Source organism: Pseudomonas sp. LB3P31 (assembly GCF_054897945.1).
This window is the reverse complement of the sequence record NZ_CM142710.1, coordinates 4,431,344-4,842,500: the sequence shown is the minus strand read 5'-3', so window position 1 is coordinate 4,842,500 and position 411,157 is coordinate 4,431,344. Positions and strand designations below refer to the sequence as shown.

General features: G+C 59.6%; 365 protein-coding genes, 5 tRNA genes, 6 pseudogenes and 1 riboswitch (2 of these 377 cut by a window edge). Of the genes and pseudogenes, 182 read left to right on the top strand and 194 right to left on the bottom strand.

Going from position 1 to position 411,157, the window contains the following annotated elements; translation table 11 throughout:
• Positions 1 to 90 carry the 5' end (the start) of a hypothetical protein gene (locus ACYZTK_RS22095; protein ID WP_462011771.1) on the bottom strand. The gene continues 663 nt to the left of window position 1, outside the view, so the window shows 90 of its 753 coding nt (coding positions 1–90); it begins with the start codon at positions 88 to 90; the stop codon falls past the left edge of the window.
• Positions 91 to 152: 62 nt separating this feature from the next.
• Positions 153 to 578: a hypothetical protein gene (locus ACYZTK_RS22090; protein WP_462011770.1), complete on the bottom strand. Its 426-nt coding sequence runs from the start codon at positions 576 to 578 to the stop codon at positions 153 to 155.
• A gap of 191 nt (positions 579 to 769) precedes the next feature.
• Between ACYZTK_RS22090 and ACYZTK_RS22085 the strand changes: the two genes are divergently transcribed.
• Both ACYZTK_RS22085 and ACYZTK_RS22080 read left to right on the top strand, forming a co-directional pair.
• Complete coding sequence (locus ACYZTK_RS22085) at positions 770 to 2,149, top strand: M20 metallopeptidase family protein (RefSeq protein ID WP_462011769.1); 1,380 nt, start codon at positions 770 to 772, stop codon at positions 2,147 to 2,149.
• A gap of 3 nt (positions 2,150 to 2,152) precedes the next feature.
• On the top strand, positions 2,153 to 2,758 hold the full coding sequence (locus tag ACYZTK_RS22080; RefSeq protein ID WP_462011768.1) for a trimeric intracellular cation channel family protein: 606 nt from the start codon (positions 2,153 to 2,155) through the stop codon (positions 2,756 to 2,758).
• 233 nt (positions 2,759 to 2,991) lie between these two features.
• Here ACYZTK_RS22080 and ACYZTK_RS22075 read toward each other — a convergent pair whose 3' ends face one another.
• Together ACYZTK_RS22075 and ACYZTK_RS22070 are read right to left on the bottom strand one after the other, a co-directional pair.
• A complete protein-coding gene (locus ACYZTK_RS22075) occupies positions 2,992 to 3,276 on the bottom strand; it encodes a hypothetical protein (protein WP_462011767.1) in 285 nt (94 codons plus the stop codon).
• 510 nt (positions 3,277 to 3,786) lie between these two features.
• A tRNA-Arg gene (locus ACYZTK_RS22070) sits at positions 3,787 to 3,863 on the bottom strand.
• Positions 3,864 to 4,152: 289 nt separating this feature from the next.
• Between ACYZTK_RS22070 and ACYZTK_RS22065 the strand changes: the two genes are divergently transcribed.
• From ACYZTK_RS22065 to ACYZTK_RS22055, 3 genes are all read left to right on the top strand, one after another.
• A complete protein-coding gene (locus tag ACYZTK_RS22065) occupies positions 4,153 to 4,386 on the top strand; it encodes a hypothetical protein (protein ID WP_462011766.1) in 234 nt (77 codons plus the stop codon).
• Positions 4,387 to 4,408: 22 nt separating this feature from the next.
• Positions 4,409 to 4,588: a PA3371 family protein gene (locus ACYZTK_RS22060; protein WP_462011765.1), complete on the top strand. Its 180-nt coding sequence runs from the start codon at positions 4,409 to 4,411 to the stop codon at positions 4,586 to 4,588.
• Positions 4,589 to 5,078: 490 nt separating this feature from the next.
• Positions 5,079 to 5,405 carry an Arc family DNA-binding protein gene (locus ACYZTK_RS22055; protein WP_003178899.1) on the top strand — a complete coding sequence of 109 codons (327 nt, stop codon included), beginning with the start codon at positions 5,079 to 5,081 and terminating at the stop codon, positions 5,403 to 5,405.
• A gap of 101 nt (positions 5,406 to 5,506) precedes the next feature.
• Here the strand turns inward: ACYZTK_RS22055 and mgtE are convergent, their stop codons facing one another.
• Positions 5,507 to 6,949, bottom strand: a complete 1,443-nt coding sequence (gene mgtE / locus ACYZTK_RS22050; protein WP_462011764.1) for a magnesium transporter — start codon at positions 6,947 to 6,949, stop codon at positions 5,507 to 5,509.
• Between the two features lie 332 nt (positions 6,950 to 7,281).
• Between mgtE and ACYZTK_RS22045 the strand changes: the two genes are divergently transcribed.
• Positions 7,282 to 7,791: a cell envelope protein SmpA gene (locus ACYZTK_RS22045; RefSeq protein ID WP_462011763.1), complete on the top strand. Its 510-nt coding sequence runs from the start codon at positions 7,282 to 7,284 to the stop codon at positions 7,789 to 7,791.
• 19 nt (positions 7,792 to 7,810) lie between these two features.
• On the opposite strand, the gene ACYZTK_RS22040 is transcribed toward ACYZTK_RS22045, so the two are convergent.
• The 7 genes from ACYZTK_RS22040 to ltaE form a co-directional block, all read right to left on the bottom strand.
• Positions 7,811 to 7,887, bottom strand: a tRNA-Arg gene (locus ACYZTK_RS22040).
• Positions 7,888 to 7,958: 71 nt separating this feature from the next.
• Positions 7,959 to 8,035, bottom strand: a tRNA-Arg gene (locus ACYZTK_RS22035).
• 107 nt (positions 8,036 to 8,142) lie between these two features.
• Positions 8,143 to 8,233 (bottom strand) — tRNA-Ser (locus tag ACYZTK_RS22030).
• A 62-nt stretch (positions 8,234 to 8,295) separates the two neighbouring features.
• Positions 8,296 to 8,484, bottom strand: coding sequence for a carbon storage regulator CsrA (gene csrA / locus ACYZTK_RS22025; protein WP_002554426.1), 189 nt, complete (start codon positions 8,482 to 8,484; stop codon positions 8,296 to 8,298).
• A gap of 186 nt (positions 8,485 to 8,670) precedes the next feature.
• A complete protein-coding gene (locus ACYZTK_RS22020) occupies positions 8,671 to 9,912 on the bottom strand; it encodes an aspartate kinase (protein ID WP_262163684.1) in 1,242 nt (413 codons plus the stop codon).
• A 91-nt stretch (positions 9,913 to 10,003) separates the two neighbouring features.
• Positions 10,004 to 12,622 carry an alanine--tRNA ligase gene (gene alaS / locus ACYZTK_RS22015; protein ID WP_462011762.1) on the bottom strand — a complete coding sequence of 873 codons (2,619 nt, stop codon included), beginning with the start codon at positions 12,620 to 12,622 and terminating at the stop codon, positions 10,004 to 10,006.
• 146 nt (positions 12,623 to 12,768) lie between these two features.
• Positions 12,769 to 13,773, bottom strand: coding sequence for a low-specificity L-threonine aldolase (gene ltaE, locus ACYZTK_RS22010; protein WP_462011761.1), 1,005 nt, complete (start codon positions 13,771 to 13,773; stop codon positions 12,769 to 12,771).
• Between the two features lie 387 nt (positions 13,774 to 14,160).
• Positions 14,161 to 14,332: riboswitch (FMN riboswitch) on the top strand.
• A 102-nt stretch (positions 14,333 to 14,434) separates the two neighbouring features.
• Between ltaE and ACYZTK_RS22005 the strand changes: the two genes are divergently transcribed.
• A complete protein-coding gene (locus ACYZTK_RS22005; RefSeq protein WP_462011760.1) occupies positions 14,435 to 14,947 on the top strand; it encodes a 6,7-dimethyl-8-ribityllumazine synthase in 513 nt (170 codons plus the stop codon).
• A gap of 168 nt (positions 14,948 to 15,115) precedes the next feature.
• Here the strand turns inward: ACYZTK_RS22005 and astE are convergent, their stop codons facing one another.
• The 14 genes from astE to acs all read right to left on the bottom strand — a co-directional run bounded on the left by astE (position 15,116) and on the right by acs (position 31,387).
• A complete protein-coding gene (gene astE, locus ACYZTK_RS22000; RefSeq protein WP_462011759.1) occupies positions 15,116 to 16,126 on the bottom strand; it encodes a succinylglutamate desuccinylase in 1,011 nt (336 codons plus the stop codon).
• Between the two features lie 12 nt (positions 16,127 to 16,138).
• Positions 16,139 to 16,429 (bottom strand): hypothetical protein, encoded by a 291-nt coding sequence (locus ACYZTK_RS21995; RefSeq protein ID WP_007904718.1) that lies wholly within the window; start codon positions 16,427 to 16,429, stop codon positions 16,139 to 16,141.
• Between the two features lie 50 nt (positions 16,430 to 16,479).
• Positions 16,480 to 17,826, bottom strand: a complete 1,347-nt coding sequence (gene astB, locus ACYZTK_RS21990; protein WP_462011758.1) for an N-succinylarginine dihydrolase — start codon at positions 17,824 to 17,826, stop codon at positions 16,480 to 16,482.
• 163 nt (positions 17,827 to 17,989) lie between these two features.
• A complete protein-coding gene (gene astD / locus ACYZTK_RS21985) occupies positions 17,990 to 19,459 on the bottom strand; it encodes a succinylglutamate-semialdehyde dehydrogenase (RefSeq protein WP_462014949.1) in 1,470 nt (489 codons plus the stop codon).
• Positions 19,456 to 20,481, bottom strand: coding sequence for an arginine N-succinyltransferase (astA, locus tag ACYZTK_RS21980; RefSeq protein ID WP_462011757.1), 1,026 nt, complete (start codon positions 20,479 to 20,481; stop codon positions 19,456 to 19,458). Before astA ends, astD begins: the two co-directional genes overlap by 4 nt.
• 84 nt (positions 20,482 to 20,565) lie before the next feature.
• Complete coding sequence (gene aruF, locus ACYZTK_RS21975) at positions 20,566 to 21,585, bottom strand: arginine/ornithine succinyltransferase subunit alpha (RefSeq protein ID WP_462011756.1); 1,020 nt, start codon at positions 21,583 to 21,585, stop codon at positions 20,566 to 20,568.
• Between the two features lie 192 nt (positions 21,586 to 21,777).
• The gene (locus tag ACYZTK_RS21970; protein WP_462011755.1) at positions 21,778 to 22,998 is read right to left on the bottom strand and encodes an aspartate aminotransferase family protein; all 1,221 of its coding nucleotides are present in this window, start codon (positions 22,996 to 22,998) and stop codon (positions 21,778 to 21,780) included.
• A gap of 314 nt (positions 22,999 to 23,312) precedes the next feature.
• Positions 23,313 to 24,293, bottom strand: coding sequence for a transcriptional regulator ArgR (gene argR / locus ACYZTK_RS21965; protein WP_462011754.1), 981 nt, complete (start codon positions 24,291 to 24,293; stop codon positions 23,313 to 23,315).
• A 304-nt stretch (positions 24,294 to 24,597) separates the two neighbouring features.
• Positions 24,598 to 25,362 carry an ABC transporter ATP-binding protein gene (locus tag ACYZTK_RS21960; RefSeq protein WP_045057453.1) on the bottom strand — a complete coding sequence of 255 codons (765 nt, stop codon included), beginning with the start codon at positions 25,360 to 25,362 and terminating at the stop codon, positions 24,598 to 24,600.
• A gap of 27 nt (positions 25,363 to 25,389) precedes the next feature.
• Positions 25,390 to 26,502 (bottom strand): M14 family metallopeptidase, encoded by a 1,113-nt coding sequence (locus tag ACYZTK_RS21955; protein ID WP_462011753.1) that lies wholly within the window; start codon positions 26,500 to 26,502, stop codon positions 25,390 to 25,392.
• A gap of 1 nt (position 26,503) precedes the next feature.
• On the bottom strand, positions 26,504 to 27,202 hold the full coding sequence (locus ACYZTK_RS21950; RefSeq protein WP_462011752.1) for an ABC transporter permease: 699 nt from the start codon (positions 27,200 to 27,202) through the stop codon (positions 26,504 to 26,506).
• Positions 27,199 to 27,888 carry an ABC transporter permease gene (locus tag ACYZTK_RS21945; protein WP_462011751.1) on the bottom strand — a complete coding sequence of 230 codons (690 nt, stop codon included), beginning with the start codon at positions 27,886 to 27,888 and terminating at the stop codon, positions 27,199 to 27,201. Before ACYZTK_RS21945 ends, ACYZTK_RS21950 begins: the two co-directional genes overlap by 4 nt.
• Before the next feature lie 92 nt (positions 27,889 to 27,980).
• The gene (locus ACYZTK_RS21940) at positions 27,981 to 28,754 is read right to left on the bottom strand and encodes an ABC transporter substrate-binding protein (RefSeq protein ID WP_462011750.1); all 774 of its coding nucleotides are present in this window, start codon (positions 28,752 to 28,754) and stop codon (positions 27,981 to 27,983) included.
• A gap of 677 nt (positions 28,755 to 29,431) precedes the next feature.
• Positions 29,432 to 31,387, bottom strand: coding sequence for an acetate--CoA ligase (acs, locus tag ACYZTK_RS21935; RefSeq protein ID WP_462011749.1), 1,956 nt, complete (start codon positions 31,385 to 31,387; stop codon positions 29,432 to 29,434).
• Between the two features lie 439 nt (positions 31,388 to 31,826).
• Between acs and ACYZTK_RS21930 the strand changes: the two genes are divergently transcribed.
• The 4 genes and pseudogenes from ACYZTK_RS21930 to ACYZTK_RS21915 all read left to right on the top strand — a co-directional run.
• Entirely contained in the window at positions 31,827 to 32,090 is a 264-nt protein-coding gene (locus ACYZTK_RS21930; protein WP_462011748.1) for a DUF2790 domain-containing protein, read from the top strand.
• 188 nt (positions 32,091 to 32,278) lie between these two features.
• A complete protein-coding gene (locus tag ACYZTK_RS21925) occupies positions 32,279 to 32,554 on the top strand; it encodes a hypothetical protein (RefSeq protein ID WP_462011747.1) in 276 nt (91 codons plus the stop codon).
• Positions 32,555 to 33,082: 528 nt separating this feature from the next.
• Positions 33,083 to 34,333 (top strand): ribonucleotide-diphosphate reductase subunit beta, encoded by a 1,251-nt coding sequence (locus tag ACYZTK_RS21920; RefSeq protein WP_150657174.1) that lies wholly within the window; start codon positions 33,083 to 33,085, stop codon positions 34,331 to 34,333.
• A 66-nt stretch (positions 34,334 to 34,399) separates the two neighbouring features.
• Positions 34,400 to 34,581 (top strand): annotated as a pseudogene (locus tag ACYZTK_RS21915) (transposase domain-containing protein); the annotation flags it as partial.
• 229 nt (positions 34,582 to 34,810) lie between these two features.
• Here ACYZTK_RS21915 and ACYZTK_RS21910 read toward each other — a convergent pair.
• Genes ACYZTK_RS21910 through ACYZTK_RS21900 form a run of 3 tightly spaced genes read right to left on the bottom strand, consistent with a single transcriptional unit; the run spans position 34,811 to position 38,143 of the window.
• On the bottom strand, positions 34,811 to 35,776 hold the full coding sequence (locus tag ACYZTK_RS21910; RefSeq protein ID WP_462011746.1) for a fimbrial protein: 966 nt from the start codon (positions 35,774 to 35,776) through the stop codon (positions 34,811 to 34,813).
• Between the two features lie 55 nt (positions 35,777 to 35,831).
• Positions 35,832 to 37,400, bottom strand: coding sequence for a fimbria/pilus outer membrane usher protein (locus tag ACYZTK_RS21905; protein WP_462011745.1), 1,569 nt, complete (start codon positions 37,398 to 37,400; stop codon positions 35,832 to 35,834).
• A gap of 17 nt (positions 37,401 to 37,417) precedes the next feature.
• Entirely contained in the window at positions 37,418 to 38,143 is a 726-nt protein-coding gene (locus tag ACYZTK_RS21900) for a hypothetical protein (protein ID WP_462011744.1), read from the bottom strand.
• 640 nt (positions 38,144 to 38,783) lie between these two features.
• On the opposite strand from ACYZTK_RS21900, the gene ACYZTK_RS21895 reads away from it, so the two are divergent.
• Positions 38,784 to 39,767 carry a hypothetical protein gene (locus ACYZTK_RS21895; RefSeq protein ID WP_462011743.1) on the top strand — a complete coding sequence of 328 codons (984 nt, stop codon included), beginning with the start codon at positions 38,784 to 38,786 and terminating at the stop codon, positions 39,765 to 39,767.
• On the opposite strand, the gene ACYZTK_RS21890 is transcribed toward ACYZTK_RS21895, so the two are convergent.
• Together ACYZTK_RS21890 and ACYZTK_RS21885 are read right to left on the bottom strand one after the other, a co-directional pair.
• Positions 39,768 to 40,460, bottom strand: coding sequence for a DUF6933 domain-containing protein (locus tag ACYZTK_RS21890; RefSeq protein ID WP_462011741.1), 693 nt, complete (start codon positions 40,458 to 40,460; stop codon positions 39,768 to 39,770).
• A gap of 89 nt (positions 40,461 to 40,549) precedes the next feature.
• Positions 40,550 to 41,356: a sulfite exporter TauE/SafE family protein gene (locus ACYZTK_RS21885; RefSeq protein WP_462011740.1), complete on the bottom strand. Its 807-nt coding sequence runs from the start codon at positions 41,354 to 41,356 to the stop codon at positions 40,550 to 40,552.
• Positions 41,357 to 41,468: 112 nt separating this feature from the next.
• Between ACYZTK_RS21885 and ACYZTK_RS21880 the strand changes: the two genes are divergently transcribed.
• From ACYZTK_RS21880 to ACYZTK_RS21865, 4 genes are all read left to right on the top strand, one after another.
• Entirely contained in the window at positions 41,469 to 42,239 is a 771-nt protein-coding gene (locus tag ACYZTK_RS21880) for an AraC family transcriptional regulator (RefSeq protein ID WP_462011739.1), read from the top strand.
• A 90-nt stretch (positions 42,240 to 42,329) separates the two neighbouring features.
• Complete coding sequence (locus tag ACYZTK_RS21875) at positions 42,330 to 42,647, top strand: helix-turn-helix domain-containing protein (protein ID WP_462011738.1); 318 nt, start codon at positions 42,330 to 42,332, stop codon at positions 42,645 to 42,647.
• A 101-nt stretch (positions 42,648 to 42,748) separates the two neighbouring features.
• Complete coding sequence (locus tag ACYZTK_RS21870) at positions 42,749 to 43,054, top strand: type II toxin-antitoxin system RelE/ParE family toxin (RefSeq protein WP_462014948.1); 306 nt, start codon at positions 42,749 to 42,751, stop codon at positions 43,052 to 43,054.
• Positions 43,047 to 43,367: a helix-turn-helix domain-containing protein gene (locus ACYZTK_RS21865; protein WP_462011737.1), complete on the top strand. Its 321-nt coding sequence runs from the start codon at positions 43,047 to 43,049 to the stop codon at positions 43,365 to 43,367. The genes ACYZTK_RS21870 and ACYZTK_RS21865 overlap by 8 nt, the downstream gene beginning before the upstream one ends.
• Positions 43,368 to 43,392: 25 nt before the next feature.
• Here ACYZTK_RS21865 and ACYZTK_RS21860 read toward each other — a convergent pair whose 3' ends face one another.
• On the bottom strand, positions 43,393 to 44,907 hold the full coding sequence (locus ACYZTK_RS21860; protein ID WP_462011736.1) for an amidase family protein: 1,515 nt from the start codon (positions 44,905 to 44,907) through the stop codon (positions 43,393 to 43,395).
• Positions 44,908 to 45,042: 135 nt separating this feature from the next.
• Positions 45,043 to 46,101: an MBL fold metallo-hydrolase gene (locus ACYZTK_RS21855; protein ID WP_462011735.1), complete on the bottom strand. Its 1,059-nt coding sequence runs from the start codon at positions 46,099 to 46,101 to the stop codon at positions 45,043 to 45,045.
• A 211-nt stretch (positions 46,102 to 46,312) separates the two neighbouring features.
• Here ACYZTK_RS21855 and ACYZTK_RS21850 point away from each other — a divergent pair, with 211 nt between their 5' ends.
• On the top strand, positions 46,313 to 46,924 hold the full coding sequence (locus ACYZTK_RS21850) for a TetR/AcrR family transcriptional regulator (protein ID WP_462011734.1): 612 nt from the start codon (positions 46,313 to 46,315) through the stop codon (positions 46,922 to 46,924).
• Between the two features lie 125 nt (positions 46,925 to 47,049).
• Entirely contained in the window at positions 47,050 to 47,589 is a 540-nt protein-coding gene (locus ACYZTK_RS21845) for a DUF1003 domain-containing protein (protein WP_462011733.1), read from the top strand.
• Between the two features lie 122 nt (positions 47,590 to 47,711).
• On the opposite strand, the gene ACYZTK_RS21840 is transcribed toward ACYZTK_RS21845, so the two are convergent.
• Entirely contained in the window at positions 47,712 to 48,038 is a 327-nt protein-coding gene (locus ACYZTK_RS21840; RefSeq protein ID WP_462011732.1) for a DUF2025 family protein, read from the bottom strand.
• A gap of 216 nt (positions 48,039 to 48,254) precedes the next feature.
• Between ACYZTK_RS21840 and ACYZTK_RS21835 the strand changes: the two genes are divergently transcribed.
• Both ACYZTK_RS21835 and ACYZTK_RS21830 read left to right on the top strand, forming a co-directional pair.
• Positions 48,255 to 49,382, top strand: a complete 1,128-nt coding sequence (locus ACYZTK_RS21835; RefSeq protein ID WP_462011731.1) for a glycerophosphodiester phosphodiesterase — start codon at positions 48,255 to 48,257, stop codon at positions 49,380 to 49,382.
• A gap of 182 nt (positions 49,383 to 49,564) precedes the next feature.
• A complete protein-coding gene (locus ACYZTK_RS21830; protein ID WP_462011730.1) occupies positions 49,565 to 49,870 on the top strand; it encodes a PepSY domain-containing protein in 306 nt (101 codons plus the stop codon).
• A gap of 64 nt (positions 49,871 to 49,934) precedes the next feature.
• Here the strand turns inward: ACYZTK_RS21830 and ACYZTK_RS21825 are convergent, their stop codons facing one another.
• Positions 49,935 to 51,560: a methyl-accepting chemotaxis protein gene (locus ACYZTK_RS21825; RefSeq protein WP_462011729.1), complete on the bottom strand. Its 1,626-nt coding sequence runs from the start codon at positions 51,558 to 51,560 to the stop codon at positions 49,935 to 49,937.
• Between the two features lie 295 nt (positions 51,561 to 51,855).
• On the opposite strand from ACYZTK_RS21825, the gene ACYZTK_RS21820 reads away from it, so the two are divergent.
• Positions 51,856 to 52,875, top strand: a complete 1,020-nt coding sequence (locus ACYZTK_RS21820; RefSeq protein ID WP_462011728.1) for a transporter — start codon at positions 51,856 to 51,858, stop codon at positions 52,873 to 52,875.
• A gap of 174 nt (positions 52,876 to 53,049) precedes the next feature.
• Here the strand turns inward: ACYZTK_RS21820 and ACYZTK_RS21815 are convergent, their stop codons facing one another.
• A complete protein-coding gene (locus tag ACYZTK_RS21815) occupies positions 53,050 to 53,490 on the bottom strand; it encodes a multidrug/biocide efflux PACE transporter (protein WP_462011727.1) in 441 nt (146 codons plus the stop codon).
• A 90-nt stretch (positions 53,491 to 53,580) separates the two neighbouring features.
• Between ACYZTK_RS21815 and ACYZTK_RS21810 the strand changes: the two genes are divergently transcribed.
• Positions 53,581 to 54,435, top strand: coding sequence for a LysR family transcriptional regulator (locus tag ACYZTK_RS21810; RefSeq protein ID WP_462011726.1), 855 nt, complete (start codon positions 53,581 to 53,583; stop codon positions 54,433 to 54,435).
• 117 nt (positions 54,436 to 54,552) lie between these two features.
• Here ACYZTK_RS21810 and ACYZTK_RS21805 read toward each other — a convergent pair whose 3' ends face one another.
• The 4 genes from ACYZTK_RS21805 to ACYZTK_RS21790 form a co-directional block, all read right to left on the bottom strand.
• A complete protein-coding gene (locus ACYZTK_RS21805; protein WP_462011725.1) occupies positions 54,553 to 55,788 on the bottom strand; it encodes an RNA polymerase sigma factor in 1,236 nt (411 codons plus the stop codon).
• Positions 55,788 to 56,279, bottom strand: a complete 492-nt coding sequence (locus tag ACYZTK_RS21800; RefSeq protein WP_462011724.1) for an SRPBCC family protein — start codon at positions 56,277 to 56,279, stop codon at positions 55,788 to 55,790. Before ACYZTK_RS21800 ends, ACYZTK_RS21805 begins: the two co-directional genes overlap by 1 nt.
• A gap of 26 nt (positions 56,280 to 56,305) precedes the next feature.
• Complete coding sequence (locus tag ACYZTK_RS21795) at positions 56,306 to 56,650, bottom strand: YciI family protein (protein WP_462011723.1); 345 nt, start codon at positions 56,648 to 56,650, stop codon at positions 56,306 to 56,308.
• 79 nt (positions 56,651 to 56,729) lie between these two features.
• Positions 56,730 to 57,155, bottom strand: coding sequence for a YybH family protein (locus ACYZTK_RS21790; RefSeq protein WP_462011722.1), 426 nt, complete (start codon positions 57,153 to 57,155; stop codon positions 56,730 to 56,732).
• A 141-nt stretch (positions 57,156 to 57,296) separates the two neighbouring features.
• Here ACYZTK_RS21790 and ACYZTK_RS21785 point away from each other — a divergent pair, with 141 nt between their 5' ends.
• Positions 57,297 to 57,809: a GNAT family N-acetyltransferase gene (locus tag ACYZTK_RS21785; protein ID WP_462011721.1), complete on the top strand. Its 513-nt coding sequence runs from the start codon at positions 57,297 to 57,299 to the stop codon at positions 57,807 to 57,809.
• Entirely contained in the window at positions 57,793 to 58,398 is a 606-nt protein-coding gene (locus tag ACYZTK_RS21780) for a pyridoxamine 5'-phosphate oxidase family protein (protein ID WP_462011720.1), read from the top strand. The genes ACYZTK_RS21785 and ACYZTK_RS21780 overlap by 17 nt, the downstream gene beginning before the upstream one ends.
• Before the next feature lie 175 nt (positions 58,399 to 58,573).
• Here ACYZTK_RS21780 and ACYZTK_RS21775 read toward each other — a convergent pair whose 3' ends face one another.
• The 3 genes from ACYZTK_RS21775 to ACYZTK_RS21765 form a co-directional block, all read right to left on the bottom strand.
• Positions 58,574 to 59,062 (bottom strand): GNAT family N-acetyltransferase, encoded by a 489-nt coding sequence (locus ACYZTK_RS21775; protein ID WP_462011719.1) that lies wholly within the window; start codon positions 59,060 to 59,062, stop codon positions 58,574 to 58,576.
• A gap of 42 nt (positions 59,063 to 59,104) precedes the next feature.
• Complete coding sequence (locus tag ACYZTK_RS21770; RefSeq protein WP_462011718.1) at positions 59,105 to 59,593, bottom strand: GyrI-like domain-containing protein; 489 nt, start codon at positions 59,591 to 59,593, stop codon at positions 59,105 to 59,107.
• A gap of 68 nt (positions 59,594 to 59,661) precedes the next feature.
• The gene (locus ACYZTK_RS21765) at positions 59,662 to 60,324 is read right to left on the bottom strand and encodes a LysE family translocator (RefSeq protein ID WP_462011717.1); all 663 of its coding nucleotides are present in this window, start codon (positions 60,322 to 60,324) and stop codon (positions 59,662 to 59,664) included.
• A 139-nt stretch (positions 60,325 to 60,463) separates the two neighbouring features.
• On the opposite strand from ACYZTK_RS21765, the gene alaC reads away from it, so the two are divergent.
• Complete coding sequence (gene alaC / locus ACYZTK_RS21760) at positions 60,464 to 61,681, top strand: alanine transaminase (RefSeq protein WP_462011716.1); 1,218 nt, start codon at positions 60,464 to 60,466, stop codon at positions 61,679 to 61,681.
• A gap of 214 nt (positions 61,682 to 61,895) precedes the next feature.
• Entirely contained in the window at positions 61,896 to 62,714 is an 819-nt protein-coding gene (locus ACYZTK_RS21755; RefSeq protein ID WP_462011715.1) for an RHS repeat-associated core domain-containing protein, read from the top strand.
• A 72-nt stretch (positions 62,715 to 62,786) separates the two neighbouring features.
• Here ACYZTK_RS21755 and ACYZTK_RS21750 read toward each other — a convergent pair whose 3' ends face one another.
• Together ACYZTK_RS21750 and ACYZTK_RS21745 are read right to left on the bottom strand one after the other, a co-directional pair.
• The gene (locus ACYZTK_RS21750) at positions 62,787 to 64,139 is read right to left on the bottom strand and encodes a GntP family permease (protein WP_462011714.1); all 1,353 of its coding nucleotides are present in this window, start codon (positions 64,137 to 64,139) and stop codon (positions 62,787 to 62,789) included.
• Positions 64,140 to 64,221: 82 nt separating this feature from the next.
• Positions 64,222 to 64,755, bottom strand: coding sequence for a gluconokinase (locus ACYZTK_RS21745; protein ID WP_462011713.1), 534 nt, complete (start codon positions 64,753 to 64,755; stop codon positions 64,222 to 64,224).
• 215 nt (positions 64,756 to 64,970) lie between these two features.
• On the opposite strand from ACYZTK_RS21745, the gene gntR reads away from it, so the two are divergent.
• Positions 64,971 to 66,002 (top strand): HTH-type transcriptional regulator GntR, encoded by a 1,032-nt coding sequence (gene gntR / locus ACYZTK_RS21740; RefSeq protein WP_462011712.1) that lies wholly within the window; start codon positions 64,971 to 64,973, stop codon positions 66,000 to 66,002.
• A 137-nt stretch (positions 66,003 to 66,139) separates the two neighbouring features.
• Positions 66,140 to 66,772: a glutathione S-transferase family protein gene (locus ACYZTK_RS21735; RefSeq protein ID WP_462011711.1), complete on the top strand. Its 633-nt coding sequence runs from the start codon at positions 66,140 to 66,142 to the stop codon at positions 66,770 to 66,772.
• Between the two features lie 669 nt (positions 66,773 to 67,441).
• Here ACYZTK_RS21735 and ACYZTK_RS21730 read toward each other — a convergent pair.
• From ACYZTK_RS21730 to ACYZTK_RS21720, 3 genes and pseudogenes are all read right to left on the bottom strand, one after another.
• Positions 67,442 to 67,870: pseudogene (locus tag ACYZTK_RS21730) on the bottom strand (methyl-accepting chemotaxis protein); the annotation flags it as partial.
• 162 nt (positions 67,871 to 68,032) lie between these two features.
• A pseudogene (locus ACYZTK_RS21725) lies at positions 68,033 to 68,656 on the bottom strand (PAS domain-containing protein); the annotation flags it as partial.
• A 437-nt stretch (positions 68,657 to 69,093) separates the two neighbouring features.
• On the bottom strand, positions 69,094 to 69,867 hold the full coding sequence (locus ACYZTK_RS21720) for a peptidase inhibitor family I36 protein (RefSeq protein WP_462011710.1): 774 nt from the start codon (positions 69,865 to 69,867) through the stop codon (positions 69,094 to 69,096).
• Between the two features lie 286 nt (positions 69,868 to 70,153).
• On the opposite strand from ACYZTK_RS21720, the gene ACYZTK_RS21715 reads away from it, so the two are divergent.
• Positions 70,154 to 70,579: a GNAT family N-acetyltransferase gene (locus ACYZTK_RS21715; RefSeq protein WP_462011709.1), complete on the top strand. Its 426-nt coding sequence runs from the start codon at positions 70,154 to 70,156 to the stop codon at positions 70,577 to 70,579.
• A 144-nt stretch (positions 70,580 to 70,723) separates the two neighbouring features.
• Here ACYZTK_RS21715 and def read toward each other — a convergent pair whose 3' ends face one another.
• The 3 genes from def to ACYZTK_RS21700 all read right to left on the bottom strand — a co-directional run bounded on the left by def (position 70,724) and on the right by ACYZTK_RS21700 (position 72,592).
• Complete coding sequence (def, locus tag ACYZTK_RS21710) at positions 70,724 to 71,263, bottom strand: peptide deformylase (RefSeq protein ID WP_462011708.1); 540 nt, start codon at positions 71,261 to 71,263, stop codon at positions 70,724 to 70,726.
• Complete coding sequence (locus tag ACYZTK_RS21705; RefSeq protein ID WP_462011707.1) at positions 71,260 to 72,216, bottom strand: YihY/virulence factor BrkB family protein; 957 nt, start codon at positions 72,214 to 72,216, stop codon at positions 71,260 to 71,262. Before ACYZTK_RS21705 ends, def begins: the two co-directional genes overlap by 4 nt.
• Before the next feature lie 184 nt (positions 72,217 to 72,400).
• Positions 72,401 to 72,592, bottom strand: coding sequence for a CsbD family protein (locus tag ACYZTK_RS21700; RefSeq protein ID WP_462011706.1), 192 nt, complete (start codon positions 72,590 to 72,592; stop codon positions 72,401 to 72,403).
• A gap of 201 nt (positions 72,593 to 72,793) precedes the next feature.
• Between ACYZTK_RS21700 and ACYZTK_RS21695 the strand changes: the two genes are divergently transcribed.
• Positions 72,794 to 73,171 (top strand): hypothetical protein, encoded by a 378-nt coding sequence (locus ACYZTK_RS21695; protein WP_462011705.1) that lies wholly within the window; start codon positions 72,794 to 72,796, stop codon positions 73,169 to 73,171.
• Positions 73,172 to 73,338: 167 nt separating this feature from the next.
• On the opposite strand, the gene fadD1 is transcribed toward ACYZTK_RS21695, so the two are convergent.
• Both fadD1 and fadD2 read right to left on the bottom strand, forming a co-directional pair.
• On the bottom strand, positions 73,339 to 75,039 hold the full coding sequence (fadD1, locus tag ACYZTK_RS21690) for a long-chain-fatty-acid--CoA ligase FadD1 (RefSeq protein ID WP_462011704.1): 1,701 nt from the start codon (positions 75,037 to 75,039) through the stop codon (positions 73,339 to 73,341).
• Between the two features lie 337 nt (positions 75,040 to 75,376).
• Positions 75,377 to 77,065 carry a long-chain-fatty-acid--CoA ligase FadD2 gene (gene fadD2 / locus ACYZTK_RS21685; RefSeq protein ID WP_462011703.1) on the bottom strand — a complete coding sequence of 563 codons (1,689 nt, stop codon included), beginning with the start codon at positions 77,063 to 77,065 and terminating at the stop codon, positions 75,377 to 75,379.
• Between the two features lie 229 nt (positions 77,066 to 77,294).
• Between fadD2 and ACYZTK_RS21680 the strand changes: the two genes are divergently transcribed.
• Together ACYZTK_RS21680 and ACYZTK_RS21675 are read left to right on the top strand one after the other, a co-directional pair.
• Positions 77,295 to 78,239 carry a lysophospholipase gene (locus ACYZTK_RS21680; RefSeq protein ID WP_462011702.1) on the top strand — a complete coding sequence of 315 codons (945 nt, stop codon included), beginning with the start codon at positions 77,295 to 77,297 and terminating at the stop codon, positions 78,237 to 78,239.
• A 39-nt stretch (positions 78,240 to 78,278) separates the two neighbouring features.
• Entirely contained in the window at positions 78,279 to 78,749 is a 471-nt protein-coding gene (locus tag ACYZTK_RS21675; protein ID WP_008151121.1) for a MaoC family dehydratase, read from the top strand.
• Positions 78,750 to 78,893: 144 nt separating this feature from the next.
• Here ACYZTK_RS21675 and ACYZTK_RS21670 read toward each other — a convergent pair whose 3' ends face one another.
• Positions 78,894 to 79,361: a ferritin-like domain-containing protein gene (locus ACYZTK_RS21670; RefSeq protein ID WP_462011701.1), complete on the bottom strand. Its 468-nt coding sequence runs from the start codon at positions 79,359 to 79,361 to the stop codon at positions 78,894 to 78,896.
• 204 nt (positions 79,362 to 79,565) lie between these two features.
• On the opposite strand from ACYZTK_RS21670, the gene ACYZTK_RS21665 reads away from it, so the two are divergent.
• Both ACYZTK_RS21665 and ACYZTK_RS21660 read left to right on the top strand, forming a co-directional pair.
• Positions 79,566 to 79,802, top strand: a complete 237-nt coding sequence (locus ACYZTK_RS21665) for a DUF3820 family protein (protein ID WP_314531734.1) — start codon at positions 79,566 to 79,568, stop codon at positions 79,800 to 79,802.
• Between the two features lie 14 nt (positions 79,803 to 79,816).
• Positions 79,817 to 80,998 carry an aminotransferase class V-fold PLP-dependent enzyme gene (locus ACYZTK_RS21660; RefSeq protein ID WP_462011700.1) on the top strand — a complete coding sequence of 394 codons (1,182 nt, stop codon included), beginning with the start codon at positions 79,817 to 79,819 and terminating at the stop codon, positions 80,996 to 80,998.
• 216 nt (positions 80,999 to 81,214) lie between these two features.
• Here ACYZTK_RS21660 and ACYZTK_RS21655 read toward each other — a convergent pair whose 3' ends face one another.
• Genes ACYZTK_RS21655 through zwf form a run of 3 tightly spaced genes read right to left on the bottom strand, consistent with a single transcriptional unit; the run spans position 81,215 to position 84,067 of the window.
• Positions 81,215 to 81,880, bottom strand: coding sequence for a bifunctional 4-hydroxy-2-oxoglutarate aldolase/2-dehydro-3-deoxy-phosphogluconate aldolase (locus ACYZTK_RS21655; protein WP_462011699.1), 666 nt, complete (start codon positions 81,878 to 81,880; stop codon positions 81,215 to 81,217).
• Positions 81,881 to 81,897: 17 nt separating this feature from the next.
• Positions 81,898 to 82,611, bottom strand: coding sequence for a 6-phosphogluconolactonase (gene pgl / locus ACYZTK_RS21650; protein ID WP_462011698.1), 714 nt, complete (start codon positions 82,609 to 82,611; stop codon positions 81,898 to 81,900).
• Positions 82,598 to 84,067 (bottom strand): glucose-6-phosphate dehydrogenase, encoded by a 1,470-nt coding sequence (gene zwf, locus ACYZTK_RS21645; RefSeq protein ID WP_462011697.1) that lies wholly within the window; start codon positions 84,065 to 84,067, stop codon positions 82,598 to 82,600. The genes pgl and zwf overlap by 14 nt, the downstream gene beginning before the upstream one ends.
• Positions 84,068 to 84,291: 224 nt before the next feature.
• On the opposite strand from zwf, the gene ACYZTK_RS21640 reads away from it, so the two are divergent.
• Positions 84,292 to 85,152: a MurR/RpiR family transcriptional regulator gene (locus ACYZTK_RS21640; protein WP_175649041.1), complete on the top strand. Its 861-nt coding sequence runs from the start codon at positions 84,292 to 84,294 to the stop codon at positions 85,150 to 85,152.
• 156 nt (positions 85,153 to 85,308) lie between these two features.
• Here ACYZTK_RS21640 and ACYZTK_RS21635 read toward each other — a convergent pair whose 3' ends face one another.
• From ACYZTK_RS21635 to edd, 11 genes are all read right to left on the bottom strand, one after another.
• Positions 85,309 to 86,157 carry a D-hexose-6-phosphate mutarotase gene (locus ACYZTK_RS21635; RefSeq protein ID WP_462011696.1) on the bottom strand — a complete coding sequence of 283 codons (849 nt, stop codon included), beginning with the start codon at positions 86,155 to 86,157 and terminating at the stop codon, positions 85,309 to 85,311.
• A gap of 114 nt (positions 86,158 to 86,271) precedes the next feature.
• Positions 86,272 to 87,618 (bottom strand): carbohydrate porin, encoded by a 1,347-nt coding sequence (locus ACYZTK_RS21630; protein ID WP_462011695.1) that lies wholly within the window; start codon positions 87,616 to 87,618, stop codon positions 86,272 to 86,274.
• A gap of 184 nt (positions 87,619 to 87,802) precedes the next feature.
• Complete coding sequence (locus tag ACYZTK_RS21625; protein WP_462011694.1) at positions 87,803 to 88,963, bottom strand: ABC transporter ATP-binding protein; 1,161 nt, start codon at positions 88,961 to 88,963, stop codon at positions 87,803 to 87,805.
• Between the two features lie 3 nt (positions 88,964 to 88,966).
• The gene (locus ACYZTK_RS21620; RefSeq protein ID WP_462011693.1) at positions 88,967 to 89,812 is read right to left on the bottom strand and encodes a carbohydrate ABC transporter permease; all 846 of its coding nucleotides are present in this window, start codon (positions 89,810 to 89,812) and stop codon (positions 88,967 to 88,969) included.
• Positions 89,805 to 90,713, bottom strand: a complete 909-nt coding sequence (locus ACYZTK_RS21615; RefSeq protein WP_462011692.1) for a carbohydrate ABC transporter permease — start codon at positions 90,711 to 90,713, stop codon at positions 89,805 to 89,807. Before ACYZTK_RS21615 ends, ACYZTK_RS21620 begins: the two co-directional genes overlap by 8 nt.
• Positions 90,714 to 90,854: 141 nt before the next feature.
• Positions 90,855 to 92,153 (bottom strand): ABC transporter substrate-binding protein, encoded by a 1,299-nt coding sequence (locus ACYZTK_RS21610; protein ID WP_462011691.1) that lies wholly within the window; start codon positions 92,151 to 92,153, stop codon positions 90,855 to 90,857.
• A 116-nt stretch (positions 92,154 to 92,269) separates the two neighbouring features.
• Positions 92,270 to 93,529, bottom strand: coding sequence for a D-mannose isomerase (locus ACYZTK_RS21605; protein WP_462011690.1), 1,260 nt, complete (start codon positions 93,527 to 93,529; stop codon positions 92,270 to 92,272).
• A 227-nt stretch (positions 93,530 to 93,756) separates the two neighbouring features.
• Positions 93,757 to 95,226 carry an ATP-binding protein gene (locus ACYZTK_RS21600; RefSeq protein ID WP_462011689.1) on the bottom strand — a complete coding sequence of 490 codons (1,470 nt, stop codon included), beginning with the start codon at positions 95,224 to 95,226 and terminating at the stop codon, positions 93,757 to 93,759.
• Positions 95,216 to 95,947, bottom strand: a complete 732-nt coding sequence (locus ACYZTK_RS21595) for a response regulator (RefSeq protein ID WP_462011688.1) — start codon at positions 95,945 to 95,947, stop codon at positions 95,216 to 95,218. Before ACYZTK_RS21595 ends, ACYZTK_RS21600 begins: the two co-directional genes overlap by 11 nt.
• Positions 95,948 to 96,123: 176 nt before the next feature.
• On the bottom strand, positions 96,124 to 97,074 hold the full coding sequence (locus ACYZTK_RS21590; RefSeq protein WP_462011687.1) for a glucokinase: 951 nt from the start codon (positions 97,072 to 97,074) through the stop codon (positions 96,124 to 96,126).
• Positions 97,071 to 98,897: a phosphogluconate dehydratase gene (gene edd / locus ACYZTK_RS21585; RefSeq protein WP_462011686.1), complete on the bottom strand. Its 1,827-nt coding sequence runs from the start codon at positions 98,895 to 98,897 to the stop codon at positions 97,071 to 97,073. The genes ACYZTK_RS21590 and edd overlap by 4 nt, the downstream gene beginning before the upstream one ends.
• 220 nt (positions 98,898 to 99,117) lie before the next feature.
• On the opposite strand from edd, the gene gap reads away from it, so the two are divergent.
• The 16 genes and pseudogenes from gap to ACYZTK_RS21505 all read left to right on the top strand — a co-directional run bounded on the left by gap (position 99,118) and on the right by ACYZTK_RS21505 (position 118,271).
• Positions 99,118 to 100,119 carry a type I glyceraldehyde-3-phosphate dehydrogenase gene (gene gap, locus ACYZTK_RS21580; RefSeq protein WP_462011685.1) on the top strand — a complete coding sequence of 334 codons (1,002 nt, stop codon included), beginning with the start codon at positions 99,118 to 99,120 and terminating at the stop codon, positions 100,117 to 100,119.
• A 223-nt stretch (positions 100,120 to 100,342) separates the two neighbouring features.
• Positions 100,343 to 100,870, top strand: coding sequence for an RNA polymerase sigma factor (locus ACYZTK_RS21575; RefSeq protein ID WP_462011684.1), 528 nt, complete (start codon positions 100,343 to 100,345; stop codon positions 100,868 to 100,870).
• A gap of 123 nt (positions 100,871 to 100,993) precedes the next feature.
• Positions 100,994 to 101,959 carry a FecR family protein gene (locus ACYZTK_RS21570; RefSeq protein WP_462011683.1) on the top strand — a complete coding sequence of 322 codons (966 nt, stop codon included), beginning with the start codon at positions 100,994 to 100,996 and terminating at the stop codon, positions 101,957 to 101,959.
• Positions 101,960 to 102,081: 122 nt separating this feature from the next.
• Positions 102,082 to 104,646 carry a TonB-dependent receptor gene (locus tag ACYZTK_RS21565; protein ID WP_462011682.1) on the top strand — a complete coding sequence of 855 codons (2,565 nt, stop codon included), beginning with the start codon at positions 102,082 to 102,084 and terminating at the stop codon, positions 104,644 to 104,646.
• 121 nt (positions 104,647 to 104,767) lie between these two features.
• Positions 104,768 to 105,394, top strand: a complete 627-nt coding sequence (locus tag ACYZTK_RS21560; RefSeq protein ID WP_462011681.1) for a biliverdin-producing heme oxygenase — start codon at positions 104,768 to 104,770, stop codon at positions 105,392 to 105,394.
• A gap of 67 nt (positions 105,395 to 105,461) precedes the next feature.
• On the top strand, positions 105,462 to 105,863 hold the full coding sequence (locus ACYZTK_RS21555; protein ID WP_462011680.1) for a YbaN family protein: 402 nt from the start codon (positions 105,462 to 105,464) through the stop codon (positions 105,861 to 105,863).
• A gap of 265 nt (positions 105,864 to 106,128) precedes the next feature.
• Positions 106,129 to 107,361 (top strand): annotated as a pseudogene (locus ACYZTK_RS21550) (methyl-accepting chemotaxis protein); the annotation flags it as partial.
• A gap of 150 nt (positions 107,362 to 107,511) precedes the next feature.
• Positions 107,512 to 108,267 (top strand): methyl-accepting chemotaxis protein, encoded by a 756-nt coding sequence (locus ACYZTK_RS21545; protein WP_462014947.1) that lies wholly within the window; start codon positions 107,512 to 107,514, stop codon positions 108,265 to 108,267.
• Positions 108,268 to 108,514: 247 nt separating this feature from the next.
• The gene (locus tag ACYZTK_RS21540) at positions 108,515 to 108,874 is read left to right on the top strand and encodes a DUF5064 family protein (RefSeq protein WP_462011679.1); all 360 of its coding nucleotides are present in this window, start codon (positions 108,515 to 108,517) and stop codon (positions 108,872 to 108,874) included.
• A 260-nt stretch (positions 108,875 to 109,134) separates the two neighbouring features.
• Positions 109,135 to 110,643 (top strand): sigma-54-dependent transcriptional regulator, encoded by a 1,509-nt coding sequence (locus ACYZTK_RS21535; RefSeq protein ID WP_462011678.1) that lies wholly within the window; start codon positions 109,135 to 109,137, stop codon positions 110,641 to 110,643.
• 436 nt (positions 110,644 to 111,079) lie between these two features.
• Entirely contained in the window at positions 111,080 to 111,463 is a 384-nt protein-coding gene (gene gcvH, locus ACYZTK_RS21530) for a glycine cleavage system protein GcvH (protein ID WP_462011677.1), read from the top strand.
• Between the two features lie 11 nt (positions 111,464 to 111,474).
• Positions 111,475 to 114,342, top strand: coding sequence for an aminomethyl-transferring glycine dehydrogenase (gcvP, locus tag ACYZTK_RS21525; protein ID WP_462011676.1), 2,868 nt, complete (start codon positions 111,475 to 111,477; stop codon positions 114,340 to 114,342).
• 199 nt (positions 114,343 to 114,541) lie between these two features.
• The gene (locus ACYZTK_RS21520) at positions 114,542 to 115,918 is read left to right on the top strand and encodes an L-serine ammonia-lyase (protein WP_462011675.1); all 1,377 of its coding nucleotides are present in this window, start codon (positions 114,542 to 114,544) and stop codon (positions 115,916 to 115,918) included.
• Between the two features lie 42 nt (positions 115,919 to 115,960).
• A complete protein-coding gene (gene gcvT, locus ACYZTK_RS21515) occupies positions 115,961 to 117,085 on the top strand; it encodes a glycine cleavage system aminomethyltransferase GcvT (RefSeq protein WP_462011674.1) in 1,125 nt (374 codons plus the stop codon).
• 388 nt (positions 117,086 to 117,473) lie between these two features.
• Positions 117,474 to 117,686: a cold-shock protein gene (locus ACYZTK_RS21510; protein WP_462011673.1), complete on the top strand. Its 213-nt coding sequence runs from the start codon at positions 117,474 to 117,476 to the stop codon at positions 117,684 to 117,686.
• 96 nt (positions 117,687 to 117,782) lie between these two features.
• Positions 117,783 to 118,271, top strand: coding sequence for an RDD family protein (locus ACYZTK_RS21505; RefSeq protein ID WP_462011672.1), 489 nt, complete (start codon positions 117,783 to 117,785; stop codon positions 118,269 to 118,271).
• Positions 118,272 to 118,783: 512 nt separating this feature from the next.
• Here ACYZTK_RS21505 and nadA read toward each other — a convergent pair.
• The 19 genes from nadA to ACYZTK_RS21410 all read right to left on the bottom strand — a co-directional run bounded on the left by nadA (position 118,784) and on the right by ACYZTK_RS21410 (position 133,896).
• Entirely contained in the window at positions 118,784 to 119,842 is a 1,059-nt protein-coding gene (nadA, locus tag ACYZTK_RS21500; RefSeq protein ID WP_462011671.1) for a quinolinate synthase NadA, read from the bottom strand.
• A 270-nt stretch (positions 119,843 to 120,112) separates the two neighbouring features.
• A tRNA-Lys gene (locus ACYZTK_RS21495) sits at positions 120,113 to 120,188 on the bottom strand.
• A 63-nt stretch (positions 120,189 to 120,251) separates the two neighbouring features.
• Positions 120,252 to 120,944, bottom strand: coding sequence for a 7-cyano-7-deazaguanine synthase QueC (queC, locus tag ACYZTK_RS21490; protein WP_462011670.1), 693 nt, complete (start codon positions 120,942 to 120,944; stop codon positions 120,252 to 120,254).
• A gap of 1 nt (position 120,945) precedes the next feature.
• Positions 120,946 to 121,593 (bottom strand): 7-carboxy-7-deazaguanine synthase QueE, encoded by a 648-nt coding sequence (gene queE, locus ACYZTK_RS21485; protein WP_462011669.1) that lies wholly within the window; start codon positions 121,591 to 121,593, stop codon positions 120,946 to 120,948.
• Between the two features lie 167 nt (positions 121,594 to 121,760).
• A complete protein-coding gene (gene ybgF, locus ACYZTK_RS21480) occupies positions 121,761 to 122,594 on the bottom strand; it encodes a tol-pal system protein YbgF (protein ID WP_462011668.1) in 834 nt (277 codons plus the stop codon).
• A gap of 6 nt (positions 122,595 to 122,600) precedes the next feature.
• Positions 122,601 to 123,101 (bottom strand): peptidoglycan-associated lipoprotein Pal, encoded by a 501-nt coding sequence (gene pal, locus ACYZTK_RS21475; RefSeq protein ID WP_045058224.1) that lies wholly within the window; start codon positions 123,099 to 123,101, stop codon positions 122,601 to 122,603.
• Positions 123,102 to 123,153: 52 nt separating this feature from the next.
• Positions 123,154 to 124,434: a Tol-Pal system beta propeller repeat protein TolB gene (gene tolB / locus ACYZTK_RS21470; RefSeq protein WP_462011667.1), complete on the bottom strand. Its 1,281-nt coding sequence runs from the start codon at positions 124,432 to 124,434 to the stop codon at positions 123,154 to 123,156.
• Between the two features lie 17 nt (positions 124,435 to 124,451).
• On the bottom strand, positions 124,452 to 125,531 hold the full coding sequence (gene tolA, locus ACYZTK_RS21465) for a cell envelope integrity protein TolA (protein ID WP_462011666.1): 1,080 nt from the start codon (positions 125,529 to 125,531) through the stop codon (positions 124,452 to 124,454).
• Positions 125,531 to 125,983: a protein TolR gene (gene tolR, locus ACYZTK_RS21460; RefSeq protein ID WP_462014946.1), complete on the bottom strand. Its 453-nt coding sequence runs from the start codon at positions 125,981 to 125,983 to the stop codon at positions 125,531 to 125,533. The genes tolA and tolR overlap by 1 nt, the downstream gene beginning before the upstream one ends.
• 23 nt (positions 125,984 to 126,006) lie before the next feature.
• Positions 126,007 to 126,702: a protein TolQ gene (tolQ, locus tag ACYZTK_RS21455; protein ID WP_017340467.1), complete on the bottom strand. Its 696-nt coding sequence runs from the start codon at positions 126,700 to 126,702 to the stop codon at positions 126,007 to 126,009.
• Positions 126,692 to 127,159 (bottom strand): tol-pal system-associated acyl-CoA thioesterase, encoded by a 468-nt coding sequence (gene ybgC / locus ACYZTK_RS21450; protein WP_462011665.1) that lies wholly within the window; start codon positions 127,157 to 127,159, stop codon positions 126,692 to 126,694. The genes tolQ and ybgC overlap by 11 nt, the downstream gene beginning before the upstream one ends.
• A 126-nt stretch (positions 127,160 to 127,285) precedes the next feature.
• Entirely contained in the window at positions 127,286 to 128,347 is a 1,062-nt protein-coding gene (gene ruvB / locus ACYZTK_RS21445; protein ID WP_462011664.1) for a Holliday junction branch migration DNA helicase RuvB, read from the bottom strand.
• Entirely contained in the window at positions 128,348 to 128,962 is a 615-nt protein-coding gene (gene ruvA / locus ACYZTK_RS21440) for a Holliday junction branch migration protein RuvA (protein WP_462011663.1), read from the bottom strand.
• Between the two features lie 114 nt (positions 128,963 to 129,076).
• Entirely contained in the window at positions 129,077 to 129,601 is a 525-nt protein-coding gene (ruvC, locus tag ACYZTK_RS21435; protein ID WP_019693260.1) for a crossover junction endodeoxyribonuclease RuvC, read from the bottom strand.
• 158 nt (positions 129,602 to 129,759) lie between these two features.
• Complete coding sequence (locus ACYZTK_RS21430; RefSeq protein WP_462011662.1) at positions 129,760 to 130,506, bottom strand: YebC/PmpR family DNA-binding transcriptional regulator; 747 nt, start codon at positions 130,504 to 130,506, stop codon at positions 129,760 to 129,762.
• Between the two features lie 119 nt (positions 130,507 to 130,625).
• Positions 130,626 to 132,401: an aspartate--tRNA ligase gene (gene aspS / locus ACYZTK_RS21425; protein ID WP_462011661.1), complete on the bottom strand. Its 1,776-nt coding sequence runs from the start codon at positions 132,399 to 132,401 to the stop codon at positions 130,626 to 130,628.
• Positions 132,402 to 132,510: 109 nt separating this feature from the next.
• The gene (locus ACYZTK_RS21420; protein ID WP_045058234.1) at positions 132,511 to 132,732 is read right to left on the bottom strand and encodes an FmdB family zinc ribbon protein; all 222 of its coding nucleotides are present in this window, start codon (positions 132,730 to 132,732) and stop codon (positions 132,511 to 132,513) included.
• Between the two features lie 129 nt (positions 132,733 to 132,861).
• The gene (locus ACYZTK_RS21415) at positions 132,862 to 133,194 is read right to left on the bottom strand and encodes a ribbon-helix-helix domain-containing protein (protein WP_462011660.1); all 333 of its coding nucleotides are present in this window, start codon (positions 133,192 to 133,194) and stop codon (positions 132,862 to 132,864) included.
• A gap of 231 nt (positions 133,195 to 133,425) precedes the next feature.
• Positions 133,426 to 133,896 carry a Dps family protein gene (locus ACYZTK_RS21410; protein WP_045058235.1) on the bottom strand — a complete coding sequence of 157 codons (471 nt, stop codon included), beginning with the start codon at positions 133,894 to 133,896 and terminating at the stop codon, positions 133,426 to 133,428.
• A gap of 308 nt (positions 133,897 to 134,204) precedes the next feature.
• Here ACYZTK_RS21410 and ACYZTK_RS21405 point away from each other — a divergent pair, with 308 nt between their 5' ends.
• Complete coding sequence (locus ACYZTK_RS21405; RefSeq protein WP_462011659.1) at positions 134,205 to 134,807, top strand: cold-shock protein; 603 nt, start codon at positions 134,205 to 134,207, stop codon at positions 134,805 to 134,807.
• A gap of 61 nt (positions 134,808 to 134,868) precedes the next feature.
• Here ACYZTK_RS21405 and ACYZTK_RS21400 read toward each other — a convergent pair whose 3' ends face one another.
• Both ACYZTK_RS21400 and ACYZTK_RS21395 read right to left on the bottom strand, forming a co-directional pair.
• Positions 134,869 to 135,075: a SlyX family protein gene (locus ACYZTK_RS21400; RefSeq protein ID WP_462011658.1), complete on the bottom strand. Its 207-nt coding sequence runs from the start codon at positions 135,073 to 135,075 to the stop codon at positions 134,869 to 134,871.
• 3 nt (positions 135,076 to 135,078) lie between these two features.
• The gene (locus ACYZTK_RS21395) at positions 135,079 to 135,504 is read right to left on the bottom strand and encodes an HIT domain-containing protein (protein WP_462011657.1); all 426 of its coding nucleotides are present in this window, start codon (positions 135,502 to 135,504) and stop codon (positions 135,079 to 135,081) included.
• Positions 135,505 to 136,392: 888 nt separating this feature from the next.
• Here ACYZTK_RS21395 and ACYZTK_RS21390 point away from each other — a divergent pair.
• The gene (locus ACYZTK_RS21390; protein ID WP_462011656.1) at positions 136,393 to 137,721 is read left to right on the top strand and encodes an OprD family porin; all 1,329 of its coding nucleotides are present in this window, start codon (positions 136,393 to 136,395) and stop codon (positions 137,719 to 137,721) included.
• 79 nt (positions 137,722 to 137,800) lie between these two features.
• Here ACYZTK_RS21390 and ACYZTK_RS21385 read toward each other — a convergent pair whose 3' ends face one another.
• Complete coding sequence (locus ACYZTK_RS21385; protein ID WP_462011655.1) at positions 137,801 to 138,643, bottom strand: mechanosensitive ion channel family protein; 843 nt, start codon at positions 138,641 to 138,643, stop codon at positions 137,801 to 137,803.
• 18 nt (positions 138,644 to 138,661) lie between these two features.
• Positions 138,662 to 139,147 (bottom strand): YajQ family cyclic di-GMP-binding protein, encoded by a 486-nt coding sequence (locus tag ACYZTK_RS21380; protein ID WP_007906601.1) that lies wholly within the window; start codon positions 139,145 to 139,147, stop codon positions 138,662 to 138,664.
• Between the two features lie 133 nt (positions 139,148 to 139,280).
• On the opposite strand from ACYZTK_RS21380, the gene ACYZTK_RS21375 reads away from it, so the two are divergent.
• The 3 genes from ACYZTK_RS21375 to ACYZTK_RS21365 are packed head-to-tail and all read left to right on the top strand — an operon-like array spanning position 139,281 to position 142,865.
• Positions 139,281 to 140,198, top strand: a complete 918-nt coding sequence (locus tag ACYZTK_RS21375) for a putative 2-dehydropantoate 2-reductase (protein WP_462011654.1) — start codon at positions 139,281 to 139,283, stop codon at positions 140,196 to 140,198.
• Positions 140,199 to 140,243: 45 nt separating this feature from the next.
• Positions 140,244 to 142,280, top strand: a complete 2,037-nt coding sequence (locus ACYZTK_RS21370) for a sensor histidine kinase (RefSeq protein WP_462011653.1) — start codon at positions 140,244 to 140,246, stop codon at positions 142,278 to 142,280.
• A 3-nt stretch (positions 142,281 to 142,283) separates the two neighbouring features.
• The gene (locus tag ACYZTK_RS21365; RefSeq protein ID WP_462011652.1) at positions 142,284 to 142,865 is read left to right on the top strand and encodes a cob(I)yrinic acid a,c-diamide adenosyltransferase; all 582 of its coding nucleotides are present in this window, start codon (positions 142,284 to 142,286) and stop codon (positions 142,863 to 142,865) included.
• Positions 142,866 to 142,999: 134 nt separating this feature from the next.
• Here the strand turns inward: ACYZTK_RS21365 and ACYZTK_RS21360 are convergent, their stop codons facing one another.
• The 4 genes from ACYZTK_RS21360 to secA form a co-directional block, all read right to left on the bottom strand.
• Positions 143,000 to 143,944, bottom strand: coding sequence for a Nudix family hydrolase (locus tag ACYZTK_RS21360; RefSeq protein WP_462011651.1), 945 nt, complete (start codon positions 143,942 to 143,944; stop codon positions 143,000 to 143,002).
• Complete coding sequence (locus ACYZTK_RS21355; RefSeq protein ID WP_462011650.1) at positions 143,941 to 144,573, bottom strand: glutathione S-transferase family protein; 633 nt, start codon at positions 144,571 to 144,573, stop codon at positions 143,941 to 143,943. Before ACYZTK_RS21355 ends, ACYZTK_RS21360 begins: the two co-directional genes overlap by 4 nt.
• 165 nt (positions 144,574 to 144,738) lie before the next feature.
• A complete protein-coding gene (gene argJ / locus ACYZTK_RS21350; protein ID WP_462011649.1) occupies positions 144,739 to 145,956 on the bottom strand; it encodes a bifunctional glutamate N-acetyltransferase/amino-acid acetyltransferase ArgJ in 1,218 nt (405 codons plus the stop codon).
• Positions 145,957 to 146,074: 118 nt separating this feature from the next.
• Complete coding sequence (gene secA, locus ACYZTK_RS21345; RefSeq protein ID WP_462011648.1) at positions 146,075 to 148,810, bottom strand: preprotein translocase subunit SecA; 2,736 nt, start codon at positions 148,808 to 148,810, stop codon at positions 146,075 to 146,077.
• A gap of 307 nt (positions 148,811 to 149,117) precedes the next feature.
• Between secA and ACYZTK_RS21340 the strand changes: the two genes are divergently transcribed.
• Positions 149,118 to 149,573, top strand: a complete 456-nt coding sequence (locus ACYZTK_RS21340; RefSeq protein WP_462011647.1) for a DUF721 domain-containing protein — start codon at positions 149,118 to 149,120, stop codon at positions 149,571 to 149,573.
• A gap of 584 nt (positions 149,574 to 150,157) precedes the next feature.
• Here ACYZTK_RS21340 and ACYZTK_RS21335 read toward each other — a convergent pair.
• Positions 150,158 to 151,639: a helicase HerA-like domain-containing protein gene (locus ACYZTK_RS21335; RefSeq protein ID WP_462011646.1), complete on the bottom strand. Its 1,482-nt coding sequence runs from the start codon at positions 151,637 to 151,639 to the stop codon at positions 150,158 to 150,160.
• A 173-nt stretch (positions 151,640 to 151,812) separates the two neighbouring features.
• On the opposite strand from ACYZTK_RS21335, the pseudogene ACYZTK_RS21330 reads away from it, so the two are divergent.
• The 5 genes and pseudogenes from ACYZTK_RS21330 to ACYZTK_RS21310 all read left to right on the top strand — a co-directional run.
• Positions 151,813 to 152,796, top strand: a pseudogene (locus tag ACYZTK_RS21330) (HAMP domain-containing protein); the annotation flags it as partial.
• A 141-nt stretch (positions 152,797 to 152,937) separates the two neighbouring features.
• Positions 152,938 to 153,702, top strand: coding sequence for a methyl-accepting chemotaxis protein (locus ACYZTK_RS21325; protein ID WP_442963620.1), 765 nt, complete (start codon positions 152,938 to 152,940; stop codon positions 153,700 to 153,702).
• A gap of 201 nt (positions 153,703 to 153,903) precedes the next feature.
• Complete coding sequence (locus ACYZTK_RS21320) at positions 153,904 to 155,016, top strand: glycosyltransferase family 4 protein (protein WP_462014945.1); 1,113 nt, start codon at positions 153,904 to 153,906, stop codon at positions 155,014 to 155,016.
• Positions 155,009 to 155,785, top strand: coding sequence for a DUF2334 domain-containing protein (locus tag ACYZTK_RS21315; RefSeq protein ID WP_462011645.1), 777 nt, complete (start codon positions 155,009 to 155,011; stop codon positions 155,783 to 155,785). The genes ACYZTK_RS21320 and ACYZTK_RS21315 overlap by 8 nt, the downstream gene beginning before the upstream one ends.
• The gene (locus tag ACYZTK_RS21310) at positions 155,782 to 156,768 is read left to right on the top strand and encodes a lysylphosphatidylglycerol synthase transmembrane domain-containing protein (protein WP_462011644.1); all 987 of its coding nucleotides are present in this window, start codon (positions 155,782 to 155,784) and stop codon (positions 156,766 to 156,768) included. Before ACYZTK_RS21315 ends, ACYZTK_RS21310 begins: the two co-directional genes overlap by 4 nt.
• Before the next feature lie 1,019 nt (positions 156,769 to 157,787).
• Here ACYZTK_RS21310 and ACYZTK_RS21305 read toward each other — a convergent pair.
• Both ACYZTK_RS21305 and purU read right to left on the bottom strand, forming a co-directional pair.
• Positions 157,788 to 158,009, bottom strand: coding sequence for a hypothetical protein (locus ACYZTK_RS21305; RefSeq protein ID WP_462011643.1), 222 nt, complete (start codon positions 158,007 to 158,009; stop codon positions 157,788 to 157,790).
• A gap of 86 nt (positions 158,010 to 158,095) precedes the next feature.
• Positions 158,096 to 158,944 (bottom strand): formyltetrahydrofolate deformylase, encoded by an 849-nt coding sequence (purU, locus tag ACYZTK_RS21300; RefSeq protein WP_247291804.1) that lies wholly within the window; start codon positions 158,942 to 158,944, stop codon positions 158,096 to 158,098.
• Positions 158,945 to 159,281: 337 nt separating this feature from the next.
• Between purU and mvaT the strand changes: the two genes are divergently transcribed.
• Entirely contained in the window at positions 159,282 to 159,659 is a 378-nt protein-coding gene (mvaT, locus tag ACYZTK_RS21295) for a histone-like nucleoid-structuring protein MvaT (protein WP_008058684.1), read from the top strand.
• Positions 159,660 to 159,758: 99 nt separating this feature from the next.
• Here the strand turns inward: mvaT and sbcB are convergent, their stop codons facing one another.
• Positions 159,759 to 161,189 (bottom strand): exodeoxyribonuclease I, encoded by a 1,431-nt coding sequence (sbcB, locus tag ACYZTK_RS21290; protein WP_462011642.1) that lies wholly within the window; start codon positions 161,187 to 161,189, stop codon positions 159,759 to 159,761.
• Between the two features lie 183 nt (positions 161,190 to 161,372).
• Between sbcB and ACYZTK_RS21285 the strand changes: the two genes are divergently transcribed.
• The 6 genes from ACYZTK_RS21285 to ACYZTK_RS21260 are packed head-to-tail and all read left to right on the top strand — an operon-like array spanning position 161,373 to position 168,089.
• Entirely contained in the window at positions 161,373 to 162,098 is a 726-nt protein-coding gene (locus ACYZTK_RS21285) for an RDD family protein (protein WP_462011641.1), read from the top strand.
• Positions 162,095 to 163,072 (top strand): stage II sporulation protein M, encoded by a 978-nt coding sequence (locus tag ACYZTK_RS21280; RefSeq protein WP_462011640.1) that lies wholly within the window; start codon positions 162,095 to 162,097, stop codon positions 163,070 to 163,072. The genes ACYZTK_RS21285 and ACYZTK_RS21280 overlap by 4 nt, the downstream gene beginning before the upstream one ends.
• A complete protein-coding gene (locus ACYZTK_RS21275) occupies positions 163,059 to 164,603 on the top strand; it encodes a DUF4129 domain-containing protein (protein ID WP_462011639.1) in 1,545 nt (514 codons plus the stop codon). The genes ACYZTK_RS21280 and ACYZTK_RS21275 overlap by 14 nt, the downstream gene beginning before the upstream one ends.
• Positions 164,600 to 165,763, top strand: a complete 1,164-nt coding sequence (locus ACYZTK_RS21270; RefSeq protein WP_462011638.1) for a DUF4350 domain-containing protein — start codon at positions 164,600 to 164,602, stop codon at positions 165,761 to 165,763. Before ACYZTK_RS21275 ends, ACYZTK_RS21270 begins: the two co-directional genes overlap by 4 nt.
• Complete coding sequence (locus ACYZTK_RS21265) at positions 165,760 to 166,761, top strand: AAA family ATPase (protein ID WP_462011637.1); 1,002 nt, start codon at positions 165,760 to 165,762, stop codon at positions 166,759 to 166,761. The genes ACYZTK_RS21270 and ACYZTK_RS21265 overlap by 4 nt, the downstream gene beginning before the upstream one ends.
• Positions 166,758 to 168,089 carry a DUF58 domain-containing protein gene (locus ACYZTK_RS21260; RefSeq protein WP_462011636.1) on the top strand — a complete coding sequence of 444 codons (1,332 nt, stop codon included), beginning with the start codon at positions 166,758 to 166,760 and terminating at the stop codon, positions 168,087 to 168,089. The genes ACYZTK_RS21265 and ACYZTK_RS21260 overlap by 4 nt, the downstream gene beginning before the upstream one ends.
• A 15-nt stretch (positions 168,090 to 168,104) precedes the next feature.
• Here the strand turns inward: ACYZTK_RS21260 and ACYZTK_RS21255 are convergent, their stop codons facing one another.
• Complete coding sequence (locus ACYZTK_RS21255; RefSeq protein ID WP_462011635.1) at positions 168,105 to 168,464, bottom strand: PilZ domain-containing protein; 360 nt, start codon at positions 168,462 to 168,464, stop codon at positions 168,105 to 168,107.
• Between the two features lie 235 nt (positions 168,465 to 168,699).
• Positions 168,700 to 169,074 carry a tetratricopeptide repeat protein gene (locus ACYZTK_RS21250; RefSeq protein WP_462011634.1) on the bottom strand — a complete coding sequence of 125 codons (375 nt, stop codon included), beginning with the start codon at positions 169,072 to 169,074 and terminating at the stop codon, positions 168,700 to 168,702.
• 157 nt (positions 169,075 to 169,231) lie between these two features.
• Between ACYZTK_RS21250 and pyk the strand changes: the two genes are divergently transcribed.
• On the top strand, positions 169,232 to 170,683 hold the full coding sequence (gene pyk, locus ACYZTK_RS21245; RefSeq protein ID WP_462011633.1) for a pyruvate kinase: 1,452 nt from the start codon (positions 169,232 to 169,234) through the stop codon (positions 170,681 to 170,683).
• Positions 170,684 to 170,760: 77 nt separating this feature from the next.
• Here pyk and ACYZTK_RS21240 read toward each other — a convergent pair whose 3' ends face one another.
• A complete protein-coding gene (locus ACYZTK_RS21240) occupies positions 170,761 to 173,553 on the bottom strand; it encodes an RHS repeat domain-containing protein (protein WP_462011632.1) in 2,793 nt (930 codons plus the stop codon).
• 220 nt (positions 173,554 to 173,773) lie between these two features.
• On the opposite strand from ACYZTK_RS21240, the gene ACYZTK_RS21235 reads away from it, so the two are divergent.
• Entirely contained in the window at positions 173,774 to 175,096 is a 1,323-nt protein-coding gene (locus tag ACYZTK_RS21235) for an NHL repeat-containing protein (RefSeq protein ID WP_462011631.1), read from the top strand.
• 191 nt (positions 175,097 to 175,287) lie between these two features.
• On the opposite strand, the gene ACYZTK_RS21230 is transcribed toward ACYZTK_RS21235, so the two are convergent.
• Both ACYZTK_RS21230 and ACYZTK_RS21225 read right to left on the bottom strand, forming a co-directional pair.
• A complete protein-coding gene (locus ACYZTK_RS21230) occupies positions 175,288 to 176,223 on the bottom strand; it encodes an iron-sulfur-binding ferredoxin reductase (RefSeq protein WP_462011630.1) in 936 nt (311 codons plus the stop codon).
• The gene (locus ACYZTK_RS21225) at positions 176,216 to 177,322 is read right to left on the bottom strand and encodes a GGDEF domain-containing protein (RefSeq protein WP_462011629.1); all 1,107 of its coding nucleotides are present in this window, start codon (positions 177,320 to 177,322) and stop codon (positions 176,216 to 176,218) included. The genes ACYZTK_RS21230 and ACYZTK_RS21225 overlap by 8 nt, the downstream gene beginning before the upstream one ends.
• A 353-nt stretch (positions 177,323 to 177,675) precedes the next feature.
• On the opposite strand from ACYZTK_RS21225, the gene ACYZTK_RS21220 reads away from it, so the two are divergent.
• The 5 genes from ACYZTK_RS21220 to ACYZTK_RS21200 all read left to right on the top strand — a co-directional run bounded on the left by ACYZTK_RS21220 (position 177,676) and on the right by ACYZTK_RS21200 (position 184,888).
• Entirely contained in the window at positions 177,676 to 179,199 is a 1,524-nt protein-coding gene (locus ACYZTK_RS21220; protein WP_162439642.1) for a fumarate hydratase, read from the top strand.
• Between the two features lie 106 nt (positions 179,200 to 179,305).
• Positions 179,306 to 181,081 (top strand): ATP-binding protein, encoded by a 1,776-nt coding sequence (locus ACYZTK_RS21215; protein WP_462011628.1) that lies wholly within the window; start codon positions 179,306 to 179,308, stop codon positions 181,079 to 181,081.
• Positions 181,066 to 182,391 (top strand): sigma-54-dependent transcriptional regulator, encoded by a 1,326-nt coding sequence (locus ACYZTK_RS21210; protein ID WP_462011627.1) that lies wholly within the window; start codon positions 181,066 to 181,068, stop codon positions 182,389 to 182,391. The genes ACYZTK_RS21215 and ACYZTK_RS21210 overlap by 16 nt, the downstream gene beginning before the upstream one ends.
• A 309-nt stretch (positions 182,392 to 182,700) precedes the next feature.
• A complete protein-coding gene (locus tag ACYZTK_RS21205) occupies positions 182,701 to 184,020 on the top strand; it encodes an MFS transporter (RefSeq protein WP_462011626.1) in 1,320 nt (439 codons plus the stop codon).
• A gap of 238 nt (positions 184,021 to 184,258) precedes the next feature.
• Complete coding sequence (locus ACYZTK_RS21200) at positions 184,259 to 184,888, top strand: flavin reductase family protein (RefSeq protein ID WP_462011625.1); 630 nt, start codon at positions 184,259 to 184,261, stop codon at positions 184,886 to 184,888.
• Positions 184,889 to 184,903: 15 nt separating this feature from the next.
• Here the strand turns inward: ACYZTK_RS21200 and ACYZTK_RS21195 are convergent, their stop codons facing one another.
• Together ACYZTK_RS21195 and ACYZTK_RS21190 are read right to left on the bottom strand one after the other, a co-directional pair.
• Positions 184,904 to 185,134, bottom strand: a complete 231-nt coding sequence (locus tag ACYZTK_RS21195; RefSeq protein ID WP_462011624.1) for a hypothetical protein — start codon at positions 185,132 to 185,134, stop codon at positions 184,904 to 184,906.
• 41 nt (positions 185,135 to 185,175) lie between these two features.
• Positions 185,176 to 185,529, bottom strand: coding sequence for a putative quinol monooxygenase (locus ACYZTK_RS21190; RefSeq protein ID WP_462011623.1), 354 nt, complete (start codon positions 185,527 to 185,529; stop codon positions 185,176 to 185,178).
• A gap of 334 nt (positions 185,530 to 185,863) precedes the next feature.
• Here ACYZTK_RS21190 and ACYZTK_RS21185 point away from each other — a divergent pair, with 334 nt between their 5' ends.
• Positions 185,864 to 186,793 (top strand): AraC family transcriptional regulator, encoded by a 930-nt coding sequence (locus ACYZTK_RS21185; protein ID WP_462011622.1) that lies wholly within the window; start codon positions 185,864 to 185,866, stop codon positions 186,791 to 186,793.
• A gap of 133 nt (positions 186,794 to 186,926) precedes the next feature.
• Here the strand turns inward: ACYZTK_RS21185 and ACYZTK_RS21180 are convergent, their stop codons facing one another.
• The 6 genes from ACYZTK_RS21180 to ACYZTK_RS21155 form a co-directional block, all read right to left on the bottom strand.
• A complete protein-coding gene (locus ACYZTK_RS21180; protein WP_462011621.1) occupies positions 186,927 to 187,982 on the bottom strand; it encodes an ABC transporter ATP-binding protein in 1,056 nt (351 codons plus the stop codon).
• Positions 187,983 to 187,995: 13 nt separating this feature from the next.
• A complete protein-coding gene (locus ACYZTK_RS21175; protein WP_462011620.1) occupies positions 187,996 to 188,844 on the bottom strand; it encodes an ABC transporter permease in 849 nt (282 codons plus the stop codon).
• Positions 188,841 to 189,749, bottom strand: a complete 909-nt coding sequence (locus tag ACYZTK_RS21170; protein WP_462011619.1) for an ABC transporter permease — start codon at positions 189,747 to 189,749, stop codon at positions 188,841 to 188,843. Before ACYZTK_RS21170 ends, ACYZTK_RS21175 begins: the two co-directional genes overlap by 4 nt.
• Positions 189,750 to 189,918: 169 nt before the next feature.
• Positions 189,919 to 191,022, bottom strand: a complete 1,104-nt coding sequence (locus ACYZTK_RS21165) for an extracellular solute-binding protein (protein WP_462011618.1) — start codon at positions 191,020 to 191,022, stop codon at positions 189,919 to 189,921.
• A gap of 577 nt (positions 191,023 to 191,599) precedes the next feature.
• Positions 191,600 to 193,048 (bottom strand): aldehyde dehydrogenase family protein, encoded by a 1,449-nt coding sequence (locus tag ACYZTK_RS21160; RefSeq protein ID WP_462011617.1) that lies wholly within the window; start codon positions 193,046 to 193,048, stop codon positions 191,600 to 191,602.
• The gene (locus ACYZTK_RS21155; protein WP_462011616.1) at positions 193,045 to 194,682 is read right to left on the bottom strand and encodes a 5-guanidino-2-oxopentanoate decarboxylase; all 1,638 of its coding nucleotides are present in this window, start codon (positions 194,680 to 194,682) and stop codon (positions 193,045 to 193,047) included. Before ACYZTK_RS21155 ends, ACYZTK_RS21160 begins: the two co-directional genes overlap by 4 nt.
• Before the next feature lie 159 nt (positions 194,683 to 194,841).
• On the opposite strand from ACYZTK_RS21155, the gene ACYZTK_RS21150 reads away from it, so the two are divergent.
• Positions 194,842 to 195,723, top strand: a complete 882-nt coding sequence (locus ACYZTK_RS21150; protein ID WP_462011615.1) for a LysR substrate-binding domain-containing protein — start codon at positions 194,842 to 194,844, stop codon at positions 195,721 to 195,723.
• 147 nt (positions 195,724 to 195,870) lie between these two features.
• On the opposite strand, the gene ACYZTK_RS21145 is transcribed toward ACYZTK_RS21150, so the two are convergent.
• Complete coding sequence (locus ACYZTK_RS21145; protein WP_462011614.1) at positions 195,871 to 196,749, bottom strand: MBL fold metallo-hydrolase; 879 nt, start codon at positions 196,747 to 196,749, stop codon at positions 195,871 to 195,873.
• A 113-nt stretch (positions 196,750 to 196,862) separates the two neighbouring features.
• Here ACYZTK_RS21145 and ACYZTK_RS21140 point away from each other — a divergent pair, with 113 nt between their 5' ends.
• Both ACYZTK_RS21140 and ACYZTK_RS21135 read left to right on the top strand, forming a co-directional pair.
• Positions 196,863 to 197,768 (top strand): LysR family transcriptional regulator, encoded by a 906-nt coding sequence (locus tag ACYZTK_RS21140; RefSeq protein ID WP_462011613.1) that lies wholly within the window; start codon positions 196,863 to 196,865, stop codon positions 197,766 to 197,768.
• A 233-nt stretch (positions 197,769 to 198,001) separates the two neighbouring features.
• A complete protein-coding gene (locus ACYZTK_RS21135) occupies positions 198,002 to 198,178 on the top strand; it encodes a hypothetical protein (RefSeq protein WP_462011612.1) in 177 nt (58 codons plus the stop codon).
• Between the two features lie 9 nt (positions 198,179 to 198,187).
• Here the strand turns inward: ACYZTK_RS21135 and ACYZTK_RS21130 are convergent, their stop codons facing one another.
• Positions 198,188 to 199,084: a helix-turn-helix domain-containing protein gene (locus ACYZTK_RS21130; protein ID WP_462011611.1), complete on the bottom strand. Its 897-nt coding sequence runs from the start codon at positions 199,082 to 199,084 to the stop codon at positions 198,188 to 198,190.
• Between the two features lie 180 nt (positions 199,085 to 199,264).
• Between ACYZTK_RS21130 and pobA the strand changes: the two genes are divergently transcribed.
• Positions 199,265 to 200,458 (top strand): 4-hydroxybenzoate 3-monooxygenase, encoded by a 1,194-nt coding sequence (gene pobA / locus ACYZTK_RS21125; protein ID WP_462011610.1) that lies wholly within the window; start codon positions 199,265 to 199,267, stop codon positions 200,456 to 200,458.
• A 78-nt stretch (positions 200,459 to 200,536) separates the two neighbouring features.
• Entirely contained in the window at positions 200,537 to 202,054 is a 1,518-nt protein-coding gene (locus tag ACYZTK_RS21120) for an MDR family MFS transporter (RefSeq protein WP_462011609.1), read from the top strand.
• 92 nt (positions 202,055 to 202,146) lie between these two features.
• Here ACYZTK_RS21120 and ACYZTK_RS21115 read toward each other — a convergent pair whose 3' ends face one another.
• The 4 genes from ACYZTK_RS21115 to ACYZTK_RS21100 form a co-directional block, all read right to left on the bottom strand.
• Positions 202,147 to 202,995 (bottom strand): cache domain-containing protein, encoded by an 849-nt coding sequence (locus ACYZTK_RS21115; protein ID WP_462011608.1) that lies wholly within the window; start codon positions 202,993 to 202,995, stop codon positions 202,147 to 202,149.
• A 108-nt stretch (positions 202,996 to 203,103) separates the two neighbouring features.
• Positions 203,104 to 203,973 (bottom strand): ATPase, encoded by an 870-nt coding sequence (locus ACYZTK_RS21110; RefSeq protein WP_462011607.1) that lies wholly within the window; start codon positions 203,971 to 203,973, stop codon positions 203,104 to 203,106.
• 106 nt (positions 203,974 to 204,079) lie between these two features.
• Entirely contained in the window at positions 204,080 to 205,072 is a 993-nt protein-coding gene (locus ACYZTK_RS21105; RefSeq protein WP_462011606.1) for an NAD-dependent epimerase/dehydratase family protein, read from the bottom strand.
• Positions 205,073 to 205,126: 54 nt separating this feature from the next.
• Positions 205,127 to 206,020, bottom strand: coding sequence for a LysR family transcriptional regulator ArgP (locus ACYZTK_RS21100; protein ID WP_462011605.1), 894 nt, complete (start codon positions 206,018 to 206,020; stop codon positions 205,127 to 205,129).
• A gap of 97 nt (positions 206,021 to 206,117) precedes the next feature.
• Here ACYZTK_RS21100 and ACYZTK_RS21095 point away from each other — a divergent pair, with 97 nt between their 5' ends.
• From ACYZTK_RS21095 to ACYZTK_RS21055, 9 genes are all read left to right on the top strand, one after another.
• Positions 206,118 to 206,720 (top strand): LysE/ArgO family amino acid transporter, encoded by a 603-nt coding sequence (locus ACYZTK_RS21095; protein WP_462011604.1) that lies wholly within the window; start codon positions 206,118 to 206,120, stop codon positions 206,718 to 206,720.
• A gap of 176 nt (positions 206,721 to 206,896) precedes the next feature.
• Positions 206,897 to 207,493 carry a superoxide dismutase gene (locus ACYZTK_RS21090; RefSeq protein ID WP_092278687.1) on the top strand — a complete coding sequence of 199 codons (597 nt, stop codon included), beginning with the start codon at positions 206,897 to 206,899 and terminating at the stop codon, positions 207,491 to 207,493.
• 279 nt (positions 207,494 to 207,772) lie between these two features.
• A complete protein-coding gene (locus ACYZTK_RS21085) occupies positions 207,773 to 209,824 on the top strand; it encodes a putative bifunctional diguanylate cyclase/phosphodiesterase (protein ID WP_462011603.1) in 2,052 nt (683 codons plus the stop codon).
• Between the two features lie 261 nt (positions 209,825 to 210,085).
• Positions 210,086 to 211,435 carry an imelysin family protein gene (locus ACYZTK_RS21080; protein ID WP_462011602.1) on the top strand — a complete coding sequence of 450 codons (1,350 nt, stop codon included), beginning with the start codon at positions 210,086 to 210,088 and terminating at the stop codon, positions 211,433 to 211,435.
• Between the two features lie 293 nt (positions 211,436 to 211,728).
• Positions 211,729 to 213,156: a di-heme oxidoreductase family protein gene (locus tag ACYZTK_RS21075; RefSeq protein WP_462011601.1), complete on the top strand. Its 1,428-nt coding sequence runs from the start codon at positions 211,729 to 211,731 to the stop codon at positions 213,154 to 213,156.
• A 27-nt stretch (positions 213,157 to 213,183) separates the two neighbouring features.
• Positions 213,184 to 214,248 (top strand): imelysin family protein, encoded by a 1,065-nt coding sequence (locus tag ACYZTK_RS21070; protein WP_462011600.1) that lies wholly within the window; start codon positions 213,184 to 213,186, stop codon positions 214,246 to 214,248.
• A gap of 14 nt (positions 214,249 to 214,262) precedes the next feature.
• Positions 214,263 to 215,363: a DUF1513 domain-containing protein gene (locus tag ACYZTK_RS21065; protein ID WP_462011599.1), complete on the top strand. Its 1,101-nt coding sequence runs from the start codon at positions 214,263 to 214,265 to the stop codon at positions 215,361 to 215,363.
• A 201-nt stretch (positions 215,364 to 215,564) separates the two neighbouring features.
• Complete coding sequence (locus ACYZTK_RS21060; protein ID WP_462011598.1) at positions 215,565 to 216,713, top strand: efflux RND transporter periplasmic adaptor subunit; 1,149 nt, start codon at positions 215,565 to 215,567, stop codon at positions 216,711 to 216,713.
• Between the two features lie 13 nt (positions 216,714 to 216,726).
• Positions 216,727 to 219,753, top strand: a complete 3,027-nt coding sequence (locus ACYZTK_RS21055) for a multidrug efflux RND transporter permease subunit (protein WP_462011597.1) — start codon at positions 216,727 to 216,729, stop codon at positions 219,751 to 219,753.
• Between the two features lie 153 nt (positions 219,754 to 219,906).
• Here ACYZTK_RS21055 and ACYZTK_RS21050 read toward each other — a convergent pair whose 3' ends face one another.
• The 5 genes from ACYZTK_RS21050 to colR form a co-directional block, all read right to left on the bottom strand.
• The gene (locus tag ACYZTK_RS21050) at positions 219,907 to 220,134 is read right to left on the bottom strand and encodes a hypothetical protein (RefSeq protein WP_462011596.1); all 228 of its coding nucleotides are present in this window, start codon (positions 220,132 to 220,134) and stop codon (positions 219,907 to 219,909) included.
• Positions 220,135 to 220,136: 2 nt separating this feature from the next.
• Positions 220,137 to 220,850 (bottom strand): lipopolysaccharide kinase InaA family protein, encoded by a 714-nt coding sequence (locus ACYZTK_RS21045; protein ID WP_462011595.1) that lies wholly within the window; start codon positions 220,848 to 220,850, stop codon positions 220,137 to 220,139.
• Between the two features lie 4 nt (positions 220,851 to 220,854).
• A complete protein-coding gene (locus ACYZTK_RS21040; RefSeq protein WP_462011594.1) occupies positions 220,855 to 221,523 on the bottom strand; it encodes a class I SAM-dependent methyltransferase in 669 nt (222 codons plus the stop codon).
• Between the two features lie 159 nt (positions 221,524 to 221,682).
• Complete coding sequence (locus ACYZTK_RS21035) at positions 221,683 to 222,966, bottom strand: sensor histidine kinase (protein ID WP_462011593.1); 1,284 nt, start codon at positions 222,964 to 222,966, stop codon at positions 221,683 to 221,685.
• Positions 222,956 to 223,639: a two-component system response regulator ColR gene (gene colR, locus ACYZTK_RS21030; RefSeq protein ID WP_162439431.1), complete on the bottom strand. Its 684-nt coding sequence runs from the start codon at positions 223,637 to 223,639 to the stop codon at positions 222,956 to 222,958. The genes ACYZTK_RS21035 and colR overlap by 11 nt, the downstream gene beginning before the upstream one ends.
• A gap of 206 nt (positions 223,640 to 223,845) precedes the next feature.
• Here colR and ACYZTK_RS21025 point away from each other — a divergent pair, with 206 nt between their 5' ends.
• Entirely contained in the window at positions 223,846 to 224,589 is a 744-nt protein-coding gene (locus tag ACYZTK_RS21025; RefSeq protein ID WP_462011592.1) for a phosphatase PAP2 family protein, read from the top strand.
• A 170-nt stretch (positions 224,590 to 224,759) separates the two neighbouring features.
• Here the strand turns inward: ACYZTK_RS21025 and groL are convergent, their stop codons facing one another.
• From groL to ACYZTK_RS21005, 4 genes are all read right to left on the bottom strand, one after another.
• A complete protein-coding gene (groL, locus tag ACYZTK_RS21020) occupies positions 224,760 to 226,403 on the bottom strand; it encodes a chaperonin GroEL (RefSeq protein WP_462011591.1) in 1,644 nt (547 codons plus the stop codon).
• A gap of 49 nt (positions 226,404 to 226,452) precedes the next feature.
• Positions 226,453 to 226,746, bottom strand: a complete 294-nt coding sequence (locus ACYZTK_RS21015; protein WP_054045166.1) for a co-chaperone GroES — start codon at positions 226,744 to 226,746, stop codon at positions 226,453 to 226,455.
• A gap of 248 nt (positions 226,747 to 226,994) precedes the next feature.
• A complete protein-coding gene (locus ACYZTK_RS21010; RefSeq protein ID WP_462011590.1) occupies positions 226,995 to 227,471 on the bottom strand; it encodes an FxsA family protein in 477 nt (158 codons plus the stop codon).
• A 66-nt stretch (positions 227,472 to 227,537) separates the two neighbouring features.
• Positions 227,538 to 228,269, bottom strand: a complete 732-nt coding sequence (locus ACYZTK_RS21005) for a HugZ family pyridoxamine 5'-phosphate oxidase (protein WP_462011589.1) — start codon at positions 228,267 to 228,269, stop codon at positions 227,538 to 227,540.
• A gap of 164 nt (positions 228,270 to 228,433) precedes the next feature.
• Between ACYZTK_RS21005 and ACYZTK_RS21000 the strand changes: the two genes are divergently transcribed.
• Positions 228,434 to 229,192 (top strand): SDR family oxidoreductase, encoded by a 759-nt coding sequence (locus tag ACYZTK_RS21000; RefSeq protein WP_462011588.1) that lies wholly within the window; start codon positions 228,434 to 228,436, stop codon positions 229,190 to 229,192.
• 130 nt (positions 229,193 to 229,322) lie between these two features.
• Here the strand turns inward: ACYZTK_RS21000 and apbC are convergent, their stop codons facing one another.
• Positions 229,323 to 230,417: an iron-sulfur cluster carrier protein ApbC gene (gene apbC / locus ACYZTK_RS20995; protein WP_462011587.1), complete on the bottom strand. Its 1,095-nt coding sequence runs from the start codon at positions 230,415 to 230,417 to the stop codon at positions 229,323 to 229,325.
• Between the two features lie 245 nt (positions 230,418 to 230,662).
• Between apbC and metG the strand changes: the two genes are divergently transcribed.
• The 8 genes and pseudogenes from metG to ACYZTK_RS20955 all read left to right on the top strand — a co-directional run bounded on the left by metG (position 230,663) and on the right by ACYZTK_RS20955 (position 237,350).
• Positions 230,663 to 232,714 carry a methionine--tRNA ligase gene (metG, locus tag ACYZTK_RS20990; protein WP_462011586.1) on the top strand — a complete coding sequence of 684 codons (2,052 nt, stop codon included), beginning with the start codon at positions 230,663 to 230,665 and terminating at the stop codon, positions 232,712 to 232,714.
• Positions 232,715 to 232,914: 200 nt separating this feature from the next.
• Positions 232,915 to 233,484, top strand: coding sequence for an Rnf-Nqr domain containing protein (locus ACYZTK_RS20985; protein WP_462011585.1), 570 nt, complete (start codon positions 232,915 to 232,917; stop codon positions 233,482 to 233,484).
• A pseudogene (gene rsxB, locus ACYZTK_RS20980) lies at positions 233,481 to 234,290 on the top strand (electron transport complex subunit RsxB); the annotation flags it as partial. The gene ACYZTK_RS20985 and the pseudogene rsxB, both read left to right, overlap by 4 nt.
• Positions 234,291 to 234,300: 10 nt before the next feature.
• Positions 234,301 to 235,293 carry an RnfABCDGE type electron transport complex subunit D gene (locus ACYZTK_RS20975; RefSeq protein WP_462011584.1) on the top strand — a complete coding sequence of 331 codons (993 nt, stop codon included), beginning with the start codon at positions 234,301 to 234,303 and terminating at the stop codon, positions 235,291 to 235,293.
• Positions 235,290 to 235,898, top strand: coding sequence for an RnfABCDGE type electron transport complex subunit G (locus ACYZTK_RS20970; RefSeq protein WP_462011583.1), 609 nt, complete (start codon positions 235,290 to 235,292; stop codon positions 235,896 to 235,898). The genes ACYZTK_RS20975 and ACYZTK_RS20970 overlap by 4 nt, the downstream gene beginning before the upstream one ends.
• A gap of 26 nt (positions 235,899 to 235,924) precedes the next feature.
• On the top strand, positions 235,925 to 236,401 hold the full coding sequence (locus ACYZTK_RS20965) for an Rnf-Nqr domain containing protein (protein WP_462014944.1): 477 nt from the start codon (positions 235,925 to 235,927) through the stop codon (positions 236,399 to 236,401).
• 24 nt (positions 236,402 to 236,425) lie between these two features.
• Positions 236,426 to 237,064 carry an endonuclease III gene (nth, locus tag ACYZTK_RS20960; protein ID WP_462011582.1) on the top strand — a complete coding sequence of 213 codons (639 nt, stop codon included), beginning with the start codon at positions 236,426 to 236,428 and terminating at the stop codon, positions 237,062 to 237,064.
• A gap of 106 nt (positions 237,065 to 237,170) precedes the next feature.
• Positions 237,171 to 237,350: a PA3496 family putative envelope integrity protein gene (locus ACYZTK_RS20955; RefSeq protein WP_462011581.1), complete on the top strand. Its 180-nt coding sequence runs from the start codon at positions 237,171 to 237,173 to the stop codon at positions 237,348 to 237,350.
• Between the two features lie 63 nt (positions 237,351 to 237,413).
• Here ACYZTK_RS20955 and ACYZTK_RS20950 read toward each other — a convergent pair whose 3' ends face one another.
• Entirely contained in the window at positions 237,414 to 238,040 is a 627-nt protein-coding gene (locus tag ACYZTK_RS20950) for a response regulator (protein ID WP_462011580.1), read from the bottom strand.
• 477 nt (positions 238,041 to 238,517) lie between these two features.
• Between ACYZTK_RS20950 and ACYZTK_RS20945 the strand changes: the two genes are divergently transcribed.
• Positions 238,518 to 239,162, top strand: coding sequence for a hypothetical protein (locus ACYZTK_RS20945; protein ID WP_462011579.1), 645 nt, complete (start codon positions 238,518 to 238,520; stop codon positions 239,160 to 239,162).
• A gap of 115 nt (positions 239,163 to 239,277) precedes the next feature.
• Here the strand turns inward: ACYZTK_RS20945 and ACYZTK_RS20940 are convergent, their stop codons facing one another.
• Positions 239,278 to 240,495: an argininosuccinate synthase gene (locus tag ACYZTK_RS20940; protein WP_007898502.1), complete on the bottom strand. Its 1,218-nt coding sequence runs from the start codon at positions 240,493 to 240,495 to the stop codon at positions 239,278 to 239,280.
• 129 nt (positions 240,496 to 240,624) lie between these two features.
• Entirely contained in the window at positions 240,625 to 241,542 is a 918-nt protein-coding gene (locus tag ACYZTK_RS20935) for a flagellar protein MotY (protein WP_462011578.1), read from the bottom strand.
• A gap of 159 nt (positions 241,543 to 241,701) precedes the next feature.
• On the opposite strand from ACYZTK_RS20935, the gene pyrC reads away from it, so the two are divergent.
• On the top strand, positions 241,702 to 242,748 hold the full coding sequence (pyrC, locus tag ACYZTK_RS20930) for a dihydroorotase (RefSeq protein WP_462011577.1): 1,047 nt from the start codon (positions 241,702 to 241,704) through the stop codon (positions 242,746 to 242,748).
• Entirely contained in the window at positions 242,745 to 243,419 is a 675-nt protein-coding gene (gene rnt / locus ACYZTK_RS20925) for a ribonuclease T (protein WP_426205984.1), read from the top strand. Before pyrC ends, rnt begins: the two co-directional genes overlap by 4 nt.
• A gap of 187 nt (positions 243,420 to 243,606) precedes the next feature.
• On the opposite strand, the gene ACYZTK_RS20920 is transcribed toward rnt, so the two are convergent.
• Complete coding sequence (locus tag ACYZTK_RS20920) at positions 243,607 to 244,209, bottom strand: peroxiredoxin C (protein ID WP_462011576.1); 603 nt, start codon at positions 244,207 to 244,209, stop codon at positions 243,607 to 243,609.
• 302 nt (positions 244,210 to 244,511) lie between these two features.
• Between ACYZTK_RS20920 and ACYZTK_RS20915 the strand changes: the two genes are divergently transcribed.
• Positions 244,512 to 244,730 carry a bacterioferritin-associated ferredoxin gene (locus ACYZTK_RS20915; protein WP_462011575.1) on the top strand — a complete coding sequence of 73 codons (219 nt, stop codon included), beginning with the start codon at positions 244,512 to 244,514 and terminating at the stop codon, positions 244,728 to 244,730.
• Between the two features lie 199 nt (positions 244,731 to 244,929).
• A complete protein-coding gene (gene bfr, locus ACYZTK_RS20910) occupies positions 244,930 to 245,403 on the top strand; it encodes a bacterioferritin (RefSeq protein ID WP_462011574.1) in 474 nt (157 codons plus the stop codon).
• Between the two features lie 211 nt (positions 245,404 to 245,614).
• On the opposite strand, the gene grxD is transcribed toward bfr, so the two are convergent.
• The 3 genes from grxD to ACYZTK_RS20895 form a co-directional block, all read right to left on the bottom strand.
• The gene (gene grxD, locus ACYZTK_RS20905; protein WP_462011573.1) at positions 245,615 to 245,956 is read right to left on the bottom strand and encodes a Grx4 family monothiol glutaredoxin; all 342 of its coding nucleotides are present in this window, start codon (positions 245,954 to 245,956) and stop codon (positions 245,615 to 245,617) included.
• Positions 245,957 to 246,053: 97 nt separating this feature from the next.
• Positions 246,054 to 248,162: a molybdopterin oxidoreductase family protein gene (locus tag ACYZTK_RS20900; RefSeq protein WP_462011572.1), complete on the bottom strand. Its 2,109-nt coding sequence runs from the start codon at positions 248,160 to 248,162 to the stop codon at positions 246,054 to 246,056.
• Positions 248,163 to 248,296: 134 nt separating this feature from the next.
• On the bottom strand, positions 248,297 to 248,587 hold the full coding sequence (locus ACYZTK_RS20895) for a hypothetical protein (protein WP_462011571.1): 291 nt from the start codon (positions 248,585 to 248,587) through the stop codon (positions 248,297 to 248,299).
• Between the two features lie 407 nt (positions 248,588 to 248,994).
• Here ACYZTK_RS20895 and argF point away from each other — a divergent pair, with 407 nt between their 5' ends.
• Both argF and ACYZTK_RS20885 read left to right on the top strand, forming a co-directional pair.
• Positions 248,995 to 249,915, top strand: a complete 921-nt coding sequence (argF, locus tag ACYZTK_RS20890) for an ornithine carbamoyltransferase (protein WP_462011570.1) — start codon at positions 248,995 to 248,997, stop codon at positions 249,913 to 249,915.
• On the top strand, positions 249,912 to 251,021 hold the full coding sequence (locus tag ACYZTK_RS20885) for an ABC transporter ATP-binding protein (protein ID WP_462011569.1): 1,110 nt from the start codon (positions 249,912 to 249,914) through the stop codon (positions 251,019 to 251,021). The genes argF and ACYZTK_RS20885 overlap by 4 nt, the downstream gene beginning before the upstream one ends.
• A gap of 133 nt (positions 251,022 to 251,154) precedes the next feature.
• On the opposite strand, the gene ybaK is transcribed toward ACYZTK_RS20885, so the two are convergent.
• Positions 251,155 to 251,625 carry a Cys-tRNA(Pro) deacylase gene (gene ybaK, locus ACYZTK_RS20880; RefSeq protein ID WP_462011568.1) on the bottom strand — a complete coding sequence of 157 codons (471 nt, stop codon included), beginning with the start codon at positions 251,623 to 251,625 and terminating at the stop codon, positions 251,155 to 251,157.
• Between the two features lie 297 nt (positions 251,626 to 251,922).
• On the opposite strand from ybaK, the gene ACYZTK_RS20875 reads away from it, so the two are divergent.
• From ACYZTK_RS20875 to ACYZTK_RS20810, 14 genes are all read left to right on the top strand, one after another.
• Entirely contained in the window at positions 251,923 to 252,774 is an 852-nt protein-coding gene (locus tag ACYZTK_RS20875; RefSeq protein ID WP_462011567.1) for an MIP/aquaporin family protein, read from the top strand.
• 76 nt (positions 252,775 to 252,850) lie between these two features.
• The gene (gene glpK, locus ACYZTK_RS20870; protein WP_462011565.1) at positions 252,851 to 254,356 is read left to right on the top strand and encodes a glycerol kinase GlpK; all 1,506 of its coding nucleotides are present in this window, start codon (positions 252,851 to 252,853) and stop codon (positions 254,354 to 254,356) included.
• 95 nt (positions 254,357 to 254,451) lie between these two features.
• On the top strand, positions 254,452 to 255,207 hold the full coding sequence (locus tag ACYZTK_RS20865; RefSeq protein ID WP_045058012.1) for a DeoR/GlpR family transcriptional regulator: 756 nt from the start codon (positions 254,452 to 254,454) through the stop codon (positions 255,205 to 255,207).
• Between the two features lie 292 nt (positions 255,208 to 255,499).
• Positions 255,500 to 257,038 carry a glycerol-3-phosphate dehydrogenase gene (gene glpD, locus ACYZTK_RS20860; protein WP_462011564.1) on the top strand — a complete coding sequence of 513 codons (1,539 nt, stop codon included), beginning with the start codon at positions 255,500 to 255,502 and terminating at the stop codon, positions 257,036 to 257,038.
• Between the two features lie 451 nt (positions 257,039 to 257,489).
• The gene (locus ACYZTK_RS20855; protein ID WP_462011563.1) at positions 257,490 to 258,404 is read left to right on the top strand and encodes a glutamate/aspartate ABC transporter substrate-binding protein; all 915 of its coding nucleotides are present in this window, start codon (positions 257,490 to 257,492) and stop codon (positions 258,402 to 258,404) included.
• Positions 258,405 to 258,597: 193 nt separating this feature from the next.
• Positions 258,598 to 259,344, top strand: a complete 747-nt coding sequence (locus ACYZTK_RS20850) for an amino acid ABC transporter permease (RefSeq protein ID WP_462011562.1) — start codon at positions 258,598 to 258,600, stop codon at positions 259,342 to 259,344.
• Entirely contained in the window at positions 259,344 to 260,015 is a 672-nt protein-coding gene (locus tag ACYZTK_RS20845; RefSeq protein ID WP_462011561.1) for an amino acid ABC transporter permease, read from the top strand. The genes ACYZTK_RS20850 and ACYZTK_RS20845 overlap by 1 nt, the downstream gene beginning before the upstream one ends.
• The gene (locus ACYZTK_RS20840; RefSeq protein ID WP_157714561.1) at positions 260,012 to 260,746 is read left to right on the top strand and encodes an amino acid ABC transporter ATP-binding protein; all 735 of its coding nucleotides are present in this window, start codon (positions 260,012 to 260,014) and stop codon (positions 260,744 to 260,746) included. Before ACYZTK_RS20845 ends, ACYZTK_RS20840 begins: the two co-directional genes overlap by 4 nt.
• Positions 260,747 to 260,908: 162 nt before the next feature.
• Complete coding sequence (gene aauS, locus ACYZTK_RS20835) at positions 260,909 to 262,810, top strand: two-component sensor histidine kinase AauS (RefSeq protein ID WP_462011560.1); 1,902 nt, start codon at positions 260,909 to 260,911, stop codon at positions 262,808 to 262,810.
• Positions 262,811 to 262,854: 44 nt separating this feature from the next.
• On the top strand, positions 262,855 to 264,135 hold the full coding sequence (aauR, locus tag ACYZTK_RS20830) for a two-component response regulator AauR (RefSeq protein ID WP_462014943.1): 1,281 nt from the start codon (positions 262,855 to 262,857) through the stop codon (positions 264,133 to 264,135).
• Between the two features lie 8 nt (positions 264,136 to 264,143).
• Positions 264,144 to 264,473 (top strand): GlpM family protein, encoded by a 330-nt coding sequence (locus ACYZTK_RS20825; RefSeq protein ID WP_462014942.1) that lies wholly within the window; start codon positions 264,144 to 264,146, stop codon positions 264,471 to 264,473.
• A gap of 143 nt (positions 264,474 to 264,616) precedes the next feature.
• A complete protein-coding gene (locus tag ACYZTK_RS20820) occupies positions 264,617 to 265,537 on the top strand; it encodes an arginase (RefSeq protein ID WP_462011559.1) in 921 nt (306 codons plus the stop codon).
• Positions 265,534 to 265,908 carry a DMT family transporter gene (locus tag ACYZTK_RS20815; protein ID WP_462011558.1) on the top strand — a complete coding sequence of 125 codons (375 nt, stop codon included), beginning with the start codon at positions 265,534 to 265,536 and terminating at the stop codon, positions 265,906 to 265,908. Before ACYZTK_RS20820 ends, ACYZTK_RS20815 begins: the two co-directional genes overlap by 4 nt.
• 10 nt (positions 265,909 to 265,918) lie before the next feature.
• On the top strand, positions 265,919 to 266,317 hold the full coding sequence (locus tag ACYZTK_RS20810) for a DMT family transporter (RefSeq protein WP_462011557.1): 399 nt from the start codon (positions 265,919 to 265,921) through the stop codon (positions 266,315 to 266,317).
• Between the two features lie 209 nt (positions 266,318 to 266,526).
• On the opposite strand, the gene ACYZTK_RS20805 is transcribed toward ACYZTK_RS20810, so the two are convergent.
• Positions 266,527 to 267,282 (bottom strand): MipA/OmpV family protein, encoded by a 756-nt coding sequence (locus ACYZTK_RS20805; RefSeq protein WP_462011556.1) that lies wholly within the window; start codon positions 267,280 to 267,282, stop codon positions 266,527 to 266,529.
• Between the two features lie 218 nt (positions 267,283 to 267,500).
• Between ACYZTK_RS20805 and ACYZTK_RS20800 the strand changes: the two genes are divergently transcribed.
• The 6 genes from ACYZTK_RS20800 to ACYZTK_RS20775 are packed head-to-tail and all read left to right on the top strand — an operon-like array spanning position 267,501 to position 274,765.
• The gene (locus ACYZTK_RS20800) at positions 267,501 to 268,199 is read left to right on the top strand and encodes an MtnX-like HAD-IB family phosphatase (RefSeq protein ID WP_462011555.1); all 699 of its coding nucleotides are present in this window, start codon (positions 267,501 to 267,503) and stop codon (positions 268,197 to 268,199) included.
• Positions 268,192 to 269,586 (top strand): aspartate aminotransferase family protein, encoded by a 1,395-nt coding sequence (locus tag ACYZTK_RS20795; RefSeq protein ID WP_462011554.1) that lies wholly within the window; start codon positions 268,192 to 268,194, stop codon positions 269,584 to 269,586. Before ACYZTK_RS20800 ends, ACYZTK_RS20795 begins: the two co-directional genes overlap by 8 nt.
• On the top strand, positions 269,583 to 270,473 hold the full coding sequence (locus tag ACYZTK_RS20790; RefSeq protein WP_462011553.1) for an alpha/beta hydrolase: 891 nt from the start codon (positions 269,583 to 269,585) through the stop codon (positions 270,471 to 270,473). Before ACYZTK_RS20795 ends, ACYZTK_RS20790 begins: the two co-directional genes overlap by 4 nt.
• 14 nt (positions 270,474 to 270,487) lie before the next feature.
• On the top strand, positions 270,488 to 271,615 hold the full coding sequence (locus ACYZTK_RS20785; RefSeq protein WP_462011552.1) for a GNAT family N-acetyltransferase: 1,128 nt from the start codon (positions 270,488 to 270,490) through the stop codon (positions 271,613 to 271,615).
• A complete protein-coding gene (locus ACYZTK_RS20780; protein ID WP_462011551.1) occupies positions 271,612 to 273,384 on the top strand; it encodes a sensor histidine kinase in 1,773 nt (590 codons plus the stop codon). The genes ACYZTK_RS20785 and ACYZTK_RS20780 overlap by 4 nt, the downstream gene beginning before the upstream one ends.
• Positions 273,374 to 274,765 carry a sigma-54-dependent transcriptional regulator gene (locus tag ACYZTK_RS20775; RefSeq protein WP_462011550.1) on the top strand — a complete coding sequence of 464 codons (1,392 nt, stop codon included), beginning with the start codon at positions 273,374 to 273,376 and terminating at the stop codon, positions 274,763 to 274,765. The genes ACYZTK_RS20780 and ACYZTK_RS20775 overlap by 11 nt, the downstream gene beginning before the upstream one ends.
• Here the strand turns inward: ACYZTK_RS20775 and ACYZTK_RS20770 are convergent.
• Positions 274,762 to 275,793 (bottom strand): alpha/beta fold hydrolase, encoded by a 1,032-nt coding sequence (locus tag ACYZTK_RS20770; protein WP_462011549.1) that lies wholly within the window; start codon positions 275,791 to 275,793, stop codon positions 274,762 to 274,764. The genes ACYZTK_RS20775 and ACYZTK_RS20770 overlap by 4 nt on opposite strands.
• 205 nt (positions 275,794 to 275,998) lie before the next feature.
• Here ACYZTK_RS20770 and ACYZTK_RS20765 point away from each other — a divergent pair, with 205 nt between their 5' ends.
• Entirely contained in the window at positions 275,999 to 281,620 is a 5,622-nt protein-coding gene (locus tag ACYZTK_RS20765; RefSeq protein WP_462011548.1) for a dermonecrotic toxin domain-containing protein, read from the top strand.
• 40 nt (positions 281,621 to 281,660) lie between these two features.
• Here the strand turns inward: ACYZTK_RS20765 and metE are convergent, their stop codons facing one another.
• A complete protein-coding gene (gene metE / locus ACYZTK_RS20760; protein ID WP_462011547.1) occupies positions 281,661 to 283,973 on the bottom strand; it encodes a 5-methyltetrahydropteroyltriglutamate--homocysteine S-methyltransferase in 2,313 nt (770 codons plus the stop codon).
• Between the two features lie 120 nt (positions 283,974 to 284,093).
• Here metE and metR point away from each other — a divergent pair, with 120 nt between their 5' ends.
• Complete coding sequence (gene metR, locus ACYZTK_RS20755; protein ID WP_462011546.1) at positions 284,094 to 285,011, top strand: transcriptional regulator MetR; 918 nt, start codon at positions 284,094 to 284,096, stop codon at positions 285,009 to 285,011.
• Between the two features lie 560 nt (positions 285,012 to 285,571).
• Here the strand turns inward: metR and ACYZTK_RS20750 are convergent.
• Both ACYZTK_RS20750 and ACYZTK_RS20745 read right to left on the bottom strand, forming a co-directional pair.
• Positions 285,572 to 286,210, bottom strand: a complete 639-nt coding sequence (locus tag ACYZTK_RS20750) for a LysE family translocator (RefSeq protein WP_462011545.1) — start codon at positions 286,208 to 286,210, stop codon at positions 285,572 to 285,574.
• Between the two features lie 24 nt (positions 286,211 to 286,234).
• Positions 286,235 to 286,669 (bottom strand): NUDIX hydrolase, encoded by a 435-nt coding sequence (locus tag ACYZTK_RS20745; protein ID WP_462011544.1) that lies wholly within the window; start codon positions 286,667 to 286,669, stop codon positions 286,235 to 286,237.
• 139 nt (positions 286,670 to 286,808) lie between these two features.
• Between ACYZTK_RS20745 and ACYZTK_RS20740 the strand changes: the two genes are divergently transcribed.
• Together ACYZTK_RS20740 and ACYZTK_RS20735 are read left to right on the top strand one after the other, a co-directional pair.
• Positions 286,809 to 288,428, top strand: coding sequence for an FMN-binding glutamate synthase family protein (locus tag ACYZTK_RS20740; protein WP_462011543.1), 1,620 nt, complete (start codon positions 286,809 to 286,811; stop codon positions 288,426 to 288,428).
• 55 nt (positions 288,429 to 288,483) lie between these two features.
• A complete protein-coding gene (locus ACYZTK_RS20735) occupies positions 288,484 to 288,768 on the top strand; it encodes a putative quinol monooxygenase (RefSeq protein ID WP_462011542.1) in 285 nt (94 codons plus the stop codon).
• A 3-nt stretch (positions 288,769 to 288,771) separates the two neighbouring features.
• Here the strand turns inward: ACYZTK_RS20735 and ACYZTK_RS20730 are convergent, their stop codons facing one another.
• The 4 genes from ACYZTK_RS20730 to ACYZTK_RS20715 all read right to left on the bottom strand — a co-directional run bounded on the left by ACYZTK_RS20730 (position 288,772) and on the right by ACYZTK_RS20715 (position 293,242).
• Complete coding sequence (locus tag ACYZTK_RS20730; RefSeq protein ID WP_462011541.1) at positions 288,772 to 290,280, bottom strand: glucosyltransferase domain-containing protein; 1,509 nt, start codon at positions 290,278 to 290,280, stop codon at positions 288,772 to 288,774.
• Between the two features lies 1 nt (position 290,281).
• Positions 290,282 to 291,223 carry a glycosyltransferase family 2 protein gene (locus ACYZTK_RS20725; protein WP_462011540.1) on the bottom strand — a complete coding sequence of 314 codons (942 nt, stop codon included), beginning with the start codon at positions 291,221 to 291,223 and terminating at the stop codon, positions 290,282 to 290,284.
• Positions 291,220 to 291,594, bottom strand: coding sequence for a GtrA family protein (locus ACYZTK_RS20720; protein ID WP_462011539.1), 375 nt, complete (start codon positions 291,592 to 291,594; stop codon positions 291,220 to 291,222). The genes ACYZTK_RS20725 and ACYZTK_RS20720 overlap by 4 nt, the downstream gene beginning before the upstream one ends.
• A 226-nt stretch (positions 291,595 to 291,820) precedes the next feature.
• On the bottom strand, positions 291,821 to 293,242 hold the full coding sequence (locus ACYZTK_RS20715; RefSeq protein ID WP_462011538.1) for an amino acid permease: 1,422 nt from the start codon (positions 293,240 to 293,242) through the stop codon (positions 291,821 to 291,823).
• Between the two features lie 563 nt (positions 293,243 to 293,805).
• On the opposite strand from ACYZTK_RS20715, the gene ACYZTK_RS20710 reads away from it, so the two are divergent.
• Positions 293,806 to 296,916 (top strand): transglycosylase domain-containing protein, encoded by a 3,111-nt coding sequence (locus ACYZTK_RS20710; RefSeq protein WP_462011537.1) that lies wholly within the window; start codon positions 293,806 to 293,808, stop codon positions 296,914 to 296,916.
• 150 nt (positions 296,917 to 297,066) lie between these two features.
• Positions 297,067 to 302,130 (top strand): NEL-type E3 ubiquitin ligase domain-containing protein, encoded by a 5,064-nt coding sequence (locus tag ACYZTK_RS20705; protein ID WP_462011536.1) that lies wholly within the window; start codon positions 297,067 to 297,069, stop codon positions 302,128 to 302,130.
• Between the two features lie 30 nt (positions 302,131 to 302,160).
• On the opposite strand, the gene ACYZTK_RS20700 is transcribed toward ACYZTK_RS20705, so the two are convergent.
• The 5 genes from ACYZTK_RS20700 to ACYZTK_RS20680 form a co-directional block, all read right to left on the bottom strand.
• Positions 302,161 to 302,667 carry a CS1 type fimbrial major subunit gene (locus ACYZTK_RS20700; RefSeq protein WP_462011535.1) on the bottom strand — a complete coding sequence of 169 codons (507 nt, stop codon included), beginning with the start codon at positions 302,665 to 302,667 and terminating at the stop codon, positions 302,161 to 302,163.
• Positions 302,667 to 303,407 carry a molecular chaperone gene (locus ACYZTK_RS20695; RefSeq protein WP_462011534.1) on the bottom strand — a complete coding sequence of 247 codons (741 nt, stop codon included), beginning with the start codon at positions 303,405 to 303,407 and terminating at the stop codon, positions 302,667 to 302,669. Before ACYZTK_RS20695 ends, ACYZTK_RS20700 begins: the two co-directional genes overlap by 1 nt.
• Before the next feature lie 44 nt (positions 303,408 to 303,451).
• The gene (locus tag ACYZTK_RS20690) at positions 303,452 to 304,717 is read right to left on the bottom strand and encodes a hypothetical protein (protein ID WP_462011533.1); all 1,266 of its coding nucleotides are present in this window, start codon (positions 304,715 to 304,717) and stop codon (positions 303,452 to 303,454) included.
• Positions 304,718 to 304,748: 31 nt separating this feature from the next.
• The gene (locus tag ACYZTK_RS20685) at positions 304,749 to 307,271 is read right to left on the bottom strand and encodes a CS1-pili formation C-terminal domain-containing protein (protein ID WP_462011532.1); all 2,523 of its coding nucleotides are present in this window, start codon (positions 307,269 to 307,271) and stop codon (positions 304,749 to 304,751) included.
• A 107-nt stretch (positions 307,272 to 307,378) separates the two neighbouring features.
• Positions 307,379 to 307,873, bottom strand: coding sequence for a CS1 type fimbrial major subunit (locus tag ACYZTK_RS20680; RefSeq protein ID WP_462011531.1), 495 nt, complete (start codon positions 307,871 to 307,873; stop codon positions 307,379 to 307,381).
• Positions 307,874 to 308,344: 471 nt separating this feature from the next.
• Here ACYZTK_RS20680 and ACYZTK_RS20675 point away from each other — a divergent pair, with 471 nt between their 5' ends.
• Complete coding sequence (locus ACYZTK_RS20675; RefSeq protein WP_462011530.1) at positions 308,345 to 308,920, top strand: PadR family transcriptional regulator; 576 nt, start codon at positions 308,345 to 308,347, stop codon at positions 308,918 to 308,920.
• The gene (locus tag ACYZTK_RS20670; protein ID WP_462011529.1) at positions 308,917 to 309,702 is read left to right on the top strand and encodes a siderophore-interacting protein; all 786 of its coding nucleotides are present in this window, start codon (positions 308,917 to 308,919) and stop codon (positions 309,700 to 309,702) included. The genes ACYZTK_RS20675 and ACYZTK_RS20670 overlap by 4 nt, the downstream gene beginning before the upstream one ends.
• On the opposite strand, the gene ACYZTK_RS20665 is transcribed toward ACYZTK_RS20670, so the two are convergent.
• Together ACYZTK_RS20665 and ACYZTK_RS20660 are read right to left on the bottom strand one after the other, a co-directional pair.
• Complete coding sequence (locus tag ACYZTK_RS20665; protein WP_462011528.1) at positions 309,669 to 310,331, bottom strand: Pr6Pr family membrane protein; 663 nt, start codon at positions 310,329 to 310,331, stop codon at positions 309,669 to 309,671. The genes ACYZTK_RS20670 and ACYZTK_RS20665 overlap by 34 nt on opposite strands.
• A gap of 2 nt (positions 310,332 to 310,333) precedes the next feature.
• Positions 310,334 to 310,564 (bottom strand): VF530 family protein, encoded by a 231-nt coding sequence (locus tag ACYZTK_RS20660; protein WP_007944895.1) that lies wholly within the window; start codon positions 310,562 to 310,564, stop codon positions 310,334 to 310,336.
• A 394-nt stretch (positions 310,565 to 310,958) separates the two neighbouring features.
• On the opposite strand from ACYZTK_RS20660, the gene ACYZTK_RS20655 reads away from it, so the two are divergent.
• The 10 genes from ACYZTK_RS20655 (at position 310,959) to cmoB (ending at position 321,877) form a co-directional block, all read left to right on the top strand.
• Entirely contained in the window at positions 310,959 to 312,341 is a 1,383-nt protein-coding gene (locus ACYZTK_RS20655) for a carbohydrate porin (RefSeq protein ID WP_462011527.1), read from the top strand.
• A 214-nt stretch (positions 312,342 to 312,555) separates the two neighbouring features.
• A complete protein-coding gene (locus ACYZTK_RS20650; protein ID WP_462011526.1) occupies positions 312,556 to 314,967 on the top strand; it encodes a glucose/quinate/shikimate family membrane-bound PQQ-dependent dehydrogenase in 2,412 nt (803 codons plus the stop codon).
• A gap of 275 nt (positions 314,968 to 315,242) precedes the next feature.
• Positions 315,243 to 317,660 carry an endopeptidase La gene (lon, locus tag ACYZTK_RS20645; RefSeq protein WP_462011525.1) on the top strand — a complete coding sequence of 806 codons (2,418 nt, stop codon included), beginning with the start codon at positions 315,243 to 315,245 and terminating at the stop codon, positions 317,658 to 317,660.
• 170 nt (positions 317,661 to 317,830) lie between these two features.
• Positions 317,831 to 318,292 carry a hypothetical protein gene (locus tag ACYZTK_RS20640; protein ID WP_462011524.1) on the top strand — a complete coding sequence of 154 codons (462 nt, stop codon included), beginning with the start codon at positions 317,831 to 317,833 and terminating at the stop codon, positions 318,290 to 318,292.
• 167 nt (positions 318,293 to 318,459) lie between these two features.
• The gene (locus ACYZTK_RS20635; RefSeq protein WP_462011523.1) at positions 318,460 to 318,615 is read left to right on the top strand and encodes a hypothetical protein; all 156 of its coding nucleotides are present in this window, start codon (positions 318,460 to 318,462) and stop codon (positions 318,613 to 318,615) included.
• A 9-nt stretch (positions 318,616 to 318,624) separates the two neighbouring features.
• Positions 318,625 to 318,846 carry a hypothetical protein gene (locus ACYZTK_RS20630; RefSeq protein WP_462011522.1) on the top strand — a complete coding sequence of 74 codons (222 nt, stop codon included), beginning with the start codon at positions 318,625 to 318,627 and terminating at the stop codon, positions 318,844 to 318,846.
• A gap of 129 nt (positions 318,847 to 318,975) precedes the next feature.
• Complete coding sequence (locus ACYZTK_RS20625; protein ID WP_462011521.1) at positions 318,976 to 319,368, top strand: protease inhibitor I42 family protein; 393 nt, start codon at positions 318,976 to 318,978, stop codon at positions 319,366 to 319,368.
• Positions 319,369 to 319,370: 2 nt separating this feature from the next.
• Positions 319,371 to 320,012, top strand: coding sequence for a lysoplasmalogenase (locus ACYZTK_RS20620; protein ID WP_462011520.1), 642 nt, complete (start codon positions 319,371 to 319,373; stop codon positions 320,010 to 320,012).
• Between the two features lie 168 nt (positions 320,013 to 320,180).
• Positions 320,181 to 320,924, top strand: coding sequence for a carboxy-S-adenosyl-L-methionine synthase CmoA (cmoA, locus tag ACYZTK_RS20615; protein ID WP_462011519.1), 744 nt, complete (start codon positions 320,181 to 320,183; stop codon positions 320,922 to 320,924).
• Positions 320,921 to 321,877, top strand: coding sequence for a tRNA 5-methoxyuridine(34)/uridine 5-oxyacetic acid(34) synthase CmoB (gene cmoB, locus ACYZTK_RS20610; RefSeq protein ID WP_462011518.1), 957 nt, complete (start codon positions 320,921 to 320,923; stop codon positions 321,875 to 321,877). The genes cmoA and cmoB overlap by 4 nt, the downstream gene beginning before the upstream one ends.
• A gap of 108 nt (positions 321,878 to 321,985) precedes the next feature.
• Here the strand turns inward: cmoB and tadA are convergent, their stop codons facing one another.
• Both tadA and ACYZTK_RS20600 read right to left on the bottom strand, forming a co-directional pair.
• Positions 321,986 to 322,483: a tRNA adenosine(34) deaminase TadA gene (gene tadA / locus ACYZTK_RS20605; protein ID WP_462011517.1), complete on the bottom strand. Its 498-nt coding sequence runs from the start codon at positions 322,481 to 322,483 to the stop codon at positions 321,986 to 321,988.
• Positions 322,483 to 323,859, bottom strand: coding sequence for a multicopper oxidase family protein (locus tag ACYZTK_RS20600; protein ID WP_462011516.1), 1,377 nt, complete (start codon positions 323,857 to 323,859; stop codon positions 322,483 to 322,485). Before ACYZTK_RS20600 ends, tadA begins: the two co-directional genes overlap by 1 nt.
• A 193-nt stretch (positions 323,860 to 324,052) precedes the next feature.
• Here ACYZTK_RS20600 and ACYZTK_RS20595 point away from each other — a divergent pair, with 193 nt between their 5' ends.
• Complete coding sequence (locus ACYZTK_RS20595) at positions 324,053 to 327,121, top strand: membrane-targeted effector domain-containing toxin (protein ID WP_462011515.1); 3,069 nt, start codon at positions 324,053 to 324,055, stop codon at positions 327,119 to 327,121.
• A gap of 73 nt (positions 327,122 to 327,194) precedes the next feature.
• On the opposite strand, the gene guaA is transcribed toward ACYZTK_RS20595, so the two are convergent.
• The 4 genes from guaA to ACYZTK_RS20575 all read right to left on the bottom strand — a co-directional run bounded on the left by guaA (position 327,195) and on the right by ACYZTK_RS20575 (position 332,081).
• Positions 327,195 to 328,772, bottom strand: a complete 1,578-nt coding sequence (gene guaA / locus ACYZTK_RS20590; RefSeq protein ID WP_462011514.1) for a glutamine-hydrolyzing GMP synthase — start codon at positions 328,770 to 328,772, stop codon at positions 327,195 to 327,197.
• A gap of 96 nt (positions 328,773 to 328,868) precedes the next feature.
• A complete protein-coding gene (gene guaB, locus ACYZTK_RS20585) occupies positions 328,869 to 330,338 on the bottom strand; it encodes an IMP dehydrogenase (protein ID WP_462011513.1) in 1,470 nt (489 codons plus the stop codon).
• Positions 330,339 to 330,579: 241 nt separating this feature from the next.
• On the bottom strand, positions 330,580 to 331,128 hold the full coding sequence (locus ACYZTK_RS20580) for a sugar ABC transporter ATPase (protein ID WP_462011512.1): 549 nt from the start codon (positions 331,126 to 331,128) through the stop codon (positions 330,580 to 330,582).
• A gap of 185 nt (positions 331,129 to 331,313) precedes the next feature.
• Positions 331,314 to 332,081 carry a sulfite exporter TauE/SafE family protein gene (locus ACYZTK_RS20575; RefSeq protein WP_462011511.1) on the bottom strand — a complete coding sequence of 256 codons (768 nt, stop codon included), beginning with the start codon at positions 332,079 to 332,081 and terminating at the stop codon, positions 331,314 to 331,316.
• A 100-nt stretch (positions 332,082 to 332,181) separates the two neighbouring features.
• On the opposite strand from ACYZTK_RS20575, the gene ACYZTK_RS20570 reads away from it, so the two are divergent.
• The 3 genes from ACYZTK_RS20570 (at position 332,182) to ACYZTK_RS20560 (ending at position 335,400) form a co-directional block, all read left to right on the top strand.
• Positions 332,182 to 333,078, top strand: a complete 897-nt coding sequence (locus tag ACYZTK_RS20570; protein ID WP_462011510.1) for a LysR family transcriptional regulator — start codon at positions 332,182 to 332,184, stop codon at positions 333,076 to 333,078.
• Positions 333,079 to 333,195: 117 nt separating this feature from the next.
• Complete coding sequence (gene xseA, locus ACYZTK_RS20565) at positions 333,196 to 334,575, top strand: exodeoxyribonuclease VII large subunit (protein WP_462014941.1); 1,380 nt, start codon at positions 333,196 to 333,198, stop codon at positions 334,573 to 334,575.
• A 3-nt stretch (positions 334,576 to 334,578) separates the two neighbouring features.
• On the top strand, positions 334,579 to 335,400 hold the full coding sequence (locus ACYZTK_RS20560; RefSeq protein WP_462011509.1) for a peptidoglycan DD-metalloendopeptidase family protein: 822 nt from the start codon (positions 334,579 to 334,581) through the stop codon (positions 335,398 to 335,400).
• Positions 335,401 to 335,417: 17 nt separating this feature from the next.
• Here the strand turns inward: ACYZTK_RS20560 and ACYZTK_RS20555 are convergent, their stop codons facing one another.
• The 9 genes from ACYZTK_RS20555 to purL form a co-directional block, all read right to left on the bottom strand.
• Positions 335,418 to 335,756 carry a hypothetical protein gene (locus ACYZTK_RS20555; protein WP_462011508.1) on the bottom strand — a complete coding sequence of 113 codons (339 nt, stop codon included), beginning with the start codon at positions 335,754 to 335,756 and terminating at the stop codon, positions 335,418 to 335,420.
• A 123-nt stretch (positions 335,757 to 335,879) separates the two neighbouring features.
• On the bottom strand, positions 335,880 to 336,149 hold the full coding sequence (locus ACYZTK_RS20550; protein ID WP_462011507.1) for a PAAR domain-containing protein: 270 nt from the start codon (positions 336,147 to 336,149) through the stop codon (positions 335,880 to 335,882).
• Positions 336,146 to 337,822: a type VI lipase adapter Tla3 domain-containing protein gene (locus tag ACYZTK_RS20545; protein ID WP_462011506.1), complete on the bottom strand. Its 1,677-nt coding sequence runs from the start codon at positions 337,820 to 337,822 to the stop codon at positions 336,146 to 336,148. Before ACYZTK_RS20545 ends, ACYZTK_RS20550 begins: the two co-directional genes overlap by 4 nt.
• Positions 337,819 to 339,849, bottom strand: a complete 2,031-nt coding sequence (locus tag ACYZTK_RS20540; protein ID WP_462011505.1) for a T6SS effector phospholipase Tle3 domain-containing protein — start codon at positions 339,847 to 339,849, stop codon at positions 337,819 to 337,821. The genes ACYZTK_RS20545 and ACYZTK_RS20540 overlap by 4 nt, the downstream gene beginning before the upstream one ends.
• Positions 339,846 to 342,401 carry a type VI secretion system Vgr family protein gene (locus ACYZTK_RS20535; protein WP_462011504.1) on the bottom strand — a complete coding sequence of 852 codons (2,556 nt, stop codon included), beginning with the start codon at positions 342,399 to 342,401 and terminating at the stop codon, positions 339,846 to 339,848. Before ACYZTK_RS20535 ends, ACYZTK_RS20540 begins: the two co-directional genes overlap by 4 nt.
• Positions 342,402 to 342,548: 147 nt before the next feature.
• Entirely contained in the window at positions 342,549 to 342,836 is a 288-nt protein-coding gene (locus ACYZTK_RS20530; protein WP_462011503.1) for a HigA family addiction module antitoxin, read from the bottom strand.
• A 14-nt stretch (positions 342,837 to 342,850) separates the two neighbouring features.
• Positions 342,851 to 343,129 carry a type II toxin-antitoxin system RelE/ParE family toxin gene (locus ACYZTK_RS20525; RefSeq protein WP_462011502.1) on the bottom strand — a complete coding sequence of 93 codons (279 nt, stop codon included), beginning with the start codon at positions 343,127 to 343,129 and terminating at the stop codon, positions 342,851 to 342,853.
• A gap of 241 nt (positions 343,130 to 343,370) precedes the next feature.
• Entirely contained in the window at positions 343,371 to 343,682 is a 312-nt protein-coding gene (locus ACYZTK_RS20520) for an NGG1p interacting factor NIF3 (protein ID WP_462011501.1), read from the bottom strand.
• 5 nt (positions 343,683 to 343,687) lie between these two features.
• The gene (gene purL / locus ACYZTK_RS20515) at positions 343,688 to 347,584 is read right to left on the bottom strand and encodes a phosphoribosylformylglycinamidine synthase (RefSeq protein WP_462011500.1); all 3,897 of its coding nucleotides are present in this window, start codon (positions 347,582 to 347,584) and stop codon (positions 343,688 to 343,690) included.
• 274 nt (positions 347,585 to 347,858) lie between these two features.
• Here purL and mltF point away from each other — a divergent pair, with 274 nt between their 5' ends.
• Positions 347,859 to 349,319 (top strand): membrane-bound lytic murein transglycosylase MltF, encoded by a 1,461-nt coding sequence (gene mltF / locus ACYZTK_RS20510; RefSeq protein ID WP_462011499.1) that lies wholly within the window; start codon positions 347,859 to 347,861, stop codon positions 349,317 to 349,319.
• A 126-nt stretch (positions 349,320 to 349,445) separates the two neighbouring features.
• Here the strand turns inward: mltF and pdxJ are convergent, their stop codons facing one another.
• From pdxJ to lptF, 8 genes are all read right to left on the bottom strand, one after another.
• Positions 349,446 to 350,189, bottom strand: a complete 744-nt coding sequence (gene pdxJ, locus ACYZTK_RS20505) for a pyridoxine 5'-phosphate synthase (protein ID WP_462011498.1) — start codon at positions 350,187 to 350,189, stop codon at positions 349,446 to 349,448.
• A gap of 49 nt (positions 350,190 to 350,238) precedes the next feature.
• Complete coding sequence (gene recO / locus ACYZTK_RS20500; RefSeq protein ID WP_462011497.1) at positions 350,239 to 350,922, bottom strand: DNA repair protein RecO; 684 nt, start codon at positions 350,920 to 350,922, stop codon at positions 350,239 to 350,241.
• A 166-nt stretch (positions 350,923 to 351,088) separates the two neighbouring features.
• Positions 351,089 to 351,991, bottom strand: coding sequence for a GTPase Era (era, locus tag ACYZTK_RS20495; RefSeq protein ID WP_010463054.1), 903 nt, complete (start codon positions 351,989 to 351,991; stop codon positions 351,089 to 351,091).
• Entirely contained in the window at positions 351,984 to 352,673 is a 690-nt protein-coding gene (gene rnc, locus ACYZTK_RS20490) for a ribonuclease III (RefSeq protein ID WP_123507875.1), read from the bottom strand. The genes era and rnc overlap by 8 nt, the downstream gene beginning before the upstream one ends.
• A gap of 184 nt (positions 352,674 to 352,857) precedes the next feature.
• Positions 352,858 to 353,712: a signal peptidase I gene (gene lepB / locus ACYZTK_RS20485; RefSeq protein ID WP_462011496.1), complete on the bottom strand. Its 855-nt coding sequence runs from the start codon at positions 353,710 to 353,712 to the stop codon at positions 352,858 to 352,860.
• A gap of 5 nt (positions 353,713 to 353,717) precedes the next feature.
• Positions 353,718 to 355,517: a translation elongation factor 4 gene (gene lepA / locus ACYZTK_RS20480; RefSeq protein WP_462011495.1), complete on the bottom strand. Its 1,800-nt coding sequence runs from the start codon at positions 355,515 to 355,517 to the stop codon at positions 353,718 to 353,720.
• A gap of 171 nt (positions 355,518 to 355,688) precedes the next feature.
• A complete protein-coding gene (lptG, locus tag ACYZTK_RS20475; RefSeq protein WP_462011494.1) occupies positions 355,689 to 356,750 on the bottom strand; it encodes an LPS export ABC transporter permease LptG in 1,062 nt (353 codons plus the stop codon).
• On the bottom strand, positions 356,743 to 357,861 hold the full coding sequence (gene lptF, locus ACYZTK_RS20470) for an LPS export ABC transporter permease LptF (protein ID WP_462011493.1): 1,119 nt from the start codon (positions 357,859 to 357,861) through the stop codon (positions 356,743 to 356,745). The genes lptG and lptF overlap by 8 nt, the downstream gene beginning before the upstream one ends.
• A 394-nt stretch (positions 357,862 to 358,255) precedes the next feature.
• On the opposite strand from lptF, the gene ACYZTK_RS20465 reads away from it, so the two are divergent.
• From ACYZTK_RS20465 to rlmF, 5 genes are all read left to right on the top strand, one after another.
• Positions 358,256 to 359,746 (top strand): leucyl aminopeptidase, encoded by a 1,491-nt coding sequence (locus ACYZTK_RS20465; protein ID WP_462011492.1) that lies wholly within the window; start codon positions 358,256 to 358,258, stop codon positions 359,744 to 359,746.
• A 72-nt stretch (positions 359,747 to 359,818) separates the two neighbouring features.
• Positions 359,819 to 360,247 (top strand): DNA polymerase III subunit chi, encoded by a 429-nt coding sequence (locus tag ACYZTK_RS20460; protein WP_462011491.1) that lies wholly within the window; start codon positions 359,819 to 359,821, stop codon positions 360,245 to 360,247.
• Positions 360,248 to 360,255: 8 nt separating this feature from the next.
• Positions 360,256 to 360,630 carry a DNA polymerase III subunit chi gene (locus tag ACYZTK_RS20455; protein WP_462011490.1) on the top strand — a complete coding sequence of 125 codons (375 nt, stop codon included), beginning with the start codon at positions 360,256 to 360,258 and terminating at the stop codon, positions 360,628 to 360,630.
• Positions 360,631 to 360,857: 227 nt separating this feature from the next.
• Positions 360,858 to 363,704: a valine--tRNA ligase gene (locus ACYZTK_RS20450; protein WP_462011489.1), complete on the top strand. Its 2,847-nt coding sequence runs from the start codon at positions 360,858 to 360,860 to the stop codon at positions 363,702 to 363,704.
• Between the two features lie 244 nt (positions 363,705 to 363,948).
• Positions 363,949 to 364,971: a 23S rRNA (adenine(1618)-N(6))-methyltransferase RlmF gene (gene rlmF / locus ACYZTK_RS20445; protein WP_462011488.1), complete on the top strand. Its 1,023-nt coding sequence runs from the start codon at positions 363,949 to 363,951 to the stop codon at positions 364,969 to 364,971.
• Positions 364,972 to 365,176: 205 nt separating this feature from the next.
• Here the strand turns inward: rlmF and ACYZTK_RS20440 are convergent, their stop codons facing one another.
• A complete protein-coding gene (locus ACYZTK_RS20440) occupies positions 365,177 to 365,458 on the bottom strand; it encodes an HU family DNA-binding protein (RefSeq protein ID WP_007905514.1) in 282 nt (93 codons plus the stop codon).
• A 486-nt stretch (positions 365,459 to 365,944) separates the two neighbouring features.
• On the opposite strand from ACYZTK_RS20440, the gene yejK reads away from it, so the two are divergent.
• Both yejK and ACYZTK_RS20430 read left to right on the top strand, forming a co-directional pair.
• Positions 365,945 to 366,949: a nucleoid-associated protein YejK gene (gene yejK, locus ACYZTK_RS20435; RefSeq protein WP_462011487.1), complete on the top strand. Its 1,005-nt coding sequence runs from the start codon at positions 365,945 to 365,947 to the stop codon at positions 366,947 to 366,949.
• Positions 366,949 to 367,299 (top strand): glutaredoxin family protein, encoded by a 351-nt coding sequence (locus ACYZTK_RS20430; RefSeq protein ID WP_462011486.1) that lies wholly within the window; start codon positions 366,949 to 366,951, stop codon positions 367,297 to 367,299. Before yejK ends, ACYZTK_RS20430 begins: the two co-directional genes overlap by 1 nt.
• Before the next feature lie 90 nt (positions 367,300 to 367,389).
• Here the strand turns inward: ACYZTK_RS20430 and ACYZTK_RS20425 are convergent, their stop codons facing one another.
• The 4 genes from ACYZTK_RS20425 to ACYZTK_RS20410 all read right to left on the bottom strand — a co-directional run bounded on the left by ACYZTK_RS20425 (position 367,390) and on the right by ACYZTK_RS20410 (position 369,977).
• Positions 367,390 to 368,328 (bottom strand): glutathione S-transferase family protein, encoded by a 939-nt coding sequence (locus ACYZTK_RS20425; RefSeq protein ID WP_462011485.1) that lies wholly within the window; start codon positions 368,326 to 368,328, stop codon positions 367,390 to 367,392.
• 88 nt (positions 368,329 to 368,416) lie between these two features.
• The gene (locus ACYZTK_RS20420) at positions 368,417 to 368,734 is read right to left on the bottom strand and encodes a GIY-YIG nuclease family protein (protein WP_462011484.1); all 318 of its coding nucleotides are present in this window, start codon (positions 368,732 to 368,734) and stop codon (positions 368,417 to 368,419) included.
• Positions 368,735 to 368,773: 39 nt separating this feature from the next.
• A complete protein-coding gene (locus ACYZTK_RS20415) occupies positions 368,774 to 369,244 on the bottom strand; it encodes a nuclear transport factor 2 family protein (protein ID WP_462011483.1) in 471 nt (156 codons plus the stop codon).
• Positions 369,245 to 369,344: 100 nt separating this feature from the next.
• Entirely contained in the window at positions 369,345 to 369,977 is a 633-nt protein-coding gene (locus ACYZTK_RS20410) for a response regulator (protein ID WP_462011482.1), read from the bottom strand.
• A 348-nt stretch (positions 369,978 to 370,325) separates the two neighbouring features.
• Between ACYZTK_RS20410 and ACYZTK_RS20405 the strand changes: the two genes are divergently transcribed.
• From ACYZTK_RS20405 to ACYZTK_RS20370, 8 genes are all read left to right on the top strand, one after another.
• Positions 370,326 to 370,952, top strand: a complete 627-nt coding sequence (locus tag ACYZTK_RS20405; protein ID WP_462011481.1) for a DUF1120 domain-containing protein — start codon at positions 370,326 to 370,328, stop codon at positions 370,950 to 370,952.
• A gap of 70 nt (positions 370,953 to 371,022) precedes the next feature.
• Positions 371,023 to 371,643, top strand: coding sequence for a DUF1120 domain-containing protein (locus ACYZTK_RS20400; RefSeq protein ID WP_462011480.1), 621 nt, complete (start codon positions 371,023 to 371,025; stop codon positions 371,641 to 371,643).
• Between the two features lie 50 nt (positions 371,644 to 371,693).
• A complete protein-coding gene (locus ACYZTK_RS20395; RefSeq protein ID WP_462011479.1) occupies positions 371,694 to 372,410 on the top strand; it encodes a fimbria/pilus chaperone family protein in 717 nt (238 codons plus the stop codon).
• 137 nt (positions 372,411 to 372,547) lie between these two features.
• Positions 372,548 to 375,016, top strand: a complete 2,469-nt coding sequence (locus tag ACYZTK_RS20390) for a fimbria/pilus outer membrane usher protein (protein WP_462011478.1) — start codon at positions 372,548 to 372,550, stop codon at positions 375,014 to 375,016.
• 10 nt (positions 375,017 to 375,026) lie between these two features.
• The gene (locus ACYZTK_RS20385) at positions 375,027 to 376,160 is read left to right on the top strand and encodes a DUF1120 domain-containing protein (RefSeq protein ID WP_462011477.1); all 1,134 of its coding nucleotides are present in this window, start codon (positions 375,027 to 375,029) and stop codon (positions 376,158 to 376,160) included.
• An 86-nt stretch (positions 376,161 to 376,246) separates the two neighbouring features.
• A complete protein-coding gene (locus ACYZTK_RS20380; RefSeq protein ID WP_462011476.1) occupies positions 376,247 to 376,858 on the top strand; it encodes a DUF1120 domain-containing protein in 612 nt (203 codons plus the stop codon).
• A gap of 191 nt (positions 376,859 to 377,049) precedes the next feature.
• A complete protein-coding gene (locus ACYZTK_RS20375) occupies positions 377,050 to 377,670 on the top strand; it encodes a DUF1120 domain-containing protein (protein WP_462011475.1) in 621 nt (206 codons plus the stop codon).
• Between the two features lie 67 nt (positions 377,671 to 377,737).
• Positions 377,738 to 378,388 (top strand): DUF1120 domain-containing protein, encoded by a 651-nt coding sequence (locus ACYZTK_RS20370; RefSeq protein ID WP_462011474.1) that lies wholly within the window; start codon positions 377,738 to 377,740, stop codon positions 378,386 to 378,388.
• Here the strand turns inward: ACYZTK_RS20370 and ACYZTK_RS20365 are convergent, their stop codons facing one another.
• From ACYZTK_RS20365 to ACYZTK_RS20340, 6 genes are all read right to left on the bottom strand, one after another.
• Positions 378,389 to 379,696, bottom strand: a complete 1,308-nt coding sequence (locus ACYZTK_RS20365) for a CynX/NimT family MFS transporter (RefSeq protein ID WP_462011473.1) — start codon at positions 379,694 to 379,696, stop codon at positions 378,389 to 378,391. It abuts the gene before it with no gap.
• Positions 379,686 to 380,345 carry a FadR/GntR family transcriptional regulator gene (locus tag ACYZTK_RS20360; protein WP_462011472.1) on the bottom strand — a complete coding sequence of 220 codons (660 nt, stop codon included), beginning with the start codon at positions 380,343 to 380,345 and terminating at the stop codon, positions 379,686 to 379,688. The genes ACYZTK_RS20365 and ACYZTK_RS20360 overlap by 11 nt, the downstream gene beginning before the upstream one ends.
• Before the next feature lie 260 nt (positions 380,346 to 380,605).
• A complete protein-coding gene (locus ACYZTK_RS20355; RefSeq protein WP_045062117.1) occupies positions 380,606 to 381,370 on the bottom strand; it encodes an amino acid ABC transporter ATP-binding protein in 765 nt (254 codons plus the stop codon).
• Positions 381,371 to 381,381: 11 nt separating this feature from the next.
• Positions 381,382 to 382,479: an amino acid ABC transporter permease gene (locus ACYZTK_RS20350; protein WP_462011471.1), complete on the bottom strand. Its 1,098-nt coding sequence runs from the start codon at positions 382,477 to 382,479 to the stop codon at positions 381,382 to 381,384.
• Between the two features lie 10 nt (positions 382,480 to 382,489).
• On the bottom strand, positions 382,490 to 383,671 hold the full coding sequence (locus ACYZTK_RS20345; RefSeq protein ID WP_462011470.1) for an amino acid ABC transporter permease: 1,182 nt from the start codon (positions 383,669 to 383,671) through the stop codon (positions 382,490 to 382,492).
• A gap of 65 nt (positions 383,672 to 383,736) precedes the next feature.
• Positions 383,737 to 384,768 (bottom strand): amino acid ABC transporter substrate-binding protein, encoded by a 1,032-nt coding sequence (locus ACYZTK_RS20340; protein ID WP_462011469.1) that lies wholly within the window; start codon positions 384,766 to 384,768, stop codon positions 383,737 to 383,739.
• A 468-nt stretch (positions 384,769 to 385,236) separates the two neighbouring features.
• Here ACYZTK_RS20340 and ACYZTK_RS20335 point away from each other — a divergent pair, with 468 nt between their 5' ends.
• From ACYZTK_RS20335 to ACYZTK_RS20315, 5 genes are all read left to right on the top strand, one after another.
• Complete coding sequence (locus ACYZTK_RS20335; RefSeq protein WP_462011468.1) at positions 385,237 to 385,893, top strand: alpha/beta hydrolase; 657 nt, start codon at positions 385,237 to 385,239, stop codon at positions 385,891 to 385,893.
• Positions 385,894 to 385,989: 96 nt separating this feature from the next.
• Positions 385,990 to 387,483 carry an ATP-dependent RNA helicase RhlB gene (gene rhlB, locus ACYZTK_RS20330; RefSeq protein ID WP_462011467.1) on the top strand — a complete coding sequence of 498 codons (1,494 nt, stop codon included), beginning with the start codon at positions 385,990 to 385,992 and terminating at the stop codon, positions 387,481 to 387,483.
• A gap of 128 nt (positions 387,484 to 387,611) precedes the next feature.
• Positions 387,612 to 388,559, top strand: coding sequence for an ornithine cyclodeaminase family protein (locus ACYZTK_RS20325; RefSeq protein WP_462011466.1), 948 nt, complete (start codon positions 387,612 to 387,614; stop codon positions 388,557 to 388,559).
• A 149-nt stretch (positions 388,560 to 388,708) separates the two neighbouring features.
• Positions 388,709 to 389,845 carry an NAD(P)/FAD-dependent oxidoreductase gene (locus tag ACYZTK_RS20320; RefSeq protein WP_462011465.1) on the top strand — a complete coding sequence of 379 codons (1,137 nt, stop codon included), beginning with the start codon at positions 388,709 to 388,711 and terminating at the stop codon, positions 389,843 to 389,845.
• A gap of 81 nt (positions 389,846 to 389,926) precedes the next feature.
• Complete coding sequence (locus tag ACYZTK_RS20315) at positions 389,927 to 390,553, top strand: helix-turn-helix transcriptional regulator (RefSeq protein WP_462011464.1); 627 nt, start codon at positions 389,927 to 389,929, stop codon at positions 390,551 to 390,553.
• Between the two features lie 243 nt (positions 390,554 to 390,796).
• On the opposite strand, the gene hmpA is transcribed toward ACYZTK_RS20315, so the two are convergent.
• Positions 390,797 to 391,978 carry an NO-inducible flavohemoprotein gene (gene hmpA, locus ACYZTK_RS20310; protein WP_462011463.1) on the bottom strand — a complete coding sequence of 394 codons (1,182 nt, stop codon included), beginning with the start codon at positions 391,976 to 391,978 and terminating at the stop codon, positions 390,797 to 390,799.
• Positions 391,979 to 392,125: 147 nt separating this feature from the next.
• On the opposite strand from hmpA, the gene norR reads away from it, so the two are divergent.
• The 5 genes from norR (at position 392,126) to ACYZTK_RS20285 (ending at position 396,670) form a co-directional block, all read left to right on the top strand.
• Positions 392,126 to 393,676 (top strand): nitric oxide reductase transcriptional regulator NorR, encoded by a 1,551-nt coding sequence (gene norR, locus ACYZTK_RS20305; RefSeq protein ID WP_462011462.1) that lies wholly within the window; start codon positions 392,126 to 392,128, stop codon positions 393,674 to 393,676.
• Positions 393,677 to 393,896: 220 nt separating this feature from the next.
• The gene (locus ACYZTK_RS20300; RefSeq protein WP_462011461.1) at positions 393,897 to 394,799 is read left to right on the top strand and encodes a chemotaxis protein CheW; all 903 of its coding nucleotides are present in this window, start codon (positions 393,897 to 393,899) and stop codon (positions 394,797 to 394,799) included.
• Between the two features lie 27 nt (positions 394,800 to 394,826).
• Positions 394,827 to 395,285 (top strand): GNAT family N-acetyltransferase, encoded by a 459-nt coding sequence (locus ACYZTK_RS20295; protein ID WP_462014940.1) that lies wholly within the window; start codon positions 394,827 to 394,829, stop codon positions 395,283 to 395,285.
• 224 nt (positions 395,286 to 395,509) lie between these two features.
• The gene (locus ACYZTK_RS20290; RefSeq protein ID WP_462011460.1) at positions 395,510 to 395,836 is read left to right on the top strand and encodes a hypothetical protein; all 327 of its coding nucleotides are present in this window, start codon (positions 395,510 to 395,512) and stop codon (positions 395,834 to 395,836) included.
• A gap of 84 nt (positions 395,837 to 395,920) precedes the next feature.
• The gene (locus ACYZTK_RS20285; RefSeq protein ID WP_462011459.1) at positions 395,921 to 396,670 is read left to right on the top strand and encodes a YkgJ family cysteine cluster protein; all 750 of its coding nucleotides are present in this window, start codon (positions 395,921 to 395,923) and stop codon (positions 396,668 to 396,670) included.
• Positions 396,671 to 396,674: 4 nt separating this feature from the next.
• Here ACYZTK_RS20285 and ACYZTK_RS20280 read toward each other — a convergent pair whose 3' ends face one another.
• Entirely contained in the window at positions 396,675 to 396,929 is a 255-nt protein-coding gene (locus tag ACYZTK_RS20280; protein ID WP_462011458.1) for a hypothetical protein, read from the bottom strand.
• Positions 396,930 to 397,185: 256 nt separating this feature from the next.
• On the opposite strand from ACYZTK_RS20280, the gene ACYZTK_RS20275 reads away from it, so the two are divergent.
• The 6 genes from ACYZTK_RS20275 (at position 397,186) to ACYZTK_RS20250 (ending at position 405,627) form a co-directional block, all read left to right on the top strand.
• A complete protein-coding gene (locus ACYZTK_RS20275; RefSeq protein ID WP_462011457.1) occupies positions 397,186 to 398,346 on the top strand; it encodes an efflux RND transporter periplasmic adaptor subunit in 1,161 nt (386 codons plus the stop codon).
• Entirely contained in the window at positions 398,343 to 401,444 is a 3,102-nt protein-coding gene (locus ACYZTK_RS20270) for a multidrug efflux RND transporter permease subunit (RefSeq protein WP_462011456.1), read from the top strand. The genes ACYZTK_RS20275 and ACYZTK_RS20270 overlap by 4 nt, the downstream gene beginning before the upstream one ends.
• Positions 401,445 to 401,453: 9 nt before the next feature.
• Entirely contained in the window at positions 401,454 to 402,131 is a 678-nt protein-coding gene (locus ACYZTK_RS20265; protein WP_462011455.1) for a heavy metal response regulator transcription factor, read from the top strand.
• Complete coding sequence (locus tag ACYZTK_RS20260) at positions 402,121 to 403,485, top strand: heavy metal sensor histidine kinase (RefSeq protein WP_462011454.1); 1,365 nt, start codon at positions 402,121 to 402,123, stop codon at positions 403,483 to 403,485. Before ACYZTK_RS20265 ends, ACYZTK_RS20260 begins: the two co-directional genes overlap by 11 nt.
• A gap of 161 nt (positions 403,486 to 403,646) precedes the next feature.
• Entirely contained in the window at positions 403,647 to 403,838 is a 192-nt protein-coding gene (locus tag ACYZTK_RS20255; protein ID WP_462011453.1) for a hypothetical protein, read from the top strand.
• Positions 403,839 to 404,124: 286 nt separating this feature from the next.
• Positions 404,125 to 405,627, top strand: coding sequence for a sensor domain-containing diguanylate cyclase (locus ACYZTK_RS20250; RefSeq protein ID WP_462011452.1), 1,503 nt, complete (start codon positions 404,125 to 404,127; stop codon positions 405,625 to 405,627).
• A 140-nt stretch (positions 405,628 to 405,767) separates the two neighbouring features.
• Here ACYZTK_RS20250 and lpxC read toward each other — a convergent pair whose 3' ends face one another.
• Positions 405,768 to 406,679, bottom strand: coding sequence for a UDP-3-O-acyl-N-acetylglucosamine deacetylase (gene lpxC, locus ACYZTK_RS20245; RefSeq protein ID WP_017340679.1), 912 nt, complete (start codon positions 406,677 to 406,679; stop codon positions 405,768 to 405,770).
• A gap of 112 nt (positions 406,680 to 406,791) precedes the next feature.
• The gene (gene ftsZ / locus ACYZTK_RS20240) at positions 406,792 to 407,985 is read right to left on the bottom strand and encodes a cell division protein FtsZ (RefSeq protein ID WP_462011451.1); all 1,194 of its coding nucleotides are present in this window, start codon (positions 407,983 to 407,985) and stop codon (positions 406,792 to 406,794) included.
• A 66-nt stretch (positions 407,986 to 408,051) separates the two neighbouring features.
• Positions 408,052 to 409,311, bottom strand: a complete 1,260-nt coding sequence (gene ftsA / locus ACYZTK_RS20235; protein ID WP_462011450.1) for a cell division protein FtsA — start codon at positions 409,309 to 409,311, stop codon at positions 408,052 to 408,054.
• 15 nt (positions 409,312 to 409,326) lie between these two features.
• Entirely contained in the window at positions 409,327 to 410,196 is an 870-nt protein-coding gene (locus ACYZTK_RS20230) for a cell division protein FtsQ/DivIB (RefSeq protein WP_462011449.1), read from the bottom strand.
• A gap of 4 nt (positions 410,197 to 410,200) precedes the next feature.
• Positions 410,201 to 411,157, bottom strand: coding sequence for a D-alanine--D-alanine ligase (locus ACYZTK_RS20225; RefSeq protein WP_462011448.1), 957 nt, complete (start codon positions 411,155 to 411,157; stop codon positions 410,201 to 410,203).
• Positions 411,154 to 411,157, bottom strand: the final stretch of a protein-coding gene (gene murC, locus ACYZTK_RS20220) for a UDP-N-acetylmuramate--L-alanine ligase (RefSeq protein WP_462011447.1). The gene runs 1,457 nt beyond the window's last position; the window shows 4 of its 1,461 coding nt (coding positions 1,458–1,461); its start codon lies beyond the right edge, outside the window — the gene reads right to left on this strand; it ends in the stop codon at positions 411,154 to 411,156. The genes ACYZTK_RS20225 and murC overlap by 4 nt, the downstream gene beginning before the upstream one ends.

The window sequence follows — 411,157 nt, the reverse complement described above, 5'->3', positions numbered from 1 at the left end:
GTCAGTACCAGCGTGCCAATCATGTTCCATGATAAACAGAAGCATTAGCAGCATGCCCATGTCCGCCTGAAACTTGAGGGTCGAGAACATCCAAGTCGCGACACCTGCAGCCAGCGTCAGAGCCGTGAAAACAATCGAGGTGCCCGTAGTTTTCAGTGACTCCAGAAAGGCTTCCTGGGGTTATGATCGGCGAGATACAGGCTGATCGGCGCGGCGCTGCAATCGCTGTTGATGAGCTCGCTGGCGGCACCGGCGCGCGCCGTGTTCATCACGTAGGGATCACGCGAAAGCTCAGCCCATTTTGGGTTGCCTTCGTTGGTCGCCATAATCTTGAAACGCATGGCGTCGTAAAGCGATTGCACTGACTCCACGCCCGGTACTTGACGCATGGTGCGTGCAAAGCGATTGGCCAGATCCGCTGCGGCGAACCGTGCGCATTGCTCTTGAGGGGTTTTGAAAATCACCACGTAAACATCAGTGCTGGTGGTGTAGTGATCCAGCAAATAGGCGTTGTCCAGGTTGTAGCGTGCCTCCGGGCGGAACTCTGGCGCGCCCTTGTCCAGATCGCCGATCTGCAACGACTGGCGCGCGTGGTAGCCAATTTATGCCTGCAACGGGTCGATTGCCGGCCCTTCGTGACAGACAGCAATCGGCCAAGAGCAGACATTCCCTTTCCCTCGAACCCCGTTAGCCTCCCGATTACCCAGACAAATGCCCCTCGAGAAACATGTCTCGTACATAGTCGGCTATCTTTACGACGATCCGCGTCATGCAGGCGCATGTGACAAAGAACCAGGGAGCAACAAGTATGTCTTGTGTAGGTCATGTCGAGAGTGTCTGCGCGCACATCGTCAGTAGCGAAACCCGTCCTGCAACAGACCTTCACCAGCTCATCGACCAGCGCATTGAAGAATTGACGGATCAAGTGATCGAATGGCGACATCATTTGCATGCTCACCCCGAGCTTTCCAATCGCGAGGTGAACACCGCGCGCTTTATTGCAGAGCACTTGCACTCACTCGGGCTGGATGAAGTAAGAACCAACATTGCAGGGTATGGCATCGTCGGGGTGTTGCGCGGGGGCAAGCCCGGTGATCAGGTGATCGCATTGCGCGCCGATATTGATGCGCTACCGGTCAAAGAATTGGTTGATATCGATTTCGCCTCTACCGTCGTGGACGACGACTATCCGGGTGGGCCATTTCCGGTTGCACATGCCTGTGGCCATGATTGCCATACCGCAATGCTGATGGGGGCTGCCGACGCATTGGTCAGTGTGAGGGAGCATTTGGCCGGCACGATACTGTTCGTGTTTCAGCCCGCCGAGGAAGGCCCGCCGCTGGGTGAAACCGGTGGCGCGGCAGCGATGGATGATGCCCAGGCATTGGCGAACCCGATGCCGACGATGGTGTTTGGCATGCACGTTGGGCCGCTGCCGAATGGCGTCGTCGCCTATCGGATCGGCAATCAGTATGCGGCGTCGGTGATCGTACGCATCGTCATCACCGGGCAACAGGTTCATGGCTCAACCCCTTGGATGGGCAAAGACCCCTTGCCGGTGGCTGCCGAGATCATCAGCGCCTCCGCGCAAATCTACTGGCAAGTGCCCGCCTACAACCCGGTGACCATCAGTTTTGGGCACATCGAAGATCAGGGCCGATTCAACATAATTGGCGAGACGGTCACACTGCTGGGCACGGTGCGTTGCTCCGTAGAGTCAGACATGGATGATATTTGCCAGCGCTTGCAACAACTGGCCTCGCACTTGGCTCAAGCCCAGGGATGCGTGGCCGAGACCGAATTTCTCCAGCACGTGCCGGCCGTTCATAACGAAGCGAAGTGGGTACATGCTGCGATTCCTACCTTAGAGTCGGTCGTAGGCCCGCAGAACTTGGTGCAGACAGCGCCTACCTTGGGCTACGACGACGTTTCAGTGTTCGTTAACCGGTATGGCGGGTTGTATGTCTTGCTCGGGGTGCAAGACGCCGAATTCAAAGACGGTGCCATTGTGCCAATACCGGACGGGCGCGGCATCAGCTACAACCACAACCCACATTTCTATGCCAATGACGACGCCTTGCAGACAGGCGTCAGGCTACATGCACACATCGCAATCGACCACCTGATGGGCAACCTGAGAACGGAGTGATCGATGCTGCTTTATCTTCAGGAGATGGTCGGCACGGCGGTCTTCGCCATCACCGGTGTGCTGGCTGTCAGGAAGGTCGATGTCGATATTTTCGGTGCCGTTGTACTGGGTGTGATCACGGCCATCGGCGGAGGAACCATTCGCGATCTACTGCTTGATGTGCCGATTTTCTGGATCGCCGATTTCAACTACGTTTGGGTCGCTCTGGCGGCTGCACTGGTGACCTTTTTCCTCGCTTCGCGGATGCAAAAACAGTCAGGCTTGCTGTTGTATCTCGATGGCTTGGCGGGAGCGTTGTTCGCCATCGTCGCCACCGAGAAGGTGCTGGGTTTGCATTACACCGAAGCTGTGGCGGTGACGATGGGGGTCCTTACCAGCATTGGGGGTGGCATCGTCCGTGATGCCCTGGCCGGCAGGGTCTCGCTGCTGATGTCACGGGAGATCTACGCCACGCCAATCTTGCTCGGCTGCATTCTCTATGTACTGGTGCGCGACACCATTCCCTCAATCTGGGTCAGCGGTTGGGTAACCCTGGTCTTCATCTGTAGCCTGAGGTTTCTCGCGATTTACAAGCACCTGCAAATGCCAGGTATTTTCTCAACTAAATAACTTAAAGTCGGGAGCATTACCGGCTGATTACTCCCTATCCGACTGACGGCAATGGGTCGACTGCGGCCTTTCGTGACAGGCAGCTCTCGGCCAGAAGGGGACCGATCAGAAAAATTGCCCTCATACCAACCCAGTGGCGCTGCCGGATGTGTTCCCGAGGAGGCTGCTGGCTTTGCTTGAATCGTTGGAGTTGGCGGCTGGGGGAATAGCGTCGCAGCCGCCAGATTGGCATTCTAGACGAATGATTGACCGGCAAAGCCCCGGGGCAAGCGTTGTCGCCCGGTCATGGCGGTGAGTCGCTCGGTCCACGCCGCCCGCCAGTCATTAGCGGTGTGGGTGATCTTGGCTTTGCGAGACGTGCGTCTTACCAAATTGCGTTGGTTTTTGCGTGCTTCCTTGAACGCGTCGGTGTTGCGGCAGCTTCTGCATTTCACGCGGGCCAGTTCAGTGGTCGAGGTGAGTTGGTTGCCATTGTGACCGCAGGCCAGATGCCCGCCTACTTTGAAGTGAGTAACCATCAGACGTCTCCTTAGTGACGTGTATCCGTTTGACCTCTGGCTACTCACGACGTTCGTCGAGCGGGTAGGACAGCGGGCAAAATAAGCCCGAGTCTCAACCGTTTTAGCTGTACGCGGGTTTCCCCCAACCAACCGAACAAATGCTCGTCATGAGGTCATAGCCGATAGACTTGCTCCTCGAGCGGCCCGAGCCAAGAACCACAAACATAACCTTCAGGGAGTCCGGGGGGATTAAGGTCGCAATTACCCATTCAGATCAATGGAAGACCAACAGGGTGCTCTGGAGCGAGCGGTGAATGCAGGACGGGGTTGGCGGCTACCTCCGAGATGGCGAAAACCGTTTCGTGATTTGACTGCCTATCTCAGGAACCCGGTCGCCGCTTTTCGTGTTTGGAATAAAAAGCCCCGCCTGAGCATTGCCCGGCGGGGCTTTCTATTGCCTGCTGCTGCCACCCTGCTGTCACGGCCAAACCGATCTATCAGGAAAAGTCTTAACAGGCCTGAATTATATGGTGTCCCAGGGCAGGTTCGAACTGCCAGCCTTCCCCTTAGGAGGGGGATGCTCTATCCAATTGAGCTACTGAGACACTGATCGCCGCCCTGCAAAAGCACTGCTGCAGAGGACGGCCTGCATGTTAACGGGCAGTCTCCCATTTGTCATGTCGTACCCATGCTTTTTAAGCGTAGGCATTTTCTCCAATTAATTCACCCTCATCGTGCAGATTGCATCCTCTCAAAAATCGCATTCTTGCAGATTGCAATGCCCGCCCCCCTCCCTCACCCCTTAACTACCTGATTTTACTCAATAAAAAGCCGTTAAATCATTGGCATGCCGTCTGCTTTAACTGCTTTCATACACAAGCGGAGGCCAGCCTCATGAACAGCACTTTAATAGTCGCCAATGCAATCGCCCTTGCGGTCGTACTGGGTGTTCATTTTGCGCCGGAGAATCCAAGTGTGGCCGCCAACCACCGAACGCCACACTACCTCCAGTTGCAAAGGGCTCCGCAGCTTGCAGTCATGACTGACGAAACACATGCCCTCAGGCAGCAAGCGAGCCAGGCGATGCCGATGGCCGCCGCACAATCAGCAGATCGCTTGATATTTTGAATCATTTCACCAGGAGCACAGCATGTCCAAATGGGCCACAGCATTTCTAGCCTTATCTCTACTGAGCGGCATGCTGCATGTTGCACTGATCAAAGACAGCCTCATCACCGCCCCCCTGATTGCCTGCGGGGTGTCTAGCCTGCTGTTTGTCCTGGCACTGATAGCGGGTCGCAAATTCAAGTTTGACCCTGTACTGCGCTAAACCTGTGACAGGGACAATATCGCGGCAAAGAAGGGGCTGAGTCACAGCCCCCACCTTGAAACGCAGCTTCACTCGCACCCCTCATGCAGCTCACCCTGCCATCCATCCCATATACGACATCCCCTCCCCAACCAGCCTAGTAAATCGGCCAATTGCCACTACGCTCTAATAGAAGGGTGTGGCAAATGATTCTCTGTAGCGCGCCCTATTGAATGGCGTTGGGCATAGCTCCTACGGATAGACGAAGCGATTCTGAATAAGGACCTGGGTAAACTTTCCAACCAGTCCGCATTTCTGGTCATTGGTGCTGGCAGAACGCCTTTATCCGGTTCAATATTTGTCACAGAATTGACGCCAACGAACTGGCAATCTTGAGGCATGATGCGAGCTTCTATCAATTCAGGTTGAACATTTGTCCAGAAGGCGTGTCCTATCAGACATCCTGCGGCCAATCCCGAGAACCGCTCCCCTGAACTAACCGGTTAAATATATGCGCCCATTGAAACAGGCAATTTATTCCAGCCGTACGGCTGACAAGTTCGTCGTACGTCTGCCAGACGGAATGCGTGAACGCATTGCCGAGGTGGCTCGCAATCATCATCGCAGCATGAACTCCGAAATCATTGCGCGCCTTGAGCAGAGCTTGATTCAGGAAGGTGCGCTGGGCGAAGAACTGAGCATGCGCCTGGACAGTCCGGAGCTGTCACTGCACGAACGCGAACTGTTGCAACGTTTCCGCCAACTTTCTCATCGCCAGCAGAACGCGCTGGTTTCACTGATCGCCCATGACGCCGAAATGGCTGCAGACGCGTCCTGATTCAGCCAAATGCCCCAAGCCAGCTTAATTGCTGGCTTTCTTTTAGCTGAATTGCGCGCATAAAAAAACCCGCTGGCTGGCGGGTTTTTTGTGCCTGGGGATCAGAGCAGGAAGATAGTTGCCAGCCCCAGGAAGATGAAGAACCCACCGCTGTCGGTCACAGCGGTGATCATTACACTGGCGCCCATGGCGGGATCTCGTCCCAGGCGAGCCAGCGTCATCGGGATCAGTACCCCCATCAACGCTGCCAGCAGCAGATTGAGCGTCATGGCGGCAGTCATCACCACCCCCAGCGACCAGCTGCCATAGAGCAGATAGGCCACGATACCAATCACGCCACCCCAAACCAGCCCGTTGATCAAGCCTACCGCCAACTCCTTGCGCATCAGTCGCGAGGTATTGCCGGTACTCACCTGATCCAGGGCCATGGCCCGAACTATCATGGTGATGGTCTGGTTACCCGAGTTACCACCAATACCCGCAACGATCGGCATCAAGGCCGCGAGTGCCACCAGTTTCTCGATCGAGCCTTCAAACAGGCCGATGACTCGCGAGGCAATGAACGCAGTGATCAGGTTCACGGCCAGCCAGGCCCAACGGTTGCGCAGAGACTTCCAGACGGAGGCGAAGATATCTTCCTCTTCACGCAGACCCGCCATGTTGAGTACTTCGTTTTCGCTCTCTTCACGAATCAGGTCGACCATCTCATCGATAGTCAGGCGACCGATCAGCTTGCCGTTCTTGTCGACCACAGGTGCGGAGATCAAGTCGTAACGCTCAAATGCCTGGGCGGCATCGTACGCATCTTCGTCCGGGTGGAAACTCACCGGATCGCTGGCCATGACTTCAGCCACCTGTTTATCCGGATCATTGACCAGCAGGCGCTTGATCGGCAGGACGCCCTTGAGCACTCCGTCGTAATCGACAACGAATAGTTTGTCGGTATGCCCAGGCAACTCTTTCAAGCGCCGCAGGTAGCGCAGGACCACTTCGAGGCTGACATCCTCACGGATTGTCACCATCTCGAAGTCCATCAGCGCACCGACTTGCTCCTCGTCATAGGACAGTGCGGAACGGACACGCTCGCGCTGCTGGCCATCGAGCGTTTCCATCAGCTCGTGAACAACGTCGCGCGGCAGTTCGGAGGCCAGGTCCGCCAGTTCGTCGGCGTCCATGTCCTTGGCTGCTGCCAGGAGCTCGTGATCGTCCATGTCGGCGATCAGGGTTTCGCGAACCGAATCGGATACTTCGAGCAGGATGTCGCCGTCGCGATCAGCCTTGACCAGCTGCCAGAGCGTCAGGCGGTCATCGAGCGGCAGTGCTTCAAGGATGTAGGCAACGTCGGCGGAGTGCAGGTCATCAAGCTTGCGTTGCAGCTCGACGAGGTTCTGCCGGTGAACCAGGTTCTCGACCCGTTCGTGGTGCGGGCCCTCCTGACGGTGAGTCAGATCTTCGACAACACGTTGACGCTGCAACAGCTCAACGACTTGAGCGAGGCGGTCTTGCAGGCTTTCTTGCGTTTTCTTTACTTCAACTTGAGACATAGGCGAGCTCCACTCCCAGCAGCGGGGCACGCCGGGAGGATCAATCAATCAATCTATGATTGGACAATCGGGATTCTAAATTGCTTTTTGAGTAACTACTGGGTAAGTCCATGAAGGTATTCCACAAGCCCCGGCGGGGCTGACGGGCGCAATGATACACCGCCCCGAAGTTTTAAACGTTAAAAAATCGCGGTTGGAAACAAGCGCTTGCAAGAGAAACCTGAGTGATGCCCTGATCCTTTGATCTGCGACGACTCATGGCGAAAAGAAAACACAATGCCCGGGAAAATGTAGCGACTACCCTCCTCTAGGACCGTCATGGAGGACGATTGATGCCATCTCACCGCTACTATTTTTTCCTGGTCGCCCTGCTCATCCTGCCGGACCCCGCTTCAGGCACGACTATTCACCGCTGCGAAGCCCCTGACGGCCATCTCACATTCACCACCTTGAGTTGTGCGCATGGTCACAGCCTGTCACTCCAGGAGGTACGCGCCTATCCGCCAGGCAGCGCGGTGGCGCTGATACCCGATAGGGAATTCGCGCAATTCCCCCTGCCACAGCCCCAGCTGACGGTCGTGGGGCAAGCCGAGGACAAATGTGGAAACCTGCTCAGCCCGCGGGAACGTCGGGAAGCCCTGATCAATCAGCGGATGGTTGCCGGCCTGAGCCAACAGGACGTCGAGAGCGCTTTAGGCAAGCCGGACTCGATCAGTATTCGGAATTCGAGCACGACCTGGCGTTACGCCCCCAAGCGTGGCCGCAGCGCATTGGTGCAATTCGACGAGAAAGGATGCATCGCGGAAAAAGGCAAATCCCGGACGGCAAAAAGCCCGCTTTAAAGGCGGGCTTTTTGGTGTTTGGTGCACTCGACAGGATTCGAACCTGTGACCGCTCGGTTCGTAGCCGAGTACTCTATCCAGCTGAGCTACGAGTGCATTTGTGTTTTTATACCAGATCACAACTGGTTGGAGCCAAGTTATTCGCATTGCTGCAAACAACTCTTAAATGGTGCACTCGACAGGATTCGAACCTGTGACCGCTCGGTTCGTAGCCGAGTACTCTATCCAGCTGAGCTACGAGTGCATTTGTTGCCGCGCATTATAGGCCGTCTAATCTCTATGTCAAACACTTTTTCTAGTAATTTCAACAACTTACCGAAGAAGCCAGATTACAACGTACTACGCAAATAATGGCGGAGAACGGGGGATTCGAACCCCCGACACCCTTTTGAGGTGTACTCCCTTAGCAGGGGAGCGCCTTCGGCCACTCGGCCAGCTCTCCGCAACACGGGGCGTATCTTAACCAACCTTTTCCCCGTTTGCAAACATAAAAAACGATAAAAATTAATGGCTTGGTTCTTCGTCCTTCTCTTTCTTTATACGCAGGTAAATTTCTTCACGGTGCACGGCAACCTCTTTCGGGGCGTTGACGCCGATACGCACTTGATTTCCTTTAACGCCGAGCACGGTCACGGTGATTTCGCCATCACCGATAATCAGGCTTTCTGCGCACCGACGAGTCAGAATCAGCATACCTTTCTCCTCACGCATTTCATTTCAGGGACTGCAGTCTGCAAAAAAAAGGCACTTGACCTGCAACCTGGAAGGTCGCAGCCCTACATGCCTGAGTATTGACCAGCGCGAGCAAAAGAACAGGCTCAGGTCGCGCCTTTCAGAAAAACAGCGGGCGCGGTCAGACCCCGCCCGCTGGCAAACGCATCACTCGCCTTGGCGAGCCGGTGCGTCCAGTTCGAAAGCCGTGTGCAGAGCGCGCACAGCCAGTTCCAGGTACTTCTCTTCGATCACTACAGAGACTTTGATCTCCGAAGTCGAGATCATCTGGATGTTGATGCTTTCTTTTGCCAGGGATTCGAACATGCGGCTGGCGACGCCAGCGTGCGAACGCATGCCGACGCCAACGATCGAGACCTTGGCGATCTTGATGTCGCCCACCACTTCACGGGCACCGATCTCGCGAGCGGTGTTTTCCAGCACGGTTTGTGCGGCCTGGAAGTCATTACGATGTACGGTGAAGGTGAAGTCGGTGGTGTTATCGTGCGCAACGTTCTGCACGATCATGTCGACTTCGATGTTGGCGGCACTGATCGGGCCGAGGATCTTGAATGCAACGCCCGGGGTGTCTGGCACGCCACGGATGGTCAGCTTGGCTTCATCGCGATTGAAAGCGATGCCGGAAATGATCGGCTGTTCCATGGTTTCCTCTTCATCAATAGTAATGAGGGTACCCGGACCCTCCTTGAAGCTGTGCAGTACGCGCAGCGGAACGTTGTACTTGCCGGCGAATTCCACCGCGCGGATTTGCAACACCTTGGAACCGAGGCTGGCCATTTCCAGCATCTCTTCAAAGGTGATCTTGTCCAGGCGCTGGGCCACGGACACCACACGCGGGTCGGTGGTGTAGACGCCGTCGACGTCGGTGTAGATCTGGCACTCGTCAGCCTTCAAGGCTGCCGCCAGCGCTACGCCGGTGGTGTCGGAACCGCCACGACCCAGGGTCGTGATGTTGCCGTGCTCGTCGACGCCCTGGAAACCGGCGACAACCACCACGCGACCGGCTTTCAGGTCACCACGAATCTTCTGGTCATCAATCTGCAAGATACGCGCTTTGTTGTGCGCGCTGTCCGTCAGAATGCGCACCTGGTTGCCGGTGTACGACACCGCCGGTACGCCGCGCTTGATCAGCGCCATGGCCAACAGTGCAATCGTCACCTGCTCGCCAGTGGAAACAATCACGTCCAGCTCACGGGGAACCGGTTGGTCGTCGCCACTGATTTGCTTGGCCAGATCGATCAGACGGTTGGTCTCGCCGCTCATTGCAGACAGCACAACCACCAGGTCATCGCCGGCATCGCGGAATTTCTTAACCTTGTCGGCGACCTGCTCGATTCTCTCGACAGTGCCGACCGAGGTGCCTCCAAATTTCTGTACGATCAAAGCCATTTCAAAGCCGCCTCTGCCCATGAAGGGCGCCCAAATAATCACTCAAACAGCGCGTCGGCCCGCCACTAGACTGCGGGCCGGCCACCCTGCCTTATAAACCCTGCTCTACAAACGGAACAGTCAGGGCTAATGCCGCATCCAGTGCGCCAGCGTCAATACCACCGCCTTGCGCCATGTCTGGACGCCCCCCGCCCTTCCCGCCCACTGCCGCAGCGGCTTGCTTCATCAAATCACCGGCTTTGAGTTGGCCAGTCAGGTCTTTGGTCACGCCTGCAACCAGAACGACCTTTTCCTCATGGACACTGCCGAGCAGGATCACTGCGCGACCGAGTTTGTTTTTCAGTTGATCGACCAGCGCCAGCAGCGCCTTGCCGTCCTGACCGTCCAGACGCACGGCCAAAACCTTCACGCCCTTGACGTCCAGTGCAGAGGCCGACAAATCGTCGCCCGCCGCGCTGGCAGCCTTGGCTTGCAACTGCTCGAGTTGCTTCTCCAGCAGACGGTTGCGCTCCAGCACAGCCGACAGCTTGTCGATCAGGTTATCGCGGCTGCCCTTGACCAGGTTGGCCGCTTCCTTGAGTTGTTCTTCTGCAGCGTTCAGGTACGCCAGTGCGGCAGCGCCCGTGACCGCTTCGATACGACGTACGCCGGAAGCCACACCGCCTTCGCTGATGATCTTCAGCAGCCCGATGTCGCCAGTACGGTTGGCGTGGATACCACCGCACAGCTCGACGGAGAATGCCCCGCCCATGCTCAGCACGCGCACGTTGTCGCCGTACTTCTCGCCGAACAGCGCCATGGCGCCTTTCTGCTTGGCGGTTTCGATATCGGTCTCTTCGGTTTCAACCGGGGAGTTCTTGCGGATCTCGGCGTTGACGATGTCTTCCAGTGCTTTCAGCTGTTCGGGCTTGATGGCCTCGAAGTGGCTGAAGTCGAAGCGCAGGCGCTGACTGTCGACCAGCGAACCCTTCTGCTGGACGTGCTCGCCCAGCACCTGGCGCAATGCAGCGTGCAGCAAGTGGGTGGCCGAGTGGTTCAGCGCAGTCGCGTGACGTACTTCGGCATCAACGTGAGTTTCCACCGGCGCGCCAATGGTCAGACTGCCCGAGGCCAGCACGCCGTGGTGCAGGAACGCGCCGCCGGTCTTGGTGGTGTCGCGCACATCAAAACGGGCGTTGCCCGCCTGAAGGAAACCGCAGTCGCCGATCTGGCCGCCGGATTCGGCGTAGAAAGGCGTCTGGTTGAGAACGATCACGCCTTCCTGGCCTTCACTCAAAACGTCGACCGACTGACCGTCTTTATAGATGGCGACGATTTTCGCCGAACCACTGGTGGCCATGTAGCCGGTGAACTCGGTGGCTACGTCGACCTTGACCAGCGTGTTGTAGTCCAGACCGAACGAGCTGGCGGAACGTGCACGAACGCGCTGGGCTTCCATTTCACGCTCGAAGCCGGCTTCGTCGACGGTCAGGCTGCGCTCCCGAGCGATGTCGGCGGTCAGGTCCATCGGGAAACCGTAGGTGTCGTAGAGTTTGAACACCACGTCGCCCGGCACCACAGTGCCTTTGAGTTCCAGCAGATCCTGCTCGAGAATCTTCAGGCCGTGCTCCAGGGTCTTGGAGAACTGCTCTTCTTCGGCCTTGAGCACGCGCTCGATGTTGCTCTGCTGCTGCTTGAGTTCCGGGAAGGCTTCGCCCATCTCGGCAACCAGCGCCGCGACGATCTTGTAGAAGAAGCTGCCGGTGGCGCCCAGCTTGTTGCCGTGACGGCAGGCGCGGCGAATGATCCGGCGCAGCACGTAGCCACGGCCTTCGTTGGACGGCAACACCCCGTCGGCGATCAGGAAACCGCAGGAACGAATGTGGTCCGAAACAACCTTCAGGGAAGACTGATCGCCATTTTCACAGCCGATAGCTGCGGCCGATGCGCTCAGCAGGTTCTTGAACAGGTCGATGTCATAGTTGGAGTTCACGTGCTGCATCACCGCACTGATCCGCTCCAGGCCCATGCCGGTATCCACCGACGGCGCTGGCAACGGATGCAACACGCCATCGGCGGTGCGGTTGAACTGCATGAACACGTTGTTCCAGATCTCGATGTAACGGTCGCCGTCTTCTTCCGGCGAACCTGGTGGGCCGCCCCAGATGTGGTCGCCGTGATCGTAGAAAATCTCGGTGCAAGGACCGCACGGACCGGTGTCGCCCATGGTCCAGAAGTTGTCAGACGCATAAGGCGCGCCCTTGTTGTCGCCGATGCGGATCATGCGCTCGACCGGCACGCCGATTTCCTGGGTCCAGATGTCATACGCTTCGTCGTCGGAGGCGTAGACGGTGACCCAAAGTTTTTCTTTCGGCAGCTGCAGGACACCGGTCAGGAAGGTCCAGGCAAAGGTAATCGCATCTTTCTTGAAATAATCGCCGAAGCTGAAGTTACCGAGCATTTCAAAAAACGTGTGGTGACGAGCGGTATAACCGACGTTTTCCAGGTCACTGTTCTTGCCACCGGCACGCACGCACTTCTGGCTGCTGGTCGCACGGGTGTACGCACGTTTTTCCTGGCCCAGGAAGCAGTCCTTGAACTGGTTCATCCCCGCGTTAGTGAACAGCAGGGTTGGGTCGTTGCCCGGAATCAAAGAGCTGGAAGCTACACGGGTGTGGCCTTGCTCTTCGAAGAAGCGAAGGAAGGCTTCACGGATTTCTGCGCTTTTCATTAGGTTCTTCCACGGAGGCTGCGGCCAAAGGCCTGTTCGAAACGTCAACAGACGAAGCGACGGCAAAGGGCCGCATTATATCGGCCCTGCGCGCGGGGTACAGCGTGTTTATACGATAGAAACGGTCAATTGGACGGCTAACGCGGTCAGTTGCGCGAAAACTCGACGAATGCCGCGATCACCTGTTCGATCTGGGCGCGGTCGACGTCCATGTGTGTGACCATTCGGAGCCGCCCGGCGGCACTGAGCCGGATGCCGCGCTCGGCGGCAAACGCCTTGATGGCCTCAGCGCGGTCGCCCATCTGCACGTAAACCATGTTGGTCTGCACGGGTTCGACTTCGTAACCGGCCTGGCTCAGCCCATCGGCGAGGAATTGCGCATTGGCGTGGTCGTCAGCCAGGCGCTGGACGTTGTTATCCAGGGCATACAGGCCGGCCGCCGCAAGAATCCCGGCCTGACGCATGCCGCCACCGACCATTTTGCGCAAGCGGCGCGCCTTGCCGATCAGCTCGACCGAACCACACAGCACTGAACCGATCGGCGCGCCCAGGCCCTTGGACAGGCACACTGACACCGAGTCGAAGTGCTGGGTGATCTCCCGGGCGTCCACGCCCAGCTTGACCGCCGCGTTGTACAGGCGCGCGCCGTCCAGATGCAGGGCCAGGCCGTGCTGGCTGGTGAGAACCCGCGCGCGAGCGAGGTATTCCAGGGGCAAGACTTTGCCTTGCATGGTGTTTTCCAGCGCCAGCAGACGGGTACGGGCGAAATGGAAGTCATCCGGCTTGATGGCCGCAGCAATCTGGGTCAGGTCCAGCGAACCATCGGCCTGGACTTCCAGGGGCTGCGGCTGGATCGATCCCAGGACTGCCGCCCCGCCCCCTTCGTATTTGTAGGTGTGGGCCTGCTGACCAACGATGTATTCATCGCCGCGCTCGCAGTGCGCCATGAGGCCCAGCAGGTTGCTCATGGTGCCGGTGGGGACAAAGAGTGCAGCGGCAAAACCCAGGCGTTGCGCCAGTTCGGCTTCCAGCCGATTGACCGTCGGATCTTCGCCATAGACGTCATCACCGGTGGCCGCGCTGGTCATCGCGTCGAGCATCCCGGTGGTCGGTTGGGTGACGGTGTCGCTGCGAAGATCGATAACGCTCATGACTCTGGCCTCGTTAAGCAGGGGAAAATCCCTTTCAGGTAGGAATTACTGCGGTCATGACGACGATTAATCAACCCTTGGCTGAGGAAAATTCGGCTGAGACTGGAAAAATGTGGTTCAGGGTGGTGTGGGCTCTGTGGGAGCAAAGCTTGCTCGCGATGCAGGCGACTCGGTTTCTGGTGGACCGCATCATCGTTCATCGCGGGCAAGCCTTGCTCCCACAGTCCCACAGGTCTCACAGATCCCAGAGGTCCCAGAGGTCCCACAGGTCCCACAGGTCCCACAGGTCCCACAGGTCCCACAGGTCCACTATTGATTGCAGATTTTGGTTATGCACACGCAGAAAATTTGTGTTAAAAACGCTGCGCCGCCAAACATTTTGGCGGGAAACGTTCTCAGGGCGGGGTGTAACTCCCCACCGGCGGTAATTGCGCGCAATGCGCATAGCCCGCGAGCGCTTGGTGACAGTCATGGCTTCGGCGGTGGCTGGCGGCAAGGTCAGCAGACCCGGTGTGATCCCGGGGCCGACGGTCATAGTCCGGATGAAGAGAGAACGGGATTGGCGCCAAAGGGCCGTCCGCCGGCATTCGTGCCAGCGCGCGTACCCTTAAATCCCATTCGATTCATATGCCCTGTTTCTCACACAAACAGGAGTCAGAACATGCAACCCACCGCAATCGACAGCAAAAGCAAAAACCATCACGGCGAGCGCGTTGCGTTCATCCAGGCCTGCTGGCACAAAGACATTGTCGACCAGAGCCGTAAAGGCTTCGTTGCAGAAATGATTGCCCAGGGTTATCCGGAATCGGACATCGACTTCTTCGAAGTTGGCGGCGCCTTTGAAATGCCCCTGCACGCCAAGTTGCTGGCCAAGACCGGTCGTTATGCCGGCATCGTCGCCGCAGCGCTGGTAGTGGACGGCGGGATCTACCGCCACGAGTTCGTCGCCCAGTCGGTAGTCAGTGGCCTGATGCAGGTGCAACTGGAAACTGAAGTGCCGGTGTTCTCGGTGTCCTTGACCCCGCACCACTTCCATGCCGGTGAAGAACTGCATCATAAGTTCTTCTTCGAGCATTTCGTGCATAAGGGCCAGGAAGCGGCGAAGACGTGTGCGGATACGCTGGCGAAAATTCGCAGCCTGCGTCGCACTGAGCCCCGTGCGGTAGCCGTTTAAGCGCTAAACCTGTGACAGGGGTGAATTACTTTAACTTCACCCAAATCCATTGTGGGAGCGGGCTTGCTCGCGAAAGCGGACAGACAGTCAGCAAATTCGTTGAATGTTAAACCGCTTTCGCGAGCAAGCCCGCTCCCACAAGGATTGTGTTATGCCTTAGGTCAGTGCTTAGGCCAGGTTTTCGTCGGTCGTCGGCACAATCAGGATGCCCGCGCGCAGGCCGTTCTTGACCTTAGGGTTGGGGAAGATGATCCGGGCGCCCTCCTCCTCGATGATCCAGCGGGTCTGGGCGATGTCTTCAGCCAGCAGGTAACCCACTTCCAACTCTGAAAAGTTCTCGATGTCCGCTGGCAGGTTCAAGCGGAAGTGATCGCTGTGCTTGATGATCTCCCGCGCCACGCTGAACAGCTGTAACCCGTCCAGTGATGCCTCGGTCAGCGGCGGCTCGTTGCCTTCGATGATCTGCTTGAGTCGGGTTTCCAGCCGATCGACATTGACCCCGTCGTTGTGCCCGAACGGTCGCGCCTTGCCCAACTCCAGGGTGAAAGCCTCAGCGTCCAGTTTGTCGTAAGTGTACGAGCTGAACACGATCGACGGCTTGTTCTGCAGCAGCACCGCTTCCATGCCAGCCGCGCGCAATCGCGCCAGCTCCTTGCGTGAATGCTGTCGACCGTCTTTCCAGGGATACAGGGCGAACTGCTCGATCTTCGAGCCGCGAATGGCCGTGTGCAGGTCGTAATGCAGACGCTCACGGTCCGGCAGGCTGAAGAAGCTCGCTGCCAGGCGCTCCAGTTCACAGGCGCGCAAGGCTTCGGAGCCGCTGCTTTGTTCGTGCCGGCCGTTGAACAACCGATTGACGTCCTGCTCGATGAAACGCTCGCCTTTGCGAATCGCTTCCGGGTTGCCGAACAGGAACAGAATGCGTGCGCGCGGCTTCAAATCACCGCGGGCGATGTCATGCAACAGGCGATCGAGCAACTCGATCGGCGCTGTCTCGTTACCGTGGATTCCCGCTGAAAGCAGCAAATCCAGGCCGTTGTCGCGAGCTTCGGGTGGCCGGACTTCCAGCGCACCCTCGCTCAACCAGCGCATCCGCACGCCTTCGACAGTCAGTTGAGTCTTCTCCGCCGGTTCGCGGCCGGCGAGGGTCAGTTCAAGCAGTTTGCCGAGGGCGAGCATAGAGCGACTTCCTTAATGGTCGTGATTGCAATCCGGGCCGTGAACGTGGTCCTCGTCGTCGCCGACGTCAGCCGGTTCCATTTCCAGTTGCAGACTTACCAGATTAGTCGCCAATGGGCGCAACAGCAGGTTGGCGTATTCGGCATCGCCTTCTTCGACGTCCACGCCGATCAGCAGCTGGCCGCGGCCGTCCTGCTGGATCCACAGCTCTTTGCCCTGCCACATGACCGCGACGCGGGTGCAGGAAGTTTCCAATTGCGTGCCGTCGGTGTCTTCAAGGATCAGCTGCAGGGTATCGCTCATGTCTGTTTACGCTCTCTAAGGAGATGAATCGGCGCACGCAGCGCCGACTTTCAATTGATCTGGAATGGATAAACCGCGCCCAGTTTAAGGATTTGCGTCAGTTCATCCAGTGCCGTCCGGCATTCAAGCAGCAATTGCGGGTCCGCAAGATCGGTCTCGGCCATGCGGTCGCGGTAGTGCTTGTCGACCCATTCGGTCAGCGAGCCGTACAACGGTGCAGTCATGATAACGCCTGGATTGACCGCCGCCAGCTCGGTTTGATTCAGCGCGACGCGCAACCTCAGGCAAGCAGGGCCACCGCCGTTCTGCATGCTTTGTTTCAGATCGAAGACTTTTACTTCGCGGATCAGCCCGCCGGAACTGGTCAGACCCTGCAGGTATTGCCACACCCGCTCATTGCCACGGCACTCTTCCGGCACGATCAACAGCATCGAGCCGTCCGCCTGCGTCAGCAACTGGCTGTTGAACAGGTAGGACCGAACCGCATCTTCCACGGTAACTGCGGAACGCGGTACGCAGATCGACTGAAAATTCCCACCGACTTTGGCGAGTTTTCCGTGCAGCTCGGCAAGCATCTGTTCGGTGTCGAGGAATGCGTCCTCGTGGTAGAACAACACTTCGCCGTTACCGACCGCGATTACATCATTGTGGAACACGCCCTGGTCGATCACCGACGGGTTCTGCTGGCCGTAAACCACGCCGTCAGCGCTCAACCCGTGCAGACGCGCAACCGCCTGGGACGCTTCGAGGGTCTGGCGGGCCGGGTACTTCTGCGGAGCCGGGTAACGGGTGTCGAAGGCACTGCGACCGAACACGAAAAACTCGACCCCGGACTCGCCATATTCGCGACAGAAACGCGTGTGGTTGGCCGCGCCTTCATCGCCAAATTGCGCCACTGCCGGCAATGCGGCGTGGTGCGCGAAGTGCTTCTGATCAGCGAACATCGCCCCCAGCACACGGCTGGTGGTCGGGTGTTCGATGCTGCGGTGGTACTTGCAGTTGAGGTTGGCGGCGGTGAAATGCACGCGACCATCGGCGGTGTCGGCGCTCGGGCTGACGGTAGCGGCGTTGGCCACCCACATGCTGGATGCGGAGCAGCTGGCGACCAGTAACGGCATGGCCTCCTTGGCAGCGCGCTCGATCACTTGCGCGTCGCTGCCGCTGAAGCCCAGGCGCCGCAGGGCTGCCACGTCAGGCCGCTCCTGGGGAGCCAGAACGCCTTGTTGAAAGCCCATTTCCATCAGCGCTTTCATTTTCGCCAGGCCTTGCAGCGCAGCTTCCTTCGGGTTCGAGGACTGCTGGCTGTTGCTCTGGGACGCGACGTTGCCGTAGGACAGGCCGCCGTAGTTATGGGTCGGCCCCACTAGACCGTCAAAATTGACTTCATAGGATTTCATCAGCGAGGCTCCACAGGGAATCTGTTGTTATAGGCTTCAGTAGCTATTCAATAAGACCGGGTTGCGGCCATCGCGAGCAGGCTCACTCCTACAGGGGTAGCGTCGTGCACAAACTTTGTGGACACCACCAAACCTGTAGGAGTGAGCCTGCTCGCGATCGGCATCACCCCATCTTCACGCCAGGCGTCAGTGCCGCTGGCATCACCAGACTCGGCGTTTCCAGCGACGCCACCGGGTACGCGCAGTAATCTGCCGCGTAGTAAGCGCTGGCACGATGGTTACCCGAGGCCCCCACTCCGCCAAACGGCGCACTGCTGGCCGCGCCAGTCAGCTGCTTGTTCCAGTTGACGATACCGGCACGGCTTTCCAGCCAGAACTGCTGGTAACGCGCTTCGGAGTCCGACAGCAAACCGGCAGCAAGGCCGTACTCGGTGTCGTTGGCTTCAGCGATCGCCGCTTCGAAATCAGCGTAGCGAATCACTTGCAGCAGCGGGCCAAACAGCTCTTCGTCAGGACGCTCGGCCACCGCCGTCACATCCAGAATGCCTGGCGTCAGCAAGGCTGCCTGGGCCTGTGGCTGAGTCATTTCCAGCAGCGCCACCGCGCCATTTGCCAGCAGATGCTCCTGTGCATCCATCAGGGATTTGGCGGCGCCCAGGGAAATCACCGAGCCCATGAACGGCGCTGGCTGCTGATCAAACGCGCCCACTTCGATGGTCGAACTGACCGCTACCAGTCGCGCCAGCAACGAATCGCCCCAGGCGCCCTGCGGTACCAGCAGGCGCCGGGCACAGGTGCAACGCTGACCGGCAGAAATGAACGCCGACTGAATGATGGTGTAGACCGCAGCATCCAGATCCGCCACTTGGTCAACCACCAGCGGATTGTTCCCGCCCATCTCCAGCGCGAGGATCTTGTCCGGACGACCGGCGAACTGCTGGTGCAGGTGATTGCCGGTCCGGCTGGAACCGGTGAAGAACAAACCATCGATGCCCGGGTTCGCCGCCAGGGCGATCCCGGTTTCGCGAGCGCCTTGCAGCAGGTTCAGCACACCCGCCGGCAGGCCGGCTTCGATCCAGCACTTGACCGTCAGCTCGGCGACTTTCGGCGTCAGCTCGCTCGGCTTGAACAGCACGCTGTTACCGGCCAGCAGCGCCGGCACGATGTGCCCATTGGGCAGGTGACCGGGAAAGTTGTAAGGCCCGAATACCGCGACCACGCCGTGTGGCTTGTGGCGCAGCACGGCGGTCGCGTCGCCCAGCGGGCCGCTCTTCTCACCGGTACGCTCGCGGTAGCTCTGCACCGAGATCGCAATTTTGTTGACCATGCTGGTGACTTCGGTCGCCGATTCCCACAGGGGTTTGCCGGTTTCCTCGCCGATGGTCCGGGCCAGCTCGTCAGCGTGACTTTTCAAAGCAGCGGCAAACGCCTCGAGCACGCTGATGCGCTCGTCCAGGGTGCGGCGGGCCCAGCCCGGGAACGCCTGACGTGCGGCTTGCACGGCGGATTCGACCTGGGCGGTGCTGGCACCTTCACCCGACCACAACACTTGCTGGGTCACCGGGTTCAGCGACTGGAACGCTTCGCCCTGGCCTGACAGCCACTCACCTGCGATGTATAGCGAATTCATTATTTCGACTCCCGGGCAGCGGACAACGGAACGGCGCGCACCTGATCGCCGGCGTTGAGTTGAAGGCGCTTGGCGGTCAGCGGATCGACCACCAGCGTACCGGCGGCGAAGCGTGCGGGAGCGGCAGTGATCCGGCAGTCTTCGCGCTTGCGGTTGTGAATCAGGAAAGGCGTGGCGTCGTCACCCGGGGTACCGATGGCCAACACCAGCGGCTGGCTGTCGCGCACTGCACGGATCTTCGCGGTCTCGCATTCCACTGCCGGGCCGGCGTCGAAAATGTCGACGTAGCCCTGGTAGCTGAAACCTTCGCTCTTGAGCATGGCCAGCGCCGGCTCGGTGTCCGGGTGCACCTGGCCGATGATGTTGCGCGCATCCGGCGACAGAAAGCAGGTATACAGCGGGAACTTGGGCATCAGTTCGGCGATAAACGCCTTGTTGCCGACACCGGTCAGGTAGTCCGCCTGGCTGAATTCCATCTTGAAGAAATGCCGGCCCAGGCTTTCCCAGAACGGCGAACGGCCGGCTTCGTCGGACATGCCGCGCATTTCGGCAATGATCTTGTTGCCGAACAGCTGCGGGAATTCGGCGATGAACAACATCCGCGCCTTGGCCAGCATGCGACCGTTCAGGCCGTTACGGTAATCGGCATGCAGGAACAGCGAGCACAGCTCGGAGTTGCCGGTCAGGTCGTTGGCCAGGAACAAGGTCGGGATCTCGCGATAGATGTTCAGCTCTTGCGAAGCGCTGACCGTCAGGCCGACCCGGAAGTTGTACCACGGCTCTCGCAAGCCGACCGCGCCGGCGATGGCGGAAATGCCCACCACGCGACCGTTGTCATCTTCGAGTACGAACAAATAGTCCGCATCGCCCCGCCCGGCTTCACCGCGAAAGGTCTTCTCGGCCCAGCCGACCCGATGGGCCAGCCGCTCTTCATTGGCCGGCAAGGTGGTCAGGCCGGTGCCAGTGCTGCGGGCCAGGTCGATCAGAGCGGGTAAATCGCTGCTGCGTACGGGACGAACGATCATGCTATCTCCTCAGTCGGGCCGCTTGCGCCACCCGCGAAACTTCGCTGCTATCTTGGCAATTCTTTCCAGGCGCGGCAGCAGTTGTTAAACCGCTACCAGGCGCACGCTGGCACCTTCACCGACGCCCAGCGCCTCGGCCGCTTCCAGATCCAGGGTCACCGGTTTGCCCGGCGCATAATCGAGATCGAGCAACACGGCGCGGTAATCCTGCAACTGGGCGTTGGCCACCAGGTACTGACGGCCGACACCTTTGGCCGGCTCGCCGATTTTCACCGGCACCACACGGCTCTGGGCGATCGAGCGGATGCCCGAGACGCGGGCATGCAGGGTCGGACCACCGTCGAAAATGTCGATGTAGTGATCGGTCTCGAAGCCTTCGCGCATCAGGATGTCGAACGTGATCTGCGCCCGCGGGTGCACCTGGCCCATCGCTTCCTGGGCGGAGTCCGGCAGCAACGGCACATAGATCGGGTAATGCGGCATCAACTCGGCGAGGAACGTCCGGCTTTTCAGCCCGCACAGACGCTCGGCTTCTGCGTAATTAAGGTCAAAGAAGTTGCGCCCGATGGCATCCCAGAACGGCGAGTCGCCATTTTCATCGCTGTAACCGACGATCTCGGTCACCACGGAATCGGCAAAACGCTCCGGATGGCTGGCCACGAACAGCAGGCGACCACGGGAATTGAGCTCGGCCCAAGGCGAACCCACCAACTCGCGCTGCACGTAGAAACTGGTCAGCAAGCTGTTGCCGGTCAGGTCGTGGCACTGCGAGAGCACGTGGATCTTGTTATGAATCTTCAGCTCGCGGGAAGCGTGCACGAAGGTTTCATTGCGAAAGCTGTAGAACGGTTCCGAGTAACCGGCCGAGGCGACAATGGCCGAGCAGCCCACCAGCTTGCCAGTGGTGCTGTCTTCAAGGACGAAGAAATAGCTTTCCTCGCCGTTGAAGCTGACTTCGGCGGCGAACGACGCTTCGCTCGCGGCAATCTTGTCGCTCAGGCGTTCAACGTCATCCGGCAGGGAAGTGACACCAATCGGGCTGTCCGCAGCCAGACGCTGTACCTCGCCCAGATCAGCCATTTGCGCGGGGCGCATCACCAGCATGGTGTCACTCCTTTCTCATACTCTTTGAGGAAAATAAGCCGGCCCCTTGTAGGAGCGAGCCTGCTCGCGATGGTGGATCAGCAACATTGATGTCGACTGACACACCATCGCGAGCAGGCTCACTCCTACAGAAAAGCGGGTGCGGCATAAAATTGGGGTCGACGCCTGAAGGGTCAGGCGTCGACGGGTCTATCAGGCTTGCGTCAACTTCGCCGCAGCGCGCTCGAAACGATCCAGGCCGGCATCGATATCGGCATCTTCAACCACCAGGCTCGGGGCGAAACGGATCACGTCCGGGCCCGCTTGCAGGATCATCAGGCCTTCGCGCTCAGCGGCGTTGAAGATGTCCTTGGCCTTGCCTTTCCAGGCGTCATTCAGCACGCAGCCGATCAACAGCCCCAGGCCACGCACCTGGGTGAACAGGCCGTACTTCTCACCGATCTGCTCAAGGCGCGCCTTGAACTTGTCGTGCTTGGCATTGACGCCAGCCAGCACTTCAGGGGTGTTGATCACATCGATTACTGCTTCCGCGACCGCACACGCCAGCGGGTTGCCGCCGTAGGTGGTGCCGTGGGTGCCGACGACCAGGTGCTTGGCCAGCGCTTCCGTCGTCAGCATCGCCGCGATCGGGAAACCGCCGCCCAGGCTCTTGGCGCTGGTCAGGATGTCCGGGGTCACGCCGTAATGCTGGTAGGCGAACAGCTTGCCGCTGCGGCCCATACCGGTTTGCACTTCGTCGAACACCAGCAGCGCATCGTGCTCGTTGCACAGTTCGCGGGCGCCTTGCAGGTAAGCCAGCTCGGCCGGCAGCACGCCGCCCTCGCCCTGAATCGGTTCCAGCACCACCGCGCAAGTCTTGTCGGTCACCACAGCTTTCAATGCAGCCAGGTCGTTGTAAGGCACGTGGGTGATGCCGGTGATCTTAGGACCGAAACCATCGGAGTACTTCGACTGGCCACCGACGTTGACGGTGAACAGGGTGCGACCGTGGAAGCTGTTCAGCGCAGCGATGATTTCGTACTTCTCGCTACCAAAACGATCGAACGCGACGCGACGGGCCAGCTTGAATGCGGCCTCGTTGGCTTCAGCGCCGGAGTTGCAGAAGAACACACGCTCGGCAAAGGTGGCATCGATCAGCTTGTGCGCCAGGCGCAGGGCCGGCTCGTTGGTGAACACGTTGGACACGTGCCACAGCTTGTTCGCCTGCTCTGTCAGTGCACCGACCAGCGCCGGATGCGCGTGGCCCAATACGTTAACGGCAATCCCGCCAGCAAAGTCGATCAACTCGCGGCCGGACTGGTCCCACACGCGGGAACCGGCGCCACGCACAGGAATGAATGCGGCAGGCGCATAGTTGGGAACCATAACCTGGTCAAAATCGGCGCGTTCTACCGCAGCGTGCTCAACGGACATCGGAGTCTCCTGAAGAGGAACACTCGCCTGGAACTGGCGAGCGATGGGGGGATTGTAGGGAGAGTTTTCACCTTGGCCTTGCCGCCAAGCGACAACTTCTTATAGCGCAAACCCCGGTTTCAGCCGGGTTTACGGCAATGCGACATATAGCTTCGCAAAGGCGCAGTTTAAACTGTCGAGAGTACTTTAAGGCAGTTCCGCGGAATGCCCCTGTAGGAGCTGCCGAAGGCTCGGGCCGCGATCGGACGATCTTTTGATCTTGAAAAAATAGAATCAAAAGATCGCAGCCTTCGGCAGCTCCTACAGCGCTGGAGCTAGCCGCGCTCGGAGGGTGCCGATGACAATTCGAACGGGCTGCTGCTGCGGCGCTGGTTGCGATCTTCCCGGGGCGTGGCACCAAAGAAATTGCGGTAGGCGCTGGAGAAATGCGGCCCCGAGGAGAAGCCACAGGACAGGCCGATCTGGATGATCGACTTGCTGGTCTGCATCAGCATCTGCCGGGCCTTGTTCAGGCGCAGTTCCAGGTAATACTGGCTTGGTACGCGATTGAGGTATTGCTTGAAGATGCGCTCCAGCTGCCGGCGCGATACGCACACGTGCTGGGCGATTTCGTCGGTGGTCAGCGGCTCTTCAATGTTGGCCTCCATCAGCAGCACCGCCTGGGTGAGCTTCGGATGGCTGGAACCCAGGCGATTCTGCAACGGAATGCGCTGGCGTTCGCCACCTTCACGAATGCGCTCGACCACCAGTTCCTCGGACACCGCGCCGGCCAGTTCTGCCCCGTGATCACGGGCCAGCACTGCCAGCAGCAGGTCGAGGACCGACAGCCCGCCACAGGCGGTCAGGCGATCGCGATCCCAATCGAACAGATGGCTGGTGGCGATGACTTTCGGGAAGCGCTCGGCGAAATCGTCCTGCCAGCGCCAGTGCACGGCGGCACGATAACCATCGAGCAGGCCCAACTGCGCCAGCGGGTAAACACCGGCCGACAGACCACCGATGACACAACCGGCGCGCACCAGTTGTTTCAGCGAACTGCTGAGTGCCGGCGCCAGGGTGGTCGGCGGCTCGTCGGCGAGCAGGAATAGTTTCTGGAAATTTTCCAGCTTGCCGGTCCAGGGTTCACCGGGCAATTGCCAGGCACCTTCGGCAGGCGGTTCGGCCTGCAGAAACGACAGCTCGTAGACAACGTCCGGATGCACACGCTGGGCGACACGCAAGGCCTCCTCAGCCAGCGCAAGCGTCAGTGCTTTAGTGCTGGGCCAAATCAGGAAACCAATTCGATGGGCAGTCATGGCGGGCAATCCGAAACGAAAACAGTGATGAAGGCATGGGCCAATGCTAGCCCGAAAGTGAACGCAAATCTTGAAACCGACACCGATCAACTGTGGGAGCCGGCCGGCTCGCGCCTACCCCCGCTACACCGATGATCTGTAGGAGCTGTAGGAGCTGTCGAGTGAAACGAGGCTGCGATCTTTTGATTCGAACAATCAAGATCAAAAGATCGCAGCCTCGTTTCACTCGGCAGCTCCTACAGGGATCGGGTCCGGCTTCAGGTTGCGAAGCATGCACCATCCAGGTGCACAACGGCAGCCTTGATTACTTCAGGCTACCCGAAAGGAATTGCTGCAAGCGCTCGGATTGTGGATTGACCAGCACCTCGCGCGGGTTACCGCTCTCTTCCACGATACCCTTGTGCAGGAACACCAACTGGTTCGACACTTCACGGGCGAAGCCCATTTCGTGGGTCACCACCACCATGGTCCGGCCTTCCAGCGCCAGGGCCTGCATGACTTTCAGCACGTCGCCCACCAGTTCCGGGTCGAGCGCCGAGGTCGGTTCGTCGAACAGCATCACTTCCGGTTCCATCGCCAACGCACGGGCAATCGCCACACGCTGTTGTTCGCCGCCGGACATGTGGCCCGGATACGCGTCTTTGCGATGCGCCACGCCCACCTTGTTCAGGTAGTGCTCGGCCTTCTCGCGGGCTTCTGCCTTGGACATGCCCAGCACATGCACCGGCGCTTCCATGATGTTTTCCAGCGCGGTCATGTGCGACCACAGGTTGAAATGCTGGAACACCATCGACAGGCGCGAACGCATGCGTTGCAGCTGCTTCGGATCGGCGGCCTTCATCGCGCCGTCCTTGTTCGCCACCAGCTTCAACTCTTCATTGTTGAGCAGAATGCGCCCAGCGTGCGGCTGCTCCAGCAGGTTGATGCAGCGCAGGAAAGTACTTTTGCCGGAGCCACTGGAGCCGATGATGCTGATCACATCGCCAGCCGCCGCTTTCAGGGACACACCCTTGAGCACTTCGTGACTGCCATAGCGTTTATGCAGGTCTTGGACTTCAAGTTTGTACATGCGGTCGGTTCTCACAAAAACAGTCAGTCAGTCGTTGAGCAAGCGCCCGTGACGCAGCGCTTCGCGCCCCGCCACCTTGGCCAGCCAGAAACCGGGTTGGGCATAACGCAGCCGTTCAATGGCAAACAGCACCCCGGACGTACCAGCACACACCGTGCTGACCCGATCCGCCAGCGGATCGATCACTTCGAAAATCTCGTCACCGGCTTCGACCCACTCGCCGGGTTTACGCAGAAAACTGATCACTCCCGGGTGCGGCGCGAACAGCAATTCGGTGCCTTCGAACGGCATGCCTTCGCACGCGTCCCGGGCAGCCTTGGGCCACTCGCCGCTGATCAGGCCTTGCTCGGCAAGGAAAGCCAGAATGCCTTCGGCGTAAGCCTCTGCCTCTATGCGCCCGGTGTCGGCCTGACCACCCAACTCAATGGTAGTCGCCAGGCACGCCAGGGGAATCTGCGCGTCCGGGAACAGACGCGACAGACGCAGCCATGGCAGCGAACAGGCCTCGTCAAACGAACTGCCGCCGGAATCTTCCGCCAGCAGGCCGACCTTCACGTCCAGGTGCGCGGCGAGCGAACGCCACTGCGGCCAGTGTTGCGGCAAGGCATACATGTGCAGCGCCGCTTCCGCATCGCAATGCAGGTCCAGCACCACATCGGCCGTGCAGGCATGGCTGAGCAGGATGCGCTGCATGCCTTGCAACTGGCTCGCGGCCGGCGGCAATGCGTCGAGCGCATCACTCATGGCCTGGCGGATCAATTGAATATTGGCGTGCGGATCGTCGCCCAGGCGCCCTTGCAGAGCTGCGGCTACAGGTGCGCTCAACTCGACGAAATCGCGGTTAAAATTCTTGCCGCTGCCCGCCTCGAAACGCCCTTGATGACTGCCCTGCAGCAACTGCCCCAGCCCCAGTGGATTAGCCACCGGCACCAGTTCAATCACGCCATTGAGCACGCCTTGGGCTTCAAGCTCGCCTAAACGCTTTTTCAGCTCCCAGGCGGCGCGCATTCCCGGCAATTCGTCGGCGTGCAGGCTGGCCTGGATGTAAGCCTTGCGCTCGCCAGTGCCGAAGCGGAACACCGACACCTGGCGTTCGCTGCCCAGGTGGCTCCACGGCAATGCGTGATCGATACGTTCCATATCAGTGCTTCCGCGGGGCCAGATAGCCCAGCCAGCGGCGCTCGGCCAGCTTGAACAGGCGCACCAGGATGAACGTCAGGCACAGGTAGAAGACACCGGCGGTGATGTAGGCTTCAAACGGCAGATAATACTGGGCGTTCACGGTACGCGCGGCACCGGTGATGTCGATCAGGGTCACGATGGACGCCAGACTGGTGGTCTGCAGCATCATGATCACTTCGTTGCTGTACTGCGGCAGCGCCCGGCGCAGGGCCGACGGCAACAGGATGCGCTTGTACATCTTGTAGCGCGACATGCCCATGGCCTTGGCCGCTTCGATCTCGCCATTGGGCGTAGCCCGCAGGCTGCCGGCAATGATCTCGGCGGTGTAGGCGCTGGTGTTGATCGCAAACGCCAGGCACGCACAGAACGTGGCACTGGACAGCCACGGCCACAGGAAGCTTTCGCGTACCGCTTCGAACTGCGCCAGACCGTAGTAGATCAGGAACAGCTGAACCAGCATCGGCGTGCCACGGATCACGTAGGTGTAGAGCCAGGCGCTGATGTTGATCACCGAGTTCTTCGAGACGCGCATCAAGCCCAGGGGCAACGCGCACAGCAGGCCGAAGAACAGCGACAGGCCAAGCAGTTTGAGGGTGGTCAGCAGGCCGCCAAGGTACAGCGGCAAGGCCTCCCAGATGACGTTGTAGTCGAAGATCATAGATCAGCCGCCCTTACGCCTACCGAGTAGCGCTTCTCAAGTTGACGCAGGATCAGCAACGACACGCTGGTAAGCACCAGGTACATCGCCGCCACTGCGAGGAAGAAGGTGAAAGGCTCGCGGGTGGCATCTGCCGCCTGCTTGGCCTTGAACATCATGTCTTGCAGCCCCACCACTGAAATCAGGGCGGTGGCCTTGGTCAGTACCAGCCAGTTGTTGGTGAAACCGGGAATCGCCAGACGAATCATCTGTGGTACCAACACCCGGAAGAACACCTGAAAACCGCTCATACCGTACGCCATGCCCGCTTCTGCCTGACCCTTGGGGATCGCCATAAAGGCGCCACGGAAGGTTTCCGACAGGTACGCACCGAAGATAAAGCCCAGGGTGCCGATACCGGCGGCCAACGGGTTCAGGTCGATGTAGTCGTCATAACCGAGCATCGGTGCCACGCGGTTGAGCAGGTCCTGGCCGCCGTAGAAAATCAGCAGGATCAGTACCAGGTCGGGAATGCCGCGGATCACCGTGGAATACAGGTCGCCCAGCCACGCCAGCCAGCGCACCGGGGACAGACGCAATGCAACGCCGATCAGACCCAGAACGATGGCCAGGGCCATGGACGACAAGGCGAGCTGAAGCGTCAGCCATGCGCCATCGAGGATGACAGCCCCGTAGCCTTTCAACATGATTCAGGTCCTCGAAAGTTGGGATGAAAAAATGGCGCAAACCGCAGAGATCCTGTTGCTTGCGCCATTTCGGACTTGCCGCCGGGACGTGATTACTTGCCGTAGATATCGAAGGCGAAGTACTTGTCCTGGATTTGCTTGTACTTGCCATTGTCGCGGATGGCAGTAATCGCAGCGTTGATCTTGTCTTTCAACGCGTCGCCTTTGCGCACTGCGATGCCGACGCCGTCGCCGAAGTATTTGACGTCGGTGAAGGCCGGGCCAACGAACGCAAAACCTTTGCCAGCGTCGGTTTTCAGGAAACCGTCATCCAGCAGCGTAGCGTCTGCCACGGTACCGTCGAGACGGCCAGCAGCCACGTCGAGGTAGATTTCGTTCTGCGAACCGTACGGTTTGATCTCGGCACCCAGCGGGGCCAGCACTTCACGGGCGAAACGCTCGTGGATCGAACCACGTTGCACGCCGATGTTCTTGCCCTTGAGCTCGGCCAGGCCTTCGCTGACCTGAGTGCCGGCCTTCATGACCAGGCGCGCAGGGGTGTTGTAATACTTGTTGGTGAAGTCCACGGACTTCTTGCGGTCTTCAGTGATCGACATCGACGACAGGATCGCGTCGATCTTGCGCACCTTGAGTGCCGGGATCAGACCGTCGAACTCTTGCTCGACCCACACGCACTTGACCTGCATCTGCTCGCACAGGGCGTTGCCGATGTCGTAGTCGAAACCAACGATGCTGCCATCCGGCGCCTTGGAGGCGAACGGAGGGTAAGCCGCTTCGATACCGATCTTGACCGGCTTGTCATCAGCGAAGGTTGGCAGGGACAGCACGGACAGTGCCAGGGCGCCAAGCAGCACGAGTTTCTTCATCTTGGTACTCCATCGGTAAAGGGCTAAAAGGCAGAGTGAGCGACAGCCCATTATGCGAATGAGTAAAACCGGAAAGCGGTTGCTGCGTCCTGGAAATCGCGCGGTGTTTTCAACGCGAGCAACGACGAGCGAGTGATCGGCATTCTAACGACAGGCCGTAAGCCGATATTTCTTCAATGCGACAACAAATTACAGAAGCACCGAGAATGCCGGCTTGGCACGTTGACAGCCCTGCAATTTCATGCAAGAGCAAAAGACAGTGAACCGATACATACTGCAAGTAGCGGGCCTATTATTGGCAAAGCCTTCTAATCCGGCAAGCTTGGCGTTCGGTCTTATTTTTTGGGGGTGGTTTGTGGGGCCTGAAATGGCGCAGTTCGTTTCCCATCGCCCCGTATCGGAGCGCGGGGTTACACATTCAGTTACTTGGAGGGCTATGGGTAACAAGTGCCGATAATTATTGGGCGGTGTTTAAGTGGTGTCTGGCAGATCGTCTTCGCGAGCAAGCCCGCTCCCACAGGGGATCTGCGTTCGAATCCAAATATGTGGTCACTGGAGATTCCCTGTGGGAGCGGGCTTGCTCGCGAAGAGGCCAGCACCATCACCACAAACCAACCAGACACAAAAAACCCCACCAGGCTCACACCTGGCAGGGCTCTACTTACCAACAACGCTACCTAAGCAACATTCATCGTCTTATGCGTATCAATCAAATGCTGCACCACACCCGGATCCGCCAAGGTCGAAATATCCCCCAACCCATCGTACTCAGCCGTCGCAATCTTGCGCAGAATCCGCCGCATGATCTTGCCCGAACGAGTCTTCGGCAGCCCCGGCGCCCACTGGATCACATCCGGCGAAGCAATCGGCCCGATCTCTTTACGCACCCAATTCTTAAGCTCCAGGCGCAACTGCTCGCTCGGCTCTTCGCCGCCGATCAACGTGACATAAACATAAATGCCCTGCCCCTTGATGTCGTGCGGCACACCCACCACAGCCGCCTCGGCCACTTTCGGATGAGCAACCATCGCGCTCTCGATCTCGGCGGTACCCATGCGGTGGCCGGACACGTTCAGCACGTCATCCACGCGACCGGTGATCCAGTAATAACCATCCTCGTCACGACGGGCACCGTCACCGGTGAAATACATGCCGCGGAAGGTCTTGAAGTAAGTATCAACAAAGCGGTCATGGTCGCCATACAGGGTGCGCGCCTGGCCTGGCCATGAATCCAGAATCACCAGGTTGCCCTCGACAGCGCCTTCCAGAATATTGCCCAGGTTGTCCACCAGCGCCGGCACCACACCAAAGAACGGACGAGCCGCCGAACCCGGCTTCAGGCCATGGGCGCCCGGCAACGGGCTCATCATGTTGCCGCCAGTTTCAGTCTGCCACCAGGTGTCAACGATCGGGCAGCGCGACTGGCCGACCTTCTTGTAGTACCAATCCCACGCTTCCGGGTTGATCGGCTCACCGACCGAACCCAGCAAGCGCAGGCTGCTGCCGTCAGCACCTTCGACCGCAGCATTACCGGCAGCCATCATCGCGCGGATCGCAGTTGGCGCGGTGTAGAGGATGTTGACCTTGTGCTTGTCGACGATCTTCGCCACCCGGGTGATGTCCGGATAGTTCGGCACGCCTTCGAACAGCACGGTGGTCGCGCCGTTGGCCAGCGGGCCGTAGACGATATAAGTGTGGCCGGTGACCCAGCCGACGTCGGCGGTGCACCAGAAGACTTCACCCGGGCGGTAGTCGAACACGCGCTCGTGGGTCATCGCCGCGTACAGCAAGTAACCGCCGGTGGTGTGCTGCACTCCCTTGGGCTTGCCGGTGGAGCCGGAGGTATAAAGGATGAACAGCGCTTCTTCAGCGCCCATCTCCTTCGGCGCGCAGACACTGCCCGCCACTTTCATCAGGTCTTCGTACCAAATGTCGCGATGCTGGTTCCACTTGATGTTGCCACCGGTGCGCTTGCACACGATGACCTTCTGGATGCTGCTGGTTTCCGGGTTGGTCAGCGCGTCGTCGACGTTGGACTTGAGCGGGATTTTCTTGCCGGCACGAATGCCTTCGTCAGCAGTGATCACTACTTTGGATTTGCAGTCGATGATTCGACCCGCCAGGGCTTCCGGGGAGAAACCACCGAACACCACCGAGTGAATCGCACCGATCCGGGTGCACGCCAGCATGGCGACCACGGCTTCGGGAATCATCGGCATATAGATCGTCACCACGTCGCCGCGATGCACATCCTGGCCGCGCAGGGCGTTGGCGAATTTGCACACTTGTTCGTGCAGTTCGCGGTAGGTGATGTTGCGGCTCTCGGCAGGATCATCGCCTTCCCAGATGATCGCAATCTGATCGCCGCGCTCGGCCAGGTGACGGTCGAGGCAGTTGTAGGAAACGTTCAGGGTGCCATCGGCAAACCACTTGATGTCGACGTGGTGATCATCAAACGAAGTCTGCTTCACCGTGGTGAAAGGCTTGATCCAGTCGAGGCGCTTGGCTTGCTCGCGCCAGAAGCCGTCCGGGTTGACGACCGACTGCTGGTACATGGCTTTGTAGGTTGCCTCGTCAGTCAGCGTGTTGGCCGCTACCTCGGGACGAACGGGATACAGGGAAGCCGCACTCATCTTTCTTACCTCGGTGAAATAGTTGTTTTTGTATGTCCCTGTTGTAGCCCGGGGCGGGCCTATAGAACCATTCGACGATGGTAGTAACAAGCCCCTACAAACTGCCCTGACAATCCCAAATCACCCCTCCCAGCCTCAACACCAACCTGTGGGAGCAAGGCTTGCCCGCGACTGTGGGAGCAAGGCTTGCCCGCGACGAACGATCACGCGGTCACCCGTCATCCACCGATTGTTACGAAATCTGTCAAAAGTGTTTATCAATTCCCCACCTATATGAATCCACCCCCCACGCCTAAAATCCGCCTCGCCAACAAGGCAACCGCGATTAACCAAGTTACAGCCCCCACGAAGGCAGTTAATCCAAACCGATACCAGAGCTCCACACGCAACCCCAAAAAGGTTGCGTGACCCCACTCGACCTCTAAAAGGTAAAATTGAAATGAAAGCTTTATTAGTTCTGGCCCTCTCCAGCCTGTGCGCAACCGCCATGGCAGACGAGGTCCCGACTGATGTCGCACAGCAACAACCGATCATTGAGGAATACACTTACTCCACTCATCTGGACATCGCCAAAGTTGTGTCCATGAGCGAAATCCCCAATGTATGTGAAGTAGTCCCGATGAAAATGGAATACGACGATTCCAAGGGCCAACGCCACATCCTGCGCTACAGCATCATGGGTAACGGCTGCTCCAACGGCTAACCGCCCGCACTTCCTATATACGGTTCGACCCAACCACCCACTACTGAAGGCAGTTGAAGCGCCGAACCCTATATATCGACTTATACGATTGTTCTAAGCGTTTATTTGCGCTTTTTAATCAAATTATCTGGCGTAGTATCAATTCCACACCCAAGGCACAAAACGCCAACGAACCTGGAGCCACTACCATGAAAACCCAACTGATCCTCGCCCTGACCCTCTCCGTCCTGGCCGCCAACACCTTCGCCGCGGACGGCTACGATCGCACTGGCTCGGCAACATTCACCACCGAGGCAGCAGTCGCCTCCGATGGCTACGACCACACCGGCTCGGCCTCCTTCGCCGCCGATGGTGCCGACCACGTCGGTGCAGGCAAACTCGCCTCCGACGGTTTTGATCATACCGGCGCCGCCAAAGTCGCTGCCGATGGATCCGATCACATAGGTGCAGCCCGACTCAGCTGATCCACAAGCGTGACTTTACCGCCCGACTTCGGTCGGGCTTAGTTGTGTCTAGGGCCATCGAAAACCCACTGAAAACACAACATGTAGTAAAAAAACGGTTTTTTGCCTGTTTTTTGTACAAAACCAATCAGCCAGAAAAATTAATCAAAAAATTTCTGTACCCGCGATATCCAGCCAAAGCCCTGTAAACCCTCGCTCCGACCGAAATCCCCCTCCCCGCCGACCGTTCTCAGCGCTATTTCGTCGCACCACAGCGCCGATTTTTTCCCTATAATGCGGCCTCAAACGGGCCTGCAATATTCCCTTACAGGGATGAAAAGCCAGTCTGAAGTCCACGCGGTAGCCGTTCACGCTACCCGCGCCCATCAGAGGCTTCGGAACACCCGTACGATTTTGTGTTTATTGCCTGCGTATAGCTGCTGCAAAAAACGATTCCTTTAGATCCACCGCGGCCAGAACGGTCGTGTGAAAAACCAACCTTTCAGTTTTCACACGGGCATCTGGCCCTCACGCAGGAGACGACACGTCATGCTGAGCTGGGACGAATTCGACAAAGAAGACAGCGGCGAGACCGTGGTCAAAGGCGCCAACGCCGGCCACGCAACTGAAGCCAACATGGACCGCCTCGACACCGCAGGTGGTGTTGCCGCTCAAGAAGCTCGCGCTGTGACCGCGTCCGACTCCGCCGCCATCGCTCGCGCCAAGGCCGCCCTGGACAACCTCGACATCGCCGAAGGCCTCGCCGAACTCGAAGGCGCCTCTGCCCGCGTCGCCGTTGACGAAAAGCGCATGATCAACTGCCGCGCCGACCTCAACCAACTCGTACCTTTCAAGTACGACTGGGCCTGGCAGAAGTACCTGGACGGTTGCGCAAACCACTGGATGCCGCAAGAAGTCAACATGACCGCCGACATCGCCCTCTGGAAAGACCCGGAAGGCCTGACCGACGACGAGCGCCGCATCGTCATGCGCAACCTCGGCTTCTTCTCCACCGCCGACTCCCTGGTTGCCAACAACCTGGTCCTGGCCGTGTACCGCCTGATCACCAACCCGGAATGCCGCCAGTACATCCTGCGCCAGGCGTTCGAAGAGGCGATCCACACCCACGCCTACCAGTACTGCATCGAATCGCTGGCCATGGATGAAGGCGAGATCTTCAACATGTACCACGAGATCCCATCGGTCGCGAAAAAAGCCACCTGGGGCCTCAAATACACCCGCTCGATCTCCGATCCGAAGTTCGAAACCGGCACCGTCGACACTGACAAAGAGCTGCTGCGCAACCTGATCGCCTACTACTGCGTCCTGGAAGGCATCTTCTTCTACTGCGGCTTCACCCAGATCCTCTCCATGGGCCGCCGCAACAAAATGACCGGCGTCGCCGAGCAGTTCCAGTACATCCTGCGCGACGAATCCATGCACCTGAACTTCGGCATCGACGTGATCAACCAGATCAAAATCGAAAACCCGCACTTGTGGGATGCCGAGATGAAGGAAGAGGCTTCGCAGATGATCCTGCAGGGCACTCAGCTGGAGATCGAATACGCGCGCGACACCATGCCTCGTGGGGTGTTGGGGATGAACGCCGCGATGATGGAGGACTACCTGAAGTTCATCGCTAACCGTCGTCTTTCGCAGATTGGGTTGAAGGAAGAGTATCCAGGGACGACGAATCCGTTCCCTTGGATGAGCGAGATTATGGACTTGAAGAAAGAGAAGAATTTCTTTGAGACAAGAGTTATTGAGTATCAGACTGGTGGGGCGTTGAGCTGGGATTGATGCCGATTTGCGTAGTTTTTCAATAACCGCTGAATTTTTTCACTTTTATTGAATTTTCACCAGTTCGACACACCCAAAGGCGCGACGGCCAGTGCTCAACTCTACAGCTTGGTCGAGACGCCAAAGCCAACGGCCAAGAGCCCTATGCGTGGCTGCGCCACGCATTAGAACGGTTGCCACTGGCGACCTCGGTTGAAAACTACGAAGCGATGTTGCCGTGGAACTGCTCGCCGGCATCGCCTAGATAGGCGCGTTACTCATCTTGAAGTCGGTGGGGTTTATGGAGCGCTTACAGACCTTTGGAGTCCAGTTCCAGCCGGTTAACCCGGTAGGCAGACCGAGTTCGCGCCACGGCCTGACCTTGACCATCGAGCCGAACGTTGCTGGCATTGCTGACATGCGCGCCGCGCTATACCCTGAGGCTCTTACGAATATCCTGATGCGTAAACGCAGTTCTATTTAGTCGACTCACATTTGCTACCGATAGGTTATGGTGAAGTCAATAAAGGATTCAACAGTGCCCGGTCTTATCGCCCCTACCTTATAGTAAGATGCGTTAAGGGGTATTGTGTACATGGTTTGTAGTTTACTGAAACCAGCCAAATTGTAAGCGGTCTGAAAATTGATCGGCAAGCCGTTACCATCCGTTATTTGAATGCCTATACCCAAACTGGTCGATTCAGGCTTAAGTGCGATCACGCCATTTTTGGCATCCAGGACGGCTGTTCTGTTATTGATCGTGTAGTCTATTGCGTTGAGGCCGTCCATATTCGCACCTAAACAATCGATGTTGATGCTGAAGCCGGTTGTGCGCGCAGCCTGGCTACTTTGGAAATCGTTTAGGCTACCCGGTGGCAGAATTACCGTTGAACTTTGAGTAGAGCAAGAGACTGTTTGGAATATTCCTCCGATAAAAGTGGCATCTGAGCCAAAACCGGAGGCTGATGCGATACCGGTATAAAACTGACCCGATAAAGCAGTTCCTGATGCAATAGGTCCAATTTTGATCAACTCAACTTTTAGCTGATTTTGCGGGAATATATAAGGGTTTGTGACGAGGTTCGTTGGAGTGCTCACATAAGGCGCCGGCAACTCATTGCCTTGATTGTAAGCTGGCGTGACTCTCACACCCACACCAGAGACATTGGTTGGATATATGTTGGGGTAGGCAGACACTGTGCCATTCATGGCATATGTGAAGGACCCTGCTGAACCTCCAGTCACGGTGCATTTTGCTTCGTCAATGGTGATGTACTGAGTGGCGATTACACTCGGGGTGCCTCGGTCGCGGGGGATCGTCATGCTCCCAAAGTTTAGGGTTGGGTGGGTTGTGTCATAAGTATTCTTGGCACAGGAAGCATTAGCCTGCTGACACAGTAATGTGCACAGGCAGATCGCCGCCATCGATTGGAGCAGCGCAGGAAGGTATTTTTGCTGTTGCATTTTTCTACTGTTTCTCATGATAGTGGACGCCATTCGAAAAGGGGTTTGAGTCGAATTACAGGCAGGGTGCATTGAGCCTTTCCAGCTCTGTGGATAGTTGGCCTTTTCCCCTTGGCTTCAAGTCGTAAGTGATCGAGCACTGTTTAGCACCCTGCCCAGCCAGGGTGATATGCAAGGTGCCCTTGTCACCATTGACACGGGCGAAGATCTGGCCGCCCTGGCCGACGGTGCCGACTTCCTGGTTCTGTTCGTCGAATACGGCGGTACCAAACGGCAAGGGACTACCATCGGCCTGCAGGCTTTTGATCAACAGGGCTCGGCCGTTGACAGTGTCGAACTTGACCAGCATGACGGCGCCGCTGCGAGGCACGACTTCCTGACTGGTGCTTTTCAGTTCAACGTCATCGGACAGACCTTTGGGGTCCAGTTCCAGCCGGTTAACCCGGTAGGCGGACAGATATGGCACCACGGCCTGACCTTGACCATCGAGCTTGACGTTGCTGGCATTGCTGACCTGCGCACCGGCGGCGCCGGGGGCATCGATAATGGCGATGCTGTCGCCCAGGCTTTGACCGAAGGTAACGCCACCCGGGTGGGCGACCACAGAACCATTGATGCCCGCGGAGGCTTGCTGGTAGTCGCGGCCTTTGCTGAGCGAGCCGTTGAGGGCATCGCTGAAGCCAAAGTAGCCATCGGTGGAATAGCGGTAGGCAGCCACCGAGAAGTTGGTACCGGTGCTTTGCACCAATTTGTTATAGGTGACACGGGCCGACTGACCGGTAAAAGTCTTGTCGCCCAGCTCGGTTCTGGCTCCCGTGATGTCGCTACCGAAAGCGCCATATTCAGTATTCAGTACACCGCCGATCAGGACTGCAGCATAACCTTCGGAGGCAGACGTGCCCGTATAGCCAGTGATCAGGTTGGTCAAGCCACGCTGGTAGGTAGCCTGGGCGACCGTGGGTTTTGATCCGTAGGGCAAATCACGGGCCTGGCCAACGGTAGTGGTGTAACGCGAAGTCCCTGGGCGTAACGAACGGGCGACGGAAGAGAACGGCACGCTGAAGGTGCTTTCTCGTCCGTCGGCTTCGGTTACGGTTACGTTGAGGTCGCCGCTGTCGCTGGTGGGATTGAGGTCCAGGATCTCGAACGCACCCGGAGCCACGGTGGACTCATGGATGACATAGCCGTTCTGGCGAATTGTGACGCGCGCGTTGGTTGCCGCTATGCCACGTACCACGGGCGCATAGCCTCGTTGGGAGTCGGGCAACATACGGTCATCGCTGGCCAGCCGCGCTCCACGGGTAGCAACGGAGTCGAACAGCTCACTATCGGTGAAGCTATCGCCCAGGGTCAACTGCGAACGCAGGGCGTCGATATCACGCTGCGCATAGGTGCTAAGTGACTGGTGACTACTGCCAGACTCGTTGCCCCAGTTCAAGGCCGAGCGCTGGCGCAATCGCCAGTCGCCCAGGTTCACGCCCATGTTCAAACTGGCGTAGATGTTCTGGCTGGTGACGCCATTGCTCTGGCTTTGATAACCGTTGACGCCGTAGTCGACAAAAGCGGCATTGACGCCTTTGTCCCAGCGTTCGGGGCTGACATAACCCCGTGGGTTATTCTGCATGTAAGCCTGCGGAATACTCAGTTGCAGACGCTGCTCACTGCTGTCGAAGCTGTAAGCATCGTGAACTGCCCTGCGATGTCGTTATGTAGGGTACTGGAGACATCGGAGGCGTCCATCTCTATACCTAACCAGCCAGATTGCGATTCACGAGCACCAAGCCCGGTGAAGAGGTACAGGCGCGGGCTGGATGAGCTTTGATCGCTAATCCATATTTCCCCTTCCGGCCCCAGGTTGCGTTGGTCTAGGCTGCGCAATCGCTGGAGTACATGCTTTGGCACGGGGAGATCAAATGTCACCGAATCGACCAAACGCACAACCTCAGAGGCTTGCTTTTCAGCGACATAGAACAAATTGATCTTCCTTTCCCTCAAGTGACCGACCATACGTTCGGGCAACCACAGTTTCCAGCGATTGGTTGTGGACCCAAAATGGACATGCATGTCCTCGCTCGAAAGACGATCTTGCCCTGAAGCAACGTCGCTGTAATCACGCACGGCTGACAGGTCGAGGCTGCGTAGAAGCGCTTCACGCTGGGTAAAGAAAACCCGTGCATCAGCTATCGCGTCGCTCATGTAGCCCTGGCGGACGGATATCTCATTGCTGAGAATCGAACCAAGACCGATCGTTGCTACACCGATCAATCCGGTCACGAGTACCTTTGCGAACAGGCGCAACAGTTTGCGCGCCGCCTTGGGCGTCGAAAAAATGGAATCTGTCGATTGTAAAAAATGCTTCAGCTTCATGACGCCAGAGTAAGGGGCACCCTGGGTGGTTACTATCAGTCAAACCCTAAAAGCAGGTGACATATCTCATGTCTGATGGCTGCTGCGTCATGGCAAAAAAAAACACTCAAGTTGGTCAATGGCTGTGACGACGAAGCAATATCCATCACACCCAGCATGTGTATCGAAATTAGCCAGTTTATGTTCAGGACATAATTTCGCTAATTTCTACACATACACCTTACCTCGCGACCGTAGAAAACCCTTCGGCTTCTGCTCTTCAACGGTCAGACAAATAAATGAGTAGATTTTAATCGGGCGAGTATGCACGTCCACTTCAACGATGTAGTCACCATTGCCATGTTCAAAAAAGTTGAAGCGGTTGCACCTAGCTTCGAAGACTCTCTGTAAAAGCTAGCGTGTAAGCCATCTCAATTGCTGCTGGAGCTTCCGTAGCGGCAGGGTAAGTGGCTCCGCATCGTCCGATACGATCGACCAAGCCAGCTGGATAAACGATTGGAAAAACCAAGATTAGCCCAGTAGCGGCCCATTGTCCTGGCGAGCATTCTCGCCTAAATGGGTGTCCGGTTTCATTAGACCACTACAAGACGCATTATCCGCTACTAATACACTCCCTACCATTGAAGGACTCAAGCCCATCATGAAATTCGACCTCGCCTACTGCCTCAGCCTCAACGACAAGCTGTCGATCTATGACGTGCGCGATTTGAATTTCGACGAGACCATGGAGTTTGATTCCGCCAAGGAGCACTTCCAGTGTCCCAACGACGCCTGTCGTTCGGCGTTCGAGGCGGCGAATGTGTTGACTACGTTCAACGCCAAAAACGTCAACTACGTTCGTACCCCGCATTTCAAGAACACGCCCAGCACCCGGCATGTTGCGGATTGTCCTTATGTCAGCCTCAGGTCGCCGGCGCCAGGTATGGACGGCGTGGAAACGGATGACACCCGCGAGGAACATTTCCCGTCCGAGTTGTTGCTAACTCGACGTAAGTACGTGCGTAAGCCATCGAGCACAGCGGTAGCGGCAGATGCGATGCGGGATACTCCGAAACCATTATCTGCGGCTGACAATTCCGAGCACCCCAGCAACGAATCAGCGCCGGACAAGACCACGGTCTTCGCCCATCCCGTGGCATGTTTTGTATCGAACTTCGAGGACAAGGACCTGCTCAAGCGCATGCCGCTGAAGATTGGCGAGCACACGGCGCCTTATGGGTCGTTCTTCAAGAAGGTCGAGTATCTGCAGGACAACAAGGGGTTGATCTACTGGGGCAAGATCAAGGAGATCAAGGATTACACCCAGAGCTTTCGCATCGATTTCGAACAGATGGTCTGGTTCAAGCAAGCGGATGAGGCGAAGAAGAAGCCCTATACGATCAACGTTTATCTGAGCAAGAAGTTGATCGAGAACTACCGCAAGCGCAAAGCGTTTCTAGAGGAAATCAAGCACGCCATCGACAGCGATAAAGAACTGTTTTGTTTTTTCTACGGAGTTACGCCGGAGTTGAAGCAGGTGCCGAGCAAGAGGAACCCCGAGCAGACGTTCGGGGTGTTCAGTGCCAATATCGAGAACCTGGATCACTTCATTATTCGGGAAGCGCCGGGGTTGGTGGAGAAGTAATCAGTCTTGTTGAAGCTGGCGCTCCAGTTCGTAGATTTCCCGCTGCACCGCTTTGCAGCGATCGCGCGCCGCCTGAACGGTTTGCTGGTCGCACCCGCAGTACGTCTGTAACCAGTGCGCCATCATTTCTTCGATCGGGAAGTAATACCCCTTGCGGCTTTTGTCGCTTCTTGGGACGTCGTTCATCCGCACATCAAAGCTTCCAGCCGAGTACTCATTGGTCGGTAAGGTGCCCCACTCTGCAGCGTAACCCTGAAAGAACCAGGATATTTCGTCGATGTGCTTCTGCGCGCCGCGATGCCGCCGTTTGTAGAACCGATACTCGCGATTGGCTTCTTCAAAACGCTCCATCATGGGTTCATCGCTGACCCATTGCAGGACGTCGTGCTGCCCGGCATGACGCATCATGCCGTAGATCCACCGCTCACTGAAACGCTCGATAAACGCTTCGACGTCGGCCTTTTTCGCATCCGCGAAGATCATGCAATACCGGGTTTTGATGTGGATAACCAACAGCACGTGCTTGCGCTGAACAGTGATCGCATGGACCAGCCATTGCTCTACCGAGTCACCGGTTTCATCTTCTTCAGGCGTAGGCGAAGGCGGAGTGTTTTCAACCGGGGTGACGGTTTTGCCTTTGTGCACTCGGCTGAAAAACTTGCTGGCCGCTTCGGAGCAGTTGAAGATCAGCATCCGTGACTCTCTGGTAAAAAGTTGATGATAACTCCAGTTGGTCATGCCGGGCGATCTCTTCCATCGAAGCCCGATTGGCTGAATCCAACCTACCCAACACACATCCCCAACATCAATAAAACAAGCAGCCCAACATAAACCCGCGCATGCACCCGATCCGGAATTCGCCCGATCCACGGTGTAGCCAATCGAATCCCCACCAATGACCCCATCGTCAACACTGCAAACGCCAGAAGATCAACATAACCAACGAACCACGCTCCCAGATCAAGCTCCGCCATAGCCATGTAAGTGACAGTCCCGGCCAGTGCCACGGGCAGGCTCAACGGGTTAGCCATGGACGTTGCCTGGCTCATGCTCAACCCGCAGCGCCGCAACAACGGCACTGTCATAACGCTTCCGCCTACGCCCAGGAACGTGGCGATGGCGCCGATTCCTACACCGCCTGCCGACGCTTCTCCCCTACCCAATCGCCGTGGGATTTTGTTCTCGGTGTGGGTAAGAAATCCGCGTCTGAACAGGCAATCGACGATGGTCACCCCCAGGTAGGCGATGAAGGCATACCGAATCACTTCGCCGCTGACCCATATGGCAGCGATTGCGCCGACTACCGCTCCCAGCGCGATGAACCCGCCCAGCGGCCACAAATAGTGACGAATAAGATTACCGGCGTGGCGGTGTTTGGCGGTGGCTACCAGGGCGTTGACGATCATTACGCAGGTCGAGGTGGCGACGGCAATATGCATTGCTGATTGGCCAATGGGGTCGTCGGCGCCGTGGCTGGCCATGAGCAAGCGGTAGAGCAATGGCACCACCACGAAGCCGCCGCCGAAGCCGAACAGCACGGCGGTGACGCCGGTCATGCAGCCGAACAGTGTCAGCAATAGATAGAACATGGTGCGTCGTCCGCTGGTTGGGAGCGGTCAACGATAGAGCGATGTAGCTTGGCGCGCTTCAGCAAGTCGGCCAATAATGTTTGCGTTTACGCCAACCGTTGGAAGCCGCTCGATGCGCAATGTTTCGATTGATGTACTGGATGGCACTACACGGGTGGTGGTGGCGACTGGGACGGATTACTCCTACGGTCATCTGCTGCCTCTTCATACGCACCGTCGGGCACAGCTGTTGTATGGCGCGACCGGGGTAATGCAGGTGAGTACGCAGGAGGGCAATTGGGTGGTGCCGCCGCAGCGCGCGGTGTGGATTCCGGCGGGGATTGCCCACGAGGTGTTGATGCTGGGGGTGAGCACGCGCAGCCTGTATGTCGAATCGGCAGCGGTGGATTTGGGCTCTCGGTGCCAGGTGCTGAGCGTTTCGCCATTGATGCGACATTTGCTGATGGAGGCGGTGGAGATTCCCCTGGAGTATGACGAGGCCGGGCGCGATGGCGTGTTGATCGAGTTGCTGTTGCATGAATTGCGCAGCTGCGCACATCTGCCGTTGCACATTCCGTTACCGGTCGAGCCCAGGCTGCTGGGGTTGTGCCAGGGGTTTCTGCAGCGTGCCGACGCCCATCAACCGCCGCAGCAATGGGCGGATCAGTTGCATATAAGCCTGCGCTCGTTCAACCGGCTGTTTCGCCAGCAGACCGGCCTGAGTTTCAGCCAGTGGCGCCAGCGTGCCTGCGTGGTGTTGGCGCTGGCGCGGTTGGCCGAGGGTGCACCGGTAACGCGGATCGCGCTGGATTTCGGTTATGACAGCCCCGCGGCGTTCTCGACGATGTTTCGTCGGGTACTGGGGCACGCGCCGTCCGTCTGGCTGAAGGGGATGAAATTGTAAAAATCGAAAAATGAATTTGATCCGGGTTAAAAAGCACTGTACAAAAACACAGTACATTCAAAACCAGCACTCTCGAGCCCGGAGAACACCATGGCCTCTCAAGCGATCAAAATCACCCTGGAACGTATCGCCCTTTTCCAATTCACACCTGCCCACTGCGCCCAGGCCCGGGCGATGCTGGATTGGAGCATTGAAGAGTTGTCCCGGGAATCCGGGGTCTCGGTGGAGGCTATTCGACGATTCGAGGAAGAGCAGCCGGTGCTGGATGTCACCCGGCTGGCCTTGGCTTATCGGTTTGAGTCGGAGGGTCTGGCGTTCTTCCCGGGGTTTGCTCCGGGTAGAGGGATGAATGTGCGGGGATCTACACCTAATCCGGTGGGGCGGGCGGATTATGCGATGGTTGAGTAATCGATCAAAGATTGACGAGTATCCCAATATAGGTATATTTTTATATGAGCACAAGGAAGTCGCTCCTGTGGGTAGGCAACAGCAAAAAAGACCTGAAGCAGATGCCTGCAGATGTTCAAGATGTTTTCGGTCACGCACTAGATCTAGCACAGAGCGGCGCAAAGCATCCGGACGCTAAACCCCTTAAGGGCTTTGGAGGTGCCGGCGTTCTTGAGGTGGTCGAGGACTACCATACAAACACCTATCGTGCGGTCTACACGGTTCGGTTTGGCAGCGCCATTTACGTCCTGCACTGTTTTCAGAAGAAGTCATCAACGGGAATTAAAACGGCGCAGAGCGACGTCGAATTGATCAGGACGAGACTCCAAGCGGCGCAGGATCACGCAAAAGGATCGAAGAATGATTGAAATCGAAAAAAGCAGCGGCAACGTTTACGAAGACCTCGGAGCGCCCGACGCCAGTGAGATGCAGGTCAAATCGCAGTTGGCGGCAAAGATTGGCGAGATCATCAAGGCTCGGCATTTGACCCAGGTTCAAGCGTCCGAAATTTTAGGGCTGTCACAACCCAAGCTTTCGGAAATGCTGCGAGGAAAGTTTCGTGGCATCAGCGAGTCCAAGATGATGGACTGCCTGTTGCTACTTGGTCGCGATGTGCAGATCGTTATCAAGTCAGCCCCCCGCTCAAGGAAAGAGGGCCGAATTGAAGTGGTATTTGCTTGAGACGCTCAGATTTCGGCAACCAGTACTACGGTTTGAAACCCGGCGCACGACGCTCATGTGACGCCTGCTCATACCCGTAAGCCAACGCCAGCAGACTGGCCTCACTCCAGCGCGCTCCGTAGAAGAACACTGAAGTCGGCACCCCACTCTCATCTACGCCTGAAGGCATCATGATGGCTGGGTAGCCCGCCAAGGGTATGACGTTCAAGCCGGGTGAGCCGACGTCCGAGACGACGGCGTCCAATTTATGAGTTGCCAGCACCTCGTCAACAGCTGCGGCATTTTCGCGTTGGATGGTTTGCCACAACGCGTTGTAGGCGGTTTCGTCAAAGGCAACGGCTTGAGCTTCACTGAGGATTGATTGTCCATACCCCTCGGCGCCAGGTGTGCGTTCGTTGAATTGCAGCAGTTCTTCAAGGCTCGCGACAGCCAGTTCTGTTCGAGTGGCCAGGTAAGCAGGAAGATGATGTTTGAGACCCATGGCAAACGCTTCGTCGACTCGTGCGGATTGTGGATCCTTGAGATCGACCGGCACCAGGACGGCGCCAGCGGCTTGCATGACTTCCAGGGCTTTGGAGAACTGCGGGTCGCTGCTGGAAGCCTCGCCGCTGGTGTCGAATTTCACGGGGAACCCGATGCGCTTGCCCACCAGCGAGCCGGGTAACAGGGCAGCTGTGTAGTCCAGGCCCTTGAGTGCATTAGGAGGTTTGACCGGATCGGTGGTGTCGCTGCCGGCCATGGCGTTCAGTAACAGTGCAGCGTCACGGACGGTTCGTGCCATTGGCCCGGGGGTGTCGAGTTTGTGAGTGACGGCGATGATGCCGCTGCGACTTAATAGCCCGACAGTGGGCTTGAGCCCCACTACCCCGTTCATCGAAGCGGGGCAGACGATCGAGCCGGACGTTTCGGTGCCCACGGTCAGCGGTGCAAAACCCGCGGCGACTGCGGCGCCGGAACCTGAACTTGAGCCGCACGGCGTTTCACTTAACACGTGGGGGTTTTTCGTTTGCCCGCCTCGGCCGCTCCAGCCGCCCGGGATTTCGTAGTCGCGAAAGTTGGCCCATTCGCTGAGGTTGGTTTTACCCAGAATTATTGCGCCGGCGGCCCGCAGGCGCTGCACGATGTAGGCATCCTGCGCAGCAGGCTGACCGACCATTGCCAATGAACCGGCGCTGGTCTGCATCAGGTCGGAGGTGTCGATGTTGTCTTTGAGCAACACCGGGATGCCGTGCAGAGGGCTGCGAATCCTGCCCTCCTTGCGTTCCTGATCCAGGGATTGTGCGATGGCCAGGGCGTCCGGATTGAGCTCGATGATCGAATTGATCGCCGGGCCGTTTTTGTCCAGTGCGTCGATACGCTGCTGCAGGTATTGCACCAGCGTCACGGCATCCAGTTGACCGTGCTGCATGCGGTTGCCGAGTTCATCGACACTCAGGTATTCCAGCCCCGACTGGGGAACCGAGTCCGCATGAGCGGTGCCGGCAATGGCAAGCAGTACGAGCGCCAGCCGCGTCATGCGGCCTGTGAGGTTTACATCCATGTGAAAGAGATCCTTGTGATGACTGAGGGCGAGTAACTGAAATCACTCGCTGCCCAGCCTACCGAGGCGGCTGGAAATTGCCGTCGTCACCGATCGTCAAATCACGTACGAATACTCACTGCAATCTGTAGCCTTTCAGCTGAGGCCCTGCTGATCCTGATACACCGGCTGCTCGACTTCATACCACCAGGCTTCGCCGCGGGAAGGATGCTTGAGATTGAAAGCTGCCCCCATTTGCGGCGTGGTGATCGACACACTCCGCTCCCAGGCCAGTGACATGATGCGGTCGAACGGTTCGTACCAGGCATGCATCGAAAGATCGAACGTGCCGTTATGAATCGGCAGCAACCATCGCCCTTTCAGGTCGATGTGTGCCTGCAACGTTTGCTCCGGTTGCATGTGCACATGCGGCCACTCGACGTTGTAGGCGCCGGTTTCCATCAGCGTCAGGTCGAACGGGCCATACTGTTCGCCGATGCGTTTGAAGCCATCGAAGTATCCACTGTCACCGCTGAAGAAGATCCGCGTGTCGTCGTCGATCATCACCCACGACGCCCACAGTGTGCTGTTGCCATCGAACAGGCCGCGTCCGGAAAAGTGTTGCGATGGCGTGGCGATGAACTGGATGCCGTCCACTTCGGTAGCTTGCCACCAGTCCAGTTGGCGCACCTTGCTGGCGTCCACTCCCCACTTGATCAACGTGTCGCCGACGCCCAGTGGGGCCAGGAAATGCTTGGTCTTGCTCGCGAGCTGGAGCACGGCCTGATAATCCAGGTGATCGTAGTGGTCGTGGGACAGGATCACCGCTTCGATCGGCGGCAATTCTTCAAGGCTGATTGGCGGTTGATGAAAGCGCTTCGGCCCTGCCCATTGCACCGGCGACGCGCGCTCGGCGAACACCGGATCGGTGATCCAGAATTTGTCGCGCATTTTCAGCAAGACCGTGGAATGGCCAAGGCGATAGACGCTGTGATTGGGCGCAGCAATCAGCACTTCGCGGGTCAGCGGCTGCACCGGTACGGCAGCCGCCGGACGGGTGTTGCGTGGTTTGTGAAAGATCATGTTCCACATGATGCGCAGCATCTTGCGCAAGCCTTCACGCTGCACGGGCGCGTGGTTGCGAAAGTGTCCTTCGACCTGACGGGAAGATTCAGGTTCGTGGGGGTCTTCTGAATCAAAGGTTGAAATGGCCATGAGTAAAACTCCAGAACGCCGCAAACGATTGCGGAGTTGCTCGGTGAACCGGTAGATGGCCAAGCATGCACGCGTCAGCCAGAGATCTATTTATGACTGCACAGCATTAACACAACATTACACTGCACAGTGTAGTTTCAAGGTTGCATCAAAGAGGATCACAAGTAAACTACCGAGTGTAATTCTTCATTCTTCCTGCCGAAGCGTACTTATGACAGCTCCAAAGCGCCTGACCGATCGAAAACGTGAAGCCATCATCCAGGCGGCCATTGCCGAATTTCGCGCCAACGGATTCGACATCACCAGCATGGACAAGATTGCTGCTACGGCGGACGTGTCGAAGCGCACGGTGTACAACCATTTCCCAAGCAAGGAAGAATTGTTCGCCGAGATTCTCAACCAACTGTGGGCGCGGGTGACGGCGGAACAGGATATTGCCTACTTCCCCGACCAACCGTTACGCGGTCAGATGCGCTTGCTGCTGATGGCCAAAATGCACACGCTGGGGGATGAAAATTTTCTCGACCTGGCGCGGGTCGCCATCGCCGCCACCATCCATTCTCCCGAGCGCGGGCAGGACATGGTCACGCGCATGAGCGAGCGCGAGGAAGGCTTGACGGTGTGGATTCGCGCAGCTCAGGCGGATGGCCGCCTGAAGCCGGTAGACCCGGCGTTCGCCGCGCATCAGATACAGGGCATGCTCAAGTCTTTTGCATTCTGGCCGCAGATTTCCATGGGCCTGCCTGGCCTTGCGTCAGCGATGCAGGATCAGGTGGTGGATGCCGCGCTAGATATGTTCCTGGCCTGTTATGAGCTGGCATAAATGACAAGGTCTGCCACAAGGTTAAGATTTCGCTAACACCAAATGAAACATCTCGATGTGTTTCAGAATGAAACCGTCGCCAGCGCTATAGTGAGCCTCTGTCTTCCCGACTCGCAGAGAGCATCATGACCACACCCACCGATTCAAAATCCGAGGCCCCGGTCGATCACCTGCGTTTCCACCGTCGTCATGCTCACCTCGCCCCGACCTTTGGCAATGACAAGTTCGCCTTGCGCGCTGAAGCCTTCGCCCGGTTCTTTGGTACACCGACCTTTCTCGGCGCGCAGACGCTGATCGTGGTGCTGTGGGTGTGTCTTAATCTGTTCGGCGTCGCGCACTTCGATCTCTACCCGTTCATCCTGCTCAACCTCGCGTTCAGCCTGCAATCGGCCTACGCCGCGCCTTTGATTCTGCTGGCCCAGACTCGTCAGGCAGCGCGGGACAAGGCCCAGTCGGATGCCGACGCGCAGCACCGCGAAGCCCTGGCGGTGGCCAATACCGAGCGGCAGGCACAGGCGGCGCACAATTCCGCGCAACTGATGGAGCTGCTTGAGCAGAACACTCACCTGACCGAAATGACCAAGGCACTGACCGAGCGCATCGAAAGCCTGACTTCGGAAATGCATCAGCATTTTGTGCTCAAGGATCAGCCAGCCAATAAGTGATGTGGTGTCTGAGCTGGCGTCATCGCGAGCAGGCTCACTCCTACAGAGGATCTGTGTTGTTCACGTGATCCCCTGTAGGAGTGAGCCTGCTCGCGATGGGGCCTTCAAATCAGCGCAAAACCTCACCCCTGAACAAGACTCCGAACCGCCGAAATCTCCGGCACATCCCGCCGACTCATGTACACCCGCAACGGCTCGGTCACGTTGATCCGGTCATCAATGTTCTGATCCAGCAGCAGCTGAATCAACTCGCGCTTGAGCGTCATGCCTTGGTCCGGACCGGGCGCCCAGACGAATTCGCTGACTGGAATGATGCCGTCATCCGCCACGTCCATGCCGAAGGAATCTTCGCTGAAACGCACGAGGTACTGGCCGGTCTTGCGATTGAGGCCGACAAAACCCTTGAGCTGGTCGGCGGCCTGGCAGATGAGCTGGGAAGTGATGCGCATATAAACCTCACGGAAAGTGATCGATGGTTTACACGCCAGGCTGATACAGGGTTTCCCTCTTCCGGGGAAACTTCCGCGGCCAAGAGTACTGCAAAGAACCGCACAAATGCGCCAAAAAAAATGCTTTTAAACAGGTTTATGTCGGTCTGAAGATAGCGCTGGCGGCGCTCAGTTGTTAAAAGGGACGTCATTGAAAATTGCGAAAGGACCTCGACCATGGCTGTCACCTTCACTCAAAGCGCCCTGCTGCTGAGCGTGCTGCTCGGCCTCGGCCAGGCACAGGCCGCCAGCGAGCCAAGCCCTACCGCCCTGGCTACCCGCCTGGGGATTCCGCACCCGGCAGTGATCGCGCATCGCGGCGCGTCGTTCGATGCACCGGAATCTACCGCCCCTGCCTACAAGCTGGCCCGTGACCTGGGCGCCGATTATCTCGAGCTGGACCTGCAGCGCAGCAAGGATGGCGTGCTGTTTGCCCTGCACGACGACAACCTGCAACGCACCACCGACGTTGCCACCAAGTTTCCCGAGCGCAAGGACAGCCCGGCCAACGCCTTCACCCTCGCCGAGCTGAAAACCCTCGACGCTGGCAGCTGGTTCAACAAGGCTTACCCGGATCGCGCGCGTGCGTCCTACGTCGGCCTGAAGATCCTGACCCTCGACGAAATCATCGACATCGCCCAGGGCAACCCGTTGCACAAGCCGGGCCTGTACATCGAGACCAAGGAGCCCAAGCAGTTTCCAGGACTGGAACGTGACCTCAAGGAAAAGCTCCAGGACCGCGGCTGGCTGAGCCCCGCCGGCTCGAAGCTGGCTAAGAGCGCACTGGGAGTAGGCCAGGGTCAGGGCAAGGTGGTGCTGCAGACTTTCGAAAAGAGCAGTCTCGAGTTGCTGGAAAAGGAAATGCCGCAAGTGCCGAAAATTTTGTTGCTGTGGGTAGGCCCAGGCAGCATCGAACCCAAGTCTGCGGTGACTTTCGCTGAATCCGGCGATAAGGACAAGGCCACCTACTACGCCAGGCAGGAACCGAAGAGCAAAGCCGAATTCCAGCAGTGGGTCGAGTACGCGAAGTCGGCGGGCGCCATCGGCACCGGGCCTTCTGCGGCGTTGACCAAAGGTGGTGATCAGAGCTACTCGGACCTGGTGCAACCCTGGATGAACCAGTACACCCACGATCAGGGTTTGCTGGTGCACGTCTACACGATCGATGATGCGGTGGATTACCAGAAGGTCACGGATGCGGGCGTTGATGGCATCTTTACCAACCGTGCGAGTGAGCTGTTGAAGTTCTACAAGCGTCCGGCCGCGGCGAGTGTTGGGCAGTTGTTGCAGAATAATGGGTATTGAGGTGGGACCGAGGTGACTGCATCGCGGGCAAGCCTTGCTCCCACATAAGGCTTGCTCTCCAACCAGCCTTGCTCCCACAGAGGGAACACCCAGTCCCAATCACCTTGTGGAATTAAGCCTGAATTAAGTTGCCACAGTTAATCTGGTCCCACTTAAACAGCCCATCCAAGGAAAGAACCTGAATGAAAACTTTGACTGCTCTCTTCACCGCTGCTGCCCTGACCCTCACTGCAGGCTTGGCTCAGGCTGATGTGCCGGTTGATCAGATTCCGAAGCTGGTCACGGACGGCAAGATCAAGTCTCTGGAAGACCTGAACAAGATCGTGATGAAGCTGCACCCAGGCGCCACCATCACCGACAGCGATCTGGACAACCACTTCAACAACTACGAGTACGAAGTTGAACTCAAAGACGCCAAAGGCGTTGAGTGGGACGTCGACTTGAACGCCGCCACCGGCGAAGTGCTGAAAAACAAACAAGACGACTGATCAACCGATAAAAAAAGCCGCACGATCTCACGATCGTGCGGCTTTTTGCTGTTCAGGATAATCACTACGCACTAAGGCGCGCCGTCACCTCATTCAGCTGCCCGGACAACCCATGCAGGTTGTGACTGGCCGCTTCAGTGCGCTGCACGTTATCCAGGTTGGTGCTGGCAATGCTGGTGATCTCGGTCAGGTTGCGCGAAATGTCTTCGGCCACCGACGTCTGCTCTTCAGCGGCCGTGGCAATCTGGCGGTTCATGTCGCGAATTGCTTCCACCGCAAGGGTGATGCGCTCCAGCATGGCCCCGGCCTGGGTGACTTGCTCGACACTTTCTTCACTGCGCGACTGACCGCTCTCGATCGCCTGAGCCGCATCCACCGCGCCGGTTTGCACGGTCTGGATGATCTGATTGATCTCGATGATCGACGCCGCCGTGCGCTGGGCCAGGCTGCGGACTTCATCGGCCACCACGGCAAAACCACGCCCTGCTTCACCGGCACGGGCCGCTTCGATCGCGGCGTTGAGCGCCAGCAGGTTGGTCTGCTCGGCGATGCCGCGAATCACTTCCAGGACCTTGCCGATGCGTCCGCTGTCGGTTTCCAGCTGGCGGATGACCGTCGCGGTGTTGGCGATTTCGCCGCGCATCAGGGTGATGGTGTGAATGGTGCCCTGCATGACCTTTTCACCCTGCTGGGCTGACTGGTCGGCGTCGTCGGCAGCACGCGCCGCATCGGCGGCGTGACGGGCAACTTCCTGGGCGGTGGCGGACATTTCGTTCATCGCCGTCGCCACCTGATCGGTGCGGTTGAACTGCTCATTGGTGCCGCCGGCCATGAGGCTGGCGATCGACTTCAACTCGCCGCTGGCGCTGTCCAGGTCCGACGCACTGCGTTGCAGGCGGCTGAAGGTATCGGCGAGAAAATCGCGCAGGGTATTGGCCGCGATGGCCAGCTTGCCGAGCTCATCCTGACGGGTATTGGGCACTCGATCGGCAAACCGACCCTGGCTGAGTTGTGCCACGTACTCGATCAGTTTGCGGATCGGCTCGACCAGGTTGCGGTTGACCAGCCACAGGCTCAACAGGCCGATCAACAGACCTGAAACGAGCATCACCACGATCCCCAGCAGCACGGTGCGATCGGCACTGGCGCTGATGGCTGTCGACTGCTCGGCGCCTTGCTTGCGCAACTCGCTGACCAGTTCGCTCATCTGATCGCTGGCGGCACGGTCGACACCCTTGACCGCAGCGTCCCCCGCCGTCGGGTCAGCACCAGACGCGACATAGGCATCGCGACCTTTCTGGTACGCCGCGCCCAACAGGCGATGCTCATCGCGCAGCCGTTCGATGCGCGTTTTCAGTTGCGACTCGATGCCTTTCTGCCCGGCCAGTTCACCGAGGATGTTCTGCACGTCGCGCTGACGCTCCTCGAACTGCTTCCAGTATTTGGCCAGCTCAGCCGGTTGCTTGCCGCGCAGCAGAACGTTTTTCCATTCCTGCACCTGCACCTTGAATTGCAGGTTCGCTTCATCGATCAGTTGCGAAGTGTGCAACGGTCCTTCGACGAGATTGGCGTAGCTCTGCACGCCACTGGACAGGAAGTGAAAGCAGGCCAGGGCGATCAGCAACATCGCCAGCAGGCTGCCGCTCAACAAGGCAAGGATTTGAGCTCTCAGGGATTTTTGCAAAAACATCGAGTGGACTCTCATGACAGGGATAAGGCACGCCCGGCAGGCGTGCAAGATGTCCGGACCTCCCTGTCGGCGACGCTGGTCCACGACCGTCATCGCGGTGATCGCGGTGATCGCAAGTTACAAGCCAGCCACCCATCATCGGCGAGCCAGAGCCTTTCTTTAGCGGTTCCGACCGCCGGTGCAAGACAAATCAGCGGTCATCCAGCTGTCACAATACGGTCAGAATCCCTTGCGATGATGCGGCTCCAGTGAACCTGAAAAACTTCGCAACATTCGCCCCCCGCAGCGAGCGCCCATGAACCACAGCATTGATCACAACCATCGCGATCAGGATCTTTTCGGGCTGTTGTACGGGTTCAGTTTTCGACCCGGCGAACCGGGGCGCGAGATCGATTCAGCGAAAGCGTTGCAGTGTTTGCAGCAGGACGACAGCGACGAATTCCTCTGGCTGCACCTGAACCTCGCCCACGCCGCCTGCGAGCGCTGGATGAAAAGCCACCTGGAATTGCCCGACGAGTTTTTCGAGGCGCTGCATGAGGGCTCGCGCTCGACGCGCATCGAGCACGTGGATTCGGCGTTGCTGGCGGTGGTCAACGACGTGGTGTTCAACCTCAGCAGCATGGTCTCCTCCGACGTGTCGACGCTGTGGGTCTGCGCCCGCAGCCGGCTCATCATCAGCGCGCGCCTGCAACCTTTGCACTCGGTGGACAAGCTGCGCTCGTCGGTGAAAACCGGTGAACGCTTTCGCTCGCCGCTGGAACTGCTGGTGCATCTGCTGCGCGACCAGGGTGAAGTGCTGACGCAGATTGTGCGGCGCACCAGCCTGAGCGTCGATCAGATCGAAGACGAGTTGCTGTCGTCCCGACTGTCCACCAACCGCGCGGAACTGGGCGCCAATCGCCGGGTGCTGGTGCGCTTGCAACGCTTGCTGGCGCTGGAGCCGGGCTCGCTACTGCGCTTGCTCAATCGTCCGCCGCAATGGCTGCAAAAGGAGGACGTGAAGGAGTTGCGCAAGTCCACCGAGGAGTTTGCGCTGATCATCAACGACCTGACGGCGCTGGGTGAGCGGATCAAGTTGTTGCAGGAAGAAATCGCCGCCAACCTCAATGAACAGAGCAACCGCACCTTGTTCACCCTCACCGTGGTGACGGTGCTGGCACTGCCGATCAATATCATTGCCGGGTTCTTTGGCATGAACGTCGGCGGGGTGCCGCTTTCGGGGGATCCGGAAGGGTTCTGGATTCTGGTCGCGCTGGTGGCGACCTTCACGGTGATCGCCGGACGCTGGGCATTTCGCAAGCGGCAGGATTATTAAGATCAAAAGATCGTCCGATCGCGGCCCGAGCCTTCGGCAGCTCTACAGGTGATCGGCGTAGGAGCTGCCGAAGGCTGCGATCTTTTGATCTTGATTTTAAAAACAAGATCAAAAGATCGCAGCCTCCGGCAGCTCCTACAAGATTGCGTGTAGTCCGATGGACCGCGTCATCGTTCATCGCGGGCAAGCCTTGCTCCCACAGACCAACCGCTCCCGGACCACGTCATACACCCAGTGATAAACGTAGGTATATGGCAGGAAAAACAGCAGCACACCGATATCCAGCACAAACGCCTGCCACAGACTGATATCCAGCCACCAGGCAATCAGCGGCACACCCAGTGCCACCAGGCCGCCCTCGAACAGCAGCGCATGCACCACCCGAACCCAGGCGCTGCGCACGACGTTCAGGTGCGTCAGTAAACGGTCAAACAATCCGTTGAAAATTACGTTCCAGGCAAGCGCCAGGGCCGCGATGGCCATGGTGACCACGCCCATGTCGAGCATCGGTTTATCCATGACCCACGCCAGCAACGGGGTACAGATGACAATGGCCAGCAGTTCGAAACCGACGGCCTGGAATACACGTTCTGTGATGGATTTGTCGGCGCTCATGACCTGACTCCTCTGGGTGACTGTGGTTGCCATGATCCGCCATCACCCCGATACTTCATAACCAATAACCATCGATCAAGGCGATAGTTCATGGCCTCTCACGAAGTGTTGCTGGCGTTTGTCCAGGCGGCCACCCAAGGCTCGTTTTCAGCGGCGGCGCGCAAGCTCGGGCGCAGTCAATCGACCATCAGCGCTGCGGTCGCCAGCCTGGAAATCGACCTCAACCTGACGCTGTTCGATCGCAGCAGCCGCAAGCCCAGCCTGACCCCGGCCGGTCACGTGATGCTGCAACGGGCCGAGGAGATCCTGGCGGCCACCAGTCGCCTGGAGATGACTGCCAGCCAGCTGTCCCAGGGGGTTGAGGCGAAGCTCACCGTGGCGATTTCCGATACCTATCAATCTGATCGGTTCGAGGCGGCGTTAGGTGCGTTTGAGCAGCGTTATCCAGACCTGGAGCTGGAGTGCCTGATTGCCGAATGCGATGACCTGGTGGCGTTGGTCCAGTGCGGTCGGGCGCATGTGGCGTTTGCCGAGATGCAGGACAGTTATCCGCCGGACCTGGTCAGTTCGACCGTCGAGGAACAGACGGAAATCGCGCTGTTCGTCTCGCGCAAGCATCCGCTGGCGAGCGTCACCGGTATCGATCAGGACGTGCTGCAGCAGCACCGCGAATTGCGTCTGGCGACCATCGTCAATCCCTATGAAAGCCGGGCCAAGGGCCGCGTCTGGTCGGCGCCGAGTTACCTGATGCTGCTGGAAATGGCCCAGGGCGGGTTCGGCTGGGCGCCATTGCCGCGCTGGCTGGTGGGGCGGTTTGGCGCGGGGGAGTTGGTGGAGTTGAAGGTGCGTGGGTGGCCGAAACCTTTGTGCGTTGATGCATTGTGGTCGCGGCTGCATCCGCCGGGGCCGGCGGGGAGTTGGTTGTTGGGCAAGATGTTGGAATAGGATCAAAAGATCAAGATCAAAAGATCGCAGCCTTCGGCAGCTCCTACAGGGGGATCGCGTTCTAATGGTAGGAGCTGCCGAAGGCTGCGATCTTTTGATCTATGCGCGACAGCAGCACTAATCCAACCCGCGCAACCGGCTTTCCAGAAACCGCCGTTCCGGCGCCTGCTGGGTCAATTCCAGTGCTCGCACATACGCCGCCCGCGCCTGCTCGACCCGGCCCAGCTGCCGACAAAACTCGGCCCGCGCGGAGTGCGCCAGGTGGTAATCCAGCAGCTCACCGCGCTGCAGAATTGCGTCAATCAGCATCAACCCCACCAACGGCCCATCACGCCGCGCCAACGCCGCGGCGCGGTTCAACTCCACCACCGGCGACGGCACTGCCCTCAGCAACACGTCGTACAAACCCACTATCTGCGGCCAATCCGTATCCGCAGCCGTCGGCGCCTCGGCGTGCACCGCCGCAATCGCCGCTTGCAGGCAATAAGGCCCAAAGCTGCCTGCGGACAATGCTCGCTCTATCAGCCCGCAGCCTTCGGCAATCAGCTCGGCATTCCACAGCGTACGATCCTGCTCATCCAGCACAATCAACTCACCCGCTGCTGAGGTTCGCGCCGGGCGGCGCGACTCGTGCAGCAACATCAGCGCCAGCAGCCCCAGCACCTCCGGTTCTGGCAGCAATTCCATCAGCAGGCGCCCGAGGCGAATGGCTTCGCGAGTCAGCTCCTCACGGGTCAATTCCGCGCCAACGGACGCTGAGTAGCCTTCGTTGAACACCAGATAGATCACCCGCAACACGCTGTCGAGACGCTCGGGCAATTCGCTGAGGGTCGGCACCTGGTAGGGAATTTTTGCGTCACGGATCTTCGCCTTGGCGCGCACGATGCGCTGGGCGATGGTGGCCGGGGCGGCGAGGAATGCCCGGGCGATTTCCTCGGTGGTCAGGTCGCAGACTTCCCGCAGCGTCAGCGGCACCTGCGCGTCGGCGGCCAGCGCCGGGTGACAACAGGTGAAGATCAGGCGCAAGCGATCGTCTTCCACTTCCTCACCACTCCAGTCCGCCTGCTCCAGTTCCTCCAGTTGCGCGATCAACAGCGGGCGCGAGGCGTTGAAACGAGCACGCCGGCGCAATACGTCGATGGCCTTGAAGCGCCCGGTGGACACCAGCCAGGTGCGCGGATTATCCGGCACGCCGTCCCTTTGCCAACGCTCGACTGCAACAAAAAACGCTTCGTGTAGCGCCTCTTCAGCCAGGTCAAAATCACCAAGCAAGCGAATCAGCGTCGCGAGGATTCGCCGCGAGTCTTCGCGGTAGACCTGCTCGACCAGAGCGCTGACCGCCGAGCCAGGCATCAGTCCGGCATGCCTTCGGTCACCAGCGTGACCAGTCGATCCAGGCTCTGCCCCCAACCGTCGTGAAAGCCCATGGACTCGTGAGCCTGGCAATCCTCCTCGGACCAGTGTCGCGCCCGCGCGGTGTACAGCGTTCCGCCTGCATGCTCCTCAAGCGTCACCTCGGCGGACATGAACGGTTTGCCCGAAGGAATCCAGCCGGGGATAAACGCATCGGTAAACACCAGGCGCTCGGGCGCGACGATTTCCAGGAACACGCCCTGGGTCGGGTATTCGGCACCGTCCGGGGCGCGCATCAGGGTGCGGAATTGCCCGCCCACCCACAGGTCCATTTCGCATTCCGGCGTGGTCATGCCGTGGGGCCCCCACCACTGGGTGAGCAAGGCAGGCTCGGTCCAGGCGCGAAAGATCTTGCGGCGCGGCGCGTCGATCAGGCGGCTGATCGACAACTCAAAGGCGGCAGGGGTTTGTTGAAGAGCATTCGGACTCATGAAAAATCTCCTGTTGTGATTGTTATTCAGGGATTCAACTGGCGAACGGGGCGCACCTCGACACAGCCCACCCGGGCCGCCGGAATGTCGGCAGCGACTTGCAAGGCTTCATTGAGGTCGCGGGCATCAATCAGGTAGAAGCCGGCCAACTGCTCCTTGGTTTCGGCAAACGGGCCGTCGGTAATCGACACCTTGCCGTTGCGCATGCGCACGGTGGTCGCGGTCTGCACCGATTCCAGCGCCTCGGCCGCAATCATCCGCCCGCTGCCCTGGATGGACTCGGCATAGGCCATGCATTCTTCGTCTTTGGGGCTTTGTGGCAGCGAATGCAGTTCACGTTCGTTGCTGTAGACCAGGCATAAATACTTCATGGCGCACTCCCGGATCGAACGGATCAACTATGGCTCAGTTTGGCGCCCAGGCGCCCTTTCCCGACGACCAGCCCGATTTTCAGGGCTGCAGATCGAACAGCATGGCGCCGCTGGCCATGTCGAAGGGGGCCGACCAATGTTCATGCACGATCCGCCATTGGCCCGCGTCGCGCCGATAACAGGCAGTGCCGCGCATCCAGCAGGACTGGGTTTCACCTTTCTCGTTGGTGCCGCCGCAGTGGGTCAGCCAGTGGGCAAAAGCGATGTGCTCGTCGGCGACGATATTCACCTGATCGAAGTCGAACAGGTGCGGGCCCGGGCACGACTCCATGCAGTCCAGCCAATGCGCGCGATAGGCGGCCCTGCCGCGAAATTGCAGGGCCTTGACCGCGTCGAAGGAAACGACGTCGTCGGCATACAGGGCCATGATTTTCTCCACGTCCTTGGCGATCACCGCCTGGCGGTACGTGTCGATCAGGGTCTCAATTTCGGTGGTAGCGGTCATGAGCGTTCTCCGTGGTTGTTGTTGTGAAGACACCCTTAGTCGTCTGGTGAACGGGCGGATCGACAGTCCAAATAAAAACAATCAACCCACGCAAACTCGCTAGAATCCGAAATTCATATCGATTGGAACAAGGACACTCCAGTGACAAGCCAACTCGTGCCTTACGAACGCCTGACGACGCTCCAGCGCCAGCAGGTCGAGGCCATTGAAGTTCACCCGCAGCAGATCAAGTTCTGCGGCGATATCCACGGGGCGCTGCACAGCCTGCTGTCCAAGCCAGGCCCGGGGGTCAAGGGATTTGCCCTGCTGGTCGAAGAGGTGCCCGTGGCCTTCCTGCTACTCAAGCGCCCACCGGTGTTGCCCGCCTGGGCCAATGAACACAGCGCCACCTTGCACGCGCTGCAGGTCGATCAACGCGCCCAGGGCAAGGGATATGGCAAGGCCTGCCTGGAGGCCCTGCCCGAGGTTGCCCGCCAGACCTGGCCGGAAATCCGCGGGCTGGAATTGTCGGTGGATGCAGACAATGCAGCGGCGATCGCCCTGTATGTAAAATTCGGCTGGGTCGACAGCGGCGAAGCCTATCGCGGCCGCATCGGCTATGAACGGCGCATGGGCCTGGTGTTCGAGGAGGTTAATCATGCTCAACAGCATTGAACAACTGGAAGCGCTGTACGGCCTGCCCCACGACCGCGCCGTGCGCAAGCAGATCCCGTTCCTCAACGAGGACTACCAGGCGATGGTGCGCGCCTCGCCACTGGTGATCATCAGCTCCGTAGGCCCCGACGGCATGGACGGTTCGCCGCGGGGCGACACGCCCGGTTTCGTGCGCATCATCGACTCGCAGACCCTGGCCATCCCCGACCGCCCGGGCAATAACCGCATCGACACGCTGCGCAATGTGGTGCGGGATTCGCGGGTGTCGCTGCTGTTCATCATTCCGGGGATCGGGGAGACATTGCGGGTCAACGGCACCGCGCAAATCAGCGCCGAACCGCAGCTGCTGGACAGCTTCGCGGTCAACGGCAAGCCGGCGCGCACGGTGATGCTGGTGACGGTGGACGCCGCGTATTTCCATTGCTCGAAAGCGCTGGTGCGCTCGGATCTGTGGAACCCGGAGAAGTACCTGGATCGCTCGGCACTGCCCACGGCGGGAGCGTTTCACAAGCGGTTGAATGATGGGGCGTTTGATGCGGACTCATACGACCGGGAGGCGCCGGGCCGGGTGAAGGATAGTCTTTACTGACAACCCGATCTAACGGCCGTCCCGGTCCCACTGGATAAACCGAATCCCCCGTAGGAGCTGCCGCAGGCTGCGATTTTTTGTTCTTGATCGCAAAAACAAGATCAAAAGATCGCAGCCTTCGGCAGCTCCTACGCGTACGCGGGAAAATCGCGTTACAGGTCAGGATTATCTCGTGTTACAGGGCCAGGATCATCTCATGCCACGCCCTCCCGCCGTGGTCCGACGCCGACGGCTTGATGTAGGCAAACCCGAAACCGGCATACAACGGGACATGCTGCTCCCTGCACATCAGATGAATGCTCGCCTTGCCCATCCCGCGCATGCGTTCGATGAACTCACCCAACAACACCTTCGCCAGGCCCTGCCCCTGATAATCCGGGTGCACCACCACCGACATGATCACCACATTCGGACCCGCCGGGTCGTGGCCGATCAACTCCTTGAAGGCCTCGTCCGACATCTCCACCTCAAACGCCGCCCCGGAATTGATAAACCCGGCGACCACGCCCTCCACCTCGGCCACGATGAACCCCTCAGGCCAGGTTGCGATGCGCTTGGCGATCTTTTCCCGGGTCGCGGCTTCGTCGCCTTCGTAGGCGACAGTTTCAATGGCGTAGCAGCGGTCCAGGTCAGCAGGCGTGACGAGGCGGATAACAGGGGTCATGGCAGCTCGATGTCAGCGTTAAAAAAGGCCGGCGATCATAGATTATTCCGGCTTTAGCGGCAGCCAGATTTCCAGCACACCGGTATTGAGGTTCGGATTGAAATCTGCACTGTAGCGCTCGAACTCAGGGGCATCTGCCGCCTCGCGCCCGGACTGCGGCAACCAGGTTTTCCAGATGTACTGGAAAGTCTGCGGCAGGCTGGCCAAAGAGCCCTTGTGCTCGAATACCGCGTAATGCTGGGGTTGAACCTCGACCCAGCGGTATTTCTCCGGCAGGTCATCGAGCTTGCTGATCTCGACGCCGGCGATGTATTCGAAGCCGCCTTTGCCATCCGGATTGCAGCAGATGCCGTAGGTCACTTCGCCCTTCTGGCCAGGGATCTTGCCAATCTCGGGGATGAATTTTTCCCAAAGATCCGGAATGCCGGAGGTAGTCGCTTGGGTAAATCGCCCGCCTAGCCCTGCGATCAACAGGAAGTGCCCCGCTTCGAAGCGAGGTTCAGTTACTTCCACGGTTTTTTGCTCGTCCATGACTCGACTCCTGGAATGTAAAAAGTGGGTTCGGCTGGGAGTATAGAAGCCAAACCCGATTCGCCAAATTAGAGCGCGTGCAGCTGCTCGACGGCGCCGCTGCCAAAAAACTCGTTATAACCCGATAGAATCACGTACACCGCGAAATAGCAGAAGATCGCCGCAGAAGCCATATAGGAGTAGCGCAGCAGTTTATCGCCCAGCAGATTGCCGCCATGACTCGCGGCGAAGCACAGGCCGGCCGACCACAACAATCCGGCGCAGAGGAACCCGCCGAGAAACAGGGCCGAACTCAGGGCTCCACCACCGCCGGAACGCGCGATCAGTGTGCCACCCACCGCAGCGAACCAGAGAATCGCACTGGGCGACGACATGGCCAGGAAAATCCCGCGGAAGAACTCCTTGCGATGGGAGTTCTGCCCCACCTCGGCGGTTTGCGCCAACACCGCTTCGTGGTGAATCGCCGAATAGATCATCTTCGCCGCAAAATACACCAACAGCGCCGAGCCGCCGATCCACAACACCCAGCGCACGGTTTCGTACTGCAGCAATACCGTCATCCCCGCCAGCGCCAACACGGCGTAGATCAGGTCGCCGACACAGGTCCCCAATCCCAGGGCAAAGCCTTGCAAATAGCCGCGTTGCATGGCCAGGGTGATCATCGCGATATTGGCCACGCCAATGTCCAGGCACAACGAAAGGCTCAGCAAGAAGCCACTGGTGAATTCCATCTAACGGTTTCCTTCGGAAAATTTTGTTTACAAAGCCGCTGGACAGTCTGCCACAGCTGCCCTTACATTCCGCCACAGGCCACCGCAGTGGCCGGCGTCGCTCGGACGGTTCCGGGCGCTTACGTTATCCGAGGCAACAATGGCCGAACAAGGTTCGCCGCGCCGCTTTGCGCGCATAGATCGACTCCCCCCCTATGTTTTCAACATCACCGCCGAGCTGAAAATGGCTGCTCGTCGTCGTGGCGAAGACATTATCGACTTGAGCATGGGCAACCCCGACGGCCCGACGCCGCCGCACATCGTCGAAAAACTGGTCACCGTCGCCCAGCGCGAAGACACCCATGGTTACTCCACGTCCAAGGGCATTCCGCGCCTGCGCCGGGCGATTTCCAACTGGTACAAGGATCGCTACGAGGTCGACATCGACCCGGAGACTGAAGCCATTGTCACCATCGGTTCCAAGGAAGGCCTGGCGCACCTGATGCTGGCGACGCTGGATCAAGGCGATACCGTGCTGGTGCCGAACCCGAGCTACCCGATTCACATCTACGGTGCCGTGATTGCCGGCGCCCAGGTGCGGTCGGTGCCGCTGATTCCTGGCGTGGACTTCTTTGCCGAGCTGGAACGTGCGATTCGCGGTTCGATCCCCAAACCGAAAATGATGATTCTCGGCTTTCCGTCCAATCCCACTGCGCAGTGCGTGGAGCTGGATTTCTTCGAGCGGGTGATCGCCCTCGCCAAGCAGTATGACGTGCTGGTGGTGCACGACCTGGCGTACGCCGACATCGTCTACGACGGCTGGAAAGCCCCGTCGATCATGCAGGTGCCCGGCGCAAAGGACATCGCGGTGGAGTTTTTCACCCTGTCCAAGAGCTACAACATGGCCGGCTGGCGCATCGGTTTCATGGTCGGTAACGCAGAACTGGTCAACGCCCTGGCGCGGATCAAGAGTTACCACGATTACGGCACCTTTACCCCGCTGCAAGTCGCAGCCATTGCGGCGCTGGAAGGCGATCAGCAGTGCGTCAAGGACATCGCCGAGCAATACCGGCAGCGCCGCAACGTGCTGGTCAAGGGCCTGCATGAGCTGGGCTGGATGGTGGAAAATCCGAAAGCGGCGATGTACGTCTGGGCCAAGATTCCCGACGCCTACGCGCACCTGGGCTCGCTGGAATTCGCCAAGAAACTGCTGGCCGAGGCCAAGGTCTGCGTCTCGCCGGGTGTGGGTTTCGGCGAGTACGGCGATGATCACGTGCGCTTCGCCCTGATCGAAAACCAGGACCGAATCCGCCAGGCCGTGCGCGGCATTCGCGGGATGTTCCGGGCGGATGGGCTGGCAAGCAAAACCACAGCCTGACACCTCAACTGTAGGAGCGAGCCTGTGGGAGCAAGGCTTGCCCGCGATGGCGGCGGCACATCCGAAACAGATGTGACTGACATACCGCCATCGCGAGCAGGCTCACTCCTACAGTTGTCGGCGTTGTATTCGAGAGCACCTGGCAACTCTGTCAGTTTCCGACTCTGGACCAAAGTGAAATGCTGGGGCGCCGTCAAACAAAAAAGGCCTCGCCATGTCCCCTTCACAATCTACAGCTCCCCAATCTCGCACGCTGCTGTTAGCGACTGACTGCAAAAACTCGGTGCTGACCGAGATGGCTGGCCCCATCAATCACCTGGCGTACACACCCTATGGTCAGCAGTCTTCCCGGCAGAAGGTCATGACGCGGCTGGGCTTCAACGGCGAGCTATGTGAGACAAGCCGGGGTTGGTACATTCTGGGCAAAGGATATCGTGCGTATAACCCGAGACTGATGCGATTTCACAACCCGGACAAATTCAGTCCGTTTGATAAAGGGGGGTTGAACGCCTATCTGTATTGCGGTGGCGAGCCGGTGATGCGAGCAGATCCGAGCGGAGAAGGTTGGGTCTTTAATGCATTTGCGACTGTTATGAATATCCTTTCCCCGGTCGGCCCGAGCGGCAGGGTTGCCAGCTCGACTTCTCCACGACCAGGCGGCGTCCTGGGAGCTTTGTATTTAATCGGCAATACACCGAAAGCACCCGTCAAGCTCGGGCGTGGAAGCCGAAACGCCAGTAAAACCAGTAAACCCACCCGAAACCAGAATGTGCCCGGCCCTCAGTTCAACTCCCCAACTAATCCGAAATACCCTGACGCGAAATCAAACCAAGTCCCCCAACCTACATCCCAGCCCACCACTCACGGTGGAGGTCGCCCCGGACACATTATCGATAAAGGTAACTATGATGCCCGTGACAACAACGTGTACAGCACGGAAAAATCGAGAGACGGAGTCAAAATCCAGGGCGTCAACTCGGGCAGAGCTCAAATGCCTTCAACTTCCGCAGCTTCCAAGATACGCCGTCGATAGAATGCAAATTCACGCCCGGAACACCCACAAAAAAACCGCATCTCTGCGGTTTTTTTGTAGCAAACACCGCGTTTAAACAAACATCGACAACAATAGAATAAAGCCCAACGCCACCACGGACAGGATGGTTTCCATCGCGGTCCAGGTCTTGAAAGTCTCGACCACGGTCATGTTGAAGTACTGCTTCACCAGCCAGAAACCCGCGTCGTTGACGTGGGACAGCACCAGCGAGCCCGCACCGGTTGCCAGCACCAGCAACTCGCGGTTCACGCCCGGGATCATGCCGACTACCGGCACCACGATGCCCGCGCCAGTGATGGTGGCCACGGTCGCCGAACCGGTGGCGACACGAATCACTGCGGCTACCAGCCAGGCCAGCAGGATCGGCGAGATCTGCGCGTTCACCGCCATGTGGCCGATCACGTCGCCCACGCCGCTGGTAACCAGCATCTGCTTGAAGCCACCACCGGCACCAATGATCAGGATGATCGCCGCAGTGGGTGCCAGGCTGGCGTCGAGCAGGCCGAGGATGCGTTTGGAATCCATGCCCTGGCGATGGCCGAAGGTGTAAAGCGACAGCAGCAAAGCCAGCAGCAACGCCGAGATCGGGTGACCGATCATGTCCATCCAGGTGCGGAAGAAGTTGCCATCCGGCAGCGCGACGTCGGCGAATGTTTTCAACAGCATCAGGAACACCGGCAGCAGCACGGTGATCAGGGTGATGCTGAAGCTTGGCAGGTTGGTCGATTCCGGCTCACGGGCCAGTTGATCCACCAATTCCTGGTTGGCATGGCCGGGGATGTACTTGGCAATGAAGGTACCGAAGATCGGCCCGGCGATGATCGCCGTTGGCAGTGCCACGATCAGCCCGTACAGGATGGTCTTGCCAATGTCGGCACCGAACACGCCGATCGCCAGCAACGGACCCGGGTGCGGTGGCACCAGGCCGTGCACCGCCGAAAGACCGGCCAGCAGCGGGATACCGATCTTGATGATCGATACACCGGTGCGCCGCGCCACGATAAACACCAGCGGGATCAGCAGCACGAAGCCGATTTCGAAGAACAGCGGGATGCCGACCAGGAACGCGGCGAACATCATGGCCCACTGCACATTGTCCTTGCCGAAGGCGCGAATCAGGGTCTGGGCGATCTGATCCGCCCCGCCCGATTCGGCCATCATCTTGCCGAGCATGGTGCCCAGCGCCAGGATGATCCCGACAAAACCGAGTACCCCGCCGAAGCCGTCCTGGAACGCCTTGATGATGGTACCGATCGGCATGCCCGAGGTCAGGCCGAGAAACGCTGCGGCGATGATCAGGGCAATGAACGGGTGGAATTTGAACTTGGTGATCAGGACGATAAGCCCGATCACCGTGACCACTGCATCGAGCAGCAGGAACGTCTCGTGGGACATGCCAAACATTAGGGGTGTCTCCTGGTTGTTGTTGTTATTAAAGCGGGTAATTCGCAAGTCATCAGGACAGCGCTATCTTTTGGAACAAAACTCATACCGGGAGTTTCAGGCCATGTTCGAGCCACCAGTGGTGGGCTTGAACGGCCAGTTCATCAACGCTGTGGTTGGAAGCGTCCAGCGCCAGAGTCAGAGGCTCACCCTTGGGCGACTCGAGTGTGGCGAACTGGCTGTCGATCAGGGTCGAGGGCATGAAATGGCCCGGCCGGTGAGACACACGCTCGGCCGCCACTTCGGGGGTCAGTTCGAGGAACACGAAGCCCAGGCCCGGCAAGGCGCTGCGTAATACTTCGCGATAACTGTGCTTGAGTGCCGAGCAGGTCAGCACCGGGCGCTGGCCCTGGGCGTCGACCCGGCGCAGTTCGTCGCACAGGCTGTCGAGCCAGCCGGCGCGGTCTTGATCGTTCAGGGGAATGCCGGCGCTCATCTTTTCGATGTTTGCGGCAGGATGAAAAGTGTCGCCTTCGATGGCAGTCGCGCCGCTGAGCAGGCACAAGGCTTCGCTGACGCAAGTTTTGCCGCAACCGGCAACGCCCATGATGACCAGGGCGGTGATGGGATGATTCATGTAACACCTCAGCACGCAGACAGCGCTACCTTTGCCAGCTTTGACACTGGATCAAAAGCAGAAGTTGCCGACGCCTTCTTGTCATTTTTGTGGGTTGCAACGTTGTCGTACCCAACGCCGAAAAGCGAGGTTCAGGCAAAACTCGCTTACGCATTTGCAGCTGCTTCGGGACAGCGCTACCTTAGTGCCTCGAATTTTGTTTGGCAAGCCGTCCGATGATCTCCCCCAAAAACGATAAAAATACACGCACCACTGGCCGCCCTACCCTGAATGAAGTTGCCCGACTGGCCGGTGTCAGCCCGATCACCGCCTCCCGCGCCCTGCGAGGAGTCAGCACGGTGGCCAGCGAACTGGTGGAAAAGGTCCAGAAAGCCGCGCTGGAACTCAACTACGTGGTCAACCCTGCCGCCCGCGCCCTCGCCTCAGCCCAGGGCCATTCCGTGGTGGTGCTGGTGCCGTCGCTGTCCAACCTGCTATTCATCGACACCCTGGAAGCCATTCATCAGGTTTTGCGACCCAAGGGATTCGAAGTACTGATCGGCAACTTCCACTACTCTCGCGACGAAGAAGAAAACCTGCTGCGCAACTACATGGCCTATCAGCCGCGCGGCTTGTTGCTGACCGGTTTCGACCGCACTGAAAGCTCGCGAAGGATGATCGAGGCGAGCAACATTCCATGCGTGTACATGATGGAGCTGGACAGTGCTGCCGGAGTCAACTGCGTCGGTTTTTCGCAACTGGCGGCGGGTGAAACGGCGGCGCAGCATCTGCTCTCCCGGGGGCGCAAGCGCCTGGCGTACATCGGCGCGCAACTGGACCAGCGCACCCTGCTGCGCGGCGAAGGTTTTCGCAAGGCGCTGCAGCAGGCCGGCCTGTACGACCCGGACCTGGAAATCCTGACACCGCGCGCGTCCTCAGTCGGGCTCGGCGGCGAGTTGTTTATGCAGTTGCTGGCCAGCCACCCGGACGTCGATGCGATTTTCTTCGGCAACGACGACCTGGCTCAGGGCGCGCTGCTGGAAGCCATGCGGTTCGGCATCAAGATCCCGGAGCAGGTGGCGATCCTCGGGTTCAACGACCTGCCGGCCTCGGCGCATATGGTGCCGCGCCTGAGCAGCATCAGTACGCCGCGAGAGGCGATCGGCCGACGTTCGGCGGAGATGATGCTGACCTTGCTGGCCGGTAATAGCGTGGCCAAGCCGGTACTGGATATGGGGTTTGAGTTGAAGGTGCGGGAGAGTACGTAGATTTCGGCGGACTTCAACTAATCTTGATTGTGTATCTGAGGTTTGCCAGCCTCTGCGTTACCGGACCCGGCCTGATCGCCAGTCGGCCGCCACCCTGTCAGAATCCTGAAGCGTCCGATCGCTAAAGGAGTAGCTCAATGGAACATGCACTGAAGATTCTCGGTAAAGCGTCCTCGATCAACGTCAGAAAAGTCCTGTGGACTTGCGACGAGCTGGGCGTTGCCTACGAGCGCGAGGACTGGGGCAGCGGTTTTGCGTCGACCCACAGTCCGGAGTTCATCAAGCTCAATCCCAATGCCCAGGTGCCGGTGATCATCGACGAGGCCGGGGTGTTGTGGGAGTCCAATACCATTTGCCGTTATCTCGCCGCCAAACATCACCACCATGAACTGTTGCCCACCGAGCCGGCGGCCCGCGCGCGCGTCGAGCAATGGATGGACTGGCAGGCCACCGAACTCAATCGGTCCTGGAGTTATGCGTTCAGCGGATTGGTGCGCCGGGACCCTGAGTTCCTCGACCCACACCTGATCGCCCATGGCGTGCGCGGCTGGAACCAGAAGATGGCGATACTGGAGCAACAGCTCAAGGCGACCGGGGCCTATGTCGTCGGGGCGCACTTCACAGTGGCGGATATTGTGATGGGTCTGTCGATCAACCGCTGGCTGATGACACCCATGGACCGCCCGGATTTACCTGCCGTTGACGAGTATTTTCAGCGGCTGGCGCAACGTCCGGGGTTTCTTAAACATGGCTGCAATGGTTTGCCCTGACGTTAGGTCAGTGGCTGCCGAGCTTGTTGAAACCGGGGCCTATTTGTACCTGCCCCATGGGAGGGCGGGGATCGCTGAGCATCGCGGGCGGCGCGATGATTCGACTTGCTCGCGAATGCGCAGGGTCAGTCGACATTGATGGTGACCGGTACGCCGCCATCGCGAGCAAGCTTTGCTCCCACAGGGATGCTTCCATTCGAGGGTGTTCCATTCGCGCAGATACTGCGCCGAACTACCCGTCAGGTCGGCTTTAAGGCCGCCTCGGCGTGGCTCTCGATCGCGGACGCCCCATTAACCACGACGGCCGAACGCAGGTATTGTGTAGCGGGTAAACCGGCAGGGATGCCGGTTTAGCTGCGTTGGGCCATGGATGGCCCGTCGCAGCGGCCCGCGGAGCAATGCCGGAGTGAGGGCACACCGAGCCTAGGCGAGGTGCCGAGTGGTGGGGCAAAAAGCGCTTGGTTACTTGGCGCTGTTCCAAGTGACCCGCCGTAAGGGCGGAACCATTAGAAACCGTGGCCGCAACAACGGATATGTACACAGCAAGATCAAAAGATCGCAGCCTCGTTTCACTCGACAGCTCCTACCCAGCTCCAATCAGTTTCACGCAGGTTCACGCAGGTTCACGCAGCACCGCGGTAATCAGGGGTGCCCGCCGAACTGCGCGGCTCAGTTCAACTGCAACGTCGAATTGAACTGGCTGATCGCATCCACCACATGCCGTGACCCTTGCTGAATCTCCAGGATCACCTCCCCCGCCTCGTTCGCCAACTCCACGCCAAGCCCGGTTCTGCTCAGGCTCGATTGCATGCTCGTCACTGCGCTCAGCGACAGGTCATGGTTCTTGCGCACCACCTCGACAATCTCCAGCGTCGCCTGACTGGTTCGCGCCGCCAGACTGCGGACTTCGTCGGCCACCACCGCAAAGCCGCGGCCGTGCTCACCCGCCCTGGCTGCTTCGATGGCGGCGTTGAGGGCCAGCAGGTTGGTCTGGTCGGCGATGCCACGGATGGTCTGGACGATGCTGCCGATGATCTCGGACTGCTTGCTAACCGCATCGATGCTCAGCGCCGCCTCGTTGAGGTCACGGGAAATGTCCTGGATGATCTGCACCGTCTGCTGCACCACCTGTGAGCCTTTCTGCGCGCAGGCATCGTTCTGCACCGAGGTGCTATGGGCCGATTCGGCAGCGCTCTGCAGAGTCGTCACCTGATGGGTGATGTCGCTGGCGAACTTGACCACTTTGTACAGACGCCCCTTGGCGTCGAACAGCGGGTTGTAGGACGCCTCCAGAAATACCGTATGACCGTACTTGTCCTTGCGCTCGAAACGGCGCGAGTGATACTCGCCACGATTGAGCGAAGCCCAGAATGCCTTGTACGGCTGCGAATCGCTTTCACTGCGATGGCAAAACAGACTGTGGTGCTGGCCGATCACTTCAGCCTGCGAGTAGTGCATGGTTTTCAGAAAGTTTTCGTTGGCGGCGATGACAGTTCCGTCCGGTTTGAACTCGATAACGGCCATCGAACGCCCGATAGCAGCGAGCAGGCTATCGTTTTCATGTTCCTTGTTGATCCGCGCAGTGATGTCCGCTGCGACCTTCATTACGCTACGCACCTGGCGATCATCGCCATACACCGGCATGTAGCTGGCTTCGAGCCAGACTTCCCGGCCGCTTTTATCCAGCCGCAGGAAAGTGCCGCTAATCGGCTCGCCCCGCGCCAGGTCGCGCCATAATTTTGCGTACTCCTCGCTGCGGTAAAACGATTCCTCACAAAAGATCCGGTGGTGTTTGCCGCGCACATCCTCGGCGCGGTAACCCATCGCGCTGCAGAAATTCTCATTGGCATCAATGACGATGCCATCGGGGGTGAACTCGATCATGGCCATCGAGCGGCTGACGGCGGCCAACTTGGCGTTGGCTTCGCTCAACGCACAACTGAAGCGCTCGATTTCCTGCAGGTCAGCCTTGTGATGTCGGTTAAACATGGTTGTATCACCCTAAGCGCGGTTTTTTGATTGAAGAAGTCGGTCTTCGTATCCACCACAATGTTCCATGCCACAGGTGCACGACCCCCTCTAATGGAGGGTTCGCTCAGGTGATAAATGATGTTCAATCGGAGGGTCCATGATGCGACGCTCTTATCAAGACATCCTTCGCTTGATAGCCCGGAATCGAGCCAGCCCTGACAGTTTCATGAGTAACTCCCTATACCGTACGGCTCCTTTTCATTAGGAATCAGCATAGCCAGCCGGGAATTACACGCAAGGCCACTAGTCGGCCAGTATTCAGCACAAAATGGCCATCTCATCACGGGACGTTATTGGGCAAACATTACAAACATCGGGGAGAACGCGACGCTGACCATCCGGTCGTTGAACTCCGCCAGCCTGTCCTGACCATAAACTTCGGTCCACACGCCAGAGGCGCTGGCTTTCTCGGGAATGCTGAAAGGACAGCAACCGCGGCCCAACTTCACTTCTTTGAGGTTGCTCATTGTCATGTTGCCGATGGCGCTGGGCCCATCGATGCCGAAGACTTTCACGGTGCTGTTTTTATTGTTGTGCTGCCAGGACGAGACCTGCCTATTGAGGTTGTAATCGATCAGGTTGACCGGACGGTTGTCGGGTTTGCTCAGTAACGATAACTTTCTGCCAGTGAACCCAGGGTTTTCCCACACGCAGAAATAACCGTAATCGCAGATGCCATCGGACCGCTGATGTTCACCAGGAACGGGAAATGTCACGACGACAGCACCATTGTCGTACACCACCTGAATGGGACCGACCTGCCTGCCTCCGGGCTTCCTGATGAGCTGTTCGTCGATCTGCAGCTGAACCTGCGCAGTTTGTGAGGATGTCATGAAAGGATTGAAGACAGCGTAGCGAGTGGTTCCAGGCGTCACCTGCATCGCATAAAAGTAGAGGGCGAAAACCGCGACGCACAGGGCCGCAATGACGATGAACAATCTGATGATCATGCTGAAGCTCCGCTCCTTGAGACGCTGGCAACCACCAGCTTTGTTCAGGAGCAGAATCAGATGCTTACGGAACACCTGTCTACTGTCATAATTGACAGTTTCGACCGTCGGCATGCGTCTTAAAGCCTGCCGTCGTCCGTGATGCGTGCAGCAGGAGCCCGAGGGCCGGGCTCCCTTGTCGCGGGATCAATGACCGAACACATCCACCTTCTTGGCCTTCTTGTCTGCGCGCTTTTCATCGGCGGTTTTTGCCGGCTTTTTCTTTGCTGCCTTCTTTGAATCCATGCCTTTGGCCATGATACGTACTCCACTCATACGGGATGTGAGATCAGGTATACACCTATCGCCGCGCGCGCGTTCTTTTATAATCGCAGGCCTTGCGCACCCACAGACCGAAGCCATGCCAGACACCCAGTACTCCCTGCTCGCCGAGCCATTATGGCCGTTGATGAACAAGTTTTATCGCAGCCACCAATCGTCGATGAAAGCCGTGCGTGACGCCCAGCTATGGGTTGCCCGCCGTGAGGAGATTGTCGGTGCGTTGTGTTTGCGCCCGGTGGCGGACGGGCATTGGTTGACGGGGCTGTTCGTTGATCCGGGCTGCCGGGCACAGGGGGTTGCAGGCGCGTTGATTGCCGAGGCGATCAAGGGGCTGGAGGGGCCGGTGTGGTTGTTCTGTCATCCGGATTTGCGCGGGTTTTACGAGGGCCGCGGGTTTACGTTTGACCCGCCACTGCCCTATGCGATGGCAGAGCGGTTGAGTCGTTACGCGCGCAGCAAGCCGATGATTGCGATGGGGACTTGTAGGAGTGACCTGTGGGAGTGAGCCTGCTCGCGATGGCAACTTGTAGGAATGAGCCTGCTCGCAATGGCAACTTGTAGGAGTGAGCCTGCTCGCGATGGCGGTCTGTCAGCTACCAACAGTATCGGCTGATCTGACGCCATCGCGAGCAGGCTCACTCCTACAGGGTTAATCGTCAGCGTTCGGATCAAGGTCCGGGAACATCACTTCGGTAAAGCCGAACTTGCTGAAATCAGTGATGCGCGACGGGTACAGGCGCCCGATCAGGTGGTCGCATTCGTGCTGCACCACCCGCGCATGGAAGTCCGAAGCAAAGCGCACAATCGGTTGGCCCTTCGGGTCGAAACCTTCGTAGCGGATGTCGCGAAAGCGGTTCACCGCACCGCGCAGGCCCGGCACTGACAGGCAACCTTCGAACCCCTCCTCCAGCGTCGGCCCCAGCGGCGTGATCAGCGGATTGATCAGGATCGTCTGCGGCACTGCCTCGGCATCCGGATAACGCTCGCTGTGCTCGAAACCGAAGATCACCAATTGCAGGTCAACGCCGATTTGCGGAGCGGCCAGGCCGACCCCGCCCACGCTTTCCATGGTCTGGAACATGTCGTCGATCAGTTGCCACAGCTCTGGCGTGTCGAACATTTCGACAGGCACCGGCGGGGCGATGCGCAGCAGTCGCTCATCGCCCATTTTCAGGATTTCACGGATCATTTGATGACTTCGTCAGTGGATGGCTTGATCGAGTGGTCCCGACCCAGTCCGGAAACATGTTGTTTAGGCGCATCGGCGAGCTCGCCGGGGACTTTTTCACCGGGGTCCTTGCCTTCGCTGGACATGTGCTCGATCACTGCATTCATCTCCGCGCCCAGCAGCAGCACCGCCGCAGAAATATAGAAATACAGGAGCAACACGATGATCGCGCCGATACTGCCATACATGGCGTTGTAGTTGGCGAACTCCTTGACGTACAGGCCAAAACCCACCGAAGCAAGAATCCACACCACTACCGCCAGCACTGAACCCGGGGTGATGAAACGGAACTCCTGTTTGACGTCAGGCATGACGTAGTAGATCAGCGCCACCGCCACCATCAGCAAAATCACCACCACGGGCCAGCGGGCGATGGTCCACAGGGTCACAATGAAGTCTTCCATGCCGACCTGCGCGGCGATCCAGCCCATCACCTGGGGCCCAAGCACCATCAGCGCGGCAGCGATCAGCATCATGCCAGCGATGCCGACGGTGTAGAAAATCGACAGCGGCAAGCGCTTCCACGCCGGACGGCCTTCAACCACGTCGTAGGCGGCGTTCATCGCACTCATCAACAGACGTACGCCGGCGGAGGCCGTCCACAGTGCGATCACGATACCTACCGAGAGCAGACCGCCCTTGGATTGTTGCAGCTGGTCGATCACCGGGTTCACCTGCTCCACGGCCTGGGGCGGTAACACCAGTTCCGATTGCAGGCGCAGCCAGGAGAAGAAGTCCGGCAGGTGCAGGAAACCGATGAGGGCGATCAGGAACAAAATGAAGGGGAACAGCGAAAACAGCATCTGGTAGGCCAGCGCCGACGCGTAGGTCGACATCTCGTCATCGATGAATTCGGTGACCGTGCGCACCATCACGCGGTGGATGGGCAGACCTTTCATGTCCGGGAAAATCATTAGCGTCTCCTTTCGCCGCAATATCGGGTTCAAGTCGTGGCGACTCAGGGGGCGTTGCTTTCGTCAAAGCCTGCATCAAAATAGCCTGTCTGGCGACTTTGAAACAGTTTCTGTGTTCAAGTTCCTGCTGAAACAAAAACGGCCATCCGCAGATGGCCGTCCCTGTTAACCGTCACAGGCCAAATCAGGCCTTGTCGACGCCTTTCTTTACCGCGTCTTTGGCCTTGCCTACTGCTTGCTGAGCTTCGCCTTTCTTTTCCTGCACTACGCCTTCAGCGCGCATTTTGTCGTTGTCGGTAGCCTTGCCTACGCCTTGCTTGACGTTGCCGACTGCTTCGTTAGCCATACCTTTTACTTTATCGCCAGTGCTGCTCATGGTGTTTCTCCTGTGAACAATTGAACGAACAAAAGTGCTTACAGGAAGATTGACCGGAGGCGTTTGCCGGGAGTTTCATTTTTTTTCAGCAGAACATTTCATCGAACAAGGCAGGTTGGGCTTTATGTTTGCCCACCAACCCACGAGAATGTGCAACGTATTCAGGCCCTGGCGCTGAAGATCCAATCCCGTAGGAATGTTATGAAACTCGATAAACCGCAGGCCATTGCCCGCAGAAACCTGGAACTCGGCGGTGCAGTGCTTGGCGTCAACAACTGCCATTTCACCGAATTGAACCGCAACCGCAACATCTGGTGGTTCGATATCCCGGTCGCACGCCTGGCCGTTGGTCAGTACGAATGGATTCATCTGCTGATGCACACCCCGGATACCGACGAACTGCTGCACCTGAAGGTACCAACGGTATTCCTGCGCGAGAAGCTCGAAGGGCTGGTGGTGCGCAACGAAGGCAAGCGCAAGGCGGCCTTGAGCCTGGAGCTGAGTGCGGACAAGGATTCGTACCTGCAGGACATGCGCCCGGCGGGCACCAACGTCAATTTCGCGCAGTTCCGGTTGTAAGAATCAAGAGCTTCGCGAGCAAGCCCGCTCCCACAGTTTGACCGAGTTCTGACAGTAAGAATGCGGTCAAAACTGTGGGAGCGGGCTTGCTCGCGAAGGCGGCCTGACAGGCGAAGGTATTTTCCTGACAGACTAAAAAAACCCGCATCGACGGGTTTTTTTATGGCTTACGCCGTAGCTTTCTTCGCGTTGATCTTCTTCAACTCTTCATCACGCAACTCACGCCGCAAAATTTTGCCAACGTTGGTCGTCGGCAGCGCATCGCGGAACTCCACGGAGCGTGGCACCTTGTACCCGGTGACATTCGCACGCATGTGCTCCATCACCTGTTCCTTGGTCAGGGTCACGCCCGGCTTGGCGACGATGAAGATCTTGATCGCTTCACCCGACTTCTCGTCCGGCACACCGATCGCTGCGCACTGCAACACACCCGGCAGGGTCGCCAGCACGTCTTCCAGCTCGTTGGGATACACGTTGAAACCGGACACCAGGATCATGTCTTTCTTGCGATCGACGATGCGCATGTAGCCATCCGGCTGGATCAGCGCGATGTCACCGGTCTTCAGCCAACCTTCGCTGTCGAGCATTTCATCGGTGGCATCCTGGCGCTGCCAGTAACCCTTCATCACCTGCGGCCCTTTCACGCACAGCTCGCCGATGGCGCCCAGCGGCTGCTCCACGCCGGCATCGTCGATGATCTTGCACAGGGTCGACGGCACCGGAATGCCGATGGTGCCAAGTTGGATATGCTGGATCGGGTTCACCGTGGCCACCGGGCTGGTTTCGGTCATGCCGTAACCTTCGCAGATGGAGCAACCGGTCACCGCCTTCCAGCGTTCGGCGGCCGCCAGTTGCAGGGCCATACCACCCGACAAGGTGACTTTCAGGGCGGAGAAGTCGAGCTTGCGGAAACCCTCGTTGTTGCACAGGGCGACAAACAGGGTGTTGAGGCCGACAAAACCGCTGAACTTCCACTTCGACAGTTCCTTGACCATCGCCGGCAGGTCGCGCGGGTTGCTGATCAGGATGTTGTGGTTGCCAATCAGCATCATCGCCATGCAATGAAAGGTGAAGGCATAGATGTGGTACAGCGGCAGCGGCGTGATCAGGATCTCGCAACCTTCATTCAGGTTGGAACCCATCAGCGCCTTGCACTGCAGCATGTTCGCCACCAGGTTGCGGTGGGTCAGCATTGCGCCCTTGGCCACGCCGGTGGTGCCGCCGGTGTATTGCAGCACGGCCACATCGCTGCTGGCCGGGTTGGCTTCGGTGACTGGCTGGCCATGACCCTTGCTCAGCACGTCGTTGAACTTGATCGCCTTGGGCAAGTGATAAGCCGGGACCATTTTCTTCACGTACTTGATGACGCTGTTGATCAGCAGGCGCTTGAGCGGCGGCAGCAGGTCGGCAACTTCAGTGACGATGACGTGCTTGACCCCGGTTTTCGGCACGACGGCCTGGGCCAGGTGCGCCATGTTGGCCAGGCAGACCAGGGCCTTGGCCCCGGAGTCATTAAATTGGTGTTCCATTTCCCGCGCGGTGTACAGCGGGTTGGTGTTGACCACAATCAGCCCGGCGCGAATCGCACCGAACACGGCCACCGGATACTGCAACACGTTCGGCAATTGCACGGCGATTCGATCACCCGGCTGCAAGTCGGTATGCTGTTGCAGATAAGCGGCGAAGGCGCCGGACAGTTCATACAATTCACCGTAGGTGATTGTCTTGCCCAGGTTGCTGAATGCCGGCTTGTCGGCGAAGCGTTGGCAGGACTGCTTCAGTACCGCCTGAATATTCGGGTACTCGTCCGGATTGATGTCGGCAGCAATCCCGGCAGGGTACTTATCCTTCCAAAAGTCTTCGATCATGGAAGCCCACTCCTCAGCAACGCGAATTCAGCACCGCATTTGATGCGATTATTATTGGTGTTTGATCAGGGGCAAATCCGGCGTTTTATAGAGGCCGGGAAGTCCCAAAGCGCGCCGAGAGTAGCAGCTTTGCCAAGGGTCGACTAGAGCCAAAAGCGGGCTCTACAGTCATGCTGGTGACTCTTGAATATCTTATAGTCAGTTTTAGAGCAAAAATTCTATATGACTGATCAGAGCAAAAGATCGCAGCCTTCGGCAGCTCCTACAGGGAAACGCATTCCCATGTAGGAGCTGCCGAAGGCTGCGATCTTTTGGGGCCATATCGTCCTACAAATATCTAGGCGATATCCCGCAACTCCCGCCGCAGGATCTTGCCCACCGGGGTCATCGGCAACGAATCTCGTAACACAATATGCTTGGGTACTTTGTAAGCAGTGAAGTTTTCCTTGCAGTAGGCCTTCAGCTCTTCCAGGCTGACCCCGGCCTCGCGCGCCACCACAAACAACTTCACCGCCTCCCCCGAACGCTCGTCCGGCACGCCGATCACCGCGCAGTTGGCGACTTTCGGGTGGGCCATGACCACGTCTTCGATCTCGTTCGGATACACATTGAAACCCGAAACAATGATCATGTCCTTCTTGCGATCGACAATGCGCACAAAACCGTCGGGATCGATCACTGCGATATCGCCGGACTTGAACCAGCCCTCGGCATCCAGCACCTCCGCCGTCGCCTCGGGTTTCTGCCAGTAGCCCTTCATGATCTGCGGGCCTTTGATGCACAGCTCACCGCGCTCGCCCAGGGCCTGCTCGACGCCCTCGTCGTTAATGATCTTCAGCGTGGTGCCCGGCACTGGCAGGCCTACCGTGCCGATGCGCGACTGTTCACCGTAGGGGTTGGTGCAGGCCACCGGCGAAGTTTCGGTCAGGCCGTAGCCTTCCGTGATGCGGCAACCGGTGAGTTTTTCCCAGCGCTCGGCAGTGGCCTTGACCAGCGCGGTGCCGCCCGAGTTGGTCAGCTTGAGGCTGGAGAAATCCAAAGTCTTGAAATCAGGGTGATCCATCAACGCGTTAAACAAGGTGTTGAGCCCCAGCAGCGCGGAGAAGCGCCAGTTCTTCAGCTCCTTGATGAAAGCTTTGATGTCCCGCGGATTGGTGATCAGCACGTTGTGGTTGCCGGTCACCATCATGCACATGCAATTCGCCGTGAATGCATAGATGTGGTACAGCGGCAGCGGCGCGATCATCACCTCCTGCCCTTCGCGCAGCAACGGCTGGCCGTCGGTACCAAACTGCCCGAGGCAGGCACGGGCCTGTTGCATGTTCGCCACCAGGTTGCCGTGGGTGAGCATCGCGCCCTTGGCCAGGCCGGTGGTGCCGCCGGTGTATTGCAGTACGGCGATGTCGCCAAGGCTGGCGTTCAACGGCTTGATGCCCTGCCCCTTGCCCATACGCAACGCGCTCTTGAAGGAAATGGCCTGGGGCAACGAATAGGCCGGGACCATCTTCTTCACTTTGTCGACGACGGTATTGATCAGCCAACCCTTGGCGGCCGGCATCAGGTCGCCCATCTTCGCTTCGATCAGGTACTGGATGTCGGTGTCGGCCAGCACTTCCTGGACTTTCTGCCCGAACATGTTCAGGTAGACCAGCGCTCGCGCGCCGGAATCCTTGAATTGATGACGCATTTCCCGCGCGGTGTACAACGGGTTGGTGTTGACCACGATCAGCCCGGCACGCAAGGCGCCGAATACGGCGATCGGGTAATGCAGGACGTTGGGCATCTGCACTGCGATGCGATCGCCGGGCACCAGGTCGGTGTGGGCTTGCAGGTAGCCGGCGAACGCCGCGCTGTAGCGTTCCAGTTCGGCATAGGTCAGGGTCACGCCCATGTTGCTGAATGCCGGGCGATCGGCGAATTTCTTGCAGGAACGCTCGAACACCTCGATCACCGACTTGTAAGCACCGAGGTCGATATCCAGGGGCACGCCGGCCGGGCGTTTGTCATTCCAGAAATCAGGTTGCATTGTTCTTGTCCTCTTTACCTGAGCCTATCCGGGCCGCTCTTCTGTCAGTTCTGTCACACCGAAGATAAAAAGCGGAGCTTCACGGACACTAGCAGTTATGGCCAATCAGGCAAATACGGCGAATGCCGTCATTGATCGCGTGAATCTTCCTGCCGTGGTGTAGGGCAGTTCGCGCGGCTGCCCATGGAATGCGCTATACAATGCATCGACCCAGCGCAAAGGAATCGCCATGATCCACGACACTTTCTGGCTGACCGCGAGTGACCGCAGTCGCCTGTTCGTCAATCAGTGGCTGCCCGCCACGCCCCTGAAAGCCATTGTGCTGCTGGCTCACGGCATGGCCGAGCACAGCGCCCGCTACGAACGCCTGGCGCAAGCGCTCTGCGACCAGGGCTACGGCGTATATGCTCCAGACCTGCGTGGGCATGGCAAAACCGCCGATGACGGCACCCTCGGGCATTTCGCCGACGATGATGGCTGGTGCAAGGTAGTTGGCGATTTGGCCAGCCTCAATCAGCACATTGGTCAACAGCACCCCGCAGTGCCCATCCTGCTGATCGGTCACAGCATGGGCAGCTACATTGCCCAGGCCTACCTGCTGCATCACAGCGCCAGCCTGCACGGCGCCGTGCTCAGCGGCTCGAACTTCCAGCCCGTGGCGCTCTATCGCGCCGCTCGCCAGATCGCTCGCGCCGAACGCCTGCGCCAGGGGCCAAAGGGCCGCAGCGCGCTAATTGAATGGTTGTCGTTCGGCTCGTTCAACAAGCCCTTCAAACCGGCGCGAACGCGCTTCGACTGGCTGAGCCGCGACCCGGCAGAAGTCGACAAGTACGCCAGCGACCCGCTCTGCGGCTTTCGCTGCACCAATCAACTATGGGTCGATTTGCTTGGCGGCTTGCAGCAAATCAGTAAAGCGTCCAATCTCGCGCAGATTGATCCGGGCCTGCCGGTGCTGGTGATCGGCGGCGAATGTGATCCGGTGAGTGAAGGCAAGCGTCTCAACGACCTGGCCAACGCCTTACGCCGGGCTGGCAGCCAGAATCTGCACTTGATTGTTTATCCCCAGGCGCGGCACGAACTGTTTAACGAGATCAACCGCGAGGAAGTGGTCGACGACCTGTTGAACTGGATCGAGCAAGCGCTGAAGCATCGCCGACCCACCCGGTCGGAATAGTTTTTTGTGATTTATTATTCGTGACAGGAATTGAAATAGATGACCCAGGTTACCAACACGCCTTATGAAGCCCTTGAAGTCGGCCAGACCGCCAGCTACAGCAAGACGGTCGAAGAGCGCGACATTCAGTTGTTCGCCGCGATGTCCGGCGATCACAACCCGGTGCACCTGGACGCTGAGTTCGCTGCCGGCACCATGTTCAAGGAGCGGATTGCCCACGGCATGTTCAGCGGCGCCCTGATCAGCGCAGCGGTGGCCTGTGAGTTGCCTGGGCCGGGCACTATCTATATCGGCCAGCAGATGAGCTTTCAGAAGCCGGTGAAGATTGGCGATACCCTGACCGTGCGCCTGGAAATCCTCGAAAAGCTGCCGAAGTTTCGTGTGCGTATTGCTACCCGTGTGTTTAACCAGCGTGATGAGCTGGTAGTCGATGGCGAAGCGGAGATTCTGGCGCCGCGCAAGCAGCAGACGGTGACCTTGCCTACCCTGCCTGCAATCAGCATCGGCTAAGATCAAAAGATCGCAGCCTTCGGCAGCTCCTACAGGAACGCAATCTCCTGTAGGAGCTGCCGCAGGCTCGGGCCGCGTTCGGACGATCTTTTGACGTAAAAAAACGCCGGATCAACCGGCGTTTTTTATGCAACCTGCTAACGCTTACGAGCGAGCGCGAGCCTGGTTACGCAGGGCTTTCACCTGGTCGTGGTTACGTTGCACGCCGTGGAACTGACGCTCAACCAGGTCACGAATCCCGACGAGGTTGTGCTTGTTGATTTTTTCCAGAGCGTCTTTGTAAGCCTTCATTGCATGGTCTTCACCACGTTCAGCTTCGTTCAGCACGGCCTCTTCATCCTTGCCGGTGAACATGGCTTTCACGTCGACCCAACGGCGGTGCAGATCACCGCTGACGCTGGTGGAAGTTTCCGGATCGCCACCCATCGAACGTACGGCGGTCTGCAGTTCTGCAGCAGCGGCGGCACAGTCGGCGGAACGGGTAACGAACAGAGCCTTCAGTTCTGGGTGCTTGATGTCTTCAGCGCAAGTCTTGAACCCTTCCTGACCGTCTTTGCAGGTTTCGATCAGGTCGTTGAGTACGGAGATGGCTTCTTTATTCATGTCGGTCATTTTTCAATTCCTTGCGGGTTGATGAAAGATGCAATAGCTATTGCACCCTGCATGCCAGCTTTTGAATGCAGACTTTTTTGTTATATATCAACAACTTAATTTTTAACGAAAGATCTGCAACCGCTTTTTTTGCATGATCTGTCATTTGGCCTGCATGCAGAATGCCTGTATTTTCAAATGTGACTGAATCAAGACGATTAATTGATGAACCCGCAAAAGCTCGAACTGCTGATTACCCGCGAAATGCCCTTCGGTAAATACAAGGGCCGCATCATTGCCGACCTTCCCGGCCAATACCTCAACTGGTTCGCTCGTGAGGGTTTTCCCCACGGCGAACTGGGTGGCTTGCTGGCCCTGATGCAGGAGATCGACCACAACGGCCTGTCGGAGCTGCTCGAACCGTTGCGCGCCAAACACGGCAAACCTGCCCCGCGTCATTGAAGACCGAGTAACCCATGCCCGATAACACCCGCCGCGCCCGTGATGAACTGTTTTGGCAAACGTTTGCCGATCGCTACTCGAGGGAACCCGGCCCGATCAATTTTGAGAACGGTTACTTCGGGCGGATGTCGCGCACGGTGGTCGAGGAGTACCAGCGCAATATCGAGCTGATCAACCGCAGCAACTCGGTGTATGTGCGCCAGCGCTTTGAACAGGTCGAGAGCCTGGAGATTCGCGCGCAGTTGGCCGAATTGCTCGGCGTGCGGGCGCAAACCGTGGCCCTCACCCGCAACGCCTCCGATGCCCTGCAATCACTGATCCGCAATTACAACCGCCTGCAGCCCGGTGACCAGGTGTTGATCTGCGACCTGGAGTACGACACCGTCAAAGGCGCCATGCGCTGGCTGGCGCGTCATCGCGGGGTGGAGGTGATCGAGATCGATCATCAGCACCCTGCTACCTTCGACTCGCTGCTCGCCAACTACCGTGAAGCCTTTGCGCGTTATCCACGGTTGAAGCTGATGGCACTGACCCACGTCACTCATCGCACCGGGCTGGTGATGCCGGTACAGGCGATTGCGGCTGCGGCCAGGGAATACGGGATCGACGTGATCCTCGATGGCGCCCATGCGCTTGGCCAGCTGGAATTCAATCTCGAGGAGCTGGGAATTGCTTTCGCGGGATACAACCTGCACAAATGGATTGGTGCGCCACTGACGCTGGGCTGCCTGTACATTGCCCCCGAGCGCCTGGCCGATATCGACCCGGACATGGGCGAGATGCATTTCCCGCTCAACGATATCCGCGGGCGCACGCCTTACAGTACGCCGAATATCCCGGCACTGCTGACGCTACCGCTGGTGTTCGAGGAACACCAGGCCATGGGCGGGGCCGCCGCCAAGGGCGCGCGGCTCAACTATTTGCGCAACGAATGGGTCAGGGCTGCGCGAAAATTGCCGGGCGTCGAAGTCATGACCCCGGATGACCCGCGGCTGTATTGCGGGATCACTTCCATGCGCTTTACCCGGCATGCGGATCAGCAGGTGATGGTCGACAGGCTGTTGAATGAGTACAACCTGTTTACCGTGGTCCGCAGTGGCGCGGCGAGCGGGCCGTGTATCCGCATCACCCCAGGGCTGACGACGACGGCGGCGGATATCGCGGTGCTGATCAAGGCGCTGGATCAGCTTCGCTGATTCAACACCGCTCCCCCTGTAGGAGCGAGCCTGCTCGCGATGGCGGTGGGTCAGTTGATACCAATATTGAATGTGCCGGCCTCATCGCGAGCAGGCTCACTCCTACAGGGTTACGGCGTACACGGTGAGGTTTTTTGCAGGCAAAAAAAAACGGTGCACCGACCAAGTGCACCGTTAAAGCCGTAGAACACACAACGAAGTGTCTGGTAAAGCCAATCAGTCCAGCAGCGCCAACGCCTCGGCGGTGCATTCCTGGATGCGGGCCCAGTCGCCGTTCTTGATCCACTCCGGATCAAGCATCCAGCTACCGCCCACGCACATCACGTTTTTCAACGCCATGTAGCTCTTGATGTTGGCCGGGCTGACGCCGCCAGTCGGGCAGAATTTAACTTCGCCGAATGGGCCGCCCAGGGCCTTGATGGCTGCGACGCCACCGCTGACTTCCGCCGGGAACAGCTTGAAGCGGCGATAGCCCAGGCCGTAGCCTTCCATGATGCCGGACGCATTGCTGATCCCCGGCAACAGCGGAATCGGGCTGTCGACGCTGGCTTCCAGCAGGTCACGGGTAATGCCCGGGGTGACGATGAATTGCGAACCCGCCGCTTCGGCAGCGGCCAGCATGCTGCGATCGAGCACGGTACCGGCGCCGGTCATCAGTTCCGGACGCTGCTCGCGCAGGATCTGGATGGCCTTGAGGCCGAACTGCGAACGCAAGGTCACTTCCAGGGCAGTCAGGCCACCCGCGGCAAGGGCATCGGCCAGCGGCAGGACGTCCTGCTCGCGAGCGATGGTAATGACCGGCAGAATCCGCGCCTTGGCGCAAAGGCTGTCGATCAGGGCAACTTTGTCCGCCATGGAAACGGTCGGGGAAGTGTCTTTCATAGCGGCTGATCCTTGGCTCATGGGCACCAGTAAATCTCTAACGTAGGTTGCAGAAACGCGCGAATCGGCATGGCGGCGACATCGTCACCGGCCAATGCGGCATTCAGGGTGGTCAGCTTGGACTGACCGGAAATCGACAGAACGGTGGTCTTGGCCGAAGCCAGCAGCGCACGACTCATGGTCAGGCGCTGATGCGGTACAGTCGGCGCCAGCATCGGGTAGCAGCGACGAGTGCCGTCGACTTTCAAGGCATCGGCGAGGTTCGGGCTGTTGGGAAACAACGAGGCGGTGTGCCCGTCATCGCCCATGCCGAGGATCAGCACGTCGATCGGCGGCAGCTCGGCGAGCAAGCGGTCGGCCTGCTCGGCGGCCAGTTCCAGGTTCGCCGAGGCGCTGTACAGGCTCAAAAACTGCGCCTTGGCCGCCGCCCCCTGCAGCAGGTAACGCTTGAGCAGCCCGGCATTGCTGTCGGCATGCTCGACCGGCACCCAACGCTCATCGGCCAGGGTGATGACTACCTTGGACCAGTCGAGCTTCTGCTTGGCCAGGTTCTGGAAAAACGCTACCGGGCTGCGACCGCCGGACACCACCAGGGTCGCGGTGCCGCGCGCATCGATGGTATCGCTCAGTTGCTTGGCCACATTCAGGGCCAAGGCATCCGCCAACAGCACCGGGCTCTTATACTCATGGGCGCTGACGCCCTGAGGCAGTTTCAATTCAGATATCGCCATACCACGACCTCCCGTCCCGCGTGATCAGTGCAATGGAACTCATGGGGCCCCAGGACCCGGCCGCGTACGGCTTGGGCGCATCACCGGATTTTTTCCACCCGGCGATCAACTGGTCACACCACTTCCACGCGGCTTCGATTTCATCTTTACGGACAAACAGGTTCTGATTGCCGCGCATCACTTCCAGCAACAACCGTTCGTAGGCATCGGGGATCCGTGCGCTGCGATACGTGTCGGAAAAATTCAGCTGCAACGGACCGCTGCGCAGCTGCATGCCCTTGTCCAGGCCTTGTTCTTTGGTCATCACGCGCAAGGAAATGCCTTCGTCCGGTTGCAGGCGGATAATCAGCTTGTTGCTGATCTGCAGGCGCTGCTCCGGGGCGAAGATGTAGTGTGACGGTTCCTTGAAATGGATGACGATCTGCGACAGCTTCTGCGGCATGCGCTTGCCGGTGCGCAGGTAGAACGGCACGCCAGCCCAGCGCCAGTTGCGGATATCGGCCCGCAAGGCAACAAAGGTTTCGGTGTCGCTCTGGGTGTTCGAGTTCGGTTCTTCCAGGTAGCCCGGCACCGGCTTGCCTTCGCTGTAGCCGGCGATGTACTGGCCTCTCACTACCTGGGTGGTCAGGCCTTCCGGGCTGATCGGCGCCAGGGCCTTGAGCACCTTGACCTTCTCGTCGCGGATGCTGTCGGCGGACAGGTCGGCGGGCGGGTCCATGGCGATCAGGCAAAGCAGTTGCAGCAGGTGATTCTGGATCATGTCCCGCAGCTGGCCGGCCTTGTCGAAGTAACCCCAGCGGCCTTCGATACCGACCTTCTCGGCCACGGTGATTTCCACATGGGAGATGTAGTTCTGGTTCCACTGGGTTTCGAACAGGCTGTTGGCGAACCGCAAGGCGATCAGGTTCTGCACGGTCTCCTTGCCCAGGTAGTGGTCGATTCGGTAGGTGCGGTTCTCCGGGAAGAACTCGGCCACCGCATCGTTGACCTTGCGCGAGGATTCCAGGTCCGAGCCGATCGGTTTTTCCAGCACCACCCGGGTGTTCTCGGCCAGGCCGACTTTCGCCAGGTTTTCGCAGATGGCGCCGTAGACCGCGGCCGGGGTGGCGAAATAGGCGATCACGCGCTGGGCGCTACCGGCCTGTTCCGCCAGGGCGACGTAATCGTCAGCCTTGAGGAAGTCGACGTGCAGGTAACTCAGGCGGGCGAGGAAACGCTCGACCACGGCTTCGTCCAGCTCCTGGTCACCGACGTAGCGGCGCAGCTCAGTGGCGATGAGGGCCAGGTGCTCCTGTTCGCTTCCCGGCTCACGGGCCAGCGCGATGATGCGCGTGTCCTCGTGCAGCAGGCCGGCGCCGTCGAGCTGATAAAGAGCAGGAAACAGCTTGCGCAGGGCCAGGTCGCCAAGGGCGCCGAACAAGGCGAAGGTGCACGGTTCAACCGTAATCGAAGGCATGATATTGGTTCTTTTATCAAGTTAAGCTACAAATACCTTTTTTCAAGGCATCGCTCAAGAGAAAATGTAGTAATAACCACAACATTTTCGCAAAATGTACATTGCGAGTGGTGGTCAGTCAGAGCCATCAGTAGGATAGGCCACCGTTACGGGCCTCTCCAAAGGCTCAATTCGCATAGCCGAGCGGCTTTTTACAGGTGAATCAAGGAACATATATGGACCGCGTGCGAAATTTACTGGAACAGATCCAGAATCGCCTTGAAGACCTGAACAAGGCCGAACGCAAAGTCGCCGAGGTGATCCTGCTCAACCCGCAGCAGGCCACCCGCTTCAGCATCGCCGCCCTCGCCCAGGCCTCGAAGGTCAGCGAGCCGACGGTCAACCGTTTCTGCCGTTCGTTCGGCGTCAGCGGCTACCCGGAACTCAAACTGCAACTGGCCCAGAGCCTGGCCAGCGGCGCGGCGTATGTCAGCCGTGCGGTTGAGGCAGACGACAATCCAGAAGCCTATACCAAGAAGATTTTCGGCAGCGCCATTGCCTCCCTGGACAGTGCCCTGCAGGCCCTGGACCCGAACCTGATCAGTCGCGCCGTTGACCTGCTGATCCAGGCCCGGCAGATCCACTTCTTCGGCCTTGGTGCTTCGGCCCCGGTGGCACTGGATGCGCAGCACAAGTTCTTCCGCTTCAACCTGGCGGTCACTGCCCATGCGGATGTGCTGATGCAGCGCATGATTGCCTCGGTGGCGCATACCGGCGAATTGTTCGTGATCATTTCCTACACCGGACGCACTCGCGAGCTGGTGGAAGTGGCGCGCATCGCCCGGGAAAACGGCGCTTCGGTGCTGGGCCTGACCGCAGAAGGCTCACCGCTGGCCAAGGCCAGCACCCTGAGCCTGAACATTCCGTTACCCGAGGACACCGACATCTACATGCCGATGACCTCGCGGATCATTCAGCTGACGGTGCTGGATGTGCTGGCGACCGGCATGACGTTGCGCCGCGGGGTGGATTTCCAGCCGCATTTGCGCAAGATAAAGGAGAGCTTGAATGCGAGCCGGTATCCGGTGGGGGATGAGTTTAACTAGTCCAACATCTGGGCTGCCTAGGCGGGCCTCTTCGCGAGCAAGCCCGCTCCCACGGGGGATTTAATTTTGAGCACAAATATTGCGACCCATGGAGATCCCCTGTGGGAGCGGGCTTGCTCGCGAAGGGGCCAGCCGCAACCCCGCAGATCTAAGGCACTACCCCCCAACCCGCGCCTGCAAACTCAAATGCGCCCGCTCCCCCGGCGCCAATCCCCGCCCCCCACCACTCGCCGCCTCAACACAGACAAACTCGGAAATCTCGTTCCAGCTCACCCCCAGCAACGGCCGCGAGCCCGGATGCCAGACCACCGTGTCCGCATCGTCCCCGGTATCGATGCACAACTGCCGCTGCCACGCATGATCCTTGAGCTGCAATTCGCCCTCATGCTGGAACACTCGCTGGCAGCCACCTTCAACCCGCAACTCGCCTTCCTGCTGACAAACCTGACGATTCAACTGGTCGTATCCCTGCACACCATCGAGCCCAGACAGCGCTACCTCACCGACATCGCCAATACGCCAGTAGGCGTGCAGAGCCTGGCTCAATTGGCAAGGCAGGCTGTCCTGATGCTCGGTGCTCAGGCGCAGCTCCATGCGTTCACCCAGGTGCGCATGCAGGTCCACTTGCCAGTCGCACAGCTGCAGATGCCAGTGCAGGCGCACGCCATCGTCGGCGGCGCTGCTGTCCAGCAATTTCCAGTCGAGCAACCGCGCCCAGCCATGGGACGGCCAGGCATTTTCGCTGGGATGACGGCCGTGCCACGGCCAGCACACCGGCACTCCGCCACGAATCGCGCCCACGTGCGGCCACTTCGCCGCGCACCACAGCCAGGGCTTCTGGCCTTTGGGCTGGAAGTGCAGCAACTGCGCGCCCTGGCGACTGAACACCGCCTGGCACAGCGGGTGATCGATCACCAGCACATCGCGCGTCTGATAGCGCTCCCACGCAAACACCGGACGTTCGCGCAAGGATTTGAAGAAGCGTTGTAGCGGATGCTCATGCATGTGCCGCGGTTCCAGGAATCATCTATTGCCAGGGATGTGCCAGCCCCAAAAAAAAGCGGACAGCCTTGGCCGTCCGCAAAATGCGCACATGGAGAGGAGCTTATCGCAACAGGGTTAGAACACCGACTGAATTTTCAGGCCGGCCACCAACGCGTTATCGACTTCATCAACACCGCCCGGGTGGGTGATGTATTGCAGGTTGGGACGCACGGTCAGCCAGTTGGTCACGTGGAAGCCGTAGTTGATCTCGTAGTTGTATTCGGTGTTGCGCAGTGGCGCGAACAGCGGATCTTCGTACTGGGTGATGCCACCGGCGGCGTTGACCAGCTCGGCGTTTTTCTTCACGTCATCATTGACATGGATACGGGCGGCGCCGATACCCACATCGTCTTTTGGACGTGCATCAAACGGGCCCTTGTACACAAACATCAGCGACTGGTAGTTGTCGACGACGTTGGTGTCCTTGTCGTGGAAGGTGGCGTTGGCGGAAACGGTCAGGCCACGGCTCTTGTCACCGTTGTGGTCGGTCAGCTGTTGCTGCGCGACGAACCAGTAGCCGGACTTGCTGCTGTGGCTGCGGTAGGCGTTGCCGGTGGTGGCCGCATCATCACCGTTTTCGTCTTCACGAACGTCATCGGCCTTGGCCGTGCTCTTGTAGTAACCGACACGGTATTCGCCCGGCAGGTTGTTCGGGTTAGGCAACCAGACCAGCTCGACCGGCAACACGGTGCCCTTGGTGCCACTGCCGCTAAGCTTGAAACCATTACCGTGTTCCAGCTGCGACGGGTTCTGGTTGTACGCGCCGATCTGCGCATAGAACTCAGGCGAGATGTTGTACTTCACCCGGACCGCAGCCTGGCTGACCGGCCAGTTGTACCAGATGTTGGTGGCCCAGTTACCCACCTGGGAACCGCAGAACGCCAGGTTCTGGAATTCGCACGGGAAGGTGTTGAAGTCTTCGCCTTCGCCGAAGTAACCGGCCTTGACGTCCAATTTGCCGTCGAGGAACTGATGCTTGATCCACAGTTGGGTCAGACGCACCATGTGGCCACGGCCGTAGACTTCCTGGGACGAACTCAAGGTGCCGGCACGCGGGTCGCCGACTCGGTCATTAGAGATGTTTTCGCCGTTACGGTTGGTCAGCTGGATCTTCGCCTGGGTGTTATCCCAGCCCCACAACTTCTGCAGGTCCAGCGCCACGCCCAGACCGAACTGATCGGAGTAACGTGCGGTCTTGTCGTTGTTGTAGCCGCCGTGGAGGTTGCCGCCCACTTCGCCCACGTAGTCCATCTTGATGTCGATACCCTGCTCGATCAGCTTGGTCCGCTCGCCACCCCAATCACCGGTCATCCACTGGGAGTCGGCGCTGAACGCGTCAGCCGCGTGCGCGGTAGCGGCCATCATCATGACTGCGACGGCTGACAACTGGCAGATCAGCTGAGCGTTGGTGTTCTTCTTCATCCCTACTTCCTCGTTTTATTGTTATTAACTGTTTTTATCTAACGCGGGTACATCCGGTGCGATTCCCCATGTGGGACATTTCCCTTGTAGGAGTGAGCCTGCTCGCGATAGCGGTGTGTCAGGCACCATCGATGTGGCTGACTCACCGCCATCGCGAGCAGGCTCACTCCTACAGGTCTAACCCTCAGCGGCCTTTGAATTGGGCTACGTTGGCAGCGTGTGTTTCGGCTTTTGCCAAGCCCGCGACACCCAGACGCTCCCCGGTCTTGGCATCAAACAACAGCACCTTCGACGGATCGAACTGCAGGGTCAGGGTCTCGCCGACATTCGGCGCGACATCCGGGGCCAGGCGGCAGCAGACCTTGGTGTCGTTGAGATTGACGAACACCAGGGTGTCGGGACCCGTCGGTTCGGTGACCTGCACTTCGGCGCGAATGGTCGGCAGGCCGTTGGGCTCGTTGCCGGCCAGGACGATCTGTTCCGGACGCAGGCCGAGGATCACTTCGCGATCTTCCAGACCGGCGTCCTGCATGCCCAGCGGCAGCTCGCAGCGAGCCTGACCGCTGTCGAGCAGCGCCAGCAGGCGACCGTCCTTGCGTTGCAGGCGCAGGGGAATGAAGTTCATCGGCGGCGAACCGATGAAGCTCGCCACGAAAAGGTTGGCCGGGTTGTTGTAGATATCTTTCGGCGTGCCGAATTGCTGGATGATGCCGTCCTTCATCACCGCCACTTTGTCGCCCAGGGTCATCGCTTCGATCTGGTCGTGGGTCACGTAGACCGTGGTGGTTTTCAGGCGCTGGTGCATCAGTTTCATTTCGGTGCGCATCTCGACCCGCAGCTTGGCGTCGAGGTTGGACAGCGGTTCGTCGAACAGATAGATCTTTGGCCGCCGCGCCAGGGCCCGGCCCATCGCCACCCGCTGTTGCTGGCCACCGGAAAGCTGACCCGGCTTGCGGCTCAGCAGATGTTCGATCTGCAACAGCTTGGCAACGCGAGCGACTTCTTCGTCTATCTCTGCGGTGGGCATTTTGCGAATTTTCAGGCCGAAGGCGATGTTGTCGCGCACGCTCATGGTCGGGTACAGCGCGTAGGACTGGAACACCATGGCGATGTCGCGATCCTTGGGGCTCATGCCGCTAATATCGGCGTCGTCCACCAGGATCGCTCCGCCGCTGATGTTTTCCAGGCCGGCGATGCAGTTCATCAGCGTGGACTTACCGCAACCCGACGGACCGACCAGGATCAGGAACTCGCCGTCATTGATCTTCAGTTCGATGTTTTTCAGGGTGTCCGGCAAGCCGGCACCGTAGGTCTTGTTGACGTTGCGTAATTCGAGAGTTGCCATGTTCTACCCCTTGACCGCGCCGGACGTCAGCCCACGCAGGAAATACTTGCCAGCGAATATGTAGACCAGCAGTGTCGGCAGCCCGGCGATCATCGCGGCGGCCATATCAACGTTGTATTCCTTGGCCCCGGTGCTGGTGTTGACCAGGTTGTTCAGGGCCACGGTGATGGGCTGCGCATCGCCGCTGGCGAACACCACACCGAACAGGAAGTCGTTCCAGATCTGGGTGAACTGCCAGATCAGGCAGACCATCACGATCGGGATCGACATCGGCAGCAGAATCTTCCAGAAGATCGTGAAGAAGCCCGCGCCATCCAGGCGTGCGGCCTTGACCAGCGCATCCGGAATGCTCACGTAGTAGTTGCGGAAGAACAGCGTGGTGAACGCCAGGCCGTAGACCACGTGCACCAGCACCAGACCCGTAGTGGTGTTCGCCAGGCCGAGCTTGCCGAGGGTGAACGAGGCTGGCAGCAGCACGGTCTGGAACGGCAGGAAGCAGCCGAACAGCAGCAGGCCGAAGAACAGTTGCGAACCACGGAAGCGCCACATCGACAGCACGTAGCCGTTCATGGCACCGATGAAAGTGGAGATCAGCACCGCAGGTACGGTGATTTTCACCGAGTTCCAGAAGTAGCTGCCGACACTGTCCCAGGCCTTGAGCCAGCCGATGCCGTCAATCACGGTTGGCCAGCTCAGCAGGTTGCCGGTGCGGATATCTTCCGGGGTTTTGAAACTGGTCAGCAGCATCACCACCAGCGGGATCAGGTAGATCGCAGCGGCCAGCAGCAGCGTGGCGTAGATGGCCACGCGGCTGAAGCTCAAGGCCGGTTTGCCAAGTTGATTACTCATGGCGCTTGCCTCGCAATTCGGAATACAGGTACGGCACCAGGATGGTCAGCACGGCACCGAGCATCAGCATGGCGCTCGCCGAACCAATACCCATCTGGCCACGGCTGAACGTGAAGGAATACATGAACATCGCCGGCAGATCGGACGAGTAGCCAGGGCCGCCTGCGGTCATCGCCGCCACCAGGTCGAAGCTCTTGATCGCGATGTGCGCGAGGATCATGAAGGCGCTGAAAAACACCGGGCGCAGGCTCGGCAGGACGATCTTCAGGTAGATGGTTGGCAGGCTCGCGCCGTCGACCTGAGCGGCACGGATGATCGATTGATCGACTCCGCGCAGGCCGGCCAGGAACATCGCCATGACAAACCCCGAGGCTTGCCACACGGCGGCAATCACCAGGCAGTACACCACGCGATCCTGATCCACCAGCCAGTCCAGGCGAAAGCCTTCCCAGCCCCAGTCACGCAGCATCTTATCCAGGCCCAGGCCCGGATTGAGCAGCCACTTCCAGGCGGTACCGGTGACGATCATCGACAGCGCCATCGGGTACAGGTAGACCGTGCGGATAAAGCCTTCCTTGCGAATGCGCTGGTCCAGCAGCACCGCGAGGAACACCCCCAGCACCAGGCTGATGCCGATGAACATGCCGCCGAACAGCGCCAGATTCTTGCTCGCGACCCACCAGCGATCGTTGTCCAGCAGACGGGTGTATTGCTGCAGGCCGACCCATTTGTAGCTCGGCATGAAGCTGGAACTGGTGAAGGACAGTACGAATGTCCAGATGATGTAACCGTAGAAACCAACCAACACGATGAGCATGCTCGGCGCGAGTACCAACTTGGGTAACCAGCGTTGCAGCGCATCGAACGGTGAGGCTTTGCTGAAAACCGCCACAGAGCTCATCGGGATAATCCAGGTTTAGAGATAAGGATCGGAGTGAGATCCCTTGTAGGAGCTGCCGAGTGACACGAGGCTGCGATCTTTTGATTTTGTTTTTAAATCAAGATCAAAAGATCGCAGCCTGCGGCAGCTCCTACAGGGGGATTACTGGGCAGCTTTGACAGCCGATGCCAGTTGCGCGCTGGCCTTGGCCGGGTCAGCGTCCTTGTCGTTCATGAAGTTGGTGACCACGTCGAAGATCGCGCCCTGTACGGCCAGGGAAGTGGCCATGTTGTGCGCCATACTCGGTTGCAGGCCGCCGGTCTTCTCGTCAGCCAGGAAGTCTTTGGCTGCGGTCTGGGCGCAGGCATCGAAGCCGAGCTTGTCCATCTCGTTGAGCATGTCGGTGCGCACCGGGATCGAGCCCTTGTTGATGCTGAAGACTTTCTGGAAGTCGGTACCCAGGGCAACCTTGGCCAGGTCTTGCTGGGCAGCGATGTCGCCCTTGCGATCAGCCTTGAGCTTGAACACCGCGAGGGAATCGATGTTGTAGGTGAAAGCTTTTTCGGTGCCCGGGAACGGCACGCACTGGTAGTCCTTGCCGGCGACTTTGTTCGCGGCAGTCCATTCGCTCTTGGCCCAGTCGCCCATCATCTGCATGCCGGCCTTGCCGTTGATCACGTCGGCGGCAGCGATGTTCCAGTCACGACCGGCGCGGTTCGGGTCCATGTAGCCGGTGAGTTTTTTCAGCTCGGTGAAGGCCTTGGTCATTTCCGCCCCGGACAGGGTTTTCTGGTCCAGGTCTACCAGGGCTTTCTTGTAGCCGTCGGCGCCCATGGTCGAGAGCACTACGTCTTCAAACACCGTGCTGTCCTGCCATGGCTGACCGCCGTGGGCCAGGGCGATGAAGCCGGCAGCCTTGAGTTTGTCACCGGCGGCATAGAATTCTTCGAGGGTAGTTGGGGCCTTGTCGATCCCGGCCTTCTTGAACACTTGCGGGTTGATCCACAGCCAGTTCACGCGGTGAATGTTCACCGGAACGGCGACGTAGTCACCTTCGTATTTCACGGTGTCGGAGACTTTCTTCGACAGCAGGCCATCCCAGCCTTCGGACTTCGAGACATCCTTCAGGGTGTCGGTGCTGAGCAGGCCAGTGCTGCCCCACTCCTGGATGTCCGGGCCCTTGATCTGGGCAACGCCCGGCGGGTTGCCGGCGACGGCGCGGCTTTTCAACACGGTCATGGCTGTTGAACCGCCACCACCGGCGACGGCGCCGTCTTTCCAGGTGAAGCCGTCTTTTTCAACTTGAGCTTTGAGTACATCGACTGCTGCTTTTTCGCCACCGGACGTCCACCAGTGAACCACTTCCACGGAACCTTTGGCATCGGCAGCAAGAGCACTGAGAGGGAGCGCAGACAGGGAGGCGAGAGAAATAAGCGTAGCGAGGCGAGAAATCGCATTCATCTGGAAGTACCTTTCTTGTTGTTATGCATGCAAGTCTGGTGCTTGCGCTGCATGGATTTTAAACAGGAGTTGTCCCGTCGCAGGTAACGAAGGGACGCTGGAATGTCACCACATGGTTACACAGGAACGCTCTGGGACAACTGACCCAGAGCGGTGGCCATGCTTGGCGCCAACGGCAGGCGCGGGATCAATACGGCTTGCCAGGCGTGATACAGGTCGGGTTTGCCGGCCCAGATAGCGGCACTCGGGCGGTTTCGCGCATCGAGTTCGTGATGCCAGCTGCCCGCCTGGCGATCGATGAAGTGACTGTCACAGAATTCCCAGAACAGCCGGTACCAGGTTTCGTATTGAGCCTCGCCGGTGCGTTTGAGCAGTGCGCTGGCGGCGGCGCTGGCTTCGCAATGGGTCCAGTGCAAACGCTGGCGAACGACTGGGCGGTTGCTCCAGTCGAGGGTGTAGACGATGCCCGGCGCACCGTCGACGTCCCAGCCATGCCGGCAGTTGTGTTCGAATAGTTGTTGCGCGTCGGTCACCAGCCAGCCCGGCGTGAGCATGCCCGCCTGTACTCGCGCGGCTTCGAGGTGCAGCAACAGCCGCGCCCATTCGAAGCCATGGCCGGGGGTGGTGCCGTAGGGGCGGAAGCCGTCCGCTGGGTTGTCGTGGTTGTACTCACGCAGAGGTTGCCAGTGGCGGTCGAAATGTTCGACCACCAGGTAGTCGTTGGCGGCGGCATGATCGTGGATCACGCGCTCGACGATGCGCTGGGCGCGACACAACCAGCGCTTGTCGCAAGTGACATCGGCCAGGGCGAGGAAGGCTTCTGTTGCGTGCATGTTGCTGTTGGCGCCACGGTAGCTCTCCTCTGCGCTCCAGTCGCGATTGAAGGATTCGCGCAGGGCGCCCTCCTCCTCGCTCCAGAAATGCGTGTCGATGATGTTGATCGCATCATCGAGCAGGGCTTGCGCGCCGGGACGTTGCGCGACCACGGCGGAGCTCGCGGCCAGGGCGACGAAGGCATGCAGGTAGGCGGCCTTGCCGGTGTTGCCATCGCGGTGTGCGGCGACGGCGAACCAGCCGCCGTGTTCGGCATCGCGTAATGGACCACTGAGGGCTTTGATGCCATGGTCCACCAGCTCGGCGTAGCCGGGTAAACCCTGGATGTGCGCCATGGCAAAGCTGTGGGTCATGCGGGCGGTGTTCATGGTTTCGGCTTGCGCGCCGGCTTGGAGCTGGCCCTGTTCGTCGAGGTTGCCAAAGCCTTCGGGGAGCCTTGAAGCCTTGGCAAATGCCAGCAGGCGCAGGCCTTCGGCGGCCAGCCATTGCTGGTGCGCGGGGGCGTTCAGCCAGCTGTTGAAGGCGGGTTGGAAGGTGTGCATGGGGTGCCTTTTTTGTTGTTATGACTGGGGGGCAGTCTAAACAACGGGGAGTGGTGGGCTTGTAACGAAGGGGGTGGGTTGTGTCACCGATCTGTGACATTGGCTGAAGTGTGTGGTGACTGATCTGCCGCTTTCGCGAGCAAGCCCGCTCCCACATTTGGATTTGTGAACGACGCATAACCCCTGTGGGAGCGGGCTTGCTCGCGAAGAACGATAACGCGGTGTGCCTAATCAACACTGCGAGGCAACTGCAGCGTCACCCGCAACCCACCTTCACGCAGGTTCTGCAGGCTCACTTCACCGCCATGACTGTGCGCAATATTGCGTGCGATCCCCAACCCCAGGCCATAGCCCTGCTGCTGCCCAGCCAATCTGAAGTGCGGCTCGAACACCTGCTCCAGGCGCTGCTCCGGCACTCCCGGGCCCTCATCATCAACGTGCAGAATGAACGCACTGTCATCGTCGTCGATGTGAAGGTGCGCGGTCTGTCCGTACTTCAGCGCATTGTCGATCAGGTTGCCGATGCAGCGCTTGAGTGCCAGCGGTTTGCCGGGATAAGTCGCCAGGGCCCGCCCCTGTTGGGTCACCCGGCCATTGCCGTTGGGCGCCAGATAAGGCTCCACCAGGCAATCGAGCACGTGATTGAGGTCCACCGCCTCGATGTTCTCGTGGATGTCTGTGTCCTTGACGCACTGCAGCGCGCCCTTCACCAACAGTTCCAGCTCATCCAGATCGCGGCCGAACTTAACTTGCAGTTGCTCGTCTTCGAGCAACTCCACGCGCAGGCGCAACCGGGTAATCGGCGTGCGCAGATCGTGGGAAATGGCGCTAAACAACTGGCTGCGCTCGGTCAGGTAACGGCTGATGCGCTCGCGCATGGCATTGAACGCACGGCCCACTTCGACCACTTCACTGCCGCCACCCTCCGCCACCGGCTCGACTTCGGCGCCCAGGGACATGTCCCGCGCAGCCCGTGCCAGGCGCTTGAGCGGTCGGCTTTGCCAGTGCACCAGCACGCCGATAAACAACAGCAGGAAACCGCTGGTGAGCACGATGAACCACACCTGTTGCGCCGGCAGGCCCTGCTCTTCCAGGCTGGTGTAAGGCTCGGGCAACAGCGAGGCGATGTACAGCCACTCGCCCGGCGCCATCTGGATCTGGGTCACCAGCACCGGCGGGTTGACCGGCTCGAGGGTCAGCGCGTAATGCGCCCAGGAGCGTGGCAGCTCGTCGAGTTTCAGGCCGCCGTTGAAGATCCGCAGGTCTTCGGGGCTGACGAACGTCACCGAGATATCGGCATCTTGCCCCAGGGACTGGCGCAGCACCTGATCCACCGCAGTGAGCACCGCCGCTTTGCGCGGGGTGATCGGCAGCACTTCCATGCCCAGGGGTTTGTCGTTGAGCGTCACCACAAAACGGGTGCCGCCCATGCTGCGCAACTGGTCGAGCACCAACGGCCGGAACGCCACCGGCAACGAGCGCAGGTAGCTGACGCTGGCGGTCATAGAATGCGCAAGGCTGCGGGCGCTGGTGACCAGTCCCTCCAGCTGGGTGGCGCGCAGTTGCGAGACCCAGATCACACTCGACAACGCCTGGGCAAACAGCACCGCCAGCAATGTCAGCAGCAACATCCGCCCCAGCAGCGAACGCGGTACCGGCACTTTGGCGGCGAGCTTGCGCAGGAACTCAGTGACCATTGCTGGCAATCACATTGGCTGCCAGCTGGTAGCCGCTGCCGCGCACGGTGCGAATCAGTCGCGCTGGTTTTTCCGTGTCGCGCAAGCGTTGGCGCAGGCGACTGACCGCCATGTCGACGATGCGATCCAGCGGCATCAGGTCGCGGCCACGGGTGGCGTTGCCGATGGTGTCACGGTCGAGAATTTCCTGGGGATGATCGAGGAACAGTTTCAGCAGAGCGAAATCGGCGCCGGAGAGAATCACTTCCTCACCGTCGGTGTGGAACAGCCGATGGCTGACCATGTCCAGGCGCCAGTCGTCGAAGGCCAGGACTTCGCTGCCGGAGCGTTCCTGGCCGAACTGCGCGCGGCGCAGCAGGGCCTTGATGCGTGCCTGCAATTCACGGGGACTGAAGGGTTTGCCCAGGTAGTCGTCGGCGCCGAGCTCCAGGCCGATGACACGGTCGGCCTCGTCGGAACTGGCGGTGAGCATGATGATCGGCACCTGGGCCTGGCGCGGGTGCTGGCGAATCCAGCGGCACAGGCTGAAGCCGTCTTCGTCCGGCAGCATCACGTCGAGGATCACCAGGTCGCTCGGCGCTTCATTCAGGGCCTGGCGAAAACCGGCACCGTCCGGCGTGGTGCGCACCTGAAAGCCGGCGCGGGTCAGGTAGGTGTCCAGCAACTCGCGTATCTCTTGATCGTCATCGACCAACAAAATCGACTTGTTGACTGAGCTCACGGGGCGGCGTCCTTGTTGTTTGGAATGGGGCGGATTATGCCTTAAGCACGGAACCAACAAACACTGCGAACCCATGTGGGAGCGGGCTTGCTCGCGAAGGCGGTGTGTCAGTCAACTGAGATGTTGAATGTGACTCCGCGTTCGCGAGCAAGCCCGCTCCCACAGTTGATCGCGGTTCAGGCCTGGTCGAGCGCCACACCTGCACCCATCAACCCCGAATACGGCGCCGTCACCAGCCACACCGGAATGCCCTTGAAGTAATCGCTCATGCAGCCCTTGTCGGCAAAACACCGGGCAAACCCGCTTTCAATGAAGAAATCGGCAAACCGCGGAATCACTCCACCGACAATGTAAACGCCACCCCGTGCGCCCGTGGTCAGCACGTTATTGCCCGCCACCCGCCCGAGCCAGCAGCAGAACTGCTCCAGCACTTCCAGGGCAATTGGATCTCCGGCCAACCCGGCCGCCGTGATCGACTCCGGTGTATCGAGCACCGGCTCATGGCCGTCCACCGCACAAATCGCCCGGTACACTCGCGGCAAGCCACCGCCACTCAACGCGGTCTCGGCGCTGACATGCCCGATCTCGTTGAAGATGTGCTGCCACAACTGGGTTTCCCGCGGACTGCTCAGCGGCAGATCGACGTGACCGCCTTCCCCCGGCAACGCGGCGAATCGCCCGGCGCCGAGGTCGAGCAAGGTGCCGACCCCCAGGCCAGTGCCAGGACCGATCACCACCGCTGGCCGCATAGGTTCGGGCGTGCCTGCGCAGACCACGCGAAACTCGTCCGGCTGCAAACGGGTCATGCCCAGCGCCATGGCCGAGAAATCGTTGACCAGTAACAGCTGATCCACCTGCAGGGTCCGGCAGAACGCCTTGCGACTGAGGCGCCAGTGGTTGTTGGTGAACTTGAATTCGTCGCCGCTGACCGGGCCGGCTACCGACAGGCACACCGAGCCGATCGAACCCAGCGCCTGGCCGAGGCCGCTCAAATAGAGCGCAATCGCCTCTTCCGGGCTGGCGTGATCGGCCGTCGCCAGCACCTGAATTGATTCCAGCTGCTGGTTTTTCCACAACGCGAACCGCGCGTTGGTACCACCGATGTCACCGACCAAAGCCAGTTTCAATTAAGCGTCTCCAGGGCAGAAGTGAAGGCGCTGGCGCCCTGCTCTGCGGAGCTGAAGGCCATGCGCATGAAACCAAACAGCTCGCGTCCGCTGCCAATGTTATTGCCCAACAGGCCCTTGGCAGGTTCGCGCGCTGCGAATTCCTCGGCGTCCACCTTGATCTCCAGAGTGCCTTTGACGCCATCGACGCGGATGATATCGCCCTCTTGCACCCGGGCCAAAGCGCCACCGACAAAAGCTTCCGGACTGACATGGATCGCCGCCGGGATTTTCCCTGAAGCGCCGGACATGCGCCCATCGGTGACCAGTGCCACTTTGAAGCCGCGATCCTGCAGCACACCCAGGAACGGGGTCATCTTGTGCAGTTCCGGCATGCCGTTGGAACGCGGCCCCTGAAAGCGCATCACCGCGACAAAATCCTTCTCCAACAGGCCGGCCTTGAATGCGTCGGCCAGGTCCTGCTGGTCCTGGAACACCATCGCCGGTGCTTCGACGATCTGGTTCTCCAGCGCCACCGCCGACACTTTCATCACGCCGCGGCCGAGGTTGCCTTCCATTACGCGCAAGCCGCCTTCAGGCGAGAACGCACGGGAGACCGGACGCAGGATGGTTTCATCGAGGCTGTCGGTCACGCCTTCGCGCCAGACCAGCTTGCCGTTATCGAGGAAAGGTTCCTGGGTGTAGCGGCTCAGCCCATGGCCCAGAACCGTGTTGACGTTTTCATGGAGCAACCCGGCTTCCAGCAGTTCGCGGATCAGGAACGACATGCCGCCCGCCGCCTGGAAGTGGTTGATGTCGGCTTTGCCGTTCGGGTAGACGTGGCTCAGGGTCGGCACCACCTCGGAGAGGTCGGCCATGTCCTGCCAGGTCAGCTGGATGCCTGCGGCCATGGCGATCGCCGGCATGTGCAGGGTGTGGTTGGTCGAGCCGCCGGTAGCGTTAAGCGCGACGATCGAGTTGACCAGCGAACGCTCGTCAACGATTTCACCGATCGGCATGAAGTTGCCATTCTGCTTGGTCAGGCGCGTGACCTGATGCGCGGCCTCGCGGGTCAGGGCTTCGCGCAAGGGGGTGTTCGGGTTGACGAAAGACGAGCCCGGCAAGTGCAGGCCCATGACTTCCATCAACAATTGGTTGGTGTTGGCGGTGCCATAAAACGTGCAGGTGCCGGGGCTGTGGTAGGAGTTCATTTCCGACTCCAGCAGCTCCTCGCGGGTGGCCTTGCCTTCGGCATAACGCTGACGCACATCGGCTTTCTGCTTGTTGGAAATGCCCGAGACCATCGGCCCGCCCGGGACAAAAATCATCGGCAGATGACCGAAGCGCAGCGCGCCCATCATCAGGCCCGGCACGATCTTGTCGCAGATGCCGAGCATCAGCGCGCCGTCAAACATGTTGTGGGACAGGGCCACGGCGGTGGACAGCGCGATCACCTCGCGGCTCGGCAGGCTCAGCTCCATGCCGGGCTCGCCCTGAGTCACGCCATCGCACATGGCCGGGGTGCCGCCGGCGAACTGGCCGACCGAACCGATCTCGCGCAGCGCCTTCTTGATCTGTTCGGGAAAGACTTCGTAGGGCTGATGCGCGGAGAGCATGTCGTTATATGACGAAACAATCGCGATGTTGGCGGAGTTCATCATGCGCAGGCTGTGCTTGTCCTCGGTGCCGCAACCGGCCACGCCATGGGCAAAGTTGGCGCATTGCAGCTTGCCGCGCATCGGACCGTCGCTGGCCGCACCGCGAATGAGCGCAAGGTAAGCCTCGCGGGTGGCGCGGCTGCGGGCGATAAGCCGTTCGGTGACCTCAAGGACGCGGGGATGCATGTGTAGAACTCCAGGCTAACGGATGTGGCGACCTGATTGTCTATGCTGAACAAGCACCGCTGTGATTGGGATGACAGACGGTTTACTTGATCGGTCGGACCAGTTGATTCAGGTCGCTCGTTGTAGATTGAACAAAATATTGCCATTAAAAAGGCTTGTTTTCTATTTTTATGCGAATAATCTTGTAATTCAAACAACAAAACGACGGCGGCCCAGTTAAATGACTCTTCGAATTGCAATCAATGGTTTTGGCCGTATCGGCCGCAACGTCCTGCGGGCACTGTATACCCAAGGCTACCGCCAGGACCTGCAGATCGTTGCCATCAATGACCTGGGCGACAGCTCGATCAACGCTCATCTGCTCAAATACGACACGGTTCACGGCACGTTCGACGCCGATATCCAGCACGACCAGGAAAGCCTGACCGTCAACGGCGACCGCATCGCTGTCAGCGCCATTCGCAATCCGGCAGACCTGCCATGGGCTGCGGAAAAAATCGACGTGGTGTTCGAGTGCACCGGGTTGTTCACCGACCGGGCCAAGGCCGCCGCGCATATTACTGCCGGCGCGCGCAAAGTCATCATCTCGGCGCCGGCCAAAGGCGCCGACGCCACCGTGGTGTATGGGGTCAATCACGACATCCTGCGCCAGTCCCACCAGATCATTTCCAACGCCTCGTGCACCACCAACTGCCTGGCGCCGGTGGCTCAGGTGCTGCACCGAGAGCTGGGTATCGAAAGCGGCCTGATGACCACGATTCACGCTTACACCAACGACCAGAACCTCACCGACGTCTACCACACCGACCCGTACCGCGCCCGCTCGGCGACCCAGAACATGATTCCGAGCAAGACCGGCGCGGCTGAAGCGGTCGGCCTGGTGCTGCCGGAACTGGCGGGCAAGCTGACCGGCATGGCGGTGCGAGTGCCGGTGATCAACGTGTCCCTGGTGGATCTGACCGTGCAGCTCAAACGCGAAGCCTCGGCGGATGAAGTCAACGCGCTGCTCAAGGAAGCCAGCCAGCACTCGAAGATCCTCGGCTACAACACCCTGCCGCTGGTTTCCAGTGACTTCAATCACAACCCGCTGTCGTCGATCTTCGACGCCAACCACACCAAGGTCAGCGGCAAGCTGTTGAAGGTGCTGGCGTGGTACGACAATGAGTGGGGCTTTTCCAACCGGATGCTGGATAACTGCCTGGCGCTGTGCAACGCCGAGTAAATTATTTCGAACCACCACGGACTCCTGTAGGAGCTGCCGAAGGCTGCGATTTTTTGATTTTGCTTTGGCGACCGTAAGATCAAAATCCAGATCAAAAGATCGCAGCCTGCGGCAGCTCCTACAGGGGGACCGCGCACCGCGCGCAGTTTTTCACAATTGAGGGCTTGACCACTGGTGCAGATGATAAGCATTATCATTCGCTCGAAATGGATCAGGTCCTCCCGTGAGTCAATCGCGCTTCAATCACGTCTTCATCGCCCAGCGGGTTTCCCTGCTGCGCACGCTGGAGCGGATGGTCAACAATCACAGCACCGCCGAAGACCTCTTGCAGGAAACCTACCTGCGGGTGACGCGGGCGCTCAGTGAGCGGGCCATCGATCACCTTGAACCCTTTGTGTTCCAGACCGCTCGCAACCTGGCGCTGGACCACTTGCGCGCGCGCCGCATCCAGTCGCGCACCCTGCTCGACGACGTGCCGGTGGAAGTCCTGGAAAGTGTCGCTGCGCCGGTCAGCAGCGCCGAGGATGCCGTCCATGCCGAACAGTTGCTGGAGCGCCTGAATGTGAGCCTTAATCAACTCAGCTCGCGACAACAGCAGATTTTCATCCTCAGCCGTCTGCACGGCCACAGTTACCTGGAGATCGCCGAGCAGCTGGACGTCTCCTTGAGTACCGTACAAAAGGAACTGAAGCTGATCATGGCGATCTGCATCGGGGTAGTCGAGAGGCATGACGGCCGCAGTAAGCTTTAAGCTGCAAGCTGCAAGCTGAGTACCGTAGAAAGCACTCCGAACCTGAACAGGATTCGATTTGAGCTTGCAGCTTGCAGCTTGAAACTCGAAACTGCTCCCCTCCGCCCCTGCCGAGAAAACACCGTGACGGACACCCGCCGCCCGCCTCCGCCCTCACCGGCGCAGGACCGCGCCACCGCGATGGACCAGGCCCTGGACTGGCTTATCGTGCTGGGCAGTCCGAGCGCGGAACAGACCCAGGCGTTCCAGGCCTGGCTCGCCGCCGACCCGCTGAATGCCGAATCATTTGCCAAGGCCCAGGCGATCTGGGACGGCCCGCAGGTGATGCTGTCTGCGCAAACCCTGGCGGCCCGCCCAGGTAAGGTGATGGTGCTGGCGCGCCTGCGTCCGCACTGGAAACCCCTGGCCACCGCCGCCGTGCTGATCCTGGGATTATTCAGCTTCAGCAACCTGCCCATGCGCCTGCAGGCCGATCACCTGACAGTGGTCGGGGAACGCCAGCGCCTGCAACTGGAGGACGGCTCGAAAGTCCTGCTCAATACCAACTCGGCGTTTTCCAGCACCATCAATGATCAACAACGCATCGCCCGCCTGTACCAGGGCGAGGCGTTTTTCGAAGTCGCCGGCAATCGCGGCCAACCACTGGAGATCGATGCCGGACCGGTCCAGGCCAGCGTACGCGATACCGCGTTTGCCGTGCGTTACCTGGACGGCGTCGCGCAGGTTCAGGTGCAGCGCGGCGCTGTCGACCTGCGGGCCACCCGCGACGATGCACGGGTGCGCCTGTCTGCCGGGGAAAGTATCCGCATCGGCCCCAACGGCTTTGATCGCCTGGCCAAGCTCGACGCCGCCACCGACCTGGCATGGGTCCAGGGCCGGCTGGTATTCGAGAACTGTCCGATGAGCCAGGTGCTGACGGAGCTGCGTCGCTACTATCCCGGTTGGATCATCAACAACAACGAGCAGTTGGCGGACATCAACGTGACCGGCAATTATCGTCTCGACCAGCCCCTGGATGTGGTCCGTTCGCTGGCGCACATCACCTCGGCCCAGCTCAAGGAATTTCCGGCGCTGGTGATCCTGAACTAAATGAGAATTATTTTTACTCGATAGCCAGAGCTCGTACGTCTCGTTATAGCCAATGCAATTGATTCGCATCTCTAAATGCCAATCAGCACCTATAAAGATTCGTGCGACACGGAGCGCTATCGATGTCCTCTCGCCTTACCCGCCAGTCCTCTTCCCCTTCCCGCGTGTTGTCGCTGCTGACTGCCGCCATCCTGATGGCCGGCAGCGCCCCGCTGCTGGCCGCCACCGCCGAGGGCCAGCAGACCCGCAACATGGGTGACTACTCGTTCGCCATTCCCCAGCAGTCGCTGGTGTCGGCGCTGAATGCGTTTACCGCTGTGACGGGCTGGCAGGTCGGGTTATCCGCCGAGCTGGCGCAAGGTGTGGCGTCGCCCGGCGTGCGCGGTTCCCTGCCACCGGAAAAAGCCCTGGATCGCCTGTTGGTGGGGACCAACCTGAGCTATCGCAAGCTGGGCAACAACAACATCGTCCTGGAACTGCGCAACAACTCCGGCGCGCTGAACCTGCAACAGGTAACCATCAGCGCCACCCGTCAGGAACAGGACATCAACAGCGTGCCGAGTACGGTCACCGTGCACACCCGCGAAGAGCTCGACCGCAACAACGTCAACTCGATCAAGGACCTGGTGCGCTATGAGCCAGGCGTTTCCGTGGGTGGCTCGGGCCAACGCTCCGGCATCACCGGCTACAACATCCGCGGCATCGATGGCGACCGCGTGCTGACCCAGGTCGATGGCGTGCAAGTACCCGACGGCTTCTTCAACGGCCCCTACGCCCAGACCAACCGCAACTACGTCGACCCGGAAATCGTCAAGCGCGTGGAGATCCTCCGCGGCCCGGCGTCGGTGTTGTACGGCAGCAACGCCATCGGCGGCGCAGTCAGCTACTACACCCTGGACCCGGACGACATCATCAAGCCCGGCCAGGACGTTGGCGCACGCCTCAAGACCGGCTACAGCTCGGCCGACGAGAGCTGGCTGACTTCCGGCACTGTCGCCGGGCGTACCGGCGACTTCGATGGCCTGCTGCACCTGAGCCAGCGCAATGGCCATGAAACCGACTCCTATGGCGAAACCGGTGGTACCGGGCTCAATCGCACCGAAGCCAATCCGGAAGACGTGCGCACCACCAACATCCTCGCCAAGTTGGGCTGGAACTACGCCGACGACGCACGATTTGGCCTGACTTACGAGCACTACAAGGACGATCGTGACACCAACCAGTTGAGCGCCGTCGGCGGTCCGTTCAACGCCGGGCGCGGTTTTGGTTTCTACAAAGCGCGCAGCGGCAACGACACCATCACCCGCGAGCGGTTTGGCCTCGACCACCGCTTCGGTCTCGACAGCGCCCTGGCGGATAACATCAAGTGGACGCTGAACTACCAGATCGCCAAATCCGATGAGAGCACCCAGGAAATCTACGCCCCGTCGCGCACCGTGCTGCGCAACCGCAACACCACCTACAAGGACCGCCAGTGGGTATTCGACGTCCAGGCGGACAAGGCATTTGCCATCGCCGACACCGATCACCTGGTGACCTACGGCACCACCGTCAAGCAGGACAAAGTCACCGGCCTGCGCACCGGTGACGGCACCTGCCTGACCGTGGCCGGCGCGTGTCGGGTGATCGGTGCGCCGAGCGCCGCCGACACCCTGACCCCGGCCAGCGATTTCCCTGACCCGACCATCAACACCTACAGCCTGTTCGCCCAGGATCAGATCAGCTGGAATAACTGGACGTTCGCGCCCGGTGTTCGCTACGACTATACCCAGCTCAAGCCGCACCTGACCGACAAGTTCCTGGCCACCGCCGACCAGAGCGGCAACGGCGAGGTGGACGACAGCACCAAGACCTGGCATCGCCTGTCGCCGAAGTTCGGCACCACTTACCAGTTCAACGACCACTACACCTGGTACGGCCAGTACGCGGAGGGTTTCCGCACGCCAACGGCCAAGGCGCTGTATGGCCGCTTCGAAAATACCTCTGGCGGTTACCAGGTAGCGCCCAACCCCGACCTCGAACCGGAAAAGAGCAAGAGCTACGAAACCGGCCTGCGAGGCCAGTTTGAAGCCGGCACTTTTGACGTCGCGGTGTTCTACAACAAGTATCGCGACTTCATCAACGAGAACGCCATCACCCCGGGTTACGACGAGCTCACCTTCCAGAGCAACAACATCAAGCACGCCACCATCAAGGGCGTGGAGCTCAAGGGACGCCTGAACCTGGACACGTTCGGTGCGCCCAGCGGCCTCTACACCCAGGGTTCGCTGGCTTATCTGTACGGGCGTAACGATGACAGCGGCGAGCCACTGAACAGCGTCAACCCGCTGACCGGGGTGTTCGGTCTCGGGTATGACCAGGACAAGTACGGCGCGCTGCTGAGCTGGACTCTGGTCAAGCGCAAGGACCGGGTCGACAGCACCAGCTTCAACACACCTGACGGCACCAGCACCCAGTTCAAGACCCCGGGTTACGGTGTGCTCGACCTTGCCGGGTTCTACAAGGTGACCGACGACGTGACCGTCAACGCCGGCCTGTACAACCTGACCAACAAGAAGTACTGGCAGTGGGATGACGTGCGCGGCTACGACAACGTCGGCGAGGCTTCGGTGACCCAGCCGGCCAATCTTGATCGCCTGACGCAGCCAGGGCGCAACTTCTCGGTCAATCTGGTCTGGGATATCTGAACCACTGGTGTTCACTGCGCTCTCTGAATGAGGCGCAGTGGTATTTTTACTCGACCGTGACTGCTGGTTCGTCTAGTTCATACAGGACTGACCCGTATTGATTTCTGAAGGAAAGAACGACATGTCTTCGCAAACTCCGACTTCCGATGCCAACCCTACGCTGATTCCCCGCTCCCAGCGTGTCAGGGAATTGACCCACGACCTGCACAAAAGCCTGGAGCACACAGTCGCCGAATTCGCGCCCACCGATACCCATGCCGGCTTCGCGCGGTTCGTGCAGATGCAGTATTTGTTTCAATCGGAAATCCAGGCGCTGTACCAGGACGCGGAGCTGATCAAGCTCTTCCCGGACTTGCCGCAACGCTGCCGGGTAAAAGCGGCACAAGCCGATCTGGCAGACCTGGGTTCGAGTATTCCTGAAGCAGTCCCGGGTGCCTTGCAGTCCCCTGCCCTGGCAGAAGCCCTGGCGTGGGTCCGGGTTTCCGAAGGCTCGAAACTGGGGGCGGCGATACTGTTCAAACAGGCTGTCGGCCTGGGCTACAGCGAGACCAGGGGCGCACGTCACCTGGCAGAACCGGAAGGCGGTCGCGCCAGAGGCTGGAAAGCCTTTAATGTGATCTTCGACGGCCTGCAGCTGAGCGCCGAAGAAGAAGCTCAGGTGGACAAGGCCTCCAGGGACGCCTTTGCACGTCTGGAGCTGCTGCTCAGGACCGTCGGAACAAAACCGGTCAATGCTCAGGCCGTTTGAATTGCGCCCCTGTTGATGGCAAAAATCCGGTCGTTGAAGCGACCGGATATCCGACCTATTGTTGATCATGACTCAACCTCCAGCGTCTACTTCAAAAATCTCCCGCGTTCTTTTTGGTGTGCTCGCTTACGTCAGCCTGGGCATCGGCCTGATTGCGATTGTCGTGCCCGGCCTGCCAACCACCGAGTTCATCCTGCTCGCCGCCTGGGCCGCAACTCGCAGCTCACCGCGTCTCAGTGCCTGGTTGGAGAATCACCGCCTGTTCGGTCCGATCCTGAAGAACTGGCGCAACGGCAAGATCATCGCGCGCCGGGCCAAAGTCAGCGCCACCGTCAGCATGCTGCTGTGTGCCGGGTTGATGCTGGTGATGCTCGATCATGGCTGGCCGATCTACCTCGCCATCGCCGGCATGAGCCTGGGCAATCTGTGGATCTGGTCGCGGCCGGAAGCGTTGCCGCAACCCTCCTGAGCACCGATTCGGGCCCATCGCGAGCAGGCTCACTCCTACAAATGATCTGCAGTGTGGCTTTGCTCATGTAGGAGTGAGCCTGCTCGCGATAGCCATCTCCCAAACAACAAATATCCCCCGCAAACGCTTGCGCTGACCGTTCGTCGGCTTTTACTCATACAAACCTCCCCCACGCCGATGCCCCTTCCATGGCGCTGAATGGACTTGGCGAACCCGGTCGATCCCGACCCACAGCCAATACCTCATCCATTCGCGAGTTCGCCTTATGTTCGACTCTCTCTCCATCCGCCTGAAAATCGTCCTGCTGTCCGGCCTGTGCCTGCTCGGCGTGATCGCCCTGATCGTAAGCATGAATTTCTACCAGACCAATCAGAACGATGAACTGGTCAGCGCTTCCAGCAGCAAAATGCTTACTGACAGCGTGCAGGATCTGCTTCAGGCCAAGGCAGCAGAGCAAGCCGTGCGGGTGCAGAAGACCTTCGGCGAAAGCCTGACGGTGGTCACCGCTCTGGCGGATCAGATCAAGGACCTGCGCAACATGGCCGCCAAGCGTTCGCTGGAAGCGGGCACCGTGCGCGAGGAGTTGAACCGCAACCTGCAGACCGCCTTCGAGCGCAACAGCAAGGTGCTCGGGATCTGGCTGGCGTTCGAACCCAACGGGCTCGACGGCAAGGACAGCGAGTTCGCCAATGATGCGGCGCGCCAGTCCAACGAAGCCGGGCGGTTTGCCAGTTACTGGAGCCGTGCCGGGGGTGCCGGGATCAACACGATCATGGTCGAAGACGACATGACCAAGACCACCCTCAACATCAACGGCACGCCCTATAACAGCTGGTACACCTGCCCTCGCGACAGCAAGCGTACCTGCCTGCTGGACCCGTACGCCGACACCGTCAACGGCAAGGAAATGCTCATGACGACCATTTCCGTGCCGCTGCTGGTCGATGGCAAATCCATCGGCGTGGTCGGCATCGACATCGCCCTCGATGCCCTGCAAGCCGCCGCCGTCGAATCCCAGCGCGACCTGTTCAACAGCGCCGGGCACATGCTGATTGTTTCCGGCAGCGGTGTGCTCGCCGGCTACAGCGTCGACGCCAGCAAGGTCGGTAAAAGCATCGCCGACACCCTGGGCACTGACGGCAAGGAAGTGCTGCAGTTGCTCAGTGCCGGCGTGCCGAAAATCCTCGAACAGGGTGAGCTGATTCGCGCGGTGTATCCGGTCAGCCCGATTGGTGACTCCAAGGCCTGGGGGGTGGTAATCGACTTGCCGAAACAGGTGCTGCTGGCCGACTCGCTCAAGCTGCAAACGGTGCTCGACGACGCCCAGCAAAGCGGCACCATCAAGGCGGTGCTGGTTGCCGTGGCAGCGGGTCTGGTGGGCCTGTTGCTGATTTGGCTGACCGCCTCGGGCGTGACCCGGCCGATCAACAGTGTGGCCGAAATGCTCAAGGCGATTGCCAGCGGCGACGGCGACCTGACCCAGCGCCTGCACTACAGCAAGCGCGACGAACTGGGCGAACTGGTGAGCTGGTTCAACCGTTTCCTCGACAAGCTGCAACCAACCATCGCGCAGATCAAACAGAGCATTACCGACGCTCGCGGCACCGCCGACCAGTCCTCGGAAATCGCCCGCCAGACCAGTGAAGGCATGCTCGTGCAGTTCCGCGAGATCGACCAAGTTGCCACCGCCTCCAATGAAATGAGTGCCACTGCCCACGATGTTGCCAACAGTGCATCGAATGCGGCGAATGCGGCCAAGGGTGCCGATCAATCAGCGCGTGACGGCATGCAGATCATCGAGCGCAGCACCCGCGACATCAATCAGCTGGCCGATGAAGTCAGCAAGGCGGTGACCGAAGTCGAAGCCTTGGCGGTCAACAGCGAACAGATCGGCTCGGTGCTGGAAGTGATCCGCAGCATTGCCGAACAAACCAACCTGCTGGCCCTCAACGCCGCCATCGAAGCCGCGCGCGCCGGCGAGAGCGGTCGTGGTTTTGCGGTGGTGGCCGATGAAGTGCGCAACCTGGCCAAGCGCACCCAGGACTCGGTAGAGGAAATCCGCAGCGTGATCGAACGCATCCAGAGCGGCACCCGCGGAGTGGTTGCCACCATGCACTCGAGCCAGACCCAGGCCCACAGCAACGCCGGGCAAATCCAGCAAGCCGTTCAGGCCTTGAGCAAGATCAGCGACGCGGTCACGGTGATCAGCGACATGAACCTGCAAATCGCCAGCGCCGCCGAACAACAGAGCGCGGTGGCCGAAGAGGTCAACCGTAACGTTTCGGCAATCCGTACCGTCACCGAAACCCTGACCGGGCAGGCCACCGAATCGGCGCAGATCAGCAGCCACCTTAATTCGCTGACGACCCATCAGATGAAGTTGATGGATCAGTTCCGCGTCTAAAAGGCTGCCATATATTTCCTGTGGGAGCAGGCCTGTGGGAGCAAGGCTTGTGGGAGCAAGGCTTGCCCGCGATGGCGATGGCACATCCGCAATTGATGTGACTGACACATCGCGATCGCGAGCAGGCTCGCTCCTACAGTGGGTATTGGAACGCGCGGGGAAGAATTCACTCTACTGGAAATATCGTGACTTTCGGTCCACTCTCCGACAGCGAAGCGATTTACCAACTGATCAGGAGAGATGCCAAATGGCTACGTTCGAGCCCGGTCACCTGCATATCGAGCGCATTGCGCTGACCAAGGATGGCTACAGCTACGCGCTGAGTATCGACTATGAAGTGGCCCAGGATCCCAAGGAGGGCGAAGGCATGCTGTTCAAGATGAGCGGCACGGTGCAGGGCAAGGAACTGCAGGAGGAGTTTTTCCTGCCCAAAGACCAGGCATTCGACTTCGCCCGCCATGCCACGCGACTCGCGCAAAAACATGGTCTGCCCAAGGAGGCAGGCATTGGTTCGGTTCACAAAGCCTATGACCTGATGTTTGAAGATGTGCGGGCGCAGCTCGACGTCAAATCCGGCGACCCGGTGAAACCCGAACACCTCGAATAACCAGCATGCCCCTGTAGGCGCAAAACTTGTCACCCCTATGGGAGCAAAGCTTGCTCGCGATGAACATGGCAAGGTGTAACAGAGACACTGCTGTGCCTGCATCGCGAGCAAGCTTTGCTCCCACAGACCATGGACCACAGAGCAAGCTTTGCCCTAAAGCCATGGACCGCTAAGCCAGCTTTGCTCCCACAGCATTTCACCTGCAGCCCCGCCCAAGGCATACTTGCCACCCTCCGCACGCCAGAACCAAAAACCGCCCCATGCGTATCCACGTCAGCTTCATCGACCGCGTCGGCATCACCCAGGAAGTCCTGGCCTTGCTCGGTGGGCGTAATCTCAATCTGGATGCGGTGGAAATGGTTCCGCCCAACGTCTACATCGACGCCCCGACCTTGAGCCCGGAAGTGCTCGAAGAGCTGCGCGATGCGCTGTTCAGCGTTCGCGGCGTGCAGGCGGTGACGGTGGTCGACATCCTGCCGGGCCAGCGCCGGCACCTGCAGCTGGATGCCTTGCTGGCGGCCATGACCGACCCGGTGCTGGCGCTCGACAGTGCCGGCAATGTGTTGCTGGCCAACCCGGCACTGATTGCCCTGTACGGTCGCGAACCTGCCGGCGAAAGCGTCGCCGAACTGTTCGCCGACCCGGCCCTGCTTGACGCTCTGCTGGAGCAGGGCTTTCGCTTGCCGCTGCGCGAGATCACGGTCAACGGCCAGACGCTGCTGCTGGACGCTACCCCCATCACCGATGCCGGAGCGCTACTGACCCTGTATCAACCCAACCGCATTGGCGAACGCCTGTCGGCGCTGCACCACGACCATGCCGAAGGTTTTGATGCTCTGCTCGGCGAATCCCCCGCCATCCGCACCCTCAAGGCCCGTGCCCAGCGCGTGGCGGCGCTGGATGCCCCGTTGCTCATCCAGGGTGAAACCGGCACCGGCAAAGAACTGGTGGCACGCGCCTGCCATGCCATCAGCGCCCGACATAGTTCACCGTTCCTGGCGCTGAACTGTGCGGCATTGCCGGAGAACCTCGCCGAAAGCGAGCTGTTCGGCTATGCCCCGGGAGCTTTCACCGGCGCCCAGCGTGGTGGTAAACCAGGGCTGATGGAGCTGGCCAACCAAGGCACGGTTTTTCTTGATGAGATTGGCGAGATGTCGCCCTACCTGCAGGCAAAACTCCTGCGTTTTCTCAATGACGGCAGCTTCCGTAGGGTTGGCGGTGATCGCGAAGTAAAGGTCAATGTACGGATCCTCAGTGCGACGCACCGTAACCTGGAAAAAATGGTCAGCGAAGGCTCATTTCGTGAAGACCTGTTCTATCGCCTCAACGTCTTGAACGTCGAAGTCCCGCCGCTGCGCGAGCGCGGCCAGGACATCCTGTTGCTGGCACGCTATTTCATGCAGCAGGCCTGCGCGCAGATCCAGCGACCGGTCTGTCGCCTGGCGCCAGGTACTTATCCGGCACTGCTGGGCAACCGTTGGCCGGGTAACGTGCGCCAACTGCAGAATGTGATTTTCCGCGCCGCGGCCATTTGCGAAAGCAGCCTGGTGGACATCGGCGACCTCGACATCGCCGGCACTTCGGTGGCGCGTCAGAGCGACAACGACGTCGACAGCCTGGAACAGGCGATGGATGAATTCGAAAAAACCCTGCTGGAAAAACTCTACGTGAGTTATCCGTCGACTCGGCAGTTGGCCAGTCGGCTGCAAACCTCACACACGGCGATCGCCCACCGGTTGCGCAAGTATGGGATTCCCAATAAGCCGTAGCTGAATTGTCATGCCTGGCCCTGTAGGAGCTGCCGGAGGCTGCGATCTTTTGACTTTGATCTTGTAGCGCCTGCGACAAGATCGCAGCCTTCGGCAGCTCCTACGGATCGGGTTTCCATTTCAAAAGCTTCTAACCTGCTTAAAAACGACCTGCACCTGTACTGAAAGCGCTACAGCGGAATGATATCGTTACGCGCGTCTCTGACTACCGCTGTGCAAGGCTTTGATACAGATAGGCTTTTTTCCACGCTTCAAGCTGTAGCGATTTCGCTACAAGATATGTCCCCGCCCCTTCCGCCATAGTATTTAAGCCATTGTTTTACATAGATTTTACAACATTGGCCGCGATTTTGCTTATTACCCACCCATAAAGCAGGGCTAACGCCCCAGCATTCAATCGCGTCCACCAGACGAGTCTGGCCCCCTAGGAGTTTCCATGAGCGAGTTGCGTTTTACTGAAGATCACGAATGGCTGCGCACCGAAGCCGACGGCAGCGTCACGGTCGGCATCACCGCTTTCGCGCAGAACGCCCTCGGCGACGTGGTTTTCGTACAACTGCCAGAGCTGCAGTACTACGACAAGGGCGCCGAAGCCGCCACCGTGGAATCGGTAAAAGCCGCCAGCGGCGTGTACATGCCCCTCGACGGCGAAGTGCTGGAAGTGAACCCGGCGCTCGACAGCAGCCCGGAACTGGTCAACGAAGATCCGCTGGGCGAAGGCTGGTTCTTCCGCTTCCAGCCAACCGACGCTTCGGCCGTCGCCAAACTGCTCGATCAGGACGCTTACGACCGCCTGATCAAAGCCAACGCCGAAGCCTGAGGAGCGCCGACATGACTCAAGTAAATCCTGCCGTAGTAAACGTAAGCACCGCGAACGAATTCATCGCGCGCCACATCGGCCCGCGTGCAGGCGATGAGCAAGCGATGCTCAACAGCCTCGGCTTCGATTCCCTGGAAGCCCTGAGCGCCAGTGTCATCCCGGAAAGCATCAAGGGCACCAGCGTGCTTGGCATGGACGACGGCCTCAGTGAAGCCGATGCCCTGGCAATGATCAAAGGCATCGCGGCGAAGAACCAGCTGTTCAAGACTTACATTGGCCAGGGCTACTACGGCACTCACACGCCGTCGCCGATCCTGCGCAACCTGTTGGAAAACCCGGCCTGGTACACCGCCTACACCCCCTACCAGCCAGAAATTTCCCAAGGTCGCCTGGAAGCGCTGTTGAACTTCCAGACCCTGATCAGCGACCTGACCGGCCTGCCGATCGCCAACGCCTCGCTGCTCGACGAAGCCACCGCCGCCGCTGAAGCGATGACTTTCTGCAAGCGCCTGAGCAAGAACAAGGGCAGCCATGCGTTCTTCGCCTCCGCGCATTGCCACCCGCAAACCCTCGACGTGCTGCGCACCCGTGCCGAGCCCCTGGGCATCCACGTGGTGGTCGGCGACGAACGCGAATTGACTGACGTGACGCCATACTTCGGCGCCCTGCTGCAATACCCGGCCAGCAACGGTGACCTGTTCGACTACCGCGAACTGACCGAACGCTTCCACGCAGCCAATGCTCTGGTGGCGGTGGCCGCCGACCTGCTGGCCCTGACCGTGCTGACCCCGCCGGGCGAGTTCGGCGCCGACGTGGCCATCGGCAGCGCGCAACGCTTCGGCGTGCCGCTGGGCTTCGGTGGCCCACACGCCGCGTATTTCTCCACCAAGGATGCGTTCAAGCGCGACATGCCGGGCCGTCTGGTCGGTGTCTCGGTGGACCGTTTTGGCAAGCCGGCCCTGCGTCTGGCCATGCAGACCCGCGAGCAACATATTCGCCGCGAGAAAGCCACCAGTAACATCTGCACCGCCCAGGTACTGCTGGCCAACATTGCCAGCATGTACGCGGTGTACCACGGTCCAAAAGGCCTGACCCAGATTGCCAAGCGCATTCATCACCTGACCGCGATCCTGGCCAAGGGCTTGAGCGCACTGGGCCTGAGCGTCGAGCAACAGAGCTTTTTCGACACCCTGACGGTCAAGACCGGCGCCAACACTGCAGCGCTGCACGCCAAGGCGCACGCCCAGCAGATCAACCTGCGCGTAGTCGATGCCGAACGCCTGGGCCTGTCCCTGGACGAAACCACTGCACAAGCAGACGTGGAAACTCTGTGGGCACTGCTCGCCGATGGCCAGGCGCTGCCAGACTTCGCCGCCCTCGCCGCTTCAGTGGTCAGCACCATCCCGGCTGAACTGGTGCGCCAATCGCCGATCCTCAGCCACCCGGTGTTCAACCGTTACCACTCGGAAACCGAGCTGATGCGCTACCTGCGCAAGCTCGCCGACAAGGACCTGGCGCTGGATCGCACCATGATCCCGCTGGGTTCGTGCACCATGAAACTCAACGCTGCCAGCGAAATGATCCCGGTGACCTGGGCCGAATTCGGTGCCCTGCACCCGTTCGCCCCGGGCGAGCAAAGTGCTGGTTACCAGCAACTGACCGACGAGCTGGAAGCGATGCTGTGTGCCGCCACTGGTTACGACTCGATCTCCCTGCAACCGAACGCCGGTTCCCAGGGTGAATACGCTGGCCTGCTGGCCATCCGTGCCTACCACCAGAGCCGTGGCGAAGACCGTCGCGACATCTGTCTGATCCCCTCGTCCGCCCACGGCACCAATCCGGCCACCGCCAACATGGCCGGCATGCGCGTGGTCGTGACCGCGTGCGATGCCCGTGGCAACGTCGACATCGAAGACCTGCGCGCCAAGGCGATCGAGCACCGCGAGCATCTGGCTGCGCTGATGATCACCTACCCTTCGACCCACGGTGTGTTCGAAGAAGGCATCCGCGAAATCTGCGGGATCATTCATGACAACGGCGGCCAGGTGTATATCGACGGCGCCAACATGAACGCGATGGTCGGCCTCTGCGCGCCAGGCAAGTTCGGCGGCGATGTATCGCACCTGAACCTGCACAAGACGTTCTGCATCCCCCACGGTGGTGGCGGCCCGGGTGTTGGCCCGATCGGCGTGAAGTCGCACCTGACCCCGTTCCTGCCAGGCCACGCCCAGATGGAGCGCAAGGAAGGCGCGGTGTGCGCGGCACCGTTCGGCAGCGCAAGCATTTTGCCGATCACCTGGATGTACATTCGGATGATGGGTGGCGCGGGTCTCAAGCGCGCTTCGCAGCTGGCGATCCTCAATGCCAACTACATTTCCCGTCGCCTCGAAGAGCATTACCCGGTGCTGTACACCGGCAGCAATGGCCTGGTCGCGCACGAATGCATCCTCGACCTGCGCCCATTGAAAGACAGCAGCGGCATCAGTGTCGATGACGTTGCCAAGCGCCTGATCGATTTCGGTTTCCATGCGCCGACCATGTCGTTCCCGGTGGCTGGCACGCTGATGATCGAGCCGACCGAAAGCGAATCCAAGGAAGAACTGGACCGCTTCTGCGACGCCATGATCCGCATCCGCGAAGAAATCCGCGCGGTGGAAAACGGCACGCTGGACAAGGAAGACAACCCGCTGAAGAACGCCCCGCATACGGCGGCGGAATTGGTCGGCGAGTGGACCCACCCCTACAGCCGTGAGCAGGCGGTGTACCCGGTTGCCTCGTTGATCGAAGGCAAATACTGGCCACCGGTCGGTCGCGTCGACAACGTATTCGGCGATCGCAACCTGGTGTGCGCCTGCCCGTCGATCGAAAGCTACGCTTGATCCATAGGGGGCGGCCAGTCCGCCCCCACCCCAACACCGCACGCCCTCTGTAGGAGCTGTCGAGTGCAACGAGGCTGCGATCTTTTGATCTTGAGATTCAAGAGCAACAGCAAGGTCAAAAGATCGCAGCCTGCGGCAGCTCCTACATGAAGCGTCTCGCGTGTCATTGGCGCCCATAACAAGAAACCGGAGAACAACCATGGCTTTAAGCGTGTTCGACCTGTTCAAGATTGGCATCGGCCCCTCCAGTTCCCACACCGTCGGCCCGATGCGGGCTGCCGCACGTTTTGCCGAAGGCTTGCGCCGTGAAGGGCTGCTGGCCGCGACCCATTGCGTCAAGGTCGAGCTCTACGGCTCACTCGGCGCCACCGGCAAAGGCCACGGCAGCGACAAGGCCGTGCTGCTCGGCCTGGAAGGCGAACACCCGGACACCGTGGACACTGAAACCGTCGCCGCGCGCCTGCAGGAGATCCGTGGCAACGCACGCTTGAACCTGCTCGGCGAGCACAGCATCGCGTTCAACGAAAAAGAACACCTGGCGATGATTCGCAAACCGTTGCCCTACCACCCCAATGGCATGATCTTTCGCGCTTTCGATGTCGCCGGGTTGCAAATCCGCAGTCGCGAATACTATTCAGTAGGCGGCGGGTTTGTGGTCGACGAGGACGCTGCTGGTGCTGATCGCATCGTCGAAGATGCGACCAAATTGACCTTCCCGTTCAAGAGCGCCAAGGATCTGCTGGGTCACTGTGCCACCTATGGCCTGTCGATCAGCCAGGTGATGCTGACCAACGAAAGCGCCTGGCGACCGGAAGCCGAAACCCGCGCCGGCCTGCTGAACATCTGGCAAGTGATGCAGGACTGCGTCGCCGCCGGATGCCGCAACGAAGGCATCCTGCCCGGCGGCTTGAAGGTCAAGCGCCGGGCCGCCGCGTTGCACCGTCAGTTGTGCAAGAACCCCGAATCGGCCCTGCGTGATCCGCTCTCGGTGCTGGACTGGGTCAACTTGTACGCCCTGGCGGTCAACGAAGAAAACGCCAATGGCGGACGTGTCGTCACCGCGCCCACCAACGGTGCAGCCGGGATCGTCCCGGCGGTGCTGCATTACTACATGCGCTTTATTCCCGGAGCCAACGATGACGGCGTGGTGCGCTTCCTGCTCACCGCTGCAGCCATCGGCATTCTGTACAAGGAAAACGCCTCGATTTCCGGCGCCGAAGTTGGCTGCCAGGGTGAAGTCGGGGTCGCCTGCTCGATGGCGGCCGGCGCCCTGTGCGAAGTCCTTGGCGGCAGCGTGCAGCAGGTAGAGAACGCTGCGGAAATCGGCATGGAACACAACCTCGGCCTGACGTGCGATCCCATCGGCGGCCTGGTGCAAGTGCCGTGCATCGAGCGCAACGCCATGGGCTCGGTCAAGGCCATCAATGCAGTACGCATGGCCCTGCGCGGTGACGGCCAGCACTTCGTCTCCCTCGACAAGGTCATCCGTACCATGCGCCAGACCGGCGCCGACATGAAAAGCAAATACAAGGAGACCGCCCGTGGCGGTCTGGCAGTCAACATTATCGAGTGCTGATGCCCGCGCATTGGCCTTTGCACACTTTTTCAGGAGCTGAACATGTCCACCGAACAATTACTGAAAACCCCGCTGCACTCGCTGCACATCGAACTCGGCGCGCGCATGGTGCCGTTCGCCGGCTACGACATGCCGGTGCAATACCCGCTAGGCGTGATGAAAGAACACCAGCACACCCGTGATCAGGCCGGGCTGTTTGATGTCTCGCACATGGGCCAGATTCGCCTGACCGGCGCCAATGCCGCCAAAGCCCTGGAAACCCTGGTGCCAGTGGACATCATCGACCTGCCGGTGGGCATGCAGCGTTACGCCATGTTTACCAACGAGGCCGGCGGCATTCTCGATGACCTGATGGTCGCCAACCTCGGTAACGACGAGCTGTTTCTGGTGGTCAACGCTGCTTGCAAGGACCAGGACCTGGCGCACCTGCGCCAGCACATTGGCGAGCAGTGCAGCATCGAACCGCTGTTCGAAGAGCGCGCACTGCTGGCCCTGCAAGGCCCCGCCGCCGTGACCGTGCTGGCGCGCCTGGCGCCGCAAGTGGCGAAGATGACCTTCATGCAGTTCAACCGCGTCGAGCTGCTGGGCGTCGAGTGTTTCGTCAGCCGCTCGGGCTACACCGGTGAAGACGGTTTCGAGATCTCCGTGCCGGCCGCCAATGCCGAAGCCTTGGCGCGCGCCCTGCTGGCCGAGCCTGAGGTTGCTGCAATCGGCCTGGGCGCTCGCGATTCCCTGCGCCTGGAAGCTGGCCTGTGCCTGTATGGCCATGACATGAACACCGAGACCACCCCGATCGAGGCCAGCCTGCTGTGGGCCATCTCCAAGCCACGCCGTGCCGATGGCGCGCGTGCCGGCGGCTTCCCTGGGGCCGAGACCGTGTTCGCGCAACAGCAAGGTGGAGTGAGCCGCAAACGAGTCGGCCTGTTGCCGCAGGAACGTACGCCGGTGCGCGAAGGTGCAGAGATCGTCAACGAAGCGGGCGAGATCATCGGCAGCGTCTGCAGCGGCGGTTTTGGACCAACCTTGGGCGCACCTTTGGCCATGGGGTACGTCGACAGCGCCTACATCGCGCTCGACACACCCGTATGGGCGATCGTCCGTGGGAAAAAGGTGCCTTTGCTTGTAAGCAAAATGCCATTTGTTCCGCAACGCTACTATCGTGGCTGATTGACTGTTTCTATAAGTAACGCGGCTGCATTAACAGTGCACTAATGTGTAAGGCAGCCGCCATAAAACAGTGCAGTCGTTCGATAATGAACTTCACTTATAACGATCGAAAACAATTGAACACGCTTATCGAATAAGCCTGCACCAGTGGACGACTAACCGCCGCCAAACTTAGCAAAACCGGGCCCCTCACAGGGGCTTGTTTTTTATCGGCTAGTTGGCGTAGAGTTTGTTCACTGTGTTTGCATGGGTCGCTTGGAACCGTGACCTGGGCAGTAGCCTACAAGTTAGCTACATCCCGCTCGACGTCTTCTTACTCTCCTGCAACCAGCCCCACTCTTTCATGAGAAAGAGGCTGTCATTAATTTTTGCGTCAAAGGAATAAGAAATGTCCCAACGTCAGAGCGGTACCGTCAAGTGGTTTAACGACGAGAAAGGTTTTGGTTTTATCACTCCAGAAAGCGGTCCGGATCTGTTCGTGCATTTCCGCGCTATTCGGGGCAATGGCTTCAAGAGCCTGAAAGAAGGTCAGAAGGTGACTTTCGTTGCTGTGCAGGGCCAGAAAGGCATGCAGGCTGACGAAGTACAGGCAGAAGCTTAATCTTCTGTAACGAAAAAGCCCCTGATGCTGACATCAGGGGCTTTTTTGTGCGCGCAATTCCGTAAAATGAGTTCTTTTTTCCGCCGAGAGCCTGCCATGTCGAAACACCTGCTGAAGCCCCAGGGCGAATTCCCCGCCGCTGGCCTGGGTCGTCGTCTGGCAGCGATGTTCTATGACTTCCTGTTGTGCACCGCTCTGCTGATTGTCACTAGCGGCATTTACAAGATGGCCCAGATGGCGATCATCGGCGAAGACCGGATGCGCACCCTGACCGAAGCCGGAGCACTGGACGGTGATCCGTTGCTGTCGACGCTGTTGCTGTTTGTGCTGTTCGGTTTTTTTGCCAAGTTCTGGACCTGGTCGGGTCAGACCCTGGGTATGCAGGTGTGGGGGATTCGGGTGCAGAACGCTGACGGCTCATCCATCAGCCTTTGGCAGGCGTTGTTGCGTTTCGTGGTGTCGATTGCTTCGCTGCTGTGCGTGGGACTGGGTTTTATCTGGTCGTTGTTTGACAAGCAGAAACGCAGTTGGCATGACATGTATTCAGAGACGCAGTTGGTGCGGATTCCCAAGAAGGCGAAGTGATCGCTTTGCTGGGTGGCGTACATATCCGTTATTTTTGTCATGGTTTCTATTGGTTTCGCCCTTACGGCGACTCACTTTGAAAAGCCCAAAGTAAGCAAAGGCTCTTGCCCCACCACTTGGCACCTCGCTAAGGCTCGGTGTGCCCTCACTCCGGCATTGCTCCGCGGGCCGCTGCGACGGGCCATCCCTGGCCCAGCGCAGCTAAACCGGCATCCTTGCCGGTTTACCCGCTACGCAATGCCTGCGTTCGGCCAGCGTGGTTAACGGGGCGCCTGCAATCTACGGCCTCGCCGTGGCGGCCTTCGGGCCGACCAAGGCATCAAGCCGGCGCGCTTCGCTTGTTGGCGTGCACACCCCTTGAATTTAAAAATGGCGCCCTGTGGGGACAGAGTACCTGTGGGAGCAAAGCTTGCTCGCGATAGACGCCAACGGAAACGCGTGCTGTCAGGATTAACGCGGCGCCTTGGAATCAATCGCGAGCAGGCTCACTCCTACAGGGGATGATTTTCGAATCAGGCGTTACCAGCCAATTTCATCCGCGCAGCCTGGGTAAAGTCGAGCATCCGCTTCAACGGACGGATTGCCTGCGGAATCAACGCTGGATCAACAAAGATCTCATTCGTCCCCTCCTTCAAGCTCTTCAGTACGCGTTCAAGCGTATTCATCGCCATCCACGGGCAATGTGCGCAACTGCGGCACGCTGCGCCGTTACCCGCCGTAGGGGCTTCGATGAAGACCTTGTCGGGGCACAACTGCTGCATCTTGTAGAAGATACCGCGGTCAGTCGCCACAATAAGCGTCTTGTTCGGCAGGCTCTGCGCCGCCGCGATCAGCTGACTGGTCGAACCCACCGCGTCTGCCAACTCAATAACCGCCGTCGGCGACTCCGGGTGCACCAAAATGGCCGCGTCCGGGTACAGCGCCTTCATATCCTCAAGCTGCTTGGATTTGAATTCTTCGTGAACGATGCAGGCACCGTCCCACAGCAGCATGTCAGCCCCGGTCTTGCGCTGGATATAGGTGCCCAGATGCTTGTCCGGCCCCCAGATGATCGTTTCGCCGTTATCCATCAGGCTTTCCACGATCTCCAGCGCGCAGCTCGAGGTCACTACCCAGTCGGCCCGGGCTTTGACCGCCGCGGAGGTATTGGCATACACCACCACCGTACGTTCCGGGTGCTGGTCACAGAACGCCGAGAACTCGTCCACCGGGCATCCCAGGTCCAGCGAGCAGGTCGCTTCCAGGGTCGGCATCAGCACGCGTTTCTCGGGGTTGAGAATCTTGGCAGTCTCACCCATGAACTTGACGCCAGCGACCACTACGGTCTTGGCCGGATGGGCATTGCCGAAACGGGCCATCTCCAGCGAGTCGGAGACGCAACCGCCAGTCTCTTCGGCAAGCGCCTGGATGACCGGATCACAATAGAAGTGGGCAACCAGCACCGCGTCCTGAGCCTTGAGCTCGGCAGCGATGGCGGCGCGATAATAGGCCTCTTCCTCGGCGGTCAGCGGCTTGGGCTGCTTGGCGTCGAGGTGGGCTTGAACCAGAAGGCGTTCGGAAATCTGCGTCATGTTCGCAAGACCTGCAAGCGCTTGCGCGCGAAAGTCGAGTATACACCCGGCTCCGGACCTCTTAGAGGCACCGCCGGGAAAGTGAGTATTCATCAGGCACGGACAACGTTGGAGCTGCGCAAGGCTACAGAATATCCAGTGGATGCAAAAGATCATTCTGAAATGCGCTGATGCGGGCCCGATCCGGGCCGGACTCAAATCGCGGGCAAAAAAAAATCCGGAAATCCTCACTTGCGTGGGCCTTCCAGACTTTTAAAACTGCTACAAAAATGGTGGGTCGTGTGGGATTCGAACCTACGACCAATTGGTTAAAAGCCAACTGCTCTACCAACTGAGCTAACGACCCGCTGTGTGGTGGCGCGTATAATACTGATTTTTAAGGACTATTCAACACCTAATTTGAAATAAATCAAAAATAGCGGGTTGGGTCGCTGATTCCGGCTGCCGCGAAGCCTTCTGCACGCAGGCGGCAGCTGTCGCATTTGGCGCACGCACGGCCGTCATCGTCGGCCTGATAGCAGGAAACCGTCAGCGCGTAATCGACACCCAGCTTTACCCCGGCCTCGACGATCTGCGCTTTGCTCAGGTTCTGCAACGGCGCCTGGATGCGGAAGCCGTTGCCTTCCACGCCAGCCTTGGTCGCGAGGTTAGCCATGCGCTCGAAGGACTCGATGAACTCGGGACGGCAATCCGGGTAACCGGAATAGTCGACGGCGTTCACACCAATGAAGATGTCACGCGCACCGAGTACTTCAGCCCAGCCCAACGCAAGAGACAGGAACACCGTGTTTCGTGCGGGAACGTAGGTAACCGGAATGCCTTCACCGGCCTCCTCCGGGATATCGATGCTGCTGTCGGTCAGTGCCGAGCCGCCCATGCCGTTCATGTTCAAACCGATGACCTTGTGCTCGACCACGCCCAGGTCCCGCGCGACGCGTTCGGCCGCGTGCAGCTCGGCGTGGGAGCGCTGACCATAATCGAAACTCATGGTGTAGCAGCTGTAGCCTTCTGCTCGGGCCATGGCCACGACCGTGGCCGAATCCAGGCCGCCGGACAGGAGGATTACCGCACGTTTTTCCGCAGAGTTCAGTTGTTCAGTCATTTCAGCGCCCCGGCTCGTCATTCCATAGATATTTATGCAGCTGCAGTTGCAGGCGCACTGGCAGGTTGTCCGCCACGACCCAATCCGCCAGGTCCCGAGCATTCAGGTCATGGTGACTGGGGGAAAACAGGACTTCGCCGGCACGCCGATCCAGACCGTACTGAATCAGCTTGGACACGGCCCAGTCGTAGTCTTCCCGGGAACAGATGACAAACTTCACCTGGTCGTTGGGCGTGAGCAGCTCGATGTTTTCGTAGCGATTGCGGTGCGCTTCCTTCGAACCCGGGGTTTTCAGGTCGACGACGCGACTCACCCGCGAATCTACTGCCGCGATGTCGAGCGCACCACTGGTTTCCAGTGACACTTCGTAACCGGCATCACACAGGCGCTTGAGCAGAGGGATAGCGTTGGGTTGCGCCAACGGCTCGCCGCCGGTGACACACACATAACGCGGACGAAAGCCGGCCACTTGCTCGAGGATGTCATCGAGCGGGCGAACCGTGCCGCCCGTGAAGGCGTAGGCGCTGTCGCAGTACTGGCAACGCAGTGGACAACCGGTCAGGCGCACAAAAACAGTGGGCAGCCCGGCCGTCCGCGTTTCACCCTGCAACGAGTAAAATACTTCGGTGATTCTCAATGTGTCTTGCATAGTCGCCACGGGCGTAACAGCTAAACAGGCTGTCCGCCTCCGTCAGGCACTTGAAGGAACCCCGCCAACGCGCGAATTCCAAAAAGCGGTGTTTCAGAAAAAGGGCGTGAATTCTAACGAAAAAACCCGCAGCAAGTGCGGGTTTCTTCAAAACGGTTCAGGCAGCCTTACATTCGCTGCAAGTCGCGCTGGGCCAACTGTGCGGCGGAAGTCCCAGGATATTGGGCAACCACCTGCTGCAGAATGCCTTTGACCTTGTCGGTATGACCCAGTCGGCGTTCCACGTCAGCCAGCTTGTACAGCGAGTCAGGCACCTTGGCATGCTTGGGATACAGCTGCGAAACCTTGGCAAACGCCTGACCTGCACCTTGCAGGTCGCCTTTGGCCAGGTTCACTTCGCCCAACCAGTACTGGGCGTTACCCGCGTACTGGCTGTTCGGGTACTTGCGCAGGAAAGCGGCAAAAGCCTGGCTGGCCTTGTCGAAATCCTTGGCCTTGATCAAGTCGAAGGCTGCATCGTAATACAGTTTTTCCTTCGCCGGATCAGCCGGCTCGGTACCTGCTGCCTGGGCCGGTGCCTGGGCGGCAGCCGCTCCAGCACCTGCTGCTGCACCGGGGGCATTCAAATCGCCACCGGTGGAAGAATTTTCAGGAGTCGCGGCTGGTGCAACGCCGGATCCAATGCGCCGATCAAGATCCTGGTATCGCTCCAGGCTTTCCTGCTTCATGCGCGATACATCGTTTTGCAGAACTTCAATGATGCCTTGTTGGCGCGAGATCTGCTCCTGCATGGATTGCAGTTGGTTGAACAGCTCGCCCTGTGCCGAGACAGGGGCCGAAACCCCTCCCCCGGCATAGGCGCCGTTCGTACCGTAACCCGCAGGCGGATAACTGCTCCCGCTATTGCCGGAGTTGTTATCGACCACAGGAACCGCAGCCCACACCGCAAGCGGTGCGAGGCTGAGAGCCAGAATAGTTACAGCACGACGGCACGTTCGCATGACGAATTACTTACGCAGTTCGACGCGACGGTTTTGAGCCCAGGACTGCTCGTCGTTGCCGGTAGCAACTGGACGCTCTTCGCCGTAGGAAACCAGTTCCAGCTGAGCTGGAGAAACGCCTTGCAGTACCAGGTAGCGCTGAACGGCTTTCGCACGACGCTCGCCCAGTGCCATGTTGTACTCACGAGTACCACGTTCGTCGGTGTTACCTTCCAGAACAACGCGAGCGCCGTTAGCTTTCAGGTCCTTGGCGTGAACGTCCAGAGCGCGCATGGCTTCTGGCTTCAGGTCCGAACTGTCGTATTCGAAGTAGAAAGTGGTGATCGCGCGCAGAGCAGCTTCTTCGCTCAGGGAGCCGTCAACTGCACCAGTGTTGGCGCCGTAACCAGCGTTTGGATCAACAGCAGCGCCTTCACCGGCATTGTCGCCGCCTTTGGACGAGCAACCTACAGCTACAGCCATGGCCAGAGCCAGCGCAGCAAATTTACCAAACTTCAGCATTTCCATCGTGAAACTCCTAATGAACCCCAGTGTGTTAAGTACAACGTGTAGCGCCGCGTCAGTTCAGGTAAGGGGACCAGGAAGGTTCTCTGACTTCGCCTTGTGCGGTAGGAAGCGGGAGCCTTACGCGTCCATTGATGGACACGAGCATCAAGACTCCCCGGCCCTGCTGGCGGGTGGCGTAGATTACCATGGTGCCGTTGGGCGCAACAGTAGGCGACTCGTCCAGAGTGCTATCAGTGAGTATCTTTACACTACCGCGCTGCAAATCCTGGGCCGCCACCTTGAAATTGGTGAAGCCTTCCTGACGATGGATCATCACCAGGGTCTTTTCGTCAGCTGACAATTTAGGGTTGGCGTTGTAGTTACCGATGAAAGTTACACGCTCCGCACCACCACCGCCTGCGCTGGTCTTGTAGATCTGCGGCTTGCCGCCACGGTCGGAGGTGAAGTAGATGGTCGAACCATCTTTACCCCAGAACGGTTCGGTGTTGATGCCGGGACCATTGGTAACACGAGTGATCTGACGCGAACCCAGGTTCATCACATAGATGTCAGGGTTACCATCTTTGGACAATACGAATGCCAGGCGCTGACCATCCGGCGACCAGGCTGGCGCGCCATTCAGGCCTTCGAAGTTGGTGATCTGCTCGCGGCGACCGGTGTCGATGTTCTGCATGAAGATACGCGGACGCTTCTGCTCGAACGAGACATAGGCGATGCGCTTGCCATCCGGTGCAAAACGCGGCGACAGGATCGGCTCGCGTGATTGCAGCAGGGTGACCGCGCGGGCACCGTCGTAGTCCGAACGTTGCAGCGTGTAGCGCGTGTTCTTCTCGGAGAAACGCTCGGCTGTCACGTACAGCAGGCGAGTCGAGAACGCACCTTTGATACCGGTGAGTTTTTCAAACGACTGGTCAGCGATGTAGTGCGACATGTCACGCAATTGATCAACACTGCCCGACACGCTGCCGGTCAGCACTTGCTGCTCGGTAGCGACGTTGAACAGGGCATATTGAACTTGCAGGCGACCGCCCGCTGGCGCAATGCTGCCGACCATGACGTACTGGGCGCCCAGCGCCTTGAAGTCACGGTAGATGATTTCGCTGGCCTGGCTTGGCTGGCTGATCATGTTCTGTTTCGGGATCGGCGAGTAGTAACCCGAGTTGCGCAGGTCATTACCGATGATCTCGGCCATGTCGTCCGGCAGCACGCTGCCGCCCTGGTTGCCGAATGGAACAACTGCAATAGGTGTCGCCCGATCACTGCCACTGGTGACCAGAATGTTCTTTTCATCTGCTACCGCCATCCCTGCCAGGCAGCAGATAGCGACAAGCATTCCTCGAAGAAGGTTTCTCACAAGGCTAGATCCTCAGGTGTGAATGTCATCTTGAATGAACGATACGGAGCAAAATCGCTCGGCTTCATTCCCTGCATTTCTGTCAAACGTCCAATATTCTTGACCGCTGCCACTGCCGAAGCATCGAACGGACCATCGCCGCTGGATCTGCCGACGGTGACCGAGGTCACTGTTCCATCCGGCAACATGCCGATTTGCAGCACGACCGTCATGCCTTTGCGTGCCGAAGGTGGGCGAGCCCAGCCCTCTGCTGCTCGAGCACGAATCAGGTCATCGAAACTGCCAGCGACTTCGTCGCCCTGCTCGTCCGCCAAGGCTTGTTGACGCTGCGGCGTGTCGGAAAGCAAATCTGCCAAGGCCTGGGCCTTTTTGTCTTCGGCGGATTTACGGGCCGCTTCCTGCGATTTTTTCTTCGCAGCATCGGCGGCAGCTTTCTTCTTCGCGTCTTCGGCGACTTTCTTCTTCGCCTCTTCAGCGTCGGACTTCTTCTTGGCGTCTTCTGCAGCTTTTTTCTTCGCGTCTTCGACGATCTTTTTCTTCGCTTCTTCAGCGGCCGCTTTCTTGGCCTCTTCTTCAGCAGCCTTCTTGGCTTCTTCTTCAGATTTCTTCTTGGCTATATCAGCCAATTGTTTCTCTTCAACCTTTTTGGCTTCGGCGGTCTTCTTGGCTTCGTCGGCTTTCTTGGCCTCATCAGCCTTTTTCGCCTCGTCCGCTTTCTTGGTCTCGTCGGCCTTCTTGGATTCTTCGGCCTTTTGAGCCGCATCTTCCTTCTTTTGTTCCGCAGCCTTGATGGCTTCCTGCTCGATCTTCTTCTGCTCCATCTGCTCGACTTCGGTCTGGCGCGCGGCGGATTTCTTCGCCTCACCCGCAATCTTCTGATTGGTCTGGGTGGTCGCCTGACTTTTCGATTTCAGCTGGTACAGAGTCGCCTGGACGATCGGCCTGGCCGGCGGCAACTCCGGCGTCATGGCGAAGCTGACAAACAACATGCCGAATACCAGCACGTGCAAGCCAATCGCCCAGACACTAGGCCAGAAGTAGCTTTCCGAGGCTGTCGGCTCTCGTTGTTGCTGCATCAGGGCGCCTCGGTAATCAAGCCAACATTACCGACCCCGGCTTTCTGGAGACCGCCCATGGCGCCCATGACCGATCCATAATCGACGGTCTTGTCGCCTCGAATGAAGACCTGGGTGTGCTTGCCGCCTTCAGTGCCGGCGCGAATGATCTTGGTCACCGCGTCGGTCATCTGCGGCAAGGTCATGGCCTTGTCCTGCTGTTTCTGGGTATCGACTTCGCTGCCAAGGTTCCAGTAATAGGTCTTGTCAGCCTTGATCGAAATGGTCAGGACCTGAGTATTGTTGTCCTGCGGCAAGGCTTCGCTGGAAACCTTGGGCAGATCAACTTTCACGCCCTGATTGAGCATCGGCGCGGTCACCATGAAGATGACCAGCAGCACCAGCATCACGTCGATGTAGGGCACTACGTTCATCTCGGCGACCGGCTTGCGCTTTTTGCGAGCTCGAGCGATTAAAGCCATTGGAAATTACCTGCTTATTCTTCGCTGGTGTGCACTTTGCGGTGCAGGATCGCCTGGAATTCATCGGCGAAGGTGTAGTAGCGGCTGATCAGCGTTTCGCTGCGGGCAGCAAACCGGTTGTAGGCGATAACAGCTGGAATCGCGGCGAACAGGCCGATCGCAGTGGCGATCAGGGCCTCGGCGATACCCGGGGCCACAGTGGCCAGGGTCGCTTGCTGCGCAGTGGCCAGGCCACGGAAGGAGTTCATGATGCCCCACACCGTACCGAACAGGCCGATGTACGGGCTCACCGAACCCACGGTCGCGAGGAACGGCAGGCTCTGCTCGAGCTTTTCTTCTTCGCGGGAGATGGCTACGCGCATGGCACGGGCCACGCCTTCCATGACCGCTTCCGGATCGACGCCTGGCTGCTGGCGCAGACGGGAAAATTCCTTGAAACCGGCGCGGAAGATCTGCTCGACGCCGGAATCCGGATCAGGGTTGCTACCGGCCTGACGGTACAACTTGGACAGGTCGATACCCGACCAGAAGCGCTCTTCGAAGCTCTCCAGGGCACGTCGACCGGCGCGCAGCAGGTTGCTGCGCTGAAAAATCATGATCCATGAGGTCACCGATGCGGCTACCAGGATCAGCATTACCAGTTGCACCACAATACTGGCATTGCTGACCAGGCTCCACATGGAGGAATGGTCGACGACGTTAGCTTCCACGCTTTATCTCCTGCTTTGAGTGTGTACCCGCGCCGCTCACGTCGGCAAAGGCCGCACGTAGAGCTTCGGGAATGGCCCGGGGTTTTAAACTTTCAGTGCGCACACAGGCCACCAGAAACTGCCCCTCGCAGAGCAGCACATTATCCGTTGCCCGCCTGACCTGCTGCTTGAAACGCAGGCTGGCACGGTTCAATTCACTTACTTCAGCGCTTACCAGCAGTTCGTCATCCAGTCGCGCCGGCGCGTGGTAACGCGCTTCGCTGGAATGCACGACGAACAACAGGTCCTCCCCTGCCAGCTGGGATTGGGCAAAGCCCAGCTCCCGGAGCCGCTCGGTTCGAGCCCGTTCCATAAACTTGAGGTAATTGACGTAATACACGATGCCGCCCGCATCGGTGTCCTCGTAATAAACGCGACAACGATGTGCGAAAGGCTCAAGCCCGTTTTGCGCGCGCATACTCTAGTGCTTACTCCTCAGGTTGCCAATCCGGCCAGGCAACTGTTTTTCATTGTTCTGCGGCTTTCTCACGAAAGTACGGTCCTCAGACAGCACAAACCCCGAATCGATCAGCCCGCAAAGTGATTAATCGTCAACTGCGCCGAGGAATTCGTCTACCACCGGCATCTCTCCCATTCGTGACGGGATGTTTAAACCGAAGTGCAGGTAGGCGTGCCGCGTCACCACCCGCCCCCGGGGGGTGCGCATGATATAGCCCTGCTGGATCAGGTACGGCTCAAGGACATCCTCGATGGTATGACGCTCTTCGCTGATGGCTGCCGCCAGGCTGTCTACCCCGACCGGGCCACCATCGAATTTCTCGATCATGGTCAGCAGCAGGCGCCGGTCCTGATGATCAAAGCCGCGTTCGTCGACATCCAGCAGGTTCAAGGCCAGGTCGGCGATCGGCTTGGTGATGTGGCCCTTAGCCCGAACTTCGGCGAAATCGCGCACTCGCCGCAGCAGCCGGTTGGCGATCCGCGGGGTGCCCCGAGCCCGGCGGGCAATTTCGAAGGCGCCCTCAGGATCGAGCGGCAGACCGAGGATGTTCGCCGAACGACTGACAATCGTAGCCAGGTCCGCAGTGCTGTAGAACTCCAGGCGCTGCACGATACCGAAGCGATCGCGCAGGGGATTGGTCAGCATGCCGGCTCGCGTGGTCGCCCCCACCAGGGTGAATGGCGGCAGGTCGAGCTTGATCGAACGCGCAGCCGGACCTTCGCCGATCATGATGTCCAGCTGGAAATCTTCCATGGCCGGATACAGCACTTCCTCGACAATCGGCGAGAGGCGATGGATTTCATCGATGAACAGCACGTCGTGCGGCTCGAGGTTGGTCAGCAGCGCAGCCAGGTCGCCCGGGCGCTCAAGCACCGGACCGGAAGTGCTCTTGATCGACACCCCCATTTCCTGGGCAATGATGTTGGCCAGGGTGGTTTTACCCAGGCCCGGCGGACCGAAAATAAGCGTGTGGTCCAGGGATTCGTTGCGCCCGCGAGCCGCCTGGATGAACAACTCCATTTGCTCACGGACGGTCGGCTGGCCGATGTACTCGGCCAGGCTGACGGGACGAATCGCGCGGTCCTGAACCTCTTCGCGGTCGCGCGGGCCGGGCGCGGCGGTAATCAGACGGTCAGCTTCAATCACTTAAATCATTCCCTTCAGGGCACGACGAATCATGTCTTCACTGCTCAAACCTTTCTCCTTGATCGAGGAAATCGCCTTGCTGGCTTCCTGCGGCTTGTAGCCCAGGGAAATCAGCGCGCTGACCGCGTCATTTTCGGCAGTGGCGACCGGCGCCACATCCGGACCACCTGGCTGGTTCGGCACCAGGGCGAACATCGCCGGTACCGTTTCCCACGCCTTGAAGCGATCCTTGAGTTCCACCAGCAAACGCTCGGCCGTCTTCTTGCCCACGCCCGGTACCTTGGTCAACGCCGAGGTGTCCTGGGACTGCACGCAGCGCACCAGCTCGTCGACTTCCAGGCTCGACATCAAGGCCAGCGCCAGCTTCGGCCCCACACCATTGAGACGGATCAACTCACGAAAGAAGTCTCGCTCACGCTTGCTGGCGAAGCCATAGAGTAACTGCGCGTCTTCGCGTACGACCAAATGGGTGTGCAGCGTCAGCGGTTCGCCGACCGACGGCAGGCGATACAACGTGGTCATGGGCACTTCCAACTCATACCCCAGACCATTTACATCCAGAATCAGGTGCGGCGGCTGTTTCTCAGCCAGTGTGCCGCGCAAGCGTCCAATCACGTTTCAGATCCTTGAGCGTTGGCCAGAACGGGCTGGCGACAGACAGGAGAAAGATTTTTGCGCCGACGACACAGGCGCAGGCCTCTTGATCCTGGAAAAGATGTGCTGATGCTATCAGAGACGCAGGCGCCCGCCACGACTGCGTGCCGTTCCCAGGCCGTGAGGCAGCAAGCTTGAGCGGGTGTGGGCATGGCAAATGGCGATGGCCAGGGCATCCGAGGCGTCGATTTGCGGCTTGCTGGTGAGCTTCAGCATGTGCATGACCATCATCTGCACCTGCTCTTTATTGGCTGCGCCGGTGCCGGTGACAGCTTGTTTCACCTGGGTGGCGGTGTATTCGGCGATTTCCAGGTTTTCTTCGGCGCCGGCAACGATCGCCGCACCCCGGGCCTGGCCCAGCTTCAGCGCCGAGTCGGCGTTGCGCGCCATGAAGACCTTTTCGATGCCCATAGTGACCGGGCCGTAGGTCTGGATGACTTCGCGCACTCCGCGATAGACGATTTGCAAGCGCTCGTGCAGCTCGCCGGAGCCGGTGCGGATGCAACCCGACGCCACATACACGCAGCCGCGCCCGGTATCACGTACCACGCCATAGCCGGTGATGCGCGAACCGGGGTCGATGCCAAGAATTAAAGTCATAACGCCTGCGGAAGGAGATCGCGGTGCCTCAGGATATCCCCGTAGGAGCTGCCGAAGGCTGCGATCTTTTGGTTTGTGATCTTTAAGATCAAAAGATCGCAGCCTTCGGCAGCTCCTACAGTGTGGGCGCCTGAAGATTGCGATCGATATAGCGTGCTTCAACCCAGCTGTGCGGCTACCGATTCCGGGATATCCGCATTGGAATAGACGTTCTGCACGTCATCCAGGTCCTCGAGCATGTCGAGCAGCTTGAGCACCTTTTCGGCGCCCTCCAGGTCCAGTTCGGCACTGGTGGTCGGCAGCATCACGATTTCCGCGTCATTGGCGTTGAACCCAGCCTCTTCCATAGCGTTACGCACCGAGTAGAAGCCAGCGAACGAAGTAAACACGTCGATGGAGCCGTCTTCGTTGGTGACCACGTCATCAGCGTCGGCTTCCATCGCCGCTTCGATCAACGAGTCTTCATCAACACCCGGCGCGAAGGAAATCTGCCCTTTGCGCTCGAACAGGTAGGCCACCGAACCATCAGTCCCCAGGTTGCCCCCGCACTTGCTGAACGCATGGCGCACCGCCGCGGCGGTGCGATTGCGGTTGTCGGTCATGCACTCGACCATCACCGCCACGCCACCCGGGCCATAACCTTCGTAGGTCAGCTCGACCATGTCGTCGGTATCGGCAGCACCGGCGCCGCGCGCCACGGCGCGGTCGATGATGTCGCGACTCATGTTCGCGCCCAGGGCCTTGTCCAGCGCCAGGCGCAGGCGCGGATTGGAACCCGGATCAGCGCCGCCCTGGCGGGCAGCAACGGTCAGTTCACGGATCCACTTGGTGAAGATCTTGCCTTTCTTGGCATCCTGACGTTCTTTGCGGTGCTTGATGTTCGCCCACTTGGAATGACCCGCCATAACTCGCTCCGAATTCACTTTTGAAACGTTGCCCGCCACGCGAATTGCGTCGGCCAGCAACTGGAAATCTCGACCTAAAGAAAAGGCGCACCCCGGAGGATGCGCCTTGACGGCCAGCCTTACTCGGCTTTCGGCGTTTCGCGCAAACGAATGTGCAATTCGCGCAATGCCTTGGCATCTACTGCACCCGGAGCCTGCGTCATGACGTCAGCCGCGCTCTGGGTTTTTGGGAAGGCAATCACTTCACGGATCGACTGGGCGCCGGTCATCAACATGACCAGACGGTCCAGACCGAAGGCCAGGCCACCGTGCGGCGGCGCGCCGTATTTCAGGGCGTCGAGCAGGAAGCCGAATTTCTCTTCCTGTTCCGCTTCATTGATACCCAGCAGGCGGAATACGGTCTGTTGCATTTCCTTGCGGTGGATACGGATCGAACCGCCACCCAGCTCGGTGCCGTTCAGGACCATGTCGTAGGCACGGGACAGAGCGGTCGCGGGGTTGGCTTCCAGTTCCTGCGGGGTGCACTTCGGCGCGGTGAACGGGTGGTGCAAGGCGCTGAAGCTACCGTCGTCGTTCTCTTCGAACATCGGGAAGTCGACGACCCACATCGGGGCCCACTCGCAGGTCAACAGGTTCAGATCGTTGCCCACCTTGATCCGCAGCGCGCCCAGGGCTTCGCTGACGATCTTGGCCTTGTCGGCACCGAAGAACACGATATCGCCGTCGACCGCGCCAACGCGATCAAGGATCACATTGAGGTTGGCTTCAGGGATGTTCTTGACGATCGGCGACTGCAAGCCTTCGACGCCTTTGGCGCGCTCGTTGACCTTGATGTACGCCAGGCCCTTGGCACCGTAGATGCCGACGAACTTGGTGTAGTCGTCGATCTGCTTGCGCGGCATGCTCGCAGCACCTGGAACGCGCAGTGCGGCAATACGGCATTTCGGATCGTTGGCAGGGCCGCTGAATACCTTGAAGTCGACTTCCTTGAGCTGGTCGGCAACGTCAACCAGTTCCAGCGGGTTACGCAGGTCCGGCTTGTCGGAACCGTAACGGCGCATGGCTTCTTCGAAGGTCATGTGCGGGAAGTCGCCGAATTCCAGATCCAGCACTTCCTTGAACAGGTTGCGGATCATTTTTTCGGTGATGCCCATGATCTCTTTCTCATCGAGGAAGCTGGTCTCGATGTCGATCTGGGTGAATTCCGGCTGACGGTCAGCGCGCAGGTCTTCGTCACGGAAGCACTTGGCGATCTGGTAGTAGCGGTCGAAGCCGGCGACCATCAGCAGTTGCTTGAACAGCTGCGGCGATTGCGGCAAGGCGAAGAAGGAACCGGCGTGGGTGCGGCTCGGCACCAGGTAGTCACGAGCGCCTTCGGGAGTGGCACGGGTCAGGATCGGCGTTTCGACGTCGAGGAAACCGTTCTCGTCCAGGAAGCGACGGATGCTGGTGGTCATGCGCGAACGCAGACGCAGCTTCTCGAGCATTTCCGGGCGACGCAGGTCGAGGAAGCGATAGCGCAGACGGGTTTCTTCACCAACGTCGGAGAACTCGTTGAGTGGGAACGGCGGAGTTTCCGACTCGTTCAACACTTCGAGCTCATAGCCCAGCACTTCGATCATGCCCGAGGCCATGTTGGCGTTGGTGGCGCCGGCCGGACGCAGACGCACCTTGCCGGTGACCTTGACCACGTACTCGCTGCGCACACGATCGGCGACGGCGAAGGTTTCAGCGCGGTCCGGATCGAACACCACCTGGGCCAGACCGTCACGATCACGGATATCGAGGAAAATCACCCCACCGTGGTCACGGCGACGGTGAACCCATCCGCAAAGGGTAATTTCCTGGCCTTCCAGGGCTTCGTTCAGTTGGCCGCAATAATGGCTGCGCATCATGGTAATGGTTTCACTTCTCGTAATTCGAAATTCGGCAGGAGGTCTTGCCCATCCCGGGTGCTGGATGATGCAGGAGCTCGCACGTGTCGTTCAACTCGGACCCTGAAATCTAGTCAGCTTTGTCGCCGCCGGCCAGGTTCTTCTTGGAACCGGTCTTGAAATCGGTCTCGTACCAGCCGGTGCCACTGAGGCGAAAGCCTGGCATCGACAGCATTTTCTTCAGCTCTGGCGCCTGGCAGGCAGGGCAGTCAACCAACGCAGGAGCGCTGATTTTTTGAATGGCTTCCAACTGATGACCACAGGAAGCACATTGATAGTCGTACATCGGCATGGGGGTTGTCTCGGCGATCAGATTGCAACCGCAAACCCGGGGTTTTGCGGCAAAGAGCGGGATTATATCGATTAAATGCAGCCAGTGCAGCCGTAAGACTGCACAGACCGACACTCTGCAACTTTCACCTCAATGACCCAGTGAACGAGCTTCCTTGAGGCTGTGCACTACGCAGACAACCCGGACCAGGCCGCTGAAATTTTTCACCCCGCCGTGACGCAGATGCACTTCGCGATCGACATGGGACAATAATGCGCTGATCGAGCAGCTGTTGATCCTGGCCATGTCGCCGAGAATGTCCCAGTAGACCTGTTCCAGCCGCAGACAGGTGGCAAACCCGTTCAGGCGCACCGATCGCGACAACGGCTGGGCCAGGCCCATGTCGAACTCACTGACGAATGGATCAATTCTCTTGACCTTGGGTGCGTCGACCCGGCCCTCTGTACCCCTGCAATTATCCATATCCTTGACACTCCTTTGTCATCCCTGGCGCTTGGCAAGCAAGCTCGCCTCTATAGAAGCGCAGGGAAAAAGGGATATCCAGATGACTTTTTAACCATCTGCGTAGGATTTTCCTGCAACTGCAGGAGGATCATGGAGCGGGTCCTACTTCGGACAGTTTCCTGCAGCGTCCGAAGCAAGATCGCTCAAGGTAAAGGGTGATGGACTACACACAACTGCTCTTGCGCCCTGTTACTGATCCAGCAGTGAACGCAGCATCCATGCAGTTTTTTCGTGAACCTGCATGCGCTGGGTCAACAAGTCGGCGGTGGGCTCGTCACTGACCTTGTCGAGCAACGGGAAAATACCCCGGGCCGTGCGCGTGACGGCTTCCTGGCCGGCCACCAACTGCCGGATCATGTCCTCGGCATTCGGCACCCCCTCTTCTTCCTTGATGGAAGACAGCCGCGCGTAGATGGAATAGGCGCCCGGCGCGGGAAACCCGAGGGCGCGAATGCGCTCGGCGATCGAATCCACCGCCAGGGCCAACTCGTTATATTGCTCTTCGAACATCAAGTGCAGGGTGCGAAACATCGGCCCGGTGACGTTCCAATGGAAGTTATGGGTTTTCAGATAAAGTACGTAAGTGTCCGACAGCAGGCGCGAAAGTCCGTCCACGATAGACTTGCGATCTTCTTCACTGATACCAATATCAATTGCCATGCGGTTCCCCTAAAGCTGATGAATTCCATTCACTAGGTGCAGCACCACTCTAGCAAGGCTGTCGCCATACCGCAGCACCCAATGGCCTGCCACGCTGCGACAAATTGCCCGCACCACGCCGCTGGACTGCCTGATTTGAGTAGCTACAAGCTTTGCTGTTAAATAGGCAGTGTGTCGCCATCGTCTATTTTTCCGGACGCGGCGCATAGGCTGACCCCGGATACGTGCCCAACGCCTCTTATTGTTCTGAAGCGAACCGTGCCCCGCCAGCTCTTCCTTGTGATCCGTCTTAACGTGAGTTAATCAAAATGTTGAAAATCGTCCACCTGCTAATGGGCGCAGCGGCTTTGCTGCTGTCCTTCATCCCTAGCCTCCGTACCGAAGCTGTTCCTTACCTGCAACAACCCGATGCACTGTACCTGGCCTTTTTCGGCCTGCTCAACCTCACCCTCGCGCCTGTCATTCCCTACTGGAACAAAGGCCCGCGCCATCAACTGCAAAACCTGGTCAGCGCCCTGCTGGTACTGGCTGTAGTCCTGCAGACACTGACGCTTCTTGCGGAGATTCCTTTTGTCTCCGGTCAACCCAACGTTCTGTTCAGCCTCGCTGCTGCCGTCATTGCCGTTCTGCTGCACCTGGCGATCAGCTTCTACAAATCTTCACCGGCCGCTGCTTCGCCGAGCTACGACATGACCAACCGCGATACCGGCACCGTCAAGTGGTTCAACACCTCCAAGGGCTTCGGCTTTATTTCCCGTGACTCCGGCGATGACATCTTTGTGCATTTCCGGGCCATTCGTGGCGAAGGTCACCGCGTCCTGGTCGAAGGCCAGCGCGTGGAGTTCTCCGTGATGAATCGCGACAAGGGCCTGCAAGCCGAGGACGTGATCGCGGCTCTGCCGCGTCGCTGATTGCTGGCTGAAAAAAAACCGCGAACAGCCAGGCTGTTCGCGGTTTTTTATTGCTTGCTGTTTAGTAATGGGGTGGCGGCGCCTCTTCCTCGGAAGACTCGAACTGGCCGACCATCTCCGCCTGGCGACGAATCAGCGCCGCCATCTGCAGCTGCAGGCGGTCAACGACTGACTGCTGCGCAACCAGCACATCGTTAAGGGTATTAATGGTGTCATCCTGAAAGGCCAGGCGGCTTTCCAGGTCGTTGACGCGCTCCTCAAGACTCATGATTCAACCCTCCAGAAACGTGAAACCTTCAGTTAATACAAGCTGCAGCCGCTCGCGGATGGCGGCGACCTGCTCGGTACTGTACGGCCTGGCCGGGTGCTTGCCCCAGACCGGCGCCGGCCATGCGGCGTCTTCGCGTTTACGCACGATGACATGCATGTGCAACTGGCTGACCACATTGCCCAGCGCCGCGACATTCAACTTGTCGGCGTCGAACGAGTCCTTTAGCACCTCAGACAACGCGGTGGTTTCCTGCCACAGCTGCAGCTGATCGGCGACATCCAACTGAAATATCTCGCTGATATCGTTGCGGCGTGGCACCAGGATGAACCAGGGGTAATTCGAATCGTTGGACAAGAGCAACCGGCAGAGCGGGAAGTCCCCGATCGTCAAGGTGTCTTGTTGAAGGCGTGAATCCAAGGCAAACACTGCGCGCACTCCCAGCGGGTGGTCATTTTCGGCCCGACGCTCATCTCGACGAATGAGCGACCCGGCAACAGACGCGCAGCATACCTGCGAACGCCGCTGGCTTCACGACCATCGACGACTGCAGCTAGCGCGCTCCGACATGGGCCATTTTTGTGCGGGACGCACCATTTCAGCACCAACAGGGATGGAAAAAGCGCTGAAGTGACTGATTAACAAGGCAGCGTCCGCGACCGCAGCATGCAAGCGCTGAGTGAATTCAGGACAGCGTTGCAAATTTTTTGCACCAAAACCGCACAGTGCGTCTACGCTGATGCGTCGGGCTTCCGCCTTTTACTCACTGAAGGGGTGAACCGGTAACATTTTTACTTGTCGCGCGGGCGATCAGGAACGTGACACACGATGCCCCTCGCGGCGTCAAGCCCGAACCACTGGGCTTGAAACCCCCGGATTCATGAGGTTTTTAAGGCAGCAAGCAGGCGTTCAGAAAAAAAAACAGTGTTTACCTGATTTGAGCACGCTTGTTGCATTCACACCCACATCGCCTTTTGCGTACCCACTGGAAGTGGAAGCGCCGAGGCAAATAAAAACAGTGGCAAGGTAGCCCAATGGAGATTCACTCGTTTCACCAAGGACTCTTTTTACCGATGCTCAGGCCCTGGAAAACAACGACAAAGTTGTCAGTCCTCTTGCATTGGGGTTGTAAATTTGCGACATCTACCCAGCTGTTTGCGACAGGGTCGTAAAGATGCTGAAAGGTTAGATCAGCAAGTATCGCCAACATGGTCGGCGTGATATAAGTTTGCGCCGACACAAAAAGAAAAGAGCCGCCCAGATAATAAATCAGGTGGGACGGCAGTACTCTTCTAAAAACCAAAGGAGCAAATCACGATGCGCGTGATGAAGTGGAGCATGATCGCACTGGCAGTTGCAGCAGCAGCCAGCACTCAAATGGCTACGGCCGCACCTTTCGTAGGCGACCAAGCCGAAGCCAAAGGTTTTGTTGAAGACAGCACATTAAATCTGCTGGTCCGCAACTACTACTTCAACCGTAACAAGAAAGACGGCGCAACCGATGACAAAGACTGGACCCAGGGCATCTGGGGCAATTTCAGCTCTGGTTACACCCAAGGCACCGTAGGTGTTGGTGTTGACGCTTTCGGTTACCTCGCCATCAAACTGGACGGTTCCGACAAGTACTCGGGTTCGGGCAACCTGAGCACTAACGCTGCTGGCGAAAACAATGACAGCCAGGGCAAAGCCGGCGCTGCATTGAAAGTTCGCATCTCCAAAACCGAACTGAAAGCCGGTGACATGCAGCCAAGCACTGCTCCAGTGTTTGCAGTAGGCGGCTCGCGTATCCTTCCGCAAACTGCCAGCGGTTTCCAACTGCAAAGCAGCGAGATCAAAGATCTTGACCTCGAAGCCGGTCACTTCTACTCGGCGACCAGCCAGGACAAAAACGGCCGTGACGGCGGTCTGTGGGCCAACTACGCAGGCGTTGAAGCCGACACCATCAATTATGCTGGTGGCAAATATGGCATTAACGACCAACTCAGCGTTTCGCTGTATGGCGCCCAGTTGGAAGACATCTGGAACCAGTACTACGCCAACGCTAACTACACCCTCCCAATGGGTGGCGATCAGTCGCTGAACCTGGACGGTAACATCTACCGCACAGACGATTCCGGCAGCGCTGAAGCTGGCGCAATCAGCAACACCGCGTTCTCCCTGGCAGCTGCGTTCTCGTTCCTGAAAGCGCACACCCTCACCGTTGGCTTCCAGAAAGTTAATGGCGATACGCCGTTCGACTACGTCGGCGTGGGTAAAAACAACCGCGGCGGCGACTCGATCTTCCTCGCCAACTCCATCCAGTACTCTGACTTCAACGGTCCTGGCGAGAAATCGGCTCAAGTACGTTACGACCTGAAAATGGCCGAATACGGTGTACCTGGTCTGAGCTTCATGACCCGTTACGTGAAAGGTTGGGACATCGACGGTTCCAACGCTCCAGTGAATGGCGCTTACGCTGGCCTGTACGGCGAAGACGGCAAACACCACGAAACCAACGTTGAAGCCAAGTACGTAGTTCAAGCTGGCCCAGCTAAAGATCTGTCGTTCCGCATTCGTCAAGCATGGCACCGCGCCAACGCTGATCAAGGCGAAGGCAGCATCGACGAGTTCCGTCTGATCGTCGACTACCCGCTGTCGATCTTGTAATCGAAGGCTGTTAGTTCGCTGTAAACAAAAAAGGCCCATCTTCGGATGGGCCTTTTTTATTGCTTCAAGCTAATGCCTGTTACTGCACGGCACCTTCCTGAACCACTCGAATCACCCGTTGCGGAAACGGAATATCGATACCGGCGGTTTTCAGGCGATCCCGGGACTGTTCGTTGAACATGAACATCACGTCCCAGTAATCAGCAGTCTTCACCCAAACACGCAGGGAAACAGTGATCGAACTGTCGCCCAATGTCGAGATGACTGCCTGTGGTGCTGGCTCAGCCAATACACGTTCGTCTTTGGCCAGTTCGAGCAAGACCTCTCGGGCTTTCTGCAAGTCCGCTTCGTAATCCACGCCCACATCAAATACAACTTTGCGGGTTGGTTGGCGGTTGGTATTGGTAATGATCCCGTTGGACAAATTGCCATTAGGCACGATGATGGTCTTGTTATCACCCGTACGCAGAACAGTATGGAAAATCTGGATACTGTCGACGGTACCCGCCACACCCTGGGCCTCGATCCAGTCACCGATACGGAACGGACGAAACAGCAGAATCAGCACGCCGCCGGCGAAGTTCGCCAGGCTGCCCTGCAACGCCAGGCCGATGGCCAGGCCTGCCGCACCGATAGCCGCGACGAACGAAGTGGTTTCGACACCAATCATCGACGCCACGCTGACGATCAGCAACACCTTGAGGATGATGTTCGCCAGGCTGCTGATGAAGCCTTGCAGCGCCAGGTCGGCATTGCGCAGTGCCAACAGGCCACCGAGCTTCTGCGTGACCTTGTTGATCAGCCACCAGCCGATGGCCAGGGTCAGGATGGCCAGCAGCACGCGGCTGCCGTATTCCATGATCATCGGGATCCAGGCTTGGGACGCCTTGACCAGGTTATCCACTTCAGTATTCAAATCCATCTTGGTTCTCCTTCGAAATCAATCGCGGAAGTTGTTGAACTGCAGCGGCATGTCGAAGGTTTTGGCTCGCAGGGCAGCGATGGCTTCCTGCAGGTCGTCACGCTTTTTGCCAGTAATGCGCACTTGCTCGCCTTGAATAGCGGCCTGTACCTTGAGCTTGGCGTCCTTGACGTGAGCGACGATCTTCTTCGCCAGTTCCTTGTCGATGCCTTCCTTGAGTACGGCTTCCTGCTTCATCAGCTTGCCCGATGCATAGGCGTCCTTGACCTCAAGGCACTGCACATCGATCTTGCGCTTGACCAGCGCCAGCTTGAGGATCTCAATCATGGCTTCAAGCTGAAAATCGGCTTCTGCGGTCAGGTTGACGGTCAAGTCCTTCTCCTTGAACTCGAAGGTGCCCTTGCCTTTCAGGTCATAACGGCGATCGAGTTCCTTGACGGCGTTTTCGACCGCGTTGGTGACTTCGTGTTTGTCCAGTTCGGATACCACGTCGAACGACGGCATGTAATCTCTCCAATAAAAGGCGTGCCGATGGAGCACGCCTGGCTTGCGGTTAAAATCCGCGCTGATTATAACGGGTCTTTCCGATCATTCACTGCGAGCATCCGATGCGCGTCATAAACAGAGCAAAAAGCTGATGTCCACCACCTGGCATGTTCTCGGTGCGGGCAGCCTTGGCACCCTCTGGGCCACACGCCTGGCAAGGGCCGCAGTGCCAGTCACGCTGATTGTGCGAGACCGGGCGCGGCTGCAGGCTTATGAGACGGAAGGTGCACTGACCCTGGTCGAACATGGCGAGGCGCGGCGCTACCCGATTGCCGCCCAGTCGCCGGACAGTCGCGAGCCGATCCAGCGCCTGCTGGTGGCCTGCAAGGCCTACGACGCCGAGGACGCCGTGGCCCAACTCGCACCGCGCCTGACGGCCGACGCCGAGGTGATCCTGCTGCAGAACGGGCTCGGCAGCCAGGACGCCGTGGCCGCGCGGGTTCCGCACGCTCGGTGCATATACGCCTCGAGCACAGAAGGTGCGTTTCGCGATGGCGACTGGCGGGTGGTGTTTGCCGGTCACGGATACACCTGGCTGGGGGATACCTGCCATCCGATGGCACCGATCTGGCTGGAGGACCTGAGCGCCGCGGGCATCCCCCACGAGTGGAGCCCCGACATCCTGACTCGCCTGTGGCGCAAGCTGGCGCTCAATTGTGCGATCAATCCGCTGACAGTCCTGCACAAATGCCGCAATGGCGGCCTGCAAGAGCACCGTTGCGAAGTCGCCACGCTGTGCGTCGAACTGACCGAACTGCTTGAGCGCTGCGGGCAACCCGCTGCCGCCGAGGACCTGCAGCAGGAAGTCGAGCGAGTGATCCACGCCACCGCCGCCAACTATTCATCGATGTATCAGGACGTAGCGAACCAGCGCCGCACCGAAATCAGCTATTTACTGGGTCATGCCTGCAAAGTCGCAGACAGGCATCAGCTGAACCTGCCCCACCTCAATCAATTACAGCAGCGCCTGATCAGCCATCTGCACAGCCTTGGATTGCCCAGCGACTAAGCAGCGGCTACGCTGGCCACTTGTTCCCTTGCCGCGACTAACCTGATGCCATTGCGCCAGCGCCTTGAAAACCTACCGGTCGGCCAGAAACTGCTGGCCGCCCTGTTGGTGCTGTTGACCACTGTCCTGCTGGTCGCCAACCTGACCTTTATCAGCGCCGCCTATTATATTTCCCAGGAAAGCATGGCGCCCCAGGCCCTGCAGACCATCGGCCGCCTGGTGTCCAACCCGAGCCTGATCTCTGAAGCCCTGGAGTCACCGCAAAGCGCCGAGCGGCTGCTCAATGAACTCAACAGCTATTCGCCATTACGCGCAGCCGCCCTCTACGACGGCAAGGGTCAGCGACTGGCGCAGTTGCAGCACGGTGAAAAACTCAAGTTGCCGGAGCACTACCGGCGCATCGAATCCTGGCAGGCGACCGAATTTCGCACCAATCAGGTGATCACCCTGCCCCGCCCAGGCACCGCGCCCGGCCACCTGCTACTGGTGGCCAGCAGTGAACTGCCGATGGCGTTCTATACCGGCACCCTGACAGCGAGCCTGGGGATCCTGATTTTCAGCATCCTGTTGTGGCTGGTGATCGCCCGGCAGATCAAACGCCTGATCACCCGGCCAATCCATCAGCTGGAAGAATTGTCGCGACAGGTCACCCGGGAGGAGAATTACGCCCTGCGCGCGTCCCGCGGCAACCACGATGAAATCGGCAGTCTCGCCGAGGCATTCAATACCATGCTCTCGCGCATCGAAGCCCGGGAGCAGCAACTCAAGCGCGCCCGGGATGACTCGCAGGCCGCCTATGACCAGGCGCAGGGGCTGGCTGAAGAAACCCGGCATACCAACCGCAAGCTGGAACTCGAAGTGCAGGTGCGCAGCAAGATCGAGAAAAAACTCACCGGCTTCCAGAATTACCTCAACAGCATCATCGACTCCATGCCGTCGGCGCTGATTGCCCTGGATGAACAACTGTACGTCACGCAATGGAATCAGGAAGCCAGTGCGTTATCCGGCACTCGCCTGGACGAAGCCTTGAACCAGCCGATCTTTCTCGCATTCGAACCGCTCAAGCCGTTTCTGCCGCAGCTCAAACAAACGGTCGAGCAGCACACGGTGGCCAAGATCGAGCGGGTAACCTGGGTCAAGGATGATGAGGCCAAGCATTACGCCCTGACGTTTTACCCGCTGATGGGCGGCGCGGGCCGCGGCGTGGTGATCCGTATCGATGACATCACCCAGCGCCTGTCACTGGAAGAAATGATGGTGCAGTCGGAGAAGATGCTCTCGGTGGGTGGCCTGGCGGCGGGCATGGCCCATGAGATCAACAACCCCCTGGGTGCCATCCTGCATAACGTGCAGAACATCCGCCGACGCCTGTCCCCGGAACTGCCAAAAAACCTCGAACAAGCCGAGCACATCGGCATCGAACTGGAAACCGTCAACCAATACCTGGTCGCCCGTGAAGTGCCGCAATTGCTCGACGGTATCCAGCAGGCCGGCGCTCGCGCGGCGAAGATCGTCACGCATATGCTCAGCTTCAGCCGGCGCAGCACCCGGCAGATGGCGCCCTGCGACCTGCCGGCGCTGATCGACCAGGCGGTGGAAATCGCCGGCAATGACTTCGACCTGGCGATTGGTTTCGACTTCAAGGGCCAGGCGATCATTCGCCAGTTTGACCCACAACTCGGCCCGGTGCCCGGCACAGCCAACGAACTGGAGCAGGTATTGCTCAACCTGCTGAAGAACGCCGCCCAAGCCATTCACCAACGCGAGGATGATCGTGAACCGGGCCGGATCATCTTGCGCACCCGCCTGAACCCGCCGTGGGCGGAGATCCAGGTCGAGGACAACGGCATCGGCATGAGCGAAAGCGTGCGCAAGCGGACCTTCGAGCCGTTCTTCACTACCAAGGAAATCGGCCAGGGCACCGGTCTTGGCCTGTCGGTGTCGTACTTCATCATCACCAATAACCACAAGGGTCAGATGGAAGTGCAATCGACCCTCGGTCAGGGCACCTGTTTTACCCTGCGCCTGCCATTGGCGAGCACCCCGCTCGTCTCCCAGGAACTCAACCAGCTATCGAGGTAACCCATGGGCTTTCGCTTGTCGAAGATCTACACCCGCACCGGCGACACAGGCGAAACTGGCCTCGGCGATGGCCGCCGAGTGCCCAAGGACCACCCGCGGATTGAAGCGATTGGTGAGGTCGATACGTTGAACAGCCAACTCGGCGTGTTGCTGGCCGGGCTCGCGCAGGAGAGCGCGGCTACTCCTGGGCTGAATGAAGTGATCGAGGTGTTGGCGCCTTGCCAGCATCGGTTGTTCGACCTGGGTGGCGAGCTGGCGATGCCGGCGTACCAGGCACTGGACATCGTGGAAATCGAGCGCCTGGAAGCGGCCATCGATGTGTGGAATGAAGAGCTAGGGCCGCTGGAGAATTTCATCTTGCCGGGCGGTTCGACGCTGATTGCCCAGGCCCATGTGTGCCGCAGCCTGGCGCGCAGTGCGGAGCGGCGCTGCCAGCATTTGAATGCGCTGGAACCGCTGGCCGGGGTGGGGTTGGCTTACATCAATCGGCTGTCGGATTTGCTGTTTGTGGTGGCGCGGTTGATTGCCAGGCGCCAGGGGGTGGCGGAGATTCTTTGGCAGCCGGCGGGTAAACCCCAGGCTTAATTGGCGTACTCAAGGACGCCATCGCGAGCAGGCTCACTCCTACAGGGGTCGGTGGTGTAACACGAATTGTGTACCGCTCTGAACCCTGTAGGAGTGAGCCTGCTCGCGATGGGGCCAGCAGCCTCAACCCGGAATCAAGCCTCAGGCCAAAACGCCCGAATCCCCGCCACACCCTGCGCCCCTGCCTCCCAAGCCTTCTGCCGCTCAGCCGGGCCCACGCCCCCCAGCAAAAACACCGGTTTGCTGAACCCTTCGATCAACGCTGCCGCCTGCTCCCAACCCAGTGGCTGGGCATCCGGGTGAGTCTGGGTCGGCTGCACCGGCGACAGGGTGACAAAGTCCACACCCATCTGCTCGGCCAAGGCCAATTCCTCGGCATTATGGCAAGACGCCGCCAGCCAGCGCGACGCGGGCAATGGTCGACCCGCAGCGGCGTATTTGCGCAGCTGCGCAGAGGTAATGTGCCAACCCGCCGAGGGAAAATCCCCCAGCCATTCGAACGGCCCCTTGATCATCAACTGCGCCTTGCCGGCACACAATCCGGCGGCATCCACCGCCAGGTCGCGGTATTTGGGGTCATAGCCGTTCGGTGCGCGCAGCTGGATCAGCTTGACGCCGCCAGCGATGGCTTTCTGGATGCCGCGCAGCAATTGCGGGGTTTCCAGTTCTCCCGGCGTGATCAGATACTCGGCCGGCAAGCGTGCCGCCGCGACGATCGGCTGGTTGGCCGCCGGAAATTCGTAGTCGGCCAGGTCCCGCGGTGCAACCCAGGCCAGTGGCTGGCCTTCGGCGCCGTGGGGCTCGCCGGTAAATGCCGACACCTCCCAGACATCCAGCAGCACTTGCTTGTCCGTGTAATCGTGGCGAACCTTGATCAGCGGGCGCGCCGCGCTGACCACGATCCCCAGTTCCTCGTGAAGCTCGCGAGCCAGGGCGGTTTCGACCGACTCATCCGCCTCGACCTTGCCCCCCGGAAATTCCCACAGGCCGCCCTGGTGTTGGGTATCGGCGCGCCGGGCGATCAGGATCTTGCCGTGGCTGTCACGAATGACCGCAGCGGCTACATGTACGCGTTTCACTGACCCACCTCCTCCAGACCCGCTTGCTGCCAGGCCTTGAATGCTGGCCATTGGTAGATGGTATTGATGTAAGCCTCGTCGGCCGCCGGCAACTGCACTTGATAGGTGCGCAGACGCACGGCGATCGGCGCAAAGAAGGCGTCGGCCAGGCTGACCTTGCCGAACAGGAACGGACCGGTGTCGGTCGCAGCGGCCCGGCACTCTGCCCACAACGCCTGCATGCGCTCGATATCCGCCTGGACTTCAGCCGGAACTGGCGACAGCGGGGCGTCGTGGCTCAGGTCGAACGGCATGTTGCCGCGCATGGCGAAGAACCCGGCGTGCATCTGCGCGCAGGCTGAACGCGCCTGGGCACGGGCTGCAGTGTCGCTCGGCCACAGATTGGCCGCAGGGAATTGTTCGGCCAGGTATTCGGCGATTGCCATGGAGTCAGCGATGGTGCCGTGTGCGGTTTTCAGCAGCGGGACCTTGGCGGTCGGCGAGTGCTTGAGCAGGCGCTCACGGGTGTCGGGCTGGTTGAGCTTGATCAGTTCTTCGGTGTAGGGAACACCGGCCAGATCCAGCGCCAGCGCGCCGCGCAGGGACCAGGAGGAATACAGTTTGTCGCCGATGATCAGGTGGAGGCTCATGTTCGGGACCTTTTGATGGGGGTGTGTACTGGCCAGTTTATCTGGCGGCTGACAGACCGCTATCGCGAGCAGGCTCACTCCTACAGGTACTGGTCACACACAGAGTGTTGCTGCACACAAATACTCTGTAGGAGTGAGCCTGCTCGCGATCGGGTCGACTGGGTATTAAGTACGGTACTCCGCGTTGATCTTCACATACTCATGGGACAGATCAGTAGTCCAGATCGTCTCACTGCAATCGCCACGACCCAGCTCAATACGGATGGTGATTTCTGCCTGCTGCATCACCGCCGCCCCTTGGGCTTCGGTGTAGCTCGCCGCCCGGGCGCCGCGGCTGGCGATGCACACTTCGCCTAGGAACACGTCGATCTTGCTCACGTCCAGATCGGGTACACCGGCACGGCCAACGGCGGCCAGAATACGGCCCCAATTCGGATCGGAGGCGAACAATGCAGTCTTGATCAATGGCGAGTGAGCCACGGTGTAGCCGACGTCCAGGCATTCCTGGTGGTTTCCGCCGCCGTTGACTTCAACGGTAACGAACTTGGTCGCGCCTTCGCCATCACGGACGATCGCCTGGGCGACCTCCATGCACACGTCGAACACCGCCTGTTTCAGCTTGGCAAACAGCTCGCCTTCGGCCCGGGTAATTTCCGGCAGCGCAGCCTGGCCGGTGGCGATCAGCATGCAGCAGTCGTTGGTCGAGGTGTCGCCGTCGATGGTAATGCGGTTGAACGACTTGTTGGCGCCGTCCAGCAACAGGTTTTGCAGTACTTCACGCGAGACCTTGGCGTCAGTGGCGATGTAACCCAGCATGGTCGCCATGTTCGGACGAATCATCCCCGCGCCTTTGCTGATGCCGGTGACAGTGATGGTCACGCCATCGTGTTCGAACTGGCGGCTCGCCCCCTTGGGCAAGGTGTCGGTGGTCATGATGCCGGTGGCAGCAGCTTCCCAGTTGTTCACTGAGAGGTCATCAAGCGCAGCCTGCAGCGCGCCTTCGATTTTCTCGACTGGCAGCGGCTCGCCAATTACCCCGGTGGAGTACGGCAGCACGAGGCTGGCATCGACGCCAGTCAGCTCAGCCAGCTTCGCACAGGTGCGCTCGGCCGCAGCCAGGCCCGGTTCGCCGGTGCCGGCGTTGGCGTTGCCAGTGTTGGTCAGCAGGTAACGCACCGGCCCTTGCACTCGTTGCTTGGCGAGAATCACCGGCGCTGCGCAAAACGCGTTCAGCGTAAACACACCCGCGACCGTCGAACCTTCGGCACAGCGCATGACCACGACATCCTTGCGCCCCGGGCGCTTGATGCCGGCCGAAGCAATACCGAGTTCAAAACCGGCAACCGGGTGCAACGTTGGCAAAGGACCAAGACCAACAGCCATGAATGCGCTCCTTAAAAATAGTCATCACCGATGCAGATGATCGGCGGTATCAAATGGCAAAACGCCGCGACGGCTGATGCCGGTCGCGGCGCGGGTATTTCAGCGTGCTGAACGGGTTTTACTGGATCTGCCCGTGGCAATGCTTGAATTTCTTGCCCGAACCGCAGTAGCACAGTTCGTTACGGCCCAGCTTCTGTTCGTTGCGCACCGGGGCGGCAGCGAGGGCGACATCGACCTCTTCACCCAGCAGCTCCGGTTGCTCCAGACCTGGCGCTTCGTCGTGCTGGAATTGCATGCGAGCAGCCAGCGCTTCGGCTTCCTGGCGCAGGCGTTGCTCTTCTTCGATCGGATCTTCGCGGCGAACCTGAACGTGAGACAGCACACGAATAGAGTCGCGCTTGATCGAATCCAGCAGCTCGGAGAACAGCGTGAACGACTCGCGCTTGTACTCTTGCTTCGGGTTCTTCTGGGCGTAGCCACGCAAGTGGATACCGTGACGCAGGTGGTCCATGGTCGACAGGTGGTCTTTCCACAAGTCGTCGAGGACGCGCAGCACGATCTGCTTCTCGAAGGTGCGCAGCGCATCGGCGCCCGCCTGGTCTTCTTTCTCGTTGTACGCGGCGATCAGCTCGTTCATCAGCTTCTCGCGCAGAGTCTCTTCGTACAGGTGATCGTCTTCGTCGAGCCATTGCTGGATCGGCAAGGCCACACCGAAGTCGCTCTGCAATGCAGCTTCCAGACCGGCGACGTCCCACTGCTCAGGCAGCGACTGCGGCGGAATGTGCGCGCCGACGGTCGCGTTGAGCACGTCCTGACGGAAGTCGGCGATGGTCTCGCCAATGTTGTCAGCGGCCAGCAACGTGTTACGCATGTGATAGATCACTTTACGCTGTTCGTTGTTGACGTCGTCGAACTCGAGCAATTGCTTGCGGATATCGAAGTTGCGGCCTTCAACCTTGCGCTGAGCCTTTTCGATGGCGTTGGTCACCATACGGTGCTCAATCGCTTCGCCAGGCTGCATGCCCAGGGCCTTCATGAAGTTCTTCACCCGATCAGAGGCGAAGATGCGCATCAGGCTGTCTTCCAGCGACAGGTAGAAGCGGCTGGAACCAGCGTCACCCTGACGACCGGCACGGCCACGCAACTGGTTGTCGATACGGCGCGATTCGTGGCGCTCGGAAGCGATCACCTGCAGGCCACCCGACTCCAGCACTTGCTGGTGACGTTTCTGCCAGTCGGCCTTGATCTGGGCAATCTGCTCAGGGGTCGGGTCTTCCAGCGAGGCCACTTCCACTTCCCAGTTGCCGCCCAACAGGATGTCGGTACCACGACCGGCCATGTTGGTCGCGATGGTCAGTGCGCCTGGGCGACCGGCCTGGGCAATGATCTCGGCTTCTTTTTCGTGGAACTTGGCGTTCAGGACCTTGTGCTCGATGCCTTCCTTGTTGAGCAGATTGGACATGTGCTCGGAAGTTTCGATGGTTGCAGTACCCACCAGCACCGGACGGCCCTGGGTCATGCATTCCTTGATGTCGGTAATGATCGCCGCGTATTTCTCGTCGGCGGTCAGGAACACCAGGTCGTTGTAGTCTTTACGCGCCAGCGGACGGTTGGGCGGAATCACCATCACCGACAGACCGTAGATCTGATGGAACTCGAACGCTTCGGTGTCAGCGGTACCGGTCATGCCGGACAGCTTGTTGTACAGGCGGAAGTAGTTCTGGAACGTGGTCGATGCCAGGGTCTGGCTTTCGGCCTGGATATTCAGCTCTTCCTTGGCCTCGATGGCCTGGTGCAGGCCTTCGGACAGACGACGACCCGGCATGGTGCGACCGGTGTGTTCGTCGACCAGTACTACCTGACCGTCCTGCACGATGTATTCGATGTTGCGATGGAACAGCTTGTGCGCACGCAGACCGGCATAGACGTGGGTCAGCAGACCCAGGTTATGCGCCGAATACAGGCTCTCGCCTTCAGCCAGCAGGCCGACGCGGGTGAGCATGTCCTCGATGAACTGGTGACCGGCTTCGTTGAGCTCCACCTGACGGGTTTTCTCGTCGACGGTATAGTGGCCAGCCTTGGTGACTTCGCCTTCAACTTCCTCGACGTGCAGCTCCAGCTGCGGGATCAGTTTGTTGATCTCGACATACATCTTGGAGCTGTCTTCGGCCTGACCGGAAATGATCAGCGGGGTACGGGCTTCGTCGATGAGGATGGAGTCGACTTCGTCGATCACGGCAAAGTTGAGTTCGCGCTGGAATTTTTCTTCCATGCTGAACGCCATGTTGTCGCGCAGGTAGTCGAAACCGAATTCGTTGTTGGTGCCGTAGGTGATGTCGGCGGCGTAAGCCAGGCGCTTCTCTTCCGGCGGCTGGAACGGCGTGACCACGCCGACCGTCAGGCCGAGGAATTCGTAGAGCGGGCGCATCCAGTTGGCGTCACGACGAGCCAGGTAGTCGTTCACCGTCACAACGTGCACGCCCTTGCCGGACAGCGCGTTCAGGTAAACGCCCAGTGTTGCCACCAGGGTCTTGCCTTCACCGGTACGCATTTCCGCAATCATGCCTTCATGCAAGGTCATGCCGCCGATCAGCTGGACATCGAAGTGGCGCATACCCATGACCCGCTTGCCGGCTTCGCGGGCGACCGCGAAGGCTTCTGGCAACAGCTTGTCGAGGGTTTCCCCTTTGGCGATGCGGGCCTTGAACTCATCGGTCTTGGCACGCAATTGATCGTCCGAAAGGGCCACCATTTGCTCTTCGAAGGCATTGACGAATTGCACCGTCTTGAGCATGCGTTTGACTTCACGCTCGTTCTTGCTTCCAAAAAGTTTCTTTAACAAAGGCGCAAACATATCGGCAGGATCTTCCACACTAAAGGGATGGAGGGCGGCCCCGTGAGTCGCCCGAGCAGCCCTCATGGCCGCACGCGAACGAGCATTCTACCCGGAAACGGTGGTGAGGAAAGTGGCGTTATTCCACGATGCTGGCACAGCGTTGTTACGGGGCTCACTTAAAATAAGGGCATTTTGCTGAACTTCAAGTCATTCACGACATAAGTTACTTGTTGATTTAATGGGTAAAGCGCTCGTAAAGCAATGGGGCGAGCGGATGGGGTGCTTTCTGCTAAGATGGCGGCTCTGTTACTTCAGGTGTCTGATCATGGCATTTCGCCCTCTTACGGCCAGAGCACCCTCCGTTCTGCTTCGCGAAGCCAAACCGCTCAAAGCCATTTTCGGCCACGCGCAACGCCTGGGTCATTTGCAACGCCTGCTGGAAAGTCAGCTGCAGCCTGCTGCCCGGGAACACTGCCATGTCGCGTCGTGGCGCGAGGGCAGTTTGCTGTTAATCGTGACCGATGGTCATTGGGCGACCCGGCTGCGCTATCAACAGAAGCGCCTGCAACGCCAGCTGCAGATGTTTGACGAGTTTGCCAGTTTGACGCGGATCATGTTCAAGGTGCAGCCGCCGACCGTCCAGCAGGGGGCGGTGGGGCATAGCATCAGTTTGTCGATCGATGCGGGGGCGATTATTCAGGCTACGGCTGACGGGATTAGTGATCCGAATTTGCGCGCGGCGTTGGAGCGGCTGGCGGCGCATGCGAGGCCTAAGGGTTGATGTGGGGCGCCTGTTTTTAAGTGTGCATATCCGTTTCTGCGGAATGGCGTCTATCGGTTTCCCCCTTACGGCGAGTCACTTTTGATAGAGCGCAAAAGTAACCCAAACGCTCTTGCCCCACCACTCGGCACCTCGCCTAGGCTCGATGTGCCCTCACTCCGGTATTGCGCAGCGGGCCGCTGCGACGGGCCATCCATGGCCCAACGCAGCTAAACCGGCATCCTTGCCGGTTTACCCGCTGCGCAATACCTGCGTTCGGCCAGCGTGGTTAACGGGGCGCCTGCGATCAAGATCCTTGCCGTGGCGGCCTTCGGGCCGACCAAGGCATCAAGCCGGCGCGCTGCGCTGGTTTTGTCCTGCACTTTCCCTGAATTTGAAATCGGCTCTGTATGAACAGAGCACCTGTGGGAGCAAAGCTTGCTCGCGATGGACGTCAACGATGGCACAGGCTGCCTGAACAAACGCTATCCCCCCTGTGGGAGCGGGCTTGCTCGCGAAGGCGGCCTGGCATTCGACATTGATGGTGGCTGGACCGCCCCCTTCGCGAGCAAGCCCGCTCCCACAATAATAGATGTGGGTTGCCACTACCGGCGCTTGCTGCCCCCCAGCAACGACCCCATCAACCCCCGCACCAACTGCCTGCCTATCTGATTAGCCGCCTGACGCATCGCAGATTTCAGCGCCTGACCCGCCGCCGTGCCGAGGAATTCCCCGGCCTTATCGGTAAAGCTCGGCTCTTCAGCTTTGCCAGGTGCAGCTTCAGCCTCCGGCGCCAGCCCCTTGCGTCCCATCAGCACTTCATACGCTGACTCGCGATCAATCGGCTTATCGTAACGCCCCTTGAACGGCGAGCCGGCAATCAGCAGCGTGCGCTCGGTTTCGGTCAATGGGCCGATTCGCGACTGGGGTGGCGCCACCAGTACTCGCTGAACCATCTCGGGGGTGCCTTTTTCCTGCAAGGTGCCCACCAGCGCTTCACCGATGCCCAGCTCGGTCAGCACCGACAAGGCGTCAAACGCCGGGTTGGGCCGGAAGCCTTCCGCTACTGCGCGCAAGGACTTCTGCTCCTTGGCGGTAAATGCGCGCAATCCATGCTGGATGCGCAGTCCCAACTGGGCCAGCACATCATCTGGCAAGTCGCCCGGCGATTGAGTAACGAAATACACCCCCACACCTTTCGAGCGGATCAGCCGCACCACTTGCTCCAGGCGATCGCGCAGTGCCTGGGGCGTACCGGCGAACAGCAGGTGCGCTTCGTCGAAGAACAGCGCCAGCAGCGGCTTGTCCGAGTCACCGCGCTCGGGCAATTGCTCGAACAGTTCGGCCAGCAACCACAACAGGAAAGTCGCGTAGACCTTCGGCGCCTCATGCACCAGGCGACTGGCGTCGAGCAGGTGGATGCGCCCGCGGCCCTCGGCGGTCGGTTGCAAAATGTCTTCGAGCTGCAACGCCGGCTCACCGAACAGCGCTTCCGCGCCCTGCTGCTCAAGTGTCGCGAGCCGGCGCAGCAGTGCCTGGCTGGAACCGGTGGTCATCAGCGCGGCATCGTCTCCCAGCAACTCGGGGTGCTCGCGCAGGTGATTGAGCAGTGCTTTCAGATCCTTCAGGTCCAGCAGTAACAAGCCTTCGCGGTCCGCGACCTTGAACGCGGCATACAGCGCCGACTGCTGGCTGTCGGTCAGCTCCAGCAGGCTGCCGAGCAGCAACGGCCCCATTTCGCTGAGGGTGGTACGCAAAGGGTGGCCGGACTGGCCGTGGATATCCCACAAAGTGACCGGATATGCCTGCGGCTTGTGGTTCAGCCAGGACATGCCGGCGATGCGCTCGGCAATCTTGCCCTGAGGATTGCCAGCGGCGCCCAGCCCGCACAAGTCGCCTTTGATATCCGCAGCGAACACCGCGACGCCAGCGTCGCTGAAGGCCTCGGCCAGGCGTTGCAAGGTGACCGTCTTGCCAGTCCCGGTAGCGCCGGCGACCAGGCCATGACGGTTGGCCAGGCGCATCGCCTGGGCGATTGGCTGACAGGCGGGATCGGCACCGATAATGAGTTGCAAGGAGTCAGGCATTTTGTCACCCATGGTTAATCTTTGATTCCTGATGGCCGATACAGGGGATTGAAGAGCGTCGGGAATTTCCTACAGAGAAAACGTAGCTATCCGCTTGTGCTCGCCACCACCCAATTCGCGTTCTCTTATAAAAGCACGCCCTGGACATTAAGACCTTAGCGGAACCTCAAGCCATGAACAAAAACCTGCGTTTCAGCCATAAGATCCTGCTTGCCGCTGCGCTCATTGTCATTGCCGCCTTTGCCTCGTTCACGCTGTACAACGATTATCTGCAGCGTAACGCTATCCGCGAAGACCTGGACAACTACCTCAACGAGATGGGCGACGTCACCGCCAGCAACATTCAAACCTGGTTGACCGGGCGCATTCTGCTGATCGACAACCTCGCCCAGAACATCGCCATCAATCCCGAGCCTGGCACTGTCGCCAGCCTGCTTGAGCAGAAAGCCCTGACGTCGACTTTCATGGCGTCCTACCTGGGCGACGCGACCGGCAGTTTCACCATTCGCCCGGACGCGAAGATGCCCGCTGGCTTCGATCCGCGGGTACGCCCCTGGTACAAAGGCGCCGAAAGTAGCAGCACTGCCACGCTGACCGAACCCTATATCGATGCTGCCACCGGGCAAACCATCATCTCCATCGCCACCGCCTCGAAAAAAGCCGGGCAGAGCGTCGGCGTGGTAGGCGGCGACCTGAGCCTGCAAACCTTGATCGACACCCTCAGCGCCCGGGATTTCGACGGCATGGGTTATGCGTTCCTGGTCAGCGCCGACGGCAAGATCCTGGTGCACCCGGACAAGACCCTGGTCATGAAGACCCTGAGCGAGGCCTTCCCACAAGGAGCGCCGCGATTGGGCAATGACTTCAGCGAAGTGCAAGTCGACGGCAAGACCCGCATCGTCAACTTCACTCAGGTCAAGGGCTTGCCTTCGGTCAACTGGTACATCGGCCTGTCGGTCGATAAAGACAAAGCTTTCTCGATGCTCAGCGAATTTCGCGCCTCGGCAGTGGTTGCGACGCTGATCGCGGTGGCGATCATCATTGCCCTGCTGGGCATGCTGATCCGCCTGCTGATCCAGCCATTGCACGTGATGACCCGCGCCATGGAAGACATCGCCGATGGCGAAGGTGACCTGACCAAGCGCCTGACCATCCAGAACAATGATGAATTCGGCATTCTCGGTACCGCGTTCAACCGCTTCGTCGAACGCATCCACGGTTCGATCCGCGAAGTTTCGTCGGCCACCGGCCAGGTCAACGAAGTGGCCTTGCGCGTCGTCGCCGCTTCGAACTCATCGATGTTCAATTCCGACCAGCAAGCCTCCCGCACCAGCAGCGTAGCTGCGGCGATCAATCAGTTGGGCGCCGCTGCCCAGGAGATTGCCCGCAACGCCGCGCAGGCGTCGAGCCAGGCCAGCGATGCGCGCAACCTTGCCGAAGATGGCCAGCAGGTGGTGGACCGCAGCATTGCCGCGATGAATCAACTGTCGAGCATGCTCAGTGCCTCCAGCACCAATATCGAGTCGTTGAACAGCAAGACGGTGAACATCGGCCAGATCCTCGAGGTCATCACCAGCATCTCCCAGCAAACCAACCTGCTCGCGTTGAACGCGGCGATCGAGGCGGCACGCGCCGGTGAGGCCGGTCGTGGCTTTGCAGTGGTCGCCGATGAAGTGCGCAACCTGGCGCATCGCACCCAGGAATCGGCGCAACAGGTGCAGACCATGATCGAGGAACTGCAGGTCGGCGCCCGGGAATCGGTGAGCAACATGAGCGACAGCCAGCGCCACAGCCAGGACAGTGTGGACATTGCCAACCTGGCCGGCGAACGCCTGAACAGCGTGACCCTGCGCATTGGCGAGATCGACGGGATGAACCAGTCGGTGGCCACGGCGACCGAGGAGCAGACGGCGGTGGTGGAGTCGATCAACGTCGATATTACTGAGATCAATACGTTGAACCAGGAAGGGGTGGAAAACCTGCAGTCGACGTTGCGGGCGTGTTCTGACCTGGAGCAGCAGGCGGCGCGGTTGAAGCAGTTGGTGGGTAGTTTCAGGATTTAAGTCGCGCTTGCGGGCCCCATCGCGAGCAGGCTCACTCCTACAGGGGTACGCGTTCCAACTGTAGGAGTGAGCCTGCTCGCGATAGCTGTTTTATATGCACCACACAACCTCGCTTACACCCCCTCCAGCAAACCCCAACCGAACATCTATCCTTCATAAAGGTCAACCAAAGGAGAACCACGGACCGGAGGGATGCTCATCGTGCATATCGCTGACATAACCATGTTCTACGCCCCTGCCAGTGGTGGCGTGCGCACGTATCTGGATGCCAAACACCGGCGCCTCGGCATCAAGCCCGGGATTCGCCACAGCCTGTTGATTCCCGGCGCCCACCTGGGTGAACAGGACGGCGTATACACGGTTCCCGCTCCCGCCCTGCCCTTCGGCAAAGGCTATCGTTTCCCCGTTCGCCTGGCTCCCTGGCGCAATGTCCTGCAGGAATTACAGCCCGATCTTATCGAGGTCGGCGACCCCTATCTCACCGCCTGGGCCGCCCTGGACGCCCGGCGCCAGCTGGATGTCCCGGTGATCGGCTTCTATCACTCGGATTTGCCGCTGCTGTGCAGCAATCGCATGGGTAACTGGGTAACGCCGAATGTCGAAGCCTACGTGCGCAAGCTTTATGGCAACTTTGATCGGGTGCTCGCTCCCAGCCAGGTCATGGCCGACAAGCTGATTGGCCTGGGGGTGAAAAATGTCTACGTGCAACCCTTGGGCGTCGATCTGCAAACCTTCAACCCCGCCGCCCGCGACCCGGAGTTGCGGGCAGAACTGGGGATTGCCGAAGACACTCACCTGTTGATCTTTGCCGGCCGCGGCGCCAAGGAAAAAAACCTGCCGGTGCTGCTCGACTGCATGAAGCGCCTGGGCCCGCGCTTTCATCTACTGCTGGTGGGGTCGTCGATGCCAGCAATCGTGCCGGACAACGTCACGGTGGTCGATGAATTCTGCCCCGCGGCGCAGGTGGCGCGTTTGTTGGCCAGCGCCGACGCACTGCTGCATGCCGGCGATCAGGAAACCTTCGGGCTGGTGATTCTCGAAGCCATGGCCAGCGGCATTCCGGTGATCGCGGTAGCTGCCGGGGCCTTTCAGGAAATCGTCACCGACCAATGCGGCCTGCTCTGCGCCCCGAATAGTCCTGCAGCAATGGCCGACGCGGTCCATGAATTGTTCAGCTGCGCAGGCACGAGCCTCGGCAGGCAAGCCCGCCGCCATGTTGAACAGCACTATGCCTGGGACACTGTGGTCGACAGCCTGCTGGGGCATTACCACGCCGTGCTGGGCAACGAATGGCCGTTGATCGCCAATGGTTGAACCCATGAACACGCCTTGCCTGCTGTTGGTGTTGCACGATGTCGCGCCGCAGACCTGGCCCGACTATCAGCCCTTCGTCGAAGCCGTCGATGCGCTCGGTGAGGTGCCGATGACCTGGCTGGTGGTACCGGATTTCCACAAGCACAACGATCTGCAAGCGCACCCGGAGTTTCGTCGACTGCTCTCTGGGCGAGTGGCTAGAGGTGACGAATTGGCGTTGCACGGCTATTTTCATTGTGACGAAGACCCACCTCCGAGCACTCCCCGAGACTGGTTCATACGCCGCATCTACACCCATGAAGGCGAGTTTTATGGCCTGACCGAACAACAGGCGCTGGCCCGCCTGCAGGCCGGAGTCGAAATGTTCCAGCGCTACGACTGGCCGCTGGAAGGGTTTGTCGCGCCCGCCTGGTTGATGAGTGCGGGTACCCGCGAAGCCCTGCGCCAGTTGCCGCTGAGCTATACCAGTGATCCACAGCACCTGTACCGGCTGCCCGATTTCAGCGTGGTGAACGCACCGGGGCTGGTATGGAGCTCGCGCAGCGCATGGCGCCGGGGCCTGTCGAAATGGCTCAGCGATCGACGTGAACAGCGCTGGCAGCAAGCGCCGGTGATTCGCCTGGGCCTGCACCCGGTGGACATGCGCCACGGATTTTCCCGTGACTACTGGCTGCAAACCCTCAAACGCCTGCTGGACCAAGGCAGAGTGCCGATGACCAAGGCTGACTGGCTGCGATTACCCGGCCATCCTGTCGGTCAGAACTCATGAGTCGCGTCGTTCTGCTAATGATAGCGCTGCTGGTCGCAGTGCTGATCCCGTCCCTGCTGGGTGGCAACGAAACCTGGTATCGGTTGCGACACTTCCCCCTGCACTGGCTGCTCGTCATGTTCGGCATGATTATGCTGTGCTGGGTGTTGAACACCCTGCGTCTGCGCTTGTTGCTGGGCGATCAGTGCCACAAGGTCGGCCGGCTGAAAAGCCTCGGGGTGGTGATGGCCGCAGAGTTCGCCTATTGCGCCACCCCCGGTGGCAGCGGTGGGCCGCTGACCATCATGGCCTTGCTGTCACGCCAGGGCGTACGCCCGGCCAGGGGCAGCGCGGTGTTTGCGATGGATCAGCTGAGCGACCTGGTGTTCTTCCTCTGCGCGCTGAGCGGAATATTGATCTATGCAATGTTCCAGCACCTGAGCCAGCGCATGGAATGGCTGCTGATGGTCAGCGCCATCTCGATGTTCGGCGGCCTGGTCAGTTGTCTGGCAGTGGCGCGCTATCACCGCTTGTTAATCCGCTTGAGCGGCCGCCTGCTTGCCCGCCTCAACGTCAAGGCCAGCACACGCCTGCGCTGGGCACGCAAACTCCTGCACTTCCTCGCGGCGTTCAGCGACACCCTGAAACTGCCCCGGCAGACCCTGATCAAGGTGTTTGTGCTGACTTGCCTGCATTGGGGCCTGCGTTACAGCGTGCTGTACCTGGCATTGCTCGGGTTGGGTGCGGATTTGCAGTGGGCCTGGACGTTTCTGATCCAGATGCTTTCGCTCAGTGCCGGGCAGTTCAGCCTGCTACCGGGCGGCGCCGGCGCTGCAGAATTGACCTCGGCGGCTTTGTTGGCGCCGATGGTGGGTAAATCGACGGCGGCTGCGGCCATTCTGATCTGGCGGGCGGTGACGTATTACTTCTATTTGCTGGTGGGTGGGCCGGTGTTCTTTTTGATGCTGGGGCGACCGTTGTTGAGAAAGTTGATTCGGGCGTAGGAGCTGTCGAGAGAACCGAGGCTGCTATCTTTTGATCTTGCTTCTTAGTACATATCCATTCCTGCGGTAACGACTACTATTGGTCCGCCTTTACTGCACACTGCCCCCCCTGTAGGAGCTGTCGAGAGCAACGAGGCTGCGATCTTTTGACCTTGCTTCGGGTACATATCCATTGCTGCGGTAATGGCTTCTATTGGTTCCGCTTTTACAGCGGGTCACTTTGAAAAAGCGCAAAGTAACCAAACGCTTCTTGCCCCACCACTCGGCACCTCGCCTAGGCTCGGTGTGCCCTCACTCCGGCATTGCTCCGCGGGCCGCTGCGACGGGCCATCCATGGCCCAACGCAGCTAAACCGGCATCCTTGCCGGTTTACCCGCTCCGCAATGCCTGCGTTCAGCCATCGTAGTTTAACGGGGCGCCCGCGATCAAAAGCTTCGCCGTGGCGGCCTTCGGGCCGACCAAGGCATCAAGCCGGCGCGCTTCGCTTATCTGGTCGTGCACATACTTCCGGTTGACACTATCCCTGTGGGAGCGGGCTTGCCCGCGAAAGCGACGGGGCAGTCGCCATCAATGTTGAATGCCGAACGAGGCTGCGATCTTTTAATCTGGCCTCTTAACAGCAAGATCAAAAGATCGCAGCCTCGTTGCACTCGGCAGCTCCTACAAGGTGGTGTGTACGACCAAACAAGCGCAGCGCGCCCGCTTGAAGCCTTGGTCGGCCCAGAGGCCACCACGGCCTGGTTTTTGATCGCGGACGCCCCGTTAACCACGCTGGCCGAACGCAGGCATTGCGCAGCGGGTAAACCGGCAAGGATGCCGGTTTAGCTGCGCTGGGCCAGGGACGGCCCATCGCAGCGGGCCCGCGGAGCAATGCCGGAGTGAGGGCACACCGAGCCTAGGCGAGGTGCCAAGTGGTGGGGCAGAAAGCGCTTGGTAACTTGGCGCTGTTCCAAGTGACCCGCTGTAAAAGCGGAACCGATAGCTGCCATTACCGCAGCAACGGATATGTACACATCAAATCAATCGCCATCGCGAGCAAGCTTTGCTCCCACAGAGAGTTCTGCCCCCAAAACTCCCGGAGAGCTCAAATCCGAAGGATGCAACTGCTCCCACAACGCCTGAGCCCCTGGAAACTCCGTGCCATCCTCGGCACTCAAGTCATCCGGATCATAACGACTCAAACACCCCTCCCCCAAAGTCGCCGGAGCCGTGGAAGTCGCCTTATCAAGTGGATCAGCCATAAACAAATCCTCACCGCAAAAACAACAAAGGGCCTGCAGCGATTGAACGCCCAGACCCTTCGAAATTCAACAGTGTCGTGCGGCTATCAGAACACCACAGTCTTGTTGCCATGCACCAACACCCGGTCTTCCAGGTGATAACGCAACCCACGGGCCAACACCATCTTCTCCACATCACGGCCAAAGCGAACCATGTCTTCAATGCTGTCGCTATGGCTCACGCGCACCACGTCCTGCTCGATGATCGGACCGGCGTCCAGCTCTTCGGTGACATAGTGGCAAGTAGCACCGATCAGCTTCACCCCACGCATCGAAGCCTGGTGATAGGGCTTGGCGCCAACAAACGACGGCAGGAAACTGTGATGAATGTTGATCACCTTGTGCGCATACTCGCTGCACAACTCCGGTGGCAGGATCTGCATGTAACGGGCAAGTACCACCACCTCGGCATCGTGCTGCTTGACCAGGCGCGACACTTCCTTGAATGCCGGTTCCTTGTCCTGCGGATTCACCGGAACGTGGTAGTAAGGAATACCGTGCCATTCGACCATGCTGCGCAAGTCGTCATGGTTGGAAATCACGCAGGAAATCTCGCAGTCCAGCTCATCACTGTGCCAGCGATGCAGCAGGTCGGCCAGGCAGTGGGATTCACGGCTGGCCATCAACACCACGCGTTTTTTCTGCGCGGTATCGGTAATGCGCCAGTTCATCGAGAATTCTTCGGCAATGGGCGCAAAGGCTTCACGAAAGGCTTCGATACCGAACGGCAGCGAGTCGGCACGAATTTCGTGCCGCATGAAGAACCAGCCACTGAGGTTGTCCGAGTGATGGCTCGCTTCAGTGATCCAGCCATTATGTGACGCCAGAAAGTTACTGACTTTAGCAACGATACCGACGCGGTCCGGGCAAGCAATCACCAGCCGAAAAGTGCGCATGAGGGGGAAACTCCAGAACTTCGCAAAGGCCGCCATTCTAGCGATTACGCAGCAAAACTGCAGTACTGATGATGCCGGGCGTATCGTGCGGGCTGGGGAAACAGGTCTGGTCCCTCTGCGTGCAACGCGCGATGGTGTTCTGGCAAGCGATATTCAACAGACAATTGTGAAGATTAGTGAAGAGCCCACCCCCAGTATTAAACTGCTCGCGAAATTATCACCTGCTCATCGTAAGTGAATTAAATAAACATCGGTTAAATGTTTACTTGATGAAACACCCTGACTATTATTGGCGCACTGTCACCTGCTATCCAGCGCCCAACATAAGGTAGTCCTCATGTCCTTGATCAACGAATATCGCGCCACCGAAGAAGCTATCAAAGAGCTGCAAGCCCGTTTGAAGAACCTGTCCCAAGACGACAAACTGCAAACCGAGCTGGAATTCGAAGGCAAACTGCGCACCTTGATGGGCGAATACTCCAAGTCCCTGCGCGACATCATTGCGCTGTTGGACCCGGAAGCCAAAACCAAGGCTCCACGCGGCGGCGCAGTAAAAACTACTGGCACCAAGCGCGCTCGCAAAGTTAAACAGTACAAAAACCCGCATAACGGCGAAGTCATCGAAACCAAAGGTGGCAACCACAAGACTCTGAAAGAGTGGAAAGCCAAGTGGGGCGGCGACGTGGTTGAAGGCTGGGCAACTCTGCTGGGCTAAGCCGCAGGGTGTGGCGCAGACTGATCCGCGCCAAAAAAAACGCCAGCTCAATGCTGGCGTTTTTTTATGCCTGCTATTCAAAGCCGGGCATGTTCGTTTTCAAAGGTTCAAACGAACCCGTAATGTCTGGACATAATTGTGCCAGTGATCCAGCACCTCTCGTTGAAATGGCGATGCAGTAAGCGCCAATTGGGCTGCGGCCTGTGCAAATGATTCCAGGGTATTGGGAGCGCCACATTCAGGTGCGGTCAAACGCTGCCGACAAAATATCTGCCAGCGTTCCTGTTCTTCGAAACTCAAGGTCTGCGGGAAGTTGCGAGCTCGATATCGAAACAATAATTCAGGCAGGCGTTCATCATCGAACGGCCACTGCTGTTGGGCCAATTGCGCAGGATCTGCCGCCCGGACTTGTTCGCACAAACGGCGATCCCGGTCTCCGATAAAACCATCGTATAACTGTTGTTCGGGGTCTTCGCTTGGAACAAAGCCCTCCTGGGCATAGATCGCCTGAACTTTATCTTTCCAAACTTCCTGTGCGTCACTTAGCCGCAGCGCCCGCGCCTGATAAAGCGCCATGTCCAGTCCCAGGCGTCGCTGATCCTGCGGACGAAGCACCGACAATGGCGCCACCACCGGGCACTTGTTGATGTGAATAAGCTTCAACGGCACCGGCAATTCGCCCTCGGCCAAGGCATCGCCACGGGTGTACAGGCGCTCGCGCAGCGCGTCGGCATCCAGATCCAGCAAGCCCTGGGGGTCGAGGTGCAAATCGCAGACGATCAGTGCGTTCTTGTTTTTCGGATGCCACGCCAAGGGCAACACCACACCGACATAGTGACGCGCTGCCGAGAAGCGCCCGGAGATGTGCACCATGGGTTGCAACAGCCGGATCTGATCCAGCACTTTTTGCTTGCCGCGCAGCTGAAACAGCCAGTCATACAGTTTCGGCTGTTTTTCACGAATCAAACGCGCCAGGGCGATGGTTGCACGCACATCCGAAAGCGCCTCGTGGGCGTTGCCATGGTCGATGCCGTTGGCGGCCGTCAGGCGTTCCAGCTTGAGCGTCACCCGCCCCTGTTCGTCAGTCGGCCAGGTCAGGCCATCAGGACGCAGGGCGTAGGCTGCGCGAACTACATCAATCAGGTCCCAGCGGCTGTTGCCGCCTTGCCATTCACGTGCATAGGGGTCGAAAAAATTTCGATACAGGCTGTAGCGAGTCATCTCGTCGTCGAAGCGCAAGGTGTTGTAGCCAGCGCCGCAGGTACCCGGTGCCGCGAGCTGGGCATGCACCCGAGTCATGAAATCAGCCTCGCTCAGGCCCTGCTCGGCCAGCCGGCCAGGGGTGATCCCGGTAATCGCACAGGCGGCGGGATGAGGCAGGATGTCCTCGCTGGGCTGGCAGTAAAGATTGACCGGCTCGTCTATTTCATTCAGTGCAAAGTCGGTGCGAATGCCGGCGACTTGCAGCGGGCGGTCGCATCGGGGATTGATGCCGGTGGTTTCATAGTCGTACCAGAAGATGGAAGTCACGGGCTGTTCCTGTACTGAAGATCGGCGAAGTCTAGGCGTTCATGTCACGCCACGGCCAGTCCTGTTGTGATTCGGGCGACGCGAGATGCATACGGCGTATTACATTGTGATGTGGTTTTCCCCCGGGAGGCTGTTAGCATCCAGTCGAGACCAAATCCCGACCAGGCCACATCAAGGTTGCCCATGCTCGAGACCACAGCACTGGCAAGGAAAGCGAAGCTGTCCGCACCACTGGATACGCGGTATCAGGTCGAGACGCCGGAGGGCATCGACCTGCCATTGCGCCCGGCCGGGTTGATGGTCCGGGTGCTGGCCTTTTCCATCGACCTGGGTTTGCGCGGGCTGATCCTTGGCCTGCTGTTCATCGTCCTGTCGTTCCTGGGAAAACTCGGCGCGGGCCTGGGGTCGATCCTGCTGTTCATCGTGAGCTGGTGGTACATGGTCCTGTTCGAAGTGCTCAATCAGGGCCAGTCGCCGGGCAAGCGGTGGATGGGCCTGCGAGTGGTCCAGGACGATGGCACGCCGGTCGGCTGGTCCGCGTCCCTGCTGCGCAACCTGCTGCGATTTGTTGACATGCTGCCATTTGGCTACGTCCTGGGAGCCATCAGCTGCCTGCAACATCCCACCTTCAAGCGCCTCGGTGACATCGCCGCCGGCACCCTGGTGATCTACCGCGAACAACCGCTGACGCGCCCGCCCCTGCCTGATGTCGAACCCCGACGTGCGGTGGTAGCCCTGACCCTGCCCGAGCAACGCGCCATCCTCGGATTTGCCGAACGCCAGGGGCAGCTCTCCACGGCACGGGCCAACGAGCTTGCCTCTATCGTCGTGCAACCCTTGCAGCTCGATGCCCCAAGGGCGGTGGCCGAACTCGCTGGAATTGCCCGCGGGTTGATGGGCCCCGCATGAAGCAGAGTCTTTTCGAAATTCGCCACAAGGCCGAATGGGAGCGATTGGCCCTGACCCTCGATGGCCTGGAACGGGGCAGGAAAAACTCGGGGACTGACAGCTTCGCCGCTGATTACCGTCGCCTTTGCCATCATCTGGCGCTGGCTCAGGAGCGCGGTTACAGCAGCTTTCTCATCGACTCACTGCAGCAACAGGTGTTGCGCGGCCATCAACAGCTGTATCGACACCATAGCCAACTGGGGGCTGATGCCCTGGCGTTCATCCTGGCCGGTTTTCCCCGGCTGGTGCGTGCGCAATGGCATTTCGTCCTGGTTGCCGGCCTGCTGTTTTTTGGCAGCCTGATCGGCTTTGCGCTGCTGGTGTACTGGTTTCCGGAGCTGATCTACAACCTGATCCCGACGGAGCAGGTCAGCCAGATGCAAGGCATGTACGACCCCGAGGCCGGTCACCTGGGGCGCTCGGCGGAACGGGCCGCCAGCGAGGACTGGGTGATGTTCGGCTACTACATCATGCATAACATCGGCATTGCGTTTCAAACCTTTGCCAGCGGTCTGCTGTTTGGCCTCGGCAGCGCGTTTTTCCTGGTGTTCAACGGCTTGATGATCGGCGCGGTGGCCGGGCACCTGACCCACATCGGCTTCGGGCAAACCTTCTGGTCATTCGTGATTGGGCATGGCGCCTTTGAACTCACTGCCATCGTTCTGGCGGGCGCCGCAGGCCTGCAGCTGGGATGGGCGTTGATTGCGCCCGGTCGCTTGCGGCGCGCCGAGGCCTTGCGCCTGGCGGCAAAAACCAGCGTGCAGTTGATCTGCGGGGTCATGCTGTTTCTGCTGATTGCGGCCTTTATCGAAGCGTACTGGTCGTCGATGACCGGGCCGGCGCCCACCACCAAATACCTGGTGGGCGCCGTGCTCTGGTCATTGGTGGGCGGGTATCTGCTGTTTGCCGGGCGGACTGTTCATGCGCCTGAGTGACGCCACCGTGGTGATTCGGCCGCGCCAGACCTGGGAAGCCATGGACCTGGGCGTGGTGTTGAGCCAGCATCACCGCCGCTTGCTGATGACCAGTTGGGCCATCGTCACCCTGCCGGTGTTTGCGCTGCTGAGCCTGATGCTATGGGACTCGCCGACACTCGCCGTGTTTATTTTCTGGTGGTTGAAACCGGCCTTCGAACGGCTGCCGTTGTACATCCTGTCCAAAGCCCTGTTCGGTGAAACGCCCACCTTGAAACAGGCGCTACGCCAATGGCCGCGATTGCTCCGGCCGCAACTGCTGGCCAGCCTGACGTGGCGACGCCTGAGCCTGAGCCGCAGTTTCCTGATGCCGGTCATGCAACTCGAAGGGCTCGATGGCCTGGCGCGGGAACAGCGTTTGCAGGTACTGATGCAGCGCGACGCCAACGCCGCGCGCTGGTTGACGGTCATCGGCGTGCACCTGGAAAGCGCCTTGTGGATCGGCCTGATGGTGCTGTTCTACCTGCTACTGCCGCAGCAGATCGAAATCGACTGGAGCTGGCAGACCCTGCTCTCCAGCACCCAGCAGGAATGGCTGTGGCTCGAACACCTGAGCAACGCCTTTTATGTGTTGGTGCTGATCATGTGGGAACCCGTCTACGTGGCCTGCGGTTTCAGCCTGTACCTGAACCGGCGCACGCTGCTCGAGGCCTGGGACATCGAACTGGTGTTCCGTCGACTGCGTCAGCGCCTGCAAGGCACCGCCGGCATTCTATTGCTGGCGGCTTTTTTACTGATGCCGACCGGGCAAAGCGTGTGGGCCGCAGAACCGACAACCACACCGGACAGGCCGCGTCTGCTCGATCAGCCGCTGACCAGCCAGGCCTCCCGGGACAGCATCAAGGCGATCCTCGACAGCCCGCCATTCACGAACAAGGAAACCGTCACCCGCTATCGCTTTGGCGAAGAGCAGACCGGCCCTGGAAGCGCTGATGATGACCCGACACCCGCCTGGCTGAAAGCGCTACTCAAGCTGCTGGACACTCAGCGCTTTGGCGCGGTGGCGACGCTGATCGAGGTGCTGTTGTGGGGCGCAGTGATCGGCGCGGCGGGTTTATTGATCTGGCATTACCGCGACTGGCTGCAGGCGTTTGTCAGCCGTCGACCGCGAGCCGATAGAACAAACCACCGAGCATTTCCCACACAGGCATTCGGCCTCGATCTTGGCCGTGACACCATGCCCGCCGACATTGCCGCCAGTGCCGAACTGCTGTGGCAGACGCAACCCCGGGAGGCGCTCGGCTTGCTCTATCGCGCCCTGCTCAGCCATTTGCTGCACGATTTCGACATGCCGCTCAAGCCGGCCGACACCGAAGGCCAGGTATTGCAGCGTATCGAACAATTGAACCAGCCGGCGCTGGCGGCTTTCAGCAAGAACCTGACCACACATTGGCAGAACATGGCCTACGGGCATCGCCTGCCTGCCGCATCGGTGCAGCGACAATTGTGTGACGGCTGGCGCGCCTTGTTCGGCCCCGGAGCCTCGCGTTGAAACGGCGTTATGGTTTGGCGATCGGCGCGATCATCGCGGTGCTCCTGGTGATCCTGGCACTCTACCTGTACCTGAAAGCCACGCCCTATCAGGCCGAGATCGATCACGGCCCCGCACCCGAGGCACTGGCCAACCCTTACCTCGCAGCCGAGCACTTCCTGCGCAAACAGGGCCTGACCGTCGGCCACGCCAATGGCCTCGACATCCTGCCCTCGCTCGATCCGCGTCAGCACAGCCTGTTACTGTTTGGCAACCGCTACAACATGACGCCCCGGCAGATTGATCAAGTCCTGAACTGGACCCGGGCTGGCGGCCGCCTGGTGTTCGTAGCCGAGTCGTTGTGGGATGAGAAGACCGGGCAGAGCAATGACCTGCTACTCGACCGCGTGCAATTGCATCAGTCCCTGAGCAAGGACCTCAAGGAGCCGCCGACGGGTCCCGACGATGATCCCTATCCCAAGCTGACCAAGCTCTACCTGGAAGACGACGATGCGCCGGCCTACGCCGGTTTCGACACTGACTTTCACCTAGAAGACCCGCACAATCTCGCCCAGGCCTGGGCCAACAGCGCCAGGGCCACACACATGATGCAACTGAATCACGGGCGGGGATCGATCGTCGTGGTCACCGACGCCGACCTGTGGAAAACCCCGGCCATCGACCAGTACGATAATGCCTGGCTGCTCTGGTATCTCACCGCCGATACGCAGGTAACGTTGCTGTTCAATACCGATCACGACAACCTGCTGACCCTGCTGCTGCGCTATTTCCCCCAGGCGCTGGTGGCGCTGATCGCCCTGATCGGCCTGGGCTGCTGGCAGGCCGGCGTACGCCACGGCCCTCTGCAGGAAACCCCTGGGCGAGCGCGCCGACAACTCCAGGAACATTTGCGCGCCAGCGCCGACTTCATGCTCCGTCGCAACGGCCAGCACAGCCTCCTGCAAGCATTGCGACAGGACATCCTGCGACGGGTGCGCCGCCGCCATCAGGGCTTTGATCAACTCGGCATTGCCGAACAATGGCTGGTGCTCTCGCGCCTGACCGGCCAACCCACACGCGCTATCAGCCAGGCCATGAGCCCGCGACCGAAGCAGCGGCTCAAAAGCGCCGACTTCAGCCGTCAGGTGGCCCACCTGCAATCCTTGAGGAATGCCTTATGAGTGACCAGACCGAACCTGCAACGCCGAGCCACGCCGCCCAGCAACGCCAGCGCGCCAGTCAACTGGCCCAGGCGGTGCGGGCTGAACTGCAGAAGGCGCTGATCGGCCAGGATTCGGTGATCGATGATGTGCTGACCGCCCTGATCGCCGGCGGTCATGTGTTGCTCGAAGGCGTGCCGGGGCTGGGCAAGACCTTGCTGGTGCGCGCCCTCGCCCGCTGCTTTGGTGGCGAATTTGCACGCATACAGTTCACTCCGGACCTGATGCCCAGCGACGTCACCGGGCACGCGGTCTACGACCTGCAGACCGAACAGTTCAAGTTGCGCAAAGGCCCGCTGTTCACCAACCTGCTGCTGGCCGACGAGATCAACCGAGCGCCCGCCAAGACCCAGGCGGCGCTGTTGGAAGCCATGCAGGAACGCCAGGTCACCCTCGAAGGCCGCGCCCTGCCGATCGCCCAGCCCTTCATGGTGCTCGCCACGCAGAACCCGATCGAACAGGAAGGCACCTACCCCCTACCCGAGGCGGAACTGGACCGTTTCATGCTCAAGGTGCGCATGGATTATCCCGACGCGAGTCAGGAGCTGGACATGGTGCGCCAGGTCACTCGCTCGACCCGCGCTGACATGCTCGATGTGCAGCCTTTGCGCACGGTGCTGCAGGCCAAGGACGTGCTGGCCTTGCAGCGGATTGCCAGCGATCTGGCACTGGACGAGCAGGTCCTCGACTACGCCGTCCGCCTGGCCCGCACCACCCGCAGCTGGCCGGGGCTGACCCTCGGCGCCGGGCCTCGCGCGTCCATTGCGCTGGTGCGCTGCGCCCGAGCACGAGCCTTGTTGCGCGGCGGTGATTTCGTGATTCCCGATGACATAAAAGGTTGCGCCCTGGCGGTGCTGCGCCATCGGGTGCGCATCGCGCCGGAGCTGGATATCGAAGGGCTGGACGTGGATCAGGTGCTGCGCCAACTGCTCGATCAAGTGCCGGCACCGCGGTCGTGAAACCCTCGCGTCTGCTGCTGATCTGGGTGGCACTGTTGCTGGCCATCGGCGTTGTGCTGGGCACCTTGCGCGCGCTGGACTTCGCGCTGCCCGGGAGCCTGACACCGATCAACTGGGGCTTGCTGCTGGCGCTGCTCGTGCTGGCAATACTCGACGCCCTCCTCATCCGGGGCCAAGCCTCGCCGCGCATCACCCGACAAATGCCGACCAGCCTGGCGTTGGGCCGTTGGAGCGAAGTGCGGTTGGAGGTCGAACATGACTCGGCGCAATCACGCACTTTGCAGCTTTACGACCACGTCCCCGAAGGGTTGAGTGTCGAAAACCTGCCACTGTCGGTCGAGCTGCAACCGGGACACCGCAGCCAGGTCGGCTATCGCCTGCGCCCCCTCAAGCGTGGCCACTTCAGTTTTGAACACTGCGAAGTAAATCTGCCGAGCCCCCTGGGCCTGTGGTCGGACAAACGCCTGCTGGAGGTGGCGGACATTACCCGCGTCTACCCCGACTTCTCCCGCCTCTACGGCGGCCAATTGCTGGCAGTGGACAACTGGCTCAGCCAACTCGGAGTGCGCCAGCGACAACGCCGGGGCCTGGGGTTGGAATTTCATCAGCTACGGGAGTTTCGCGAAGGCGACAGCCTGCGCCAGATCGACTGGAAGGCCACCGCACGCCAACGCACGCCCATCGCCCGTGAATACCAGGACGAGCGCGACCAGCAGATCATTTTCATGCTCGACTGCGGGCGGCGCATGCGCAGCCAGGACGGCGAGCTCGCGCACTTCGATCACGCACTGAATGCCTGCCTGCTGCTGAGCTACATCGCCTTGCGCCAAGGGGATGCTGTTGGCCTCCACACTTTCGCCTGTGAACAGCCGCGCTATCTCGCGCCGGTCAAAGGCACGGGGCAGCTTAATGTTCTGCTAAATGCCGTGTATGACCTGGACACTACCCAGCGCCCCGCAGATTATCAGGCAGCCGCCAGCCAGCTACTAGCCCGGCAGAAACGCCGTGGCCTGGTGGTGCTGGTGACGAACTTGCGCGATGAGGACGACGATGATTTGATCAGCGCCGTTCAGCGCCTGGGTAAACAGCACCGAGTGCTGCTGGCAAGCTTGCGCGAGGAGGTCCTCGACAGGGTGCGCCAGACGCCGGTGCAAACCCTCGCGGAGTCGCTCATTTATTGTGGGACGGTGGACTATATGAACTCGCGGGCACAACTCCATGAGCGGCTGAGTGCTCACGGAGTTCCAGTGGTGGATGTGCGGCCAGGGGAGTTGGGTGCGGCGCTGGTGACGCATTATCTGAGTCTGAAGCGTGGTGGAAGCGCCTGAAGTTCAACGCCCCTGTCAGGCCGAAGCCGACTGCGGCTGAAAGCTGAAGTACTGCCGCAACGCACTGACCAGATACCCGTATTCCACCGGAGCTCGCTGCAAACTGAAACCGGCATCGTAGTGATGCGGTGTGGCGTCTTCATGGCACCACAGACAACATCCGCGCAGATCAATGATTTGCTGGGAGCCATCACTGAGTGGAAGCTTGAGACGCAGATCGAAATCCGCGCCGACCAACATCGGCAACTGACTGATGAGCATCAGTCCGTCTTCCGACACGTTACCCAGGAAGCCGATAGGCTTGTCCGTCACGCTGTTGAACACTTTCAGAAAATACGGCAGTTGATGCCGCTCGATCCGGCGGTCGGTGAACATGCTGAATTCGCCATGCAAGGCTCTTAAGCAGAGCCGCACTAATGCTTCGGAACGGGCCCGCCTATTTTGGCAATGAGCACGCTCTCCCTGATCCTGGTGCGACAGTCCATGAACGCTGTCGCTTACTTCTGCCGATCACAGGTGTTACGCCGATCTGCAGACACAACTGCAGGCTCGATCCATTGCACTATAGCTCACCGTCGTTGGTAGGCCGGGCTTTGCATGATAAATGCAATCAGAACCGGGTCGGGCGCACTGCCGTTGCGCTGCGCAATGGATAATGACCCAGTGACTGCAAGGTCTCCAGCCGCGCACGGGCACGGAATGCGTATTCGCTTTGCGGGTACGATGCGAGGATGAACTGATAGGTTTGCGCCGCATCGACAAACAATTTCTGCCGTTCCAGGCACAAACCGCGCAACATCGACACTTCTGGCCAGACGTAAGACCGGGCGCGGCTGGCGCGTTCGACTTTCGACAGCTCGAGCGTAACCTGCTCGCAGTTGCCCCGATCGTAGGCACTGTAGGCGTTATTCAAATGATGGTTCATCGACCAACGGGTGCAGCCCGTGACGCTGAGGGCCAGGGCGGCTATGAGCACAAATCGCATGAGGGTTCTCCTGTCTTGAGCTCTGTATCGACCCGTTGGCGAAAATCTTCAGCAATGTTCGTTTCAGCAGACAAACGAATAAGTAGTGCACAGGAACAATGACTACAACCGAAGAGCATAGTAGCCTCACTCAGCGCTTGAACTCAGGAGTCTTTGCATGTCCGTCCGTCGTACCAAAATCGTCGCTACCCTTGGCCCGGCCAGTAACTCGCCGGAAGTTCTCGAACAGCTGATTCTGGCTGGCCTGGACGTTGCCCGTCTGAACTTCTCCCACGGCACCCCCGACGAGCACAAGGCTCGCGCGAAGCTGGTGCGTGACCTCGCTGCCAAGCACGGCCGCTTTGTCGCCCTGCTGGGTGACCTGCAAGGCCCGAAAATTCGTATCGCCAAGTTCGCCAACAAGAAGATCGAGCTGAAGATTGGTGACAAATTCACCTTCTCCACCAGCCATCCCCTGACTGAAGGCAACCAGCAGATCGTCGGCATCGACTACCCGGACCTGGTCAAGGACTGCGGCGTGGCCGATGAATTGCTGCTCGATGACGGTCGTGTGGTGATGCGCGTTGATACCGCCACTGCCACCGAACTGAACTGCACAGTGATCATCGGCGGCCCGCTGTCGGACCACAAAGGCATCAACCGTCGCGGTGGCGGCCTGACTGCACCGGCCCTGACTGAGAAAGACAAGGCCGACATCAAGCTGGCCGCAGAGATGGAGGTTGATTACCTCGCCGTCTCCTTCCCGCGTGACGCCGCCGACATGGAATACGCGCGCCAACTGCGCGACGAAGCCGGCGGTACCGCCTGGCTGGTGGCGAAGATCGAGCGCGCTGAAGCAGTAGCCGACGATGAAACCCTCGACGGCCTGATCAAGGCGTCCGACGCGGTGATGGTTGCCCGTGGCGACCTCGGTGTGGAAATCGGTGATGCTGAGCTGGTAGGCATTCAGAAGAAGATCATCCTGCACGCGCGCCGCCACAACAAGGCGGTGATCGTGGCGACCCAGATGATGGAGTCTATGATCCAGAACCCGATGCCGACCCGTGCCGAAGTGTCCGACGTGGCCAACGCCGTGCTCGACTACACCGACGCCGTGATGCTGTCGGCCGAAAGTGCTGCCGGCCTCTATCCGCTGGAAGCCGTGCAAGCCATGGCGCGCATCTGCATCGGCGCTGAAAAGCACCCGACCAGCAAGACCTCCAGCCACCGCATCGGCAAGGTCTTCGAAAGCTGCGACCAGAGCATCGCGCTGGCGGCCATGTACACCGCCAACCACTTCCCGGGCGTGAAGGCGATCATCGCCCTGACCGAAAGTGGCTACACGCCGCTGATCATGTCGCGCATCCGCTCCTCGGTGCCGATCTACGCGTTCTCCCCGCACCGCGAAACCCAGGCCCGCGCGGCCATGTTCCGTGGCGTCTACACCGTACCGTTCGACCCGGCTTCCCTGCCGCCTGAGCAAGTCAGCCAGGCTGCGATCGACGAGTTGCTCAAGCGCGGCGTAGTCGAGAAAGGCGATTGGGTCATTCTGACCAAGGGCGACAGCTACCACACCATTGGTGGCACTAACGGCATGAAGATTCTGCACGTTGGCGATCCAATGGTCTGAGTGATCGGTTGCTGAAAAACGAAGCCCCGCCATGTGAATGGCGGGGCTTTTTTCGTTGTTTGCGAAGCGGTCGCAATTTAGTTGAAGTACGGCGCCGCCTTCGCGTGCGTCCAAACTTGAGTTTTTCTTGCGAGGCATGACTGAGGGTCAGCCATTTTCTTCTTGAGGTGACGTCTTTCCGAGAACGTGATCGCGTTAAAGACTTCGCCAATCTCACTCGTAGCTTCCTTATACGGCTTGGCCTCAAAAACTTGAGGTTGAAGCGGCATCCACCCTGAATTCAGGCGATCAGGAACCTTCGACGCGACATCCAGAAAAATGATGCCCCCCTGATCCTGTGTTTGAGCGAACCAGTCGAGCCCCATTTTTGAAGTCTGACGAAAAAACCATTTAGCAACAGTAGTTTTCGGCGCAGAAAACTTGCGATCATCCTGCGCAAAAAACTCATCAGGATTCTCTTTTATCATCTCGGTCATCGACCTTGCCAAGGCGGTAGAAATCGAATCGTCCGAGTTCTTTTTCCAGTACTCATCCGAGGGTTTCCCCTGGCCAGTTAGCTCTGCATAATTATTCAGTTTTCGGACAATGTTCAATGAATAGACATTTTCCTTCAGGTGATCGGCCCAGCTTTGCAGCATGCCTCTCGCATCATCATCAGAACCTCTGAAGTGCGGCGATTCATTCTTGAATGACTCGACGTGACTGTCCGCTATTGCAATACCCTCACCTATTTTTTTCATAACCCCGAAATAGTCTTCGAAAACCTCATCATCCGTGATGTTTAAAGCATTGTTGAAATCTTCGATATGCACCACGCTTTGCTGCTGGTGAGCGTCTGCAAAATTCGGACTAAATTCATAGCGAGCGTTGCTCCACCCAAACACTATGGTAACGGGCGGAGACAGCCCATTACTATCACTCAAGGTAATGGGATTATTCCTCACAAACCGATAAAGATTAAGCCCATCAATCCTTCCAGCGGGATCTGGATTGATCCACCGCTGCAACCAGGGGGCGTAGTAACGTAAACCGTAGTAGTAAAGCCCACTGGCATCCCGCTCCTTGCCTGAATACCGAATGGTCTTGTAACTGGCCTGTGGACTGCCGTTATCCACCCACCAGGCTGTGCCGCCGTAAGGCAGATACCATTCCTGACTCAGCACATCCGCTGCCTGGTTCAACTCAAGGCTACTTGAGCCCAAATGGTCTGGATGGCTGTAACACCAATGCTGCGGCGCCATACCGGCAGGCGGCTCCGATTCCCAATGCATGACACTGATCGTGGTCTGCCCTGCCCCCGGCCTGATGACCTGATAAGACTTGCCAGAATTTAAATCCGCATGCAAGTCGATTCCAGGCAAGTAGCGAACCTCTCGAATCACGTTTCCGAACTTGCTCAAACGGGTAGCGGATTTACGCAGACGTCGCCCTTGGCTGTCATAGACATATACCTCGCAATCATCTTCGCCAGCAGGCCTGTGTACCGGGGTCACACGCTGTAATTGATTCCTGCCATCCCACTCCAGCACCTGACCGCGTAACAACGCTCGGCTATTACCATTGGGATCAAAGCCAGCGGCAATTTCGGGCTCGCCGGGCACTTCATTGTCGTGAACCGCAAGGCTACGATTGCTATGAATCGCAGTGACCATTTGCCGGGTGTACTGATTGCCCCCAACATGCACCAGGGTGCGCAAGTTGCCGGCCTCGTCATATTCATAGTCTTCACGAAAGTTGGCGAGTTGAGTCGGAGCCCGCACGTGAAGTGCTTCAAATCCCGTACTCCAGGTCAGTTGATACAGCGAGTCATAGCCATAGGTGCAACGATGATCGACTCGTTGGTTACGGAAGTAGACCGGCGCCGCGACCTCATCATTGATCTCCACCACGTTGCCAACCGGATCGTAGACATACCGCAGACTTTGCAATGGTCGTTGAGCGTTGACTGCGCAATGCAGATGAACGAGTCGACCGTCACGATCGTCGTACTCGCAGGCGGTAACAACACCATTGCCAGCGACTTCTCGTACGATCCGGTTATCCACGTTATAGCCGATGACCTGGACGACAGGCTTTTCAGCAGCGCCGTTGATCTGTAGATGCACTTGTTTCAGTTGTCCGCCCAGGCCATAGCTACTGCGTTGGGTGTTTTGGCGGGCATCGATCTGGCGGAGCGTTTCGCCCAGCGCACTCAATTGCCACTGAGTTGTGAAGGACCGCTGTTCAAGTAAGGTCTCCCGCTCTTCTTCATCCAGCGGCCAGTCGGGGGGCAACAAGGAATGGGTGAAACGTCTTGCCTGTAGCAGTGGCGCGCCCTGCAACCCGAACTCCGCTGTTGCTTCACTGCCGACGGCGTCGTCATGGCGAATGAGTCGTCCGCATTGATTTCGCAGGGCAGACGCGGCATCGACTTGGCCGTAGCTCAAACGCTCGACCACTGCCGATGGTTGATCCGGCATGGTTTCTGTCACAGCGACAAGCCTGTTCAACGCATCGTGTGCTTGCTGGCGAAAATGGCCGCGACTGTCCCAGGAACATACTGCCGCACCGTTTTCGTTGAAGAGGAACAGGCGCCAGCCGGCATCAACGCTGTCGGAAAAAACCGTCGTCGCGGACAAGCTGAATTGGCTGCAAATATTTTCCTTCACCGAGCGGTCCGACTCAGCCTGCCGCCCAAGCCTGGGGTCGATGGAAGCAACCAGACGGCCTTGCCAGTCATGCTTCTGACGAGTGATTCTGGACTCTGGTTGCAAGTCTGCCTGCGCCCGGTGGTAGTCGATCATTCTGACTGATAATCCACGAGGATCTACCGATGTCACTTTGGGAGTGAACGCGTCCAGTGAGGGTTGCAACGCATTGAGCATCGTCATTCCAATCCATTGGTGGCTTGTGGGAGGGCGCGGATAGCAGACCAAAAAACAACTTCTCTTTATTTACCCTCACTGACGCGCAGGCGCTACTGTCAAAGTTGACAGTAGCGATGAGCGGGTTATCACCCTGTCATATATGCCAGTATCGCTGCGCTCGCTTCCTCCAGATACTCATCGTCTGCAATTCCTGCAGAAGTTGGTGCATGCCAAGGAGAGAGCAATGTCTATCCAAGAATCAGACGTGTCAGCAAATATGGCTGGTAAAATCGATTTGGCGTTCGGACTGAACGGTGTAGCGTCAATCGACATCCCTGGTGCAGCGACACAGCCGGTGGCGGTAATCAGTGGTCCCGATGACAAGTTGTACGTATGTGGCACCGCAACATTCCAGAACGAATCGAAGTTTTTTATCACTGCATTGAGCGCGAACGGCCAGATAGTCCTTGAGTTCGGTAACAATGGTTACGCGATAGGCGTTTTTGAGGAGGCCGAAGCTTCATACGCTCATGCGCTTGTGCTGAAAGACAACAGGCTGTTGCTCGTGGGAGCCTCCTACATCGGAACAGACCCTTACCCTGCAATGGCGCAGTTTGACCTGATGGGAAACATTGACACGACATTTGGAGAAAACGGCCAAGGTAAAATAGTCCACTTTATTCCTGGGCCCGCCATCACTTCTTCTCGCCCTGAACTGTCCAGTTCCCTTAAACCAGACTCGGAGAATCCCGGCATCCAGCAACAATCTTCAATGGAACTGGATGACGGCAAAACCTTGCTGACGCACTTCTTTTTTCGGCCCGGCTGGCCCACTTATGGCGTGATCGTTCGCACTCTCGTCAATGGAATGCTGGACACCGGTTTCAACGCCACGGGCTATCTGGACGTCATCGCGCCCGGGTATGAAAACGGCCAAACGCAGATTGGGAGTGTGACCGTCGACACAGAAGGCCGATATGTAGTCTGCGGCGGCGTCTGGGCCATCGGATCCTCACTTGTGAAAACGTTCTTTGCTCGTTTCAGCTCCGAGGGCGCAGCCGATCCCACATTCGGCCCTGGGGGCTTTCGAGTAATCAACGACCCGGGTGGCCTGCCTGGCGGTACCAGGGCAGAAGCAATTGCATCTCTGGAAAATGGAGGGATTCTGAGCCTGGGCGGATCGGTGCATGACCCTTACGTTGGACAACTGCTTCAGTTAACAGCAAACGGTGAGCTCGACCCCGACTTCAATGCAGGCAAACCACTCAGTACTCGACTGGCTGAAAGCAGCACACTGTGGAAGACGTTTACGCGCCAGACAGACGGCAAGCTGGTGGTCGCGGGTGCATTAGACAAACAAAAGAACTCTCTTGAGTTCGACATCGTGATCGCCCGATTTGATCAGAGGGGTACCTTGGATGTGACTTTCAATGAACCACTCGGGTGGGCACGTACGCGTCTGAGTCCGCGAACTGACGGAGCGTTTTCAGTAGTGTTGCAACGCGACAAGATTGTTGCTGCCGGCATCTCAGCTAACAAGGGTGTGGTTGTGCGCTACCACGGCTGACCCGTTGGTTGGAGTTTTTCATTCATATTAGTATTAGACGGGCTGGCGTCATCGCGAGCAGGCTCACTCCCACAGTGGATTTGCAGTGCTCACAAGATCCCCGTGAGCCTGCTCGCGATGACGTTAGCCCGCGTTCGCGCTCAATTTGGATGGCGTCGGTCATGGTGGTCTCGCGTCTGATAAATCAGCGCTCAACCGCGGGGCAGGAACACGTCGGCCAGCAGTTGATTGCGCGGAAGTCCCGCCAGGTACAGGCGCCGGGCAAAGGCGTCGACGTTGTCGGGGGCGCCGCAGACCAAGGCCAGGGTTTGCCGGGAAACAACGCGCAGTTGCGCCAGAGCCGTGGGCACGTCTGCCGGGGTCCAAAGCTCGACGCTGAGGTTCGGGCGGCTGGCGGCCATGGCCTGCAGTGGTTTGGCCAGATAGTGCGCCCGGGGGTCATGGGCCAGGTGCATGACACGGATGGGCCCCTGGTGATCCTGCAGCAATGCCTCACGCAAGATGCCGAACAACGGCGCCAGCCCCGTGCCGGCGGCCATCAGCCACAGAGGGCGCTCATGCCAGTCCAGGTCGTAGTGCAACGCCCCGCCGCGCAATTCGCCCAGCCGGATCGAATCACCGATCTGCAACTGGCGGGCGACATCGCTGAAGGCGCCCGGCTGCCGGCAATCGAGGTGAAATTCGAGAAATCGATCTTCCTGGGGCAGGCTAGCCAGTGAATACGGCCTGGCAACATTTCCTGCCCACAACACCAGATGCTGCCCGGCGCTATAACGCAACGGTCGCTGTGGCACCAGGCGCAGGCGCAAGACATCGGCGCTGAGCCAATCGACCGCAGTCACCTCGGCCGGGCGGCCATCCTGTTGTGGATCAAAAGTGTGCACCTGCAAGTCCTCGACCACCTGGCACTGACAGGCCAGGCGCCAACCTTGCTGGCGCTGCTCGGGACTCAGGGCATCGGGTCGGCTGTCGCTCGGGAGACCTTGCAGGCACTGCACCAGGCACGCATGGCAACTGCCGGCGCGGCAACTGTAGGGCACAGAAACGCCGTTACGGTTCAGCGCATCGAGCAGGTTGCTGCCCGCCGCGACCGTCCACTGAAGCTCGCCGACGCGCAACTCAGGCATCGGCGTTCTCCCACGCCGCCGCGCAGCGATTACGCCCGTCGCGTTTGGCGCGATAAAGTGCCTGGTCGGCCCGGTGCAAGGCGTCATCCAGATCGTCGCCCAGCTCCAGCAGGGTCATGCCCGCCGACAGGCTCAGGTGACTGACGCTGATGCCGATCAACTCAACATCGGTGAAGGCGATGCGCAGCCGCTCGCAGCAGGAAGTCAGGCGCTCGGCGTTGCAGTCGGGTAGCAGCACCACGAACTCTTCTCCGCCATACCGGGCCAGCACGTCCCCCTCGCGCAAACAGGCACTGGCGACGGCGGCGAAGGCCTGCAGCACTTGGTCGCCGGCAGCATGGCCGTGTACGTCGTTGATGCGCTTGAAGTGATCGAGGTCGATCAGCGCCAGGCCATGGACCACACCTGCGTCCATCGCATGCAGCTCGCGGGACGCCAGGCGCAGGAAATGTCGGCGGTTGAACAGCCCGGTCAATTCGTCCGTGGCCACCAGGTCTTCAAGCTGGCGCATCATGCCGCGCAGGGTGTCCTGATGCGCCTGCAAGGCGAACCGGCGCTGGCGCATGCGCTGTCGTGAGGCCTGGACATAGCGGGCGTAGAACACCAGCCACACCAGCACAATGAACAGCAGGCATACCTGCAACATCGCCAGCGCCGGATCGGCCAGCTGGAAGTTGTAACCGTCCCACAGGGTGATGGCACTGAAACTGAAGAACACCAGCAAGGCGCAGCGAATAAAAGCCCGGTGCGACAGATGGAACAGGCCGAACAGCAGGATCAGTACATAAAAGACCAGGAACGCGCCGCGGGCTTCATCCAGATGGGCGATCAGCCAGGTTTGCCAGCCCAGCCCCAGCAACACCTGGGCTTCAGTCAGGCTTGGGTCGGCCAGGCGCAGGTTGCGGCCGCTGTAAAACAGGATGAACAACGCCACCTGGCTGATGACCACCAGGACGCTGCCAATCGTAACGCTGGCAAGCGGAGCATTGTAATGACCGGTGAAAAAAGCCAGCCACAGCAGCAGCAAAGCCAGGGCATAGGTACCGGCGGCGAGGGCGAAGCGTTTGAGCAAAAGTCGTTGGATGGCGTTATGGGTCAATCGTTGACTCACCGTGCGAAAAAAACGCTGTTTGAGTGTCCTACTCTACAGTCCGGATACCACTTTAGTGTCGAGCCTGATAAATGACCATTCAATTCTAAGATCGAAAAAATGGCGTCAAAGCCATGACTCGATTTCGCCATAAATCCTGCCATCCGCAACGTCATCCACCTATGCGACCAACGATTGACCTCTGGCGCGTGTTTACCCAACCGAGGCGCGCTATACTGCCGCGCCTTTTTAGCGTCGCGCCAGCTACCCCGGCGTGCCTTGAAAGGTGCTTGCAACCGACCGATGCACCCAAGCTGCAAGCACCTTATTGAATGTTCCCGTCTTTAAGAGGAGCGCGACTCATGACCGTGATCAAGCAAGACGACCTGATTCAGAGCGTTGCCGACGCCCTGCAGTTCATTTCTTATTACCACCCCGTGGATTTCATCCAGGCGATGCACGAAGCCTACCTGCGCGAAGAATCGCCAGCGGCCCGTGACTCCATGGCGCAGATCCTGATCAACTCGCGCATGTGCGCCACCGGCCACCGCCCGATCTGCCAGGACACCGGTATCGTCACCGTGTTCGTCCGCGTGGGCATGGACGTGCGTTGGGATGGTGCCACCATGAGCCTGGACGACATGATCAACCAGGGCGTGCGCCAGGCTTACAACCTGCCGGAGAACGTCCTGCGCGCTTCGATCCTCGCCGACCCGGCAGGTGCTCGCAAGAACACCAAGGACAACACCCCGGCCGTCATCCACTACTCCATCGTTCCGGGTAACACCGTGGAAGTGGACGTGGCTGCCAAGGGTGGCGGTTCCGAGAACAAGTCGAAAATGGCCATGCTCAACCCGTCCGACTCGATCGTCGACTGGGTGCTCAAGACCGTTCCGACCATGGGCGCCGGCTGGTGCCCACCGGGCATGCTTGGCATCGGCATCGGCGGCACCGCCGAGAAAGCCGCAGTGATGGCCAAGGAAGTGTTGATGGAGTCCATCGACATCCACGAGCTGAAGAAGCGCGGTCCGTCCAACCGTATCGAAGAAATGCGCCTGGAACTGTTCGAGAAGGTCAATCAGCTGGGCATCGGCGCCCAGGGCCTCGGTGGCCTGACCACCGTGCTCGACGTGAAGATCATGGATTACCCGACCCACGCCGCCTCGTTGCCGGTGTGCATGATCCCGAACTGCGCCGCCACCCGTCACGCGCACTTCGTGCTCGACGGTTCCGGCCCCGCCTCGCTGGAAGCGCCACCGTTGGACGCCTACCCGGAAATCGTCTGGGAAGCCGGCCCGTCGGCCCGTCGGGTCAACCTCGACACCCTGACCCCGGAAGAAGTGCAGAGCTGGAAGCCGGGCGAAACCGTCCTGCTTAACGGCAAGATGCTCACCGGTCGCGACGCTGCGCACAAGCGCATGGTCGAGATGCTGAACAAGGGTGAAACCCTGCCGGTGGACCTCAAGGGTCGCTTCATCTATTACGTCGGCCCGGTTGATCCAGTACGCGAAGAAGTGGTCGGGCCTGCCGGTCCTACTACCGCTACGCGGATGGACAAGTTCACCCGGCAGATCCTCGAGCAAACCGGCCTGCTGGGCATGATCGGCAAATCCGAACGCGGCCCGACCGCGATCGAAGCGATCAAGGATCACAAGGCGGTTTACCTGATGGCAGTGGGCGGCGCGGCTTACCTGGTGGCCCAGGCCATCAAGAAATCCCGCGTGGTGGCATTCGCCGAACTGGGCATGGAAGCCATCTACGAGTTCGACGTGAAAGACATGCCGGTGACCGTTGCGGTAGACAGCAAAGGTGAGTCGGTACACATCACAGGTCCCGCCATCTGGCAGAAAAAGATCAGTGAAAGCCTGGCGGTAGAAGTGCAGTAAGCATTTCGGACACGTCTGGCAAAGGCGACAGGGGTCATGCTCCTGTCGCCTTTTTTATGGCTCATGCTATGGTGCGCGCCCACCGTCCCCGTGTGTAACGCCCAGCATGTTCGAGTCCTCTCGCCCCCTGCGCCTGACGCTCTACTCCCTCGTCATCGTTGCCGGCGCAGTCATCGCCGCCACCCTGGCCATGCGTCACGCCGAGCGCCAGGCGCTGGTGGAGGACGCTGCCCGCGCCAACCAGCAGCTGGGCCTGTATGCGACCTCGCTGCACACCCTGATCGAACGTTACCGCGCCCTGCCCGCCGTGCTGGCCCTGGACCCGGAATTACGTTCGGCACTGGATGGGCCGCCGACGCCCGAACAGCAAAACCTGCTCAACCGCAAACTGGAAAAGATCAACGGCGCCGCCGAGTCCTCGACCCTGGAACTGCTCGATCACACCGGCCTGGCCGTGGCGGCGAGCAACTGGCGTCTGCCCAGCAGCTACGTGGGACACAACTATGGTTTTCGTCCCTACTTCAGCCAGACCCGCACACTGGGTGCCGGGCGGTTTTACGCGGTGGGGGTGACCAGCGGGATCCCCGGGTATTTCCTGTCCAGTGCGGTCATCGCTGATGACGGGCGCTTTCTCGGGGCCATGGTGGTCAAGCTCGAATTCCCCGAGCTGGAGCGTGAGTGGCGCCAAGGCAGCGACACGCTGCTGGTCAGCGACGCGCGCGGGGTGATCTTTATCGCCAATCAGCCCGGCTGGCGTTATCGCTTGCTTAAACCGCTGAACGACAGCGACCACGCCGAACTCAAAGCGACTCGCCAGTACGACAAGCAGCCGCTGACACTGCTCGACTATCAGTCCCTGGAGAGTTTCGACGACAACAGTGATCTGGTGCGAGTCGATGGCCCGGATGGCAAGGTCGAATACTTGTGGGAATCCCTGCCCCTGGCGGCGGAAGGCTGGACCCTGCACCTGTTGCGCCGCCCGCAGGTGGCCTTTGAAGACAGCCGTACTGCCGCCCTGGCTGCCGCCGGCTCATGGCTGGCGCTGGTGTTCCTGTTGCTGTTTCTCAATCAGCGCTGGCGCCTGGCGAAAATGCGCCAGCGCAGCCGCGAAGAGCTCGAACGCCTGGTGGAAGAACGCACCCGCGAGTTGCGCACCGCCCAGGACGGCCTGGTGCAATCGGCCAAGCTCGCCGCCCTCGGCCAGATGTCCGCAGCGTTGGCCCATGAAATAAATCAGCCGTTGACTGCCCAGCGCATGCAGCTGGCGACCTTGCGCCTGTTGCTCGACCACGGTCGGGTGGATGACGCCTACAAGGCGCTCAAGCCGGTGGATGACATGCTCACGCGCATGGCCGCCCTGACTGGCCACTTGAAGACCTTTGCGCGCAAGAGCCCCAGCGGCCTGCGTGAACGCCTGGATCTGGCGACGGTGGTGGATCAGGCGCTGCAACTGCTCGAAACCCGCTTGCGCGACGAGCAGGTCAGCACGGTGCTGCACCTGACGCGCCCGGCCTGGGTCCGTGGCGACTCGATTCGCCTGGAACAGGTGCTGATCAATCTGCTGCGCAACGCCCTCGACGCGATGCACGACAAGCCGTGCAAGCGCCTGGAAATCCGTCTGGAAGAAGACGAACAACTGTGGCGCCTGACCGTGTCGGATAACGGCGGCGGTATTGCTGAAGAAAACCTGGCCAAAGTCTTCGATCCGTTCTTCACCACCAAACCCGTAGGCGATGGCCTGGGTATCGGCCTGGCCGTGTCCTTCGCCATCGTCCACGAATCCGGTGGACGTCTGAGCGCAGACAACCAGGGCAGCGGCGCGGCCTTTACCCTCACTTTGCCGATCGACCTGGAGGCTCAAGGCCCATGCTCAATTCAGTGATTGTCGTTGACGACGAAAGCAGCATTCGCAACGCCGTCGAACAATGGTTGAGCCTGTCCGGTTTTGAAGTGCAGTTGTTCAGTCGCGCCGAAGAGTGTCTGGCGCAGCTGCCCGCGCACTTTGCGGGAGTGATCCTCAGCGACGTGCGCATGCCCGGCATGACCGGCCTGGAGTTGCTGGCAGAAGTGCAACGCCGCGACGCCGACTTGCCGGTGATCCTGCTCACCGGCCACGGCGATGTACCCATGGCGGTGGACGCGATGCGCGACGGCGCCTACGACTTCCTCGAAAAACCTTTCAGTCCCGAGACCTTGCTCGGCAGCCTGCGCCGCGCCCTCGACAAGCGCCGGCTGGTTTTGGAGAACCGCGCCCTGCATGCACAGGCCGACAACCGCGCCAAGCTCGATGCGACGCTGCTGGGCGTGTCCCGGGGTTTGCAGACATTGCGCCGGCAGGTGCTGGAGCTGGCGGCCTTGCCGGTCAACGTGTTGATCCGCGGTGAAACCGGCAGCGGCAAGGAGCTGGTTGCCCGCTGCCTGCATGACTTCGGCCCGCGTGCCCGCAAGCCCTTTGTCGCGCTCAACTGCGCGGCCATCCCTGAGCAATTATTCGAGGCCGAACTGTTCGGCCACGAGAGTGGTGCGTTCACCGGCGCCCAGGGCAAGCGCATCGGCAAGCTTGAGTACGCCGATGGCGGCACGCTGTTTCTCGATGAGATCGAAAGCATGCCGTTGGCCCAGCAGGTGAAGCTGCTGCGGGTGCTGCAGGAGCAGAAACTCGAGCGCCTGGGTTCGAACCAGAGTATCCGCGTCGACCTGCGCATCATCGCCGCGACCAAGCCCGACCTGCTGGACGAGGCTCGGGCAGGACGTTTCCGCGAAGACCTGGCCTACCGCCTGAACGTCGCCGAGCTGCGCCTGCCGCCCCTACGTGACCGGCGCGAAGACATTCCGTTGCTGTTCGAAACCTTTGCCCAAAGCGCTGCCGAACGCCTGGGCCGCACCTTCCCACCGCTGAGCGGTGCGCAGTTGAGCCACTTGCTGAGCCACGACTGGCCAGGGAACGTGCGCGAACTGGCGAACGTCGCCGAGCGCCAGGTATTGGGGCTGGATGAGCCTGCACCGGTGGGCAGTGAGCCGGGGCAGTCACTGGCTGCTCGCCAGGAGGCGTTCGAAGAACATTGCCTGCGGGCGGCGTTGACCCGGCACAAGGGGGATGTGAAGGCGGTGCTTGAAGAACTGCAGCTGCCGCGGCGGACCTTCAATGAAAAGATGCAGCGGCATGGATTGAGTCGGGAGATGTTTTTGTAGGGTCCCTACTGGCGCCATCGCGAGCAGGCTCACTCCCACAGGTCTCAGGTTGAACATACATTGGTGATCAACCACAAACCCTGTAGGAGTGAGCCTGCTCGCGATAAGGCCAGTCCAGACAATACAATTCCAGAAACCCGATAAGCGCTTTTCCGCCCAAGCCCACTCATCAATAAGCGGATATCCGCTCACCGCACCAGCCAAACCCCTCTAAACCGGCCCTCCCCCTGTTGGCACAGCTCCTGCTATAGCCCCCGCAGGCTGCGTTTTAATGCGCTCCAAAAAAACAATTAGATTAAGGATCCTTCAATGGATAACTCCAACACCCTGCCCGCAGGATCGGCTGCCGTGCCGGCCAAGCCTCGCACCACCTCCAGTCGAATCAAATCGATCTTCAGCGGCTCGGTTGGCAACATGGTCGAGTGGTACGACTGGTACGTCTACGCCGCATTCTCGCTGTACTTCGCCAAAGCCTTTTTCCCTAAAGGCGACACCACCGCACAACTTCTGAACACTGCCGCAATCTTTGCCGTGGGCTTCCTCATGCGTCCGATCGGGGGCTGGCTGATGGGCCTGTACGCCGACAAAGTGGGCCGCAAGAAGGCGCTGATGGCTTCGGTTTACCTGATGTGTTTCGGGTCGCTGGTGATTGCCCTGAGTCCGGGTTATGAAACCATCGGCATCGGTGCCCCGATCCTGCTGATCTTCGCTCGTCTGCTGCAAGGCCTGTCGGTCGGTGGCGAGTACGGCACCTCGGCCACTTACCTCAGTGAGATGGCGACCAGGGAACGTCGCGGTTTCTTCTCGAGCTTCCAGTACGTGACCCTGATCTCCGGCCAGCTCATCGCGCTGGGCGTGCTGATCGTTCTGCAGAACCTGCTCACCACCGAGGAACTGTACGCCTGGGGCTGGCGCATCCCGTTCGCCATCGGCGCACTGTGTGCCGTCGTTGCGCTGTATCTGCGTCGCGGCATGGAAGAAACCGAGTCGTTCACCAAGAAAGAGAAGGCCAAGGAAAGCGCGATGCGCACCTTGATGCGCCATCCAAAGGAATTGATGACCGTGGTCGGCCTGACCATGGGCGGGACCCTGGCGTTCTATACCTACACCACCTACATGCAGAAGTACCTGGTGAACACCGTCGGCATGAGCATCTCCGACTCCACCACCATTTCTGCCGCCACGCTGTTCCTGTTCATGTGCCTGCAACCGCTGGTAGGCGGGCTATCGGATAAAATCGGCCGCCGGCCGATCCTGATTGCCTTCGGCATCCTCGGTACGCTGTTCACCGTGCCGATCCTGACCACCCTGCATACCGTCACCACCTGGTGGGGCGCGTTCTTCCTGATCATGGCCGCGCTGATCATCGTCAGCGGCTATACCTCGATCAACGCGGTGGTCAAAGCCGAGCTATTCCCTACCGAAATCCGCGCCCTGGGTGTTGGCTTGCCCTATGCGCTGACCGTGTCGATCTTCGGCGGTACCGCTGAATACATCGCGCTGTGGTTCAAGAGCGCCGGCATGGAAACCGGTTACTACTGGTACGTGACAGCGTGTATCGCGGTGTCGTTGCTGGTGTACATCACCATGAAAGACACCCGCAAGCATTCGCGGATCACCACGGACTAAATCCGTTGGTGTAAAAAAGGGGCAGACCTTCGCGGGTCTGCCCCTTTTCAATTTGCAGGCACAAAACCTGTGGGAGCGGGCTTGCTCGCGAAAGCGGATCATCATTCAACATTTGCATCTGCTGACCCACTGTTTTCGCGAGCAAGCCCGCTCCCACATTGGATCGCGTCGCTGGAAATTAAGTGGTCATCCTTGCAATATTGAGTAATCCAGAATGCAGCCTCCAGGAATTCACCCCATGCCCGACGACATCCACTTCTACGAACCCGCCAACGGCCACGGCCTGCCGCACGACCCGTTCAATGCCATCGTCGGCCCGCGGCCCATCGGCTGGATCTCTTCCCAGGATGCCAATGGCCGCCTGAACCTGGCGCCCTATAGTTTTTTTAATGCGTTCAACTACATTCCGCCGATCATTGGATTCGCAAGCGTCGGGCGCAAGGACAGCCTCAACAACATCGAGCAAACCGGTGAGTTCGCCTGGAACCTGGCGACCCGTCCCCTCGCCGAGCAGATGAACCAGAGCTGCGCAATGGTCGGGCCCGAGGTAGACGAGTTCGAGTTGTCCGGGCTGACAGCTGCCGCCTCGAAAGTCATCCAGGTGCCACGGGTCGCTGAAAGCCCGGTGTCCTTTGAATGCAAGGTCACGCAGATCATTCAGCTGCAACGAGCCGACGGCAATGTGGTGCCCAGCTGGCTGATTCTCGGCGAAGTAGTGGCTGTGCACATTGCCAAATGGCTGTTGAAGGATGGGGTGTACGACACCGCCGCAGCAGAGCCAATTCTGCGCGGCGGCGGGCCAGCGGATTATTTTCAGCTGGGGCCTGAGGCACTGTTCAAAATGTTCCGCCCCGGTGCGGTCAAGTAGCCACCAGCCCTGTAGCTACCAGATCAGCTCGCCGTCTTCGCCGACGCCCTTGAGGCGCGTCAGTTCCAAGGCGGCTGCATCATCGGCGTCTTTGGCGGTTTTGAAAGTCTGTTCTTCCAACAGTTTGTTGAAGCGCGGTGCGCCCGAGCCACCGATGGCTTTGGTGGCGATCGCCGCGTAGTAACCGCCTTCGCGAGGGACTACCGCCGATACCGCTTCGAAGGTTTCAAAGGCTTTACGTGCCATGTCGCGCATCCTGGCTGATTGAGAATGCCGTCATTAAACCCTCAACCCGCCATTTTGTGTACCCATGACCGGGTCTGACCGAGCGCCTGGGCAGCCGAGACTTCCCTGAAGGTATGAAAATCCAGGCTGTTGACCATCAGGTCCTGGACCAGCTCGGCGAAAACTTGCATCGCCGGGGTGCTGAAGTAGGCCGTCATGGCCTGTTGATCCAGCCAGAAACCGGACACCAGCCACAGCTCCGGATCGCATTGTGAGTGCTGCAGGGCGAAGCTCAGGCAGCCTGGTGCGTTGCGCGATGGCTCGATCAAGGCGCTGAGCCGCGCGCCCAGTTCCACCGAACGCCCGGCACGAGCACGGACAAAGGCCATATGGCTTACGGGGATTTGCGTAGACATGTTCAACCCTCCCAGGTACTCGAGTGGCAGCCGTGGGACGGGCTGCGACAGGATCAAAGGTTAAGCGCGCCGGATCCGTCGCGGTTAGTCGATTCCTGCCGGCTTGTTGCACGATCCTGCGAAGCTTCACCGGGAAGCTGTAACAACCTGAAAAAGCTGTCACAGCGCTGAAATACTACTTTCAAGCAAGTTTGCGGGGCGAGCACCGCCCGCCGCTGTGCAACACTTGAAGCCCGTGCAGAATCAGGCAAGCATTTCGCAGGATGTGTCTACCGACTTGCCTTGCACAAATTTAAGCTCTGCTCATCCCATCACTTAGCCGAGGATGTCGTGCATGTCGTCGCTCGATCACTTTGAAGCCCCGCTGGCTGCCGACATGGAAAAACAGCGTGCGGAACTGGCCGCGATCATTCGCCGCCATACCCTGGACGATGGCACCTATGCCACGGCCGTCGGCTCGCTGTTCATGTCGCGCCACAGCAAGTCCCACGACTTTGCCCCGGTGCTGGCGCAACCGGCGCTGTGCATCATGGCCCAGGGACGCAAGGAGGTACGCCTGGCCGATGAGTTCTTCAATTACGACCCGCTGAATTACCTGGTGGTATCGGTCTCGATGCCACTGAGCGGGCGGGTGGTCAATGTCACCGCAGAGGAACCGATCCTGGCGGTGCGCCTGGATATCGACCCGGCGGAAATCACCGCGCTGATCGCCGATGCCGGCCCCCTTGGCGTGCCGACCCGGCCCACGGGGCGCGGCCTGTATGTCGAGCAGATCGACACCGCGATGCTCGACGCCGTGCTGCGCCTGGCTCGCCTGCTCAGTTCGCCCAAGGACATCGGCATGCTGGCGCCGCTGATTCGCCGGGAGATCCTCTATCGCCTGTTGCGCAGCCCCCAGGGCCATCGGCTGTATGAGATCGCGGTTGCCAACAGCCAGAGCCACCGCATCAGCCAGGCGATCAAATGGCTCAACGGCAATTACGAGCAACCGCTGCGCATTGATGATCTGGCCAAGGAGGTGAATCTGAGCGTGTCGACCTTGCACCACCGATTCAAGGCGATGACGGCGATGAGCCCGTTGCAGTATCAGAAGCAGCTGCGTTTGCAGGAAGCGCGGCGGTTGATGCTGGCCGAGGGGCTGGAGGCTTCGGCGGCGGGGTATCGGGTGGGGTACGAGAGCCCGTCGCAATTCAGCCGGGAGTACAGCCGATTGTTTGGGGCGCCGCCGTTGCGGGATTTGGCGCGGTTGCGGCTGACGGTTTAGTCGGGATTTTTGTTGTTAATGCCGGCCTCTTCGCGGGCAAGCCCGCTCCCACAGGGATTTCTGGTGGATACAAAATTGTGTGAACACCGCCAAACCCTGTGGGAGCGGGCTTGCCCGCGAAGGGGCCAGTCAGTCAGGCACTGAGTACCCGGCACGCCTCGGACGGCAAGGTCACCGACACCGGATTGCCAATGCTCAAACCAAAGCCCTGGCACGGTGTGCTCAAGGCAGTAAACGACACCCCCGAACACTCCACCGTGGTTTCAATCGTCGCGCCGATATCGCGCACAAAGGTCACCTTGCCCAGCAGCCGGTTGCCCGCCGTGGCCTGGGCCTGTGACAGTTGCAGGTCCTCGGGACGAATCAGCATCTTCACCTTCGCCCCCGCCACGATGCTGCTGCAGATCGGCACTTGCAGTGCGTCGCCACCCGGCAAACCAACCTTGCCATCCCCCAGCGCCGTGGCTGGAAAAATGTTGCCCGAACCGATGAAGTCCGCGACAAATTCGTTCGCCGGATGGCGGTAGATTTCGATCGGCGTACCCACCTGCTGCACCCGATGCTCGCCCAGCACCACGACGATATCGGCCATGGTCATGGCCTCGCGCTGATCGTGGGTGACCATGATGGTGGTGATGTTCAGGCGCTGTTGCAGCTGGCGGATTTCCACCTGCATCGACTCGCGCAGCTTGGCGTCCAGCGCCGACAGCGGTTCATCGAGCAGGAGAATTTTTGGCCGCGAGGCAATCGCCCGGGCGATCGCCACACGCTGGCGTTGGCCGCCGGACAGCTTCGACACCGGACGGTCGATCATTTCCTGCAACTGGATCAGCTGCAGCAACTCCACCACCCGCGCCTGCTGGTCGGCCTTGCTGACCCCGCGCAGTTTCAGCGGGTAAGCGATGTTCTCACCTACGGTCATGTGCGGGAACAGTGCCAGCGACTGGAACACCATGCCGAAATTGCGTTGATGCGCCGGAGTGTGGCCGATGTCTTCACCGTCCAGGCGGATCTCGCCACCGGTGAGGGTCTCCAGCCCGGCAATCATCCGCAGCAACGTGGTCTTGCCGCAGCCCGACGGGCCAAGAAAACACACCAGTTTGCCCTCGGGCAAATGCAGGTTCACATCCTTTACCGCGCAAGCCGAGCCGTAATATTTCTCGACGTTTTCCAGAATCAGACCAGTCATGTTGCACCTCAAATCAAAAGGAAACGCCGCCCTCGCCCACCAGCTTCTCCAACGCCCAGATCAGGACGAAGTCGATCAGCACGATCAGCACGGCAAAGGAGAAAACGGTCGGGTCGAGCGATGACACGGTGCGGCTGTACATCCAGATCGGCACGGTCATGACGTCGATGGTGTAGAGGAAATAGGTCACGGTGAACTCGTTGAACGAGACGATGAACGCCAGCAGCATGCCCGCCAGGATCCCCGACTTCATCAACGGCACCACCACGTCGACAATTGCACGGGTGGGCGAGGCGCCAAGCATTTGCGCGGCCTCCTCGACCTCACTGCCGATGGATAACATAGCCGCCGTGCAGTTCTTCACCACGAACGGTAACGCCAGGATCACGTGGGCAATCACCAAGCGCGAGGTGGTCATCTGGAACGGCAGACTGTCGAATACCAGCAGCAATGCCAGGCCCAGTACCACCATCGGAAACACCAGGGGCAACGACATCAGTTGCAGCGCCACCGCCTTGCCGCGGAACTCGCAACGGGTCAGTGCATAGGCGGCCGGCACCGCGATGATCGTGGCAAACATCATGGTCAGGCACGCGACCATCAGGCTGGTGGTCATGGCTTTGCCCAGGCTCAACACGTCGTTGGAGTCTGGCGAGACGAAGGTGTTCCAGGCCGCCTTGTACCATTGCAGGCTGTAGCTGCTGGGCGGGAAGTCCAGGTTCGACGCGCCGCTGAACGACATGACGATCATGGTCAGAATCGGCAACACCGCCAGCAGCAGGATGAAGCCTGACAACACGCCGGCAAACTTGCCGGTATCGCCCGGCAGCAGCGCATGACGCTTTTTCATCATAGTGCTCATTGCGAAGCCTCCATCCTGCGCCGACGACGGCCAGTGAAATATTCCGACAGGGTCATGATCGCCAGCGTGGTAACAATCAACACCACACCGGCGGCGGACGCAGCCGGCCAGTTCATCAGCGGGGCGATCTGGTCATGGACCATCACCGCCAGCATCGGCACGCGCCGGCCACCCAACAGCAAGGGCACCACAAAACTGCTGGCGTTGTAGGCAAACACCAGCGTCGCGCCAGTGATGATCCCCGGCAGACTCATCGGCAGCACCACCTGGCGGAACACCTGCAGGCGACTGGCGCCGAGGGTCGCCGCCGCTTCTTCGTAGGTCCGCGCGACTCCGCGCATGGCGCTGGCGATCGGCAGCACGGCCAGCGGGAAAGCGGTTTGCACCAGGCCCATCAATACGCCGTTCTGGTTGTACAGCAGCATGATCGGGCGCTTGATCAGGCCCAGGCCCATCAGCGCCTGATTGAGCATCCCGCCAGGCCCGAGGATCACCAGCCAGCCGTAGCTTTGCAGCAGCAGGTTGACCAGCAGCGGCAGCAACACGGCAGCGAGGAAGATCCGCCGCACGAAGGGCGAAGTCAGGCGTGACATGGTGTAGGCCACGGGGATCGCCAGCACCACCGCGATGACCGCGCTGATCAGCGCCAGGCGCAGGGTCAGCAGCAAGGATTTGAGGTAGTAGGGTTCCAGCAACTGGGCGTAGCTGGCCAGGCTGAAACCGGTCCATTCCGCGCCCTTGGTGCCCACGCTCATGCGCAATACCAGGAGGCTGGCGGCGATCAATACGCCGAGGAACAGCATCGATGGTGTGAGGAAAAGCCAGGCACGCGCGGTGGGCGAAACGCCGCGTTTGGGCCGCGAGGCCGCGACGCTGCCCAGGTGGGTCAGAGGTTGGTGTTCCATGGCTAGGGTCTCGTCAATGGAAGATCAAATGCGCTGGACGATCTGCACGCACGCCCCCCGTAGGAGTTGCCGAAGGCTGCGATCTTTTGACTTTGGTTTTCAAGATCAAAAGATCGCAGCCTTCGGCAACTCCTACAGGGGAATCGTGTGCTTCAAATCGTGCAGCAGATCAGGAAGAAAAGATTTCCGTGTAACGACGAATCCATTGGTCATGCACGGAGGCCAGGAAGGCGTTGTCGTGCATGATCGCCTTCTCGGCAATTTGCTCCGGCGTAAGGATGTACGGGCTCTTGCGCGCTTCGGCGGAGATGATCGCCTTGGCGTTGACCGGACCGTTGTAGATGTCCTCGGCCATCTTGCCCTGCACCAGCGGGTCGAGTGAGTGGTTGATGAAGGCGTAGGCCAGCTCGGTATCGCCAGGGCGATTTTTTGGCATTACCGAGAGCATCAGATCGGTGTAGAAACCTTCTTTCATGCCAAAGGTAGCGCCGAGGCCGTAGGCCGGATCGCGGATCTGCTTGGGGAAAAACGCCGGCGCGTACAAGCCACCCATGTCCAGGGAACCGGTGCGGAACAGCTCGGCGATCTGGTTCGGGTTCTCGCCCAGGGTCACCACGCGGTCCTTGAGTTCGGCGAGTTTCTTGAAGCCCGGTTCGATGTTGTGCTCGTCACCACCGGCCAGTTTGGCGGCGATGATGATCAGGTCCATGGCCTCGGTCCAGTTCGGCGGCGGCAGGAAGATGTTCGGCGACAGGTCGGCGTCCCATAAGGCGGCATAGCTGTCCGGCGCTTCCTTCATGGTGCGGGTGCTGTAAACCAGGCTGTTGCACCAGAGCAGGTAACCGATGCCATGGCCATTGGCGCCGGTGCGGTATTTCTCGGGTACATCGACCAGGTTGGGAATGCGGTTGAGGTCGGGTTTTTCCAGCAGGTTGGCGGCAGCCAGGCCTTCGGCGCCAACGCCTGCCAGGGTGATGATGTCGTACTGCGGACGATCACCGCCGGCCTTGAGTTTGGCGACCATTTCCGAGGTACTGCCGGTGCGGTCAGCGATGACCTTGACGCCGTATTTGTCCTCGAAGGTCGCCGCGATGTTGCGCAATGCGGCGAGGCCGGTGTCATCCGACCAGGTGAGCAAGCGCAGGGTCTTGCCCTGGAAGCGCGTGTCGCTGGCATTGGCTTTGACGAAGGGCAAACTCATGGCCGCTGCGGCTACCGACGCCACGCCCACGGTTTTGATGAATTGACGTCTGTTCAGATCGTGCTCGCCCATGAAGGACTCCCGTTGTTTTTTTTGTAGGGTTGGTCGCAAACCATTGCACTGCGCCTTGGCCAGCTCGCAGCCCCCCCGTTTTCAAGGGGCTTGAGGTGAGCTGAGCGCTTATCCTGAGGTTGTCCAAAACCTCTGACTATCGATAAAAACTCATTGGAGCCATGATGGTGGTGCATGGCTCTTTACTCGTTCATTCGCGGCCGCCGGGTGTATATCCATTTCTGTGGTAACGGCTCCTATCGGTTCCGCTTTTACAGCGGGTCACTTTGAAAAAGCGCAAAGTAACCAAACGCTTTTTGCCCCACCACTCGGCACCTCGCTTAGGCTCGGTGTGCCCGAACGCAGGCATTGCTCCGCGGGCCGCCGCGATCAAAAACATCGCCGTGGCGGCCTTCGGGCCGACCAAGGCATCAAGCCGGCGCGCTGCGCTTGTTTTGATCGTGCGCATCCGTGCAATTTGAAATGAACACCTGTGGGAGCAAAGCTTGCTCGCGATGGCGTCATGTCTGCCGACATCAATGTTGACTGACACTCCCTCTTGGCGAGCAAGCTCGCTCCTCCAAGGATCGGTGATGGTTCAGACCGCCCGAATCACGTGTTTGATTTCCTGAAATGCCTGCAACCCCCACGGCCCCAATTCGCGCCCCAGGCTGCTCTGCTTGTATCCACCCCAGGCGGTCTGCGGGAAGATCACTTGTGGCGCATTGATCCACACGAGCCCTGCCTGCAGGGCGTTGGCGACCCGATCTGCGGTTTCGGCGTTGCCGCTCACCACACTCGCCACCAGGCCGAACTGGCTGTCGTTGGCCAAGGCGATCGCTTCGGCTTCGCTGGCGAAACTGCGCACGCAGAGCACCGGGCCGAAAATCTCTTCACACCACAGCGCACTGTCGAGGGGCACTTCGGTGAAGATGGTCGGCTGCAAAAAATAGCCGCGTGGCAGGTCAGCCGGACGATTACCGCCGCAAACCAGCTTCGCCCCAGCGGTCAAACCGCGATCGATGTGGCCAAGCACTCGCTGGTATTGCGCCTGGTTCACCAGTGCGCCCATTTCCACATCCGGATCGAACGGCTCCGCCACGCGGATGGCTTCGGCGCGAGCCTTCAGGCGCAGAAGAAATTCATCCGCCAATTCATCGGCAACCAGTACCCGGCTGGTGGCGGAACACATTTGCCCGGCGTTGAAAAATCCGCCGCCGCAGGCCACTTCCACTGCCAGGTCGAGGTCGGCATCGGTGAGCACCAGCAACGAGGATTTGCCGCCCAGTTCCAGGCTCACGCCCTTGACGGTTTCTGCCGCGCGCTGCATCACCTGCACGCCCACCGCATTGCTGCCGGTGAAGGAAATCTTGGCAATGCGCGGGTCCGCCGACAGCGGTGCGCCGACGGCCAGACCGGTGCCGCACACCAGGTTGAACACGCCCTTGGGCAGGCCGGCAGCGCCAATGATCGCCGCCAGTTCCAGCTCCGGCAGTGGCGTCACTTCGGACGGTTTAAGTACCACGCAGCAACCCGCAGCCAGGGCTGGAGCAAGCTTCCAGGCGGTGGTGACCATCGGGAAATTCCACGGCACGATCAGGCCGACTACGCCACAAGGCTCGCGGCGTAGACGGGCGCTGAAGTCGTCGGTGGGCAACTCGACCGGGCTGTCCTGTCTTGCGTCGAGACCTTCGGCCAGGCTGGCGTAGTACTCGAACGTGGCGATGACATCATCAACGTCGATGGCTGCTTCGAAGAGCGGCTTGCCGTTGTTGCTCGACTGCAGATGCATCAGTCGCTCGCGACCCGCCTGCACGCCCGCCGCGATCCGGCGCAGGATCGCACCGCGTTCGGCGCCGCTGGTTTGCGACCAGGCCTTGAAGGCATCGGTTGCAGCACTGACGGCTTGATCGACGGCACCTGCATCGCCGCCGTTGACGGTGGTCAACAGGGCCTCCGTAGATGGGTTGATCACCCGCAGATGCTCACGGCCGCCGGACCACTGGCCGTTGATAAACAAGCCGTCCAATGTTGTCGGGAGGTTCATTTCGACACCGCCTGCATCCATTGCGCCTGATCGATTTCAATCAGGGTCGGGCCCTGGCGATCGGCGGCGCTGCGCAACGCACTGCGCAACTGTTCGACGTCGTTGGCCGCTTCGGCTGCACAGCCTAAAGCCTTGGCCACGCCGATGAAGTCCGGGGTGTAGATGTCGACGCCCACCGGTTCGATGGCGCGGTTGACCATGTACTTCTTGATCTCTTCGTAGCCCTGGTTGTTCCACAGCAGGACGATCACCGGGGTGCGCGCTTCAACCGCGCTGGCCAGTTCCGGCAAGGTGAATTGCAGGCCACCGTCACCGATCAGGCACACCACCGGGGGACGCACGCCGCTCTCGACGTGGCCACCCAGCCAGGCACCAATCGCTGCCGGCAACGCATAGCCGAGGGTGCCGTAGCCGGTGGAGGAATTGAACCAGCGCCGCGGCCGCTCCGGATTGAACGTCAGGTTGCCGGTGTACACCGGTTGAGTCGAGTCGCCGACAAATACGGCGTTCGGCAATTCATGCAGAACGGTTTCCAGGAAACGCGTCTGCGCCAGAGTCGGCGCATCCCAGGTCGCGCCCAGCTCTTCGCGCAGACGGGCAGCGCGCACCTGGCCCCAATCGTTGCGGCGCTCGGCCAGGAACTTGTGCGACAAAGCGCTCAACAGCGCCTGGGCGCCGTAGCGCGCATCGGACACCAGCGCGACCTGTGGCGGGTAATTGCGCACAGTCTGGTCCGGATCGATGTCGACCCGCAGCAGCGCACCGGGAATCTCGAAGCCACCGGCGAAGGTCACGTCGTAATCGGTCTCGGCCAGTTCGGTGCCGATCGCCAGCACCACGTCGGCCTCGGCCACCAGGGCGCGAGTGGCGACCAGGCTCTGGGTCGAGCCGATCAGCAATGGATGGCCGGATTCCAGCATGCCCTTGGCATTGATGGTCAGGGCCACTGGCGCGTCCAGCAGCTCCGCCAGTTCGGTCAGTTCGGCTGCCGCATCGATGGCCCCGCCACCGGCGAGGATCAATGGGCGTTTGGCAGCGGCCAGCAGTGCGGTCATGCGGCTGATCGCGCTCGGCGAAGCGCCCGCACGATCAATGTTGACCGGCACGCTGGCGAGCAAGTCATCCGCTTCTTCGACCAATACATCCAACGGGATTTCGATATGCACCGGGCGCGGACGGCCAGCCTGGAACAGCGCGAACGCACGGGCCAATACGCCCGGCAGCTCGGCCGCCGACATCAGGGTGTGGGAGAACGCCGCCACACCAGCGACCAGTGCGCCCTGGTTAGGCAGCTCGTGGAGCTTGCCGCGACCGCCACCGAGTTGACTGCGCGATTGCACGCTGGAAATCACCAGCATCGGGATCGAATCGGCGTAGGCCTGACCCATGGCCGTGGTGATGTTGGTCATGCCGGGGCCGGTGATGATGAAGCACACGCCAGGTTTGCCGCTGGTTCGCGCATACCCGTCAGCCATGAACCCGGCGCCCTGCTCGTGACGCGGAGTAACATGGTTGATGCTCGAACGGGCCAGCCCGCGATACAGCTCCACGGTGTGCACCCCGGGAATACCGAACACCTGCTCGACCCCGTAGCCTTCGAGTAACTTGACCAATACTTCGCCGCACGTCGCCATGTCTTTGCCCTTTTTGTTCGTTCGAGACGCCGGACCTGCGCAGTGTTTATGATGCGTGGGCAAGTCCAGGGATGGCCTCATTGGAACGGGCGACACGTCGCCTCAACAATGGATAAAAAATCATACTAGCCATGTCTCTACGTCATACCTTGGATCTCAATGAAACGATTGCCTCCCCTGCCGGCGTTGCACACTTTTCTGATTACCGCGCAGTGCTGCAACTTCACTCGTGCCGCCGAACAGCTGCACATCACCCAAGGCGCGGTGAGCCGGCAGATCGCCGGACTGGAGGATCATCTGGGTTATGAGTTGTTCATTCGCCAGGCTCGTGGGCTTGAACTGACGGCCGAGGGGCGCGAATGGCTGCCACGGGTGCAGCAGATTTTCGGCTTGATCGACGAGGCCGTGGAGCAGATCGGCGAGAAGCGCGAGACCCTGCAGTTGAAGGCGCCGACCTGCGTCATGCGCTGGTTGCTGCCACGCCTGTTGCAGTGGCAGAGGGAGCGTCCGGATGTGCCGGTGGAGTTGACCACCACGGTGAAGCACGGCGTGGATTTCCATCGCGAGCAGTTCGATGCGGCGGTGATGTACGGCCCGCCGCCGGACCCTGCACTGGCGTCTTTTCACCTGTTCGATGAACAACTGACGCCGGTGTGTTCCCGACCGCTGCTCGAAGGCCCGGTGCCGCTGCAGTCGCCGGCTGATCTGCAAAAGCATCTGTTGCTGCACCCGACACAGGACGAGCGCGACTGGAAAGCCTGGCTGGCCAGCGCCGATCTGCGCTTGAGCAATGTGGGCAAGGGTCAGCATTTCGAAACGCTGGACCTGGCGATGTCAATGGCGTCTCAGGGGACAGGCGTGGCAATCGGCGATTGGTCGTTGATTGGCGATGACCTGAGCGCGGGAAGGCTGGTGATGCCGTTTGAGTTGAAGGTGAAAACCGGGTTGGCGTATTACCTGGTGTTCCCGCACAAGCCTGGGCCGTCGGTGAAGCTGGGTGAGTTGATGGGGTGGTTGGTGGCGCAGGCTCAGTCGCGTTGAGCCACCGAGACGATCCCCTGCGGGAGCTGTGCAGGAGCTGTGTAGGAGCTGTCGAGTGAAACGAGGCTGCGATCTCTTGACCTTAAAAATCAAGATCAAAAGATCGCAGCCTCGTTTCTCTCGGCAGCTCCTACAGGGGTCTATCAATTACCACTTCATCTCGCCTTTCGCGACCTTGGCACTCAGCTCCAGCGAGCTTTCTTCGCCCAAGGCTGGGTAACGTTTTTTCATCGCTGCGATCAGCGCCGCCGAGTCCTTGGCCTTGGCGGTTTCCTCGTCGAACGCCTTGATGTATTCGGCCGTAAATTGCACTGCCGCCAGCGACCGGGTGCTCTCGCCAAGGTAATGGCCTGGCACGATGGTCTGCGGTTTCAGGGTTTCGATGGAATGCAGCGTAGCCAACCAATCGGCATGGGACTGCGCAGTCTGGGTGTCGGCCATCCACACGTGAATGTTTTGCGCGACGACCACGCCACCGATTACCGCCTTGATCGACGGAATCCACACGAAGCTGCGATCTGGCTGCTTGCCGTCAAGGCCGACCACCTGCAACTTCTGCCCTTCCAGCATCAGGCTGTCGCCGACGAGCACCTGCGGCACGATGGTTTTGGCCGGCACATCCGCGCCCATTTTCGGACCCCAGAACGCCAGTTTACCGTCGACGGTTTTCTTGATGTGCTCCACGGTCGGCTGCGAAGCCAGGACCTTGGCTTTCGGGAAGGCTGCGGTCAGGGTGTCGAGGCCGAAGTAGTAATCCGGATCACCGTGGCTGATGTAGATGGTGGTCAGCTGCTTGCCACTGGCGCGGATCTTGTTGACCACCTGTTCGGCTTGGGATTTGCCGAACTGCGCATCAACCAGAATCGCTTCCTTCTCGCCGCTGACCAACACCGAACTCACCGGAAAAATCGCCTCAGTACCGGGGTTGTAAACGTCCAGCGTCAGCGGTGCTGCCATGGCGTGTGCCGCCAGACCGAGCGTTGCGGTTGTCAGCAGAAAGTGCTTGAGAGAAGTGAAACCGATCATTATTGCTCCGAGGTCAAAGTGCCGTGTTTGGCGATGCAACAGAGCTTAGTTGCCCGAGCCAGTACAAAAAATGCGATGCTGAGACATAGTTTGTTTCTAAAATCGGGCAAATCATGGATCGTCTGCAAGCAATGCGCGTGTTCGTCACGGTGGTCGACCTGGGCAGCCAGTCGGCCGCCGCCGATCACCTGGACCTGTCGCGGCCGGTGGTTTCGCGCTATCTGGCGGAGCTGGAAGACTGGGTCGGCGCGCGCCTGATGCACCGCACCACGCGAAAATTGAGCCTGACGGCAGCAGGCAGCGAAATCCTGCCGCGCTGCCGGCAAATGTTGGAGCTGTCCAGCGACATGCAGGCGGCAGTCAATGAGCCTGACGAGGCGCCGCGCGGTGTGCTGCGCATCAGCGTCAGTACCTCGTTCGGCCAGGCGCAACTGGCGGACGCCATGGTCGCTTTCGTCAAGCGCTACCCTGGGGTCAGCATTGACCTGCAGATGCTAGACCGCACAGTGAACCTGGTGGATGAACGCATCGACCTGGCGATCCGCACCAGTAATGACCTGGACCCGAACCTGATCGCGAGGCGGTTGACTGTGTGCCGCTCGGTGATCTGCGCGTCCCCGGCTTACCTGCTTGAGCACCCGACGCCGCTGCAGGTCGCGGACTTGAGCCAGCACAACTGCCTGACCCACTCCTACTTCGGCAAAAGCCTGTGGCATTTCGAGCAGGACGGCGAGCCGGTGTCCGTGCCGGTGCAGGGCAACATCAGCGCCAACGAGGCAGGCACGCTGCTGCGCGTCACCCTGGCCGGCGCCGGGGTGGCGATGTTGCCGAGCTACCAGGCCGGCGGGCACATTCGAAATGGCGAGCTGATCCGCCTGCTGCCCCAGGCCGAGCCGCGGCAGTTGAACATCTACGCGGTGTACGCGTCACGCAAGCACATGCCGGCGACGCTGCGTTGCCTGCTGGATTTTCTGGTGGTGAGGTTTCCCGAAGAGCCGGAGTGGGATGTCGGTCTGTAATCGGGAAAATTGTCGGAATAACTACCTGTCGGAACCCTTGTAGGAGTGAGCCTGCTCGCGATAGCAATCTAACTTGTACCTGGGGGCGACTGACACACCGTCATCGCGAGCAGGCTCGCTCCCACAGGGGGCCGATCATCGGCGTTGTGAATACCGCAGCATAGTGGCATCCCCCCCACCCCTGACCTATGCTCAATGTAGTACCCCCGGGTATTCGTTCAGAGGTCTAAGCCATGAACATCAAAACAAGAAGATACCTCGCCATTTTCATCACCTGCGCAGCAACAGTGGCGCTGTATGGCACCGCTGCCTGGCGAGTCGAACAGTCGCGGCAATTGCCCCGCGAGTACGCGAGCTGCAACTTCGAGCGCTGCATTCCCCATAACGCCACCCTCAACGCCCTGCGCTAGCGCCGGGCGTCAGTTGTCGTTGTCCTGATCGGCCTTCAAGCGGTCACGGAATGCCTTGGGCGAAATGCCCACCCGGCGACGAAATAGCCGGGTGAAATTGGTCGGATCGGAAAATCCCAACACGTCGGACATCTCGTAGATGGTCATGCTGGTATAGGTCAGCAGGCGCTTGGCCTCAAGCAGCTGCCGCTCGTGCATGATCTGCAACGCCGGCTGCCCGGCCAGCTCGCGGCAGGTGCCGTTGAGGTGCGACACGGAAATCCCCAGCCGATGCGCCAGGTCTTCAACCTTGACGTGCTGCCGGTAGGTTTCTTCCACCAGTTGGATGAAACCGTTGAGGTATTCACGCGCCCGCTGCGGACGCTGACTGGCGGACCGACGCTGCAGGGCCTGACGACTGGTCCACACCATGATCACGCTGACCAGCGAATGCATGAGCATTTCCCGCGCTGGTTGATGACCGGTGTATTCATCCTGAAGCGCAGTGAACAGACTGTTCAGGTAGTCGCTGTCCTTGCCCGCCGCAAAACTCTCGGCCTGGCCCAGGGCATTCATCGAGCTGCCCAACTGCGCCTGCAAATGCGAAACCAGCGGCGCCGCCAGGGTGACGACAAATCCTTCGACGTCTTCGGAAAAACGGAAACCATGCACCGATAACGGCGGCAGGATCTGCACTGCCGACTCGGTAAGCATCGTGCGCTGTCCTTCGATCTCAAGCTCTGCCTGACCTTTGAAGACGAAGAGCAGCTGGCACAAATCAGCGTGGCGATGGGGCTTTATTTCCCACTGATGCTCCCGGCTGCGCTTGGAAATGGTTTCGCAATGCAGCAGGTCCGGGGTGGGCCAGTCCAGGCTTTCTCCGTAAAGCTTGAACACCGGTATGGAAGGCAGGGCAGGCTTGTTCATAACTTCAATCAGGCCTCGGAGATGGTAGCGGGCGATAATCGCACCGATTGGCAAAATGTACAGGTATCGGCTCAGTTTTCCCCTTCAATTGACAGACTCGCAAGTGAAAAATGCAAGCACTCGATCCATAAAAATCATTCACCGCCCCTGGTCGTGTGAAGCTTGCGAGTCATAAAAACAATGAAAATACTGAAAACCCAAGTCGCCATTATCGGCGCCGGTCCTTCCGGATTGCTCCTCGGCCAACTGCTGCACAACGCTGGAATCGACACTCTGATCCTGGAACGCCAGACCCCGGACTACGTGCTCGGTCGCATCCGTGCCGGCGTCCTTGAACAGGGCATGGTAGAGCTGCTGCGCAAGGCCGGCGCGGGTCAGCGCATGGACGCCGAGGGCCTGGTTCACCATGGCTTCGACCTGTCACTCGACGGCCGCCAGGTGCACATTGATCTGCACGCGCTGACCGGCGGCAAAAGTGTGATGGTCTACGGCCAGACCGAAGTCACCCGTGACCTGATGGCCGCTCGTCAGATCGCCGGTGGGGCAACCCTTTACAGCGCCGAAAACGTCGTGCCCCACGGCATGAAGTCCGCTGAACCCTATGTCACTTTCGAGAAAGATGGCGAGCACTACAGGCTGGACTGCGACTACATCGCCGGCTGCGACGGCTTCCATGGCGTGGCGCGGCAAGCGATCCCGGCCGAGAGCCTGAAGATTTTCGAAAGGGTTTATCCGTTTGGCTGGCTGGGCATTCTCGCCGACACGCCGCCGGTGCATGACGAGCTGGTCTATGCGCGCCATGAGCGCGGATTCGCCCTGTGCAGCATGCGTTCTTCGACGCGCACCCGTTACTACCTGCAAGTGCCGGCCGAAGAGAAGGTCGAGGACTGGTCCGACCAGCGTTTCTGGCAGGAGCTCAAAACCCGCCTGCCGGTGGAGCTGGCAGAGACGCTGGTCACTGGGCCTTCCATCGAGAAGAGCATCGCGCCGCTGCGCAGCTTCGTGGTCGAGCCGATGCAGTACGGGCGCATGTTCCTGGTCGGCGACGCTGCGCACATCGTCCCGCCCACTGGCGCCAAGGGCCTGAACCTGGCGGCCAGCGATGTCAGCACGCTGTTCGATATCCTACTGAAGGTCTATCGCGAAGACCGCCTCGACCTGCTGCACAAATACTCCGAGATTTGCCTGCGGCGAGTGTGGAAAGCCGAGCGCTTTTCCTGGTGGATGACCTCGATGCTGCACCGCTTCGACGACCATGACGAGTTCAGCCAGCGTATTGCCGAATCGGAACTGGCGTATTTCGTCGACTCCGAAGCCGGCCGCAAGACCATCGCGGAAAATTACGTCGGTCTTCCCTACGAGGCTATCGAATAGCCTGCTACCGACTTACACTGGCGAGCATCCCCGCTCGCCTTGCTACTCGCGGGTCATCCATTGCCCGCAGGTTCCAACGTGACCAACCTCACCCAGCCCGACACGCCCAAACCGGCGATTCGCAGCGTGCTGATTGCCCTGATGCTGGCGATCTTTCTCGGCGCGCTGGACCAGACCATCGTGGCAGTCTCGATGCCGGCCATTTCCGCACAGTTCCGTGATGTCAGCCAGCTGGCCTGGGTGATCTCCGGCTACATGGTGGCGATGACGGTTGCCGTGCCGATCTACGGCAAGCTGGGCGACCTGTACGGGCGCCGCAAGTTGATGCTGTTCGGCATGGGCCTGTTCACCCTGGCTTCATTGTTCTGCGGCATGGCCCAAAGCATGGAGCAACTGGTGCTGGCGCGGATCCTCCAGGGCATCGGTGCTGGCGGAATGATTTCGGTCAGCCAGGCGATCATCGGCGACATCGTGCCGCCGCGCGAGCGCGGTCGTTATCAGGGGTATTTCAGCAGCATGTACGCCGTGGCCAGCGTCGCCGGGCCAGTGCTGGGTGGCTACATGACCGAATACCTGTCGTGGCGCTGGGTGTTTCTGATCAACCTGCCGCTGGGACTCGGCGCCTTGCTTGTAGCTCATCGCACCCTGGTCGGTCTGCCGGTGCCGCAGCGCAAACCCGTCATCGACTACCTCGGCACCGTGCTGATGATCATCGGCCTGACTGCCTTGCTGCTTGGCATCACCGAAGTCGGCCAGGGCCATGCATGGAACAGTCTCGAAGTGCTGGGGCTGCTCGCGTGTGCGGTGCTGGTGTTGGCGCTGTTCGTCTGGCACGAACGCCGGACGCGGGAACCGCTGCTGCCGATGCACCTGTTCGCCAATCGCAATGCCCTGCTCTGCTGGTGCACGATTTTCTTCACCAGCTTCCAGGCGATTTCACTGATTGTCCTGATGCCGTTGCGCTACCAGAGCGTGACGGGGGCCGGGGCCGATAGCGCCGCCCTGCACCTGTTGCCGCTGGCCATCGGCCTGCCAATCGGCGCGTACTTTGCCGGACGGCGAACGTCGGTGACCGGGCGCTACAAACCGATGATCCTCACCGGCGCGATACTCATGCCAATTTCAATTCTCGGCATGGCGCTCAGCCCGCCCCAGGCGATGGTCTGGAGCAGCGTGTTCATGTTGCTCAGCGGCATCGCCGGCGGCATGCAGTTCCCGACCTCGCTGGTGGGCACGCAGAACTCGGTAGACCAGCGCGACATTGGCGTCGCCACCAGCACCACCAACCTGTTTCGCTCCCTGGGCGGCGCGGTAGGCGTCGCATTGATGTCCGCGTTGCTGCTGGCGCTGTTGCAGGATTCGAGCTTCGCCCACCTGGCCGGCTCGTCGATGATGGGCGAAGGCAGCTCGGGCAATGTCCTGCTGGACGGTTTGAACGCGGCACCTGGAGATGCACAGAACGCCTTGCGCGCAGAGTTGCTGCTGACGTTCCGGCACTTGCTGATGGTCAGTGCGGCGGTGTCGTTGCTGGGGTTGGCTGCGGCGATTGCGATGCCGAACATGTTGTTGCGCGGGCGCGAAGATAAGGTTCGTTAAGATCAAAAGATCGCAGCCTTCGGCAGCTCCTACAGTGGAATACCGATCTCTGTAGGAGCTGCCGAAGGCTGCGATCTTTTGATCTTTTGCTCTTATGGACTGTAATACCCCACAGCCACCAGAAGGTGCCCGACCTTCTTCAGGTAAGCATGCTTGGCCTCAATCTTGCCAGTCACCGGGTTCTTCCAGCGATACTCATATTCACCCTCATCCTGCTTGGCAATCAGCGCCAAAATCGGCTCCCCGACCGGTTTGCCTTCAGGATCCTGGATCTTGCTGAAGTCAGTGTTGATCAGGCGCAGGTTGGTACCGTGGGCGACGTAGCGCTTGGAGTCCAAGTCGACGACAAACACATACAGGTCATCCTGCAGATAACCACCCTTGAGCGAATTGATTGCGGTCAAGGTGCCCTTCGCGTCCTTGGCCAGGTCTGTGGCGGCCTTGTTCAGTAGCGCCATGGCCTGCTCCGCCGACGCCCGAGGCAGGTAATAACCTACCGCCAGGATGCGCTGACCGACACGCTGATAGAACACGTGCTTGCGCTCGACCTTACCGTCAGACCAGTTCTGCCAGCGGTATTCAGCCTGCTGGATGCCATTGCCCTCGGGCACTTTCAACGCGTCCTTGAAGGCTTTCTGCAAGTCCGGCCCGATCACCTGGGACACATCCCGCCCGATCAATGCCGAGGAAGGCCCACCGCTGGCGAGCATCACACCCTGGGTGTCGACCACGAACACGTAACGATCCTTGTCGACAAACTCGCCCTGACGACTGAACGCGGCAAAGGCCTTGTCGCCATTGTCGTGGTAATAGGCCAGGGCCTTTTCCAGCAAGGCCTTGGCAGCCTGACTATCGTCCTTTTCCGTCCCTGCGGCTTGTGCCTGGCTCAAGCCCAGTAACAACAGGCCCCCGAGCACCGCCAACTTGCGTAAAACCCCCATTGCACGTCCCTCATTCCTGTTGATTTCCAAGGAGCGTAGACGAGCGAAGATCTTGTAGCCGCTGCCGAAGACTGTGGGAGCGGTCTTCGCCAGCTGCTAAAGGGGCGCTTATGGCCGGGCGCTGAGTTGTTTTTGCAGGTTCTGGATCTGCGCCTGCAACGTGTTGATGTTGCGGCTGACCTGGGTGCGGAAGGCGTCGAATTCGGCCGTGTTGCCACTGGAACTCGGAGCCGGGCGATTATCCTGCTGGCTCTTGAGCACGATCATGTCCTGTTCCAGACGATCAATCGCCGCGCCCGGATTACCCTGTTTCTTCAACGCAGCGATATCGGCGCCAAGGCTCTTGAGCTGGGCGTCGACCTTGCTGGTGTCTTCCGGAGCGTTTTTCAACGCGGCCAGCTCGCCGCTCAGGGTTTTGACCTGGGCCTGCAACTGCGTGTTGGCGCTCTGTTGTTCCGTGGCCTGCGCAGCCACTTGCACCAGGCGCTTGTCGAGCTCGGCGGTCTGCGCGGTCATCTGCGCCAGGCGCTTGTCCAGCTCGGTGGTCTGGCCGACAACACCTTGCTGCTGTTTGTCCTGATCCAGCAGTTTGCTTTCCAGCTGCCTGATCTGCAGCTTCAACGCTTCGCTGTCACTGGAGACGTTGGTCTGGCTGGCGACCACCTTGCCGGAAATGTCCTGCAAGCGTCCCGCCGCTTCCTCGCTGATGCGCGCGAAGCTTTCCTGGGTCGCCACCAGTTGCTGCTCCATCAGCGAAATCTGCTGGAAGCTCCACCAGGCGAGGCCGCCAAAGGCGATGAACAAAGCCCCAACCAGCGCCCACAGAGGGCCGGTGCTCGGGCCTTTGACCTTGACCACCGCAGGGGTGCGTGAGTGCACGGAATTGCGTGCGACCGGCACAAAATCATCGTCATCGAGGCTGTCGGCACGCAGGCTCGGTAGATCGAAGTCGTCGTTGGCATCGTTACGCATGGACATTGAGTCAACCTTTGTGAACGCGGTGATGGCTTGATGCGGCGCAGTATACCCCCCACAACCGCATCGATTGACCTTGAACCCCGAACTCGGTTCAGTGACGCCCTACTCAGCGAATATCCTGGGCCTTCCACCAGCCGCAGAATTCGTCGAGGGCGGTCCACAGGCTGACTTTCGGATCGTAATCCAGATAATGCCGGGCGCGGCTGATGTCCAGAGTGAAATCCCGGGTCATCACCTGCATACCGAGGCGCGACAGGGTTGGCTCGGGACGACCCGGCCAGAGCTTGCACACACCTTCGTTCAACGCGGCGGCGCTGTAAGCCAGGCCGTAGGAACGGTAGCGGGTGACCTGGGGGACATCCATCCGGCGCATCACATAATTGACCACATCCCACAGCGGTACCGGCGTGCCGTTGCTGATGTTGTAGGCCTTGCCCAACGCCGAGCCGGTGGCCAGCAAGCTGCTGAGCAAGGCTTCGTTGAGATTCTGCACGCTGGTGAAATCCACCTTGTTCAGGCCGTTGCCGATGATCGCCAGCCGGCCCTTGCGCTGCATCTTCAGCAGGCGCGGAAAAATGCTCATGTCACCGGCACCGGTAACAAATCGCGGGCGCAGGGCCAGCGTCTCCAGACCAAACTCCTGGGCACCAAAGACCTTCTGCTCGGCCAGGTACTTGGTTGCGGCGTAGGGGTGCTTGAAGCGTTTGGGCACCTGTTCTTCGGTCAGGCCGAGGTGATCGCGGCCATCGAAATAAATCGAAGGCGAAGACAGATGCACCAGGCGCCGGACCCGCTGCTTCAGGCAGGCTTCGACCACATTCTCGGTCACCTGGACATTGCCCTGGTGAAAGTCCTGATAGCGGCCCCACAACCCGACTGCACCGGCGCAATGGACCACGGCGTCGACATCGACACACAGGTCCCGGGCCAGCAGCGGGTCACCGAGATCACCCTGGATGAATTCGGCGCCACGGCGCACCAGGTGTTCGACGCTTTCGGCCCGGCGCCCGTTGACCCGAACGTCCAGGCCCTGCTCCAGGGCGAAACGCGCAAAGCGCCCGCCAATGAAGCCGCTTGCGCCGGTGACCAGAATTTTCATGTAGTGCTCCGATGTGTTTCATTTTGCGTAATGCGTGAGTCTTGACGGTGCCCGTCAGTCCAACGGCACCAGCCATTGCCTGGATGAGCGCACCAATTGTTCGGTCAGCAACCCCAGCAACTGTCCGCCATTGCGCCAATGATGCCAGTACAGCGGCACATCGATCGGCTTATCTGGCAAAAGCTCTACCAATACCCCGCGTTCCAGCTGTTCGCGCACCTGCAGTTCGGGCACCAGGCCCCAGCCGAGACCGGCCTCGGTCAGGCGGATGAAACCTTCCGACGACGGGCACAGATGGTGTTCGAAACCGCCATCGACTCCCAGTGCCGCGAGGTAGCGGTGCTGCAGGAAATCGTCCGGGCCAAACACCAGCGCCGGGGTTTTCGCCAATTGCTCAGCCCGTACCCCTTGAGGAAAGTGCCGCGCGATAAACGCGGGGCTGGCCAGCGCCCGATATCGCATGGCCCCTAACAACACGCTGCGTGCTCCCGCCACTGGACGTTCGCTGGCGCAAATGCACGCGGCCACCTCCCCGGCGCGCATGCGTTTGAGGCCCACTGTCTGGTCCTCGACCACCAGGTCCAGCAACAGGTGCTGCTCGGCGCAGAAATCACTCACGGCAGCGGCCCACCAGGTGGCCAGGCTGTCGGCATTCAAGGCAATGCGCAGACGCTCCGGCAAGCCCTCTTCATCCAGCGCCGGCACCAGGCTTTGCAAATCCCGCTCAAGCAGACGCACTTGCTGCACATGGTTCAACAGACGCCGGCCAATCTCGGTCGGCGCTGGTGGCGTGATCCGCACCAGCACTGGCTGGCCGACCCGCGCCTCCAGCAATTTGATCCGTTGGGAGATTGCCGATTGCGACAGGCCGAGCACTTGCGCGGCGCGCTCGAAGCCAGCCTGCTCGACCACGGCAGCCAGGGCGGAAAGCAATTTATAGTCGAACATCAGTTTTCCTAATGAGCGATCAGCATGATTGGTTTTTCTTATACCGCTTCCACGGGGAGAATGACCAGCAAGAACTCTTCGACAAGGATCACGCTCAATGTGGCAAAGCTATGTAAACGGCCTGTTGGTGGCCGCGGGTCTGATCATGGCGATCGGCACTCAGAATGCATTTGTATTGGCACAAAGCCTGCGGCGTGAACATCACCTGCCGGTAGCGGCACTGTGTGTGGTCTGTGATGCGTTGCTGGTTGCCGCCGGGGTGTTCGGCCTGGCGACAGTGCTGGCGCACAACCCGACCCTGCTGGCAGTCGCCCGCTGGGGTGGTGCCGGGTTCCTGATCTGGTATGGCAGCCTGGCGCTGCGCCGGGCCTGCTCGAAACAGAGCCTGCAACAGGGCGGAGGCCAGTCCGTGCGTTCACTGCGGGCGGTGATGCTCAGTGCGCTGGCCGTGACCTTGCTCAACCCGCATGTTTACCTGGACACCGTGCTGCTGATCGGTTCGCTCGGCGCACAACAGACCGAGCCGGGCGCCTATGTGATGGGCGCCGCGAGCGCATCATTATTATGGTTCTTCACCCTCGCCCTGGGCGCAGCATGGCTGGCGCCGTGGCTGGCCCGGCCGAGTACCTGGCGAATCCTCGACCTGCTGGTGGCGGTGATGATGTTCACGGTGGCATTTCAACTAATCGTTGCCAGCTGAATATTCCAAAAGGCTCTGGAACCTCTATTCCACACAGTTGTTGCGTGGTTATGCCGCACCCCCGGTGCTATGATCCGGTCCGATGCGCCGCAAAGAGTACAAACTCCCCGGCGCTTGTCTGGCCGCCCGTGATCGGCCTTGCGCTCACCGCAACTGACCTGATTAGGAGAATCATCATGGCTTTCGAATTGCCGCCGCTGCCTTACGCACACGATGCCCTGCAGCCGCACATTTCCAAGGAAACACTGGAATACCACCACGACAAGCACCACAACACCTACGTCGTGAACCTGAACAACCTGGTGCCAGGCACCGAGTTCGAAGGCAAGACCCTGGAAGAAATCGTCAAGTCTTCCTCGGGCGGTATCTTCAACAACGCCGCTCAGGTCTGGAACCACACTTTCTACTGGAACTGCCTGGCGCCAAACGCCGGTGGTCAACCAACCGGCGCGCTGGCTGAAGCCATCAACGCTTCGTTCGGTTCGTTCGACAAGTTCAAGGAAGAGTTCAGCAAGACTTCCATCGGTACCTTCGGTTCCGGTTGGGGCTGGCTGGTGAAAAAGGCTGACGGTTCCCTGGCACTGGCCAGCACCATCGGCGCCGGCAACCCGCTGACCAGCGGCGACACACCGCTGCTGACCTGCGACGTCTGGGAACACGCTTACTACATCGACTACCGCAACGTTCGTCCTAAATACGTCGAAGCGTTCTGGAACCTGGTCAACTGGAAATTCGTGGCTGAGCAGTTCGAAGGCAAAACCTTCACCGCTTAAGCTCGACCCAGTAAAGAAAACCCGGCTCTGGCCGGGTTTTTTTATATGCGCGGGAAAGACCGGACTACCATCAATCAAGGGAAAATTTCACCCGCGCCCTCAAGTTCAAGGACTCGCCTGACGACATAGTACCAATCGGCGAAAGACGTCAGGCCAACAGCATTATGGCCAAGCTGCAGGCAAAATCTCCCGTGGATGAATGTCCCTTTGACTGCCATCACGGGATTGCCAATACTCATGGCAACTTGATGCTACCCGCACGGAACAAGGAATAGCCTTTTGAAGCTGGAACTCAAGAACAGCTTGTCGGTGAAGTTGCTCCGGGTCGTGCTCCTGTCGGCATTGATCGTCGGCGTGGTCTTGAGCTGCGCGCAGATCGTTTTCGATGCTTATAAAACACGCCAGGCCGTGGCCAATGATGCGGAGCGCATCCTCGATATGTTTCGTGACCCATCGACCCAGGCCGTCTACAGCCTCGATCGCGAGATGGGCATGCAGGTGATCGAAGGCCTGTTTCAGGACGACGCCGTGCGCCAGGCCTCCATTGGCCATCCCAACGAAGCGATGCTCGCGCAGAAGTCGCGGGACCTGCAGGACTCCGAGAGCCGTTGGCTGACCGACCTGATCCTGGGCAAGGAGCGCACCTTTACCACGCAATTAGTGGGTCGCGGCCCCTACAGCGAGTATTATGGCGACCTGAGCATCACCCTCGACACCGCCACCTATGGCCAGGGGTTTATTGTCAGTTCGGTAATCATCTTTATTTCCGGAGTCTTGCGCGCGCTGGCCATGGGCCTGGTGCTGTACCTGGTGTATCACTGGTTGCTGACCAAGCCTTTGTCGCGAATTATCGAACATCTGACCGAAATTAACCCGGATCGGCCTAGCGAACACAAGATTCCGCAACTCAAAGGCCACGAGAAGAACGAACTGGGCATCTGGATCAACACCGCCAACCAGTTGCTCGAGTCGATCGAGCGAAATACGCACCTGCGCCACGAGGCGGAGAACAGTTTGCTGCGCATGTCGCAATACGACTTCCTCACCGGCCTGCCCAACCGCCAGCAACTGCAGTATCAACTGGACAAAATACTGGTCGATGCCGGCAAGCTGCAGCGCCGGGTCGCGGTACTGTGTGTCGGCCTGGATGACTTCAAAGGCATCAACGAGCAGTTCAGCTATCAGACCGGCGACCAACTGCTACTGGCCCTGGCCGATCGCCTGCGCGGGCACAGCGGTCGCCTCGGCGCCCTGGCCCGCCTGGGTGGCGACCAGTTCGCCCTGGTCCAGGCCGATATCGAGCAACCCTATGAAGCGGCCGAACTGGCCCAAAGCATTCTCGACGACCTCGAAGCCGCGTTTGCCCTCGATCATCAGGAAATTCGCCTGCGCGCGACCATCGGCATCACCCTGTTCCCCGAGGATGGCGACAGTACCGAGAAGCTGCTGCAGAAAGCCGAGCAGACCATGACCCTGGCCAAGACCCGCTCGCGCAACCGCTACCAGTTCTATATCGCCAGTGTCGACACCGAGATGCGCCGCCGTCGCGAGCTGGAAAAAGACTTGCGTGAAGCCCTCGCTCGCGATCAGTTCTACCTGGTGTACCAGCCGCAAATCAGCTATCGCGAAAACCGCGTGGTCGGCGTCGAGGCCTTGATCCGCTGGCAGCATCCCGAGCACGGCCTGGTGCCGCCGGACCTGTTCATCCCGCTGGCCGAGCAGAACGGCACCATCATCGCCATCGGCGAATGGGTTCTGGATCAGGCCTGCAAGCAGCTGCGCGACTGGCACGACCAGGGTTTCATCGACCTGCGCATGGCGGTGAACCTGTCCACGGTGCAACTGCACCACGCCGAGCTGCCGAGGGTGGTCAACAACCTGCTGCAGATGTACCGCCTGCCGCCGCGCAGCCTGGAACTGGAAGTGACCGAAACCGGCCTGATGGAAGACATCAGCACCGCCGCCCAGCATCTGCTGAGCCTGCGCCGCTCCGGCGCATTGATCGCCATCGACGACTTCGGTACCGGTTACTCCTCCCTCAGTTATCTGAAAAGCCTGCCGCTGGACAAGATCAAGATCGACAAGAGCTTCGTCCAGGACCTGCTGGACGATGATGACGATGCGACCATCGTCCGGGCCATCATCCAGCTGGGCAAGAGCCTGGGCATGCAGGTCATTGCCGAAGGCGTGGAAACTGCCGAGCAGGAGGCCTACATCATCTCCGAGGGTTGCCACGAGGGGCAGGGCTATTTCTACAGCAAGCCGCTGCCGGCCCGGGAGTTGAGCGTTTACCTGAAGCAGGCGCAGCGCAGTAATGCTGCGATCCTGTAAAGATCAAAAGATCGCAGCCTCGTTTCTCTCGGCAGCTCCTACAGAGTGGTCTGATGCGCAGTAGGAGCTGTGTAGGAGCTGTCGAGTGAAACGAGGCTGCGATCTTTTCGCCCCAACCCCGATCCCAGTATCAACCATTCCCTGAATAAGAAATATTTACAGCTACAACCCTTTACACATAATGCGAAAGATTTGCATTATGTCGCAGCTTTGCGCGCGTGCTGCGCCATTCCACCCCCTTCTCGAAGCAGGATGTTCGCCATGATTCGTATGCCTCTGGCTACCGCCAGTCTGTTGGCCATCGCTATTTCCCTCGCCGGTTGTGGCGAAGGCAAAGACAAGGCTGCCGCTCCAGCGCCTACTCCAGCCGCCACCACCACGGCCCCGGCCGCTGCACCAGCGCCTGCTGCTTCCGGCAAAGTTGACGAAGCCGCCGCCAAGGCTGTTGTCGCGCATTACGCCGACGTGGTCTTCGCCGTCTACAGCGATGCCGAATCCACTGCGAAAACCCTGCAAACCGCCGTCGACGCCTTCCTCGCCAAGCCGAACGCCGACACCCTGAAAGCAGCTAAAGCTGCCTGGGTTGCTGCTCGCGTGCCTTACCTGCAGAGCGAAGTATTCCGCTTCGGTAACACCATCATCGACGACTGGGAAGGTCAGGTGAACGCCTGGCCACTGGACGAAGGCCTGATCGACTACGTCGACAAATCTTACGAGCACGCACTGGGTAACCCGGGTGCTACCGCCAACATCATCGCCAACACCGAAGTTCAGGTCGGCGAAGACAAGATCGATGTCAAAGACATCACCCCGGAAAAACTCGCCAGCCTGAACGAGCTGGGAGGCTCCGAAGCCAACGTAGCGACCGGCTACCACGCCATCGAATTTCTCCTGTGGGGCCAGGACCTGAACGGCACCGGCCCTGGTGCTGGCAACCGCCCAGCGTCCGACTACCTGGAAGGCGCGGGTGCTACCGGCGGTCACAACGACCGTCGTCGTGCCTACCTGAAGGCCGTGACCCAATTGCTGGTCAGCGACTTGGAGGAAATGGTCGGTAACTGGAAGCCGAACGTGGCCGACAACTATCGCGCTACCCTGGAAGCGGAACCGGGTGAAACCGGCCTGCGCAAAATGCTGTTTGGCATGGGTTCACTGTCCCTGGGCGAACTGGCCGGCGAGCGCATGAAGGTTTCCCTGGAAGCCAACTCCCCTGAAGACGAGCACGACTGCTTCAGCGATAACACCCACAACTCGCAGTTCTATGATGCCAAAGGCATTCGTAACGTGTACCTGGGCGAATACACCCGCGTAGACGGCACCAAGATGACCGGCGCCAGCCTTTCGTCCCTGGTGGCCAAGGCTGACCCGGCGGCCGACAGCGCGCTGAAAGCCGACCTGCAAGCGACTGAAGCGAAAATGCAGGTCATCGTTGACCACGCCAACAAGGGCGAGCACTACGACCAACTGATCGCCGCCGGCAACACTGCCGGTAACCAGATCGTGCGCGACGCTATCGCCTCCCTGGTCAAGCAGACCGGTTCGATCGAAGCCGCCGCTGGCAAACTGGGGATCAGCGACCTGAACCCGGACAACGCTGATCACGAGTTCTGATCAACGCTGGCTGAATAAAAAGGCGACCTTCGGGTCGCGTTTTTTATTGGCCCGAACGCATATCGAAATGTGGGAGCGGGCTTGCTCGCGAAAGCGATTTCACATTCACCACTGATGTTGACTGACAATCCGCTTTCGCGAGCAAGCCCGCTCCCACATTGGATGGTGCCGAATCAGTGGGCGCATCACGGTTTCGGTTGCCCCACATCAACCAAACGATAATTCCTCTTATTCAATCTCTCCTGCCCTGTTAGACTTTGCGCCCTTGTTTTGCTCGTCTTACAGGATGTCTGATGCCCTCGCTGCTTCTTCGCTTGTCAGCACTGTTTCTGGCCCTGGGCCTGAGTGCCTGCGATGACGCCCCGCGTTTTACCGAGGCGGAACCCGGAGAAGCCCGGTCCGGGGGCAGCGCGACCGTGCGCAAAACTGATCAGAACGCCTTTTCCTTGCCATCCGCCAATCTCCCGCCTTCGCGGCGCGTGGACTTCAGCGTCGGCAACAGCTTTTTTCGCAACCCCTGGGTGATCGCCCCGTCGACTACCACCGCCCGGGATGGCCTTGGCCCCTTGTTCAACACCAACGCCTGCCAGAACTGCCACATCAAGGACGGTCGCGGTCATCCGCCCGCGCCTGGTGCGGCGAATGCCGTGTCCATGCTGGTGCGCCTGTCGATTCCGGATGCGCCAGCCTATGCCAAGGTCATCGAACAGCTCGGCGTAGTCCCGGAACCCGTGTACGGCGGCCAGTTCCAGGACATGTCGGTGCCCGGCGTGGTCCCGGAAGGCAAGGTGCGTGTCCAATACACGCCAGTGGCTGTGCGCTTCAAGGACGGCAGCGAAATCGAACTGCGCAAGCCCACCCTGCAGATCACCCAGCTCGGTTACGGCCCGATGCACCCCGACACGCGTTTTTCAGCCCGCATCGCGCCGCCCATGATCGGCCTGGGCCTGTTGGAAGCCATCCCTGAAACAGCAATCCTGGCCAATGCCGAGGCGCAGGCCAAGGACAACAAGGGCATCAGCGGTCGCCCCAATCAGGTCTGGGACGACGTGCAGCAGAAAGCCGTGCTCGGGCGATTTGGCTGGAAGGCCGGTCAGCCAAATCTCAACCAGCAAAACGTCCATGCGTTTTCCGGTGATATGGGCCTGACCACCAGCCTGCGGCCGATTGATGACTGCACCGAAGCACAAACGGCGTGCAGGCAGGCCCCCAATGGCAACGGTGCCGATGGCGAGCCGGAAGTCAGCGACAACATTCTGCGCCTGGTACTGTTCTACAGCCGCAACCTGGCCGTACCCGCCCGCCGGGATGTCAACGCGCCCGAGGTGCTGGCCGGCAAGAGCCTGTTTTACCAGGCCGGTTGCCAGTCCTGCCACACCCCGAAATACACCACCTCAGCCACTGCTGCGGAACCCGAACTGGCCAACCAGGTAATACGCCCATACAGCGATCTGCTGCTGCATGACATGGGCGAAGGCCTGGCCGACAACCGCAGCGAATTCCAGGCCACCGGCCGCGAATGGCGCACTGCGCCGTTATGGGGCATAGGCCTCACCCAGGCGGTCAGTGGCCACACCCAGTTCTTGCATGACGGCCGCGCCCGTAATCTGCTCGAAGCCGTGCTCTGGCACGGCGGCGAAGCCAAAGCGGCGCAGCAACAGGTTTTGTCTTTTAATGCCGAGCAGCGCGCTGCGTTGCTGGCGTTTTTGAATTCCCTTTAATACGCGTTCACTCAGCGGGAGCCTTACATGTTCCGTCCCAAACTGTTGTTTACCGGCCTTGCCGCCCTCGCCCTGGGCGCCTGCTCGCCGCAGGACCCGCAAGCGGTCACGTCGGCGGCGATCGCCAAATCGGTGATCCTGCCGACCTATACCCGCTGGGTCGAAGCTGATCGCCAGCTGGCTGTCAGCGCCCTCGCCTACTGTGAAGGCAAGGAAAACCTCGACACCGCGCGCGCCAACTTCCTGCATGCGCAAAAAGCCTGGGCCGAGTTGCAGCCGCTGCTGATCGGTCCGCTGGCCGAAGGCAACCGTGCCTGGTCGGTGCAGTTCTGGCCGGACAAGAAAAACCTGGTCGGCCGGCAGGTCGAGCAACTGGTCACCGCGCAGCCGCAGATCGATGCCGCCGCCCTGGCCAAGTCGAGCGTGGTGGTGCAAGGCCTCTCGGCCTACGAATACATCCTGTTCGACAGCAAGCCTGATGTCGCCAATGACGAGCAGAAAGCCAAGTACTGCCCGCTGCTCAAGGCAATTGGCGAGCATCAGAAACAGCTGGCTGAAGACATTCTCAAAAGCTGGAACAACACCGACGGCATGCTCGCGCAGATGAGCAAGTTCCCGAATCAGCGCTACGCCGACTCTCATGAGGCGATCGCCGATCTGCTGCGAGTGCAGGTCACCGCCCTCGACAGCCTGAAGAAAAAGCTCGGCACGCCGATGGGCCGCCAGACCAAAGGCGTGCCGCAACCGTTCCAGGCCGATGCATGGCGCAGCCAGTCGTCCCTGACCGGTCTGGAAGCCAGCCTGGCCGCAGCCAAGACTGTCTGGGAAGGTGTCGACAACAAGGGCCTGCGCGGTCTGTTGCCGAGCGAGCAGAAACCCCTGGCCGACAAGATCGACGCCGCTTACGCTGCCTCCCTGAAACTGTTCGCCAGCAATCAGCGCTCGTTGACCGAAATGCTCAACGACGATGCCGGTCGCCAGCAACTCAACGATATCTACGACAGCCTCAACGTCGTCCATCGCCTGCATGAAGGCGAACTGGCCAAGGCGCTGGGCATTCAACTGGGCTTCAACGCCAACGACGGTGACTGATGAGGGCAAGTGCGATGCTGCGACGTCAGGCTCTGGCTTTAGGTAGCGCGCTGCTGGGAGCAGTGACTTTGGGCGGCTGGACGCTGTTCAAGCAAAAGGACAAGAGCCCGCTGTTGCTCTCGGCGCGGGATGACACCGACGGCAAGCATTACGCCGTCGGCTATCGCCTGGACGGTACGCGGGTGTTCGCCACTGAAGTCGGCCAGCGCTGCCATGACATCATCAACCACCCGACGCAGCCAATGGCATTGTTCGTCGCCCGGCGCCCAGGTACCGAAAGCTACCTGATCGACCTGCGCGACGGCACCCTGCTGCAAACCGTGGCCTCGCTGCCGAACCGGCATTTCTACGGTCACGCGGTGATCCACAGCAGCGGCGACTGGCTGTACGCCACCGAGAACGACACTTCCGATCCGGGTCGGGGCTTGCTTGGGGTGTACAAGTTCGAGGGTGAGCGCCTGGTCCACAGTGGCGAAATCTCCACCCACGGCATTGGTCCGCACCAGGTGTCCTGGATGCCCGACGGCGAGACCCTGGTGGTGGCCAACGGCGGCATTCGCACCGAAGCCGAAAGCCGGGTCGAGATGAATTTGAATGCCATGGAACCCAGCCTGGTACTGATGCAACGGGACGGCACCCTGTTGAGCAAGGAAACCCTTGCCCAGCAGATGAACAGCGTACGCCACCTGGGCATCGCCAGCGACGGCACCATCGTCGCCGGCCAGCAATTCATGGGGCCTTCTCATGAGTCCTCGGAGCTGCTGGCGATCAAGCGCCCCGGCCAACCGTTCGGGGCGTTCCCGGTGCCGGAGCACCAGCTGCAGGCGATGGGTCATTACACCGCCAGCGTCGCGGTGCACAGTGAGCTGCGCCTGGTAGCGCTGACGGCGCCGCGGGGCAACCGCTTTTTCATCTGGGACCTGGACAGCGGTGAAGTGCGCCTGGATGCGCCACTTCCCGATTGCGCGGGGGTCGGTGCGGTGGCCGACGGTTTTGTCGTGACCTCGGGTCAGGGCCGTTGCCGCTACTACGATTGCCGTCAGGCGGATCTGGTAGCCAAACCCCTGGAACTGCCCGCAGGGCTCTGGGATAACCATTTGCACCTGATGGCGTGAATAACGCCGAAAAGATCGCAGCCTCCGGCGCCCCTACAGTGGAATGCTTACACCCCGTAGGAGCTGCCGAAGGCTGCGATCTTTTCAAGCCAACACCATCGAAAGCCTTACACCCGGCAAGTTCTTCCAGTTGGAATCAGCCTCCCACTCGGAGTAATCTGCTCGACTGTCTCACCTGATTTTCTCCAAGGAAGTGGAAATATGCTGCGCCGTCGCATGCTGATCATGTTGGGTGTTGTACTGTTGATCGTGCTGGTCCTGGCTGCTTACAAAGCCTTCTCCATCTACACGATGATCCAGGGTTTTTCTGCGCCAAAACCGCCGACCAGTGTCGCCGTGGCCACCGCCACCGAGCAGCCCTGGCAAGCGCGCCTGCCTACCGTTGGCACCCTCAAGGCGTTGCAGGGCGTTGACCTGAGCCTGGAGATCGCCGGCACCGTCACCGACGTGCAGTTCGAGTCCGGGCAGAAGGTCAAGGCCGGCCAGCCGATCGTGCAACTCGACAGCGCCGTCGAAAGCGCGCTGCTGGAAACCGCCCTGGCCGACCTCGGGCTGGCTCAGGTGGATTACAACCGCGGCAGCCAGCTGGTCGGCAGCCAGGCCATCTCCAAAGGCGAATTCGACCGGCTTTCCGCCGTGTTCAAGAAAAACAAGGCTACGGTCAACCAGCTCAAGGCTTCGTTGGCGAAAAAACGCATTCTTGCGCCGTTCAGCGGCACCATCGGCATCCGTCAGGTGGACGTGGGTGACTACGTGGCCAGCGGCACCATGATCGCCACCCTGCAAGACCTCAGCAGCTTGTACGTCGATTTTTTCCTGCCCGAACAATCGGTGCCGAAAATTGCCGTGGGCCAGGCGGTGCAGATCGTCGTCTCGGCCTACCCGGAGCAGACGTTCCCCGGCACTATCAGCGCCATCAACCCGAAGGTCGAGAACACCACCCGTAACGTGCAGGTGCGCGCGACCCTGGCCAATCCCGACGGCAAGCTGTTACCGGGCATGTTCGCCAGCCTGCAGGTTCTGCTGCCCAACCCGCAGCCGCGCATCGTCGTGCCGGAAAGCGCGATCACCTACACGCTCTACGGCAATTCGCTGTACGTCGTGGCGCAGAAAAAAACCGAAGACGGCACTGTTGAAAAAGACGCCAAGGATCAGCCGATCCTGATCGCCGAGCGACGTTTCATCGAAACCGGCGAGCGCCGCGATGGGCTGGTGATGATTACTAAAGGTGTGCAGAACGGCGAGAAAGTGGTCACCGCCGGCCAGATCAAACTGGACAACGGCGCGCCAATTGCTATCAGCGACGACAAGACTTTAGCCGAGCAGAACAGCCCGCCGCGCGCGGACTGATCAAGGAATCCCCATGGCTTTTACCGACCCGTTCATCCGCCGCCCGGTGCTTGCCACCGTTGTCAGCCTGTTGATTGTGCTTCTGGGCTTCCAGGCCTGGAGCAAGCTGCCGCTGCGTCAATATCCACAGATGGAAAACGCCCTGATCACGGTGACCACCGCCTACCCCGGGGCCAACGCCGAGACGATCCAGGGCTACATCACCCAACCGATGCAACAAAGCCTGGCGAGCGCCGAAGGCATTGACTACATGACCTCGGTCAGCCGGCAAAACTTCTCGGTGATCTCGATCTATGCGCGCATCGGCGCCAACAGCGACCGTCTGTTCACCGAACTGCTGGCCAAGGCCAACGAGGTGAAGAACCAGCTGCCCCAGGACGCGGAAGACCCGGTGCTGAGCAAAGAGGCTGCCGACGCTTCGGCGCTGATGTACATAAGCTTCTTCAGCAAGGAGTTGAGCAACCCGCAGATCACCGACTACCTGTCGCGGGTGATCCAGCCGAAACTGGCTACCCTGCCCGGCATGGCCGAGGCCGAGATCCTTGGCAACCAGGTGTTCGCCATGCGCCTGTGGCTGGACCCGGTGAAGCTGGCCGGGTTCGGCCTGACCGCCAGCGACGTGACCAATGCGGTGCGCCAGTACAACTTCCTGTCCGCCGCCGGTGAGGTCAAGGGCGAGTACGTGGTCACCAGTATCAACGCCAACACCGAGCTCAAATCCGCAGAAGCCTTTGCCGCGATTCCGCTGAAGATTGATGGCGACAGTCGCGTGCTGCTAAGCGATGTCGCGCGGGTGGAGATGGGCGCCGAGAACTACGACACCATCAGTTCCTTCGGTGGCACGCCGTCGGTGTACATCGGTATCAAGGCCACGCCAGCCGCCAACCCGCTGGACGTGATCAAGGAAGTGCGCAAGATCATGCCGGAGCTGGAAGCCCAGCTGCCGCCCAACCTCAAGGGCGAGATCGCCTACGACGCGACGCTGTTCATCCAGGCCTCGATCGATGAGGTGGTGAAGACTCTGTTTGAAGCCGTGCTGATTGTGATCGTAGTGGTGTTCCTGTTCCTTGGGGCGCTGCGCTCGGTGGTGATCCCGGTAGTGACGATCCCACTTTCGATGATCGGCGTGATGTTCTTCATGCAAATGATGGGGTACTCGATCAACCTGCTGACCCTGCTGGCAATGGTCTTGGCTATCGGCCTGGTGGTGGATGATGCCATCGTGGTGGTGGAGAACATTCACCGGCACATCGAGGAAGGCAAGACGCCAATGGACGCTGCCCTCGAAGGCGCCCGGGAGATCGCCATGCCAGTGGTCTCGATGACCATCACCCTGGCGGCGGTGTATGCACCCATCGGCTTCCTCACCGGGCTGACCGGGGCGCTGTTCAAGGAGTTCGCCCTGACATTGGCGGGCGCGGTAGTGATCTCGGGGATCGTTGCGCTGACGTTATCGCCGATGATGTGTGCGTTTTTGCTGCGCCATGACGAGAATCCCAGCGGCCTGGCCCATCGCCTGGATCGGATTTTCGAAGCCCTCAAGCGTCGTTATCAGAAAATGCTCCACGGAACCCTCAATACCCGCCCCGTGGTGCTGGTGTTCGCAGTGATCGTGCTGTGCCTGATCCCGGTGCTGCTCAAGTTCACCAAGACCGAGCTGGCGCCCGACGAGGATCAGGGCATCATCTTCATGCTGGCCAACGCGCCGCAGCCGACCAACCTGAATTACCTGAACGCCTACACCGACGAATTCATCCAGATTTTCAAGGAATTTCCGGAGTACTACTCCTCGTTCCAGATCAATGGATTCAACGGAGTGCAGTCGGGCATTGGCGGTTTCCTGCTTAAGCCCTGGAATGAGCGCAGCCGCACGCAGATGGAAATCCTGCCGGAGGTCCAGGCCAAGCTGGGGAATATCTCCGGCTTGCAGGTATTCGGCTTCAACCTGCCCTCCCTGCCCGGTACCGGCGAGGGTTTGCCCTTTCAGTTCGTGATCAACTCGGCCAACGACTATGAGTCGCTGCTGCAGGTGATGGACCGGGTGAAAAAACGCGCCATGGAGTCGGGCAAGTTTGCCTTTGTCGATGTCGACCTGGCGTTCGACAAACCTGAAGTGGTGGTCGACATTGATCGCGCCAAGGCGGCGCAGATGGGCGTGTCGATGCAGGACCTGGGCGGAACCCTTGCGACCCTGCTCGGCGAAGCGGAGATCAATCGGTTCACCATCGAAGGCCGCAGCTACAAGGTTATCGCCCAGGTCGAACGACCCTTCCGCGACAACCCCGACTGGCTGAACAACTACTACGTGAGGAACACCAAGGGCGAGCTGCTGGCCCTGTCGACCCTGATCACCGTGACTGACCGGGCGCGGCCACGACAACTCAACCAGTTCCAACAGCTGAACTCGGCAATTCTGTCCGGGGTGCCGCTGGTGAGCATGGGCGAAGCGCTCGATACCGTGCGTCAAATCGCCCGGGAAGAGGCGCCGGCCGGCTTTGCGGTGGACTATGCAGGCGCCTCACGGCAATTCATCCAGGAAGGCAGCGCGTTGTGGGTGACCTTCGCCTTGGCGCTGGCGATTATTTTCCTGGTGCTGGCCGCGCAGTTCGAGAGCTTCCGCGATCCGCTGGTGATTCTGGTGACGGTGCCGCTGTCGATTTGCGGCGCGTTGATTCCGCTGTTCCTGGGCTGGTCGAGCATGAACATCTATACCCAGGTGGGATTGGTCACGCTGATCGGGTTGATCAGCAAACACGGGATCCTGATCGTCGAGTTCGCCAACCAGCTGCGCAAGGAAAAAGGCCTGTCACCGCGAGAAGCAGTTGAGGAAGCGGCGGCAATTCGACTGCGCCCGGTGCTGATGACCACTGCGGCGATGGTGTTCGGCATGGTGCCGCTGATTATTGCGACGGGGGCGGGAGCGGTGAGCCGGTTTGACATCGGTACAGTGATTGCCACGGGGATGTCGATCGGGACGTTGTTTACGCTGTTTGTATTGCCATGCGTATACACCCTGCTGGCCAAGCCCGACAAACCCTGACGCCCCTGTAGGAGTGAGCCTGCTCGCGATCGCGGTCTGTCATCCAATATCGATGGTGTCTGACCCACCGCGATCGCGAGCAGGCTCACTCCTACAATGGTTACAACAAAAAGCCCCGCATACGCGAGGCCTTTTATTTTGGCTTCAATCCAGTCAACTTTGCGGCCTCATTCCCTGTGATAGCCCGAACATGAACAGCAACAGATCATGATCAGGCTGGGAAGCCACGGCTGCCTTGGCAACCCGTGGCAATGGACAGTGAGCATCGGCGCCCACTGAGCTGAGGACCTGCGTGCGGGGCTGCTCCCAAGCCGCCACCGCTATTGAAGCAACTGCCAAGGCTCCTATCAGAAACACACCTCGTGCAATTTCGAGTTTCATTGCTATAAACCCTTGATAGCGCTGCCAAACGCCGTCTCATAAAAATAGACGAGTTTTTGCCAGTCCGCCGTGCTGAACGACGAATGGCGACGCAATTGCTTCATGTCATGGGCGGCAGCCTGACGTGCGGTCAGGCGCTGTCGGCATTTCTCCAGGTCGATCAACGCAACCTCGACCATGGCCGCTTCACCTTCGCCGCTAACTCGTACAAAGACATGCTTGACGTAGAGGCAACTGTGCTGCCAGCGACCCTGGTGCATACGCGCCAGGGTGTCGGCCAGATCCTTCAGGACCCGTTCATGCACGGCCTCGCCATGGCGCTCACGACCACCGCCGGCGTACCAGTGTTCGATCTCATCAAAGCCGTCCAGCGACTTGGTTACCAGCAATGCGCGCCACTTGTGAACGGGGTCACGCTGGGCGCCACAGAACACGATCTGCGGAACCCGAACGCCAATTTTGTGCAGCCCGGTCAGTGCATCCAGCTCGCGCAATACCGTCGGCCGACCAAAAGGATGCAACCAACTGCGGTAGATATGCCCGGTCTGACGCTTGGCATACAACAATTGCCCATCACTGCCCCGCACGCGCTGCACGCCACTTTCGCCGCCGCGACGCACGTTGGGTTCTTCTACCCATTCACCGCGCTGATTCCAGAAATACTCGAACCGGCTTTCGGCATCGATCTCCGTTTCTGGTGCACATTGCACTGCCATCCTGTTACCTCTTGCGTAATACGTAAACTCGCCACATGGCATAGAGCGGAATAAAATCCAGTCGTTCCTGGATGCGGAAACCCGCCTGCTCAAATTCTTTTTCTACCGTAACAGCCGGTAACACAAAACGGTTCTGGTAACCTTCCTGCCCACGCGTGCGCTCCGAGCGCTTGCGTTTCCAGGCCTTGAAATTGCCATCCACCCACAGCGAAATGATCACGCTGTCACGGGAGACTCGCTCGAATTCACGCAAAAGAGCCAATCGATGCTCGGCTTCACCGATGTGGTGCAACAAGCGCATGCAAAAGATGCTGTCGACGGCGTTATCGGGTAAGACAATGTCGAATGCTGACGTGTGCAAGGGTTGTACCCTTTTCACGACTTCTGCAGGTTGCGCTTGCATGGCGACTTTCAGCATCGATTCGGAGTTGTCGGCTCCGATAATGGCCCGATTGCTTTTTTCGGCCAGCATGGGCCAAAAACGCCCGGCACCGCAGGGTAAATCAAGGACCAGGCCCGGCTCGCCGGCCAGCGTCAGCGCTTTACGCGCCAGATGAACATCCCGCCAATTGGACAGGCGGCGGCCGATACCGTCCTTATGTTTCTGAAGGTATCGTAAAGCATGTTGATCGTCATACTTTTTGGAAAAATCCAGTTTGATCGGGTTGTCCATCACCAAGTCTCCTAACGTCTGATGCAACCACCTTAGGTAGCGCCGTGTCAGCGTCAGGTCATGACTGTGTGAAAGATTTGTCATGTAAAACCCTGAAGTATTTCAGGGTTTTACATTGATCCAATGATGGCTAGGGGCCGTTACGCGAGGAGGGGTCGATCAGCTCACATCTACTGCATGCAGCTCTACTTCAAATCTGCAACCGTTGGGCTCCATGTTCGTCAGGCTGACCTTCCAGCCCTGGTTCTCGCAAATCCGTTGCACCAGTGAAAGACCCAGGCCGAGGCCTTCGCCGCGTTTTTCGGTACCCCGTACGAATGGCTCGAACATCGCCTCGCGTTTCTCTTCAGGAATGCCCACCCCACTGTCCTCGACCAGGAACCCGGTAGTCGTCAGGGTCAGGCGGATGAACCCGTGCTCGGTGTAATGCAGCGCATTACGCAACAGGTTGCCCATCACTGCGTGCAGCAGAGTGGCGTTGTAGCGAGTGATGGCTGGACTGCCTGGCTCGAAGATCAGCTTGAGGCCTTTGGTTTCAATCGGCTCGCGCCATAGGCCGAGCAATCCGTCAGCCACTTCGCTGAGGTTTTGCTGAGGCGCCATGCAGGCGTGCTCGCGTTGCGCGCGGGCCAGTACCAGGAAGGTTTGCACCAGCTCGCGCATTTCCTCGCAGGCGCGGGCGATGCGCTCGACCTGAGCACGCCCGCGATGATCAATGCCTGGATTTTCCAGCAGCAGCTCACAGGAGCTGGCCAACACCATTAACGGCGTGCGCAATTCGTGACTGACGTCACTGGTGAACAACCGTTCACGGGTCAACGCCTGGCGCAGGCGGCCGAGCGTCGCGTCGAAAGCCACCGCCAGCTCGCCCACTTCGTCAGCAGCGTAGTCCGGCGCCAGCGGCGGGGCCAGGCCCAGCAACTGGTCGCGGTGTCGCACTTGACGGGCCAAACGCACCACTGGCGCCATGACCTTGCGCGCCAACACCCAGCCGAGAAAGACCGCCAGCGCCAAGCTCAGGACAAACCCCACCAGCACCACGGCAAACAGCACGCGCTCGCGCTCTTCAAAATCGCTTTGGTCCTGCAGCAGCACGTAACGGCGGCCGTCGACGACCTCGACCATCGCGTGATATGACAGCTGCTCGCGAAACACTTCGTGAAATCCCGGCTCCAAGTGCCGTAGGTCCTTGGGCACATCGAAATCACCCGGGCCGCCGCTGAAATAGAACAGCTGGTCCGGCTCCGGCCGATGGCTCCAGTCGGAGACGCTATCCATCAATAAAAGGCGCTGCAGGTCACCGCCCAGTCCTGCGGAAATCAGTTTTTCCTCGACCAGGTGCACGGTCGCCACGATACCCATGGCGAAGGCTCCTGCCACCAGCGCGCTCATCAGCGCAAAGGCGATGATGATCCGTTGCGCAAGGCTCTGTCTAAACTCCATCTCGACCCTCGGCGAGGCGATAACCGACACCGTGCACGGTTTGCAGCAGGGGTTTGGCAAACGGCTTGTCGATCACCTGGCGCAGCTGGTGGACGTGGCTGCGCAGGCTGTCGCTGTCCGGGCAATCGTCGCCCCATAGCGCTTCTTCGAGAATTTCCCGGCGCAGTACGTGCGGACTTTTCTGCATCAGCACGGCCAGCAGCTTCAGGCCCACCGGGTTGAGTTTCAGCAGGCGGCCCTCGCGGGTAACCTCCAGGGTATCGAGATCATAGGCCAGGTCCCCGACCTGCAGGGTACGGCGTCCGCCGCCTTGCGCCCGGCGCATGACCGCTTCGATCCGCGCTGCCAGCTCAGACAGGGCAAAGGGTTTGATCAAGTAGTCATCGGCGCCGGACTTGAAGCCCTGCAGGCGATCGTCCAGTTGGTCGCGGGCAGTCAGCATGATCACCGGCGTATCGCGGCGCGCGTCTTCACGCAGGCGTTTGCACAGGGTGTAGCCATCGATGCCGGGCAGCATGATGTCGAGCACGATCAGGTCGTAGTGCTCGGTGGCCGCCAGGTGCAGCCCAGACAAGCCGTCCTGCGCGCAATCCACGGTGTAACCCTTGAGCCCCAGGTAATCGGCCAGATTGGCGAGAATGTCGCGGTTGTCTTCAACCAATAAAATTCGCATGGGCACTCCTCCGTACACAGTAACAGCCGTCTTGGCCCGCGCAGCTTACGGCCAAGCGCGGCTCGCGGCTAGGGTTGCTTGTTTACAGTCATCAAGGTGCGAATATTGACGAGTTTTTCACTCGCGATTCACAGGGCGCTCACGCTGACGGGCGCAAACTCCGCGCGGCTGCGCTCTCAAGAACATATATCGTCCAAGGAATCGTCATGGTGACCACCTCTGTTCGCCCCGCTTCGCGCCCGCTCAACTTCTGGGTGTGCCTGGGGGTACCCGCCGTCGCGGCAATTATCCTGATGCTGCTCGAGCTAACTTCCCTCGATATGGACCTGGCCAGGCTGTTCTATGATCCGGCGGCCGGGGCATTTATTGGGCGGCACAGTTACTTCCTCGAAGACATCCTGCATGACCGCGCCAAACAAGTGGTAATCGGTTTTTCGGTGTTGGCAATATTGGGCTTTATTGGGACCTTTTTCATCGACAGGCTGAAACCATTCAAGCGGGAGTTGGGCTGCCTGGTCCTGTCGCTGGCCTTGGCGACTTCCTTTGTCACCCCGGTGAAAGCAGTGACGGCGGTGCAATGTCCCTGGAGCCTGGAGCAATTCGGCGGGCATGAGACCTACAGCGAATTGCTCAGCCCGCGGCCGGCCACCGACAAGCCTGGCCGATGCTGGCCGGGTGGGCATGCGGCAACCGGGTTTACCTTGTTTGCGGTGTTTTTCGCATTGCGTGACCGTCGCCCGCGCCTGGCGCGCCAGGCATTTGTGTTTGCATTTGCCTTGGGCACGGTGTTTTCGGTCAGCCGGATGATGCAGGGGGCCCACTTCTTTTCGCATAACGTGTGGACGGCGATTTTCTGTTGGCTGATTTGTCTGGGGGCTTATTACTACATTCTTTATCGGCCGGCGGCCCGGGTCGAGCCGGCTCCAAAGGCAGAACCGATCACCACCTGATCACGTAATTCATGTGGGAGTGAGCCTGCTCGCCATAGCGGACCGACATTCAACAAAGATGTTGACTGCACTGGCCCAATCGCGAGCAGGCTCACTCCTACATTGATGAGCAATAAAAAGCCCCGCCTGCTTAACGCAGGCGGGGCTTTTATGTACGGGGTAAGGCTGGCTTACATCATGCCGCCCATGCCGCCCATACCGCCCATGTCTGGCATGCCGCCGCCAGCTGGTTTGTCGTCCGGAGCATCAGCGATCATAGCTTCGGTGGTCAGCATCAAGCCACCAATGGACGCCGCAGCCTGCAGAGCAGAACGAGTCACTTTGGTAGGGTCGAGGATGCCCATTTCGATCATGTCGCCGTATTCGCCGGTAGCAGCGTTGTAACCGAAGTTACCCGAACCTTGCTTGACCTTGTCGACTACTACGCTTGGCTCGTCGCCGGAGTTGGCAACGATCTGACGCAGTGGCGATTCGATAGCGCGACGCAGTACAGCAATACCGACGTTCTGATCAGCGTTGTCGCCTTTCAGTTCGCTGATGGCTTGCAGAGCGCGAATCAGCGCTACGCCGCCGCCAGGTACCACGCCTTCTTCAACGGCTGCACGGGTAGCGTGCAGGGCGTCTTCAACGCGGGCTTTCTTCTCTTTCATTTCTACTTCGGAGCCAGCGCCAACCTTGATCACTGCTACGCCGCCGGACAGCTTGGCCAGACGCTCTTGCAGTTTTTCACGGTCGTAGTCGGACGAAGTGTCAGCCACTTGCTGACGGATCTGCAGGACGCGAGACTGGATGTCAGTCTCAACGCCAGCGCCGTCGATCACTGTGGTGTTTTCTTTGGACAGGATCACGCGCTTGGCATTACCCAGGTGTTCCAGGGTAGTGCTTTCCAGGCTCAGACCGATCTCTTCGGAGACTACGGTACCGCCAGTCAGGACAGCGATGTCCTGCAGCATGGCCTTGCGACGGTCGCCGAAGCCTGGAGCTTTGACGGCTGCAACCTTGACGATGCCACGCATGTTGTTCACAACCAGAGTCGCCAGGGCTTCGCCTTCAACGTCTTCGGCCACGATCAGCAGTGGACGGCCAGCTTTGGCAACGGCTTCCAGTACTGGCAACATTTCGCGAATGTTCGAGATCTTTTTGTCGACCAGCAGGATCAGCGGACCGTCCAGCTCGGCAGTCATGGTCTCTGGTTTGTTGACGAAGTACGGGGACAGGTAACCACGGTCGAACTGCATGCCTTCAACAACCGACAGTTCGTTTTCCAGGCCCGAGCCTTCTTCAACGGTGATCACGCCTTCTTTACCGACTTTTTCCATGGCTTCGGCAATGATGTCGCCGATGGAGCTGTCGGAGTTGGCCGAGATGGTGCCGACCTGAGCGATTGCCTTGGTGTCAGCGCAAGGCTTGGACAGGGCTTTGAGCTCTTTGACGATAGCGATGGTCGCTTTGTCGATGCCGCGCTTGAGGTCCATCGGGTTCATGCCGGCAGCGACGGCTTTCAGGCCTTCGTTGACGATCGACTGAGCCAGAACGGTAGCGGTGGTGGTGCCGTCGCCTGCGTCATCGTTGGCACGGGAGGCAACGTCTTTGACCAGCTGCGCGCCCATGTTTTCGAAGCGATCTTTCAGCTCGATTTCTTTGGCTACGGAAACGCCGTCCTTGGTGATGGTCGGAGCGCCGAAGCTCTTCTCGATGATCACGTTACGGCCTTTAGGGCCCAGGGTCGCTTTTACCGCGTCAGCCAGGACGTTGACACCGGCGAGCATTTTCTTGCGGGCGGAATCGCCGAATTTAACTTCTTTAGCAGCCATGATCGATATTCCTTAAATACTTTGTAGTAACGGGAAAATGAGCGGGAAATCAGCCTTCGATAACAGCGAGAATCTCGTTCTCAGCCATTACCAGCAGGTCTTCGCCGTCAACTTTCACGGTGTTGCTGCCGGAGTACGGGCCGAACACAACCTTGTCACCCACTTTCACGGCCAGTGCACGCACTTCACCGTTTTCCAGCACGCGGCCGGTGCCGACAGCGAGGATCTCGCCGCTGTTGGCTTTTTCAGCAGCGGAACCTGGCAGGACGATACCGCCAGCGGTTTTCTTTTCTTCTTCGCTGCGACGGATGACGACGCGGTCATGCAGAGGACGAAGCTTCATTGTCGATCTCTCCTAATTGTGGTTTTCATCGGCCGGTGTAGTCCCGGCGGGTTTAACAAATCCGGCGGCGCCGGGTGCGTCTCGACAAGCGTGACGCGGAAGTCTGTCTGGCTTAATCGCCAGAAACCTTGCGGTGACCGTTACATAAGGGCGCGTAAGCTTATTACAAGGGCGGACATCGAAATTTTTTTACCTCAATGAGCCGCAAATGAGCACGGCACCCGCAGGTGCCGTGTCGTTGAAAGGTGTTACTTGGAATCGCGGTGTTCGAACTCGCCTTCGATCACATCAGGCTCGCGACCCAATGGCTGCCGCGGAGCAGGACCGCCCCGTGGCTGCAGGTCATCGGCAAACGCACGCTGGCGAATCGCCGCTTCTTCGGCACGCTGGCGCATTTTATTGGCCAGCAGTCGACGGGAGATCGGCAGCAGCATGATCAAACCCAGGATGTCGGTGACGAAACCCGGCAGGATCAACAGCCCACCGGCCAGTGCCAGCATCAGGCCTTCAAGCATGGTCTGGGCCGGGAGCTCGCCCCGATTCAGGCTTTCACGAGCACGCAGTGCAGTGGCCAACCCGGCGATGCGCAGCACGAACACGCCGAGCATCGAGCCGAGAATCACCAGCAGCAGGGCCGGGAAAAACCCGATCGCCCCGCTGACCTTGACGAATACGAACAGCTCCAACACCGGAAACAGTACAAAGAGCAATAAAAAAGGGCGCATCAAATGGTTCCTCAACGCAAGAATGCCTTGCCAGTGTTTCCTAGATGACGTCGCCGATTCGTGAATTCAAGCGCTGACCCCAGCATTTTTTGGCCAATGTTCGGCGTGAGCCAGGAAAACCAAGGCTTCGCGCACTTGTGTCGGCGTATTACATGGCGCTGGGAACGGCAGCCAGTAAAGGCTCTGGCCGATGCGCAGGTGCATGCCTTCGGTGTCGATACCGGCCAGCAGCGCTGGTTCAGTCTTCGGCAGGCCCGCCAGTTCGACGTAGTGGGCGATGGCTTTGCCGTGATCGGCATTCATGTGTTCGACCATGCTCACTTCAGCCTTGCCGGCGAACGGGTTGGCCAGGGTCAGTTGATCGACCCAGTGAATCGCCCCGAAACCGCCGATGTAGCGGTGGCGCACAGGCTTGAGCACCCAGAAATCGAAATCATGGGCCTGATGATAATTCTGCGAATCCGGGAAATAACGATAGTAACGCTCGGCAGCCGCTTCGATGGCTGTGGAGTCTTCGAGCTTTTGCGCTTCGGCAAGGTACGTCAGGCGGCCGACCGCTTGTACGTCTTCAGCTCCGCGCTCGCCAACGAACAGCGAGCACTTCGGGTCTTTTTGCAAATTATGAGTGTGCTGGGCGATGCGGCTGATCAGGATCAGCGGCCGTCCCTGATCGTCCAGGCAGTACGGGACAACGGACCCGAACGGGAAACCGGGCATGGCCTTGGAGTGCGTCGACAGCACTGCGCGGTATTCCTTGAGAAGCAATTCTCGGGCATTCTTGGCCGCTTCAACGCTCAATTTATGACTCCTTATATAGAATCCGTCGAAAAAACGGACAGGCACCTGGGGATAAGTTTCCAGTTCGCCATCGGGGCAGTTCTCATGTGCAACCCGTTCACCACCGGTGCAGATCGAGAGGCCCTCTAGAAGGAAGACCACTCACCTGCGACCGGGGCATGCGAATGCAACTCACTGACAAAGTAATCATTATCACTGGCGGATGCCAGGGTTTAGGCCGTTCGATGGCGGAGTATTTCGCTTCAAAAGGTGCCAAATTGGCGCTGGTAGACCTGAACCAGGAAAAACTCGACGACGCCGTCGCTGCGTGCACGGCCAAAGGTGTCGAGGCTCGTGCCTACCTGTGCAACGTCGCCAATGAAGAGCAGGTGACGCACATGGTTGCCCAAGTAGCCGAAGACTTCGGCGCGATCCATGGCCTGATCAACAATGCCGGGATCCTGCGCGACGGGCTGTTGCTCAAGGTCAAGGATGGCGAGATGACCAAGATGAGCCTGGCCCAGTGGCAGGCGGTCATCGACGTCAACCTGACCGGCGTGTTCCTGTGCACCCGCGAGGTCGCAGCGAAAATGGTCGAGCTGAAGAGTAGCGGCGCGATCATCAATATCTCGTCGATTTCCCGTGCCGGCAATGTCGGCCAGACCAACTATTCTGCGGCCAAGGCCGGAGTCGCTGCAGCTACCGTGACCTGGGCCAAGGAACTGGCGCGCTACGGCATCCGAGTGGCGGGGATTGCCCCGGGCTTTATCGAAACCGAGATGACGTCGGGGATGAAGCCGGAGGCACTGGAGAAAATGACGGCGGGGATACCGCTCAAGCGCATGGGTAAACCGGAGGAGATCGCCCATTCGGCGGCTTACATCTTCGAGAACGACTATTACACCGGTCGGATTCTGGAGATGGATGGCGGGTTGCGGATCTAACCAGCACTGCAAAACCAATGTGGGAGCGGGCTTGCTCGCGAAGGCGGTAGACCAGTCAACTTATATGTTGAATGGCACACCGCTTTCGCGAGCAAGCCCGCTCCCACAGTTGGATTGTGTTTCTTCCGGACTAATCGTCGCTGATGGTGATGTTCGGCATCGCCGGCGATAGCGCTTCCTGCAGCACGATCCGCGCGCCCACATGACGGGCCAGTTCCTGGTACACCAGCGCAATCGGGCTGTCCGGCTCGGCGATGACCGTTGGCTTGCCGCCATCGGCCTGCTCGCGGATGGCGATTGCCAGGGGCAACGAAGCGAGCAATTCAACGCCATACTGGTCGGCCAGCTTCACTCCGCCACCTTCACCAAACAGATGCTCGGCATGTCCGCAATTGGAGCAGATGTGCACGGCCATGTTTTCCACCACACCCAGCACCGGGATGTTGACCTTGCGGAACATCTCCACGCCCTTGCGAGCGTCCAGCAAGGCCAGGTCTTGCGGGGTCGTCACGATCACCGCACCGGCGACCGGGACTTTCTGCGCCAGGGTTAACTGGATATCTCCGGTGCCCGGCGGCATGTCGATGACCAGGTAATCAAGGTCGCCCCACGCCGTCTGGGTGACCAGTTGCAACAGCGCACCGGAAACCATCGGACCACGCCAGACCATCGGCGTGTTGTCGTCGGTAAGAAACGCCATCGACATCACTTCAACGCCATGGGACTCGATCGGCACGAACCATTTCTGATCCTTGACCTTTGGCCGGGTGCCTTCGGCAATGCCGAACATGATGCCTTGGCTGGGGCCGTAGATATCCGCATCGAGAATCCCGACCTTGGCGCCTTCGCGGGCCAACGCTAGCGCGAGGTTGGCAGCGGTGGTGGATTTGCCTACACCGCCCTTGCCGGAAGCCACGGCGACGACGTTCTTCACGTTGGCCAGGCCCGGGATCTGCGCCTGGGCCTTGTGTGCGGCGATCACGCTGGTGATATCAACTCGGGCGCTGGCGACGCCATCAAGACCCTCGATGGCCATTTGCAGCATTTGCGACCAGCCACTCTTGAACAGACCGGCGGCGTAGCCCAGTTCCAGCTGGACGCTGACGCGATCCCCCTGAATGTCGATGCTGCGCACACAGCCGGCGCTGACCGGGTCCTGGTTCAGGTAAGGGTCGGTGTATTGGCGAAGGACGGCTTCCACCGCTGCGCGATTGACGGCGCTCATGGGCAACTCCGATAACAAGACTGGAAAAACAGGCGGGTATCGTACCTGTTCTGAAGGTTACGCGGGATGCCGCCAAAAGATCGCAGCATTCGGCGGCGCCCATAGGCGCGTAGGAGCTGCCGAAGGCTGCGATCTTTTGGCGGCATCCCTAATTCAATCATCGGAGGAAACAACCTCACGGGGTGAAAAATCTGCGCCGGCGCTTTATAGTGGCCGACCTCCGTTTCATCAAGTAGCCGAGCCCCATGTCCGAGCCACGCAAGATCCTCGTCACCAGCGCCCTGCCCTATGCCAATGGTTCGATCCATCTTGGCCACATGCTGGAATACATCCAGACCGATATGTGGGTGCGCTTCCAGAAGCACCGCGGCAACCAATGCATTTATGTCTGCGCCGACGACGCCCACGGTTCGGCCATCATGCTGCGCGCGGAAAAAGAAGGCATCACCCCGGAACAACTGATCGCCAACGTCCAGGCTGAACACAGCGCCGACTTTGCCGAGTTCCTGGTGGACTTCGACAACTTCCACTCCACTCACGCCGAAGAAAACCGTGAGCTGTCGAGCCAGATCTACCTGAAGCTGCGTGACGCCGGGCACATCGCCCAGCGCTCGATCACCCAGTACTTCGACCCGGAAAAGAAAATGTTCCTGGCCGATCGCTTTATCAAGGGCACCTGCCCGAAATGTGGCACTGAAGACCAGTACGGCGACAACTGCGAAAAATGCGGCGCGACCTACGCACCGACCGATCTGAAAGATCCGAAGTCGGCCATCTCCGGCGCCACGCCGGTGCTCAAGGATTCCCAGCACTTCTTCTTCAAGCTGCCAGATTTCCAGGAAATGCTCCAGGCCTGGACCCGCAGTGGCACCCTGCAGGACGCCGTGGCGAACAAGATCGCCGAATGGCTGGATGCGGGCTTGCAACAGTGGGACATCTCCCGCGATGCGCCGTACTTCGGCTTCGAGATTCCTGGCGAGCCGGGCAAGTATTTCTACGTGTGGCTGGACGCGCCGATCGGCTACATGGCCAGCTTCAAGAACCTCTGCGCCCGTCGTCCGGACCTGGACTTCGATGCGTTCTGGGCCAAGGATTCCACCGCCGAGCTGTACCACTTCATCGGCAAGGACATCGTCAACTTCCACGCCCTGTTCTGGCCAGCGATGCTTGAAGGCGCCGGTTTCCGTAAACCGACGGGCATTAACGTGCACGGCTACCTGACCGTCAATGGCCAGAAGATGTCAAAATCCCGCGGCACGTTCGTCAAGGCCCGGACCTATCTCGACCACCTGTCGCCGGAATACCTGCGCTACTACTACGCAGCCAAGCTGGGCCGTGGCGTCGATGACCTGGACCTGAACCTCGAAGACTTCGTGCAGAAGGTCAACTCCGACCTGGTCGGCAAAGTCGTCAATATTGCCAGCCGTTGCGCCGGGTTCATCCAGAAAGGCAACGCGGGCGTGCTGGTGGCCGGCAACGCCGCACCGGAACTGACCGACGCCTTCCTGGCTGCCGCGCCAGGCATCGCCGAGGCCTATGAGGCCCGCGACTTCGCCCGGGCCATGCGCGAGATCATGGGCCTGGCCGACCGCGCCAACGCCTGGATCGCCGACAAGGCTCCGTGGTCGCTGAACAAACAGGAAGGCAAGCACGACGAAGTCCAGGCCATCTGCGCCCTGGGCATCAACCTGTTCCGCCAGCTGGTGATCTTCCTCAAGCCGGTGTTGCCACTGCTGGCCGCCGATGCCGAGGCGTTCCTAAACGTCGCGCCGCTGACCTGGAACGATCACGCTACCTTGCTCAGCAATCATCAGCTCAACGAGTTCAAGCCATTAATGACTCGTATCGACCCGGTAAAAGTGCAAGCCATGACCGACGCTTCGAAAGAAGACCTGACCGCCAGCGCTACCGATACCGGCAGCGTGGCACCGACCGGCAACGGCGAACTGGTCAAGGAACCGCTGTCGCCGGAAATCGAGTTCGACGCCTTTGCCGCTTTAGACCTGCGGGTTGCGCTGATCCTCAAGGCCGAAGCTGTGGAGGGTGCCGACAAACTGCTGCGCCTCACCCTGGACATCGGTGATGAGCAACGCAACGTACTTTCCGGGATCAAGAGCGCCTATCCGGACCCGGCCAAGCTCGAAGGTCGCCTGACCATGATGATCGCCAACCTCAAGCCGCGCAAAATGAAGTTCGGGATTTCTGAAGGCATGGTGATGGCGGCCGGTCCTGGTGGTGCAGAGATCTACCTGCTGAGCCCGGACAGCGGCGCCAAGCCGGGTCAGCGGATCAAGTAAGTTTCGTTCTGCTCGACCGATCCCACATGCGTGCCTGGCGCGTCTGTGGGATTTTCATGTCTGGCCCATAATTACTGCTGGGCCTGTGTAGGAGCTGCCGAAGGCTGCGATCTTTTGATTTTATAAAAGCAAGATCAAAAGATCGCAGCCTTCGGCAGCTCCTACGGGGGATTGTCGGCAGGCTGTACTATCGGACGATCATGACCGAGATTATCTTCACGCTTATTAGCGCTGCCCTGATCAACAACCTCGTGTTGCACTGGCCGCTGGGCGTCGATCCGCTGCTGGCCTCGGAACGCGGGCAGGTTCACGCGCTGGGCATTGCGACGACGAGCCTGATGTTGATCGTTGGAGTGTTCGGCTACGTGATCTATCACTGGCTGCTGGTGCCCACCGGGCTGACCGACCTGCGCCTGTTCGTGTTCCTGCCGCTGAACGTTCTGCTGATCGCGCCGTTGTTGAATCTGCTGTCGCGAGTACTGCCCAAGCTACCCTTCGCTGGCCTCTGGCCCCTGCTGCTGGGCAATGCCGGCGTGTTAGGTCTGACGCTGCTCAACGCCCAGAACGATAAAGGCTTACTGCACAGCGCAAGTCTGAGCCTCGGCGCCGGACTTGGTTTCTGGCTGGCACTGAACCTGTTCAGCGACTTGCGCCAACGAACACTGGATAATGATGTCCCCCTGCCCTTTCGCGGCCTGCCGATCGATCTGATCAGCGCCGGACTGATTGCAGTGGCTTTTCTTGGCTTCACCGGACTGATCAAAACATGAGTCTGACTCAACGCATCGACGCCCTGCTGCCGCAGACCCAATGCGGCAAGTGCGGCCATCCAGGATGCAAGCCCTACGCCGAAGGCATTGCCGCGGGCGAGCCGATCAACAAGTGCCCGCCTGGTGGCAGCGAAACCATTGCCGCTCTCGCTGAACTGTTGCGGGTTCCAGTGCTTGAACTGGACATCAGCCGCGGCTCGGCACCGGCGCAAATCGCCTACATCCGGGAAGCGGAATGCATCGGCTGCACCAAGTGCATCCAGGCGTGCCCGGTCGACGCCATCGTCGGCGCGGCAAAATTGATGCATACGGTCATCATCGATGAGTGCACCGGCTGCGACCTCTGCGTAGCGCCCTGCCCGGTTGATTGCATCGAGATGCAACCCCTGTCGCCAGAAACGATCGTGCCGATAGTCGGCGGCCTGGCCAACAGTCTCGAAGAACAACGAGCGCGAGCCACCAAGCGCAATCACGCGCGCCGCCGTTTTGAACAACGCAACGCCCGGCTGCATCGCGAGGAACAACAGCGAATCGCCGAGCGCCAGGCCCGGGCGCAACGCGCGGCGGTGCCAGTCAGCGAGGCCCCGCAAAATCCGATACAGACCGCCCTGGATCGAGTGCGCGCGCAAAAGGCGGCAGGTGCCGACGCGGCCGTGAAAAAGGCCAAGATCGATGTGGCCATGAGCCGCGCGCAACTGAACAAATCACTCAAGGCGTTCGGCCATCCGCCAACCTTCGATCAGCAATCACAGTTAGTCGTGTTGCAGCAGCAGTTCGAGGCTGCCGAGCAGGCCCTGGCGAAACTGGTGGATACCCATGCCACCGCTTGAAACGACTGACCAGCGCCTGCAGCAGGCCATGAAGCTGGTACTGCTGGCCAGCGTGCCTGGCATGGTGGTGATGTTCTGGTTCTACGGTTGGGGCGTGCTGATCAACCTGATCCTGGCGGGCACTACTGCGCTGGCAGTTGAAGCGCTGGTGCTGCGATTGCGCAAGCGTGCGCTGCGGCCGACCCTGCAAGACGGCAGCGCGCTGGTAACGGCGACCTTGCTGGCGCTGACCCTGCCGCCCTATTGCCCGTGGTGGGTCACGCTCAGCGCGGCCCTCTGCTCGATGCTGTTCGGCAAGCACTTGTACGGCGGAGTCGGCAGCAATCCGTTCAACCCGGCGATGCTCGGTTTCGCCCTGGTGATGGTGTGCTTCCCCCAGCAACTTACCCATTGGCCCTCCTCCCATGGCATGGACCTGTTGAGCGCAGCGCAGCATGTTTTCAGTTTCGGCCAGGATCAGGCGCCCGATGCCTGGGCACAAGCCACCGCACTGGACAGTCTGCGTATCAACAAAAGCCTGACCATGGAAGAGCTGTTCGCCAGCAATCCGGCGTTCGGCCGCTACGGCGGACATGGCGTGGAGTGGGTCAACCTGGCCTTCCTCGCCGGGGGCGCCTTCCTGTTGCAGCGCCGGGTGTTCAGCTGGCATGCACCGGTCGCAATGCTTGGGAGCCTATTCGTCATCAGCCTGTTGTGCTGGAACGGCTCGGGCTCCGATTCCAATGGCTCGCCGCTGTTTCACCTGCTCACTGGCGCGAGCATGCTGGGTGCATTTTTCATCACCACCGAACCAGTGTCCGGGCCCCGGACACCTGGGGCGCGCCTGCTGTTCGGCGCGGGCGTGGGGCTGCTGACCTATTTGATCCGCACCTGGGGTGGTTATCCCGATGGGCTGGCGTTTGCCGTGCTGCTGATGAATCTTTGTGTGCCGGCACTCGAACGACTCGTGGCGTCCAGGCAGCAGAGTCTTGCACCATGAACCGCACGACCCGCGCTGCGACCCTGATCCTGCTTGCGGCCCTGGGCGTCGGTATCACCTGGTTTGTCCAGCAGGCCACTGCACCGCGTATCGCCGAGCAGCAGCGCATGCTAGACAGTCGTAACCTGCTCGATATGCTGGCGACTGACAGCTACGACAATCAGCCCCTGGAGCAACCGCTGCCCCTGGTCGACGTGAAGTTGGCCCACAGCACCCTGCTCGGCGGTTACCGCGCGACCCGAGCCGGGCAGGTCAGCGCCCTGTTGCTGCGCAGCCAGACCCTGGGGTATGCGGGCAGCATCGACTTGATGATCGCCATCGCACCCGACGGCAGGCTGTTGGGCGTCAAGACGCTCAAACATGCGGAAACTCCAGGGCTCGGCGCCCACGTCGCCGACTGGCCAGTGGGCTGGCTGCAGGTTTTCACCGGAAAGTCGCGAACCGACCCCGTCGACACGGGATGGGCGCTGAAAAAGGATCAGGGGCAGTTCGACCAGATTGCCGGTGCGACCATCACCTCACGGGCAGCGATCAATGCCATCCACGATGCATTGCGCTATTTCGACGAACATCGGCAGGCACTGATCGGAGGTGGCGGCCCGTGAACACGTCATTTTTGCTGAATGCCCTGATGCTGACGCCGTTGATCGGCGCCACGCAATCGTGGATGTCTGCGCTGGGCGTGTGGCTGATGTTCATCCTGGTCAGCAGCGCATTCGGCTTGGCCATGGCTGCACTGCGCTCCCGACTGCTACCTGCCGGCCGACTGCTCGCTGGAGTGCTGCTGGCGGCGACGCTGACCAGTTGCCTGCAACTCGCCATGCAAGCGCTGGCCCTGCACTGGCACCAGCAGCTTGGACTGTATTCAGGGCTGATTGCCTTGCAATGCGTTGTGCTGGAACACAGTGGGTTTTACCAGCGCCCATGGCATGAGCGCCTGCGCCAATGCGCGATATTCGGCCTGTTGATGGTGGGCCTCGGTCTGCTGCGCGAACTGCTGGGCGACAGCGGACTGCGCCTGGCCACACTGGCCCCGGGCGGCTTCATAGTGCTCGGGCTGCTGATCGCTGCCTGGCAAGCCCGCCCCCGCCCCACCTCATCCAATTGACCCCTGCGAGGACACGCCCTGCTCATGAATGCCGCAAAACGTCTGGAAATTTTCCGCAGGCTGCACGAAGACAATCCGGAGCCAAAAACCGAGCTCGCCTACTCCTCGGCGTTTGAACTGCTGATCGCGGTGATTCTCTCGGCGCAGTCGACCGATGTGGGTGTAAACAAGGCGACCGCCAGACTTTACCCGGTAGCCAATACCCCGGCGGCGATCCATGCGCTGGGCGTGGAAGGTTTGTCGGAATACATCAAGACCATCGGCCTGTTTAACAGCAAGGCGAAGAACGTGATCGAGACCTGCCGGCTGCTGGTGGAACGCCATGGCGGTGAGGTACCACAAACTCGCGAAGAACTTGAAGCACTACCCGGCGTAGGTCGCAAGACGGCGAATGTGGTGCTCAACACCGCGTTTCGTCAGCTGACCATGGCCGTTGACACCCACATCTTCCGGGTCAGCAACCGCACTGGCATCGCTCCAGGCAAAAATGTGGTTGAGGTCGAGGCCAAGCTGATGAAGTTCGTGCCCAAGCAATACCTGCTCGATTCCCACCACTGGCTGATCCTCCACGGACGCTATGTGTGCCTGGCCCGCAAACCCCGATGCGGCAGCTGTCGCATCGAAGACTTGTGCGAATACAAGCTCAAGACTTCGGACGATTGAGTCACTATTAGGTTTTCTCATTGATCGATTGAAAAAATCTTTTTTACCCGCTGGGAGATTATCGATATAAGAGGCGCCAAAGGCATCTTTAGCCTGGAGTTAACCTATGAGCACTGGCAAAGAGCAATTGGACGTCGAAGACGATTTTACTCCCGTGGAGGTTGAGGACGCGGAACCGGTAGTTGAAGTGGCAAAAACCAACCTGAGCAAGCGCCGCACCATCGATAACCTGCTGGAGGAGCGCCGACTGCAGAAGCAATTGGCCGATTACGATTTTGACCTATGAAACCTGAAAGCCTCCCGAAACGGAGGCTTTTTTCTTTGCCTGAGACATTCATGATTACCGCGATCACACCAGACCATTACGCTGAGCCAGTTCGATCAGGTCGACCAGTGAGCGAGCATTGAGCTTGAGCAGCAAGCGGGTTTTGTAAGTGCTGACAGTCTTGTTGCTGAGGAACATGCCGTCGGCAATTTCCTTGTTGGTTTTACCTTTCGCCAATTGTTGTAACACCATCATTTCGCGCCCCGACAGGCGGTCGACCATATCCGCTTCACTGGCATTGCCCAGGCTGGAGCGTACGGTATGCAGCGCCTGGTTGGGAAAGTAACTGTAGCCTGATAATACTGCCTTGATCGCACTTAACAATTCTGTGAGATCCTGTTGTTTACATACATACCCAGCAGCGCCCGACTGCATGCAACGCATGGAAAAATGCCCCGGCACTTGCGAAGTCAATATCAGTACTTTCATTGGCATTGAAGTTGAGGTCAGGCGCGCAATGACCTCCAGCCCGTCTAACTTCGGGATCCCGATATCCAGAATGACAATATCCGGCATATGCTCACGGGCAAGTTGCAATGCGTCGACGCCATTATCTGTTTCAGCAACGACTTCGTAGCAATGACGCTCCATCAGCATACGCACCGCAAGACGAATGACGGGGTGATCATCCACGATCAGCACTTTATTCATGGGTAAGTCCAATTTTCGCTGTTCGAATTTTTAGAGCAAGCACAATAGCCTAGTCGTTTCACCCATGGCATGGTGCGCCGCCCGCACACCCTCACCAAGAGACATACCCTACAAAACATAAGGAAAATTCCTACAAAAAATCCTTGATCTGATCGAACCTGAATGATGACCCATACGGTCAAAATCCGTTTTTTCCGGATTTTTTGTATCGGAATGCGAGGCAGGCAGTTTTTAACAATTCCAGATATTGACGTCTGATTCAAACTTTCAAAAAACCATCAACAATTGGCCTCCCCTTAGCGCCGGCGACACTATCCGTGTAACTGCGAGCAATAATTCCCGACAAAAACTTCAATCAACCCACGCAAAAACCGGGCATATTGACCCTAACAGCACTTCAGCACTTAATCACCTTTCCAACTCATTAAAAGTCAAACAACCTACTGAGTAAAAGCACCATCAAAACGAGTAAAAACCATGAACAAACTCAAGCAGCGAATAACCAACCCCATGTCAATTATTGCCATATTCGCGACACTGTCTGAAGCTTCGGCGGCTGTGTCTCTGCCGTTTCTCGATGACGAAGATCGGGAGATATACGTGTGGTTCCTGATCAGCTTTCCGTTTTACTTGTTGTTCCTGTTCTTTGCGACATTGAACTTCAACTATCGATCGCTCTACGCGCCCTCTGACTTCAAGTCTGATGAACACTTCATGCAACTCACCGGCGATGAACGTCCGGAACCCCTGCCTCCCAATGTGGAGCCAGCCCCCCATGGATCAACGTCAGGGCTGGCAGAACGCTTCGTGCGCTTGTCCGAGAGGATCAAGGACCTGTACGTGGTCGACATGCGCGCTGACAACTGCAAGGCCGAGATCCGCTCCCGACTCAAGGACATTCAACAGCTTCAGGGTAAACGCGCGTATCTGATCTTCTGCATCACGTCGAAGGCATCGCAAGCGTTGCTGAGCAAATGCGCAATGGTGAAACCCACTAAAAAATACGGCAGCTCCATGAACTGCATATCATTCAATCAGAGTTCAAACGAGGTGATGGTGTTGGCGCAACCCTCCCTGCCGAACGAAGAGACGAGTGACGTTGAACACCCAGCAGAAAAATGAGGTGCGCAGGCCTTGGACGCACGCAACCAGAGCACCACGCCGGCAGTCTGCAGAATTCACTACAAAAAAAAGGCCTTGTCGATGACAAGGCCTTTTTTACACGGGCTTAAAGGGCTCAGAACAGCTTGCGGCCCTTGTTCGCGGCAATGCGCATGCGCAACGCGTTGAGCTTGATAAAGCCAGCTGCGTCCGCCTGGTTATAGGCACCGCCGTCTTCTTCGAACGTCGCGATATTGGCATCGAACAACGATTCGTCGGACTTGCGACCGGTGACGATCACGTTGCCCTTGTACAGCTTCAGGCGCACAACGCCATTCACGTGGGCCTGGGATGCGTCGATCATCTGTTGCAGCATCAGACGCTCAGGGCTCCACCAGTAACCGGTGTAGATCAGGCTGGCGTACTTGGGCATCAACTCGTCCTTGAGGTGAGCCACTTCGCGGTCCAGGGTGATCGATTCGATCGCCCGGTGAGCGCGCAGCATGATGGTGCCGCCTGGGGTCTCGTAGCAGCCACGGGACTTCATGCCCACGTAACGGTTCTCGACGATGTCCAGACGACCGATGCCGTGTTCGCCACCGATACGGTTCAGGGTCGCCAGCACGGTGGCCGGGGTCATTTCGACGCCGTCCAGTGCGACGATATCGCCGTTGCGGTAGGTCAGTTCCAGGTACTGCGCCTTGTCTGGAGCCTTCTCCGGGGAGACGGTCCATTTCCACATGTCTTCTTCGTGCTCGGTCCAGGTGTCTTCCAGCACGCCGCCTTCATAGGAGATGTGCAGCAGGTTGGCATCCATCGAGTACGGGGATTTTTTCTTGCCGTGACGCTCGATCGGGATATTGTGCTTTTCAGCGTAATCCATCAGCTTTTCACGGGACAGCAGGTCCCACTCGCGCCACGGAGCGATGACTTTCACGCCCGGTTTCAAGGCGTAAGCGCCCAGCTCGAAACGGACCTGGTCATTGCCCTTGCCAGTGGCGCCATGGGAAATAGCGTCAGCGCCGGTTTCATTGGCGATTTCGATCAGGCGCTTGGCGATCAACGGACGAGCGATGGAAGTACCCAGCAGGTACTCACCTTCGTAAACGGTGTTGGCGCGGAACATCGGGAAAACGAAATCGCGCACGAATTCTTCGCGCAAGTCGTCGATGTAGATCTCTTTGACGCCCATGGCCTGAGCCTTGGCGCGTGCAGGTTCGACCTCTTCGCCCTGACCCAGGTCGGCGGTGAAAGTCACCACTTCGCAGTTATAAGTATCCTGCAGCCACTTGAGGATCACCGAAGTGTCCAGGCCGCCGGAATACGCCAGAACGACCTTGTTTACGTCCGCCATGCCATCACTCCACGGGGTTCTACGGAAAGGCGACGAGTCTACCGGTCATGCGCGTTAATTTACAGAGGCGCGACAGCTTATGACGACGAAGCGACAGATTGTGTCGAGAGCGCGACGATGACCGGTCAGTCAGGAAGTTGTTGGCGCCGTACCGGGTGCGCTGATCTGAGGTGCGACTTGAGGAGCGGCCTGGCCCGGCGCCACACGCTCCAGGCGCACCGCAACGCGGCGGTTTTTCGCGCGGTTGGCGGCACTGCTGTTAGGCGCCACTGGATAACGTTCGCCGTGGAAACGCAGAGTCACCTGGGATTCGAGGATGCCATTGACCTTGAAGAATTCCATCACCGCCAACGCTCGGCGACGCGACAGGTCACGGTTGGTCAGGCGGTTACCGCTGTTGTCGGAGTGGCCATCCAGTTCGATGTGATTAACCGTCGGATCAGCCTTCATGTAGTCCAGCATCACCTGCAACTGCGCCTTGGCCCGGGCGTCGAGGTCCATGCCTTCTCCGGGGAAACCGATTTGCGACTGCCTGATCTGCTCGAAGTTTTTCGGTAGCAACTTGGCCACGCAGCCCTGGTAGTCGTTGAACGCCTGGCTGAACTTGACGGGCAACAGCCGCACTTCCGAAATCCGTCCGTCCCCTGACGCATGTCGGATGACTGGACTGCGGCCGTCGAGCAAACCACTGATCAGGCGTCCGGCCTGCACCTGGGACGTATTGAACAGCACGTTGCCACTGCCGATGCGCACTGACCCCAGGTCGATGTCGCCTCGTCCCGGCTGCCAGGGCGCGGCGGCGGCCAGCAGGGTCGCGGAACCTCCGCCCAGCATCGCGTTGAAGGCTGTCAGGCGGAACGTCGCCTGCTCGCCAGCGCGACGGACGAATTCGCCCGAGCCGAAGTCAGTGATCGGCTGGGCAAGGCGGCATTCGAACTTGTCACCTTCGACCGTCCACTCGATGCTCTCCAGGCGGGTCTGGAAAGTGAGCGCCATCGCCGGGACGCTGGCAAACACACTGAGCAAGGCTAAATAACGCTGGCGCACGGGAGGCTCCACTGGCTTCTACAACTGAAAGACCGACACAGACTTGTTTACGGCATACCTGTTGGATATCGGAAGGTTGTCGCAAAACTTGATAGCGAGTGCCTGGAAGAGTCTTTTCCGGTAGCATTCCCCTCAGTTTGACCCGCCTGGAATCCCCTCATGTCCGACCGCCTGACCCTGCTGCGTCCCGACGACTGGCATATTCATCTTCGCGATGGTGCCGTGTTGACCAATACCGTCGCGGATGTCGCGCGCACCTTTGGCCGCGCCATCATCATGCCCAACCTGGTACCTCCGGTGCGTAACGCTGCTGAAGCCGATGGCTATCGCCAGCGGATTCTCGCCGCGCGCCCAGCCGGCAGCCAGTTCGAACCGCTGATGGTGCTGTACCTGACCGACCGCACCCAGCCTGAAGAAATCCGCGAGGCCAAGGCCAGCGGATTTGTCCACGCCGCCAAGCTGTATCCGGCCGGCGCGACCACCAACTCGGATTCTGGCGTCACCAGCATCGACAAGATCTTTCCTGCGATCGAGGCCATGGCCGAAGTCGGGATGCCCTTGCTGATCCACGGTGAAGTCACCCGTGGTGATGTCGACGTATTCGATCGCGAGAAAATCTTCATCGATGAGCACATGCGTCGAGTGGTCGAGCGTTTTCCGACCCTCAAGGTCGTGTTCGAACACATCACCACCGCTGACGCCGTACAGTTCGTCAACGAGGCTTCGGCCAACGTCGGCGCGACCATCACCGCGCATCACCTGCTGTACAACCGCAACCACATGCTGGTGGGCGGGATTCGGCCGCACTTCTACTGTCTGCCGATCCTCAAGCGCAATACGCACCAGGAAGCCTTGCTCGACGCCGCCACCAGCGGCAGCCAGAAGTTCTTCCTCGGTACCGATTCCGCGCCCCATGCCCAGCATGCCAAGGAAGCCGCGTGCGGCTGTGCCGGTTGCTACACCGCTTATGCAGCGATCGAGATGTACGCCGAAGCGTTCGAACACCGCAACGCGCTGGACCAGCTCGAAGCCTTCGCCAGTCTTAATGGCCCACGGTTCTACGGCCTGCCGGCGAATACCGATCGCATCACCCTGGTCCGCGAAGAGTGGACCGCCCCAACCAGCCTGCCATTTGGCGAGCTGACCGTTATCCCGCTGCGCGCCGGTGAAAAACTGCGCTGGCGCCTGCTGGAGGAACACGCGTGAGTGAAGACCATTTCGACGACGAACAGGAAGGTCAAGGTGGCGGCGGTTCGCGTCACCCGATGGCTGCTCGCTTCCGTGGGTACCTGCCAGTTGTTGTCGACGTTGAAACCGGTGGTTTCAACTGTGCCACTGACGCGCTGCTGGAAATCGCCGCCACGACGATTGCCATGGACGAAAAAGGCTTTGTATACCCGGACCACACCTACTTCTTTCGTGTAGAGCCTTTCGAAGGCGCGAACATCGAAGCGGCAGCATTGGAGTTCACCGGAATCAAGCTTGATCACCCGCTACGCATGGCAGTGAGTGAAGAAACCGCACTGACCGATATTTTTCGCGGCATCCGCAAGGCCCTGAAGGCCAACGGTTGCAAGCGGGCGATCCTGGTCGGTCACAACAGCAGTTTCGACCTGGGCTTCCTCAATGCGGCCGTTGCGCGGCTGGACATGAAACGTAACCCGTTTCATCCGTTCTCCAGCTTCGACACCGCGACCCTCGCCGGTCTCGCCTACGGTCAGACCGTACTGGCCAAGGCCTGCCAGGCAGCCGACATCGACTTCGACGGTCGCGAGGCGCACTCGGCTCGTTATGACACCGAGAAGACTGCCGAGCTGTTCTGCGGCATCGTCAATCGCTGGAAACAGATGGGCGGCTGGGAAGACTTCAACGACTGACTGTCGGATCGCTGTTGTGGGAGCAAAGCTTGCTCGCGATGGACGCCAACGATAACGCTGGCGGCCTGACACCCAGCGGCGCGCTCGAATCCATCGCGAGCAGGCTCGCTCCTACAGTGATAGGCGTTCATCCTGCCCATAAAAAAACCGGCCTCAGCGGCCGGTTTTTTTGTGCCTCGAATGCGACTTACAAAGCAGCAGCATTCTCGGTCAGGTAGGCAGCAACGCCTTCAGTCGAAGCAGTCATGCCCTTGTCGCCTTTTTTCCAGTTGGCAGGGCAGACTTCGCCGTGCTCTTCGTGGAATTGCAGAGCGTCGACCAGACGGATCAGCTCTTCCATGTTACGGCCCAGCGGCAGGTCGTTGATGATCTGCGAACGGACAACGCCTTTGTCGTCGATCAGGAACGCGCCACGGAAAGCCACGCCGCCTTCGGACTCAACGTCGTAGGCCTTGGCGATTTCGTGCTTCATGTCAGCAGCCATGGTGTAGCGAACCTGGCCGATACCGCCATTGTTCACCGGGGTGTTGCGCCATGCGTTGTGGGTGAAGTGCGAGTCGATCGACACCGCGATCACTTCAACGTTGCGGTTCTTGAAATCGGACATGCGGTTGTCCAGAGCGATCAGCTCGGATGGGCAAACGAAAGTGAAGTCCAGTGGGTAGAAGAACACCAGGCCGTATTTGCCTTTGATGGCCGACGACAGGGTGAAGCTGTCTACGATCTCGCCATTGCCGAGTACGGCCGGTACGGTGAAGTCAGGGGCTTGTTTGCCTACGAGTACGCTCATTGATATCTCCTGGTGTAGAAACGTGAAGTTTCGGGTCGGTGCCAGCCTGCCACCTTCAGGCGACAGCCCTGTGACACGAACCCGCTTCATAAGGACCGGCCATCATACACGGGGTTTTTCGCCTGTCCTCAATGGATTTCCCCGGCGCGGTAAAATATCGTGGCCGATGATTTCCTTAGCGCTAACCGTTCGTCAGTGACAGGCGCTTATAACAAGAAGCTTTCCGAAAGCACTTTGACAATCATTCTCGTTAACATTAAGATCCATCGCAATTGAGTCACAACCAGCGACGGTTCTCACTTATGTATGTCTGCCTCTGCACTGGCGTCACCGACGGTCAAATCCGCGATGCAATTTTTGAAGGTTGCTGCAGCTACAAGGAAGTCCGTCAGGCTACCGGCGTAGCCAGCCAATGCGGTAAATGCGCCTGCCTTGCCAAGGAAGTGGTGCGTGAAACCCTGACCAAGCTGCAAACCGCCCAGGCGGCCATTCCCTTCCCGGTAGAATTTACTGCCGCGTAAATACCCTATTTCAAACGACCGGACTTCATGTCCGGTTTTTTTATGCCCGCAAATCAATCGCTTAGACGCTAGACGCGGAACACAAACATTCTTATTCCGATTAATTTTCACTTAACTTTCAATAACTTAGGTTTGACACTCTTAGTTGTGCGGCTCAAACTCTGCGTTATAGACAGTTAATACAGGGCAGGACCCCATCATGAAAGGCGACATTACAGTCATCCAGCATCTCAACAAGATCCTTGCCAATGAGCTGGTCGCGATCAATCAATACTTCCTGCATGCGCGCATGTACGAAGATTGGGGCCTGAACAAGCTCGGCAAGCACGAGTACAAAGAATCCATCGACGAGATGAAGCATGCGGACAAGCTGATCAAACGCATTTTGTTCCTTGAGGGCCTGCCGAACGTCCAGGACCTGGGCAAGCTGCAGATCGGTGAGCACACCCGGGAAATGCTCGAGTGCGACCTGCGCATCGAACGCACCGGGCATGCCGACCTCAAGGTGGCGATTGCTCACTGCGAGACTGTTGGCGACTTTGGCAGCCGTGAACTGCTTGAAGATATTCTGGAGTCGGAAGAAGAGCATATCGACTGGCTGGAAACTCAGTTGGGCCTGATCGACAAGGTAGGTCTTGAGAACTATCTGCAGTCGCAGATGGGCGAAGAGTAAGAACTGTGTAAGAGCTGGGTAGGAGCTGAGTAGGAGCTGTCGAGTGCAACGAGGCTGCGATCTTGCCGATGGCAGTGGCGACATCGACATAACTTATCAAGCGCAATAAAAAGCCCCGTTCCTCTTTCGAGGAGCGGGGCTTTTTAGTTGCTGAAGATCAAAAGATCGCAGCCTCGTTGCACTCGACAGCTCCTACAGGGGAGCCAATCGTTTAGGCTTCGGTCTTGGTCGCAGCAGCCGCTTCAACAGCCGACTTGATGGTGGTCTGCAACGAACCGTCAGCAGCCATCTCGGTCATGATGTCGCTACCGCCGACCAGCTCACCACCGACCCACAATTGCGGGAAGGTCGGCCAGTTGGCGTATTTTGGCAGGTTGGCGCGGATTTCCGGGTTCTGCAGGATGTCCACGTAAGCGAACTTTTCACCACACGCCATCACGGCCTGCGCGGCTTTAGCAGAGAAGCCACACTGCGGGGCATTCGGCGAACCTTTCATGTAAAGCAGAATGGTGTTGTTGGCAATCTGCTCTTTAATCGTTTCGATGATATCCATGGAGCACCTCGGCTGAACTTTCCGACTCAAGGGTCGGCACGGTGGCGCATTGTAACGGAAACCCGAGCGCCATGCTCGGTCTCCCCGACAGACTCGCTCAAGCCGCCGCCACCGTTACAGGCACTCCATTCAACGCAGCATTTCCCGAGAGTTCGTCGAGCTGACACTCATCGGTCAGGTCATTGGCACTCGACCCCGGTTGGCCACTGGCGATTGTCATCTGCACGCCCGGCCGGGCATGCCCCCAGCCGTGAGGCAGGCTGACCACGCCTTGCATCATGTCCAGACTTGCCACCACCTCTACTTCAATTACACCCACCCGCGAACTGACCCGCACCCGCTGCCCATCGGTGAGCCCGCGCTTGTCCAGATCCTCCGGGTGCATGAGTAATTGATGGCGCGGCTTGCCCTTCACCAGCCTGTGATAGTTGTGCATCCAGGAATTGTTGCTGCGCACATGCCGACGGCCAATCATCAATAATTCATCGGCGGCTGGTGCCTGCAGCGCAGCGAAGCGAGTCAGGTCAGCGAGGATCACTGCTGGCGCGGCCTGGATGCGCTTATTGGCGGTCTTTAAACGAGGCGCGAGATTGGGTTTCAACGCCCCCAGGTCGACTCCGTGAGGGTGATCGAACAAGGTCGCCACGGACAACTTGTGTTCGGAAGCGTCGCCATAGGCGCCCATGCGCAGACCGCGGTCGATCATCTGTGCAGGCGCAATGGTTGGCTTGAGATCCTTGCCGGTCCTGGCGGCAAACGCCTGGGCCAGGCCGACGAAAATCTCCCAGTCATGCAGCGCACCTTCGGGCTTGGCAAGGATCGCCCGGTTGAAGCGGCTGACATTGCGTACCGCGAACAGGTTGAAGGTGGTGTCGTAGTGATCGTTTTCCAGGGCCGAGGTTGACGGCAGGATCAGGTCGGCATAACGCGTGGTTTCGTTGATATACAGGTCGACGCTGACCATGAACTCCAGACCGTCCAGCGCCTGCTCCAGTTGCCGGCCGTTAGGCGTGGACAGCACTGGATTGCCCGCCACGGTAATCAACGCCCGAACCTGCCCTTCGCCTTCGGTGAGCATCTCTTCGGCCAGCGCCGAAACCGGCAGCTCGCCGGCATACTCCGGCCGCCCGGACACGCGGCTCTGCCACAGATTGAAGTGTCCGCCGGAGGTCGATGCCACGAGGTCCACCGCCGGTTCGGTGCACAGCGCGCCCCCTACCCGATCAAGGTTGCCGGTGACGAGGTTGATCAACTGCACCAGCCAATGGCACAACGTGCCAAACGCCTGGGTCGAGACCCCCATGCGTCCGTAGCAGACGGCCGTCGGCGCGCCTGCGAAATCCCGCGCCAGCTGGCGGATGGATTCGGCGGGCACCGCGCACAGCGGGCTCATTGTTTCGGCATTAAATGGCGCAACTGCGGCGCGCACTTCGTCCAGGCCATCCACCGGCAGATGACTGCCTTGGGCCAGGCCTTCAGCGAACAGGGTATTGAGCAGGCCGAACAGCAGCGCCGCATCGCCCCCGGGACGCACGAACAGGTGCTGGTCGGCCATGGCCGCCGTTTCACTGCGACGCGGATCGACCACCACCACTTTGCCGCCCCGGGCCTGAATCGCCTTCAGGCGCTTTTCCACATCAGGTACGGTCATGATGCTGCCATTGGAGGCCAGCGGGTTGCCGCCGAGGATCAGCATGAAGTCGGTGTGATCGATGTCCGGGATCGGCAGCAACAGGCCGTGGCCGTACATCAAGTGACTGGTCAGGTGATGGGGCAACTGGTCGACCGAGGTCGCGGAAAACCGGTTGCGGGTTTTCAGCAGGCCGAGGAAATAGTTGCTGTGGGTCATCAGCCCGTAGTTGTGCACGCTGGGATTGCCCTGATAGACCGCCACAGAATTCTGCCCGTGGCGCTCCTGAATCGTCGCCAGGCGCTCGGCGACCAGACTGAAGGCCGCTTCCCACTCGATCGGCTGCCATTCGCTGCCCACTCGCAGCATCGGTTGATGCAGGCGATCCGGATCGTTCTGGATGTCCTGCAAGGCCACCGCCTTGGGGCAGATGTGCCCGCGACTGAACGTATCCTGGGCATCACCCTTGATCGAGGTGATCTGCACCCCGGCGCCTTCGACTTCAGTGGTTTCGATGGTCAGGCCGCAGATGGCCTCGCACAGGTGGCACGCACGGTGGTGGAGAGTCTTGGTCATGGCCAGTCTCTATTTTGTTCTGGGCGGGCAATCGCGGCCGCGGGAACAAAACTATGGCGCTTGCCCCGCTAGCGCGCCAGCGACGTTCGTCTTGTGAATCGGCCGCCATCAGGCCAGCCGATGCACCCACAGAATCAGTCAGGTGGCAGCCTGGGCGGGAGCTGCAGCTGGATTTCCTGGACGGTCTCGATCTGTTCTTGGGCGACGTGCACACCGGTGAGTTCGCCGATCAGGCGCCAGTGTTCGTCCAGACCGCTGCTGATCGTGGCCATGCGGTCGATCATGCGCCGGCCGGCGGCTTTGGTGACTTCGTCGTTGCTGCGCATCAGTTCGAAAGACATCGAAGTCATGGAAGCGGTGAGGTGCGTGAGGGAGCGGGCCGTGAGGCCGAGCAGTTCCATGAGTTGCTGTTCTTTCGATTCCATTCCGAATGGCTTCCTGCGTCGTTCGTAATTTAGTTATAACCCAGCAGCTTGTATTAGCAAATCTTTCAGACCAGCCGCAGGGGCTTTGCTTGCAGCGGATGAGAGGTCAGAAATCGACCCGCCCTGCCCGGTATGATTGCAAAGCCCCGGGGCCGCAGTGTACAAATGGTGCGCTGCTGTCAGGAACCAGGCTTCAAAGCGCTACTGCGGTTATCCCATGCGGTGATCCCGTAGCCCCTCCGAATCCCCTAAACACCGTAGCCCTATTGGTAAGACGCGACATTTAATTATAAGATCGCGCCTTCCCCCATTTCGTCGCCCCGTGCGGCTTACGCCGCAGGTCTCGCCCGTTTTTCAGTTAAACAAGGCTTTGAGTATCTGCGGTCTGTTGCAAAAGGTAGTCAATGATGAGCGCAAGGCACTTTCTCTCCCTGATGGATTGCACGCCCGAAGAGCTGGTCAGCGTGATCCGTCGAGGCGTTGAGCTCAAGGACCTGCGTAACCGCGGAGTACTGTTCGAGCCTCTGAAAAACCGCGTGCTCGGAATGATTTTCGAGAAGTCCTCGACGCGCACCCGTATCTCGTTCGAAGCCGGCATGATCCAGCTCGGCGGCCAGGCAATCTTCCTGTCGCCGCGTGATACCCAACTGGGTCGCGGCGAACCGATCAGCGATTGCGCGATCGTCATGTCGAGCATGCTCGATGCGGTGATGATCCGTACCTTCGCCCACAGCACCCTGACCGAATTCGCCGCCAACTCCCGGGTACCGGTAATCAACGGCCTGTCCGATGATCTGCATCCGTGCCAGTTGCTGGCCGATATGCAGACCTTCCTCGAACATCGTGGCTCGATCCAGGGCAAGACCGTGGCCTGGATCGGCGACGGCAACAACATGTGCAACAGCTATATAGAAGCGGCGGTCCAGTTCGACTTCCAGTTGCGTGTTGCCTGCCCGGAAGGTTACGAGCCCAATCCGCAGTTCGTGGCCAAGGCCGGCGATCGCGTGACTATCGTCCGTGACCCCAAAGACGCCGTACGCGGTGCGCACCTGGTGAGCACCGACGTCTGGACCTCCATGGGCCAGGAAGAGGAAACCGCCAAGCGCCTCAAGCTGTTCGCGCCTTTCCAGGTCAACCGCGCGCTACTGGACCTGGCCGCAGAAGACGTGCTGTTCATGCACTGCCTGCCGGCCCACCGTGGCGAAGAAATCAGCCTGGATCTGCTCGATGACCCACGCTCCGTCGCCTGGGATCAGGCAGAAAACCGGCTGCACGCCCAGAAGGCTCTGCTCGAATTCCTCGTCCCGCCTTCGTACCACCACGCATGAGCCAGCCATTACTGCTTAACCTGCGCAACCTCGCCTGCGGCTATCAAGACCAGCGAGTCGTACAAAATCTCAACCTGCATCTGAATGCCGGTGACATTGGCTGCCTGCTGGGCTCTTCGGGCTGTGGCAAGACCACCACCCTGCGCGCCATCGCGGGTTTCGAACCGGTGCACGAAGGCGAGATTACCCTCGCCGGCGAGACCCTCTCCAGCGCGGGCTTCACCCTCGCGCCGGAGAAACGCCGGATTGGCATGGTGTTTCAGGACTACGCCCTGTTTCCGCATTTGAGCGTCGCCGAGAACATCGCTTTCGGGATCCGTAAACATCCGCAGAAGGATCGCGTGACTGAAGAGCTGCTCGAACTGGTGAACCTGAAAAACCTCGGCAAGCGCTTCCCTCATGAGTTGTCCGGAGGCCAGCAGCAGCGCGTCGCTCTGGCCCGCGCACTGGCACCGGAACCGCAGTTGCTGTTGCTCGACGAGCCCTTTTCCAACCTCGACGGCGAACTGCGGCGCAAGCTTAGCCATGAAGTGCGCGACATTCTCAAGGCCCGCGGGACCAGTGCGATCCTGGTGACCCACGACCAGGAAGAAGCCTTCGCGGTGAGCGATCATGTCGGGGTGTTCAAGGAGGGTCGTCTGGAGCAGTGGGACACGCCTTACAACCTGTATCACGAACCGTTGACACCTTATGTCGCCAGCTTCATCGGCCAGGGTTACTTCATTCGCGGCCGACTGGACAGCCCTGAGTCGGTGCAGACCGAGCTGGGTGAACTGCGCGGCAATCGGGCTTATACCTGGCCGGTTGGCAGTGCGGTGGACGTGTTGTTACGTCCGGACGATATCGTTTATGCGCCGGACAGCGGCTTGAAAGCGCGGATTGTAGGCAAGACGTTCCTCGGGGCTTCGACTCTTTACCGGTTGCAGTTGCCGACGGGTGCGCAGCTGGAGTCGATTTTTCCGAGTCATGCGGATCACCTGGTCGGTGCCGAGGTCGGCATTCGAGTCGCGGCAGAGCATCTGGTGCTGTTTCAGGCATCCGGGAGCACAGCGGCGCAGATCCCGGCAACGGAGACCGGGGTTCGACGGTACAGCACGGCTAGCTGAGCCATGCACATAACACCTGTGGGAGCGGGCTTGCTCGCGAAGGCGGTGTGTCAGGTACTAATGAACCGACTGACACTCCGCTTTCGCGAGCAAGCCCGCTCCCACATTGGGTTTGTGTGAATTCAGTTATAAGTCACACCCGCCCGATATCGGCAAACTTGCCCTGGGTATGCTCCGCCAATAGCGCCGGAGCCAGCTCCACTTCCAGCCCCCTGCGGCCCGCGCTGACGAAAATGCTCGCGAACGCTTGAGCCGAGCCGTCGATAAAAGTTCGCAGACGCTTCTTCTGCCCCAATGGGCTGATTCCCCCCAGCAGGTACCCGGTCGAGCGCTGCGCCGCAGCCGGATCCGCCATCTCAACCTTCTTCACCCCAGCCGCCTGCGCCAAGCCTTTCAAGTCGAGACTTCCGACGACCGGCACCACCGCCACCAGCAGCTCGCCTTTCTCACTGGCCGCCAGCAATGTCTTGAACACCTGCGCCGGATCAAGCCCGAGCTTCTCCGCTGCTTCCAAACCGTAGGAAGCAGCCTTGGGATCATGTTCGTAACTGTGCACGCGATGTTCGGCTCGAACTTTTTTCAACAAATCCAATGCAGGGGTCATGACAGCTCCAGACAGGGGGCGGCAGTAGAAATCCTCTAGCGGATTCTAGGCCATCGCCCCGCAAAAGGCTCTATTGCGCCCCTGTTTCAGGGGACCAGCGCGGCATTTTACCGCTCGTCCACATTCAACTCGCGCGGTGAACAATAGGATCATTCACCTGACTAATAGTTGAATTGTGACTGATGGTTCACTTTCGACCTTTGACAGCAGCGTTTCTTGTCTATATTTTTTCGAATACGAATAGCATACGAACAGTCCTACGCAGCCCCCCAGACAAAAACAACAACGAGGTTTTTCATGACTACTGCTTTACAACAACCGCCGCTCTCGAGCCAGTGCATGGCCGAGTTCCTGGGGACTGCCCTGCTTATCTTTTTCGGCACCGGTTGTGTTGCTGCGCTCAAGGTTGCGGGCGCCAGCTTTGGCCTGTGGGAAATCAGCATCATCTGGGGGGTCGGCGTAAGCATGGCGATCTATATGACCGCTGGGGTTTCCGGGGCACATCTGAATCCCGCCGTGAGCATCGCGCTGTGCATCTTCACCGACTTTGAAAAGCGCAAATTGCCCTTCTACATCCTGGCCCAGGTGGCCGGCGCCTTCTGCGGAGCCTTGTTGGTCTACACGCTCTACAGCAATCTGTTCTTCGATTACGAACAAACCCACCAGATCGTGCGCGGCACTCAAGCCAGCCTGGAATTGGCCTCGGTATTCTCCACCTTCCCGCACCCGGCCCTGTCCACGGCCCAGGCGTTCCTGGTTGAAGTGATCATCACCGCAATTCTGATGGGCGTGATCATGTCCCTGACCGATGACAACAACGGACTGCCCAAGGGCCCACTGGCTCCCCTGCTGATCGGCCTGCTGATTGCCGTGATTGGCAGTTCGATGGGCCCGCTGACCGGCTTTGCGATGAACCCGGCCCGTGACTTCGGTCCAAAACTGATGACTTTCTTCGCCGGTTGGGGTGAAATTTCCCTCACTGGCGGGCGTGATATCCCCTACTTTCTGATTCCGATCTTTGCACCGATTGTCGGTGCCTGCCTCGGCGCCGCCGCGTATCGCGGGCTGATTGCCCGTCATCTGCCCAGCGCCGCGCCCGACACCACGCAAGCAGCACCGGCCATTGACGGCAAAACACGCACTTCTTGATACCGTAGGTGCGTGATCCTGCCAATCTGGTCTCGCGCCCGACCTCACTCCCTTATTTCCGTCCAAGGCAATCGACATGACCGACATTCAGAATAAGAACTACATCATTGCCCTTGATCAGGGTACGACCAGCTCGCGCGCGATCATTTTCGACCGTGATGCGAACGTGGTCTGCACCGCCCAGCGCGAATTCGTCCAGCATTATCCGCAAGCCGGTTGGGTCGAACATGACCCGATGGAAATTTTCGCCACCCAGAGCGCCGTGATGGTCGAGGCCCTGGCGCAAGCCGGCCTGCATCACGACCAGGTGGCCGCCATCGGCATCACCAACCAGCGCGAAACCACTGTGGTCTGGGACAAGACCACCGGACGCCCGATCTACAACGCGATCGTCTGGCAGTGCCGCCGCAGCACCGAGATCTGTCAGCAGCTCAAGCGCGACGGTCACGAGCAATACATCAGCGACACCACTGGCTTGGTCACCGACCCGTACTTCTCCGGCACCAAGCTCAAGTGGATCCTCGACAATGTCGAAGGCAGTCGTGAGCGTGCACGCAACGGTGAATTGCTTTTTGGTACCGTCGACAGCTGGCTGATCTGGAAATTTACCGGCGGCAAAGTGCACGTCACCGATTACACCAACGCCTCGCGCACCATGCTCTTCAACATCCACACCCTGGAGTGGGACGCGAAGATGCTGGAGGTGCTGGATATCCCGCGCGAAATGCTGCCGCAAGTTAAGTCGTCCTCAGAGATTTACGGCCACACCAAAAGCGGCATTGCCATCGGCGGTATCGCCGGTGACCAGCAGGCCGCCCTGTTCGGCCAGATGTGCGTGGAGCCGGGCCAGGCGAAAAACACCTACGGCACCGGCTGCTTCCTGCTGATGAACACCGGCGACAAGGCGGTGAAATCCCAGCACGGCATGTTGACGACGATCGCCTGCGGCCCGCGCGGTGAAGTCGCGTATGCCCTGGAAGGCGCCGTGTTCAACGGGGGCTCGACCGTGCAATGGTTGCGGGATGAACTGAAAATCATCAACGACGCCCACGACACCGAGTACTTCGCCAGCAAGGTCAAGGACAGCAATGGGGTGTATCTGGTCCCGGCCTTTACCGGCCTGGGTGCCCCGTACTGGGACCCATATGCCCGCGGCGCGCTGTTTGGCCTGACTCGCGGAGTGCGCGTGGATCACATCATCCGTGCTGCACTGGAATCGATTGCCTATCAGACCCGCGACGTACTGGATGCCATGCAGCAGGACTCCGGTGAACGCCTCAAAGCCCTGCGAGTGGACGGCGGTGCTGTAGCGAACAACTTCCTGATGCAGTTCCAGGCCGACATCCTCGGCACCCAGGTGGAGCGTCCGCAAATGCGCGAAACCACGGCACTCGGTGCTGCCTACCTGGCTGGCCTGGCGTGCGGCTTCTGGGGCAGCCTCGACGAGTTGCGCGGCAAGGCGGTGATCGAGCGCGAATTCGAGCCGACGCTGGATGAAACTGCCAAAGAAAAACTCTACGCCGGCTGGAAAAAAGCCGTGAGTCGTACCCGCGATTGGGAACCCCATGAAGGCGATGAATAAGCCGAGCTAGAGATCCGTATCGGTATGTAACTGGTCGGGAGCAGATTCCTGCGGCATCATGGGCAAATTTTGCCCGGCAGCCCAAAGGAAGCCCCATGAATCTGCCTCCCCGTCAGCAGCAAATCCTCGAACTGGTTCGCGAACGCGGCTACGTGAGTATCGAGGAAATGGCTACGCTGTTCGTCGTCACACCGCAGACCATTCGCCGCGACATCAATCAGCTCGCGGAAGCCAATTTATTGCGACGCTACCATGGCGGCGCAGCCTACGATTCCAGTGTCGAAAACACCGCCTACGCCATGCGCGCCGACCAGATGCGCGATGAGAAACAGCGTATTGGCGAAGCCATCGCCGCACAAATTCCCGACCACGCCTCGCTGTTCATCAACATCGGCACCACCACCGAGTCGATTGCCCGGGCGCTGCTCAACCACAGCCACTTGAAAATCATCACCAACAACCTGCACGTCGCCTCGATGCTCAGTGCCAAGGACGATTTCGACGTCCTGCTGACCGGTGGCAACGTGCGCCGTGACGGCGGGGTAGTCGGCCAGGCCAGTGTCGACTTCATCAACCAGTTCAAGGTCGACTTTGCCTTGGTCGGGATCAGTGGCATTGATGAAGATGGCAGCTTGCTGGACTTCGATTATCAGGAAGTGCGGGTATCCCAGGCGATCATCGCCAATGCCCGGCAAGTGATCCTTGCCGCGGACTCAAGCAAATTCGGGCGCAACGCCATGATTCGCCTGGGGCCGATCAGCCTGATCGATTGCCTGGTGACCGATCAGCCTCCGGTGCCGGCGCTGGCGCAGTTGTTGAGTCAGCACAAGATTCGGTTGGAGGTGGTTTAATCCGCTTCATCTTCTGTGTTTGTATCGACGCCATCGCGAGCAGGCTCACTCCTACAGGGGTTGCGCTGAACCGGTAGGAGTGAGCCTGCTCGCGATGGCGATCTTCCCGACAGAGCTACCATCGCGCTCCTGCACGCACCTGAATGTTCGAAAATTTTCCTTTCCCCGCCTTTCGATCAGTATTTTCAATCGAAGTTGACTGGCTGTGCGCGTCTTTATGGGCTACCATTTTCGCAAATGAACATTAATGTTCGAATTCAAATATAGATAATCAAAAGCCCGAGGCCAGCCGATGCCCACTTCCACCTTGCCTACGCCCCCACTCTCCGAGGTCTACGATGTTGCCGTTATCGGTGGCGGGATCAATGGCGTGGGGATCGCAGCGGACGCTGCCGGCCGCGGCCTGTCGGTGTTCCTTTGCGAAAAGGACGACCTGGCCAGCCACACCTCCTCGGCCAGCAGCAAGCTGATCCACGGCGGCCTGCGCTACCTCGAACATTATGAATTCCGTCTGGTGCGCGAAGCTCTCGCCGAGCGCGAAGTGTTGCTGGCCAAGGCGCCGCACATCGTCAAGCAGATGCGTTTCGTCCTGCCCCACCGCCCGCACCTGCGCCCGGCGTGGATGATCCGCACCGGCCTGTTCCTGTACGACAACCTCGGCAAACGAGAAAAACTTGAAGGTTCGAAAAGCCTCAAATTCGGCCCTGACAGCCCGCTGAAAAGTGAAATCACCAAGGGTTTCGAATATTCCGACTGCTGGGTCGACGACGCTCGCCTGGTGGTACTGAACGCCATGGCCGCCCGGGAGAAAGGCGCCCACGTGCATACCCAGACCCGTTGCGTCAGCGCTCGCCGTACCAAGGGCTTGTGGCACCTGCATCTGGAACGCGCCGATGGCAGCCTGTTTTCGATTCGCGCCAAGGCCCTGGTGAATGCTGCTGGCCCTTGGGTCGCCAAGTTCATTCGCGACGACTTGAAGATGGAATCGCCATACGGCATTCGTTTGATTCAGGGCAGCCACCTGATCGTGCCGAAGCTCTACGAAGGCGAACACGCGCACATCCTGCAAAACGAAGACCAGCGCATCGTGTTCACCATCCCGTACCTGAACCACTTCACCCTGATCGGCACCACCGACCGTGAATACACCGGTGACCCGGCGCAAGTCGCCATCACCGAAGGTGAAACCGATTACCTGCTCAAGGTGGTCAACGCGCACTTCAAGAAGCAGGTCAGCCGCGACGACATCCTGCACAGCTACTCGGGTGTCCGCCCGCTATGCAATGACGAATCCGATAACCCGTCGGCGGTCACCCGCGACTACACCCTCGCGCTATCGGGCACCGGTGAAGAGGCGCCGTTGCTGTCGGTATTCGGCGGCAAGCTGACCACTTACCGCAAACTGGCCGAGTCGGCGCTGGCGCAGTTGACGCCGTACTTCACGCACATCAAGCCAAGCTGGACCGCCAGCGCGACCTTACCCGGCGGCGAAGACATGAGCACCCCGCAGGCCCTGTGCGCGTTGATCCGCGACAGGTTCGACTGGGTACCCACAGAAATCGCCCGCCGCTGGTCCACCACCTACGGCAGCCGCACCTGGCGCATGCTGGAAGGCGTGCGCGACCTGAGCGACCTGGGTGATCACATCGGCGGCGGTCTCTATACCCGCGAAGTGGATTACCTGTGCAGTGAAGAGTGGGCGACCACTGCGCACGACATCCTGTGGCGCCGCAGCAAGCTGGGGTTGTTCACTACGCCCGCGGAGCAGCAGAAGCTGGCGGATTACCTGAGCAAGGTTGAGCAGAATCGCAGCAAGATCGAAGCGGCCTGATCGGCAGGCTGGGTTCAAACAAAGCCCCTGAATCGCAAGATTCGGGGGCTTTTTACATTCTCCCATCCGCAACAAATCCCCTGTAGGAGTGAGCCTGCTCGCGATGGCGGTGTGCCAGGCAACCACAGTGGTGAATGTTGTGGCCTCATCGCGAGCAGGCTCACTCCTACAGGGGACAGTGTTGCAAATCAGGATTGCATTCGGTTTTCCGAACGCGACCCGGCGCTCTATTCGGTTAACCGGATCATTCGTGCTTCAAAAAATCAGCAACAAATAATTAATACCCTTATAAATCAATGATTTGATGTATTAAGCCTGGCCTGGCACGAGTCATGCTCTACACTCTTGGACGAATGCCTGTTGTGCCGACACATCAGTAGCATCAGGCATTCAAAGCACAAAAGGGCCGGTCAACTGGCTCCATAAAAAAAACAATGTCGAGGAAAATTTGATGCGCATCGTTCCCCACCTCCTGGGCGCAGCCATTGCTGCCGCTCTGATTAGCACTCCAGTTTTTGCTGCCGAACTCACCGGCACACTGAAGAAGATCAAAGAGTCCGGCACCATCACCCTCGGGCATCGTGACGCTTCCATCCCGTTTTCCTACATCGCTGACGCTTCCGGCAAACCGGTCGGTTACTCCCACGACATCCAGCTGAAAGTCGTCGAAGCGCTGAAGAAAGACCTCGACCTGCCTGACCTCAAGGTCAAGTACAACCTGGTCACCTCGCAGACCCGTATCCCGCTGGTACAGAACGGCACCGTGGACCTCGAATGCGGCTCCACCACCAACAACGTCGAGCGTCAGCAGCAAGTTGACTTCTCTGTCGGCATCTTCGAAATCGGTACCCGTCTTCTCTCCAAGAAAGACTCCACGTACAAGAACTTTGACGACCTCAAAGGCAAGAACGTCGTGACCACCGCGGGCACTACGTCCGAGCGTCTGCTCAAGTCGATGAACGCCGACAAGCAGATGGGCATGAACGTCATCTCCGCCAAAGACCACGGCGAGTCCTTCCAGATGCTGGAATCGGGCCGTGCCGTTGCCTTCATGATGGATGACGCATTGCTGGCAGGTGAAGCCGCCAAGGCCAAAAAAGCGACTGACTGGGCCGTGACCGGTGATCCGCAGTCGTACGAAATCTATGGCTGCATGGTTCGCAAGGGCGACGAGTCGTTCAAGAAAGCCGTGGATGACGCGATTGTTGCGACCTACAAATCGGGCGAGATCAACAAGATCTACGAAAAATGGTTCATGGCGCCAATCCCGCCTAAAGGCCTGAACCTGAACTTCCCGATGAGCGACGAGCTCAAGGCCCTGATCGCCAATCCGACTGATAAAGCGGCTGACGACAAGAAGTCCTGATTTCTAGCTAACCTTATCTCCTGAGAGGGCCCTGCCCTTTCGGGAGACTGTCACTCCCTGCTGGCATTTTCTGGAAACACTCGAACCGGTGGCTGTCGAGCCGCTCGTGTGTGCCTGACCCTTCAAGGTCGGAAGGGAACGGAGCTTCCCCAGGCGGGCACTTGTACATCGATCGATCTGAGGGGAGACCCTAATGAATTACAACTGGGACTGGAGTGTGTTCTTCAAGTCCACCGGCGTGGGCAGCGAGATCTATCTCGACTGGTACATCACCGGTTTGGGCTGGACCATCGCCATCGCCATCGTGGCCTGGATCATTGCCCTGACACTGGGCTCGATCCTGGGTGTCATGCGCACCATACCGAACCGCCTCGTATCGGGCATTGCGACCTGCTATGTCGAACTCTTCCGAAATGTGCCGCTGCTGGTGCAGCTGTTCATCTGGTACTTCCTGGTACCCGACCTGCTGCCGCAGAATCTGCAGGACTGGTACAAGCAGGACTTGAATCCGACCACTTCGGCCTTCCTCAGCGTCGTCGTGTGCCTTGGCCTGTTCACCACTGCCCGGGTTTGCGAACAGGTTCGCACGGGTATCCAGGCGCTGCCAAAAGGTCAGGAAGCTGCCGCTCGTGCAATGGGCTTCAAGCTGCCGCAGATCTACTGGAACGTGCTGCTGCCCCAGGCTTACCGGATCATCATTCCGCCACTTACCTCGGAATTTCTCAACGTCTTCAAGAACACCTCCGTCGCCTCGTTGATCGGCCTGATGGAGCTGCTCGCGCAGACCAAGCAGACCGCCGAGTTCTCCGCCAACCTGTTCGAAGCCTTTACCTTGGCGACACTGATCTACTTCACCCTGAACATGAGCCTGATGCTGCTGATGCGCCTGGTCGAGAAGAAAGTCGCCGTGCCGGGCCTGATCTCCGTAGGGGGTAAATGATGGAACTCGACTTCTCGGGCATCATCCCGTCCCTGCCGGGCTTGTGGAACGGTATGGTCATGACCCTGCAACTGATGGCCCTGGGCATCATCGGCGGGATCATTCTAGGCACCATTCTCGCGCTGATGCGCCTGTCCCACAGCAAGCTGCTGTCGAACATTGCCGGCGCCTACGTCAACTATTTCCGCTCGATCCCGCTGTTGCTGGTCATCACCTGGTTCTACCTGGCGGTGCCGTTCGTACTGCGCTGGATCACCGGTGAAGACACGCCGATCGGCGCGTTCGCCTCATGCATCGTGGCGTTCATGATGTTTGAAGCAGCGTACTTCTGCGAAATCGTTCGGGCCGGCGTGCAGTCGATTCCCAAGGGTCAGATGGGCGCAGCCCAGGCACTGGGCATGACGTACGGCCAGATGATGCGCTTGATCATCCTGCCGCAAGCGTTCCGCAAGATGACCCCGCTGCTGTTGCAACAGAGCATCATCCTGTTTCAGGACACCTCGCTGGTCTATGCCGTCGGCCTGGTGGACTTCCTCAATGCTTCGCGCGCCAGTGGCGACATCATCGGCCGCTCCAATGAGTTCCTGATCTTCGCAGGTCTCGTGTACTTCACAATCAGCTTTGCCGCCTCGCTGCTGGTCAAGCGTCTGCAAAAAAGGTTCGCCGTATGATCTCTATCAAGAACGTCAACAAGTGGTATGGGGACTTCCAGGTACTGACTGACTGCAGCACCGAGGTCAAGAAAGGCGAAGTGATCGTGGTGTGCGGGCCTTCCGGCTCCGGCAAGTCCACCCTGATCAAGTGCGTGAACGCGCTTGAACCGTTCCAGAAAGGTGACGTGGTAGTCGATGGCACGTCCATCGCCGACCCCAAGACCGACCTGCCGAAACTGCGCTCGCGCGTCGGCATGGTGTTCCAGCATTTCGAGCTGTTCCCGCACCTGACCATCACCGAAAACCTGACCATCGCGCAGATCAAGGTGTTGGGCCGCAGCAAGGAAGAAGCCACCAAGAAAGGCCTGCAGCTGCTTGAGCGTGTTGGCCTGTCTGCCCATGCGCACAAGCATCCGGGGCAGCTTTCCGGTGGCCAGCAACAGCGTGTGGCGATTGCCCGTGCGCTGGCGATGGACCCGATTGTCATGCTGTTCGACGAACCGACTTCGGCCCTCGATCCGGAGATGGTCAACGAAGTGCTCGACGTTATGGTGCAACTGGCCCATGAAGGCATGACCATGATGTGCGTGACTCACGAGATGGGCTTTGCGCGCAAGGTGGCGGACCGGGTGATCTTCATGGACGCCGGCAAGATCATCGAGGACTGCCCGAAAGAGGAGTTCTTCGGCGACATCAGCGCCCGCTCCGAACGCGCGCAGCATTTCCTCGAGAAGATTCTGCAGCACTAAAAGCCAGCGGCGCCCCCTGTAGGAGCTGCCGCAGGCTGCGATCTTTTGATCTCGATCTTCTGAATGACTGACAAGATCAAGGTCAAAAGATCGCAGCCTTCGGCAGCTCCTACGCGGGCTCCCCGCATGGCCTGTTGTTGTGGTTGACCCAAGGCATCTGTGATGAAATGCGACCCCACTCTCTATCGCGCCGCGCCGCCATCACTCGCCGTGAAACCACGTCTGATTCGCCATCTGTTCCTGCCGCCGCTGGTCATCGCCCTGATGATCGGATTGGGTTACGTCGGCTTCTGGGTCAGTGAGCATTTCGGCATCCGCAGCCTCAGCGAGAACGGCCAGCGCCAGCTGGAACTGCATGCCCGTGCGGTCGAGAGCGAGATCAGCAAATACACCTACCTGCCCAGCCTGCTGGAACTTGAATCCAGTGTGTCGAAGCTGTTGGACGACCCGTCCCCGGAACACCGGCAGACGGTCAATGAATACCTCGAAGGCCTGAACCGGCGCAGCCGAAGTCGGGCTATCTATGTCATGGACACCACCGGCCGCGTGATGGCCACCAGCAACTGGCGCGACGTCGACAGCTACCTCGGTGAAGACCTGTCCTTTCGTGCTTATTTCCAGCACGCCGTACGCGGCCAGCCGGGGCGCTTCTATGGCATTGGCAGCACCAACGGCGAACCCGGTTACTACCTGGCCCACGGCCTTGAAGAACAGGGCAAGATCATCGGAGTGGCCGTGGTCAAGGTGCGGCTCGAAGCCATGGAGGAACGCTGGCAGCGCGCGCGCCTGGAAGCCTTCGTCAGTGATGAGAACGGCATCATCATCCTGTCCAGCGATCCGGCGCGGCGGCTCAAATCGGTGATTCCGCTGAGCGACGAAACCAAGGAGAAACTCGCCCGCAGCCTGCAGTATTACTGGTTTCCGCTGAACGAGTTGCAACCCCTGGCCCGCGAGAAGCTGGCCGAAGGCGAGGAAAAACTGACCTTCCCGGCCAACAGTGAGGTGGAGTCCGATCAGGAAGACATCAGTTACCTGTCACAGACTCGCCCGCTCAGCGATACTCCGTGGAATTTCACCCTGCTCACGCCTCTGCAGGACTTGCGCCGCGAAGCGATCAACCAGGGCATCCTGGTGGCCGTCGCCTTTGCCCTCGTGGCGTTCCTGCTGATTGCCTGGAATGAACGACGCAAGGTCATTGCCACCCGCCTTGCCGCCCGGGAAGCGCTGCAGGAAGCCAACAATCAACTGGAGCGTCGGATTACCGAACGCACCAGCGACCTGCGCGCCAGCAACGAACGTCTCAAAGGCCAGATTCGCGAACGGCGCCAGGCCGAAGAGACCTTGCGCCGGGCCCAGGACGAACTGGTGCAGGCTGGCAAACTCGCCGCCATCGGCCAGATGTCCACGAGCATTGCCCACGAACTGAACCAGCCACTGGCCGCGCTGCGCACCTTGTCCGGCAATACCGTGCGCTTCCTCGAGCGCGGCCAACTCGACGTCGCCAGCACCAACCTCAAGACCATCAACGAGCTGATCGATCGCATGGGCCGGATCACCGCCAGCCTGCGCTCCTTCGCCCGGCGTGGTGATGACAAGGGCCAGGCCAGCCTCGGCAAAGCGGTGGACGCCGCACTGCAACTGCTCGGCGCCCGGCTGGATAGCGCTCACCTGCAACTGCATCGGGAATTTAACGATGTGCAGGTGCAGATCGACCAGACTCGCCTGGAGCAGATTCTGGTCAACCTGATCGGCAACGCCCTGGATGCCATGCATGCCCAGCCTCTGCCGCAATTGTGGCTTGAAGGTGAACCGCATGACGGCAAGTATCGCCTGAGGGTGCGCGACAACGGCCACGGCATTGACGCCGAGGCGCGCAAGCATCTGTTCGAACCCTTCTTCACCACCAAGCCCGGCGAACAGGGCCTGGGCCTCGGCCTGACACTTTCCGCCAGCCTGGCTGCCGCCACCGGCGGCCACCTGGGTGTCGAGCACCCGGCCAGTGGTGGTACAACCTTCGTCCTCAGTTTACCGTTGGTAAGCCCCCTTCACGCCGAGCCAATATGAACAACGACCTTAGTGTGCTGATCGTCGAAGACGACCCCCATGTGCTGCTGGGCTGCCAGCAAGCACTGACCCTGGAAGACATTCCCTGCGAAGGCGTGGGCAGTGCCGAGGAAGCGCTGGAGCGGGTCGGCGACAATTTCGCCGGGATTGTCATCAGCGACATCCGCCTGCCCGGTATCGACGGACTGGAACTGCTGACCCGACTCAAGAACCGGGACCGCAGCCTGCCGGTGGTGCTGATCACTGGCCATGGCGACATCTCCATGGCCGTGGGCGCGATGCAGAAAGGCGCCTATGACTTCATGGAGAAACCCTTCTCTCCGGAGCGTCTGGTCGACGTCGCCCGCCGCGCCCTGGAGCAGCGCAGCCTGGCGCGGGAAGTCTCGTCGCTGCGGCGGCAACTGGCCGAGCGCGACTCGCTCGAAGGCCGGATCATCGGGCGCTCGCCAGCGATGCAGAACCTGCGCGAACTGATCGCCAACGTCGCCGACACTTCGGCCAACGTGCTGATCGAAGGCGAAACAGGCACCGGCAAGGAGCTGGTCGCGCGCTGCCTGCACGATTTCAGCCGGCGCCACACCAAGCAGTTTGTCGCCTTGAACTGCGGCGGCCTGCCGGAGAATCTGTTCGAAAGCGAGATCTTCGGCCACGAAGCCAATGCGTTCACCGGTGCCGGCAAACGGCGGATCGGCAAGATCGAACACGCCGACGGCGGCACACTGTTTCTCGATGAAGTGGAAAGCATGCCGCTGCCGCTGCAGATCAAATTGCTGCGGGTGCTGCAGGAACGGACCCTGGAGCGACTCGGTTCGAACCAGAGTGTGGCCGTGGACTGCCGGGTGATCGCGGCGACCAAATCCGATCTCGACGAATCGAGCAAAGCCGGTGAATTTCGCAGCGACCTGTATTACCGCCTCAACGTGGTGACCCTGGAACTGCCGCCCCTGCGCGAACGCCGCGAAGACATCCTGCAACTGTTCGAGCACTTCCTGCAGCAATCTTCACTGCGCTTCGACCGCGCAGTGCCGGAGCTCGACAACCAGACCCTGTCGAATCTGATGAGCCATGACTGGCCGGGGAATGTACGGGAGTTGCGCAACGTCGCCGAACGCTACGCCCTCGGCCTGCCGGCCTTCAAGAAATCCGGTGCCAGCGCCAGCAATCAGGGCTTGGGGTTTGCCGAGGCGGTCGAAGCTTTCGAGCGCAATCTGCTGGTGGATGCCCTGCAGCGCAGCGGTGGCAACCTGACCCAGGCGAGCCAGGAACTGGGCATGGCCAAGACCACGCTGTTCGATAAAGTGAAGAAATACGGGTTGAGCCACTGATGGATCTGATTCTCAAAGCGTCCCTGGGCGCGGCAGTGGTACTGATCCTCGCCGCGCTGGCCAAGACCCGAAACTATTACATCGCCGGGCTGGTGCCACTGTTCCCGACCTTTGCGTTGATTGCCCATTACATCGTCGGCAAAGGCCGGTCGCTGGAGGACCTGAAGAGCACCATCGTGTTTGGCATGTGGTCGATCATTCCGTACTTCATCTACCTGGCCACCCTCTATGTGATGGTCGACCGCATGCGCCTCGAGGCATCGCTGGCCGTGGCAGCGGTGGCGTGGTTGATAGCGGCGACGGCGCTGGTCAGCATCTGGGTTCGCCTGCACGGCTGATCACAATCCCTTGTTACAGGCGTGCATGAATGCCCGCAGTGGCTGGCCCGTCCCTTGCACTTACCCCCTAAAGCCCCTCGGCCGGCCTTCATGATCGGTGAAGCCGGTGTCCGGGAGGGGTATGGCAAGGGGGAATACTGACCTTGAACATTCTAGATCTCGACCACAGCCTGACTGCCCAAGCACCGATCGCACAGTTGCTCGACAGCGGCCGCGCCAATCGCCTGGACCTGCTCGACCTCGGCCCGAAACTGCGGCTTTGGTCCAGCGAACGCACCTGGCGTCGCTTTTGCGAACGCTTGCGACAACGCCCCCGGCACAGCGGACCGCAGCCGGAAATCTTCTTCGTCGGCTCCGGTGACTACCACCATTTGACCCCGGCCTTTCTCAGCGACTTGCCGGAGCCAACCAGCCTGATCCACTTCGACAACCACCCCGACTGGGTCCGGTTCGCGCCGCGCAGGCATTGCGGTTCATGGGTCAACCAGGCACTGAAACTGCCGAACATCCAGCGCATCGTCACCCTCGGCCCGTGTAGCGCAGACCTGCAAAATCCACAGCTCAAGTGCGCTAACCTGCGTGCGCTCAGGCGCGGGGTGCTGCAACTGTTTCCCTGGCAGCACGCACCGTCGAGGGTTTGGGGGCTGATCGGCGATGGTGCCGGGCATCGACAACAGGAAAACTTCCTGCACTGGAACAACCTGGCCGGGCTGGACTGGTCGGCATTTCTCCAGCAACTGATCGCCAGCCTGCCGACGAAAGCAGTGTGGATCACGATCGACAAGGATGTGCTGGCCAGTGAGGACGCCGCGACCAACTGGGATCAGGGTGCCATGCGTCTGAGCCATCTGGTGCAGGCGATTCGTATGCTGGCAGCCGGTAAGCACATCCTCGGCATCGACATCTGTGGCGACTACGCCAGACCGGGCTTCAGTAATGCCCTGAAACGCTGGGAAGCGAGGTCCGACCAACCCCCAGCCGAGCGCTGGAGCGAAGCCGATCTGCTGCGCAATGCCGCCACCAACCAGGCCCTGATCGAGTTATTCGAGGAGCTGTTCCCATGACCTTCACCGTGATCGTGCTGGTGGCGATTTCCATTGTGCTGGACGTCATTGGCCAACTCTGTTTCAAACTCGGCCTGGACCGTCTACCGGCGCTCGAAGGCGGGTTTCGCCTGAATGCGTTCTGGGGCCAGGTGTTTAGCGCTCCGCTACTGTGGTGCGGGGTCGGCGCCTACGTGATCGAGTTTTTCATCTGGCTCGAAGCCCTGTCCAGGGCACCGCTGAGCCTGTTGTTTCCGGCTGCGGCGCTGGCTTATTGCGGTGTGGTGTTGGCGGGCAAGGTGATCCTCGGCGAAAACGTCAGCCGACGGCGTTGGCTCGGCACGCTGGTGATCACGGCGGGCGTCATGCTCGTATGTGCCGTCCATGTGTGAGGATCGATCGATGATCAATAGCAAGACCGACTGGCTGCACGAACGCCTCGGTACCGTTGTCCTGTGGATACTGTTGATCGGGTTGGAAAGCGCAGGCCAGATCGCGACCAAGGTCGGTGGCGATCAACTGGGGCAAATGGACTTCAACCTGCAATGGCTGCTGGCAGTGGCAGGCAACACCGGAGTCTGGCTGGCCATTGCCTGCTACGTCGGGGCGTTCTTTGTGTGGATGCTGATTCTGCGGCGCAGCCATTTATCCTTGGCCTTTCCGTTGAGCTCACTGGTGTTCGTTGGCGTGTTGCTAGGGTCTTGGCTGTGGTTGGGTGAGCACATCAGCGTGCTGCACTGGGTGGGGGTGGCGGTGATCATGGCGGGGGTAGTGATGTTGGCGGGAGGTGAAGAAGCCTGATCCTGGAGCTATCGGTGCGGTGATCCCACTTGCTGGCGAAGGCGTCCGAAAGCCTGACGCAACATCCAACGGCCCCAGCGCCAGCAAGCCGCTCAACAGGCTCTCCCAAGTAACTTGCTATACAAGCGAAACCATAAGTGGCCGTTACCGCAGGAATGGAGATATACACCTGATCAACCGTTGTCGCGATGTTCCATGAGCTGCAAGAGTCAGTCGATTTTATAGGCGAGGGCCGCCTGAACTTCGCCCTGACGCCTGTCACCAACGGCCTTGACGATGCTGCTGCCCGCCGCGCTACCCGTCAGGTAAGTCCAGCTGGCGCTGCTCAGCAGCGACCATTTCGGGGCAAGGGGAAATTCGAAGCTCTGGCTCAGCGTCACTTTCTGCAAACCGCCAGCGGCGCTGTACGGGCCAATCCCCGAGGCCCGAGCCTCATCGCCATCCACGCCAAAAAATGTCTGGTTCTGCCGGGCATCGACAAAATGCGCGGTCAGGTTATTGCTGCCGATCGCTCTGCCACCCAGTGGATAACCCACTTCGCCACCGACCCTGCCCAGCACACCCCCCCCGCGCCCGCCCACCGCCTGACCGACAAAAGCGAATACCCGCCAGAAATCAGCCGGGGCGTACTGCACAAACCCGCCCATCAGCCCCATGTCAGGCACATCACGCAAACCCTGCAACGCACCGTTGGAGGTGCGGCCTGGGAGGTAATTGACGAACGGACCGGCGCTGAAACCGCGGGTGCTCAGCGCCTTCCAGGCCAACCCGTCATCGCTGCCGAGGCTGACATCGCCCCAATCCAGATCAAGGTATGGCACCGGCCGGATTTCGTAACCACTGCCACTCGGGTCGCGGGCCTGATAGCTGAGGCCAGGACCGGCTTCACCGTTGATGCCTGCGGCCATGGTGCTGGCTGGAAGACAGGTCAGCGCGCTGATCAATACAAAAGCAATCCTCGACATGAGGCGATTCCTGGAACGGGACATGCGCGCATCAATCCCCGAATTGCCCGAACCACGCAAGCACTCATGTTGATTGTAGGGACCTACAAAAATTGTAGCTGCGCCCACAACAAAATCCGCCAAATCCCCAGCGTCACAAGGCCAGGCACGATTGGCACAGTCCCTGCTCTACCCCTTGGCAAGCGCACAGAGCGCACCCGGCCCAATAGGTACAACAGATGATTGACTGGCATATCGTGTGTGATTTCGACGGGACCATCACCCGCACCGACGTGATCGACAGTATCCTCCAGCGATTCGCCGACCCGAGTTGGGAAGCGATCGAAAACGCATGGCTGGCGGGCGACATCGGCTCCCGAGAATGCCTCAGTCGCCAGCTTTCGCTGGTCAAGGCCACGCCAACCGAACTGCTCGACCTCTTCGACACCATCGAAATCGATCCGCACTTCCCCGACTTCGTCGACCACGTCATTGGCCTCGGCGCTTCCTTCGAGGTGGTCAGCGACGGCATCGAACAAGCCATTGCAAGGATCCTGGCACGCCACTACGTCAGTCTCCTGCCGATTCTCGCCAACCGCTTGCGCCAGGTCGACTCCAGCCACTGGCGCATCGACTTCCCGCACTGCAGCGACGCCTGCCGCGCCGCTGCCGGCAATTGCAAGTGCAGGTCCGCACCCATGGCCCGTCGGGTGCTGGTGATCGGCGACGGCCAATCCGACATGTGCGTGGCTGCCAGCGCCGATTTCGTATTCGCGAAGGATCGCCTGGCGGAGCACTGCGAACGTCACGACATTGCTTACGCACGCTTCGACAGCTTCGCCGAACTTCCAGCCTTGCTGGCCCTGCTGCCAACTGTCAGCGCCGCCAACTCCACCTCTTTAAAACTCGACACCCGGGAGATTTTCCACCATGTCTGATATTCGAATCGCCACTGCCGAAGACCAGATTCTTCTGGAAAAAGAAGCTCGTTACTGCTCCTACGGCGACACCGTTCACTACATCGAGCCGCCCCGTATTTTCAGCCGCTGCAAAGGTTCCTATGTCTGGGACACCAGCGACCAGGCCTACCTCGACCTGCAGATGTGGTACTCGGCGGTCAACTTCGGCTACGCCAACCCGCGCCTGAACAATGCGTTGAAACAGCAGATCGATGCCCTCCCGCAAATCGCCAGCCAGTATCTGCACAAGGGCAAGATCGAGCTCTCGGAGATGATCGCGGTCGATGCAAAGAACAAGTTCGGCCTCGACGGGCGCGTGCACTTCAACGTGGGAGGCTCCCAATCTATCGAAGATTCGTTGAAAATCGTGCGCAACGCCTCCCAGGGCAAAAGCCTGATGTTCGCCTTCGAGGGTGGTTATCACGGGCGCACACTCGGTGCATCGTCGATCACCTCCAGTTACCGCTATCGACGCCGCTACGGCCATTTTGGCGAACGCGCCAATTTCATCCCGTTTCCGTACCACTTTCGCGGCCCCAAAGGCATGACCAAGGAAGAGTACGGCAGTCACTGCGTGAAGCAATTTGCCAGGTTGTTCGAGACCGAATACAACGGCGTCTGGGACCCGAAAGTCGGCCAGTGCGAATACGCGGCGTTCTATGTCGAACCGATCCAGGGTACCGGCGGCTATGTCATCCCGCCGATGAACTTCTTTAGCGAACTCAAGCATGTGCTGGACCAACATGGCATTCTGCTGGTGGTCGACGAAATCCAGATGGGTTTCTACCGCACCGGCAAGCTGTGGTCGATCGAGCACTTCGACGTCAAGCCGGACGTGATCGTCTTCGGCAAGGCGTTGACCAACGGCCTCAATCCCCTCGGTGGCCTCTGGGCCAGAGAAGAACTGATCAACCCGACGATTTTCCCGCCAGGGTCGACCCACTCGACCTTTGCTTCCAACCCTCTGGGCACGGCAGTCGGCCTGGAGATGTTCAAGATGACTCGCGAATTCGATTACGGCGCGATGGTCATGAACAAGGGCAAGTATTTCCTCGATGGTTTGAAAGACTTGCAGAAACGCTACCCGATCATTGGTGATGTCGACGGTCTCGGGCTGGCCCTGCGGTGCGAAATCTGCGGTCCGGACGGTTTTACCCCGGACAAGGAGACCCTGGACTTCATGGTCGAAGAAGGCATGAAGGGCGACATCGAAATCGACGGCACACGGCTGGGCCTGATCCTTGATGTGGGGGGGTACTACAAAAACGTGATCACCCTGGCGCCGTCGCTGGAAATCAGCTACCCGGAAATCGACCTTGCCATCGCCCTGCTCGATCGCCTGCTGCATCGGGCGATGCAGCGATGAACGCGCTGCTTTCACCCGAAACGGTCGACATCGGCGAAGGTGACGCCGGGTTCATTCTCGGCAGCGGGGAAGTGGCGGTGGTGCTGATTCACGGCCTGACCGGCACGCCGACGGAGCTGCGTCGCGTGGCCATGGGCCTGGCTGCGGCAGGGCATACTGTCTATGTGCCCACCCTGGCCGGCCACTGTGGCAACAACGCCGACCTGCAAGCCACGCGATGGCGCGACTGGTACGAAAGTGCGCGCAACACCTACCTGGGCGTGCGGCGTATACACGAACGGGTCTTCGTTGGCGGTTTGTCCATGGGCGCGGTGCTGTCGATGTACCTGGCAGCCGAACACCCGGGACAGATCGAAGGCTTGCTGCTCTATTCGACGACCCTGCGTTACGACGGCTGGAACATGCCCAAAGCGGCTGTACTCACACCGTTGCTGATGGCGATTCCATTCGGCGTACACCTGTGCCGCTTCAATGAAAAATCACCCTTCGGCATAAAGGACGAACGCCTGCGTGCAATCGTCGAACGGCAGATGAAGGCAGGTGAAAGCGGTAATGCCGGACTGTTGACCATGTCCGGGGTCAGTGTTCGCGAACTGCACCGGTTAATCGCGGCGGTGAAAAAACGCATGCCGCACATCACCACCCAGGCATTGGTGGTGCATTCGCGCGAAGACGATATCACCAGCCGCTGGAATGCCGATTATGTGGAACGCAAACTCGGCGGCCCTGTGGTGAAAATCCTGCTCGACGACTGCTACCACATGATCACCGTCGACTTGCAATACCGGCGGGTGGTGGAGTTGAGCGTGGATTTTATCCAGCAACGTTTCAAGCAGCAGTCCAACACCCCGCTTCCCTTGCGCCAGGCGTATCGGCAATTGGCATGAGACAAGCAAACCCCATGATCACTGCCCTTGCCTTTTCGACCATAGAGGTCATCGACCGCGATGCCTGGAACGACTGCTTCCCTGCTGAACTGGAGGACTGGGATTACTACCGGGCCGTTGAACAGGCAGGCATTGCCGACTTTCACTGGCGCTATCTGGTTTTGTACGAGCAACAGGTATTGATCGCGGCAGCCGTGGCCTTTACCACAGCCTATTCGCTGGACACCACGGTTCAAGGCCTGGGCAAGCGCTTCAGTCAACGGTTGCGCCGCTGGTGTCCGGGACTGCTCGACATCCCGCTCTACGCCTTGGGCTCACCGGTGACCGAGCGGTGCCACGCGGGCACGGCCCGGCATATAGAACCTGCCAGACGCCCCGCGTTGCTTGAACAGTTGTTGATCCTGGCGCGTAACGACGCAGACCAGGCCGGCATTGGCCTATTGGCAGTGAAGGACGCATCTGACCGTGACCCGCAGTGGTTGCAGGCCTGTCAGGAAGCTGGCCTGCAAAGCATGCCCGGCTTGCCCGGCGCCGAACTGCCGATCACGTTCACCAGCCTCGACGCCTACCTGGGTACCCTCGGAAAATCCACCCGCAAGGATCTGCGCCGCACCTTGCGCACCCAGGGGCCCAGTATCGAATGGCGACGGGAAGTGGAGGATTTGCTGCCCGTCATGATGCAGCTGTACGAAGCCACATTGAAACGCAGTGACCTGATATTCGAACGCTTGCCACCGGCCTACTTCCGCCAGGTGCTGGAACAACTCGATGAACGAGCCGCCTGCGTACTCTATTGGCTCGGCGAAGAACTGGTCGCGTTCAACTTGGTATTGCTGGACGACCAGCGGCTGGTGGACAAGTTCTTTGCCCACGACCTTAGCCGCACCCGCGAACACAATCTGTACATGCGCAGCTGGCTGGCCAATGTCGACTACTGTATTGAACATGGCCTTACGATCTATGCATGCGGCCAGGCAGGCTATGCCGGTAAGCTGCGCCTGGGTTGCTCGTTTACCGGCAACACCGTGTTTTTCCGCCACCGCAACCGCTGGCTCAACGGCCTGTTGCGGTGGGTGAAAGCATTTATCCGCCCGGACCGATCCGACCCTGCCATGGCTGCTGCGATAAGCGAAACCCGATGACCACAGCTCTACCCCCCAACGTCCGACCTTTCGCCCTTTCCGGCTGGAGCCTGCAGCGCAAACTGGTGCTGGCTTTCTGGCTGGTCAGCGTGATTCCGACGATGATTGCCGCCGAACTCGCGGCCATCACCCTGTCGCAGATTTTCGACAGCAACGTGCGGATCTGGCTGCAGGAATCGACCAGAATCGTCGAGGACGAAATCAGCGAAATCCTGCGCGACCAGGCCCGGGCTGCGCAGTTGTTCCTGCGCTATACGCGCCCGCCCACAGAGCGGCTGACGACCCGACACGACAGATTGACCGCTGACATAGCCGATTCAATGGGCATCGACGTGGTGGCGCTGGTGCGCAGCAACGATCACAAAGTGCTGTTCAGCACCGTAGCCGACAATATTGTCCGCCAGATCAGCACCGCGCCCAAAGCCGTACTGCAAACCTTACAAGTCGCCGGGGTCGCCACCGGAACTGTGGTTTCGACCTTCGAGACCGAGCAGGACGGCTTCGAGTACAAACTGGTGATCGCCACTTACCTGGACAAGAGTTTCCTCACCAGCGTGGCCGACGTTCATTCCCTGGACCTGCGCCTGTACCTGGCCAAGGCGAGTGACTTCTCGGAAATCTTCTCGACCCAGCGCTTCGAGGATCATCCATTACAGGTGCCGGCAAAAATTGAACAGTCCATGCGCCTGAGTAAACAGCCCATCGAGCAATTCACCAGCCGCTACAGCGGCATCTACCAACCGATACTCAACGAAATCGGTGAGCTGCAAGGCGTGATCTACAGCGGGCTGCTACGCCACAACAACCTGGTCGGGCTGGTGAACCAAAGTAACCTGTTCATCCTGATTTTCCTTCTCAGTTCGGCGGCCTCGCTGGCGGTCGGCTGGCTGGTTTCGCAACGGCTGACCAACCCCCTGCGAAGACTGTCCAAGGGCGTGCAAGCCGTGATTAACGGAGATTATCGCCAACGCTTACCAGTGACCGGCTGCGACGAAATGGCGGAATTGAGCAGCACCTTTAACCACATGAGCGAGCGCCTTGGCCAGTTGCAGCATCTGGAATCGCAACTGCGTCGCCGCGACCGACTACACGCCCTGGGCGAAGTTGCCATGGGCCTGGCCCATGAAATCCGCAATCCCCTGGGTATCATCAAAACCGCGACACAACTGCTGCATCGGCGCGCCGATCTGCCCGAGTCCGACAAGCGTCACCTGGAATATGTCGTCAGCGAAGTCAGCCGGATCAACGACCTGATCACCGATTTTCTCGATTTCGCCAAGCCCAGCGCGCCCATGCGTTCAACGCAAGCGGCGCGACCGCTGGTAGATGAGTTGATGGGCTTCTGCGCGCCAGCGCTGGCCAGTCACCACATCGACGCGCACATTGACGATCAGGCCCCCGGCGCCACCATTTACGCCGACCCGCGGCAACTCAAGCAGGCCTGCCTGAACCTGATCGTCAACGCCATCGACGCCATGCCCGACGGTGGACACCTGACCCTCGCGATCAGGAGCGATCCGCCATACACGGTGATCAGCATCCGTGACACCGGTACGGGCATCGAACCGGACATGCTGGAACGCATTTTCACTCCGTTCGTCACCACCAAGGCCTCGGGCACCGGCCTGGGTCTGGCGAAGGTGTACTCGATCATGGAAAGTCATGAAGGGCGCGTCGAGTGCGCCAGCGGAACCCATGCCGGCGCTACACTCAGCCTTTACATTCCGGCCAATGGCGAAGAGTTCGACGAGGGTCGCGATGACACATAACGTGCTGGTGGTCGACGACGAGCCCAAGCTCTGCCACCTGCTGGCGTCGGGGCTGGGTCAGAACGGCCTCACGGTATTCACTGCGGGTAATGGCTTGCACGCGCTGAAGGTGCTGGAGGCCGAAAACATCGACCTGGTCATCAGCGACTGGCGCATGCCCGGCATGGACGGTCCGCAGTTGCTGGCGGAAATAAAAAGCCGTTTTGCGCACGTGCCTGTGATCGTCATGACGGCCTACAGCACCGTGAAAAACGCCGTGCAGTCGATGCGCAACGGGGCGTTCGACTATATCGCCAAACCGTTCGATATCGATGAACTGGACATCACCGTTAGCAAGGCCCTGCAATTTCGCGACATCCTCAAAGACAATCAGCGCATGCGCGCCGAACTCGATGAACACCGGCAAATCGACAGCCTGATCGGCGGCAGCCCGAGTTTTCGTCGGGTGCTGCAGGCGATCGATTCGGTGCGCGAAAGCAATGCGACGATTTTGCTGACCGGCGAAAGCGGCACCGGCAAGGAAATGGTCGCCCGGGCCATCCACAAACATGGCAATCGCACCGACAAGCCCTTCGTCGCGGTGAACTGTGCGGCCATCCCCGAAGGATTGCTGGAAAGCGAAATGTTCGGCCATCGCAAAGGCGCGTTTACCGGCGCCGTAGCCGACCGCGTCGGGCGCTTCCTGCAAGCGGACAAGGGCACGCTGTTCCTCGATGAAATCGGCGAAATGCCGTTGGCCTTGCAGGCGAAGATCCTGCGGGCGCTGCAGGAGCGTGTGATTGAGCCGGTGGGCGATCCTCGCGAGCGCAAGGTGGATGTGCGAGTGATTGCCGCGACCAACAAGAACCTGCTGGACGCGGTGGCCAATAAGGAATTTCGCGAGGACCTCTACTACCGCATCAATGTCTTCCCGATTCCACTCCCGGCCCTGCGCGAACGCGTCGAAGATATCGCCCCGCTCGCCCGGCACTTCGCCCATATCCTGGGCGCCACAGCCGGCAAACGCATCAGCGGTTTCAGCCCGGCGGCGTTGCAGGCCATGGCCCATTATTCGTGGCCTGGCAACATTCGCGAACTGCAGAACTGCGTGGAACGCGCGACCATCGTCGCCTCAGGCACGGTCATCGACGACGACGATCTGCCGGCGTACCTGTTTGCTTCATCAGCCGCCACCTGCAGTGCCATTCCCATCGAAGGCATCGGCGTGCCGTCAGACCTCGAAGCCGCACTGATGCAAGTCGAAAAGAACTACATCCTGGCAGCCCTGGCCCAGAGCAACGGTGTACAGGCCGCGGCGGCGCAGTTGATCGGAGTCTCCGAGCGGAGCTTCTGGTACCGGCTGAAGAAACTGGGCATTCACGTGGATAAGATCGTGCGTTAAAGAAGGTTGTGCTCCACCACCGGATCAATCTGCGCCCAATGCGAGGTGTCTTCGCGATGGGCCTGCAGGTACGGCAACACCGCCGCCAGCAATGGCACCTTGAACGCTTCCTGAAAGCGATGGGCCAGGCCCGGGATCAGCTTTAGCTGACTACCGCGAATATGTGCTGCCAGGTGTACTCCGTGCATGACCGGCAATAACGGATCAGCCGTACCGTGCACGACAAGGGTCGGCACCCGCAGCTGATTGAGCAACGCCACCCGGCTTGGCTCGGCGAGTATCGCCATGATCTGGCGCTTCACACCCTCGGGGTTGAACGCCCGGTCGTAGGATTGGGCGGCCTGTTGCAGCAAGGCCTGGCGATCATCGCTGATGGTCGGGCTGCCCAGCGCCGCGAGCAGGTCGGCTTGCTGTTCCAGCGCCACTTCGCGATTGGGCGCACTGCGGCGCGCGAGCAGCTGCACCAACGCCGCGCTGGGAGCCGGGAGGCCTTCGGCGCCAGAGCTGGACATGATCAGGGTCAGGCTTTCCACCCGTTGCGGCGCCATGGCCGCCATATGCTGGGCGATCATTCCACCCATGCTGGCGCCCAGCACGTGAAATTGCTCGATATGCAGTGCACTCATCAGGCCGAAACCATCGTCGGCCATGTCCGTCAGAGTGTACGGCGCGGCTACCGGCAAGCCGAGCTTGTAGCGCAGCACCTCGAAGGTGAGGTTGGCGTCGACCGGCGTTTGCCGCCAAGTGGACAGGCCGACATCGCGATTGTCGTAACGGATTACCCGAAATCCCTGTTCACAAAGCGCCACCACCACTTCATCCGGCCAGTGAATCAACTGCCCACCCAGACCCATGACCAGCAGCAATGCCGGATCCGAGGCGCGTCCGATGCTCTGGTAAGCCAGGCTCACCTGGCTCAGGTCGACCCGCTCAGTCGGAACATTCACATCGCAACGAGACGCTGCCGAAGCTGGCAGGCTGAATAGCGCGGCAACCAAAATGGCAGCTGAAAGAAACAAAGCACGCATGTAAAAACACCAAAACGCAGAACCCCAGTAGAGCGCGAGTTTGATGATATTTGTTCAAGCGCGCTGCCACAGTTACGTGACAGTTTGATGAACAGCGCCGAGCGGTCGTGGTGGTAACTATGTAGTGCCAGGAGCAAGCGGGACTTATCTTAAATGTCTTGCTCCTGAAGTGGACCTACCGCTTCCTCGCACCGAGCCTGTTTCGATGACCGACAAACTGGATTTTGACTTTGAGCTTGCGCCGACCAGCTTCATACCCTCTTCATCCCCACTACCCCCTCTGCGAAACACCAGCCTGTATCTCAGCGCGTTGGCCCGCTGGCACGAATGCCGCCAGGGTTGGCTCGAGCTGCTGGCTGCCAGCCCGGGGGTAAGGGACACGATTGATCATCTGCTCAAACGCGAGCTGAATCTGGACGGGCAGACAGCCGGCCTGCTATTCGGGCCCACTCCGGGAAGGCAGCAACGCTTCGTCGGCTTCACTGATGCTTGCGCTTTCGTGCTACAGCATCCCTCGCTGGAGACCACGCTGGATGAGCAATGCCAGGTCAGCGGACTCGATAGCGCACATCCGCTGGCGCAGATGACGCCTGTGCAAATGCTTGGGCGACTCAAGTCGCTTGATCCGGTGCAGGCACAATCCGAACGCTGGCGCAGTTTTTGGGAAGGCCGTGCTACGGGTACCGCAATGTCGCGACAGGCATGGACTAACAAGCACTACCGGAACCATTTCGAGGCAGCCGCCCAACTGGCTTATGCTGAAAAAAAACTCACGAAAGAGCAACTCGCGCCTCTTCTGTTGATCATCGATCCGCCCGACGGCGCGTTGACGCTCAACGGTATTCCCATCCACACCGAACAGTTGGCCTTGGTGCTGAGCAACCAGGCCCGCGTCAAACTCACCGGTGCCTGGGTCGTGACCGTCGGGGATCCGGCCAGCGTCATCAACCTGCTATACCTGCCCAGTCGACCGGTAGCAATCCAGCCGTTCAACCAGCGCAGTGACATGGAGGATTGGTTGACACAGCAGGCACTGGTCCCGATCGGGCTACCCACCGACAACCTGAGTTTCGAATACAGCTTGCAGTCTGATCCGATTACGCTGGGGGCAAACGATCTGTTGGCCGCTCGCCAACAGGCTCAGGTCAGTGCACTGCGTCATGGCTCGCGGGGCAAGCCCGGGCTGGCGGCCAACGGGGCGCAATCGCTGGTTCAAGTTGAGCAGGTCGAGCGTCAGATGCGCATCGCCAGCTTTATCGCCTTGCCGCCCAAACAGATCGAGTCGCCAGAGGAAATCACCGTAGCTCAGCTTCCACTGTTCGGCAGTCTGTATCCAGATACCCTATGGGAAATGCGCCAGGCCGCACTGGCCAACCAGCGCGAAGCGCTTGAAAAACTGATTGAAGAAGTGGGCGACGGCTCAGGCCTGCAACCTTTCAAGGACCAGCTCGAGGCATTGGTAAGTGCCGAAAAGGCCGCCGACCGGGCGGTGTCTGACTTGCTGCACCGCTCGCGAACCCTGGACCTCGTCACGTTCCAGCGAGCCTTTACCGACCTGCACTCCGCCCACAAATCAGGACTGCGCGCGGAAATCGCATTGCAAGCGGCCCTCAAACAACTGAACAGTGATGAACAGGCCCTGCTCCTGGCCCTGCTGGATTCTGCCGACGACCCCGTTAACGAACCGGTAGCGGCCAGCCTTACCCTGACACTGGCGTCACAGGACACAGACCAAAGCGCCGCACACAGTCAGACACTGCGAGGCGTCATTCTCGTGACATCGGCCGATGCCCTCACGGAAGCCGATTCGCCCCATAGCGTGCTGCTTTACTGGCCAGGCAGTGGCGGGGGACTGCAACGCTTCGCCAACCGTCGAGAGCTTGAACAGGACGTATTGCGCATTTCCAGATCAAGTTCGGGGATGACGCTGGCGCTGACTCAAATTACCGGTGACGCGCTCCTGTACGGTTTGAACCAACTCACCAGCGAATTTGAAGAACAGTCGGCTGGGATACGCCAGCGCCATGCCGATCCAGCCCAGTCTGTCCAGCGTGCGGAACAGCTGGATGCCCTGCGCAAAAAAACCCGAGCGCTGTTGCAAGTGCCGGTGCACGCGGCCAGAACCCTGGCCTTCGCCCATCTGCAAGAGCAGGAACGCAGCGCCATCCTCACCGCCAATGTTCCCGACTGGCTGAGTAACCTGGGTGAGGACCAACGGCGTCGATTCAAAAGCCTGATCAGTGCGTACATCCAATCGATGTATCGCAGCCACAAACTCATGACCGTGGCGCTGGAACCACGGGACGACTTCACCCGCAAACATTTGCACGAACGCCTGTGCAAGGACTTCCTGGTGCAGGGCAATTTCAGTGTGACCCTGGACCTTCCTGATTCGGTGCGCCTGGAACTTCAAGTCGTGCCCGCCCCCGTGAAGCCGCTGCCGTCGCCGCCTCCGAGAATAGTGGTACCAGTCCCGAGTAGAACTCGCAGCAAAATGACCCTCGAGGACTTGGCCCAGCACAACATCGATAACACCCCGTCGATGAGCCAGGATCCGCTGGTCCTGCGAGTGGGTTTCATGCAGGTGGAAGTGCAGGCGAAGGATGAAAGCGTACGCCGGACGCTGAAAAATGGTATCACCCGGGATTACGTGAAACGGCTGCTGCCAGAACTCGACCTTCCCCTGAGGTATGAAACGCTTATCCGCGCGGCATTCCATGGAGGGGCCGGCGAATCAGATTTCGTGGTTGAGCATCGTCGCGAAAGCCTTATCGAGCCCTGGAGGCTGATGCTCCAGCTACAGGGCGAAACTGCGCTCCTGCAAAAACACATCAATGCTGACGACTTGCAGGTGCTGAAGATCGCCATCGACGCCAACACCCTCGAGGCCTGGCGCACGGAGGGCAAGCGTGTCGTCTTGCTGCCGGCATGTCTGATCCCCGGCGGAAAGGATACGCCCCAAGAAGGCCCCGTTACCCTGTCGGGGGTGAGTTTCATCGAGGAACAGGTCCGCGGCGCTACCCTGCTCTACGCGCCTGACAGTCCCGATGGCCAGTTTCTGCGCCGATACGACAGCCTGGATGAGGCCCGCAAGGCCCTGTTCAACCTGTGCCTGCACGACAAGTGGGCCAACTATTTGGCGGGTCGGGCAATTCTGGGTGAGGTCGACTCTCACAAGAGCCGCATCACGCAGTCGTTGATCAAGAACTTCGACGGATTGATCGGCGTGGGTACACGCTGGCCGGCGACCACCTCGCTGGCTGCCCACCTGCTCAACGCGCACATGGGCCGGCTGATCGAAGCGCATCGCGGTACCTCCCGGTCCAATGACGCCTTGTATTTTGAACGCTACGCTCTCCAAGGCCCGCGTGCATTCAACTACATAAGAATGGCCTTGGGAGTGGTGCCCTTCGTCGGGACCGCCATCTCCCTGTACGACGCATGGACCGACGCCAACAAGGCAGCGGCAGCCTTCTTGCGTGGAGAGGTTGCCGAGGGCTTGACCGAGCTTGAATCGACGCTGATGTCCTTGATCGATGCGAGCATGGACCTGCTGCCGGGTGAAGCGAGTGCATCAGTGCTGTCCCGGACAGCTCGCGGTCTCACGCGGGTGCGCCAGCTAAAAAGGTTGGCCAGAAATACCGGTGCATTCCAGGCAATCTCGCTTCGCCACGCCGAGCATGTAGTCAAACGCTTTTCCGGTTACGAGTATGAAAAGCCGATATCCCTGGCCAGCCTGCAGCCAGCCACTCACGGGATCTATCGCAACATCTACCGTCATAGCGACGGTGACTTCATTGTGCGTCAAGGGCTGGTATTCAAGGTGGAGCGCAGCGCAGACTCTCGCAACTGGCGCTTGAGTGGTAACACTCAAAAAACCTACAAGCAGCCCATTGCGCTCGATGAAGCGGGTCAATGGGACACCTACTATGGCGTCTACGGGGTCACGTTCGAAGGCGGAGGTCTCGGGGGCGGGCAGGTCTTCGGTCACCTGGCCGAAGCCTTCGATCCACTCTGGCCGCGAGTCATACGTGAACGACTGCCGCGCTGGTGGGTAGACCAGGCCTATCGCCGCCAGGGTCAACTGCAAGACACCGCCGATGCTCTGGCCCATAGGTTCAATACCCAATGTGCGCAAACCGAAGAGGTCCTCAGGCGCTACAGCACCGGTAAGCCCGAGGAGCTTGCCGAGCTTGGACAGGCAGCCGACGCCGCCTGCATCAACGATATCGAGCTGGGCACCCGCCGTTATGAAGCACTGGCGGGAGTACGCGCCCTGAGCAGCGGCAACAAGAAAGCCAGTGCGATCCACATGCAAAGCGATTGCTCCTGGCTGGTGGCCGACCGAACGAAAATCCGTGTGCATCTGGCCAGCGGCAGGACCGCTGCATTGGTGAGTCAAGCCGAGGCGCTGATGATTCGTCTGGATGAGGTGCCACAAGGCCGGCTTGATGAGTACCTGGGCGTTTTGGAAGAACTGCGTAATGTACGAGTGCAGATCGTGCACGAGTTCGATCAGCTCGAAGAGCTGATAGGCAAGATGAACCAATGGTTCGGGGAAATCACTCCCCCTAAGAAAAATCGCAACAATCCAAGCCGTGATGAACTCACCTTTGGTGAGCTCAAGGCGGAGATCGAATCAGTCAACCAGCGGTTCCACCCGGCCAAGGTGCTACCGATACGAATCGGACACTTGCTGGAAATGGTGAAGCGTGTCGGCACCACCAGCGATATGTCCTGGATTGACCTGCAACGCCAGACAATGGGCCTGCGCGAGCGCTTCGAGCGCGCCTTGTTGGCCCAGTTCGGCCTGGCCGAAACCAACGCCACCCGCGCCCAGCGCACCCGGATTCTGGAAGACTGCCTGGTCGTCTACACTCAATTTCGGCGCGGCATGCAGGCCTGGACCAGCGGCTATCCCCAGCATTTTCACATGGAAGTGGTTGACCCACTGCTGATGAACATCGAGAAACTGTCCGAACGAGCGCGCAAAGGCATCGCCAAGCCTGCTTCGCAGAGGCCCGCCGGCCACAGCAACAAGAAAATCTTCACCACCGAAGACGACCAGCTGCTGATTGGGGTTGAGCACTGGGAACCTACCACCCAGAAACACCAATTCACGCTGACCGGACAAGGCGGACATGTGGAAATCTGGGAACAGGGCAGCGATGGCAAATTCCGTCTGTTGAACCCGCGGTCGGCGACTTCGCACTCTGCCCCAAGAGAGCTGGAGTCGCTGCTGACTGATGCTCGCAATCGCCTGCAATCCCAGGCCACCTATCAAACCCGGGTGCAGTCCTACGCCGATCGGGACATGTTGCCGGTAGACCTGGAACACCTGATGCTCAGCGAGGCGCAGGAACTGACGCGCCGGGCTGCTGCCATCGAGGCGATTTCGCCGCGCCATGAACTAATCCAGCAACTACGCGACAAGGCCACCGAGCTGACCGCCAGCGGGCGCACGTTACGCACCCGGCAGGCACTGCGCAGTAAAAAACCCACCGATGGCATGCTCGACGATCTGGTGCGCAACAACGCCGTGGAGGTACGCAGAATCAACCCCATCAAGTATCTGGGAAAACGTCGCGACGGTCGTAACGACCACATGCAGGAGTACGAAATTCGCGACCTATCGCAGACCCCGCCAACAGTGTTGTGGTACGCACACTTCCATTACACCCGCGCGGCACCGGCTTTCGCCGAGTTCGAAAAAGCCCATTTGAAGTTGCCGGAACACCGCTATCTGACCCATGCCGACGACGCCGAACTGCCCTACTCCGACATCGGCAAACGCTCGACCGCGCTCGTGCATTTCGAAAACCTGTAAAACAAAAGCCTTCTGTAGGAGCGAGCTTGCTCCTACAGTTTTAAGCCAACTGGCTACGCAACTGGCGCGCTGCCGCCACCATATTCACCAGCGCCGCCTCAGTCTCCGGCCACGCTCGGGTCTTCAGTCCGCAATCGGGGTTGACCCACAGGCGCTCCGCCGGAATCCGCTGCGCAGCCTTGCGCAGCAGTTTGACCATTTCGCCGGTGTCGGGCACTCGTGGCGAATGAATGTCGTACACACCCGGGCCAATATCGTTGGGGTAGTCGAAGGCTTCGAACGCCTCCAGCAACTCCATGTCCGAGCGCGAGGTTTCAATGGTGATGACATCGGCGTCCATGGCCGCGATGGCCTGGATCACGTCGTTGAATTCGCTGTAGCACATATGCGTATGGATCTGGGTTTCGTCGCGCACGCCCGAGGCGGTCAGGCGGAACGCTTCCACCGCCCAGTCGAGATACTCCTGCCATTGCGCTCGACGCAGCGGCAGGCCTTCGCGGAATGCGGCTTCGTCGATCTGCACGATTTTAATCCCGGCCTTTTCCAGATCCACCACTTCATCACGCAGGGCCAGCGCCAGTTGTTGCGCCTGGACTTTGCGCGAGACGTCTTCCCGGGGAAACGACCACATCAGCATGGTCACGGGACCGGTCAGCATGCCCTTCATGACTTTGTCGGTGAGGCTTTGCGCATAAGTGATCCAGTCCACCGTCATGGCCTGCGGACGGCTCAGGTCACCGTAGATGATTGCCGGTTTTACGCAACGCGAACCATAGCTCTGTACCCAGCCGAACCGGGTAAAGGCATACCCATCCAGCTGCTCTGCGAAGTACTCGACCATGTCGTTGCGCTCGGCTTCACCGTGCACCAGTACGTCCAGGCCCAGGCGCTCCTGAACTTGCACGGCGTGGCGAATTTCGCTGTGCATGGCGTCGGTGTAATCGTTGGCCGACAGCTTGCCTTGCTTGAACGCCTGGCGCGCCAGGCGGATTGCCGCAGTTTGCGGGAACGAGCCGATGGTGGTGGTCGGCAACGCCGGCAGTTGCAGGCGCGCACGCTGCTGTTGGATACGTTCGGCAAAGGGCGATTGGCGCTGGCTGTCGGTAGCGTCGACTGCGGCAAGCCGCGCCTGCACTTCGGCCTTGTGGATGCGCGGTGATTCGGCGCGGCTTACCTGGATGGCACGGCTTTCGGCCAGGGCGGCACGCACTTTGGGTGCTTGCGGATCATTGAGGGCGTCACGCAGGACGGCGATTTCGCCGCATTTCTGCACCGCGAATGCCAGCCAGCTTTTCAGCTCCGGATCGAGCTTGTCTTCGCGATCCAGGTCCACCGGGCTGTGCAGCAGAGAACAGGAACTACTGACCCACAGGTTGTCGCCGAAACGCTCCTGGGCCGGTTGCAGTTGCGCCAGCACCGACTCCAGCTCGCAGCGCCAGACATTGCGCCCGTTCACCAGGCCCACCGAGAGAATCTTGTAGGTCGGCAGGCGATCCAGCACCTGGCCGAGTTGGTCCGGGGCGCGCACGGCGTCGATGTGGAGGCCTTGTACCGGCAGGCCAACGGCCAGGCCGAGGTTGTCTTGCAGGCCGCTAAAATAGGTGGCCACGAGTTTTTTCAGCGGCGAATACTGGAGGATGTGGTAAGCGCGCTCGAAGGCGCTCTTCCAGGCCTGGGGCAGGTCGAGGGTCAGGATCGGTTCGTCGATCTGTACCCACTCCACGCCCTGCGCGGCGAGGCGACCGAGGATTTCGTTATAGACCGGCAGCAGGCGTTCGAGCAGGTCGAGCCTGTCGAACTCGTCGCCCTTGGCCTTGCCCAGCCACAGGTAAGTCAGCGGGCCGATGATCACCGGCTTGACGCTGTGCCCGAGTGCCAGGGCTTCGTCGACTTCGTCGAACAGCTGCTCCCAGCTCAGTTTGAACTGCTGGTCGACGCAGAATTCCGGGACCAGGTAGTGGTAGTTGGTGTCGAACCATTTGGTCAGCTCCTGGGCATATGGCGTGGTACCGTGCTCGCCGCCGCAGCAAGTCGCGGTCGCGCCGCGGGCCATGGCGAACAAGGTGTCCAGGGTCGGCCGGCCGTCAGCGTTCCTGGCACTGTCGAAGCGCTGTGGAATCACGCCGAAGGTCAGGGAATGGGTCAGCACCTGGTCGTACCAGGCGAAGTCGCCAACCGGCAGCAAGTCGATGCCGGCGTCTTTCTGCAGTTGCCAATGGGTGGCGCGCAACTGGCGGCCGACACCCTGCAATGCGGCCTGATCCAGATCGCCCTTCCAGTAGGCTTCAAGGGCTTTTTTCAATTCGCGATCTGCGCCGATGCGGGGAAAACCAAGGGTGTGGGCCAGTGCCATGGTGAACGCTCTCTATCAAAATAGGGTGTGGAACATGGCGCTATTGTCGACAGCCAGGGCAACATGAGACAAACTCAACCTTTTCGTGTTGATCACAAGTTTTCCTCATGGAGCCTATCGGTGCTTGAAATCCGCCACCTGAAAACCCTGCACGCCCTGCGCGAAGCCGACAGCCTGGTCGATGCGGCCGACCGCCTGCACCTGACCCAGTCGGCGCTGTCCCATCAGTTCAAGGAGCTGGAAGAACGCATGGGCATGCCATTGTTCGTGCGCAAGACCAAGCCGGTGCGTTTCACCAGCGCTGGCTTGCGCCTGCTGCAACTGGCCGATGCCACCCTGCCACTGCTGCGCGGTGCCGAACGCGACATTGCGCGCTTGGCGGGTGGCACCGCAGGGCGTCTGCACATGGCGATCGAATGTCACAGTTGTTTCCAGTGGCTGATGCCGACCATCGACCAGTTCCGCGACGCGTGGCCGGAGGTCGAGCTGGACCTGGCCTCGGGCTTTTCCTTCGCCCCGCTGCCGGCGTTGGCCCGTGGCGATCTGGACCTGGTGGTGACGTCGGATCCCCAGGAACTGGCGGGCATTACCTATGTACCGCTGTTCACCTACGAAGCCATGCTCGCGGTGGCCAACCAGCATCGTCTGGCGGGCAAGGCCTTTATTGTTCCCGAAGATTTGCTGAGCGAAACCTTGATTACTTATCCGGTGGAGCGTGACCGCCTGGACATCTTCACGCGCTTCCTGGAGCCAGCGGATATCGAACCGGCGCAGGTTCGCACTTCAGAGTTGACGGTGATGATGATGCAGCTGGTCGCCAGCGGCCGTGGCGTGTGCGGCATGCCCCATTGGGCGTTGCATGAATACAGTTCACGGGGTTATGTGAAGGCCAAGCGGCTGGGGGAGAAGGGATTGTTCGCCACGCTATACGCGGGGATTCGCGCGGACATGCTGGATGCGCCGTATATGCGCGATTTTTTGCTGACGGCAAAAGACACGTCGTTTTCGACTCTGGATGGGGTTAGTGCAGTTCGTTAGCGCGAGCACAGAGCCACACCAACTTTTGGGTGCAGACCATCCTGTGGGAGCAAAGCTTGCTCGCGATGGCGGCTTCGGGTGTACATATCCGTTTTTGCGGTCATGGCTTCTATTGGTTCCGCTTTTACAGCGGGTCACTTGGAGATGGCTGCGCGCCCCGGCCCCAAGTAACCAAGCGCTTTTTGCCCCTCCACTCGGCACCTCGCCTAGGCTCGGTGTGCCCTCACTCCGGCATTGCTCCGCGGGCCGCCGCGATGGCCCATCCATGGGCCAGCGCGGCTAAACCGGCATCCTTGCCGGTTTACCCGCTGCGCAATACCTGCGTTCGGCCAGCGTGGTTAACGGGGCGCCTGCGATCTACGGCCTCGCCGTGGCGGCCTTCGGGCCGACCAAGGCGTCAAGCCGGCGCGCTGCGCTTGTTTGGTCGTGCACATCCTCCAAACTGACGCTTTCCCCTGTAGGAGTGAGCCTGCTCGCGATGGACGTAAACGATGACACGGGAACACTGAATGCCCGCAGTTTTCTGCCGTTTTTCGCGAGCAAGCTCGCTCCTAAAACGTTCAGGCCGCCCTGCGTTGCTCCAGCATCAACCGCACCGCCAATGCCGCCAGCACAAACCCCATGAAATAACGCTGCACCGCGAGCCAGGTCGGGTTGCTCACAAACCACGACGCAATGCCCGCCGCAAACAGCGCTATCAGCAGGTTCACAAAAAAACTCACGCTGATCTGCGTCAGCCCCAGCACGATACTTTGAGTGAACACGGAGCCGTGTGCGGGGGAGATGAACTGCGGAAACACCGACAGATAGAACACCGCGATTTTCGGGTTCAGGGCACTGGTGAGAAAGCCCATGGTAATCAGCTTGCGCGAGGAGTCTGGCGGTAACTGCTGCGCTTCGAACGGCGACCGCGCGCCCGGTTTTACCGCCTGACAGGCCAGCCACAACAGATATAGCGCGCCAGCCCACTTCAACACTTCATACGCCAGCGGCACAGCCAGAAATACCGCAGTCAAACCCGCAGCAACGGCGAACAGGTGCACGAAAAAGCCCGCCACCACTCCCAGCAACGAAGTCACGCCGGCCTTGCGCCCCTGGCAGATCGACCGGGAGATCAGGTAGATCATGTTCGGCCCTGGCGTGAGCACCATCAGCAGTGCGGCGGCGGCAAATATCAGCAAGTCTGGAAGTGGAATCATGGGCAATCCTTCGTCCGGCTAAGATCAGGCAGTCGCGCTGATTGAATCTCGATAAAACGGCAGGATCAGGTCCCGTGTCAATGGCGCCAACATCACGTTGCCGTCGGTGGCCGGGTCAATCCAGATCACTTCCTCAATCTCCGCCGCCGGCGATACGTCAGCATCGATCGACAATTGAAACAGCTCCGCTTGCACGACAAAACCCGGCTCATTGGCCGCTGGAGCCGAGAACTGGCCGAGGTAGGTAGCCTGCGCCGGATCAATCAGCAGCCCCAGTTCTTCTTCCAATTCCCGCGCCAGCGCCTGGACCGCTTGCTCATGGGCTTCGATCTTGCCACCAGGTTGCATAAAGGCCTGGGTGCCGCGCTTGCGCACCAGCAAAGTACGGCCACCGGGGCCGATCAACAGGGCGGCAGCGATGCGGATAAGCGCAGCGGATTGCGCAGGAATAGCGGACATGGAAAATGGCCCTCGCGAAGAAAACCGCAAGGATCCCATGCTCAACGCGAATGGGCAAAGAACTGTGGCTTTGCTCTGCGGCGTATATCCTGTCGGCGCAATCTGTTAAAAGAACCGGGTCCGAACCCAAGGAAACCGTATGAGCCTGTCACTCCTGAGCCGCTACGCCTTCTTTGCCGCCTGCGTGATTTTCACCCTCGCCAGCCTGCCGTTCCTGCACCACGAATGGCTGTGGCCGATCACCGCCGTCACTGGCGTGCTGAGCCTGATCGGCGTGTTCGATCTGCTGCAAAGTCCCCACGCCGTACGACGCAATTATCCGATTCTGGGCAACATCCGTTATCTGGTCGAAGGCATACGCCCGGAGATCCGCCAGTACCTGCTCGAATCCGACAGCGACGCCCTACCCTTCTCCCGGGCCCAGCGTTCGCTGGTGTATTCCCGGGCAAAAAATGAAAGCGCCGACAAACCTTTCGGCACCTTGATCGACGTGTATCAGTCAGGTTTCGAATTCATCGGCCATTCGATGCGCCCGGCACCGTTGAGCGACCCGAGCGCCTTTCGCGTGATTGTCGGCGGCCCGCAATGCACCCAGCCCTACTCGGCATCGGTGTTCAACATCTCGGCGATGAGCTTCGGTTCCCTCAGCGCCAACGCGATTCGCGCGCTGAACCAGGGTGCAAAACTGGGCAACTTCGCCCATGACACCGGCGAGGGCAGCATCAGCGCCTACCACCGGGAAAACGGTGGCGACCTGACCTGGGAACTGGGCAGCGGCTACTTCGGTTGCCGCACCGCTGACGGCCGTTTCGATCCCGAACGCTTCGCCGCCCAGGCGCAGACACCGCAAGTGCGGATGATCGAAATCAAGATGTCCCAGGGCGCCAAGCCTGGCCACGGCGGGATCCTGCCCAAGCACAAGGTCACCCGGGAGATCGCCGAAACCCGCGGCATCCTGATGGGCGAGGATTGCATCTCGCCGTCGCGTCACAGTGCCTTCTCAACCCCGATCGAGATGATGCAGTTCATCCAGCAACTGCGCGAACTGTCGGGTGGCAAACCAGTGGGCTTCAAGCTCTGCCTCGGTCATCCGTGGGAGTTCATGGGCATTGCCAAGGCCATGCTGGAAACCGGCATCCTTCCCGACTTCATTGTCGTCGACGGCAAGGAAGGCGGCACCGGCGCGGCGCCTGTGGAATTCACCGACCACATCGGCGTACCGATGCGCGAAGGCCTGTTGTTCGTGCACAACACCCTGATCGGCCTGAACCTGCGGGACAAGATCAAGCTCGGCGCCAGTGGCAAGATCGTCAGCGCCTTCGACATCGCCAGCGTGCTGGCCATCGGCGCCGACTGGGCCAACTCGGCACGGGGTTTCATGTTCGCCATCGGCTGCATTCAGTCGCAGAGCTGCCACACCAACAAATGCCCGACCGGTGTCGCCACCCAGGACACCCTGCGCCAGCGTGCCCTGGTGGTGCCGGACAAGGCCCAGCGCGTATTCAACTTCCACCGCAACACTCTCAAGGCCCTCGCCGAAATGCTCGCCGCCGCCGGCCTCGACCACCCCTCGCAACTCTCGGCCAAGCACCTGGTGCGGCGCATGTCGGCCACCGAGGTAAAGCTGTTCTCGCAGTTGCACGTGTTCCTCAAACCGGGGGAGTTGCTCACCGGCGAAATCAACGGCGAGTTCTATTCGCGGATGTGGCAGATGGCGCGGGCGGACAGTTTTGAACCTAACGAAGAGGTAGCGGCATAAGGAATGTGCAAGCCAGCCTTGCCCCGAGGTTGGCGTCAGCTCAAGGAAGAACAATATGTTGAAAGTAATTGCTGAGGACTTCATCAAGCACGAATTCGTCGAGACCGTTCGCCCGTGGTACGCGGAGCTGGTTGAACAGACTCGACTGGAGCCGGACTGCATCGCCTACGACCTGTTCGTCGATCAAAAAGACCCCGGCCATTTTGTTTTCATTGAGCAGTGGCCGAATCAGGCGGCACTGGATGCCCATTGCCAATCCGAGCACTTTAGGCGCCTGGTTCCGCAGATCAACCAGTATCAGGCACGAGGATGCATCGTCGTATTGATGGAAGAATTTTGAGGCTTACCAGCGCAATGCCTTGATCGGTTGCGGCTCCTTGATGACGATAAACCCGTAATCCCCCCTCAGGTAAATCCGGTAGTACTGGCTGTCGACCAGCGCCGGATAACCCTGATACCCCACCCGCGTCGCATTGCGCCGTTCCTTCTCAGCCACCACGTTGGTGATGCCGACGCTGGGCAGGTTTTCCGCCAGCATGTAGAAGTCGATGTTGAGCAAGTAATGCAGCACCGGCATCTGCCTGAATGAGCCTGTGGCGCCGGTGAGCCAGTAATCTGAATAGGTCACCGACAGATAGATACGCTTGGCTTCGCGCAGTTGCCGATGGGCGTTGATGTCGTGTGCGAGACTGGCCAGGGCGTTGCTGGCAAAGGCTTTCTGCACCGTCAGAACGCGGCCATAGGCGTACGACAGCGACAACATCGCCAGCAGCGGTAATGCCAGCAGCAACGGCAGGCGCGGGTGGAGCTGCGCCAATGCCAGATGGCCCAGATAAAACAGCAACACCAGCAACACCGCGAACCCCATCAAGGTCCGTGCACCCTCATTGAAGTCGCGAAACACCAGCGCCATTCCCGACACCAGCAGCGTCACCAGCGGCAAGATCAACAGACACACCAGGCCGATCAGCAGGCGCTTGGGCCCGCTGTCTCGACGCTTGAAGATAACGTGCCCCAGTCGTGCCGCTCCCGCGATCGCACACAGCAGCAATCCGCCGAACACCCAGGTGAACCCGCCATGAAACAGCAGCTGGACCTTTTCCAGCACCCGACCAATATTGATCAGCACCTGCAGCCAGGGCTCGGCATCGATGTTTAACAGCTGAGTGCGTTTCTGCTGGGTGAATGGATAGGCGCTGACGCTGTAGATCAACGCACCAAGAACCGCCTGGGCGATTTTCCAGCCGACCAGCGCGCGCCACTTCTGCCAGTCCAGCCGCTCATGGGCGCCTCTGAGGATTTCGAGGCAGCACAGGCCGAGAAACACGTTGAAGCTCACTTGGTACAGGCCCAATCCCAGTGCAATCAGACACGCCGGCAGCAGCCATTGCACGCTGCGCGAAGGGTGCCGAAAGGTGATGGCGTAGATCACCGCCACCACGCTCAATGCCATCGCGGGGCCGTCGTATTGGTAGGACAAGTTCTGCAGGAAGAACGGGTTGTACCAAAGCGGCAGCACGATCAGGCATCTGCAAACCGTAGGTTCGCGCCAGTAATGAAACGTCAGGCTGGTCAGCGCTGCAGCCATGGCGATGCAGGCGATCAGCAGCGGCAATGGAAAGATGTTCGGCGCGGCGTCGCTGAAACTCAGCGCGTTGTACAACAGCTCGGTAAACAACCGTCCTTGCCCGGCCCAGGCGGTGCCGGCAGAAAGCGAGCGCCAGTTGTCATCGATGTAGCGGTAGTCTGCGAGGATCAGCGGCAGGATGTATATCAACGTCGCCAGTAAAAAAAACAGCCAGACCTGGCGCGGCCCCAGTTCCCGGGTCAAAGCGTCGCGCAGGCGGCCCATGCTAAAGACTGCGCCCCTGTCTGGCGCCAACGATGTCCTTGATCACGTAACGCGGTCGATGCTTGGCTTCGATGTATATCCGGCCCACGTACTCACCGAGGATGCCGATACCTATCAGCTGCACGCCGCCGAGAAACAGGATCGCAGTCATCAACGAGGGATAACCGGGTACGCTGTTACCAAAGAATATCTTGTCCAGCACCATATACACCGCATACAGCACGGCGAAGATCGAAATGGCGCCGCCAACGTAGGTCCACAAGCGCAGCGGCACCGTACTGAACGAAGTCACGCCTTCCAGCGCCAGGTTCCAAAGTTTCCAGCCATTGAATTTGCTGTTGCCGGCCACGCGAGTGGCGCGTTCGTACTCCACTACCACGGTAGTGAAACCAGCCCAGGACAGCACGCCTTTCATGAACAACTGATGCTCGGGTAGCGCGCGGATCACGTCGACGACCTTGCGGTCCATCAACCGGAAATCGCCGACATTTTCTTCGATCGGCGTGTAGGAAATGCGGTTCAGCAGATGGTAAAACAGCGAGGCACTGTGACGTTTCATGTAACCGTCGGCGCTGCGGTCGCGGCGCTTGGCGAGCACCACGTCGGCGCCTTTCAGCCACTGTTCGATCAGCAACGGGATGACGCTGATGGGGTCCTGCAGGTCAACGTCCATGGGAATCACTGCATCGCCGGTAGCGTGTTCCAAACCCGCGAATAGCGCAGGTTCCTTGCCGAAATTACGCGAGAAATTGATCAGCATCACCTGATCGTCGACCTGCGCCAACGCTGCGGCCTGCTCCGCGGTGCGGTCGGTGCTGCCGTCGTTGACGAAGACGATCTCGACCTCGGTCTGGTCGAGCTTCAACTCGCTGCGCACTGCCTGATAAAACAGGTTGATCGCCTGCTCTTCATTGAACACCGGGACGATGAGCGAAATTTTCATTGCGCACGCTCGCGGAACACCACGTACTTGGAAAACAGGAAGCCCAGCACCAGGCTTAATGCGGAAAACAGCCCGACTGTGAGCAGACCATGAAATCTCCAGACATCGGCGATATGGCCGACCCCCAGGCTCAGTGCGCCCATGGTCCCCAGAAATAGAGCGTAGTTGCCGACCGAGGTTTTGCCGTCGAAGGTGAACTGCGCGTTCATATAAAAAGAGAACGAAGCGGCCACGCAGAACGCCACCAGGTTGCTGATGGCCTGGCTGTAGTCAGCCGCGACGCTGAGCAGGAAAAAGATTTGCCAATGAATCAGCGTATTGGCGATCCCGATCACTATGTAGCTGGACATTCCTTTCCACAAGCGTCGCATGGCGGCCCACCCGTTGCTTTCAGGTCATATGTATTTGAGCTTGTCTGCTGTCAGAAATCGCATGTAGGGTTGTGTTTCTGACGGGCGGTAGAAATCAAGATCAAAAGATCGCAGCCTTCGGCAGCTCCTACCCTGCCCCCCTGTAGGAGCTGCCGAAGGCTGCGATCTTTTGACGTAAAAAAACCCGGCCATAAGGGCCGGGTTTTTTGTGCATCTGACGTGAGGCTTACGAAGCCGAACGCACCGCACCAGCCGTTACATTGGTCGGCTGCAACTTGAACACGTAAAACACCACCGTCAGCATCACCAGGAAAGCCGGGCCAACGTACAGCGCCACGCGCGTATCCGGGAAGTAGGCCATCAGGCCAACCACCAGCACCAGAAACGCCAGCGCCAGGTAGGAGCTGATCGGGAACAGCCACATCTTGTACTTCAGGCCGGCACGTTCGCTGGCGCTCAGACCTCTGCGGAATTTGAGCTGGGACAGCAGGATCATCACCCAGGTCCAGATCGCGCCGAAGGTGGCAATTGCGGTCACCCAGATGAAGACTTTCTCAGGCACCAGGTAATTGAGCAGGACGCCCAGCAGCAAGGCGCCGATCGACAGCAGCAGTGCACGACGCGGTACGCCGTTGCTTGAAGTCTTGGCAAAGCCGGCTGGGGCCTGGCCATTTTGCGCCAGGCTGTAAAGCATGCGTCCGGTGCTGAAGATGCCACCGTTGCACGACGACAGCGCTGCGGTGATCACCACGAAGTTGATGATGCCGGCGGCGGTCTTGATGCCCAGTCGCTCAAAGGTCATCACAAAGGGGCTGCCCTGGGTGCCGATCTCGTTCCATGGGTAGATCGACAGGATCACGAACAGTGCGCCGACATAGAACAGCAGGATGCGCCAGAACACCGAGCCGATCGCGTTAGGAATGGTCTTCTGCGGGTTCTTCGCTTCACCTGCGGTCAGGCCGATCATCTCGACACCTAGATAGGCGAACATCACCATCTGCAGCGACATCAACACGCCTTGCACGCCGTTGGGCATGAAGCCGCCGTGGGCCCAGAGATTGGAAATCCCCAGCGCCACTCCGTCGTTGCCGAAGCCGAACGCAATCACACCGATACCGCCGATCACCATGGCAATGATGGTGACGATCTTGATCAGGGCAAACCAGAATTCGAACTCACCAAAGGCTTTGACGGCGATCAGGTTGATCGAGCCCATGCTGATCAAAGCGGCCAGCGCCCAGATCCAGCGCGGTACATCGGGAAACCAGACGCCCATGTACACCGCCACGGCAGTGATTTCCGCGACGCAGGTCACCAGCCAGAGGAACCAGTAGTTCCACCCGGTGAGAAAGCCCGCCAACGGACCGAGGTAGTCTTGGGCATAACGGCTGAAAGAGCCGGCTACCGGGTTGTGCACGGCCATCTCGCCGAGCGCGCGCATGATCACCAGGATCGCCAGACCGCCGATGATATAGGACAGCATGATGGCCGGGCCGGCCATTTCGATGGCCTTGGCCGAACCGAGAAACAGACCGACGCCGATACAGGCACCGAGCGCCATCAAGCGAATATGCCGTTCGCCGAGTTCGCGTTTAAGCGGGCCGCCCTGAGCGGTCTCGCCGTGGGGCAGGTGATTGCCGACAGGCATAGGGGTACAACCTCGTATTGTTATTGGATATGACCACCGAGAGGCGATGCGCTGACAGGTCGCCATTGCATGCATGGATCCGGTCCTGCTTCGTGGGCAGAACCGTCTTGCAGGACAAAACCTGCAAGATCAGCGGGGCGTGCAGTATAAAAAGCTTCCTACAGGGTTTTTCACTCTATAAACCACAACATTCAGCGAGAACTCTCGGTAAAAGCCCGGTTTGCGGAGGGGCATTACCTGGCTTATGTAGGATTATTCGCTGGTAAAACGGCGCGGAGTATTGCACAGCATTGGTGCGTCGTCATCGCCGCCCTTGTAGGAGCTGCCGAAGGCTGCGATCGACTGCGCAGCAGTCGCCATTGTGCGCCGCAGTCTCTCAGGAAGATGACGGCGCTTGGTTTACGACTGCTGCGCAGTCGATCGCAGCCTTCGGCAGCTGCTACAGGGTGTGTGGCGGATCCGAAAAATAGGCGACAACCGTGTTCACAATTTTTTCACCATCGCCAACCACCGACTAAGCTTCAGACAAGTCCGATCAATCTGCGTGAATGGATCAGTCGACTATGGGCGCTTTATGGCAAACCGATTCGAGTAAAACCGTGGTCCAGACTGAAGCTGTGGATGAAGCGCCGTCACCTGAAAAACCCCGTGGTTCCAAGCACGGGTGGAAGGCTTTCTGGCTGTTGTTGCTGATTATCGTGATCGTCGTCGGCTTGGCGGCGGCCAAGGAAATGCGCACGTCAAAATTTCAATCCCGGGAAGTCAGCAAATTTGCCGCAACGCTTGATTACAAGCTGCAACCGGGTCCCAGTGACGCAATCCACTACCCCGGTGCGGGCCCCTTTGATTTGCGATTGGGCTACAGCTCACTGGGGGAGTTTCTGCCGCGGCTGATCAAGCGCGACTACGTGGTGAAATCTCAAACGCGCTTTTCCGAGGCGCTGATGGACTACAGCGGCAAAGGTTTTTTCGTTCCCTATGCGGAGAAAATCCAGGTCGGCCTGTCGATCACCGATTGTCGCGCGGCACCGCTTTATCAATACAAATATCCGCAGCAACTCTACGCAAGCTTTGAAGCGATACCACCGGTGGTAGTCAACAGCTTGCTGTTCATCGAGAACCGCTTCCTGCTCGACCCGCGCCAGCCTCGGGCGAACCCGGCGGTCGATTGGCCTCGGTTCGGCATGGCCGCCTGGTCGCAGGTCGCCAAGTTGCTGCACATGCCTGGGCAATCAGCAGGCGGCAGTACCCTGGCGACTCAGCTCGAGAAATATCGACATTCCCCCGACGGCCTGACGGTATCGGGGGCGGAAAAGTTGCGGCAGATGATTTCCGCCACCGTACGCGCCTATCAGGCTGGCCCGGACACCATGGTCGCCCGGCAGAATGTAGTGCGTGACTATCTCAACAGCGTGCCACTCTCCGCCGTGCCCGGCCATGGCGAAGTGCACGGCATGGCCGAGGGTTTGCGCGTGTGGTACGGCGCCGACTTCAACCAGGCCAATGAACGTCTGGCCAGCACCCAGACCGATGCCAAAAGCCTGGCGGACAAAGGTCTGGCCTTGCGCGAGATGTTGTCACTGATGATCGCCCAGCGCCGTCCTTCGCATTACCTGACCAAAGGCCACGATGAACTGGCCAGCCTCACCGACAGCCACATTCGGTTGTTGGCGCAGAACGGCGTGATCGACGCGCAACTGTCGGCCGCCGCATTGGCGAGCAAAGTCACCTACCGCGACTGGGCCACCCAGCCGACGATGCAGCCGATCGAAACCAATAAAGGCATCAGCGTCGCCCGCAGTCGCCTCGGCGGGCTGCTCAACCGTCCGCTTTACGATCTGGACCGCTTGGACCTGTCGGCCACCAGCACCCTGCAAGGTGACCTGCAAACCCAGGCTACCGAATACCTCAAGCACCTGGCCGACCCGGTCTTCGCCGCGCAGATCGGCTTGATGGGCGAACGCCTGCTGACCCCGACCAGCACCACGCAAGTGCGCTACAGTTTCACCCTGTTCGAACTGACCCCGGACGGATCGCGAGTACGGGTCCAGACCGACAGCACCGACCAGCCATTCGACATCAACGAGGGCAGCAAGCTGGAACTGGGCTCCACCGCAAAAATGCGCGTAATGACTACTTATCTGCAGATCATCGCCGAGCTGCACGACAAGTACGTCGCCATGACCGTCCCGGAGCTGAAAAAAGTCGACGTGCCCGACCAGGATCGCCTGAGCCGCTGGGCCATCGACTACCTGATCCAGAACAAGGACCGCAACCTGCAAACCATGCTCGGTGCCGCCCTCGACCGCAAATACTCGGCCAGTCCCGGCGAGGCCTTCTTCACCGGCGGCGGGCTGCACACCTTCAATAACTTCCGCAAGGAAGACAACGGTCGCCTGCCTAGCCTGCGCGACGCCCTGCGCGAGTCAATCAACCTGCCGTTCATTCGACTGATGCGCGACCTGGTGCGCTACACCACCTATTCCGGTCCCAGCAACAGTGCCGAGCTGCTCAAGGATGACCGCGATCCCAGGCGCCAGGAATACCTGGCCGGTTTCGCCGACCGCGAAGGCACCTCGTTCCTGCTCAAATTCTGGAAAAAATACAAGAACAAGGATACCCAGGCGCGGCTTGAAACCTTCCTCGACGGCATGCGCCCCACCCCGATCCGCATGGCTGCAGTGCATCGTTATCTGCTGCCGCAAGCCAGCCAGGAAAGCTTCAACACGTTCGTGCGCTCCCACCTCAAAGGCGCCAAGCTCACCGAAAAACTCACAGACGAACGCCTTGAACGGCTCTATGAAAACTATCGCCCTGGTGCCTATGACCTGCCGGACCAGGGTTTCATCGCCAAGGTCCACCCACTGGACCTCTGGCTGATGGGTTACCTGCTGAACAACCCTGACGCCAAATTCAGCCAGATCGTCAAGGCCAGTCAGTTCGAGCGCCAGGAAGTCTATAGCTGGCTGTTCAAGAGCCGGCACAAAGGGGCGCGCGACAGCCGTATCCGCACCATGCTGGAGATCGAAGCTTTCCTTGAGATTCACCAGCGCTGGCAGAAAGTCGGCTATCCGTTCGATCACCTGGTGCCATCGCTGGCCACTGCGATCGGCAGTTCCGGCGATCGTCCAGCAGCCCTGGCGGAGCTGATCGGCACCATCCTCAACGACGGAGTGCGGATGCCGACGCTGCGCATCGACAGCCTGCATTTCGCGGCCAATACACCTTACGAAACCAAACTGATCAACGACCCGGACGTCGGCAAACGGGTGATGCCTTCCGAAGTCGCGACCGCCATGCGTGAAGCCCTGTCGCAAGTGGTCGACGCCGGTACCGCGAAACGGGTGTCGGGCAGCTTCACCACCCCCGACGGCAAAGCCCTGGCCATGGGCGGCAAGACCGGGACTGGTGACAACCGCATCGAAGCCATCGGTTCAGGGGGACGGATCCTCAGTTCCAAGTCAATCAACCGTACGGCGACTTTTGTGTTTTTCATCGGCGATAACCACTTCGGTACCCTGACCGCTTTTGTACCCGGTCGCACCGCCGAAGCCTTCAAGTTCACCTCGGCGCTACCGGTGCAGGTGCTCAAGGGCATGGCGCCAATCCTGACACCTTATCTGCAGCCAGGTGCCCATACCCAGTGCCTGCCGGTGGAGGTAGCACGCCGCTGAAACCGGTGCGGTATTCGGTTGTTTTCGGCATGGATAATTCCAATGATTTGGGCCGCCCGGGCCCGCTCAAGCAGCGATAAATTCGACTTTTACTTTAAGTCGCGAGCGATAGGCTGGACCTCCACTCATCGCTCAAGGTTTATTAAAGACATGACGCAAATACAAGGAAGTATTTCCCCTGACACCGGCGAATCCAAAGGTCGTCACTACGAATTCATCAAGGATCGAATCAACCCCGCTTTCAAAAGCGCTTCAATCCAACGGATTAGCGAACTGCGCCTGACCAAAACCGCTTCGGGGCAGTGGATCAGTGACGCCAGGAACTTCGACCACACGCCGCTGCAACAGGCTAATCTGGCACTCTGGTCAGCGCAGAACAGTGCTGACCGGATGTTGGAGAGGTTACAGAGTGTCTATGAATTCGCTGAACCGCTACTCACCGACGCCCTGCTGAAAAAGTACAAGGTCGACGTCGATGTGACAAAAACCTGCCTGTACCTGTACCTGCCGAAAACCCTGCCGTGGTACGCCAGTGATCTGGGAGGTGTGGTTACCCGCACCGTTTCCTTGCTGGACGCGGCCCTGCATAACTTCTCGAGCACGGAAACCTGCGAAGCCGACTCCAGCTTCATCAGTCAACCCGACGCGCGCGGGCACTTCGATATCTTGCCGATCAAAAGCAAAATGTCCATCGCCCAGTTCCAGGCCTTGTGTCGCGAACTGGACATCGGCGCGCGCTACACCAAATACCTCGAAGAACAGTTGAAGCCCAAGGACGGCCTGGCCCAGGGCGTCTTGAAACAAAAACTCGTCGGCAGTGATAAAGCCGCGTTCAAGGCTGCTGCTCACCTGGCCGTGCTGACCGGCGACATCGACGCCGACGCCCGCGATCTGGTGCTGATGATGCTTGAGGGCCAGCGCAATCTCACTCGCAAAGGCTGGGTGATGCAATTCAGCGAGTTGTCCATTCTCGACAGCCAGCTGACCGGCATCGTCTTGCTCACTGCGCGACCGGAAGAACGCCCACGAGGCGCTTCACCGGTGATTGCCTACGTGCCGCAAGACCCCGAACATCCGCTCAAGGAATACCCCTCGACGGTCGCGTTCATGGATGAACTGACACGCCAGCTGCGCAATAACGCTGTGGTGTCGACTACCGGCATGACCTATCAGCAATACTTCAGCCGGTTCGTCGACCAGGCTGACCGCGGACACTTCTTTGGCGGGCTGCAGCAACGCCTGTTCGTACTGAAATGGCATGAAAAAGCCCCTCTGGACCCACGCCCCAGCTGGCGCGAAGTGGCCGTCAGCAATCCCAATCTGCACTTCAGGGCCGCACCCATCCCCGGCGAGCTCTGGCAGTACCTGTTCGAGATGAAGCTCAGCAAGGTCTTCAACGACGCCCGACATATCGCCGTGTCCACTGCCGACGCGGACTCCAACGCCCGGTGGGCATGGTGGGAGAACTTCAAGAAAATAGTCTCGGACATTTTCAATGTCGCCCTGATGATCGTCACACCGTTCGTGCCGGGGTTGGGCGAGCTGATGCTGGTCTACTCGGCGTACCAGATGACCAGCGACGTCGTCGAAGGCATCGTCGACATGACTTTCGGGATGTGGACCGAAGCCGGCGAGCATATTGCCGGTGCCGTCACTGACTTCCTGTCACTGGTAGCGTTTGCCGCCGGGGCGAAAGTGGGTGACCTGGCACGCCTGAAACTGTCACCACTGATCGAAGGCATGAAACCGGTCACGCTGCCCAACGGCGAACCCCGGCTGTGGAATCCCGACCTCAAGCCGTATGAACGGCCGAATGTGCTGTTATCGGCTGACTCCCGCCCGGACACGCTCGGGCTGCATGCCCACGAGGGTGAGGATATTCTGCGCCTGGAGAACCAGCACTACGCCGTGCAGAAAGACCCGAAAACCGGCGACTATCGGGTAAAGCATCCCACTCGCGACAACGCTTATCTGCCCGAACTCAAACACAACGGCCGTGGCGCCTGGACCCATGAAGCCGAGAATCCGCGCGCCTGGGAGAGCCCGACTCTTATGCGTCGTCTCGGTCACTCCGTGGACGGCTTTAGCGACGCGCAGCTCGAACAGGCACGCATCGCCAGCGGCACCGACGAAGGCGCGTTGCGCCGGATGTACGTCGAAAACACGACGCCGCCACCCTTGCTGGACGACAGTCTGACTCGCTTGAAAATCCAGCGCCAGGCCCGGCAAGACATAGACAACATCCGCACAGGCCAACCCCTCGATCCGTCTTCTTACTGGTTCGAACCGCTGGTGACTTACCTCGATGGCTGGCCCGCGGACAAAGCCCTGAAGGTCTTCGAAAAATCCGATTTGACCGGACCCTTCCGCCAGTACGGCAATGCCGATGCAACTGCTGCACAAACGCTGTCTACCAACCTGAGCGAGCTCATGGGCCCGGAGTTTGCGCCAAGCCTCGTCGAGTTTCTCAGCGAGGAAGAACTACAGGCGTTGCTCGGGCCCGAGACCAAAAAAACTGATCAGGTGCAGGCGCTGCGCAATCGCCTCGCAGATGAAGCGAATCGCCTGCACGCTGACATCCTCGATCAGCTTTACCAGGGTGCAGAAACTTCCGACGATCCGCAGATCCATGTCATCCGCCAGGCGTTCCCCGAGCTGTCATCACGCACGGCAAAAACGCTGCTGGACACCGCAGGACCGGGCGAGCTTGTGCGCCTGACCACAGAGCAACGTTTGCCTCTGGCCCTCAAGAGCCGGGCACGGGAGGCCGCTTTCGAAGTTCGGGCCAATCATGCCTATGAAGGCTTTCACGACGGTGCGCAGTGGTCGGCGCAAACCGAAAGCCTGGTGTTGAACTCACTGAGAATTCACACCGATACCTTCGCGCACTTGCGGATCGAGGTGCGCCAAGGGGCCAATGACGGAGTCTTGCGCAACAGCGTGGGGAACCCGGACGCTTCGACTGTTCGGCTGCTGATCAAGAATGACCAGAACCAGTTCGAGGTCTGGGATGGCGCGAACCTCCAACTACACGAGGCCGCTGATTTCTATGAGGCTGTCCTTAACGCTCTGCCCGCCGACAAACGCACACAGCTGGGTTATCAGCCGGGCCAGGCTGAGTTTTTCAGGCAATGGGTGATGGCTAAAACCGACACTCCAGCTGAACGTCGCCGCGCCCTCGCCGCGCCACCGATCCTTGCGACGGCCAACCATGAAGACATGACGCTGCTGCGCGGTCCCGCCTTCTCGTCCACCGCTGCCACGCTTACCGAACGGGTCGCAGACCTCTACCCCCACTTCGACGAACGGGAGGTCAATACCTTTGTGCGTTCCCTCGGATCGCAAGAGCAAGGGCATCAGACCCTCACAAGGCTGGATCGTGAACTGGATGACCTGAAAGTACTGATGAATCGCTGGCACTACCAGCAGCCTGATTCCTGGGGCCCGGATCGAGAAGGGTTCGCGGGCGGTGGCGGGCTGCACATTGCTGAACGGCTGGTCGATTGTTTCAGTAGAAAATCCATCGCCTTCGCAGAGCGCAGTATCACGGCCAAAGGTGGTTATGTACTGGACCTGTCCACCGACATGCAGGTGATCGATCTCGAACGCTGGTGGCAGAAGCTGCCAGACATCAAGCGCTACCTGGACCAGATCCACACCCTGAACCTGGACCGCGCAAGCTTTTCCGAATCGTCCTCCGGATTGCTGAAAAGCTTCGCGCACCTGCGCCAACTGAGTGCCAGGAGTTGCCGGCTAACGCAGTTGCCGGAGAACGTGGGCAAGATGCACCACCTGCGAACGTTGCGCCTGATGAACAACGACATCACCTTGACGCCAGCGAGCGTTGAGCAACTGCGCAACCTGACCCACCTGGAAACCATCAGGTTTGATGACAATCCGCGACTGAGGCTGCTGCCGGATGTATCGCGCATGCCTAAACTGCGGATCCTGAGTCTGAGCACCACCGGCGCGACAAAGTGGCCGGACGGTCTGTTCGCTCCGCTCAACAAGCGCCGCCCGCGTGGATTCTTCCTCGACATGCTGGATAACCCGATCAGCGAACTGCCGAGCGTGGTGCCTGGCTCCAAAGACGCCTTCATCGTCGCGCGCACCCGCCTGGACGAAACCACATTGTCGGAGCGCAATCAGCTGCTCTACAAAGAGTATCGACGCTCGGTCGGCATCTCGCCCGAGCAAGTCTATTCCGCCCCCGCAACACGCGCGATGGATCAGTGGCCAATGAACGATGACACCGTATGGTGGAGCAACGAGGCATCCGGCCTGGGTACTTTCCGCGAAGAGGCCTGGGACGACCTGATGACCGAGCCGGGTTCCGAAGACTTTTTTGCCCTGATCGACAAGCAGACCCGCTCGGCCGATTACCGCAGCGGTGGCGTCTTGCGCCAGCAACTCAGCGACCGGGTATGGCGCATGATCGAAGCCATCGACCTGGACACGGAATTGCGCCAGGAACTGTTCGAAATGGCAAGGGCGCCCACCACCTGCGCCGATGCTGGAGCCCAGGTGTTCAACCACATGGGCATCAAGGTACTCGCTTGCGAAGCCTATGCCGTGTCGACGTCCAATGCGGTGCTGGAAAGCAAACTGGTGCGCCTGGCCAAAGGTGCTGCGCGCCTGGCGCGGGTGGACGACATTGCCCGTGCCGATTTCGGCAGCCGGGAAGGTACTCCCGATGAAGTTGAGGTGTACCTCGCCTATGAAACAGGCCTTGCCCAGCGCCTCGATTTACCCTGGCAATCGGAGTCGATGCTCTATCGTCCCATCGCCGGCGTGAGCCCTGCCACCCTCGACACCGCCTTCGACACCGTAATCTCGATGGAAGCTGGCGACGGCCTGGTCAACGATATGATCGAACAGCCATTCTGGCAGAAATACCTGCACGAGACCTACCCGGAGGAATTCGGGCGCAACACCCGGCTGTTCGAAGCCAAAAGCGATTTGCTGGATGAGTTGCGCGAAGCTCAAGACGCCTGGGCCAGCTCCAAGGATCAGCCAGCAGCACAGCGACAAGCGCTGAAACAGCGCCTGCTGGACCTCGCCCGGCGACTGGAGGTGGACGACAATGTCGTGCTGACTGAGCAAGACATGACTGATGAGGTCTATAACCGCCTGTTCATCGACTTGGCCGATGATGAAAAACAGCTGAGCAGACAGCTGACCCGGGCAGCGCTGAAAAAAGATTCAGAGCAGTAACTGGCGACTCCTGATGCATCGTTTGATGCATCAGGCCCCCGGCAGCACCGCGTTGAACACCATGTTGACGCTGCCGAAATAACGGCCCGGTTTGTAAGCACCATCAGCCGGCGGTGTCGGCTGCACTTCCAGTAAAACCCGCTTGCCCTGGGATGCTTCGCTCAGGGAAACCACTTCACTGCTCTTCCCCTCATCCAGCAGCTTGCCGTTGAACAGCACGCGCAAACCTATGTCATCGGCATCGGTTCCATTGGATAAATAAGGTCGGCCCTCGAGCCTGGCTTCGATCGTGCCGGCAACATTCTTCACATCGAAATACTTGCGCAAACCACCCAGGGTCGAGGTCACCAGGTCCCACGGCAACTGCTGTTCACGGTGAATCCAGTCGCCGTCGGCGGGAACCACGTAGAACGCCTGGCTCGGAATCGTCACGAACACTTCAAACTGATGCGTCTCGCGGGCCGCATAGGCCCAGGTGCTGGTGAGCAGGGCCACTGCTGCAATCAGGAGCACGGTCAGAAGTCTGTAGATGACCATCAACCCTTCACCTCAAGCTTCTTGCTGCTCTCGCCTTCCACCAGTGTAAAGCGGTACTCGCGACCGGCCTGCTTCAGGAACTCGAAACTGCGGCCCGCCAGGATGTGATGCTTGGTGGTGGGCTGGCAGTCCTGCTCGTTGTTTATCGCACAATCCTTGAACTCATCGATCACCACCACGGTGTTGCCGTTGTTGCGAATGCGGTAGTGGGTGCCATCGTTGTCGATCACGCTGGCGAAACGCGGGTCCTTGGGACGCACAAAAAACACCGCGCCGTAACCTGCCAGTACCGTGACCCCTGCAGACAGAGTTTTGCGGTACTCCTCTCGCTCTTCGCCGGAGACCGCGAATTCATCTTCCTTTTCCGGTACCACCGGCACGAAACGCACGCGAAAATAACGCTCGCGTTCGCGTTCGCCCATGTACAACAGTCGCGTGCCCTGCATGCCGTTGGCGGGGACGATCAATCGCGCGGGACTGGCCATCAAGCCGTCTCGGGCATTGCCGTCGGCGCTCGATTTGAGCGGCACTTCCCGGGACTTGCCGTCGGCGTCGTAGAGGATTTCCAGGATGTTGACCTTGACGAAGGCAGTGCTGTCACCACCATTGAAAACGCGCTTGAGATAGGTGCTTTTGTCGCCGTCCATGTAGTCGTAGACCGTACCGATATTGATACTCGGGCCGGCATGCGCCATTTGCGCGAACAGGTAAAAACCGAACAGTGCCAACAGGGGTTTCATCGTGCTGAACCTCGATAGATGTGATGAGCGAAACGTTCGCGCGGCTAAATCTGCGAATCCCAGATAACCGTGACATTCCCGGAGTACTGGCGCTGCTCTGCGGGGCGCAGCATTTGCGCGACCTGGTCAGGAGGAATTTCGAAGTGCAGGGTTCCGGGTCGTCGCGTCAGGTAAAACGCCGGCTGGAACAGCTCGGTACCACTGCCATCGAGCAGTAAGGGACGCCGTTCGACCGCCTGACCGCTTGCATCGCTCAAGCCTCGGGGCAAGGTGACGCTCAGGTTCAGGGGCACCAGATCGCCAGAGCCGGCCTCGCGCAAAGCGCAGTTTTTGCTGTCTTTGGAATGTTCACATTCGAGCTTCATCTTGAAGCGCGAGCTGGCCCAGATGTTGAAAGTCTGGTCACGAAACAGCCGCGTGGGTTTGCGGCCCTGTTGTAGCCAGGCCTGCCAGCCGCCTTGTGGGACCAGCTCTATGCGATTGCCGCCCGGTGGAATTTCGACCTTGAGAGCGTGTTCGACGGTCAGGGTGAAGTCGAGCTGGATGATGTTGTCTGCGAGCAACACGATGTCGCCCAGATCGAAGTCGCCGCCCGGGCCGACGGTGTAAACCTGCGTCCCTTCGTAGACGCCCGTGGACATCTTCAGTGGATCAGGGGTGCGCAGCTGGTAGGTGAAATCCAGATACTGCATGCCGAACCCGGGAATCGGGAAATTGGCCTCCTTGCTGCAAATCCCTTCATTAGGTGTTAACCAGAAGAACTGGAAACCGAAAGAACTCACAGTATTGTTGCCGATTCCAATACAGGGGCCCGGCGGACGCGCCCAGTTCCCTCCCTTCCACAATGCAATATGTCCCAGGCCTGAATGCGCAGCGCCGGTGATCGAAGTGACGTTGTGGCTCAGCCGATAGGTGCCCCCCACTCCCGCAATCCGCACTTCCACCGTAGCCTCCTCGCCCGTGGTGCGCTCTTTTACGGTCAAGCGCCGCCAGTTCGCCGGAGCCTTGAACATCGCCCCCTTGCGCACATCCGGATGGTTGGCCTCGATGGGACCGAAGAGCTCGCTGGTCACGTGAGACCGCTGGCTGTAAATACCGTAGAACTGGCAGATGACCGGATAATCCCGGCAAAAGCCCATATTGGGAGTCGTATTCCTGAATTCATTTTTCTGCGGGTTGTTCGGGTCAGGGTTGAACGTGGCTGTGATCGGCAGAACTTTCGCCTCGATATGCTGGGTTAATCCAAGCAAACAGGCGCCGACGACTATTGCTGCCGCCCTACACCGCATTGCAGTCAAAAATTTCAGCATGTTGATAACTCCAGCAGTTGGTCAGCATTCATTAACCCGCCCTCTGCGCGGCATCCGCGACATCCGCCAAGGTGTCCGGCGTACACCGCAGGTCACCAATCATCAGCACATTGTTTTCCGTGCGACCACCGCTTGGGTCCAGGCGGAACTGGCACAGCAGCTGGCTGCCATGGCGCACTTCCAGGGTCGGTGAACCGGCGTTCATCTCCATGGAGAAGAACCCGTCCACTTCACTCACTCCGCGGCTGGCGTGGTTGATGATGTGGTGGCCCTTGAGGGGGTTGCCTTGAGGGTCGACCAGGCGACCCAGCACAGTGACGGTTTTCATCACGCGTACCTGGCGATACTCCACCCCACCTTTGTTCAGGTGATAGCTGGAACGGGCGGGCTGGATAGTCGCGGCGGGCACGTTGTTACCCTCGAAATCGAAACTGACCGAACTGCTTCTGTAGGCGGTGATCGGCACAAAATTGCGTCCGGGCTTGAGTACCGCGCTGCCGCCGCTCAGGTCGTCGGCCCGCAGGCTGATGTCGTCGATGTCCGACTCGACATCAATGATCATCCCGGCTCCATTGCGGGTGTACTGGCTGGTCATGACCATCTTTTGCCCGCCGACGGCCACGGTGCTGTCCAGGTTCAAGCCGCCGCTGAGGTCGTTGTTATAGGACGAACGCTGAATGAAACCATCGCCGTTGATGATGTCCGACTGCATCGTCGCCATCGTATTCAAGCCGATGCCGTAGGTGTCGGCGGTGGCTGTGGCGGATACGCTTTGCAGCAGGTGATCCTGCAGCTTCTTGCGATAGGAAATCGAAGCGTTGTTGTCACGCCCGCCATCGCGATCGGTGCGGGTGCCAATGCTGCCGGACAACTGCTCGCCCGGTCCGCCCAAGGCGATGTTGAGGCTCAGGTCGACGCCACGGTTGCGATCGTTGCCGGAGCTGAAACTGCCCGGCCTGTCGAACAACGACAGGCGCCAATTGGCGTCGCTGCCAAACAACCAGGTTCGCTGATTCCATCCCAGATCCAGGCCAAGACCTTCGGTGTTTCCTTCACTGTGAGAGACCCGGGCATTGACCGAACTCTTGCTGGTAAGGCGGTGGTTGACCGACAACGATGAATTGCTGGTCTGGCCGACGAACACATTGCGTTGGCGTACCCGCGTGCCATCCGGCAGCGTGTCATAGAGGCGAGTGGTGTCGAGCCAACTGCGGTTGTGACTGACGACGATGCTGCCACTGCCGTAGGAAAAGAGCCCCTGCACGTCGAGGCCGGTGCCGTAGTCCTCGGTCTTGTAAATGTTGGCATAGACACTGGCATTGTTGACGATGGCCCAGTCGATCGAGGTGCCATATTGCAGCGAGTCGCGCACCTGTCGACCGGACAATCCGAGGATCAGACGAGGGTGCAGCAGGTAGTTGAATGCCGCCCCGGCAGTCATGTCGCCATCGGCCTGCTCATCCCAGTTGCTCAGCAACTTCGATTCGCGTCCGGCGAACAGGTTGTAGCGCCAGCGCTCTTCATGGTTACGCCAGTTATTGGGCTTGTACACCAGCTCCTGAGCGCTGGAAGTGACCTGGCCATCTTCGATCAGCCGCACTTCCACTTCATAGATACCGCCGGGCAGCGGACGGGTATCGAGGGTTTGCAATCCGGCGGGCACAGCCTGCGTATTGATCAGCAAGCCGTCACGATAAATCTCCACCGAGCCCAGGCGGTTGGCGGTGACATAGACGGGATAGACCGCAGGTTTCGGGTTGTTGATCGCCAGGCTGTCGGAGCTGCCGTACATCACACCCAACGCAGTATCGGGGCTGGCACCAAAGGCCCGGGGTTGGCGGGTGAGGCCTTCGGAGTTGGGGGTGAAATAGCCCAGGCGCAGGAAATTGCCCTGAAGTTCGCGCTGGGTATAAAGCTCCTGCACGGCGTGATAGGTCTGGTTATCAATGCCGCCCAGACGCGACAACTGCAGGTTGACCGCCTGGGTCCAGTTGCCGAGACTACTGCTGGCTTCAAGGCCATAACGTCCGCCCAGATCCTGATTCTGTCCGCCGTTGAGGTTCAACGAGTTGCGTACGATCAGACCGGTGCTGCCACCTTCAGGTTGCTTGTAATAGAGCGGCACATGATCATCGCGCTCGGCGTTCTCCGTGAGGATCGACACCAGGGAGTTTTCCAGGCTGTAGTGCACGGCCAATAGTTGTTCGGGGCACTGGGCCTGGCAGCCTCCGAGGGGCACGCCTTGCTTTAGATAGTTGGCCCAGGTTTCGCGTTCGCCTGAGGCGATGGAACTGTCGCTGACATCGGAAAAAGCCATCAGGGTAAGGCGATCGTCGCGGCTTAACACCACCATCGCCTCTCCCAGAAACTGTTGGTCAAGTTCCACACGCACCGCCAGCGGCACATCAAAGAAGTGCTCTTCGAATTCGCTCGGCAACCCCTTGACCTGCGCCAATAAACTGCGGGGTGTATGGCCATTTTCCGGGGGTGCGGCGAGTGCCGTTGCGCAGAAAAAAAGGGCAAGCGCCGTCGCGATGGGCGTCATCGGGAACATGAACGAAATACTCTTGAGGTAAATTCGGTAAACCCGATCGACAACTGATTGCTCACTTGCCGATCGGTCTGGCCAGCTACCAAGGGTTAACCTTGATTCATGATCTTTTACGGGATACGTGGGATCGCATCGAAGATCACTACCGGATTGGATGCATACAGGCCGACCTGGGTGGTTGTTGGTTTAGCTGCTTTGATACGCAACTCGGCCCGCATGCCGCCATTGGACTCGGTGTCACCGACCACTTCCTGGCTGGCACCGGTCAACTCCACTCCGTTAAAGGTGTAGGTCAGAGGAATGTTCAGGGTCGGGTTACCGTTGAACAGCGGTTGCGGGCCGCCTTCGACGTAAGCGCCCACCGAACCGTTGGTATGCTGGATGTCGTACATGCCGAACACGTCGGACAGGTTGCCAGTACCAAGGATGTACTGCATTTTTTCGTCTTTACCGAAATCCGGGTTCACTGGCTGGGCGTGGAAGACCTTGCTCGGGATATCAGCAGTGATGTTGATGGAAGAGCGCGATTCCTCCGCAGCGAACGCCATCGAAGAACTCAGGGCCAGGAGGGTCATCGGAACGGCGATTGCAAACTTCTTGAACATTGTTGAGTACCTGTATTTTTCAAAGGATTGATCTGTGGACTGTCTGAGTTGATATCCATCGGTCTGCATGATGGCAATTTGATTCAACTTTCGACGGCGTGAATGATCAACCAATTCTCTGAGAAAGTAAGTACGTAACTTCCGACAACCATGTAGTAAAAGTGCACTACAACTAGCAGGAAGAATCGTGGAAAAACAATAATTAAACAGTATGGACGTCAGAATAATACTACACACAGTTTTAACTAAAAAAACATACAGTGCCAAAGCCCTTTATTTCCGGGAGTGTCATCAAATAGGTATAAGGATTCTGCGCATAATTAGATTAATAACTCTAAATAGCAAGTGAGCTTTTTGTTGCCTGCCTGGCGTTTTCCTACAAAACACAGCCCTTGACCGCTGATCCGATGTGCTTGCCAGCGTTTAAGATATATCTTAAGTTGTATCTAAACACGACGAGAGAAGACGTAAATGAGAGACCATCATTCCCCCCACCGTGAACACGGCGACGGCCGTGACGGCTTCGAAAAACGACCCGGACGCGAACGCGGCGGCCGCGGCCCGCGGGTATTCGCCCCCGGCGACCTTAAATTGCTGCTGCTCGCACTGATTGCTGAACAGCCCTGCCACGGCTATGACTTGATCCGCCAGATCGAGGGCATGTTCGACGGCGCCTACAGCCCCAGCCCCGGTGTGATCTACCCGACCCTGACCTTCCTGGAAGAGAGCGAAATGATCCAGGGCGATGCCGAGGGCGGAAAAAAACGCTACAGCGTGACCGACGCCGGACGTCAGTCTTTAAGCGAGCAAGCAATTGCCCTCGACGGGGTGCGCATGCGCATCGATGTCAGCAAGCTTTCGTTGCGCGGCCATGACCGCCCGCCGGAGATCCACGAGGCAGTGCACAACTTGCGCCACGCGCTGCAATTGCACCATGGCCGCTGGAGCGCGCAAGAGATCATCCGCGTCAGCACGCTGCTCAATGATACCGCCAAAGCCATCGTCGACGGTCCCGCCGTCCAGGCCGCACAGGAGAAACCTGAATGACTGCAGTCGATACCCAAACCATTCACCGCGTGATGCATGAAATCAAACGCCGTCGCCTGGAAGTCCTGCGCGTGGTCGACCTGACTCCGCGGATGCGCCGCATTACCCTGGGCGGTCCCGAATTGGCAGGATTTTTGAGCCTCGGCACTGACGACCACGTGAAGCTGATGTTCCCGCAGAACGCCGCGGAACAGGCAGCCATGGAGACTATGCTGCTCGGTGCAGGAAAGGATGACGGCCCGAAGCCGGCGATGCGCGACTACACCCCGCGCCGCTATGACCTGGACACCCTTGAGCTGGATATCGACTTCGTCCTGCACGGCGATGGTCCTGCCTCGACCTGGGCCGAGCAAGCAACACCGGGACAGTTCCTGCACATCGGTGGGCCTCGGGGTTCGATGATCGTGCCGGACATCTTCGACAGCTATCTGCTGATCGGCGACGAAACCGCCCTGCCCGCCATCGCCCGGCGCCTGGAAGGCCTGACGGCCAATCGGCGAGCACTGGTGGTGATCGAGGTGGAAAACGGCGCCGAGCAACAGAGGCTTGAAAGTGCTGCGCAGTTGGACGTGATCTGGGTATTGCGCGAGGGCGGCAAGGACCACTTGCTGACTACCGTGAAACAACTGACGGTTCCCGCTGGCAGTGTCTATGCGTGGGTGGCCACCGAGACCAAGGTGTCTCGGCAGATTCGCCGGGTGCTGCTGGATGAGCATGGGCTGGATGAGAAATTCGTCAAGGCCGCCGGCTACTGGCGCCTGGATGACAGCGACGAGGAATGAGCCCAGCGGTCCAGCCCGATCACTATCAGCGCAATCAGCACAAACCCGGCCAGCAACCCACCGGCGTTGACGAGCACCTGTGGATAACCCAGTTTGTCCACATCGATGAAGGGATAGGGATAGACCGCCAGCACATGTCCGCGCAGCAACGAATAGGCGAAGTAGAGCAGTGGGTAGATCACCCAGAGGACGATGTGCCCCAGGCGCAACGTGCCTTTGGGCACGCACCACCACCAATAACCGAGGAACAGCAGCGGCATGACGTCGTGCAGCAGCTCATCGGCCAGCAACTGCCAGCCTTCGGGATGCCACAGGTGGCGCAGCAGCACGCTATAGGCCAGGCCGACCACGGCGATGCTTACCGCCACTGCGCTGCTGACCCAAGGCTGCAGGAACCAGCGGCGCAGCGCCGACTCCCGTGAAGTCAACTCACAGGTCAGCACTGTCGCGACAAGGGTGTTGCTCAGCACCGTGAAAAAGCTGAAAAAGCTCAACAACCCGCCCAGCAGGCTGGCTTCGATGCTCCAACGAGAATACAGAATCAGGTACAGCTGAATGCTCAAGCCTGCCCAGCCCAAGGTGGCGGCGACGGCCACGAAAACACGCCGCGCCGCAGACGGATGGCGCATGCTCAGACCGGTCGCTTGGTGCGCATCAGCTTGACGTACAAACGCTCGACCTTTTCCCGAGCCCACGGCGTTTTGCGCAGGAATGTCAGACTCGACTTGATGCTCGGATCGCTCTTGAAGCAGCGAATATCAATACGCTCGGCCAGCCCCGACCATTCATAGTGCTCCACCAGGGCGTTGAGGATTTGCTCCAGCGTCACGCCGTGCAGCGGGTTGTTGTTCTGTTCGGTCATGCCGGGCCTTCGAGCGAAGTAGGGTTTGGAAGCCGCGCACCTTAGCCGAGGGCTTCGTTGGGGGGAAGTGATCTGTTTGCTGAGTGGTAAATGTAGGCGAGAACCTGGACCTGAGCCTGCCCCTGTGGGAGCAAGGCTTGCCCGCGATGACATTGTTGAAAATGCCATCGCGGGCAAGCCTTGCTCCCACAGGACACAGTCCTCATCCCTAAACTCAGCCATCAGCGGCGAAGACTGTTACCGATTTTGAAAGGCTGCATGTCAGCAAAAGACCTTTCTCTATTTGTAACAGAACATTATCCTTACGCCCGTCCCTGCTGAAACGCTTCTGCCGCCTGCTTCACCTCTGCCGCTTTCAGTTCATCTCCCAGAAAAAGATCAAGAATTTTATCCCATGCCTGATTTCCAAATCCGCCAAGACAGCGCTGTCTATACGCCTGCTGCCCGCCTGAAAGTATGGCATCTGGTCAGCGGATTCACCGCGTTGAGCCTGGCTACCTGCGTCCAGGCTGCTCCCGCTTTCGATAGCGAGTCACCCTGGATGCTCGGTGACTGGAACGGCACTCGCACCGAGCTTGCGGAAAAAGGCTACGACTTCAAAGTCGATTACACCGGTGAGATGGGCAGCAACCTGCACGGCGGCTACGACCACGATCGCACGGCGCGCTACAGCGACCAGTTCGGCCTCGGCACCCACCTGGACCTGCAGAAAATCCTCGGTTGGAACGACGCCGAGTTCCAGCTGACCGTCACCGAGCGTAGTGGTAACAACATCAGTAACGACCGCATCAACGATCCCCGAGTAGGCGGATTCACTTCGGCCCAGGAAGTCTGGGGACGCGGGCAGACCTGGCGATTGACGCAGATGTGGTATCAGCAGAAATTCTTCGACCAGAAGCTCGACATCAAGGCCGGTCGATTCGGTGAAGGTGAAGACTTCAACAGCTTCCCCTGCGACTTCCAGAACCTGGCGTTCTGCGGCTCTCAAGTCGGCAACTGGGTCGGTGGCATCTGGTACAACTGGCCGGTCAGCCAGTGGGCCCTGCGGGTCAAATATCACCTGACGCCAGAGCTGTACGCGCAGGTCGGCGCCTACGAGCAAAACCCCTCCAACCTCGACCGTGGCAACGGCTTCAAGCTCAGCGGCAGCGGTACCCAGGGGGCGATTTTGCCAGTGGAGCTGGTGTGGTCGCCCAAGGTCAATGGCCTGCCAGGCGAATACCGCGCCGGTTATTACTACAGCAATGCCAAGGCCACCGATGTGTACAAGGACAGCAATGGTCAGCCGGCAGCCCTCAGTGGCGAAGCGTACCGCAGTGCTTCCAGCAAGCATGGCGTGTGGCTCGGTGTGCAGCAGCAACTGACCAGCCGCGCCAGCGACAACTCCCGCGGCCTGAGCGTGTTCGCCAACGGCACGATGCATGACAAGAAGACCAACGCCATCGACAACTATGTCCAGGCGGGTGTCGTCTATAAAGGCCTGTTCGATGCGCGCGCCAAGGACGATATCGGCTTCGCCATGGCCCGCGTGCACGTCAACCCGGCCTATCGCAAGAATGCCGAGGCGACCAACCAGGCTCGCGCCGTGTCCGATTTCGACGACCCGACTTTCCTGCCGCCGCAAGACACCGAATACAGCGCCGAACTCTATTACGGCGTGCACGTCACCCACTGGCTGACCGTGCGCCCGAACCTGCAGTACATCCGCCATCCGGGGGGTGTGGACAAGGTCGATGACGCGCTGATTGGCGGGATCAAGATCACCTCATCGTTCTAATAGACACCGCACAACCTGTGGGAGCGGGCTTGCTCGCGAATGCAATTTCTCATTCAACAGAAATGTTGACTGATTCACCGCTTTCGCGAGCAAGCCCGCTCCCACAGGGAATTGCATTTACCGGTCCATTTTTTATCTGAACCATGCCCACGCCAGATCGTCATCTACAGTGAACTTGCGCGGGACTACTTGAAACGTCACGGAGAACCACACTATGAGCACTGATGGTGCTTTGAGTCGAAGCCGTCGATTGCCGACCCTGCTCGGCATTCTGCTTTTGCTAATGGGCCTGGCCATGCTGGCCGGGGGAATCAAGCTGAGCATGCTGGGCGGCTCGCTGTACTACCTGCTGGCCGGTATCGGCCTGGCGCTGAGCGGCGCGCTGCTGATCGCTGCGCGCCGTGCTGCGATTGGCCTGTACGCACTGGTGCTGTTCGCCAGCACCGTCTGGGCACTGTGGGAAGTCGGCCTCGACTGGTGGCAGCTGGTGCCGCGTCTGGCGCTGCTGTTCGCCCTGGGCATCGTCATGTTGCTGCCGTGGTTCCGCCGTCCGCTGCCGCGCGAGGGTACTGGACCGATGACCACTGGCGCGCTGGCCGTCGCCGTGCTGCTGGCGGGCGGTGCCGCACTGGCGAGCCAATTCACCAACCCCGGCGAAATCAAGGGCCAGCTGGACCGCGACAGTGTTCCAGGCATGGCCAATACCGCCCCGGCCATGCCGGATGGTGACTGGAACTCCTACGGCCGCAGCGCCCATGGCGATCGTTATTCGCCGCTGGCGCAGATCACCCCGGAAAATGCCCACAAGCTGGTGCCAGCCTGGGAATACCGCACCGGTGACATCCCTGGCCCGAACGATCCAGGTGAAACCACCGCGGAGAACACCCCGTTGAAAGTCAACGGCATGCTCTACGTGTGCACACCGCACAGCCAGGTGATCGCCCTGGACCCTGATACCGGCAAGGAAATCTGGCGTTTCGATCCGAAGCTCTCCACGCAGAACGCGGCGAACTTCAAGGGTTGGGCGCACATGACCTGCCGTGGCGTGTCGTACCACGATGACGCTGTGTACGCTTCCGAGCAGAGCCCGACTGGCACAGTCAGCCCTGCAGCGGTAAGCACCGCCTGTCCGAAGCGCATCTTCCTGCCAACCGCCGACACCCGCCTGATCGCCCTGAACGCCGACACCGGCAAGATGTGCGAAGACTTCGGTAACGGTGGCCAGATCGACCTCAGCGCCAACATCGGCGGCTTCAATGCCGGCGGTTACTACTCCACTTCACCACCGGCGGTGACCAGGGACCTGGTAGTGATTGGCGGCCACGTGACCGACAACGTCTCCACCGACGAGCCAAGCGGCGTGATCCGCGCGTTCGACGTGCACACCGGCAAGCTGGTGTGGAACTGGGACAGCGGCAAGCCGGACGACACTACGCCGATTGCCGAAGGCCAGGTATACACCCGCAACTCGCCAAACATGTGGTCGATGTTTGCGGTCGATGAAAAACTCGGCATGCTCTATCTGCCAATGGGCAACCAGACCCCGGACCAGTTCGGTGGCGCGCGTACCCCTGAGTCGGAACTGCACGCTGCTGGCCTGACTGCGCTGGACATCGCCACCGGCCAGGTGCGCTGGCACATGCAGTTCACCCACCATGACCTGTGGGACATGGACGTCGGTGGCCAGCCAACCCTGATGGACCTGAAAACCGCTGACGGCGTCAAGCCAGCGGTACTCGCGTCCACCAAGCAAGGCAGCATCTACGTACTGGACCGCAGCACTGGCCAGCCGATCGTGCCGATCAACGAAGTGTCAGTGCCGCAAGGCGCTGTCGCCGGTGATCACACTTCGCCGACCCAACCGAAGTCCGACCTCAACCTCATGCCACCGCCGTTGCAGGAACGTGACATGTGGGGCGTGACTCCGTTCGATCAACTGATCTGCCGGATCGACTTCAAATCCATGCGCTACGACGGCCCGTTCACCCCGCCGTCCCTGCAGGGTTCGATCGTGTATCCAGGCAACTTCGGCGTGTTCGACTGGGGCGGTATCTCGGTTGACCCGGTGCGCCAGATAGCTTTCGTGAACCCGAGCTACATGGCGTTCAAATCGAAAATGATCCCGGCCGCCGAAATCGCCGCCCAAGGCCCGCGTAAAAGCGAAACCGAAGGCGTGCAGCCGAACAAGGGCGCGCCATACGGCGTAGTCCTTGAAGCGCTGCTGTCGCCGATGGGCCTGCCGTGCCAGGCACCGGCCTGGGGCTACGTGGCGGCAGTCGACCTGACCACCTCCAAAGTCCTGTGGAAACACAAGAACGGCACCGTGCGCGACAGCTCGCCGGTTCCTATCCCCCTGAGCATGGGCGTTCCAAGCCTGGGCGGGACCTTTGTCACCGCAGGCGGTGTTGGCTTCCTCAGCGGCACCCTGGACCAGTACCTGCGTGCCTACGACATGAAAAACGGCAAGCAGCTTTGGGAAGGCCGCCTGCCTGCTGGTGCGCAAACCACGCCAATGACCTACACCGGCAAGGACGGCAAGCAGTACGTGCTGGTTGTAGCCGGCGGCCACGGTTCGCTGGGCACCAAGCAGGGTGACTATGTGATTGCTTACAAACTGTCCGAATAAGTTTTAGCGGCAGTGACATCAAAGGCGACTCCTGCGAGGGAGTCGCCTTTTTTGTGCCCGTTGAATTCCCGCCCCCCCACTTCCCCTGTAGGAGCGAGCCTGCTCGCGATGGTGGAGTGTCAGCCGACATTGATGTTGAATGTTAAGCCGCTATCGCGAGCAGGCTCATTCCCACAGTTGATTGAGGTGCCACAACCTGTCGATATGACCCCTGCCATTGAAACCACCCGCCACCTGCCCCATCTAAGACCCATACCCCATTGCGCAGGTGCCCCATGAGCGACCAGCAAGAATTCCCCGACGACCTAAGCGAATACGCAGACCCGGAGAACGCCGAACACCATTCCACCGGCAAAGACCTCGCACTGCCAGGCCAGAATCTGCCGGACAAGGTCTACATCATCCCGATCCACAACCGCCCGTTCTTCCCCGCGCAGGTACTGCCGGTCATCGTCAACGAAGAACCCTGGGCTGAAACCCTGGATCTGGTCAGCAAGTCCGATCACCACTCCCTGGCCCTGTTCTACATGGACACGCCCCAGGAAGACCCGCGTCATTTCGATACCTCGGCCCTGCCGCTGTACGGCACGCTGGTCAAGGTGCACCACGCCAGCCGCGAAAACGGCAAGCTGCAGTTCGTCGCCCAGGGCCTGACCCGCGTGCGCATCCGCACCTGGCTCAAGCATCACCGCCCGCCGTACCTGGTGGAAGTCGAATATCCGCACCAGCCCACCGAGCCGACCGACGAGGTCAAGGCCTACGGCATGGCACTGATCAACGCGATCAAGGAATTGCTGCCACTCAATCCACTGTACAGCGAAGAGCTGAAAAACTACCTCAACCGCTTCAGCCCCAACGATCCATCGCCCCTGACCGACTTTGCCGCCGCCCTCACCTCCGCCACCGGTAACGAGCTGCAGGAAGTGCTCGACTGCGTGCCGATGCTCAAGCGCATGGAAAAAGTCCTGCCGATGCTGCGCAAGGAAGTCGAAGTCGCGCGCCTGCAGAAGGAAATCTCTGCCGAGGTGAACCGCAAGATCGGCGAACACCAGCGCGAGTTTTTCCTCAAGGAACAACTGAAAGTCATCCAGCAGGAGCTGGGCCTGACTAAAGATGATCGCAGTGCCGATATCGAACAGTTCGAGCAGCGCCTGGAGGGCAAGGTCTTGTCCGCCCAGGCGCAAAAACGCATTGCCGAGGAACTCAACAAGCTGTCGATCCTGGAAACCGGCTCGCCAGAGTACGCGGTCACCCGCAACTACCTCGACTGGGCCACCTCGGTACCGTGGGGTGTATACGGCAAGGACAAGCTCGACCTCAAGCACGCGCGCAAGGTCCTCGACAAACACCACGCCGGCCTCGATGACATCAAGGATCGCATCCTCGAATTCCTCGCCGTGGGTGCCTATAAAGGTGAAATCAGCGGCTCAATCGTGCTGCTGGTCGGCCCGCCGGGCGTGGGCAAGACCAGCGTCGGCAAGTCCATCGCCGAATCTCTCGGCCGACCGTTCTATCGCTTCAGCCTGGGCGGGATGCGCGACGAGGCCGAGATCAAGGGCCATCGCCGCACCTACATCGGCGCGCAGCCGGGCAAGCTGGTGCAGGCCCTCAAAGACGTCGAAGTGATGAACCCGGTGATCATGCTCGACGAGATCGACAAGATGGGCCAGAGCTACCAGGGCGACCCGGCCTCAGCGCTGCTGGAAACCCTGGACCCGGAACAGAACGTCGAATTCCTCGACCACTACCTGGACCTGCGCATGGACTTGTCGAAAGTCCTGTTCGTATGCACCGCCAACACCCTGGATTCGATACCTGGCCCGTTGCTGGACCGGATGGAAGTGATTCGCCTGTCCGGCTACATCACCGAAGAAAAAATCGCGATCGCCAAGCGCCACCTATGGCCAAAACAGCTGGAAAAAGCCGGCGTATCCAAGGGCAGCCTGTCCATCAGCGACAGCGCATTAAAAGCGTTGATCGATGGCTACGCCCGTGAAGCCGGGGTGCGCCAGCTGGAAAAACAACTGGGCAAACTGGTGCGCAAGGCCGTGGTGAAGCTGATCGACGAGCCGAAAGCAGTAATCAAGCTCGGCCCGAAAGATCTTGAAGCCTCACTCGGCCATCCGGTGTTCCGTAACGAGCAAGTATTGTCGGGCACCGGGGTTATCACCGGCCTGGCCTGGACCAGCATGGGCGGCGCGACCTTGCCTATCGAGGCGACCCGCATCCATACGCTCAACCGTGGCTTCAAGCTTACCGGGCAGCTGGGTGACGTGATGAAAGAGTCGGCGGAAATCGCCTATAGCTACGTCAGCTCCAACCTGAAGTCGTTTGGTGGCGATCCAAAATTCTTCGACGAAGCCTTCGTGCACCTGCACGTTCCAGAAGGCGCCACACCAAAAGACGGCCCGAGCGCGGGTGTGACTATGGCCAGCGCCCTGCTGTCCCTGGCCCGTAGTCAGCCGCCTAAGAAAGGCGTGGCCATGACGGGCGAACTGACGTTGACCGGGCATGTCTTGCCGATTGGCGGGGTGCGCGAGAAGGTGATCGCGGCGCGGCGGCAGAAGATCTTTGAACTGATCTTGCCGGAGCCGAACCGTGGGAGCTTTGAGGAGCTGCCTGATTATCTCAAGGAAGGAATTACCGTGCACTTTGCCAAGCGTTTTGCGGATGTGGTGAAAGTGTTGTTCTGATCTGGGATCAGCAACCATAAAATGGCCAGGCACGAATGCCTGGCCATTTTTTATTGAGGCTGGATATCACTTGAAACATATCAGCAGCTTAACCCGGTAGTTATATCAGTACCCGCACTCGCACACTGGCTGTAAGTTTAAGGCTCAACGACACCTTCAGGAAACGACCCATGAATATCGACCACCGCAGAACATCCATTGAAAACAACATCAGTAACGAATTCCAGTACCGTCAGTGCTGCCAGCAAAATTATTTGAACGCAACTATCGAAGACCGTGAAAATTTCAAATCCGAAGTGCTTTATACCAGCGTTGGCTCACGGGAAATCCTGGCTATTTTCAAAGCAGGTGAAAGTAATACTCCACTGGATCGCGCTGTTGATCTCTACCTACCTAAAGATATCAAAGGCGGTATTTACCAACTGAATATGCCGGGCCAACTGATTCAGATCGCACTCACTGAAAATTTTCCTTCGTACACCACTTTCTGGGCAATTAGCGGGGAAATTGATCTGACAGTGGACGCTGGGGTGCAGGAATACAACGGAAGATTTGAAATCAAATTCAAGGACCGACAGAATCGTGAGTTTGCATCAGTCGGCATGTTCGCATTCGGTTTGAAAAGCACCTAAGCCTGACCGCGTATCTGGCCGGTATTACGTAACCGGCCATTCGCAATAACCGTCAGGCCGCTTATCATGATTGGGTATAGCGAACTGACATTAATGACAGTAGCCACTGCGCATCCAGAGTTTTAGCCTGCTCCCTTGATCATCTCTGACAACGACAGGAGGGTATCATGCTGGATGACAAACCTCGCCGCAAAATAAAAGATAGCGAAACTTTCAAATGGGTAGTTGAAGATCAGGAAATTGTTGCCACCGATATTTGGGTGACGCACGCGGACACTACAATTGAAATTTTCGGATTTACGGAGTATTCGCCAGAAAATTAATAGGAAGTCATGGGCCTGTTCATCGAAAACGACACCAGCAACGGCGAGCATGAATTCGGTAAAAAAGGTTTAAAACGCGCTGTTTACCAAAGTAATTTTGAGTCCACCGCCCACGCAGGAAAGTACCGCGTGGAGCTCGATATTGACACACAAAAATATCAGCTAGAAGCTGATCTGGAGTTTTTCGGTCATGACAAGCCAATTCATATCGAGTTAGACGTCAGCGCTTAAGCGCCTGTCAGTAGCTACGCCCATGGGCACCAGAGCCTATACGCCTGCAACTCCCCAGGCTCTGGTCACACTTCGTCTCATCTTCAGTTATGCTCGCCGTTCGTCGTCAACGCCGGAGCCGCTGAGCCCATGTCCCCGATCCGCCTCCTTGTCCCCCTGAGCCTCGTTCTGCTGGCTGCCTGCTCCTCGCCGCCGAAACAAAACCTGACCGTGGAAAAGCAGAGCCAGTGCCCGGCCAAATTGCATAGCGGGCAGAACCTGATCCTGACCCTGCCCAGCAACCCGACCACGGGCTACCGTTGGGCGATCCAGGATTCCGCTGGGGGCGTACTGCACGCCCTTGGTCCCGAGGTTTACAGCAACCCGGAAGACGCTGGCATCGTCGGTTCCGCCGGAATATCGACCTGGCGGTTCCAGGCATTCGCCCCAGGCAACGGCCGCTTGCGTCTGACCTCCCAGCAACCCTGGGCACCGGAAGTGAACCCGGTGGACACCTTTGACTGCGCGATCTCGGTGAATTGACTGTGGGCTGGCTGATCCTGGCGCTGATGGGCGCGGTGACGTTTGTTTACGGGCTGAGCGTGCATGCCACGCTGCTTTGCCTGCTGGTCAAGCCGTTGCCGGTGCTGGCCCTGCTGGGCTGGCTGCACGATGCAGCGCCCAGTGAATATCGGCGCTGGATCAGTCTCGGGCTGATTTTCTCCCTGCTCGGCGATGTGTTGCTGGCATGGCCGCAGGATTTGTTCGTGTTCGGCCTTGGGGCTTTTCTGGTGGCGCATCTGGCGTACCTCAAGGCTTACCTGAGCGATTGCCGGCGACTGGCGGTCGTGCCGTTGATCCTTGCCCTGGGTGTCGGCGCCGTGCTGTTGGGCGTGCTGATCGCCCACGGGTTGGGGCCATTGCTGATTCCGGTGATCGTTTATGGCCTGGCGATCAGCGCGATGCTCTGGCGTGCGCTGGCGCGTCTGGGTAGCGATGTGCCGAAGCGTTCGGCGATGTTGGCGGCGGCTGGTGCGGTGGCGTTTGTGTTTTCCGACAGCGTGATTGGCGTCAGTCGGTTTGTCATGCCGTTCGAGGCGGCGCCTTATGTGATTATCTTGAGCTATTGGTTGGGGCAGTGGGGGATTGCAGCTTCGGCGTTCGGTCCCAAACCGCGTCTGGCTTGAGAAAAAGATCGCAGCCTTCGGCAGCTCCTACGGGGGGATCGCGTTTCAAATGTAGGAGCTGCCGCAGCTGCGATCTTTTGATTCTGCGGTTTATCAGACAACCCGCGCATCCCAGCGCCAAGTTGGCTAAAATGCCGGCCTTTTCCACCCAAGCCCGCTGGAACCGCCGTGAGCAAAGAACCCGATCGCCTTTTCGCCCAGCCATTGGCCCAGGTGCCTGACTTCGCCTTCAACGAGGACGTGGTGCGGGTGTTCCCGGACATGATCAAACGCTCGGTACCAGGTTATCCGACCATCGTCGAAAACCTCGGCGTGCTCGCTGCGCAATTCGCCCAGCCCAACAGCGTGCTCTACGACCTGGGCTCATCCCTCGGCGCGGTGACCCAGGCCTTGCGCCGGCACGTGCGCACCGACGGCTGCCGCGTAATAGCTGTGGATAACTCGGCGGCCATGGTTGAACGCTGCCGCGAATACCTCAACGGCCAGGACTCGATGTTCCAGGAGCTGCTGCCAGTGGAGGTGATCGAAGGCGACATACTTGCGCTCGAATTCCAGCCAGCCTCGGTGGTGGCGCTGAACTTCACCCTGCAATTTATCGCCCCCGAGCAACGCACCGCGCTGCTCGCACGCATCCGCCAGTCCCTGCTGCCCGGTGGCGCGCTGATTCTGTCGGAGAAACTGCGTTTCAACGATCTTGAAGAACACGCGCTGCTCACCGACCTGCACGTCGCCTTCAAGCGCGCCAACGGCTACAGCGAACTGGAAATCGCCCAGAAGCGCAGTGCCATCGAAAACGTCATGAAGCCTGACAGCCTCGAAGAACACCGCGAGCGCCTGTTGGCCGCCGGGTTCTCGAAAGTCGTGCCGTGGTTCCAGTGTCTTAACTTTGCCTCGTTGATTGCCTTGCCATGATTGATCTGTCCCCCCTCGCCCGCCGCCTGGCCGGTACGCCACTGGCCGACTGGGCCAACACGCTGCAAGCCCAGCTCGACAAGAAAATGGAAAAGGGTCACGGCGACCTGGAGCGTTGGCAGAGTGCACTGGACGCCTTGCCGAAGATTCAACCGAGCCAGGTCGATTTGCTCAATGGCTTGCTGCTGGATACTGATTGCGACGATGCAACCCGCGCGCAGATGCGCACCGCGCTGATGGCGTTGTCGCCGTGGCGCAAGGGCCCGTTCGACCTGTTTGGCGTGCACGTCGACACCGAATGGCGCTCCGACTGGAAATGGTCTCGGGTGGCTCCGCACCTGGACCTCGAGGGCAAACGCATCCTCGATGTCGGCTGCGGCAACGGCTACTACATGTGGCGCATGCTCGGCGCCGGTGCCGACAGCGTGATCGGCGTCGACCCGAACTGGCTGTTCTTCTGTCAGTTCCAGGCGGTGCAGCGTTATCTCTCCGAGCCGAACGCCTGGCACCTGCCGTTTCCATTCGAAGACCTGCCGGCCAATCTGGAAGGCTTCGACACGGTGTTTTCCATGGGCGTGTTCTACCACCGCCGCTCGCCGATCGAGCATTTGCTGGCGCTCAAGGATTGCCTGGTCAAGGGCGGTGAACTGGTCCTGGAAACCCTGGTGATCGAAGGCGATCAGCAGCAGGTGCTGGTGCCCGAAGACCGTTACGCGCAGATGCGCAACGTGTGGTTCCTGCCGTCGGTGCCGGCGCTGATGCTGTGGTTGCGGCGTGCCGGTTTCAGCAATGTGCGCTGCGTGGATGTGAGCGTGACTACGGTGGAGGAACAGCGCGGTACGGAATGGATGAAATATCAGTCGTTGAGTGATTTTCTCGATCCCGAGGATCACGGAAAAACCGTTGAAGGCCTGCCGGCGCCGATGCGCGCGGTCATCGTTGCCCGCAAATAAACCCCCCGTGGGAGCGGGCTTGCTCGCGAAAGCGGTGTGTCAGGCAACATCGATGCCAGCTGATCCACCGCTTTCGCGAGCAAGCCCGCTCCCACATTGGGACAGTGTTTAGTCTGAAGGTTTGGCTCTTCGGGCCTTGAAGAATTCGCTGAGTACAGCCCCGCACTCCTCTGCCAATACCCCCCCCTCAAACAACACCCGATGGTTAAGAAATCCCTGGGTAAAAAACTGCCCCTGACTCTGCACGATCCCCGCTTTCGGCTCCAGAGCGCCATACACCACCCGCGCAATCCGCGAATGCACGATCAAGCCGGCGCACATGCTGCAGGGCTCCAGCGTCACATAGAGCGTGCTGCCCGGCAGGCGATAGTTACTGGCGGCCAAGGCGGCTGCGCGGATCGCGACCATCTCGGCATGGGCGCTGGGGTCATGGCCACTGATCGGGCAATTGAAGCCGCGGCCGATGATCTCTCCCTCCTGTACCAGCACCGCGCCCACCGGCACTTCACCCAGCAGTGCACCTTGCGCGGCCAGAGCCAAAGCTTCGCGCATGAACGCCTGATCACGGCTGCGATCGATGATCGCTGCAGGACGAATCTGCCGCATCACGCCACCTCGATAGCGGCCATCAGGCCGGTTTCCATGTGGTCGATCACATGGCAATGGAACATCCACACCCCCGGGTTATCTGCCACCAGGGCCACCTGCGCCCGCTCGTTCTTGCCCAGCAGGTAAGTGTCGGTGAAGTACGGAATGACCTTGTGCCGGTTCGAGGCAATGACCTTGAAACTCATGCCGTGCAGGTGAATCGGGTGCTGATACTGAGTCATGTTCTTCAGCTCGAAAATGTAGCTCTTGCCCTTTTCGAGCTTGGCAATAGGACGGTCGGCGCAGGTCTTGTCGGTGATGTCCCAGGCCTGGCCGTTGATCTGCCACAGGCTTGGCGGCTTGCCGTTGTCGACATTCACCGACACCGAGCCGACCCATTCGAAATTGAAGTTGAGTTTCTCGGCATTGGCCAGGTCCGGTTCGGCCACCGGATTGGCGGGCAGCGCCGGTGGCCACTGGGTCGGCGCGTCGGCGTTGGCCACCGAACGCAAGGTGCCGAGGCGCACCGGACCATTGCGCAGGGACAGCTCTTCGCCGGCCGGCGGCGCCTTGATCGCCAGGCAGATGCGCATGCCCGGACCCAGCCAGTATTCCTTGCCCAACGGGCGCGGCTCAATCGGGTTGCCGTCCAGCGCGTAGATCTGCGCTTCGACCCCGGGAATGTTCAGGCGATAGGTCAGGGTGTTATCAAGGTTGAGCAGACGCACGCGGGTGATCTGCCCGGCGGGCAAATCGATCACCGCCTGCGCTACTCCGTTGATGGTCGACAGCCGCCCCGCCGTTCCTCCACGCGCCGCTTCGCGAGGGATACTGAACGCAACGAAGGCGCCTTCTTCATCGACGTGCCAGCTTTTGAGACTCAAGGTTTGTTCATACTTGAAGCCGGTGGGCTCGCGCTCTTCCACGATCAGCGGGCCGACCAGGCCACGGCCGAGTTCTTCGCTGCTGTTCACATGGGGGTGATACCAATAGCTGCCGGCATCCGGTACGCGAAACTTGTAGTCGAAATACTCACCCGGCAGTACCGGAAGCTGTGACACATAGGGCACGCCATCCATCTCCAGCGGCAGGCGGATACCGTGCCAGTGAATGGTGGTCGCGACCGACAGGTGATTGATGAAACGCACCCGCAGCCATTCGCCCTGACGCACGCGCAATTCGGTGCCCGGCGCCGACGGGCCGAACGCCCAGGCTTGGGTGATGTGGCCAGGCACCAGTTCGACGTCCAGCGGTGCCGCGATCAGCTCGTAGTCGTGACCGGCGTCAGCGTCGGCCATCTTGCCCAGCCAGTACCGCGACGCGCCTCCCGCTCCGAGACCAACGACAACAAGACCGGTCAGGCCACCGAGTATTTGGCGACGGGTAAAGGACATGAACTCAACTACCTCACGTATCTGCTCCGGCCCGCAGGCCGGTAAAAGGCGAATACGATACACCTGCGGATGAGAAACAGTAAGGGTGGCGCGGCGGTTGGTCACAGCAGGTATCGCGGGGCGTAACTATGTAGTGCACACCCCTTGAGCAAATGGGCAACCCTCGCAGGCTCATTTCTCAAGGAACGAGACCATGCCTGCCGATCAAAACACTCCCGTCACAACCAATGCCGCCGACCGGGAACAGCTCAAACTCATTGCGCCCGTCATCGTGGCCGCCTGCCCCGGCCTGCAGGAAGAAGCCCACGCCGTAGCCAGCGATATCCTGAAAAAACACGGTATCTCCGGCCATGACCCCGACCAGGTCTGGTGGCATCGGTTCGACAACGTCACTGCCAGCAGCAACAAGACTTTCCTCGGCTGGGAGCACGCGCCCAAACCTTGTGAGTCGTTAACGCTGACGCAACTGGTGATACATCGCTTTCGTGTGACCGACCAGGACGACGCCCTCGAATTGAACAGCAATGGCGGGTTCTACACTGCAGATGCCACTGCCAGTATCTACAACGAAACCAATGAAGTGCGGATGTACCCCAGCAAGGTTCTCGCCGACCTGTGGGAGCTGAACCTCAGTGACCGCTACCTGGCAAAATTCAATGCCTTCTGGGCTACGCATTTCGATGACTATCGGGCCTTGGCCAAGTGTAATTACCTCAGTAAAGCCATCAAGGCTTGCGAGAGCGGACAGCTGGGGGAAGAAGATTTCCAGACCGTGGTCAGGGCTGCCGTAGGCGACACGAGCTGGCCGATCACCCTGGCAAAGCTGCAGGCGCAGAACACCGTGCCTGCCGATCTGCGAGTGTGCGCGCTGGATGTCAGTGGCCATGTCGCCACCGACATCCTGCGCATCGTCGACCGCAATGGTCGGCAGATTACCTACGTTCCTGGCGCAGCCACACCTTTTCAAGTGCACCCGACCCCCACGGACATGCACTGGTGGATGTTGCTGCAGATGAATGAAGAGCAGGCCCGCAACGAGTTCATGACCCATTTCCCGCTGTCGGTGCGCAAGGCGATCCACGACAACATCACGCCTCTGATGAACCAGCTGGTCGGCACCTGGGGCAAATACGATCACCACCTGATCAATCAGAAAAACATCACTGTCAGCGGTGACGTGTTCACCTGGCAGAGCCGGTCCGTGCAGAATGCGATGCTGGAGGAAGCCAACCTGACCCTGGTGACCAATGGGCAGATGCGCGAACACCTGTGGCTGGGTTATCTGACCGTTGGCCTGAAGGTTTTCGGCCCATTGGCGGTACTCGGTTGGCCGATCGCCTTGCCGGTGATTGGCGCCAGCATCGCTGCAATGGGTTTGAACATCGACAAGGCGGTCAATGGCAGGACGGCGGCGGAGCGCAAAGCCGGAGTGATCGGCGCGGTGCTCGCCGGCATCAATACACTGTTCAATATCCCGCTACTCAAGGAAGTCAGCGTATTGGATGAGGCCGGCGCTGCAGCTGAGGCGGCTGAAGCTGCGGAACTGGACAAGACGATCGATCCGGTGCAGGAAACCGTTGAACCTCGAGAGCCCGGCGAATCGGAAGAAGGCTCACTGCAACCGGGTGTACTGCCAACCTTGCCGGAAGAAACCGGGGACGCGCTGGTAGTACCGGAACACTGGCAGAGCAATGAAATCCTCGAAAGCTACCCCATGGCCACCAGCGGGAAATACCAGGGTATCTACACCCTGGACTCGAACCCCTCCAACGCCATCCTGATCAACGAACAGGCCTACTACGTACGCTACGAGGCAGACGTCAACGGCGGCGGCACCTGGGCCATTATCGACCCGGAAAACCCCAATGCCTTTACGGGATCGATTCCGGTGCGACTGAACGCCGAGGGTGAATGGGAGCTGGCACCGAAACTGCGCCTGGCTGGCGGCGGCAAAGGCCTGAGCAAGCCCGCTCGGGGAACATCGGGAGCTGGTGGGTCCAATCCGGGACCATCGGGCACTGGTGAGCCGGTCCGGCCCAAGGCAGACTATTTCAAACACCTGACCCGTTACGACGCCCCCAACGGACGCTCGCTGAACTTCCTGGCCTTGGGTGAACAGGAAACCCATATAAAGATCGTCAACCTGCCAAACGGGCGCATCAGGGGCCTATCCCCCTATGACGAGTTTGTCGCTGGTCGACGCGCGGTATTGGTCAGGGATGCAACCGGATTTCAGATCCCCGAGGGTTTTTTCGCCGCGTTGCCTCCGCGCCCGGTCCAGCCCGTGATCACGCCCACCACGAGCATTACCGAATTAATCGAGAACGTCTTCAACGCAGCGCCCGGCCTGGTAGTGGGCGAAAGCCAGGATCGCATCGCCAGCATGCGTTTCCTCATCGAGAACATGCCGACGTTTGCCCGCCAAGGTGTCAAGACGCTCTACATGCATCGCCTGCTGAACGACTTTAATCAAGTCGACCTGAACAACTTCGCCGAAACCGGAAACATGCATGGCATGCTCGAGACCTACCTGCAAAAGCTCCCAGGTGATCCTGCCGGACAGTTCACGCCCCTGCAGGTTGTCAGGGCTGCGCAACGCAACGGCATCCGAGTCCAGTCCACTGATTGCCTGGCCAGTTATCGCTACACCGACCCGAACTTGCGCGCCATCTCACGGCAATCCGTCAAGACCTACCTCACCCACACCATCATGAAGGCAACTCAAGCCAGCAACGGCGGTGCAAAGTGGTTGGTGCTCACCGACCAGGAAAATACCAACACATTCAGGGGACTGGCCGGCATCAGCGAAACGGAAGGTGGCATCGGTTTGCGCATCGAGGAAGTCAGTCCCGACCAACCTGTGCATCTGGACATAGACAATGGCATCGACGTAGGCAGTGATGTGGCAGGACTCGCCAGCCCAATGCGCGGCAACTTCGACACCCTGTATGCCGACATCAGCCTGCAGATGCCCACACCCGCTGTGCAAAGAACGCCCGAGCAGCTCAATACGCTGCTGTTTCGCCAAGGCATGTTTACCATCGAACGGTTGGAGGAAAACCTGACGCTGATCCATCGAAGCCGCACTGGCCAGATTGTGCGCACGATGATCGAGCGAACAATCGATGGCGGCTTCCTGATCAACCGTCCGGCCTGGGCAGTCGTACACCAGATCACCTTCGCCAACATCACCAGCCTTGCCCACGCACTCAGCCGCATGGGTCTGAGGCTTGAAGGTCGGCTACCGGCATTTACTGCCTGATGAATAAAAAAGGCCCCGTGAACTCGCGCTCACAGGGCCTTTCAGGTGCTACAGGAGATCAGTCAGACCGGGATCACTCCCACTCGATCGTCGCAGGCGGCTTGCTCGACACGTCGTATGTCACGCGAGAGATGCCTTCGATTTCGTTGATGATCCGGCCGCTCACGGTTTCCAGCAGTTCGTAAGGCAGGTGAGCCCAACGCGCGGTCATGAAGTCGATGGTTTCCACGGCACGCAGGGCCACGACCCAGGCGTAACGACGGCCATCGCCGACCACGCCAACCGATTTCACCGGCTGGAACACCACGAAAGCCTGGCTGACCTTGTGGTACCAGTCGGCCTTGCGCAGTTCTTCGATGAAGATGTGGTCGGCACGACGCAGCAGGTCGGCGTATTCCTTCTTCACTTCACCGAGGATCCGCACGCCCAGGCCCGGGCCCGGGAACGGGTGACGGTAGACCATGTCGTAGGGCAGGCCGAGTTCCAGGCCCAGGCGACGGACTTCGTCCTTGAACAGTTCGCGCAGCGGTTCAACCAGCTTCAGGTTCATCTCTTCCGGCAAGCCACCCACGTTGTGGTGCGACTTGATCACGTGAGCCTTGCCACTCTTGGCGCCAGCCGACTCGATGACGTCCGGGTAGATGGTGCCCTGGGCGAGGTACTTGATGTTGTCCAGCTCTTTGGACTGGGCATCAAATACGTCGATGAAGGTGCGACCGATGATCTTGCGCTTCTTCTCAGGGTCCGATTCGCCGGCCAGGTTGTCGAGGAACTGGTCCTCGGCGTTGGCGCGGATCACCTTGACGCCCATGTTCTCGGCGAACATGGCCATTACTTGCTCGCCTTCGTGCAGACGCAGCAGGCCGTTGTCGACGAACACGCAGGTCAACTGGTCGCCGATGGCCTTGTGCAGCAGCGCGGCAACTACCGAGGAGTCGACGCCGCCGGACAGGCCGAGCAGTACGTTGTCGGTGCCAACCTGGGCGCGAACCTGGGCGATGGCGTCTTCAGCGATCTTCGACGGAGTCCACAGCGCTTCACAGCCGCAGATGTCGAGGATGAAGCGCGACAGGATGCGACCGCCCTGCTTGGTGTGGGTCACTTCCGGGTGGAACTGCACGCCGTAGTAGCCGCGAGCGTCGTCGAACATGCCGGCAATCGGGCAGCTCGGGGTGCTGGCCAGGATGTGGAACTCCTGGGGCATCTTGGTGACCTTGTCACCGTGGCTCATCCAGACGTCGAGGCCGAACAGGCCGTCGGCGTCGATGTGATCTTCGATGCCGTCCAGCAGGCGGCTCTTGCCGACCACGTCGACACGGGCGTAACCGAACTCACGCAGCTCGGAACCTTCAACTTTGCCACCCAGCTGTTCAGCCATGGTCTGCATGCCGTAGCAGATGCCGAAGACCGGCACGCCCAGGTCGAACACCGCCTGCGGGCAGCGCGGGCTGTTGGCTTCGTGCACGGACTCGGGGCCGCCGGCGAGAATGACGCCTTTTGGTGCGAATTCGCGAATCGCGTCTTCATCCATGTCGAACGGATGCAGTTCGCAGTACACGCCGATTTCGCGCACGCGGCGGGCAATCAGCTGGGTGTACTGGGAACCGAAATCGAGGATCAGGATGCGGTGAGCGTGAATGTCGAGGGCCATGGGGTCAGTCTCGTCTATGCAATTCGGGTGAAGAAAATCAGAAACAACTCGGGGCTGAATAAAACAGCCCCGGTGCTTAACTTTTTACTGGAAGGCTCAACCTACGCGGTAGTTTGGCGCTTCCTTGGTGATCTGCACGTCGTGTACGTGAGACTCGGCCATGCCAGCGCCGGTGATCCGCACGAACTCGGGCTTGGTGCGCATTTCTTCAATGTCGGCGCTGCCGGTGTAGCCCATCGAGGAACGCAGGCCGCCCATCAGCTGGTGGATGATCGCGCTCAGGGTACCCTTGTACGGAACACGCCCTTCGATGCCTTCCGGAACGAGTTTCTCGGCGCCTGCCGAGGAATCCTGGAAGTAACGATCGGAGGAGCCTTGCGCCTGGGACATGGCGCCCAGCGAACCCATGCCGCGGTAAGCCTTGTACGAGCGACCTTGGAACAGTTCGATCTCGCCTGGCGCTTCTTCAGTACCGGCGAACATCGAGCCCATCATCACGCAGGAAGCACCGGCCACGATGGCCTTGGACAGGTCACCGGAGAACCGGATGCCGCCGTCGGCGATCAACGGAACGCCAGTACCTTCAAGGGCAGCGGCAACGTTGGCGATGGCGCTGATTTGCGGGACGCCAACACCGGCGACGATACGCGTGGTGCAGATCGAGCCAGGGCCGATGCCGACCTTGACTGCGTCGGCGCCCGCTTCGGCCAAAGCCTTGGCGGCAGCGCCGGTGGCAATGTTGCCGCCGATCACCTGCACTTCAGGGAAGTTCTGCTTGACCCAACGAACGCGGTCGATCACGCCTTTGGAGTGACCGTGGGCAGTGTCGACCACCACCACGTCAACGCCGGCATTGACCAGGGCCGCAACGCGGTCGCCGGTATCTTTACCGGTACCGACTGCAGCGCCAACACGCAGACGACCTTGATCGTCCTTGCTGGCCAGCGGGTAGGCCTTGGCTTTTTCGATGTCGTTGACGGTCATCATGCCTTTGAGGGCAAACTTGTCGTCGACGATCAGTACGCGTTCAATGCGGTGCTTGTGCAACAGCTCGCGGGCGTCATCCTTGTCGGCGCCTTCCTTGACCGTGACCAGGCGCTCTTTAGGCGTCATCACTTCACGGACAGTGGCTTCCATACGATTTTCGAAACGCACGTCACGGGAGGTGACGATGCCGACCAGGTCGCCATCGTGCAGCACCGGAACGCCGGAGATGTTGTGCTGGCGGGTCAGTTCGAACAGTTCACGCACCGTGGCGTCAGCCTCGATGGTGATCGGATCCTTGACCACGCCGGCTTCGTAACGCTTGACCTTGCGCACTTCGGCAGCTTGCTGCTCGATGGTCATGTTCTTGTGGATAATACCGATGCCACCTTCCTGAGCCATGGCAATTGCCAATCGGGCTTCAGTGACGGTGTCCATGGCGGCAGAAACCAGAGGAATATTCAGCTCGATGCCACGGGTTAGGCGGGTCTTGAGACTGACTTCGTTAGGAAGCACCTCGGAATAACCGGGCACTAGGAGAATGTCGTCGAATGTCAGAGCTTCTTGGCTGATACGCAGCATCGCGGGGGCTCCCGAGCGGGAAAATGGAAGCGCGCCATTATAGTCAGACACCCCCTCGGGTTCAATGTAAAACTCTGTCTATTATCGGTATTGCTGATATACGGGGTTCGTTGCATGGCACGCGGCTTTTGTAGGAGCTGCCGAAGGCTGCGATCTTTTGATCTTCAACTATTTCGCAATCGCCGAAAATCAAGATCAAGAGATCGCAGCCTTCGGCAGCTCCTACAGTGTCCATCGGTGCTTACAGCTCGACCTTGACCCAACTGACCGGCTGATCCAGCCAGTCGGCAAACTCGTCGATAAAGCTCTGCTTGAACCCCGCCTCTGCCCAGTTATTGAAGATGAACCCCAGGTTGGAAAACCCGCATTCCTGGAGGAACAGGAAGCCGTTAATGTCATCTTCGTGCCCGCATTCCGGGCAAGTGAAGTTATCGGTGCGCCCGGGCATCCAGTCTTCCAGGCTTTCGAACAGCGCTTCGCCGACTTCCTTGCGGCACTCGGCGCAGCCGGCTTCTTCGAGAAATCCTTTGGCCGGGGTGTAGATGCACCGCTTGGTGACAATCTCCAGGCCATTGACCGCCTCGCCGAATGGCAGTGCTTCGGGATGCAGCACCACTGCGCGGGCGCCATCAGCCAGCGCATAAGCCATGCGATTGCCAGTGCGCCCGCATGTGGTGAGTTCTTCCTTGATGATGTTCTTGCGCACCAGCCACCGCACGATCGCCCGCGCCCTGGGTTCGTGCACCGGCAGTGTGGAGATTTTCGGGACGAGGATGCTTTGAGAGTTCATGGTGAAAGCCTGCTGCGTCAATTAGATGCTTCTGCGGTGTACCGACAGGCGTCTTCGCGGGCAAGCCCGCTCCCACAGTGATCGAGGAGAACATGATTTTCATGTACACCCTCAACCCTTGTGGGAGCGGGCTTGCCCGCGAAGGCGTCCGAGCAGCCGGCAGCTTAATCCCTGACACTCTGCGGTCAAGTACTCAAATACCGCCCGATCAAGGCAATCCCGCTGGCCAGCACCAACCAGGTCACCAGCCGCACGAACGCCTCGCGGGACAAGCGCAGGGTCAACCGCCGGCCAATCCACAACCCCAGCGCCATCGCGGGCAAAAGACACAGCGCCAGTACCAACAAGGGTAGCTCGGCATACACACCTGCGACGGCAAACAGGCTCAAACGCACCACCGTGCTGCAACTGATCAGCGCGCTCTGGGTCGCCCGGGCCGGGTCCTTGGGCAGCCGGCTATTCAAATAGATCGCGTATAAAAAACCGCCACTGCCAAACAATGCCCCGAACATCCCGCCCACGGTACCCATCGGCACCGCCCAGCCAGCCGACAGCTGCGTCGGCCGGGTTTTGACCCACAGGCTGTAAATCGCATAGGCCGTGATAAACAACCCCATCAACAACAGCAGCAGATCGGATTTCAGGTTCAACAGAAATATTACCCCCAGACTGCAGCCCACAGCCATGCAGGGCAACAGCCTGAACAACTCGGATTTGTCCACGTCACGCCGCGACGGCAGCAAGTTGCCAAAGGCTGCGACGAAATCCAGCAGCACCAGCAGCGGCACGATCTTCGACAGCGGCATGAACAGAATCAGGATCGGCCCGGCCACCAGGGCAGTGCCGAAGCCAGCAATGCCAAACACGATGTATGCCAGGGTGATGCCCAACCCGATCACCAGCCAGTCCGTCGCGCCGAAAGGCCACTGGTACAGCCACTCAAGCAGAATCATTGTTTCGCCTTTATTCAATACCTGAGATGACTTTAGCCATCGCCGAGGGTTGCGACTAATATCTTCAAGGTCACCAACCTATCTCAAAAAGGCATGCCTTGTGCTTTCAACCCGGCAATTGCGTTACTTCGTGGAAATCGCCGAGTGCGGCAGCTTCAGCGCCGCCGCAGAACGACTGTTCGTGGCGCAGTCAGCCCTGAGTCGGCAGATCAAGGACATGGAAAGCCGCCTGCAAACCGCCTTGTTCGAACGCACCGCGCGCCAGCCTAAATTGACGGCAGCGGGCGAAGCCTTCCTGCCCCGGGCGCGCAACCTGCTGCTTGAGCTGACCAGGGCCAGCGATATGGCAACCCAGGTGGGTAATGGCGAGCTGGGCAATTTGCGCCTGAGCCATTCCAGTACGGTGCCCATGAGCGGTCGCCTGTTGCGCGCCATCGGCGAATATCTGCAACTGCATGCTGGCGTGTCGATGGACATCACCCAACTGTCCTCCGAAGCTCAACTGGAAGCGCTGGCCGAGGGTCAACTGGATGTCGGTCTGCTGCGCCTGCCGGTGCTGCGTCAGCGTGAGGGGGTGCAAGTCGTTCCCGTTTATAGCGAGCGATTATTACTGGCGGTTCCGCCGAATCATCCGCTGGCTGTGGGTAAGTCCGATCAAGGTATCGATCTGGCACGGTTGAAGGACGAAGCCTTTATTTCCATCCCTCATCCGCAGCGTGGCGGGCTGAGCTATCTGTCCGCCGAATTGTGCATGCGCCAGGGTTTCTTTCCCAAAGCCGCGCGGGTGGTGTCGCGCAAGACCACACAATTGCAACTGATCCAGGCCGGATTCGGTATCGCCTTGCTGCCGGAATCAATGCAGGATATTGCCTCGCCCGACATCCATTTCCTGCCGCTGGCGGATCCGGATTGCCAGAGCACGGTGGCGCTGGCGTATCGGCAGAACCCCACCCCGCTGGTCCAACAATTCATCCAGCGTTTCACGCACCCTCTGTAGGAGCTGCCGCAGGCTGCGATCTTTTGATCTTGAAATCAAAGTCAAAAGATCGCAGCCTGCGGCAGCTCCTACGGGTGACCGTGCATTGCGCAGGAGAATGCCTTTATCATGCACCCCATGATTAAAGATCCCTTTGCAAGACTCGGCCTGGACCGTGAAGTCCTGACTGTCAGCCAGCTCAACGGCCGCGCGCGGGTGTTGCTCGAAGACGTGTTCAGCAATATCTGGGTCGAAGGCGAAATCTCCAACCTCGCGCGCCCGGCGTCCGGCCATGTCTATTTCACCCTCAAGGACAGCGGCGCCCAGGTGCGTTGCGCGCTGTTTCGGCAGAACGCCGCACGGGTTCGCCAGGCGCTGAAAGATGGCCTGGCGGTCAAGGTACGCGGCAAGGTCTCACTGTTCGAAGGCCGCGGTGACTACCAGCTGATCCTCGACACCGTGGAGCCATCCGGTGATGGCGCCCTGCGCCTGGCCTTCGACGCGCTGAAGGAAAAACTCAGCGCCGAGGGCCTGTTCAGTGCCGAGCGCAAGGTGCCGCTGCCGGCGCACCCGCAACGCATCGGCATCATCAGTTCGCCGACCGGCGCGGTGATTCGCGACATCATCAGTGTGTTCCGCCGCCGTGCCCCGCAGGTCCAGCTGACGCTGATCCCCACCGCCGTGCAAGGTCGCGAAGCCACTGCGCAGATTGTGCGAGCGCTGAAACTGGCAGATGCCCGTGGCTTCGATGCCTTGATCCTGGCCCGGGGCGGCGGCTCGCTGGAAGACCTCTGGTGCTTCAACGAAGAGGCCGTGGCTCGTGCCGTGGACGCCTGCGTCACGCCGATCGTCAGCGCAGTCGGTCACGAGACCGATGTGTCGATCAGCGACTTCGTCGCCGACGTTCGCGCACCGACGCCTTCAGCTGCCGCCGAACTGCTGGCCCCGGACTCCAGCGACCTGGTGCGGCGGGTCGAAAGCCTGCATCGGCGCCTGGTAATGCGTATCCGCGATCGCCTGATGCGTGATCGCCTGCGCCTGGAAGGCATGTCCCGCCGCCTGCGCCATCCCGGTGAACGCCTGCGCCAGCAGGCCCAGCGCCTGGACGATCTGGACATGCGCATGCGCCGCGCCTTCGAGCGCAGCCTGAATACCCGTCGCGAACGTTTGATCCGCCTGGAAACCCGCCTCGCCGGCCAGCATCCCGGCCGACAACTGGCGATGCTGCGCCAGCGCCTCGACAGCCTGGCCGAGCGCCTGCCCCGAGCCATGCGCGAAGGTCTCAAGGACCGGCGCATGCAGCTGCAAAGCCAGATGCAGACGCTGCACGTGGTCAGCCCATTGGCGACCCTCGGCCGCGGCTACAGCATTCTGCTGGATGAACGCGGCAACGCGATCCGCAACGCTGCCCAGACCCACACCGGCCAACGCCTCAAAGCCAGACTCGGCGAAGGCGAGTTGCAAGTCCGGGTCGAAGACAACCACCTGACGCCCGTCACCCTTTCTTTACTGGATTGATCCATGCCGCGTTTTCTTGCCCCGCTGTTGCTGCTATGCCTGACCTTCAACGCCCACGCCGACAGCTACATCACCCGCCAGCTCAACAAACCGGTGCCGGGCGGCGTGGCAGTGGTGGACCTGGGCGCATCCGCGCAAGCACCGAAAGCCAGTTACCAGGGCAAACCGGTACTGGTGGTCAAGGAACAGAACAACTGGCTGGCCATCGTCGGCGTGCCGCTGACGGTCAAGCCGGGCAACCAGCAAGTCAGCAGCGGCGGGCGCAACCTGGCGTTCACCGTTGGCAGCAAGAAATACCCGGAACAACACATCACCCTGAAAAACACCCAGCAGGTCAATCCGAACCCGGCCAACCTCAAGCGCATCGAGGGCGAACTGGCCGAACAGATCCAGGCCTACCGCAGCTTCAGCCCCAATACACCGAGCAATCTGTTGCTGGACAAACCGGTCAACGGCCCCCTCTCCAGCAAATTCGGCGTGCGCCGCTTCTTCAACGGCGAAGAACGCAACGCCCACTCCGGCCTGGACTTCGCCGTACCTGCCGGCACCCCGATCAAAACCCCCGCCGCCGGCAAGGTGATCCTGATCGGTAACTACTTCTTCAACGGCAAAACCGTATTCGTCGACCACGGCCAGGGCTTCATCAGCATGTTCTGCCACATGTCGAAGATCGACGTGACCGTCGGCCAGCAAATGCCCCGCGGCGGCGTCGTCGGCAAAGTCGGCGCCACCGGCCGCGCCACCGGCCCGCACATGCACTGGAATGTGAGCTTGAATGATGCGCGGGTGGATCCGGCGATTTTTATTGGGGCGTTTCAGCCTTGAGTATATGGCGCGAATTATTAGTGCCAGACGCGGATCCAGCCAAAAATAAAGTTAGCGAACAGGAGGGTGGCGACGCTGGCGCCGTAAACATAAATGATAAATTCGATATTTACTCGTCCCGTATACTTCCAAGGCCGGACCCAAAGCGCGTAAACGATTAATAACAGAATGGCGAATACTTCCATTACCAAAAACCAGGTGGAACCTATATCCATACCCAGGGCCACTGCCAGACTGGTGTTCCTGATGGGGACATATAAAAAAAACACGAGCCAAATTAATGGCAACCATGTACCTATCGCAACGAAGACAGCCAATACTCGCTGACCCACGGTCCTGCTTTTGTTGTTATTCATATTCCTGTCCTTGAAAATTATTGTTTTAGTGAGTAGAAAACCGACATTCGTACATCGATACAACGGTCAAATTTCATCGTCTAGACTGGTAAGCTATGTAACTTGTGACGCGCCCCCTCCTCTTCAACTTACCCGCACGTTCAACGCATTAGTCGCCACACCGTGACAACCGCAGGCCAAGCAATGACCTTCCAGCACCACGGGAATGCCATTCATGCGCCTGCGTGGATGGCCTTCTACGAAAGCGAAAACGCCCAGATGGAATGGGCAGGTGGCCTTGTCACCTAAAACTGCGGGTGTCTTGCCATTGAGCCGATGAGTGTTCGAAAGCTGGCAGGACACGACGATGCCACCGCTGCTGGTCGGATCGCCAAGGCAGATGGGATGAGTCATGGTCTTGGTCCCGGCATGCGGAAGACGAAGGGGTCGACGCCGTGGGTTTGCTGGTTTTTCGCTTTGCGGGCTACGTCCGGCGGGCGGATCATTTGTACGGTGACGCTATCGTCGTCGCCGGTGTAAACCACGGCACTGACGCCGCCGTCTTTATAGCTGGCGATGGTGGCCAGGTTGATTTCTACCAGGGCGCTGCTGACGCCGGTGTTACCCAGCCGGCGGCCGATATCGTAGCCCTCTTCGACGTTGCCCAACTCAAGTCCATGCCCATCGGTGTTTAGACCGTGCAGCGCGATGGTGAGGGCGATTTCGCCTTTGGTGTTGCCGGTGCTGTCGTAGAACACCCGAACTGGCTTGTCGCCTTCTGGCAGGGTTTCCAGAGCCTGTAGCCAGCCGGCTTGGAGGGCTTTCGCCTGGAGTGCGGGCTTGAGTAGTTTGCCGTTTTCGTCACGCATCGGGACTTTGATCGGGCGGTGCAGGTAGCCAAGGACTGGAGCCTTGTCGAACTCTTTGACTTGATGATTCGCCCAGCGTACCGGCAACCATCGGGAAGGCTCGAAGTAGCCGGGGCCTTGGTTGCTGAGGGTTTTCCAGAGATTGGGGAGTTGGGACTGCCAATAAGCCGCAGACATGGTGCCTGGACCGTAATGGGTCTTTATTCCCTTCGAACGCTGAACATCTTTATACCAATCAGTAAATGCATCGTCCCGATTCCAATAAAACGCCCACAGCTTGCCCATGTCAGTGTTTTTGTTGTGATTTTCTTCTGATTCTTGCGTCGCAAATGGACGGATGTAACGGTCCACCCGGTCAGAACGCGTTACCAGGAGACCTGCCACACTTGTATACACCGTTGGTACGACTTGCACCTGTTGTAATCCTGGTGTGCCGGCTGTTCGATAACCGTCGCGAGTAATATCACCGTCCTCACTCACCAGCAGCGCTTGCGGTACGGTAGGATTTTCATCGAAAAATCTGAATAACCGATCAATCATACTTTGAGCGTGGGTTGTATTGTCCGCGTCCTGCCACAGAAAAAGTGTGACCCCCAAAGTCGCTGCGTTTCGCCCATCCAGGATATTTGCCGCAGCCCCCACGTCTTCAGGCTGTTTGGGCGGAGCTATGGCAAAAACCGGTATTGGCCAATACGCGACAGACTCGCTGGCGGAATATTTAAACGCAGCGCGAGTAGCGATCTCACTGGTGTTTGATCTGGACGTTAACGAAGCCCTGTAGTCGCTGGGATTTCTAGAGTAAATGGAGGCAAAGTTATCGGCCTTCTCTCTAATTTTTCGCCACACGGATGATTGATGCCAACCCTGGACCGCCAGCCCTACTCCTCTTATTTCCAGCGAATACGTGCGTTTCTGAGTCGCACTTCGCTCTGCAATGTCAGACATCACTTTCGATTTATAGGCCACAAGTTCAGCCTCTTCATAGGCTACCGTTTTGCCCCACCAGTGAGCGCTGTAGGCCAAGACCAGCACTCCAAGAATACTTGCAACCCCCCATCGCATTACGGATTCCATATCTATCAGCTCCCTGTTATCGGCATGCGCTTTATAAATGAAGATCAGCAAAAAGCTTGCCCATACACCCAGTAGTATTCCCGCTGACCATAGGTAGCCCTTCAGTCTCGGTCGTTGTGTTACATCGTTTGATCGATCCCTCATTGGTCATCTCCTTGCTTCGACATAGCGGAAACCAGAGTCGGCGGGGCTAACGACACCAAGTCGTCGGAAGGAAATTTTCCCTTGTCGTAATACTTGTAACTAGCGTCAACTATTGCTTGAGTATCAGCACCAAGTCGCGACCACCCCTTCATCCTTGAAATTTTATCGAATCGCTTTTTTGTAACTTTCCAATCCGCAATCGCCACCAACACCTCCCGCATATCAGGATCATCCAGACACTTCGCCTGCCCGATCGCGATATCCATGGCAGTCACCCACCGATGATTCTCCGGGCTGCGCAACACCGCCGAGTGATAGCTGTTTTCACTCCACTCTTTGGTATCAACTTCCATGCGCGCACGAATTTCATTTGGCGTTTCCTCGCGTTCGTAACGGTAGTGATTTGGGGTACCGAGTAGCGCGATCCCGGACACTACGGTTCGTTGAAAGGCCTGTGTCTGATCGTCGGGCTCCCTGCCCTTGTTCCAGCGCTCGCGCACGACTTCCACATCAAGCGGATCCGGCAGGTTCTGCACGAATTTCCATTTGAACGCTGCGCTGGGATTGCCCAAGGCGGCGTTTTGCGAGACGGCATCGGGACGGTCCATACCGGACTTGTGGGTGGATCCGGTCAGCGCTTCGCCACCGAACATCTGCGGTGCGTGAGGTGGGTGCAATTGCTCGGCATTGATGTTGCGCTCCTGACCTTCCTCGATCGGTGCACGCGAAACAACGGCTGTGGCTGACCAACCGCCTGGATAGCGCGGTTCGCCCTTGGCTCGCATGCATTCCTGTTGCGCAGCTTTGCCGACCATAACCGGCTGGTCGTCTCGCAGGCGCTTGGTCCACAAGCGCTGGTAAAAACCCATGGACTGCAAGGCATTCATGGCCGGCGCGCCATCGGGTAGCTCGTCCGGCACGCCGTATGTGCCGATGCCTTGCACGTCATCCAGGGCCACGGTGGTGTCGTCCGGGCAGAAATACAGATAGACCTTGCCGCGATTGTCGCGCTCGGGAAATACCACGGTTTTACCGTCGGCACCTAAACGCTGGCCCTGCTCAGGGGACCAACACGGACCAGAGCGGCCACCGTATCCCCGCACGCCACAGCGCAGGGCATCAAGGGACGGTTGCGCGTGAGGTGCCTGGGTGATCTGTTGCACGATATCGATCAGGACTTGAAGCGTGTTTGAGTTTTTTGGCGTGGCGCCCGGCAACACTGAGTAAGGCGAGTCCACCATGATTACGCAGTCAGCGCAGCGCTCTCCCCGATCCATCAGCATGGCTTGCGCGAGCAAGGTGATCAGCGTGCCCTGGCTGTGGCCCATGATGGTGATGGTTTCATCGGGAGAGACGCGGCGAATTTCACTGACCAGCATCGCCAGACGGGCCGCCGCCAACACAAAGTATCGACGATGCGGCCCCTTGCCCATGTACTGAGAGTTGGGCAGTCCCAGTTGCGCTAAATGGCGCACCTGGGCGGCAAACCCAGCCGCGTACATCTCCTGCAAATTATTGGTGGCATTGGCGAAAAAACCACCGCCCTTGGCGAAGTGGCGGTCCAGGCGATTATGAAATTTGTCCTGGAACTGATTCCGAAGTCTGGCCGGATCACCCCTTTCGTCCCGCTTTATTTCCGCCGGCTCGGCCCGGTATCCCCAGTAAAAAGGGATCATCAAACTACGCGTCCTGGGGTTCGTCGTGTCGCGCTGGTAGAGGTAGGTATCGGGATCATCCAGCACGGTTCTGTGCTCATCTTCGAGCTGCTCGCGCGGCATGGCTTGCGCTTGACTGTAATCAGCCCCATACCGCCCCGCCCTGAGATCCGGCCGATCCAGCCGCTCATTCACCCCCTGACACAATCCGGTTTCGACCGACTCGTAAGACGCTCCCGGGTCGTTGACCCCGTGCAGGAAAATCACCACGCCAGGCAGATCTGCGGGCACTTCCAACTTGCGCTCGGTGGTGCAGTTGGGGATCAACCGAAAGGAAGCCTGCGCTACCGTGTGAACATTTGAGTCGGTCATTTGCTCTCTCCACCGGAGTCAGTTTCGCGAGTTGCCTTCACATCGCCGCGATGCATCACCTCCCGCTCTACCCGCTCGGTCAAACCCGCGGCATCTGTCAGCCCCTGCAACACGCTGCCATCCCCCACTTCGATCTGGTACGCATGGTCAGCCGCCATTAGCGAGCTGTTGCCAGCGTGACCCGGGAAGTGAAACGCCAGGCGCTGCGCTGCCGGATCACGGGTGAAGGAAGGGATGGAAACGCTGTCGGTTTTTGGCCCGAGCCAGTCGTGGTCACTGGCGTGCACCAGGACTTTGTCGTTCGTGCCCATTTCAATGCCGCCACCGATCCTGATGTAGCTGCCGTCATCGGCTACCAGGCGGATGGTCGGCGCGGAAATGACCACTTCGCCTTCAGTTGCCGACAGCCGCATGTTCTTCCGCGCGTTCAGCGTGATGTCATCCTCCTGCGCCTGTACGAGCACCTTGCCGCGGTTGGCGATGGCGCTGATGCCGGCATCCTGGGCAAATGCGCTGATGCCTTTCCCGGCGTTCAGGTGCATGGCCGCGCCGCTGGTCAAATGCAGGTGATCCTGGGCGGTGGTGTCGTGATTTTCGCCGGCGTAGTGCACTTGGGAACGAGGGGTTGCGCTGGTGATGCCCGCTTCGGCCGCGAGGGCAAACACGGGATCGCCCGCGCTGTTGCTTTCGGGGGCAGGCCATTGATTCAATGCCTGGCGCAGCGCGTCGATGCCCTGGCTATCGATCTGTTGACTGCCACGGGACGCGGCGGTCTGGCCGAGTGACTGGAACAACTCGCCACACTCGGCCAGCAGTTTCAGCAGCTCCTCACGGTCCAACTGTGAGCCCTGTGCATCCTGGCGGGCGTAGGTAGTCAACAACATGCCTTGTGCCGCTCGCAGGGCAATGGCGGCGTCGGTACGAAGCTCGGCGCCATCGCCACGGGGCTGAGCCCTGCCGTCGGTTCTGGGCGTGGTGAGTTTGCCGAGGTTCAGCGCGGTGGCGTGCTGGGTCGTGCCCATGCGGGCGCGCAACGCGCCGGGGGTGTCGTCAAACAGCAGTTCGTTGAAGCCGTTGCCTTTGTGTTCCTGGGTCTTGATGCCCGATAGCGTTCGGTTGCCCGGTAAACCTGCGGCGTTGGTGAAGCGCGGGGGGCGATGATCGCCGTTGTACAGAACCGAAGTGATCAGGGGACGGTCAATGTCGCCTCCCAGAAAGGTCACCAGCACTTCCTGGCCGATGCGCGGCAAGAACTGATGACCAAAACCGGCACCGGCACTGGGCATCGCGACCCGGAGCCAGGTGGTGCATTGCGCCGGGTCCTGGCTGCGTTGCCAGTGGAAACGCACCTGCACCCGTGCCTGCTCATCGGTGAAGACTTCCTCGCCTTCGGGACCGATGACGATGGCGGTGAGCGGGCCGGGGATCGTCGGACAGGGAGTGCTGATCGGGGCGCGATAGGCGATCTTGTGGCGAATGCAGACGAAGCGATTGAGGTAATGCGCAGGTTGCCCGGACAAATAATTGTTGCTGGCGCTGTGTTCGATTTTCAGCAGCAAGAAATGTCGGTCAGCGGCGAGATCACATTCGTGGTCGAAATGCCCGGTCAGTTCAAAGGTGTAGCCGGGCAGCATGGCTCGACAGTTGCTGGCGCCGTGAAAGGTTTTGGCTTGCACTTCCAGGGCTTCGAGTCGATGCCGGACCAGTGTCTCGCCACCCTCAAGCATAGGGTGACTGTAGTGACCGGGGAAATCATAGATTTCATAGGCCGGGACATCCCCCTGTTGGTTGAGGCTGGGCATGCTGACCGGGAGTGGGTTGCGCGGCTGCCGATAGTCGAATGTCTGGATGGCCATGCGGCCGGACTGCAGGACCCGGTTGCTGCTCCATTGCGTAATTGAGTCGGCGGTCTCGGTCACCGAAGCACTGTGATAACGAATCTGCGGTTGCTGCTCGAGCGCCTCCAGGTGACGGGACTGGTCAGTGATGATCAGCTGATGCCCTTCTTTCGAGTGTTCGAAGTAGAAGAACCAACCCTCGCGCTCTATCAAGCGCAAGACGAAATCCTTATCACTCTGGCGGTATTGAGTGATGTAGCTGTGGGACTTGAGCGGGTGCTGCAGGCGAATCGCGAAGTTGGCCAGCGCGCCATAAGCCGCAAAAACCTGGCGGATCACGTCCTCAATTGTTTGCTCTTGAAATATCCGCGAATCAAAACGTCGCGAGAGCATCCACAGCCAGGGGCTCAATGTTGCGCAGTAATGCGCCAGCCCCCCGTCACTGTGTTGCAGGCTAAAACGGCTTATATAGCCATGAATGTAACGAGAGCCACCGCTCGCCAATTCGATGTCCAGCAATGCGGGCTGGCCGATGAGGGTCTTGAGCGGAAGTTGCGCATCCTGACTGATCAGTGCCAATTCGAAACCGAACAGCGTGGACAATCCTTCACTGCCCGAATAACGATCCAACAGCAATTCTTGCGCGCCGTCAGTAGCCGTCGTGAATTTGATCAGACGACGATTCTGCGGCGAAAATATTTTTGTTAGTTCCATTAACAAGTTTCCTGCGACCTGGATTTTGGGTGCTTGGATTGTTGTATTTCCTCGGAAACACAAGCACACAAATTAGGACGCTAATCGAAACAGGTTGTATGTAGGACGCTTCCTTTTTTACATGGGGAAAAGGGAATTAATGAAGATTCAGTCGACGCGAGCAAACCGCTCGATCACCGGCTGCTCGCGGTTTTCCGCCTGCCACAAATCGTAGCTGCTCTGCATCGCCAGCCAGGTTCGCGCCTTGCTGATGCCGGCTCGCTCCAAACGCACGGCCAGATCGGGACTGATCGGCGCGTGTCCATGCAATATTCTGGAAAACGTTTCCCGGGCGTAGCCGAGACGTCGGGCCATTTCAGTAATGGTGATCCCCAGTCCGGGAACCACGTCCTCAAGCAAGATTTCGCCGGGATGAGGAGGATTATGCATACCCATTCAGGTGCCTCTACTCAGTGGTAATCAAGATAATCAACAAGCTCGACGTGGTCGTCGAACATGCGAAAAATGACGCGCCAGTTGCCACTTATGCTGACGGACCAATAGTCAGTCAGATCTCCTTTCAGGCTATGAAACCGCCAACCTGGAAGGTCCAACTCACTTGAGTGACGGGCGTTGTCCAAGATGAGGAGAAGTCGACGTAAGCGCTTGGCATGATTCGCATTGATGCCTCTGGTTGAACCAGTCTCATAGAAAGCCTTGAGGCCTTTATGTTTCCAGCTAACAATCATGGGAGGATTGTGACGTGATACATCACACTCTGCAATGGCTGAGTGAAGGATTTTTGTTCGCGTTTCATGGCTTCAGTCGCTCAGGTATTCAAACCAAAGAAACTAGAGATACGGGTTCCGAGCGACAACCCTAAAAGCCTGTAGGAACGCTCCGAAGCAGACGTCATCCCCTGGATTCCAGACAACAAAAAACCCGCCGACCAAACTGGCCCAGCGGGTTTCGTGTTTCAGCGACAAGAGATCAATAATCCTCCAGCCGCCACACCTCGTAAGCCGGTGTCTCATACGGATGACTGAGCTTCAACGCGGCCACCACGGCCACGATCAACTCATCCGCCACAACCAGCTCGACCTTCCATTCCTCGACCTGCTCGACCCGACCAGCCTCGCCAATGAACGGCTGGCTGCCATCCAGTGGACGGAACTGGCCTTGGCCCAGCACCTGCCACGCGCAGTGATCGTAAGCACCGATTCGGCCGCCACCGGCAGCAAATACAGCGCTCTTGACCCCATCGACATGGCTGGCCGGAACGAAAAAGGCGAGCTTGAACATGCCGCTTAGTTCACCCAAACACGGGCGTTGCGGAACATGCGCATCCACGGTGCGTCTTCGTTCCAGTCTTCCGACCGCCACGAGTTCTGCACAGCGCGGAATACGCGCTCCGGGTGCGGCATCATGATGGTCACGCGACCGTCACGGCTGGTCAGCCCGGTGATACCGCGCGGCGAACCGTTCGGGTTGGCCGGGTATTTCTCGGTGACCTTGCCGTGGTTGTCGACGAAACGCATCGCCACGCAACCCGACAGATCAGCTTCCAGCAACGCTTCTTCGCTGGCGAACTCGGCATGCCCTTCACCGTGTGCGATGGCGATTGGCATGCGCGAACCGGCCATGCCCTGCAGGAAGATCGAGTTCGATTCCTGGACCTGCACCATCGCCACGCGCGCTTCGAATTGCTCGGAACGGTTGCGCACGAAGTGCGGCCAGAACTCGCTGCCCGGGATCAGCTCGTGCAGGTTGGACATCATCTGGCAACCGTTGCACACACCGAGGGTGAAGCTGTCGTTACGTTCGAAGAAGCCCTGGAACGCATCGCGAGCACGGCTGTTGAACAGCGCGGACTTGGCCCAGCCTTCGCCGGCACCCAGTACGTCGCCGTAGGAGAAACCACCGCAAGCGACCATGCCCTTGAAGTCGTTCAGGTCGACACGGCCAGCCAGAATGTCGCTCATGTGCACGTCGATCGCGTTGAAACCGGCGCGGTCAAACGCGGCCGCCATTTCCACCTGACCGTTGACGCCCTGCTCACGCAGTACGGCAACCTGTGGCCGGATGTTTTTCTTGATGTAAGGCGCGGCAACGTCCTGGTTGACGTCGTAGCTCAGCTTGACGCTCAGGCCCGGGTTGTCTTCTTCCAGCAGCACGTCGAACTCTTGCTCGGCGCAGTCGGCGTTATCACGCAGACGCTGGATCTGGTAGCTGGTCTCGGACCACTGGCGTTGCAACAGACGACGCTGACCTTCGAACACAGTTTCGCCGTTGAAGGTGATGTTGATCTGGCCGTTGTTCATCGGCTGACCGACCACCGAAACGCAGTCACCCAGACCGGCCGCGCTGAACTGCGCGAGGATATCCGGGGTGGCGTCCTGGCGAACCTGGATCACCGCGCCCAGTTCTTCGTTGAACAGGATCGCGGCTATGTCGGCGGAAGTTTCCGCCAGGCCGTCGAGGTTCAGGCTCAGGCCGCAATGACCGGCGAAAGCCATTTCCACCACGCTGGTCAGCAAACCACCGTCGGAACGGTCGTGGTAAGCCAGCAGATGACCATCGGCGTTGAGGCCCTGGATCACCGCAAAGAAGGCTTTGAGGTCTTCGGCGTCATCAACGTCTGGCGCTTGCGAGCCGAGCTTGCCGTGAACCTGAGCCAGGATCGAGGCGCCCATGCGGTTCTGGCCGCGGCCCAGGTCGATCAGGATCAGGTCGGTGGTGCCCTTGTCCATGCGCAGTACCGGGGTCATGGTCTGACGGATGTCAGCCACTGGCGCGAAACCGGTCACGATCAGCGACATCGGCGAAGTCACGGTCTTGTCGACGCCTTCGTCGGTCCAGCGAGTGGCCATGGACATGGAGTCCTTGCCCACCGGAATGGTGATGCCCAGGTCCGGGCACAATTCCATGCCGACCGCTTTCACGGTGTCGTACAGACGCGCGTCTTCACCCGGGTGGCCGGCTGCGGACATCCAGTTCGCCGACAGCTTGATGTCGGAAATCTTGTTGATGCGCGACGCGGCAATGTTGGTCAGGGTTTCGCCGATGGCCATGCGCCCGGACGCCGGAGCGTCGAGCAGCGCCAGCGGAGTGCGCTCGCCCATGGCCATGGCTTCACCGGTGTAGACGTCGAAGCTGGTGGCGGTGACGGCAACGTCAGCCACTGGAACCTGCCACGGGCCGACCATCTGGTCACGGGCCACGAGGCCGGTGATGGTGCGGTCGCCGATGGTGATCAGGAAGCTCTTGCTGGCAACGGCCGGGTGGTGCAGGACGCGCTCGACGCAATCGGCAATTTCCAGCGTCGACGGATCGAAGTCATCGCCCAGTTCGCTTTCACGAACTGCGGAACGGTGCATGCGTGGGGCTTTGCCCAGCAGCACTTCGAGTGGCATGTCCACCGGGTTGTTGCCGAAGTGGCTGTCGGTAACGGTCAGCTGTGGCTCGGCAGTGGCTTCACCGACCACGGCAAACGGGCAACGCTCGCGTTCGCAGATCGCCTGGAAGCGTTCGAAGTCGGCCGGGCCGACTGCCAGAACGTAGCGTTCCTGAGATTCGTTACTCCAGATTTCGTGCGGGGCCATGCCCGGCTCGTCGTTCGGAATGTTGCGCAATTCGAAGCGGCCACCGCGGTCGCCGTCGTTGACCAACTCCGGGAAGGCGTTGGACAGACCGCCTGCGCCAACGTCGTGGATGAAGCTGATCGGGTTTTTGTCACCCAGTTGCCAGCAACGGTCGATGACTTCCTGGCAGCGACGTTCCATTTCCGGGTTTTCGCGCTGAACGGAGGCGAAGTCCAGGTCCGCCGAACTGGTGCCGGTGGCCATGGAGGAAGCCGCGCCGCCGCCCAGGCCGATGAGCATGGCCGGGCCGCCGAGGACGATCAGCTTAGAGCCGACGGTGATTTCAGCTTTTTGTACGTGTTCGGCACGGATGTTACCCATGCCGCCGGCCAGCATGATCGGCTTGTGGTAACCACGAACTTCGTCGCCACGCGGGGTGGTGATCGATTGCTCGAAGGTACGGAAATAACCGGTCAGGGCTGGACGGCCGAATTCGTTGTTGAACGCGGCGCCACCCAGTGGGCCTTCAATCATGATGTCGAGGGCGGTAACGATGCGCTCAGGCTTGCCATATGGCACTTCCCACGGCTGTTCGAAGCCCGGGATCTGCAGGTTGGACACGGTGAAACCGGTCAGGCCCGCCTTCGGCTTGGCGCCGCGACCGGTTGCGCCTTCGTCACGAATCTCACCACCGCTACCGGTGGCTGCGCCCGGGAACGGGGCAATCGCGGTCGGGTGGTTGTGGGTCTCGACCTTCATCAGGATGTGCACCGGTTCCTGCACCGCGCCGTACTGGCGGGTTTCCGGGTCCGGGAAGAAGCGACCGGCGACGTTACCGACGATCACCGAAGCGTTGTCCTTATAAGCCGACAGAACGCCTTCGCTGTGCATCACGTAGGTGTTCTTGATCATGCCGAACAGGCTTTTTTCCTGGCTCTGGCCGTCGATGTCCCAACTGGCGTTGAAGATCTTGTGACGGCAGTGCTCGGAGTTCGCCTGGGCGAACATCATCAGTTCGATGTCGTGCGGATTACGCTTGAGGCCGACGAAGGCGTTGACCAGATAGTCGATCTCGTCTTCGGCCAGGGCCAGGCCCAGCTCGGTGTTGGCTTTTTCCAGCGCGGCGCGGCCGCCACCCAGCACATCGATCGCGGTCAGCGGCTTCGGCTCGGCGTGGCTGAACATCCCGGCAGCCTGCTCCAGGTTGGCCAGGACGATCTGAGTCATACGATCGTGCAAGGCGTCCGAGATCAGCTGGGCTTCGGCTTCGCTGAACTGTCCGGCCACATAGAAGGCGATACCGCGCTCAAGGCGCTGGATCTTGCCCAGGCCGCAGTTGCGCGCGATGTCGGTGGCTTTGCTGGACCATGGCGAAATGGTGCCGAAACGAGGCAACACCAGGAACAGACGACCGGTCGGCTCCTGGACTGGAACACTTGGGCCGTACTTCAGAAGGCGCGCGAGCACCTGCTGTTCGTCGCCGGTCAGGACGCCGGTAACTTCGGCGAAGTGAGCGAATTCAGCATACAAGCCGCTGACAGCCGGGACGCATCGGCGAAGTTGCTCAAGGAGTTTGCTGTGGCGAAAGGCAGAAAGGGCAGGAGCGCCGCGCAGGATCAACATCTTCGGGACAGCCTCGGGAAGGGGTGTGCTTTGAGGCCGTGCATTCTAGCCTAATCCGCCCGCGACATCACCCGAAACGGTGTGCACGGCCGCACCCGAACGTCGGGCCGGAGTTTCAGACGGTTAATAGAGGTCCATCAGGGGATATTTTTTCCATCAAAAAATGTCCTGAACCCCCATTCCTGCGGGTTATACGCGGTTTTTCGCCCCTCTAGCAGACTGGCCCTTTGCTGTCGAGATATGGCGCTCGTGGTCCTTTGCGTATACTGCGCAGATGTTTTCCCCAACGGCTTTGCGTCCGCGGTACGCCAAATGGCTAATCGCAACCGGACTCTTCCTGATGCTCAGTGGCTGTGTTGATAAACCCAACACACTGGAGCGTGTAAAGGAGGATGGCGTGCTGCGGGTGGTTACCCGAAACAGCCCCGCCACCTACTTCCAGGATCGCAGCGGTGAAACCGGCTTCGAATACGAGCTGGTGAAACGTTTCGCCGACGATCTGGGGGTTGAGCTGAAGATCGAAACCGCCGACAACCTCGACGACCTGTTCAACCAGGTGGGCAAGCCCAACGGCCCCGTGCTGGCGGCTGCCGGACTGGTCAGCAGCGAGCAGCGCAAGAAGCAGGTGCGGTTTTCCCACTCCTATCTCGAAGTCACCCCGCAGATCATCTACCGCAATGGCCAGTCACGGCCAACCGACGCGGGGAACCTGGTGGGCAAGAAGATCATGGTGCTCAAGGGCAGCACCCACGCCGAGCAACTGGCGGAGCTGAAAAAGAAATATCCCGGCATTGAATACGAAGAGTCCGACGCGGTTGAAGTCGTCGATCTGTTGCGCATGGTCGATGAAGGCCAGATTGACCTGACCCTGGTCGACTCCAACGAAGTGGCGATGAACCAGGTGTATTTCACCAACATTCGGGTCGCCTTCGACCTGGGTGATGCCAGCAACCAGAGCTGGGCCGTGGCAGCAGGCGAAGACAACAGCCTGCTCAACGAGATCAACGACTACCTCGACAAGGTCAAGAAGAACGGCACCCTGCAACGGCTGAAAGACCGCTATTACGGGCACGTCGACGTCCTCGGCTACATGGGCGCCACGACCTTCGCCCAGCACTTGCAGCAACGCCTGCCCAAGTACGAACAGCACTTCAAGGCCTATGCCAAGAAGGAGAAAGTCGACTGGCGCTTGCTGGCCGCGGTCGGTTACCAGGAATCCCTGTGGCAAGCAGCGGTAACGTCCAAGACCGGCGTTCGTGGCCTGATGATGCTGACCCAAAACACCGCGCAGGCGATGGGCGTGTCCAACCGCCTGGACCCCAAGCAGAGCATCATGGGCGGCGCCAAATACCTGGCTTACATGAAAGAGCAGCTCGATGAGTCGATTCAGGAACCGGATCGCACCTGGTTTGCCCTGGCGGCCTACAACGTCGGCAGCGGCCACCTCGATGACGCGCGCAAGCTGACGGCCAAGGAAGGGCTGAATCCGGACAAGTGGCTGGACGTGAAGAAAATCCTCCCGCGCCTGTCGCAGAAACAGTGGTACAGCAAGACTCGGTACGGCTATGCCCGGGGCGGTGAGCCGGTGCATTTCGTGGCGAACATTCGCCGGTATTACGACATCCTGACCTGGGTCACACAGCCGCAGCTTGAGGGTGATCAGGTGGCTGAAGGTAACCTGCATGTACCCGGGATCGACAAGACCAAGCCAAGCCAGGAATCGCCACAACTTTAACAGCACAACCTAGATCCAATGTGGGAGCGGGCTTGCTCGCGAAAGCGGTGTTTCAGCCAACATTGATGTCGACTGAAACACCGCTTTCGCGAGCAAGCCCGCTCCCACATGAGTTTTGTGTTCGGTTTAGACTTTCGCAGCAGCCAGAATCAACGCCTTCATCTCCGCCACCGCAGACTTGAACCCGACAAACAACGCATGCGCCACCAACGCATGGCCAATGTTCAGCTCGTTGATGCCCTTGATCGCCGCCACTGCCTCGACGTTGTGATAGTGCAGGCCATGGCCGGCATTGACGATCAGCCCTTGGGCCAACCCGAATGCCACACCATCAGCCACGCGCTTGAGCTCTTCCGCCACGTCCGTCGGCGTCTCGGCATCGGCATAACGCCCGGTGTGCAGCTCGATAGCCGGCGCACCCACTCGGCGCGAGGCTTCGATCTGGCGCTCGTCCGCATCGATAAACAACGACACTTCACAGCCGATTTTCGCCAGGCGATCCACCGCCGCCTTGATCCGCGCTTCCTGCCCTGCTACGTCCAGGCCGCCCTCGGTGGTCAGCTCCTGGCGGGTTTCCGGGACCAGACAGATGTGTGCCGGCCGAATACGCTCGGCGAACAGCATCATCTCCTCGGTGACACCCATTTCGAAGTTCATGCGGGTCTGCAGCACATCCTTGAGCACCAGCACGTCGCGCTCCTGAATGTGACGGCGGTCTTCGCGCAGGTGCACGGTGATGCCATCGGCGCCCGCCTCTTCCGCGTCCAGTGCGGCCTTGACCGGATCCGGGTAGCGAGTGCCACGGGCCTGACGCAGAGTGGCGACGTGGTCGATGTTCACGCCGAGAAGAATGCGATTGCTGGTGGTCACGGAAGCGCTCCTGAAGAGGGGAAAGTTCGGTGCACAGCATACGGGGTGATCAGGGCTTGCGAAATAGCTCGCGACTGACCAGGGGACGACCACCCAGATGAACCGCCAATGCCTGGCGCATCAGGCGCTTGGCCGCAGACAGGGCGCCAGGTGCCGACCAGTCGGCTTCGGCCATGGCCAGCAGTTCAGTGCCGTTGAACAGGCCGGGCTGCAGCAGGTAGACCCGCTCCAGCCCCGCATCCACCTGCAGGCGGTAGAGACCGTCCGCCGCCACGGGATCGCCGTGGATATCGATGCTCAGCGCGAAGCCGTAGCCCAGGTCATCCAGCAAGCGCCATTCGAAAGAACGCAGCAACGGCTCCAGAGGGCGGCCTTCGGCCAAGGCAAGCAAGGTCGCCGCATAGTGATCGAACACCCCCGGCAGCGGATCTTCTGCGGGCAGCAGGCGAATCAGCAATTCATTGAGGTAGAGGCCACTGAACAGTGCTTCGCCATTGAGCCAGGTGGAAACACCTGCCGCCTCCATGCGCCCCACGTTCTTTAGCTCACCGCGGCCGCGAAACTCGACTTCCAGGGGCACAAAGGGCCTGGCCAAGGTCCCCGCCTTGCCCCGCGCACTGCGCAACACCGCCCGCAGCCGACCTTGCGGCGTGAGGAAGTCGACCAATGCACTGCTCTCGCGGTAGGCGCGGGAGTGGAGTACGAAGGCGGGTTGGGGGATGGGCTGGGACATGGAGCTCTCAATGGCGAAACGCAATTTCACAAACAACCACAAACCAATGTGGGAGCGGGCTTGCTCGCGAAAGCGGTGTGACAGTCAACATCAATGCTGAATGTTACATCGTCTTCGCGAGCAAGCCCGCTCCCACAGGGGTGACTCGGTGCAGCGTCGATCGGGGTTACAGGTCGCCGTAACCCAGCGAACGCAAGGCACGCTCGTCATCGGACCAGCCGCCTTTCACTTTCACCCACAGGTTCAGCATGATCTTGGAGTCGAACAACAGCTCCATGTCCTTGCGTGCCTCGGTGCCGATGCGCTTGATACGCTCGCCCTTGTCGCCAATGATGATTTTCTTCTGGCCGTCGCGCTCAACCAGGATCAAGGCATGGATATGCAGGGTCTTGCCCTGCTGCTTGAACTCTTCGATTTCCACGGTGATCTGGTACGGCAGCTCGGCGCCCATCTGGCGCATGATTTTCTCACGAACCAGTTCGGCGGCAAGGAAGCGGCTGCTGCGATCGGTGATCTGGTCTTCCGGGAAGAAGTGATCGTTTTCCGGCAGATACCCGGCGATCACGCGCTCGAGCGCTTCGAGATTGTGCCCGTGCTGAGCCGAGATCGGCATGATCTGCGCGTTCGGCAACTGTTCCTGCAACCAGGACAGGTGCGGCATCAGCTCGGCCTTGTCCTCGATGCGATCGGTCTTGTTCAGCGCCACGATCAGCGGGCCGGTCACGTACTGGACGCGCTCCAGAACCATCTGGTCTTCGTCGGTCCACTTGGTGCGGTCGACCACGAAGATCACCACGTCGACGTCTTTCAACGCCGCCGAAGCGGTCTTGTTCATGTAGCGGTTCAGGGCTTTCTCGCCGCCTTTGTGCATACCCGGGGTATCGACGTAGACGGCCTGGATGGCGCCCTCGGTCTTGATCCCCAGCATGTTGTGGCGGGTGGTTTGCGGCTTGCGCGAGGTGATCGCGAGCTTCTGCCCGAGGATGTGGTTCAGCAGCGTGGACTTGCCCACGTTGGGACGGCCGACGATGGCAACATAGCCACAGCGTGTTGCGGTTGAATCAGTCATTGCCATTCTCCACACCCAGGGCAATCAGTGCTGCGGCGGCCGCTACCTGTTCGGCAATACGACGACTCACACCCTGACCTCGGCTTTTTTCATTCAGTAAGGTGATTTCGCATTCGACGAAAAAGACTCGGCAATGCGGCTCACCCTGGATATCCACCACTTCGTAACGCGGCAGCTCACACCCACGCGATTGCAGGAATTCCTGCAGGCGGGTTTTTGGATCTTTGTTGGTGTCGACCAGCGTCAGGCCTTCGAACTCACCGGCCAGCCAGGCCAGCACGCGCTCGCGCGCCATGTCCATGCCGGCATCCAGGTAAATCGCACCAATCAGCGCTTCAAGGGCATCGGCCAGAATCGACTCGCGGCGGAAACCGCCGCTCTTCAATTCGCCGGAACCCAGTCGCAGGTAGTCGCCCAGATCAAAACCGCGGGCCAGTACGGCCAGGGTCTCACCTTTCACCAGGCGTGCGCGCAAACGCGACAACTGGCCTTCGCGAGCCAGCGGGAAGCGATCGAACAGCGCCTCGCCAGCGACGAAGTTGAGGATGGCGTCACCGAGGAATTCTAGGCGTTCGTTGTTGCGCCCGGCAAAGCTGCGGTGAGTCAGGGCCAGAACCATCAGTTCCTGATCCTTGAAGGTGTAGCCGAGCTGACGCTCTAGACGGCTTAAGGAAACGCTCACGGTGTACCCACGCTGAGTTCGTGGCTGGATTCCACCGCCATCGCCGGAGTGCGGCGCGGGCTTGGGACAATTAACGCTGTGTTCAAAAATTACGTCCTGAATATCATTGTTTTCATGCCTCTGGTACCGATTGTAGCGGCTCCAGAAATGCATTCGGCGCTGTGTTCAACAGCGCCGTATGTGATTACTTGATCAGGCCAACCCGCGAGAAATTCGGCAGGTGGCTGAGTTTCGGTTCCGGCCAGCTCATCCAGACTGCGAAGGCCTTGCCGACGATATTCTTGTCGGGGACCATGCCCAGCAGGTCCTTGGGAATACTCGGATCATCCCAGTAGCGACTGTCGTTGGAGTTGTCGCGGTTGTCGCCCATCATGAAGTAGTGCCCGGCAGGCACGGTCCACGAACGGTCCGGTGTCGCACGATAGCGGCTCATTTCCTTGCGGATCATGTGCTCGGCGGCACCGAGCTTTTCCTTGTACAGCTCCGCGCTGCCCAGAGTGCCCGGCTCGGAGCCGACCAGCTGTTCAGCGATCGACTCGCCGTTGACGAACAGGCGCTTGTCGGCGGTGTAGCGAATCTGGTCGCCCGGCAGGCCCACTACACGCTTGATGTAGTTGACGTTCGGATCGCTCGGATAACGGAACACCATCACGTCGCCGCGTTGCGGATCACCGATTTCGATGACTTTCTTGTCGATCACCGGCAAGCGGATCCCGTAGGAAAACTTGCTCACCAGAATGAAATCGCCCACATCCAGGGTCGGTTTCATCGAGCCGGATGGAATCTGGAACGGTTCCACCAGGAACGAACGCAGCACCAGCACGATGAACAACACCGGGAAGAACGACTTGCCGTATTCGACCAGCAACGGTTCCTTGTTCAGCTTCTCGACCACCACCGTATCAGGTTGGCTGACGCTACCCTGATAAGAGGCAATGGCCGAACGCCGACGCGGCGCCAGGATCAACAGATCGAGCAACGCCAACAGGCCGCAGACGAACACGGCGATGACCAGCAACAGCGGGAAATTTAGTGACATAGGACCTAACTATCCAACCTGAGCACTGCAAGGAAGGCTTCTTGTGGAATTTCCACGTTGCCGACTTGCTTCATGCGTTTTTTACCGGCCTTCTGCTTTTCAAGCAGCTTTTTCTTACGGCTGACGTCACCGCCATAGCATTTGGCCAATACGTTCTTTCTGAGAGCCTTGACGGAGGTCCGTGCAATGATCTGACCACCGATGGCGGCCTGGATCGCGACGTCGAACATCTGGCGTGGAATCAGTTCTTTCATCTTCTCGGTCAACTGGCGACCTTTGTAGTGCGCGTTATCCTTGTGCACGATCAGCGCCAGGGCATCGACCTTGTCACCGTTGATCAGCACATCCAGTTTCACCAGATTGGCCGACTGATAACGATCAAAATGGTAGTCCAGCGAAGCATAACCACGGCTGGTGGACTTCAGACGATCGAAGAAGTCCAGGACCACTTCGTTCATCGGCAGGTCGTAGGTCACCTGAACCTGGGTACCGAGGAACAGCATGTCGTGCTGCACGCCACGCTTCTCGATGCACAGGGTAATGACGTTACCCAGGTGCTCCTGCGGCACAAGAATATTGGCCCGCACGATCGGTTCACGCATGTCTTCGATGGAAGACAGGTCTGGAAGCTTCGACGGGTTATCGACGTAAATCGTTTCACCGGTTTTCAGCAAAAGCTCGAAAATAACCGTCGGCGCCGTGGTGATCAGGTCCAGGTCATACTCGCGCTCCAGGCGCTCCTGGATGATTTCCATGTGCAACATGCCGAGGAAACCGCAACGGAAGCCGAAGCCCAGGGCGTCGGAGCTCTCCGGGGTGTACTGCAGCGACGAATCGTTGAGCGTGAGCTTTTGCAGGGCTTCACGGAAATCTTCGAAGTCGTCGGAGCTGACCGGGAACAGACCGGCATAGACCTGCGGCTGAATGCGCTTGAAGCCTGGCAGGACGTCAACGTCCGGCGTCGAGCTCAAGGTCAGGGTGTCACCCACTGGTGCACCGTGAATGTCCTTGATACCGGCAATGATGAAGCCCACTTCGCCGGCCTTCAGGTCAACGGTGGCAGTGTGTTTCGGGTTGAACACACCGACGCTGTCCACCAGGTGGATCTTGCCGGTGGACTTGACGAGGATCTTGTCGCCCTTCTTCACGCGACCGTGGCGCACCCGTACCAGGGAAACAACACCCAGGTAGTTGTCGAACCAGGAGTCGATGATCAACGCTTGTAGCGGATCTTCGTAGTTGCCGGTCGGCGCGGGAATGGTCTGCACCAGGCGCTCGAGGACTTCGTCGACGCCTTGGCCAGTCTTGGCGCTGCACTCGACGGCATCGGTAGCATCGATGCCGATGATTTTTTCGATTTCGTCTTTTACGCGGTCCGGATCGGCCTGTGGCAGGTCGATCTTGTTCAGCACGGGCATGACTTCCAGGCCCTGTTCAATCGCCGTGTAGCAGTTGGCAACCGACTGCGCTTCCACGCCCTGACCGGCATCGACTACCAGCAACGCACCTTCACAGGCCGCCAGCGACCGGCTGACTTCGTAGGTGAAGTCCACGTGGCCCGGGGTGTCAATGAAGTTCAGCTGGTACTTGATGCCATCGCGTGCAGTGTAATAAAGGGTGACGCTATGGGCCTTGATGGTGATCCCGCGTTCACGCTCCAGGTCCATGGAGTCCAGTACCTGGGCCTCCATTTCGCGCTCGGCAAGGCCGCCGCACATCTGGATGAATCGATCGGCCAGCGTCGACTTGCCATGGTCAATGTGGGCGATGATGGAGAAATTGCGGATATGACTCAAATCACTCACGGATCAACACTCAAAAAGGCTGCAGGCATAGCCCGCCGAAAAATAGCCGGGAATTGTACCTGATCCACGGCGTTAGCGTCACCTGCACAGGTCGGACGGCGCTTACTAAAACGCCCCGGTCTCACGACAAGGGCGTTTTTCATGGGCTCGAACGTCAGGAAATACCCGGGATCAACCGGCCCGGCGCAGCAACCAGACCCCAGCCAGCGCGCATACGCTTGCAGGCACGAGCACCGCAAACAGCGGCGAGAAACCGAACACCAGGCTCGACGGCCCCAATAGATCCTGGACGATACGGAAGGTGAAACCTACCAATACACCAGTAAATACCCGCTGACCGAGGGTCACCGAGCGCAACGGACCGAAGATAAAGGAGATTGCCATCAATACCAGTGCCGCGGTCACCAGCGGCTGCAACACCTTGACCCAAAATGCCAGCCAGTAACGGCCATTGTTCAGCCCCTGGTCGGCCAGGTAGTGGATATAACCCCACAAACCGCTGATTGACAGCGACTCGGGCGCCATGACCACGGTGCTCAGGAGTTGCGGGCTCAGGGCGATTTCCCAGCGCTCAACCGGCGCCTTGACCACTTCAGTGCTCTTTTCATGGAACAGCGTGGTGGTGACATCACTGAGCTGCCAGTGATCCTTGTCGAAGTCGGCACGCTTGGAGAAGCTGGCGGACAGCATGTGCCGCTCTTTATCGAAGCGATAACGGGTCACACCGTACAACACGCCGTTAGGCTGCACCGAGTTGACATGAATGAACTCGTCGCCCTGGCGGTGCCACAAGCCGTGGCGAGCGCTTTGCGCATCACCACTGCCCTGGGCCAGCGAACGGTTGGCCTGAGCGGTACTTTCGGTCGCCGGGGCAACGTATTCGCCAATCAGCACACCGACCACCATCAGCACCAGCATGGGCTTCATCACCGCCCAGACGATCCGGCCAATGGACACCCCGGCGGCGCGCATGATTGTCAGTTCGCTGTTGCTGGCCAGGCTACCCAGGCCGATCAGGCAGCCGATCAATGCGGCCATCGGCAGCATGTCGTAAAGACGACGAGGTGCCGTCAGCAGGACGTAACTCAGCACGTCCAACAGGGTGTAAGTATCGCTGGCATCGCCCATTTCGTCGATGAAGGCGAACAGCGTCGCCAGCCCTAGAATGATGCCGAGTACCGCCAGAATCGCCACGAATACGCTGCTACCAATGTAGCGATCCAGCTTAACCACGGTCCACCTCCAGCGCGCTGCGGCGACTCGCCATCTTCAGGCGCAAGGGCTCCCAGTAGAGCAAGCCGAGGCCAATCGCGAAGAAGATCCCGTGCACCCACCACAAGCCCAACGCCATCGGGATCTTGCCTTTTTCGAGCGCGCCGCGAGCGGCAATCAGGATAGTCAGGTAAGCCATATAAAGAAGAATCGCCGGCAGCAGCTTGAGGAATCGCCCCTGGCGCGGGTTGACTCGCGACAGCGGCACCGCCATCAGGGTGACGATAAAGACCAGCAATGGCAGGGACATACGCCATTGCAATTCAGTGCGCGAGTGGATGTCGTCGTTGCCGATCAGGCTGCTGGTCGGCATCGCGTCACGGTCGGTGACTTCGTCGCTGACGTCCGGCTTGGGCAGCAGCACCCCATATTCGTCGTACTTGATCGCCCGATAATCGGCCTGGCCCGGGTTGCCGTCATAGCGGTAACCGTTGTCGAGAATCAGGTAGCGGTTGCCGTCAGGACGGATTTCCTGACGCCCCTTTTCGGCCACCAGTACTGAAATCCCGCGATCCTTCTGGTCGGTGCTGGTGTTCTTCTGGGAGATGAAAACCCCGCCCAGGTTGATGCGGTCATCGGTCAGGGTCTCGGTGTAGGTCACCCGCGTACCGTCGCGCAGGGCCTGGAAGCGACCTGGCTCCAGCGTGTCGAATTCGGTCAGGGCGTCCTGCTTGTTCAGCAGCAACTGGAATTGATTGGCCCCTTGCGGCGCCAGGCTAAGGCTCAGCCACGCCACCACCAATGCCACCAGGGTGGCCGGAAACAGGGTCATGGCGAACAGGCGTTGCTGGCTCATGCCGGTAGCCGACAGCACGGTCATTTCGCTTTCGAGGTACAGGCGACCGTAGGCCAGCAGGATGCCGAGGAACAGCCCCAGCGGCAGGATCAGCTGCAGGAAGCCCGGCAGGCGAAACCCCATGATCAGGAACAGGGAGCCCGGATCCAGAAGGCCTGCGGCCGCCTGGGCGAGGTATTTGATGAAGCGCCCGCTCATGATGATGACCAGCAGCACGGCACTGACGGCGCTCAAGGTCAACAGGACTTCGCGGGATAGGTAACGGAAGACAATCAAACCAGACACTCCAGGGTTGTCAGGCGAAGGCGGCCAAACAAGCAAACGTATCAGGCGGACCGCAGGGCAGAGCCGCCGAAAAAAGATGGCGCATTATCCTGTGATTGTATGCGCCTGTCACTGCGCGCGTTCTCCGTGTGGGAGCGAGCCTGCTCGCGATGGTTGTCAACGATAACGCGGGTAGTCTGACACCCAACTGCGCTCTTGGGTTCATCGTCGGAACGCCGCCCGGAGCAAGCTCGCTCCTACAAAAGCGGGGATCGTGACAACCAGGGTTGTCAGGCGCGGGCGGCGAGGTTCAAACTGCGGCCTTTGTCGCAAGCCGCCTTGCGTATTTCTATTTATAGGCAAGTTCAGACGCTTGCGTGTTGACCATTGATTCAGGGGCCCCAACATGGAACTGGTTGTAAAGAGCGTTAATCCGCAAACGTTGAAAACCGCCACGCTGGTGGTCGCCATCGGCGAAGGCCGCAAACTGGGCGCCGTTGCCAGCCAACTCGATACCTTGAGCGGCGGCGCAATCAGCGCAGTACTCAAGCGCGGCGACCTCTCCGGCAAAGTCGGCCAGAGCCTGCTGCTGCACAGCCTGCCAAACCTCAAAGCCGAGCGCGTGCTGCTGGTCGGCGTGGGCAAGGACGAAGAGCTGGGCGATCGGCCGTTCCGCAAAATCGTTGCCGGCATCCTCAATACCCTTAAAGGCCTGAACGGTAGCGATGCGGTCCTGGCCCTGGACGAAATCGCGGTCAAAGGCCGTGACAGCTATGGCAAGACTCGCCTGCTGGCTGAAACCCTGGTGGACGGCGAATACACCTTCGACCAGTTCAAAAGCCAGAAAGCCGAGCCCCGGGCCCTGAAGAAAATCACCCTGATGACCATCAAGGCCGCCCAGGCCGAAGTCGAGCGCGCCGTGGCCCACGCCACCGCCATCGCCAACGGCATGGCATTCACTCGCAACCTGGGCAACCTGCCACCGAACATCTGCCACCCGACTTTCCTCGGTGAACAGGCCAAGAGCCTGGGCAAGGAATTCAAGAGCCTGAAAGTCGAAGTCCTCGACGAGAAGAAGATCAAGGACCTGGGCATGGGCTCGTTCTACGCCGTGGGCCAGGGCAGCGCCCAGCCTCCGCTCCTGATCGTCATGCAATACAACGGTGGCAAGAAGTCCGAGAAGCCCTTTGCCCTGGTCGGCAAAGGCATCACTTTCGACACCGGCGGCATCAGCCTCAAGCCAGGCGCCGGCATGGACGAGATGAAGTACGACATGGGCGGCGCTGCCAGCGTGTTCGGTACCCTGCGCGCCGTGCTCGAACTGAAGTTGCCGATCAACCTGGTGTGCATCCTCGCCTGCGCCGAGAACATGCCAAGTGGCAACGCTGCCCGTCCGGGCGACATCGTCACCACCATGAGCGGCCAGACCGTGGAAATCCTCAACACCGACGCCGAAGGCCGCTTGGTGCTGTGCGACGCCCTGACCTACTCCGAACGATTCAAGCCGCAGGCGGTGATCGACATCGCGACTCTGACCGGCGCCTGCGTCGTTGCACTGGGCGCGCACACGTCGGGCCTGCTGGGCAACAACGACGAGCTGATCGGCCAACTGCTGAGCGCCGGCAAGGCTGCCGATGACCGCGCCTGGCAACTGCCGTTGTTCGATGAGTACCAGGAACAGCTGGACAGCCCGTTCGCCGACATCGCCAACATCGGCGGGCCGAAAGCCGGCACCATCACCGCCGCCTGCTTCCTGTCGCGCTTCACCAAGAACCTCAACTGGGCGCACCTGGACATCGCCGGCACTGCCTGGACCAGCGGCGGCAAGGACAAGGGCGCCACTGGCCGTCCGGTGCCATTGCTGACCCAATACCTGCTGGACCGCGCCAAAGCCTAAACATCAATCAGCCCACTGTAGGAGCGAGCTTGCTCCTGCAGATTGCGCTGGAGTTGATTCCAGGAACCTGCAATGACCAAAGTCGATTTTTATATCCTGCCCAGCGCCGATCCCTCGGCGCGGCTGGACTTCGCCTGCAAGCTCACCGACAAAGCCTGGCGCATGGGCCACCGCATCTACCTGCATTGCAGCGATGCGAGCCAACGCGACGACCTCGATGCGCGCCTTTGGGCGTTCAAGGGCGAAAGTTTTGTGCCCCACGGTCCGGCGGAACATGAACCCGAGGGTTTGATTGTGCTGGGTCTGGGTGACGACTGCGGTCAACATCAGGATCTATTGGTCAATCTCGACCTGAAAGTACCGGCCTTCGCCAGCCAGTTCGCCCGCGTGGCGGAAGTGGTGGTGGAAGATCCGGCGATTCGCCAGGCCGCACGGGAGAGTTTCCGTTTCTACCGCGAACAGGGCTATCCTCTGCAGGACCACCGATTACAGCGACTCTGAGTATTCCGATGGACACTCCAAAACAGCAACAGTCCGCGCACCTGCTGAACGACCTTGAGTCGATCCGCCAACTGCTCGGAGATGACAACCTGCAACCACCGCTGTTGACCGACACGGTCGAAGACGATGATCAGGAACAGATTCCCATGCTGTTCGAGGCCGCCGGCAACCCGCCAGCCGCCACCGAGCCGCCCCCTGCCCCAGTCGCCCCCACCGCCGAGGACAAAGGTCCGGATGCCTTGCTGCACCTGGACGGCGAACTGCGCGCTGCGGCAATGCTGATCATGCAGGACGTGATCGACGACTTTGCGCCACACATCGAAACCGAAATCAAACGTCGCCTGGCGGCACGGATGGAGCGGTTGTTGAGCCAGTACGAATAAACCTGCATCAACCTGATTCCCCTGTGGGAGCGGGCTTGCTCGCGAAGGCGGTGTGCCAGGCACTTCAATGCCATCTGAAACACCGCCTTCGCGAGCAAGCCCGCTCCCACATTGGTTTTGCGCCCATCCTGAAGACGCGCCCCGTCCGCCCCTGCTCGCCCTTCGCCCCACGCCCCGCTATACTCGTCGGCTTTTCCTGAATTAATGCCAATAGGGTCCCGCCGCGCATGGATAAGACCTACCAGCCGCACGCCATTGAAACTTCCTGGTACAACACCTGGGAGTCAGAGAATTACTTCGCCCCGCAAGGCGCGGGCGAGTCCTACACCATCATGATCCCGCCGCCGAACGTCACCGGCAGCCTGCACATGGGTCACGGTTTCAACAACGCGATCATGGACGCCCTGATCCGTTTCCGCCGCATGCAGGGTCGCAACACCCTGTGGCAGCCGGGCACCGACCACGCCGGTATCGCCACGCAGATGCTGGTGGAGCGCCAACTCGAAGCCCAGGGCCAGAATCGCCACGACCTCGGCCGGGAGAAATTCCTCGAGAAAGTCTGGGAATGGAAGGATCAGTCCGGCGGCAACATCAGCCGGCAGATCCGCCGCCTCGGCTCGTCCGTGGACTGGAGCCGCGAGCGCTTCACCATGGACGACGGCCTGTCGGAAGCGGTCAAGGAAGCGTTCGTGCGCCTGCACGAAGACGGCCTGATCTACCGTGGCAAGCGCCTGGTCAACTGGGACACCAAGCTGCACACGGCGATTTCCGACCTCGAAGTGGAAAATCACGACGAGAAAGGTTTCCTGTGGAACCTGAAATACCCGCTGGCCGACGGCGCCAAGACCGCTGAAGGCAATGATTACCTGATCGTCGCGACCACTCGCCCGGAAACCATGCTCGGCGACGCCGCTGTGGCGGTTAACCCGAACGATGAACGCTACCAGGCCCTGATCGGCAAGTTTGTCGAGCTGCCGCTGGTCGGCCGCCGCATCCCGATCATCGCCGACGATTACTGCGACCCTGAATTCGGCACCGGCTGCGTGAAGATCACCCCGGCCCACGACTTCAACGACTATGAAGTCGGCAAGCGCCACAACCTGCCGCTGCTGAACATTTTCGACAAGAACGCCGCCGTCCTGCCGGCCTGCCAGGTGTTCAACCTCGACGGCACGCTGAACGAGAGCATCGACGGCAAGATCCCGGCCGAGTACGCCGGTCTCGACCGCTTCGAAGCGCGCAAGCAGATCGTCGCTGCGTTCGACGCTGCCGGCCTGCTGGTAAGCGTGGATGACCACGGCCTGAAAGTACCGAAAGGCGATCGCTCCGGCACCATCATCGAGCCGTGGCTGACCGACCAGTGGTACGTGTCGACCAAGCCCTTGGCCGAACCTGCCATTGCTGCCGTTGAAGACGGCCGCATCCAGTTCGTGCCGAAACAATACGAAAACATGTACTTCTCGTGGATGCGCGACATCCAGGATTGGTGCATCAGCCGCCAGCTGTGGTGGGGCCACCGGATTCCGGCCTGGTACGACGAGTCGGGCAAGGTCTACGTAGGTCGCGACGAAGCCGAAGTGCGCGCCAAGCACAACCTCGGCCCGGACGTTGCACTGCAACAGGACAACGACGTCCTGGACACCTGGTTCAGTTCCGGCCTGTGGACGTTCTCCACCCTGGGCTGGCCTGAGCAGACCGAATTCCTCAAGAAATTCCACTCCACCGACGTGCTGGTCACCGGTTTCGACATCATCTTCTTCTGGGTCGCCCGGATGATCATGATGACCATGCACCTGATGAAGAACGAGGACGGTACGCCGCAGGTTCCGTTCAAGACCGTGTACGTACACGGCCTGGTGCGTGATGGCCAGGGCCAGAAAATGTCCAAGTCCAAGGGCAACGTCCTCGACCCGCTGGACATCATCGACGGCATCGAGCTGGAAGCGCTGGTACAGAAACGCACCTCCGGCCTGATGCAGCCGAAATTGGCGAAGAAAATCGAAAAGCAGACCCGCGACGAGTTCGCCGAAGGCATTGCCAGCTACGGCACCGACGCCCTGCGCTTCACTTTCTGCTCGCTGGCCTCCACCGGTCGCGACATCAAGTTCGACATGGGCCGCGTCGAAGGCTATCGCAACTTCTGCAACAAGATCTGGAACGCCGCGCGTTATGTTCTGGACAAGGGCGAAGACTGCGGCCAGAACGGCGAGGCCTACGAACTATCCCTGGCGGATCGCTGGATCATCTCGCAGCTGCAACGCACCGAAGCCGAAGTGACACGTCAACTCGACCAGTTCCGTTTCGACCTGGCGGCACAAGCCTTGTACGAGTTCATCTGGAACCAGTATTGCGACTGGTACCTCGAACTGTCGAAGCCAGTGCTGTGGGACGAAAACGCCCCGGTAGAGCGTCAGCGTGGCACCCGTCGCACGCTGGTTCGCGTACTGGAAGTGGCGCTGCGCCTGGCGCACCCGTTCATGCCGTTCATCACCGAAGAAATCTGGCAGCGCATCGCGCCGCTGGCCGGCGTCGAGGGCAAGACGATCATGCTGCAACCTTGGCCAGTGGCCAATGAAGAGCGCATCGATCCGTCAGCCGAAGATGACATCGAATGGCTGAAGACGCTGATGCTCGGCACGCGCAACATCCGCGCCGAAATGAACATCGGTCCGGGCAAGCCGCTGAACCTGTTCCTGAAAAACGTCAGCGCCGAAGACCAGCGCCGCCTCACCGAGAACGAGCCCCTGCTGAAAAAGCTGGCTCGCCTCGAATCGATCACTGTGTTGGCTGCCGGCGAAGAAGCACCGCTGTCCGCTACCGCGCTGGTTGGCGAGATGGAAGTGCTGGTGCCGATGGCCGGCCTGATTGACAAGGCTGCCGAACTGGCACGTCTGGACAAGGAAATCCTGCGCCTGCAGGGTGAAGTCCAGCGGGTCGGCGGCAAGCTGTCGAACGCCGGTTTCGTCGACAAGGCTCCGGCCGAAGTCATCGAGAAGGAACGCGCCAAACTGGCTGAAGCCGAACAGGCTTTGGGCAAGCTGGCCGAGCAGCACGCTCGGATCGCCAGTCTGTAACGGCGAATCGCAATGAAAAAGGGAGGCCCAAGTGGCCTCCCTTTTTTATGCCCACCCATTCCCCGAACACCCAAATCCCCCTGTAGGAGCTGCCGAAGGCTGCGATCTTTTGATCTTAAAAAATCAAGATCAAAAGATCGCAGCCTCGTTCCTCTCGGCAGCTCCTACAGGGGATATGCGTCATCGAGGAGCTAATGTGGGACAATGCCCCCCACTTTCAGCCATACCCGAATCGACCACACCCATGAACGCCCCCCGCACACCCCGCCCTGCGCGCAAGAAGCCTGACTCCGCCACCCCGGCCACCGCCGTGGAGCCCCGTGAAAAGGCCAGCCTGCATCCGCGCAACCGCCATCAGGGTCGTTACGACTTCCCGGCGCTGATCAAGACCACGCCGGAACTGGCAAAATTCGTGATCATCAACCCGTACGGCAAGGAAAGCATCGACTTCGCCAGCCCGGACGCGGTGCGGGTGTTCAACCGGGCGCTGCTCAAGTCATTCTACGGCGTGGCCCATTGGGACATCCCGGCAGATTACCTGTGCCCGCCGGTTCCGGGGCGGGCCGACTACGTGCACTTCCTGGCCGACCTGCTGGCCAGCGTCAACGACGGTGAAATCCCCCGCGGCGCTCCGGTGAAGGTGCTCGACATCGGCATGGGCGCCAACTGCGTCTACCCGTTGATCGGCTACAGCGACTACCGCTGGCACTTCCTCGGCTCGGAAATCGATCCGACCGCCGTAGCCGCTGCCAAGGCCATCGTGCAGTCCAACGGGCTGAACAAAGCCATTCAGTTGCGCCTGCAAAGCAACCCCAAGCATATCCTGCTGGGCTTGCTGGAGCCCGGCGAACGCTTTGACCTGACCATGTGCAACCCGCCATTCCACGCCTCGATGGACGAAGCGACCAAGGGCAGCGAACGCAAATGGCGCGCACTGGGCCGAGCCGACCCGAAACGCAAGTTGCCGGTGCTGAACTTCGGCGGCCAGTCTGCCGAACTGTGGTGCGAAGGCGGTGAAGCGCGGTTCGTGACTCAACTGATCGCGGAAAGCGCGCACTTCCAGCACAAGGTGTTGTGGTTCAGTACCCTGGTGTCCAAGGCTTCAAACCTGCCGGCCATCGAAATCGCCCTGAAAAAGGCCGGAGTACTGGAGAGCCAGGTCGTGGAAATGTCCCAGGGCCAGAAGAAAAGTCGTTTCGTCGCCTGGACGTTCCAGACCAAGAGCGAGCAGCAAGTCTGGCGCCAGCGTTGGGTTAAAAAAAGCTGAGTAATTGACTGCCGCAGATCAACTGTAGGAGTGAGCCTGCTCGCGATGGCTGCGTGTCAGTTAACGATGATGTCGACTGATACGACGCTATCGCGAGCAGGCTCGCTCCTACAGAAAATTAGTAGTGCCTGCGGGTTAGTCGCCAAATCCCAGGCACAAAAAAACCGCGCCTGGATCACTCCAGAGCGCGGTTTTTTTACACGTCTTACTTGTTAACAGCGTCGGTCAGGCCTTTGGCCACAACCAGCTTGATAACTTTCTTGGCAGCGATTTCGATGGCAGCGCCAGTCGAAGGGTTGCGGCCAGTGCGGGCAGGACGCTCGGTCACTTTCAGCTTGCCGATACCTGGCAGAGTGATTTCGCCGCCGTTTTCCAGCTGATCGGCAACGATTTGGCCCAGTTGGTCCAGAGCGTTACGCGCGGTGGTTTTTGGCGCGTCGATAGCTTCAGCGATGTCGGCGATCAGTTGGTCTTTAGTAAGAGCCATGTAGTGTTCCTTCCCTATCAAATTCATATGGATTGCAGAGTGCAGTGTCAGCCATCGAGCCCGATCTTCTGGATCTGGCACCCTCGGCCAATAACCACGGGATCGGGGTTATAGATACCGAAATCAGGGTTTGGTTCGACCTGACAAATGCTGAATGCACGCTTAACGCAGTGACTTCGCGTAAGACCGGGCAAAACTAGCACAGAGACGGGGAAATATCCGCCTCTAGCTACCCATTTGGTCAGCTTTATTGCTCTAAAACGTTAAAAAACAGCATAAGGCCCATTTCACTGCCCCAAAATGCCCTTTCAACCCTGTAGGAGCTGCCGAAGGCTGCGATCTTTTGATCTTGTTTTTTAAATCAAAACCAAAAGATCGCAGCCTTCGGCAGCTCCTACGGGGGGGCGCCCTACGGCGTGATTACACGGTACACTGGACGCTTTTTCGGGGAGCCTGCCCTCCTCTCTACAATCAGCCGAGAAGCCCATGCCGATCCGCCATTGCATCGTCCACCTGATCGACAAGAAACCCGACGGCACCCCTGCAGTTCTGCATGCCCGCAGCGAAGAACTGCCTGAGTCGAGCGCCATCGAGAACATGCTTGCCGACCTCAACGAGAGCTACAACGCCAAACAAGGCAAGGCCTGGGGCTTGTTCCATGCCGAGTCCGGGGCACATCCGTTCAGCGGCTGGCTGAAGGAGTACCTGGACGGCGGCAAGGACTTCACGGCATTCAGCCGCGTGGCGGTGGAACACCTGCAGAAGCTGATGGAGGAATCCAACCTCTCGGTGGGCGGCCACGTGCTGTTCGCGCATTATCAGCAGGGCATGACTGACTATCTGGCGATCGCCCTGCTGCACCACAGCGAAGGCGTTGCAGTGACCGATCAGCTCGATGTGACGCCCTCCCGTCACCTGGACCTCGGCCAGTTGCACCTCGCAGCACGGATCAACGTGTCGGAGTGGCAGAACAACAAGCAGTCCAAGCAGTACATTTCGTTTATCAAAGGCAAGAACGGGAAAAAAGTTTCGGAGTATTTCCGCGACTTCATCGGTTGCCAGGAAGGCGTGGATGGCCCCGGCGAAACCCGCACCCTGCTCAAGGCCTTCAGTGACTTCGTTGAAAGCGAAGATTTGCCGGAAGAGTCGGCCCGGGAGAAAACCAAGACCCTGGTGGACTACGCCAGCAGCCAGGCGAAAATGGGCGAACCCATGGGCCTGGAAGAGCTGTCCGAGCTGATCGACGAAGAGCGCCCAAAGGCGTTCTACGATCACATCCGCAACAAGGATTACGGGCTGTCCCCGGAGATCCCTGCAGACAAACGCACCCTGAATCAATTCCGTCGCTTCACCGGCCGCGCTGAAGGCTTGTCGATCAGCTTTGAAGCGCACCTGCTCGGCTCGAAGATTGAATACGACGAGGAAGCCGGGACGTTGATCATCAAAGGTCTGCCGACCCAGCTCACCGACCAGCTGAAGCGGCGCAACTGATGCTCCAGGGCGTATTGAAAAAATTCCTGCTGATCCTGCTGGTGGTCGTGGTCTATCAGAACTGGGGCAAGATCGAACGGGTGTTCAATCCGTCCCAGGTAGTGTCCGAACAGACTCAGGCCAAGGCCAATGTGGTGCTGTACGCCACCGAGTGGTGTGGCTACTGCAAGTTGACCCGACGGTTTCTTGATCAGAAAGGTATTCCGTTCAAGGAGTTTGATATCGAGAAGGACGCCGAGGCACGTAAGGCTTATGAAGCCCTGGGTGGTGGGGGGATTCCGATCATCGATGTAAACGGGACGTTGATCCGCGGGTATGACCCGGATGCGATTCTTGCGGCGTTGAAGTGAGTTCAAGATCAAAAGATCGCAGCCTGCGGCAGCTCCTACAGGAGATCGGCGCAGACCTGTAGGAGCTGCCACAGGCTGCGATCTTTTGACCTATTGGCGTTGTTCGATCCGAAACCCAAACCGCGGAAAGTGCACATGTACTACCCCGCCCCGCTCGTCCTCGCGACGCAGAATCAACTCCTCGCTCCCCGCGAACAACAATTCACCAGCCACCGGATCAACCCCGTAATCCGTTGCAGCGATGACCACCTGCTGACCGGCCTCGAAACCGTTGGGCTCATCGAACTGTTCCTGGGGCAACGCCGCCGGAGTTGCATTGCGCGCCACCTCCAGAGCCTCTTCCGCGGTCATCTCACTGGCAGCACCATGACCGAAGCCAAACACCCGCCCTAACCAGGCAGACACCGCCGGATAAGCATCAACCAGTGGCGAGGTGACCGGCGTAGCCTTGAGAAACCACATCGGGTGGGCTAACGCGAAATCGGCAATCGACGGCTCGCCTAACAGAAAATCACCCTGCTCACGCTGCAGTTGTTGTTCCAGTCGCGCCATGATCGTCGGCCATTGATGCCTGGCTTGCTCGGCGGACAACCGCGTGGCACTGCCGCCGCTGAACAGCCCGGCGCGGTCCGCCAGGAAGGCCTTGATCGCTTCCGGTGGCAAGCTGGCAAAGCGCACGGCGACCGACTCCGGCTGAAACACCAGACTCACGGCATGCTGGAACACCACCGAATCCGCCCAGGCGGCAAACGATGCAACGATCATTTCCTGACCTTCCGGAAAGAACGCAGGCAAGGCTTTTTCCTGCTCCAGACGACGGGCAATCAACGAAGTGTCGCAGTAGATATCCGCACCGATCTGCAGCACCGGAGTCTTGCGATAACCGCCGGTCAGGGCGGTCAGATCAGGCTTGGGCATCACCGGTGAAATCTTCACCGAGCGCCAGGACAGCCCCTTGAACCCCAGCAACAGGCGGGCCTTTTCGGCGAAAGGGGAAGTCGGGTAATGATGCAGTATCAACTCGGACATGCTCGGCTCCGCCGCGCGAATATGGAATCCGCAGCTTAGCGCGCAATCCGCAAGCGGCCTACGGGTCAGCCTGATGGGAACTGATCAGTCAGATTGATAAGCCTGCAGCAAAGGTCGCCACCAGGCATTCCTTCGCGCTTTTGCGCAACTTCTTGATCAGCCGTTCCTGGCGCAACGCCTCGCCCTTGTCCCGGCAGGCTTCGGTGTAAACGAGCGCCACGGCCGGGCTGGAGAGAAAGAACCGCGCGCCTTTGCCTCGCTGGTGGGTGGCAAAGCGGCGCACCGGATCGTCGCTGATTCCGCAGTAGAGCGAACCATTGGCTGCGCGAACGAGATAAACGAACCAGGTTTTACTGAGCATCAACGGCTCGGCGGCAGTGACACACGGTTCGCTTGGAGTATTCACGTGACGATCAGGGCTTCAGGAAGACAAGTGCCAATCTTATCAGCGACTCGCCTGAAATGCTTTGAGCCCCTTCAAGGCCTGGGCCCGCACGGCGTTCCGCACTACTGGGGTCCAGCCTAGCACCAGGCCCTTGAAACCCAGCGCCTGCCGCGACCAGGTCCACAAACTAAAACTGTCGTGATGCTCGCAGATTTTTCCATCGCGAAACACGAACCGCGCCTGAATATCGTTGACCACGGTATTACCGGTCTGGCTGAACAGGTAGGTCGCTACCCAGTGAGCACCCCCGGAACGCTCGTCGGCGCGAACCTCGTCGAACGTCAGGGAAAAATCCCTGGCCCGAGTGGTCAGCATGCGCCACATGTCACCGGCGTCACGCCCACGCAATTCACCAAAGGCCGGGTCACTGAACACCACATCGTCGGTGTAACAGGCGCTCATCGCCTCGGCATCCAGTCGTTGAAAGGCTTCATAGAACCGGGTAATCAATGTTTGATGGGCATCACTCATGTACAGGCTCCCTGGATAGCAGGTGGATTCGCAAGATTGTCAGCACCATAGTCAACAACGCCATGGAACACTACCGACATCAGCGCCGGGAATACGACCACTAATGCACCATGCCACTCTCGCGTGCATAGACAAACAGATCCACATCGGTGGAAATCCCCAGCCGTTGCATGGCCATGTTTTTTTGTTTGCTTATCGTTGAAACGCTGCGTTTGAACTGGGTGGCAATCTCACTGACGGTCATGCCGCTGGCGAGCATTCTTACAACTTCGTACTCTTTTTCCGATAAGGAAGGGAGAGTTGTCTGCGCTCGTGCGTCAACTTGAAGCAGCGTAGTACGCAACGACTCGCTGATAAATCGACGGCCCTCCGAGACCGATTTGATCGCCATCGGCAGCTCCTTCGCCGATGCGCCTTTGGCGACGATAGCCATGACCCCGTGCGCAAACGCCGCCCTGAGCGTGGTGACGTTCGCGAACATCGTCACCAGGATGATCTTCATCTTCGGGTAGCTGCGTTGCACCTGGCTGAGCATTTTCAGGCCATCAGCCTGAGAGTTGCCGGGCATGGAAAAGTCGGTGACCAACAGATCGCAAGGGGTATTCCCAAGCAGTTCCGCCAGGCCGTCAGGGCCATCGGCTTCGCCCACAACCTCACAGTTCCGGTTCAGATTCACGAGCATCCGCAACCCGATGCGGACGACAGGATGGTCGTCGGCGATGATTACACGCATTGTAGGATTTATCCTGTTAGATGGAAGAATGCGCAAAAAAATAACGCTGTCATAGCGCCACTACAACACCTTATTTTCAGCACTAAACCGCCATAATCAATACTTTCGGGGCCCTCTCTTTTTTCCTACAAAAAAGAAAAAAATCTCCTACGCGATTTACCTACAACGGCCACGCGATAGGACTACAGAAAATACGGCTTAAACGGAAATTTCTTCCGAACTCACACTTTCTTGTACCACCCAGTCCGTTTTTCGTATTTGTTGCATTTCACCTGGCTATCTCGATCGATAGATTGCGCCCACACACACTGGGCAGAGCCCATCAATCTCATCAAGGTAGTGCTACACATGAATAAACATTTATCTCTTCTGACCGCCGCACTTGTCCTAACTGGAGCATCGTCTGCGTTCGCGGCGTCCAGTACTGACCTGACAGTAACCGGTGTTATCACTCCGGGTGCTTGTACACCGACCCTGGCCGGGGGCGGAGTAGTTGACCACGGCAAAATTTCCGTAAAAGACCTGAATCAGACCACCCCTACGGTTCTACCAGAAGAAACCATTCAACTCAGCGTGAACTGTGAGGCGTCAACACGGTTTGCAATCAGGTCTATCGACAACCGCCGAGACACCAATACTTTGCGTCAGTTTGGCTTGGGTTTGATCAATACCAATGAAAAATTGGGCGGATACGACTTGGGATTCCGCAACCCTGTCGCCGCCGCCCCAGTCTTCACTCTAACGTCCATCAACGAAGGCAGTTCCTGGATTCGACTCCACGAGGACGACATCATCGCTCCAAACCATTGGATTGCGGTCGGAAATCGTATAGGCACCGCCTGGACACCGGACTTCCTGCAAAACGTCACGCTGGATGTTGCAATCCAAACCGCCATTGCCCGTGCTGACAGCCTGACCCTGACCGATGACGTGACACTTGATGGCTCCGCCACTCTGCAAATCGAATACCTGTAACTCTCCTTAATCAAAACGGGTGAAGCCAGAGCCTCCCGGCGTTGCCCGCTCACTCAAAGGACGAACCATCATGGACAGATGCGCAATCGCTTTAATCGCCCCAATGTTGATCGCTAGCGCTCCAGCAGCCTTGGCCGCCAGCAATACCGAGCTAAGTGTCACCGGCCTGATTACCCCCAGAGCCTGCACACCCAGCCTGTCCGATGGTGGCATCGTCGATCACGGCAAACTGACCGTAAGGGACCTCAACCCGGATCGGCCCACGGCCCTGGAAAACGGCACGCTGACCCTTCAGGTGAATTGCGAAGCCGCCACCCCATTCACCCTGACGACCATCGACAATCGGCAGGGTTCTTCCGCCTTCCACCCCAACAGTCACGGGCTGGGCGTCATCAACGATGACCAGAAACTGGGCAGTGCCGCGTTCGGCCTGTTCGATACGGTGGCTGATGGAAACCCGGTGAGGACCATCGTTTCCCTCAACGACGGTGCCAGCTGGCGAGTGTCTTCCTACCTGGGGCACGCCGGCCTGACCGCATTCGCGGCCTTGAGCGACCTGAGCACGCCGATTGCGATCAAGGATCTGCAAGCGCGGCTGACCGCATTTACCACCATCGTGCGCGCCGACGACCTGACACTGACTGACGAAGTCCCCATCGACGGGCACGTCACCGTGCAGCTGAATTATTGACGATCGGTATCACACCGTTTTTTTACCCGGACACTCAAACGAGATACGTCATGACGATGTTTTCCATTTTCCACCGCCGCCTGCTGCACAGTGGCATCGGCGCGCTTGCCTTGCTGGTGGGCGCCCAGGCCCAGGCCGACGGCATGGTCCCTGATACCTCCGTGGTGATCGTCAACGAGGCTGACGGAGAAGCGTCGGTGTCGGTGACCAACACCGATGCCAACCTCGCGCTGATGCACGTCACCCTCGAAGACATTGCCGAGGACAGCGAACCCCTGGTGTTTGTCACGCCGCCGCTGGCCCGTGTCGAGGCCGGCAAGAGCCAATTGGTGCGGTTCATTCTGCAGACGGATAAACCGCTGCTCACCCAGCGTTTAAAACGGGTGATCTTTGAAGGCATCCCCCAGGGCAAACCTGCTGCCGAAGCGGGGCAGGCTCGAGTCGGGGTGACGGTGCGGCAAAACCTGCCGGTGATTCTTCATCCCAAGGGCCTCGCGCCCAATCGCACACCTTGGACTGACCTTAAATGGTCGCTGAAAGAGGGCCAGCTGACTGTGCGCAATGACACACCCTATGTGGTACGCCTCGGTCAGGAAGTGCAATTACTACCTGCGGCGGGCAATGCGATGTTGCCTAAAACCTACGTGCTGCCTGGCGAGCACCTGAGCATCAAGGTGCCTGATGGCAACGCCACCCAGGTGCGTTTTCAACCGGCAACGGTCTATGGTTTTGCGGTGCCGTATTACGAGGCGCCGATCAAATCCTGAAGCCTGAACTCATTCATAGCGCTCCAAGGGAACCGTGAGCGCCAACGTTGCAAGGCGATGAATCTGTTCTTCGCCATGAACGTATCTAAAGCCCGAGCGCCGCAGGAAAGCACGCCGGGATACCCCAAGTGAGCCCGATGAACACAGTACTGATTTACCGTGATGGCGAAGCCGTGCCTGTTATTCGTGCCAGGGCTCGCCCCCAATTGAAGCGAACGTGGCTCCTGATAGTGGTGCTGCTAAGCAACGTGTGGCTGACGTTCAATGCCTACGCTGATGTCGCGTCGCCGGCATCGTTCGACAAGGACACGTTGCTGCAGCGCGGCATTGATCCGGCGCTGGCGACCCAGCTGATGCAGGCGCCGCAGTTCACCGCCGGCCGGCACCCGGTCACGCTCACTGTTAATGGCCAGCGCCACGGTCGGGTCGATGTCGCCTTCAATGACCAGGGCTCGCTGTGCTTCGACCGCGGTCTGCTGGATGCGGCCAATCTGAACCTACCGACGGGTAAGCTCGACGACGGGCAATGCCATGACTTTCTCGGCACCGCGCCGCAGACCGTCATCGAGCCGGACCCCGCCAACCTGGCCCTGTCCCTGATCGTACCCACCGACTCGATACGCCCGACTGCCCGTGATTTCACCGGTTATCAAACCGGTGGCGTGGCCGGCCTGATCAACTACGACGTCACCGGTCTGCACAGCCGTTATGGCGACCAGGCGAGTCGCTACGCCTCGGCCAATACCGAACTCGGATTTAACGCCGGTGACTGGATCGTGCGCAGTCGCCAGGTGCAAACCTGGCAGGACGATGTCTCCCGTACGACGCACATTGCGGCCTACGCCCAGCGCACCTTTGCCAGCCAGGAAGCAGTGCTGCAGGCGGGGCAGATCAACCTCTACAACCCGGTCCTGGCCGGGGCGCAGATCACCGGCGTGCAGGTGCTCAACGAACAGGCATTGCAAGCCGAAGCGCAAGGCGCAGTGATCGAGGGGATTGCCAACAGCCAGGCGCAGGTCGAGGTTCGACAAAACGGCTCGCTGATCCATTCCACCGTGGTGCCCGCCGGGCCGTTTGCGCTGACTAACGTACGGCGCCTCAACACTCGTTCCGATGTCGAAGTCACGATCAAGGAGGCCGACGGCAGCGAGCGCAGTTTCACGGTGCCAGCGGCCATGCTCGGTATTGGCCTGCCGGCACCCGGTTATTCGCTGGCGGCCGGGCGCGTGCGCAGTGTCGGTGATACCCAGGGCAGTGATCCCTGGGTGATCAGCGGCGGCTGGAGCGGCGCGCTCACCCCGCAAGTGCTGCTCAGCACCGGCCTGACCGGCGCCGATGATTACCGCGCGGCGGGTGTCGGCGTCGGCCTGCTCCCCTCGCCCTTCACCCAGGTACAAGCCACGCTGACCGGCGCTGACGCCAGTGGCCGACGACCCAGCAAGGGCGTTCAGGCTGACCTCAGCATGTCGCATCGGTTGAACGACCAGTGGGCGCTCAACGCCGGCAGTTCTTACCGCACGGTTGGTTACCGCGAGCTGGAAGACGCGGTGTACGACGACAGCTACGACAACAGCAAATCCCGTTATCGCGATCAACAGAGCGCGGCCTTGTCCTGGTCGCACCCTTGGCTTGGCGCCTTCAGCAGCGGCTTGAGCCGGTCCAGTTCGTTCGATGGCCAGAGCAGCAGCCGCGCCATCGCGTCCTGGGGTACCAGCATCGCTGGAGTATCGCTCTCGGCGACGGCCGAGTGGCAGGTCAGCGGCGCCAACCGCAACGATGACAGCGTCTATTTGAACCTGAGCATACCTCTGGGGGAAAACCGCCGGGCGCGCACCTGGGTGCGCAGTTCCGACGGCGAATACCGCAGCGGCGTGGGCTTGAGCGAAAGGGTCAACGATCAGTTCGGTTATCGGGTCGGCGTGGAACATGACACCCGCGACCGGCAGGTGCAATCCACCGCCGGCGTATCCGTTCTGCCGCGCTACACCCAGCTCGATTTGAACTACACCCGCACCGACGCCGACCGTTCCAGCTACCAGGCCAGCGCTCGCGGCGGTGCCGTGTTTCACGGCGGCGGCGTGACCCTGTCGCCGTACCCGATAAGCGACACCTTCGCCCTGCTGTCGGTGGGTGACATGGGCGCGATCAAGGTGTCCACGCCCAGCGGCCCGGTATGGACCGACTGGCAGGGTCAGGCGGTGGTCCCGCAAGTCGCGGCGTACGGCCGCAGCCCCGTGGAAGTCGACACCAAATCCCTGCCGCGCAACGCCGACATCAACAACGGCCTGGCGGTGATCTCAGCCGGGCGTGGTGCCGTCGACAAGGTCGAGTTCGGCATCAGCATGACCCGTCGCGCGTTGCTCAAGGCAACTACCGCCAACGGCGCTCCGCTGCCTCGCGGAGCATCCGTGAATACCGAGGACGGCGAGTTCGTGACGCTGGTGCAGGACGGCGGCCTGGTGTTCGTGCCCAACGTCCTCGACCGCCGCGCGTTGTGGATAACGGCGCCGGGGCTGGAGCGCTGCGAGCTGAGTTTCGAATTGCCGGCGGATGCCGACACCAACGCCTACTACGAAACCGCCCCCGCCAAGTGCCGGACGCTTTGAGGATGATCCAATGAACTTGCCACGCTCCCTGCTGATCCTCGCGCCCCTGATTTCAAGTGCGTTGACCTTGCCGGCCATGGCCGAGGAATGTCGGCTCAACCTGAGTCAGCCGCTACTCGACTATGGGCTGATGAACCGGGCAATACGGCCCGATGGCGCACCTGAGCGCAACCTGGGTGTGCGCAACCTGAGCCTGAACCTGAGCTGTGCGCAGCCAACCGATATGAGCCTGTTCTACCGGGCCATGGCCGCGACCGCCGAGCGCTTTCACTTTGCCGAGCGCGGCAGCTATCGGATACGCATTCGCGATGCTGTGCTCGATGGTCAATCAGTCGATATCGGCTTGATCGCCGCTGCGGGGCAGCCGCCCGTGGAAACCGCCTCGACACTGACCTGGCGCCCGGGCCACGGGGTGGTTCCAGTACAGGCCGCCGCGCCTGCCCAAGGTCGCACTTTTTCCGCGCAACTGGAGGTGACGGCGTGGGTGCAGGAGCAAGGCATGCAGCTGCGAGACGCCGTCACCTGGGAGAAGTCCGGGGTGTTCGATGCCATCGGCGCCAACCTGGCGCGCGAGGTGACTTTGGCTGCCCGATTCGCTCCGGCCGCCTGCGAACCGATGCTGTCCAATGGCGGCCTGGTCGACTTCGGCACCCTGTCGAAAAAAGACCTGAATGCTGCCAGTAGCACGCGCCTGCCACCCAGGTCATTGACCCTGACCGTCGGCTGCGACGCCCCCAGCGCGTTCGCCCTGGTCATGCACGACAACCGCGCGGGCTCGGCCACCGTCGACAGCGAGATCTACTACGGCCTGGGCAAGGACAGTCGCGATAACAAGATCGGCCTGTACTCGTTGAACTTCGACCCCAAGGACGCCAGCGCCGACAGCTTCCCCCGCCTGTACCGAACCGACTCCACCACCAGCGGCAACGCCTGGAGTACCAGCAGTGCCAATCCAATTCCCATCGGCAAGGCCAGCTACCTGGCCTTTACCGACAGCGCCGGCAGCACTGCCGGGCCGGTACTTATCCAGACACTCAGCACACGGGTGACGGTTAACGCTGTCATCGCCCCGACCAACAACCTGGATCTGAGCAGCGCCATCAACATTGATGGGGCCGGGACGATCGAGATTATTTACCTGTAATACCCATACCGATCCTGATCAAGGTGAGGGTGCATTGGGCGCCTCGCCGATTGCAGGCAACTAATCATACGAGTGATTAAACAATGATGAAGAAGTATCTGGTAGCACTCTCCACCACCGTGTTGATCGGCGTTGCGCCTTTTGCATCGGCTTCGAGCACTGATTTGACCGTGACGGGCCTTATAACGCCAGCGGCGTGCCTGCCGGCAGTAACCGGCGGGGGGATTGTCGATCACGGAAAAATTGAGTCGAAGGATCTGAAACAGACGTCGAATACATCTTTGCCAGACCAGACTTTACATTTCTCCGTGAACTGCGAATCAGCGACAGTTTTCACCCTGAAACCCGTCGATAACCGACCAGACTCCAGCTCCGAATCGGATTTCTTCGGCCTGGGGAAAATCGACGGTAATCAAAAGCTTGGCGGTTTTGATGGGGTGTTCCAAAACGCCTTAGCGGACGGCGCGGCCGTACGTACGCTGGCCTCCTCAGACAATGGCGGTTCCTGGTATTTCAACAGCTACCTGCGGCCCTTGAGAATTTACGCATTCGGTTCCCCAAGCGCTGAAACTCCAATAGCCATTAAGGACTTGACCTCAAATCTAGTGGTCAGAACTTACATCGCCCGGGCTGATTCACTCGACCTGACCAACGAAGTTCCTCTCGACGGCTCGACAACCCTGGAAATCCATTACTAGGCCGCAGATACGCCAGAGCCAGAGGGCGTCAGCGACCTGCAAACAACTTGAACGAAGCACTCGCTCTACATAAGTGACGCAACGACTATCCCGATGTTTCACCCGTAATACTTAACCAAACTCTGTCAAAGCGGGAGGCATTACAGCTTCCCTGTGGAGACAGGAACAATCACTGAAGTGAGAAACTAAAGATGAAGAAATATATTGCAGCACTTTCCGCTACCGCGCTGATCGGCATTGCGCCTTACACAATGGCGGGTTCGAGCACTGATTTGACCGTGAAGGGACTTATTACGCCTGCGGCTTGCCTGCCTACACTGTCCGGTGGCGGAATCATCGATCATGGCAAGTTGGCATCCAGGGATTTGAATCAGACCAAGCCAACTCGGCTCCCCACACAGTCGATGCAGTTCTCCGTGAACTGCGATTCAGCAACAGTGTTCACGCTAAAGTCGACCGATAACCGAATGGGATCGGATTATGATGAAGGAGCTTTGTTCGGCTTGGGCAAGATCAATGGCGATCAGAAGCTTGGCGGTTTTCAAGGTCGATTTGCAAACCTGAACGCTGACGGCGTACCTGTCCGGTCCTTGGTCTCCTATAATAATGGTGGCAACTGGTCTACCAGGCCAACGTGGACCCCAGAGGGCATTTATGCGTTTGGCTCACTAACTGGCACTCCCCTTCCTATCGCCATCAAGGATCTGGTATCCGATATGGGGGTAGAAACCTTCATCGCCCGAGCCGACTCGCTTGATCTGTCCAGCGAAGTCGCTCTCGATGGCTCCGCCACCCTAGAAATCGTTTACTAACCATCAAACACCCTTACCCGAAGCCCTGCTTCGGGTAAGGATCAGCTTCATTAAAAGGAATTTATCAATGAAACCCTACCTCTCGGCTCTTGTCGCCTCTGTACTCAGCGCATCCATGCCTTTCGCCGTCGCCGCATCAAGCTCGGACCTCACCGTCACAGGCACGGTAACCCCTATCGCCTGCACCCCGCTGCTCTCCAACAGCGGCCTGGTCGACTACGGTAAAATCTCCCGGCTGGACCTTAACATCGACAAACCCACCCGCCTGCGCGACCGCACGCTGGACCTCAACATCCAGTGCGACGCCCCCGCACGTTTTGCCTTACTGATGCACGACAACCGCGACGGCTCGGCCATCGTCAACAGTGAGATCTACTACGGGCTCAACCGTGACCAGAGCGCCAACAAGATCGGCCTGTATGCGTTGCACTTTGATCCGCTGCGCACCGTGGTAGACGACCTGTCCCAGGTCTATCGCACCGACTCCACCACGGGCGGCAAAGCCTGGAGTTCATCGAACAGCCGCCCCATCGCCATCGGCGCCAAAAGCTATCTCGGGTTCACAGACGTTGCCGGGAGCAACGCCGGCCCGATCGCGATTCAGAACCTCACCAGCCAGGTAACCTTTGAAACCGTGATCGCGCCCACAGCCGAGCTGGACCTGAGCACCGATGTGACACTCGACGGCTCGGCGACGCTGGACGTGGTTTACCTGTAGTCAGACCTTTTCGCTGACGACACCGACATACAAAGAACGTCCCGCACCGAGGCCCGCAATGATGGCGCCGAGGCCGATCACGCCGAAGATCCAGCCCACGGCCGTCCAGCCGCCGGTCCAGTCATGCACGATGCCGACCGCAAACGGCCCCATGGACGCCAGCGTGTAACCAAAACCCTGGGCCATGCCCGACAGGTTGGCCGCTACATGCGCGTCCCGCGAGCGCAGCACGATCAGGGTCAGCGCCAAGCTGAAGGCGCCGCCCTGCCCCAGGCCGAGCAGGATCGCCCAGCCCCACAGGCCATCGATCGGCGCGTACAGGCAACCGAACAGCCCGCCCAGGGTCAACGCCATGACAACCACGATCGCCAGGCGCTGGTCCTTGCCTCGCGTGGCCAGCCAGGGTGCCGCCAGGGAGCTGGCCAATTGCACGATCACCGAACCTGACAGCACCAGCCCGGCCTGGGTCGGTGTCAGGCCGCGACCGATCAGAATCGAGGGCAACCAGCCAAACACGATGTACGCCAGGGACGACTGCAGGCCCATGTAAAAGGTGACTTGCCAGGCCAGCGGGTCACGCAACAGGCCGCGAACCCGGTAGGCGACATTGTGCGCGCCTTGCTTCTGCCCGACTTGCGGCAGCCAGAACACCGCCGCGACCAGTGCCGGAATCACCCAGAAACCCAGGCCCGTTGCCCAGCTGTGGTCAAAATGTTCGCTCAACGGCACGGTCGCACCCGCCGCCATCGCCGCGCCCAGGCACAGGGCCATGGTGTAGACGCCGGTCATGGTGCCCGCGTGTTTGGCGAAGTCGCGCTTGACGATGCCCGGCAGCAATACGCCGATTATCCCGATGCTCGCGCCACCCAACACACTGCCGGCAAACAGGCCGATTTCACCGAACGAACTGCGCAGGATTATCCCGCCGGCCAAGGTCAGCAGAATGCCCAGCACCACTCGTTCTGCGCCAAAACGGCGCGCCAGAATCGGCGCCAGCGGAGCAAACAGACCCAGGCACAGCACTGGCAAGGTGGTCAGCAATCCGGCCTGCGCCGCCGACAACCCAAGGCTCTTCGAGACCTCGCTGAGCATCGGCGCCATGCTCGCCAGCGCCGGGCGCAGGTTCAGCGCCACCAGGATCAGACCCAGCAGCAACAGCCAGGGACGGCGCAGGATCGGGTGGCTGTTCTGCACCACTTCGTCATCGGCCTCGGCATCGATCAGCAGCTCTTCGAGCTCCGCCGTGCGCTTGGCTTCAGGGATGTTGCTGTTACTGCTGGACATGGTTTTCTCGGATTCAAGGTTCATTGATCAACTGCCTGGACAGGGCTTTGGCCCTTTCCGGGTCGCGTTGCTCGACGGCGTCCAGCAGTTCGATATGCAAATCGAACACTTCCTGGCGCCGAGGGGTAGCGGTCAACGTCTGGCGCAGTTGCGCGCCGACGATGCTGGAGAAGTAGCGATACAGCTCGCTGAGTGTGGGATTGTGCGCGGCATCGACCAGGCGCCGGTGAAACACCAGGTCGCAGGCGATGTAGCTGTCGAGGTCGCCGTGGTAGTGGCTGCCGCTGACGCCTAGCGCCTCGCGCAATGCCAGCAGGTCTTCGTCGGTGCGGCGCAAGGCTGCGAGGCCGATGGCTTCGACTTCCAGGATGTGCCGGGTTTCCCGGGCCTGCTCATGGGAGCAGCGCGACAGCGCCTTCATGGTGTCCAGCGGGTCGATGACTGCGCGCAGGTAACTGCCGTCGCCCTGACGGATTTCGATCAGACCGGAAAACGCCAGGACGCGCATGGCTTCGCGCACGGTGTTGCGGCTGATGCCTAATTCTGCGGACAGCTCCGGCTCAGTGGGTAGGCGTTGGCCAACGGCCCAGGTTCCTTGTGTGATGCGCAGGCGCAGTTGGTCCAGGGCCTGGTCGACCAGGGAGCGTTTTACCAGTGGAGCAATGTCAGACATGAATTCGCCCTGTCATCCAATCATAGGATGAATTTTCTGACATCTTAGTCAGCTATCGATCAAAGGGCAATACACAACCCCGTAGGAGCTGCCGCAGGCTGCGATCTTTTGATCTTGGTTTCCACGGATCCCGGTGAGTCCAAAGACGCCAAAGTCACAAGATCGCAGCCTTCGGCAGCTCCTACGGGTGCAGGGCAATAAATCGCGGGCAAAAATAAACCCGGAACGAGGTCCGGGTTTATTTCAACGCTTGAATCAGATCAATGCAGAATCTGGCTCAGGAACAACTTCGTCCGCTCATTCTGCGGGTTGTCGAAGAAGTCATTCGGCGCCGCCTGCTCGACGATCTCGCCCTTGTCCATAAAGATCACGCGATTGGCCACGGTCCGGGCGAAGCCCATTTCGTGGGTCACGCACAACATGGTCATGCCGTCCTCGGCCAGGCCGATCATGGTGTCGAGTACTTCTTTCACCATCTCCGGGTCCAGCGCCGAAGTCGGTTCGTCGAACAGCATGATCTTCGGTTTCATGCACAGCGCGCGGGCAATCGCCACTCGCTGCTGCTGGCCGCCGGACAGTTGCCCCGGGAATTTATGCGCCTGCTCCGGAATGCGTACGCGTTCCAGGTAGTGCATGGCGATTTCCTCGGCCTTGCGCTTGGGCATCTTGCGCACCCACATTGGCGCCAGCGTGCAGTTCTGCAGGATGGTCAGGTGCGGGAACAGGTTGAAATGCTGGAACACCATGCCGACTTCGCGACGCACCGACTCGATCTGCTTGAGGTCGTTGGTCAGCTCCACGCCATCGACCACGATGCGCCCCTGCTGGTGTTCTTCCAGGCGGTTGAGGCAACGAATGGTGGTGGACTTGCCGGAACCCGAGGGGCCGCACAGGACGATGCGCTCGCCTTGTTTAACGTTCAGGTTGATGTCTTTCAACACGTGAAACTGGCCGTACCACTTGTTCACGCCCTGCATCTGAATAATGCCTTCAGGGCTCACAGGCTGTTTGATTGCTTCGCTCATTAAAAGAACTCCTAACGCTTGTGGCCAGTGTCGAGTTTGCGTTCCAGATGCATGGAATAGCGCGACATACCAAAACAGAAAATCCAGAACACCAGGGCGGCGAACACATAGCCTTCAGTGGCCATGCCCAGCCATTTCGGGTCGGCGGCGGCTTGCTTGACGCTGTTGAGCAGGTCGAACAGGCCGATGATGATCACCAGGCTGGTGTCCTTGAACAGCGCAATGAAGGTGTTGACGATGCCCGGGATCACCAGCTTCAGGGCTTGCGGCAGAATCACCAGGCCCATCGAACGCCAGTAGCCCAGCCCCATCGCTGCAGCCGCTTCGTACTGACCTTTGGGGATCGCCTGCAGACCACCGCGCACCACTTCGGCGACGTAGGCCGACTGGAACAGGATCACGCCGATCAGCGCCCGCAGCAGCTTGTCGAAGTTCATGCCTTCGGGCAGGAACAACGGCAGCATCACCGAGGACATGAACAGCACCGTGATCAACGGCACGCCGCGCCAGAATTCGATAAAGGTCACGCAGACCACCCGAATCGCCGGCATGTTCGAACGCCGCCCCAGTGCCAGGACAATCCCCAGCGGCAAGGCACCGGCAATGCCGACGGTGGCGATCACCAAGGTCAGCATCAGGCCGCCCCACTGGCTGGTCGCCACCTGGGTCAGGCCGAACACGCCGCCGTGCAACAGGCACCAGGCAATGATCGGGTACAGCACCAGGAAGCTCAGCCCGTACACCGCTTTACGGTGAAAGCGCGAGATGAACAACGGGGCCACGCCGATGACCGCCAGCCACACCGTCAGGTCCACGCGCCAGCGCAGGTCCACCGGGTAGTAGCCGTACATGAACTGGCCGAAGCGCTGCTGGATAAACACCCAGCAGGCGCCTTCCTTGGTGCAGTCGGCCTGGCTGGTGCCGACCCAGTTGGCGTCGATGATTGCCCAGCCGAGGATCGGCGGCACCACCAGGTAGATCAGGTAGAACGCAAACAGGGTCAGCAGGGTGTTGAGCCAGCTGGAGAACATGTTGGCGCGCATCCACGCCACCACACCGATACTGCGGTCCGGTGGCGGCATGTCAGGTTTGAAAATATGAGTACTCATGCGCTTTTCCTTACCGCTCGATCAGCGCAATGCGCTTGTTGTACCAGTTCATCAGCAGGGAAATGCTGATGCTGATGGCCAGGTACACGCTCATGGTGATGGCAATCACCTCGATCGCCTGTCCGGTCTGGTTGAGCACCGTGCCGGCAAACAACGAGACCATCTCCGGGTAACCGATACCGGCTGCCAGCGAGGAGTTTTTTGCCAGGTTCAGGTACTGGCTGGTCAGCGGTGGAATGATCACGCGCAGGGCTTGCGGGATGATCACCTTGCGCAGGGTCGGACCGTTGCGCAGGCCGAGCGAGTGCGCCGCTTCGGTCTGGCCATGGCTGACCGACTTGATACCCGAACGCACGATCTCGGCGATGAACGCCGCGGTGTACACGGTGAGCGCCAGGGTCAGCGCCAGCAATTCCGGGATCAGCACCCAGCCACCGACGAAGTTGAAGCCTTGCAGCTTGGGCATTTCCCAGTGCACCGGGGCACCGAAGATCAGCGCGCACAGTGCCGGGATCACCAGGAACAGCGCCAGGCCGACCCAGAATTTGTGGAACGGCACACCGGTCGCTTCGAAGCGTCTGGTGGCCCAGCGGTTCACCAGCACGATCGCCACGATGGCGACGACCACGCTGACTACAAACGGCCAGAAACCATCCGCCGCCAACGCCGCCGGCATGTTCAGACCACGGCTGCTGACAAAGAAGGTATCGCCGAAGTTATGGCTGTTGCGCGGTCCTGGCATGGTCAGGAATACCGCGAAGTACCAGAACAGGATCTGCAGCAGCGGTGGGATGTTGCGGAAAACTTCTACATACACCGTCGCCAGCTTGGCAATGATCCAGTTTTTTGACAGCCGTGATACGCCGACGATGAACCCGAGGATCGTCGCCAGGATCACGCCGATGAACGTCACCAGCAGCGTATTGAGCAGGCCGATGACAAACACCCGGGCATAGCTGTCCGATTCGGTGTAGTCGATCAGGTGTTGGGCAATGCCGAAACCGGCACTGCGCTCCAGGAAGTCGAAGCCGGACGTGATGCCCCGGTGTTGCAGGTTGGTCTGGGTGTTATCGAACAGATACCAGCCCAGCGAGACCACCGCCACAATGGTGATGATCTGAAACAGCCACGCACGCACTTTGGGATCGCTGAGGCTGAGCCTCTGCTTTGGTGCGCCGATTGATTTTTGCATGAAGTGCCCCGGATGTAATGGATCAGAACATCACCCGGCGGTTGGCCCACCGGGTGATAGAACCATCAGCGCACTGGTGGTGCGTATTGAATGCCGCCGTTGTTCCACAGAGCGTTCAGCCCGCGGTCGATTTCCAGCGGAGTGTCCTTGCCGAGGTTTTTCTCGAACACTTCGCCGTAGTTACCGACCTGCTTGACGATCTGCACGACCCAGTCCTTCTTCACTTTCAGGTCTTTGCCGTATTCACCGTCGGTACCCAGCAGACGTGCAACGTCCGGGTTCTTGGTGCCCTTGGCTTCAGCTTCGACGTTCTTCGAAGTGATGCCAGCCTCTTCAGCGTTGAGCATGGCGTAGCCAACCCAGCGCACGATGGCCAGCCACTCGTCATCGCCATTACGTACGACCGGGCCCAGTGGTTCCTTGGAAATGGTTTCCGGCAGAACCACGTAGTCCTTCGGCGCGGCCAGCTTGCTGCGCTGGGCGAACAGTTGGGACTTGTCGGAGGTCAGTACGTCGCAACGACCCGATTCCAGCGATTTGGCGCTTTCGTCGGAGGTGTCGAAGGTGATCGGGGTGTATTTCAGGCCGTTGCCACGGAAGTAGTCGGAAACGTTCAGCTCGGTAGTCGTACCGGCCTGGATGCAGATGGTCGCGCCGTCCAGTTCCTTGGCGCTCTTCACGCCCAGTTTGTTGTTAACCAGGAAGCCGATGCCGTCGTAGTAAGTGATGAAGCCCGGGAATTTCAGGCCCATGCCCGAGTCACGGGAACTGGTCATGGTGGTGTTGCGCGACAGGATGTCGATTTCGCCGGACTGCAGCGCGGTGAAGCGCTCCTTGGCGTTCAACTGGCTGAACTTGACCTTGGTCGCGTCGCCGAAAACGGCAGCCGCAACGGCACGGCAGTAGTCAGCATCGATACCGACGATCTTGCCAGTGGCGTCCGGGACCGAGAAACCCGGCAGACCATCACTGACACCGCACTGTACGAAACCTTTTTTCTGCACTCCATCCAGGGTTGCACCCGCCTGAGCGAACCCGCTGACGCCGAGTACTGCGGCTGCAGTCACGATGGCCAGGGTGGATTTCAACATCTTCATTCAAACCTCCAGTTTTGCTCTTGTTGTGTCGGAGCGTGAGTCCAGTCGCACCCTTATGAGGCGTTGTTGACCCTTGTTGGCTTTTTTTAGGGTCAAGCGACGTAAGACCTTAGCTATGAGTCTAGTAGGAGAAAATCCACATCATGGATCACTTACTTCTCACCAATCGGCCGAACGGGCTGTGGCCCTTCACGTTCGCGAAGCCCGTAGCGGCCATTGGCGAACATCCATTACCGGATTTTTTTGCTCTCCCGCCCCCAGCAGTACACTGATAGTGTTACCGCCAGTTGCCGGATTGATTGCTCGGGTTTTCCCATAGCAAGGCCCGTACCAGACCACTCGCCGAGGCGTTAAAGGGACAGGTCAATAGCAAAACTTGTAACCTTGCGACATCTTCTTAACTGATCAACCAGACGCGCACTCAGAGCTCGCACTTAATGAGAGCGCACGCACAAAAATGGAGCGACCATGACCGAGCCCCTGATTCTTCAACCCGTCAAGCCAGCAGACGCCTGCGTAATCTGGCTGCACGGCCTGGGCGCCGACCGCTACGACTTCCTGCCGGTGGCCGAGGCGTTGCAGGAAACCCTGTTGAGCACCCGCTTCGTAATGCCCCAGGCACCGACTCGCGCGGTCACCATTAATGGTGGCTACGAGATGCCGAGCTGGTACGACATATTGGCCATGAGCCCGGCCCGGGCCATCAGCCGTGAACAGCTGGACGAGTCGGCACAAAGGGTCATTGATTTGATCGAAGCTCAGCGCGCCAGCGGAATAGACGCCTCGCGAATTTTCCTTGCCGGGTTTTCCCAGGGCGGGGCCGTGGTGTTGCACGGCGCATTCCTCAAATGGCAGGGCCCCCTGGGTGGCGTACTTGCCCTCTCCACTTACGCGCCTACCTTCAGCGCTGAGCTGGAACTTTCGGCCAGCCAGCAGCGCATTCCGGTGCTGTGCCTGCATGGTCAGTACGATGACGTGGTACAGAACTCGATGGGGCGCAGCGCCTATGAGCATCTGCAGGCCCGTGGTGTCACCGTGACATGGCAGGAATACCCAATGGGTCACGAAGTGTTACCTGAGGAGATACGCGATATCGGCGTCTGGCTCACCGAGCGCCTGCGTTAAACAGCTTGTGTAAAAACCGCCTTTGATCATCACACTACGCCGCGCCCGATTCTTGCATTACACTGGCCGGCGTACATTCCTTAATCAATTGATGAGATGACCGTGCTCAAAGCACTCAAGAAAATGTTCGGTAAAAGCGAGACTGAGCAGCTCGCGCCAGTCACCAGCGCTCCGTCTCACACTCCCAGCCACCGCACCGACGGTAATCAGCCTGGCCGGACCGCAACCGCAACCGCAGCGGTACCCAAGCATGAGCCGATACCCACCCCGGCCATCCCTTCTGTCGAGGCCACGCCCGACGAGCCGCCGCGCAGCGAAGAAGCAAAACCTGCCCGGCCGCGTCGCGAACCCAAGCCCAAGGCGCCGGTAATCCCCTGGAAACTCGAAGACTTCGTCGTCGAACCTCAGGAAGGCAAGACCCGTTTCCACGATTTCAAGCTGTCCCCGGAACTGATGCACGCCATCCAGGACCTGGGCTTTCCGTATTGCACGCCGATCCAGGCCCAGGTGCTGGGCTTTACCCTCGCCGGCAAAGACGCCATCGGCCGCGCCCAGACCGGCACCGGCAAGACTGCGGCGTTCCTGATCTCGATCATCACCCAGCTGCTGCAAACCCCGCCGCCGAAAGAGCGCTACATGGGCGAGCCACGGGCACTGATCATCGCGCCGACCCGTGAGCTGGTGGTGCAGATCGCCAAGGACGCGGCGGACCTGACCAAGTACACCGGCCTGAACGTCATGACCTTCGTTGGCGGGATGGATTTCGACAAGCAGCTCAAGCACCTCGAAGCCCGTCACTGCGACATCCTCGTGGCCACGCCTGGCCGCCTGCTGGATTTCAACCAGCGCGGCGACGTGCACCTGGACATGGTCGAAGTCATGGTCCTGGACGAAGCCGACCGCATGCTCGACATGGGCTTCATCCCGCAAGTGCGGCAGATCATTCGCCAGACCCCGCCAAAGAACGAGCGCCAGACGCTGCTGTTCTCCGCGACCTTCACCGAGGACGTGATGAACCTGGCCAAGCAATGGACCACCGAGCCGTCGATCGTCGAGATCGAGTCGCAGAACGTGGCCAGTGAAAACGTCGAGCAGCACATCTACGCGGTGGCCGGTGCCGACAAATACAAACTGCTCTACAACCTGGTCAACGACAACGGTTGGGAGCGGGTGATGGTCTTCGCCAACCGCAAGGATGAAGTGCGACGCATCGAAGAACGCCTGGTACGCGATGGCGTCAACGCTGCGCAGCTGTCCGGCGACGTGCCGCAGCACAAGCGCATCAAGACCCTGGAAGGTTTCCGCGAAGGCAAGATCCGCGTGCTGGTCGCCACCGACGTCGCCGGTCGCGGCATTCACATCGAAGGCATCAGCCATGTGATCAATTTCACCCTGCCGGAAATGCCGGACGACTACGTGCACCGTATCGGCCGCACCGGGCGTGCTGGCGCTGATGGCGTGTCCATCAGCTTCGCCGGTGAAGACGACTCCTACCAGCTACCGTCCATCGAGGCGTTGCTGGGTCGCAAGATCAGCTGTGAAACACCACCGACGCATCTGCTGCGGGCGGTCGAGCGCAAGCGCCCTTAACCCGGGGGACGCAACGCAAGAGGCGCAGCCGGCAACGGACTGCGCCTTTTTTTCGCCCGCCTGTTGCCGGATTAAACTAAAAGTCCATAATGGACAAAATAGTTTAGATGTTGTCTCCGGAGCCGTTCATGTCCAGTACACCTTACGTGATCACCCAACCCCAGGCCCGCGAACTGCTGGGGCAACTTGATGTGCCGCAGATTCTGCGCAAACTGTTCCGCGACCTCGCGGCCGGGCAAGCGGTGCAGCCGGCCCAGCAACTGGTGGAATTTCCCCAGGGCGCCGGCGACTTCATCAACTACCTGGGTGTGCTGGCCGAAGACGGCGTTTACGGGGTCAAGACTTCGCCGTATATCGTGCGCGAACAAGGCCCGCTGGTGACGGCGTGGACGTTGCTGATGTCGATGCAGACCGGCCAGCCGTTGCTGCTGTGTGATGCAGGGGAGCTGACGACGGCGCGCACTGCTGCGACCACGGCCGTGGCTGTCGATGCCCTCGCTCCGGTGAATGCTCAGCGCCTGGCGATCATCGGCAGTGGCAAGGTCGCCCAGGCGCATCTGCACTACGTGAAGGGGCTGCGTGAGTGGCAGAGCATCAGCCTGTATTCGCCGAGCCTTCGGGATGAGAGCCCTGAAACCCTGGAGCAGCTCAAAAGCCTTGATCCGCGCCTGACCATCGCTGACAGTCGCGAAGCGGCGATTCAGGATGCCGACGTGATCATGCTCTGCACCTCATCCGCAGGGCCGGTGATTGATCCAGCGCGTTTGGGCAAACCGGCACTGATCACCTCCATCAGCACCAACGCACCGCGCGCTCACGAGGTGCCGCCGCAATGTCTCAAGGACATGCAGGTATTCTGCGACTATCGTCTGACCACGCCGGGTTCGGCGGGGGAGATGTTGATTGCCGGTGAACAGCATGGCTGGGACGCAAGCGCCATCGTTGGCGATCTTCCTGACTTGATCAGCGGCAAAGTGCAACGCCCTGACTACGACCGCAGTGTGTTCTTCCGCTCGATCGGCCTGGGCCTGGAAGACATCGCGCTGGCGAATGCCATTTACCGCCTGCAGCCCTGACCCCAAGTCCCCCTGTAGGAGCTGTCGAGTGCAACGAGGCTGCGATCTTTTAGAAGCCAGATCAAAAGATCGCAGCCTCGTTGCACTCGACAGCTCCTACGGGCGACCGGCTTTCAATTTCGGCACCAACGCGCAAACAGGAGACGTTCATGAGCCAGGCAGACTTCATCATCATCGGCGGCGGGATTGCCGGCGCTTCCACCGGCTTCTGGCTGTCGCAGCACGCCCGGGTGATTGTGCTCGAACGCGAATCCCACCCGGCCTATCACTCCACCGGCCGTTCCGCCGCGCTGTACACCGCCGCCTACGGCACTCCGCAGGTGCGGGCATTGACCCAGGCCAGCCGGGAATTCTTCGAAGCGCCACCCGCCGGTTTCTGCGAGCACCCGTTGCTGACCCCGCGCGGCGAGATGACCGTGGACTTCACCGGTGACCCGGCCGAACTGCAAAACCAGTACCTGAGCGCCAAGGCCACGGTGCCGGAGATGCAAATGCTCAGCGCCGAGGAAGCCTGCGTGCGCTTGCCGATTTTGCGCCGGGATAAAGTCCACGGCGCGATCTACGATCCGACCGCCAGCGACATCGACACCGATGCCTTGCACCAGGGTTACCTGCGCGGCATCCGCCGCAATCAGGGCCAGGTGCTGACCGATACTCAAGTGACGAGCCTGAGCCGGGATGCCGAGGGTATGTGGCAGGTGCAGACCAACGGCCAGACCTTCAGTGCGCCAGTGATCATCAACGCTGCCGGGGCCTGGGCCGACAAGATCGGCGAACTCGCCGGCGCCCAGCCCTTGGGCCTGCAACCCAAGCGCCGTGCGGCGTTCATCTTTGCCGGGCCACAGGGCGTGGACATCCATCACTGGCCGATGCTGGTCAGCCTCGATGAATCGTTCTACATGAAACCTGACGCCGGCATGTTCCTCGGCTCGCCGGCCAACGCCGACCCGGTGGAGCCTCACGACGTGCAGCCGGAAGAGCTGGACATCGCGATGGGCATCTATCAGATCGAAGAGGCCACCACCCTGACCATCCGCCGCCCGACCCGCACCTGGGCCGGCTTGCGCAGCTTTGTCAGCGACGGCGATTTGCTGTCCGGCTTCGATCCGCAGGTACCGGGACTGTTCTGGGTGGCGGCTCAGGGCGGTTACGGCATCCAGACTTCCCCGGCGATGGGCCAGGCCAGTGCGGCGCTGGTCCGGGGTGAGGCGTTGCCCGAAGCACTCACGCGCTTTGGTCTCAACGCGGCCATGCTCGCCCCTGCCCGCCTGAGCAAACATGCCTAGTCGGGTGACGTTCGAAGCGGTTTACGGCACACTCCCTGCGCCCTGTTCAACGGGCGCTAACGCCGCCTGGAGCACGACTTGATGAACGCCCCCGAGAGAGATCCGGCCCTGGATAACTACCGCGCCATCAGCGACGCGATTGCGACGCTGTTCTTTCCCCATGCCGAAGTGGTGCTGCATGATCTGCGCACGCAAAAGGTCGACTACATCGCCAATAACCTGTCCAAACGCGAAGTCGGCGACGACTCTTCGCTGGAAGATATGCTCAGTGAAGGGGTTAGCGAACGAAATATCGGGCCGTATGAAAAGCTCAACTGGGATGGTCAGAAAATTCGCAGCCTGAGCAGCGTATTGCGCGACAGGCACGGTCATCCGCTGGCGGTGTTGTGCATCAATCTGAATATTTCGTTGTTTGAAAATGCCAAGGCGGCGCTGGACCTGTTCCTGTCGCCCAGCAAGCTGATACCGCAACCGGATTCTTTGTTCCGCGATGACTGGCAAGAGCGGATCAACACTTTCCTGCATGCCTGGCTGCGCGAGCGCCAGCTGAGCCTGAGCATGCTGACCCGCGACCATAAACGTGAACTGGTCCTGGCCCTGCATGCCGAAGGCGCCTTCAAAGGTAAAAGCGCTTCCAACTACGTGGCTAACGTGCTGAATATGGGACGGGCGACGGTGTACAAGCATTTGAAAGAACTCAAAAGCTGACCCGATCGGTACAAGCTGCCTTGCACGGTGAATGTGCAGGCCTCATCGCGGGCAAGCCTTGCTCCCACAGGAGGTGATCACAGGGGCAAGCCTGCTCTCACAGGCAGTGAGAACTGTGGAAGCAAGGCTTGCTTCCTCAGGCAGTGAGATCTCTCAGGCAGTGAGATCTGTGGGAGCAAGGCTTGCCCGCGATGGCACCATCAGCCACACCTCAGCAAATTGGCTCCTATGGATGGACGGCGGTTACTCCAGCGCGGAAGCCGGGCCGAAGAATTCGTAGCGGCTTTGTTTCTCAGGCACACCCAGTGCCTTGAGGTGACGCTTGACCGCCGCCATGAAGCCTTTAGGCCCCAGGAAGTACGCATCCAGGTCGCGCTCTTGCGGCAACCACTCGCCCAATTGTTCCTGGCTCAACAAGCCGACCTTGTGCGCCGCCGGGCTCACGCCGTCATCCTCGGCATAGCAGTAGAAATGCTTGAGCTGGGGGTGACGCTCAGCCAGGCCATCGACCCAGTCGCGAAACGCGTGAACGCTGCCATTGCGCGCGCAATGGATGAAGTGCACCGGCCGTTCGGTGGCCAGCGCCGCTTCCAGCATTGCCAGAGTCGGGGTGATGCCGACGCCGCCACTGATCAACACCAGCGGCTTGTCGCTGGCGCTCAAGGTGAACTCACCCGATGGCGGGAACAGCTGGATCGGCGCGCCGACGTGCAATTGATCGTGCAGGTGATTGGAGGCGCGACCGCCCTGTTCACGCTTGACGCTGATGCGGTACTGCCCCTTGTTGGCCAGGGCCGACAAGGAATAGTTACGACGAATTTCCTCACCCTCCAGGATCAGCTTCATGCCGATGTACTGCCCAGGCTCCGCTGCCAGGATCGGGCCCTTGTCCGCCGGCTCGAAATAGAACGAGATGATTTCCGCGCTCTCCTCGACCTTGGCTGCGACGATGAATTCCCGCGCCCCGCGCCAACCGCCGGGAGCCTGCTCTTTCTGATCGTAAATGCTGGTTTCGGCCCCGATCAGGATATCGGCCAGTTGGCCATAGGCAGCACCCCAGGCGGACATCACTTCGGGGGTAGCGATCTCGTCGCCCAGCACTTCGGAGATGGCCCGCAGCAGGCAGGTACCAACGATCGGGTAGTGCTCCGGCAAAATCTGCAGCGCCACGTGCTTGTTGATGATCTTGGCCACCAGGTCGCCCAGCTGGTCGAGCTGATCAATGTGACGGGCATACATCAACACACCGTGTGCCAGGGCGCGGGGTTGGTCACCGCTAGCCTGGTGGGCCTGGTTGAACAGCGGGCGCACTTCGGGATATTCGGAGAGCATCATGCGGTAGAAGTGAGTGATCAACGCTTCGCCGCCGCTTTCGAGCAGTGGCACGGTGGATTTGACGATTGCACGATCTTGAGCGCTAAGCATAGGATGACTCCTGGGGTTCTATTCTGTTGCCTTAAACGTATCAGTTTTCGTGCCATGTATTTATTATTTTAAAATCAATAAGTTAATCAATTAATAGTCATTAAGACCTGGACTGATTTATAGTCATATCGACTACATGGAGTCACTATGACTGCAAAAGCACTGCTTACTACCCTGCTTCCACTGGTCTCCGACCTGACCCGCGAACTTCCGGAAGGCGAGCGCTATCGGCGTCTGCTCGAAGCCCTGCGCGCCCTGTTGCCCTGCGATGCCGCCGCCCTGCTGCGTCTCGATGGCGAATGGCTGGTGCCACTGGCTGTCGATGGATTAAGCACCGATACCCTGGGGCGCCGCTTCAAAGTCAGCGAGCACCCGCGTTTCGAAGCGCTGCTGCGCAATCCGGGGCCCACCCGGTTTGCCGCCGACAGCGACTTGCCGGATCCCTACGACGGCCTTGTCGATGGCCTGCATGATCACCTGGAAGTCCACGATTGCATGGGCTGCCCCTTGTTTATCGACGAGCGCCCCTGGGGTTTGCTGACCCTTGACGCCCTCGATCCGGAACGCTTCGAACCGATCGAGCTGGACGCCTTGCAAGCTTTCGCCAGCCTCGCGGCCGCTACGGTCAACGCCGCAGAGCGGATCGAACGCCTGGCCAATCGGGCCGAACACGAACATCAGCGGGCCGAGGTCTATCGGCAGGCCAGCGGTCAACAGAACCGCGAGATGATCGGTCAGAGCAAGGCGCACAAACGCCTGGTCGAAGAAATCGACCTGGTCGGCGGCAGCGACCTGACCGTGTTGATCACCGGCGAAACCGGGGTCGGCAAGGAACTGGTGGCCCAGGCGATCCACGCCGCTTCCGCCCGTGCCGACAAACCGATCATCAGCCTCAACTGCGCGGCCTTGCCGGAAACCCTGGTGGAAAGCGAGCTGTTCGGCCATGTCCGCGGCGCGTTCACCGGAGCCATGAACGACCGGCGCGGCAAATTCGAATTGGCCGATGGCGGCACACTGTTTCTCGATGAAGTTGGCGAGCTGTCCCTGACAGTCCAGGCGAAGCTGCTGCGCGTACTGCAAAGCGGCCAGCTGCAGCGACTGGGTTCGGACAAGGAACATCAGGTGAACGTGCGACTGATTGCGGCAACCAACCGCGACCTCGCCGAGGAAGTACGCAGCGGTCGCTACCGCGCCGACTTCTATCACCGACTGAGCGTCTATCCGCTGCTGGTGCCGGCGCTGCGTGATCGCGGGCGCGATGTGCTGTTGCTGTGCGGTTATTTCCTTGAACAGAACCGCTCGCGCATGGGCCTCAACAGCCTGCGTTTGAACAGCGATGCCCAGGCGGCGTTGCTGGCTTACGACTGGCCGGGCAACGTGCGCGAGCTGGAACACCTGATCGGCCGCAGCGCCCTGAAGGCGCTGGGTCATTGCAAGCAACGACCGAAGATTCTCAGCTTGAGTGCGGCAGATCTCGACCTGCCCAATGCCAGTGCAGAAGTAATGGCAGAGGCGCCGGCCGTGGTTGCGGCGGCGCTGGTTTCGGGCGATCTGCGTGAAGCGACCGACAGTTACCAGCGGCAATTGATCAGCGCCTGCCTGGAGCGGCACCACAACAACTGGGCCAGCGCAGCGCGTGAGCTGGGGCTGGATCGGGCGAATCTGGGGCGGATGGCCAAAAGATTGGGCATGAAATGAAGGTCCCATCGTCGGAACGCCGCCCGGAGCAGGCTCACTCCTACAGTGGATCAGCGTCGTTCTCCCTGTAGGAGTGAGCCTGCTCCGGGCGGCGTTCCGACGATGAGGCCCTGCCATTCAACCGAAATGCTAAAGCCTGCCCCCATCAAGTCGATAACCCGGCATCGATAGCTGTTGGCGATCCCCGGATCGCTCATCACCTTTTCCACAGAAGGTTTTTATGTCCTCCAACAAAGCCCGCGCAGATTCACTTTCGCTTCTGCTGTTTACCTTGCGCAGCGGCAAGCTGATGGCGATCAACCTGCTGAAAGTCAGCGAAATCATCCCCTGCCCGCCGCTGACCAAACTGCCGGAGTCGCACCCCCACGTCAAAGGCATCGCCACCCTGCGCGGCATGTCGTTGTCGGTGATCGACCTCAGCCGCGCGATTGGCGAGCGGCCATTGGAGGATCCCAATGGCGGCTGCCTGATCGTCACCGACGTCAGCCGTTCGAAACAGGGCCTGCACGTGCAGGCGGTGAGCAAGATCGTGCACTGCCTGACCACCGACATTCGCCCCCCGCCCTACGGCTCTGGCGGTGTGCGCTCGTACATCACCGGGGTCACCTCGGTCGATGGCACCCTGGTGCAAGTGCTGGATATCGAAAAAGTCATCCACGGCATTGCCCCCGCGCAGATCGAATCGGCGCCGACCGAACTCAGCATGGAAGACGCCGAGATCCTCGGCAATGCACGGATCCTGGTGGTCGACGACAGCCAGACCGCGCTGCAGCAATCGGTGCACACCCTGCGCAACCTCGGCCTGCAATGCCACACCGCGCGCAGCGCCAAGGAGGCCATTGATTGCCTGCTGGACTTGCAAGGCACCGAACAGCAGATCAACCTGATCGTTTCGGACATCGAAATGTCGGAGATGGACGGTTATGCATTTACTCGTACGCTGCGCGAAACCCCGGACTTCTCGCACCTCTACGTGCTACTGCACACTTCGCTGGACAGTGCGATGAACAGCGAAAAAGCGCGGCTGGCCGGGGCCAATGCGGTGCTGACCAAGTTTTCCTCGCCGGAGCTGACCAAGTGTTTGATCGAAGCCGCCAAGGCGGTCGCTGAACAGGGTCATTGAGTCTTGGCCGAGCAATTCTGTTTCCTGATGCGGCGCAACCTGGCTGAAACGTTGCCTGCAATCGCCTGGCCGCAGGCAATCGTCTTTACCGAGTACCACCCGGAGCTAGCTGAGGCGGTTCATCGTTTGATGGAGCTGGGTTATCAGCACGGCGGCGGTCGGGTGCCAGCGCTGGATGTCTGGCAACGGCGTTTTGAAACCGATCCTGAGTACGACCCGAGCCTGTGCTTCATCGCTCTGGATGCCGAAGGTATTGTGGGTGTCTGCCAGTGCTGGACAAGTGCCTACATCAAAAATCTGGTGGTGCATCCACGGGCTCAGGGCCAAGGATTGGGACGCGCGTTGTTGCTGCATGCGTTCAGCGTATTTCGGCAGAGGCGCGAAGGCTTCGTTGATTTGAAGGTGCTGGAAGATAACCATCGGGCGCAGCGATTGTATGAAAGTGCCGGGATGTATGTGGTGCGAGGGGAATTGGTGCCTGCCTGACACACCGCCATCGCGGGCAAGCCTTGCTCCCACAGGTATGGGGCCGCACACCAAAATTCGACACCAATCCTGTGGGAGCAATGCTAACTCCCAGCGGTATGTGCCTGCACCCAACGTCTGACACCCATCCTGTGGGAGCAAGGCTTGCCCGCGATGAGGCCGCCATATTTAACGTCAAGCCATCAGGCATACTCGGCCCACACATGCCCAAGGATCCCCAAACCATGAAAACAATCAGCCTGACCCTCCTCTGCCTCACCGCCATCGCCACCCAGGCCCAAGCCTCCAGCCCTGATGCCTGGGCCGCCTTCGACAAGGCCGTGCTCGCCAGCTGCACCAAAGCCAGCGGCCTGAAGAACGCCAAACCCGTCGGCAAAGCCGCGCAGTTCGATGACCGGGTCGAGTACACCGCGCTCCTGCTGCAAGGCCAATACTCGCAAAAACACATGAAAGGCCAGCAAGGCACCGAGCTGTGCCTCTACAACAAGAAAAGCAAAATCGCCTTTGTCACCGAATGGGATTCCATCCGTGCGCCGGCCAAGTCCCAATGAATGGCGCATAACTTGCTTCCATGCAGGCCTTCGCGGTGACTTTCCGTCGCCGTTTTCCTGCTTTCGGATGCGACTGACCGCTCAATGAATACGACGTTTTCCTGCGTAGGTTGTGGCAAATGCTGCAATGATCACCACGTCCCCCTGACCCTGGACGAAGCCCGTATGTGGGCCGCTGACGGCGGTCAGGTGATCGTCCTGGTCGAGGGTTTCCTGGGCAATGGCCTGGGCCTGCCGGAGCAGCAGCGCGAGCATGCCGAGCGCCGATCGGCGCGGGTTGGCAGTGGCAATTGCGAGGCGTTTGTGGCGATCACCTTCGCCGCGTACAACCCGGGCCGCTGCCGGAATCTTGACGAAGACAACCTCTGCCGCATCTATGAGCGCCGCCCGTTGGTCTGCCGCATCTACCCAATGGAAATCAATCCGCACATCCCGCTCAATACCGCCGTCAAGGAATGTCCGCCGGAGTCATGGGAAACCGGGCCGCAGCTGATCGTCGGTGGCGCACTGGTCGACCAGCCACTGGCCGAACTGATCCAGCGCTCGCGCCAGGCGGACCGCGATGATGTGCAGCTTAAGGATGCTATTTGCGCGCTGCTGGGCATTCGCACCACGGCGCTGAAGGGCGACGGCTTTACCGCCTACCTGCCAGACATGGTCGAGTTCGCCACGATTTTTGACGAACTGGCCGGCCAGACTCTGCCGGAATGGGTCAGTGAGTGGCTGTTTCATGTGTCAGGGGAAGACATCGCCAGCCAGGTGCAAGCTGCGGGGGCTGCAGTAGCCAGCGAGACCTCGCCAAACTATGCGTTCATCTCCTTGCGCGCGGCTTGATGGTTTAACGCTTACCCATCGACCGACGGGTACCCGGAGGTGCCGCGCCCGGCGTCTTGGTATGGCCGTTCTTCGCGCCGTTCTTGTACCAAGGCTGATTGGCGTTCTTCGCAGCAGCCAGGTCACCCGGTTTGAACGGGAACTTGAATGCCGGGATTGCCTTGGTCTCGCTGTCTGCGCTGGAGTCGACGCTGTCTGGCAGGTCTGCCTGGGCGTCGCTCGAAGCGTCGGCAACCGGCGTTTGTGTCGGGGAAGTCATGAAAGCTCCGGGTGATGCAAAAGAGTCGGGCCCGGTCAGCGAGCCGCGAAAGGCGGCAGTATACCTGCCCGGCCGCCCCACGCACGCGCACCTTCGGTCGGCACTGCAGGAATTTCGTTTAAAACGCAATTGTAACCACGGCGCCGAAACTGACAGCGCCGACAGCTGACAGTCACTTTCCTGACGGTGTAACAGGGCTATAAGGGAGGTATAAATCACACTCCAATTTCGACCTCCTGCCTGGCGCCACACTCGCATGCGAATCCAGAAAAAAAACGTCCTGCTCGTTGCCCTGCTGATCGTGCTGATTGCGCTGGGCGCCTGGTACCTGAGAAAACCGGCTACGGCGAAACTGACGACCTCCACCGCGATTCCCGTGCGCGTGGTGAACGTTGCCGAGAAAGATGTGCCGCGCTATGTCAGCGGTATCGGTTCGGTATTGTCCCTGCACAGCGTGGTGGTGCGCCCGCAGGTGGACGGGATCCTTACCAAATTGCTGGTCAAGGAAGGGCAACTGGTCAAGGCCGGCGACCTGCTCGCCACTATCGACGATCGGACGATTCGCGCCAATCTCGATCAGGCCCGAGCCCAGCTGGGTGAAAGCCAGGCGCAACTGCAGGTGGCGCAGGTCAACCTCAAGCGCTACAAATTACTCAGCGTCGATGACGGCGTGTCGAAGCAGACCTATGACCAGCAGCAGGCGCTGGTCAACCAGCTTAAAGCCACCGCCCAGGGCAACCAGGCCTCAATCGACGCGGCGCAGGTGCAACTTTCCTACACCCAGATTCGCTCCCCGGTCACCGGTCGGGTCGGTATTCGTACGGTGGACGAGGGCAACTTCCTGCGCATGACTGATGCCCAGGGCTTGTTCACGGTGACCCAGATCGACCCGATCGCTGTGGAGTTCTCCCTGCCCCAGCAAATGCTGCCGACCCTCCAGGGCCTGATCAATGATCCCGAGCACGCCCAGGTCAAGGCCTACATCGGTGCCGACACCGACAGCGAGACCGGCAACCTGCTGGGCGAAGGCCACCTGACCCTGATCGACAACCAGATCAACGCCAATACCGGGACCATCCGCGCCAAGGCCGAATTCAACAATCCCCGGCAGAAACTCTGGCCTGGCCTGCTGGTGACGGTAAAAATTCAGACAGCCCTGGATAAAGATGCGCTGGTGGTTCCGCCCACGGTCGTGCAGCGCGGGCTTGATCAGCACTTCGTCTATCGGGTCAACGGCGACAAGGTCGAGATCGTTCAGGTGCAGATGGTGTATCAAGGCAGCGGCCAGGACATCATCCAGGGCGTGAAACCTGGCGATGTGCTGGTCAGCGACGGCCAGTCGCGGCTCAAGCCGGGGTCCACGGTGCAGGTGCTGAGCGAACTGCCGCAGGTCGTCCAGTCGGAGCCGAAACCATGAAAGGTCGCGGCTCGGTTTCCGCCTGGTGCATCGATCATCCGGTCGCGACGATCCTGCTGACGTTCGCCCTGGTCTTGCTCGGGGTCATCGCTTTCCCGAAATTGCCGATCGCGCCCCTGCCGGAAGCCGAATTCCCGACCATCCAGGTGGCCGCACAGCTGCCCGGCGCCAGCCCCGAGACCATGGCCTCATCGGTGGCCACGCCGCTTGAAGTGCAATTCAGCGCCATCCCCGGCGTGACCCAGATGACCTCGAGCAGCGCCCTGGGCTCGACCAACCTGACCCTGCAATTCACCCTCGACAAGAGCATCGATACCGCCGCTCAGGAAGTCCAGGCCGCGATCAACACCGCCTCCGGCAAGCTGCCCAAGGACATGCCGAACCTGCCGACCTGGCGCAAGGTAAACCCGGCCGACAGCCCGGTGCTGATCCTCAGTATCAATTCGACTCTGCTGCCCGGCCCGGAACTCAGCGACCTGGTGGAGACCCTGCTGTCGCGTCAGATCAGCCAGATCGACGGCGTAGGCCAAATCAATATCACCGGTCAGCAGCGTCCGGCCATTCGTGTGCAGGCCTCGGCAGACAAGCTCGCGGCCATCGGCCTGACCCTGGCCGACATTCGCCTGGCGATCCAGCAGACCAGCCTCAACCTGGCCAAGGGCGCGTTGTATGGCGAGTCGAGCATCTCGACCCTGTCAACCAACGACCAACTGTTTCATCCCGAGGAATACGGCCAGCTCATCGTTTCCTACAAGGACGGTGCGCCGGTGCACCTCAAGGATGTGGCCAAGGTCGTCAACGGTTCGGAGGATGCCTACGTACAGGCCTGGGCCGGTGATCAACCCGGGGTTAACCTGGTGATTTCGCGTCAACCGGGGGCCAACATCGTCGAAACCGTCGATCGCATCCAGGCTGCACTGCCGGGGCTGGAGGCCATGTTGCCGGCCTCGGTGCAGGTCAAGGTGCTGATCGACCGCACCCAGACCATTCGGGCGTCCCTGCATGAGGTGGAAATCACCCTGCTGATCGCGATCGCGCTGGTGGTGGCGGTGATGGCGCTGTTCCTGCGCCAGCTGTCGGCGACACTGATCGTCTCGGCGGTGCTGGGCGTTTCCCTGGTCGCGACTTTTGCCCTGATGTACATCATGGGCTTCAGCCTGAACAACCTGACCCTGGTGGCGATCGTGGTGGCCGTGGGGTTTGTGGTCGACGATGCGATCGTGGTGGTGGAGAACATCCACCGCCATCTGGAAGCCGGCGACGGCATGCGCGAGGCGGCGATCAAGGGTGCCGGCGAGATCGGCTTCACCGTGGTGTCGATCAGTTTCTCGCTGGTGGCGGCGTTCATCCCGTTGCTGTTCATGGGCGGCGTGGTCGGACGACTATTCAAGGAGTTCGCCTTGACGGCCACCGCGACCATCATGATTTCCGTCGTGGTGTCGCTGACCCTCGCACCGACCCTGGCCGCGCTGTTCATGCGTGCGCCGGTGCATCACGCCAACCGCAAGCCGGGGTTCGGCGAACGCCTGCTGGGCTGGTACGAAAAAGGCCTGCGCCGCGCCCTCGCGCATCAGAAGCTGATGATCGGGGTGTTCGGTGTGTCGCTGGGCCTGGCGATTGCCGGTTACATCTTCATTCCCAAGGGCTTCTTTCCGGTGCAGGACACCGGGTTTGTCCTGGGCACTACCGAGGCTGCCGCGGATATTTCCTACGGCGACATGGTGAAAAAACACTTGGCGATGGCCGAAATCGTCGCCGCTGACCCGGCCGTGCAGGCGTTTTCCCATTCGGTCGGCGTCTCGGGCAGCAACCAGACCATCGCCAACGGTCGCTTCTGGATTTCCCTGAAAAAACGTGGTGACCGGGATGTCTCGGCCAGCGAATTCATCGACCGGATTCGCCCACAGCTGATGAAAGTCCCCGGCATCGTGCTGTATCTGCGCGCCGGCCAGGACATCAACCTCAGCTCCGGTCCCAGTCGCGCGCAGTATCAGTACGTGCTCAAGAGCAACGACGGCGCGACCCTCAGCACGTGGACCCAGCGCCTCACCGACAAACTGCGGGGCAACCCGGCGTTCCGCGACATTTCCAACGACCTGCAACTGGGCGGCAGCATCACTCACATCAGCATCGACCGCAGCGCCGCCGCGCGTTTCGGCCTGACCGCGAGCGACGTCGACGAAGCGCTGTACGACGCCTTCGGCCAGCGCCAGATCAATGAGTTCCAGACCCAGGTCAATCAGTACAACGTGATTCTGGAGCTGGACACCCGGCAACGCGGCAAGGCCGAAAGCCTCAACTATTTCTACCTGCGTTCGCCCCTGAGCGGGGAGATGGTGCCGCTGTCGGCCCTGGCCAGATTCGATGCGCCCACCGTCGGCCCGCTGTCCATCGCTCACGACGGCATGTTCCCGGCGGCCAACCTGTCGTTCAACCTGGCACCCGGCGTGGCGCTGGGTGATGCGGTGATCATGCTCAACCAGGCCAAGGCCGAGATCGGCATGCCGGCGGCCATGAGCGGCAATTTCCAGGGTGCGGCCCAGGCGTTTCAGAGTTCATTGGCCAGCCAGCCGTGGTTGATCCTGGCGGCACTGGTGGCGGTGTACATCATCCTTGGCGTGCTCTACGAGAGTTTTGTCCATCCGCTGACCATCATTTCGACCTTGCCCTCAGCGGGACTCGGGGCGGTGATCATGCTGTGGATCTGCGGCCAGGATTTCTCGATCATGGCGCTGATCGGCCTGGTGCTGTTGATCGGGATCGTGAAGAAGAACGGTATCCTGATGATCGACTTTGCCCTCGATGCTCAGCGCAACCGCGGCCTGCCACCGGAAGAAGCAATCTACGAGGCGTGTATCACGCGGTTCCGCCCGATCATCATGACCACCCTCGCCGCCCTGCTCGGCGCCTTGCCGCTGATGCTCGGCTACGGCACTGGCGCCGAACTGCGCCAGCCATTGGGCATCGCGGTGGTCGGCGGGTTGCTGGTGAGCCAGGCGCTGACGCTGTTCACCACGCCGGTCATATACTTGTGGCTAGAGCGACTATTTCATCGACCTGAACCAGCCCCGGCACCGGCGCTGGCGACCACAGACTGAGGCGGGGTCATGCGCGTCCTGATTATCGAAGACGAGGAAAAAACCGCGGACTATCTGCACCGCGGCCTGACGGAACAGGGCTACACCGTGGACCTGGCCCGCGACGGGGTGGAAGGCCTGCACATGGCGCTGGAAAGCGATTATGCGGTGATCATCCTTGACGTCATGCTGCCGGGCCTCGACGGTTTTGGTGTGCTGCGCGCGCTGCGTGCGCGCAAGCAGACCCCGGTGATCATGCTCACGGCACGCGAGCGCGTCGAAGACCGCATCAAGGGCCTGCGCGACGGTGCCGACGACTACTTGGGCAAGCCGTTTTCCTTTCTGGAACTTGTGGCTCGCCTGCAAGCGCTGACCCGGCGCAGCGGCGGCCACGAGCCGGTGCAGGTGAGCGTTGCCGACCTGTGGATAGATTTGATCAGCCGCAAGGCGACCCGGGCCGGCACCCGCCTGGACCTGACCGCCAAGGAGTTTTCGCTGCTCAGCGTGCTCGCCAGGCGCCAGGGTGAAATCCTCTCGAAAACCGCGATCGCCGAGATGGTCTGGGACATCAATTTCGACAGCGATGCGAACGTCGTCGAGGTCGCGATCAAGCGTTTACGTGCCAAACTCGACGGACCGTTCGACGAGAAACTGCTGCACACGATTCGTGGCATGGGTTATGTGCTGGAGAGCCGCGGTGTCCAGTAATTCGATTGCCCTGCGCCTCAGCGGCATGTTCACGCTGGTGGCATTGCTGGTGTTCCTGCTGATTGGCTGGGCCTTGTACCAGCAGGTCGACAAGGGCCTCGGCCTGCTGCCCGAGGCGGAGCTGGATGCGCGCTACAGCGTGCTCGAATCGACTGTCGGTCGTTACGGTACGCCTGAGCACTGGGTGAAGATCAACAACAAGCTCAAGCTGTTGGGTGAGGAAGACAAGCGCATCAGTTTCTGGATCGTCAGCGGCGATCCTCACTATGAATACGGCGAGCTGACGCCGCAGGTCCGCACTTTTGCCCAAGGCCCGCTGGGCATGCGCGACCTGAAGCTGCCGGGCCAGGCTTATCCAATGAAAGTACTGGTCAGCCAGTTTCCGGCCAAGGACCAGCGCCCGCCACTGCGCTTCATGATCGGCATCGACACCGAGACCTTTTTGCAGACTCAGCACCGCTTGCTGATCGCGCTGATCAGCCTGGCGATCATCGGCGTGCTGCTGGCATCGGCCCTCGGCTACTGGGTTGCGCGGATCGGTCTCAAACCCTTGATCAAATTGTCCCAGGAAGCCCAGCGCCTGGCGCCGCCGCTGCTGTCCGGGCGCCTGCAATTGTCACCACTGCCGCCTGAACTGAACCAGTTCGTCAGCTCGTTCAACTCGACCCTGGAACGGGTCGAGCAGGCTTACTCGCGTCTTGAATCCTTCAACGCCGACGTGGCCCATGAACTGCGCTCGCCGCTGACCAACCTGATCGGCCAGACCCAGGTCGCATTGACCCGTGGAAGGTCGGCGGAACACTATTTCGAGGTGCTGCAATCGAACCTCGAAGAGCTCGAGCGACTGCGCTCGATCATCAACGACATGCTGTTCCTGGCCAGTGCCGACCAGGGCAGCAAGGCCACCAAGTTGACCTCCACTTCCTTGGCGGACGAGGTCGCAACCACTCTGGAGTATCTGGATTTCATCCTCGAAGATGCTCAGGTTGAGGTGCAGGTCAGCGGCGATGCCCAGGTGCGGATCGAGATCGCGCACTTGCGCCGGGCCTTGATCAATCTGCTGAGCAATGCGGTGCAGCACACCGAGCCGGGCCAGGTGATCCAGGTGCACATCCAAGCCCAGGCGCATCAGGTCAGCATCGGCGTCGCCAACCCTGGCGCGCCGATTGCCAGTGAGCATCTGCCGCGCCTGTTCGAGCGCTTCTACCGGGTCGACGCGTCTCGCAGCAACAGCGGGAACAACCATGGGCTGGGGCTGGCGATCGTCAAGGCGATTGCGCTGATGCATGGCGGTGATGTGTTTGCCCGAAGTGATCAGGGGGTGAATACCTTTGGGATTCACTTGCCCGTTTGATGGCCCCAAAAGATCGCAGCCTTCGGCAGCTCCTACCGGTACGCGTGAGATTCTTGCTGTTAGCGCAACAGTCCTTTCATGAATCCACTCTTTTTCCCCTCCCCGTTCAGCCTTATCTTGGCGCCACCAAACAGCACTTGCCAAGCAAGAAGGTTTTAAAGATGTCCAACTCCATGGGTATTGCCAGCGCTTTCGTTTTGTCCTCATTGTTCCTTTCCCCACTCGCCATGGCGGAAGAGTCCCCGACCTTCGCTGCACGCAACGCCGAACGGGCTGCGGCGTTTCAAGCGTATCAGGGTGAGATGACGGCCAAGGCCCAGGGTGATCAGCCACAGGTTGAGAAAGACAGCTGATCCGCTGCACCAATCCAGTTTCCCTCGACACTTCTCATCGGCTCTTCCCGTTGAAAAGTTGTCTTCAAGCCGCTGCTCTCAGCGGCTTTTTTTCGTCTTCGGATCCTTACAGTCATTGCAACGATAGGCATAACCGTCGACTACCTGCTTAACTCACTGTAGGAGCGAGCTTGCTCGCGAAAAACGCCAACGATAACGCGGACTGTCTGGTATAACGCGGTGCCTTGGCATTCTTCGCGAGCAAGCTCGCTCCTACACATATGCCATAACTGAAGTCTAAGCCCCCATGATCGCGAGCCGTCTCCCTCACCTCTCAGGCAAGACCGGTCGACCTGAGCTCATGGTGATCCTCGGCAGCACCCTGACGGTCATCGCAATTATCTGCATCGTCACGTTCCTGTTGATCCGCGAACACGCCAGCGCCAAGGAAGCGGCCACCCGCAGCGCAACCACCATCGCGCAGCTGATCGATGCCGATGTGTTGCGCACCGTGGAGCTCTACGACCTGACCCTGCAAGGCCTGATCGCCGCCGCGCAACGGGACGACCTGCGCCAGGTATCACCGCAGATCCGCCACCTGGTACTGTTCGACCGTTCCACTACTGCGCGCTTCAAGGGGGACATCCTGCTGCTGGACAAGCATGGCGAGGTACTGGCCGATTCATCCTTGATCGCGCCCAGGCCGGGCAATTTCGCCGACCGCGATTACTTTCTCGCCCACGTCACCAACCCCGACAGCGGCATGTTCATCAGCCGTCCCTTCAAGACTCGATGCGATTGTGAAGACAGCAATGAATGGCGGATCAGCTTCAGCCGCCGCATTGCCTCGCCCACCGGGGAATTTCTGGGAGTCGCCGTGGCGTCGATGCGCCTGACCTACTTTGACCAGTTGTTCAACAGCCTGTACATCGGCAGCGACAGCACGCTCAACATCATCGACAACGAAGGCATCCTGCTGGCGCAGAAGCCCTACCTGGAACACGACTCGATCGGCAAGAGTTTCGCCAACCGGCCTAATGTCATCCGCATCCTGCGCGAAGGCAGTGGCAGCTTCGAGAGCGTTTCAAGCATGGATGGACAGCAACGCCTGTATACCTTTTCCCGGGTCGGCAACCTGCCACTGATGGTGATCGTGGCCCTCGCCGACAACGACGTGTTCGCCGCCTGGCGACGCACAGCACTGGTGATCAGCGGCGCCACCGGCGTGCTGTGCTTGGGCCTGCTGTGGCTAAGTTGGTTGCTGTGTCGGGAACTGCGCCTGCGTCATCGGGCCGAACAGGAACTGGCGCAACTGGCCGCCACCGATGCCCTCACCGGTGTCGCCAACCGCCGGATCCTCGACCTGACGCTGCGGCATGAGTGGTTCCGCGCCCAGCGCTCCGGCCTGCCACTGTCGTTGTTGATGATCGATGCCGACCACTTCAAGGCTTTCAACGATCGCCACGGTCATCAAGGCGGTGATGAGGCCTTGCGCACAATGGCCAAGGTGATCACGGCCAATGTGCGACGCCCTGCGGACCTGGTGGCGCGCTACGGTGGCGAGGAGTTCTCGGTGATTCTGGCGGAAACTGACAGTGCGGGTGCGCTGCAGATTGCCGAGAAGATTCGCGCGGCGGTGGAACAGTTGCCCAGGGTTGAGGGGGATGAGTTGCCGATGACTGTCAGTATCGGGATCAGCACCTGGACCAGCCAGACTGAGGCGACGCTGGAGCAGCTGCTGTTTGCGGCGGACAGGGCGTTGTATGAGGCCAAGGAGCAGGGGCGGAATCGGGTGGTGGCAGCACATTAAGATCAAAAGATCGCAGCCTTCGGCAGCTCCTACAGGGGTACGCATTCCAACTGTAGGAGCTGCCGAAGGCTGCGATCTTTTGATCTTGCATAAAAAAAGGCCACCCGAAGGCAGCCCTTAAAAACTAGAGAGGTTTTTGCTTACACGGCCGCAACTGGACGCATGTAAGAGATCGGTGCAGTGCTGGCGTCTTCGAAAGTCACGACTTCCCAAGCATCTGTCTGCTCAATCAACTTGCGCAGCAGCTGGTTGTTCAATGCATGTCCGGACTTGAAGCCCTTGAACTCACCTATCAGGCTATTGCCCAGCAGGTAGAGGTCACCAATAGCATCGAGGATCTTGTGCTTCACGAATTCGTCTTCATAGCGAAGGCCGTCTTCGTTCAGTACGCCATCCGCGTCGACCACAATAGCGTTTTCAACGCTGCCGCCGAGTGCGAGGTTGTGCTTGCGCAGGTACTCGATGTCACTCATGAAACCAAAGGTACGGGCGCGGCTGACTTCTTTTACGAACGAAGTGCTGGAAAAATCCACGCTTGCACTTTGGGTGCGGTTACGGAAAACCGGGTGATCGAAATCGATCTCGAAACTCACCTTGAAGCCTTCGAAAGGGACGAAAGTGGCGCGCTTGTCGCCGTCTTCCACTGTCACTTCCCGCAGGATCCGGATGAATTTCTTCGGTGCGTCCTGTTCTTCCAGGCCGGCCGACTGAATCAGGAATACGAAAGGTCCAGCGCTACCATCCATGATTGGAACTTCGGACGCGGAGAGCTCGACGTAGGCGTTATCGATGCCCAGGCCAGCCATGGCCGAGAGCAAGTGCTCTACCGTATCCACCTTGGTGTCACCACTGACCAATGTGGTCGACATCGTGGTTTCACCAACGTTTTCCGCGCGGGCAGGAATCTGCACCACAGGGTCGAGATCGGCACGACAAAACACAATGCCGGTGTCGATAGGTGCGGGCTTGAGGGTCAGGTATACCTTCTCCCCGGAGTGCAGGCCTACACCTGTGGCACGGATAATATTTTTCAGTGTGCGTTGTTTAATCATGGCTTGGGCCGCTTCAGCGCAAATTGCGAACTGGTATCAACAAAGGCTGGCGATAATAGCAGACCAGACCTTTGCTGAACACCAATCACCTTCATAGCCCTGATACATTCCATCAATCGGCCTGACGACGCAGGAAAGCCGGGATGTCCAGATAGTCCAGGTCGTCCTGCGGATTCATCTTCGCGGCAGTCGCAGCACCGGCCTGAGCCTGATTGCGCATGACGGTCGGACGGTCCAGGTCACGGTAGTTCACGGCGGGCGCTTCCTGACGAGCGGACACCTGCTGTTGAGGCTGGGAAGCCACGGACGTATGCATCGTGTTGTCGATGATCTTCACCGGCTTCTCGATTTTCGCACCCAGACCGGTAGCAACTACAGTCACGTGCAACTCGTCGCGCATGTCCGGATCGATAACGGTACCGACCTTGACCATCGCGTGTTCGGAAGCGAAGGCTTCGATGATGCTACCCACGTCGGAGTACTCACCCAGGGACAGGTCAGGACCGGCGGTGATGTTCACCAGGATGCCGCGTGCACCTTGCAGGTTCACGTCTTCCAGCAGCGGGTTGCGAATGGCCGCTTCGGTGGCCTCGCGAGCACGGTTCGGACCGCTGGCGCAGCCAGTGCCCATCATCGCCATGCCCATTTCGCTCATCACGGTACGTACGTCGGCAAAGTCGACGTTGATCATGCCCGGACGCTTGATGATGTCGGAGATACCGCGAACGGCACCGGCCAGTACATCGTCAGCCTTGGCGAAAGCCGACAGCAGGCTGGCGTCCTTACCGAGGATGGTCAGCAGCTTCTCGTTGGGAATGGTGATCAACGAGTCGACGCTTTCAGACAGCAGACGGATGCCTTCATCGGCGATCTGCATGCGCTTGCGGCCTTCGAACGGGAACGGACGAGTCACCACCGCAACGGTGAGGATTCCCATTTCCTTGGCCACTTCAGCAATGATTGGCGCAGCACCGGTACCGGTACCACCGCCCATGCCCGTGGTGATGAACACCATGTTGGTGCCCTGCAGGACTTCGGCAATGCGCTCACGATCTTCGAGAGCGGCCTGACGACCTACTTCAGGGTTGGCGCCGGCGCCGAGACCTTTGGTCACGCCGGTGCCCAGTTGCAGGATGGTCCGCGCGCCGATGGATTTCAGCGCCTGGGCATCAGTGTTGGCGCAGATGAATTCAACGCCTTCAATGTTGCTCTTGACCATGTGGTTGACGGCGTTGCCGCCGCCTCCGCCAACACCGATAACTTTGATAACCGGGCTTGCGGGGATGTTGTCTACGAGTTCGAACATTTTCCCTCTCCTTACATTCTCTAGTTTTTTCGCCTACTGCGTTTGTTGCGGTGTTGCGGTAATTCTTTAGAAGTTGCCTTGAACCCAGCTCTTGATGCGATCGAGCAAGGCGGGTTTCGGCTCTTCATTGCTGTAGCTGTCGCGGCTGCTGATGCCCGAGAACGAAATCCCGTCGGACTGCTTCTGCAGGCCGTACATCAACAGGCCCACGCCGGTGGAATAGATCGGGTTGCGCACCACGTCATCCAGGCCCTTGACGCCATGGGGCACGCCCAGGCGGACCGGCATGTGGAAGATTTCCTCGGCCAGTTCGACCGCGCCTTCCATTTTCGAGGTGCCGCCGGTCAGCACGATGCCGGCCGGGATCAGGTCTTCGTAGCCACTGCGGCGCAGCTCGGCCTGGATCAGGGTGAACAGTTCGTCGTAACGCGGCTCGACCACTTCGGCCAGGGCCTGGCGGGACAGCTCACGCGGCGGACGGTCGCCGACACTTGGCACCTTGATGGTTTCACCGGCACCGGCCAGTTTGGCCAGGGCGCAGGCGTAGCGAATCTTGATCTCTTCGGCGTACTGGGTCGGGGTGCGCAACGCCATGGCGATGTCGTTGGTCACCTGGTCGCCCGCAATCGGGATCACGGCGGTGTGGCGGATCGCGCCTTCGGTGAAGATCGCGATGTCGGTGGTGCCGCCACCGATGTCCACCAGGCACACGCCCAGCTCTTTCTCGTCGTCGGTCAGCACCGAGTACGCGGAAGCCAGCTGCTCGAGGATGATGTCGTCGATTTCCAGGCCGCAGCGGCGCACGCATTTTTCAATGTTCTGTGCGGCGTTGACGGCGCAGGTGACCACGTGAACCTTGGCTTCCAGACGTACGCCGGACATGCCCAGGGGCTCACGAACGCCTTCCTGGTTATCGATCACGTAATCCTGCGGCAGGGTGTGCAGCACACGCTGGTCAGCCGGGATGGCCACGGCCTGGGCAGCGTCGAGGACGCGCTCAAGGTCGGCGGAGCTGACTTCGCGATCCCGAATTGCCACGATGCCGTGGGAGTTCAGGCTGCGGATGTGATTGCCCGCCACGCCGACGAACGCCGAGTGGATCCGGCAACCGGCCATCAGCTGCGCTTCTTCAATCGCGCGCTGGATCGATTGCACGGTGGACTCGATGTTCACCACCACGCCTTTCTTCAGGCCGCGGGACGGGTGCGTACCGATCCCGACGATTTCCAGCGTGCCATCGTCCGCGACCTCGCCGACCAGCGCCACCACCTTGGAAGTGCCGATATCCAGACCGACGATCATTTTGCCGCTTTGCACGTTTGCCATGGGTCCTGCCTCTTCTTAATTCTTCGCGACAGCGGGTTGGGCTGCCGTGGGCGCTACAGGTTCCCGCCAGCCAACAGCGAGGCCGTTGGCGTAGCGCAGATCGATGCGCGCAATGTTCGTAATCTGTTCTTTAAGCGTCTTGTCGTAGATGGCAAAGAAGCGGCGCATCTTTTCCACCAGCTTGCCGCGGCCCAGCAGCAGTTCGATGCCTGGGCCTGCACTGCCAGCTCCGGTGGTCAGGAACCAGCTGCCGCGTTCACGCAATTCCAGGCGTGCAATCGAGAAGCCCAACGGCCTGAGCATCTGGCTCAGCACCTGGTACTGCTGCATCACTTGCTGCTGGGCCCGTTGTGGGCCGAACAGCTGTGGCAAGTGTTCGTAGTTCGCCAGCTCGCGCGGGGTAAACGCCTGGCCCTGGTTGTTCAACAACGACTCGTCGCCCCAACGGGCCACCGGCAGTTGCTCTTCCAGGCGGATCACCACCTGGTCCGGCCACACCCGACGCACTTCGGCGTGGGCAATCCATGGCATCTGTTCCAGCTCGGTGCGCATGCTCGCCAGGTCGATGGTGAAGAAGCTCGCCGCCACAAATGGCGCGATCCGCTGCTGCACCGCTTGCTGACTGATGTAGCTCAGGTCGCCCTGCACGGCGATCTTGGTGATCGGCCGGTCGGCGTACGGCAGCAAGCGCTGTGCACCTTCGTAAGTGCCGTACCCCAGGGCGACCAGCAGCACCGGCCAGAACAGGGCTTTGAGAAAACCGAAATTGGCTTTCGGCAGGCGCGCGGACATCGGCTCTTTGGCCACCATTCGGCTTGCACCCCGCGGCACCGGCTTGCGGCCGGGCGGTGCGGGAGGCTGATGTCTCAGCTGGGCGCCTTGCATGGTCTTAACCTCGCGGCTCTAGGCTGGCGGCCAAAATGGCCAGGACCAGTTGCTGGAAATCCAGACCGGCAGCACGGGCCGCCATCGGCACCAGGCTGTGATCGGTCATGCCCGGCGCGGTATTGACTTCGAGAAACCAGAACTGCCCTTCGGCGTCCTGCATCACGTCTGCCCTGCCCCAACCGGCGATACCCAGCGCCTCACAGGCTTTCGCCGTGAGGTCGATCAATTCTTTCTCTTTGTTGCTGTCGAGGCCGCACGGGATCCGGTACTGGGTATCGGAAGCCACGTACTTGGCGTCGTAGTCGTAGAAGCTGTGCGTGGTGCCCAGGGCAATTGGAGGCAACACCTGGTCACGCAGGGTGGCGATGGTGAACTCCGGACCTTGAATCCATTGCTCGACCAACACTTGCGAATCGTAGGTACTGGCCGCTTTCCAGGCGTCGATCAACTCGGACGCGGAAGTCACTTTGGCCATGCCGATACTTGAACCTTCATGGGCCGGTTTGACGATCAAAGGGAAGCCCAGTTCCGTCGCTGCAGAAATACAATCGGCCTCGCTGCACAGCACGGCGTGACGCGGCGTCGGAATGCCGAGGCTGTGCCAGACCTGCTTGGTCCGCAGCTTGTCCATCGCCAGTGCCGAAGCCAGGATGCCGCTGCCGGTGTACGGGATGCCCAGGCATTCGAGCAAGCCCTGCATGCTGCCGTCTTCACCGCCACGACCGTGGAGAATGATAAAGGCACGGTCGATCTTTTCGGCGAGCAAGCGCTGCAACAGGTCATCGCCCACGTCGAGGCCGAACGCATTGACTCCGGCGCTTTGCAGCGCCTCGAGTACGGCATTACCCGACTTCAGGGACACCTCACGTTCGGCGCTCTTGCCACCGAACAGCACGGCGACCCGACCGAAGTCTTTCGGCGCGATAGTGGAAAAGAGGTTGGCGTATGCAGCGGTCAT

Coding starts and splice junctions, on each gene's coding strand:
- ACYZTK_RS20915 (WP_462011575.1), top strand. CDS start 244,512: ATGTATGTCTGCCTCTGCACTGGCGTCACCGACGGTCAAATCCGCGAT.
- ACYZTK_RS21715 (WP_462011709.1), top strand. CDS start 70,154: ATGCCAGACACCCAGTACTCCCTGCTCGCCGAGCCATTATGGCCGTTG.
- ACYZTK_RS21520 (WP_462011675.1), top strand. CDS start 114,542: ATGGCTTTAAGCGTGTTCGACCTGTTCAAGATTGGCATCGGCCCCTCC.
- mltF (WP_462011499.1), top strand. CDS start 347,859: ATGTTTTCCCCAACGGCTTTGCGTCCGCGGTACGCCAAATGGCTAATC.
- ACYZTK_RS21775 (WP_462011719.1), bottom strand. CDS start 59,062: ATGACCCCTGTTATCCGCCTCGTCACGCCTGCTGACCTGGACCGCTGC.
- ACYZTK_RS20685 (WP_462011532.1), bottom strand. CDS start 307,271: ATGTTCCCGATGACGCCCATCGCGACGGCGCTTGCCCTTTTTTTCTGC.
- apbC (WP_462011587.1), bottom strand. CDS start 230,417: ATGAGCGCCGTCAATCGCGCAGCGGTGGAAGCCGTCCTTCGCCAATAC.
- fadD1 (WP_462011704.1), bottom strand. CDS start 75,039: ATGATCGAAGACTTTTGGAAGGATAAGTACCCTGCCGGGATTGCTGCC.
- ACYZTK_RS21865 (WP_462011737.1), top strand. CDS start 43,047: ATGATTGAAATCGAAAAAAGCAGCGGCAACGTTTACGAAGACCTCGGA.
- guaB (WP_462011513.1), bottom strand. CDS start 330,338: ATGCTGCGTATCAGCCAAGAAGCTCTGACATTCGACGACATTCTCCTA.
- ACYZTK_RS21505 (WP_462011672.1), top strand. CDS start 117,783: ATGTCGAAACACCTGCTGAAGCCCCAGGGCGAATTCCCCGCCGCTGGC.
- gcvP (WP_462011676.1), top strand. CDS start 111,475: ATGACTCAAGTAAATCCTGCCGTAGTAAACGTAAGCACCGCGAACGAA.
- ACYZTK_RS21635 (WP_462011696.1), bottom strand. CDS start 86,157: ATGCATGAGCATCCGCTACAACGCTTCTTCAAATCCTTGCGCGAACGT.
- ACYZTK_RS21080 (WP_462011602.1), top strand. CDS start 210,086: ATGATTCGTATGCCTCTGGCTACCGCCAGTCTGTTGGCCATCGCTATT.
- ACYZTK_RS21745 (WP_462011713.1), bottom strand. CDS start 64,755: ATGAATCATCCCATCACCGCCCTGGTCATCATGGGCGTTGCCGGTTGC.
- ACYZTK_RS20560 (WP_462011509.1), top strand. CDS start 334,579: ATGCCGCGTTTTCTTGCCCCGCTGTTGCTGCTATGCCTGACCTTCAAC.
- ACYZTK_RS21735 (WP_462011711.1), top strand. CDS start 66,140: ATGGAACATGCACTGAAGATTCTCGGTAAAGCGTCCTCGATCAACGTC.
- ACYZTK_RS21325 (WP_442963620.1), top strand. CDS start 152,938: ATGTTCAATTCCGACCAGCAAGCCTCCCGCACCAGCAGCGTAGCTGCG.
- norR (WP_462011462.1), top strand. CDS start 392,126: ATGACTGCAAAAGCACTGCTTACTACCCTGCTTCCACTGGTCTCCGAC.
- ACYZTK_RS20800 (WP_462011555.1), top strand. CDS start 267,501: ATGATTGACTGGCATATCGTGTGTGATTTCGACGGGACCATCACCCGC.
- ACYZTK_RS21920 (WP_150657174.1), top strand. CDS start 33,083: ATGCTGAGCTGGGACGAATTCGACAAAGAAGACAGCGGCGAGACCGTG.
- ACYZTK_RS20970 (WP_462011583.1), top strand. CDS start 235,290: ATGAACCGCACGACCCGCGCTGCGACCCTGATCCTGCTTGCGGCCCTG.
- ACYZTK_RS21900 (WP_462011744.1), bottom strand. CDS start 38,143: ATGAAGCTGAAGCATTTTTTACAATCGACAGATTCCATTTTTTCGACG.
- ACYZTK_RS20430 (WP_462011486.1), top strand. CDS start 366,949: ATGCTCCAGGGCGTATTGAAAAAATTCCTGCTGATCCTGCTGGTGGTC.
- pal (WP_045058224.1), bottom strand. CDS start 123,101: ATGGAAATGCTGAAGTTTGGTAAATTTGCTGCGCTGGCTCTGGCCATG.
- ACYZTK_RS21780 (WP_462011720.1), top strand. CDS start 57,793: ATGCTCAACAGCATTGAACAACTGGAAGCGCTGTACGGCCTGCCCCAC.
- ACYZTK_RS22080 (WP_462011768.1), top strand. CDS start 2,153: ATGCTGCTTTATCTTCAGGAGATGGTCGGCACGGCGGTCTTCGCCATC.
- ACYZTK_RS20600 (WP_462011516.1), bottom strand. CDS start 323,859: ATGTCCTTTACCCGTCGCCAAATACTCGGTGGCCTGACCGGTCTTGTT.
- ACYZTK_RS21565 (WP_462011682.1), top strand. CDS start 102,082: ATGTCCTCTCGCCTTACCCGCCAGTCCTCTTCCCCTTCCCGCGTGTTG.
- ACYZTK_RS21610 (WP_462011691.1), bottom strand. CDS start 92,153: ATGAATGCGATTTCTCGCCTCGCTACGCTTATTTCTCTCGCCTCCCTG.
- rhlB (WP_462011467.1), top strand. CDS start 385,990: ATGACCGTGCTCAAAGCACTCAAGAAAATGTTCGGTAAAAGCGAGACT.
- ACYZTK_RS20895 (WP_462011571.1), bottom strand. CDS start 248,587: ATGGAATCGAAAGAACAGCAACTCATGGAACTGCTCGGCCTCACGGCC.
- ACYZTK_RS21145 (WP_462011614.1), bottom strand. CDS start 196,749: ATGATCGGTTTCACTTCTCTCAAGCACTTTCTGCTGACAACCGCAACG.
- ACYZTK_RS21390 (WP_462011656.1), top strand. CDS start 136,393: ATGCGCGTGATGAAGTGGAGCATGATCGCACTGGCAGTTGCAGCAGCA.
- bfr (WP_462011574.1), top strand. CDS start 244,930: ATGAAAGGCGACATTACAGTCATCCAGCATCTCAACAAGATCCTTGCC.
- ACYZTK_RS21815 (WP_462011727.1), bottom strand. CDS start 53,490: ATGAGCGCCGACAAATCCATCACAGAACGTGTATTCCAGGCCGTCGGT.
- ACYZTK_RS20625 (WP_462011521.1), top strand. CDS start 318,976: ATGTCCCCGATCCGCCTCCTTGTCCCCCTGAGCCTCGTTCTGCTGGCT.
- ACYZTK_RS21215 (WP_462011628.1), top strand. CDS start 179,306: ATGTTCGAGTCCTCTCGCCCCCTGCGCCTGACGCTCTACTCCCTCGTC.
- ACYZTK_RS20250 (WP_462011452.1), top strand. CDS start 404,125: ATGATCGCGAGCCGTCTCCCTCACCTCTCAGGCAAGACCGGTCGACCT.
- ACYZTK_RS20775 (WP_462011550.1), top strand. CDS start 273,374: ATGACACATAACGTGCTGGTGGTCGACGACGAGCCCAAGCTCTGCCAC.
- ACYZTK_RS21795 (WP_462011723.1), bottom strand. CDS start 56,650: ATGAAGTATTTATGCCTGGTCTACAGCAACGAACGTGAACTGCATTCG.
- ACYZTK_RS20545 (WP_462011506.1), bottom strand. CDS start 337,822: ATGAGGGATCGATCAAACGATGTAACACAACGACCGAGACTGAAGGGC.
- ACYZTK_RS21845 (WP_462011733.1), top strand. CDS start 47,050: ATGACCACACCCACCGATTCAAAATCCGAGGCCCCGGTCGATCACCTG.
- ACYZTK_RS21160 (WP_462011617.1), bottom strand. CDS start 193,048: ATGAACCTCCCGACAACATTGGACGGCTTGTTTATCAACGGCCAGTGG.
- ACYZTK_RS21895 (WP_462011743.1), top strand. CDS start 38,784: ATGAAATTCGACCTCGCCTACTGCCTCAGCCTCAACGACAAGCTGTCG.
- ACYZTK_RS20875 (WP_462011567.1), top strand. CDS start 251,923: ATGACTACTGCTTTACAACAACCGCCGCTCTCGAGCCAGTGCATGGCC.
- ACYZTK_RS21130 (WP_462011611.1), bottom strand. CDS start 199,084: ATGAACAAGCCTGCCCTGCCTTCCATACCGGTGTTCAAGCTTTACGGA.
- ACYZTK_RS21665 (WP_314531734.1), top strand. CDS start 79,566: ATGAACCCGCAAAAGCTCGAACTGCTGATTACCCGCGAAATGCCCTTC.
- ACYZTK_RS21960 (WP_045057453.1), bottom strand. CDS start 25,362: ATGTACAAACTTGAAGTCCAAGACCTGCATAAACGCTATGGCAGTCAC.
- ACYZTK_RS20320 (WP_462011465.1), top strand. CDS start 388,709: ATGAGCCAGGCAGACTTCATCATCATCGGCGGCGGGATTGCCGGCGCT.
- ACYZTK_RS20410 (WP_462011482.1), bottom strand. CDS start 369,977: ATGCGTGTAATCATCGCCGACGACCATCCTGTCGTCCGCATCGGGTTG.
- ACYZTK_RS22045 (WP_462011763.1), top strand. CDS start 7,282: ATGCCATCTCACCGCTACTATTTTTTCCTGGTCGCCCTGCTCATCCTG.
- ACYZTK_RS21930 (WP_462011748.1), top strand. CDS start 31,827: ATGAAAGCTTTATTAGTTCTGGCCCTCTCCAGCCTGTGCGCAACCGCC.
- ACYZTK_RS21615 (WP_462011692.1), bottom strand. CDS start 90,713: ATGAGCTCTGTGGCGGTTTTCAGCAAAGCCTCACCGTTCGATGCGCTG.
- astB (WP_462011758.1), bottom strand. CDS start 17,826: ATGAAATCCTATGAAGTCAATTTTGACGGTCTAGTGGGGCCGACCCAT.
- rlmF (WP_462011488.1), top strand. CDS start 363,949: ATGAACGCCCCCCGCACACCCCGCCCTGCGCGCAAGAAGCCTGACTCC.
- ACYZTK_RS21880 (WP_462011739.1), top strand. CDS start 41,469: ATGCGCAATGTTTCGATTGATGTACTGGATGGCACTACACGGGTGGTG.
- ACYZTK_RS21230 (WP_462011630.1), bottom strand. CDS start 176,223: ATGCCTGAGTTGCGCGTCGGCGAGCTTCAGTGGACGGTCGCGGCGGGC.
- ACYZTK_RS22085 (WP_462011769.1), top strand. CDS start 770: ATGCAGGCGCATGTGACAAAGAACCAGGGAGCAACAAGTATGTCTTGT.
- ACYZTK_RS20360 (WP_462011472.1), bottom strand. CDS start 380,345: ATGTCTGACATTGCTCCACTGGTAAAACGCTCCCTGGTCGACCAGGCC.
- ACYZTK_RS22055 (WP_003178899.1), top strand. CDS start 5,079: ATGCGCCCATTGAAACAGGCAATTTATTCCAGCCGTACGGCTGACAAG.
- ACYZTK_RS20740 (WP_462011543.1), top strand. CDS start 286,809: ATGAGCCTGTCACTCCTGAGCCGCTACGCCTTCTTTGCCGCCTGCGTG.
- ACYZTK_RS21385 (WP_462011655.1), bottom strand. CDS start 138,643: ATGGATTTGAATACTGAAGTGGATAACCTGGTCAAGGCGTCCCAAGCC.
- ACYZTK_RS20665 (WP_462011528.1), bottom strand. CDS start 310,331: ATGCGCCATCCGTCTGCGGCGCGGCGTGTTTTCGTGGCCGTCGCCGCC.
- ACYZTK_RS20700 (WP_462011535.1), bottom strand. CDS start 302,667: ATGGTCATCTACAGACTTCTGACCGTGCTCCTGATTGCAGCAGTGGCC.
- ACYZTK_RS20575 (WP_462011511.1), bottom strand. CDS start 332,081: ATGATTCTGCTTGAGTGGCTGTACCAGTGGCCTTTCGGCGCGACGGAC.
- ACYZTK_RS21560 (WP_462011681.1), top strand. CDS start 104,768: ATGTCTTCGCAAACTCCGACTTCCGATGCCAACCCTACGCTGATTCCC.
- ACYZTK_RS21370 (WP_462011653.1), top strand. CDS start 140,244: ATGCCATTGCGCCAGCGCCTTGAAAACCTACCGGTCGGCCAGAAACTG.
- nadA (WP_462011671.1), bottom strand. CDS start 119,842: ATGACGCAGATTTCCGAACGCCTTCTGGTTCAAGCCCACCTCGACGCC.
- ACYZTK_RS21890 (WP_462011741.1), bottom strand. CDS start 40,460: ATGCTGATCTTCAACTGCTCCGAAGCGGCCAGCAAGTTTTTCAGCCGA.
- ACYZTK_RS20335 (WP_462011468.1), top strand. CDS start 385,237: ATGACCGAGCCCCTGATTCTTCAACCCGTCAAGCCAGCAGACGCCTGC.
- ACYZTK_RS20555 (WP_462011508.1), bottom strand. CDS start 335,756: ATGAATAACAACAAAAGCAGGACCGTGGGTCAGCGAGTATTGGCTGTC.
- ACYZTK_RS21675 (WP_008151121.1), top strand. CDS start 78,279: ATGACCCAGGTTACCAACACGCCTTATGAAGCCCTTGAAGTCGGCCAG.
- argJ (WP_462011649.1), bottom strand. CDS start 145,956: ATGGCTGTTGGTCTTGGTCCTTTGCCAACGTTGCACCCGGTTGCCGGT.
- aauS (WP_462011560.1), top strand. CDS start 260,909: ATGAAATGCGACCCCACTCTCTATCGCGCCGCGCCGCCATCACTCGCC.
- ACYZTK_RS20670 (WP_462011529.1), top strand. CDS start 308,917: ATGACTGCAGTCGATACCCAAACCATTCACCGCGTGATGCATGAAATC.
- ACYZTK_RS21275 (WP_462011639.1), top strand. CDS start 163,059: ATGCGCCTGAGTGACGCCACCGTGGTGATTCGGCCGCGCCAGACCTGG.
- edd (WP_462011686.1), bottom strand. CDS start 98,897: ATGCATCCCCGCGTCCTTGAGGTCACCGAACGGCTTATCGCCCGCAGC.
- ACYZTK_RS21660 (WP_462011700.1), top strand. CDS start 79,817: ATGCCCGATAACACCCGCCGCGCCCGTGATGAACTGTTTTGGCAAACG.
- aruF (WP_462011756.1), bottom strand. CDS start 21,585: ATGCTGGTGATGCGCCCCGCGCAAATGGCTGATCTGGGCGAGGTACAG.
- ACYZTK_RS20345 (WP_462011470.1), bottom strand. CDS start 383,671: ATGCAAAAATCAATCGGCGCACCAAAGCAGAGGCTCAGCCTCAGCGAT.
- ACYZTK_RS21110 (WP_462011607.1), bottom strand. CDS start 203,973: ATGTCCATGCGTAACGATGCCAACGACGACTTCGATCTACCGAGCCTG.
- ACYZTK_RS21555 (WP_462011680.1), top strand. CDS start 105,462: ATGACTCAACCTCCAGCGTCTACTTCAAAAATCTCCCGCGTTCTTTTT.
- queC (WP_462011670.1), bottom strand. CDS start 120,944: ATGACTGAACAACTGAACTCTGCGGAAAAACGTGCGGTAATCCTCCTG.
- ACYZTK_RS21970 (WP_462011755.1), bottom strand. CDS start 22,998: ATGTCCGTTGAGCACGCTGCGGTAGAACGCGCCGATTTTGACCAGGTT.
- ACYZTK_RS21835 (WP_462011731.1), top strand. CDS start 48,255: ATGGCTGTCACCTTCACTCAAAGCGCCCTGCTGCTGAGCGTGCTGCTC.
- ACYZTK_RS21255 (WP_462011635.1), bottom strand. CDS start 168,464: ATGTTCACCGACCGCCGGATCGAGCGGCATCAACTGCCGTATTTTCTG.
- ACYZTK_RS21075 (WP_462011601.1), top strand. CDS start 211,729: ATGCCCTCGCTGCTTCTTCGCTTGTCAGCACTGTTTCTGGCCCTGGGC.
- ACYZTK_RS20845 (WP_462011561.1), top strand. CDS start 259,344: ATGGAACTCGACTTCTCGGGCATCATCCCGTCCCTGCCGGGCTTGTGG.
- ACYZTK_RS21180 (WP_462011621.1), bottom strand. CDS start 187,982: ATGACTGGTCTGATTCTGGAAAACGTCGAGAAATATTACGGCTCGGCT.
- lpxC (WP_017340679.1), bottom strand. CDS start 406,679: ATGATTAAACAACGCACACTGAAAAATATTATCCGTGCCACAGGTGTA.
- ACYZTK_RS21150 (WP_462011615.1), top strand. CDS start 194,842: ATGAAACGATTGCCTCCCCTGCCGGCGTTGCACACTTTTCTGATTACC.
- purL (WP_462011500.1), bottom strand. CDS start 347,584: ATGTTGATCCTGCGCGGCGCTCCTGCCCTTTCTGCCTTTCGCCACAGC.
- ACYZTK_RS21380 (WP_007906601.1), bottom strand. CDS start 139,147: ATGCCGTCGTTCGACGTGGTATCCGAACTGGACAAACACGAAGTCACC.
- ACYZTK_RS22020 (WP_262163684.1), bottom strand. CDS start 9,912: ATGGCTTTGATCGTACAGAAATTTGGAGGCACCTCGGTCGGCACTGTC.
- ACYZTK_RS20340 (WP_462011469.1), bottom strand. CDS start 384,768: ATGAAGATGTTGAAATCCACCCTGGCCATCGTGACTGCAGCCGCAGTA.
- ACYZTK_RS20595 (WP_462011515.1), top strand. CDS start 324,053: ATGCCTGCCGATCAAAACACTCCCGTCACAACCAATGCCGCCGACCGG.
- ACYZTK_RS20660 (WP_007944895.1), bottom strand. CDS start 310,564: ATGACCGAACAGAACAACAACCCGCTGCACGGCGTGACGCTGGAGCAA.
- ACYZTK_RS20865 (WP_045058012.1), top strand. CDS start 254,452: ATGAATCTGCCTCCCCGTCAGCAGCAAATCCTCGAACTGGTTCGCGAA.
- ACYZTK_RS21430 (WP_462011662.1), bottom strand. CDS start 130,506: ATGGCGGGTCATTCCAAGTGGGCGAACATCAAGCACCGCAAAGAACGT.
- ACYZTK_RS21510 (WP_462011673.1), top strand. CDS start 117,474: ATGTCCCAACGTCAGAGCGGTACCGTCAAGTGGTTTAACGACGAGAAA.
- ACYZTK_RS21875 (WP_462011738.1), top strand. CDS start 42,330: ATGGCCTCTCAAGCGATCAAAATCACCCTGGAACGTATCGCCCTTTTC.
- ACYZTK_RS21335 (WP_462011646.1), bottom strand. CDS start 151,639: ATGCCTGACTCCTTGCAACTCATTATCGGTGCCGATCCCGCCTGTCAG.
- pgl (WP_462011698.1), bottom strand. CDS start 82,611: ATGGCGATATCTGAATTGAAACTGCCTCAGGGCGTCAGCGCCCATGAG.
- ACYZTK_RS20900 (WP_462011572.1), bottom strand. CDS start 248,162: ATGACCAAGACTCTCCACCACCGTGCGTGCCACCTGTGCGAGGCCATC.
- ACYZTK_RS22005 (WP_462011760.1), top strand. CDS start 14,435: ATGCAACCCACCGCAATCGACAGCAAAAGCAAAAACCATCACGGCGAG.
- ACYZTK_RS21620 (WP_462011693.1), bottom strand. CDS start 89,812: ATGAGTAATCAACTTGGCAAACCGGCCTTGAGCTTCAGCCGCGTGGCC.
- xseA (WP_462014941.1), top strand. CDS start 333,196: ATGATTAAAGATCCCTTTGCAAGACTCGGCCTGGACCGTGAAGTCCTG.
- ACYZTK_RS20805 (WP_462011556.1), bottom strand. CDS start 267,282: ATGTCGAGGATTGCTTTTGTATTGATCAGCGCGCTGACCTGTCTTCCA.
- ACYZTK_RS21240 (WP_462011632.1), bottom strand. CDS start 173,553: ATGACGATGCTCAATGCGTTGCAACCCTCACTGGACGCGTTCACTCCC.
- ACYZTK_RS20730 (WP_462011541.1), bottom strand. CDS start 290,280: ATGGGCCGCCTGCGCGACGCTTTGACCCGGGAACTGGGGCCGCGCCAG.
- ACYZTK_RS20945 (WP_462011579.1), top strand. CDS start 238,518: ATGAACAAACTCAAGCAGCGAATAACCAACCCCATGTCAATTATTGCC.
- ACYZTK_RS20325 (WP_462011466.1), top strand. CDS start 387,612: ATGTCCAGTACACCTTACGTGATCACCCAACCCCAGGCCCGCGAACTG.
- ACYZTK_RS20885 (WP_462011569.1), top strand. CDS start 249,912: ATGAGCCAGCCATTACTGCTTAACCTGCGCAACCTCGCCTGCGGCTAT.
- ACYZTK_RS20985 (WP_462011585.1), top strand. CDS start 232,915: ATGACCGAGATTATCTTCACGCTTATTAGCGCTGCCCTGATCAACAAC.
- ACYZTK_RS21670 (WP_462011701.1), bottom strand. CDS start 79,361: ATGACCGACATGAATAAAGAAGCCATCTCCGTACTCAACGACCTGATC.
- ACYZTK_RS21805 (WP_462011725.1), bottom strand. CDS start 55,788: ATGCCTGGCTCGGCGGTCAGCGCTCTGGTCGAGCAGGTCTACCGCGAA.
- ACYZTK_RS21655 (WP_462011699.1), bottom strand. CDS start 81,880: ATGAAAGACACTTCCCCGACCGTTTCCATGGCGGACAAAGTTGCCCTG.
- ACYZTK_RS21280 (WP_462011640.1), top strand. CDS start 162,095: ATGAAGCAGAGTCTTTTCGAAATTCGCCACAAGGCCGAATGGGAGCGA.
- astE (WP_462011759.1), bottom strand. CDS start 16,126: ATGCTCGCCCTCGGCAAACTGCTTGAACTGACCCTCGCCGGCCGCGAA.
- ACYZTK_RS20855 (WP_462011563.1), top strand. CDS start 257,490: ATGCGCATCGTTCCCCACCTCCTGGGCGCAGCCATTGCTGCCGCTCTG.
- ACYZTK_RS20650 (WP_462011526.1), top strand. CDS start 312,556: ATGAGCACTGATGGTGCTTTGAGTCGAAGCCGTCGATTGCCGACCCTG.
- metG (WP_462011586.1), top strand. CDS start 230,663: ATGTCCGAGCCACGCAAGATCCTCGTCACCAGCGCCCTGCCCTATGCC.
- ACYZTK_RS21375 (WP_462011654.1), top strand. CDS start 139,281: ATGTCCACCACCTGGCATGTTCTCGGTGCGGGCAGCCTTGGCACCCTC.
- metE (WP_462011547.1), bottom strand. CDS start 283,973: ATGGCACTGGCCCACACCCTTGGTTTTCCCCGCATCGGCGCAGATCGC.
- ACYZTK_RS20790 (WP_462011553.1), top strand. CDS start 269,583: ATGAACGCGCTGCTTTCACCCGAAACGGTCGACATCGGCGAAGGTGAC.
- ftsA (WP_462011450.1), bottom strand. CDS start 409,311: ATGGCAAACGTGCAAAGCGGCAAAATGATCGTCGGTCTGGATATCGGC.
- ACYZTK_RS20725 (WP_462011540.1), bottom strand. CDS start 291,223: ATGAAAATTTCGCTCATCGTCCCGGTGTTCAATGAAGAGCAGGCGATC.
- ACYZTK_RS20940 (WP_007898502.1), bottom strand. CDS start 240,495: ATGGCGGACGTAAACAAGGTCGTTCTGGCGTATTCCGGCGGCCTGGAC.
- ACYZTK_RS21185 (WP_462011622.1), top strand. CDS start 185,864: ATGTCGTCGCTCGATCACTTTGAAGCCCCGCTGGCTGCCGACATGGAA.
- groL (WP_462011591.1), bottom strand. CDS start 226,403: ATGGCTGCTAAAGAAGTTAAATTCGGCGATTCCGCCCGCAAGAAAATG.
- ACYZTK_RS21720 (WP_462011710.1), bottom strand. CDS start 69,867: ATGCCGACGGTCGAAACTGTCAATTATGACAGTAGACAGGTGTTCCGT.
- ACYZTK_RS22060 (WP_462011765.1), top strand. CDS start 4,409: ATGTCCAAATGGGCCACAGCATTTCTAGCCTTATCTCTACTGAGCGGC.
- ACYZTK_RS20270 (WP_462011456.1), top strand. CDS start 398,343: ATGAAAGGTCGCGGCTCGGTTTCCGCCTGGTGCATCGATCATCCGGTC.
- ACYZTK_RS20770 (WP_462011549.1), bottom strand. CDS start 275,793: ATGCGTGCTTTGTTTCTTTCAGCTGCCATTTTGGTTGCCGCGCTATTC.
- gcvT (WP_462011674.1), top strand. CDS start 115,961: ATGTCCACCGAACAATTACTGAAAACCCCGCTGCACTCGCTGCACATC.
- ACYZTK_RS20680 (WP_462011531.1), bottom strand. CDS start 307,873: ATGTTCAAGAAGTTTGCAATCGCCGTTCCGATGACCCTCCTGGCCCTG.
- ACYZTK_RS21540 (WP_462011679.1), top strand. CDS start 108,515: ATGGCTACGTTCGAGCCCGGTCACCTGCATATCGAGCGCATTGCGCTG.
- ACYZTK_RS21015 (WP_054045166.1), bottom strand. CDS start 226,746: ATGAAGCTTCGTCCTCTGCATGACCGCGTCGTCATCCGTCGCAGCGAA.
- ACYZTK_RS21420 (WP_045058234.1), bottom strand. CDS start 132,732: ATGCCGATGTACGACTATCAATGTGCTTCCTGTGGTCATCAGTTGGAA.
- colR (WP_162439431.1), bottom strand. CDS start 223,639: ATGCGAATTTTATTGGTTGAAGACAACCGCGACATTCTCGCCAATCTG.
- ACYZTK_RS21105 (WP_462011606.1), bottom strand. CDS start 205,072: ATGAAAATTCTGGTCACCGGCGCAAGCGGCTTCATTGGCGGGCGCTTT.
- ACYZTK_RS21010 (WP_462011590.1), bottom strand. CDS start 227,471: ATGCGCCCTTTTTTATTGCTCTTTGTACTGTTTCCGGTGTTGGAGCTG.
- ACYZTK_RS21175 (WP_462011620.1), bottom strand. CDS start 188,844: ATGAGCACTATGATGAAAAAGCGTCATGCGCTGCTGCCGGGCGATACC.
- ACYZTK_RS20520 (WP_462011501.1), bottom strand. CDS start 343,682: ATGTTCAAGCTCGCCTTTTTCGTTCCGGCCAGCCATGTCGATGGGGTC.
- ACYZTK_RS20640 (WP_462011524.1), top strand. CDS start 317,831: ATGAATATCGACCACCGCAGAACATCCATTGAAAACAACATCAGTAAC.
- ACYZTK_RS20735 (WP_462011542.1), top strand. CDS start 288,484: ATGTTGAAAGTAATTGCTGAGGACTTCATCAAGCACGAATTCGTCGAG.
- tolB (WP_462011667.1), bottom strand. CDS start 124,434: ATGCTTGTCGCTATCTGCTGCCTGGCAGGGATGGCGGTAGCAGATGAA.
- mvaT (WP_008058684.1), top strand. CDS start 159,282: ATGTCCTTGATCAACGAATATCGCGCCACCGAAGAAGCTATCAAAGAG.
- ACYZTK_RS21535 (WP_462011678.1), top strand. CDS start 109,135: ATGCGTATCCACGTCAGCTTCATCGACCGCGTCGGCATCACCCAGGAA.
- ACYZTK_RS20530 (WP_462011503.1), bottom strand. CDS start 342,836: ATGGGTATGCATAATCCTCCTCATCCCGGCGAAATCTTGCTTGAGGAC.
- ACYZTK_RS20720 (WP_462011539.1), bottom strand. CDS start 291,594: ATGCGACGCTTGTGGAAAGGAATGTCCAGCTACATAGTGATCGGGATC.
- ACYZTK_RS21905 (WP_462011745.1), bottom strand. CDS start 37,400: ATGCAGAATAACCCACGGGGTTATGTCAGCCCCGAACGCTGGGACAAA.
- purU (WP_247291804.1), bottom strand. CDS start 158,944: ATGCGCACTTTTCGGCTGGTGATTGCTTGCCCGGACCGCGTCGGTATC.
- ACYZTK_RS21825 (WP_462011729.1), bottom strand. CDS start 51,560: ATGTTTTTGCAAAAATCCCTGAGAGCTCAAATCCTTGCCTTGTTGAGC.
- ACYZTK_RS20920 (WP_462011576.1), bottom strand. CDS start 244,209: ATGAGCGTACTCGTAGGCAAACAAGCCCCTGACTTCACCGTACCGGCC.
- ACYZTK_RS20395 (WP_462011479.1), top strand. CDS start 371,694: ATGACGATGTTTTCCATTTTCCACCGCCGCCTGCTGCACAGTGGCATC.
- ACYZTK_RS20400 (WP_462011480.1), top strand. CDS start 371,023: ATGGACAGATGCGCAATCGCTTTAATCGCCCCAATGTTGATCGCTAGC.
- ACYZTK_RS21315 (WP_462011645.1), top strand. CDS start 155,009: ATGGTTGAACCCATGAACACGCCTTGCCTGCTGTTGGTGTTGCACGAT.
- ACYZTK_RS20695 (WP_462011534.1), bottom strand. CDS start 303,407: ATGAAACCCCTGTTGGCACTGTTCGGTTTTTACCTGTTCGCGCAAATG.
- ACYZTK_RS21765 (WP_462011717.1), bottom strand. CDS start 60,324: ATGGAATTCACCAGTGGCTTCTTGCTGAGCCTTTCGTTGTGCCTGGAC.
- ACYZTK_RS21140 (WP_462011613.1), top strand. CDS start 196,863: ATGGATCGTCTGCAAGCAATGCGCGTGTTCGTCACGGTGGTCGACCTG.
- ACYZTK_RS21025 (WP_462011592.1), top strand. CDS start 223,846: ATGGTGACCACCTCTGTTCGCCCCGCTTCGCGCCCGCTCAACTTCTGG.
- ACYZTK_RS21200 (WP_462011625.1), top strand. CDS start 184,259: ATGCCCGACGACATCCACTTCTACGAACCCGCCAACGGCCACGGCCTG.
- ACYZTK_RS21090 (WP_092278687.1), top strand. CDS start 206,897: ATGGCTTTCGAATTGCCGCCGCTGCCTTACGCACACGATGCCCTGCAG.
- ACYZTK_RS20815 (WP_462011558.1), top strand. CDS start 265,534: ATGACCTTCACCGTGATCGTGCTGGTGGCGATTTCCATTGTGCTGGAC.
- cmoB (WP_462011518.1), top strand. CDS start 320,921: ATGATTGATCTGTCCCCCCTCGCCCGCCGCCTGGCCGGTACGCCACTG.
- ACYZTK_RS21170 (WP_462011619.1), bottom strand. CDS start 189,749: ATGGAACACCAACCTCTGACCCACCTGGGCAGCGTCGCGGCCTCGCGG.
- aspS (WP_462011661.1), bottom strand. CDS start 132,401: ATGATGCGCAGCCATTATTGCGGCCAACTGAACGAAGCCCTGGAAGGC.
- ACYZTK_RS21195 (WP_462011624.1), bottom strand. CDS start 185,134: ATGGCACGTAAAGCCTTTGAAACCTTCGAAGCGGTATCGGCGGTAGTC.
- ACYZTK_RS20840 (WP_157714561.1), top strand. CDS start 260,012: ATGATCTCTATCAAGAACGTCAACAAGTGGTATGGGGACTTCCAGGTA.
- ACYZTK_RS20810 (WP_462011557.1), top strand. CDS start 265,919: ATGATCAATAGCAAGACCGACTGGCTGCACGAACGCCTCGGTACCGTT.
- ACYZTK_RS21220 (WP_162439642.1), top strand. CDS start 177,676: ATGACCGTGATCAAGCAAGACGACCTGATTCAGAGCGTTGCCGACGCC.
- ltaE (WP_462011761.1), bottom strand. CDS start 13,773: ATGAGCGTTATCGATCTTCGCAGCGACACCGTCACCCAACCGACCACC.
- csrA (WP_002554426.1), bottom strand. CDS start 8,484: ATGCTGATTCTGACTCGTCGGTGCGCAGAAAGCCTGATTATCGGTGAT.
- ACYZTK_RS21940 (WP_462011750.1), bottom strand. CDS start 28,754: ATGAAGAAACTCGTGCTGCTTGGCGCCCTGGCACTGTCCGTGCTGTCC.
- ACYZTK_RS20715 (WP_462011538.1), bottom strand. CDS start 293,242: ATGCCTGTCGGCAATCACCTGCCCCACGGCGAGACCGCTCAGGGCGGC.
- ACYZTK_RS22065 (WP_462011766.1), top strand. CDS start 4,153: ATGAACAGCACTTTAATAGTCGCCAATGCAATCGCCCTTGCGGTCGTA.
- grxD (WP_462011573.1), bottom strand. CDS start 245,956: ATGGATATCATCGAAACGATTAAAGAGCAGATTGCCAACAACACCATT.
- ACYZTK_RS21955 (WP_462011753.1), bottom strand. CDS start 26,502: ATGGAACGTATCGATCACGCATTGCCGTGGAGCCACCTGGGCAGCGAA.
- ACYZTK_RS21045 (WP_462011595.1), bottom strand. CDS start 220,850: ATGGCAGTGCAATGTGCACCAGAAACGGAGATCGATGCCGAAAGCCGG.
- ACYZTK_RS20765 (WP_462011548.1), top strand. CDS start 275,999: ATGACCGACAAACTGGATTTTGACTTTGAGCTTGCGCCGACCAGCTTC.
- gcvH (WP_462011677.1), top strand. CDS start 111,080: ATGAGCGAGTTGCGTTTTACTGAAGATCACGAATGGCTGCGCACCGAA.
- alaS (WP_462011762.1), bottom strand. CDS start 12,622: ATGAAAAGCGCAGAAATCCGTGAAGCCTTCCTTCGCTTCTTCGAAGAG.
- ACYZTK_RS20275 (WP_462011457.1), top strand. CDS start 397,186: ATGCGAATCCAGAAAAAAAACGTCCTGCTCGTTGCCCTGCTGATCGTG.
- ACYZTK_RS21870 (WP_462014948.1), top strand. CDS start 42,749: ATGCCTGCAGATGTTCAAGATGTTTTCGGTCACGCACTAGATCTAGCA.
- zwf (WP_462011697.1), bottom strand. CDS start 84,067: ATGCCTTCGATTACGGTTGAACCGTGCACCTTCGCCTTGTTCGGCGCC.
- ACYZTK_RS20230 (WP_462011449.1), bottom strand. CDS start 410,196: ATGCAAGGCGCCCAGCTGAGACATCAGCCTCCCGCACCGCCCGGCCGC.
- ACYZTK_RS20690 (WP_462011533.1), bottom strand. CDS start 304,717: ATGCTGAAATTTTTGACTGCAATGCGGTGTAGGGCGGCAGCAATAGTC.
- ACYZTK_RS20300 (WP_462011461.1), top strand. CDS start 393,897: ATGTCCTCCAACAAAGCCCGCGCAGATTCACTTTCGCTTCTGCTGTTT.
- ACYZTK_RS21060 (WP_462011598.1), top strand. CDS start 215,565: ATGCTGCGCCGTCGCATGCTGATCATGTTGGGTGTTGTACTGTTGATC.
- ACYZTK_RS21155 (WP_462011616.1), bottom strand. CDS start 194,682: ATGGCGACGTGCGGCGAAGTATTGGTCAAGTTACTCGAAGGCTACGGG.
- ACYZTK_RS21855 (WP_462011735.1), bottom strand. CDS start 46,101: ATGGCCATTTCAACCTTTGATTCAGAAGACCCCCACGAACCTGAATCT.
- ACYZTK_RS20535 (WP_462011504.1), bottom strand. CDS start 342,401: ATGGAACTAACAAAAATATTTTCGCCGCAGAATCGTCGTCTGATCAAA.
- ybgF (WP_462011668.1), bottom strand. CDS start 122,594: ATGCGAACGTGCCGTCGTGCTGTAACTATTCTGGCTCTCAGCCTCGCA.
- ACYZTK_RS21190 (WP_462011623.1), bottom strand. CDS start 185,529: ATGTCTACGCAAATCCCCGTAAGCCATATGGCCTTTGTCCGTGCTCGT.
- fadD2 (WP_462011703.1), bottom strand. CDS start 77,065: ATGCAACCTGATTTCTGGAATGACAAACGCCCGGCCGGCGTGCCCCTG.
- ACYZTK_RS21205 (WP_462011626.1), top strand. CDS start 182,701: ATGGATAACTCCAACACCCTGCCCGCAGGATCGGCTGCCGTGCCGGCC.
- ACYZTK_RS20465 (WP_462011492.1), top strand. CDS start 358,256: ATGGAACTGGTTGTAAAGAGCGTTAATCCGCAAACGTTGAAAACCGCC.
- ACYZTK_RS20450 (WP_462011489.1), top strand. CDS start 360,858: ATGGATAAGACCTACCAGCCGCACGCCATTGAAACTTCCTGGTACAAC.
- ACYZTK_RS21630 (WP_462011695.1), bottom strand. CDS start 87,618: ATGAAGAAGAACACCAACGCTCAGCTGATCTGCCAGTTGTCAGCCGTC.
- ACYZTK_RS20955 (WP_462011581.1), top strand. CDS start 237,171: ATGAGCACTGGCAAAGAGCAATTGGACGTCGAAGACGATTTTACTCCC.
- acs (WP_462011749.1), bottom strand. CDS start 31,387: ATGAGTGCGGCTTCCCTGTATCCCGTTCGTCCCGAGGTAGCGGCCAAC.
- pyrC (WP_462011577.1), top strand. CDS start 241,702: ATGTCCGACCGCCTGACCCTGCTGCGTCCCGACGACTGGCATATTCAT.
- ACYZTK_RS21625 (WP_462011694.1), bottom strand. CDS start 88,963: ATGGCAACTCTCGAATTACGCAACGTCAACAAGACCTACGGTGCCGGC.
- ACYZTK_RS20255 (WP_462011453.1), top strand. CDS start 403,647: ATGTCCAACTCCATGGGTATTGCCAGCGCTTTCGTTTTGTCCTCATTG.
- ACYZTK_RS21695 (WP_462011705.1), top strand. CDS start 72,794: ATGAAACTCGATAAACCGCAGGCCATTGCCCGCAGAAACCTGGAACTC.
- ACYZTK_RS20795 (WP_462011554.1), top strand. CDS start 268,192: ATGTCTGATATTCGAATCGCCACTGCCGAAGACCAGATTCTTCTGGAA.
- ACYZTK_RS20785 (WP_462011552.1), top strand. CDS start 270,488: ATGATCACTGCCCTTGCCTTTTCGACCATAGAGGTCATCGACCGCGAT.
- queE (WP_462011669.1), bottom strand. CDS start 121,593: ATGCAAGACACATTGAGAATCACCGAAGTATTTTACTCGTTGCAGGGT.
- ACYZTK_RS21810 (WP_462011726.1), top strand. CDS start 53,581: ATGGCCTCTCACGAAGTGTTGCTGGCGTTTGTCCAGGCGGCCACCCAA.
- ACYZTK_RS21100 (WP_462011605.1), bottom strand. CDS start 206,020: ATGTTCGACTATAAATTGCTTTCCGCCCTGGCTGCCGTGGTCGAGCAG.
- ACYZTK_RS20750 (WP_462011545.1), bottom strand. CDS start 286,210: ATGATTCCACTTCCAGACTTGCTGATATTTGCCGCCGCCGCACTGCTG.
- ACYZTK_RS20710 (WP_462011537.1), top strand. CDS start 293,806: ATGGGCGCTTTATGGCAAACCGATTCGAGTAAAACCGTGGTCCAGACT.
- ACYZTK_RS20460 (WP_462011491.1), top strand. CDS start 359,819: ATGACCAAAGTCGATTTTTATATCCTGCCCAGCGCCGATCCCTCGGCG.
- ACYZTK_RS20440 (WP_007905514.1), bottom strand. CDS start 365,458: ATGGCTCTTACTAAAGACCAACTGATCGCCGACATCGCTGAAGCTATC.
- argF (WP_462011570.1), top strand. CDS start 248,995: ATGAGCGCAAGGCACTTTCTCTCCCTGATGGATTGCACGCCCGAAGAG.
- ACYZTK_RS21285 (WP_462011641.1), top strand. CDS start 161,373: ATGCTCGAGACCACAGCACTGGCAAGGAAAGCGAAGCTGTCCGCACCA.
- ACYZTK_RS20950 (WP_462011580.1), bottom strand. CDS start 238,040: ATGAATAAAGTGCTGATCGTGGATGATCACCCCGTCATTCGTCTTGCG.
- ACYZTK_RS21770 (WP_462011718.1), bottom strand. CDS start 59,593: ATGGACGAGCAAAAAACCGTGGAAGTAACTGAACCTCGCTTCGAAGCG.
- ACYZTK_RS21250 (WP_462011634.1), bottom strand. CDS start 169,074: ATGCGATTTGTGCTCATAGCCGCCCTGGCCCTCAGCGTCACGGGCTGC.
- guaA (WP_462011514.1), bottom strand. CDS start 328,772: ATGGCCCTCGACATTCACGCTCACCGCATCCTGATCCTCGATTTCGGT.
- ACYZTK_RS21850 (WP_462011734.1), top strand. CDS start 46,313: ATGACAGCTCCAAAGCGCCTGACCGATCGAAAACGTGAAGCCATCATC.
- ACYZTK_RS21210 (WP_462011627.1), top strand. CDS start 181,066: ATGCTCAATTCAGTGATTGTCGTTGACGACGAAAGCAGCATTCGCAAC.
- ACYZTK_RS20415 (WP_462011483.1), bottom strand. CDS start 369,244: ATGAGTGATGCCCATCAAACATTGATTACCCGGTTCTATGAAGCCTTT.
- argR (WP_462011754.1), bottom strand. CDS start 24,293: ATGACTGCCCATCGAATTGGTTTCCTGATTTGGCCCAGCACTAAAGCA.
- def (WP_462011708.1), bottom strand. CDS start 71,263: ATGATCCGTGAAATCCTGAAAATGGGCGATGAGCGACTGCTGCGCATC.
- ACYZTK_RS22075 (WP_462011767.1), bottom strand. CDS start 3,276: ATGGTTACTCACTTCAAAGTAGGCGGGCATCTGGCCTGCGGTCACAAT.
- ACYZTK_RS20350 (WP_462011471.1), bottom strand. CDS start 382,479: ATGAGTACTCATATTTTCAAACCTGACATGCCGCCACCGGACCGCAGT.
- lepB (WP_462011496.1), bottom strand. CDS start 353,712: ATGTCACTAAATTTCCCGCTGTTGCTGGTCATCGCCGTGTTCGTCTGC.
- ACYZTK_RS20265 (WP_462011455.1), top strand. CDS start 401,454: ATGCGCGTCCTGATTATCGAAGACGAGGAAAAAACCGCGGACTATCTG.
- hmpA (WP_462011463.1), bottom strand. CDS start 391,978: ATGCTTAGCGCTCAAGATCGTGCAATCGTCAAATCCACCGTGCCACTG.
- ACYZTK_RS20380 (WP_462011476.1), top strand. CDS start 376,247: ATGAAGAAGTATCTGGTAGCACTCTCCACCACCGTGTTGATCGGCGTT.
- ACYZTK_RS20850 (WP_462011562.1), top strand. CDS start 258,598: ATGAATTACAACTGGGACTGGAGTGTGTTCTTCAAGTCCACCGGCGTG.
- ACYZTK_RS20425 (WP_462011485.1), bottom strand. CDS start 368,328: ATGTCCGAGTTGATACTGCATCATTACCCGACTTCCCCTTTCGCCGAA.
- pyk (WP_462011633.1), top strand. CDS start 169,232: ATGTCCGTCCGTCGTACCAAAATCGTCGCTACCCTTGGCCCGGCCAGT.
- ACYZTK_RS20675 (WP_462011530.1), top strand. CDS start 308,345: ATGAGAGACCATCATTCCCCCCACCGTGAACACGGCGACGGCCGTGAC.
- ACYZTK_RS21925 (WP_462011747.1), top strand. CDS start 32,279: ATGAAAACCCAACTGATCCTCGCCCTGACCCTCTCCGTCCTGGCCGCC.
- ACYZTK_RS21305 (WP_462011643.1), bottom strand. CDS start 158,009: ATGGCTGATCCACTTGATAAGGCGACTTCCACGGCTCCGGCGACTTTG.
- secA (WP_462011648.1), bottom strand. CDS start 148,810: ATGTTTGCGCCTTTGTTAAAGAAACTTTTTGGAAGCAAGAACGAGCGT.
- ACYZTK_RS21750 (WP_462011714.1), bottom strand. CDS start 64,139: ATGTTTGGCATGTCCCACGAGACGTTCCTGCTGCTCGATGCAGTGGTC.
- ACYZTK_RS20630 (WP_462011522.1), top strand. CDS start 318,625: ATGGGCCTGTTCATCGAAAACGACACCAGCAACGGCGAGCATGAATTC.
- ACYZTK_RS20295 (WP_462014940.1), top strand. CDS start 394,827: ATGCGGCGCAACCTGGCTGAAACGTTGCCTGCAATCGCCTGGCCGCAG.
- ACYZTK_RS21680 (WP_462011702.1), top strand. CDS start 77,295: ATGATCCACGACACTTTCTGGCTGACCGCGAGTGACCGCAGTCGCCTG.
- ACYZTK_RS21400 (WP_462011658.1), bottom strand. CDS start 135,075: ATGAGTCTTGAGGAGCGCGTCAACGACCTGGAAAGCCGCCTGGCCTTT.
- ACYZTK_RS21885 (WP_462011740.1), bottom strand. CDS start 41,356: ATGTTCTATCTATTGCTGACACTGTTCGGCTGCATGACCGGCGTCACC.
- ACYZTK_RS21115 (WP_462011608.1), bottom strand. CDS start 202,995: ATGGGGGTTTTACGCAAGTTGGCGGTGCTCGGGGGCCTGTTGTTACTG.
- era (WP_010463054.1), bottom strand. CDS start 351,991: ATGACTGATTCAACCGCAACACGCTGTGGCTATGTTGCCATCGTCGGC.
- ACYZTK_RS20385 (WP_462011477.1), top strand. CDS start 375,027: ATGAACTTGCCACGCTCCCTGCTGATCCTCGCGCCCCTGATTTCAAGT.
- ybgC (WP_462011665.1), bottom strand. CDS start 127,159: ATGCGCGCGCAAAACGGGCTTGAGCCTTTCGCACATCGTTGTCGCGTT.
- ACYZTK_RS21790 (WP_462011722.1), bottom strand. CDS start 57,155: ATGACCGCTACCACCGAAATTGAGACCCTGATCGACACGTACCGCCAG.
- ACYZTK_RS21800 (WP_462011724.1), bottom strand. CDS start 56,279: ATGAGTCCGAATGCTCTTCAACAAACCCCTGCCGCCTTTGAGTTGTCG.
- ACYZTK_RS21860 (WP_462011736.1), bottom strand. CDS start 44,907: ATGGATGTAAACCTCACAGGCCGCATGACGCGGCTGGCGCTCGTACTG.
- ACYZTK_RS21410 (WP_045058235.1), bottom strand. CDS start 133,896: ATGGCAATTGATATTGGTATCAGTGAAGAAGATCGCAAGTCTATCGTG.
- ACYZTK_RS21070 (WP_462011600.1), top strand. CDS start 213,184: ATGTTCCGTCCCAAACTGTTGTTTACCGGCCTTGCCGCCCTCGCCCTG.
- ACYZTK_RS20315 (WP_462011464.1), top strand. CDS start 389,927: ATGAACGCCCCCGAGAGAGATCCGGCCCTGGATAACTACCGCGCCATC.
- ACYZTK_RS20580 (WP_462011512.1), bottom strand. CDS start 331,128: ATGAACTCTCAAAGCATCCTCGTCCCGAAAATCTCCACACTGCCGGTG.
- ACYZTK_RS21415 (WP_462011660.1), bottom strand. CDS start 133,194: ATGGATAATTGCAGGGGTACAGAGGGCCGGGTCGACGCACCCAAGGTC.
- gntR (WP_462011712.1), top strand. CDS start 64,971: ATGATCTCCCCCAAAAACGATAAAAATACACGCACCACTGGCCGCCCT.
- ACYZTK_RS21755 (WP_462011715.1), top strand. CDS start 61,896: ATGTCCCCTTCACAATCTACAGCTCCCCAATCTCGCACGCTGCTGTTA.
- ACYZTK_RS21600 (WP_462011689.1), bottom strand. CDS start 95,226: ATGGTCACTGAGTTCCTGCGCAAGCTCGCCGCCAAAGTGCCGGTACCG.
- ACYZTK_RS20280 (WP_462011458.1), bottom strand. CDS start 396,929: ATGACTTCCCCGACACAAACGCCGGTTGCCGACGCTTCGAGCGACGCC.
- tadA (WP_462011517.1), bottom strand. CDS start 322,483: ATGCGGCAGATTCGTCCTGCAGCGATCATCGATCGCAGCCGTGATCAG.
- ACYZTK_RS21945 (WP_462011751.1), bottom strand. CDS start 27,888: ATGTTGAAAGGCTACGGGGCTGTCATCCTCGATGGCGCATGGCTGACG.
- mgtE (WP_462011764.1), bottom strand. CDS start 6,949: ATGTCTCAAGTTGAAGTAAAGAAAACGCAAGAAAGCCTGCAAGACCGC.
- ACYZTK_RS21000 (WP_462011588.1), top strand. CDS start 228,434: ATGCAACTCACTGACAAAGTAATCATTATCACTGGCGGATGCCAGGGT.
- ybaK (WP_462011568.1), bottom strand. CDS start 251,625: ATGACCCCTGCATTGGATTTGTTGAAAAAAGTTCGAGCCGAACATCGC.
- lon (WP_462011525.1), top strand. CDS start 315,243: ATGAGCGACCAGCAAGAATTCCCCGACGACCTAAGCGAATACGCAGAC.
- ACYZTK_RS21095 (WP_462011604.1), top strand. CDS start 206,118: ATGTGGCAAAGCTATGTAAACGGCCTGTTGGTGGCCGCGGGTCTGATC.
- ACYZTK_RS21995 (WP_007904718.1), bottom strand. CDS start 16,429: ATGAGCGATACCCTGCAGCTGATCCTTGAAGACACCGACGGCACGCAA.
- ACYZTK_RS21405 (WP_462011659.1), top strand. CDS start 134,205: ATGTTGAAAATCGTCCACCTGCTAATGGGCGCAGCGGCTTTGCTGCTG.
- ACYZTK_RS21035 (WP_462011593.1), bottom strand. CDS start 222,966: ATGGAGTTTAGACAGAGCCTTGCGCAACGGATCATCATCGCCTTTGCG.
- glpD (WP_462011564.1), top strand. CDS start 255,500: ATGCCCACTTCCACCTTGCCTACGCCCCCACTCTCCGAGGTCTACGAT.
- ACYZTK_RS21265 (WP_462011637.1), top strand. CDS start 165,760: ATGAGTGACCAGACCGAACCTGCAACGCCGAGCCACGCCGCCCAGCAA.
- ACYZTK_RS21910 (WP_462011746.1), bottom strand. CDS start 35,776: ATGCAACAGCAAAAATACCTTCCTGCGCTGCTCCAATCGATGGCGGCG.
- nth (WP_462011582.1), top strand. CDS start 236,426: ATGAATGCCGCAAAACGTCTGGAAATTTTCCGCAGGCTGCACGAAGAC.
- ACYZTK_RS21830 (WP_462011730.1), top strand. CDS start 49,565: ATGAAAACTTTGACTGCTCTCTTCACCGCTGCTGCCCTGACCCTCACT.
- ACYZTK_RS21605 (WP_462011690.1), bottom strand. CDS start 93,529: ATGCACACCTTCCAACCCGCCTTCAACAGCTGGCTGAACGCCCCCGCG.
- ftsZ (WP_462011451.1), bottom strand. CDS start 407,985: ATGTTCGAACTCGTAGACAACATCCCCGCAAGCCCGGTTATCAAAGTT.
- ACYZTK_RS21165 (WP_462011618.1), bottom strand. CDS start 191,022: ATGGGCGAGCACGATCTGAACAGACGTCAATTCATCAAAACCGTGGGC.
- ACYZTK_RS21235 (WP_462011631.1), top strand. CDS start 173,774: ATGTCTATCCAAGAATCAGACGTGTCAGCAAATATGGCTGGTAAAATC.
- ACYZTK_RS20285 (WP_462011459.1), top strand. CDS start 395,921: ATGAATACGACGTTTTCCTGCGTAGGTTGTGGCAAATGCTGCAATGAT.
- ACYZTK_RS21820 (WP_462011728.1), top strand. CDS start 51,856: ATGAACCACAGCATTGATCACAACCATCGCGATCAGGATCTTTTCGGG.
- ACYZTK_RS21355 (WP_462011650.1), bottom strand. CDS start 144,573: ATGAGCCTCCACCTGATCATCGGCGACAAACTGTATTCCTCCTGGTCC.
- ACYZTK_RS20705 (WP_462011536.1), top strand. CDS start 297,067: ATGACGCAAATACAAGGAAGTATTTCCCCTGACACCGGCGAATCCAAA.
- ACYZTK_RS21065 (WP_462011599.1), top strand. CDS start 214,263: ATGCTGCGACGTCAGGCTCTGGCTTTAGGTAGCGCGCTGCTGGGAGCA.
- ACYZTK_RS20635 (WP_462011523.1), top strand. CDS start 318,460: ATGCTGGATGACAAACCTCGCCGCAAAATAAAAGATAGCGAAACTTTC.
- ACYZTK_RS20355 (WP_045062117.1), bottom strand. CDS start 381,370: ATGAGCGAAGCAATCAAACAGCCTGTGAGCCCTGAAGGCATTATTCAG.
- ACYZTK_RS20390 (WP_462011478.1), top strand. CDS start 372,548: ATGAACACAGTACTGATTTACCGTGATGGCGAAGCCGTGCCTGTTATT.
- gap (WP_462011685.1), top strand. CDS start 99,118: ATGACTCTTCGAATTGCAATCAATGGTTTTGGCCGTATCGGCCGCAAC.
- astA (WP_462011757.1), bottom strand. CDS start 20,481: ATGATCGTTCGTCCCGTACGCAGCAGCGATTTACCCGCTCTGATCGAC.
- ACYZTK_RS21705 (WP_462011707.1), bottom strand. CDS start 72,216: ATGATTTTCCCGGACATGAAAGGTCTGCCCATCCACCGCGTGATGGTG.
- glpK (WP_462011565.1), top strand. CDS start 252,851: ATGACCGACATTCAGAATAAGAACTACATCATTGCCCTTGATCAGGGT.
- ACYZTK_RS20455 (WP_462011490.1), top strand. CDS start 360,256: ATGGACACTCCAAAACAGCAACAGTCCGCGCACCTGCTGAACGACCTT.
- ACYZTK_RS20550 (WP_462011507.1), bottom strand. CDS start 336,149: ATGACTCATCCCATCTGCCTTGGCGATCCGACCAGCAGCGGTGGCATC.
- ruvC (WP_019693260.1), bottom strand. CDS start 129,601: ATGACTTTAATTCTTGGCATCGACCCCGGTTCGCGCATCACCGGCTAT.
- tolA (WP_462011666.1), bottom strand. CDS start 125,531: ATGCAGCAACAACGAGAGCCGACAGCCTCGGAAAGCTACTTCTGGCCT.
- ACYZTK_RS21040 (WP_462011594.1), bottom strand. CDS start 221,523: ATGGACAACCCGATCAAACTGGATTTTTCCAAAAAGTATGACGATCAA.
- recO (WP_462011497.1), bottom strand. CDS start 350,922: ATGTCCCAGCCCATCCCCCAACCCGCCTTCGTACTCCACTCCCGCGCC.
- ACYZTK_RS20290 (WP_462011460.1), top strand. CDS start 395,510: ATGAAAACAATCAGCCTGACCCTCCTCTGCCTCACCGCCATCGCCACC.
- ACYZTK_RS21050 (WP_462011596.1), bottom strand. CDS start 220,134: ATGAAACTCGAAATTGCACGAGGTGTGTTTCTGATAGGAGCCTTGGCA.
- ACYZTK_RS20655 (WP_462011527.1), top strand. CDS start 310,959: ATGCCTGATTTCCAAATCCGCCAAGACAGCGCTGTCTATACGCCTGCT.
- ACYZTK_RS21340 (WP_462011647.1), top strand. CDS start 149,118: ATGGCATTTCGCCCTCTTACGGCCAGAGCACCCTCCGTTCTGCTTCGC.
- ACYZTK_RS20540 (WP_462011505.1), bottom strand. CDS start 339,849: ATGACCGACTCAAATGTTCACACGGTAGCGCAGGCTTCCTTTCGGTTG.
- ACYZTK_RS20375 (WP_462011475.1), top strand. CDS start 377,050: ATGAAGAAATATATTGCAGCACTTTCCGCTACCGCGCTGATCGGCATT.
- yejK (WP_462011487.1), top strand. CDS start 365,945: ATGCCGATCCGCCATTGCATCGTCCACCTGATCGACAAGAAACCCGAC.
- ACYZTK_RS21840 (WP_462011732.1), bottom strand. CDS start 48,038: ATGCGCATCACTTCCCAGCTCATCTGCCAGGCCGCCGACCAGCTCAAG.
- ACYZTK_RS21055 (WP_462011597.1), top strand. CDS start 216,727: ATGGCTTTTACCGACCCGTTCATCCGCCGCCCGGTGCTTGCCACCGTT.
- ACYZTK_RS21365 (WP_462011652.1), top strand. CDS start 142,284: ATGGGCTTTCGCTTGTCGAAGATCTACACCCGCACCGGCGACACAGGC.
- ACYZTK_RS21310 (WP_462011644.1), top strand. CDS start 155,782: ATGAGTCGCGTCGTTCTGCTAATGATAGCGCTGCTGGTCGCAGTGCTG.
- pobA (WP_462011610.1), top strand. CDS start 199,265: ATGAAAATACTGAAAACCCAAGTCGCCATTATCGGCGCCGGTCCTTCC.
- ACYZTK_RS20965 (WP_462014944.1), top strand. CDS start 235,925: ATGCTGACGCCGTTGATCGGCGCCACGCAATCGTGGATGTCTGCGCTG.
- ACYZTK_RS21950 (WP_462011752.1), bottom strand. CDS start 27,202: ATGATCTTCGACTACAACGTCATCTGGGAGGCCTTGCCGCTGTACCTT.
- ACYZTK_RS21135 (WP_462011612.1), top strand. CDS start 198,002: ATGAACATCAAAACAAGAAGATACCTCGCCATTTTCATCACCTGCGCA.
- ACYZTK_RS21700 (WP_462011706.1), bottom strand. CDS start 72,592: ATGAGCAGCACTGGCGATAAAGTAAAAGGTATGGCTAACGAAGCAGTC.
- ACYZTK_RS20370 (WP_462011474.1), top strand. CDS start 377,738: ATGAAACCCTACCTCTCGGCTCTTGTCGCCTCTGTACTCAGCGCATCC.
- alaC (WP_462011716.1), top strand. CDS start 60,464: ATGGCCGAACAAGGTTCGCCGCGCCGCTTTGCGCGCATAGATCGACTC.
- ACYZTK_RS21545 (WP_462014947.1), top strand. CDS start 107,512: ATGCTCGTGCAGTTCCGCGAGATCGACCAAGTTGCCACCGCCTCCAAT.
- ACYZTK_RS20405 (WP_462011481.1), top strand. CDS start 370,326: ATGAATAAACATTTATCTCTTCTGACCGCCGCACTTGTCCTAACTGGA.
- ACYZTK_RS20525 (WP_462011502.1), bottom strand. CDS start 343,129: ATGATTGTTAGCTGGAAACATAAAGGCCTCAAGGCTTTCTATGAGACT.
- ACYZTK_RS20365 (WP_462011473.1), bottom strand. CDS start 379,696: ATGAACCTTGAATCCGAGAAAACCATGTCCAGCAGTAACAGCAACATC.
- ACYZTK_RS20745 (WP_462011544.1), bottom strand. CDS start 286,669: ATGTCCGCTATTCCTGCGCAATCCGCTGCGCTTATCCGCATCGCTGCC.
- ACYZTK_RS20975 (WP_462011584.1), top strand. CDS start 234,301: ATGCCACCGCTTGAAACGACTGACCAGCGCCTGCAGCAGGCCATGAAG.
- ACYZTK_RS20225 (WP_462011448.1), bottom strand. CDS start 411,157: ATGACCGCTGCATACGCCAACCTCTTTTCCACTATCGCGCCGAAAGAC.
- ACYZTK_RS20780 (WP_462011551.1), top strand. CDS start 271,612: ATGACCACAGCTCTACCCCCCAACGTCCGACCTTTCGCCCTTTCCGGC.